The following is a 461,373-nucleotide window of genomic DNA, read 5'->3' as shown; positions in this document are numbered from 1 at the left end:
TGTTACTGCAATTCCTGGTCGTCTGCTCTGCCAGCAGGGGAACATTCAGCTGTGTCGCCTCCTGCTGTACTTTACTCTCCTGCCAGCCTCCCCTGTGCGGATAGAGGGAATAGGTAAAGCTATGCTCACAGCGGTCTGCCGTTTCATCCGGTTGAATCGCTGATTTGATTAAGGTCAGGCCAATGACATTCTCATGGATGTCATGACCGTATTTACAGTCATTCAGCAGGGAGACGCCGTAATCCCCTTCCGATACATCCACCCACTTGTGGGCGGACACCTCAAATCGGGCGAAATCCCATTCCGTATTGGTATGCGTCGGACGCTTGATGTTGCCGTACTGTATCTCATAGGTCGCTTCGTTGGTATGAATATCCACCGGGAAGAAGGCCTTTAATAATACCTGCTTTTCCTTCCAGGATACCATGGTCTTAAAATCAATCCGGTCCTTATCCTGATAGATAATAACATCCTGTGCAATGACGGACTCATTGAAGCTCCAAGTCAGCCTCAGTACACCCCTTACCGGACCCTCCTCAACCACTTCCCTGCTGATTAATTCCATGGGACCATAGGGCTTTTCCTTATAGAATACATCAATGTCCCATGCATCAAAGCGAAGAGGCTTATCTTCAAAGGCTTTGAGAACATTCATCGGCTCTCCGCCGCAGATTTGCCTGCAATTTAACTTGTCATAGAAGGATATGATTTCCCCTCCTTCATTGAAATCGATGGAGAAATAACGATTCTCCAGATGGTCAAGGGTCAGCTTTAAATCCAATGCCTTCTCCTCCGGACGCTGACCGGAGATCAGTATCTTCTTAAAGCCGTAAGCCGGTATCTCTTCCACAAAGACCAGCATTCCTTCCTCTGTCTCCTGCGCCTTTAATGCCGCTCCCTTTCCGTCCGTGAAGGAGGCGCCCGGCACCACCTTGCCTGCATAGGGCAGCAATACAATATCATCCCTTACCCATCCGGCAGTATTGAATACGGCGACCGCATCCGGTTCCCCTGCCGCCCCGCAGAGTCTTGCCTTTGCCTGGGACAGAAACTCTGTGCCCTGCTTTTTGGTTTCTTCATAGATTACCCGGCAATCCTCATATACCTGGCGGATGGAGGACCCCGGCAATACATCATGGAATTGGTTTAACAGTATCTTTTCCCACATTTTATTGATGGTCTTATCCGGATACTTTTCCTCGTTCTTCAGCACATCGGACAGGATGCTTAAAAACTCCACGTCATGCATTAACACTTCCGCCCTGCGGTTTGCACGCTTTGTATAGGCCTGAGAGGTATAGGTTCCCCGATGCATCTCGAAATACAATTCACCCTCCCATACATTAAGTGCCTCCTGAGCGATGGTGTCATAGATGCGTTTGAAATAATTCTCCGTATGATCGATCTGCACTCTTGGTATTCCGGGTATATTCTTCATAACACGGGCGCGCTCCAGCATCTCCCTGGTCGGACCGCCGCCGCCGTCACCCCAGCCGAAAGCTAGCAAAAGCTCGTCATTCTTATTCTTATCCCGGTAATTTTCCCAGATCCCCGTTACCTCCTGGGGTTCCATCTGACCATTATAGGTGTAGAACCAGGAGCCATTGTCCGGCGTAGTGATAAAATGTGTAAATATCTCGCTTCCGTCGATTCCCCGCCACAGAAAGGTATCGTAGGGGAAATGATTGAACTGGTTCCAGCTTATCTTTGTGGTCATAAAATAATCCATGTCGGATTTTTTCATAATCTGGGGCAGGGCCGCGCTGTAGCCAAATACATCGGGAAGCCACAAAAGCCTGGAATCCTTGCCGAATTCCTCCTTGATATACCGTTTTCCATAGAGGAACTGGCGCACCAGGGATTCCCCGGAGGGAAGATTGGTATCGGCTTCCACCCACATGCCGCCGGTTATCTCCCATTGGCCTTCCCGGATCTTTTCTTTGACCTGTGCGAAGATTTCAGGATAATCCTCCTTGATCCATTGATATAATTGGGGCGAGGAATGCATAAAGCGGTATTCCGGAAACAGCCTCATCAAGTTCAGCACCGTGGAAAAGGTTCTGGAGGCCTTCTCCCTGGTTGCGGAGTATCTCCACAGCCATCCCATATCGATATGGGAATGGCCCACACCGGTTACCGTGGGTTTTATTTCATCTATTTTAGCGTACTCCTCAAGCCCTGCCTGTACGAATTCCAGGGCTGCTTCAATGGAAGCATAGTAGGAAGCCTTCTTAAAATGAAGGAAATCCACTCTCCGGAAGGTATCGGTTAACAGCTTTGTCAGCTTTATTCTTCTTAAATCATTCTCATTTAGAAGCTCCACGCTCTTAAGCAGGGTATCGATGATAAAATAAAATTTATCCACCTTGGGATCAATCACAGCCAGCTTTGCTTCCTTAAAGACTCTTACTTTGGGGATATCAAGAACACCGCTCCAGCTCTTAAGGGAGATTTGAAGTTCCCTGCCCTCCTGATAGATTGCCGGATCCAAAAAGGCTTCTTCATGCCATACATCAATGGCCTGTACCGGTCTTCCGTTGATGTACAGCAGCGTTTCCGCCGTAGATCCGCCGCCGTCCCGAGGCCCGATGATACCTTTAAAAGCAAGAGTCTTCCCGAGAAAATGCTCCGGAATCGTTACTTTGCAGCGAAACCATGCTACCTTATCATATCCGCCCCAGGAATCCCAGAGCTTAAAATCCGACCATGCAGAATCATCGTAATCCATAGCATAAGCGTCATCCAGCTTTTCCTCCATGGTGGTCTCCAGGTACTTCCACACCGGCAGTTCGATAGATTCCCTGATTCTGGTGCCCCGGATGTCCTCATCTATATATTTTCTGATTCGTTCCAGCTTAAAATGCGGATCTTTTACCTTCACTTTTCTCTCCTCCTAATGATATTCATCGCCACGGAAAATGCCGCGTAATCTCCGACCTCTTCGCCCAACCCCGCTGCGACAATTTTGCATACCTCACGGTTCCAGCTCAGGGCCTCCCTGGCTATGACAGCCTCCATCGCATCCCGTAACAGCTTTTCCTGTCTTAAGAAGATACTGCCGATTATAATACGCTCCGGATTAAGTACATCAATTAAAATCGATATTCCCTTCCCCAGCTTTTCTCCCACCGTTTTAAATATGCTGATGGCCAGTCCATCCCCTTCGGAGGCAGCCTGGCCCACATCGGCGGTGGTAAGCTTTGCAATCTCAGGCTGGATCGTAAGGATACGGGTTTCCATATTCTTGTCACGGTATTCCCGTACCAGGGACTTTGCCAGCTTCGCTATACCGGCACCGCCGCAAAAGCCCTCAAAGGAACCAGCCTTACCGTATCCCACGGGGCCGTCCTCCTCCAAGCGGATATGACCTACTTCCCCGGCCATATCATTGGTCCCGGCATATAAATCCCCGTTTAAGACAAGTCCAGCTCCCAGTCCCGTTCCAAAGGTCAGGAAAATCATATTCTTCGTCCCTTTTCCTGCACCCCACATCCACTCTGCAAGAGCACAGGCATTGGCATCATTTTGCACCGCAGCCGGTATGCCAAAGGCTTTTGTAAAGGGAGTCACCACGTCGATATGATCCCAGTTGCTCAGATGAGGCGGGGATAAGATCAATCCCCTTGCGGAATCCAACGGGCTTCCGCAGCTTATACCGACGCTTTCCATCCTTTTGTCCGGATACTTCTCCGATAAAAGTTTCAGATTGTTTACTAATTCCTCGACTGCTTCCTCCGGGTTCCCAGGTGTCGGGAATTTGATCTTATCAATAATCTCCACTCCTTTTTCGGATACGACCCCGATGCTGACCGCGCATTTTGTTCCTCCGATGTCAACTCCGCCTACGCAATTCATCCGAAAAACACCTCCTCCACCATTCTGCAAAGTGTGTGGTAAATCGGCAAGTGATATTCCTGCACCTTGTAAGTAATATCGCTCGGTGCACAGATGCATACATCACAAAGTTCCTTTAAGGCTCCGCCCGACCGGCCGGTGAACCCAAGGGTTTTCATTCCTTTTGCTTTCGCTGTCTTTAGAGCATAGATGACATTCTTTGAATTACCGGAGGTGCTGATTCCCAGCAGCACATCTCCCTCCGCACCATAGCCGTACACCTGCTGGGCAAAGACCAGCTCCGGCTTCGCATCATTGGCATAGGCGGTGGACAGTGCTATGTTGCTGGTTAAGGTTATTGCGGGAAGTGCCTCCTGCAGATATTCGCCCAGCATTTTTCCGTCCTCACCGTAAGCTGCCAAAGCCGCTTTTCTTTTCGGCTTGATGGGACGCCGGATATAGAATTCCTTCATCAGTTCACCGACGATATGCTCCGCATCCGCCCCGCTTCCGCCGTTACCGCAGACCAGGAGCTTGTTGCCCTGCCGGTAGATCTCACAGAGCATTGTATAGGCCCTATGTATCTCCTCCTTACAGGGGGCAAGTGCCGGATACTCCTCCATTAATTGTATCAGATAATTTATTTCTTTCATACCGTTACCATCCTTTTATAATAATACCGTCTGTCACCCTCTGAACAGTAACGTCATTTCGACTTGTTCGCCGGCTTCCAACAGATCAATCAGCGGGATAGAAGATCGCTTGTTTTTTCAATAAACTCCGCGGAACCAAAGCTTCCGGATTTTAATACCAGCTTATAATGAGGCTCTGTGATACTTTCACAGACCGGAAGTCCGGGTTCAATTTCTTCGCAGATTCTCATCCCCTTGATCTTCATCCGGTCACAGAAGGAGGCAGAGGTGTCCCCTCCGCAGATAATGAATTTTTTCAGGCTGTATTGCACGGCTATGATATTGGCTATCTCCGCCAGGGTATCCGACACCAGGCAGGAAATCGCCGTATTATCCATTCCGTTTTGCAGCGCCAGAGCTTTGGTCTGCTTCACCTGCTCCTCTTCGTTCAGAGCGTGGAGAATTACAATCTTGCTTTTATTGCAGGCCTCATGATATTCATTTAATATCCTGCTTTTCTCTCTGGTAAGCTCCGCCTCTGTAAAGAGCTTCATGGTATCCAGGGTAATCACCGGGTAATCCTTTGCTTTCATATGGGCAAGCTGTGCTTTCGTCTGCGGCGTCAGGCTTCCAGCGATACAAAGTATCTTTCGGCCATCCGGCGTTTCATTCGCAGACGGCTGCACGCTCTGCCGTATTCCTTTGCTCTTTCTCTTTCCAAGATAATACCCCAGGGCGGAACTTCCGCAGATGATTTTCTCGTTCTCAACCGCTTCTGCGATCAAGGCCAAATCCTCGTTATGCCGGACGTCCAGAATGATATAATTACATTCTTTCTTCTTCTCCTTTATTTCACGGCTTAAAGCCTCTATCCCCCGATCCAGTATCTCATAAAAAATGGCACCCACCTTGCGCTTTGTCTGGGCCTGAAGGATATCTACCAGATCGGACTGCTTCATCGGATGAACCGGGTCATTCCTGAACTGGCTCTCTTCCAGCCTGCTTCCGTGTACATAATGTATTCCGTGCCGTGTCGTCCTGCCGTTATCAGGAAATCCCAATATCACAACTGCAAATTCTTCCTCCAGCGCATCCAGCATCGCATCGAATTCCGCTCCGATATTGCCGCGAAATACCGAGCACTGCTTGTCAATGAACTGATGGACCTCATGCTTATGAAATAATTTCACAGCGGAATATACTCTGCTGTATGCTCCTTCATAGGTACAGAATCTGGAGTTAGTATCGATTATCGTCACTTCATCCGTCCAGGCTTCCTGTACGCCCAGCTTGTCATAGCTGTATACAACCGTGTCCAGGCCGGCCTTGGCATACATAATCCCAATATCATTTGCTCCTGTGATATCATCTGCTATTATTACCGTATTTGACATATTTCCCTCCACTCCTGGGCATGCATTTTATCAGCGTCTGATATTTTGTTAATATCCGCTTTTACCAGACTATGCTTTTACAGTAACAAGCATTTCCGCCTGCTGTCCAAAGCGCTGGCTTCCGAAGACCAAGTCACAGGCAATTCTATTCCGGTGTCCGGGCTGTGCGGAAGCTTTGATTGCAGCTTCAAAGCAAATGATTTCCCCTGGGCCTGCCTCGGCCTCGAAATCAGCTATTCCTTTAAAGCCCTCTGGAAGTATGAGCTTTGCTTTCACTAACTTTTTATCTGAAAAAGGATTGGTAATCCGCATCTGCAGCAAAAAGCTTTCTTCCGTCTTCACTGTCTTCTGGTAGGGCCGCATAATGACAGGAAAATCCTCCTGCTTCCTATCATATCCGTCTTCCGGAAGGAGTTCCCGGTGCAGCTCATCAATCCCCCGTCCCAGCTCCTCCAGCTTTTTCTGGAATTCCTGTGTATAATCCAGCTTCGTCCAATGTCCGGACAGCAGAATATCCGGCTTAATTCTGCGGATCAGCCGGGCACTTTTTATAAAATCATCAAATTCAAACTTATTCTTATAGACATAATTACATTGTATTCCTTCTCCAAAGGCATACTGGTCCCCGGTGCAAAGGAATTTCTTTGAGTCCGCCGTGAATTCGATTGCCGCCCCATACCTGGTATGGCCGGAGAATTCATGCAGTGTAATCTCATATTCCTCCCAGCAGAAGGCCTGAGCTAACGGCAATCTCTCATCCACGGCAATCGGATCGTACCAAAGACAGGGCAGATCATATTCCATCGGCTGCTCCAGAATATCCGCAAAGTTCTCCGGACAGAGTATTCTTGCCTGATACACCTCCCTCAACAGGTTCAGGCCCGCTACATGGTCATCATGATAGTGGGTGGGAATACATGCATCGATTCTGGTAACACCGTAATCGCTCATCAGCTTGGGGATGGTGTAAAGCCAGGGCCTGCGGGAGCTCCGGTCCGCTCCCGCCGCCGGACCCGCCATAAAATCGTATCCGAAGTCGATCATCAGAGCTTTCCCGCTTTCAGACAGGAGAACATAGGAGTTGGACATGCTGGTACGGTTAAAAAGAACATGCCGGGTAATCTCTTCATAGGGCTTTTCCCTCAACAGCATCAATCTCGGATTATGCCCTCTTAACTTAAGCATCCGTCCCAACCGTTCGATTAGTATGTCAATCCAGTGCATGGAGGTAATTGCTTCTCCATGGGAGGGCAGCAGGAGATCAAAGCCCTGCTCCTTCACGGATAAGAGGGATAAAATATGATAAGGGATGCCCTCTCCGCCGTTATAGGTCCATTGTGTGGCTGCCAGGGACCAAAGCTTTCCCTCCTGGTAGATCAAATCTCCCGTAAACAAAAACCTCTGATCCTCCAATCCCACCGCAATTGAGATGGAACCGGCGGTATGCCCGGGAGTCGGCAGAATCTGATAACTTCTGCCATGAAAGGTATAAGCCGCGTAATCCTTAAGGGTTCCCGCAATATCTACAGAATTCAGGATGGAAAAACGGTCCTGGCGGTTGTTATAATTATTAAAAATTTCCCTTCTCTGCCAAAGCTCATCCGCCGCCGCGATCAAGTCCTGTTCCTGATGGGGAACCCATATGGGAATGTCCTTTTGATTCGCTATTTTTAATCCCTGAATCTGGTCACGGTGATGATGGGTTACCAAAATTGCAGTTACCTGCTTTATTCCAATCTCCGGCAGTTCTTCCAATACACCTCCGCTGCCAAAGTCGATCAGAATGCCGTTTTCCTCTTCTTTTATGATGTATACCCGGCAGGTATCCTGATGGACATATAATTGTTCCGTTAATTTTTTCATTATAATGACCATCCCCTTTCCAGTACCTGCAAGCTTTGGATCGCAGGTACTTTTCCGCTGCGAAGTTTGCTTATCTAGAATTCCAGCATGTTTACTTCCATAATTTCAGCATGTTTGTCATACGGTACTTTGATTGTCTTAATTTCACAGGGCTTAAACTGCAGCATGGCAGTACGCTCCATAAATGGAAGCTCTATAGCTGCCTCTACCGGGCGCTTCATCGTCTCATAGGCTCGAATGATAATACCGTCTTTATCCTCCGCTTCCTTCATGGCGCTGATTACAATTTCCCTGCGGTCAACCTGTACAAAGGACTGCACCTGGGGCTGACTGCCCTGATGGAAGGTCTCAATTACTGTCACCGGCTTCTGGTTGATTTCCATGGCTCTGCGGATGATATCCGAATCCTTCCAACCTCCTTCGTGGGGAAGCAGGGCATAGGTCATCTCCTGGATACCATTATCCACATACACATATTCCTCTTCCGGATCCAGCACCTTGGGATCGTGATGTGCATATACGGAATTCTTTAACAGAGTGATTGACATCTCATCCACATCAAAGCTATAGCTGTATTTACTGTCGTTGGCAATTCCCAGACCATAAAGAATACCATTCTTAAAATGCTCTCCGGAAAAATCAATCCAGGTCTGTCCCGGCTCTTCCTCACCATTAGCACTCTTCTCAATATATCCATAAGGAATTTCGTAAGTCGGTTTCCTGAAATTAAAGTTTACAGGGAATTTCAGCTTCAGCATGGTCTGGGGTTCCCTCCAGTCCACGTTGACCTTTACCTCGATATGGTCCAGCTCCTTGTATACTCTGAAGTCCTGAATCACATAGGACTCCCTGTATTTGCTCTTTACACGCATGGTGGATCTGACGGGGCCGTCCTCCAGAATGCGGACTGTTACCGCTTCCATGGATGCAATTTCTTTATCAAATTTATAGATATTATGGCTCCAGGTATCGGATTTGTCTTCGATTACCGCCAGCCTTGCCCCTTCCCGGCGCAGGATTTCCAAGTCGCATTTTTTATCATAGAAGCTCTTGATACAGCCGCTCTGGGTATTGAATTCCAGGCGGTATCTATCATTCTCAACGGTGGTCTCGGTGATTGCCACATGGGGAAGTACCTGCGCTTCCTCCGTCTTCAGATATAATTTAAACACTCTGTAACCCATGCCGGGCAATTCGGCCACAAATAATAAGCGGGACTGGCCGTTCACCGTAGCCTCCGACTGTATCCGCTGGGCGGGTATGATATTGCCCTGTTCATCGGTCAGTCTGAAGTTGTCATTGCTCAGGCCGCGAATCTCCAGATCAATCGCCATCTTTCCCGCCCAGCTGTGGGAATTGAAGACAACGATAGGTTTCATCGTCACATCCAGCTCAATGCCGATATCCCAGGACAATGCCTGAATGGCATAATTAAGGTTTCTCTGGCCGATGGCCATCGCCTCTCCATGGAGATAGGAAGCATCCTCATATGCGGAAGCAATGCTGGTTCCGGCTAAGATATCATGGAACTGGTTAAACATTACATCCTTCCAGGCCAGCTCAAAATCAGAAGGATAGGGCTGGTTTTCAACCACATTGGAGATCGTGCTCCACTTCTCGGCATTTACCAGCAAGGTTTCCGCTTTCCGGTTACCGCGCTTGATACCGGAATGAACGCTATAACAGCCGCTGGCATGATGCTGGAGGTCGCCGTACACCACCGGAAATTCCTTGCCGCTCTTTTTTATGCCCTGGAAGAAGTTTTCCGTACTGCTCATCTCGCAGACCGGCATATCCTCCCTTTCATTCAACTCACGGATGCTTTTAATATTTTCCCTGGTGGGGCCGCCGCCATGATTGCCCACACCGTAGAACATCATCATTTCATCTTCGCCATCCCTTAACTCATAGTTCAGGCGGTTCGCATGATATTCCAGGTCCTTTCCGCTGGAGCAGTATTCGTAGGGGATGCGGTAGGTCAATACCTTCGACCCATCCTCTGACTTCCACCAGAAGATTCTTCCCGGCAGCCCCTTTTCCAGAGGCATAGGACGCATAAACACATAATTGTCCATGCCGCTCTTCTTCAGAATCTGGGGAAGATTCCCGTTATGTCCGAAGCTGTCCACATTGTAGCCTGTTGTTGCCATCCTGCCAAATTTTTTCTTGAAGTAGCGCTGGGAGTATAAGCCATGACGGACATAGGATTCTCCGCCGGGTATATTGCAGTCCGGCTGAACGTACCAGCCTCCTACGATTTCCCATCTGCCCTCTTCTATTCTTTGAACAATCTCCTCAAACATCCTGGGATTGTTTTTTTCCACCCATTCATAAAATGCCGCCGAGCTGCAGGAGAAGATAAAATCTTCACTTTCCTTCATACGGTCCAGCGCCGACTGAAAGGTTGCCTTTACTTCCTGAAACCCCTCTTGCCAGTTCCACAGCCATACCGGATCCAAATGTGCATTCCCTATCATATGTAGCTTCTTATCCTTCATAGATACCTCCATTTGCCGCAGGCTTTATCCTATATTGCCTTACCTGCACTCAATAAATAATCATTGATCTTCTCTTTTACCAATTCATAAACCGCCTGTCTTGCCTTTTCAAGCATTTCACCGGAATAGCCGTTTAACTCCTCTTCCGTCATATGCGTTTCTTTTCCTAAGACATGCAGCATGGACTGTTCTACATCTGTGGCAATATTCACCTTGCTGACTCCTCCGGAAGTCATTCTTACTGCTTTGATCACCATCTCGCTGGGAACTCCGGAACCGCCGTGAAGCACCAACGGAGTATCTACCAGCCGATTAATATGCTCCAATCTTTCATAATCTATTCTCGGTTGTCTCACAGTATAGCTTCCATGGGCCGTACCGACGGAAACCGCCAGCGCATCCACTCTGGTCCGCTCACAGAATTCCTTCGCTTCCTCCGGAACCGTAAAGAATTCTTCATCATGATCCGTTTCCACAAAATCCGTAGTGCCGATCCTGCCAAGCTCCGCTTCCACCGTAACTCCGTAGGGGTGGGCATAATCAACCGTCTGCTTGCTCAGCTCCACATTTTTGTTGAACTCATGCTCGGAGGCATCAATCATAACGGATGTGAATCCAGCTGCAATGGCCTGTTTAATAATTTCAAAATCCTTCGTATGATCCAAATGGAGAACGACGGGAACACAGGGCTGCAATTCCTCTACAACACGGAAAAATTCTTCCGCAAAATCTTTGATTGCCACCTTATGGCGATAAACCTCTTTTTCAGAAATCTGAATGATTACAGGGGATACCGTGTCAATGGCCGCTTTTATGATGGGCAAAATCAGCTTTGTATACCTGGGGGAAAAGGAGCCAACCGCATAGCCGCTTTTATGTCCTTGTTCCAATACTTTTGTTAAATTCTCAACCTTAGTCATTCTATTACCTCTATCCTTCCTGTCTGCATCCTAGTTCAGGAACTTATCTGCCAGGAATGCGTATTTGTTCTTATATATTTCTTCATATTGAATATTTATCCCAGGATGCACCTGATAATATCCGTTCTTCTTCCGGCTTTCCTCTAAAAACAGCTTTTTTTCTTCCCTACCGCAGTTCTGCTCTATCATTACAGCCACCGTTCCCAGCAGGGATGCTTCCGTAATCCCAGGAACAGTCACCGGTATTCCTAATACATTTGCCTTAATCTGCATCCAGGGTGCGCTGTTTACCGCACCGCCGACACAGACGACATCCTTCACCCGGGCCGCATCCATCCCTGGAACCAGGGATAGAATCCATTTTCCCTGATAATTAATTCCTTCCATAATGGCTTTTATCACATGCCCGGCGTCATGGCCCTCTCTAAGCCCCAGAATAGCTCCGCTGACATCGGACCGGAACAGAGGTGTTCCAATCCCCGACAGATAGGGATAAAAGAGGATATCCGTCGGTTCCTGCCCTAAGGCAGCCACCAGTTCGTTCATCTTGGAATAAGAGATTTCCTCCATCTGCAATTGCCTGCAAAACCAGGAAAGGGACTGTCCGGAGGAGGAGATATTCGCCATCCAGAAATATTCCTTCCTATTAAAAAAGGGACCATACACCATACCGGAGTCATAACCTTCCTTCGACATGGAGAAATACTCATCCACTCCCAAATAGGTTTCTGCTGTTCCAATGCTGTTACATATCCGGTTTCTCTCTTCGCTTAGCACTGCATAAGCAGCACATACATGATCATGCCCGCCGATGCATACAGGTACGGCCGTCTTGTTTGACATCGGCATAAGCTCCGGCTCCGACAGATATCCAACCGTCTCACCCGCGCACAGCACCGTCGGAAAATTCGCCGGAGTAAGCCCATATCCCGACAGCCGGTCTATATCCCAGCCATGATTCACAATATCATATACATAAGTTCTTGCAGCAAAGCTGGGATCCGTAGCATAGCTGCCTGTCAGCTTCCAGGCAATATAGTCACAAATCGAAAGCCACAGCGTGTCTTCTTTCCTCACTCTGCTGCGCTCCAGCAGCCAGAGGTATTTATAAATTCCGTATTTATAGCTGTTGCGGAGTCCGGTCCGCTTAAAATAGCCATACTCTTCTTCCTTTGTTATTCCGGCGGACAGCTCTGCGGTTCTTTGATCAAACCAAGGAAGAACCGGTGTTTCTTCCTTATTGGTGACTTTATTCATCATAAGCCCTGCTTCCGCCATGCCGGTAACGGAAATCCCCTGAATCGGTCCATATTGCTCCAGCCACTGCCTTAACTGATTTTTGACAATGCCATAGATTTTTAGAGGATCATAGATTGGACCGTGTTCATCGCTTGCCGCCGGTGTCGTTTCTCTTGCCAGGGCAAGCAGTTTACCACATCCATGAAATACGGCTGATTTGATATGAGTCGTACCGATATCAATTCCGATAAAGAACTTCTCATCTTCCATCTTATCTGAAGCATTCAATCATACTACCGCCTTCCTCTGATTTTTATAGTTGCAAATCCTTCTTCAGCTTTTCCACTCCCAGCACAGGGCTTGTTAATACCTTGCTGGCGTCAATTCCCCGGAGCCCTTCCAATGCGGAAGCCATAGAAGCCTGGGCCAATACCAGGACGTCGGAATCCGAGTGTTTTAGTACAGCCTCCTGAATCTTCTGATTATGAAGCCCACGGTTGCCTTTCATTAATTCCTCATAAGCACCGGACACCAAAACCGTATGGATGACGCATTCCTTCCCTGCAGCGGATGCCTTCCGCCTGATCAGGTTCACCGTTGGTTCCAGAGTGGTTGATAAGGTGGCAAAAATACTTATGGTTGTTCCAATCTCTACGGCACGCTCCGCCATCGCTTCATCAATGCGGTACACCGGAATCTTCAGATACTCCCCCGCTTTTTCCGCAAATTCCCCAACAGAAGAACAGGCGCTGAGAACAGCATCTGCCCCCATAGAAGCTGCGATTTCGCTGTACTTTATCCAACGCTTTTCCACCTCTTTTGCCAAGTAGCCATGAATCATATCCTGAAGCATGGAATCATCCAAAAGATTGATGACAGTAACCTCTCCCATGATGCTTTTCATTAGTTTGGGCAAACTCTCTACCGTAGCAGGAGTTGTATGAATAATCACTATCTTTTTTATGACGCCTCCCCCTTCCCGGTCCTTTCATATCATCCGTTTATATTTAGATATTATCATGTTTACATCATAATTACAAGCTCCAAATGACATTTTTTGAATATTTATTGATTTATTATGATCTTTTTTGGCTCTAAATCGAATTTTATTTTCCGCTATTTTCAGAATATCACACTTTTTCATCTTCCCCCTTTAAAAAGCAAGGTAGAAAAAGGCAGCCTGTTTCATCCTGAATAAACAGACTGCCTTTTTAAAAACATCTAAGCTGCATCGGCGGCGGCTATCGTGCCGCTCTGCGGATCATTATTATTCGCCGAAGATGAATTTTTCTTCTTCAATCTTAGCTTCAATTTTCTGCTGCGCTGTATCTAATGCTGCCTTTACATCGGTTGATGTGTAATTCTTAACAATCGAATCCACTGCTTCGTCCTTGAAAGTGGCTGCATTTGGTATAAAAGGATGTCTGCGGGTACCGAAGGTACTCTCCATCATTGCCATAGTTTCTGTCCAGCCAACAAAGGATGCCATTACAGGATTTTCATTTGCTTCAATGCTGCACATAACGTCTTTTTGCTCTTCTGCCCAGATTTTTGCGCCTTCTGTAGCCATGAACTCAGCTAACAAGGTTGACTCTTCCGGATTCTGTGCTCCGTAAGGTACGGTACATACAAAGCCGCCGCCCCATGCAGAGGGTACGCCAGTCTTGCTGGAGGGACCTGCCGGATAAGGAAATACACCGTAATCCACCTGAGCTTCCGCATTGTACGTATCGATTGTTGCAATATAGTTACATACATTACCCAGCATTGCTACTTTACCGGAGAGGAATAAATCCTGTGCGCCGCCTGCATTCGCTGCAATCGCTGCCTGAACCAGCTCCTGTCCGTACATATCCGCATATACCTTCATGTGCTCCAGAGTCTCAATATTCTCTTTGCTGTTCATGGTAGGAATGTTAGGATCCAGGTTGCTGTCAAAGACTCCTCCGCCGTTGTTGATGGCTAAGGTGTCAAAGCCAAAGTTTCCGAGGATCGGATTAAAGGCAAGCATATAGTTGCCATTTCCCGTAAACTTTTCATCCAGCTTTTTGCATGCTGCAATCATATCATCCCAGGTCTTGATATCTTCTGCATTTACACCCGCATCCTTGAACATCGTCTTATTGTAGAACACCAGACGTGTATCCGTATTGAAGGGAATTGCGTATATTTTGTCATTATATTTCACCATATCCCAATATTTATCATAAAACTTCTGTGAAATTCCATCAGACAGATAATTGGTGATATCCATTGCCTGGTTACGCATTGCCTTTACATTGGTATCTTCGATAGCGGTAATAACAACATTGGCAGGATTGCCGGCAGTAACGGATGCGATCATTTTGGTTTCCAAATCTCCGAAAGGTACATATACATATTCTACGGAAATCTGACGATCGGCATAGGTTTCATTGAACTTCTTTACAATCTTCTCAATGGTGGGACGACGCTGCTCTGATCCCCAGTGTGCCCACATACGCAGGGAAACGGGACCCTTATCCGTGCTGACTCCCTCCGAAGGCTCACCCTGATCCGCTGCTGCTGTCGGTGCTGCCTGGCCATTGTCTTTGCTGGTATCCTTGGAGCCGTCTTCGCTCTTACAAGCGGAGAATGTAAGTGCCACAAGCAGGATACTGAGCATCAAAGCTACTAAATGCCTCATTCTTTTCATAAATACTTCCTCCTTATTGATATTAGAAAATGACTTGTATTTGTTTATTTTGTATAGTTTTCAGTCATTTCCTTTTAACTTTATATTTATATATTATACCCTATCGTTACCCTTGTCAATAGAAATTTTCATTTATTTTCATTTCTAATCAAATAATGTTCATCCCTTGCTATTTTTTAGCACGATTTGTGACTATTATTGTCATTCTTACCCTTTTACTCCTCCGATTGCCACGCTTTGAATGATGTACTTCTGCATAAAGAAATACAGAACCACCGTGGGTATAAGCACAATCAGGGAGGCAGCCATGAACTTCTGCCACTCCACACCAGCGCTTCCGCGGAAGGTACGAAGTCCAAGCTGAAGCGTATACATCATCTCATCATTTAAGTACAACATAGGCCCAAAGTAGTCGTTCCAGGTACCATTGAAGGTGAATACCGCAATGGTTGTCAAAACCGGACGGGCCAGAGGAATGTAGATTTTGGTTAAAATCTTCAATTCTCCTGCGCCTTCAATCATTGCAGCATCGGAATAAGCCTTGTTGATTCCCATAAAGGATTGACGCAGAAGGAAAATATTATATGCCCCGCCGGTGAATGCCGGAATAATTAAAGGCAGATAGGTTCCCACCCATCCAATTTTTGAAAACAGCACATAGGAAGGGATCATGGTCACCATGCCCGGAATCATCATTGTGCCGAGAACACACATAAAAATTGTGTTCTTTCCTTTGAAGTTAAGCTTCGCAAAACCGTAGGCAACCAGGGTATTGGAAATCAGCGCACCAATCAATACAAGTGCCGTAATAAATACGGTATTACGGAAATAGATATCAAAGGGCGCCGAATTCCATGCCTTGGAAAAGTTATCCCATCGTATGCTGTTGGGAATCAGGGAAGGGTTAATCATTACCTCCGCATCTGATTTTAAAGCAGTGGATATCATCCAGATCAGAGGATAAAGCACCAGTATGGAGCCAAATAACAAGAGCAGCGTTCCTGATAATCCGGCTATCTTCGAACGGAAGCTGATGGATTCCGACAGCTTCGCCCCATTCTTTCTATTTTTTATTTTGTTTTCGTTTCTTTTATTCTCTGTATTACTCATTTTCTCAGCCCCATTTATCATTTTTTATCACTGCCCCCTTCATAATGAACCCACTTCCTGGAGCCAATCATTTGAATTACCGTGAATACCATGATAATTGCAAACAGTATCCAGGCCATTGCACTGGCAACCCCCATCTGCTGATCCTTCATGGCAGTATTAAACAGATGGACATTGTAGAAAAGCAGGGAATTATTAGGTCCTCCCTTGCCGTCCATCATAATATAGGCCGAGTCAAATACCTGGAACGCGCCGCTGACACCAGTTACCATGACAAAGAACAGAGTTGGCGAAATCATTGGTAAGGTAATATGGAAGAACTTTCGAAAGCCCGTCGCCCCGTCAATGGCAGAAGCCTCATATAATTCCTGGGGTACTGACTGCAAAGCCGACAAAAGAATGATGGTGCTGCCGCCGACACCCCATATTTTCATCAATACCAGCGCCGGTTTTGTCCATGCGGCATCATAAAGCCATGCCGGTCCGCGAATACCAAGCAATGCAAGTCCGTTATTTACCAGTCCCGAACCAGGATCCAATACCCACTGCCACAGCAGGAAAACCGCGACACCGGATAATACGGAAGGAAGATAATAAACCGTCCGGAAAAACCGCAATCCCTTGATGCTTTTCATATTCATCAGCAATGCAAAAAGCATGGCAAAAACAATGGCAGCCGGCACACTCACAACGACATACCATACCGTGTTATATAAGCTTTTCAGAAAATAATCATCTTTTACAAATAAATTTACAAAATTATTTACGCCATACCACTTCTGGACAGCAGTAATATTATAATATGTAAAAGATGAGAAGAAGGAAAAAATCAAAGGAAAGGCCGTAAAACAGGTAAAACCTATAATATAGGGCGAGATAAAAGCAAAGCCCTTGAGGTTTTCAACCTTTTCCCTGTGAGTCATCTTTATATATAGGTTTCTCTCGATCAAAACTCTTCTGCGGTAAAGCTTAACTACGATAAACTGAGCAACAGCCAGCAGCATAAAAACAACGGTGCCTACAGGAATTTCATAGTGGATTCCCAGATCGGCGTAACCCAGATCCACGGCACTGCTGTTGGCACTGACCGAATTTACGACAATCACCAGATTTGCCACAAAATTAAGTGCAGAAAAAATCATCAGGAACAACAATCCACGGGCTCTTAATTTTGAGTTATCAGCTAATACCAATATCCCGCCGATTAACTGGGCGATCACGAAAATACCAATAATAAATCCGCAAAAAACAGCAATTGCATTGTTACCGAAAAATTCCCTTATCCCAGGAAAGCTTGCAGTAAACAATTTATCCACCTGCATCGCATTACCCAAAAAATGCAGATAGGTCCAATCACCAAGGGAAGACAGGAACCTCATGGGGTTAAAAGCAGGGATCAATAAGATCAAAAAGGCGGCAACTGCAAGTAATGCTATTATCACAGGCATAATTTTGTTTGTTTTACTTTTTTCATTGTTTACTATCATCTCCACACTCCTTACATCTTTGAATTCTTAACAATAAATAATGTTTCACAAGATGCATCATTAATTATAGTGAGTCATTGCAAACCTCCTCCTGATACAGCCCATCACAAATATTCATGTTAGTTCATTTATTATCATATTTTTTCAATGTATGTATATCATACCCCAAAACATTGGTTTCGTCAATAATCTATGGTTAAATTATATACTTTTAATAATTATTTCATTTCTAAATTGTTAATTCCGAATAAATAAGAAATAATCTCCAACTATGATTTTTCTTTGTTTCTATAAATAATTCATAAATTAACAGCGATTATCCATATCAATCTAAAAATACCAAGATTATATTTCATATTTTATCATTTATTTTCATCACTATTCCATTATTCATTACTTTCCTATTTAAAACGTTTTCCTCCGATATACACCTGTTCCAGATCAAACTCTGGTGTTACCAGCAGTAAATCCGCCTTCTTGCCCTCGGCTATTTTACCCACCATACGGTCTACGCCTATTGCGCGGGCCGGTATCAGGCTTGCGCTCAGAATAGCCTTTTCCTTTTCAACCCCAAAGCGAATTACATTTTTAACCGCCTCAAACACATTTGTTGTGGAACCTGCGATTGTACCGTCTGCCAGGCTGGCTTTTTTCTCTTTTACAAATACCTTTAAGCCTCCCAGCTCATATTCTCCTTCTCCCAGTCCTGCCGTACTCATGGAATCGGAAATCAATGCGATACGTTCTCCCATCAAGCGAAACATCATGCGAATCACCGCCGAATGAACATGAATCCCGTCACAGATCAGCTCCGCTGTCACAGGATAATCCGCTGCCATGCCGATAACTCCTGGTTCCCTGTGATGCAAACTGTTCATCGCATTAAACAAATGGGTGACATGAGCAGCCCCCGCCTGAACGGCAGCGCAGGCTGTCTCGTAATCGGAAGAGGTATGGGCGATGGAAACAGTTTTTTTCTTACTGTATTTTCTGATGCAGTCCATAGCATTCGGAAGAGTAGGATCGATATCCAGCAGCCGAATGTTTTCTCCGGACAATTCATCTAATTCATCTACCAGATCAATGGCAGGCACCAGCAGATGCCGATCATCATGACAGCCCTTCCTATCCGGTCCCAAAAAAGGACCTTCCAGGTTGATCCCCAGTATCCTGCTGCCATAGAGCCCTGATTCAATTGCCGCCCCGCTGCGTCCCATAATCCGCTTTGTAGTTTCATATTCCACAGTCATGGTAGTAGCTAATACGGAGGTAACTCCACACTCTGCATAGGATTGATAAAGCATGCCGAATTCATCAGCTATGGCGGTTGAAAAATCCAAACCTGCACGCCCATGGGTGTGTATATCAATAAATCCGGGCAATAAAAATAAACCGCTGCCATCGATTACCTCGCCCACCTCATCCCCCGAAAGACTCTCTTCAACAGCAAAGATCAGCCCTCCTTTGGTCCGCACATCCTTCTTCTCAAATTTACCTTTATAAAATACCTCTGCATTTTTTATAATCATATTGTTCATTCCTTTAAGATTCAGATAAAATCCTTGATAAAATTATATCAAACTGCAATTTTAATAGTAACACAGTAATGATATTACATCAAGCTTATTATGATTTTTATTGAATGCTTCTGAATTTAATATGATTTTTCTTGATTACTTTTGCATAATCACTTTGATCACTGTTAATCCGATCCCCAATTATTCGGTTATAAAATCTGTTTCTCAAAAGCTATATATCATTAATTCTTATAATTGTTCACATTTTTTCAAAAATAGTTTACAAAAATTGAAGCTTCATATATAATGAAAATATATTTTTATACGAATAGGTAAATGGGAGGTTTTTTCATGATTCCTGCAATTAGACAACAAACGATTATTAGTTTGCTCACAGAAAAAGATATTATTTATATGGATGAACTAATCAAGCATTTAGATACATCCTTTTCTACCTTAAGAAGAGATTTAAGAGAGCTGGAAAAACTGGGTAAGGTAAATCTCCTTCATGGCGGCGGAGTACAGCTTAATAGAAAGAATACAGAGTTAAGTATCAGTACTAAATTGAATCTGAATAAGGAAGCAAAGAATAAGATAGCGCAAAAGGCTTGTACTTATATCCGGGAACGCGATGTTATTTTCTTAGACCCGTCCAGTACGACTCTACAAATGATCCCATATCTCGTTAACTGTGAAATTACAGTGGTAACAAATGGGATACATCATATCAATCATCTGGTCGCACATCAAATTCCCTGTATTATGATTGGAGGCACGATTAAGCAGTCTACCAACTCCTGTATCGGCCCTTTAGCTGAATCTTCCCTGCGCGGCCTAAATTTTAACAAATGTTTCCTGGGTTCCAACGGTTTCAGCAAAACTGCCGGTATTACCAATCATGACATCAATGAGTATACCATCAAAAAAATAGCTATGGATCAGTCAATCGATTCCTTCTTCTTAATTGACTCCAGCAAATATGATGTCGTAACGATGATCAAGGTTGCATCCTTGAGCGATGCTACTATAATAACAGAAAAGTCCATACCGGATTTGGCGGATTACCCCAACGTGGTTATTGCTTAAACTGCAGCATTTGAGATCCCGGAATATTGCTTTTTTGTATACAACGACTCCCCTTTTGGTAATCAAAAGGGGAGTCATAATTTATTCCCTATTCCATTTCCTTCTGCCGGTTTTCAATTATTATCATCCAGCCCATCGTAATCCACTTCCCCGGCATCAATCTTCAGCGTATGCAATGCCCTTCTCTTTCGTCTTGCTTCTTCTGAGGAAGCCATGATAAAATCTTTGATCTCACTGGCATGCCTGATATGATATAACACAAGCTCCGGATGAGTGGTATCCCCTGTATAGCAGGTTATGGTTCCCAACTTAAAGATTCTTTCTGACAGGCTTCTGGTCAGCCTTACATCCTGAATTTTATACATAAATGCATCATCTTCCGTAATGTTTAAAAAGCCGGAAGTAATGGTGATCTTATCTTCATTAATATTGTATTTTGTGAAGCTGAACGGCAGCCCCAGAAATTTGATACGCTTCCTTTCAATGTAGCCCATAATACCCTCCTCAACGCATCTGCATATTATTATATCATGAACATAAACCGTATGTATCATAAAATTACTTTATCTTAATCGTCTCCGACCGCTCATCCCTGGTTACCTTGAGACTGATGTCCTTCATTTTTGCATCCTTCGTCACCTCAAAAATTAATACTACCTCTTCCGACTTTCCTTTCTCGAGAGTGATATCCAGGAGCTTCAGATTGTTTTCCAGAAGAGCAAAAGGAGGTTCATATATCTTATCGGAATTAATATATAGTTGATATTTGATCGGCACCTGGGAAAGATTCAAATTGCTACCCTTTTTCGACTCGTTCGTCAGCATAAAAGATAATACAATCAATTGGTTGCCCGGTCTGGCATTGATTGAAAAATAAGATGACGACGGATCTTCCGGATAGCTTTCCGTGACAAGATACTTCTCATACTTCAGCGAGAAATCCTTCTCTCCGATCACTTCCGTCAAGGTATAGTGCTCCTGTGCCTTATCCTCTTCCTCAGAGGTGTTGGATTCACCCGCAGCTTCCCCTGTGTCAGAGTCCTGGACTTCTTCCAGCTTATTTACAATTATCTCATCCATAGTCAACAGACTGACCTTATAATTTTTGTCACTTTTAAGTAACAGCCCTGCCATATACTCAGCAGCGGTATCCGTCTGCTCTTCCGTATATTCCAATCTTTGAACACATCCTGTCAGGGTTGTCATCACAAGCAGGATGACCATCAGCTTTTGTCGTTTCATCTTGGAACCTCCAAATTATAGATCTCTGTCCATGTAAATTCCACTTCAGGTTCAATCATTGCACACCTGGAGTTTTACAAGGTAATACAATTAACATCTTATCACTTATCTCAAGAATCGGCAACAAAAATTAACACAATTTTCCCAAAATGCCAGGGAGCCGGTAACAGACCAGCCAGGCGGCATCTCCCCGGCACCTTTTATCTCTCAGGATTGCATATCGAGTTCGAACCAGAACTCCACGCCAATAGGACGGTTAATTACACCGCATTCCTGATTCATGGAATTCATAATTGCTTTTACTATGGACAATCCAATACCGCTTCCGCCATATTCCCTGGTTCTGGCTTTGTCCACTTTATAAAACTTAATCCAGATCTTATCCAGATCCTCCTCCGGAATATTCTCTCCCGTATTGAATACCGCCACCCGAAGCCTTCCGTCATGAGGAATCAGCTTGATTTCAATAATCTTTTGTCCGCTGACATGATTAAGAGCATTGCTTACATAATTCGTGATCACCTGCTCCGCCATGTATTCGTCCGCCCAGACATAGATCGGCTCCGTCTGCTCAAAACGAAGAATAACCTCCTTTTGCCGGAACAATATCTCCGCAGCGCTTAGTACGGAGCGAATCATGGACACAATATCAAAGCGTTCAAAATTTACCTGATTATTGCCGAATTCGATTTCATTCAGACTGAGCAGCTTCTTCACCATCTGATTCATCTTATCCGCTTCATCCATGATCACCTCACAATAGAAATCCCTGCTTTCCTCATCCTCATGGATATTCTCCTTCAGACCCTCCGCATAGCCCTGAATTAAGGAAATGGGAGTTTTCAGCTCATGGGATACATTGGATAAGAACTCTTTTCTCATTTCATCGATCTCGGTTTTCTGCTGAATATCTGTGAGAAGTTCATTATTGGCCTGTTTCAGCTCTGTGATGGTTTTTTCCAGTTTGTCCGACAGGATATTAATGCTCCTGCCAAGCTCGCCGATCTCATCCTTTGATTCTATCTTATATTTTACCTCAAAATCAAGATCGGACATTTTCTTTGCGATCCCTGCCAGCTCCAGAATCGGCCTGGTAAATTTCTTGCTTATGACAAACATTGCGGCGGTACCGATCAAAACCGTGAAAATACCGATGTAGGCGAGAAAACTGTTGGCAATGGAAACCCCCTCTTCAATACTCTCAAAATTGGTTCTTAAAAGAACGATACTAAAATCATCCGCGGATCTTCCTGCCCGGCGTCCGGCATTCCCTTCCGCCTGCTCTGTTAATTCCTCTATTGTGGTATCGATAAAGCCCACCATATCAATATAGCTTATTTCCTTCTGACGGTCATACAGGCTGCAGATCGTATAATTGCTTGTGGTCTTGATCACTCTCCGGTTCCTGACATTGGGATTTAAAAAACCTCCCAGATATTCCGCCTGCATGGTCAGCATCTGCTGCAATTCCCGCTCCCCCAGGCTGGTAGGATAGATAAAGCCCTGTACGGAATTGATTACATAGATATCCACCGAATATCTTGATGCAAGCTGTTCCAGGTAGAGCGTGTCTGTCTCTGACAGATTTTTATCATCTTCCGCCTTATCATAAATCTCCTTGATCTGCTGATATGCCGTATCCAGATTCTTGGTCTTGGTAAAAACATAATAATCCGAAAGGAAAGTGCGGTTGATAAACCAGGCCATAAAGATTGTCAGGATAATCATGATAGATAAGGCAAGTGTTATTTTAAACCGTATGGAATGCTTCATGCATCCACCTCAAATTTGTAGCCAAGCCCCCATATCGTCTTAATAAAATCACCCTTCGGCCCCATCTTGCTCCGCAGTTTTTTTACATGGGTATCTATGGTTCTGGCATCCCCAAAATAATCATAATTCCATACATTATTCAGGATTTTTTCGCGGGACAGCGCAACTCCCTGGTTCGTTACAAAATAGGTTAAAAGCTCAAATTCCTTAAAACTCAGCTCAATCTCCTGACCGTCAATCTTAACCTGATGGGCCGCCTTATCCAGCAGAATCCCGCCTATCTCTATGGTCTCTTCCTCCGATACTATGGTCCTTCGCAGAACTGCCTCTACTCTGGCAACCAGAATCTTAGGGCTGAAGGGCTTGGAGATATACTCGTCCACCCCCAGCTCAAAACCTAATAATTCATCCTTTTCGTCGCCTTTTGCAGTCAGCATGATGATGGGGACCTTGGAATACTGGCGTATCTCTCTGCATACCTGCCAGCCGTCCAGTCTGGGCATCATTACATCCAATATAATCAGCGCAATATCCTTCTTGGAGAAAAAGATATCTACGGCCTGTTCTCCGTTCTCAGCCTCTATTACCTCATAATTCTTCCGCACCAAAAAATCCTTAACAAGCTTTCTCATTCTGCTTTCATCATCAACTACCAGTATTTTCAGCTTATCCATTCGGCACCTCCATTATAATATATATCTTTTCTATAAGATTAACATGGAACTATGAAGAAATTGTGAAAGTAACCGGAGAAACATCTGATTTTTTATTCCTGCTTCTCCAATGCCCGCTCCCTTTCCGCAAGAGCCTGTTCCTGCTCCTCCACCGCCTGCTGCCTGGCCTCCAGATCCATCTGCCAGGCTTGATACCGGTCAATGACCTTGTTCTCATAGATGGAGAACATGCTTCGGTCACTAAATACGGCAATCATTATCATGATGACAATGATCACCGCAAGAAACGCACTGATAATTCTGGAATTCTTGAGCTTTATCCTATAATCCTCAAGCATTGCCAGGTGCTGTTTCTCCTGGTCCTTTTCCAGGGTGTTATTATATACCTTAGGCGGACCTTCCGGCGGGCTGACCCGGATACCCGGGAGACTCTCTTCTGTTACCAGCCCCGAGCTGATAAGCTTACCCCTTAACTCCTTTAAAAACATATAGCCTACCACAGTTTTGAAGGTCCTTCTATCTACCAGCTTATGATATAGCTTCAGGACCTTATTCAATTCATTCAAATCGGTGTTGGCTCTGATATACTCCACGGTCTCCTCTTCTCGTTTTGCCTCTTTAAAACCATGGGCATCCGTAAAGACATAACCGGCAACCTTCTTCTCATTTTCCTGCATATTATAACCATACCTTTGCTACTATTTATTTGGATTGTTCCATCTTCTACCTTAAGCTATATCCTGCCGCTCACGGCCTGACTTCCGACGGGTAGACCAGTCCCCAGTCAGCACGGATATCATCCAATAATTGCATAACCTCCAGGGTATCTGCCAGCGGTATCCTATCGCTTTCTTTTCTTCCTTCGCGAATACAACGGTTTACCTCCTCCGCCTCATATACATAACCATTGGAAGTAAAGGGGTGCAGGAAGGTATCAATCAGCTTTCCGTTGGAATCATAAGCCTCCGCACTCTCGGCAGTCCAGAAATCAGGAACTATAATACGCCCTCTGTCTCCGATAATTACAGCCTCACTCCCAGTATTGGCAGTAATTGCCGAGCTTATGCCCGCCAGCATTCCTTCCTGGTATTTCATCGTTATGGAATTAATCTCATCCACCCCGCTTCTTCCCAGAATAGCACTGCTGACCACCTGATCCGGCATTCTTCCCATGAGATAGGTCACATAAGAAATAGGATATATACCCACATCCAGCAACGCTCCTCCGCCAAGTCCGGCATGAAACAGCCGGTGAAGAGGATCGAATTCTGCCTGATAACCAAAGGAGAGATTCATAAATCTCACATCTCCTACCAGTTTATTCTCGACCCAATGCTTCACTACCCTGGTTGCGGGCAAGAGCTTCGTCCACATGGCTTCCATCAGAAACACATCATTCTCCCGTGCAAGGGCTGCCAGCTCCCTGGCCTCTTCACAATTCAAGGTAAACGGCTTTTCACACAGGACCGCCTTCTTATTAATAATACAAAGCTTCGCATTTGCTCTGTGTTCCGTATGCGGTGTTCCAATATAGATCACGTCGATTTCCGGTTCCCGGACCATTTCCTCATAACTGCCGTAAGCCTTTTCCACATGAAAGCGTTCTGCAAAGTCTCTGGCTCTGACAATATCTCTGGAGGCTATCGCTGTGATCTGCGTATTCTCCAATGAATTTAACGCTTTTGCAAATTTTGAAGATATATTTCCGGCACCGATCAAACCCCATCTCACAGTTTTCATCGTTAAGTCTCCTCGCTATTATAACATGTACAAGTCTATCTTTATTTTACTCGCAGTTTCAGGCAAATGCAACACTTTAACCTGCTGATCTGTAACGATAAATAAAAAGCTGCCGCCTGGGGGAGAATGTGGTTCATAACATTCTCTCCCAGGCGGCAGGATCCTATAGCAGCTTTTGTTCTTATTTCCTTACTGCTTTCTTCTTATTTATTACAATAAAACTGGTGCCTCCGATGAGAATGACTGCTGTAATAATCATTACCGGAACCAGTATCCCGTCCTGTTTTGCAGCTTGATCCTGTGCAGCCACAACTTTTTCACCGTCTGCGCCAACCTGGGCAGTAGTCTTATATACCTTTTCTTCTCCTGTGTTTTCCCCTTCTGCCCCAGACGTTTTTTCTATTTGAATCTTTAGCTCTTCCTCTGTATCCTCCGCCGCATCATTGTACATGACTACCTCTGCATCCATTTCATCGTCGCTGACTGCCTCGTCCGGCGCAACACCGGTTGCATATATAACGGATTGATCCATTTCCACTACCTTAACCTCATCCTTACCTACAAGCTCGTATACAAATGCCGCATTCTCTTCGCTATAGGGGGAGATACCGATCTCAACCACATCTTCCGCCACTCCGGTATAATTAACCATAAAGCCCTGCTTCTCAATCTCGTTCGCTTTATCCTTAAAAAGAATCGCATCTATCTCCTGCTGTTTTTGATTCAATGCCTCCGACTGCCCGGAAGAAGCTCCCACCGAAGCAGGTGTCTCTGCCATCATCGCATACGCAGAGCTGGTAGAAAAAGCCGCCATGCATAATCCCAGTATCATTGCCTTTGCTATATTTTTCTTTATCATTTTTATTTCCTCCATTTCTGATAACCCTTTCCTTCCGCATTGTCGGATGCCAGGGTTCTTCCATCCGCTATATATTCAAAACCTAAAGTATTATCATTCATCCTTATCTTCCATCTTTGGTATCAGTGCGAAGATTTCCGTCGGTACCAAACGGACTCCGCTATGTTATAACCTCCTTTCCTGTCACATCCATCACACTCATTAGACGGAGGAGAAGAAAAATCCGTTCCTTCTAAATTAATATTCCTGCAAAAAATATTAACCTGTTTCTAAATTAAATGGTATAATATCGGCAGAAACACTACTCTACCGCCGGTTTACCCGGCAGATTAAACTTATAGTCGGTTGTAAAGTATCCGTCTTCCAGCTAAAATCAAAATAAATGCTGCCGGCAAAACGGCACAGACAAAATTTCATATACGAAATGAGGACATTTTATGGATAACGAAAAATTTGCTCCGTTCATCGCAGAATTGAGAAAAGAAAAAAGATTAACACAAAAGGAACTGGCTGATCAACTAGGAGTTACGGACAAGGCTGTTTCAAAATGGGAACGCGGATCAACTATACTATTTCAAAATTGATAGGCGAACCCCTGATTGACATCTGGGATATCCTTACTTATTTCATATTAATATCTATCTCCGTGCTGACCCTTGTAATTGGTTATGTCAGATGTAAAAGAATCACAAAGTAGTTTTGCACAGCTCGCCGTAACAGTCCTTCCGATAGCTCCAGATTCCCCTTGACATTTTGTCCGCATAATAGCATACTTTCTCTAGTTAATTATTTGTATCTTAGGGAGGGTAATACTTTGGACCAAAATTCATCCATCTTTCGGAAACTAAAAGAATATTCTCTGATCACCATCGGCACATTACTGGTGGTATTCGGTGTCTATTTCTTCAAATTTCCTAACAATTTCTCCATCGGAGGAGTCACGGGCATTGCTATTATATTAAGCAAAATCTTTGGAAATAGTATAAGCTCCGGTACCATCGTGCTGATTATAAACTCCATCCTTTTAGTGGTGGGATATGCTTTTCTCGGTAAAAGCTTCGGCAACCGCACCGTATACGGAAGTCTGCTGCTCTCCTTGGCCCTGCGGGCCTTGGAGGTTCTTGTCCCCATGGAGGGTCCGCTCACAAACCAGCCTTTGCTGGAACTGGCGTTTGCGGTGATCCTACCCTCCGTAGGCGCAGCATTGCTGTTTAATATCGGTGCCTCCACCGGAGGAACCGACGTGATTGCCATGCTCTTGAAGAAATACAGCAATATTGACATCGGACGCTCCCTTTTGATCACCGACTTTTTACTCACGGTTGCCGTCTTCCCGGTATTCGGCATTACCACCGGATTGCTGTCCCTGCTGGGTCTGTTCTTAAAATCCACCATGATCGATGTCGTGATTGAAAACCTGAATCTGAATAAGTATTTTACAATTATCTGTACCAATCCAAAGCCCATCTGTGATTACATTCTGAATACCCTGCACCGCAGTGCCACGGTATTTGATGCAAAGGGTGCTTTTACAGATAAGGAAAAGAAAATCGTCCTTGCAGTTATGAACCGTTCCCAGGCGGTCCTGTTAAGAAAACATATCAAACAGATAGAACCGGAGGCCTTTCTTCTGATTACAAATACCAGTGAAATCATCGGCCGGGGCTTCCGTGCATAATTCAAACCGTCAGAAGCTGTAATATAATTCACCTAAATACAGCCCCCATGCATATACTGAAATAGAATATATGCATGGGGGCTATCTCTTGGACATTAATTCAACCATAGAATCCGTTCTCTTTGAACACCGTTTCTGGCTGCAAATTCTGGGTGATCATTCCAGGTTTCTTTTATTTTCCCTGGCACCTTCGGAAGCAGAGCAGATCATTACGGTGCAGGAATTTCTGCTGCTTTTTGACAATCTCCTGGAGACTGCCCGGAAGTTCCTGTCAGAACAAGAGTTGGAAGACTTAAATCAAAACGCATGGGAGACCGCATACCGGTTCCGGGAATTCAAACTCGGTCTGTTAGCTGCCGCATTGGCTTCCGACCGGGCTGCGGGACCCGGTCCTTCCTTCCTGAATGATATGCTTAATGAAACAGAGGAGTACCTTAACCTCCTAACCGCCCTTTATCACCGCACTCCGATGATCTGGCATCCCCTGTGCTACCATATGCTATGGCTGTCCGATGCCGCAGGGCATGCCTCCTCCCTCTCTGCATCCTTGGACCGCTGCGAGCAGGAGCTTCTTCAACGGGCCAGCCGGTACGAGCAGCAGTTCCTGGAACTGTACCATAAGTCACTTCAGATGAAGGGATACCTCAGAACCCAGCTTCAGCAGTTTCCGGCTCTGACCCGGATGAACGAGCAGAGCGCGGCTCTTGTTATGGAATTCATAGAATTTCTGGATACTCTGCGGGATCAGCGCATGGATCAAAGGGTCCTTGGCTCTCTCCATCCTCTGATGGCCGATCATATGTCCCGGGAGGCGTGTTATTATCTATGGAAGCTTTCCGCCGCCACAAAAACCATCCGTTGTCAGGACTGTGATCCCGCTCGGCCAAGACTTGAACTCTGGCAATAGAAAAGCCGGTTCAGGTAATGTGATAAAACCCCGTACCGTATCATATGATATTACAAAGCATCAAGAAGCTGGGAGAGCCTATGGACTTTCAACAAAGCAGAACATATCAAAATATATTAAACGCTTATAATCTGGAAGCAGAAGCAAACACCAGATCAGAACTTTCCGCAGAACAGGCAGAGGCAGAGCAATACATTGAAATTGCAGCAGTTTACAGGTCAGTTGCAACAAACGAAAAAGAACATGCAAGAATTTGGATGCGGCAATTAAACAGAGGCACTCTCCCGGATACAGAACAGAATCTGCGTGACTCCATTGCCTTTGCCTCTGACCTGGGCAATAATGTTTACCGGGAATACGCGCGTATTGCAAGGGAAGAAGGCTATGATGACATTGCCGCTCTTTTTAACGGCATTGCTAATATTGAACTGAACCATGAAGCAACCTTCCGCACCCTGCTGGAAGAGATGATACGCGGGGAATTATTCTGCAGACCGGAAGAGTCCCTGTGGATCTGCATGCAATGCGGTAACATCATGAGCGGAATCTGCGCTCCTGAGATCTGCCCTGTCTGCGGCTTCCCCCAGGGTTACTATCGCTATTATGAAGAAGGAAGCCTGGTATAATCAGAAAAGCCTGCCCTCCAATGTCAGAGGGCAGGCTTTTGCTTTCCTTTTAAGGTCTATCGTAATATTCAATTCCGGCAATCGCAGGCTGACAGATTTCTGACGTAGTATTCATCATAGGTCATTCCGCATTTAAATACCACGCAGGCAAGAACCGGGCCGACATAGCGGAAATGCCAGGGTTCGTAATCATATCCCGTTATATGCTCTTTCCCCTTCGGATATCTCAGAATAAAGCCATATTCCCAGGAATGTCCGGCCAGCCATCTTCCCTCCGGAGTCTCTTCAAAGCTTTGCTCCAGATCGTTAATATCCACAGCCAGGCCCGTCTGATGCTCGCTGTGTCCGGCACGTGCCGAGACCCTGTCCCGTTCGGCCTGATACTGCTCCAGAGACAGGTCTCCGGTCCAGTTCTTATAATAAACCTGATTCTGATAGAGAAAACTACGAAAGGCGGAAATTGCTTTCAGCTCCAGCCCCTCCCCCGCTGCCGCCCGGCACATCTCCTCAAAGGCGATTCTGGCAGGACGACGGAGCATCAGCGATGCGCTGTTGCATTCCGGCGCGATTATTTCCAGATCATTAGGGATATAATCCCCCGGCAGCTGATGATATTTGTTGACCAGGACCGATAATCTTTGCGGTGCTTTAACCGGAATGACACAGGAATAGTGCTCCCGATCCAGTCCGATATTTACATAAGTAATGATTTCCTCCCAGGTCAGCGCCCAATGCCGCCTTTTGTAATCCATGTACCGCTGTGTCTTGGTTCTGTCAAAATAGGGGAGACACCGGCATCCTGCCAGTTCCTCCGATAATACCTCCGCATCTCTCACCATAGATCAACACCTGTTTCTGCGGTTTTATTCCCGCAGCTCCTTTCCGGCTAAGATATCTGCCTTCTACTATAAATTGTATTAGAAGACAAGCCGGAATATCCGCCGATTTATGAATTAATCTGAAAGGATTACCGCATGGAGTCTTAATTTGTAAACAGCTGGGACCAATAGATCCGTCCGTTGGCTTTATAAACACCAATTCCAATCTTATTAAAGCTTCCATTCATGATATTGGCTCTGTGTCCTTCGGAATTCATCCAGCCCGTCATTACCTCCTGGGGTGTTTTCTGTCCATATGCAATATTCTCGCCCGCCGTACGGTAAGAAATACCATACTCGCCTAATACTGTGCTGAAACTGGTTCCATTCGGCCTGGTATGGGCAAAGGATTGAACGGTCTCCTGGGCACGCTTATTAGCTGCCGCAGTTAAGGTTGAATTAGTAGTCAAAGCAGATAATCCAGCCTTCGCTCTCTCCTGGTTGACCAGCTTCAGAACCTGGTCCGCATAATCACTAAGTTCAGAAGAGGCAGGAACCGTGGGTGTAGGAGTCGGTGCCGCAGTTGCTGTTGGCTTTGCCGTAGGGGTCGGTGTTGCTGTGGGCTTCGCCGTAGGCTTCGGTGCCACGGTTACCGTGGGTTTTGCCGTAGGCGTGGGTGCCGCAGTAATCGTAGGCTTTGCCGTAGGAACCGGTGTCGCGGTAGGTGTCTGGGAATTATTCTGTTTGATGCGGTCAATAATATCCTGAAGTCCCTTGATACTATTGATATTTACCGATGTAATATTACAGCCGTTCTTTTGCAGTTCGCTTATGATATCCTTTACTGAATTACAGTCAGATAAATCAACGGCCCTGTAGGTCAATGCATTTTTTGCCGTCTCTGCAGCATTTCCTGTTTCTGCGCCCTTTACCTCTTTTGCATCCTCTGCTGCTTCTATGTTTTTAACAGCCTTGGTATTTTTTGATGCTTCTGCCTTTTGGACAGTCTTTGCTTTTTTTACCGTTTTTTTGTTTTTCGATGACTTCGTGCTTTTCGACGACTTTGTGCTTTTTTCCTCTTTCGCACTTTTAACCACTGTTGCACCTTTTACTGCTTTTGTGTCTTTTCCCGCAGCGGCCTGTATCATCTTTCCTTCTCCGCTGTTTGTATTTTGAGCTGCCGCAGTTTTTGCTTCTGCCGCAATGGCGGAAAGACTCTGCTGAATATTTTTGTCCGTAACATTTTGTTCTACTTTTGTAGTATAATCATTTTCCTTGAACTCATCCCTTGGGGAATAAGAATTCTGGTAACTTCCAAATGTGCCCAATAGTGTCAACGCCAGTGTACATGCTGATGTTATAATCAATTTCTTCATTTTTGTACCTCCTTAACGGTATCTATTTGCATGCATTATTCCTTTCCAATGCATACCCTTAGAGTAACACATACGGTATAGGGGTTCAATAGTTAGATATTGGTGTCCGGCTCAAGTCTTACCTGTCTTTTCTCCAGGTATTGGAATATATTATCCTTAAAATGTAATCGGATATTCCAGGTATATCAAGCTCAAAACAATGCAAGAAGCCATTAATCCCGCATAAAACAAGCACTTTATCCGGAATACGTTCCATGCTGTGCTTTCTTTTTCAGGGATTTATTTCTTTCTTTTTCAACCTTGAAATCGTATATTTTATCCTCTCATTTTTTTAATAAGATATTACATGTTTATTAACAAAAAAACACCCGATACTCGTAATCTGCATCGGGCACTCCCTAAAAACCGTACTTATTCTATTTATTTTAATGATTTTACTTGCCTTATAAAAATGATTGCTGTATAGTACAATAAAACAAATTCTTGCAATTGGAGGATATGATATGTACGCATCCGGCTCCGGCTTCTTCGAGGAAGTATACCAGATTGTCAGCAAGATACCCGAAGGCTCGGTCATGACCTATGGCATGATTGCCGCCATCCTTGGCAGGCCCAGGGCTGCCCGGATCGTGGGATATGCTATGCATGACGCTCCCTCCGACCGGATGCTCCCCTGCCACCGTGTTGTAAATAAGGAAGGCCGCCTGTCCCCTGACGATATCTTTGGCGAGGGTGTCCAGCGCAAGCTCCTGGAACAGGAAGGGATTACCTTCCTGGACAACGGCTGCATCGATATGAAGAAGCATCTCATTACATGGCTTCCTTAAATACTTTCTCCGACTTATCCGGAGGCGGTCTGTTTGCATCATCTGTCTCAGCAGGTGGGTTTTACCGTGATGCCATTGACCTCCACCTGGTCTGTGATTTCAATCACCAGGCATCTGCGGCCATCTACCAGCTTGGTCTGAACCAGCTCGGCACACTCCGGATTCACCTTAACCACAACATCCGGCGTCTTCACCTCGAATACCCTTGTATTGACGATATTGGCCGCCATGAAAGCAGTATGTTCTCCCGTCATCTTTTCATAATTCCGGTCAAATTCCTCCAACTGCTCCTCTTCCACCCCGCTTTCGGCAAAGATGTTCTTCACCTCATTTTTATCCAGGGTCAGCGGCTCCGCTATCTCCTTCAGCTTATGCTCCTCCAGAATATCATTTAATTTCTCGTGGATATTGCGAACAATTTCATACTCACATTGCTCTCCCAGGGTTTCCTTAATCAGGGTCTGGAAGGTCTCCTTCTGATCTCCGGCAGACATAGGAACCTCGCAGCCCAGGAGTGCCTGGACAAACTCACTGTGAAGCTCCTCCGAATTCCTGGAATAGTACAGGACACTATGTAAATCAGTACTCCGATCATTGAAGGCCGGGAAGAGAAAGCCGTTATCCGGTACCCCTACCACCCAGTCCTGGATGCGCTTTTGAATCTGGTTTGTCTCTTCATTATAGCTCAGGCCCGGCTTGGACAGCTTCACCGGACAGAGGGAGCAGAGTATGTAACGGTATACCTCCTCGGAGGCGTCCTCCATCATCCGCTTATCCCTGGTTCTGCCGGGCACATCATATGCGGCATAGACCAACAGGATCAGATAATTCCCCACCATATCATAGCTCTGTATCAGCTTTTCATAGAATTCATCCAGAAGTGCCTCATCCTTCAGCTCGCTGTCCCTCAGCTTCAGCAGGAACTCCTGTGTCCCCCCATGGAATTCCGTCTCCAGAGGGAATTCCATATTAATCAGATTCTTGCCGATTGTCCCCGACAGGGTCTTCTTGAAAATCTCAAAGTACTTAAAGGTCTCCTCCTCCGGAAGGCACAGAAAGGATTCCGTAAATTTTGTTTTTACTGTTTTCTCACCGTCCACATAACAGCCGCTCACCTTAGTTATGGAACAATTCTCATGCTTCATCTGCTTTCTGATCTCTAAAATCTCACTGTTGATCATCTTATTCTCTCCTTGTCCTTCTCAATCAAACATTATATTTTATTAGTTTATCATATCGCTGTATTTAATCAAGACCCCGCTTCTCTTATGTTAACAAAAATACTCTGCAGATAAATCGCCTTTTCAAAGGCGCTCTGTCTGCAGAGTATACTTTGTTTTTCTTCAGCCCTTATTTTTTAATGGATCACACTCGTCCATCCGTTGCCTCAGGGTTGTTTATGCCTACCATCTTATCAATAGGCATGGTAAAGCAAATGCCATTCGCTGGTGTTTTAAAGCCGGATTTTGTATTTACAGCCGCTACAATCCGTTCCGCCGTATCAGCATCTACCACGCTCAGAATAATTTCCTTCTCTGTATCGATTGTAATTCCTAAAATCGCTTTATGCATCGCCCCGGTACCGCGGGCATTGATAATCGTCGCTCCTCTTGCACCTGCTTCACGCGCCATCTCCACCACCTCTTCCGCAAAGCCGGCGTTTACAATGATATACAGAGCTTTCAAATTGTTAGCTTTTTCCATTTAAAAGTCCTCCAAATTTAATAAAATAGCTTATCCACAGGTACAGTAAAAGCAATACCGGTATTGGGCTTGCTGAAGTTGAACTTCTTAACCAGCATCTCCAGCACCTCATCGGTTTTCTGAATTGGCAGCAGGCAGGTAATCACCACCTTATTCTCCTCGGGAATCAGCCCAAACACTTCCTGCAGGTAGCTCACCCTGACCGTGCCCTTACCATATATAACATCAATCAATCGCCCGCCCGATACGGACAATTCTTTTAAAAGCGCATCCTTATGCTTCCGTCCGGCTATCAACATCAAAAATTCTATGCTACATGGGACATCCTTTACCACTTCATCTAACCTCCGTGATTACATTCTGATCACCGATTTCGCTATCGGTTTGACCATCTTCTTCGGCCTCTTCCGCACGAGCGGTAAAGGAAGCCAGTTCCTCAAATTCTGCAAACTCCGTCTCCTCCATAAGTTTCTGTTCTTTTCTGAGACGTATGTCATAGATAATGCCTAAAGCCTGCACCGCGATCAAGGGTGTAACTGAAATAAATGCTATAATTCCAAAACCGTTTGTTAAAACTGACTGAACCTTCACCCCCGGTCCCCGACCCACCGCAGCGGCTACCGCCTGGGCCGTCCCCAAGGTAAGAGGCGTTAAAAATGCGGAAGTCAGCGCTCCGCCCGACACACCTCCTGAATCAAATGCCAATCCCACAAAAAGCTTGGAGGTGAATTTCATCATAATCAATGCAACAGCATAGAGAGGTACCAGGAACCAGAGAATATTTATCTGGGTTAATATCTTCACCATGGAAATCAATGCCGCAAAGCCGATGCCGATTGCAAGGGTCAGACGGATTGTCATCTTCTTAATATGACCGTTGGTTATTTCCTCCAGCTGCTCGCCCAGCACCGTTACCGCCGGTTCTGATAAGGTTATGGCAGCTCCCAGTATAAATCCTACCACAAGCAGTATCCATTTAAACCAGCCGGGACGCGCCGCATCCAGGAATGCCTCGCCGATATATTTTCCGGCAAAGGCGAAGCCGAAATCAATTCCCGACAGGAAGATGAGCAAACCGATATAAACACCGATGGAACCCAGTAAAATGTTGATAAATTCCCTCCTGGGAAGCTTGATCAAAAAGAACTGAAACGGCAGGAATACAATAATAACCGGTATCAGCGCCAATGCAACACTTCCGAGATTGGTTATTACAATTGCTGCCAGACCCTCCGCTGCTCCCGGATCATAGACACCGGCGGGAGGGATTGTACCTCCGTTGACCGCCTTTAAAATAATTGCATAAATGAACAATGCCAAAATGGGGCCTACGGATGCCAGTCCAATAATTCCGAAGGTATCATCATTGGTCTTATGCTTCGACATGGTGCCTGAGACACCCATGCCAAGAGCCAGGATAAAAGGTACGGAAACATCACCCGTAGTTGCTCCGCTGCCATCGAAAGCCAATGCAATAAATTCTTCCGGAACAAAAATGATCATAAGGAAGATTAAAATATAAAGTACGGCAAAAACAATCTTGATATTCAGGTCCTTCATGATCCGAAACAGAGCGAACCCTACCAGCACGCCTATTCCCGTACCCATAATCCATATAAAAAGCAATTCATTAACTACCGGCATGATCATATGTGTCTGCCTGGCCAATACCGCCAGAGCCGGTTCCGCGACTGTTGCCAGGAGGCCGAAGACAAGCCCGAAGAAGATAATGAAAATAGCTTTCTTCAGCTTTATTAACGAGCTTCCCACCAGTTTTCCAATGGGCAGAATACTGATATTAAGCCCCTCCAGGAACAGCGCCTGCCCAATTACCACGCCTGCATATCCCACCACCAGCTTTACATAATCCCCCGTGTTGTCCATAGGCGCTACAAAACCGCAGACAATTATGATAATTGCTGCGAGGGGCAGTGATGAAAATAAAGTTTCTTTCAATGTGTTTAAAAATCTCATGAGCCATTATATTATAAATACCGAAGTATTTCAACTCCTTTTTTTATTCGGTCCAAACCGTCAGCATCTCTGTAAAATCCCCTTATTTCAAAGCCTGTTTACATAATCCGCAGAGATAAAACAGATTATTTCAGATAAAAGACTTCCTGCATAAACTGAATGGGTTCTGCTTCGTTAAAGTCGAAGGAACCTTCCACCATCTTGGAGGTAATCGCATTCCATCGGTTGCAAGCTTCACTTTTGGCAATATACTCGTTGGCTGCCTTTACATCATCGCATTCAAAGCAATAGAAAAATTGATTCCCGTTCTGGAAGATGGAATAATTACGGTATCCCGCCTTCGTATGCTCCTCCATGATCTCCGGCCACGGGTCAAGGTGCATCTTAACGTATTCCTCCAGACACTCCTCCTTGACCTTCCAGGTCCAGGCATATTTGTTACTGTGTTCCATATTCATATTCCTCCTGCTTTCATAGTATTTGCGATACCTTAAAGAATTATATGATAAATGAAAGGATATCCGTATGATGTAAAAATAAAAAGAATGTGATATAATGAAAGCTACCCATCAATAAACCAAGGAGGCTTCATCATGCTGTTTGTCTGTTACCCCAAATGCACCACCTGTCAGAAAGCACAAAAATGGCTGAATGACAATATGCTTTCCCATGAGACCCGTGATATAAAATCCGACCATCCCACTTATGAGGAGTTAAAAGACTGGTTCCATAAAAGCGGGCTGCCGCTGAAAAGCTTTTTCAATACCAGCGGACTTTTATATAAATCCCTGGAATTAAAGAGCAAGCTTCCGGCCATGAGCGAAGAAGAACAGCTTCGTCTCCTTGCCACCGACGGAATGCTGGTAAAACGCCCGATTTTAGTAGGGGATGATTTTGTTTTAGTTGGATTCAAGCAACCGGAATGGGAAGCCAGGAAATAACTTAACTCGTCCCCGGCGGCTTCAATATGATAGCTTCTTCGTCTATCACCATCGCAGCCCCTGGGGACTATGTTTTAATTGTACTATAAATTCAGAAAAATACAACCCAAAAACAGAAAAGTTTATTTTTGTTTAATAATTATGCCTACTGTTCTTCTCCGGCCACTGCACGTCTTTGGGTGAGCTCCTCTCTGATTTTCTTCAGCTTTTCCCCGCTTAAATCATAGAAAAGGAAGGGAACCACGGAGAGCAGATTGGTTACAGCCGGAATGATGGTCATCATCATAAAGATACCCTTCTGTGTAAATTCGCTCTGCATATACATATCTGTTCTTCCCGGAATTAAGGCTCCTGTTCCTGCCGCCGCAAAGCCGATGGCCACCAGAATCAGGGACATGGTAAAATCCTTAAAACCGCTTGCAATCTTACTTCTTAAGGACATAAGGGCAAAGGAAATGCCCTCCTGCCTCTGGCCCGTCTTCCATTCCATATAGTCAATGGTATCGGCACACATTAAGGTAGGAATTACATTCAGGATACCGACGGGCATCATGGCAATGCAGAGCAGCGTGGCCAGTATTGCGGCATTCATGGTAAACTGCCCCACCACAAACATAACTGCAAGTCCGGCGGAATGGAACAGGGTGGCACCGATAAACAAGGTCTTGGCTTCAAACCTCCGCTTTAAAGCCGGTGATATGATCATACCAATCAGAGAAGAGATTGAGCCGGGAAGCGCAAAGAATACTTGCATGGACGGCTGGAGATAAACATAGCTGACAAAGTAAACCACACTTGCCGATACAATATTTCGGAAAAAGGACAGAAAGTTCCCGCCGACCAGCAATAATAAAGGCTTATTAATAAACAGATATTTGAACGCATCCCGGATTCTGGGCTTTTCGATTGACGGAGGGATCTTCTCCTTCAGCCGGAGCCCGCCGCTGATCACAAAGACAGGGGTAATCAGGCCTGCCACGATTGCCGTCCCCGCATATACGGCTGCCGCCGATTTGGTTATAAGAAAGGCTGCCGCCACCAGAATAGTGGATATCTCTCCGCCGATTGACCCGCTGACTCTGCCTACTGAAATGATTCTTGTTCTTTCGTTTAGATTAGGAGAAGCGATGGCGCTGATCCCCGCCATGGGAACATCAACCATGGTGGAAAAGGCTTCCCATATAAAGAATGTGATAAACATATAGATAACCTTAAGGTTCTCACTGAGACTCCAGGGAATGAACAGGCTTATGGTAATCAAGGAAAAGGGAATGGAACCGAAGATCAGATACGGGCGCATCTTCCCCCATTTACTTCTGGTCCGGTCAATGATGGTGCCCATAATAGGATCATTGACGCCATCCCATATTTTTATTATAAGGAATACCGTTCCGACAACCGCAGGGTTAATCTTGAACACCGTCGTATAGAATATGAACAGATACCCCTGGACTAAGCCAAACATAATACTCTGGCATAAATTTGCCACGGAATAGGATACATAATCCTTCGCTTTAAGATACTTAGTTTCTGCCGTTTTCAAATCAAATTCCCTCCTTTTAAACGATGGTTAATCGATGCGGGAAAGCTCTTTTTTTATTTTTACCGGAATCAGACTGCGAAGCGCTTCCCAGGTACTGAATAGACTGTTGTCCAGCGGACGGTATTCAAACTGCAACGTAGGCTCAAAGGCATACTTTTTCTTTATATACTGCTCCACCTGCTTCTGGCGGTGATGATCCGTAGAATAGTGCTCCTTAAACAGATCCATGACCAGCAACCCTTCCGAGCCCGCCAGGAGATTGCAGCATAAATACCAGTCCGGCAACAGCCGGAACAGATTCCCGTCGGGCATAAAAGCGTGCTTGCCGGGCTGGCAATAGATCTGCAGATGTGTTCCATCCTTAATGATCTCCTTGCCCAGTGACATTGATTTGAGATAAAAGCCGTGGAAGCTTGCCTCGGCATCACATATGCCGCCGTCGGAATCCACATAGATCCATATGTGCTCCAGGTCATACATATGCTGAATATCATAATCAAAATAAACTGCATATTCGATGACAAAGGCCGCCTCGACAGGCTCCAGATACAGTTCTCTCCGGAAGGACCGGCTGGCCCCCGACTGGCGGAATACACTGCAGCCTATTCCATTCACCGCGAAGGGCTCCAATTTGTCAAACATGATATAGGGGCTGTACCGCAGCGCAAGCTCTAAATCACTCATTCCTCTTTCCCTCCTTTGCTCCCGCTTTGATGCGGATTGTTTTAATTTCAAAAGGCCTGAAGTGAAGCTCAATTCCTTTTTCTGATTCCTCCAGCCGTTCCCGGATGTTCTCCAGCATGTCCGTTTCATAAGCAGCGGTAATCCCCAGCTCTGTCTTTAATACACAGCTTGTTGTGGCGTTCTGGGCCTCGTATAAACGCAAAATGATATCTCCCGAGCCATCCTCCGCTTTCTTTACCGTCTCCAGAATTACATTACAGCAGGTAAAGCCCCAGGATTTCTTCTCTTCCCCTTTGTTAACCGCCTCCAGGGAGAAGAAGCTTCTGCTTCCGGCATCCCCTGTCTTTGTCAGAACCGGGTAATTCAATTCATAGCCGCTCCGGGTAACTCCGCTGTCCGCAAAGGTGCCGTTATAGACATAGAGGGAGTAGGTGAATTCCTGTAAGCCCTTATCCGCATACATGTCGGGGATCACCGGCGCCTTAAGCAGCGTCAGGTTGATGCTGCCGCCATCCACGCTCACACCATATTTACAGTCATTCAGGACGGCAACGCCGTGATTTGCTTCCGCCAAAGCAGTATAACGGTGCTGGCTTACTTCAAAACGATCCGCATCATATTTCCGTGATTTATGATTCGGCCGTTTTATATAGCCGAACTGGATCTCATGAATCGCTTCCTCTGTATGCACATGAACCGGGAATTCCACCTTAAGAAGCTTGTGCTGCTCCCTCCAGTCAATCTCTGTCTTAAAATCAATCCTGCGGCTTCCGTGACCGAGGCTTATGATCTGACTCATCTGTGAATCGTTGAGCATTCTGCTGATTCTTACCCCTGCGGTCAGATATCCGCCGAACGCATCCGCAGCCGCGCCTTCCGGCAGCCTGCCGAAGATAATCTCTGTCTCCGCCTCCGGTACAAGGTCAACGGGCAGGGACTCATACATGGAGCCCAGCTCCCAGGCATCGTACTCAATATTGACATCCTTGTACATTTTGAAATTATTGCAAAGCCCCCGGGCAAGCTGCAGGCCTGTCTCCTTGTCCGTGACCTCTTCGATCTGTCCCGTTTTATTGATTTTAATTCTGAGGCATCCATTCTCAAGAAGTATGAAATTCCCCACAGAATAAGCAAAACTGCCCATATTAGGGAACGCGGCTGTCTCTTCATTTTCCCGGACATAGACTGTAGTAAAGCCACAAGCCGGAACCTGCACGCTTGTATAGGCCGCTTCACCGATTACCTGCACCGGAAGGGTGTTCCCTTCTATATCAACGGCCCCTCTGCTGCCCAAGGGCAGTCTGACCAGTGCATTCCGGGTCCAGGAAAGTGAGTTGAAGACAGAGAGTGCGTTTATCCCTTCCTTTCCGGTGATGTGGCTTTCCTCAAGAATATGGCCCAATGCCTGATCTATAAGCTCATGGGCTCCCGAACATACCTCCTCAAAATCCCTCTTCGCTTCCTCGTTCACACGGGTAATGGAGGTTCCGGCAAGTATGTCATGGAACTGATTAAACAGCAGCTTCTTCCAAAGCTCTGTAAGCCGCCGCTGCGGATATTCTGCTCCCCGGTTTATTCCCGCGATCACAGACCACAGCTCGGCATCGTGAAGGTCAACTTCCGATTTCCTGCATCCTTTTTTTAAGAATGCCAGGGAGGTATAGGTTCCCCTGTGCCATTGCAGATACAACTCCCCTACGTATTTGTTCTTCGGCAATCCCTTCTTCTCGATGGCTTCAAAGAAATCAATGGGACTCTCCAGCTTCGTCCGGGGAACACCCTCAAGATTCTTAACCCTTCTCGCCAGCTCATAGATATCTCTTGTCGGGCCTCCGCCTCCGTCACCGTAACCAAAGGGGAACAGAAAGGTCTCAATATCCTCCTTCTGATTCCGGTCCACATTCCAGCGCCGTACAAGAACCTCCGGGTCAATGGCAGAATTATTCTCCATAAACAGATGGGACAGGGTCTGGCTTCCGTCAATCCCCTCCCACATGAAAATATTATAGGGGAAGGGATCTCTTTCCGGGTGGCAGCGGAGTAATTTCTGGGTCGCAAAGTACGGAATACCGCAGCCCTTCATTATTTGCGGAAGCGCGGCGGTAAAGCCAAAGGTATCCGGCAGCCATGCCATTCTGGAATCATACCCGCATTCTTCCTTATACCACTGCTTCCCAAGGACAAGCTGCCGGATCAGACTCTCCCCGCTGGGAATGTTGGTATCGCTCTCCACATAAAAACCGCCTTCCGGCATAATCTGCCCGTTCTTTATCTTCTCCTTTATCCTTGAATAAAGCTCGGGATAGTAATCACGGATATTCTCCAGGATAGGAACCTGGCAAATCATGAATCTATATTCGGGGTATTCCTCCATCAGAGCCAGCTGCGACGACATAGTACGGGCACACTTCCTCTTGGTTTCCTCATAGGGCCATTTCCAAGCAAGATCAAGATGGGACTGGCCGAAAACCGTGAATTCAGGTGCGGTTGAACCATTGACGCAAGAGAGCAGGGGCTCCAGCAGCTCTTTCGTCTTTATGTAACCTTCCATCCTTTTTTCCAATGGCTGCTCAAAATCAACCAGATAAGTAAACTGTTTCAAGCCTTCAAAAACCTTCTGGGCTCTCAATGAATTCTCATCCAGGACGTTCAGAAGCTTATTCAGGGTGTATGCATCCAATCCAGCCTGGTATGCTTCCTCATTCCATATGGCAATCACGGTATGATTTACCTTGACCTGCTTTTCCGGCGGCTCCGGGACCGGGACACTGTCAGGGAAATAGGGACCTCCGTTTTCCAGCCTCGGGCCATGGCCCGCATAGCTTTCCATCAGGATATCATAGCTCTCCTTTGCCTTTGCCGATCTTGTAAGGGTCACATAATTATGCTCCAGATCCTTCGATCCGGCCAGCCTGCCGTTGACCCAGACCAGCGTCTCTCCACCCATGTCCGGCGAGAATATGATTCTCTTTCCTTCGGCAAACTCCGGAAGCTCGATCCTGGTTTTAAACCAGCCGTATTCCCACTTCCTGCCCCAGGAGGTTCCCGCAGGCATGGGAATGAATTCCTGTACCAATGCCTCTTCCGGAGAAAGCATTTCCATGGTAGTAAATCCGCTGCATTGCACTTCACCGATGGGAATATAAAAGTCCTTTTGTATCTCCTGAATCCAGATATCCAGACGGTTTCTCCACTCTCTGCTTAATTTCATAAGATTCTTCGCCCCCTTATAAAATAATAATCGTGTACCAGCTTCTTATCTTCATTGTAGCAATGTACTAGGGATATAACTATGCATTTTTTGCTTATCTCAATAAATATATTGTATTTATTGCTTTCATTAATTTGGCAAAATGAAAGGTGCCTTGCACTGGCTTTTCCGTCAGTCAAGGCACCTTTTCCTTAATCCTTTGTCACCGTATCATTCCTGGTAAGTTTTTAAAAACTCCGTCACCCGGGCCGCCAGCGCAGCAATCTCTTCTGCTGTATATCCTTCATACTCTGCAAATGGATTGCGTTCACCCTCAGGCTTCTGTATCCTGCCGTCCTCTCCAACCCTTGCCATCATATTCAGGCTGATATAATGCTTCTCATCATAATGATCCACAAATACCAGGTAACGATCACCAATGCTTAAGGGCAGCTCTTCATCCGCATAGGACCGCAGGGAAAGCTCACCGTCAAGCTCGCCGCCGCTTAAAGCACGTTCCACATGGGCGGTATATGCAACCTCCGCATAGCCGAATTCATTCTCCTCTTCCCTGCCCTCCGACAGAACCGTGACCTCAAGCAACTGCCGTCCGCGCATCACCATTCCAAATTCCGATGCGGCAAGCATCCCGTCCTCATCCTGTGTGATACGGATAATTTCTTCCGTAACCGACTGATACCCTTCCCCGTCGAAACGGTTAAAATCAGCATGATCCGAATGGGACCAGATCCGTCCCTCCTCATCAATCTCAAACAGCAGATCCAGATCACCCACCAAATAATATACTTCCTGATATTTCGTCAGGGGAAGAAGATATACTCCGTCTTTGCGCAGGAGATTCGTTGCCTCATCACCGGTACAGCCCCCATACAAATATTGATTTAAGCTCATTGTTTCAGGAACAGCCTGGCCCCATACGGTCTCCAAAACCTTCACCTCGGACCGCTGCCCCTCGCTCCTGTAGTTGTCGGATGCCGGAACCGGCTGGGTATCCGTTACCCTGATAATCACAATGCTTTCTGTATGAGCCTCAAAAACATGAAGAAAGTTCCAAAAAACTATCCTGTCCATGTCCGCCTGTCCTTCCATCTCGGACAGCTTAAAATTATCCACCGGAAGTCCCTTGATTTCATCGGATAAATCAGCATTGTCCGCTGTCTGGGTTCCTGTCCCCTCCGGCTTGCTTCCTTCCGGCAGGGTTGGCACGGTTACTTCTGATCCCGGCTGCTGGTCGGGCTGACCCACATGCTCATACTCATACTCCTTCCAGTCGAACAAATCCGGCAGCCTCATCCGCTGAAAGAGAAATATTCCTGCCAGTAGGACAAGACATGCTGCTCCCGCCAGCGGCTTCCAATGCACCGCCCTACGTCTGCCCGTCTGGGCAAGGATGCCTTTCCATATGCGTTCCTCTGCCTCTCTGTCCGGCTCCGCTTTATTCCAGGAATCGATAATTCGGTTATCTTTCATTGAAAATCACTCCTTAATTCTTCTCGAAGGACGCTGCGCGCCTCACTTAAATGGTTACGAACTGTCGACTGAGGTTTATGAAGAAGCTCTGCTATCTCTACGCTAGTGTAGCCTTCATAATAATACAGATATACCACTGTCTTATATTTATCCGGCAATTTCATAATTACCTTCAGCGTATCGTCCGCTTCAATACCCCCGCTGCTGCAGAGGGCTTCATAATCCTCCAGATTCTCTCTCTTGCGCCACCATGCCTTAAGAACATCCTTGCATACATTGGATGCCGTTCTGATCAGCCAAGCCTTTTCATGCTCCTCACTCTCAAAGGCCGCACCGGACCGGATCATCCTCACAAAGGTATCCTGAACCGCATCCTCCGTATCAGCCTGATTCTTCATGTAAGCAAAGCAGACACGGTACACTGTTCTCATATGGCGCAGATATAGTTCCTCAATCTCTTTGTCCGTACGCAACAAAGATTTCGTCTTCATATTGCCTCCTCATATATCCTGCGGTAATCCGCTTTTTCTCCTGTTTCCGCAACTACTATACGCTATCAGCAGCGTATGCCTTACCCGCAGGACATCATAATTGCATCTTCAAGGGATTCATAGCTATGAATTCTCTTTCAATAATAATACGATTGAGTGACGGGAACTGTCGGAGTAATTTCTACAATTTTTATTTATTCTTATTCGCCAAACTAAATTCCTGTTATGACTGTTACTTTGCAAATCCCTTTCTTGAATTTAACCCGGCGAACTTCTGATGTATCCTTTATCCTGTTTGGCAAAGCAAATTCCCCTTATTGCTGGTGGAACGTTACTGTGGCAAATTCTTTTCTTGAATTTATTTTCTATTTATCGGAACGAACCTTATTCCGTCTGTCTCTCTGCGGCAAATCCAGAATACTCTTGTTGCCTACCGCCTCCAGTGTCTGCCCCACATGTTCCTGGTGGCGGCGGAATTTGCTGATATGGATCAATTGGGACCCATAGATGCCATTATGCCCCGAGACATAATAGCTGATCAGTGCAGCCGCCACATAATAAGGCAAGGCACCGGCACCGAACAATTCTATTCCAAGCATAACGGTGGTCAAGGGAGTGTTGGCAGCACAGCCAAACACCGCAATCATCCCTAAGGCGGCAAGAAGGGAAGGTTCAACATGAGCTGTCTGTCCGATCCATCCCCCAAGGGCAGCCCCTATATCAAAAAGAGGAGTCACCTCTCCGCCCTGGAAGCCTGCGCCCAGGGATAATACTGTCATAACGAACTTCAGAGCCGGGTCGAGAAAATGAGTCTCACCGCGGAAGCCGGCGCTTATCATCCACGTGCTTAACCCGTCATACTTAACCGCACCAAGGGAAAGCATTGCGGCCAGTACAATCAGACTTCCCGCCAACGCTCGCAAAACATGGTTTTTTATCATTTTACCATATAAACCTTTTAGTTTATGGACCGATACCGCAAACAGCCTTCCCGCAAGACCAAAGGCACAGGAGGCCGCCGCAATAATTAAGATATTATAGGCCCCTGCTGCCGGCACGGCCTGTATTTCATATACGGCGTGAGAGGCTCCCAAAAGATGAGTAACATAATTAGCGGTAAAGGAAGTGATAAAACAGGGAAGCAGCGCTTCATAGCTGAGCTTTCCGATGAAGCACATCTCCATTCCGAAGAAAGCTCCGGCCAAGGGTGTGCCGAACACGGAGCCAAAGCCCGCGCTGATGCCCGACATGATAAATACCGGTTTTATTTTGTCCTCCAGCTTAAGGGCCTGTCCGATTTTATTGGCCAGCGTTCCGCCGATCTGCACGGCGGTGCCTTCCCGCCCCACCGATCCCCCGGTGAGATGGGTCAGTATGGTGAAGGTAAACGTAAAGAATGCCATTCTAAAGGGAACCTGGGCTCCCTTATGCACGCTGTCAATGATTAAGTTGTTTCCTCTCTGTGCGTTTTTTCCGAACCTATGGTATACAGCCGCCGTCAATATGCCCACTGCCGGAAGCAACGCTATGAGGAGCAGATGATGCTCCCGGGCGGAGGTCACCCATTCCAGCATTGCTAAAAACGCCGCCGATACGCTGCCCGTCAAAACCCCCAGAACCAGCGTTGATAGCAGCAATATCCATAAATTCTTCTGTCTTGTTATTCCCATGATGTTCCGGCCTCTTATTTTTGTAATAATTTTCTATAGGTTAAATCAATTCCTATGGCGCCAAGGGGGGCTGTAAATATAATCGATAATACGGCAATGCTGAGAATCGTATTGCCTGCCGCGACACCGGCCGCCAAGGGTATCGCCCCCACCGCCGCCTGCACGGTAGCCTTGGGCATATAAGCTATATTGCAGAAAAGTGCTTCCTTCCAGGTGAGCCCGGATTTTATAAGACTTACAAAAACACCGGCCGCTCTGAACAGCAGCGCTCCGAATATTACCAGGATGGCAGCGATACCGGCCCCGTAAGCATACCGAATATCCACAGCCGCGCCCACCAGCACAAATAATACCAGCTCTGCCGCAACCCAGACCTTTGAGAATTTCCCCGATATTCTTTTGGCGAGGATATCATAGGTTTTCAAGATCGCTCCGCCCAGGGCCATGACCGCCAGGAGGCCCGAGAAGGGAAACAGGGCCGAAATATGTTCTTCAAAGCCCACCAGCAGGAAGGATATCCCCAGAATAATTAATATTTTAACCGTATCCCGCATGTGTATTCTTTTAAATATCTGTACCAGTAGAATACCGACTCCAATCCCCACGGCCAGGCCCGTAAGAATGGAAAGCGGTATATTTAATACCGTTAGAAAATTGATCCTTCCCCCCTTATATACGTCAATGAATGCGGTAAACAGTACAATACAATAGATATCGTCAGCGGAAGCCCCTGCCATAATCAGCTGGGGAATGCTTTTTTGCTTCCCGTACCCATCCTCCATCAGGGTAATCATTTTAGGTACAATAACTGCTGGTGAGACCGCCCCCAGCATGGCTCCCATGATTGCCGCTTCCACCACAGTCACTCCCAGCAACGGCGGAGCCAGTAATACGGCGCCTATAATCTCAAAGGTGGCCGGGATAAAACACATAAGTATGGCTGGTCTCCCCACCCTTTTCAAATCATTAATATCAAGGGATAGCCCCGCCCGCACCAAGATGACAATAAGGGCGATTTCCCTTAAATCAGCTGAAATATCCAGAATATTAGGATCAATCAGATCCAGGGCATAAGGGCCGAGCAAGATACCCGTAATAAGCATACCTAATAATCCTGGCAGACGCAATTTCTGAAAAATACCGCTGAGGGCAAACCCGCACACCAAAATAAGAGCCAAACTAATCAACATAAAATATCCTCCCTTGCTAAACAAAAAAAAGCTGACAGCTTCCGCTAAGTGCAGAAGTCATCAGCATGAAATGCGTTTCGGCTCGCGCCATGGGAGAACCTCATTCCCATTACGATATTTATACTATATTCTCCTCTTCCTGTCAAGCTGCAACAGCTAATTTCATGCAACTGCTCCAGGTTCATTGATTTCTTTGAATAAAGCCTTGTGCTGTATCACAATTGAAATATTTCGGCGGCCTTATCCATATTTACCATTACGGGGACGGAAAACGGACATTTGCTCTCACAACTTCCGCATTTGATACAATCAGAGCCATGTGCCGCCAGTTCTCTGTAATGTTGGCCTACTTCCCTTATTTATCGCATCTTCATCCATAAGGGCAATATCAGGATATTTTGTAATGGCAAACCATAATCTTTTTAACCGGGTAATTCCAGAAAGTCAGATGCAGTTCCTCTCCCACGATGACCAGCTCTCCTATGGCAAGCACACCGCTTCTCCGCATTTGAACTGCCAAAGATGGGACTATATTCTTCTCTTCTGTCGCTATTCCATTCTTCTAAATACTAAATATTGATGCAAATAGCTTGACAAAAAAGCAAATATCAAATAAACTGTTTATATAACTCATTTATATAAACAGTTTATTTGATTTGTCTTAAAAGGTAGGTGTTGTATTATGCCAAAACAAAGGATCACAAAAGAAATCGTAATAAGTGCTGCTTTTGAGCTCATGAGGGAGGGCGGCACAGAACAGGTATTAGTCAAAAATATCGCCCGGAAAATTGGCTGCTCGGTACAGCCGATTTACAGCTACTTCAGCAATATGGAGGGTCTGCGCAAGGATCTGGAAGAACAGGCCGCTGTTTTTACCAGGGAATATATTAAAGCCCGTATTGACAAAGATGATTTATTTCGCAGCACCGGCTATGCCTATGTCCGGCTTGCCAGGGAGGAGCCGGGAATATTCAAAATGTATGTATTGCGCCAGAGAGATAATATTGCGTCACTGGACGGTCTGTATCAAAGTGAAGCTAATCCGGATACCGCAGAGCTTATTGCGGATGCATTGCATATCAGTAAGACGGATGCCCGGGAATTGCATACGAGGATGCTGATCTTCAACGTAGGGATTGGTACCATTCTGACCAGCACCTCTCCCGGCATTCCCCCTGAGGAGATTGCAGAACAGTTAGAGACAGCTTATGAAGCCTTTTTAAACCAAATTTTAAGAAAGCAGGAGGAGAAATAAGATGCAAAAAGCAGTGGTAATATACAAGAGCAAAACCGGTTTTACAAAGAAATATGCCCAATGGATTGGTGAGGAATTGAATTGCGTGTCCATCCCCTATTCTGAAGGCAAACGCATTTCTCTTGAGGATTACGACATCATAATCTTTGGCGGCGGCCTTTATGCCGGAATGATTAACGGTTTGAAATGGTTTAAGGGAGAGCTGCCAAAGCTTCACGGGAAAAAGGTCGCCATCTTTGCCACCGGTGCTACTCCGCCCGGTGCTCCCGATATAGAGAATGCCTTGAAGAGGAATTTCACAGAGGAGGAATTAAACAAAGGGAATATCTTTTATCTGCAAAGCGGCCTATGCTATGAAAGGATGAGCTTCACCGGTAAATTAATGATGGCTCTTTTCCGTAAAATGCTGAAAAAGACCGAGGGTGAAGACAGTGAGGCATACCGGATGGTACAGCAATCATACGATTATTCTTCAAAGGATGCCATTCTCCTACTGACTGAGTATTGTAAAAGGCCGGTTGGAACTGACGCTTAATCTCTCTTCTTTGTGCATGGAAAGAGAGGACAAAAGACAGGCTTACAGATAAAATAAAAAAGAACTGAAGGAGTGAATTGCATGGAATGGATTGATCGTCTGAATAACGCCATCCGTTATATTGAAGAACATCTTACGGAAGAAATTGACTATGAACAGGTTGCTAAGGTTGCTTGTTGTTCCACTTATCATTTTTAAAGAATGTTTGCCTATATGGCAAATATTCCTCTCTCCGAATATATCCGCCGCAGGCGCATGTCCCTGGCAGCAGCAGACCTGCAAAGCGGTGAGAAGATTATTGATGTTGCCATGAAGTATGGCTATACTTCTCCCACAGCCTTTAACCGTGCTTTCCAAAGCATACATAACATTGCGCCGTCACTGGCTAAAAAGGAAGGGAGTCCAATGAAATCATACCCGCCCATCAGTTTCAAAATAACCATCAAAGGAGTGGAGGAATTGAATTACCGCATGGAAGAGAAAGAAGCCTTTCGCATCGTTGGCGTGTCCCAGCCCCTATACAGGGAGATTGAAAAGAATTTTACCATTGTCCCGCAGATGTGGCAGAAGGCTGTTATGGACGGAACCCTGCCGAAGCTGGCATCCTTGATGAATCATCCCCCCATGGGGCTTCTGGGGGTAAGCACCTGCAATGATAAAGAAGAATGGAAGTATTTTATTGCTGTCTCCAGCTCCCTGCTCGTCGAGGAAGCCCTGGAGGAGTATCTGGTTCCGGCTGCTACATGGGCGATTTTTCCCGGTACGGGACCCAGCCAGTCCATTCAGGAGCTGGAGCAGCGCATCGTAACAGAGTGGCTGCCCTCTTCCGGCTACGAATATGCCAACGCACCAGATATCGAGGTTTATTTAAACGCTGATCCGAATAATGCGCAATATGAGGTATGGATACCTGTTATGAAGGGATAACCTGGAGGAAAATTACAGATATAAAATCCTTTCCGGAGAAGGAATTGGCTTTCGGCTATATATCATTACCGGAGCAAGCCGTTCCTCTTACTCGTCATATAAGAACCGGAGAGAAAACCCATCCTGGATTTTCCCTCCGGTTCTTATTATTCCGTTCGCTCTGCCGCATCTTATTGTTGATTTCCCATTTCAAAAGCTTTTGTTTTAGGTTCATTATCCGTTAAGTCATTCAGGCAAGGTATCACATTTTCTTTCAATTCAACGTTCAACAAAATACTCCTTTCGATTATCGGATCAATTACTTAGATGAACGTTTCTTCTTGATTTTACCACCCTATTCCCTCCTGCCGCTTTATGATTTCTATATTGTTTATAAATACATTCCTCAGCCCAGCATCTGGCAGATGGAATACGCCACATTATCCAGAGAGGTCTGCTTCTCCACCGCTCCGATATTAAATGCCACCTTGGGCATTCCATATACGACGCTGGACTGTTCATCCTGGCCGATGGTTCTGGCGCCCATCTTCCGCATGGCCAGCAGGCCCTTGGCACCGTCATAGCCCATTCCCGTAAGAATAACGCCCACCGCGTTGCTTCCGGCTTCCCTGGCCGCAGACTCAAACAATACATCCACAGACGGACAGTGCCCGTTCACCTTCTCTCCCGCGTAGCACTCCACCTTATACCGGTCTCCGATTCTGCGGACGATCATATGCTGATCCCCCGGCGCAATAAGAACCTGTCCCTGCTCCGCATAATCCCCGGATCTGGCTTCCTTCACGGACAGATTCGTCGTCTGATTCAGCCGGTCTGCAAACATCCGGGAGAAGTTGGGAGGAATATGCTGGACAATAACAATTCCGGGGACATCCTTCGGCAGGTTCTTCAGAATGGAGAAAATGGCCTCCGTTCCCCCGGTGGAAGCTCCAATCGCTATTATTTTTCCCTTTCCGGCGATCCCCTTGCTAACAACATTCCTGGCGGAACCAGCTTCCCGACTGTGTACCTTTGCGTGCGCAGCTATCCTGATCTTAGTGATCAGCTCATTAATAAAGTTCTCCACGCTGCTGGCGGAGGACATATTCGGTTTTCCGACAAAGTCCACAGCCCCCGCATTCATGGCATCAAACACGGTTCCCGAAGCAGAGCTGACCACAATAATCGGCAGGGGATACTGAGGCATCAGCCTCCGTATAAATTCTATGCCGTTCATCTTAGGCATCTCAACATCACAAGTCATAACATCCGGTTTTGCAGAAATTATCTTATCCCTGGCATCGTAAGGGTCACTGGCTGCTGCCACAACCTCCATCTCCGAATCAGAGGATAGCCCCCGCAGCAGCACTTCCCGGAACAGCATGCTGTCATCAACGATAAGAACTTTTATTTTTTTTGGCATCAAACAGTTCCCCCTGTTTACATTTTTCTGTAGATCGCCGGCTGTACATATCGGAACCGGGTTGCTTCGCGATTTAACGATTCGGAATGCCCAATAAACAGATAACCCCCGGACTCCATAAAGTCATAATATTTATTCACCAGCTCATTCTTTGTCTTCTCATCAAAATAGATCATTACATTCCTGCAGAAGATCGTATGAAATTTCTTCCGGAAGGGAAAGACCGGTTCCATGAGGTTGAATTTTCCGAAAATCACCTCATTGCGAAGCTTCTCTGTAATCACCGAGTTCTCATTGTCCTGCTTTATTGTATAATTACTTCTCCACTTGGCAGGCAGAGTCTCCAGCTCCTTATTGCTGTATACGCCTCGTTTGGCTTCCTCCAGCACCTTGTTGGAGATATCCGTAGCCAATATCTTGGCATCCCAGTACATCTTGTCCCTGCCGAAATATTCATCCAAAATCATAGCCAGGGTATAGGGTTCTTCTCCGCTGGAGCAGCCGGCGCACCAGATGCGCAGATCCCGGTCCGTCACAGCGGCAGAAAGATAAGGAAGGACGACTTCCTTAAAATAAGCAAAGTGATCCGCCTCCCTCATAAAAAAAGTATGGTTTGTAGTTATTTTATCCAGCAAGGTAGAGACCGCCGCACCGGTGGTATCCTTAATCACATAGTCATAATATTCGGTAAAGTTTTTAAAGCCTTTTTGAAGCAGCTCGTTCTGGAGCCTTCCAATAACCAGGGTCTCTTTCTCCGGCTTCAGATAGATGCCATAGTTTGTCTTAATATAGGTTGATAATTGGTCAAATTCTTTTTTGGTAATAGTAATCAAAACTGCTCTCCTCTAATTGTTCAGGCTCAGCCTAATGCAAGATCTTATTCAGGGTCTGAATCACATGATCCTCCTTAAAGGGCTTGACAATAAAGGATTTGGCACCATTCTGTATCGCCTCCATCACCATACTCTCCTGGCCCATCGCAGAAACCATTACCACCTTGGCTTCGGGATCAAAGGCCATGATCTCCTTCAATGCTTCCAGGCCGGTCATATCCGGCATGGTGATATCCATCGTCACAATGTTCGGCCTGAGCTCCTTGTACCTTTGCAATCCGATCCGCCCGTTCTCTGCCTCGTCTACTATAAAGTCATACTTGATCAAAACATTCCGAATCGCCATTCTCATAAATGCTGCATCGTCAACAACCAATACTCTCCTCATACCTTACTCCTATCCCGCATCATTCTCTTCCAAAAGCCTTTCACAATCTAAAAGGAGCTTGACCGTTCCGCCAGCCTTGCCGATTTTGCGAATATAACGATTTTCCGCCTCCCGGTTCATCTGGGGCGGGTCGACAATATCCTCCTCCGGTATGGTCAGAACTTCTGTCACCTCATCCACAATCAGGCCGATGGAGATATCATTGATATCAATTACAACAATACAGGTTCGCTCCGTATATTCCAGCACATCTTTTTTGAAACGCAGCCTGATATCCATAACAGGGATAATCTTCCCTCTTAAATTAATAATTCCCCGAACATACTCCGGCAGCTCCGGAATCTCTGTAATAGCCTGCAGGCTGATGATCTCTGTCACATGTCTGATCTCAATTCCATAACATTCGCTGCCGACCAGGAAGGTAAGGTACCGGTCCTTCTGGGTATCTTCCTCATTTAAACTATCATAAACTTCCGCCATTATATTTTCCTCTCCTTCCTCATCACTGTAAACAGATCAATTAAACATCCTTGCAATATCCAGAATAAGACTGATACTGCCGTCTCCCAGCAGGGTACAGCCGGCAAGTCCCTTCAGCTTCTTAAAGTTCAGAATGTATTGAGGCAGCGCCTTCACTACCACCTGCTGCTGGCCCAGCAGCTCATCGGCAAAGATGCAAGTGGTCTTCTCATCCTGCTCTACCATAATGATAATGCCCTCGGAGAACTTTGTAATGTCCGTCTTGACCTTATACAGCTCATGAAGGCGGCGTATGGCATAGCATTCCCCTCTCACCATAATCATTTCATTGCCGTCCGGGTCATAAATGATATCTGATTCCTTAGGACGGAAGGATTCCTTGATGGATATGGTAGGCAGGGTATACCTGGACTTTCCCACCTTGATGTTCATGCCGTCAATAATGGCAAGGGTCAGAGGAATCTTCAGGGTGATTGCCGTTCCCTTATCCATGATGCTGTCCACGGACAGAGCTCCGCCCACCGCCTCAATATTCTTGGATACCACATCCATTCCTACTCCCCTGCCGGAGAACTCCGTCACCTTTTCCTTAGTGGAAAAGCCGGGAAGCAAAATCAGATTATAGATCTCCTTATCCGTCATATCCTCTTCATTCTTCATCAGGAGCTTATTCTCCCTGGCCTTGCGGAGAATCTTCTCCCGATCCAGCCCTTTACCGTCATCCCTGACAATAATAAGAACATCTCCGCCGGCATTCTTCGCTTCCAGCGTAATGGTTCCCGTACGCTCCTTGCCCTTTGCCAGCCGCTCCTGCACGGTCTCAATACCGTGATCAACACAGTTGCGGACCAGGTGCATCAGCGGGTCGGAGATATGTTCGATAATGTTTTTATCTACCTCTGTCTCCTCGCCGATAATCTCCAGCCTCACATCCTTATCCAGCTTCTTGCACATATCCCGGACAATCCGGTGCATCTTGATAAAGGTGGCGGACAGGGCAACCATCCGGATGGACATTACCATATCCTGAATTTCACTGGTTATTTTATTCAGTTGATTTGCTGCCTTGGAAAAATTATTCAGCTGAAGCCCCTTAAGATCCGGGTTCTGGATTACCATAGCCTCTGCGATTACCATCTCTCCAACCATGTCCATCAGCTTATCCAGCTTCGTTACGCTGACGCTGATGATACTCTGGGCGGAGCTTCCGGAAACCGCACTCATTTCATGATGCTCCGGTCTGGCCGCCTTACCGTTTTCCCCGGCTTCCTTCTGAATCGATGATAGATCAACGGAAGCATTTGCCTCGCCCGACCCGGTAAACTGAGCCAGCTTCGTGTTCCCCTCCAGCTGCGTCAGCTCTATATCCTTTAAAAAGATAGTCTGCATGAAGAATTCATGCATTTCCTTATAATCCTTATCCGTCTTGCAATAGATCTGAAAACCGTTTTTGCGAATCACATCAACGCTTTCATCACTGTCTATGATATCTGCCGGAACATAGAACAGCTCCCTGACAAAGCCCTTCATATGATGAATAATGGTATAGGCGCGGATGTTCTCCATCTCACAGCCCTCATCAAAGTGAACAATCGCCTTATAGGCGTATCTGGCCGGCAGTATATACTCACTGCCGTTCCTCAGGGTATCAGCCGTTCGGACGAAAGCCTCCCCGGCTTTTGCTGCTGTTCCGGTACTCTCCGCCTGCTTCCGTCCCAACGCATCGGCGGCTGCGGCTTCCGCTGCTTTGACCGGTGCTGTTCCCGCCGCATCCATATTCCTGCTTTTCAATTCTGCAAGAAATGCCTTGATTTCAGCGACCAGTTCCTCCGCAACGCCGTCGGCCTGATTTCCATTCTTGATTTTGTCTACCTCGGTCTTCATAAAGTCAACTCCTTCCAATACCAGATCGGAAAGAGCCGATAAATTAATCTGTTCCGGCGAATCCTTACGGATATAGAAGAACAGATCCTCCATGGAATGAGCCAGCTTGGTAATGCCGTCAAATAACATCATCGCCGATGAACCTTTAATTGTATGCATAATCCGGAAAATTTCATTGATGGAATCCTCAGAATAACCGCTTTCCTTCTCACCCGAAAGAATGGATTGTTCCAATTGCTCTAATAGCTGGGAAGTTTCAAACAAGTACATTTCTAATAATGGTTCCGCGGAAAATTGATCTGACATTCATTTTCCCTCCTTCTTTATTTTCATTCTGTTAATCGTCGCTGTGGATCAGTGCTGCTAATACTTGCCGAAATCCCTATTATCAGTTAATGTAATTGCTGATTTGACATATTCCCCGGTTCCGGCGGCCTTCTCACCGCTTTCTTTGGTTCCTCTGCTTTCAAGCCTCCTTAGAACTTCCGGGTTCAACTCATGGTTTCTTCTCCCCGGGTCCTTCCCCCTGGTAAGCTTATATTTACTCACTGTCTCTTTCAAAACAGATGCCTGGCTTGACAGCTGTTCACTGGCTGCCGCACTTTCCTCCGCCGTAGCCGAGGTGGTGGCTATCCCCTGGGATACCTGCATCACACCCTGGCTGATCTGCTGTATTCCCAAGGCCTGCTCATTGGAAGCCACGGCGATATCGCTGATCAGAGACGCAACCTCTTCCACACCGTCCACAATTCTTCCCAGCGCTTTAGCCGTCTCTCCGGCGATTCTGGAGCCGCCTTCCGCCTTCCGGATAGAACCTTCGATCATATCCGTGGTCTCCTTCGCCGCACTCGCCGAACGCGCCGCCAGACTCCGGACCTCATCGGCAACTACCGCAAAGCCCTTGCCGTGCTGACCGGCCCTTGCCGCTTCCACCGCCGCATTCAGCGCCAGTATATTGGTCTGGAACGCAATATCTTCTATAACCCGGATGACCTTGGAGATATTGGTAGAGGAGCTGTTGATATCCTCCATTGCCTTTAGCATCTCCTGCATCTGAACATTCCCCTGCTCCGCATTCCGCCTGACCGTCTCCGCCACTTCATTGGCCCTGCCGGCATTTCTGGCATTCTGCTCCGTCTGGGCGGAGATTTCCTCCAGAGAAGCTGTCAGTTCCTCGACTGCGGCCGCCTGCTCCGAGGCACCGCGGGATAGGGATATGCTGGATTCGGATACCTGCCCGGAGCCTATTGCCACTTGGTCCGAGGCTGTAGCAATTCCCCCCAGCATAAGATTGTTATTATACACCATTTCTGCCAGCTTCTTACCCAGCAGATCTTCCTCAGACCTTACCTCTACCTCCACCGTCAGATCCCCGGCCGCGATACGTTCCGCGGTCTGTGCCTGTTCTCTGATATTGGCAATCATTTTATCAAAAGCGCTGCCAAGTATACCGGCTTCGTCTATCCGATCAATGCTGGCACTGACATTTACATCCCCAAGAGCAAGACGGTCTGCGGCAGTGACCAGTTGATTAATGGGATCACTGATGCCTTTGGCAAGCTTGCTCGCCAATATGACACATGCCACGACGGATACTGTAATCAGAAGCAGAATGGCTGCGGTCAGCCATATTACAAGGCTTTTATTTCTCTGTGCCCTGCTGCTCGCCGCGTTATTATTCGTAGTAAGTAAATGCTCCAGATTATCACGCAGCAGGCTGCCGGTTTCATCCGAATCTACCAGCATAATTTCCACTGCGCGGTTCATATCACCCTTCTCTACAGAAGCCATGATCTCTTCCATATACTCCTTATAAAGATCCCATTCCTTCCTGACATCATTGAATACAGCGGGATCCTCATCATGCATCCGTCCTTCATAATTCAGCAGCAATTCGTCAATAGTTCCCATGAAACTCTCCAGTTTCGCCAGAACATCCGCTTTTTGCTGATCTGTCTCTAACACGGTCAGTTCCAGAGTATTATAACGCAGCCGCTGAAAATAAGTTCCTGCCGCACTGGAATAGGTCACGCCCAAAGTATTCTCATTATACAGCAAGCCGTCGGCATTACTCATAGTCCATAAACCGGCTATGCCGCAGATACCAAGAATAGCACCCATTGCCTCTATGATCAAAGCACACAAGACCAATCTTGGGTATATCTTCATATCTTTAAACTTCATAGCAACCTCCCTCTGTTTTTAACAGCATCCGGATATTCTGTGTTTCCGCCCGAAATATCCGCTTTTGCATATAGGAACTGAACTCTACTATATATATTTCGATACTTCCGTTTATCACCATTATAGTAATTTAGTGGCACATTGTCAATATGAGCATTTTCTTGTCGAATATATATTTTAAACAGGCTTCCACGCACAAACCGGGGCTCAGAGGGCAGAATTGAGCAAAAAAAAGGAACCACAGAGGGGCCCTCACATACGCTTGCAGGGATGCCCTCTATGATTCCATTGATTATAGAAAATATTCAGCAAGCCGGTCCAGATCCATCTGGGTCTGTTCTCCCGTCTGCATGTTTTTGACGCAGGCTTTATTTCCTGCCAGCTCATCGGCACCAATAATGACTGTATTCTTCGCACCGATTTTGTTGGCGTACTTCATCTGGGCCTTGACACTGCGATCCATATAATCTGTCTCCACAATGATTCCTTCGCCGCGCAGCTGCTGTACCAGGGAGAAGGCGGACGCTCTGCACTCCTTGCCGAGAATTCCCACATAAAGCTCCACTTCCGGTTCCGGAGCCAGCTCCACACCCTCCGCCGCCAATTCATTAATAATCCGCTCAATTCCAAAGCCGAAGCCCACTGCCGGAATATTCTGCTTCTCATCGATCTCATGAACCAGATTATCGTATCTGCCGCCGCCGCACAGCGTAAAGCCTTCCTCATTCACGAATTCAAACACCGTCTTTGTGTAATAATCGAGTCCTCTTACAATTCCCGTATCCACCTCATAGGGAATCCCAACCTTATCCAGAAGCTCTTTCAGCTCCTCAAAATGTGTCCGGCATTCCTCATCCAGATACTCTATGGTTCTGGGCGCATCCTTTACAATAACCTTGCAGGAAGGCACCTTACAGTCAATCACCCGGAGAGGGTTCTTCTGCATCCTCTCACGGCAGGTGGGACAAAGCTGCTCCTCATGCTGCTTCAGATAGGCAAGCAGAGCCTCGTTATAGGTCTTCCGGCAGTTCCCGCAGCCAATGCTGTTGATATGGAGATTTGCCCCCTTCATCCCCAGCTCCTTCATAAACTCCGTTAGCAGGGAGATCAGCTCTACCTCTGCCAAAGGACTTGCGGAGCCCAGGAATTCGATTCCGAACTGATGATGCTGGCGAAGTCTGCCGCTCTGAGGATTCTCATAACGGAAGGCCTGGGTGAAATAGAACAGCTTAATGGGCTGGCTCTCGCCGTACAGTCCATTTTCCAGATAGGCTCTTACCGCACCGGCCGTTCCTTCGGGCTTGAGGGTAATACTGCGGTTTCCCTTGTCGTCAAAGGTGTACATCTCCTTCTGGACCACATCTGTGGTCTCTCCCACTCCCCGCTGGAACAAAACGGTGTGTTCAAAAGCAGGAGTTATAATTTCCTTCATATTATATGCTTTGCAAATTCTTCTGGCAATCTCTTCAATCACGGTACGTTTGTGCATATTGGAGCCGTACCAGTCCTGGGTACCCTTGGGTCTTTGTGTAATCATATTCTTCCTCCGAATGTCTGACACTATTATTAACCTATCTTATCACATCCTGTCTGATCCGTAAACCTCCTGTTTGCCATAGATGGTTATCAATCGAAGAGCCTGATGGGAGTTATTCTGCGAATTCTGAGGGATGCCAGCCATATGGTCACCGCCGAAACCAGAAGCATGCCCACAGGGACAAAAAGCATATGCCAATAGGGAAGTATCAGATTGACCCTCCGTATTCCGTTGCCCGCCAGCAGCATCTGGGTGAAGGAATTCGACAGCAGAAGCCCTGCCCCCAGACCCAGGATGCCTCCCAGCACGATCACCGGCAGATAGCTGTAGCCCACCTGTCTGATCAGCTGTGCGGCCGTATACCCCAGAGCCTTATATATCCCGTACTGCCTCTGCTCCTTGAGAAGCTTCACCTTGATTAAGAGCAGCAGGATCAGCACGACCGTAATTACGGTGATGCCCCCGCATAAGGCGCAGATGGCCACAATTGATCCGTGGAAGGATTCCATCACCACATTGATATTATCCTCTATATTCATAATTAAGATGTTCCCGGCTGCAAACTCTGTACTCAGCGCTTTAATAAAGTCCTCCGTATCCGTCCCCTCCGTCAGATACATAATCGCCATATTGATTTTGTAATCCGGGTTCAGACGCCTCACTCCCTCCAGCGTAAGGCTTGCGCCTCTTCCCAAATTGCTGATATGCTGCTTTACGCCGACAATCAGATACTGTGCCTCCCCTCCAAAGGAGGACACCGTTACGAAGCCGCCCAGCTCTAGGCCCAGCTCCTGCAGGGTTCTGCTGCTGACCATGATCTCATTTTCATATTCCGCCAGCCGGCCAGCCATCAGGGTATCCGCATCTAATTCGGAGAAATCCTCCATGATCTCGACGCGCACCTGCGCCTCTCTCTCCCCGTTTTTAACCAGCATCTCCTCCGCATTATAATCCAGCAGCCTGCGAACCTCTTTCTTTTCCCTGATCTGATCCGCGATCCGGTCATAATCCGCCGCCTCCGCCCATACCTGCACCTTTGCTGTCGGTAAGCCTACCAGATTCATCATCGCTGTATCATCAATCACAAAATTATAGTACATTCCGACGGTATAAACACAGGCAAAGCTCAGCAGGGAAATAATCACCGCCATTACAAGATTCTGTTTTTTATTATACAGCAGCCCCTTCATGCCAATGGCCAGATTCAAGGGCAGTCCTGATTTCTCCAGGGGAAGGTAATTCCGCTTGAAGCTGTGGGTTTCGATGCCGTCCCGCAGGGCGGCCAGGGGCGTAATCTTCTTTAGCTTCCTTGCCGTCATATTCGTTACGGTAATAATCAGCAGCAGATTCACCAAAGCACTGGCAAGGGCGGCGGGAACGCTGATACGCCCTGCCCACCGCAGGCCGATGGATGCCGATATCATATTCCCCACCGGGGAAGTGACCGCTACCGCCAGGAGCAGTCCTGCCAGAATCCCCACCGCCGTAAGCAGCAGAAACTCAAGCAATAAGGCATATTTAATCTGTTCCGCCGTATACCCCACCGCTTCCAGGGAGCCGATGTTCTTGATATTCTTCTCCAGATGGACCACCACAGAGAACCGGATCACCACCAGGGCAATGGCCAGCAGAATCAGGGAAAATGCAATTAATACCACCATCAGGATCTCGGTGAACATGGTTACTCCCTGTTTTAAGGTATCGAAAGGAAGAATAGCCAGAAAGTCATTTCCGTCAATTTCCTTTCCTTTGAATTCAAGCAGAAAGCTTCTCTCGAATTCTCCTCCGTCGATTCCCTCAAATTGGAGATTAATTAGGCTATGCTTTGCCATATCCCCCGCTTCCTCCCTCAGCTTCCGGAAAGTCTGGTCATAGACAAAGAACTGATACATGGAAACATTGCTGGGTGAGGCAAAGATCACATTCTCATAGAAGCCTGCAATCACAAAGGTGTCACTACGGTTTTCCGTTTTCATTACCAGCTCATCCCCCGTCCGGTACTGCTTCGAGGTCTTCAGTATATAGGGCACGATAATGCCGTTCTCCGGCCTTGGGGACAGCTCGTCGATAATGGACAGACGGTTGAGATGATAGGTGTCCTCTGCATTTAACATAATCGTGATCAGATTGCTCTCCTTCTCGTCCCTCATTCTGTTTCGAAACTTCGGAGAGGTGTAATAGATGCTGTCATGGACTTCGTACCGGTCGATATCCTCTCTTTGATCAAGGATGGAAATCACCTTCCCCATGCTCGACGGTCCGGCCAGCAGCGTACAGTCCGCTCCGTGAAGCTCCTCATTCCTGGCATCTACAAAGTCTCCAATCTGATTTTCCACGGCGATTCCGGTATACATCAGCAGGGTGGATAGTATGACCAGAAGAACCAATACGACGGAAGAGGCAAGGGATCTTTTTATATTGTTCCGGGCAATTAAATACAGTTTCATGCCTACCACCCCATCTTCCGAAGGAATTCATGAAGCACGCTGTTTCGCTGTGCATCCTCCTTCTGAAAAGCGCCCAGGCGGCATTCGTCTATGATCACTCCATCCTTCAGATAGAGGATGCGGTTTGCCCTTCTGGCGGTCTTGATGTCGTGGGTGACCATAACCACGGACTGCCCCTGTTCATTCATCGCGGTGAGGATGTCCAGAACATTGACGGCGTTCTCCGAATTCAGGGCCCCCGTGGGCTCATCGGCAAATACAATCTCCGGCTTATTGATCAGCGCTCTCACGATGGCTGCCCTCTGTGCCTCTCCGCCGGAGAGCTGGGAGGGGAATTTGCTATAGCATTGCTCATCCAGTCCCACCTGGGCCAGAAGCTCCTTTCCCCGCCGGATTACCCCCCTGCGGTCCCGGTTGATCAGCAGACCGCTGACCAGTATATTATCCAGAACGCTCATGGTTTCATTCAGATACATCTGCTGGAAGACAAAGCCGCAGTGGGATCTGCGGAAAACGGCCAGCTTATCATTGGAATAACGGCTTATCTCGGTGCCCCGGAAGATAATCTCCCCAAGGGTGGGACGGTCCATGCCGGACAAGGCATAGAGCAGGGTGGATTTGCCCGACCCGGAGCTGCCCATGATAACAGTGAAATCCCCTTCTTCTATTTGGATGTTAAGATTTTTTAGCACATGCTGCTGTATGCTCCCAGTGGAGAAGGTCTTGCACAGCATCCTGGCTTCCAGTATTATTGCCATTTTGTATTCCTCCATATAATTTTGATAACTTTATTATACTTGCGGAACCTGATCCAGTCTTTTTCCATTCCTTATGAAATTCTTATCCGTTTCTTAAATCTCTCACTTATGCCCTCAGGCCAAACGGAGGAGCAGGCTGACTACAAAGCCCTGGTCACAATAGATTTCAAGGCTTCCCCCCATCCCCTCCATGAACTGCTTCGCCAGGTACAGGCCCAGTCCCGAGCCGCTTGTGCCGGAGCTGTTCCTGCCCCGGTAGAACTTCCCGCAGAGCAGGGGGAGCTCGCTTTCCTCCACGCCCTCGCCAAAATCCCGGAGGGTTACTCTCAGATATCCCTGTTCTACCGCGCTGCTGACTTCTATATGGCTCTCCGTATATTTATAGGAGTTGTGAATGATATTGTCGATGACCTGGCTAAGCCGGAGGGCATCGCAATAAATCAGGCATTCCGGAACTGGATTCACCTTATGTATTCTCTTTAAATGGTTCATCTGCCCCAGCATATCGTCAAGAATGGTGCTCATCTCTTCCCGGCAGTCAATCCTTAGGGCTGTGAGATCCTCCAGGGTCGCATGGAACATATCGCTGATCAGATGGTCGATCATATCCGCTTTCTCATTAATGATCCGGGCTTTTTGTACGGTATCCGCCTCACCGCTTTTGACGGTAATCAGTTCACAGTATGCCTTGATGGTGGAAACCGGAGTCTTGATATCATGGGACAGCCCGGCCACCAGCTCCTTCTTGCTCCGGTTTGCTTCAAACTCACCCTGTCTCGCTTCCTTCAGTTCCTCCCTCATTAAATCAAAGCTCTCCGTAAAGGCCCCGAAATAATTCTGCCTGTACATGGGGAGGGGAAAGTCAAGATTTCCTGCTGCCACATGGGATGCAAAGCCCTCCAGCTTCCGAAACGGCCTGATAAAGCGGATATAAATAAGACCGCCTAATCCCCAGACAAACAGCAGCAGTCCTGTAAACACTGCCGCGGCCACCCGGAATAAACGGTTCCTGCGTGCTTCCTCCGCCGCGTTATCCGGCGGAAACAATATCTTTCCGATCATTACATCCTCTTTTTTGAGGTCTATGATGGCGGCCCGGTCAGCCAGGCCTTGGTAGAGAATTCTTTCATATTCGGGATTACTGCACAGGACAAGCTCAAAACCCAAGGCAGCCGTCTCCGTTTCCATCCCTGCTTCTATCTCTGCCTTTATCTCCGTCTCTATCTCTCTTATCTCTGCTCCTGTCTTTCCTTCTGCCCTCGTTTCATTCTTGGCTTCGGCCTCGGCCATGGCTTTTTCCCGAATGATCTTCTCCGTTTTTTTTACAATTACATTCATCCGGGCAAGGTCCGCCCCGGGAAGCTCCTGCTTCCGGAGAGATCCTATCGTCAGGCAGAAGCATCCCAGGAGGAAAAGACTTATTCCTATCATCCACCGTCCCAGCTTCATAATTCCAACCGATACCCGGTTCCCCAGATGGTCTTAATAATCTCCGGATGATTCGGATCCCTTTCAATTTTTTCTCTCAGCTTCCGGATATGTACATTCAAGGTGCCGTCGCTGAAGAATTCGTCTCCCCAGACATTGGCAAACAGCTCATCCTTGGTTATCACGGTATTGGGATGGCTGAAGAGGTAGAGAAACAGCTTGAATTCCTTATTCTTCAGCTCGATTTCCCTGCCCTCTATATATAATTTCCTGGCCTTAATGTCCACCCGTATCCTTCCCGCCTGCTCCGGCAGAGTTTCTCTGGCCTCCTCAAGGCGCTTCAATACCACCCTGACCTTGGCAAGCAGCACGCTAAGGGCATAGGGCTTCTTTATATAGTCATCGCCGCCGATGTTAAGGGCCATCAGAATATCGTCATCACTCTGTCTCGCACTGATAAAAAAGATGGGAACATCAGAGAATTCACGTATTTTCCTGCACAGGGAGAATCCGCTCTCCTCCGGAAGATTGATATCCAGCAGGATCAGTCTGACCCTATGCTGTTTTAGAAACTCCAGGCAATCCTCCGCGTTAGTCACATATTCCGTCTCCACGCCAAACAAATTAAAATACTCGCAGGTTGCAACCGCAAGCTCCTTTTCATCATCCACGACCAGACAGGTATATTCCACGCCTTGCCCTCCCCTCTCTGCACATCCTTCTATGACAGCTTTGACCGGTTCTCTTCTATAAAATTCTTCTTTTTTTCAATCAGTTCATCAATTCTGCCGATGTAATCTGTAATGCTTTTTACATTGTCTACCCGCTCCAGGCGGTTCTCCTCCGGAAAGATGAATTTGGACATCCCTCCTGCACCAAAGGCCAGGATGGTCTGCTTCTCCTCCATGATGAGAATATTATAGATTCCCTCCCTGCCGGGCCTGGCATACCCCACATTCTCCAGATTATCCGCCATGTTCTTCTGACGGTAGAGATAATAAGGAACATAGCCGTTCTTCTTCGCATACTCCTCCGTCTGCTCCAGCATCCGGGAGACCTGAACCGCGGGGCAGTCCGAATATGCTTCCTTCTCCAGATTCAGCCTGGCTGCACGCTTTACCGCCAGGGTATGGACCGTCAGGCTGTCGGGATTCAATTCCTTAATCCGGCGGAGGGTATTTGCCACATCCTCCGGGTCCTCTCCCGGCAATCCGATTATAATATCCATGTTAATATTATCATGTCCCGCTTCCCGGGCCAAAAGGAACGCCTCCTCCACCTGCTCCACGGTATGCTTCCTGCCGATAAGATCCAGGGTCTTCTGGCTCATGCTCTGAGGATTAATGGAGATCCGGTTCACACCCCATTTCTTCAGCACCTTCAGCTTCTCCGGGGTTATGCTGTCCGGTCTCCCTGCTTCCACACAGAATTCTCTTACTCCGGAGAAATCATAGAGTTCCTTCACCTGCCCCAACAGGCGGTCCAATTGCTCCGCGCTCAAGGTCGTAGGGGTTCCCCCTCCCAGATATACGGTCTGAAGTTCTCTCTCCGGGAAAGCATCTGCAAAAGCAGAAACCTCCTTCTCCAGCGCCTCCAGGTACTTATCCACAGTATCGGCATACTTTGTGACGGAATACGAGGGAAAGGAACAATAGAGACAGGTGCTGGGACAAAAGGGTATTCCGATGTAGATACTGTATCCTCTCTGATATTCCAGCGCATCCAGAAGCGCCATCTCCCGTCCTGCAATCTCCATGCTCAGGGCAATCTTGCTGTCAGTGCAGAGATACTCCCTGCGCATCTGCTCATAGATCCCATGCTCTGTCTCTCCCTGCTTCAGCATCTCATAGACCAGCTTGGTGGGCCGGATTCCCGTCAGTATCCCCCAGGGCAGACTCCTGCCTGTCTCTTTGGACAGCATCCGGTATAGGAAACGCTTCATACTGTTTTTATATTCGGCTTTGGAGAACCTCTCCGGCATCGGCTGATGCTCCTCCAGACAGCCTCCGTTCTTCCCTGTAAGACTTATCCCCATCTCCCCGAACCAGAAACATATCTTAATCAGATCGATTCCGGCTCCCGGCCGGAACATCTCTTCCGGAACCCGGCTCACCAAATGCTCATTTTCTTCTCCATAACGGCCCGGATGCCTTCTCTCTTCTCCGGAAGAATCCCCTATAGCAGGGGATTCTTCCGGAGAATAAACCTTGACGGTCTCTTCGGGATAAAAAGCCTTTACTAAAGGATATACATCATTTTCACTTACATTCCCGGGAATGGATGCACCGCCGGCAATATATGCTCTATCTGACAATATTACTTTTATCATTCTTCTACCTGTACCTTTGTTTACTCCCAATCCGTCCAGCTGCCATTCAGATATACATTATTCTCTCTCTCATATCCGATGGTGGTCGCCCGCCCATGACCCGGATACACCATCACGGAATCCTCCAGCGGCATGAGCTTTTGCTGAATGGACGCAATCAGCTGCCTGCTGTCTCCCGTAGGCAGATCCGTCCTTCCAATGCTCTCCCGAAAGAGAGTATCCCCGCTGAACAATAATTCATGCTTAGGGAAATAATAGCATACTCCTCCCGCCGTATGCCCTGGCGTGTGGATTACCCGTATGGTAAAGCCCGCCAGCTGCAGAACCTGGTCATCCGTCAGCAGTACCTCCGGTACCAGCGTACATTCCCTGCGAATCTGGGAAGAAACATTCCTACGGGGATCCGCCAGAAGCTCCGCCTCTTGTTCCGATGCATGAATCGGTGCCGAGGTAGCGGACGCCAGCTCCCGTGCGGCTAAAATATGGTCAAAATGACCATGTGTGAGAACGATTCCTTTGCACACAAGGTCATTTGCCTTCAAATACTGTTCTATTCTGTCGGCCTGATCCGCCGGGTCAATTACAATAGCTTCCTTTGTTTCCTGGTTATCGATGATATAGCAATTCGTCTGTACCATGCCCAGAACCAGGGTCTTTAAATTAAAACTGTTCATTTGAACCTCCCGAGATTCATTATTTTCAACGAATCTTTGCCCGCCATTCTCCGCGGGTCTTTGCTAACCGGCTGTGCGCTCAATATCCAATATGCTCTCCACATTTCTGATCTTCGCAATAATCTCATTCAGCTGTTCCTTGCCGTTAATATCAAAACCGATGCTGATGGTTGCCTTCCCCTGCTTGCTGGTTCTGACATTCATCGAGGTCACATCAATCTTGTTCTCCGTCAGCACCTTGGAGATATCCACAAGAACGCCGGTACGGTTATTGGCATAAATTCGGATCTCGGCACTGTACACACCGCCGCTGTCCTTGCCGTCCGCCGCTATATTCCATTCCGCATCGATGAGTCTTGCCCTGTCCTCCTCCGGGAGGTTAATCACGTTGATACAATCCGTCCGGTGAATGGACACCCCTCTGCCGCGGGTTACAAAGCCTACGATCTCATCTCCGGGTACCGGGCTGCAGCAGCGGGAAAAACGAACCGCCAGATCATGGATACCCTCTACCACAATACCGCTTTTGGATTTCTTCTGCGGAATCCGTTCCTTGATCTCCTGAACCGCTTCCAGGATATTCTTATCCGTGATGTTCTTCTTGTTCTTTTTATTATATTCTTCCAGAAGCTTATTCACAATCTGGCCTTCCTTCAAGCCGCCGTGGCCCACGGCTGCCAGAACGGAATCCCAGTCACGGAAGCCGTATTTGCGCATGACAATATTCATAAATTCCGGCTTCAGCAAATCACTGAGAACAATGCTCTTGGTCTTGCAATAGGAAGAAATCATTTCCTTCCCTTTATTGATATTGTCTTCCTTTAACTCGGTCTTAAACCACTGGTTAATCTTATTCTTCGCCTGGGTGCTCTTTACAATGGAAAGCCAGTCGCGGCTGGGCCCTCTGGAGTTCTGGGAGGTGATAATCTCAATCCGGTCGCCGTTCTGAATCACATAGTCGATGGGCTCCAGCTTCCCATTCACCCTGGCGCCTACCATCTTATTGCCTACCGCGCTGTGAATGGCATAAGCAAAATCAATGGGATTGGAACCGGTGGGCAGAGTCTTAACGTCCCCGGTAGGCGTAAATGCATATACGCTTTCCGAAAACAAATCAAAATCATTCTTAATCAGACTTAAGAATTCCTTATTATCCGACATGTCCCGCTGCCACTCCAGAACCTGACGAAGCCAGGTCAGCTTCTCTTCCTCGGAATTGGCGGTTCCTGCCTTGCCATCCTGCCCCTCCTTGTATTTCCAGTGGGCGGCAATACCGTATTCTGCGGTGCGGTGCATGTCATAGGTGCGGATCTGTATCTCAAAAGGCGCACCCTTCGGGCCGATCAGTGTCGTATGAAGGGACTGGTACATATTGGGCTTGGGCATGGCGATGTAATCCTTAAAACGCCCCGGAATAGGCTTATACATCTCATGAATTACCCCCAGCGCCGCATAGCAATCCTTTAAGGAATCTACGATAATCCGAACCGCAAATAAATCATAGATCTGGTCCAGGGTCTTATCCTGGTTCACCATCTTCTTGTAAATGCTGAAGAAATGCTTAATCCGCCCGTCAATCTTAGCCGAAATCCCGGCCTCCTCGATATGGCTGCGGACATCGCTAACGATATCATCAATATATGCCTGGCGCTCGCTTTTCTTAATGGAAATCTTCTCTGCCAGCTCCTTATAAACCTCCGGCTCCAGATACTTCAGGCTCAGATCGTCCAGCTCTATCTTGATCTTGGAGATACCGAGACGCTGGGCAATGGGAGCATAGATATCCATGGTCTCCCGGGCCGTCTCCCGCTGCTTGTAAGGCTCCTTGTATTTCAAGGTCCGCATATTGTGAAGGCGGTCTGCCAGCTTAATCAAAATAACACGAATATCCTTCGCCATAGCCAGGAACATTTTTCTCAGATTCTCCGCCTGCAGCTCCACCTTATCCATGTCGTAATTTAACTTGGTCAGTTTGGTAACACCATCCACCAGCAGCGCAATTTCCTCCGAGAACATAGTGGTAATCTGGGCTATGGTAAAATCCGTATCTTCCACAACATCATGCAGAATTCCGGCGACTATGGTCTCCTTATCCAGCTCCAGCTCCGCCAGAATGTTGGCAACGCACAGAGGATGGATGATATAGGGCTCACCTGACTTGCGGAACTGGTCCTTGTGGGCGTCTCCCGCCAGACGGTATGCCTTCTCCACCATGGAAATATCCGCGGAAGGGTGATAGCTTCGGATCTTATCAATCAGCTTCTGATACAGGGCTTCCGGCGCAGTAAAATCAGCCGGTGCCTTGAGCGTTACCGACGCGATCGTCTCTTCTTTCCCTGTTACTTCCTTGAATTCTTCCATGATTATCACCACCCTTCCCTGCAGAGCCAATGAGGCTGATTCATTTATTTCAATAATAACATACTATTTTATTTAGTGTCCCTCATACTGTATCACGGCATCCACATCGTACTGGGCCAGCCTCTTCCGGCCATTTAAGCCCATTAACTCCATGAGGAATACAATCTTCACCACTTCGCCCCCAAGCATCTCCACCAGCTTGGTAATGGCTTCAATGGTGCCGCCTGTGGCAATCAGGTCATCGATGATCACTACCTTCTGCCCCGGCTTAATGGCATCCCGGTGCATCTCGATGGTTGCCTTGCCATACTCCAGGTCATAATCCATGGAAACGGTCTCGCAGGGCAGCTTCCCCTTCTTACGCACCGGCACAAAGGCTTTATTCAAATTATAAGCAATGGGAACGCCAAAAATAAATCCCCTGGATTCCGGCCCCGCAATCACATCGAACTCAACTCCTGCCAGCTTCTCCTGCATCTGATCAATGGCCAGCTTCAGCCCATCCCTGTCCTGCAACACGCTGGTAACATCACGGAATATAATTCCGGGCTCCGGAAAATCCGGTATACTTCTTACGTACTCTTCTACCTTCTTCATTCTAAAACCTTGCCTTTCTTAGGGTTCCCCTACCTGCAATTTATTACATCATCCGCATTCTTCTTTTATAGATGCTTATTATATCACTAGTTGCAACAATTCGTAAAGAATATTTCATTCATCCATTGAAAATTTTACTTAAAAATGACACAAAACCAGGAAAATCATCACATTTTCCAGAAACTACCGATAATTCTGGATGACCAGCTGCACATTCCGGAAACCGTTATATTCATTGATTTTAGGAAAATAGGTGATTGCCAGGGCGGCTTGCAGGCTTCTGCCGGTGCGGAGCTTCTGTGCCTCTTCTTCACCGTAGGCCGCTGCAATATGGGAAAAGAATTCATCCACATCCCCAAAATAAATCGCTTCCATCTCCCTGCCGTATTTATTAATCAGCTGCATCCGGATACCGCTGGCGTTCCTGCCAATGATGAAAGCGGATTTTACCCGAAGCTCCTTCTCTGCAAACAGAGGCTTTTCATTCCCTTTGCCAAAGGGCTCCAGCTGCTTCAGCTCATGGATCAGGGACTCATTGATGTATCCCAGGGGCAGATGGATATCAATGGACACCTTGGGTACCAGCATCTCCCAGGTAAGGGCGGTATTCCTATTCAGCTCCCTCCGCAGAATATCCACATTCTCCGGCACCAGGGACAGACCTGCCGCCATGGGATGTCCTCCCACCTTGAGGAACAGGTCCTGACATTTTCTCAGCTCCTCGATCATATTATACTGCTCGATGGATCTCCCTGAGCCCTTGACGCCGTTCTCCGCATCGGTCAGCACCAGGGTCGGCCGGTGATAACGCTCCCTGATCCGCCCTGCGATGATTCCAGCGATGCTTTCGTGGCAATTCTCCAGATAGACCACCAGAACCTTGTCTTCCTGCAAAGGGGTTTCTTCAATGAGCTTCACCGCCTTTTCCACATTCCGGGCAGTCATTTCCTTGCGAAGCTCATTCAGACCGCGAACCTCCTCTGCCATAGCCAGAGCGGTCTCCTCCGTCTCGGCCAGCAAAAGCTCAAGGCCCTTCTTCGCGGTATCCAGCCTTCCGGAAGCATTGAGACAGGGACCGATGATGAAGCCGAGATGGAAGGTGCTCAGCTGCATCCGGTCAATGCCGCTTACCTCCATCAATGCCAGCAAGCCTTTGTTTTTTGTTTCTTTCAGCAATTCCAGGCCATGCTTTACAATAACGCGGTTCTCTCCCGTCAGCTCCATCACATCACAAACCGTTGCAATTGCAGTATAGGATAACAGCTCCTGCTCCAATTCTTCCCGGTTTTCCGGATTATCATACGTAAACAGGGCACAGCAGAGCTTGTAAGCAATGGCTGCGCCGCACAGTCCGCTATAGGGATAGCTGCAATCGGGCCGGTGCGGATTGACCACCGCATCCGCCTGAGGCAGACGCACCTTGTCCATACAGTGAACTTTACTGCCGTCTTTTATCGGAACCAGAAGCCGGGCCGCCTCGCCGCCTTCCGGCATCTCCATCTCCGAGATTGACAAATCTTCGGAAGTTGACTTTTCTCTTTCTGATACCGTCTGCTCCGCAGCCGCCGCTTCTGAAACTGCCTTTTCCAAATCGGTCTGCTCCACAACGGCCTCTTCTATAACGCTTTCCTCTTGATCCGGCTGTTCTGCAATCTCCAACAGGCTGTGGTGGTCCGTAATGATAACCGTCATTCCCAGACTCTTAGCCAGCTCCACCTGCTCCAGGGCAACAATTCCGTTGTCACAGGTCAGAAGGGTATCAATCCCTTCATTATATGCAGTATCCACCATCTGGTTATTCATTCCGTAGCCGTCCCGGATCCGGTCCGGAATCTCATAATCCACCAGAGCACCGAGCTGCTTCAGGCTCCGGTACAGCACATAGGTTGCAATGACACCGTCCACATCATAGTCCCCTATAATCCGCACTCTCTTGCCCTGGGCAATTTTCTGCCGCAGGATTTGACAGGCTTTTTCCATCTCCTTCATCAGGAAGGGATTATGTAAATCAGCAAGCTTGGGATGCAGAAAGGCCTCTATCTGTGCCGGCTCCTCCAGCCCTTTATTGACAAGGCAGCGTGCCAGAACCTCACTCACGCCGCACTCCTTCACAATGCGATCAAAATCCGCTTTCTTATTTTTAATTACCCAGTTCTCCACCCGTTCTCCGTTCCGCTGCATTGCAGAATTATTCCTCTGCGGCAGCCTTCAGCATAATGGCGCACTCCACACGCTTCCTCTGCAATTCACAGCCGATATCATATACATCATTGATATTGCCGTGAAATTGATGGGAATTCGCCGCACAGCCCCCGCTGCAGTAGAATTTGGCAAAGCAGTTCCTGCATTTTTCCTTTGAATATACATTGCACACCTTAAACTCCTCCCGAAGCTCAGTCTCCACAATTCCATCGTCTACATTTCCCATGAGGAATTCTGTTCTTCCTACAAACTGATGGCAGGGATAGAGGTCTCCCCAAGGTGTTACTGCAAGATATTCCGTCCCGGAGCCGCACCCCGACAGACGCTTGGCAACGCAGGGGCCTCCCGTCAGATCAATCATGAAATGGAAGAAGTTAAAATCCTTCCCTTCCTTCTTATATTCCAGCATCAGCTTCGCCAGGCGGTCATATTCCTCGAATAAGGTCGGCAGATCCTCTTCCCGGATGGCATAGCTCTCTTCCGGCAGTGCTACCACCGGCTCCACGGATATCTGCTTGAAGCCCAGGTCTGCCAAATGCTTCACATCCTCGCTGAAATCCAGATTGTTATGGGTAAAGGTTCCCCTGACATAATAATTGATCTGGTTACGGCTTTCGGCCAGCTTCTGGAATCGGGGCAGGATCAGCTCATAGCTTCCCTTGCCGTTGCGGCTGGGGCGCATGCGGTCATTGACTTCCTTACGGCCGTCGATGCTCAGCACCACATTGCTCATCTCACGATTGGCAAATTCCATGACTTCATCACTGAGCAGTACGCCGTTGGTGGTCAGGGTAAAGCGGAATTTCTTGTTATGTATGCTCTCCTGCTCCCTTCCGTAGGCAACCAGATCCTTCACTACCTGCCAATTCATCAGAGGCTCCCCGCCGAAGAAATCCACCTCCAGATTCCTGCGGCTGCCGGAATTGGCGATAAGGAAGTCCAGCGCCTTCTTCCCCACCTCATAGCTCATTAATTCACGATGTCCCCGGTATTCCCCTTCTTCTGCAAAACAGTACCTGCAGGCCAGGTTACAGTCATGGGCGATATGCAGACAAAGAGCCTTAACAACGGTGGAACGCCGTTTAAAGTCCTTGATGTATTCTTCATAGATATCCTTTGTAAACAGGCCGCCGTCCTCTTTCAGCTGCATCACATCGCTGATGGCTCCCTGAATCAGCTCCTTCAAGGCTTCCTGATTGGCGGAAAGCTCCGCCATCTCCGCTTCCTCATCGGCAATCAGGGCCAGATTCTCCGGCTGCGAGTATTTCTCCAGCATTGCTTCCAGAATCGCTTCCGGCTCCTGCTTTTCAAACAGGGCAATGATATCATAGGCCAGCTCATCCACCACATGAATCATACCGCTGTTTACATCCAGCACTATATTGTATCCGTTATTTTTATATTGATGTACCATTTATTCCTCCTCAAAATTATGGACTGTCTGCCGACATTGCCACGACGAATGGGACTGTCTGATAATATCTTCCCGGATGAACGCGAAAATATTATGAGACAGCCCCATATAGCGGAAGGTGTCCCAGGTATGTATCATTCCTTAAGACACCTCCATATACTGACTCTTTATTTGTTCTCACAGCTCTGGTTGCCAACCGTACAGGATGTCTTACATGCTGACTGGCAGGATGTCTGACATTCTCCACATCCGCCCTTTTTCATAGTATCCTTCAGGTTTCTTGTGTTTAAGGTCTTAATATGTTTCATTCCTTGTGCCTCCTTAGCATCTATTAACTTCATGCCATTATATCATAGATATTTTCATAAGAAAAGAGTTTTTTTCGATATGACAGCTTTCCCAGCATGACACTTCCGGGATTGGGACCGCGATTTAATTACGTCCCCTCAAAAATAACATTATAATTCCAGATAATTTCTTATCGTCTCATGTGTTGTGATTTTTTTTGCTCATAATTAACCTGGTATGATATATTTCAGAATTATAATATTCATACTTTCCTTTCTCTTATTGAGTTTATTCGTTAATTTGTACAAGATATCATTTATCCATAATAATACAGATCTGTGAATAATAAAGAAGGTTCAATTTTTGTCCCGTCAGGCAGTATGCAATATTCGCCTGGCAACTCCCCGGGCATAATCTGTTCTTCATAATAAAGCCATCCTCTATTTCCTGAGGAGTTCTCCTCAATGCATACCCATCCTTTAAAATCCACTCCGACAATAGTGACCTCACTTCCTGCTGTAATACTGACCCCTATATCCTCCATATTCTTGGACTGATATAAGGTAAAATCCTGTTTGCTTGTAACAACTCTGCCCCACTCATAAAAATCTTTCGGTCGCTCAACAAACACTCCATTTATTATTTCAAAATTATAGCGTAATTGACAAGTGCTTCCAAAGGTTTGCGAGACAACCCATGTACTTATATAATCTTGTACGTCAAGCTCAAAATTTGTAAGCAAAATAATATATTAATAAAGTCCTTTAAACACATATATTGCGTACTTTACCCTATCATGATACAATCTCACGTCTAATAATTAAATTATCCAGAACTTTGGAATATCCAAGTTTACTGTACACCAGGCTCTTTCTCCATTGCCTCCAGTCTCTCCCTTTCCTCCGGCGCAAGCCTTGAGAATTGCGGATGCCGCGCCTGCACCAGCCTTGCGACAAACTGCCTTGCCGATTCCTGCTCGCTTTCCGTCAGCATCTCCATCATTCTCGCTGTCTCCTGTATTGTCTGCAGCATTCTGATTCCTCCGTTCCATCTGCGATAAATCTAAGCCGAGATTATCTGTTTTCCCAATTCCACTGTAATCAGCATATCCTGCTTTCTATTTTTTATACCTTAATCCATATTCCGTTGGATTATAAGCTCCGCCAATATTTTTCTCTGATATTTCCATCTATATTTTTGACAGTATTTCCGCCGGGATCTCTGCTGAATATTTTCACAGCTCAAATTATGGAAATATCATTGAAACAGATAGGGGTATCATGGTATAATGTCCACAATGAGCTGATCAGCTCACGCGCGTTTATCCAAAAGAATTTAGAAAGGAATGGTGCAATAACATGAAGCAGTATATCATCACTACCGATACCACCAGTGATTTACCGGAGGAGTATTTACAACAGCATAATATTTCGCTGCTGCCTTTATATTATACGTTTGACGGTGTTATATATGGGGACAAGACCTTCTTAACGCCAAAGGAATTTTACGATAAAATGAGAGGCGGGGCAATGCCTACCACCATGGCCGTAAATCCCGAGATAGCACGAACCATATTTACCGGACTTCTGGATCAAGGCTATGATATCCTCCATATCGCCTTTTCCTCCGCTCTGAGCGGAAGCTGCTCCGTTGCTGCCACGGTTGCCAGGGAATTGATGGACGAGCGTCCCGGAACCAAGGTGACTGTAATCGATTCACTCTCTGCTTCTCTCGGTGAGGGGCTTCTGGTGCATAAAGCCGTACAGCTTAAGGAATCCGGCCAGTCCATCGACGAGGTTGCCGACTGGCTGGAGAAGCATAAATTAAACCTGTGCCATATGTTTACTGTGGACGATCTTCACCATCTCCATCGCGGCGGAAGAGTATCCAAGGCTACCGCCATCATCGGAACTCTGATCAATGTGAAGCCGGTGCTTCACGTTGATGACGAGGGACGGCTCACTCCGCTGCACAATGTAAGAGGCCGTAAGAAGGCACTGATTGCCTTGGTTGACCGGATGGAGGCCAGCCTGCCGGAGGACAGTGAACAAAACGACATCATCTTCATCAGCCACGGGGACAGTATAGAAGACGCACAGTTTGTGGCAGATCTGGTAAAGGATCGCTTTGGAATCCAGAACATTCTGATCAACTATGTCAGTCCCACCATCGGAGCCCATTCCGGCCCCGGCACAATTGCCCTCTTCTATATGGGCAAGGCCAGATAAGAAAGCGGACGAATCAGGGAGCGTTGAATATAACGCTCCCTTTTTGAAGAAACAATGCCGGGAGATTCGTTTATAAGAATAAAGAATTTCAGCTTAGAGCAGGATTTCGATGCACAGGGATGGGGGAAAATTATGTTTGAGAAAATATTAGTGATTGAAGATGATGCGGATATCAACCGGATTCTATGCAAATATCTGACCCGGGAACAGTATCAGGCGGTCTCTGCTTACTCCGGTACGGAGGCCCGGCTCCAACTCAGGCTGGATCATTTTGATCTGATTCTCCTGGATCTGATGCTGCCGGGTGTGGCCGGCGAAGAATTAATCCGGGAGATCCGCGGGCAGTCCCAGGTGCCCATTATGGTGATCTCAGCCAAAACCAGCCTGGAGGATAAGGTGAAGGCCCTGAAGGACGGTGCGGACGATTACATCACAAAGCCTTTTGAACGAGAGGAAGTACTGGCCAGAATCGGTGCCCTGTTAAGGAGAAGCCGGAAGCACCCGGGAACGGAGGAAGCCCCGGTGGAAACCATCTACCGTTTTAAGCAGCTTAGCCTATGTCCCTTGTCAAGAAAAGTAACGGTCATGGAACATTCCATATCCCTGACTGCCTATGAATATGAGATTCTATTATTGATGCTCCAGTCTCCCGAACGGGTCTTCACCAAGGAACAGCTCTACCAGGATGTCTGGAAAGCCGGATATTACGGAGAGGACAATACCATCAATGTCCATATCAGCAATATCCGCAAAAAGATAAAGGAATATGACGATGCTTCCTATATTAAGACCGTGTGGGGAATTGGCTTTACCATGGATACCATGTAAAGCATCTTTATACTTTCTTTAAACTTTATTAAAGACTTATTAAAGTTCCGTCACTATAATTGCCATAAGAAACAAATTAATGATAGTGAATTTGAAAGGAGTATAAAAGTGCAAGAGGTCATTTTATCCACTACAAATCTAACAAAAAAGTACAATCACATAGCCGCCGTAAACAATGTCAGCCTGGACGTAAAACAGGGGGATATCTACGGCCTTGTGGGCAAAAACGGTGCCGGCAAGACAACCCTGCTGCGATCCATCAGCGGCCAGGCATTTGCTGATGAGGGCCAGGTATCCCTCTTCGGTGCTTCCTCACCGGAAGGTCTGAGCAAGGGGCGCAGGCGTATTGGTTCCATCATCGAGACTCCCAGCTTTTACATCAATATGACGGCGGAGCAGAACCTGGAATACTACCGGATACAGCGCGGTATTCCCGGAAAGCACTGCGTAGCGGAGGCTTTGGAAGAGGTCGGTCTCTCCCATGCCGGCAAGAAGAAGTATAAGAGCTTTTCCCTGGGAATGAAGCAGCGTCTCGGTCTGGCTTTGGCCCTGATGAATAGACCGGAGCTTCTTTTGCTGGATGAACCCATTAACGGACTGGACCCCTTTGGTATTGTTGAAATCCGTAATCTTCTGATCCGGCTGAACCAGGAGAAGAACATAACCATATTAATCTCCAGCCACATCCTTCCCGAATTGTCTAACCTTGCCACCTGCTATGGTTTCATCGATCAGGGAATCATGATCAAACAGCTCTCCGCCGAAGCTCTGTCCAGAGAATGCGGCCGCTATATTGAATTGAAGGTGGATCAGCCGGAGTTCATGACCGCTCTTTTAGAGAAGGAATTAAACTGCACCTCTTACCAGGTAACTCCCGATTATACCATCCATATTTCACAATACCTGGATGAGCCATCCCGGATCAGTGAGCTGGCCGTAACCCGCGGCCTCAAACTGAATTCCATCACCGTGCGGGAAATCAATCTGGAGAATTACTTTATTCAATTAGTAGGAGGGGTCAGCCATGATTAGTTATATCAAAAGCGAAACGTACCGTATGCTTCATAATAAGGGAAACTATCTGTTCATTCTGATCTGTTCCGCCTTGCTGATCAGCTCCAATGTTGTGCTGGCTGTCGTTGACGGTACCAGCAAGAATTTTCCTTATGCAAACACCAACTTTTCCCTCGGGATGCTGTATACCTCTTTGTCCATGGTCTTCCTTCTATGCATCTCCGTCACTTCCATCGCCTTTGGCAATGAATACGGAAACCACACTATGAAGAACAGTATTTCCTATGGCATCTCCAGAGGACATATCTACTTTGGCAAGCTGATCTCCTCTATCCTCTATGCCTTTGTCGCATTTATTGTGATCTGCGGATTATATCTTCTGACTGGCTATGGATTACTGGAGCATTCCCATGGTCCGGAGATGGAAATTCTTCTGAAGGCCGTCTTAGCCGCTCTTCCGCTTTTCCTCTATGCGGTTGCGGTCACCAACTGCTTCAGCTTTCTCCTTGAGGGAAGCGGATCTGCCATTACCGCCATTGTTTCCACGATGCTGGCATTCCCCTATGTATGCAATCTGCTGGGGATGAAATTCCAGTTCTTTCAGATGCTGGCTAAAATCCTGCCCTGGAATCTTATTAATAACATGGATTTCAATAGCTCCGATCTCATTCTGCCCTGGGAGGGAGCGACCGGATATTATTACTATTGGATTGCCGGAGTTGTCCAGATGCTTCTGTTTGTGATCCTCGGCTACGTTGTATTCCGCAGGAAGGAAATTAAATAGTAATTTGCAAGGGAGGTGCGCAATGATGCAATATATATGCCTTATTCTGATTTTATTATCCATATTTCTTGCTGCGCGCCTCTGCCTTCTTCATAGGGCAATCCGTCGGGCAGCCGGCGATATGGAGGAGATCGAGGATCAGCCCGAAAGCAACCGCCAGCTGAAAACCGCTTCCATCGACTGCAGCCTGGAAAGGCTCCTGAAGCAGATTAATGTTGTATACCGGGCAAGGCAGTTGGAACGGATTCGCTACAAGAGGAGGGAGCTGCAGATCCGCCAGGAGATTGAGAATATCTCCCATGATCTGCGGACTCCTCTTACCTCCATCCTGGGTTATCTTGATTTAATAGAAGATGAAGAGACAACAGCACAGGAAAGGGAAGAATATCTGGGCATTATTCGCAGAAGAGCCCGGGTTTTGCAGAGCTTTATTCAAGATTTTTACGAAATCTCCCGTATCCAGGCTGATGACTATCCCATAAAACGAACCTCGATACTGGTACAGGGGCTGGTAAAAGAAGTAATTGTTGCCTACTACCATAGCTTTGAAGAGCGTCATATTCAGGTTCACATCTCTCTGGAGGAATCTCCCTGCCGCCTTCTCGCAGACAGGAACCAACTGGAGCGTATTCTTAATAATCTCATCCAGAATGCCTTAAAATATGCCCGGCGGAATTTCTCCATAAAGCAATTCGTAACCGGGGATCACTGTGTTCTTCAATTTATCAATGATGCGGAGGGTATCTCAGAGGAGGATCTGGGCCGTATCTTCGAACGCTTTTATACCGTTGATCAGTCCAGAAGCGGGCAAAGCAGCGGCCTGGGACTGACCATTGCCAAGACCCTGACGGAGAAACTAAAAGGAACCATTGAGGCAAGAATGGAAGGGGATTTGTTTATCATTGAACTAAAAATGCCCATGAAACCATTTCCGGATAAATCTGTTTCATGAGCATTTTCATCTTTGTATAGACTGAATTTTAAGAATCACCTATGATTTTGGCCTTCAGAAGAGCTTCCTGCCATCATCATCAAAAAGCCGACCCGTCATGGAGATTGCGAATCACTTCCGTAACCCGGTTCTTCGCCTCGTCTCCTGTTGTCGAACCTTTTATATAATCCACTAACTGCTCTTTCTTCTGGTCCGGCAAATTCACAAAATTCTTCATTGCATCCATATCCAGCGCCAGGCGAAAGCCCAGACCTTCCGGAAGCTGATGCTGGTTATCAATCAGACTCATTGCCCGCTCCTTTCCTGCTCTTAAAATCTATTCCGTCAAATTGTCTCAAGCTTAGTATCTGATTGTTTTTCTCTTTTATGTGATGTTTTATTTCCTATTTCTTCAATCTTCGTTAAATTTAAGCAGCAATGTCAGTATCAGACTAATGATAAAACCCGCTGCCATTGCAAAGACTAAGGTCCAAAATCCCTTCCCGAAATACACCACCAGGCTTGTAAGAGAGGGATAGGCAAAGGCAACCGCCCCCGCCTCTGAGGTTCCGACAATGGCTCCTCCGATGGCTCCCGCAATACAGGCCGCAATCATCGGACGCTTTAAGGGAACCGTTACTCCGTATAATACGGGCTCGGTGACGCCCAGCATGGCAGTGAGGGCACCGGACAGGGCCACGGATTTTAATTTTTTATTCCTTGTCAGAATGCTTACCGCCACAGCCGCTCCAGCCTGCCCCATCACCGCCGGTCCGCACAGGGGCAGGAAGGAATCCCGCCCCAGGGTACTGATATGGTCAAGTACCACCGGAACGATTCCCCAGTGCAGGCCAAAGACTACCACGGGCTGCCAGATCAGTCCAAAGATCGCACCTGCGGCCACCGGACTGAGGCTGTAGAGAGCGGAATATGAGGCCGACAAACCGCCGCCCACCATGGCCCCCAGAGGCCCGAAGACCAGAAAAGTGGCAGGGGTAACAATCATTAATGCCAGCATCGGCTTTAAGAAGCCCTTGACTGCTCCGGGAAGCAGCCGTTCCAGGGGCAGCTCCACATAATGCAGCATCCCGACTGCCAGAATGATTGGTATCACGCTGGAGGGATAGCTCACCGGAGACACCTTGATTCCAAAGAAGTCCAGGCTGGCACCCATTGCAAAATAATTCGTAATATCCGGGTATACCAGTGCCGCGGCCAGCAGCATGGCGGTGAAGGGATCCGCCTTCAGCTTATGGGCAGCAGTATACGCCAAAAAGATGGGCAGGAAATGAAAAAAGCCATCCGATATCGCATAAAAGATCTGGTAGGCCCCGGAGGTCTCCTTCAGCAGCCCTGCATTGACAATTAACAGCAGCACCCCCTTGAGAAGCGCCGCTGCCATCAGCACATTGATGACCGGCACAAAGATACCGGAAATTGTATCGATGACACGATTGAATACATTCCTTTTCTCGTTAGTCGTTGTATGCATTGTTTTTCTCCATACCGCAGGAACATAAATTTGTTCCTGTAATCATAATTCTGTTATTTACAGGAAAAGGGCCAAAAAGTGCAAGGTCCCGCACTCCGGTACCTTCCATGCTTTTGGCCCTAATACCATAGCATTTATGCCAATTGTACAAATTCCTCAATCAGTGCCTCGACGGTTCTCAGGCTGGTTCTCCAGAACTGAGGATCCTCCAGGTCAATCTCGGCCTGCCTTGCGGCATCCTCCACGCTCATTACCGTGGTGGCACGAAGCAATGCCTTATACTTCGGAACAAAGGCTTCTCCCTCTGTCTTATACTTTTCATACAAACCTCTGGCAAACAAACCTCCGAAGGCATAAGGGAAATTATAAAAGCTTAAATTCTCCGAGTAATAATGTCCCTTTAACACCCACATATAAGGGTGCAGGCCATCATGATCCAACCCATCGCCGTAAGCTGTCTTCTGCGCCTCAAGCATGATTTCCTTCAGTTCATCCGCAAAGAGGAAGCCGGTCTTACATTTCTCAAATACCGCGCTCTCAAACAGATATCTGGAGTAGATGTCACAGATAATCTGGGTCACATCCTGAAGCTGGCTCTCAATCAGGGCAAGCTTCTCCCTGCCGGTGGATTCCTTGATTACCGCCTCCATAATAACCGCCTCATTAAAAGTGGAAGCCGTCTCGGCTACCGGCATACTGTAATCCACGTTAAGGGGCTGGTGGTCCTGAATATTCAGACCGTGATAAGCATGACCCAGCTCATGAGCCAGCGTAACCACATCACTTAAGGAACCGTCAAAATTCGTAAGAACCCTGCTCTGCTTTACAAAGGGAAGATTCGCGCAGAACGCGCCTCCCACCTTTCCTTTCCGGGGATAGAAGTCAATCCATTCATTATCAAAGGCTTCCTCCGCCATATCTGCCAGATCACCGGCAAAGCCTCTGAAATGCTTCAAAAGATATTCCTTGGCTTCTTCTGCAGTAAACTTAGTGGAAGTCTCACCAATGGGAGCAAACATATCATACCAGGGAAGTCCCTTCTCATGGCCCATGATTTTTGCTTTATGCTTCAGATATTTATGGAAGGAGGGCAGAGCCTCCCGAATAGCTTCCAGCATTGCCTCCAGGGTCTCCTTCTTCATCTTTGCCTGCATTAAGGTCATATCCAGTGCAGATTCATAGCCTCTGAGCTCACAGATGGTGTTGACCTGGGTCTTGATGCTGTTGAGGGAGAAGCTGATGGCATCCTTAACCTTCTCCAGCGCTTTCAGCTCTGCGGCAAAAGCGTCCTTACGAACCTCCACATCCTCACTGTAGGCCAGGTTGCGGACATCCGGGAAGGTGATGATCTTATCCCGGTATTCCACCTCCAGGGTAGAGGTCAGAAAGCTCTGCATACTGCTCCAGGCCGACCCGGCACTGATATTGAGCTTTGCGATCACTTCCTCCACATCATCGCTCAGCAGATGCTTTGCTTCCTTTTTCAATTCACTAAATAAGAATTCATACGCTGCAAGCTTTGGATTCTTCTTCACATAAGCGTCTAACTGCTCGATTCCGGCGATAAACTTATGAATTACCGCCTTGGGCTTGGAGAACAGGCTGAGCTGCTTTTCAAAGGCATTCACCTCGTTGGCAATCTCACCGTCGGCAGTGTTCACCGACTGCCTCAGCTCCACATAACTGCCTAGCTTGCTGGCCAGAAGCTCATATTGCTCCATATAGTCAACGGCTTTCTTCAAAGCCGCCTCTTCATCGGCTGCCTGCGCAAGTCCGGCGCTGAAGGCATCAATTTCCTCCGTAAGAGTCTGGAGCCGTGCCTTATCCTGGAGGTATGCTTCGTCCTGAAACCCTTTATATAGTATATCCAGTGACCATTCCTTGTTCATAATTTTTCTTCCTTTCCCATTTTGTCTCTATTACATTTATCCTTATAATATCCTATTTATATACCGCCTGTCCACTTAATATTTATCTGTTCCAAATATTTTTGCACGGCCGGGGGTTACTGTTCAGGCACGGATTACCCTGCCTACGACCTTGCGGAAATGATATACCGTATCATAAGCAATACCAATCATCTGCCGCCTCCGAAAGAATTCGTCCTCATCCGCGTATTCCCGTTTCCACACAGCAGTGTCTCTAAGGCCCCCGGTGTATACCACATAATCCTCCAACCGTCTCTCCAGCTGCCGTATCTTAATCATATCGGGATAACGCAGCAAATGCGTGGCGAACTCCACGCAGGTATACATATTCTCAGAGGTCAGCCGCTTCCCCATCAAGGACAGCACAGCATTCAGCGTATTATAGATCATAATCTCCCGATTCTGCCGGAAGAATTCCACTTCCTCCCGTATCCTCTCATATTCCTCCTGCTCCACCGGTACCTCACAGATCTTGACCTGGACATCCTGGTCCCCATACAGATATCTGCCCGGCTGCTCCGTGACAAAACCCCCGAGAATCGGCGAATTAATATGATATCTGGCAAAGGAATACATCCTGCTCAAATCCCGTTCAAAGGCAACCGTAACATGACTGTACCGGTTTCTTGTAAACAAACGGATCATTTTCCCCATAACCGTATTGGTCGAGATAAATACTACATAAATATAATTCGTTCCCTTTCTATCTGCCGGTAATATAGCTTTCACCCTCTTCCTATCGGAGAACACCTCTGATTCTTGTTTTAATCCGTGTCCCCTCTTTGTGTCTCTTTCATAGTAAGAACGTTTCAAACGCCTTTTTATCCTCACCGTATTATATCATGAATATAAACAGTATTCATGATCTTGCTGCTCCAATCGAAGAACGCAAGCAATCTTGCATCATGCTCACTACGCCTTTATTATATAATACCGAATAGAATAAACCCGACCGTGTTCACCGCAAAATTGGCAAACATATGAACCAGCCAAGATTGGCAGACCGTTCCGTTTCTTTCATTCAGCCAGTTAAATATAAGCCCTGCCACAAATAAACTGACGATTAACAGAAGGAACAGGTAAATGCTAAACCAACTGGCCATAATTGCAATATGATATAGGGCAAACAGTGCAGCACTGAACAGATGCGCAAAACGCCCGGAGCTAACCTTCTTTAGCATTAGAAATCCAATTCCGCGAAAGTAGTATTCCTCCAGCAGCGAATTAACAAAGGAGATATAAAGTGCAACCCACACAAACTCCTCTCTGCTCACTCCGCTGGAGCTGGTAATTGCCTCCGCTACCTGTGAAAAATCAAAAAAATTTCCAATAGTAAAATATGCTCCGAGAATGAAGCAATAGACAGCCATTCCTAAAAGAATTGATTTTAACAGACTCTTTCCTTTTATTTTAAACATATCAGTCAGAGCCAGTTCCCTGTCTCTTCCTAAAATGACCGTTGGTAAAACGAGAAACAGGACAATCTTAACCAGTGATTTCATCTTATAGCCCGGTGCCAGAACCGTTTCCACAACAGCCATTATAGCACAGGACAGAATAATCAGCCAAATTATAATGAAACGACTGCGCCTCCTCGCCATGTTCTTCCTCCTAACGATATCATTGCTTCCTTACCCTTTGTCTCACGTTCCGATTATACCTTTCTTTTACAACAACATCAAGTACTATCTTCTTTCCTTTTCTGTCTGGCCCCAACATTCAGCACCAGCCCAACGGCCATCATGGAGCTGACCAGAGAAGTTAGACCATAGCTGATAAACGGCAGAGGAAGTCCCGTATTAGGCAGAAGCTGGGCTGCCACTCCGATATTTACAAAGATCTGGAACACCAGATAGGCGGTCACACCCATGCAGATCAGCTTACCCATATAATCCATGGCGCGGGAGGATTGGATCAGGCACCGGATTACCAGTATTGCATAAAGCAGGATTATGACAAAGCTGCCTACAAAGCCAAATTCCTCACCAATAATTGCAAAAACAAAATCACTTTCCTTCGCATAGATTTTACTGTATTTCCGCTGCTCATCGCTATCCGGAGAAATCATCTTCCCATGAAGTCCTCCTGATCCAATGGCGTCTATGGACTGAAGCTGCTGGAAATCTTGATCCAGTTCCTCTTCTTCCTCATCTGACAGAAAGGATAATACCCTGCCAATCTGATATTTTTCAATAAACGGCAGCTTGACATTGAGTAGCATTACACTGACCAGGATACCCGCCACTACCGGCAGAAGCAGGGTAAGTGCAGCACCCATCACCCTGTAGCTGATTCCCGAAGTATATACCAGGATGACGAAAATAAACAAAATAGAGATGCCGGAGCTCAAATGAGGTTCTGACAGGATTAATCCTATCGGTAACGCCACTACTGCCCCAAGGAGAAAGATCATATATAATTTATCCAGCTTCCTTCTAAAATGGTTGCACAAAAAAGCCAGGAACAGAATTATTACAATTTTAGCCAGCTCAGAAGGTTGAAATTGTATTCCGAATAATTCAATCCAGCGTTTCACATTATTAATATCTTCTCCAATGACAAGGGTAAGTATCAGGATAAAGAGCATGGCAATATACATAACCGGGGACAAGGCGCAAATAATGTGATAATCAATCAATACAATTACAGTGATCAAAACGCAGCCAATCAACACGCCGGCCAGCTGCTTAATCACGTCGGAAGCCTGTTCCTCACTTGATGAAAATGCCTTCTGCTTGTAATATAACCCAATTCCAATTAATATCGCCATAATAATTATGATTATAAAGTCCAGCTTTTTGTAGGATATCTTTATCTTCACGATCACTCTTCCCTTCTGTCATTCTCTGCATTCGCTTTCTTATACCTTCTCTTTATCTATGCCAATAAGCCCATTATATTTCATACTTGATAAACTCTCAAGCCGGATTATCATTTGTTGTACCGTTTTATCTTTTCTAGGTTACTTTTCTTATTTACTTAAACAAAAAGCCCGCAGTTCTATACCCCCATAATACCTCAGTATATGGAAAGTTCATAGAACTGCAGGCCTTTCACGAACCGCCTTCCGGACGGCCCCTTGCTGCTCTTATTTAAAAATCTTTACCCGATCCTCAAGGGGGCCAAATTCCTTCTCACCCGGCTGATCCAGAGGATTTCCAAAGGGCATCTGGGACATCAGCCTCCAGCTGCCCGGAAGCTCCCAGGTCTTGTGAACCTCTTCATCGATAAGAGGATTATAATGCTGCAGGGAGGCTCCCAGTCCCAGCTCCTCCAGAGCGGTCCACACAGTAAATTGCAGCATTCCGCTGGACTGGAGCGACCATAAAGGGAAATTATCCTGATAGAGCGGGAAAGCCTTCTGAAGTCCTTCCACCACTGCCTGGTCCTCGAAGAAAAGAATGGTACCAAAGCCGCTCTTGAAGGAATTTATCTTTTCCTCCGTTGATCCGAAGGCCTCTGCCGGAACAATCTTTCTCAGGGTCTCACGAACGATCTCCCACAGCTTGTCATGATGCTCTCCCGACAGTACCACTGCTCTGGAGCTTTGTGAGTTAAACGCAGCCGGGACAAATTTCACACTGTGGTCAACCACTGCCTTGATCTCCTCCAGGGACACCCCGCTGTCTTTTCCGATTGCATAATATGATCTGCGGCTCTCTACTGCCTCACGAAACGATTTACTCATAATAATTACCTGCCTTTCTTTCTGAACTCTTTCTGTTGTTTCCATTTTTCACTGACTCTATTCTTATTTTGCTTACGGATTAGTATTAACATCTGCTTTCCAATAATTAAATTGTTTACAATTCAATTTAATACTATATTTTTGTATTTGTCAATAGTTTTATTTGACTTTTTCAAAATAATTGTATAAAATCTAATTGCAAGCACTTATCTAAAGGATTTTATTCCGATTCCGGATGTTCCCGGATCGGGTTCCATATATTTTATCAGCAGAAAGAGAGGCAGTACTATGAATACTTCTTCATCCAAGAATGGAACGCCCCGCCGGGAGAGGGGAGCTTATGATATACTCATGCTGGATAATCAGCTATGTTTTTCCTTATATGTCTGTTCTAAGGAAATCATCAAGAAATATAAGGCCCTTTTGGAACCCTTCGGCCTGACCTATACCGGGTATATTATCATGATGGCCTTATGGGAGAAGGACAATGTGACCGTGAAGGAGCTGGGCTCCCGCCTCTATCTGGATTCCGGCACCCTGACTCCCATGCTGAAAAAGCTGGAGGCTCAGGATTTCATAAAGCGAATCCGGAGCTCCAGCGATGAACGTAATGTGTATATCCAGCTAACATCCAAGGGCCTGGAATTCAAAGAGGATGCTCTCAATATCCCGAAGAGCTTAATCTGCAATCTGGATCTGGACCCGGAATATTCCGGCACTCTCCTGAATGCCCTCCATGAGATGATGGAGCGGCTGGAGAATTCCGGCGATATCGCCGCAGATTAGCTCCTGTCAATTTTTCCTCTGCGGCAGCGAAACGGTGCCTGACACCAATTTGCTATGCCTTCCTTTTCAGCAACCTCTTCAAACCCTTGAGAATTTCACCGTTCAATAGGAGGAGAAGGCCCTCCGCCCATGCCTCCCGCACAGCACCGCCGCCGGATGCCACAAGGGAATGGAAGGGCATTTCTTTGATCATGTTTGACATCATGCCTTCCTCTTCCCTAGAGTTCTTTGCGGTTTTCCTTGCCACCCGGTCCGCTGCCTTTATAATCAGCGTTCCGATCAGGGTGTGTTCGATATCCTCCAGTGTGTTGTTATGGTCATAGGGTCTGCCTGGTTTGCTGTCATGCAAGGGCAGGGGCCCTCCATATAAGGCTGAAAATGACTTCTCATCCGCAATAAATTCTCCTTTGGGAAGATCATAATAAACCGGTGCCTGATCCCGCAGATCGGGCTGCGGCATCGAAGGGCTATTCAAAGTAACGGAGGTCCGAAGACTGCAAAGACTGGCGGAAGGGCCTGTCAGAATCTGATATTCCCCGCTCTCTGCATACCAATCCCCGATCAGGGTATTATAATAACCGAATTCCCCGGTATCCAGCTCCAGGCTGATCTGCCTGCTTTCTCCCGCTTCCAGTTCCACCTTTGTAAATGCCTTTAATTCCTTTGCCGGCTGAAACACCTTCTCATTCCGGTGGCTGATAAACACCAGCGCGGTCTCTCTGGCTCTCCGGCTTCCCTGATTGGTAATGGTAAAGCCCAGCCGGAGCTTATCTCCAAATTCACAGCTTTCCCGGTCCAGAATGATATTCGAATAAGCAAAGCTTGAATAGGACAGCCCGTGACCAAAGGGGAAGCGGACTGCTTTTCCTGCTGTCTCATAATAGCGGTATCCCACATAGATGCTCTCCCTGTACTCTACCGTATGCCTTCCTCCGGGAAAATAACGGGATGCCGGACAATCCGTCAGACTAAGAGGCCAGGTCTCGGCCAGCTTGCCGCAAGGCACCGCTTTGCCAAGAAGAAGATTGGCAACCGCTCTCCCGACGCCCTCTCCGCCCAGATAAGCAAGAAGAAGCCCTCTGACCTTATCATACCAGGGAAGCTCCATCGGCGCGCCGCCGTGCAGGATTACCGCAACATTGGGATTACAGTCAGCCACGGCAGAAATCAGACGATCCTGGATCGCCGGCAGCATAAGCGTACCGCGGTCAAAGCCCTCCGATTCGTATCCCTCCGGCAATCCCGCAAAAAGATATACGATATCCTTCCCTTTCGCCGCCTCACAGGCCTCCCGGATCAGCTGCTCTTCCTCAGAGGCATTCCGCCTGCTTTCCGCTCCCAGATAATAACCCCTGGCATAGGTCAGCGTCATTCCTTCCGCCTCCAGTACCTCATAAGCGTTCTCTACTCTTACCGGATGGAGCTTGGAGCTGCCCGCCCCCTGATACCTGGGCTGTTTGGCAAAGGCCCCGATAATGGCTGTACTCTGACCCGGATTCCCCGGCAGAAGTTCTCCTTCATTCTTTAACAGCACTGCGGATTGTTCGGCGGCTCTCACCGCCAGCTCATGGTGCTTTGCCGCATCATAGCGGTAGCCCGGCTGCTTCGCCTCCATCTGGCGGAGAATTAATTCGGCCACGCGGCAGGCTGACCGGTCCAAGGCCTCCTCCGAGAGCCTCTTCTCCCGCACTGCAGTCACTACCTTGGCATCATTCATTCCCATGGAACCCGGCATTTCCAGATCCATTCCGGCCTCAATGCCCATAGCCCGGTCATTCACCGCGCCCCAATCTGAAACCACCAGTCCCTCATACCCCCATTCCTTCCGTAAGATATCTGTAAGCAGTCTGCGATTCTCGCTGCAATATTCTCCCTTAAGGCGGTTATAGGCACACATAACAGTCCGGGGCTTTCCCTTCTTAACGGCGATTTCAAAAGCCTTCAGATACAATTCACGAAATGCCCTCTCATCCACCACCGCATTGATGGTCATCCGTCTTCTCTCCTGATTGTTGACCGCAAAATGCTTCAGGGAGGTTTCCACTCCTGTACTTTGTACTCCCTCAATCATTCCCGCAGCCAGCTCCCCGGATAGCAAAGGGTCTTCACTGTAATACTCAAAATTACGTCCGCATAAGGGACTGCGCTTTTGGTTGACCCCCGGGCCCAGAAGCACCGAGACCTCTTCCTGAAGACATTCCTCCCCGATGGCTCTTCCTATCTCCCTGGCCAATTCCGTATCAAAGCTGCAGGCCAATGCGCTTGCTGTAGGGAAACATACCGCGGGAAGACTGTCTCCCAATCCAAGATTATCCGCATCTCCTACCTGCTTCCGGAGTCCGTGGGGCCCGTCACATACCATGATAGCATCCAGGCCCAGGCGCTCTATCGCCTTTAAATTCCAGCAATCCTGCCCGGAGCAGAGCCCCGCCTTCTCTTCCAGCGTCATCTGTGCAACCAGCTCTCCTGCCTTACGCTGTATCCTGTCTTTCTCTTCCCGAATTGAGTCCTTCCCCATACATACCTCCATGCCCCGCTTCTACTGGTGCGAAGACGGTTCTGCTCTTCCAACCTTATCCGCTTCCCTTGTTTCTACCTTATAAGTCATACCTAATCAGCCCGGTTACTTTATTTTAAGATAAAGATTAGCCTCATAAGGACGAAGCCGCTTTCCGCCCATCCTATAGTTAGAGATTACCTTCTTAAGTCCCGGAACGGCCGACGGTTTTGTCACATACTTTCCGCTGAGATTACATTCTATATAGAATTCACTCTTTCCCAGGGTTCGATAATAGGTGAAAACATTCTTCCTTCTGCGGTTCACCACCCGGAAGCTCCCATAAACCAAAGCCGGATTATCTCGCCTCAGCCGGATCATCGCCCGGTAAAAGTTCAGTACAGAATCCGAATTCCCCTCCTGCACCCTCACATTCCAATTCTCATAATCCTTCCCTGCTGTAATCCAGGGCTCTCCCTCTGTAAAGCCCCCGTGCTTCTCGTTGCTCCATTGCATGGGTGTCCTGGAATGATCCCTGCTTCCGCTCATAATCTTATCCCAGGCTCCCTGCGCTCCCTGCCCAGGGAGAAGCTCTTTATAATAATTAATGCTCTCTACATCCCGAAGCTCTTCTATAGAGGAAAAGTTCTGATTGACACTGCCAATCTCCTGACCCTGATAGATAAAGGGGGTACCCTTCAGTGTCATCTGTATCATGGCCAGCAGCTTGCCCAGAACCCCCCGGACCGCCGGGTCCGGATTAACTTTGGAAATCATCCTGGGATTATCGTGGTTTTCATAAAACACGGACATCCAGCATTGATCCCCATAATTCTCCATCCAGTCAATCATATATTTCTTCAGGTAGTTCAGATCATACCGATAATCATCAAAGCGCACATGCCCCGGCGTCTCCAAATGATCAAAGGAGAATACCATATCCAGCTCCCCGCGTTCCTCCCCGCTCAGAAGCTGGCTCATCTGCATCCCTACTCCCGGTGTCTCCCCCACCGTAAAGGCCTTATAAGGCTCAAAGGCTTCCCTTCGCAGCTCCTTCAGGTAATGATGAAGCTTTGGCCCGTAATAATAATGTTCAATGCCATAGTATCCCATAAGGCCGCCGATTTTCTCATTTCCCTGGGGAAGGCCCTCCTTCTTTGAGATATAATTTATAACATCCAGACGGAAGCCATCCACCCCTTTCTCCAGCCACCACCGGATCATTAAGGCAATTTCGGAACGAAGCTCCTGATTCTCCCAATTCAGATCCATCTGTTTTTTAGAGAAAAGGTGCAATCCCCATTCATCCAGCTCCTCATAATAATTCCAGGCCGGTCCGCTGAAGAAGGAATTCCAGTTATTCGGCTCCTTTCCGTCCTCTGATCTTCGAAAAAGATAGTAATCATAGTATTTTGAATTCCTGTCCTTAAGGGCCTGGAGAAACCAGGGATGCTCATCCGAGGTATGGTTCACCACCAGATCCATGATCAGATGCATCCCTCTCTTATGTACCTCTTCCAGCAGGAGCTGAAAATCCTCCATGGTGCCGAATTCCTCCATAATAGCCTGATAGTCCCTGATATCATAGCCATTATCATCATTTGGGGAATCATAGATGGGAGACAGCCAGATTGCATTCACACCCAGATCCTTCAAATAATCCAGTCTGGAGATAATCCCCCGAAGATCCCCTATCCCGTCGCCGTTCGAGTCCTGGAAGCTTCTTGGATAGATCTGATAGAACACAGCCTCCTTCCACCAGGCCCGGACAATATCCCCCTGCTTCATCACAGGGATGTCGGCTTCGCTGTTCAACAGCTCCAAAAAGGTCTGAAAGAACTCCTCTCCCAGCGCTTTCCTTGTAAGTCTCGCCACCGTCTTCAATTTCATATTTCCGACTATGGGATTGGTCAGCAAAATCTCCTTTTTATTCATCTGAAGCAGCAGCTTGCACAGCACATCATGCCCGATAGGATTCTTATAAACCTCTTTGATCTTGCTCTCAAAATCCAGATGATTACTCATAAATACCTCCCCATCCCTATTCTCCTACTCCTCTGTTTCCCTCAGCTTCTTCTGATTTTCCTCTATCATTCTTGCCACTTCCTTTTCATCCAGCTTGTATACTCCCATAATAATCAGCATCACAACATACCCAATGCAAGGAATCAGACATAGAATCATCCATATCCCCTCCAGGGCGCCTGCGGTCTGGAAGCTGGATTGCTCCACATATCCGAAGGCTCCCAGCAGCACAACACAGAGGGTATTGGCCAATGCTCCTCCCAGCTTCGTCATAAAGGTCTGAATGGAAAAAGCCATACCGGCAGTTCTCTCCCCCGTGTGATAGGCGCCATATTCAATGCAGTCCGCGGTAAACATACCATACAGCATTAACGGCAGCTGCATAAAGGTAATCCGCACAGCCGCAAGAGCCAGGAACAGGGGCATATTGCCGTATCCGGCATAATATTGCACAATACTTAGCACAATCGCCACAATCGAACTGAATACCGTAACCCTCTTCTTGCCGAAGCGCTTAATCAGCATCGGCAGGAGAGGGGCAACCAGAATAACCGGAACGATGACAATTGCCATGATCACCGTCACCATTCCCTCATCCCCCAAATTGGAATTGGCAAAATATACGGCAATGATCTGAATCGTGTTCGTTATCTCTATCCCCAGATAGCCTGTAAAGTAGATCAGCAGATATTTATTTTTAAACAGATAGCGGAAAATCTTCACAAAGGTCAGATCCTCGCTGTTATGATACTTCACCCGCTCCTTTGCTAAAAATTGAAGGGGAAACATCACAGCAAAGGCAATCAGACAATAGACCCCCATAGCCCAGGTCCAGCCAATGCCTGCCTTAATGCTCATAAATACCGCACTGGTAATCGCTGCGACAGCTGCCGCAAGCCTTCCGTAGGCCATCAGCTTATCCCGTTCGTAGGTATTGCTGGTCATAACCGTAGAGAGGGAGAACAGCGGGGAATCCGATATGGTATACACCATATCAAAGATCAGATAAGTAATATATGCATACGCCAGCTTAAGAAGATAAGGTCCCTCCGGCCTGATAAACATCAGGAACAGGGACACAGGCAATATGTAGGTTACAACCTTGAGCCAGGGAAGAAATTTCCCCTTCTTAAATTGGCATCGGTCTACAATGGCTCCCATAATGGGATCATTCACCGCGTCCCATACCTTAGCCAGCAGAAGCAGCACCGCAGTATCCCTTAAGGTCAACCCGACAAACTCCGTATAAAAATAAGTTAAAAACTGAAATGGCAGCACATAAATAATGTTTTGCCCTAAAAAGAATCCTCCATAAGATAACCGTTCCGCTGCCGATGTTTGCATCGCTTTCCGTTCCATACCCCACACCCTCCCGTATCATTCTTGCTTCTTATAGTCATTTTAACTCTAAATCCAGGAATTATCAACTTGTTTTGGTCATTTTAACCATAATGTGCACTATAGTTAAGCCTGTGGATTCTGGAGGCTATAGTGCCCCGGCATTCACAGGCTTAACTGTAACTAATACGGATCAATTGATGTAAATTTTCATATAATGGGAAAGATATTATGAAAATTGCAGATGATAAATAAAGGGATACACCCTGAGATAAAAATCCGATTATACTTTATGAAGTGTTTTTCGAAACAATCCTCGCTGATACCCTTTTGAACATTCAATGGAAGCAATTTGATACCCTTTGCTGAGATAAAAATCCTTCAACCGGCTGTTTTCCACAGCGGAATATAATTCAACCATTTCTGCCGGCGAAGAAACCAGGGATTTTTCTGCAAAGGAAAGCATTTCGCTCCCAATTCCCAGACCTTGATACTCGGGTAATATGGCAAAGCGTGATATATACGCCTTTTCCCCTTTGATTTCCACACGCAGGGAACCCACCGGAATCCCTTCCCAATAAGCCACATAGACATGCTTATGAAGCAGATCCCTTCGCACATCCTGTTCGCTTTCCTGCAATGCCTCCATTGTATCGATTCCAATGGCATTGCAATATTGTACAAAGGATTTTTTCACAATACCTGCAATGCTTTTTACGTCAGACTCTGCTGCTGGCTGAATATGAAGCTTTTTCATAGAAGACATAAGTATTTCCCATCTTTCGCATATTTTCAAGGGCGTTTTCATAAGAAAACTATTTCCGGGTATGTTCAATTATGTTATTTTATTATATCATGAACAAGGAGCACGTTCATGATCTCCAGCTCCGATCGCATGATCACGAGCAAGCTCGATGTGCGAGTGCCCTTCTCGCACCGCTCACTACGCTTTCATTATATCATAAGGTTTAGAAAGAAAGGCGGTGAAGACCATCACCACGGCACAGAAAAAGAAATTCATCCGAAGCCTTCATGAGCTTATGCAGCAGGAAAAGCTTCTGGAGATGGAAAAGTTCATCCAGCATGGCAATACCACAACACTCACCCATTGTTTTGTTGTGGCCTATTACAGCTATTGCCTGGCTCTCCTGCTGCCAATACGCTTTCGTTATAAAAGTATGATACGAGGGGCTATGCTGCATGATTTTTACCTTTATGACTGGCATGATCCTGATCCCGTACACCGGCTGCACGGCTTCTTTCATCCCCGCTTTGCCCTTGATAACGCAAGAAAACACTTTATTCTTAATTCTGCGGAGGAGGATATTATATTAACGCACATGTGGCCTCTGACCTTCCGGGCCGTCCCACGCTGCAGGGAAGCCCTGCTGGTATGTATGGTAGATAAATTCTGCTCTTTAGCGGAGACCTTGTACATTCCCATCCTGTCCCAAGATATGCTCCAGATTTTTGAGGGGCTTAGACGGGCTACGCCCGGATTATAGATGAAGCCCCTCTTCAAAGCCCAGCATCAGATTCATGTTCTGGATCGCGGCGCCGGAAGCACCCTTTCCCAGATTATCGATACGGGTCAGAAGCATTGCCGTGCCCTTGGCATCATTTCCAAAGACAAAGATCTCCGCCCGGTTGGTATCATTACAGGCGGTAATATCCACCCCGCCGTCAAATAAACAGGAATCCTCCATATACGGCATCACAGAGACGAAGCTCTGCCCCGCATAATGTCCGGCCAGCAGCTCATGCAGCTCCTTTGCCGTCCGCTTTTTCTTCAGCAGCTGACCGGGAAGGGGCAGCATCACTCCCATGCCCTTGTAGTTATTACCAAGAATCGGGACAAACAGCGGTTCCTGGGAGAGGCCGGCATGGATTGTCATCTCCGGGAGATGCTTATGATTAAGGCTCAGCGCATAAGGTCTCGGCGCTTTGGCATAAGGATTCCTTCCCTCTTCCGCCTCATACTTCTCAATCAGCGCCTTGCCGCCTCCGCTGTAGCCTGTCAGGCTCTGGCAGGTCAGAGGACAGTCCGGTGCAAGAATGCCGCTGCTCACCAGGGGATAAACTGACAGGAGGAATGCCGTGGCATGGCATCCCGGATTGCTTACCCTTTTGCTGTTTACAACCGCTTCCCGGTGCGCCTTTGACAATTCCGGAAGTCCATAGGTCCAGCCCGGTGCTGTCCGGTGCGCCGTACTGGCATCAATGATTCTGGTCTCCGGATTCTCCACCAGGCTCACGGCCTCCCTGGCTGCATCATCGGGCAGGCATAGAAATACCAGATCCGCTTCGTTCAAGCATCTGGCCCGTTCCCCAGGATCCCTTCTTTTCTCATAATCTGCTTCTATCACCTCAAGCTCAGGATATAGGCTGAGTCTCTCATGAATCTTCAGTCCTGTAGTTCCTGATAAGCCGTCAACAAATATTTTCTTCATAGTCCGCCCCTTTGATTGCATATTTATTCATAATTTTATATTAATATACATCTAATTGTCCGATGTGTCAACTGTTTTTCTACCCTTTCTGACCTTTCTGATCACACTCTTTCTAGCCGTACTCTTCCCGCACTCCTCGGAAAGCAGCCATACGCTGCAGCTTTTTTATCCCGGTATCCGTAATAACTCCCTGTTTTTTCCCATGTGGAAGGATTTCTTCTTTCGATAACTTCCTTCTAATCCCCCGGCATTCCCGGCAGCGGGAGCAGCAATGGCCTCCCCTTTCCTTATGTATCATTTCATCGGAAGAGTACCACGATAACCGCACCGAGAAAGATCAGCACGGCAGACAGGCTTCGCCTTCCCCTCTCCCGCTCCTTGAATATTATACCGCCGATTACCGTAGTCAGAACAATGTTCAGCATCGTCAGTGTTTTTACATAGGTCTGCCCCGATGCCTGGGAACTCAGGCTTTGAACAGCAAGCATCTGGCACAGGAATTCCCCCGCCCACAAAACTGCCTGCACGACCAGATGCCGGTCTGTAACAACCACCTTCTTCGTCCTGGTTTTTACTACTCCATACATGAATACCGCTGAGGCAATGGTCCATAGCAGGGAATAAGTGACGGCGGAAGAAGCCCCGATTGCAATTTTATCCAGGGAGGTGGTCAATCCCAGCAGAATGGCTGAAAACAGCATCCATAAGCTGGCCTTCTTCATCTGCAGCCTTCTTCCCTGCAAATTGATGGTGAAAGCTCCCGCAGACACCAGCCCAATTCCCAGCAAAGCCGGGGCTTTCGGCACTTCTCGGTATAAGAGCATACTCCACAGCACAACAAAAATCGGAACACATCCCAGCCAGGGCGTGGTAAGGGACAGCTCTTCTGTTTTAATCAGCCTTAGGCGGATTAAGGTTGCAATTGCCGTTACTATTACCGTAACCAAAGTAACTCCGGCAAACACCGCAAGATTCGTGATATTGATTTTGCCCTGTAAGGGATCTCCCGGCAGCAGGTTGCCGGGGGCGGCAATCAGCAGGAATACGATGCTCCCGTAAAATCTTGTGGCAAAGCTAATCATCTCCGGCGATTGTCTGATGAATTTCTTAATATAAAGCTCCCGCAGGCTCACAAATATACCGGACAGGACTGCATATAGAATCCATAGGTTCATTCTGCTTTTTCTCCAATCTATAATCTTTTCTTTTGTTCATACTCAATACTCCAGAAGCTTCTTCAGGAAGGCTCTTTCCTCCGAGTAATCCGTATCAGACATTCCGGCCAGATTGCTTCCTGCCTCCAACAGCCCTACCGCCTGCTCCTTCATTCTGCCATAGCTTCGGAAAGCAGCGGCGGCAATCTCTTCTCTCTGATATACCTTCCACATTCCGCATAAGAGATAATTCATCCCCCGGTTCTGAATAAAACCCATGACGTCCGCAAGGGGATATCCAAGAAAAATCCCAATCTCGTGGGGAAAGGCTCCGTTCTCCCAATAGCCGCGGTAGAGCTGCCTTAACCGCACCAGGGCTTCCCCCGCCGATTCCCGGCATTCTCCGTACCCACAGGCAGCCAGGAATTCCCCGCGCATATTTGCGCCGGGCTGCCCTGCCCCAAGGGATTGTCTCAGCAAGGGCTCGTAATATAACAGCAGATAGATTCTGCCCCAGGTCTCCTCCAAAGGAAGATAACTGCATTCAAAATCCCTCAGACATCCCCCCAGAAAATCAAAGAACCGGTTCCTGCTCCCTATTAACTTTTTATTGGCGGTAACCAAAACCGACGGCTTTGCTTTTAACAGCGTCGGCATACTCTGGTATGCCAACAGCCTGCGGATATATTCCTCCGTCCGGTCTGTTTTCTGTCCTGTGCCGGTATCTATCATATCGAAGCTGCTTCCTTTCCAACAGGACGACCGTTACAGATCAGCCTGTGTCATTCTATCGCTAGGATATGTTATTCCGTCTGTTTCCATACAGACCGGCAGACTCAGCCAGGATAATGATTTCACCGATAGTCCGTTATGGTCTCAACCGAGGTAGGAGCTTCGGAATTGGGAGGGCGATTTCCCGAATTGCTTCTTAAAGGCCTTGCTCAGGTGAAATTCATCATAGAAGCCGAAATTGACAGCCGCCTCATGCAGCTTGGCGTCGGGCTGGTACGTCAGAAACTGGCGCACCATCTCCAGCTTCGTTTCCATCTGGTATGCGTAGAAGGTCTTTTGATAGACTTTATGAAACCGGTTATTCAGGGTGCGGGCACAGATGAAATGCGCCTCCGCCATCTCCTTTGACGTATATAATATCTGCGGATGGGAGCGGATCTGATGGGCAATCTCCTCCACCAGCGCATCGGGCTGCCCTCCTGTTTTGGCGGCCGAATGAATCCGGATTATCTCACACTGAAGGAGATTAAACAAAAGGGAAAGGCGGTTTTCTCTTTCTGAATCCTCGGACCAGTATGCGGCAATCAGCTCATGAAAATACTGCCGTACAAGAGGATGATTCTGGCAGTGTATCAGCGTGGGACAGAGAAACAGATTGGAGCTTTCCGCTTCTTCCATGTTTCTTTTCCAATCAGCCTCCCCCGGAGTCGGAAGGATATGAAAATACATATGCCGGTTTCCGGGAGTACACAGCTTGTCCCCCCAGTGATGGCGGCCTGCGGCTAAAATCAGCAGATCATCCCGGTGCATCTCATAGGTATTCTCTTCCTCACGAATCTCCCAGTCCCCGTCCAGCATGTACAGGAAATCATGCTCCTCCATGACGCGGTTTGGATGATACATTCCATTTACAGAGGTAATATAATTAGCGCTGGTAATCTTCCGCAGCGCCATCTTTTCCATTATCGGCATACTCCGCCTCCCTTGCTCCTGGGTCTTCCGTCCTGTGTATGAGGGAGCCCCATGTTCTCCGCCCTGCCACATACTGAACTGTTACTCTCTTTCCACATTATACATGTATTTTTCCGCATTGGCAATGGATATTACAAGAATACCCTGTTAAAATACAGCTTATGAAACCCAATTCATGCCATGATACAGCAAAAGGTACGATGGCATATGATAAAAACGGAGGTAAGTATGGACAAAACTAATTTCAGTACACCCCTTTCTTTAAAGAAGGTACAGATTACGGATGCTTTCTGGAAAAACAGGACGGAGCTGGTCCGGACAGAGGTAATCCCTTACCAGTGGGCCGCCCTCAACGACAAGGTAGAAGGAGCTGCCCCCAGCTTCTGCATGCACAATTTCAAAACAGCGGCCAAATTAAACCGCACCAAGGAAGAGCAGGGAACCGCATTTCAGGAACCCGCCTATACCTTCCGTGGCTTTGAGGCTCTGCCGGAGGACCCGGAGCACCTGGAGGACAGATTCTACGGTTTTGTCTTCCAGGACAGTGATTTCTACAAATGGATCGAGGCAGTGGGCTATTCCCTGGTACAGCATCCCGACACGGCTCTGGAAGAGCTGGCAGACGGCGCCATTGACATTGTGTGCGCCGCCCAGCAGGAGGACGGCTACCTGGACACCTACTACATCCTGAACGGCAAGGACAAGATCTTCAGCAATCTCAGGGATCACCATGAGCTCTACTGTTTGGGCCATTTGATCGAGGGAGCCGTGGCCTATTACCAGGCAACAGGAAAGGATAAGCTGCTGCAGGCGGCAAAACGGTATGCCGATTATGCGGCGGCGCATTTCGGCCCCGGAGAGAACCAGTGCAAGGGCTATCCCGGTCATGAGATTGCAGAAATGGCCCTGGTACGCCTGTATGAAACGACCGGGGAGGAGAAATACCTGGAGCTGGGACGTTTCTTCGTGGATGAGAGAGGCCGGCGCCCCTATTATTTTGACAAGGAGCACCCCGAAGCCATTAAAGGAGACCCTGACGCCCTCCGCTATGACTACCATCAGGCACATCTTCCCGTGCGGGAACAAACCGAAGCAGTGGGACACGCCGTGCGCGCCGTATACCTCTACTCCGGTATGGCGGATGTAGCCCGGCTGACGGAGGACGACGCTCTCTGGAACGCCTGTGAAACACTCTGGGAGAACATCGTCAACAAGAAGCTCTATATTACCGGGGGAATCGGCGGCACCAACGTAGGCGAAGCATTTTCCTTTCATTATGATCTTCCCAACGATACCGCATATGCGGAGACCTGTGCCTCCATCGGTCTGGTATTCTTTGCAAGGAGAATGCTGGAACAAAAGCCGGATTCCAAATATGCGGACGTGATGGAAAATGCTCTCTTTAACTGTGTTCTCAGCGGAATGGCCCTGGACGGAAAAAGCTTCTTTTATGTAAATCCTCTGGAGGTACACCCGGAGGCATGTCATAAGGATGCGCGGAAATCCCATGTGAAGCCGGTCCGCCAGAAATGGTTCGGCTGCGCCTGCTGCCCTCCCAACCTGGCCAGACTTCTAAGCTCCTTAAGCTCCTACGGCTGCACGGAGCGGGAGGACACCCTGTTCCTGCATCTTTATGTGGGAAGCGTCATCACAAAGCAGATAGGCGATAAGACTATGACCCTTACGATTTCCTCCGGCCTTCCCTGGAATGGCAGGGTGAGGATTGAACTGTCAGGGGACAGCGCACCCTTCACATTGGCTCTGCGCATTCCCGGCTGGAGCCCCATCTATACCCTGAAGGGCGTCGATCCCGCCGGAGCCGAGCTCAAGGACGGATATCTGTATGTTACAAAGGTCTGGAATGCAGGCGATGTTCTGGAACTGGAGCTTTCCATGGAGGTACGAATCCTCCAGGCCGACCCCAGAGTGCGTGAGGATATCGGCAAAGTAGCCGTCACCAGAGGCCCCCTTGTCTATTGCCTGGAAGAAGCGGATAACGGCGCAGACCTGCATTTGCTTACAGCAGACTGCCATTCCGCGGCAAGAACGGAAGAATTCACCGTTGCCGGAGAGCCGGTCCAGTCCATACTCCTGGACGGCTTCCGGCAGCAACCCGCAGAATGCGGACAGGGCCTGTATTATCCTGCCGCCCCGGTCCAAAAAGTTCCCGTCAGCCTGCGCTTTGTTCCTTACTATGTATGGGGCAACCGCAAGGAGAACGAGATGACGGTCTGGGTAAGACAGGACTAATAATCCGTAGTCCGGGTTAGCGGCAATGTAATTGTGGGGCTGTCGGAAAATAGACTTGCCGGAAAATATAGCATAAAAATGCGTCTTGACTAAGCTTTAAAAGCTGTTTCAAGGCGCACTTTTGTGCTAATTAATAGAATTTATTGTGTATAAATTGCTATCACCGATTCATTTTACGACAGCCCTACAATTACTATATCATGGTTCCTGCTATTCCGCTTCTCTCAGCCGTTCTGTAAGGGTCATTTTTCTTACAGAACGATAGATCAGCCACGGTACGCTTACACATATAAACCAAACAACGCAGACCATAATTAACAACGATAGATACGGAAAGCGGAAAACAACAGAATCATATTGACCGGCAAGGAGCGAGAACAGCCCGTATGTTAGTGCACCGCCCGCAATACAGACAAGCAGCAGGGTAATAACCGCATAAATCCCGCCTTCCAGCATCAGCATTTTCCTGCTCTGCTTCGGACTTTGGCCGATGCTTTCCAGCAAAGCAAGCTCATGCCTGCGTGATAATATGCTTGTGGTTATTATGTTAATGAAGTTCAGAACGCCTATCATCCAGAGAATCACCGATATCCCCCCGCCCATGGTCAATAACGTTGCTTTTATTTTTTCAAATTCTTCCCGGACTTCAAGGGCTGATTTTCTTTTAATGTCCGGCTGTGCGCCTGTCAGTGTTTTTACAATGCCAAGTGCCTGACGCTGCGCCGATTCTTCAATATAAAGCGCTATTTCATATATAATCGGTTCCCTGACAAGCTCCTGTAAAAGGCTGTCCGACAGATAGATCTCCGGCGATGCACTGACTCCGCCCTGCATAACATTATTCAAGTAGCCTCCTATTTTGAGCGATACAGGCTTTTCCGCATTGGTAAAGAAAATTTCAACCGTTTCTCTTTCCAATGGAAACACATTCTTTAATAAGATAAATTCACCCCGTTCAAACGCCGCCGTATCCAGGGAGAGGGACAAGTCTTCGGTCAGCCCTGAAATTTCACCCTTCTCTACCCCGAAGGCCTCCCCTTGCATATAATGAATATTTCCCTGCAGGTCCGTAATACCGCCATCCATTTTTAGCGGATATCGGTAATTCATTTTCATTTCCGTAAGACCGGGCAGAGCTTTGAGATATCTGATCAGTTCGGGGGTAAAAATCTGCAATTCGTCATTTTCAAGGGCTTTGCTTCTTGCGAAAGACGGTTTGCGGTTTCGCAGGCAGATATCGCCCTCCGTATCCCCCATGCTTGCTTCAACCATTTTGTCTATACTGGCACTTTCTAAAATGGTCGTAACCTCCATAAACATGGTCATTCCTAAAAACAAACTGATGAACACCAGAACAGCTCGCTTCCGAACGCGGAACACATTGCGCCATGCCACTTTCAAGGCGTTAAAGGCGGAGGAACGTACCTCCTTGCGGTTTGTATCACCTTGTTCCGTGAAGCGTACCGACTCTATCGGAGAGATACGAGCCGCCTTTTTTGCCGGGACCAGGGCACCGGTTATGGCCGTAAGCACGGCAAACACCACCGCACTGATATAAATGACGGGGTTGAAGCTGATTACCGCGCCAGTCTGTACAATATCCCCGCTCAAATCTGTCAGAAGCCCCGGAATAAAAACAAGGGAAACCAGCATGGAAGCCAATAAACCGGCAGGAACAGCGATACAGCAGATACACAGCACCTGAATATAGATATTTTTTCGGATTTGCCGCGGCGTTGTTCCTATGGTTTTCAAAAGTCCGTAAAAACGGACATCTCTTGAAACGGACACCGACAACACATTATATATGAGCAGATATCCGACCAGCACCAGGATTATGGCAAGGACCGCAAATATAATATGGATGGGGTCGGCGGAGTCTTCGCTTAACGCGCTGTATTTGGCAACCGTATAAATATCCTGTATATCCATTGATAAATCCCTCGCCAGCCGTCGATTGTATTCAAGCACCTTTTTGTCGTTGACATACCGGATCTGAACGTTTCCATGCTCTCTTACCGTATGCCCCGATAGTTCGGCAAATTCACGGGAAACAAGCATTCCCTCATTGCCTCCGGCCCGAAGCCGGACATAGCTTGTAAAATACCCCGATAACTTAAAAACCTGTGTTTGCGGAGGATTCAAGTCGATTTGAAAGGTAACCCTGATATCCATGCCGAGCTCTGGCTCTGTTATTCCCATATCATCCAATACCCAGAAAGGAACCATGATTTCATCATAATTCCGGGGATACTCACCTATGATATTGGTAAAAGCAGGTTTTCTGAATATTTCCCAATCCGTAGCATCACACCAGGCCAGCATAGGAGCTGTGCTGTACAGGTTGTCCTCATCCTCCACATTGGCCACCACATATCCTGTTGCATAGGAGGATACATAATCCAGCTCTTTTATTTTCTCTATCTGTCCGTCATCGATATTCATTAAGCCGATATGAGCAGTTGTACCTTCCAGGCGAATCCTGTAGGCTTCCAGAGATTCCATATAGCTTATGCTGATGCTTATAATCGTTGCAAGCATAAAGGTGGTAAGGAATACGGCAAGCACAAGAAAGGTATTCCTGCCACGGTTGGCGGCAAGGCTTTTACCCGCTATTTTTCTTATAACGGCTTGATTGTTATTCTTCACTTCCTGCTCACCTCACCCTTAACCTTTCCATCCTCAATACGAAGAATCCGATCGGCAAGCTGAGCGATATGCTCATTATGAGTTATCATCATTATCGTTTGGTGAAACCTTGCGGAGGTCATTTTCAGGACGCTTAAAACCTCCTGACTTGTCCTGCTGTCCAGATTACCCGTAGGCTCATCCGCAAGAAGAATAGACGGTTTAGCAGCCAATGCGCGGGCAATCGCCGCACGCTGCTGCTGTCCGCCCGAAAGCTGATTCGGCATGGCTTCCCGCTTATCCTCAAGCCCCAGGGTTTTTATAATTCCATCCACAAAAGACTTGTCTACCGTGCCGCCGTCAAGCTCTACCGGCAGTACAATATTTTCATAGACATTCAAAATCGGAACCAGATTATAATTCTGGAATACAAAGCCCACATTGCGCCTGCGAAATATGGTGAGCTGCTCGTCGCTCATCTTTTCCAATTCCTGCCCGTCAACAACCACACTTCCGGCCGTTGGTTTGTCTAACCCGCCGAGTATATGGAGGAGGGTGCTCTTGCCGGAGCCGGACATGCCGACCACCGCTACAAATTCTCCCGCCTTTATTTCAACATCAACACCGTCAAGGGCGCGGATTATGTTGGGTTCTTTTCCATAATACTTTTTTATATTCTGTGCCGTTAAAATAGCCATAAAATCTCCCCTTTCGTTTGTAGCTTCATTGTAAGCCATGATTCTTACAATACCCCTACAAAACCCGGTTCCTTTCTTACAGAGTTGTAAGATTAGCAGCTTTCTATCCTGCTGTTTTGTAAGAAAAGGGAAAATGAAGTGTATTGGCCGGGTACCGAGTCCACCATGATATAGCCGCCCTGCTTTTCCATGATGAGCGCGGAAAGATACAGCCCTAGCCCCGCTCCCTCCTTGTCACTCACCTCCCGGCCTCTGTAAAACCGTTTGAAAATCAGATTCCAATCGCTCTTATCTATCCCAATCCCATGGTCGGTGATCATAATCGTCGTATAAAGCGGCATCGGCTGAAGGGATATTGTGATTTCGCTGTCCGGCGCAGAGTATTTTACGGCATTTTCAAGTATGTTGGCGATTGCTTCTCTCGTCCATTTCCTATCATGATAAAGCGGCATATCATGAAAATCAGAAACCGACAGATTGATATTTTTCTTTGCTGCCGCAGCGATAACGCTTCCGATAGCGTCCGAAACTGTCTGCCCTATGTTTTCTGAAACGGGGGAAAGCTGTATCGCTCCTACTTCCAGCCGTGACATTTTGATCAGGCTGTCCATCATCCATTGCAGCTTATCCGCACCGGATTTCACGCGGGATAGAAATTCACGCCGCTCCTCCTCGGTTAAGCTTCCCTCCAACAGCAGATCCGCATACATGGAGATACCTGACAGCGGTGTTTTCATTTGGTGGGACATATCCGAAATAAACCCCTGCACCGTATCTTTTTCTTCTCTGGCCTGTGCTGCCTCGGAAATGCACAGATCCATAATACGGCGCGCCTTGCAGGTGAGCTTCGATATTCTGCTTTCGTCTGTTATTTCAGAAAGCAGCTTCCTATCCATTAATAATACCCTGTCCATGATCCTGTCTATGGAGTCAAAGGTCTGCCGTACATACCGGCGGCTCAATAATACCGTTAACGCGCAGCAGATAATTGCAGCCGCCAAAACAAGATAAATTCCCATACCGTCACTCCCTCATCCAGACATAACCCATGCCGTGTATGGTCTTTAATATCTTTGGATTTTTAGAATCGGCCTCAATCTTCGCCCGTAAACGGCTGATATTTACCGATAAGGTGTTTTCGTCCACAAAATCACCTTGCTTGTCCCATAGGGCGGCAAATATCTGTTCCTTCGATAATACCTGTCCGGCATTGCTCATAAAATAATGGAGCAGCCGAAACTCCGTTGCACTTATAGAAATTTCTTCGTTTCCTTTGAACAGCTTGCACAGAGAAACATCAAGCCTGTACCCGCCCGATTTCAGAGCATGACTTTCTTTTGATTCCATACGGCGCAATACCGCCTCCACACGGGCGCGTAAAACAGACAGCGAAAACGGTTTTGTAACATAATCGTCTGCGCCGGCCATAAACCCTGCAACCTGATCCGTTTCCAGATCGCAAACCGTAAGCATGATAACAGGGATATTGGATTCTTCCCGTATTTTCCTGCAAAGCTCCATACCGTTCCCATCGGGCAATCCTAAATCAAGAATGACAATATCAATACTGTTTTGCTCATAACTGAATTGTCCGGCCTTCAATGTATTTGCCTGTATCACCGTATAGCCGTCCCTTTCAAAGGCAAAAGCAATCCCACGGCTTAGATTTTCGTCGTCTTCGACAATTAAAATTCGCTTCATCATCTTTACTCTCGCTTTTTTATTGTTTTTATATCACCTGCCTGCAGACGGCTCCGTATCAGCAGGGATAAGTCCCGCCAGCGATCCGCACGGCAATACAAAAGGGATACCGCTTCAATGCTATCCCCTTCGCATTTTGTATTCCGTTTTCGTGCTGATTTATTTGCCGAAGGCTGCCTGATTGGCAACGGGGCTGCTGCGTCTTTCAAGTTCCGGCAGACGCCGCTCCAGAGCCGCAAAAGATATCTCCACATCCTCATGCACCTCATCCTCCGAGAAGGCTCCCACGGTCACCATATCGCATTCGCGAAGGGTATTCCAGGAGAAATTAAGGCCTACGAAGGGGGTGGTTCTCCCCGCAGCCATGGATTTGATGGTCATCACCGGCTTCTTCGCCTGGTGAATAATGCGGGCAACGGTTTCCACCTCCACCTGCATCAGAAAGCCCATACAGTTATAGATCTGGATATAGGTCTGGACATCATACCCATTCTCGTCAGAATAGGCAATCAGCTCCGGCATATGGGCGGACAGGCCGGGGATCATGCCTGCATCGCGGATCATTGCGGTATAATCCGGGAGCCGGTCAATGATTCCCTTATTCTTATTCACCAGCTGCTCCGCACTGGAATGATGGATCAGACAGATTTTGGCCCCTCTTCTGCCGCAGGCCCTGATCACCGCTTCGGCTTCCCTTCTTCCCTCGGGGGTATCGTCCACATTGATGCTGGGAGTGTCCACCATAATCATAGGCTTCCCATGCTTCTGCTCCGTAAGCTTGACCGCATCCTCCAGATTCCTGCTCAGTCCGAAGGGCGCCATGATGGTGTCGATTCCATACTCCATGTAGGCATCCAATATTGTGCACATCTTCTCCATGGTATTATAGCGGTTGGTAATCATGCGGTCCGCTGCCGCTCCGGTATGGCTCCAGCCCAAAAGCCAATTGGTCCCGATGATCATCCGGGACAGGGACACTCCCTCTACTTGAGTGCGGGAAAATAACTTGCTCATATCATTCATCCTTCCTGATGCAATGTAGTTGTAACCAAACAGCGAGCGCTATCCACCTATCGCTATTCCCTGCATGCGGCCAGCGGCACCATCTTCTGCTTTGTGACATCAAACAGACCGGTGGTCGTCAGCCTCAGCTTCGGTATAACCGGCAGACTGACAAAGGCCATATTCATGAAAGGATCGATTCCATCCCTCACACCCATGCTTCGCGCCAGTGCCTGCATATTCTCAATGTCCCGGGCCAGGGTGACAGCATCCAGATTGCTCATCAGACCTGCGATGGACAGGGGAAGGCTTCCCATCACCTTTCCATCAGCAACGATGGCCCACCCTCCCTGCATGTCACGAATACAGTTGGCCGCCGTGGCAATATCCTCATCGTTGGTGCCAATGACAATGATATTATGGGAGTCATGGGATACGGAGGAGGCAATGGCTCCCCGCCGCAAGCCGTATCCGGTAACAAAGCCCAGGCCTACATGATTGGTATTATGATGGCGTTCAATTACAGCCAGCTTAATGATATCCTCCTCCAGATTCACTTCGGCCCTTCCGTTTTGAAGAGGGGCGAATACCTCCTCGGTGGTTATCTCGCCTTCGATCATTTTAATGATGCGAAACTGACCCGCATCTTCCTCTTCCGCATAGGGAACCTGGAAATCTTCCGGTACAATCTCGTCGCAATGGAAGGAATGATATACCTTATCCAGCAGTTCCTTCCGTATCTCAGGCTCCCGGATAGGGACTGCCCCCTGTTCATCAAGAATCACTCTTCCATTCTTGATTACTTTCCGTACCCTTACTTCCTTCAAATCAGAGAGCACGATGAGGTCGGCATGGTAGCCGGGAGCTACCGCACCGTAATCCTTTAAGCCGAAATAGGAGGCCGCATTAAAGGACCCCATCTTAATGGCAATACAGGGATCTGCCCCTTTGCTGATGGCCTGCCTTACGATATCATCGATATGGCCCAGGCGCAGAATGTCATAAGGGTGCTTATCATCGGTAACCAGCATAGCTCTCTGGTGATAGGGGGGAGTGAACATTCCCATCAGCGCATCCAGATTCCGGGCCGCGGTTCCTTCCCGGATCATGATCCACTGCCCTCTCAGGAACTTTTCCCTGGCTTCCTCAAAGGAGATACACTCATGATCGGACTGCACTCCTGCCGCGACATAGGCGCAGATATCCTTTCCATGGATTCCGGGCGCGTGGCCGTCCACGATCTTGCCCGCCGCCCTGGCATCCTCGATTTTCTTCAGAATATCACTGGCTCCCCGGATGGTCTCGTAGAAATCCATTACCTCCGCAAGTCCCACCACCTTTTTATTCTGGTACAGGTGCTCGATATCCCTGGCCAGAAGTACGCCTCCGTTCTCATCATAAGCCGTGGCGGGAACACAGGAGGGCAGGACAAAATAAATATCCAGCGGCAGGCCCTCCGAAGCCTCCAGCATATACTCTATCCCTTCCATGCCGCTTACGTTGGCTATCTCATGAGGATCTGTAATTACCGCCGTTGTTCCGTGGGGAAGAACCGACTTCACGAACTCCACCGGCTTCAGCATAGAGCTTTCCAGATGAATATGCCCGTCGATAAAGCCGGGTGCCACGTATTGTCCGGCACAATCCAGCTCCTGTTCTCCCTCATAGTCCCCAATACCTACAATCCGCCCGCTGCATATTGCAACATCACCCTGCTCGATCTCTTCCGTAAATACGTTAATAATATTTGCATTCTTCAGCACCAGATCTGCCTTCTCAAGGCCTCTTGCAACAGCCAATTCCTTTACATGCATATTGCCACCGTTCCCTTCCAGTCATGTTTACTATATACCTTTATTATCCATTCAAACATTATTCTGACATTACTTATTTGGGCTAAGCTCTTCCGTTCTGTAGATATTGTACCCTTCATAATGGTAACTTGCATCAATGCCTTTCCTATAAACCTCCCGATCATTAATCCGATCCGTATCATAAATCTCGCCAAAGAGATGTTTATGAATTTTCGCTAATCCGGTGAATTTGCCTGCCTTCTCTTACAATCTGTGTAAGTCTAATAATATATGCATTATTATAACACAAGTCTTAAAAATCTGTGATATATTATTTATTCCTTGTTTTAACTTACAAATTCTTTTCCTGCCACGATTTTATTCAGCCTCTCGGACATAAATAACATCAGAACAATAAAAACAGTCAAATAAAAAGGATATAATCCGATATTGATGCGTGACGCAATCAAGCCAAAAAGCGGCGGCATGAAGGTGGTGCCCACATAGGCACATGCCATCTGAATACCAATAATGGCCTGTGAATTCTCCTTACCAAAATTAGAAGGTGTGGAATGAATAATGGCCGGATAGATGGGCGCACATCCAAATCCCACCACAACCAGGCCGATTAAAGCCAATACATCCGTTGCTGCGGGCAGGGCAATCAGAATAACACCTGCTGCCGTGGTGAAAATACCGATCCGAATCAACAGCTTGTCTCCCAGCTTATCGGCAATAAATCCGCTTAAGAAGCGTCCGAAGGTTATCCCAAAGAAAAAAAGCGAAGCAAAGCTGGCCGCCGTATTCACATCCACGCCCCGATGCCGTACCAGATAGCTGCTTGCCCAAAGCATGGTGGTCTGTTCCACGGCACAGTACGCAAAGAAAGAAACCAGTATCAGGGAAACCCCTTTGATTTTTAAAGCCTGGGCTAAGCTCAGGGACTTAGAATGGGTTTCTTCCTGTGCCTCTTCCCCCTCTTTTCCTTTCCACAATGGCAGGCTGATAAAAAGAATCACCGTTAAGGTGATCTGTATGATGCCAACCATGCGATAACCGTTATTCCATCCGTAACCGCCCGTCAGCGAATAGCTCATGATATACGGGCTGACGGCCGCACCGACGCCCCAGAAGCAATGCAGCCAGCTCATATGGCGGGATGCGTAGTGCAGGGCAACATAGTTATTAAGGGCCGCGTCAACCGCCCCTGCACCCAGACCGAAGGGCACCGCCCACAAGCATAACCATACAAAGGAATGGGATACGGAGAAGCCGAATAAAGCGGCAGCCGTTGAAAAAACACTGATGGCTGTTATCAGCCCCGTTCCCAATCTTCTGGTAAGCCTATGGGAAAATAAGCTGGAAATAATCGTTCCAAAGGCAATGATCATGGTAATGACACCCGCATAAGAAACGGGAACCCCCAGCTCCGTCTGCATTACAGGCCAGGCGGAACCAATTAAAGAGTCCGGCAGTCCCAGACTGATAAAGGCGGCATAAATTATGACAAGCAAAAGTGAATACATGTTTTTCTCTCCCATTATAATTATAATATGATTTAAGGAAGGGACACCGCGGCAAAGTATCTTCGCTCTGCTCGCCGTATCCCTTAAAAATTATTGTCTATAATACAGAATACCCAAGGTATTCGGCCCGCAGTGACTGGAGATAACTCCTCCGGCCCGGGTAATGCAAATCTCTTTGAAATAGTTCAAGCCGGCCAGATAGCGATGGGTTTCCTCCTGGATTTCCTCATCAATTCCGGAGTGAGTGATGAAGACCCGCGCCGGATCCGCTTTCAGCAGCTCTGTTTCCAGCTCCCTGGCATAACCGCGAACCACCAGCTGCTGCCTGCCGCGGTATTTCTTCGCAACTCCCATCTTCCCATCCCGGACGGCAATCATGGGCTTAAGCTTCAGGGTATTGCCGACCAGGGCCGTCACCGCATTGCATCTTCCGCCCCTCTGAAGATAAGTAAGGGTATCCACTACAAAGGAGGCGGATACCTTCCCTCTGTCCGCTTCTATGGTCTCGGCAATCTCATTCAGGGTTCCCCCCGTCTGTGCCAGCTCTGCGGCTCTCAGCACCTGCAGTCCGATTCCCGTGGACAGGTTCATGGAATTAATCACCCGGATACGTTCATAATTTAATTCCTGAGCTGCCACCCTGACCATCTGGCAGGTGACAGACATATCCTCGGAGATACCAATGAAGATAATATCCTCTCCCGCTTCTGTCATCGGCCGCAGCACCTCTATTATGTGCCCCAGCTCCGGCGCCGCCGTCTTCGGTGTTGTATTCCTCTTATCAGACCACTCATAGATTTCCTGAGGCGTGATCTCCCTGCCGTCCATGTAGCTGTTCATATCCAATACAATATTCAGCGGGATAATAGTAATCCCATATCTTTCAATAAGTTCTGCCGACAGATCGCAGGTACTGTCAGCCACAATCCTAATATTTCCCATGCTATCCTCCTCACACTTCTCTGCCAGATTTATCATTATTTTATTATATCTCATTTAAACCGGATAGGAAAGACTTTTATAAAGAGTATAATAAAGTTGTTCGTTTTTGTCACACAAATCCAATCACATGCTTTCCATACAATGCATTATGGGAGCACCATATCCTCTGCCCTGTCAGCCTCTGAACAGCAGCATATTAAAAGCCTGTAACAGGAAGGAGGGCATGGTGCTCCCATAATGCCCTCCTTCCTATTACAGGCTGAACCTATTCCTCTATGCCTGTGCTATATATTCATCAATAGCTGCTGCCGCGTTTTTGCCGGCTCCCATAGCTAATATGACCGTCGCTGCGCCGGTTACCGCATCTCCTCCTGCATAGACACCGGTTCGGGAGGTTAATCCGGTTCCTTCCTCCGCGATGATACCGCCCCATTTCTGGGTCTCTAAGCCTTTTGTAGTTGCTTTTATCAACGGATTAGGAGAGGTTCCGATGGAGATAATAACGGAATCCGTATCCAGGACAAATTCACTTCCCGGTATTGCAACAGGCCTCCGTCTTCCCGATGCGTCCGGTTCGCCAAGCTCCATCTTCTGGCACACCAGACCGCTTACCCAGCCGTCTTCGCTGCCCTTCACCTCCAATGGATCGGTCAGGAAGGAAAATTGGATTCCCTCCTCCCTGGCATGCTCTATCTCTTCCAGACGGGCCGGCAATTCCTTCTCGGTACGGCGGTAAACAATGGTTACTTCTGCTCCCAGGCGCTTTGCACATCGGGCTGCATCCATGGCCACATTACCGCCTCCCACAACCGCCACCCTGCTTCCCCGCTGAACAGGAGTGCTTGCGTCCTCTTTGTACGCTTTCATGAGATTAATTCTGGTGAGGAATTCATTCGCCGAATATACACCTTTTAAATTCTCACCCTTTCTATTCATAAACTTGGGAAGACCTGCGCCGGAACCGATAAATACCGCTTCAAAGCCGTAATCCTCCATCAGCTCGTCAATGGATATGGTCTTTCCGATTACCACATTGGTCTGTATTGTAACTCCCATTTCCTTCAGGGCATTGATTTCTTTTTGGACAATGGCCTTGGGAAGTCTGAATTCCGGTATTCCATATACCAGAACACCTCCGGCCAGATGCAGCGCCTCAAATATAGTGACCTCATAACCCTTGCGCGCCAGATCTCCGGCACAGGCAAGACCGGAGGGCCCCGATCCGATTACGGCAACCTTATGGCCGTTAGATTCCGGCTTTTGTACCTTCGTGGTACTGTTTGCATTGTGGTAATCGGCCACAAAGCGCTCCAGTCTGCCGATGGCTACGGGCTCACCCTTCATTCCGCGTACACATTTTGCTTCGCACTGGGATTCCTGGGGACACACTCTTCCGCACACTGCGGGAAGGGAGCTGGCACGGCTGATAATCCGGAAGGCCTCTTCAAAATTGCCTTCCGCCACCTCTTTTATAAATTCAGGAATATCAATTCTCACAGGACACCCCGCGACACAGGGACGGTGCTTGCAGTTCAGACAGCGCCTCGCTTCATCCATCGCCTGTTCTCTTGTATATCCCAAGGTAACCTCAAGAAAATTCTTATTTCTAACTTCCGCACTCTGTGCAGGCATCTCGTTCTTTACCAAAGACATGTTCGCAGCCATTATCTTACCTCCTTATTAAGCAGGTTGCAGGTTTCTTCGTGAACCCTGCGTTCAAAAGAACGGTACATATTGCCTCGTTCCATCGCCTCATCAAAGTCCACTTCATGGGCATCAAATTCCGGCCCGTCCACGCAGGCAAATTTGGTCACGCCCCCTACCGTCAGACGGCAGCCGCCGCACATTCCCGTTCCGTCTATCATAACCGGATTCATACTGGCAACTGTCTTTATGCCATATTCCTTTGTCAGTTTGCTGACGAATTTCATCATAATAAGAGGTCCGATGGTAATAACCTCGTCGTATTTTTCACCGGATTCAATCAGCTTCTTTAAAGCATCCGTTACCAGACCCTTCTCTCCGCAGCTGCCGTCATCGGACATCAGAATCATCTTACTGCTATTCTTCTTGAATTCCTCTTCCAAAATAACCAGATCCTTATTACGGAAGCCGACGATCGCATGTACCTCCGTGCCCTGATCATGGAATTTCTTTACTACCGGATAGGCAATGGCACAACCTACTCCGCCTCCCACAACAGCAACCTTTTTCTTGCCCTCCGTCTCTGTCGCCCTCCCAAGAGGTCCTACAAAATCCTGGAGCTCATCCCCTTCCTCCATATGGCCCAAGGCCTGAGTGGTAGCTCCGACGATCTGAAAGATAATTGTTACCGTACCTTTCTCACGACTGTAATCGGCTATGGTGAGCGGCATTCTCTCACCGTTTTCATCCGTCCTCAGAATGATAAACTGACCCGGCTCCGCTTTTCTGGCAACCAGGGGCGCATCTATTTCCATCCGGGTTACTGTTGAATTAAGCACCTGTTTCTTCAATATCTTATACATAAAAACCTCCCTAAGCTGCAAATTCTCTTTTTACAACATTTCCTACTGCTCGTTCAAATCTTAACAATGATTTTTTGAAATGTGAAATTCAATTCCATTATATCGATATTCCAATACCGATATAATGCGCTTCCGTTTCTCCCGCTTCCTTCCATCAGATGTTCCTGCCCATATCCGACAACATTCATGACTTTCCGAAATTTATCCGGCTCACACCCATGCCGGTCTGTCCGGCTTTGCTATTTCCTTCTCAGAATATCGATATTCAGATACCGATATATGTATCGTTATGATAGATATTGATAATTTTCTAACAATGTTTTATAATCCAACAGACGGTAATAATTAAACCCTTATAACAAGACAGGAGGTTTTATCAATGAAAGGTTTTGGAATGTTATCCATCGGACAGGTAGGCTGGATCGAAAAAGAAAGGCCCGTTTGCGGCGAGCTGGACGCTATCGTGCGGCCTATTGTTTTAGCACCCTGCTCTTCAGATACACATGTTTCCCACGGCGGTTCCGGCAATCACACGAATTTAATTCTCGGACACGAAGCGGTCGGCGAAGTGGTGGAGGTTGGCAGCCTGGTTCGCAACTTCAAGCCGGGAGATACGGTTGTGGTACCGTGTACCACGCCTAACTGGCTGGCAGAAAATTCTCAGGGCCAATATAATGCACATGACGAGGGCCTTATGGGAAGCTTCAAGTTCCTGGGCTCCAAAGACGGTACTTTTGCCGAGTTTTTTCATGTAAACCAGGCGGATGCCAATCTTGTTCTTCTGCCGGAGGGCGTTTCTCCTGAGGCTGCCGTTATGACGGTGGATATGATGTCCACCGGTTTTCACGGTGTGGAAAATGCCAATGTTTCCTTTGGCGACACCGTAGTCGTTATGGGAATCGGCCCCGTGGGTCTGATGGCTGTTGCCGGAGCCCACTATCGCGGCGCAGGCCGCATCATTGCCATCGGCACACGGCCCAATTGCGTGAAGATTGCCAGGGAGTACGGCGCAACTGATATTATCAGCTACAAAGACGGAGATGTGGTTGCCCAGGTGCTGGAGATGACCAACGGCGGTGCCGATTCCGTTATTATTGCGGGCGGCGGTGCGGAAGCCTTCCAGCAGGCCATCAATATGACCAAATCAGGCGGTTATATCTCCAATGTTAATTTCTTCGACGTTACGGATACTCTTTCCATGCAGGCTTATTCCTGGGGACTTGGTATGGCGGACAAGACAATCCGCGGCGGCTTCTGCCCCGGCGGTGCCCTCAGAATCAAGAAAATGCTTGAGATGGTCAAATACGGACGGATCGACACAACAAAGCTTATCACACACCGTTTCTACGGCTTTGATAAGATTGAAGATGCATTCCATGTAATGGACGAAAAGCCTTCCGACCTCATTAAACCTGTTATTTTCGTCGGTTAATTCATAAAAACAGACGGAACGGTTGCAATAAAAAAGCAAGTGCATGGGTATTCATCCTATCCACTTGCTTTTTTGTATGCTGCTTATTTTCTTCAGCTTCTCCCAGGATATTTCTTCTCCCTTTCGGCTTAATCTATGAAGAGAGCATTCTTAGGCATCGTCTTAAACCTCTTCTTAAAGGCCCTGGAAAAGGTGGAGTAATTCTTAAAACCGCTCTGGAAGCAGGCTTCTGTAATAGAGCTGCCGCTTTGAACCAGGTTCTTGGCCAGCAGCAGGCGTTTTTCTGTAATGTAATTGCCTATGGTATAACCCGTCTCCTCCTTGAAGAAGTGCATCAGATAATACCTGCTCAGATAAAATCTGGCCGACAGAATATCGATACTGAGCTCCTCCGCCAGATGCTCGTTGATATAATCAATGATTTGAACCAGCTTCGCATTATCCTTTGCCGAATCCAGATAATTGATGTGATTGGAGATCGCCGTCCGATTCAATTGTATCATGAATTCCAGAAACAGGAGCTTCTGATACAGCTCCTTGGCAAAGGCATTGTCCGAAAAGGAATGCTCCAGCTCCTGACACACCTGGTACAGCTTCCCCTTCTCCATGGAATGAATCCGCAGAACATTGGAATGTTCCTGCCTGGCCCGTTCAAAGCAGTAATTCAGATTATAATCCTCTCCGGAAAAGCTGTCCAAAAACTGAGGGGATACGTAGAAAATAATCCGTTCATAAGCCGATGAATCCAGCACACTGGGACGGTGAATCTCGCCTGCATTCACCAGTACAATATCGTAAGGCTGAAGCTCATAATTCTTCCCCTCAATGGTATAGATGGAGTTCCCGCTTAAGAATATCATGATCTTATTAAAATCATGATAATGAAAGGCAAACTCCTTACGCTGCCGGTCGATCAAATGAAATATCTTAAAATCATGGTTCAGATAACCCGCCTTCTCAAAGCTTAACATAGTACCTCCCATATCCGCCCACCGTCACAAGCATCATGAACCAAAACCAGGTTCATGATCTCCGGCTCCGATCACATGATCACGAGCAAGCTTGATGTGAGAGTGCCCTTCTCGCACTGCTCACTACGCTTTCATTATATAGCATGATATGCAATATTCAAAGCATTATTATACTATTATTATAAAATAATGTTGTATAGAATAGTAGTATCATAGATGTTTTTGATATGAGGAGGTTTATTATGCAGCTTACCGGTGTTTGGTTACCGATTATTACGCCCTTTAAAAATGATAAAATAGATTTCAAGTCCTATAAAAAGCTCATTGAGCATTACTCCGACAAGGGAATCAGCGGCTTCATTCCCCTGGGGACCACCGGAGAGATTCCTACGCTGAGCGAGTATGAGTTTGAAGAAATGATTGAACGCACCATGGAATATAATAAAAAACACCTGCCCGTCTATGTGGGCATCGGCGGCAATTATACAGCCCAGGTTATTAAGAAGGTTAAGATTGCGGAATATTACGACATTCAAGGTATTCTCTCTGTCTGTCCCTATTACAATAAGCCCAGCCAGGATGGCATATTCGCCCATTTCAAGGCTATTGCGGAAGAGACAGCCTTAAATATGATTATCTACAATATTCCCTACCGTACCGGTGTCAATATTGAGAATGATACGATCCGCCGTCTGGCCGAGATCAAAAATATTGTGGGTCTGAAGGATTGCTGCGGAGACATCAAGCAGAGCATGTCATTGCTTCTTGATCCGCCGGAGGATTTCTCCATTCTGTCCGGGGAAGATCTTCTCTTCTATCTGACTCTCACTCTGGGCGGACACGGCGGAATTCTGGCTTCGTCCCATATTCAGACAGAGGATTTTGTTGAAGTATATCATCGGATAAAGAACAATGATCTCCAGGGCGCTTTGGAGCTGTGGAAGCCCCTCTATGATTTGATTCCCCTCTTATTCAAGGAGCCAAATCCCACACCCATCAAATACTATCTTTCACAGACCGGCCTCATTGCCTCCGACGAGGTAAGACTTCCTCTGACTCCTGCTTCCGCGCAGCTGAGACAGCAATTGGATCGTCATATTGAAAAACAGTCTCAGACGAAGGCCAGCTAATGCAATCAATTGAGTCCTCTGCAGAAGGCCAAAAAAGAAAATCATAAAAAGAGGATGACAGTCCTTTCGCATTACAGAACGACAAGCCTGCATACCGGATATTCTCCGCCGCTGTTAAAGCCGCTATGGGAAATACCCGGTATGCATTTTTGCTCTGTATCATGCGTCCGGACAATCATCCTCGGTATTCAAGGTGATTACTCACACCTCTTAGTGTTCTCCGTGACAGCTTCCGCCGCAACCGCTGCAACCGCCGTCGCAACCGCAGGCGCTCTTGCCGGCTTTCTTTCTCTTCCATATATAGAAGGAAACACCGATCACCAGTACGAGAATAATTCCAATCACTATAAAATCCGTCATATTGACCTCCATTCCGGGCATATGCTATGCCCTCCCGGTTAAACCGCAAACCGGCATCATATGGTAACACTGATCTTCCGGTTAACTGCACCGATCTTCTCCAGATTTTTCACCATGCGGTAGACCGTAGCAACTCCAATCTTCGGATCGACCTGGCTGGCCTTCTGATGAATATCCTTACAGCTTCCAATTTCCTCTTCCAGTATAATATCAATCACAAGAGCCCGCTGCTTCGTAATCTTCATTCCCTGACCCCGCAGCTTTCTCAGCAGTTCATCCTTGCTTCCGGCTCTTTCCTCCGGTGTGTTCTTATACAACTCGTTCAATTATGTCCCTCCTATCACGGGTTCAGGCCATATCCGGCCCGAGTGCCGCTTTCGCCGGCCCAAGCGTAAAACTATGACTATCCAATAAACAGCCGGCCGATCTGATTGATCAGAAGCGCTACAATATATGCGGTTGCCATCTGCACACCGATTCCAAAACCGGTGAGCTTCCAGGTCTTCAATTCCCTCTTCATAGCGCCCACTGCCGCAAAGCAAGGCATACACAACAGGTTAAATGCCATATACGCATAAGCCGCCGCCTTATTCGGGATATCCTTCTTCATGGTGGTAAGGGCATTCTCATCTCCGCCCTCAAACAGGACGCCTTCGGCATAGATATCCGCCGCTGCTTCCTCATCGTATACACCTTCCTCAAAGCCCAGTTCTTCCAGTTCTTCGCTGGAGTAACCGGAGAAGAATTCCTCCAGATATTCCGGACTCAAATCCTCATCATACAGCTGGGCAAAGGTAACTACTACATTCTCCTTGGCAATCCAACCGGTAATAACACCAACCGTAGGTCTCCACTCGCCAAAGCCAAGGGGCTTGAAGATGGGAGCAAGAATACCGCTGCCCTTCGCCAGGAAGCTCTCATCCATCTCACTCATGATACTGCCGTCTTCATTGGCCGCAGCATTCTTTCCGTTAAAGGAATTAATATTGAAGCTGGACAGCACCCATATCAGAATGGTGGAAAGGAAGATGATGGTTCCTGCCTTAATTGCAAAATCCTTAATCTTCTCCGTAGCATGGATAGCAACACTCTTACCTGTAGGAATTCTATACTGGGGCAGCTCCATTACAAAATTGGATACCTCGGATTTATACACAAATTTATTCAGTAACAGAGAAACAATAATGGCAACCACAATACTCAGCATATAGAGAGAGTAGGTAACCAGGGTCTTATTGCTGTCCGCAAACAGTACCGATACAAACAGTGCAAAAATAGGCAGCTTCGCTCCGCAGGGCATGAAGCCTGTGATAATTGTCGTGATCCGGCGATCCTTCTCGGATTCCAGCGTCCTGGTTGCAGTAATGGCAGGAACACCGCAGCCAAATCCCATGAGCAGCGGGATAAAGGAACGTCCGGACAGCCCGAAACGACGGAAGATACGGTCCATAACAAAGGCAACTCTGGCCATATAGCCGCTGTCCTCCAGGAAGGACATCAGCAGGAAGAGTACCAGAACCAGCGGGATAAAGCCAATTACCGCTCCGATACCGGCCATAATACCGTCAAGCACCAGGGAGAATACCCAAGGAGAAGCGTTCTCCAGAGCTCCCTCTACAAGACCAGTCAGAGCCTCCCAGCCGCTCTCCGCCAGACCTGCAAGCCAGATCCCCGGACTGGGCAGCCCTTCGATAAACAGGAAGTTCTCACTGAAGGTACAGGCGAACATAAGATACATGACCACTGCAAAAATGGGAAGTGCCAGGAAACGGTTGGTTAATACCTTATCCAGCTTGTCGGACGTCGTCTCCACATGGCCTGTCTTGGCTTTCTTCACCGATTCCTTCACCAGCTTGGTTATGTATTGATATCTGAGATCCGCCATCTTTGCTTCCAGATCGCCGCCGTTCTTCTTCTCTGCTTCTTCGATGATCTGCTTCACTCTGGCCTTCGAAGCTTCTTCCATCTCCTTCTGCACCACTTCGTCTGCCTCAACCAGCTTCAGGGCTTTCCAGTAATTCTCTGATTCGTTTCCGCCCTTCAGCTGAATCTTAACCTCATCTATAATCTGATTCGTGCTCTCGTCAAAAACCTTCGGCCGCTCGGTCTGCTTCTTGTCCGCCGCCACCTTGGCAGCTGCTTTCATCAGCTCCTCCAGGCCCTTCCCGCTCCGGGCAACAATAGGAATTACCGGAACTCCAAGAAGCTTCTGCAGTTTCTCACAGTCGATCTTATCACCCTTGGACTCTACTTCGTCCATCATATTAATTGCTACTACCATGGGCACCGCAGTTTCCATAATCTGCAGAGTCAGATACAGGTTACGCTCAATACTGGTTCCGTCCACAATATTGATTACCGCATCCGGTCTTTCCTTCACAATATAATCTCTTGCTATAATCTCTTCTGCCGAATAAGGAGACAGGGAATAGGTTCCGGGCAGATCCAGAATGGACAGCTCCTTGTTCTTACGGTAAACGCCCTCTTTCTTATCCACCGTAACGCCGGGCCAGTTGCCCACATGCTGTCTGGCTCCCGTTAATTCATTAAATAGTGTAGTCTTCCCGCTGTTGGGGTTACCTGCTAATGCTATGATATAAGACATGTCTTTCCTCCTGATTATTCCACTGTAATTTGACTGGCTTCACTTTTCCTCAAGCTTAGCTCATAGCCTCGGATATTTACCTCAATCGGATCCCCCAAAGGCGCCACCTTAATTACCTTCACGGCTGCTCCCGGTGTCACTCCCATATCCATAATCCTCTTTCTGACGGGTCCCTTTTCCCCGATGGATGTTACTATGCCTTGCTGTCCTGGTTTTAGATCATTCAATGTCATGGTTTACCTCCGTTTTATATTTAAATTATTCTACTACTATCATCGATGCCAGGCCACGGTTCAAAGCAACCCGCACCCCCTTAATCAGCAGGATCAGCCCGCTGGGATTCACACCAATCACCTGCACGCTCTCGCCTCTCATAAATCCAAGATCCTGCAGATGCTTCTTCATCTCGTTCTTTCCCCGAAACTCCGATATTTTCCTGATCTCACCAACCTCCAACATTGCCAGTGACATATAATTCTCCTACCTTTCTTTATCCCATGAGTTTGATAATGATTATCAATTCCATTGATATCATAGAACACCGTGAAAGAAATGTCAAGAAGTTTTTGATATTGATTATCATTTACATTAATAGGGGTAAAGAACAGCAAAAGAGAAGAGCCGGGGTCAATGTAATCCCAGCTCTTCTCTTCATTATTTTATCTTTTATTTCTTTATTATTTTTTGAATGGGATATACCTGAATAACAGCCTGGCGGAAATCAGATTCTCACACCCAGTCTCCGCAGTTCCCGAACCATCTGTTCTCCGTCCTTCACTTGTATCGTATGGAAGCCGAAGGGTCTGGCTCCTTCCAGATTGGCTGCCAGATCATCCAAAAACACCGCCTTCGAAGGATCAATTCCATACTTATCAATTAAGGCCCGGTATATCTCCGGCTCCGGTTTAATCACCTTCACCTCATAAGAGATAATTCCGCCGTCCACATAGTCCAGAAAACGGAAGAAAGGCTTACATGCCTGAAAATGCCTCCTGCTGTAATTAGACAACAGATACACCCGGTATCCCGCGGCTTTCAGACCCTTCACAAATTCCGGCGAATAATCATATTCCTTCACTATTTTATCAAAGGAGGAAAAGAAAACCCTTATCTCCTTCTCTACACCGGGATCTCTGGCTATACTCTGCTCAATCAGTTCCTCCTCATCCTGGCAGCCCCGGTCCCATTCATCCCAGAAACCGCTGAGCACCGTGGCGGCTGCCACCCGGTCCACTGTCTCCCGGCTGTAACCGCACTCCTCAAGGTATTCCCTCCACCGGAAACGCGCCAGCACATTTCCGATATCCAGCACAACGGTGTCAATCCCCCCGGCTTTTGCAGAGGCCGCGTTCTTTTGGAATGCAACTCGCGGATCTCCATTCTCCAGATAGATGGTACCGCATCGGCGGTAGCCGTTCTTCATCAAAAACCCCTGCATAATCTTATTGTCTTCGTGGGTATCAATCCTGATATTAGGGCACTGGTTAAAGCACCAGTCCAGGCAGAAGGAAGCCACTCCCTTTTTATGGCTGGCGGATGCAATCCGGTGTACTACCCCGTACGGCTCCTCATCCAGCCATTCCCCATCATATATTGTTGCATAAGTGGGATCGCTGCCCACTGCAAAATAGAACACTCCTGCAATCCGGCCCTCTTCGGTGCAGACATAGCTCCTCTTTGCCGCAATGTCTTCCGTAATCAGCTCCCTGCCGGGATATCCGCCGACCCATTGCAAAAGATTACCGCTCTGCCTCATATATTCCCTGGCATGGTCATAGATGCCCATGACCGTATCCAGATCCGAATACTCGGTCAGCCTTATCTCCATATCTTCTGTTCCTCCTATTGGTAAATACTTCAACACTCTGACTATTATAATACCAATGTCGGATGAAATCTATCCCGAATTACTCTGAGGGAAGAATTTTCGTAAGATCAAAGGCACTGATTCTGTCCACCTTATAGGAGGCATTCTCAAAGGCGGCTGATTCAAACAATACATACAAATATCCGCCGTCCAGTGCAATTCCCTCATTCATGGAAGGAACATATTCATATTTAACCACACTGCCGAGCTTAATGCTTCCGCTGCCTTCCATGGAAAGATCCGGCCGGTATACGTCAATCCGCCTCATATATCCCCGCAGGCCGGCATACAACTGGCAGGAGCGGGATATGATCATCTGTCCGTCCTCCGTAAATGCAATTCCCTGTACCCTGGTAGGCATCGTCATCGTATCTTCTCTGGTCAATTCAGCATAGGAACCATAATCATCGATGGAAAAGCTATAAAGCTTCGTTGTCTCCAATTCATTATAGGAGCCGACCCACAGCTTGTCATTATAATATGCAATGTAAGAAGCGGAAAGTCCCACCTTGCAGACAGAATGGAAATTCACTTCCACATAGGGCTCTCCCGATTTGGCCGCTGCCTTAATATCGGAATACGAGATGGCCGATACTTTGCTTCCGGTGGTGATCCACACATTTTTGCCGTCATAGCAGATTCCGCCGACATGGGCGTTGGTAGGAAGAATCAAAGTAGTCACAAGCTCCCGTGTCTTCTTGTCCATGCAATAGACCACGGACAATTCTTCTCCCGCCAGATCATAGGCCGTCATCAGCAGATAATTTCCGGCAAAGGCAATTCCCTGAGGACACATGGCGGTGCTGGTAAAGCCCCCCACGTTGGTATTCACCAATCCCGGAATTACATAACTTTTCTTAAAATTCACATTATTCTTGAAAAAATCTATGGTGGTATAAGCCGTCGACTTTAAGAACGCCGCCTTGTCCGCAAAATATTTAGGCTGGGTGCTGGTCGGCAAAATCTCCTCTATCGTAACGGTCGTCAGATCGGAGCTGACACCCTCATAGACCACTCCGTTATAATCCCTCTTTGCCACTATATAAAAGGAATAGGAAGCTCCCAGAGTCAGTTCCTCCACAATATAGGTATTGCCGCTGCTGCTATCCCGGGTGCTTATAAGACTGTATCCCGAAATATCATCTCCCATGTAAATATCATAAGAAGTAGCGCCATTCACCAGGGTCCAGGTCAGTCTGGCCTTACCATCACCCGCCTTGCTTTTTAAGGGCACCTTGGCCGGATTGGTACTGGTATCGAGAGCGGGTGACAACTCACCTCCAAAAAACTTATTCAGCCTGTGCGCGGCTACCTGATACCGGTATCCGGTGCCTGACTTCAGCCCGGTATCCCTATAGGAGGTCGTAACAGAATCCCCAACATAGGTAAGGGCTCCGGTTGCCGCATCCACTCTGTAAATACTGTAGCCTGCCGCATCCGTTACCGGGCTCCAGGTCAGTTCTACAAAGGTATCCCCCGTATTAACCACCGATACTGACTCTACCTTTCCAGGTGCCGTGGCGGCGGAAAACGGTTCGGAAAAGTCCCCGTAATTGGTCACCCCGTCCACTGTCATGGCCAACCGGATCATATATGTATTCACCGCCGTACTGCTGTCATATACCGTATAGGAATTCTCCAATGTGGTGGTCAGCAGCTGGAATGTGCCGGACACTATATCCTTACGGTAAATCTCATAATGAGTGGCTCCGGCTGCCGCGTCCCATGCAAGGGTATAGGAATCCATCGTTACCCCGCCGGCCCTAAGATTCGTGATTTTCGCCGCTTGGACAGACACATTGATGTCAACAGAATAGTCTCCATAACGGATTGTGATCTTCTGTGTGCCCAGTTGATCACTGCGAAAGCCTTCCACTATAAAATCGGTGATAATGCTTTCACTTCCGTCACTGTTTATACGAACCAGCTCCAAACCGGAGGAATCAAAGCTCTCACCGTAGGTATAGACTGTTTTTTTAGGGAATCTGGACAGATAGACCTGCGAAGCGGCAGCCTCGCCGTCTCCGGTATCCTGTGTCTCCCCGACACCTCCCCCGTTTACTTCCGCTGCCATGACCCTGACGGGATCAGAGAAACCGAAGAGAAATATAGAAACCAAAAATAATAATGCCAGTTTTTTCTTCATCATCCATGCCACTCCTTACTAGTAAACAATTGCCACTTGATCCATGTAGTGACTACTATAAGGGGATAGTTTGTCATTCCTGTGGTAAAAAGATGAAGAAAAGATTAAGAAGCCCCATTAACAGCCCATTGAAGGCCGGAATATGGAAAATGCAAAAGGCATACCACCGATATTGCATCCCTGTTGGGATAGAATATCGGTAATATGCCTTTCTGATAAAAATTTCTATTAGAAGCTTCTATTACTCCGCTCCGGGATTCTAGAGCTTGCCCAAACGGCGGAGCATGGTCTTTTCTACAGCATTCAATATATTCTCGTAACCGGTACAGCGGCATAGATTTCCCGATAGCTGCTTTCTCAGCTCTTCCCTGGTGAATTCTTTGCCGGTCTCCAGAAGCTGGACTGCCGTCATAACAAAGCCAGGCGTGCAGAAGCCGCATTGTACTGCCGCTTCATCGATAAAGGCCTGCTGAATATCCGCCAGCTCACCCTCCGGGCCCAGCAGACTCTCCAGGGTACGGATATTCTTCCCGTCCGCCCATACCGCCAGGTAGATACAGGAGTTAAAGCACTCTCCGTCTATGATCACATTACAGGCACCGCATTCTCCTACCTCACAGCCCTTCTTCACCGAGGTGAGGCGGTAATCATTGCGAAGCATATCCGTCAGGGAAGCCCGGACATCCACCATGGTCTCCGTCTGCTTGCCGTTGATCGTACATTTGACTAATTTATACTGTGCCATTATACAACACCTCCCGAAAGCCTGATTGCTTCTGATAAGCAGCGATAAGCCATTTCCACGGCGATGTGCTGACGCAGCGCCTTGGAGGCACGCCAGCTGTCACGGGGCCTGATATCCTCCAGCACAGCCTCACTGATACGCCGGAGCAGATCTTCACTGATCTCCTGCCCCTTTCCTGCTTCCTCCGCATGAACAGCACGGAGAGGCGTAGGTCCCTGGACACCATAGGCGATGCGGACGTCTTCCATAACCCGCTTGTCTGCGGACAGCTTTACATTTACAGAACAGCCGGAGGTTGCAATATCCATGGCATTCCTCATGGCATATTTGATATAATGTCCCTTATATCCCTCATAGCATTCCTTCCGGATTAATATCGCTGTCTGAAGCTCGCTGGGACGGATATCCACCACACCTGCCTTCAGATAGAATTCCTGAATGGGAACCAGACGTTTTCCCTCACTGCCTGTCAGCTCAATAACCGCATCCCAGGCAAACAGGGTGGAAGCGGAATCTGCAGAGGTCACTCCATTGCAGGTATTGCCGCCGATGGTTCCGATATTGCGGATCTGGGGGCCTCCCACCATATCCACAGCCTCTCCCAGCACATTGATATACTGCCGGATAACCGGGCTCTGGGTGATATGGCTGAAGCTGGTCAGAGATCCGATGCGGATTGTTCCGTCTTCCTCCAGCGTTACGCCCCGAAGCTCATCCAGCCCATAGATGCTGATCAACTTCTTGCCCGCAAGCTTTCCTTCCCTCATCTGAACCAGGATATCACTTCCCCCCGCCAGAATCAGCGCCTCGGGATGTGCCGTCCGAAGCTCCGCTGCATTCTGCACGCTGGTTGCTTCAAATAATTCTTTTATATCATACATAGACTCTGTCCCCCTCTCCTATATTAATCCTTCCTCTTTGAAACGGTCAAAGAGGATATGGGGTGTCATAGGGATATCATTGATTGCAACCCCTGTTGCATGAAGGATTGCATTCCGGATCGCCGGCGCTACCGGACATACCGGAGGCTCACCAAGGGCTTTTGTTCCAAAAGCGCTGGTGGGCTCATAATTTTCAACAAACTGTGCTTCCAGATGGGGGTGATCCATAAAGGTGGAGAGCTTATAATCCAACAGGTTATCATTCAGTGTCTTGCCTGTCTTTGGATCAAAGAGCAGCTGCTCCGCCAGTGCGTAACCAATTCCCATACTCATCCCGCCATGCACCTGGGCCTCGGCCAGAGCCGGATTAATCAGCTGCCCGGCATCGTGGACATTAATAATATCCAGCAGCTTCACCTTGCATAAGGGAATGTCCACCTCAACCTCAGCGAAGCAGCAGCCGAAGGAATATGCATTGCTCTTAATCTGATAGGTGCTCTCGGAGGTAATATGCTCACTGTGGGTTAAGCTGTAGATCGCTTCGGTAGCCAGGTCGCCCAGGGAGATCATCACGCGTCCGTCCCCTTTCCGTACGATCTGCCCATCGATAATATCCAGTTCAAAAGCCGGCATCCTGGTGAGCTCATAGGCATATTTCAGAATCTTCTCCTTTAGGAGCAGAGCCGTCTGCTTGATGGAGAAGCCCGCCACATAGGTCTGTCTGGAGGCATAAGCGCTGGTTCCAAAAGGGGTCACATCCGTATCCTGGGTGGATATTACATGAACCTTCTCAAAAGGAATTCCTAAAGCATCCGCCGTCATCTGGGCAAATGCGGTGTCGGCACCCTGGCCGATCTCTGTTTCCGCAAGCTGCACCTGTACCGAGCCATCCTGGTTCAATACCATCCTGCAGGCCGAAGTCTCCAGGCTGATGGGCCATACCGCCGTATTATACCAGAACACAGCACAGCCCACTCCCTTGCGGATGGGTCCCGCCTGATTCTGGTATTCCTCGAACTTACGGTCAAAATCAATATATGCCCGTCCCTTGTCAAGGCATTGATTAAAGCTGTCAAAATAATTCTCATTCTTGGAAAAGGTGTCCACATAGCCTACGGGCATCACGTACTTCTTCCGGTATTCCACCGGATCAAATCCCAGCTTGCGGGCGATTTCCTCCGTGTGGGCTTCTACCGCAAACATTGCCTGGGGAATACCGTAGCCTCTCATGGCACCCGCAACCGGCCTGTTCGTAAACACCGTATAGGAATCGCATTCCATATTGTCACAGGGGTACAGCTGGGGGAAGGCATTCATTCCTTTGGCCGCAATTCCGTGCCCATGGGAAGCATAGGCTCCCTGATTGGAGAAGCATTCCAGCTTCCGTGCCGCAAAGGAACCGTCGGGACGGACCCAGCTGATAATATGGCTGCGGATCGCATGGCGCACACGGTTGCTTACAAAGGTCTCCTCCCTGGTCGCGTCCAGCTTCACCGTACGTCCTCCCACCTGGGTCGTCAGATAGGCACACAGGGGTTCATACAGCGAGTCCTGCTTATTGCCGAAGCCGCCGCCGATATACGGCTTGACAATGCGGACATCGCCCCAGGGAATTCCCAATGCCTGGCCGACAATCCGGCGGATAATATGAGGAATCTGAGTGGAGGACACCACGGTGATCCGGTTGCCTTCCATACTGGCATAACAGATATGATTCTCGATATGGCAGTGCTGCACCGTGGGAGTCTCATACCAGCCCTCAAATTTAATCAGACCCGGCTCCTTGATGGCTTCCTCGTAATTACCCCGGCGCACGGCGCTGTGCCCCAGGATATTACCCGGATAAGCTTCATGCAGCTGGGGCGCATCCGGCTTCATCGCCTCCTGCACATCCAGGACAAAAGGATACTCCTCATATTCTACCTTAATCTCCTCCAGCGCCTGCTTTGCGGCAATCTCATTCTCCGCAATCACCGCTGCCACCTCATCTCCGTAATAAAGTACTCTATCCGTAAGCAGAAGTCTGTCCGCCACATCCTGGTGTCCGGGATCTGTGGACCAGGGATGTCCCGCCGTAGGGAAATAGAACTTCGGTACGTCAAAACAGGTGACTATTTTAACCACTCCGGGTATTTTCATTGCCTCAGAAGTATCAATGGATTTAACGATACCGTTTGCAATTGTCGAATGTAAGATCTTCGCAATGTATGCATTCTTTTCACAAAGATCATCGGTATATTTCGCTCTACCGATTACCTTGTCCAGCGCATCCACGCGCGGAACACTTTGACCGACTGACATATCAGCAACCTCCTTATTTATATAAAGAAAATTCATATCTTTATTATAACACATCTCCACGAAAATTTGTATCTATTTATTCCTGTAAATTATGTAAAGTATAAGCGTAGCTTATAAATTCTTTCTTCTCAAATTCCTGGACCGAGATGCGGTTCTTGTTCGGATTGGCAAAAACAAAGGTCTTGTCCACATTGTCCACATAATTTTGAATCTTATCATTGGTGGCGCTGATGATGGCCTGGAAGCCCAGCTTACGGATCAGGCCGATGCAGCTTCCCACCTTTTCCGCATCCATCTTGGAAAAGGCTTCATCCAGGACCACAAGCCTCGGGGTCGGTCTTCTCCTGGCCGTCGTCTTCAAATTAATGCGGTATACCTGGGCAAAGCTGGCCAGCAGCGCCACATATAAAGGATTCTGCCCCTCTCCGCCGGAGTTCTTGGACAGCATTCTGCTGAGCCGCATGGGAGGCATGCCCTCCACCAGCTGCTCCATATCAAAGGATAGATAGGTCCGGTAATCCGCATATTTCTCCATATTGGCCCTGGCTTCCTCCAAAGCCTTGGTATCGCTGTTCTCCGGGGGCATGAAGAGCTCCAGCAGCTCATCGATCAGATTACTGTAATCCTTCTCATGCTGCAGGGTAAAGAGATCCATCTGATTGTTCATATTGCCCGCCAGACGCTGGGGGTTGATCTCCAGATTCTCATCCATGAACATATCATAGAATTTGCCGTCTTCCCCTTTATTTCTCGTGATGATAAACCGGTACTTATCCTTGCCGAAGTCCAGCTGCGCCAGAACCCGGTTTAACTCCTCCTTCTGCTGCATCACTTCCTTAATGGCATCCCGGATCTTATAAATAAAATCAGATTTAAAATGGTGTATCGCCTTGACCGCCTGTTCATTGGCCTTTCTGGTAAATTCCCCGAGCCGGTCACTGCTTAAGCTGTCCAAAAGCTGATCGTATTCCTTGTTTTCCCTGCTGGTCAGAGAGAAGCCCCGGTATGCATATACCCCATGATACTGCTCTCTTTTGCGAAGCAGCCTGTCATACTCCTCCTGCAGCCTGGAACCACTCTGCTGCTTCCGGTTCTGCAGCTCCAGACGAAGCTTTTCCATGGCCTTCCCATCCGGCTCATCTCCTGCTTCCCACCGCCAGGGATATGCCGCCTCCAGCTGTTCATCCACGAGATGAAGCTTTTGCTTTTCCAGCAGTTCTTCATTCAAGGAAAGCAGTATCTTTGCCTCTTCTGCCAAAGAATTCTCCCGGCTTTGCAGTTCAAAAGCGGCTTTTTCCTTCTGTCTTCCCTTCGACTTTATCGCCTGCTCCAGAAGCTCCTTCGCAGCCTTCCATTCGTCGATGCTGCGTTCCTTCAGCTCCTCGATTTTATGCAGGTATTCTTCCCTTTGGGCTTCCTTCTCCCGGATGCGGAGCACCTCCTGCAGCCGGCTGATATAGGCTTCCTCGCCGTCCTGCAGATATTCCTTCTGCAGAAGTCCGCTGATCTCAGCCAGCTTCCGCTCCAGAGGCTCCAGCTGTTCCCTGCACTGCCCCAGCTTCTCATCCAGCTGTTCCAATCTTCGCTCAATGGCTCTTCGTCCGATGTAAGCCTCTTCCGTATAGTTTCTCGGATTCATGTGCTGGAGCCGATAGCCTTGATAGAGCATACAGTCCGGAGTAATCGCATTTTTATGGCTGGGCAGCTCCTTCGCCGTGCTGCATTTTATCACATTGCCCAGAAGATATCCCACATATGCCTCAGCCTCCCCGGTTGCGCCCTCTACTTCCTCTGCCAGGGAATTAGCCCGGATGGGCCTTGCATCCCTTCGGACGCTTTCCGTATCCACAATGGCTGCTTTATAGTATTTCCCGGAGTCCAGTCCGGCGAATAGTTCGATGGCCGCCCTGGAATATTCGGCCGGTACCATCAGGCCCAGCTTGCTATTCCCAAGATAGCCTTCCACCGCATTGCGCCACCGCTCATTCCTGATCTCAATGACATCCGCAAGGATATCCACCCGGATGGGCAGCCCGTAGATTCGCTCCAATTCCCTGGTTATGATGTCCTTTGCTTCCAGCAGATAGGACGGATACGCCTTCTGCCCCTTCTGCAGCAGCGCGGTCTGGCGAAGGACCTCTCCCAGCTTCTGCTTCCCTTCCTTAACCGCGGCGGAGGCTTCTTCCTTCTCCTGCTCCAGCCGGGTGCGCAGCTGTACAAGCTCTGTCCGGATTTGGGTTACTTCCTCCGGTGACGCCTCATATTCTTTCATACGCAGAATTATCTTCTGTGCCGAAGGCTCCAGATAATCGGTATCCAGCCATTCTCCCAGCCGGGAGAGGGTTTTGTCCAGATCCGCCCTGCTCCGGTAAAGCAGCTCCAGCATCTGGTTGATGCTTCCAATCTCCGCTTCCAGATGCTCGTAACCGCTGTTCTGGATTGCATATACCACCTCATCCCGTTCTGTCTGGAGGGCGGAAAGCTCTCCTTCCAGCTGTTCGATGGAATGCTCCAGCAGCTTCTTGTCCGAACTGTACTCTGCCTGTTGGATCTGAAGCTTTTTAATCCTGGCCTCCAGAGAGACCAGCTCCAGCTTCTCCAATCCATAGCCAAGCTTCCTGATTTCCTCGTTCTGAGCTTCATAGCATCCGTACTGCTCCCTAATCTCCTCCAGAAGGGTGATTTCCTTCCTGGTATCCTCCAGCCTTCGTTTTAGCCGGGTATACTGGGCCACGCTGTCCTGCATATCCTCCATATGGATATCGTTCTCGGTGCAGATGTAATTCTTAACAAAATCCTCCAGCTTCATATCCATCTTAAAGGGAATTGCCTTCTTGAACAGCGCCGGAAAATGCTTGGGATGCAGACCTCCTAAGAAATTGGCATACAGCTCATTCCTGAATTTTTCATTGGTTCTGCTGAAATAATAATTCTCGCCGGAATAATTGCTTTCTATATACCCTTTCAGCTCACTGATCGAAAGCGCTTTTTCACCGTCACGGTAATGATTCGATGCCAGCTCTCCCGTATGCCAGAAGAACAGCCTGTTGATATCATTCACGCTGACGTCCACATCAAATACCACTCCGATGCTCTGATACTTGCCTGTCTCGGTATCCTGAAACTCCAGCACCAGAGTTGTGGAGAAATTCTTATTTCTCAGGTAGCTTATTTCATTATTTTCCTGGACCACCTTCATACCGCGAAGATACTCAATCAGGGTACGGTCTGAATCCTCCTTTGCCGCCTTATTAAAGAAGCTGCGTCCGTTGCTGTCCGCGTACAATACAATCTGCAGCGCATCTAAAACCGTGGATTTGCCGCTGCCGGAATGTCCGGTAAAGAAGTTGACCCCATCGTGAAAAGACAGTATTTTTTCACTGATATAATGCCAATTATTCAGACACATCTTCGAAAGTGCTTGATATCTGTCCATCCTCCGCTGCCTCCTCTTCCTCCTGGTATTGCTCGATGATTGCCGCAATCGACTGGCTGTCCAATAAAAGATTGATTGTGGGGTAGATGATGAATCTGGTATCCCCGTCCAGCTCGCCGGTCTCCTCAGTGATTTCAATAATCTGGTACTTCTTCAGAGCCGCAATGGTTTTCTTCAGCTCCGTGGGAGAGATGGATCTGCTGTTCCACAGGCGGAATAGCTGGATCTTCTCAAACACCTCATTCAACGAGGCATATACATGGATGGAGCTGGATGCGGTATTCATCTGCTCATCAAAAATAAGCTTGAGAAGCAGTAAAAATATCGTTGTCAATCTGCTCAGCTTGTCTCCCTGCAAATTCCTGGTCACAATCTGCATGATCCCGTACTGGCGGTTCTCAATCAGATCGATATCGGCAATTTTAAAGTATTCCTTCAAAAAGTCCAGGTGGCGCTCACAAATCCGGTAGGCCTGATTGGGTAGATAGCGCTGCGTTTTTTTATCGTATTTGCGCTCCAGAAGGTAGGTCTGGTGATACAGGGTTTTGACCACCTCCCTGAGCTCATCCTTTTCTTCATCCAGAAGTTCATCATAATAAGGGAACATAGATATCCTTTCCGCCAGTCTGCACCGGGCCGTCTATATTGCTGTTCTTCACAAAGATAATATCCGGATAGGAATACATACCGTTCGTAACTATAGCCTGCCCGCGGGTATCTGCGGCCGCCTCCCCCTCCCGATGCTCCTGCGGGGGCACAACATGGAAGGGACTGGTTCTTCTCATACTATAGTCGTAGGCCAGAATCAGCAGTTCAAATTCCTCATCATTGGTAATGGAATACTCCCCCGTCCGAAAGATCCCCTCCTCCATCCGCTCCAGGATAAATGCCTCGATCTGCGCCTTATGATAACGGGGCTTATTCCGGTTAATCCGAAGAATATCCTCCTTGGAAAGCTCTTCCTCCGTCACCGTATCCATTTCCACAGTTTCTTCAAATTGCTTTCTCCTGCCCCTCTTCTTGTAGAAGGAATCCGGTGTAATGACGGTCAGATCATTGATGCGCAATGTCCGGGCCACCTCGGGGTACCGCTTGGCTCCCTCCGCACCGGACATCAGATTCAGCAGCGCAATCACATTGCCCTGCATATTGTCCTCGTTGCTTAACAGGTATTCCAGACGGCTGACGGTTGCCTTGATATATTTGCTATGCTCCGCATCAATATGAGAGATTCGGTTCTCCATATTCAGGATGCCCCGGTCTATCTCATCAATAATCCGCTGGAATTCCTCCTCGATCTCCCGCTCTCCCCTTCCTTCCGGCATCAGCCTCCGTTTCAAAAGGTTCAGCCGGTTCTCATCCTCGCTGATGGTGCGCAGAAGCCTTTTGATATCATTTTTATAGATATAAAAATTGTCACCGGTCTTAAGCAGGCTGTATTTCCGGTTGACGATAGCCTCCACATAGCCGTTCAGGTGCTCCAGCAGCAGCTCTTCATAATTCTCCTTCTCCAGAAGGGCGCCGAAGAACCGGTCCATATTATGGAGCATATTCTGGAGGGAACGGTTCAGCCTGGCAGTATTGACCGCCGCGGCCCTTAACAGCTCCATCCCGGCCTTGGTATCGTAATAAAAGGAATAAATACTGGTATACACGTTCTGTATGTACAAATCCTGATCCTCCGCATCAGGATGGTTGATTCTGCGGATTGTCTCAATAAAAGCCGAAGCATAATCCGGAATGATGATATTGGTCTGAAAGGAGCTGTAATCCTCCACCCGTTTCAGCCAGGAGAAGCGAAGGAGACGGTTCAGGATCTTTGCCGCCATGGGCTCCATGATATCCGCATCCTGCTCCTCATCATCTGCGGAAATATCCACAATCCGGTCTGCAAAATGCTCCGCGATCAATTGAACACAGGTTTCCTTCGTCAGAAAGTAATCATTATACAGATACTCGTCATAGATTGATGTCAGCGCTTCCATGTAGATATACCGGTTTCTTGAACTGAATACCGTCCAAAACTGCTGGGGTAACTGATATATTTCTTTCATTGTCTCTCCTTGGTATGTCTTACTCTTTGCATTAGACTATTGTAACATTAATTGCAGACCGGACGCAATCCTTGTTTTGTAATCATGACACGCATTCTTCGCATTCTTTACGAGGCAGACCTGTGCCCATATTGACATTTTTCATCCTATGTGTTACTATTTTAACAATTCCGGTTGGCAGTTAATTCTTCTTTAGCTGTTTCAAGTTTTGAGCTTAAGGGTGGAGGGCTTGGTTTTTTCAAGCTCTCCTTTTTTATGTCCTAAATTCTCGGAAACCGGCCTTACCGGCTTTTATATAACTTTATCATTACTGACATAAGAAAGGAGTGAGTATATTGCCTTTATCCGAAAGTATTCTTATTGCCATCATCTGTATGGCTGTGGTATTTGCTGTTCTTGGGATTCTCTGGGCTATCGTCCGAATTTTTTCCCTCCTCATCAAATCCATTGAACAAGGACAGAATAAAAAGAGGTAGGATCAACCAAAGAAAAGACATCTAAAGGAGGAACTCATTGTGTTTATCGATTCAGTTGTAAAATTATTAGAGGATTCCGGATTTGCCGCATTAACCTGGCAATCCCTGGTTATGATTGTAATTGCATGCGTACTTATGTACCTCGCTATCGTTAAGAAATTCGAACCGCTCCTGCTGCTGCCCATCGCCTTTGGCGTGCTGCTGGCTAATTTGCCGCTGACCGGATTAATGGCGGAACCGGCCAGCGCATCGGAGGCCGGAGGCTTACTATATTATCTTTATCTGGGCGTAAAGAAAGGCATCTACCCTTCCCTGATTTTCCTTGGAATCGGAGCTATGACTGATTTTGGCCCCTTAATCGCCCGGCCCAGCAGCATGCTGATGGGAGCCGGCGCCCAGCTTGGCATAGCCATTGCTTTCGTTGTTGCCAATCTCCTTGGCTTTGACCCTCAGGAAGCCGCCTCCATCGCTATCATCGGAGGTGCAGACGGCCCCACCGCCATTTATCTGACTACCCGACTGGCTGTCCATCTGCTGGCTCCCATATCCATTGCGGCATATTCCTATATGGCCCTCATCCCGCTGATCCAGCCTCCTCTCATGAAGCTTCTGACCACCCGCAAGGAACGCGAGATCAAGATGGAACAGCTGCGCAACGTATCAAAGCTGGAAAAGATATGCTTTCCTGTCGCCGTCTCCATCTTCTGTATCCTTTTGCTTCCTTCCGTAGCTCCTCTGATCGGAATGCTGATGCTGGGCAATCTGTTCCGGGAATCCGGAGTTGTGGAACGAATTACCGACACAGCACAGAACGCCTTGATTAACATTGTAACCATCTTCCTTGGAGTTACCGTAGGCGCAACAGCTGCCGGAAGCGAATTTCTGAAGCCAGGGACTCTCAAAATCATTTTCCTTGGCCTGGCAGCATTTATATTCAGCACCATCGGCGGTTTATTGATCGCAAAGTTCATGTGCTGGATAACCAAAGGAAAGATCAATCCGCTGATCGGCTCCGCAGGAGTATCTGCCGTTCCCATGGCAGCCCGTGTGTCCCAGGTGGAGGGCCAGAAAGCCAACCCTGGCAATTATCTTCTGATGTTCGCTATGGGTCCCAATGTGGCAGGTGTAATCGGCTCCGCTGTTGCCGCCGGCATCTTGCTCTCTCTCCTCGGCTAATAGGAATACTTAACCTATAAAGTGCTGCAGACATCCCCCGCATCTTAATTCCCGCGGGAAACCTGCAGCACTTTTTATCTTTCCTGCCGCTCCCTGATAAAGGGCAGCAATTTCTGTTCCCGCATTTGCCGGGTCAGACGCAAATCATTCCAGATCGTCAAAATCAAAGGCCGCCGCCTTCGTATAATTGGTCACCTTGGCTTCGAAGAAATCCGTCTTCGTGCTGTTGAGATTGGAAAAGCCCTCAATCCACGCCATGGGATTCTCCGTTATCTCCGGATACAGCTCCTCCAGGCCGATGGCCTTCAGCCTCTGATTTCCCAGGTATTTGATGTATTTCTCAATCAGCTCATGGTTAATGCCCAATATCTCATTATTGGTCACATACTGTCCCCAGGCGATCTCATGTTCCACTCCGGTTCGCATCATCTCCCGGATCTCCTGCGTCAGCTCCGGGGTGAAAAGCTCCGGATTCTCGGTGCGAAGCTCCTTCAGGATGTTCTGGAACAATACCAGATGGGTCACCTCATCCCGGTTAATGTATTTGAAGATGGTACTGGTGGCCGTCATCTTCCCCTGCCTTGCCAGGGTATAGAAGAAACTGAAGCCGGAGTAGAAATAAATTCCCTCCAGAATATAATTGGCCACTACGGTGCGCAGGAAATTACCGATGGAGGCATCCTCATTGAAGCGCTGGTAAATATCCGCAATATACCGGTTTCTCTCCAGCAGATGCTTGTCCTCACGCCATTCATCATAAATCTTGTCCCGGGTCACCGGGTTGGTCACCGTATCCAGGATATAGGAATAGCTCTGGGCATGGATCTCCTCCTGGAAGGCTTGAATATTCAGCAGGGAGGATATCTCCGGCGCGGTGACATAGCGGGAGAGGTTGGGCAGATTCTCGCTCTGGATGGAATCCAGGAAGTTCAGGAAGGCAATGATCTTGTCAAAGGCTCTCCTCTCCCCATTGGTCAGCAGGGGGAACTGCTTAATATCCTCATTCAGTGAGATTTCCTCCGGTATCCAGAAATTATTCAGCATGGTCCGGTAGAAGGTGTTGGCCCAGCTGTATTTGATGCGGTTCCATTCCCTCAGATTCGTGGTATTGCCGTTAATTAACGCTTCTGTTCCCCTAATTCCATGTTCATTAAAGATTCTCTTCTTATTCATTCCTCGTTTCCTCCATTCGGTGTCACACATTCGGTGTCAGGCACCCTTTCTAAACTAGCGATGTAAGATATTGTAAAATGGTGCCTGGCACCGTCAGCTTTTGACACCGTCAGCTTGAGCAGCTGGTACACTCGTCCATCTCCAGGGACTGGTTGCGGACATAATAGATGGTCTTAACTCCATTCCTCCAGGCCTCCTGATAAAGCTTCAGGATATCCTTCGCCTTAACCTCCGGCGTAATATACAGGTTAAAGGATTGTGCCTGGTCGATATGCCTCTGGCGGATGCCGCAGGCCTTGATGCTGTAATGCTGGTCGATACGATGGGCCTCCTTGTACAGCCAGAAATTCCCGCTGTTCAGATCCGGCGCCGCCTTTGGTGTAAAGCTTCCCTTCTTTTCTTCAATAAAGAACTTCTTAAAAATCGGATCGATTCCCGCCGTGGTTCCGGCGATATTGGAAGTGCTGCCCGTCGGTGCAACCGCCATAATATAGCCGTTGCGGATACCGTATCGTCTGACATCTTCCTTCAGGGCGATCCAGCGCGGCGAGGTATATCCCCGGCGTTCAAAATACTTACCGCTCTGCCATTCCGAGCCTTCGAATTCCGGATACGGGCCTTTTTCCATGGCCAGCTCCATGGAGGCCTTGATGGCCCGGTAAGCCAGCTCCTCAAATAAACGGTCCGCCTCCTCCAGATGCTCCTCACTCTCCCAGGGAATCTGGTGATTCACCAGGTAGTGGTGATAGCCGCTGGTGCCAAGTCCGATGGCGCGGTATCTGTCACTGGTAATCCTGGCCTCCGCCACCGGAGTCTGATTCAAGGTTATGACATTATCCAGCATCCTTATCTGAAGCGGTACGGTTTCCTCCAGCTCCTCCCGTCTCACGCGTCCCAGATTCACGGAGTTGAGATTGCAGGTCACCATGTCACCGGACTTCAGTCTTCTGACTACCTCCTTATGGTTTCCCACCGTCTCTATTACTTCCTCCACAAATTCCGATTCACTGACATTCTGGGCAATCTCATGACAGAGATTAGAGGAATAGATCATTCCGGCATGCTTGTTGGGATTGGCCCGGTTCACGGTATCACGGAAGAATAAGAAGGGGGTTCCCGTTTCCACCGCACTCTTCATAATCCGCTTCATAATCTCCAAAACCGGCACGGTAACCCGCTCCAGCCTCTCATTGGCCTCACAGGCGAGATAACGCGCCGTGAATTCTCCGCCCTTCTCCTCATCATAGAAATCCTCCAGATGATATCCCATCACCTTATGGATCTCATAGGGATCAAATAAGGACCAGTCCCCTCTTTCCTCCAGGCGTTCCATGAAGAGATCGGGTATGCTTAAGGCAGGGAAGATATCATGGGCCTTTCTGCGGTCATCCCCGTTATTGGTTCTCAGATCCAGGAACTCATATAAATCCTGATGCCACACATCCAGGGTGATGGAGGCTCCTCCCTTTCTCCTGCCCAGCTGGTCCACCGCTACCGCCGTGTCATTATAAAGGCGAATCCAGGGAATCACACCGCCGGAAGCATTTTTATAGCCTCTGATCTCACTGTTTAACGCTCTGACTTTACCCACATAGATTCCTAAGGCTCCTCCGTGCTTAGAGACTGCGGAGAATTTCTGGTTTACATCATAGATGGACCAGAGATTATCCCCTACCACCGAAATAAAGCAGCTGCTGAGCTGGTGAAAGGGTGTTCCCGCACCCGCCAGGGTCGGAGTGGCCGTAGTCATCTTCAACTCACTTAAGACGTCATAAAAGCGTTTGGCATAGAATAGCTTCCGTTCTCCCTCCGGAATCGCCAGGTGCATGGCAATTGCCATAAAGCGCTCCTGGGGCAGCTCCAGAACCTCCTTCTGATAGCCGCGGATCAGATAACGGTCGGCCAGCAGCTTCAGCCCTTCATAATTGAACAGCAGATCCCGTTCCGGCTTAATATAGGCTCCCAGCTCCCTGAGCTGCTCCGCGGAGTATTCCTCCAGAAGAAACTCCCCGTAATACTGCTGCTCCGCCAGCAGCTTCACCAATTCGGAAAAATCACCATACCCAAAATGGCGATACTTCCGGTTAATTGCCGCTTCCTTATATAAATCTGACATCAGAAGCCTTGCCGCCACATACTGCCAATTCACATTGGTGGTCTTTACCACATTGCCCTGACTGTCCTTCGTTGTCTGAATCATCTTCTCAATGGCTGTCTGAATTAATATTTTCTGAATTTCCTTGGTACTCATACCATCCCGAAACTGAATATTGGAGTCCATCTCCAATTCCTCCGGACTGCAGCCCTCCAATCCGGCACAGGCATAAGCCACCATTTTCTTTGTCTTCTCTACATGGAGCTTTTCAAGGCTTCCGTTTCTCTTCCGGATCATAATATCCATAGGCTATTTCTCCTCTGATTATACATTGTCAGCGATAACATACCACTAATAGTTGTTGTACAGATATTCTATACTATATTTAGTGTTTTGACCAGAGGGGAAATTAATATTTTTTCTTTTTGCTGCCAATGCGGCAAGGTTACAGTTCAGAGGGCAATGTCAGTCAGTTAAGCGAAGTGCTCTCCGTCCCGGGAAGCTCGTATACTACCACCGCCACGCCGCGCTTAATGTTCTCGAACATCTTCTTTGCATTCTCCGGAGGCATGTTGATACAGCCATGGGAACCCTTTGTCTTATAGATATCCTTGCCGAACTCCCTCCTCCAGTCGGCATCGTGAAAGCCGATGTTACGGTTGAAGGGCATCCAGTATTTCACCGGTGTCTCGTAGTCCTCGCCCACAAGAATCGCATTGTTTTCCTTGTATTGGATGGGATAGGTTCCCGTGGGAGTGCCGTAGTCCTTAGAAAGATTACCCGATACAAAATCGGATTCCACAACCAGCTCCCCGTCCTTGTAAAAGAACAGATGCTGGGCCGTCAGATTAACCTCCACATAGGTATCCCCAATATCATCCCTGCCATACTGCTGTGCAGTTTGAAAATAAACCGGCTTCTTCACGGTCTGCTCTCCCTGCAATATTAACTGAACCAGCTCCTTCGTCTCGGATACCCGATCCAGCCACCAGCCGTAGTCCCCGCCTTCCACCTTGATCACTTCCCCATAGCTTGTCTGGAAGGTACGCTTTCTCCCAAAGGAATTATAATGTTTGCCGATGTAATCCACATACTCCCTTACCTTCTCTTCCTCCAGGGTTATCTTATAATCCTCATCCCAGCTGATCCACTCATGAATTTTCGACTTGTCCAAAATCTCCACATCCTCGCCGAATTCATAAGTAATCCTTGTTCCGGCCAGCTTCTGCAGCTCTGCAAGAGCCTCTTTCAGCACGGCATTGTCTGAGGTGACGGAGGCCTCCTCGTAACAGCCGGCCTCTTCCAGAGACAGAGTTGGCTCCATGGTAAGAATCGCATTCCTCACTGCCTCGTGCAGCTTGGTTTTTATTATTTTGGCCCCCGGCTCCTCCGGAAGAATCTCATAGCCCTCTTCCCCATAGACAATCCTTGCATTAACCGGCTCTGCGGTATTCTCCTCCTTGAGACCGTTCATAATATCTAGATAAGCCTGCAATGCGGCTTCATTATAGGTAAGCATCCTTTCGATCTCAAACTCCCGCTGTCCCAGCACCGCTTTGGGCCACAGCAGGCCGTTCTGCTCTTTCATCAGCCTGGTCAGTCTTTGGCCAAACTCCGTATGTAGATCAATATTTTTTCCGTATACCGTATCCTTAATCCCGTTCCTCTGGATCAGCTCCAGCCGGTAGGCCTCTGCCTGCCTGTTAATTGCTGCTTCCGCCTGCTCTATCGTCATATTGGAGGTATCCACCCCATTGATTACCGTATTCTTGAAGAAATGATCCTTGTAATACATCGCTGTCAACAGATATGCCAACAGAATTAAACCGAGAATCCCGCCTTCCATTAAGAGGAACCGGAGAAGCCGCCTGCTTCTCTTGCTTTTCCGGCGCTTTCCTTTGCCAGCCGGAAGCTTTGCCCTACTCTTTGTATTTGCTGCCATATGCGCCACCTCCATTCGAAAAATCCGTTTCTAAAAAAATCTTACCCTAAAATTATGTTATCTTTTCGGCAGATTATTTAAATATATATTAACAGTTCAGGAATAATGTTCCTTGATCATCTCTTCTTCGCAGGACTCCTCACCGGGCCATGGCTGCGATATATTCTCCGCCTCACGGCAGCTTCGTTCTATCCGGAGGATATGCTCCTGTATCCGTTCGACTACCATATCTCTGATTCCGGCCGTTTTAAGCCCCCGGTATTCCTCGTAGGGAATTGCTTTCAGAAAATGGACCTGCGTCCTGACCCTTTTCAGGGAATTCACACCAAAGGGCTTATAAGAATCATAAAGCGCTACCGGGATAATCGGACATTTTGCCCGTTCTGCACATTTAAAGCTTCCTGTTTTGAATTCCTGAAGACGGTTATGATTCTCCCCGTAGCCCCCTTCCGGAAAGATCAGATAACGCCGGCCCGCCGCCACTTCCTCCGTCACTTCCTTCATTACGGATACCTGCTGCCTCATATCGTCAAAATCCAGGCGCTTCGCACGGATCAGGTCTACAAGCTGTGTTGTCACGGCCGGCTGGGAACGTTTTTTGGAAATGATAAAGGTACAGGGCTTCTTATGGGACAGCATAATGCCCAGAGCATCGTATTTTCCCTGATGATTGGCATACATGATATAACCGCCTTCCTCCGGAAGATTCTCCGTTCCTGTAACCCGGGTCTCAATACGCCCCTTTTTCTTAATCAGCTGCATCACCTTCAGAGCCAGCTGATAGCATGTTTCCTCCGAATACTGCCCCTGATTACGATAATACTTCCTCATTTGGAAAATATAATACGGTATTTTATACAAACTTCCTGCAATCACATAGATAAACCGCAGCATACTCCATCACTCCCTGTTCGTCCTTGATCCATCTGCCGGTATCATCCAACTCTTTTTAACATTATACATACCATAATACCCCTTTGACGGGATTTCGTCCATCTTTTTAAGCAATGTATGACATCCGGATTATCATATTCCACATTTACTTTATAAAAGGTTTCGGATATAATAGGCCTGGTAACGACCGTCTTTATAAATCCAGGAAAGGATTTGCTTACATAGACATGAAAATACCCTTTACGAAGATATTTGATGAAGCCGCGCTCCTGCCTAAGATTCGAAGGAGCATCTATCTTATGACGCTGGGGAATGCTTTTGGTTCCCTGTTCGGCGTTGTTACCGCCGGAGGAAGCTCCTCCCTGACCGGATACGCCGGGTATCTGGGAGCAGGTGATTTTATCTATGGGCTGCTGACCGCCATTCCCCTGGCGGCTGCCCTGCTTCAGATTCCCTTTGCCTCCCTGGTCAGCCGTACCCAGAAACGTAAGAAATATATGATGACCTATGGGCTCTTTTCCCGTGCCCTGTGGCTTCCTGTTGCCCTGATACCCTTCTTCATTCCGGCCAGCCATTCCAATTTCCGTTTATGGACAGTCATTCTGCTGATCGGTATCTCCTCCGCCTACGGTTCCTTCATCAATGTGTGCTGGATGCCCTGGATGGCGGATCTGGTTCCGGTGACAATCCGCGGGCGCTGGCTGTCCAAACGGGACGGCATCACTTCCATCGCCAGCGTTACCATGGGACTCATCGTCGCAAGTATCCTGGACCGCATGTCCGGTTACCATGGCTATGCTCTTGTCTTTACAATTGCAAGTGTCCTTGGCATGCTGGATATGTGCTGTTTTTTCTTCATGGAGGAAATCTACAGGACTCCTCCCTTGCAGCTTAAGCTGCTTCCCGTCGTCAGGCAGGTGTTCCGCAATAAGCCTTTTTATAAATTCATGCTGTTCTGGACTGCCTGGAGCTTCACGGCGAATATGTCCGGGGCTTACCTGGCAAGGTACTCTCTGACAGAGATGGGCTTAAGCTATACCCAATACACCCTGTGCAGCCAAGTGACCGCCGCCGCTGTGACAGTACTGGTCGTCTCCCACTGGGGACGGCTGCTGGATCGTTTTGGCAGCAAGCCCGTATTATGGTGCAGTTGTATCGTGGCAGGCCTGACGCCCTTGTTTTTTCTTTTCTCAACCTACGGGAGCATCTGGCCTCCCCTGCTTCACAATTTCATCGGAGCTGCCTTCTGGAGCGGTGCCAACCTGGCTGCCACCAGCCTCCAGCTTTCTTCCTCCCCTGATGAACAGCGTCCCTCCTATGTGGCAGTCTTCTCCTGCGTCACCTCCCTGTTCGGTTCCTTTCTCGGAATTCTGACCGGGGGAGCTATATTAGAGAGCCTTCATTCCAATCCGGCCCTAAGTACCCTTATCCCGGACCGGTACCAGTTTATGATCGCCGTCTCCGTTATCCTCCGTGTCGGCTCTGTATTTCTCTTTGTCCCCATGCTGGATAACACCGGCAGCTATACTGTAAGCGGAATGTTTCGTGAGCTCTCCCTCCGGGGAAAAGTCTGGCTGCATGAGCTGGACTATCGGCGGCAGAGACGCAGAAGGTCTTAATTTTATTATCTTGTATATTATATAAGCCGGGCTCTACCGGCAGAACGAAGATTGCCGGATTTGTATGCTGCAAAGGGAACCAATGAATATGGTTACAGCATACAAATCCGGCAATCTATATTTTAAAGATATAAGGTATGATTTGGCACTGGAAAAGGTCTATTCGGCAAACAACGGCGTGGAGAGATATCTCTCGCCGGTATCGGGAAGAATTACCACGATGGTCTTACCCTGGTTCTCCGGGCGCTTAGCCAGCTCTGTGGCCGCCCATACCGCGGCACCGGAGGAAATGCCCACAAGAAGTCCTTCTGTCTTGGATAAATCTCTTCCTGTATTAAAGGCATCTTCATTCTTAACCTTAATGATTTCATCATAAATCTTGGTATTGAGCACCTGGGGAACGAATCCGGCACCGATACCCTGGATCTTATGAGGGCCCGGTTTTCCCTCGGAAAGCACCGGGGAATCGAAGGGCTCCACCGCCACAACCTTAATCTCCGGATTCTGCTCCTTTAAAAATTCTCCCGCTCCGGTAATGGTTCCGCCGGTTCCGATACCTGCTACCAGGATATCCACCTTGCCATCCGTATCCTCCCAGATCTCCGGTCCTGTTGTAGCCTTATGAACAGCAGGATTGGCGGGATTGTCAAATTGTCCGGGAATGAAGGAATTAGGAATCTCTTTTGCCAGTTCGTCAGCCTTGGCAATGGCCCCCTTCATCCCCTTGGCGCCTTCGGTCAGAACCAGCTCGGCACCGTAGGCCTTCAGAAGATTTCTTCTCTCTACACTCATGGTCTCCGGCATGGTCAGGATTAAACGGTATCCGCGGGAAGCGGCGATGGACGCCAGGCCAATTCCGGTATTTCCGCTGGTAGGCTCAATAATAACGGAACCTTTCTTCAGCAGCCCCTTTGCTTCCGCATCATCAATCATAGCCTTTGCAATTCTATCCTTTACGCTTCCGGCCGGATTAAAATACTCCAGCTTGGCAACCACTGCCGCACCTAACTCATATTTTCTCTCGTAATTCGATAATTCCAGAAGCGGTGTCTTTCCTACTAACTCACTCAGACCTTTATAAACCTTTGACATAATGTCTCCTCCTTTAATATATAATTCATATATGATTACTATGTTTTATATAATGATACTACTGTTTTGATTATCTGTCAATACATAGTTTTAAAATTTATCATTAAAATTATTACAGTAATTCAGATGGCAGATGATAGGTATATCCGCATCTACCTGCCATTTGAATTGCATTCTGACCTTGACAAGTATCCTTCCTTCCTTTATTATATATAAATGCATATTAAACAAGTATGAAAAGGAGGTGTTCCTTTGAGAATTTCTGCAAAGGGCCGTTATGCGCTGGCATCCACTGTCTATATGGCCCAGCATCATGACAGCAATGAATACATTACCCTGATCCGGATCTCGGAAAAACTGGGTATCTCCAAGATTTATCTGGAACAGGTATTTTCTTTATTAAAGCACGGCAAGATTGTCCACTCCATCAAAGGAGCCCAGGGAGGCTATCAATTAACCCGAAGTCCCAGGGAGATCACCGTATATGATATTCTCCATTCCGTGGAAACAACATTATTTGAACAGGCGGAAGAAACCGTTTCAGCAAGCCTGCCTGAGATAGAACAGGCAATAAGCGCAACCGTCTATCAGCCTTTGGATCATTCCATAGAATCCACCCTGCAGGGTATCTCCCTCTATGACCTTGTTACGGAGACAGAGAAGCAGAATACCGATCAGGGCGCTATGTTCTTTATCTGAATTTTCCTGGAAAATAAAGGCCGGGCCGGTATTCTTTTTCTGAATTCCGGCCCGCTTTCCTAAAGCATAAGATAAATTAATTTTCTAACGGCCCCGCTGGCCGGTACTTTGTAATCACTGTCACTCCCGTATTGATAAAGGAGGGTCCCGTCGGATAGCCCTTGATTGCCGCCACGGCCTCCGCCATGCCCAGATATCCCATGGTATATGGATTCTGAACCAAAACCCCGTTGAGAGTTCCCTGGTTCAGCATCTTCTGTATCTCCTCCGTCATATCAAAGCCGATGCCGACCAACTGCCTTCCTCCTGCCTCCAATGCATTGCCGAGTCCTATGGTGGCTCCCTCGTTTGCCGCAAATATGCCCATCAGATCCCCATTCTTCTCCAGCATTGACAAGGCAGCCCTCCGAGAAAGCTCCGGTTCTCCTCCCGTATACTCTGTATCCAGGGGGGTGAATCTGCCATCCTGTTTCAACACCTCCCGAAAGCCATTCTCCCGGTTAATAGTCGTTACGTTCTCCGGTGTTACTCCTATTATGCCAATCCTCCCCTCAGAGATCCCCAGGCCCTCCAGCTCCGCAATCATCAGACTTCCCGCCGCTTTGCCCGCACTATAATTCTCTGTGGCCAGCGTTACTGTTCCTTCTTCCACCGACGGAGCGTCTACATAGATGATTTTTACTCCTTTCGCCTTGGCATCCTCTACGGCACCGGATATTCTCACCGGATCACTTGCCGCCAGCAAAATCGCATTGGCACCGGATTCCGCCGCCTCCTTAAAGATATCTATCTGTGCCTGTACATCTCTGGTCTCCGGTCCCTCCCATTGATAGTTCACCCCAAGCATCCTCGCCATATCCCTGGCTCCCTGGTCTACGCTATACCAGAACTGGCTCTCCTTATCCATGCTGATCAGATAAATGTGCAGATTCTCCAGCTTCGATGCAGGAACCGCGCTCAACCGGTTTTGATGCCATACAATAAATACGGCCAGCATCAGCAGAATCACAATCGTATCAATGAAAGCCTTTTTGTATCTCATGGTTCTTATTTTGTATTTTATTGCCCCCGCATTATATTTCATGGCCTTCCAAGCATAATGATTTTATTTAATTATATACGTCCAATCCCTTGAATAGGACACAAAAAGTCTGTTCCCTGCTTATTCTTTTTATATTTCCTTCTCCAAACCATTTTGTACCACGGTCTCCGCCCCCTTATCCTCTTGCAGAGGCCTCAGGTAATCCATCACCAGCCTGATGCAATAATCAATATAAGTCTCCGTCGTGCTGTTCATATCAAAGGCAATGGTAATATTACACCGGTTCAGCGGGATTAAAATCTTATGGGCAGGGCTGGAGCTGACCGCCTCCGCCATGGCGGGAGTAAGCTCTCCCAGCATGGAGTTGGCGGCAATAATTGCAATCGGCCCGAGAATGATATCGGATTGCGCGGATGTACGGATAATTGCATTCTCACCCGTTGCACCGATATCCGCACCCGCCTTGATCATATGATTGGTTGCCGCGGAATTAGTGCCCAGAGCACAGATAGTGACCCCGTTATCCTTCGCAATCAGCTTTCTCAGCTTGCTTACAATGCTCTTGCCGATTCCGCCTCCCTGTCCGTCAATTACTGTTATCATGATATTCTTCGCCAACATTTCCTACCTCCTGGATTACTCTGATCTATACCACATGAACAAAACCTGTAAAACATAAAATGCTGTACAGGTTTTGCCGGTTCCTATTATAGGTGATATGATTAATAATTTTCTTTTCTTACTTCGAAATAGCTCTGAGGATGCTTGCATACGGGGCACAGCTCAGGAGCCTTCTTGCCCATTACCAGGTGACCGCAGTTACGGCACTCCCAGATGGACTCCTCGCTCTTCTCAAACACTGCCTTCACTTCTACATTATGCAGGAGTGCGCGATATCTTTCCTCGTGTGATTTCTCGATCTTTGCAACCATTCTGAACTGAGCTGCAAGAGCCTTGAAGCCTTCTTCCTCCGCATCCTTTGCAAAACGCTCATACATATCGGTCCACTCATAGTTCTCGCCTTCTGCGGCATGAAGGAGATTGGCAGCGGTGTCACCCAGCTCTCCGAGAGCCTTAAACCAAAGCTTTGCATGCTCCTTCTCATTATTAGCCGTAGCTTCGAAGATTGCGGCAATCTGCTCGTAGCCTTCCTTTTTAGCCACAGAAGCAAAATATGTATACTTATTCCTCGCCTGTGATTCTCCCGCAAATGCTTCCATTAAATTCTTCTCTGTCTTGCTTCCTTTTAATTCCATGATGCTCTCTCCTTTGCTTTCCTTTTTTACTTTTGTTGGTTTCAGCTGCTTTTAAAAAACTGACGGGTAACTTCACCCTCACCGGACTGGGCAGCAATTTGCTCCTGCGCTGTCTTGCTTTTGGCCAGTATCAGCATGGCTTGCACCACCTCGTCCTCCTTGGGCTGCCGGGGCGGATACTCCCTGTGATCGTTCCGCTATGTCCTTACCCTCTCCCCATAGAATACCATATTTTTATCTGAAATTCTACTATCAGATTGATAAATAATCGTTTTTTGCCTACTTTATATCATTTATTGCAACCTTCTGCACGGAATTCATTTTGGCTCCATACAAGACCCTCGTATCATCAGCTCCGTGGGAATGACAATCCGTTCAAGACCGCTCTTCCTGCCCTCCAGAGCTTCCAGCATCATCTCACCGGCACATCTTCCGATCTCATACAGATCCTGACGTACCGTGGTCAGCGAAATATCCGGCATCATCTTTAGTGAAATATCATCGAACCCCACCACGGAGACCTGTTCCGGGACGGAGATGCCCAGCCGGTTCAGACAACTGATCAAAAACAGCGCCACATAATCATTAATAGCACACATGGCGGTCACCCCCTGCTCCACCAGCTCCCGGACAATCTCTTCTCCATCATTGATATCCAGATTATATAAGTCGCCATTCTTAACATATCTCTCATCTACCGTTATCTTATATTCCTTCAGTGCCTTCGCATATCCGAAGTAACGGTTCCTGACGGAAGTAGCCTCTTCAATCCGGTTATCTGACAGAAAACCGATCCTGTGATGCCCCAGTTCCAGCAGATACCGGGCTGCCTCGTACATCCCCTGCTGATTATCCGATACCACGGATCGCAGCGGCACACTTTCAAAATATTTATCAATCACTACAATCGGATAATTCTCCAGATAGAACATATTCATCAGCTCCAGATTGTCCCTGTCCGATTTGGGATAATAAATAATTCCGCCCACCTTACGCTGATACAGCTCCAGAAGCTGCTGCTTATCATTTAATGTCTTCTCTGAGGTGCAGTGAATATCTACAATATAACCTTTATTCTTCAATACGCTGGTAATTCCGGATACCGTATTCATAATTCCTCCATTGGAATCATCAAAAGGAATCACCAGGGACACCACCCTGCTGTATAGGTTTTCTTCCGAAACCATTTCCGTCTTCGCCTGCTTTTCCTGATCCGCCACATAACTTCCGCTTCCTCTGATCCGGCTGATCAGTCCTTCATTCTTCAAGTCCTCCAAAGCCCGCTTGGACGTTATTCTGCTGACCTTAAACTGTTCCGCCAGCTCCTTTTCCGTGGGCAGACGATCACCCACTTTCAATTCTCCACTGTCGATTCTGGCTTTGATATAATCAGTAATTTTCTTGTATAACAGATCAGAACTACCCATATAGCAACCAACACCTCTTTCTTCTATAAATTATCTATTTAAATAGAGATATCATATTGATATGATACTACCATTTGCCCAATTCTTTGTCAATTATCCACATTGCTATTTCATTTTGATATATTATATCATGACGATAAACCGTATTCATGATCCTGTTGCTCCAATCGGAGAATGCAAATAAACTTGCATTTTCCCTCTCCATTTTCATTATATCATGAACAAAGGACGTGTTCATGATCTTGTTGCTCCAATCGGAAATCGCAAGCAAGCTTGCGTTTCCTCATTCCGCTTTCATTATATCATAGTTTAATATTTGTAAACTGTCAATATGATATATCTATTTTGCAAAAATTTGATATTCTTTTTCCTTGTAATGAAATATTTCTTGCTTTAAAGCATCTTATATATTATAGTGGAATTATATATGATATATCTAATTTTACGCAAGAGAAAGGAAGAATTCTATGAATACCGATTTTATTGCACGTAAGACGAGAACCTTTTCACAGAATCCATTTATTACGACGATTTTTACTGCGGATCCCTCGGCACATGTATGGGAGGCGGACGGAAGGATGTATATCTATGCCTCCAGGGATATGGATCCGGCGCGGGGCTGTGACCTGATGGATCACTATCATGTGTTTTCCAGTGAAGACATGGTGAACTGGAGGGACGAAGGAGAGATTCTCTCTTCGGATGATGTAAGCTGGGGCCGGCCTGAAGGCGGCTTCATGTGGGCGCCGGACTGCGCTTACCGGGATGGACACTACTACTATTATTTCCCCCATCCCAGCGGGTCCAGGTGGAATGATACCTGGAAAATTGGTGTGGCTGTCAGCGACCGTCCCGACAGCGGCTTTGCGGATCGGGGATATATCGAAGGCCTGGGCGGCGACAGCATGATCGATCCCTGTGTCTTTACCGATGAGGACGGCCGGGTCTATATGTATTATGGCGGCGGTGCCATGCCCAGAGGGGGTGAGATGAACCCAGACATGGTGTCCATGAAGGAGGAGATGCGTCCCATGGAGGGTCTGGTAGATTTCCATGAAGCCTCCTGGGTATTCAAAAGAAACGGCATTTATTATATGACCTATTCCGATAACTGTCCCGGCGCCAATCACCTCTGCTATGCCATGAGCGCCAATCCGCTGGGGCCCTGGGATTACAAGGGCTTTTACCTGGAACCCACCGGCTGCGATACCAGCCATGGCTCTGTAGTAGAATTCAAGGGGGCATGGTATGCGCTGTACCATAACTGCGACCTGTCTCACCAGGGTAACCTCCGTTCCATCTGCTGTGACCCGCTGGAATTCAACGAGGACGGCACAATCCGCACCGTGGTGCAATCGAAGAACGGACGTCCCCCGGCAGGCCCTGCCCCGGTGACCGACAGCCGCATGAAGATCTACGGTGCCGCTGACGCGATTGTGGGAGGGGCCGCGGAGAAATATGCCGAGGGCAATGCTTATCAGAACACAGCTATTCATCATTTCCGGGAGGAACAATCCTTCGCGGAATTCCGGAAGGTGGATGGTTATGACGGGCAGCGGGTGACTCTTGGCTTCTATTATGCCTGCTCCGACCGCCTTTCCAAGCTGCGCCTGATTATCAACGATGTTGATTATTCATTAATCAACTTTCTGCAGACCGGGTTCTCCTACTACTTTGCCGGATATGCCAGCTTCACCGTGAGACTGCTTCCCGGTCAGGAGAATACAATCCGGCTGCTGGGCGGCCATGGCGACCTGTCATTGGAGGCATTATCGGTGGAACCGCTGGAATAAAGCAGATACTATGCTCCCATTTATATCAATGATCTTACATATTATGTGACCAATGGTAATTGACGTACCTTCCGATTGGGATGACCTGGATTTTGCGCATTCGCCGGAAGTTATACCATCAGTTGGGGGGTAAGGAACCTTAGTTCCTTACCCCCAACACTAATGATATATCATTACTTTATTTCTTTATTTCCTCATTTCTATATTTCTTCAGGGCTCTCTTACTTTTATCTCTTCCCGCCGTTTTTCTTGTTCTTTACTACCACGAATGCCACGGCACCAATTGCCGCTACCGCAACAACCACAATCACAACAATGACCATCGTATTGCTTCCGGACTCCTGCGCGGGTGCAGTAACAGGCTCAGAGGGTGCCTCTGTGGGAACCGCCGTAGGGTTTGCCGTGGGCTCAAGAGTAGGTTCAAGGGTAGGCTCAGCAGTGGGTTCCTCTGCCGCTGCGGTGCCGGTAAATTCAAACCAGTTGATGTTCATACCGCCGTTAATCAGCAGATATACATCATGGGTTCCCTGAATACCGTCCGTATTTATCAGCTCTGCAGGCACGGTTATGTAAGTATCCCAGTTCCCGCTGGCTTCTATCTGCTTCTCAGCGATCTTGCTTCCGTCCACTGCATCCAGCCGAATCTGTACGGTAGGTGTGCCGGTTCCTGATACACGGAAGTTCACACCGTCCGGAACTGCGGTAAAGTTCACATTCTTATAGACCATATAATCTCCGTCAGCGGTCCATCCTAAGTTCTGGCCGCCATCCGGGCAGTCGCCTGCATGGATCTCCGTACCGTATAACTCGTCATAATCCTCCGCCTCAATGGTGCCAGGCACGCTGCGGTTGCCGATCTCCGTTCTGGTATCCAGCAGATTGTTATTTACATTCACCGCATTGGGATCTATCATAACCGGAGGAGCCGCACTCTCATCAGGTGCCGCGCCAAGTCCGATCAGGGCGGCCTTCGTGATATCCTTCGCCTGAACGATACCTGCGGCATACTCTAAGAAGCCGCCGCCGCTCATATGGAAGGACAGGGAGAAGGGAAGGGTCATCCCATCCGCAAGCTCCGTGAGCTTCGTTGTGAACTGATCTACGCCAAGGGCGATTTCATAAGTCGTAGTAGTGCCGTCACGGGATACGAGATAATCCGCACCCTCGCCGCCTTCCATGGTAAAGTTGCCGGTGCTTGCCCACGCCACCGCCTGCTGCTTGTTCGTCAGGTTATTCAGGGTGAAGCCCAACTCATTTCTGTCAGTGTCCAGGAGAGGGGAAATCTGAATCTGCATGCAATCACCCTGCCATAGATCCTGGGGAAGAAGGGCTTCATTCTTGTGAATCTCATAGTTGGCTACCGCTGCAATATAAATATGGGTGCTGTCATAGCCCAGATAGATGTCCGCGGAAAAATCTGCGGGAAATACTCCCCCCTCATCCAATGTTGCAATGTTCTCTTCCCCATCTTTGACGGTAAATGCCTTAGTCCCCCATTCTGCTTCGCTTACCTTGCCATCGATCACCGGAGCCGCATCAAATTTCGGCACCGTCAGTCTGGTATCGGCCGCCCTCACCGGAACAATACCTGTCATGCCCATGGTCAGTGCAAAAGCCATTACTCCTGCCATGGCCTTTCCCATGAGTTTTTTCATTGTCTTCCTCGTCTTACCTTTCATGTACTCATCCTCCTTATTTACTCAGGTTATCAAAGAACTCATCCAACAGAACATCCAGCGCATCCTCCATCGAAGCAATGGTTGATACAATATCGGAATACGCATTATTATAGCAGCCGTTAAACAGCACACTTGCAGGAACCTCAAAGTTACTGTTGGCGTTCTTGATGATATTGATGACATCGTAGGCACCATGTCCGACGATATACTTGGTTACCATCTCTTTATCCTCGTCAAATCTCCAGAAGGTATCCTCCATATCCTGAATCTTCAACTCTTCCAGAGCCTGGTAACGCTTTCCGAGGGCAGTGATAATAATGCCCGCCTCGTAGGTATTCTTATTGGTAGTGGTCATGGCGAAGATCGGCGCGTTATGGTCCACCGCATTCTGATATTCTGCCTGTTCTGCATTCCATTTGGGCAAGGGAAGGACTCCGAAATCATCCTCCATATCCTTCAGCTCTGCGTGAGCATCATTACCGTAAGCTAAGAACAGGGATTTACCCGCCGCAAACATTTCCAGATATCCTACATTCTCATTCTTGTAGAGAATATTGTCGGTCTGATATAAATTGTACATAAAATCAATCTTGTCTGCGGACACGGGATCGATACAATCAAGACGTACATGTCCGTTGCCGTCTTCCTTATAGTACCTGGCGCCCATGCCGAAGAACACGGACTGGATCAGGTCTCCGCTGGGGGCGGTCATGCCCCACCGGTCGCTCTCGGAATTCACAACACCGTCTCCGTCATTGTCACGCAGCGCCAGCTTGGAATACTCCACCAGCTTGGCCCATGTCCACTCATTCTTTTCTACCATCTCATAGGGATCCGGAAGCCCCAGCTCATTCCAAATCCGGGAGTTATAAAAGATAATCCAGTGGTTTCCGAAATGAGAACCGAAGGGACCGCCAAAAGCATAGGTGGAATTACCGAAGGTAGCAGTATCACTTACATTTTTATTCCAGTAGGGAGCCGACAGATCCAGGGTTTCTACATCGCTTAAGTCACGTACAAGGCCGCCGCCCAGCATCTTGCCGAAAGCCCACATGGTGGTTCCGATCAGGTCGGCATACTTGCCTCCCGCCATAATCTCCGGCTGTGCGGTCTCAAAGATGACATCCGGCGATACGGATTCAAATTCAATGGTACAATTATATGTCTTCTCCACATCCTCAATAATATCGCATACCAACTGATCCTGGGGGCTCTTAATCTCCTCCGGCTCCCATCTGCTGGTATGGAAATCCACTACCTTGAAGGCATAACCGTTTAAATCCACCGGCTCTTCATCCTGGATGTACTTGTCAAACAGGCGGTCCCATTGCTCTTCTGCCGAAGGGTCATCCCCCGTATCCCCCGTTTCCGTATCTCCGGTCTCAGATCCCCCGGAGCCCGTGCTCTGGGAATCCTCCTTTGTACCGCCTGCCGGCTTCGGATCCTTCCCACAGCCGGTCATTCCCAGCACCATGGAACATACCAGCAGCAGAACCATCCATTTTTTGCTTCTTAACTTCATATAATCTCCTCCTTAAATATGATAATATATATTATCTGCTTCCTTTGCATTCCCTGTACCTACCCGGTAATACCACTTCTCTCAATCCCGGCGATAATCTTCTTCTGAGCAAAAATATACAAGATCACCAGCGGCAGGATTGCCGTCAGGACACCGGTCTGGATAATCGCCGTCCGATAGAAATCTCCGGTTCCCTGAGTCTCTATGGAACTCATGGTGAAGATCGCTGTGGAGAGCACCTGATCCGATTTAAGGAACAAACTGCTGTAGAAGGTATCCGCCCACTGCCATGCAAAGGATAGCACAAACACCGTCACCATCATCGGAATCGAGATAGGCAGAATGATCTTGAAGAACGTACGGAAGATACTGCATCCATCCATATACGCCGCCTCCTCCAGCTCCTCCGGCACTCCTTTGTAGAACTGCCTCAGCAGGAAAATATAGATGCCATTCTTAAAGGCCATTCCCGTAATAGACAGGACGATAAACGGCCATATCCCGCCATTGGCGCTGATCAGATTGACACTCTGCCCCGTCAGCAGCTCCAAAATCCCAAAGAAATCGAAGAATCGGAACTTCAGATACATCGGTACAAGAATAATCTGGGGCGGAACCAGAATCGTGATGAACACCGGAAGCATTCCCAGTTTTCCCAGCTTCCCCTTCATCTTTGCCAGCGCATATCCGGTGCAGGCGCAGATCAACGTCTGGGGTATGGCACAGAGCAGGGACAGTCCCAGCGTGCGCAGCGCGGTAGAAAAGTAATGCATGGCACTCATAACAAATTGATAATTCGCCAGGGTAGGCTTCCTTGGGACAAAGCTCACGGTCCTGTCATACATATCCTCAACACTCATAAAGGATGCTGATATCTTGCTGATAAAAGGGAAGAGGATGATAAACGCAATAATAATTAATAGTACATAACGAAACAGGCCGGATAAAAAACGGGACATTATTCCTTTCATTGCCAGCTTATCCGGTTTATACAACTTTCTGTGCATCGATCTCTCCCTCCCCTTACTCTCTCTGCTGATAGTAAACATATCGGTTTACTACCAGCACGATCAACCCGATGAATACCGCCGTCAGCAGGAAGTACATCCACGCCATAGCCGAAGCGATACCCATACTGTTTGCCTTAAAGCTCTGCTCCTGAATCTGCTTCATAATCACATTCTCCGGCTTCGTCAGACTATCCACCACGGTGTAAATAATATTTACCAGAATAATGGGGCTGATCATGGGGAAGGTAATCATCCAGAAGGATTCCCACTTGCTTGCACCGTCAATCTCCGCCGCCTCATAGATGGCTGGGGATATGGACTGCAGCCCCGCCAGAAAGATCATCATCTGGACACCGGCGATATTCACGATATTAAAAATCCCATCTACTGCCGATATGACATAAGCGGACAACTGGGGACTGAAACTCAAGTTTGACAATATACTCCGAATTTCCCTGGAGCTAATCAGGCCATTGGCCACGGAGGATACCGTCTCTTGTGCTCCCATGGAATTCCACTGCTGAGAGAAAATAGCAGCAAAGGCATCCGCCTTATTCACAAATCCAGTGGCCAGAATGACCGGAATAAAGAAGATTGCACGAAATACGGTTCTCCCCTTCATCCTTCCATTGAGTGCCACCGCCATCAGCAAGCTGTACAGTGTCGCCATCAGAATAGCGCTCACCATGGCGGTCATGGAATTCCGCAGATTGGACACATAATACGGATCTGTCAGCAATGCGAACTTATAATTAACCCAACCCACAAAATGCAGCTTGTAGCCATCGGCACCCAGCATCTCCAGATTACAGAAGCTAAAACGCAGGGAATTCGCATAGATTCCCACAAACAACAGGAAAAATCCGGCCAGGAAGGGTATCATGAATACGAGATACGAGATTTTTTTCTTCTGTTGGTATGACAATTTCTTCTTACTCTTCATCTTCTCCTGCACCTCCTAGTGAATGCTGACCTTGCGGTAATCCCGGGCAGCCAGCAGACTTCCGTCAGGAAGTGTGACATCGCTGTCGTTGTAGTTAACATAGAATACCGTGCCATCCTCATACTCTGTCCGGTATACCCGGTCAGCCACCTTCTCATGAGCGATCATAGCCTGGTTCTCCAGCCCATTATAAGCTTCCTGCCATTCCATGGCACATTCCGTAATCTGCCCCTTCCATGTCTTCCAATCCACCGAGTAATAATAACAGAACGCAGTCTCCTTCAGCAGATCGCTGTGCTCCGCCGCAATGGTAAAGAATGGATTAGAGCCATATTCAATGTTCCTTAAGAACTGCTTCCGGTAATCACCGGACAGGTTCATCGCTGATCCCGCGTAGTGTTTATAGCCATGCAATACTAGCTGCAGAAAGGGGATACTTTCGTCCTCCAAGGTATAGGCGCTGTTATACAACGGAACATTCACCAGATCATCGGCATAGGGCAGGGTATAGGCATTGCCGCCGTCCACCATCAGACTCCTGCCTTTCTCGTAGGTCTTCAAGCTTTCCTCCAGCAGATCCCTGACTTCCTCCCTATTGACCGCCTTCTTCTTGCTATACTCCGAATACAGCATGGTCCCCATATTGCCCACAGAGATTCCGGACAGGTTCAGCGCATCATATTCCTTGAAGAACTTCTTCATAAAGGCAGAATAATAATACGGGGAGACCGAATAGGATGCGTACTGGAAATAAGCCAAATTCGTAAACTCCTGGGGAGCCAGCAGAAAAAGCTTCTCCCTCTGGATGCTGTTTGCCGAATGCCTGGAGGAGGAATAGCCGTCAAAAGCCTTCGTATTCCTCACCTGGAAGAAATCCGCCTCCGGATATAAACCAATTCCTTTGGACAAGGCATAGCTCTCCAGCCCGGCAAGCTCTTTCTTACCACCCAGGGAGGTTAACACCTTCGCCCGGTTGGAAGCCGTATAATAGAGACCGCCGTTCATCCAGCCTTTGTAGCGGAGCTTCATCCCCTCTACCCCGGCCTCTGATAATTCTGCCAGAATATCCTGAGCCTGGGTAAATGAGGTTAACGCTACCGACTCCAGGTAGGGGATACCAAGCCGGGCAGAGGTCTTTTCCAGGGCACCCAGAGCCTCCAGATACAACTTTGTACCGCTCTCTGTTTCAGGAAGCTTTGTAAGCACCCCATGATCCTCCAGATATTCCCGGTAACTCTTTGCCATACCTGTATAATCAGCTTCCTCCCCGGTGAGAAATTGATATCTCACCACATAATCCCCTTGGTAGACATTGGTATCATGATAGGTGTACAGACCCTTAATCTTGGTGCTATCCGTATAATTCACGGTATAAGAAGTCTCGTAATGAAATTCCGGATACACTGTCTCATAGGAGGAGATCATATTGCCGCTCTCGCTGATGATCTTCGCCAGAGTTTCCCCATCCTCAAGAATAGCCATCATTGCCTTCTCCCCTGCCTTATTGCCGAAGACCGGCAGATAGATCTGGGCGGACAGGCTGTTAGCCTGATAGCTTAGGGAAAGAGAATAATCCATGCCGTATACCGTGTTGATGGTAGATAGAATCTTCTTTCGTCCATATTTATTATAGTAAATCAACGCCCCTGAGCCGTCCGGTACGAACAGGTAGCCGTCCTCCTCACTTTTACCCGCTCCGAAATAATTCAGCAGCGAGAAGCTCGCCAGATAGAATTCCGAAGTATCGTAGGAAATGGTATCAGCCGGTACGGTAACCTTCAGGCTCCCATTCTCCAGCTCCACATACAGAGACAGTTCAAACAGTGCCGCCGTGGAATCCTCGTTCACATAACCGGAGGCTGCCAGGTCCTCATTCAGATCCTCCTCGGTGTACTCTGTCTTGCGGATAATTTCCTCAATCATACGCTTCTCCCGGTCCACCACATCGCGCAGGATATAAAAATCCGTATCCGACAGACCCGGATAATTCTTCAGATAGCCTTCCTTCACTGATTCGGACAGCTTAACATCAGCAAGAGACACCTTCGTGTAATAGGACTTCAGTCTTCTGGCCTCTTTCTCACTTACAGAGGGAAGAATCTTCTCCTCAAACTTGGTGATTTCCACCACATAAGGAAGCAGGATGCCTTCCTCTACCCGCCCGATCTGCATATGGAATGCGAAACCGTTCTTCAGGCGTTCCACCTGATATTGATCCTTTGCGGTACAGTCGGTATAGCTGTTCATACTGCCTTCCCTGGCTGACTTGTCATAATAGGTCAGGTTTACCAATGCCTGAAGAATCTTCTTCGTATCGCTTCCTGATTTCAGATCATTCTCAAAGTCATAGGGGGTAGAGAACCAGCTTTGCCCCGTCGCTTTTTCCACAACAGCAAATTCTGCATGGTTTGAATCCAGGTAAAGAATCAGCTTATCATCCTCCGCACAGACTGTCATATCTGCAAGCCTGCTCCGGGCATCCTCGTACCTTCCCTTTTTGGCAAGCTCTTCCTCGCTCAAATTCTTCACTCCGGTTTTCTCAATATAATCCCTGTGCTCCGTTTTCTCTTCCGCTTCTGCGGTATTTGCCGAACCGGTTCCCTTTCCGGGAATGCTCCCACAGCCGCAGAGCATTGCCGCACATAAGAACAGGGACAGGATGGAGGCCTTTTTTATCTTATTGCTTCGCATTTTCTTATTATCCATAACCATTTGCCCCCTTCGCTACAGCCGGAATGCCACTTCTTCATATACCGCTACGAAGAAGTCTATCATCTTCTGTCCAATTGTGGTAAACAGCAGGGCCAGGAACATCATTACGCCCATTCCCACGATAGAGGAGAGAATTGTCAGCAGATTCTTATTAAAGAAATACTCGTGAATCACCATGGTTCCCAGGAAGATCAGCCCCACCATCCACACATAGCCGACAGAGGAGAGAAAGGTCAGAAAATCTCCCTCGGCTTTCACCATACCGTTGCTGAGCACTGTCACCAGAATATTGGTGAAAATCACAGGGAACATGGAATAACAGGTCATCACATAGATATCCGACAGGCTCCCTTTCCCTTCAAACAAGGTAGTCAGCGCCCAGCTGGCAATACACCAGAGCGCCAGCGGAATGAGCACACCCGAGGCAACCTCCGGAAGGCTCACATATTCGACCTTCACGGTTCGGAATATATAACCCGTTCCCACTGCCTTATAGAAGAAGGACAGAAGTACCAGCGCCAGAATCACCGTAGCCGCACGCATACTCCCCCTCTTCTGCTTCTTGATCTCCCAGAAGCCATCAAAGGGATGGTAGATCACCCGGAAGGCATACAGCAGCTCATCCTTCAGGGTATGCTTACTGTCATAGGAGTACAGCTTGCGATTCTCCCTATTGACCCATTTCTTAAATACAATCCACAATCCCAGTACTGCCAGGAAGACGGCAACCACCAGCAGGAAATGTTCCTTCACATAGTCCGTACGCAGATACTGGAACGCTTTGGAATATCCTTCCGGATCATAAGCATTCTCATAACAATCCAGCGCCTCCTCATAATAGCCATTGCGCAGATAATTGCTGCCCATGGCCCGGTAGGCAAGCTCCATATTGGAATTGGCCTTCAGCACTTCGCCCCAGTACTTCACCGAACCTTCAAAATCCTTGTCATCATCGGCCATAATGGCCTGCTCCAATGTCCTGCCATATTCGGTGATGGCGTAATGCACAATGAGGGCATCCTCGGTGTCCACTACCAGCAGGTCGTCCCCCAGATATGCCATGGATGAGCAGAGTGTCATGACACCATCCTGGGTTCCTACGCCACCAAAGGCATACAGCAGATTCCCCTTGGAGTCATAGGTAAAGATCCGGTTGTAGGAATTATCCAGCAAGGAATACATTCCGTTGTCCTTAACCACCACATCGATGAGGCTGGACACCTCCAGCAGGTCACCGCCGGGAGCGAAGGTCCCATTCCTCACCAGCACGTCCTCGCCGCCGGGATTGAGCCGCTTAATGGGCGCATCCTCTGTGGCTTTTGATTTCATATAACTAATTCTCTGGTATTGGGCCAATGAATTGGAGGTCAGCCAGATAAAATCCTTCTCATCAATCGCCATGCTGCTGTAGGTTCTGGGAATCACCTTGGCGATCCGGCTCTTCTGCTCTTTCGTCATGAAGAAGGTCTTAAACCAGTCAAAAATGGTCTGTTTTACCTTCTGCGCACCATAATACCCGATAAAGGAACCATCCGCTGCCAGCTCCAGGATACCCTGGTTATCGTTTTTCGACATACAATATATTCTGCCGGAGCTGTCAACCACAATCGCCACCGGCTTGAACACATAATCCTCGCTCAGGATGTCGGTCTCCGGCTTACTGATCTCCCGGACAAAACGGTACGCCTCGTCGAATTCCACGATGCGGTTATGATCCGTATCCGCCACATACAGATGCCCTTCCTTCGTCACAAATACCGCCGACGGAGCTGCAAAGCTGTCCATGCCATCCGTTTGCTCATAAAGGGGAGAAGGATTGATAAATTTCCCCATGTCCGTAATCAGCTTAAAATTCTGATTCAGGATAACAATCCTGTTATTTCCTGTGTCAGTGATATAGATGTTCTGCTTACCATCCACGAAGATATCCGAGGGATGGTTCAGCGCGCCCGCCCGTAAGTCGGTGCCTGCATACTCCCCCTGAAACTCATATGCCGCCGGACTGTCCACCGCATTCCCTTCCTTATCGTAGGTATAGGTGGTGTAGGCAGCCATCTGGGCAGCCTCCGCCGGAACGGACTGCCGTATAAGGACAGCCGCAAACAGCAGAAGAACCGTCATTGCTTTCCACTTATTTATGCAAGTTCTCATTATCACACCTACTCTTTCATTCCAGATGCTCCCATTGTTTCCACAACATTGCTCTGGGTCAGGATAAATACGGATACCGGTACAATCATCATCACTACTGCCGCCGCGCCCCCAACGCCCGCCCTGGCAATGCCTCCGGCAAGGATCTGTGACATGGCATAATTTAACGTCTTTAATTCCTCGGTATGGATATAGGTGGTTCCTCCGATATTCCACAGATCCCGGAAGCTGAATATGATCAGCGTCAGCCAGGCAGGCTTTACCATGGGCATGGCGATCCTGCTGAAGATCCGCCATTCCCCGGCACCGTCCATCCGCGCTGCTTCCAGAAGAGAGTCATTGAGCATCTGCTCCATGAACTGCTTCATCAGGTACAGCCCCAGCGTGGAGCCGAAAGCCGGCAGAATCAGCGACGCATAATTGTCCAGGAGATGCAGCCAGGTCATGATCATGAAGTTTGGAATTCTGGTTACGGTAGCATTGAATAACAGCGTGATCACAATCACCTGAAACATCAGGTTGGACCCCGGAAACCTGTGCTTTGCCAGTGCGTAGGCACACATGGAAGCCAGAATCACATGGCCTGCCGTTCCCACCACCGAGATCAGTGCGGTGTTAAATAAATATCTGGAAAAGGGTACCACGGATCCGCTCAATACCCGGAATAATTCCTTAAAATTCTCCCCCGTAGGATTCCGCACCAGGAAGCGCGGAGGAAATACCCATAGCTCATCCAAAGGTTTCAATGAGGATGATACGGTATATATCATTGGTAACAGCATGAACAGCCCCAGGATCGTCAGGATGATATAGACTCCCGTATTGCCCAGGCGGGAACGGTTCAGCTGCTTCTTGCCTTTTTTCGTCTGTGCCATTGGTTCCACCCCTTCTATTCGCCGATTTTGGTAATAACCTTTTTCACCAGGTAATTGGACAGCAGCATCATTGCGAACAGCACAGCGGCGATTGCCGAAGCATATCCCATCTCATACCGGATACCTCCAAAGTCCTCCAGGTGGTTGATGATGGTATGAGCCGCATAATCTGTACTTGGAAAGCCCACCAGACCCGTGATGACACCGCCGATTCCAAAAGAGCTCGATATACTCATAACAGCGCCGAACAGCAGCTGGGGCCTCATACTTGGCAGCGTGATATACCAGAGCTCCTGGAACCGGTTTTTGATGCCGTCTACCGCTCCCGCTTCATAATAACTTCGGTCAATTCCCTGCAGACCTGCAATAAAGGACAAGAAATTCGTTCCCATGGAGGACCACAATACCACCACGATCACCAATGGCAATATGTACTTCTTATCTGTAAACCAGCGGATCGGCTCATCGATGAGTCCCAGCTCCATCAGCCAGCCGTTCACATACCCATAAGCATCACTGTTGAACAGAACCGTCCATATCAGGAGCACATTTCCCGATAGACTGGGCGCATAGAATACAACGGTAACCACGGCGCGAAGCTTCGGTCCCAGTTCATTAATGACCCAGGCAATGAGCAAAGCCATAATGTAGCTGACAGGACCCGTCACCGCTGCCAGAATGAAGGTATTCTTCAGGGCGATGAGAAAGATCTCGTCCTCCAGGAATAACCGTATATAGTTGTCCACCCCGACAAACTTGGGCATCTCCAGCATATTGAAGTTCGTGAAGCTCAGTACAATGGATATGAGCACCGGGCTTACGGTAAAGATACAAAAGATCAGAAAGTACGGCAGGGAAAACGCATAGCAGGTACCATAGTATTTCAGACGGGCTTTTGTCAGGGTTCTTTTCTTATGAAGCATAAGACCGGCGGCTTGCCGCTTGTGATTATTGATTACCTTTTGCAATTTTGTCGTCCTCCTTTTACCGGCCTGCCTGGCTTAAGCCAAATTCCTGCCGTTTCCGGGCCAGCTCCGCATCGATGGGTTTGATATATTTCTGTAAAGTATCTGCGGGGTCTTCCTTGTTATCCTTCACCTTGTTAAAGGCAAAGGAATAGATGCGTCCTACATAATAACCGCCGGGCACCTCGGGTGTGCCCTTCAGATACGACCATTCCTCCACAAGATTAGCCAGGTCCCGCTTATTCCAGGGCAGCTGCTTTAGTGCCGCCAGGTTGGCCGTGGGCTGTTTGGCTGACGCATTAATGACACTCTCCATCTCATTGCAATAAGCCGCCTGCACCTCGGTGGAAGTCCACCATTGCAGGAAGGTCCATGCCGCATCCGTATGTTCCGTATCATTTAAGATCACCGCCGCTGTACCTCCCAGGGGATTGCTCCGGTTAATGCTGCCGTCCTCCCGCAGGGTTCCCGGCACCAGTTCCATCCCCCATTCTCCCTGAATCTCAGGAGCAAACAGGGACAGCTGGTTATAAACGGTATAATCTGCGATTGCCAGCGGAATCTCCCCTGTCCGGAAACGGTTGACAAAATCATATTCTGTCGGGAATTTATATAAGGTATAGTACTCCATCAGCTTTTCAAAGGAGAGCACCGCCTCCCTGGAATCCAGGTTGACCGTTTCTCCGTCATTGTTATATAACTCGCAGTCCATCTGATACATAAAGGTTAACAGTATGTTCTGGTCATGGGGCAGGCCGATGGTCATATTCTTCTTGCTCAGCTCCCCAATGACATTATCCCATTCATCCCAGGTTCCGGGTACCGACAGCCCCAGCTCCCCAAAGATATCCTTGCGGTAGAACAGCATATTGAAGTTCACTGTCTCAGGAAGCGCATAGGTCCTGCCCTGATATTGGTACGGCACCAATGTGCTGTCGGCAAACCGGGATACCACCTCTTCAAAATCACCAAACCGGCTCAGATCATAGACAGAATTCCGAAGCGCCAGGTTGATAGGGTCTCCCATCCCATTGGAGAGCGCCACATCCGGTCCGGTTCCCGCAAGTACTGAGGGAAGCAGGGTTCCCGGACTGACCAGTTCCAGTTCTACGGAGATTCCATTCTTCTGGGTAAAGTCAGAATTAATCAGACTTCGCAGCGTATTCATCTGGTCCCGCCCTGTGGAGAGCCATACGGTGATAGTCTCGTCCTTGTCCATGCTCTCCTTTGTGATACCCATCTCGGAATAATCCATCACAAAACTGGCGGCAAACAGTTTCACCTGGTAAACCAGCTTCTGCAGCCAATTTCCTTCTGCGGCCGGGATCTTCCCGCCCTCCGGCACCAGGGCTATATAATCCAGGGACAGGGGCTGCTTCTTCATCTCCAATACCCAGGAGGCAAGAGCCGCCACATTGTCCTTAAAGGTTGCAAACTTGCCGGCAATTTCATCCGGATCCTCCGCCATACTATGTACCAGATACTCCATCTTGGTCAACTGGGCCATCCGCTCGCCGTTCCTTCCGTTTACCTTCAGAAGCTCTTCCTTGATCCGGGTAAGCTCTTCCGCCTGGATTGCCAGCGCCTCGATGGTCTGTGGAATAATTTTCTCAAAGCTGTAATCCCGGTACTTGTCCGGAGTGGCACCTGCCACCATCAGAATGCTCCGGTAGATCTGATTCAGCTCCTCTACGGATGTCTCCACTCTGCGAAGGATATTGGACATATCCCCCAGCACCACTTCCAGCGCAAGAGTATACTCCTTCCCTGCTTCAAAATAGAACTGATAATCCTGCGTTCCGTCTCCCAAAGCACTGCATTGCCAGTCGGGTGCATAGCCAAAGACCAGATTCTCTGCTTCCTTGAAAGGAACCTCTCCATCAATTGTCAGCTTTCTCGCCACTGACACGCCTGAGAGATAATCCTGCTTAAAGCGCAGCGCAATGCGGTAGAGCCCGGTGTGATCCACCGTAATCTTCCACTGTGCCGTGCTTCCTACCGTCTGCCACCGGGTACCGCCCATACTGTTGAGAAGAACGGCAAAAGCCTTCTGCGGCTGGGTATAGGAAGAGGTCCGGTCGTTGATGGGGTAGTTGGATTTCTCACTCTTGCGGAGCATATTCTCTGCCTGTATGATAACGGGGCCTCCTGCCGCGGCACTATAACCGGCAGAGGTAATCTCCTGCAAATACTTCGCGTAATCCGGCTCCGCCTCCTTCGCACGCAGTGTCAGGCTCTTTAACAACAGCGGTTCCCGCTCCGAGACCAAGCGGATGGTATGTATTCCCCGGGTTAGATAGAACATCAGCGGATCCGCATAATATCCGGAGGTATCATACAGCATCTTGTTCTGCCATACAAACTGCTCCTGCTGATTCGGGCGGATGTCATTGCCCTTCAGATCCTTCGACGGCTGTGCCTCCATATCTGTAAAGCATCGCGGAAAGACCAGGTACTCCGCTTCGCGAAAGGGAAGGCTGCCGTCGATGTAGACCGAACGCTCCACCCTGAGTCCGCTGCCGCCGTAGGTGAGGTAATCCGCCTCTATCTGGTAGAAGGCCGTCTCCGGGATATTTACCGTCCACTCAATATAGCCGTCTTCTCCCGTCAGGACCGCATTCTCTTGTCCCTCGTACTCCGGCAAAACTTCAATCTCTCCCTCGCTGCCGCTATAATCAGCGGCAGATATCACCACGGTATTCTCCGTTAAAGAAACTGCTTCATAGCTGCTTAGATAGGAGGCATAAGAACCCTCCGGGGCATAACCTTCATAGTTCTGATATCCTGCCGTCCCGGCCGTCCGGTTTCTGTTCCTCTCCTGGAATACCAGGAATATTGCCAGGGCGGCCAACAGAACGGCTGCCGCAAGGATGATTACAGTTTTGCTGCTTTTTCTTTTCGTGACCATAGATCTCCTCCGTGCCCATTTCAAAATGATATATCTTATTCGCTATTATAAATTATGATATATTAAATGTCAATCCTATTTTGTTCACTTTGGCGATAAATATCCAATTAAACTTGTCTGTATTGTACATTATATTTATTTATTTTAATTCAACATCCTCTTTTATTGTTTTTATGATATATCCTATTTGATCAAACAAAGATTAGCCGAAGGTTATTCAAGAATACCAACCACTATGCCGTCAATATTAATACCGCCATATCCACCGATGATGCGAATGGTATTGTCCGTCCCTTCCTTCAGCTTTACCGTAATCGATGTCACTCCCGAATAATCCGTCCATCCGCCTGTCGACTTTGCATTGATGAGCGATTGATCCACACCGTTCACGACAATTCTTAGTTTGCTCCACTGTCCCCCCGCCGCATAGTGGATAAAAATTGTCGCTCTTCCTCCATCTCCTCCGTCTACCCCGGTAAATCTGCATTCCGCATTTTCCTGGTACAGGTTGCAAATTGCCGCCTCCCCGCTGCCATCCGTTTTTTTATTAATAACCGCTCCGTTGGATACCTGGCATTTCGTTGCATCATAGCTATAAAATTCTTGATAAGCTTCTTTGATTCCCTGTGCGACTTCACCGGATAAGGCGGGGATTCCGTCCCTCGTCTGCTGTACCGGTCTGATCGCCCCATTCTCATCAAACTCCAGCCGGTCTATGCATACGCTTCGTAATGTACCGTTGCCGGAGATTGCCTGATTATGATAGAACAAATACCATTCGCCATGGAATTCCACGACGGAGCCGTGGGTTGTATTACAGCCGGCAGACTCTAACAATACTCCCTGTGATGTCCACGGGCCTAACGGACTGGAGCTTGCGGCATACCGCATCCGGTTTGCGCCGCTTTGCCCATCCGCGTAGATAAGATAATAAATATGATTGCGCTTGAACACCCATGTGCCTTCATGAAAATCCCTCAATCCCTCCATATCAGCCAGGCCGGTCTTTAACGACATCATGTCATCCCCCAATTCGGCACCCTGGCACCGGCCGCCTCCGCCATAATAGAAGTAATTTCTTCCGTCGTCATCCTGGAAGACAGCGGGATCTATCATCGCAAATCCTCCCACTCCTTCGATATATCCCTGATCTGTAAAATCCTGATCCGGATACCAGCTTACGGCTACCCCGACCTTCCAGCTCTCATTCCAGTTATCTTCCCTTGGATGCGGGTAATAAAAGTAATAGCTTCCGTCCTGATAAGCGCAATCCGGCGCCCACATAAATCCCCCTTCTTCTCTTCCCCAGGAGACATCCTCCGAGCGCAGAATCTCGCCTTCATCCACCCAATTAGCCATATCCTCCGAGGAAAAGACATGATACCGGTCCATCAGATCACACCCTCTGGAAGGATCCATATCATGGGATGCGTAAAGATAGATTCTCCCGTCATCCCATACATGGGCGGAGGGATCTGCCGTAAAGATATGGGTGATTGCCGGGTTCCCAGATGTCAGCTTAGGCTCCAGGCACAATTCTATCAGATCCGTTTTCTCCGCAAACTCTGCGGTATCCTCCTTCTCTCCATTCAGCGCAACAGCTGAATCCTCTGCGATATCTGCGCCTGGAACCATATCCGCCGCCTCCTTCTTACAGCCCGCAAACAGGAACAGCGCGCCAAGAAACAGCATCGGCAATATATCGTTTCTTCTCATATCATACCTCCCATTCGCCCGCAAACCTGCGCAGGAAACAAGCTCCTTATTTCCTGTAAATCAGCACATAATCCACCAGCATGTCATTGATGCCGCTTCCCTGTACCCCGCTGCCGATCATGGCCAGCTGCAGACCACTCATGACACATTCCTTTTCCTGCAGCTCCGCCCTCAGCTTCACCTGGCCGGAAGAGGCAAGCTCTTTGCCTGTATCATCAAATAATGTTACCGTATAATACTTATTTTTCTCCCCGGAGAAATAACAATCCATCCGTATCCTGTACCACTGTGCCTCCTGCCAGATGCCAAGCTGCTTCTCCTGGACGGCAAAGGAATGATCCCCATAGAAACGGAAACATATCTCATTCCCCTTCTCCCTGCCGTCCTCCAAGCCGGTCATGCTGAGGAACATACCGTAGTCCGGGTCGGAGTTGATACTGTCGATACGAAGGCGCAGCTCCATACCATAGTCCGCACCGCTTTCCAGCCGGACGCTGCTGCTTTTCAGATAGGTCTGCACTGCCAGATCGTCACAATACAGCCGGACATAGGTCTCTTCTCCTTCCTCCGCAAGACCTGCATAGGCATGCTCCGAAGGTGTCTGAAAGCCGTCAAAGCTGCCGGTCTCCATGACCGCCCGGTATCCTCCGGCCATGGCGGGATACGCGGTAAAGCCTTCTGCAAAGAGAATTCCGGTGTTTTCGCCCTGAGGAGTATTCCCGTCATGGGAGTCTTGCCCATCAGCCGAAGTCTGCCCGTTCTTCTCTGTATTTCCCTGGAACAGCGTGTCAGACGGCATATCCCACCGCGCATTCCTATTGCGGACGTTCTTCAGATAGCTCTGATTCTGATCCCGCAGACCCGCATTATAGGTACCTCCGGTGAACTGTATTGAGCCCTGAGCCTTACAAAGGGTGAAATCCCGGTTATTGTAATAGGATGCATTGGTAATCGCCGCACTTGCTCCCCTCTCTATGACAACCGAGATATCCGGTACATCCGTAATCCGCAGATTCCAGATAGACAGCTCTCCCTGCTTCACATGAAGATTTGCAGTATCCGGCCTTGCCCAACAGGACACATTTACAAATTGTGCCTCAGCCCCTCCATCCAGGATGATATGGGTGACCTCATCCACCTGGGTGCTGCTCTCCCGGTAGCTGACCAGCTGAGTATTGACAAACCCGATCTCTCCCAGGGCTTCTATCACAAAGGCACGGGAGGTATAATCCACGCCCTGGCCTACGCACCAGCCGGATAATGCCTTGCCATTCTCCTCCGCCAGTCGGACTCCGGTCAGACCGTTATAGGAAAAGTTATCAAATATTAATTCCCCTCTGGCATCTCCGAATTCCAAAACCACCAGATTTTCCTGTAAGAACTTCTTAAGTGCCGCAGAATCCCTGTCCTTGGTATCCCCTTTGGGAGAATTGTCCCAAGTTCCGAACTTGGATTCCTCCCCGGCAGTGATGCAAATAAAGTTAATCTGTGTATTGAAGACGCGGCCGGAGGTACTGCCTCCGCCCACCTTAAGCACATTCTTCATACAAATGCCGGACAGATATTCCACATAGTGGCTGTCACACCGATTCGTCATCAGATCCACCCCGTAGTAAGCTCCGCGCAAGGAGATGTTAACCACATATACATTCGCACCGGCTCCCCTTATTGTATAGGGATAGGGGATGGGTGCCGTAAAATCCTGCTCCGGATAGTCAAATACGATACCGCTGATTCCGGCACCGGCCTGAAGTGTTACTGCAGCCGGATCTGTTTCCGCCTGTTCCCGCTTGCTTCCTCCGTTCATCAGGCTTTCCCTTACCCGGAGGATCGTTCCGATCCGGATCGGATTCCTGCCCAAATTAATGGCTCCCTTCAGCTCCACTCCCCGGGGAACTGTGAGACTTCCGCCGATTCCATATTCTCCGGGGGGCAGGAATACGACTCCTCCCCCGGCATCTCCCGCCTGGTCCAGAAGCTTCTGGATTGCAGCCGCATGATCCTGCTGATCCGAAGCTTCCCCCTGATATACATACAGGACATTGGCTCCCGGCTTATGTACCGGCTCCGACATGTCCGGAGCCTTGTCAATGTCGGGCACCGCGCCCTCTGACACAATAACCCTGCTTCCGCTGACCTTCTGGGTCACCGTGGAGGCAAGCAGCAAATTCCCCCGCTTTGCCGAGATCTCTCCCCCTTCGATGACACACGCCAGCAATGAAACATCCCCGTCGTTCTGACAAAGGAGAGCATAGGTATCTGCCTGAATGGTGCTATTATAAAACTGCAGGCATCCGTTCTGAGCCTTCGTTGATTCGGCTATCACAATTCCCATGCCGCAGTCTGCGATCTTAATCTCTGCAAATTCCTCCCCCACCGAGGCCACTCCCTCCACCAGAATCCCCACGGCGCAATTCTCATAGGTATGGCGGTACACCTGACCGTTAGGGAAGTTGCCCTGCTCCTGCATCTCCCCTTCCCGCAGCATCAAGCCCACCGCATATCCCTCAATGGTGGTGTTGGTAAAATAAGACCAATCCACCCTGCCCAGGGTGATTCCCGTGGCATTTTCATACAGGTAGCGCTCCAGCTGTCCCTCGTCCTGGTTCTGCCAATAGCCGGATTTTATCCAGTAATCTGCGGACAGGCGGACATAGTCACATCTTCCGATGTCCACAACGCCGTCCATGGACACCCCGGTATGCAGCGCAGTCCCATAGAGATTTCGTATATTGGGACAGCCGCTTCCGTTGGGGCCTTGAACTACTCCGATATAGGAATTCACTAAGGTGATGTTCTTCACATGGGTGTAGTCCGCACCCCAGACACTGGGATCAAAGAGCTGGAAGGTAGGCGGATATTCCTGTATGTCCTCCGCTGTCTGTTCCGGATACCAGATGGTCAGATCCCTGACACAGCTATTGGGCTGAAGGATGAACTGGGGCAGTGCACTGCCCTTGCCCCTTCCCGCATAGATCTTTAAAACGGTTCCTTCCACGGTCTTGTCCTCCTCCGTGGGTTCCTTCCATTCACCGCAGATGGTGACCCCCTTGGGAACATTGATGGTACTCTCCAGCACATATTCCCCCGCGGGAAAGTACAGTGTGCCGCCGCCCTCCCGATTCAGAAGAAGCAGCGCCGCCTGTACCTTCCCGGTGATATCCTCCTGTCCCCCGGGTTCCACACCAAAATCCGTAATGCTGTAGCCGTAAACCACGGTATCCTTCTTCTCAAAATCAGGCTCCGCCAGCCGCCAGGCAATGTCCGGGACCTTAAAGTCATCCGGCGCACCGTCCTGATTTGTATTCTGATTTGCAGAGCCGGAACCCTTCCCGGCTTCTGAGTTCTGCCCGCCGTCCTCCTGCCCGGCTTTGTTCTCCCGGCCGGTCTTTGACAGGTCCCCCTCTCCCTGATGTTTATCGCAGGCCGCCATCAAGCCGTGCAAAGCCAGCAGCAGAATGCCCATGAGCAGAAACCTTAAGGCCAGACTGCTCCTCCCATATCCCTTCACCCCGTTTTTCATCATCCCATTCTCCTTTATTTATACCAATTACAGATCAATTTCAGCTCTCCTTTGTCTGCCGCTGTCTCCGGCTGGCCCAAACGGGCGGCATCCGGCTGTTTCACCGTCATATTGGCAATATATCTGGCACGGCCGCCCTTCACAAGAATCTGGCCTTCCTTCCGATAGAGATAAGTACCCCCGATATTTGCCGTTCCGCCCTCAATGACAAAGGCCGTATCTCCGGAATCCACGATATTGGTCAGCACCATGGTAAGGCCTCCCCGTTCCAGACTGACAGCAGTATCCGGCGCCCCCCACATCAGCGTGTTGTAGAATACTGCGTCGCCTTTCTCCAGGGCGCTTCTCAGATAGATCCTGCGGTTAGGCGCTTCAATGGTAACCAGCTCCGTATTCACCAGCTCCAACTGCCCCGCTCCCTCCAGGAAGATACCGCATTCTCCGCCGTCCGTTCCATGCCCGATCATGGTGCCGTGGCTTCCCTTTCCATTCTGCAAAAAGAAGCGTACACCGTACTTTGCTGCAAATACAAAGGTGTTCAGCACATGGAGCTCTGCATTCTCTCCATACAGGAATGCCTCCAGACAGCGGATCTGGTTATGCCAGAACGCCTTCCAGGTATCGCTCTTCGGCCTGTTCGGCAGATCACACCGATACCAATAATGAGGGTTGTACTGGACATTCTCAATCCAGACTCCGCCGCTGTTCTTTCCGGCAAATATGCCGCAGCGGATGGGAGCTCCTGACACATAGGACACATAATGATCCCTGCTCTCCATACTACCCAGGTCAAATCCCTTCCAGGCATTCACAAATACAGTATCCACCCCATAGCACCGGTCACCCAATGCCCGGACGGTCCACGGATAGGGAACCGGCTCTACCGGGTCCTGCCCGGGGTGGTACAAAACGATTCCCCGGATACCGCAGCTTCCGGCCAGGGACAGGAATGGCTCACCCTCCTCATCACCATGTCCGCAGCACACCATCACCACACTTCCGCCTCCCATGGTATGGCAGGGAACCTCAGCCGTACCCCGCAGCTCCACACCTGCCGGCACCCGGAGCGGCTCTGTAATCCGGTACATGCCCCCCGGAAGATAGACATAGCCGCCGGTAATCCCTGCCTGACGCAATGCCTCCCGGAAGGCTTTTGTATCATCCATGGTTCCATCTCCTTTTGCTCCGTAATCCGTCACTACATACAGCGCATCGCTTTCCGGCCGGACAGAATAGGGATAAGGCACATGCCCCAGGTTTCTCTGGCTTGGGATCGGAAGTCTGCCCGGTTCCACAAGGAGTACTTCAGAGGAAGCTCCTTCTGTCACGATAACCGGCATTTTCTCCTCCTGATCCATAAGACGGCATCCAACCATCTGGGTTCCGCCCGAACCATCCAGCATACGCAGCTGCGATCCCCCCGAAGTGAACTCAGAATTCAGGATTGATAATCCGCCCGCATACTGGAGAATATCTTCCGAAACGCCCTTTCCCGCAAAAGAACAGTCAAAAAAGCTTAATTGCCCGCTTCCCTGATGGCACACCAGCTGCTCATATTCTCCTTCTACCCGGACATTACAGCCCTGGAATACCGTCCGGAACGTCTCATCGCTCTGTATGGCCGCCTTCCTGCGCCTGCCTCCGGAAGAAATCCAGGCGTTGGTCAGCGCAATTCCGTAGGGATTACCGCAATGAAGCCGAATTCCTGTCTCACAGCCAATGATCCGCACCTGGGACAACTGGGCATTGGGCCCGATATCCTGTTCGGAGGTAATCAGAATTCCGATTTTGCAGCCCTCGATTTGGATGTCATAGCCATATTCCCAATCGGAACGAGCCATATGGATTCCCGTTGTATGAGCAAACATATATTCCTTCAGAAGTCTTACCGCATCTCTCACAAGCTCCTCATCCAGCCCCTGTATTGTACCTAAGCAGGCCGGATTCCTCCTGCGTTCCGCCGTCAGAAAACGTTCATACCAGACCGGGGAGACAGACAGCTCCTGCATCCGCCCGATATCAGTGGTCATATCCATGAATATCCCCTGCTTCAGAGGTGACATCCGTACCTTTCGGATGAAATGCAATTCATTGCCATCCGGACCGCATACAATGGCAATCCAGGGATTTACGAAGGTCACCCTCTCTATGGTAATGCTGTCCGTTCCCTGCTGCCGTACTGCAGGCGGATATGGGACCGGATTCCGGATATCCTGATCCGGATGATACAGGCACACCCCGATCAGCCCGCTGCAGGCCTTCATCGCGATCTGCATTCCTTCCTCCGTCCCTCTGTTGTAATAGCAGCAGATGACCGTATCATCGCCATCTCCATGCAGCATTACCGAGGTATGTATCACCAGCATCCCGTACAGCGCATAGTGCCCTGCCGGAAGATATACCGTCCCTCCGCCTGCCTTCCGGCAATCGTCAACCGCCCGCTGCAAAGCCTCCGTACAGTCCGTATTTCCGGAGACATCCAGCCCATATTCCGAGGCATCGACAGCTGCAATAAACCGCCCATCCTCTTTCATTCTTTCCGTCACTACCTTCATCGTCTTCCTCCATGCATATCATACTATTTTCAACCAACTGTCACCGTCATACACAACCTTCACCGTCTTTATTTCAAACGGACGGAATACCAGGCTGCCGCTGCAATCCCCAATCACCTCTTCCAGCATATCCGTCTCAAAGAGCTCTTTTACCGGATGCCGGAAGCGGAGCGTGGTATTGGCATATGCACCTTCCGCCTCATACAAGCGTAAAATATAGGCATTCTGCTTATCCTCACAGGGCTTGATGGTCTCAATGATCACATTATCAGCATCCAGCGATACGAAGGATGAGCTCTGCTCACACACTCCATCCGTTGTCAGCACCGGATAATTCAGCTCATACGCAGGCCAAATGACATTGCCCGCTTCAAAACCGCCTGTATGGGGATGGAATACATAAGTGCATTGGTGAATCCCCTTATCTCCATGGTAATCCGGGCGGATGCCTCCTTTATGAAGGGAGAGGCGCATCTCAGAATCTTTTACGGAAATGCCGTATTTACAGTCATTCAGGATAGAGATTCCATATCTGTTCTCCGACAAATCCGTGTATTTATGATTGCAGACCTCGAACTTCGCCTTCTCCTCCATAGTATTGCGGGAAACCTTGCGCTTCAGGCAGCCGAATTGAATCTCCTGTCTGACCTCATCAGAATGCAGCGATACATCAAAGGCGCTCTTCAGGAATCGGTGATTATCCTGCCAGTCCATCACGGTCTCGAAGGTAATGTCCCTATTCTCCCCATGAATAATCATATCCTGAAGAATTGTGGAGCGCTCCGCAATCCGGTACCGGCTGCGGATGCGGTATTCCACCGCCCCGTCACTGATTACCCTGCGATCCAGCAATTCGGCACTGTCACGAAGCTTCATCTCCATATCGGCGTCAATATCCCAATTATCCCAATAATTCGGTATATCCTCCGCTATCAGGAAGGTGTTGAGGGCATAACCTTCTCCGCACAGCTCCCGGTTCAGGGCCCGGTCCACATAGGAGCAGATGTATCCCTTATCGTCGAAGAGGATCTTCTCATAAGGCGTTATCAAACTCTCCCCCTCCCGGATAAAGCAGGACGGGGATATTACTTCCCCCTTCTCCCACTCCAGAACCACCGAGCCGTAAGCAGGCACGGTAACGCCATAGACCGCCAGCTTCCTGCCGCCATGAATATTCTCCGTAATCTGCTGGAGATAGCTTCCCCGAATCCGCTGTCCCTCCCGGTAATCCAGATAGATGACATCATCCCGGTCAAAGGAAACCGGGTTCACTACTGTGACACAGTTAGCGCTCTCCTTATCCTGGCGGGATGCAAGCAGCTTTTCAATTTCCTTCTGCGTACCCTGAATCAGAGCCGTAGTCTCGGCAATGGATTCCTGATGCGCCCTGGGGATGCAGGTTCCGGGCAGAATATCATGGAACTGGTTGACCAGAAGGGTCTCCAGGAAGTCCGCAATCCCGGCGCTGTCTGCCTCCTCACGCTCCCTCACCGCTTTTTCCACCGTAAGGAATTCCAGATTGTGAATTTGCCGCTCCCCAAGACGGTTATTGCGCTTAATGGTATGCTGATTGGTCAGGGTCCCTCTGTGAAGCTCCAGATAAAGCTCTCCATGATAGACGGACACATTCTCTGAAGTATCCTCCAGCAGCTTCATGAAATCCCCCACCAGAATATGCTCCGAACGGGGCAGCCCTTCCAGATCGGTAATTCTTCTTGCCATCTCAATCATCTCGAACTGCGGGCCGCCTCCCCCGTCTCCAAAGCCATAGGACAGCAGGCGCTTATCCGAAACCGTCTTCTCCTTAACCGAATCCCTTCCGCTCACCACATACTCCATCAGGCTCTCCGGATCAGGCCATAGATGGGTCTTGTTTAAATGGGTGAACACCTGTGTTCCGTCAATCCCCTTCCAATAGAAGGTGTCATAAGGGAACTCCGTAGTATCATTCCACGCCATTTTCGTTGTGAGAAAATATTCCACATGACATCCCTTCATAATCTGGGGAATGGATGCACTGTATCCAAAGGTATCCGGCAGCCAGAAGCAGTTGGAGGTATAGCCGAAATATTTCCTGGTAAATCTCTGTCCCCACAGAAATTGCCGTATCATCGATTCCCCGGAAGTGATATTACAGTCACATTCAATCCATACACCGCCGTTCGGCTCATACCTGCCCTGGGCAGCCTGCTTCCTGATCTGCTCAAATAGCTGCGGATAGTGCCTCCGAATCACTTCCCCATGATAAGCAGAGCTCTGAATAAATTTATACTCCGGGTACTGCTCCATCAGATTCAGTTCATTGGAGTAGGTTCTGGCACATTTTTTAATGGTCTCTCCCTTATGCCACAACCATGCCGTATCCATATGGGAATGCCCGATCAGGCCGGCAAAGGGAGCTGTCTGTGAGTTCTTCTTCGCCAGCTGCTCCTGCAAAAGCTGATTCGCCGCGGCAATCTGTTCCAGAAATACCTTCCGCTCCACATTCTCCACAGAGTAGTATATATTCTCATGAATCTTCGTCAGTGTGCGAATCAGATCCGCTCTGCGGTAGCTGTTGTGATCCAGTCCCCGGATCATCTGGTTGACCGTCCTCAGATTAAAATAGAACTGGTTCAAAAGCTGGTTCTTCACACATACATCCACCGAGTCATAACGGAAGGTGTAATCCATCTTCCCATCCGCATTCCAGGGGTCGCAGCCAATGACATAATGACCGGAATAGTACTCCAGAGCCAGGTCTATCCTCTCACCGGCAGCCGCATCCTGCCGGAACATATCACAATAATGATTCCCATGCCCCGTCACCACGATCTTGGTACAGAAGGTTCCAAAAGGCATGCCATTCACCCACAGCATCGCCTCATATCCGCCAATTCTGGGATACAGATACAGGGTCTTCCCCTCCAGCTCCTCCGGCACCCGGTAGGTACCCTTGAACCAGCAATAGCTGCTTTCCCCGCCCCAGGTATCGCCTGCCCTGCATGGGGTGAACAGCTCTGCGGGCGGAATGTCATGCAGAGACTCTGCCGTATCATAACGTCCCATCTCCACTTCTCCTACCTTGTCAAAAAGCATATTACTGATTTTTTCTTCAAATTTTTTCAGTTTAGACAGCATTTTCTCGATTTGCTTCTCATTCAGCATCTTTCTACCTCCTGCTTGATCTATCGTTGTCTTATAACTCGTCATAAAATGGATTTGTTGTGTTTATCATTATTTATGATCAACACATATCTTATATATACCATATTCTGCTTATTTTGTAAATATGATATATCATTTTTATTTATTATTTTTCATACCCTGAAAGAAGAATGAAAAAAACGCTAAAAATTAAAAATAACTTTCAGCGTTCTGCTTAAAACCTTTATATGACTGTTCAAAATCTTTTTGCCTGTTTTTATCGTTCCGACGCTCTGCTTCTATGTATGACGCTCCTCCGGAACAGTACCTGCCTTTAGATATTGTATGATTTTATCATAATTCTCCGGATGGTGAGGGAAATCACAGCCGGCGCACACCTTCAGCCTTCCGCCCTCCCGTTCCTTATAGACCGGCTTTCCCGGACATCTCTCCCAGGTATAAAAGGGACAGTAGCAAAAAAGACAGTTCAGCTCCTGAATTCCCTTGTGGCAGGGATAGTACTGGCAGTCCCTGTTGGCAAAAAAACGGTACGAATTCTCCATATGCGATCAGCCCTTTCCTGCTCTTTCTTTTACAATGACAATGGTCAGATAACCGCTGTCAATATCCATATGTTCTATTCCGGTGCTGATTCTCTCATTGACCATACCGCAATTCTCTACCGTATACACTTCCAGCTTCCCAAGGCCTTCATATTCCTGCAAGGCCTTCTTTAATTCTGCCAGCTTTCTGCCGGATTTCATGTATATTCTGGTTCCCTTCCGCTCCAGGGTGCCGGAGATATCATAGGAACCGGGGATGATGTGTATCTCTTCCTTATTATCCCCCAAGGAGATTCCAAGAGACGCAGCCGCCGCACAAAAAGAGGGAATCCCGCTGACCATTTCCGCCCTGCCGTGATATTGTCCCGGCATATTCGCCGATAATGCCATTACCCTGCTGTGGATATAGCTGTAAGTGGAATATACCGAAGGATCCCCTATGGTAAGAAAGGCCACGGTCTTATCCGCATCCAGCAGTCGGATTACCTCCTCATAAATACGATCATGTACCTGTTTTAAAATCGCCTTATCCTTGATCATGGGAAAGGGCTTGCAGAGTATTTCCTTTTCATCCAGCTCCGGATATACCTGCTTTACAATCCGGTAAGCATAGCATTCCTCCTTCGGCTCGGAGGGAAGAATAACAACATCACTTTCACGGATGCATCTTAGTGCCTTCAGCGTTAATAATTCCGGATCTCCGGGACCCACTCCCACTCCATATAAAATGCCGCTCATAGCTATCCCCATCCCTTCCCTTACAAATCAAAAATATAATGCTTCCTTCCGTCATCACCGGAAATACATCCCATTCTGACCTGGAACACCTCTTCCAGAATACCACTTTGATACACTTCCTCAGGGGATCCCTGCATTGCCATGCTTCCCCGGCTCATGACCACAAGGGAATCCGAGCAGTTCATTGCATAATTCAGATCATGCAGTACCGCAATCACCGTCTTTCCCTGTCCCTTCAGCTCTTTCATCAGCTCCAGCAGCTCCAGCTGATAACGGATATCCAGATGAGCAGCCGGTTCATCCATCAGAAAAGTATCCGCCTCTCCTGCCAGCACCATAGCCAGGGATACCTTCTGCTTCTGTCCCCCGGACAGCTCTTCCACTCTTTTCTCCTTAAGCTGCAGTATTCCTGCTCTCTCCATGGCCCGGCGGCAATGCTCATAGTCCTCGTTTCTATATCTCCTGGGATAGGAAAGATAGGGGAATCTGCCATGCAGTACCATCCGCCCCACGGTAATGGCCCCTGCCTGACGGCTCTGAGGCAGATAAGCCAGCTGTCCGGCATACTCCTTCCCCGGAATATCCTGTCTCTCCCTGCCATTCAAATATATGCCGCCGCTCTGAACCTCACACAGGCCCAGAATCGCTTTCAAAAGAGTGCTTTTCCCGCTCCCGTTGGGGCCGATGACGGAAGTAATCCCGCCCTGCTCAAAGCCGATGCTGATCTCTCTGATCACCGGCAGTCTCCCGTATCCGGCGGTAATATTGTCCAATTTAAGCATTCTGTCCCCTCCTTTTCCCGCGAAACAGCAGCCATATGAAAAACGGCGCGCCGAGAAATGACAGGATAATCCCCACCGGCAGCTCATAGGGTGCAAACCAGGTTCTGGCGGCATAATCACAGGCTAATAAAAACAACGCTCCCAGCAATGCGCTTGCCAGGATGAAATATTTGCTCTCCTCCCCCACCAGCATTCTGGCGATATGGGGAATGATCAGGCCGATAAATCCCAACAGCCCCGCAAAGCTCACAGCCGCGCCGGAAAGCACCGCCGCCAGCATTAAGAACAGGAAACGGTAAAATGCCACCGGCAAGCCCAGGGTCTTTGCCGTATCCTCGCCCAGGGACAATACCTCCAGTTCATTATGAAGAAGCAGGGACAAAAGCACTGCAAGCACTACGGCGACGGCGGCATATTGCAGAGTAGTGGTATGAATATTACTTAAACCGCCGATTTTAAAAGCATTTCCTGCGATCAGCGAGGTCTCGCTGAAGGTGTACACCGCGTCTGCCGCACCGCTCAGCAGGCTGTTGATGGCAATGCCCGCCAGGATCAGTGTGATCTTAGAGGAACCGGTCCTTTTGCCAAGGAAATACACGAAGAGCACCGTCAGCAGCGCTCCCGCAAATGCCGCCAGGGGAAGGATACGGTAGGAGCCGGGCAGAATTACTCCGGCCAGGACAACGGCAAGTCCCGCGCCGGAGTTGACACCGATGAGATTCGGCCCTGCAAGGGGATTATTGAATATCGTCTGGATGATCGCGCCTGCCACCGCAAGCCCCATCCCGGCAATAACCGCACCGGCCACCCTCGGAAGCCGCACATGCAGAATGATCCTCCCTGCCGCCGTAAGCCCGTCATCATTCACCAACTCCCGCAGATCCCGGAGGGACAGCTTTACAGGCCCTCCAAGGACACCCGCCGCAATCATAATCAGAAGCAGAAGAAATATAATTCCTATTCTTTTCTGACTTTTCTTCATCCAATCCACCTCCGTACCCTATTCTCCTCCATACAGATAATCCGCCAGAATCTGATAGCTCTCTGCCCAGCGATCATTGGGCTTGATATGAAACAGCTCCTTGGGAAGGACATAATAATGATTGTCCCGAATCGCTTTCAACCCGCTCCAGGCCGGGTTGGAGATCAGCAGCTCCTCCACCATCCTAAGGGCAGCTTCCTGAGATTCTCCCATCGTCGTTACAAAGATAAAATCCGGGTCCTCTGCAATGATCGCTTCCATGCTCAGATTCTCCAGCAGCCCCTTTTCACTGTCCGCAATATTGATACTGCCCAGATCCTTCAGCATCTGTCCGGTCATGCTGGAGCTGTCCCGGGATTTTACTCCGCCGGAATATGCTCTTAACAGCAATATCCTGGGATTGCTCCCGTCTGCTCTGGCAATCTGGGCATCAATTTTCGTTCTCAGGGCCGTGACATTTTCCTCGTAGAGATCTCTTCTTCCTGTAATCTCTGTAAGGATGCTCATCATATCGGCATAATCCCCGAAGCTCTCCACCTCGAAATAAGCGGTGGTGATTCCCGCCGCTTCCAGCTTGTCCCGCAGAGCCACATGCTCTGCAATGATGCTGGAGAGAATCACAAAGTCAATCTCTTCCGCAATCATTGTCTCGATGCCGGGTTTCTTCAAATCTCCCAGATTCACCATGTCCTCTGTTATTTCAATGGTATCTGCCGCATCCTGGGTCACCGCGGCGATCTTCCCTCCCGCCAGCTGCCACATATCCGCATAGCTTCCGGATAAAACCGCTGTTTTCTCCGGGGATGCGACGGTTACGGTATAGCCCAGGTCATCTGTAAAGGTAACGGCATCGTATGTTTCATCCGGTTCCGGTTCTCTGAGAATTTCTCCTCTATGACAGGCACATAGCAGACTTAAGATTGCAGTCAGACAGAATGCCGTAGCAAAAGACCGCCCCCTGCTTCGACCGGTTCTATTTTGACCTATTCTATACTGATCTGCTCTATCTTGATTTATCCTGTCTTGATCTACTCTGTCCTGATCTGTTCTATCCTGATTTACTCTGTCTCCATCTGTTCTTCTGTTTAACTCCGGTCTCCTGCATCTGTCTGTTCTTCTGCCTCTATCCATCTCTATCTCCAATCAATTTCCTATCTTACCTTTGGTCTTACTCTCTGATCCATTCCTGTTCTATTATCTCTCAATCTATCACTTTTCTCAAGTGCTCTATATAGATTTCACGAATCCCTTCATATTCCCCCATACCTTTCAGTATGCATTCCGGTTCATAACCTGCGGCCTTTAATTCCGATGCAAAGGAAGCTTCCTCCCCCGCCATATCATGAATGGCATGGTCCCCCGCCACCAACATCAGGGGAAGCAGCAGAATACGTCCCTTTCCTTTCTGCTCCGCAGCCAGCCGTTCTATCACAGAAGCAATGTTGACCGCACCCTCCACAGTTGCAATATAGAGCTCCCTCCCGGAACTGCTTCGCAGGGCCGTCTCCAGTTCTGCATAACACTGATCTGCTTCATGTGCGGAGCCATGGCCCATGAATACCACCGGGTCATCTCCGGCTATCTCTTTTATCTCCTCCCAGATCGCTCCGGCAACCAGTTTAATATCCGCTTCCCCTCCAAGGAGTGCTCCCGCAATCTTCACCTCGGTGAACAGAGTACGAACCTCTTCGACGGCATGTTTCATTTTGTTATTCTCAATACCATCCATAACATGGGTAGGAAGAACCGCCACATGCGTGATTTCTTCCTGAAGCATCTCCAGCAATGCTTCCTGAATTCCCGGAATCCGGATATGATCTCTTTTCTCCAGTACGTTCCTTACCCTCTGGCTGGAGTAAGCCTGATAAAGCTTCCAGTGCGGGAAGTTCTCCCGCACTGCCTCTGCCAGCCTCTCTATATTCTTCTCTCTGGTATCCCGGTAGGTCGTACCAAAGCTTACCATCAAAATTCCCTTTTTCATCTTGCTCTCCTTTGCTGGCTCAGTACCGCTTTATGCTTTATATCCTATGCCTTTTCCTTCGTACCCGTCCATTTTTTACGTTCCACCAGACGTCCCATGAGAAAGGCAATGATTCCCACGCCAATTCCGGTTTGAAGACAGAAGAAAAGGCTCTCCACCTCTCCCGGAAGCTCGCCGTTGATCATGGTTTCCAAAACAGGCGTAAACCACGGCTCATAGCTGCCGGTAATTTCTTCGATCATCACGCTGCCGGCATCATCGGAGCCTCCAAACTCCGCACCCTTTAAGGCAAATAGCGGCACCAGCGCAATCAGGGCTGCCGCGATCAGCAATATGATAACGGTTCTCTTCGTCTTACTCATCCTACTTTACCTCCTTATTGTAATTCAGCATGCCCAGTTCCGGCTGTGCATAAGCTTCCAAAGCCATGATAACCAAAACCGTCAGAATTCCCTCCAGAATAGCCAGAGGAAGCTGGGTCGGAGCAAATACTCCCAGGAACTTTCCTGCCGATGCCAGAACGCCGCCCTCCTGGGACGGATAGCTTATGGCAAGCTGGAAGCTTGTCACACAATAAGTAAAGAGATCTCCCAGCGATGCCGCAAGGAAAACAGCGGCATAGCGGTTTATTTTCGCCAGCTTGCACAGCTTGAATATTCCATAGCTTACAAAGGGTCCTGCGATAGCCATGGAGAAGGTGTTTGCACCTAGGGTGGTCAACCCGCCATGGGCCAGAAGAATCGCCTGGAACAGAAGTACGATGATACCCAGAATGCTGACAGTTGCCGGTCCAAAGAGGATTGCCCCCAGGCCGGTTCCGGTCATATGGGAACAGCTTCCCGTAACCGAAGGGATTTTCAAAGAGGATATCACAAAGATAAATGCTCCCGCCATGGCCAGCAGTGTGATATTTCTTCTGCTCTCCGTCAGCCTCTTCTTAATCGCCAGATAGCCTGCCACGATAAAGGGAATGCATAATACCCCCCAGGCAATGCAATATTGCGGTGACAGATACCCCTCCATAATGTGCATTGCGCCGGCTACCGGATAAATACCGGCGGCTGCCGACAGGATTGCAAGTGCTGCAATCATCTTTTTTTGTTTCCTAGTCATGTTACCTTTCCTCACTTTCCTATTATTATCTATTTTCCTCAAGCAGCTGCGAAATCCCTTTTTCCGGAGCTTCGCAACCGCCTAATGACTGAAATAATTATTTTTCAAAAGCTCTTCCAGTTCCTCAAGGGATCTGGGGCAGCCAACCTCCTTGCCCGTGCTGCGCTCAGAAGAGATTTCCTGCTCTGGCAGCAGTCCGTTCCTCACCAGTAAGGCATGGACCTCCATCAAAACCGGTTTCTTTAAATGGGCTGTTTTCAGCAATTCTTCTTCCCTGAAAATGTCCTCCGGCGTGCCGTCACCGATAAGACATCCTTCATGAAAGACCAGAATCCGGTCTGCAAAGCGATAGGCAAAATCCACATCGTGGGTGGACAAGAGTATGGTCTTTCCCTCCAGCCCGATCTGGTCCAGAACCTTCTCCAGCATACCGGCATTAGCCGGATCCAGGGATGCCGTAGGCTCGTCGAAAATCATGATCTCTGAATCCATCGCCAGAATATCCGCAATGCTGACTCTTTTCTTCTCCCCGCCGCTGAGATAATGCGGGGGGCGCAGCAGATATTCCTCCAGTCCCATGGTTCGAATGGCATCCATAGTCCTCCGCTCTGTTTCCTCTCTTGGAAGCCCCATGTTCAAGGGACCGAAAGCCACCTCTGCTTTTACTGTGGAAGCAATCATCTGATGGTCCGGATCCTGAAATATAATACCCACCTTCCGCCGCAGCTTGTTTTTATTCTTTCTGCCAATAGCCTCGCCCCGATAATAAATCTCGCCCCCGGCAGGCTCCCGGACCCCGTTCAAATTCAGAAAGAAGGTGGATTTTCCTGCTCCGTTGGCACCCAGCACAGCTATTTTTTCCTGCCGGAAGATCGTTATACTGACATCCTTTAATGCCGTCCGGTCTCCGTCATAGGTAAAGCTCAGATTCTTTACCTCCAAAAGCTTCTCCTTCATTAATACCACCTCCTTACGGCAGCTATTATCGCCAGCATCACAATATAAATAATACCGTAAACCAACTGCCCTTTCTTAAGCGGCCGTTTTTCCTCCCAGAAGAGACAGCTGCCCTCATAGCCCCTGGACTCCATGGCATCATAGTGCAGCTCCGCCCTTCTAAGGGAAAGCACCAGAAGGTTCGCCAATTCGGCGCCGAAGGTGCGGAAGGAGGTTCTCAGGCTGCTGTAACCCAGTCTTGAGCCGGCCGCCTCCTTCTGCTTCTGATTGATATCCGACAGAACAAAGATATACCGGTAGATCAGATGCATCAGCTCCAATATCACATTGGGTACACGGAGCTTTCGGAAAACGGAGATAATCTCTCCCATGGGAGTGGAAAGCGTCAGCATGTAAAAGGCGCTGACCGCCGCAAATGCTTTTAGCACCACCCTTCCGGCCAGGTACAGGCTCTCCTTTGTGAGAAACAGCTTTGTTCCAAAGAAAGGAATAGAAAATAAACTGCCCTCTCCCCTTCCCACCTGTATCAGAATTGCCACAGCCCCCAGAAGGAGGAAGGCGGCAGGAAGCCGCAGCATCCGCAGATATTCCCCCAGGGGAAGCTTCCCGATTCCAACACTGAGAAACAGCATAAATAATATGGTCACGGCTGATATCCCCAGATTGTCCGCTGCGATGACGATAATCAGTGCAGCGACGGAAAAGGCTGCTTTATAATCCGTATTCCAGTATCCCAGGCCCGAACGATAGGCATAATAGTCAATGCTGAAGTGATGTGTTTTGTGCATAAGCTCTGACCCTCTCTAAATACCGACGGACAAACTCCGTATTGGAATAGTAATACAGATGAGGGAAGCCCCACCAGTGATTCTCTCCGGCATGGATACATCTCCAGTTCTTCCCGGAGACCGGCTTCTGTGCGATGCAGGAGGTTCCGTTATCCGTGCTGTCATAGTAATGGAATTCATGCCCCCGTATCCCGGTGCAGTCCAGGAAGGTCCGGGTATCTGCAATGACGCTGATATATCCAAAGCGCACCAGCTTCCCCGTATAATGACAGCTTCCCTTAACCGCTCCTACCATGGGAAAAGCCTTGCCATCGGGATTCTCCATGGTCTCATGCAGATACATAAAACCCCCGCATTCCGCCAGAGAGGGCATCCCTCCTTCTATTGCCCGGTATAGACTCTCCTTCATGCCGGTATTCTGCGACAGCTCCCGGGCATAAAGCTCCGGGTATCCGCCTCCCAGCAGAAATCCATGAACATGATCCGGCAGCTTGTTATCTCTCAGCGGGGAGAAGAATTCCAGCCTGGCTCCGCCTCGTTCCAGCAATTTTAGATTGTCTTCGTAGTAAAAACAGAATGCTTCATCCCTTGCAACGGCAATCCGAAGCTCCTCTGCATTGGACTTTCTCCGGCAGGGTGCCCCCTCGGACAGATTTGTGTCCGATGCGTCCGCGTCTGCCTCTGCCCCTGATTCGTTCACAGGGAAAGGAAGCAATCCCGCACCCATTTCCAGCTCAGCTGCCCGGGAGGCAATGGCTTCTATCTTCTCCATATCCATACAGGCTCTGAAGGTGTCCCCTGCCTGCTTTACCTGCTCCCTTAAATCCTTCACTTCATCCGGCAGCAGCAGCCCAAGATGTCTGCTCTCCAGCTGAAGTCCGTTCAGCTTCGGAAAATACCCCAGCACCTGGACCGGCAGCTGCTCCTCGATCTCCGGCTTAATGGTTTCATAAAATGGTTTCGAGATCCTATTTAAGATTATTCCTTGAATTAAATGCTGCCTGTCATACTGCAGGAAGCCTGCAATCAACGGAATCACCGACCTTCCCATCCCATGGGCGTCAACCGCCAGCAGAATCGGGGTGCCTGACACCGCAGCCATATGATAGGAGGATGCCTCCTCCTTGATTCCCCCAAGGCCGTCATACAGTCCCATGACACCTTCCAGAACAGAGATATCCTTCCCTCTGGCCCCTTCCAGCAGCAGGAGGCGGGTGGTCTCCTCATCCGTAAAGAAGGTATCCAGGTTTTTAGAGGGTACACCGATCACCCTTTGATGAAACATGGGATCAATATAATCCGGGCCGCATTTAAAGGCTGCGGTTCTCTTCCCCAAATCCGTCATTGCCTGCAGGAGAGCGCAGGTCAGAAGGGTCTTACCGCTTCCGCTGCCCACCGCCGCCATCATGATTCTAGGTGCTTTCATCCCTCTCTCCTCTCCTGCTCCAGCCCTGTTCCGCCGTCAATGGGGCGGACAAAGCCCGGTGTAAAATCAAAGGATACAATATAGACCGGATTCTCCGCCAGCATCATATGATAGCTTCCCGCCGTTCTGGCCCTGCTGGCCTGGATCTGAACAATCTCCTCCTGCTCCGCCGGAAGGTCCTTCAAAATGAAGGTAATCTCACTGATGGTTTCCAGCGTAACCGCATTGATTACGACACGGGCCGTCGGATTCTTCCGGTAAAGCTCATCTAATATGCCCCTCAGATTGCCGCTGCTTCCGCCGATAAAGACATGGGTCGGAGGCGGCAGTTCCTTCAGAACCTCCGGCGCCTCCCCCCGGATCACCCGGATATTGCGCAGACCAAAATGCTCCTGATTTTGTTCCAGCAGACAGGCGGCTTCTTCCTTCTTCTCAATGGCATAGACCTGGACGGTATCGGACAATTCCGCGCTTTCGACTGCAATGGAGCCCGTACCGCTCCCAATATCGTAGAGAACAGCCTCCTCATACAAACGGAGCTTGCAGATGGATACCTCCCTTATCTCCTCCTTGGTCATAGGTACCTTGTCCCGCAGAAATGCGCTGTCCGGCCGCCCATGAGTCAAAGTTCTTTTCTGCACCCTCTCATTAAGAAGCAGGCAGGAATACAGCCCCTGCTCCTCCAGCTTCTCTAAATCCTCCGGGTGCAATTCCAGAAGCTGCTCCTCCGGATAAGAGAGCTGATATCCTGCTATGATCCTTACCTCGTCCAGCCCCGCTTCCAAAAGCTCCGCGCCGAGACGCCTCATATCTTCCAAACCGGATACGAGAAGAAAGGATTTCCTGTTTGACCTCACCGCCCTGGGAACATCTGCACTTCTGCCATGGATGCTCAATATCCTGGCATCCTGCCAGCTCATCCCCGCCCTTGCGCAAAGATAGGAAAGGGAGGAAATACCCGGACAGATTCTTACCTCCGCCTGCAGTTCTCCCCCGGCGATTTCCTGTTGCAGCGCCTCATAGAGCTTCTGGGCTCCGCTGTAAAAGCCGGTGTCGCCGGAGAAAAGAATCACCGCCCGGCCGATACAGCCACAGCCGGGGCCTTTTCTTCCTGCTGTTTTCTTCTCTATTTCCTTCAAACAGGGGATAATGTCTCCGGCCAGATAATAGGGGTAAGTCCGCACCTGCCTTGGAAGGTCTTCCAAAAGCCGCTCTGCGCCGAATATTACCTCCGCCTCGTCAATTGCCTGCCAGGCTTCCCCGGTCAGCAGAGCCGAACTTCCCATTCCCATACCAATCAGGGATATCTGCCAGGTCTGCTTTTTCTCAGGAGCAATGCCGGTCAGCCTCTCTAATTCCCGGCAGACCTCCTCCATGGTATAACCCGGCTCCTTCTCCGGATTGCCAATGATCATGACCTGTGTCCCGGTACGTCCGGCGGCCTCCAGCTTCTCTTCAAAGCCACCGGTGCTTCCGCTTTCCTTGGTGACCAAATAGCGGATATCGAACTGGCGGAGCATGGCCTCATTCATCTCCCTGGAAAACGGCCCCTGCATGGCAATAATCTGTTTCCCGGCAAGTCCCTGCCCCTGACAGGCCAGGATGCTTTCCACTCCCGGCAGCACTCTTACATACAGCCTGGCTCGAAGCTCCTCCTCCCCCGCATATACCGCCAGCTCCTTGCTGCCGGTGGTCAGGAGGATATTGCCCCTGGTTTTCTTTAGTGCCCGGACACATTCCTCATGACCGGAATAGCCGGTGATCTCCTCCTGTCTGATTCGCTGCTTCTTCGTATCCCTGCTCAGACGCAGATAGGGTATCCGGCTGCCCTTCAGGCTTTCTTTGATATTTTCCGAAACCACAGCGGCAAAGGGATGGGTCGCATCTACTACCGCCAGATAATCCTCCGCTGCAATAAACTCCTTCATCTCCTCCGCTGTCATCCTGCCTTGATGAAGGATCAGGCTTTGCCCGCCTCCATGCGGCCCCTGCTTCTCTTCCATCACCTGTCTGCCGTAGTCCGTCGCAACACAGACCGTACAGCCGATGCCCCGGCCGGTGAGATATTCCGCCAGACTCCGGCCCTCAGTGGTTCCTCCAAAGATAAGTATCTGCTTCATAAGCGGTATCCTCTCGGTGTTACCAGCTTCCCTTCCTGGAGCAGGGTCCGTGAATTGCCGATAAAAACTGTGGTAAACATATTGACCCGTTGTTCTCTCAACTCCTTTAACGTACAGGTAACGCTCCTTGTTCCGGCTCTTCCTATCTTCTCCACATAGCCGCAGACTCTGCTCTCCTCGATTCTCTCCAGCAGGATATCGCAGGCTTTTTGCAGATAATCCGCCCTCTTATGGCTGGAGGGGTTATAAAGTGCGATACAGAAATCCCCCTGGGCCGCCGCTCTCAGCCTCTGCTCAATCAGCTCCCAGGGTGTCAGTAAATCACTGAGGCTGATTACGGCATAATCATGATTCAGCGGAGCCCCAAGGCAGGCTGCCCCGCTGTTGGCAGCCGTGATCCCCGGAATTATCTCCAGCTCACAGTCCGGATGCTCCCTTCCGATTTCATACATCAGAGAGGCCATCCCATATACACCCGCGTCTCCGCTGCAGACCATGGCAACCTTCTTGCCTTTCTCCGCCTCTTCAAAGCACATTCTGCAACGCTCGATTTCCTTTTTCATCGGAGTGGACAGCAGCTCCTTCTCCCGGAACCGTTCCTCCAGCAGCTCCAGATATACGCCGTAGCCTACGATGACTTCGCTCTCCTCCAGCGCCCTGAGTGCCTGAAGGGTCATCATCTCTTCCGCTCCCGGCCCTATGCCTACCACTGATATTTTATATTTCATCAAAGACTACCCTCCAATCCTGAAGCGCAATGGCTATGGTAATGCCATCCTCCGCATATTTCTCCGATATCAGCCTTCCCCCGCTGCCTGCCGCAGCCATGGCGGAACGCTCACATACATTATCCGTGCCCACCTGCTCCTGCACAAAAGCAGAAGCCTGGAATTCTCCTTCCACCCGGCTTAATTCCCCGGGGGAAAAAGTCTGAAAGGGAATCCGGTATTTTGCAGCCAGTTCCATTAATCCCTCTTCCTCCTTCTTCCGGTCCACCGATGCAATGGCGGCAACCGCTTCCCAGCGGATTCCGGCCTTTTTCATCCGCTTATGAAGAACCGCCTCAATCTGGGAAAGAGTTCTTCCGCGCCTGCAGCCTATTCCAACCAGAATTGCCCTGGGACACAGCTGCAAATCAGCGCTGTCCTCACCTTCCTCAAATGGGGAGACCAATACGGACACCTTCTCCTGTACCGGGTAGGGTCTCATTATGACCTCCTTGGGAGGTGTTCCGGCCCATTTCCCAGCAACAGCCATCGTAACAGTTTCTATCTCCAGCACTATGGAGGATACCTTTCCGATACCGCTTCGGTTGCAGATTGCCAGATTATTGCTTTTTGCAAACACATCTACGGCAAAAAGTCCATTTACATCCGTCGCAGTAGTAATTACCGCTGTTGCTCCAATCCTGTCCGCCAGCTGCTTCGCCAGCGCATTGGCCCCGCCATAGTGGCCGGATAAGACCGGTATTACGAACTGCCCAGCCTCATCCATGACCAGGACCGGAGGATCTGTGAGCTTATCCCTGAGAATGGGAGCGATAGCGCGGACAGCAATCCCGCAGGCTCCGATAAACAACAGCGCGTTCTTCTCCTCAAACTGCTTCTCTGTCCAGGCAGAAAGGGGCTCTGAAACGGATATTAAACCTCGATTCCCTGATGCTTTATGCTTAGTGTACAGGGACAGCTCTATCTTCTGCTCTGTACTTTGCTCTATCGTTTGCTCTGTCTTCTGCTCTGTTTTTTGTTCTACCCCATGCTCCAGGCTCTGGTATATCTGCCTGGAAAGCTCCGCCCCTCTGGCCGTAAAACTGATTACACTGATTCTCATAGCCGTTTTCCTCGAAACTCTGTTTCAAAATCCGGTGCGTACAGTCTGGAACGCTGATATTCACGGTGTGCCAGAGCATCACCCACCAGAATCAGCGCAGTTTTGGTTATCTTATGGGCTTTGGCTGTCTCATCCAGCGTTTCGACGGTACAGATATAGGCTTCTTCCTCCGGCCAGGTGGCCTTGTAGACAATGGCCGCCGGTGTATCCGGGAGATAACCCCCTCTGACCAGCCGTTCCTCCAGCTCCTTCAGCAGCCCGGTGCTTAAGTAAATCGCCATAGATGCCCTATGCGCCGCCAGGCTCTCAATGCTCTCCTTCTCCGGCACCGGAGTCCTGCCTTCCATTCTGGTGATAATCAAACTCTGGGAGATTCCTGGCAGGGTGTATTCCAGATTCAGAGATGCTGCCGCCCCGAAACAGGCGCTGACACCGGGACAGCTGTCATACTGGATTCCCAGCTCCTCCAGGATATCCATCTGCTCCCGTACCGCCCCGTATACGCTGGGGTCTCCGGTATGAAGGCGCACAATCCGGTCTCCCTTTTGATCCGCCTCCCGGATCACATCAATCACCTCTTCCAGTGTCATTTTGGCACTGTTATGCAAGCGGCATCCCTCTCTTGCGTACTGCAAAAGCTCCGGATTCACCAGAGAGCCCGCATATATTATCACATCCGCCTGTTCTAACAGCCGCATTCCCCTTACGGTGATCAAATCCACGGCGCCGGTTCCGGCCCCAACAAAATGTACCATTTCTACCTCCATGACTTCTCCTCAGCCTTCGCGGCTTCCTTGATTTTCTCCAGCAGCTGGGCTGCCCCGCTGCTTCTTGCCAGCTCTCCGAAGTCCTGAGCATACATGATGCACTCAATATGAATTCTGGAGGCTGCCCGTGCCCTAAGATTTGCACATGCCTTCTCCATAATGATTTCCATAGTTTTTTCCAGACAGCCGCATTCTGCCAGCAGCCGCACCGCTTCCTCCGTCGTGGCACTGTTCAATATTTCCAGAGCCGTCTCTGCGGTGATTCCGGCCCGGAGGCCCGCCGCCGCCATCAGCTCCATCCGGCAATCCCCCTGCTTCGAGTGGGTGTTCATGATGCCGCCGGACAGCTTCACCAGCTTGCCGATGTGCCCCGTCAGAAGCATTTCCTGAAAGCCCGAGGCAGCCGCCATGTCGATGGTTTCTCCGATAAAATTGCTGCATTTCACGCTCTGATCCAGATCGTACTGATAGTATTTCTTCATATAATTCCGCCCGTAATTTCCGGGGGTCACTGCCACGGCCAGGCTGCCCTCCGCCTTCTTCACGTTCAGCTCCACCTGGATGGTATCTAACAGGGCCTGGCTGCTCATGGGTTCCACGATCCCCGTTGTCCCCAGGATGGAGATACCTCCTACAATGCCCAGCCTGGGATTAAAGGTCTTACTGGCCAGCTCTTCTCCGCCGGGAACGGAGATCACCACCCGAAGACCTCCCTGGTAATCGGCCAGTTGGCATATCTCGGCCACCTCTTTGGCGATCATCTCCCTGGGAACGTGATTAATTGCTGCATTTCCAACGGGCTGATCCAATCCCCGCTTTGTCACTCTTCCAACTCCCGGACCGCCGTCAATCAGGATGTGATTTCCTCCGGACTCCGGCCAAGACCCGCTCTCTTCCCCCTCCGGAAAATGTTCCGGTGAGACTGTGGCAAAGATCAATGCCCCTGTGGTAATATCCGGGTCATCTCCCCCATCCTTACAGACGGCGCAGCTCACCCTGGTGTCTTCTCTGCAAATCTCCAGGATCTCCGCCTGAAAAGGCTTTCCGGCCGGCGTATCTATGGTTATTGTTTCCTTAATCTTACCCGTAAGCAGCATGTAAGCCGCTGCCTTTGCAGCTGCCGCCGCGCAGCTGCCCGTCGTAAAACCATATCGCATTTTTAATCCTCCATGCCGCAGCCTTTAATCTATCTCCCCAGCTCATAAAGGATGGCATTGCAGATGGCTGCTGCCACATTGCTTCCGCCCTTCCTGCCCCGGTTAATGATATAGGGGATATCCGTACCTATTATCAGCTCCTTCGCTGCCACCACATTAACAAAACCCACCGGAACCCCGATGATAAAAGCCGGTCTGTATTGTCTCTTCTCCAGCAGCTCATAGAGCTGTATCAGAGCCGTAGGAGCATTTCCAACCGCAAAGATCACCGGCTTCTCCAGCCGGGAAGCCTTCTCCATACTTACCGCCGCCCTGGTGGTCCGTCTCTCCTTCGCCAATTCGGCAACCTCCGGTTCCGCCATAAAGCAATGGGCCTCCCCCCCGTAACGTGCCAGGACGTTTTTATTAATCCCGGCCAGCGCCATATTGGTGTCCGTTACAATGTCCGCACCGGCAAGAATCAACTCCTTTGCCCTCTCTACCGCTCCCGGGGAGAAGGTGAGCGTGCCGGCATAATCAAAATCGGCACTGGTATGGATGACCCGTTTGATTACCGGCTCCTGCTGGGGACAGAGCCGGATGCCTCGTTCCTCCAGCTCCTCTGTAATGATCTCAAAGCTGCGTTTCTCAATCTCCTCCGGCAATACCGCCTCCAGAGCCTCGAAGCCGGTCTTTGCCGTCCCCGGCCGTCCGCCTTCCAGATTAATCTCCATCTCTATCCCCCTCCTTCTCCCCTGCAAACCTGGCAGGAACCGCACCGTGAGCCCTAAGTATCTCCCGGACCGCATTCAGCAGAAGCTCATTCTCCTCACGGTTTTTCACTGCAATCCGGTAAAAGCCCCGATCCAAGCCTTTATAATTGCCGCAGTCGCGAATCAGAATGCCTTCTTCCAGCAGCCCTTCGTAGAGAGGATGCTCCGTCTCCAGCAAAAGGTAATTTGCATCGGATGGATACACCTTGATACCCAGCTTCTCCATCTCACCGATTAAATACTGCCGCTCCCGGCTTACATACCAGGCTGTCCTGCCTGCAAACCCTTCTTCCCCGCAAGCCGCAACTCCCGCTCTCTGGGCAAACACCGACAGGTTCCATTCCGGCAGCTGTTCTTCTATCCTGCGCTTCCATTCCGGGCCGGAGCAAAGCAAATATCCCAGCCGCACCCCCGGTATGGCATAGATCTTAGTAAAGGCACGCACTACGATAACCCCCGGATAACGATCCAGTTTATCCTTGTAGGAATACTGCTCCTCCTTCCCGGTAAACTCCAAAAAGCATTCGTCAATGACCAGGGTAATCCCTTTTCTGCCGCAATGCTCCGCTATCTTCTCAAGGAGCCTGCTCTCTATGAGATTCCCCACCGGATTATTGGGATTAGCCAAAAACAGCAGATCCACTTCCTCCGTCAAATACTCCAGCAGTCCTTCCTCCAATTGATAGCCTGTCTCCGCCTTCATCGGATAGAAAATCAGCTCTCCCCCGGAGGCTCTTGCCGCCCGCTCATAGCCGAAGAAAGAAGGAACCGGAATAACCGTCCTCCTGGGACGGACCGCATGGACAATGGCACAGAACAGCTCGGATGCGCCGTTGCCTGCTACAATCCTCTCCGGGCACACTCCGGTCCGCTGCGCAATCCCCTTCTTCAAGGCTTCCGCTTTTATGTCGGGATATTCCCCGCAGTGCTCCACCGCCTGCAGCAGAGCATCCTTCACTGCATCAGGCATCCCAAGGGGATTGATGTTCACCGAAAAATCCATATTTACTTTGTTACGATAGATGTCACCGCCGTGAAGCATTCTGTCCTCCTGCTGTATGCCGATAGCGGCACTAACAATTCATATAATGCCGGCAATCAAACAAACCTGTATAAATAAATCGCCAGCATCCCCGCCAGGCAGATGCCTTGGCAAATATCCGATGCCAGATACATCAGACGGTTTACCCGGATAATATCCCGGTCTTCCACCGGCCTGACCGCATCACCAATATACGGTTTTTGAACTATTTTCCCGGAATAGCTGGCATCCCCTGCCAGGCGTATCCCCAATGCACCGGCACAGACCGCTTCCGTGTGAGCCGAATTGGGGCTGGCATGATTCCTCCGGTCCCGCCGGTAAATCCTCCAGGCCGGTTTCATATGATAACCGGCACCGGCAAAGGGGCAGGCAAGAATCATCAGCAGTGCGCTGATTCTTGCCGGTATATAATTCAGTATATCGTCCAGCCTGGCCGCCGCCCTTCCAAAATACAGATACCGGTCATTCTTATATCCTACCATGGAGTCCATGGTATTTACCGCTTTATACAGGAAGCCCAGTACCGGGCCGCCCAGTGCCAGAAACAGCATGGGAGCAATCACACCGTCGGAGGTATTCTCCGCCACTGTCTCAATTGCTGCTTTGGCCACGCCCTCTTCATCCAATTGCTGCGTATCCCTGCCCACAATCATGGCTACGGCCTTCCTCGCCCCCTCCAGATCCTGCTCCCGGAGCTTTTGGTACACCTTCATGCTTTCCACCTTCAGGCATTTTGCCGCCAGAATCTGATAAGTCATGATGCTCTCTGCAGCCAGCCCCAGCAGCGGGGCAACGCTGTAAGCAACAGCGAGAATGGCATAGGCCGCGGCTGCGGTGGCAGTCAGCACCAGAATCACCAGGAGCACGCCCCGCCGGAGTTCCTTCTGATCGTCCCGGTTCCCGCCTTCGATACTTCCCAGAAGCCGCCGGTCCAGGGCCGCAATCAGACTGCCGATCTGACGTATGGGATGCCATAGCCAGTAAGGATCTCCAAATAATCGATCCATTACAAACCCGATAAAAAAACCTGCCATATGGTATATCATCCGTTTTTCCTTTCCAGCCTTTCTGCCATGCCAATGCTGTACTCCCCTGTATTGCTTATTTCAAGCAAACAGCGGTAGCCTTCGCCGTTTTTGCACTGATAATCAAAATATCCCCCGCTGCCATAGGAGCTTAGCAGCGCCATGATCGTTCCTCCATGAACGGCCGCGATGACGGAAGGATATCTGGCGGCTTCTGTTTTACTTTCTGTTTCGGCCATTGCCATACTTCCCATATCCGGCATCATCCGAAGAAGCTTGTCCAGCCCCTTCCGGCACCGGAGAACAAATTCCTCCCTGCTCTCGCCCTCCGGAAAGGGAAGCTCCCCGTTGCTGTCCAACCACGCCTGGTAGTCTGCATCCCCGCACAATTCCTTGTAGTTTTTTCCTTCAAAACGGCCAAAATCAATCTCTCTCCACTCCTCGATGAGAAGAGGCTCGCTGCCGTACAGCAGCTTCGCCGTCTCCCGGCAGCGCCGCATGGGGCTGGACACCAGGATGCCTTCCTTTGGATACATTCCTGCATTCTTACCGTCCTCCAGACGTTGCCTCCCTTTTTCAGACAGGCTCTCATCCGTTCTTCCGATATACTTCCCCGATTCATTGGAGGGAGTTTCCCCATGGCGTATCAAAATCAGATCGATTGGCGTTATATCAATTGGATTCATATTTTTTTCAATCAGATCTATTTCATCCATATCTATTTCAATGCTATCTACTTGATTCTCTGTCCTATCCCGCATAGAATGCGTTCCACCCTTTCTGCTTCGGAGGCCGTTTTACAGAGAATTCTCCCCAGTCTTTCCCGGTATTCCCTGTCCTCCTTCGGCATCGGTACGATCCCGTTGCCGACCTCATCGGAAATGATAATCAATTCCGGGTACCGTCTCATCCATTCCTCTGTCAAGGTTTCCGGGTTCTTCCCTTCCTTCAGCAGGCCTTTTACCAGAAGATGAAAATGATTGATGATTCTTATCTTTCCTGTCTCCATTTCCGGCAAGCCCTCCGCACCGTCCGCCACCTGGCTTGCAGGGATTCCGGTTCGGCCCAGCACATAATTTAATTTTCCCTGAGCGTATCCGCCGATGTATAACTCCATACTATAATCATATCCTTTCTCTCCGCCCGCTCCGCTAGTGTGCTGTCTCATTCCGCTTTCACTGGCAATACACTAGATCAATCCTGCAATACGGCAGCCTGCTATCATTACTATCATCACACCTTCGCAAAGAGTTACAAAGTATCCCGCCGTATCTCCGGTAATCCCGTTCAATTCCTTGTAGCAGCGATGACGGTAATAAGCGAAGGTAAGGATTGCACCGCCAGCCACGGCAATTCCGGTCCACAGTGACAGCCAGACCATCCCCACTACGCACAACAGCAATTGGACGTATAGCCATAGCTTCACATTTTTTTCATGGGCTTTGCTGGAAAACAGATACAGCAGCCCTTCCTTTTTGGCATTGCGCAGGGTTACCGCCCCGATACCGCTTAAGGTGCGGGACAGATAATAGCCTGCTCCCGCCATAATCAATGCCTTAAGGCCGTTGATCCCGGAAAATGCTCCAAAATAGATCAGATAATATATGACAAGCTGTATTACCGAAAATGCTCCGATATGGGGATCCTTTAATATCTCCAGCTTTCTTTCCCTGCTCTGGTAGGAATGGAAGGCATCCATGGTATCCATAAAGCCATCCACATGAAAGCCCCCTGACACCAGCAGAGGAATAACCGTCCCTATCGCCGCATACAGGACGCTTCCCAATTGAAACCGGGCGCAGAGCATTCCCCACAGTACGGTCAGCCCCCCGATTACCGCCCCGACCCAGGGAAAGAAGCAGAGAACATATTTCATATTCTCATCCTTCCACTCCAATTGGGGAACCGGTATCCTGGAGTACATGGAAAACGAAATCAAACAAGCTTTAAATAACATTATGCACCCTCTTTCCGGCCCCGGAACGCCTCCGCCGACAGCAAAATATGATGCCGGCTTCCGGCCGCCGCTTCCAGCTTCACCGGCACCGGAATACCGGCCACCACCTCAATCACCGCATCCGATACAGCCGCCAGCATCCCGTTCACTCTGCCCAGAGCTCTTATATAGCTCATGGTCGCAGCATCATATTCTATGCCGTCCTCAAAAACATTGTTGGTAACTACAATAAGATGCTTCAATCCCCCGGCCAGCCGCCGGATCTCTTCACTGATCTTTGAAGCAGTCTCTTCCTCCGGCCTTTGACCGGCTTCCGAAAACATTTCATTTGCCGCAAGGTTGGACATACACTCCAATAACACCGTGCTGTTCCCAGTCTCTATTCGCGTCAGGGCTTCCGTGATGTTGGAAGGCTGCTCCAAAGTGATAAAGCCTTTGCCTGCTCTCAGGGTTCTGTGCCTTGCCGCTTTTCTCTCGCCTTCCTCATCATAGACCTGCATGGTTGCCAGATAATACAGCGGTTCCCCGCCAGCCAGCGAGACCGCCGCTGCTTCGGCATAAGCCGACTTGCCGCTTCCGCTGCCTCCCATTACCGTTACGATCATAAGTATGCCCACGCCTTTTGCTGTGCAAACTTCCGGCATGGACCCGATCCCCCCTTCGTTGATCTATTCTATTTCTTTCAGCCTTCCTCTAATCCTTTACCGGATAGCGGGCATACTGCTCCATCCGGTAATCCTCAAAGGTGGTCCGATTCTGATACACCGTAAGAACCATATCCAGTAATGCCAGCATCATTACCGCACCCGTGCCCTCTCCCAGGGCCAGGGAAGCATCCAGCACCGGATGCAGACCCAGCTCCTCCAGAATCTTCCTTGCGCCCGGCTCCCGGCTCTTATGGGAGGCAATCATATAATCCCTGGTTCCGGGAACCAGCCTCTGTGCGGTCAGCGCCGCCACCGCACTGATCACTCCGTCAATGACCACAGGGATGCGATGCATTGCGCCTCCGATAAATACTCCCGTTAGCCCGGCGATATCGAAGCCTCCCACCGTCGCGAGAATGCGAAGGGTGTCCTGGCTGTGAAGCTGATATTGCTCCAGCGCCTCTTTGATCACCCTGCATTTATGCTCCACTCCGCCGGCACTGAGCCCGGCTCCTCTGCCGGTGACCTCTTCCACCCCACAGGGAAGCATCGCCGCTGCCATAGCACTGCTGGTAGCCGTATTTCCAATTCCCATCTCTCCGGTTGCAAGTATCCTGTATCCCCGTTCCGCACATTCCGATGCAATGTAGATGCCGGTTTCAATGGCTTTTAAGGCCTCTTTCTCAGACATGGCCGGTTCTCTTTTGAAATTCTTCGTGCCCGGAGCGATTTTATAAGAAAGGAGCCCAGGGATGGAACCCCTCTGATTAATCCCAATATCCACAGGCAGCAGGTCTACTCCCGCCTTTTTTGCTATCTTGCAGACAGAAGCGGCTCCCTTTACCAGATTCTCCGCTACAATCGCCGTAACCTCCTGGCCTGACTGGCTCACCTTCTCCTCTACAATTCCATTATCGGAGCACATAATGATAACCGCTTTTTTAGACAGATCCATCTGAACGGTTCCCGCCATTGCACCGATTCTTGAAATGATTGCTTCAAATTCCCCAAAGCCGTCCAGCGGCTTTGCAATTTGATCCCAATTTTCCTTGACGGCCTGCTGCAGAAGTTTATCCGGCGGATCAATATGAATACCTTCCAACTCTTCCCTTGTCATACTTCTTTCCGCCAATCTTTTATCTGCCATGCTTCTAACTGTCATATCTCTCTCTGTCATGCCTCTCTCTGTCATACCTCTCTCTGTCGTGCCTCTCTCTGTCATGCCTCTTTCCAGTTCCCTTCCAGCATCCGGTAAATCGCTTTTATATCCAGGTATTCCCTCAATGTCTCTGCCAGCTTGTCATACTGGGATTGCTTAAAGCTTTCATAATCCATGGTAAGCCCATTTTCCAGGAACATTCCTTCTTCCTTTGACATACCTGCTTCCATGGACAGCCCTTTTCTCCCCGCAAGGGCTCTGATAATTGTCTCTGCTGCCGTCCCTTCGTCAAAGATGCCATGTACATAGGAGCCATAGATATTGTCTGCCGCAATTCCGTCTTCCTTGCAGCCTCCCCCTGTTTCATTCTCCAGAGCGCAGAGGCACCCGCTTCCCGTATCCACCTTACTAACGCCCATGTGGATTTCATACCCCTTCATTTTCATTCCGGACAGACCGGACAAAATTCCCGGCAGCTTTCCAAAGCTCCCCCTTACCTGGGTCCGTATCTTCTCCCGCTCCATAACAGTATTCATGGGCAGCAGCTCCATTCCCCGGATTGTACCGCCTTCCTCAACACCGTGAGGATCGGCTATAGTGCGTCCCAGCATCTGGTATCCTCCGCAGATTCCGAAGATAACACTTTCACCCCGGCTTTTTTTAACCGCTGCCTCCAGGCCGTTCTGCCGCATCCACCGCAGATCGCCGATGGTATTTTTACTTCCCGGCAGGATAATCATATCCGGATGGCCCAGCTTTGAAACAGAAGCCACATACCGGACGGATACTCCCTGAATTCTCTCAAATACGGAAAAATCGGTAAAGTTAGAGATCCTGGGAAACCGGATTACCGCAATATCGATCCGGCCTGCTTCCTTATGTTCAAACCGGTTTGTAAGGCTGTCCTCATCCTCCAGGCTGAGGTTCATATACGGAACCACACCGACGACCGACACACCGCTTCTCTCCTCCAGCATAACCACTCCCGGATCCAGAATCGATTTGTCTCCCCGGAATTTATTGATCACCAGTCCCTGTACCCTTGCCTTCTCATGCTCCTCCAGCAGCATCAGGGTTCCAAGTAGTTGAGCAAAGACTCCTCCGCGGTCAATATCTCCTACCAGCAGAACCGGCGCATCCAAAAGCTCTGCCAGCCCCATATTGACAATATCATTCTCCTTCAGATTGATTTCTGCCGGGCTTCCAGCTCCCTCTACGACGATGATATCCGCCTGCTTCTCCAACTCCTCGTAGGCCCGCTTTATATCTGGAAGGAGCTTCTTCTTGTAGGCAAAATAATCCCTTGCTTTCATATTCCCGACTACTTCCCCATTGACAATAACCTGGGAGCCTACATCATTGGTGGGCTTTAATAAAATGGGGTTCATCAGCACCGACGGCTTTATTCCGGCTGCTTCCGCCTGCATCACCTGTGCTCTTCCCATTTCCAGCCCCTCTTCCGTAATATAGGAATTGAGGGCCATATTCTGTGATTTAAAGGGGGCTACCCGGTAGCCGTCCTGCTTAAAAATTCTGCACAATCCGGCCACCAGCAGGCTCTTCCCCGCATTTGACATTGTTCCTTGAACCATGATTACCTTTGCCATAATAAAAAACCTCCATTGCCACAAAAGGCATGGAGGTAACAGGGCTTGCTGATTCATTCACAGCAATCCCATAATTACATACCAGTTTCTCGTGGCTGTCTTCAACTTCATCTAAGGCAGGTCTCCTGGCTGAAAGATCATCGCTCACGGCAGCCTTCCCAATTTAATCAGTGGCTTGTTTGCCGCAACTCCCTTATCACAGTGACGAGTTCGTACAGGATTTGCACCTGTTTCCCTTTTCATCAGAACCAAGCGTATGCTCTTATACAGGCTTCCGCCAACATATGCTTTCTGACACCTCAGATGTATTCAATTTGTTTTATATCTCTGTCATTATATAATAGTTTCTGTCATTTGACCAGCCTTTTTTAGAAAGCGACTTTGAAGAGGTTATGAATAAAAAACCGCAGGCCTTCCAGCAATTTGTAAAAAAGAATTTACAGGTAGGGGAATTCTCTCAAAACAATTGGCGGAAGGGAAAATACTCCTGTTCAAATTTTGTTACAATTCCTTTTATAATCCGTGGGCGTCATCTTCTCTTCTTCTTTAAATATTTTGCAGAAATACCGATAGTCACTGAGCCCCACATCAATGGCTATCTCCTTGATTTTTCTGTCCGTATGTTCCATCAGGAATTTCGCCTTCTGTATTCTATAGCGATTAATATAAGAGATAAAATTATCCTGTAATTCATTCTTGAACAATCTGCAAAAATGATTCTTACTCAGTCCTACATGATCCGCAACCTCTTCCAGTGTAATATTGGACTGATAGTTTTCCGAAATAAATTCAATCGCCTGTTTTATTTCGATCCTCACATTGGAGTGAACCAGCGCTTCCTGCCCTTGCTTCAACAATTCAAGCACGAAGTTTTTTAACCCTTCATAAAGCTGTGAAAGCTTATGAAAAGCTCCCGGCTGCAATGCCGCCTTTTCATCCTCTAATTTTACTCCGGTCTCTCGGAGAGCAAACTTCATACGCTCCACCAGATTGCCGGTAACCTGATAAACCAGCTCCGGATCATACAGCTTTTCCTGAAATAAATCGAACAGCTTCTTCAATTCATTCAGGCAAAATTCCGCCTGGCCGTTCACCAGACTTTTCAAAATCGAATTCAGAAGCCTGCCGGTCAGTTTCTCATCCTGTCTTTCCGCAAGGTCAAGGATATCTCTATTGGTGTATATTCTATTTTTATCATAATAGAAGCAGGACACAAGCACCTTTTCCATATTGCGGTAAACCTCGGACAACTTCGTATGGGGCGATCCAAACTCATTCATTACCAACGCTGCTTCTATTTTCTCATTCACAATCAATTTGTTATAGATATTGGTTGATATTTGATAGATTGCGTTAAAAACCATAATCGTACTATTACTGGTTAATTTATAAAGAAGAACAAATTGGGAAGGATTAATCTCTATCAAATAGTTCTCGGCAAAGACCTCTTCATAATCCTCCAGAGAATCCTTTAAGGAGGTGAGTCTTTGAGACACATATTTCCTGTTCTCTGCTTCATCGGAAAATAATTTCACCAAAATCATACTGTAGCTGCTGTCCGTAATATTCAGCTGAAGCTCCTGGGCTTCCCGCAATAACTCAGTTGAAGCAGAGGCATTCCAAAGATATCTTCTCCAAAAGGAAACGGTCAGGCTCTCTTCCCCCAGCTTGCTTAACCGGTTCATTCTGATTGTCTCTAATCTGGCCTGTGTCTCATAGGCTATTTGCCTTTTAGTATTCAAAAGGAGAGCCAGTAAATTATCCCGTTCTATCTCAAATTTTAAAATATAATCGGTTGCACCTAATTTTAATGCTTCTTTTACATATTTAAAGTCGTCGTAATTGCTGACTACCAGGCATTTCGTGTAAGGGTACTTCTTCATCGTCTCCCGGATCAATTCAATTCCATCTCCGTAAGGCATACAGATATCGGTGATCACAATATCCACCCCTTGAACCTCATCCATCCGTTCCATTGCCCCAAGGCCGTCGGAAGCTTCCCCCACAAGCTCAAACCCGTGCTCCTCCCAGGGAATCAGTAATCTCAAATCCTTTCTCAGGAATGGATCATCATCAACAATGATAACTTTACACATATACCCGTTCCTCCCCATCAGCAATCACTTATAGCAATTCAAAGCATCATAAGCAAATTGCTTATCATGCCTTGAATCAAACACACTATTAATTACTTGTTTTTCTCGGCGGCCTTTGCGGCTTCTTCCTCCACATAAGCCGCTGCCTTGTCGGCAAATTCGTCCGAAGTAATATCTCCCAGCAGCCATTCATCCATTACATTGTTAATCTTCTGGTCCGCCTGCTCATAATAGTCATTATACGGTACTCCCAGCACATGATCAAGTCCGTCTACAAAAGCCTGCACATCCCCGGCACTTGCCTTTTCTCCCAGCAAGGTATTAATATTTTCATCCAACACCTTTCTATGAATGGGAAGACCTCCAACCGCGGTTGCCGCCAGAGCACTCCAGGCCTCTTCGCTGTATAATGCATTCAAGGCCTCCCAGGCTTCCGCTTCATGCTTGGTACCCTTGCAGATAAAGAAATCATCCACGAACATGGAGGCATATGCCTTTCCGTTGCCCGAGGGTACCGCCGCGATTCCTACATTGAAGTCCGTAATGCTCTTCGCATCGGATAAATACCAGGTGCCTTCCACCGTCATGGCAATGCGTCCTGCCTTGAACATATCCCAGGCGCCCATGATCTTTGTGTCCGTCGGTCTTGGCATGGATTCATCCACTTTGAGCATATTGTCAAACCATGCATAAACTCCTTTGGTAGCGTCGCTGTTCAGAGCACAGGTTCCGTCCGCATTGAATACATTAACTCCGCCATTGCTCATAGAATACATTCCCATATATGCCATGTACGGACCCGCTGAGAAACCGAATTGCTTAGCTGCGCCGCTTCCGCTGGTAAGCGCTTTTGCCGTCTCGGCAGTCTTGTCAAAGGTAATGGAATTATTCCAGTCCGTAGAGGGATAGGGCAGCCCTGCCGCATCAAACAAATCTTTATTATAGTACATCAGCATGTAATAAATTCCGGAGGGTAATCCGTAATACTTCCCATCCACATAGTTTGCGCCCTTTAAGGACTCTTCAAAATAATCTTCTAGGTTAAGATCCCTCTCCACATAGGATGTGATATCCACCGCCTGGCCCTTATTTACTACCGTAGGCATAAAGGAGTTGGCAATTCTGGCAATATCCGGCGCTTTGCCTGCCGCCATCTGAGTGACGATCTTCTGATAATACTCCGGCCAGTCGGCTGCCGCCTCTTTTACAATCTTGATGGAGACATTGCTGCCCTCTGCGGCAAGCTTTTTGTTGGCCGCTTCTACCATGGCGGTCCATCCATGAAGCTCATTTGTGGAGTTCATAACGGAAAAGGTTACTTCTACCGGTTTCTTCTCTTCTCCTTTGGTACCCTCCTGGTTACTTGGATTTTTTCCTCCCGCCGGGTTATCCGAATCTCCCGACGGTTTTGTATTGTTGGCACATCCTGCCAGGGAAAAACAGAATACTGCCGCCAATACCAGTGCCACTACTTTTTTTGCTGCTCTTTTCATTTCTGACTCCTCCTTTTTTATTGTCAAAATCATGAGAATTGCCTCATAATCGTAAGACCTTCGTTATCCTTTTACGCCTGACATGGTGATGCCTTCCACAATATATTTCTGAGCCGCAAAATATACAAGGGCAATGGGAAGGATCGCCACCACCGCTGCCGCCATCAGCAGCCCCCAATTCACCGTATAAATAGACCGGAAGGAATTAATGATTAAAGGGATTGTATATTTTGTTTCGTCACTGAGAAAAATAAGCGCTCCGGTAAAATTGTTCCAATTACCGATAAACTGGAATAATCCCAGGGTCACCAGTATCGGCTTGCATAACGGAAGCATAATGCCCAGATAGATACGAAAATGATTACAGCCGTCCAATCTGGCCGCCTCTATATAGGAATCCGGGATGCCCATCATAAACTGCTTTAGCATAAAGGTACCATAGGCATTGAATAAAATAGCCGGTACCATCAGCGGCAGGTGGGTATCCACCCAGCCAATTTTACTAAAGAGAATAAACATTGGTATCAGGCATACCGTTCCGGGAATCATCATGGTCGAAATAAATATGCCGAATATTTTATCCCTTCCATTAAAATTAACCTTTGAAAAAGCATACCCTGCCATAGAGCTTGTAAAAAGAGTTCCTGCCGTAACGCCCACCGCAATTTTCATACTGTTGAGAAAAGCGCGGAGCATGGATACCTCATCGGAAAATACTGCAATATAATTTTCAAAGGTGATGGGCCATGGGAGAATAGAGGGCGGCATCTTAAATACATCCTGGGGCAGCCTCAGGGAGGTGGCAATCATCCAGTAGAACGGAAAGATGGCCAGGGCGGAACCGCAGAGTAAAATAATATGCTTTACAAGAGAGATCAGTATGCTGTTTTTTCTACTCAATATAATTCACCCACTTTTTTGATAGTTTGAAGTTCAATGCCGTCACGCTCCCGAGAAGGAAGAACAATACAATGCTGGCCACAGCTGCTTCTCCCATATTAAACTCCTTAAAAGCCTTAAAGTAGATATACATGGAAAGTGTGTAGGTGGAATAAGCCGGACCTCCTCTTGTGAGAACAAAGGGCTCTTCAAAAATATTAAACACACCGATCAGCATTGTGATAAAGACAAAAAAGGTGGTGGACGACAGCAGGGGAAGGGTTATGTGACGGAAGGCCCGGAATCTGCCCGCCCCGTCAATACTGGCCGCCTCGTAATAAATATCCGGAATTCCTTTCAGACCTGCCAGAAAGATCAGATAGTAATATCCCATCATTCTCCAGGAGTTCATTATAATAATAGCAACCTTTGACCAGGAAGGATCACTCATCCAGCCGGGTCCTTTGATCCCCGCCATCTCCAGCACCTGGTTGATAATACCAAAATCCGAGGCAAACAGCCAGTACCAGGTCAGGGCAATGGCAACGGTTGTTGTGATGTTGGGAAGGAAGAACGCTCCTTTATAGAAGTTTAACCCCTTTATTTTTTTATTGGTCAGCATGGCAAGCCCCAGGGATATTGCCATGGTAAGCGGTACAATACCGACTACAAAGATCAGGGTGTTCCAGATGGTCTTTACAAAAACCTCGTCCTTCAACACATATTTGAAGTTCTGCAGCCCGACCAGCTCCGGCTTATTAATAAAATCCCAATTGGTAAAGCATAAATAAAATGACATAAAAATAGGGAATATGGTGAAGCACAGCAGGCCCAGGACCTGGGGAGAGATCAAAACATATCCCCAGAAGTTATCCTGCCTTGCGTACTTATTCTTTTTCTTTTTCGGAACCCTGTGTGGAGTAACAGCGTTCTGATTCATGGTATTTTCAATGCTCAAGCACTTTGCCTCCTTCAATCCTTTCTCCGCCCAGCCGCCCTTTGAACTGTAACCTTTTTCTTTAAATCAAGTATATCCCTTTTCCCTGACGCTTGAAATTGGCACAAATTATTATTATGTGCAAAATATTATCAATTTCCAAGGTATCTCCTGGCGTATTCCTTCGCATCATTAATAATTTTCTCCACACCTTCGGGATTTTTCTCTATGGTATCCTCCACAATTGTGACAGTGGGAATAATTCCTTTTCTCAGGGGCGAATCGATAATGGGATTATACCCAAGCTCATGCACTCCCGTGCTTCCCCTGCCCGGATCTCCCAGACACAGATGGGCAAAGGATCTGGCATATTTGTCAAAGAGCGGAGCATAGGGTTCATCGTGCCAGTGCAGCACCCCTTCCGTATGCCCGGACTGTGCCAGGGGCAGGATTGCACTCATGGCGTCATACCAGCCCTCTCCCGACACCAGCATATCCGGATTATTTTCCCTGATTCTTCTAATCAGTTCCGAAACTCCCCGGTAATCATCAAAATTCGCTTCATTGGTCCACGCCGCGGCAATATCCAGAAAGATCCCGTCAAATTGGTATTTTTCATTTAAGAAAGTGATCTCTTCCACCAGCTTGGTCTGCCAGGCAGGCGCCCCCGGAGACAGGATTGCATTGCTGGCGTGCATATAATGCCTGGAGCCGTCCCAATCCACAGAACCCGCGCCAATACCGCCCGATACATTGGCAGAGAGGCCCCATCCGCCCCATTGTTCAAAATTCTCTATGCAGCGGTTCACGATATTCATTCCCACCATCAGCATGACTCGTACCCCAAGCTTCTTTAATTCGTACATCATCGCCTGGAATCCGCTCTCTCCGCCCATACTGTCATCCGGCTCATAATGCCCGTATTTCCAGTAATATCTTCCGTCCCAGCCGGGAAGGTAGATCAGAATGCGCTTTGCATCCATCCGTTTTGCCAGCCACTTTGCTCTTTCTACCACATCCCTATAATCATTGAAGGTGTAGCCTGTCCAATGCTGCATATGAACGGAAGCAATTAAGGATATTTCCCTGGCCCAGGCCGGCAAATCCCCGCGTTCCTCCCATGATGTCAATCGGAAGGCCTTCTCGGCGAATTCCTGATGAAGCCTGGTGATTGCTTCCACTGATTCGCAATATCCTACCTCCCAGGCTGGCACCTCCACCGCACAGCTCATCTTGGCCCCGGTCTCTTCAAACATCAATTCTACCGTCAGGGAATCCTTCTGTTTTAATACGGCAAATCTTTTTTCACGGACCATAGGATCCAGGGACCGGAAATAGATGAACCGGCCGTCCACGGTACGGATCACCAGCAAGGGGGAATATAAGCCTCTCCAGCCGCTGGGATAGGTATAAATCAAACCCTCCTCCGGTATCCGGACAGACGGACTCTCCCTCAAATTCACAATCTCTCCCATGGGAAGATCGAAAATAGAGAGCTTCACTGTCCGTATTGTTTTTTTCATCCTGGCATCGATACCGAATTGCACACAATCATCCAGTTCCTTGCTTAAGACACGCACTGCCCCTTCTGTTTTTCTTTGCCCTCCTGCAAAAGAAAGCCCATTGCAAAGAATCCTCTGCTCCCGGCTCTCTTCCTCTGTGATACAGGCCGTCCCATCTAATGTATATACATTCTCGAATGTATATACATTAACGCCAAAGCTAAAGCCGCCTGCCTGAAACCGGGGACTATGAAAATCAAAACTCAAATCATGCATCATGACACCTCCAACTATTTTCTATTACAGATAGATGGTATCACAGATGGGCTTTTCATCACTATGACATGATCTTATCGTTTAGTGCATTAATTTATCAAGAAAGGGGAGGGTTACTGTCACCTTGGTTCCTTCCCCAAGTTTACTGGTATAATAAAGGCCGTATTCCTCTCCGAAATTCATCTTAATGCGTTCCTCAATGTTTTTTATTCCGATCCGGGAGAATCTTCTCTTTTCTTCACTGTGATGGTTGATTAATTCCTCCATGTTAGAGGGCATTCCCTCTCCATTATCCGTGATTTCAATAATTAGGTGGCTCTTGTCCCTGCTTCCCCTGACAACAATTTCGCACTCTCTGTTCCTGACCTCCCGGAACCCGTGCAGTACGGAATTTTCTACGATTGGCTGCAGGAGGAAACGCAGGATATAGGATTCCATCACCTCTTTTTCCATATTAAATTCTAATAACAGCGGCTGCTCAAAGCGATATTGCATAATCTGTATATAGGCATCCAGGTATTTGATTTCCTCCCCCAGGGTAATAAAATCCGTTCCCTGGCTGGCGCTCACATAGAGCAGCCGGATCAATGCCGTGGTCATACTGCTGATATCCTCTGTCTGACCCAATCTTGCCATGGCCTTAATGCTATTTAATGTATTATATAAAAAATGAGGTGTGATCTGGGCCTGAAGCGCCCTGATTTCAAAATCCTTCTTCAGCTTCGCCTCTTCTTCAACCTCAATAATCAGATCCTCGATCCTGGTGATCAGAATGTTAAAGCAATCCGCCAGAACCCCCAGCTCATCCTCCCGTTTTATCCCTACCTGGACATATTGCGTATCCTTGTTGAACTTGTTCATGGCATAGGACAATTCCTTAATGGGCCCATACACATCGCCGTAGACATAAAAGGCCAGGGCAGTGACAAAGAGAAAGCAGACCGCAAGAACAATGATCACGATTCTCGGAAGCTGGTCTATGGGGCCCAGCATATTCTTCTCCGGCATCGCATAGCATATTTTCATACCGTTAATTCTGGTACTGGACACAAATAAACGGTATTTCTCCCTCTGGGATACCACCTCAAAGCTTTCCTCTTTTTCCCCAAGCTCTGCTTTTCGTTGAATATCCTCTGTAAAAAATCTCCGGGTGATTCCCTCCTGAGTTTCATAAAGCACATCATTATTTTCATCTAACACAAAGATATATTCATTCTCATTTACCACCATTTCCTCCGCAATGGTTCCTAACTGCTTATTATTGAAGCCTACAACGGTAACGCCGATCACTTCCTCGGAGAATTGCTCAAATACCGCCTGTGCCGCCACAATATAGCTTTTTTTATTGGAGCTGTCCATCATCACACTCCAGACCAGGGAATTTTTACTTTCCAGCGCCTCCTGTACGATGGGGATTTTTTTATAATCCGACTGGTTTCCAAGAATATAATCTCCCCGGAAAATCGGGTATCCGTCTTGATTCATCGGAAGCAGCATAAAGGTATCCACCTTATTGCTGCCGATACTGATCAGGGAATCGATGCGGGAGGTCAGGATGAGAATGTGATCATAATAGTTCTCCTTCATCTCATCCTTTTGCAAATGCTTCTGTGTATATTGATTGGTATTTATAGAAAACACGATACTTTCCAGCTCCCCGAACCATTCATCGTAATTTTCAACGCCTGCTATAACCTGCTGTGAAACTCTCTTATCGTACTCCCTCAGCATGTTGTTCGACATAATATTATAAGATACAATGCCCAAAAGCAGCAGCGGAATAATGGATACCAGAAAGAATATAACAATAAGCTTTGTTTTTAAGCTTTTTTTCATAAAACATTCCCCCCTTCCCTTATGTTAACAGCTCCGGAACTTATCTTTCCCGTCAAATTAATTATATCCTATCCCCTTAAATGCAAACAATATATGAAACGATATAAATAATCGCCGTTCCATATATTAGTCTGCTGCGGATGCGGGCGGTTTTGCGACGCATCCCGTTATTGAATTATTTTCCGCTTACTTTAAGGCCAATTCTGGTTGCTTTCTCTGTAGCGATGAAGTAGATTTCTCTTAAATACCAGCCGGTGCTTACCCCCCAGTAACCGGAAAACACTTCCGGATTTTCTGTCGGAACCACTTCCTTATAAACCAGTTCACTATTCTCTGCAAATAACTGTACCCGTGAATTCTCCCCTGTGATATATGCCGTTACCTTATACACCTCTCCCGGTTCCAGATCATCTAATTCCATGTACAGGGCTGCATCCTTCGTCTCTTCCGTGATTTTAACGGTTCCCCGGTATGCACCTGAATTTGCAATTGTTTTCTCATAGGTGGAAGGGTCTTCCGGATTATAAACCCCTGCTGTTTCCGCAAGGACCTGGATGGTCTGATCCTCACTGTGCTTCCAGTGCTTCAGACTGCCGCTTTCAAAGTCGTAATTATCGAGAATTACCGCTTCCGGGCGAAGGAACTCTTCACTGGCAATTCTATAGATACCATCATCGATATTGCCGCCCCGGGCAGCAATGAACCGCTCCGCATTCTTTTGATACAGCTTCACAATGTCCGTGATTTTCTGCGTCTCCGGATAATCATTCATGATATGGGGCGTAAAGCCTTTATCATTAATATAAATTCCTTCTCCGTCCTGATATATCCTCTCCTTTACAATGTCCGGAGTTCCTTCCATGCCCTTTATAATTCCCATGATTCCTAAGACAGCCGCTGTATAACAGTCCGAATCGGCGCCCATAACCCCGCTTAACATCCCTGTGGTATAGTAGTCATTATTTCCATACAGAATCGCTAATACGGACAGACCAAAATTAAGATCCGCCGCACATCCCAGATCATCGATATCATAATAATCTTTTACTGTCTTCCCCAGTTCATTGGCTGCCTTCCGCCAGTTGGTATCTTCCTCATCATTCAGCGGGTTGGGATCGGGATATTGTTCAAAGAGTTCCTCGCATTTTTGATAAATCGTATACAGCCAGCTGTTCTTAGGCAAAATCCCATTCGCCGTCTTACGAAGGGTATCAATGCTGCTGTCTTCAAAGAATGCCGCGGCATACATGGCACTCCAATACTCCGCCAGCATCAGAGCTTCGCCGTCTCCTGTGGTTGACCCCATGATATTGCCCAGCTTTGCCGCCGATTGGGGCATGCCGGGAAGAAGGATGCCCAAGGTCTCATTTTCAATATAGGCTTCCGTGCACCAGTGGAACAGATTGCCTGCCTCCCAGGTTCCGACAAAGGGAGGCGCATAATTATCATCCTCCGGGTACTTACTCATAAGATACATGGCCCGGTCTCCGCCGCCCCAATCACTTACACCATATTTTAACCATGCGCTTTTGATTGACAGATATGCTTCCTTCCTGACGTTTTCATCGGCAAATTCTGTTTGAAGCAGGCGGCAGTAAGTATCTATGTTTTCATCAATCATTGTCTGGTTAAAGATATCCATATGCAAATCATCATCGGAAGCGAGCTGTCCTTCCTTCCACAGCCTGTTTTCCCCCACGCTAACCGCCTTACCGTCCCAGCCGTTATAATGGTCTCCTCCTCCATAGGGACCATAGGTAATATCCTTGAGAATGGATAGCGGTGCTCCCAGCCTGTTACTTGCAGGGTGCGCAACCTTAATGAACTCAAAGCCGGTTGTTAATCCTGCCAGATGTCCCAAAACACCGGCTAATGCCTTATCATAATATACATCACGCGGTATTTCCTTTACCGCTGTTGATCCCAAAATACCCTTTTGTGCCTTTTCAACATAAAGATCATCGATTGCTCCCCATCCCGAATAATTATTTTCCTGTGCGATCATTTCATTCTCCTTTCCCATTTCCTCCTCCTGGATATCCGGCTGCTTCCCGCAGCCGGATGCCGTAAGAATATAGATACCTGCCAATACTAACGATATAATTTTTTTCAACTTTGAAGCCTCCTGTTATCTATACTTTGATCAGATCCGTAATCTGTGCTTCATCATATCATTATTTAGAAGCCGCCCTAAAGTATATGATTTTATTAAAATAGGTCTAATATTATCAAAAAGGCTGCTGCTATGGGATATGCCTGCTTTTTGCATCCGTATCTTTAAACACAGGGAGATCAGGAGGCTTTCTATATCCTCCTGATCTCCCTTGATTAATATCCCTGGCTACAATTCAATTTGTACCTTCTGCAAATGCCAGATATCCCTGACATACTCCTCGATGGTTCTGTCCGAGGAGAATTTGCCGCAATGGGCAACATTCAATATGGCTGACCGCGCCCACCGTGCTCTGTCGCGATAGGCTTTCTCCACCTGCTGCTGCGCCGCTTCGTAGGAACGGAAATCCTTCAGGGTAAAGTATTGATCGGTGCGCTCTCCGCCTGTGGTCTCCACCAGGGAGGAATAGATCTCCCGGAACAGTTCGGGATTCCCAGGGGAATAAGTTCCGTCCACCAATTGGGTGAGCACTAACCGTATGCCGCTGTCTGTGTCAAAGATTTCCCTGGGATTATACTGACCGTTCTGTTCATAGGCAATCACCTCATCGGAGCTTAGGCCAAAGATAAATGCATTCTCTTCGCCGACCTCCTCCACAATTTCCACATTGGCCCCGTCCATGGTTCCAAGGGTCAGGGCGCCGTTAAGCATGAACTTCATATTACCGGTTCCCGAGGCTTCCTTGCTTGCGGTGGATATCTGTTCCGAAACATCGGCTGCCGCAAAAATCAGCTCCGCATTGGATACCCGGTAGTTCTCAATAAATACCACTTTAATCCTGCCGGCAATGGACGGATCGTTATTAATCACATCTCCCACGCTGTTGATCAGCTTTATAATGGCCTTCGCCCTGCGGTAGCCGGCGGATGCCTTTGCCCCGAAGAGAAAGGTCCTGGGGTAAAATTCCATCCCGGGATTGTTCTTTATCTTATTATATAAATGCATCACGTGCAAAATATTCAGGAGCTGACGTTTATACTCATGAAGACGTTTCACCTGGACATCAAAAATCGAGTCGGGATTTACTTCAATATGATTATGCTCCCTGATATACTTCGTTAGTCTCAGCTTATTCCGGCGCTTTATCTCCAGGAACTGTGCCTGGCTGGCACTGTCCCCCGCATAAGCCGCCAGTCCTGCGATACAGGGAAGGTCCGTAATCCAGCCGTCGCCGATACGCTGCGTTACCCAGGAGGCCAGCAGGGGATTCCCATGGAGTAGGAATCTTCTCTGGGTTATGCCGTTAGTTTTATTATTGAATTTCTCCGGCATCATTTCATAGAAATCCTTTAATTCCTGGTGCATTAATATCTGAGTATGAAGACGTGCCACGCCATTTACCGAAAAGCTTGCCGCAATGGCCAGATGGGCCATCTTCACCTGGCCGTGATAGAGAATCGCCATACTCTGGACTCTGGCTTCCTCTCCCGGATATCTGGTCCGAATCTGCTCTACAAAACGCCGGTTGATCTCCTCTACAATCTGGTAGATTCTCGGCAGCAGCCTCTGAAACAGCTCCTGGGGCCATTTTTCCGATGCCTCGGACATAATGGTATGATTGGTGTAGGCACAGGCCCGGCTGGTCACTGCCCAGGCTTCCTCCCAGGTCAGATAGTATTCATCCAGAAGAATCCGCATCAGCTCCGCCACTGTTACCGTCGGATGAGTATCATTCATCTGAAAGCAAACCTTTTCATGCAGCTTGCGGATGTCTTCATGATTCTCCATGTATTTTGCCACGGCACGCTGGATGCTGGCAGAGACGAAGAAGTACTGCTGTTTCAGCCGCAGCTCCTTACCTGCATAGTGATTGTCATTGGGATAGAGCACCTCACAGATGGTTCTCGCCAGATTCTGCTGCTCCACGGCCTTGAGATAATCGCCCTTATCAAAGGAATCCAGATTAAAAGTATCGATTGCCTCCGCATCCCAGATACGGAGGGTATTGACCACATTGTTTCCATAGCCCACTACCGGAAGATCGTAGGGAATGGCCAGCACGGACTGGCAGTTCTCCTGGACGAAACGGTCCCTGCCGTCCTCCTGCCTATGGACACTGACATGTCCTCCGAACTTAACCTCCACTGCGTATTCCGCTCTTTTCATCTCAAAGGGATTGCCGTCCTTTAACCAGTCATCCGGCCTTTCCACTTGAAAACCATCCACAATCTTTTGCTTAAACATTCCATATTTATAACGGATACCGCAGCCATAGGCGGGATATCCCAGGGTGGAGAGGGAATCCAGGAAGCATGCCGCCAGCCTTCCCAGTCCGCCGTTTCCAAGGGCTGCATCCGGTTCCTGATCCTCGATGACATTCAAGTCCAGTCCCAGCTCCTCCAAAACCTCTTCCACCACCTGATTGGCACGAAGATTGATTATGGTATTGCCCAGGGCCCTTCCCATGAGAAATTCCATAGACAGGTAATAGACGGTCTTTACATCCTGCTTTTCATACTCCTTATGGGTTGCCATCCACTGATCTACTATAATATCCTTGATAGAATATGCTACCACCTGGAATAATTGCTGGGGGGTAACCTCTTCTATGGATTTGCGGTATAATAATTTCACATAATTAACTATACTTTTCTTTAACTCTTCCTTTTTGACTTCCAAATTGATGTTCTCCTTTTGCAGTGATTAATGCAGTATGCTGCATTCTACTGTATTTTCCTTCTTTGTTCACATGGCTGTTGTGCTGTAATTATTCTGTCATAACCGTTGTACCATTACTGTCATGCAATTACTGCTGTCTCATACAACTGCTGTGATACATCTTTTATTGAGCACAGCAAAATCTTATCATTTTATGCTGTTTTTTCAATTATTTCTATCTAAAACAGGTTTCTGATCAGGCTGGTGCCTGCGATAAAAGTACCGAGGGAGGCTCCCAGGTTGGCCATGAACATGACTAAGATCGTTTTAAGCAAACGGTTTGTAAAAAAGCCTTTGATAGAGAAGATATCCGTCTGAACATTCTGCACATCCTTTACCGTAGGCTTTTTTATGGTAGCCTCAACCAGCCCTGTAAACCATCCGCAGGCCAGCAGCGGATGCAATGTGGTCAGCGGTGCCGCAAGAAATGATGTCAGAATGCTTAAGGGATGGGGAATCGTTACTGCCGTAAAAGCAGCCGCCAAAATCCCGGTCCATAACACCCATGCTGATAATTGCTGCAAGCCGGTTTGTATATTGATCACAAAGGAATAGATCAAGAGCCCGGTGATCAATGCGGGAATGATCCAGCCAGCCACTTTCGACCAGGGGCTTTTCGGCGGAACCGTGGAGATTTCTTCTATATTCCGGTCGGTAAAAATTTCTTTTTTTATCCCCGGCACATGCCCGCCGCCCAATACGGCAACGATCTTCTTACCGGGCGCCTCCTTGATCTTGGCCGCCAGATATTGATCTCTTTCACTGATCAGTACTTCTCCTATTTTAGGAAAGTCCTTCTTCAATCCGGCCATTGCCGCCTCCAGCATATCCTCTTCCAGCATTTTCTGCAGATCATCGCTGGTGATATCTGAATCATCCTCGGAAGTAAACAGCAAATTCACTAATAATTTTGATTTATCCCATAAATTTAATTTTCTCCAAATGCGCAGAAAGGTGGTCTGGATGCTGCGGTCTGCCAGCACCAGGGTCGCACCGGTCTCCTTTGCGCTCTCCATCCCTTGGAGCATCTCGCCCCCCACAGGGTTGCCCAGCTTTTCAGCCATCTTCTTCTGATAGGAGCTGAGGAAGAGATTTGCGGCCATAAATCCTACCTTCTTCGCCTTAATTACCTTGATTAGGTCCGTATCCTCCCAGACCTTGGGCTTGATCAGGTTCTGGTACCTGTCTTCATCCAGCTCAATACAGACGCTGTCGGGACGTTCCTCTTCAATCACCTTCTTTACCAGCTCCGCACTTTCCTTTGATACATGGGCGGTTGCGATCAAAAGGATTTCCTTGCCCAAATAATCTATTCTCGTTACATTGTCTTCTCCCATTGAATTTCCTCCATCTAATGCAGCTGTGATATCTGCGTCTTATATTGATTCAGATCGGTATTGATCTAAACTGCAAACTGGCTCTGATACAGCCTGGCATAAAAGCCGTCCTGCTCCAGCAGCTCCTCATGGTTCCCCTGCTCCACTACCTTACCGTCCCTCATGACAAGAATGATATCCGCCGACTGGATGGTTGACAATCTGTGGGCCACAATAAAGCTGGTCCTGCCCTTCATCATCCTGGCAAATGCATTCTGTATCTTAATCTCTGTTCTGGTATCGATGGAGGAGGTGGCTTCATCCAGGATCAGCATCGGCGGCAGGCACAGCATCACCCTGGTGATGCACAGCAGCTGCTTCTGCCCCTGGGACAGGCCGTCCCCATCCTCGGTAATCCAGGTATCAAAGCCCTTGGACAGCCGCTTGATAAAGCTGTAGGAATGGGCATCCCTAGCCGCCTGTATGATCTCTTCCTCCGTGGCATCCGGCTTTCCCATGGTAATATTATCCCGGATGGTCCCGCTCTTTAACCAGGTATCCTGAAGCACCATTCCATAGGAGCTTCGCAGGCTTCCCCTGGTGATCTCTGTAATATCCTTCCCGTCCACCAGGATGCTGCCGGCATTCACCTCATAGAACCGCATCAGCAGATTAATCACCGTGGTCTTGCCGCAGCCCGTGGGCCCTACAATGGCAACCCGCTTTCCGCTCTCCACCTCCAGATTAAAATCCTCGATGAGGCTCCGGTCCGGCGAATAGGAAAAGTCCACATGGGAAAGCTCCACCCAGCCCTCTACCTCGGACAGCACATGGGCTTCCGCCGCATCGGGAAGCTGGGGCTCCTCTTCAATCAGTTCCAGAATTCTCGCCAGACAGGCCAGGGCATTCTGCAGTTCTGTGACTACTCCTGATATCTCATTAAAGGGCTTGGTATACTGATTCGCATAGCTTAAAAAGCTAGCCAGCTGTCCTACACTCAGCCTTCCGCTTAAAACAAATAAGGCTCCGCTGGCTGCCACTCCGGCAGATACCAGATTATTCACAAAACGGGTGGAGGGAAAGGTGATGGAGGAATAGAAGATTGCCCTCATGGAGCTGGTCTTAAGCCTCTGGTTAATCTCATCAAATCTCCTCAGCGCTTCCTTCTCATATCCAAATGCCTTTACCACCTTTTGTCCGCCGATCATATCATTAATGAGGGCGGTATGCTCTCCCCGGATCTCGGACTGCTGCTGGAACATGGAATAAGTACGCTTTCCTATATAACGGGCCACAAACAGGGAGAGGGGGGTTAATAATACAACAATTAACGTAATATACCCATTGACGGAAAACATGATGCCCAGGGTTCCCAGAATGGTAATCACGCCAGTAAAGAACTGGGTGAAGCCCATCAACAGCCCGTCCGCCAGCTGATCCACATCCGCAATAACCCGGCTCACGATGTCTCCGTGGGAGTGTCCGTCAATATATTTCAAAGGTAATATTTCAATCTTCTGAACTGCTTCATTTCTAAGATCCCGGGTGATATGAAAGGTGACCTGGTTGTTGCAAAGGTTCATAATCCACTGGAATACTCCCGTAATTCCCACCACTACCGCTATTTTCACCAGAATAACTGAAATCCCTTTAAAGTCAACCTTACCGGTACCTATGATCTGGTCAATGGCATTGCCCACCAGCACCGGAACATACAAAGTGGCTGCCACCGTAACCGCTGCCGCCGCAATGGAAGCCGCCAGTAAGATCCGGTAGCGTCTCAAACGCAGAAGTAATTTTGCTATTGTCCTTTTATAGGAACCAATATTTTTTTTCTTATTATCTGCCACCGCCTGCCGCCTCCTTTTGATACTGGGAATAATAAATCTCCTGATATACCTGGCAGGTCTCCAGCAGCTCCGTGTGAGTGCCAATCCCGGCAATCTGCCCGTTTTCCAGTACAATAATCTGATCCGCATGGAGAATGGAGGAGGTTCTCTGGGAGACGATGAATACCGTCGGAGACGGCTCCATTTCCCGGATTGCCTTTCTCAGTCTGGCATCCGTGGCATAATCCAGAGCCGAGGCGCTGTCGTCCAGGATCAGAATATCCGCTCCCTTGACAATAGCTCTCGCAATGGTCAGGCGCTGCTTCTGTCCTCCCGACAGATTCCTTCCCCCCTGCTCCAGCATGGATTCCAGCTTTCCTTCCCGCTCCTCTACAAAATCCGCCGCCTGGGATATCCTCAGCGCCCGGTACAACTCCTCTTCTCCGGCTTTTCCGTTGCCCACCAGGAGATTATCCCGGATGCTTCCCTGGAACAGCTGGGCCTTCTGAAGCACCATCGACACCTTACGGCCCAGAGCTTCATAGGTGTATTCCCGGACATTGACCCCGTCCACCAGCACTTCCCCGGCTGTGGCGTCGTAGAATCTCGGAATCAGATTCACCAGAGAGGACTTTCCTGATCCTGTGCCGCCAATGATTCCTACCGTCTGCCCCTGCTTCACCTGAAAGGTAAGACCGGACAGGGATTCTCCTCCCGCATTCTGATAGGTCAGGCTCACTCCGCGGAATTCTACGGCATATTCCGAGCCTCTGCCGAAGCCGTTCCGGTTGTTCCCCTGTATGTTGCCTTCCTGCATGCCGCTTGTTTTCATGCCATTTTCCCAGGATTGGGCACTTCCGTCCCAGCTGCCTTCCTGCATACTGCTTTCCTGTGAAAAGGTATCTGCAATTCGATTCGCGCAGGCCAGGGCCTTCGTTATAGTAATAATTAAATTGGCCAGCTTGATCAGCTCTATCAGAATCTGAGTCATGTAATTATAAAGGGCTACCACCTGCCCCTGGGTCAGAATACCGCTGTTTACCCGGACTGCCCCCACCCAGATTAATATCATAATGGCGCTGTTGATAATAATATAGGTGATAGGGTTCATTAACCCGGATATCTTACCGGCATGCTTTTGGAGGGAGGTCAGCGCTTCGTTGGCAGCTTTGAACTGAGCCAGCTCCGACTCTTCCTTATGAAATGCACGGATTACCCTTACGCCGGACAGATTCTCCCGGATTATGCCCAGGAGCTTATCCAGGCCCTGCTGGATTTTTTTATACATGGGCTTCGTGATCAGCATAATTCCGAATACGATCACGGACAGCACCGGAATCGTTATCACAAAGATCCATGCTGATTTCACATCAATACGAAAGGCCATGATTGCCGCACCGCATACAATGAAGGGTGAGCGCATGAAAAGCCGTAATACCATATTGACTCCGTTCTGCACCTGGTTGACATCGCTGGTCATCCGGGTGATGAGAGTAGAGGAGCCCATGGTATCCATCTCGGTAAAGGAAAGGGATTCTATATGTTCAAAAAGGGAATGTCTTAAGGAGGTTGCCACACTGACCGCCGCTTTGGAGGCGAAGTACTGGGCTGTGATAGAGCAGACCAGGCCGACGACGCACAAGCCCACCAGCAATAGACACATGCGGATAATATAAGAAACGTCCCTGTTATGGATTCCTATGTCAATCACCGCCGCAATTACCAGCGGTACAAATAATTCGAATAATGCCTCCAGCATTTTAAACAGAGGCGCAAATACACATTCTTTTTTATAATCCCTCAAATACTTTATTACATATTTCATTTCTGTCTCCATTCTGACTGATTTGTAGATATATTATTATCGGCAAGTAATGGGTTATTTATCAGTATCTGCCATAAGATAAGGAATATCTCCACGACCTTACCCTTGCTATTGTACATGATACTCTTTCTATTCACAACTATAATTCGCAAAAAAAACAACGGCAACAAATAAAATATTTACTGCCGTTCCATATATAAGAACATTAACATCGATGGGAATAGTGGTTAATATTATCCTCTATATATCTCAATCATCCGCTTCACTAGCTCTTCTGATTTCAAACCATAACCTTTCAGCAGATTTGCATCAAATGGATCTTGGTATAATGACTGAAGAAATTGTTCTATATCATTTGTGATTGATGCCGGTAGATTAACCGGTCTTTCCAATACCATTTCAACTGCAATCCTTAATATATCGTTCTTATGTTTCTTGATATTTGATGAGTCTATTTGTTCCCCGCGTTCCTTACGCACCTTTAGATCCAAGCATGCTTTTGCTTTGAAAATAATTAAATACTCAGGTCTTAGAACTGATAGCCCTTGTTCTATGATTTTTCCATCCAGTAATATTTGATAATAATTATCATCCAACAATATTGCCGAAAGACTTGAGACTTCGTCATTGATATATATCGGAGTAAGTCCATTTAACTTTTTTAGTTCAAATGACTTTCTGGAGAACAACTCTATCATCTTTGGAAAGCCTTCAGTCTCAGGCTTATCAAACCGATAGAATTGTGACTCTCCTGTACTGGCCACACGATGTCTATAATCCGCATCTGAAACAAATCGCAAAAACTGATTTGCAAATTCAGGGGTCAATGCCTCAATGATCAGTACCATATCAAGATCTCTTGTTGCTCTAAATTGTGCGTCGTTGTTTGAGAAGATGATGTCGCAGGCCGCTCCTCCAATTAAAACATACTGATCTTCATATCCCCTAAAATATTGTTTAAAAATATCTAATCCCTTTACCATACATACTCCTTAAGCATCTCATCTACTGAAAGACTCACTCTATCATCTGTTTTTTCTTCATCGCTTAACGACAAAAAAAGCGTCAAAGGATCTACTATATTTCTGTCACGAAAATTAATGTAATATCCAAGTTCTTGAATCACACAGCCTTTTTCTTCTCCTTTAGGGACAAACTGTTTCTTTTTTAATTGCAGGCTCTGTAATTCCTTCTTTGTGATTGCATAGGTTGGAAAAGGATTATCTTCCAGCATAGAATATTCACAAAGAGCGGATATTCCTGCTTTTACCTCAAGCTTTATATCCTCTGCAAGCTCATAAGTTGTAATGACTGGATTTCTAAGAAACGGTTGAATTTCCTCCCAGAGTTTCTTTGGAGTAGCATTCATACTAATTACACGTGATTTCCCTTTCATTATAAGTACTGGTATTTCAAGATATTCTATCTCGTCAAAGCATCTCGAAACCGATGTCTTTGTCACGCCTAAACTCTCTGCAATCTTTGTGACCGTCATTTCTTTCCATCCTTTATACAGAGCTGTAATCAAAAGCTTTTGTGTCAGGTAGGAAATTTGTCTAACCGGTAGTAATGGTTTATCTATATCACCAACTAACAGCACACCCGTAAACGGAAGGTAAATCTGCTTTCCTTCTACTACAAAGGGAATCCCCTCATTCAACATAATATCCTTAGAATAACCGTTTAAACTTTTAAGATATAACACACAGTTCAGACCCGTTAATCTCTCCAGCTGTCTTTGATGTTTTCTCATAGATGCTAATCCAAGCTTCTCCTTTGGCTCAGCCATAAGCCACTGAATTCCATCCATCTTTACGAAGTACAAATGATATAAACCAGCATATAAAAGCGGCAAAGTCTTGTTCTTCTCAAATTCAGTTATCTCAATCTTTCTTCTTAGACACTGCTCTAAATACTCTTTCATAGAAACCACCTTTTGATTTGTAACTTATTTTATGTTACAAATTAAAAGTATCATACTTTTCTTCTTTTATCAATCAATTTTTTATTTCAAAAAAACAGCAATAATATTAATTACAATTCAGCCGACAGGAGCGATATCCTAGTATAGAGAAGCAACCGCGAAGCTGTATGGAAAAAGGCCTGAGGTACATACGCCTCAAGCCTTTTCCAACACCTACACTAGCATCTGGTTTCTCTCCGGTTGTTTATTTTTATAGAAAGCGGAATGTCTTTTACCTTAGACTGACCTCAAATTTCAATGGATCCGTTTCTGTATACACAGTTCTCTCAAAGATGAGCCGCTCCTCTTCTCCCTCATTCGGAATGCCAGAAACCCGCACCATGAGTTTTTCCTTGCTCACAGCGGTCGTATCTATCAATATGCTATCCTCAGTTATGGTAAGGGCATTAATGGCTCCTCCCTCAACCTCCGCATGCCATCTGCCTGGTATATGGTAGAAACGTGCGGATAATCCGTCCCTGGGCGTAACTATTTCCTTCCCATCTATGCAATCAATGCTGCAGCCAAGACCGATTCTGCCCAAAACGGAATGCTCTATTACGATTGAGCAGGCCGTGCGCAGCGCACCGAAAAAGCCCAAACCGGCTTCCCCGGAGAGAATGACACATCCTTTGGAAAGCGGCATCCCCTTCTTGCCCCTGGGGTTATGGGGCGTGCCAGTCACGTTAATCTGTGAAGAAATCGTAATCCAGCCGGTTGCCCCCTTGTTTGCTTCATCAGCATCCCAATACCCGCCGGAGTTATAAATCAACCATCCGGAAAGATAGGCGCCATAATATGCCATAATCCAGTCTTCCTCCACATGTCCTTGATGAAGCGCATAATCCAGGATAGGATACGCACCCAGCTGGGTCATATAACTGGTATTCCAGCTGGTATCGCCACCACCGCGAACATCCGTGCAGTACAGATACCACACTGGCTGTTTACCGCGGTTGGAATAGGATGCTTTCGCCGAAGATCGCATGATATGATCGCTCTTAATGCGCTTACCATATGCGTATACTGCTTCAAAAGCGGTGGAATCATAGGGCATTTCCGATCCAAAGGGGAATTGTTTTGAGTTAAAGAAATGGCTCTTTTTATCGAAGATCGCTGTCATCTCCGACGCCTCCTGAATAAATCCCTCCTTTTTCAAATCCTCCGCCAAATACAAGGGCAGAGTCATTTCACCCATATTTCCAAATTCACTGGCACCGACACCGTCCGGGAACATCCAATAGTTGAACATGGCCTTCGTGTATTCATAGGCCATCTTCAGGTATTCATTTGCTTCCCGAAGCCTGCTCCAGCGCCGCTGCTTTTGAATTCTATACATATTCCATACGGTATTGATGACATGGACATAGTTGAATGCACGCCAGACATCGTCTGCACCCCGGCCTGCCCATGGCTCAAACATAGTATACCAGGGCACCATCCTGTGCACACGCCACCCAGGCTGCTCCGTCAATCGTACAAGGAGGAAATCCTCCACATACGCGTTTAGCGCATTTATCTCCTCTTCCTTCGGGCGATACACATTTTTTTCAGAGAGAAACAGTCCGCTGACCAGACCGGGATCATCACTGCCTCCGCTCCACCAGGGCTCGAAGTACGGATTGAAGGTATGATTGATTCGGCGTTTGTTCACCATATCCCATATCAGCATGCCGTGATAACAGGGGTCTTCCGGATTTGTTTCCAGATGATTCCTGGCAATAAAATCCGCATGCTGATCAATGATCTCCGCGACCGGTTCTGTCACAAAGAAGCAATACGCAGCAATCTGACCGTCATTCTGGACTTTCACATATCGCCGTCCATATCCGCCAAAGCGAACCCGTGTCACTCGCCATCCGTTTTTGACTTCACTGCCGATGATCCGGTCTTCCTTCTCGAACAGGGACACCTCCGCGCCGACCGGGCGCGTCAGGATAAGGAAATCCTCATCAATTGGTCCGACGACACCTGGAATTGCCTTTAAATTTGTGAGAGAGAAACTATTCAGTGTATCATTGATCTGTTCTTCTTTTTCCAGCATTGCAAGCACAAACTGCAGCTCTCGTGTCTCCTGGGACGCTACGCTCCATGGTTCCACAGTATCATAAGGAATAACTGGCTGCTCACATACCACACATGCCCGGACCATTCCTTCATACGCACCCAGTTTGTGCTGCGGACCGAATGCCCGGTTTTCAAACTCCTGTCTCAGGTTAGTAAATGTACCAGCACCCAAAGGTGCCAGCAGCAGAACAGGACCATTTCCACTGGACTTCTCCCAGTACATATAGGACGAGTGCCCGGTAATGCAGGTATGGCGAAGCACGCAGCGATCATACTTGAAATCATCATCGATACGGAAATACTGATTCATCAGCAAAGGAATATTAATATCTGTAAACTTCAGTTCTGCATCCGAATAGTTATGAAGCCTGACCGTCCAACGGAGCTCGTTATCTACCATCACAAAATTGAGCTGGAGGGAGAACCCCAGATCTATATCGCCGCTCTTGATTGCCGGATATGTAACCTGAAGCTGATTCTCTTTTCCATCAACCAGGGCGGTGTCTTTATTCCATCCGCTATAGAAGGCATACTGCCGGCCTCCGACAAGGATTTTACCATCTATGTTTCCCAGCCATTCGCATTCATCGATGTCATACTCCGGGAACTCTTCCGGTGTCAGAAGAAAGTCCGCTTTGTAATCGTCATACGGGGATGTTAATGAGATGAACCCGCCGCATTGTTTATCATAAACAGCTCTCATCATTTTGCCATTAAGTACAATCTTATCATTCATAAGCTCCCCCTCCAATTTAATAAAGCTTCTTCAGTTCCGGCATCCAGACCCGCATCTGATTTAATCCCCTGTTTCCCCATGCAAAATACGGTATGGCCTTCATAGCTTCATTCCTGGCCTGGGGGTTCTCTTCCGTATAGAGCACATCATGAGAGGTTAAGCGTATTCCCGTTAATTCTAAGGTTACCATTCCCGCAAACGGCTCTTTTTCTCCCGGCTTCGCAGTAATCCCGGCCTCCTCCGGTATCCAGAGCTCCTGGATATCTCCGTCGTGATCTGCTCCTTCAAAGCAATAGACAAGAGGGCCTCTCATCAGTGCCACATGGCCGGTATTGCTTCGCACCTTTGTATTGCAGCGCACTCTTCTGACCGGCATGTCAAAGATGATTTCCACCCTGTCCCCAGCCTTCCAATTGCGCTTTAAATACAGATAACCATTCTCCTCAGATATTCCATCGTATAGCACACCCTGCCTGAGTTCCTCCCTTCCGAGCTTCACAGATTTCTTTCCAACATAGGAAGGAATTCGGATCACAAGAGTAAACTCTTCCATTCCCGCCTTGGGCTTCACCGTATATGCCACTTTCCCTTCCCACGGATATTTACTCTCTACTTTGATACTTGCCTGTTTCAAATCTGCTTCCCCTCCCACAAACAGATGGGAGTAAATCGTGTCTTCCGCTTCGCTCCAAGCATATTTTCCCAGGGACATCAGCAGCCTTACCACATTGGGAGGGCAGCAGGCACAGGCATACCACCCGGGACGTTCCGGCAGCACATGCTTATATCCGTGGAGAATCCCGGAGACTCCCGGATTGACTTCCAATGGATTTACATAGAAGAACCTTTTCCCATCCAACTGCATTCCGCTGATAATCCCGTTATAAAGAGCACGCTCCATGACATCCGCATATTTATTGTCCGGCTTGATATCCAGCATCTTTTTAGCGAAGAAGACCAGACCGATTGAGGCACAGGTTTCCCCATAGATAGAATCATTGGGCAGATCATAGTCTATAGAAAAAGCCTCTCCCTCTACGGTGGAGCCGATACCGCCAGTCAGATACATCCTCTTCCCTGTAATATTATCCCACAATGCATCGCATGCATTAAATAATTCCCGGTCTCCCGTCCTCCCTGCCAGGTCTGCCATAGCGGTATACATATAAACGGCGCGCACACTATGCCCCTCTGCCGTTTTCTGCTCTCTGACCGGGGCAAAGCTCTGATTATATTTTGTATCGGCGGGATTCAGTCCGAAATGGGTCCATCCTCCCCGTTCCTTGGCTTCCTCCTTAAAGAAATCCGGGTTTTTCCCTCGTTCATCTATAAAATACTGTGCCAGGTTACGGTATTTCTCTTTCCCGGTAATATGATATAACCGCATCAGTCCAATTTCTATCTCCTGATGACCGGGTATTCCGGTTCTCTTGCCCGGCCCGAACAGCCCGTCAATATGGTCTGCCATTCTTTCCATTACCTTAAGCAGCTTATCCTTGCCTGTGGCCTCGCAGTACGCTGCTGCCGCTTCCATCATATGCCCGGCACAATAAAGCTCATGGCACTCATGAAGATTCTGCCATCGATGCTCCGGCTCCTTGATGGTAAAATAGGTATTCAGATATCCGTCCGCCTGCTGGGCCTGCTCAATTACATCAATGACGGCATCCGCCCTGGCCTCAAGTTCGGGATCCGGAGATACCGCCAGGGAATATGCAACCCCTTCCAGCCATTTGGCGACATCGCTGTCCTGAAAGACCATCCCATAGAACTCGCCTTCCTCCAGCCCGGCGGCAATCCGGAAGTTAGCCAGCGCATGGCTCTTCTCCACTCCCGGAATTTCGTCATTTAATATTTTTTCCTGATATGGAATCACAACTTCCTTCACCAGCTTCTGTCTCGATGACCAGAATTCATCTCTAATCTTTATATTTTTTATGTCCACTTCTCTGTTCATAATAGCTCCTTTTTCTATGTCCTTTTCTATCCCTTAACCGCCCCCAGAATAATTCCCTTATTCATAAACTTCTGCAAGAACGGATAGATAACAAGCATGGGCAGAATGGATATTACGATAATCGCACTTTTCAGCTGCCTCTCATCCACTGCTCCCGCTGTACCAAAGGTCGATTTTACAGCCTGATAGATATTGGTCTGCTGGTTGCTCACCAAAAGCTCCCTGAGTATCATTTGAAGTCCCCATTTATCCGGCTTTTGCAAATACAATAAATTGTCGTACCAAGCCTGCCAGTGCCCCACTGCAATCCATAATCCAACTGTTATCAGTACCGGCTTTGACAGCGGAACGATAATCTGCCAGAATATTCTGAAGTATCCCGCTCCGTCCATCCTGGCAGATTCCTCTAAGGAATCCGGTACGGACAAGAAAAAGTTACGCATAATAAATATGTTGTATGGGGTTGCAAGTGCCGGCAGAACCAGCACCCAGATACTGTTCGTCAAATGCAGCTGTTGGGTGATGAGCAGATAGCTGGGAATAAGCCCTCCGCTAAACAGCATGGTAAAAAGAATCAAAAATGTCAGCTGCTTGTTCCCCGGAAAATCCTTTTTGGTCAATGGATAGGAGGCCATAGCTGTTACCAAAAGACTCAGCGCTGTGCCAAGTATCGTTCTCAGTATGGTGTTCCCATATCCCCGCCAGATATCCTTATATTTTAAGATTACCTTATAGCTGGATAGATCAAAGCTTTTAGGGTACCACTGTGCATCCACCGCATAGAGATATTCCCTCCTGGCAAAAGAGAGGATAAATTGATTCCAGAAAGGATATATCGTGATTATGATAACGCCAATCATCAGACAGGTATTAACCACCGTAAAGATCAGATTACCTGGGGTCATTTTCTTCTTCATCTGCACCTCTCCTTTCCTACCATAAGGTAAATTCCTCACCATTTATTTTTTTCGCAACAAAGTTAGTGCTTACGACCAAAAACATTGCAATTACCGATTTAAATAATCCCACTGCGGTAGACAGGGAATAGTCCCTCTTTTGTATTCCTAATTCATATACGTAAGTATCAATAATATCTGCCACACTTTTTACGGAGGCGTTGGATAGGTTAAATATTTGGTCAAAACCGGCATTCAGCACCCCGCCCATGGCTAGAATCAAATTGATAGTAATTACCGGTATCAAACAGGGCAAGGTAATCCGCAGTATTTTCTGAAACCTTCCGGCTCCGTCCAGGGACGCCGCTTCATACAGCTGCGTATCAATGGATGTTATGGCAGATATATAGATGATGGAACCCCATCCGAACCCCTTCCAGATATCCGTCGAAACCAAAATTGTCCTGAAGTAATCCTTTTTGCTCAGCCAGATCTGTGCCTGACCTCCGAAGCTGGTTACAAGCTGATTGATTACGCCGTTGGCAGAGAATATTTCCCTTATAATACCGGCCATTACGATCCAGGAGATAAAATAAGGAAGATAGGATGCGGTCTGCGTTAGCTTTTTAAACCACTTCGTCTGGATTTCATTTAATAAAAGTGCAAAAATAATGGGAGGAAAGAAACCAATTACCAGCTTTAAAATACTAATAATTAATGTATTTTGTATTACCTCCCAGAAGCGTGAGCTGGAAAACAGCCGGTTAAAATAATACAGGCCAATCCAATCACTTCCCATGATGCCTTTGGATATACTGTAATCTTTGAAAGCCAGTACCACTCCATACATGGGCGTGTAGCAAAACACTGCAAAGAAAACCATTGCAGGCAGCATCATAATAATCAATGCTTTATACTTTACAATCCTTTTCCACAAAGGCTGCGTATATATGTTTTTTTTCTTTGAGAAGCTCTTTGTCACAGTCTGCCTCCTTTCTAATTGGGAAGATTGCAAAATGGTGCAGAGAAGGTCCGGGTTATACGGACTTTCTCTGCACCATTTGCAGAACCCCGGATTATTGCTTATTGAAAACGTTCGTTATAAAGCTGCTGTGCCTCTTCCAGAGCCTCTTTTCCTCCCTTGTCCATCCATTCCTGGACAACGGCATCAAATTCGTCAATACTCCGTTCACCGGTAATCATTTCCGCAAAGATCACGTTCATATCGGGCAGTTCCGCGCTCACATCCGCCCATACGGGAAGCTTGAAATTGCCAAGAATATCATATTTGCCTTTGATTATGTCCAAAGTCTTTGCTCTGACCCCGTTCAATTCCGCAGTATAGTCAATGGAATCATGAACTTCCGGATCGTATTGGAACTGCTCCAATGTGGGGAATCTGTAAGCTGCCGTAATACCATATTTCACACGCGCGCCTTCATCTGCATAGGCGTCCGTGTATTGCCGGTCACCATTTTCATTGATGGTATAGGTCTCACCTTCCACACCCCAGATTTCTGCTTCATGCCAGGCCGGATCTCCTGCAATGGCATCAAATACCTGAAGATATTTGGCAATCTTCTCCGGCTGCTGCTCCATATGCTTACTGAATACCAGGCCTACACCGGCCAGAGGATTAAACTGCATAACCCCTTGATCACCATTTTTACCGACGATACCGGTGGTAACAGCCCAGCCTGAATTCGGCTCTGCTTCCTTCAAGGCACTCCACCATCCGTCAACCGTCAATATGGTAAGCCAATTCTGCCAGCTGCATCCTACCACGGAGCTGACTACCTTATTTTTCGCCTGCTCAAAATCAATGGTCATCCATTCGGGATCAATCACACCCATATCATATAATTCTTTTATATATTTCAAAGCTTCCTTTGTTGCAGGCTCTATCTCTCCTCTGGTTATGGTGCCGTCTTCCTTGGCATACCAAAGACCGGGATATGTACCATATGCCGCAAATATAGGGCTAAACGCCCAATCCGCATTTCCTGTAATTCCAATATAACCATAGGTATCTTTAACACCATTGCCGTCGGGATCATCAAAGGTGAAGGCACGCATAACTTCCGTGAACTCCTCCTGCGTCTCCGGCACCTTCAGACTCAGCTTATCCAGCCAGTCCTGACGGTATGCCATAAGACAGAATTTTGTCAAATCAACTTTGGCATCCGGAATAGAATACACTTTGCCGTCCACGGCATAGATGCTGAAGGGATCGTCACCGAAGATATTGCTGTATTTCTGGGTCCATGCCATGTAATTGGGCATGTTTTCCTTAACCATCTCCGTATTCAGCTCGGCAACCAGGCCCTGCTTCACATAATCGGTAAGGGTCGTGAGATTAACCGCCTGGTCCCTGAACCAATCCGGTGCATCATTGCCCGCCATAGCCAAGGTCAGCCATTCCGCATAATCACCGGCACCCTCATTCCTGTATTTCATCTCGATTTTGACATTGAATTCCTCTTCAATCTTTTTGACATACCAGGCATTCTTATTCTCCAATGCGTCACGGTTGCTGGTCCACAATTCCAATGTCATGGGTGCACCTGACTCTGTATTGCCGCCCTCTGTCTTAGAAGCGCCTCCGGTTGGAGTAGATGTTGTCCCATCATCCTTGCCTTTACAGCCGGCCATCATGGTTACAACCATCATTGCCACCAGTAATAACGATACTACCCTTTTTTTCATAATGAATCCTCCTATAAAAATTTTAACGTTTCAATTTCATAGCACATAAACTTGCATTTTTATCCCTATCATATAATAAAGATAACGATCCAGGGGTTCATAGAAATGTATAGCACTTATTCTGATACAAAACATTGATATATAAGCTCCTTATCACATGATGTCCCGCATCCCAATAGTATACCTTCCAGTTTTCTGACACCTTGACCAAAATTGAAACGTTAAAATTATTATAACGAAAAAATGACTTTTTGTCAATCACTCTATTTATAAATTGTTATGAAATTTATTGTTTATATCTAGCAATCCATCCACGAAATTATACAAAATATATAATAGCGGATGGCATACTTCCGATAATCGGTCGAATTTTCAGATAAATTTAACGTTTCAGCTAACTTTTATAGATGGTATAGGTTCCCATACCTAAACGGTTCTAATTGATTTCAAGACAAGCCTATGGTATTATTGTATTAAACGTTAAAATTATACAGAAAAAGAGGATTCGTATGAATACAATACATGATGTGGCCAAATTAGCCGGTGTTTCTACCGGAACTGTTTCCAATGTTATTAATAATAGTAACAAGGTTTCACCTAAGACAGCAGAACGGGTTCAGCAGGCCATCAAAGAATTAAATTATATCCCCAATATTAATGCCAAAAGCCTGAAAACAAACAGCAGCCGTATTATCGGTATTCTCGTCGAGGATGTGAGTGATTTCTCTTCCGGCGATATTATTGACGGAATTTGTGAGTACTGTGAGAACCATGATTATTCCATTAATCTTTGCAACCTGCGTGTGAATCGAAAAGTAAAACGGGAAGCGGAATTTCTTTACAGGGAACTGGAGGATACGGCTTCCTTCAAGCAGAGTGTCAAGAATAATATAAACACGCTTCTCTCCTCCCGTGTCTGCGGGCTGATCTATATCGGGACACATCCAAGAGATGTGGGGCATATTCTGCCCCCTCTTTCGATTCCGGTTGTGTATGCTTATGCCTATACAAAAAAAGACAATTATTGTATTAACTATGATGATTACCAGGGCGCCCGGCTGGCAGTGGATTATCTGATCCAATGCGGGCATAAGCAGATCGCCCTGATCTGCGGCTCTGTTGATTCTGTTCCGGCACATAAAAGGATGATGGGATATCAGTCTGCTCTAATGGATTATAACCTTCCCTTTCATCCGGAATATATACGGACAGGAAATTGGCATTACAAAGACGGATATGACAGCTGTCTGGAATTACTCCGCCTGAAGGAACCTCCCACTGCAATATTTGCTATGAGTGATTTGATGGCAACAGGAGCAATGAGTGCCTTGCATGAGAATGGATACCGTATTCCGGAAGACATCTCACTGCACGGCTTTGATCATCTGGAAGCATCCGACCTGGTCATCCCTGCCCTTACTACTATTGAATTACCACTGCATGAAATCGGAACACAGGCCGCACAAACAATGGATTCTGTTTTAAACGGCAATCCTCCGGAAGAACATAGCATATTACTCCCCTGCAGACATGTTATAAAAAAGTCTGTATCTTCCAGGAAATAAGTTTCTTGCATGAGCTGTTTTATTGCATCCTCTGCTGATATCATAACATCCCGTCTTCACAGCATCGCTTACACTTTTTACTATTACTGCAATGACAAACGCAGCCCATTAAGAGCTGCGTTTTCAAAGAATTACTTTTCCTATTGCTGGCATACCTTCCCCGGATTTAAGATATTCTTCGGATCAAAGGCCCTTTTTATTCCTCTCATTATTTCCACGGCGGCCGGATCCAGGGACTCAAAAAGATAGGATTTCTTTGCATAGCCGATGCCATGCTCGCCGGATACTTGGCCGCGAAGTTCTCTTGCCTTGCCGTAAATCTTATCCATCGCCCGGGTCATTCTCTCCTGCCACTCCTCTTCCCTTAATTCGTCCCTCAAGATGTAAGCATGCAGATTTCCGTCCCCTGCGTGGCCGAAGCTCTTAATCCGGATATCTACCTCCTTATGCAGTCCATGGATATATTCCACCATTTCATTGACGCAGCTGCGGGGAACTACTACATCCACCTCATCCATACCGGTAGTGGAGCCTTTGATCGCCTCCAGAAACGCTCCTCTCGCCTTCCAGATAGATTCCTCCCGCTCCGCCGTGTCCGATATCAGAATATCAACCGCCCCCTGCTCAAGGCAAATCCTCGCGGCACTCTCATATGCCTTTTCTATTTCCTGGGTGCTATTGCCGTCAAATTTCAGGAGCAGATACGCATCCGCACTGTGATCCGGGAATTTCTTGCCCAGATATTGCTCCGCGTCCAGGATCACTTCCCTTTGCATAAACTCAATTGCGGTAGGAGCGGATTTTGATTTGATAATCAGCGGAACGGTTCGGATGGCCTGCTCCAGGCTGGGGAAGGGGATCAGCAGGCTGATGGCCTTCTGAGGGAGGGGAATCAGCTTCAAGGTAGCTTTTGTAATAATTCCAAGGGTTCCCTCTGAGCCGATCATGAGATCCTTCATGGCATAGCCCGTACTGTTCTTCACTACCTTGCCGCCGAATTCAACGATGGTTCCATCCGGCAATACTACCTCCAGGCCACGGACATAATCTCTGGTTACCCCGTATTTTACCGCTCTCATCCCTCCGGCATTGGTGCTGATATTACCGCCGATGGTTGCTGATTTTTCACCTGGGTCCGGAGGATAGAACAGGTCCCTCTCCTGGACATAGTCAGACAGCTCCATTAAGAGAACGCCCGGTTCCACGGTAATGGTAAGGTTATCCTCATCCAGCTCGAGAACATGGTTCATCAGCGTGGTATCCAGCATAATTCCATGCTCCATGGCTACGGAAGCTCCCACCAGCCCGGTTCCCGAGCCGCGGGGTGTTACCGGAATACCATTGGCATAGGCATATTTCATGATTTCAGACACCTCCTGCGCGGAGATTACCTTAACAACAAGATCCGGGTAACTTATGGTATCACTCAGCTCGTCATGACTGTATTCTTCATTAATATCTTCACCGTACAATACCCGTTCCGGATCATTGATTAATTGACTGATATATCGTAAATCCATCTGATCCATTCTTTTATAATTCATTGCCGCCTCCATTCCTGCGCATATCCTGCGCTCCTTCACTCTCCATATAAATTCATCAGACACCCGGCCGTCCCGCTGTTTACCGGATCGATCTGCCAAGCTTGATCTGATTGATCAGATTCGGAATAATTTCGTATAAGTCCCCCACCAATCCGTAATGGGCCGTCTTAAAGATCGGCGCATTTTCATCCTTATTGATGGCAATGATATGCGTGGCATGATTCATTCCGGCGGTAAACTGTACCGCACCGGACACACCCACGGTAATGATCAGATTCGGCCTTACGGTTCTTCCGCTTAAGCCTACCTGGCGCTTCGCTTCCACCCATCCCGCCTCCATCATCGGTCTTGTACAGGCAAGCTGTCCGCCCAGCAGATCCGCCAATTCCTGCACCATCTGCAGATCCGCCTCCTTCTTGATTCCGCGTCCTGCGACCACCAGTATTTCCGCTGCTTCGATGTACTGCTCTTTTTCTTTCGCGGTAATAGCGAGAACCTCCATCCTGCTGCCCAATTTCTCTGCCGGAAGCTCACAGATGATAATTTCACCGGACTCGGCGCCGCTTCTTACAGGCGCATCCATAACCTTGTATCTGACGGTAGCCATCTGCGGCCTGTGATTCGGAGTCAGAATCTGCGCCATGATATTTCCGCCGAAGGCTGGCCGAATTTGAATGAGATCCGTCTCCTCGTTAATGTCCAGGATGGTGCAGTCAGCGGTAAGTCCCGTCCTCAATCTTGCCGCCAGCCGGGGAGCCAGCTGACGTCCTACCGGGGTGGCACCCATAAGAATTGCAGTCGGGTGCAGCCGGGTCACAAAATCCTCAAGAACCGCCGTATAAGGCTCAATCTTAAAACGGTCCAACGCCTTGTAATCATATAAAAATACCTTGTCAATATTATAGTGAAGCAGCTCGCGGCCGTTTTCCCCTATCCCGCTGCCCATCATCACCGCATATACGGGGTGATTGATCTTTGCCGCCAGCTCCCTGGCCTTGCCCAGCAGCTCATAGGTAACCGGATGAATCTGGCCGTCAACGTGATCTACATAAACCGCGATCCCCTTCCACAGGCTTTTATCAATCCGGGCAGCCTCCTCCTCCACATATTCTATGGCTCCCTTGGGGCCCTTTTTCACACAAATCTTACACATCTTGCAGGCTGCGTTGATAGAAAGCGCTCCGTTCCTATTCTCCATTGCGTTAAAGGGACAGAGACGGATCATTTCCTCGATATTGCCTACTAAGCTTTGATGGATGACTAATTTCGCCATTGCCTTTCCCTCCTATACAAATTTTAGTTCACGCAGCTTTTGATACAGCCGGTCGGTGAGCTCTGCCTGATTCCCGGTCCATTGCTCGCGATGAGAATTCACCGCGGGAGGGAAGATACGCTGAACCTGGGTCGGAGAGCCGTTCAGTCCATAATGCTTCTCGTCCTGATCCTCAAGCTGATCCAGGGTGATCACCCTGATTTCACGGTCCTTCGTCATCTCCTTCTTCAAATAGGAGGGAAGCCTTGGCATGAAAATATCCTTATCCACCGACAGCAGACAGGGATACTGTATTTTGGCAATCTCCACATCATGGGTCATATCCATCTCTACGGTAATTGTCCCGGTGCCCAGCTCTATGATTTTTGATACATTGGATGCGCTGGGAATGTCCAGATATTCGGATACCTCGGGACCAACCTGGGCCGTATCACCATCCGTCGTCTGCTTTCCGCACAGGATTAGCTCAAATTCTCCCAGAAGCTTAATTCCCTGGGATATGGTATAGCTGGTCGCCAGAACATCGGCTCCTCCAAACCTCCGGTCCGATATCAGAACCCCTTCATCGGCCCCCATGGCAAATGCCTCCCGGATCACGCCGGCTGCCTGTCCCGGTCCCATGGTCAGGACACAAATCTTGCCGCCCAGCTCCTCCCTGATGCGGAGCGCTGTCTCTATCGCATATAAATCGTAGGGATTCATCTTAGATTCAACACCGTTCCTCTTTAATACTCCAGTAACCGGATCGACTTCCACTTTATTGCTGTCCGGCACTTGCTTAATACATACCAGAATGTTCATGCTGCTCCTCCTTTTTCTATTCCCAGCAGTGTATTCCCAGTTCAGCCTATAAGATACCTGATTCTGATCAGCTAACCGGAATGGGAGATAGGCTGTTTAAATTGGTAGTACCAATTTTGCCGCAAAAGAAAAGCTGCATAACCAGAAGTTTCGGCTGCCTGTGCGTGATAAATTATTTATCTACCGTATAGAAATCATATCGCATCCGCAGCTGAAACAGAGGGTTTATGCAACGCTCTGCCTGCCTTATAAATTGGTAGGACCACTTTATAATTTTATTATACTTTTCTTTTACTTTGCTGTCAACAAACGTCATTTTTTTAACAATTTCATAGCAGCAGAATGTTATAGTTCAAGGGGTTCAAGGATGGACTGCATTATCCTGAAGCTTTTCATCAATTAAACCAAAATGTTTATTAATAGCCTCATATGCCAGATTCTTATCCCTGGTAACCAGGCTTTTCATCATCGCATTATGTGCTTCCCACAATACAAGTTTACTATCCGGCGAGCTTAATATTTCTCTTCTCAAATCCGAGATAAATTGATCCATCAAGTCGGACAGTGCTTGAAGAATGCTGACAATCAATGTATTTTGGGAAGCTATGGCAATGGTATAGTGCAGCTTTTTATCCAATATGACATTGTTTTCCTCGGTGGTATGCTCTAATTCTTGCAGCACTTTAGTCAGCTCCCCGATCTGCTCATCCGTTATATGGTCGATGGCCAGCATAAGGGCCTGCAGCTCCAGTCCCCGGCGAAGCTGACTGATCTGCCGGTAGTCGATCTGGTTGAGCAAAAACATCATGGACATGGATTCCACCAGATTGTTCTCAAAATTACCGGTAAGATAATTCCCTGCCCCCTGCTGACTGGAGATCACACCCATAATATCCAGGGTACGAATCGCTTCGCGGACAGAATTACGGCTGATCCCCAATATTTGAGACAATTCCCTCTCTGCCGGCAGCTTACTGCCGGAGATCAGGTTTCCTTCCCGTATCTGATGCTTGATGTAGTCAATGACCTTTGTATATGATTTTTGCTGTTGCGCCTTCTCTTCCACCCGATACCTCCCGCAATATTCCTTATCTTTCTTGCCCCTACTGTAATGACAAACATGACGCATGATAAGCTATGTTCTATAACTTATTTATTCCAGGCCTCCGTCAACTCATCTATGATCTCAAAATAATTCTCAAATGTCTTCGCACAGCAGTGAGGATTATCGATCACAACCCCTTCCGCCCGAAGGCCGATCAAAGTAAAGGCCATTGCCATCCGGTGATCCTCATAAGTCTCTACTACCGCCGGCGTAATTCTGCCCGGATAGATGCAGATCCCGCCATCCTCCCGGCTCTCTTCACAGCGTATTCCCAGGCGGGTCAGCTCCTGGATAATCGCTCTGATCCGGTCTGATTCCTGCAGCCGGATATGTGCTATGTTTTTTATGTTGGTGGGAGAGGATGCAAAAGGGGCAAGTGCCGCCAGAGTCATCGTCTGGTCGGAGAAATCATTCATATCCACCGTAATACCCGGATATATTCTATCCCTTCTGCCAACTACGCGGATTCCCTGCTCCGCATCCTCTGCCAGGCACCCAAGCTGCCTCAGCACTTCTATAAACTTAATATCCCCCTGCATGGAAGCATCATGCACACCTTTAACCGTAACTGCTATTCCCAATAAGGGGGCCATTGCATAGAAATAACAGGCGGCCGATACATCCGGCTCTACCTGATAGGATGTAATATGATAGGTGAGATTATGCGGTACATAACATACATTGCCCTCCTGTGCCACCTCGATACCAAACTGCTTCATCATAGCAAGGGTGAGCTTAATATATGCCCCCGCCTTTCTGCTGCCGGACATCCTCACTCTGACTCCCCGGGGTGACAGCACTCCTGCCATCAGCAATGCGCTTACGAACTGACTGCTTATGGAGGTATCCATCGTGATTTCCTCCGCGGCAATTCCCCGGGAATGGATTTCAAAGGGAAAATGTCCTTCCTCCTTCAAACAGTTTACAGAAACCCCCATATCATGAAGTGAGGCGATCAGCGGTTCCATGGGCCGTCTTTCCATCTGCGCGGAGGATCGCAGGATATAATCTCCTCCGGCAAAGGCCAGCAATGCCGTTAAAAACCGGGCGGCTGTTCCGGCACTTCTGACGTTGATTTCTGCAGTCCGGTTCGGTATTACACCGCCAAGTCCCTGTATCGTAACTGTCTTAATCTCCTCTTCTATTCTCACATTAAAGCCCAGCTCTGTCAGGCAGCTTAAAAAGGCTCTGGTATCGTCACTGAAGAGCACCCCTGTCAGCCTGCAGCTCCCATTGGACAGTGCCGCCAGCATCAGAGCACGGTTTGTAATGCTTTTGGAACCCGGCACCTCAATCTCTATTTCGTCCTTTTGGATAAACTCTCCGACTTGATATCTGTCACTCATATTCTCACCCCTCCTGTCCCTTCTCTTCCATGCTGATCTGTCAAGGATTCCAAAAATATAGTCAGCTATAGCAATTGTCGGAACGGCTTTATTAATCTTCTAAGAATACTATACTGTATCTTCTTATCTTTCCTTATTGTTCTTATCTCATAGTCTTTTCCGTAGAAATCTTCTTTTCCACCCTCAACGCATTTGCTCTGATTCATCTGGGCTTGTGCTTTTTCCTTCAGCATCTCATTAAGTTCGCTGCTTTTAATACAAAGCATCAGCTCCGTATCCAGATACGTGCTCCGCATATCCATATTAAATGAACCCACAATACTAATGTCATTGCCAACCAATACCGTCTTCGTATGAAGGGAGTGTCTCCCCCAATATTCATATACTCTGACTCCGCTGTTCAGTATTTCATCCTTCTCGTTAATGTAATCCGTGCATCCAAATGGATTGGCCCCGTTTTCATGGGCATTCGTAATTACACTTATATCCGTACCGTTCTTCTCCAGCTCTTTTATATCATCATACATATCATCATTCATAACGATATATGGGCTTATTATGGTTACCTCGGAATTCGTTCCCATAACAGATACCATCTGATTCCAAAGTACCGGTTCTTTATTCGATGCATTGATAGGGTTTGAAAGAAGAGATATCCCCTCTGCCGCTATTGTTTCAGATACCCAGTCCGTTTCCTCCTGCAGCTCCCCATACCTTACTTTCATCCCAGTATAGTGATTTCGCAGAGACTCATCATAATTGCCGCGGCTCGTATACCTCTTGCAGCAGTTCAATTCCCATATTTCCTCAAAATAATTCACCAGCTGTATGTATGCACTCCCTTTACCTTCCTCTGTCTCATATACAAGAATATCCCGGTCTTCATTTTGGGAAGAACCATACGCTCCGAGAAACAAATCAAAGGTGTTTCTTCCCCCCAGAATAAATGCGTTATCATCAGCAATCAGATACTTATCATGCATCCGGTAGTTCCCTTTCCAGGGGGTAAGCATGTTGATTTTATTGTAAAACTTAACTTCAACATTTTCGTTTTCTGTCAGCTCCTTAAAAGAGTCGCTGTTATTAAGATGCCGTTCTCCGGCTATTCCATCCACCAGTATTTTAACATGAACGCCCCTTCCGGCAGCTTCGTTCAGAGCCGACATAATATCCCTTCCGCTCATATCATCCCTAAAGTCGAATGTAGACATTATAATACTATTTTCCGCGCTCTCTATCAGTCTGAGCCGCCAAAGCAAAGCTTCCTTATTGTCATCAATCAGTCTTATGCGTTCTTCTGCCGTATTCTCGCTGCCGTAAGCAATGGTAACCTCACCTCTTACTTCCTTTTGAAATAACGGAGGTACCGCTGCACTTATGATATAGAAAAACAGTATTCCAACAACAACCCGTATAATAGCTCCAGCCTTTTTATTTTTCTTCTTTTTCTGATTCTCTGTTCTCATTCTTATCCTTTAATCAATTTTCCTCTCTTAAAACAACAGCATCCGCGGCTGTCACGTTCCATTATAATATGAGTTCTGTCAAAGTGCAACAAAACGCTGTGCCATTTTAATCTCACCTATTTATTTAATGTAACAGTTCAGAGGGGGGGTCCAGGCAGAGACATAAAAGGAATCAACGCCTTCTTAAGCAGCAAGCCGCCGAGTATTCTTATCCTTTACCAAATTCACTATCGGTCTCATGACCGGTTTCACAGGCAGCCAAGGCAGCGTTCAGCGTGTGCCAGGGCATGGTGGCACATTTAACTCTGGCGGGCATGGCAGATACGCCCATGAGTGCCGCCGCTTCATCCAGCCTTTCCATATCCTCCCCGGAAAGAGGGACACTGCGAATCATATCCAGAAACAGACGGCATAAATCCTTAGCTTCCCGGAGTGTTTTGTCCCTCACCAGATCAATCATGATGGAAACCGAGGCCTGGGAGATGGCGCAACCGATACCTGTGTAGGAAGCATCCCGGATGACACCGTCTTCCAGCTTCAGAAACAACTGGATCTCGTCCCCGCAGCTGGGATTTTTGCCCGGCATGGCAACGCTGGCTCCCTCCAGCGGGTGTTTATTATGATGGGATAGATTGTGATCCTTGATCACCTGGGAATACAGTTCATTTAGATTCAAAGCCAAGCACCTCCCTTACCGTGGACAGCGCCCGGACCAGCCGGCGAATGTCCTCCTCCGTGTTATAAAAATACAGGCTCATACGGCAGGTGGCGTTTACCCCTAAGTGGGCCATCAGGGGCTGGGCGCAGTGATGCCCGGCCCGGACAGCCACCCCGTGGGCGGCCAGAATGGTGGCGGTATCATGGGGGTGGACATCGGCGATATTAAAGGAGAGGATACCGTTAGGGGCCGCTCCCTCTCCCACGCCATACAGCCGGATGCCGGGCACTGCCGCCAGCTGCTCCAGAGCGGAGGCCGTCAGGCGGCTTTCGATTTCCCGGATAGCGGGCATGCCCACCCTCTCCAGATAGTCGATGGCGGCTCCCAGGCCGATGACTCCCTCGGCATTTTGGGTGCCCGCCTCAAACCTCCAGGGGGCGTCCAAAAGCCGCACCCCCTGCTGGGTAACTTCTTCCACAATGCCGCCTCCCAGCCGCAGGGGCTCCATCCGCCGGAGCAGCTCTTTTTTGCCGTATAGGACACCAATGCCGGCGGGCGCCAGCATCTTGTGGCCAGAAAAGGCCAGAAAGTCTACCCCCAGCGCCTGCACATCCACTGGGATGTGGGGCACGCTTTGGGAGGCATCCAGCAGGACAACCGCTCCCCGGTCGTGGGCCATGGCGGCCATTTCACGGATGGGGTTGACACTGCCCAGCACATTGGACACGTGGGTGATGGCCAGGATTTTAGTTCTGGGAACCAGCTTTTGATCCAGCTCCTCCAAGGGAATGCTGAAGCTTTGATCGGGAAAGAGATACCGCAGGACGGCTCCCGTCCCCCGGGCCAGGCGCTGCCAGGGCAGCAGATTACTGTGGTGCTCCAGCACCGAAATGAGGATTTCATCCCCGGGAGCCAGCGCCTGTTCCCCGTATCCCACCGCCGCCAGGTTGATGGCATCGGTGGCACCGGCGGTAAAGACAATTTCCTCCGGATCGCCGGCGCCGATAAAGCGTGCCGCCTTGGCCCGGACCTCCTCGAAGGCCTCGGTCACCCGGACACTGATGGAGTAGGCGCCCCGGTGAGGGTTGGCGTTAAAGGTTTCGTAATATGCCCGCACCGCGTCAATAACCTGCCGGGGCTTTTGGGTGGTGGCAGCATTATCCAGGTAAGCCAGGGGCAGCCCCGAGGATTCCTGCTGAAGCAGCAGGGGAAAATCCCGCCTGTAATCAGTGTTCATCATGGATCACCTCCTGAATCTGTTGTTGCACCGCGTCCCGCAGGCCGGGGGAAGGCAGCTTGTTTAAAATGGGGGTAAAGGAGGCTTCCACCAGCAGGCGCTTTGCCTCTTTTAAAGTAAATCCCCGGCTCATAAGATAGTAGAGCTTTCCCGGATCCGGCTTTCCGCTGGAGGTGGCGTGTGCCCCTTCCACGTTGTCCTCGCCGCATAGCAGCAGGGGGGTCGAAAGATTGACCGCCCTGGAGCTGAGAGTGAGTACGGTTTCCTCCTCCACTCCCCTGGAGCCGGAGGCTCCCCGGATAAAGTCCAGAGTGCTTTTCAGTGTCTTTTTGGCCTTGCCCGCCAGGGCGCCCCGGACCACAAGTTCCCCCTCGGATGCCGAACCCCGCAGTTCCAGCCGGTAGTTAAAGTCCTGAGTACGTCCGCCGCTGCCCAGATAGAGAGTGTCCAGCCCTCCCCGGCTCTTCTTGCCGGCCAGGGAAATGTTGCATCCTGCCACTACCTGGCCGCCGCCCAGCTCGCAGAACAGGGCTCTTCCCTCGCCTCCGGCCTCCACCTGGACGGCGGTGCCATCCAGATGGGCATCTCTTTGGCCCAGCATCTGGATTTTGATCAGACGCACCTGGGCTCCCTCCTCTGCCCGCAGAGTGGCAAACCCGCTATGAAAGTAAGCCCCCTCCCCTGCGGAGCGGTAGCGCACGACCACATCCGCCCGGCTGCCCGCCTGGGCATGAATCCGGAGGTGATCCACCAATACTGGAGATTCCTCATCCAGCAAAAAGTCTAACACAATAGGTTCGTCGCACTGCACATCCCGGGGGATGGTAAGGCTGAGACTGTAGTTTTGATGTTCAAAGGCAAAATCCCGCAAACGCTCCAGGTCCCGGGGCAGGTTTTCCACCTGGATACGGTCTCCCTGGCGGCAGATCTCTACATGATCCGCCCCGGATAACACGCCGCCCCGATAAGCCGTGCCCAGGGAGGCATCGATGTCCATCTGCGCTTCGTTCATGCCCAGCCAGTGCCATGTAGGAATTTGTAACTCGTTTAGTTTTGTAAGCTTCATGGCGTCCTCCTTATCCTATTGTCCCTTCCAGTTCCAACCCCACCAGCCGATTCATCTCCACGGCATATTCCAGGGGCAGTTCCTTTGTCACCGGCTCCACAAAGCCCCGGACGATCATAGCCTTGGCCTCCTCCTCGCTCAGTCCCCGGCTCATAAGATAGTAAATGGAGCCCTCGCTGATGCGGCCGATTTTAGCCTCGTGGCCGATATCCACTGCATCATTTCGGATGTCCATACCCGGGATGGTGTCGGAACGGGAGAGACTGTCCAGCATCAGAGCTTCGCAGATGACACTGGATTTGCTGTTTTTCGCCTCCGGCAGCACCACCACCGAGGTACGGGTGGTGGTGTTACCCCCCATCTTGGAGATGGACTTAGAGGACATGGTGGAGAAGGTATTGGGTGCCGCGTGAACCACCTTGCAGCCGGTGTCCAAAAACTGTCCTTCGCTTGCAAAGCTGACACCGATATATTCACTGCGGGCCCCCTCCCCTTTGAGAATGCTGCTGGGATAGAGCATAGTGATATGGGAGCCGAAGGTTCCCGAAATCCACTCGATGGCCCCGTCCTTTTCTACCGTGACCCGCTTAGAGTTAAGGTTCAGCATGTTCTTGGACCAGTTTTCAATGGTGGAATAGCGCAGCGTGGCTCCTTCCCGCACATAGAGCTCCACCCCTCCGGCATGGAGATTGAGGACATTGTACCGGGGCGCGGAACAGCCCTCGATGAAGTGGAGCCTGGATCCCTTTTCACAGATGATGAGGGTATGCTCAAACTGTCCGGCCCCCGGTGCGTTGAGGCGGAAGTAGGACTGCAGGGGCAGCTCCACATGCACTCCGGCGGGCACGTAGACAAAGGACCCCCCTGACCATACCGCGCCGTGGAGGGCCATAAATTTGTGATCACTGGGAGGCAGCAGCTTCATAAAGTGAGTCTTGACAAGATCCTCATACTCCCGCAGAGCGGTCTGCATGTCAGTATAGACCACTCCCTGGGCACGCATCTGCTCCTTCATGTTGTGGTACACTACCTCGGAGTCGTACTGGGCACCCACCCCGGACAGCGCCTCCTGCTCCGCCTTGGGGATGCCCAATCGGTCAAAGGTGCCCCGGATGTCCTCGGGCAGCTCCCGCCAGTCATCGGTCATATTCGCCTTCGGACGGACATAGGTGACGATTTGATCCATGTCCAGCTCATGGAGGGAGGGTCCCCAGGCAGGCAGGTCCAGCTTTTGAAAGATAGCAAAGCTTTTCAGGCGCAGCTGGAGCATCCAGTCCGGCTCCTTCTGCCCTGCGGAAATCTCCCGCACAATCTCTTCGGTCAGCCCCGGAGCCACCTGATAGCCGGCGCCGCCAGTATCTCTGATATCATAAATATCACGCTGGATTTCGTCCAGTTGCGTTTTTTTCCGCTCCATGGTTCACCTCGTTTCCGCCTGGATAAACCGGGCAAATCCGTTTGTGTTGATCTCATCGATGAGGCCCCTGTCCCCGGAGCGGACAAACCGGCCATGGTAGAGAACATGAACCCTGTCCACCGGCAAAGCGTCCAGCAGCCGGGTACTGTGGGAAATAATCAGTAAGGCGTTATGCTCATTTTTGTAGCGCAAAATACCTTCCGTGACAACTCTCACGGCATCTACGTCCAGGCCGGAATCCGTCTCATCCAGGATGGCCAGCTTAGGTCTTAAGGTCAAAAGCTGCAAAATCTCACTCTTTTTCTTTTCTCCGCCGGAAAAGCCCACATTGAGGTACCGGTCAGCATAGGCATCGTCCAGCTGTAAGGCATCCATGTTCTCCCTCAGCTGTTTTTTAAAGCCGAAAAGCGAGGTAGGTTTTTCCTCGCCGGCAAGCTTTGCTGTCCGCAAAAAGTCGGATACCGTGATCCCGTCAATCTCCTCCGGGGTCTGAAAGGCCATAAAGATACCCTTTTTGGCCCGTACGTCCACGGCCGCCCCGGTGATGTCTTCCCCGTCAAATTCAATCTGTCCCTGGGTGACCCCGTAGGCGGGGCTGCCCATGATGGTGTTAGCCAGCGTGGACTTACCGGAGCCATTGGGCCCCATAATCACATGAACCTCGCCGGGTTCCATCTTCAAATCTACACCGCGGAGCACTTCCTCTCCGGTTTCAAGAGCGGCATGCAGGCCGCACACACGCAGCAGTGACTGCTTCATAATGTATTCCCTCCTTGTCCTTTCTACTGGGTTCTTCGCATTCACAAGGGAACTGGCAAATGGGTACACATTCCCTTACGCATTCCAAAAAGCGAAAGACGGCGCTGGCCTCCTTGTCATCCAGGTCCGCGATAAACCGGCACAGCTTTTGGTTTGCCTGTTTGTGATAATGCTGGTGCCCCTCTATGGTCGCCTCGCCCCTGCGGGTCAGGCGAAAAAATTTTTCTTTCTTGTTATCCTCACGCTGGGTTCCCTCCAGAAGCTCCTTCTGGCATAGCTTTGCAACCATTTGAGTGACAGCTCCCTTGGTAATCCCCAGGCGCTCCGAAAGCGCGCTGACATTGTCATCTGGATAGCGGGCGATAGTCCCCAGAAATTGAACCTCGGCATGTCCCAGCAGAACCCCTCCGCCGTAATCCATCGGTTTTTTCTTCTCCTCCTCCAAGAGGCGGATGATCCCGAATATTTGATCTGTCACGTTACAATACATCATTCGTCACACCCTTCCTGCAGAGCCTTTGCGGCCTGTTGTTTATTATAGTATGCACTTTTTGTTTAACTGCTAAACAATTTTATCATAGACCCATTTACCGGCTTTGTCAATACCTTATAATCTATAGATCTGGAGGCTCGTGATTGTGATGGTAAAGATATCAGTACAATAAAAAAAGACGCACCGTCTCTTTGGGGGGCGGTACGCCTGTGGAATCCGTCTGATATAGTTTTAAGTTATATCAAAGTGCTCTTTTTATATATTATACAGTTTCGGTTTATGATAGTAAAATAAAATCATAATCCCAAATAAAAAATTAATCCCGGAAAGCTATGGGACAATCCCGGCTGCGGATTAAAAACGAGAGGAGTTGCCGAGACCACAGCAAGTCTGAAAAATCTGGTCGCTGCGGCAAAACAATTGAGAGATGAAAACAACTGAGCTTTTTAAAAAAGGAACCGTCCTATCCTATGAAGTATTTCCTCCCAAGCGCACTGCCCCGGTTAATACCGTGTATGAGACCATTGACGGGATCCGGGAGCTGCAGCCGGACTTTATCAGCGTAACCTACGGTGCCGGAGGCGCTGCTGACAGCGGGAATACCTTTCAGATCGCCGCGGCAATTGGACGGGATTACGGAATTGAAAGCGCGGCCCATCTTCCCTGCATCGGGCTGACGAAGACAGAGGTCCGTCAAAAGCTGGATGAATTGCGCGGCCTGGGGATTGAAAATATTCTGGCTCTGCGGGGAGATATCCCGGAGGGAGCCTGTTCAGGCGGTGATTTTCATTATGCCAGCGATTTAATTGCCTTTATTAAAGAGTATGGCGGCTTTAATATTCTTGCCGCCTGTTATCCGGAAGGACATGTGGAAAGCGAAGATAAGGTGGCGGATATCCGCAACCTCAAGACAAAGGTTGATGCCGGAGCCGATCATCTGATTACGCAGCTGTTTTTTGACAACAGCTACTTCTATTCTTTTCTGGAGCGCTGTCAGCTGGCGGGAATTGCGGTGCCCATAGAAGCAGGCATCATGCCTGTGGTCAATAAAAAGCAAATTGAACGTATGGCATCCCTCTGCGGCGCAACCGTACCGAAAAAGTTTGCCGCGATGATGGACCGCTACGGCGATAATCCCATTGCCATGCGCGATGCAGGAATTGCTTATGCAATTGACCAGATTATCGATTTGATTTCACAGGGTGTGGATGGAATCCATCTTTACACAATGAACAATCCGTATATTGCCCGGAAAATATATGAGGCAATTCATACACTGCTGGAACCGTATACCTTGGTCAGCTGAACCTTCCCGCCGCCTTAGAGCGGACAGAATTTGTGCAAAGCCGGCGATTTGTGATTCTTCACAATTCGCCGGCTTTTACAGGTTGATTTTATTTTATTGTTACTTTTGTTTTATAAGTATAGACCTTTCCGGTATATAACTTAACTGTGGTAGTGATTGTTACCTTTCCCGGTTTCTTGCCGGTGACCGTTCCGCTCTTATCAACGGTTGCCGCCGACGTATTGCTGGATTTATAAGTGATTACCGCTCTTCCTTTCGCGGGGAAGGATGCTTTCTCCTTCATGCTGGCCACCTTCTCCAGCGTGGCGGGAAGACCGACTTCCACCTTCGTCTTTGCCCCTGGCTTTAAGGTCTTCTCCTTATCCACCTCGATCTGCTCCTTAAGGGGTGTAAGCACTTCCTTAGATGCCTTCTCGGGCAGCAGCACATATTCTCCGCCTTCTATCAACGGGAATGTAATATAACCATCCTTATCAACCTGATAGGTAGTGCCGAAGGGTACGGATTCCAGCTTTCCTGTCTTCGTATTGACCGCGTAGAGGTATAGCTTCTGCATCGCCTCAAAGCCATGTGCGCCCACATACAGTCTGACACTGCTCTGTGCGGGGAATTCCTCCTCCTGAGCAAAACCAAGGAACATTCCTTCGGAATTATTCTTATCCTTCGATAATATCTCCTGTACTGCCTCATTTTCAGATGCCTTGCCGATGTCAATTCCCAGAGACAGGCCGCCCCTTACCTCTCCCTTCGCCAGGTTTTCCGCATCCAGTGTAAATTCATAAAGGAGTTTCCCGGACTCGCTATTGACCGCGTAACTGATGTCCTTATGATTCCTCCTTGCCGCATTCAGGATAGCCTTTGTTAATTCAAGGGCCGGTACCTCATCACCATGCGCTTCTGTTTCAATGATGATCTGGTCAATATCCTCTTTGTTTATTTGTAAGAGGAGGAGGAAGCTCTCAATCTGAAGTCTGGAGTTCGTTGCATCTGCTTCAGCTGTAAATCTGGCAATCCCATCCTCCACATGAATGTCAACCGGCGTACTGCCATCCTGCTCCGGAGAAGGAGCCTGGGATACCGCCGGAACTGCCGTCGGCGTTGCCACTGGTGTTGCTGTAGGTACTGCTGTCGGCGTTGCCGTTGGTCTTGCCGTAGGTACTGCCGTCGGCGTTGCCGTTGGTCTTGCTGTCGGCGTTGGCGTTGCTGTCGGCGTTGCCGTAGGTGCTGCCGTTGGCGTTACTGTCGGCATTGCTGTCGGGGTTACCGTAGGTGTTGCTGTCGGTATCGGAGTAGGCGTTGCTGTCGGGGTAGTTCCGACATCCGCACTTCTTTTAACCGATATATTATCCAGTTCAATGTCATAGACATTATTTACTGCCGATTGAGTGGCAAGCAGAAAATTAAGCTTGCTGCTATTCTCTCCCGATGTTACTACCCAGGTAAACTTCTGAACCGCAGGCGTTAATTCAAATTCCTTTCTTCCGCCGGCGAATTCCATGGCAATTGCAGTCGCCACGCTGGATTTTGCTTCAAAGGAAAGGGTATACTCAATGCCCTTGCTGACCGGAACAGCATCCTGGAATACCTGAATTGACCAGACTTCCGGATTTTGACCAGCCGAAGAGACCTTCAGCTTGCCGTTTGAAAGCTCCAGGCGCCCGCTGGCGTCATCATACATAAACCAGGAGCCCCAGTGAGCAAGGCCTTCAAAGGTGCCGTTCTTAACAAACTCCCCGTCTGCTCCGATCACTATCTGGGTCACGGGCTTTGTATCATCCATTCCGGCTGCCTTAATTACAATTGCATAGCTTCCTGCTGCCGGGAATAAGCTCTTATCCAGAAGAACCGAGTCGGCCCCATAGGTTACTTTATCCGCAGGCACCAGTGTTTCATTAATATATGCAGTTTTGGAAGCTGCATTCCATGCGGCTCCTGCCGAATGCGTCAGAACGCTGTTCTCTCCCAGCTTAATGGTCTGTGCTACCGTCAGTTCGGGAGCCGCAGCATTAAGCTCCTCCGGGGTCATTTCCCGGATTACAATATTATCAAAAATAATATCATGAGGATTATTATTATTTGAGGTGATCAAATCTCCCTTTGTTACATTTCCCATAAGGAAGTTTAATTTCACGCCTCCCGATACCGGAGCGTCATAACGGAATTTATAATGAGCGGCTGATGTCTCCAGCACTGCGGTGGTCAGAGGATCCGCTCCGTTTTTCACACCAAGCTCAATAGCAATCGGCCTTCGTATCGTAGCGTACGCATCAAATTCAAGGGCATAAGCCTTTCCGCCCTGCAACGGAATATTGCTCTGAGAAAGCTGCAGATCCCATGTGTTTCCTTCATGCCATATAAAATGTACCTTTGCGGCCCCCTCAGACTGACTTGCATTTCCGCAGCCATTCATGGCCCAGAAGTCCCATCCCTCCAGTGAGGTGTTAAAGCTTCCATTTACCACCAGGTTTCCGCTGCTTTCCAACACGGATTGTACCCATGCATTGGTAGAATCATAACCGTCCGCAGTTGCCTGTATGACATAGCTTCCTGCCGCGGGGAATAACTCTCCCTTCAGGGTCATCGTCTTGGCAGCCGTATCCAGCGTTACCAGGCTGCTGTCCACCGGCACGGCATTAATGGTGACCTTCCTGTTCGCTGCTGATTCCCAGCCTGTTTTATCATAGTATTTCAGCACGATGTCTTCCGATGCCTTAGGAGCGGGCTGGGTACCGGCTAAGAAGGCTCCCTGCAGCAGAGGCCTTGCCGTAACATACAGCTCCACATCCTTTATGTAGAAACGGCATTGCTGCGTGAAGTCACCCAGAAGATATTTCAATCCAAGGTTTCCGGTGAAATCCGCGGTAAAAGTATAAGTGTAATCCTGCCATTGATCGGTCAGATCAAAGCTTGTATCCAATACACTTCTCCAGTCTCCGCCTTCCCTCTGTATCCGGATGACAGCGGACTGAGCACTGCTGCTGTCGGTTCTGGCCTTAAAATTCATAGTATAATGATGTCCCTCTGCAATATCCACACCCATTTGCAGGAGCATCCGGTCGTAATTATTCGCCGCCTTGGCACCGACTGCAAAGCAGACATTTCTGCCGCCCTCTTCTACGATACCATAATCCGTCTGTGACACGGTCCACCCTGCGGTGCCTGCCGCAAAGTCTCCATTGCTAACCGGATAGATCTTCACCCCTTCATAGCTCACATTGTTGTTGGTCAGCCGCTTCATGGAGATATTATCCAGTGAAACGATGCCTGCATTTCCTCCGACGTAGATTCGCAGGCTTGCCATAATATCCGTAACACCGCCCATGGCAAACTGGAGGTCGAAGGTATTGGTCTGCGTATCCGTTATGGTATACTCCTTATATCCATAGGAGGTAAGGCCGTCTCCGCTCAGCAGCTCCAGTCCCACCGTTCCCGGATTCTCCGCCTTCGCATCAAAGGTCACTCTGTATATATCATTTTTCAGAAGGTTTAATCCCTTCTGTTCCGCATAGACATCCTTCAGATTTATGGAAGAGCCGGTAACCACAACTGCCGAACCGGATACTGCCAGCGCCCGAACTGACGGAGATACTGTTCCGGTTCCTCCGATTACGCTCCAGAACTGCATCCGGCTCGCATCTCCCTGGTCAAAGGTGCCATTATAAATATGCTCTCCATTGGGCAGAGGCTCCTTGGGCGCGTCCTCGGATATCTCCTCGGAGAGTCCTAATACCTTCACACTGACATTCTTAACGGTTACAGGGATGTTGCTTAACCCCATATTCAGCTCCAGCCTTCCGGTAGTGGAGGCACTCTTCATCTCAAAAGGAATCCGGTAGCTGGCAAAGGATGTACTCAGTGAAGTACTGACTACATCAGAGTAATTACTAAATGTAACCGAATCTGTAACCTTAACCTCCATCGTCCTGGAGGCATCCGCTTTCGCCTCAAAGGACACCTCGTACCGGTAGCCTCTGGTCAGCGGCAGTTTATGGATCAGCTGAACGGAATAGCTCTGATTGCCGGGATTTTGTATGCTGATCCGGGCAGAATCGTCCTCCTGCTTCACCGCGTCGGCATTTCCGGCAAAGTCAGTCAGACAGACCAGATCCCATCCCGCTGTACTGTTACCTGCATAATCGGCAGTGATCTTTTTGATGGAATCAAAGGTTCCCGTGATTAAATCCGAACCCACAAAGACACCGTCCGGCAAAGAATCCGGCGTTTCGGCGGGAGGAGCCACATTTTCATCGTATTCCTGCCCCTGTAAGTCATACACCCGCACATAATCCACTTTCATCTGCCCTCCGTCGAGGGTCGGATCCAGCTGGCCGCCATCATAGTCTCCTCCCACAGCCATATTGAGCATCAGATAAAATTCTTGATCAAAAGGCGCCGGATATGTATAATTCAGCGGGCTGCCGTTCGGCTTTGAATACCAGTCACTGGTCTCATAATAGAGAATATCATCCACATACCAGCGCATACGGCCCGGAAGCCACTCCAGAGCATAAATATGTTCGTCCGTAATGGAGAAGGCCGCATTATTGTAGGTTCCCCCCTCATGCTTATTATTGGGCCAGGTCCCCCCGTAATGCAGGGTTCCGCCCACCTCGTTGATAAGCCGTCCCCTTGCTTCCATAATATCAATCTCACCGGACAGAGCCCATACGCCATATTTGTCATAGGCAGGCATCATCCAGAAGGCCGGCCAGTAACCGGTTCCTGCCGGCATGGTAATCTTTGCTTCAAATCTTCCATATTTTTTAGCAAATAATGCCGGATTGTCTTCCGATGCGTTTAATTTCCCTTTTGTCCAAATCCTTCCCGAAGTATACGCAGCTCCCCCATATTGGCTGCTGTCGGTATTCTTCTTCGCAGTAATCACCAGCTTCCCGTCCTCGAAGCCTACATTATTGCCGTCATCGGTGTAATACTGCTTTTCATTATTGCCCCAGCCGGAGATACCATAAGCGGAACCGTCTCCGACCTGGTAGCCCCATTTGCTGGTGTCAAGTGTGCCGCTGTTAAATTCATCCTGCCACACCAGCTCCCAGGTATTGTCCTGTTCCCCATCGCTGGTAACAATCGTATCCCCTATGCCAGGAATCGTTTCTCCTGCCGGTACCGGCTCCGCCGCCCTTGCCGTTCCGGGAACAGCTGAGTACAGTACCATGCTGGCACATAGAAAGATGGATAATAACCTTTTACCAAGAAAAGCTCTTGATATTTTCTTCATAAATACCTCCTTTTTTTACACAGTATAAACCCTCCCGGCACGCAGTGCCATATCATGGACGCTTGCGGACATGGTATACCGTGTGAATTAGACATGTTCCATGTCTCTGAACATATTAAGATATAACCGGAAAATTTTATAGTAATTGTATTTTAATAAAGTATAATTTTTTTATATTTTTCTATTTATTGGAGTATCATCTTTTTAGACGCCCTTGGTGTCTATTTATTTTTAACAAAAAAGAACACTCCACCATTTTATATAGTAGAGTGTCAGATTTTTATTATCACACCGGTTCGTTTAAACTGCTGAGATTGTCAATATCCAGTCCTGATTTCTTCTGGAAATATTCCTTGATCTCAATGTGTTTATTCCATTTACTCCATGGATAAGAACCATATCTTTGTTTAACATCATTCATACGAACTTCAATTTTTACCGGTCCATCCGGAAAAGCAATACTATCACATAATTGTATCAGTCTGTCATAATCGTCATACTCGTATCCCTCCATCAGGGAAGCTATTTCCTGCAAATCCTTGTCGGAAACATCCCGATGACCGATATAGGTTTTGAGATCCCTGTCAGCAAGAGAGTGCGTGATACAGATCCTGGCGGCCTCATCATATCCAAGCTCCATTAAATAACGGTAACCGTCGATTATATGTGCCATGTTTGTTACTCCCTCTCTCCGGCCAATATCATGTAAAAGTCCGATAATATAAGCTTTATCTTCATCCATGCCATCGCATCGGCTGGCGATGATATAAGCACATTCTGCAACAACTATGGAATGGTTCCTCCATGGACCCGGGTTTCTTTCATATGCTTCCTCCAGCAAAGCAAATGCCTGCTCTTTGTTTGGTAACATTGCTCTTCTCCTCTTAATGCCTCCGCTCCGGCCTCTCTGGTATCCGTATTAATAAGCAAGAACTTCATAGCCTGTTTCAGTAACCAGAACCATATACTCCCATTGAGCCGACGGTTTCCCATCTTTGGTTGTAACCGTCCAGCCATCCTTTTTATTGAATACAACATGTCTTGATCCCATATTAATCATTGGCTCAATGGTAAAAATCATCCCAGGTACAAGCAGCATACCGGTACCCCCTTTAGAGACATGGGATACCCAGGGTTCTTCATGAAATTCCAGCCCAACCCCATGCCCGCCAATTTCCTCAACAACGGAATATCCCTTGCTTTTCGCATGATCATTGATTGCCTGGCCAATATCGCCCAGAAAGCCCCACGGCCTGACCTGCCGCAGTCCCAGCTCAACACATTCCTTCGTAACATCAACCAGCCTTTTCCGCTCATCAGACACCTTCCCCATACAGAACATTCTGGAGGAATCGGAATAATATCCGTGATAGACGGTTGAAATATCAACATTGATAATATCCCCCTCTTTTAAATGAACCTTTTCAGAGGGAATTCCATGGCATACCTGATCATTAATTGAGGTGCATATGCTTTTCGGAAATCCTTCATATCCCAATGTCGCCGGTATGCCGCCTAATTCTATGGTTTTATCGTATACAAGTGTATTAATTTCTTCCGTACTCATACCGCAGCAGATTTTTTCACTTACATAATCTAAAATGGCCGTATTAATTTTTCCGCTTTCTCTGATTCCTTCCATTTGACGTGAATTTTTTATTATGTTTTTATCAGGCACCTCATATCCCTTTTTCCTGTATTCCGCTATCCGGTCATCGACATACCTGTGACATTCCTGATACTTTAATCCGCTTCCACACCAACATGATTCCTTCAACATTACCATCTATCCCCTTCTATGCTATCCGCATGTCCATAGCCGGACACAAATCAATGAGTGGTAAGCTCAACCACCCGCCGAACGATTGTTTTAAAATTATATAGGCTCACCGAATTGGGAATGGAATGGTCGGAGGCAAAGATGTAGCCCCCATCTTGAGCAACCTTGGGTATTAACTCATCAATTACAGGAAGAATTTCATCGAGCTTATCCCACATCTGTGCATTCACTCCGCCGTGCAGAACCAAATTCCTTCCATACCTTTCCTTGACACCTATTACATCCATACCGGCCTTTACTTCTAAGGGATTTAAGCAATCAATACCCGTTTCAATAATATCAGGCAGAAGCTTCATAATATTCCCGCAGGAGTGAAGCTGTGCATAAATTCCTTTCTTGTGTGCCCAGTCTACCGCCCGTTTATGTATCGGTTTCAGTAACTCCCGGTACATTGCCGTTGAGAAAAATGCGGTATTCTTATATCCCATGTCATCCGGCCAATATATGCTGTCAAAGGTATAACCGGCATCCCATATCATATCAAATTGCGCAATGCACATATCCAGATAGGTTTGAAACATATCCACTGCCCATTCCGGCTCTTCTATCAAGGCAACCAATAAATCTTCTGTACCGACCATCCAGGAATGAGTCACATCAAATCCGAACCAGAACTGTGCTTCAATCCACCGATGATCCGCCCTCCATTTGGGATGGTTTTCTTTTAGATAATTCCAATCGATACGATCTCTGGATGGAATCATCCTTTCCCTGGCTTTTTCCCATGCTTCTTTTGTGTTCACCTTAAAATCCAAAAATTCAGGTGTAGAATCCTCTTCTTTAAAATTCTTTAAGGTAACTCCCCAGGGGGTTGTAACGATTTGATACCGGTCTGTGTCTTCCAGCACTTTTACTTCATATCTTGGAGTGATATCCACTGCTATTCCCTCTACCTTATCCACTCCAAAGTAATCTCTCCAATCACAATCCTCCGGCATTCCTTCCTTCTTCCACCTGGTAATCGTCCCGCTCCACGGAACATCATGAATTGGCACGCGGTCAATATCTTTATGCTGATAGGTACGAAGTATTCTTTCATAGCTGGATAATTTCTGCATTATTTCCTCCACTCCTGCACAGGTTTTTAGCATGAATTAATTTTCAAATCGGAATATCTTTTTTGATTCCTTATATTAAATGCAATTCTTTTTCTATACGAATTATTCTCCTTCTATCCGCAATAACGTTCCATACATTCAAATAATTAATATCAAAGAATTGCATGGAGCTTACGACAGAAACTTTTCACCCTGAATATCTCCCTATTCATGATAGATACTCCTTTTTATATCAAATAATAACAATGCTTCGGCAAGCTCATAATCATGTACAAATGCTCCCTGGTCACTTTCAGCTTGATATAACTATATCTTTATTTTTATGCAAAGTAAAGCTATTTATGTGAGACCGAACCTATTTCCTCCCTTAATGCCTCAGTTTCCATCCTGCACGAATCAACACGAATAACCATTATCTATCTTCCGTAACCATCCGGGTTATTCTTCTGCCATCTCCAGGTATCCTCACACATCTGGTCCAGACCGCGGACTGCTTCCCAATGCAGCCCTTCCCTCGCCTTCGACGGATCTGCATAGCAAGCTCCTATGTCACCGGGACGCCTTGGCTTTATCTTATATTTAATCTCTCTCCCACAGGCTTTTTCAAAGCTTCTTACCATCTGCAGCACACTATAGCCCTTACCTGTCCCCAGATTGTACACCAGTACCCCCTGCTTCTCCCTCAGTTTCTCAACCGCCTTCACATGGCCCAGGCTCAGGTCAACCACATGGATATAATCCCGCACGCCCGTGCCGTCCACCGTGTCATAATCCTGGCCAAAGACCCTGAGATATTCCAGTCTTCCTACGGCAACCTGGGCAATATAGGGAACCAGGTTATTGGGTATTCCCTGGGGATCCTCCCCGATCAGACCGCTCACATGAGCCCCCACCGGGTTAAAGTACCGGAGCAGAATGATATTCCATTCCGGATCGGACCGGTTCAGATCCGTCAGAATCTGCTCCAGCATGAGCTTTGTCCAGCCGTAGGGATTGGCGGCAGACAGCGGAAAGTTCTCCTTAATGGGAACCGTCGCAGGACTTCCGTATACCGTGGCCGAAGAGCTGAATACTATATTCTTCACATTATACTTACCCATCACCCTGCAAAGAGTCAGAGTGCCTGTGATATTGTTATGATAATATTCCAACGGCTTCTGCACGGATTCCCCTACGGATTTCAGCCCGGCAAAATGAATCACACAGTCGATCTTTTCCTTTTTAAAAATTTCCTCCAGGGTATCCTCATCCAGCAAATCCGCCTTGTAGAAGGTAAGATTTTTTCCCGTAATCTGCTTCACCCTGTTTAAGGATTCCTCCTTTGCATTGGACAGATTATCAGCCACTACTACCTCATAGCCGAGGCTTAACAATTCCGCACAGGTATGGCTGCCGATATAACCTGCTCCGCCTGTAACCAATATCGCCATATAGGAACCTCTCCCTTCTCTGCAACGCCGTGCAGCCCTGTTCTTCTAACGATATTTACTGACGATGTCGTGCATCGCTTCCCAGTTCTTCTCCATATCGGACACTAATTTAAACTGCGTTCTGGCACGGTCTAAATTCTGCTTCTCCCGGTGGATCTTAAAATATACATCTCCCTGCAGATAATCCGTAAGGAAACGGATGCCGCACTCCAGAGTCATCATCTTGGCTCCCGTTGGCAGCATATCCATTTCTGCCGGTGTAAGACTTTTGCAGCAGCCCTCCAGGAAGCCCCTGGTATACAACTCATACAGGGAAAGATCAAAGTTCACCTTCGCCAGATCCGGCTCATCCTCCGCTCCGGTGCTGGCTCCAAACCGGATGGAATCCCCGAAATCATGGACGGAAAAGCCCGGCATGATGGTGTCCAGATCAATCACACAGATTGCTTTCCCCGTCGCATTATCAATCATGATATTATTCAGCTTGGTATCGTTGTGGGTTACCTTCAGCGGCAGCTTCCCCGCCCGGTGCAGTTCAATCAGAATGTGCGTGAAGCTCTCCCGCTCCATTACAAAGGCAATCTCCTCCCCTACTTCCCCCGCACGGCCCAGGATATCCTCCTGTACAGCCCTCTTTAATGTCTCAAGGCGGACCGGCGTGTTGTGAAAATCCGGGATGGTCTCATGGAGGGTCTCTGCCGGATAATCAGCCAGCAGCCTTTGAAAATGTCCAAAGGCAATACCGCTTTGGTAGAAATCATCCGGCTTCTCTACTTGGTCAAAGCAGGTTGCATTTTCAATAAACAGATAGGCTCTCCAGTAAGAGCCCAGGCTGTCCCTGTAAAATGCCTTTCCTCCCTTCGCCGGTATGATATTTATAGTCTCACGCTTCACATCACCATGGTTCTTTAATATCTTTTTCTTTAAAAATTCCGTGATGCCCGCGATATTCTCCATTAACTCTTCCGGGTGCTTGAAGGTATCGTGGTTCATCCTCTGGAAAATATAACGGACGATGGAGCCGTCCTCCTGCCTGCAGCGAACCACGAAGGTATCATTCACATGACCGTTTCCATAAGGCTCACAGTCAATGAAGCTTCCTTCAAATTCCATCTGATTAATTGCCTCATCCATTTTAGAACAATATTCTTCTCTTGTCATTGCTATCTCTCCTCATCATACGGCTCTCAGAATTCGTCCGGATAGCTTCCCCGGACCTTCAATTCGGCAAGGGCCTTTATGACCGCTTCCTTGTCTTCTTTATACGTAACCCCGTACCATTTGTCCACTGATTTCAACACCCTTACATCCGCTTGCCCCTCTTTTAGCAGCTCTCCCACCACGGTGGGCAGAAAGAACTCCGCTTTTAAAGGGTTCCCTGAAGCCTCCTGTTCCAGAAATCTCTTGAACCTGGTCTCCAGCTCCCCCAATATGCTGGGGTAAAACCCCCATATATTCATGGATACGGTGCTTCCTGGAGGAATTGGCGTCCAGGATTCGCCTCCATCCTCGGTATATTTTACTTCTTCGCCGAATTTCTCGATCCGGGTCCTCTCCTGGATTCCGCAGAGGTACCCTTCCTCCGTGATCTCACATATTCCCCTGGCTACATGACCATGCTCCGTCAAGGTATTCTCCAGAAGATATCCAACCATGGCATAATGATATTTTTCACCCTCCCTCAGGGCTGTATTCTCCACCGAGGCCGTATCCATCTCCCGGGAGGCGAGAAAATCATAGATTGCTGAAAAAGCGTGTGCCCCATAATAATCATCTGCATTGATCACCGCAAAGGGGGCATCCACCGCGCCAAGGCAGGAAAGAACCGCATGGCCCGTGCCCCAGGGCTTCACTCGGCCTTCCGGAACCGCAAAGCCCTGTGGAATATTCTCCAACCTCTGGTATACATAGCTCACCTTAACCTCCCCGCTGATTCGGTTTCCGATGACCTCCTTAAACTCTTCTTCCATTTCCTGCTTGATAATAAAAACAATGCTTTTAAAGCCTGCCTTTTTGGCGTCATAGATCGAGAAATCAATGATCAGATGCCCCTGCCCGTCGATGGGATCAATTTGCTTTAAGCCTCCGTACCGGCTGCCCATACCGGCTGCCATAATTACCAATACCGGCTCCTTCATAATGATGCCTCCTAATTCTTTCTATCGAAACGATCCTTCGTTATAAATAATTCTTCCGTCCCCCTCCGGTGCGCGGCTTACTCCTGTCCCATTCTGAAATCAATCCGTAACGGGATGGGATAAAGCCTCCTGACTTCCTCCATGGTCACCTTGCCGTCCCCGGACTTCATTTCCTCCAGTCTCAGGTGGTATTCATACCACAAATCAGAGAGCAGGGTCTCTTCTTCCCTGATATACACATAATCCCTCTCAAAAGCTCCTTTTACAAAATCCAGCCGGTCCAGCTTCATCGCCGCGGCAACCGCTGTCAGATACAATCTCTCATCCTCTTTCATCCGCTCCGGGAGCTCCTGGTATCCGTTCCAGATCTGTTCATACTCCTTTACAGAGAGCAGGTATTTATAATACTCTGTGGCGGCAGCCATGTATGCGTCGCCGTCAAACAGCTCCAGCGCTTTTCGGATGTAATCACGGAACGCACCGCCATCTCCTTCTAATCTGGACAGAACCCCGAGATTATAATAGGCAAGAGGATTCGGCTCACAATTCACAGAGTCCTCCGCCATGGCATAGGCCTCCTTCGTCCTCCCCTCTTCCAGCTCCATCACGCTCAGCTGCAGGAAGGTCAGCCAATTCTTCCCCTCGGGACGCTCCAGGCTTAACTTCAACAGTTCCTTCCAGGATTCCTGTGTCATATAAGACTCCGGCACCAATTCCGCCTTCGTCTCCGGCATATAGCCATAATCCAGCAAATGCAGCCAGGGCGCCTGCTCCTTCGTCAGACTGCCGGGCGGGAAATAAAATCCCGCGGGAATCGCCTTCTCTCCCTGCTTCTCCCTCCGGTAAGCCTCCAACGCTCCAAAACCGCTGCCAAAGCTGATGACCTCGGCAGGCTCCGCTTCCCTATATTGCCTCAGCTCCTCTAACTGCCTGCTGATATAATCCTCAGAAACGGCTTCATTAATACACTGATAAAGCCTTTCCTTCGCCTTGTGCCAGTCCTTATGATAAAATCCTCCCGTATCCGCGCCAATCCCTCCAAAGCACTGGACAAATTCAAGAGTGGAATTGGCCTCCATCCTCATCCCATGAAGCTGGGTCGGAGCCATGCCCCCCTGGATCTCGATATAATCCCCCTGTCCTTCCTCCGATAGGTAATCCTTCCACCTCTGGCCTCCCTTATGGCTTCCCCAGCAGAACATCTTGCGGTACCGGAGCAAATCCGATGATCTTTCGAAAAACACCCAATTGTCCTGGTAAACAGCAGCCTCCCAGGGAGCCTTCTCCTCCTTCGGGGTCTGGAAGAAGTATTCATTGGAATTGGAAAAATGGATGGGATAGGAGGCATCCTTCCCCTCCATAATGGGCAGATAGGGAAGCCTTCCCCTGCCAAACTCCCGCTCCTTCATATCCAGATAGATAACCTGATCCGTGCCCGAGAAGATTCTGGCTTCCTGTGTTTCCTTCACGGCAATATTGCTCCAGTAATACATGGAGGTAGCAGCATCTCTGTCATTTACGATTCTGGCATACAGATTGAGGGCGGCGCCGCCCTGGGGCAGATGAAAATCCAGATGCCAGAAGAGATTATGGCATCTCTCATATTCATACATCCTCAAAAATTCTTCTCCGTTCTTATCCTTTAAAACAGCACAAAACAAAGGGGAGGAGGTTGTGAAGCTATGGCCGTACTGGCCGACATTCCACTCCACCCCGCCTGAGATCCAGGCGTTTAAAACCGCCAGATTGGCCGGCTGTATTACCGGATTCGTAAACAGCAGGTCCTTTTCCAGCTGCTTATGGTATAAGGAATACAGCCTCCCGCCGTATTCCGGCAGGAAGATCGCCTTCAGCACATCATTCTCCATTACAATGGCTTTATATAACACCGGAGCACGGTCCCTGTCATACCGGTCCTGAACCTTATAGGGAAGAAACCTGGCTCCCGTTTCATACCCTAATAAGATATTCTCCTCCTCTTCCATGCTTCCACGAAGCATACTTCCACGAAGCATGCTTTCATGAAGCTTTACCTGCCTGTTGCGGTTCCTTTCCATGTAGAAAGGAAGGGGATTTTCCTTCGGTAATTTTGTTCCATTTAGTGATATAACCGTATATTTTACACTCATATTTACATCCATGCCTTTTAAAACACAAATCGATCTTAAAATACCGGCATGGACCCGGTCCCCCTTTCATCTGTCTATTCTATTTCTTTCAATCTTTCTTCCCTTTCAGTCTTTCTTTCCCATCAGCCTTTTTCCCTTTTCACTAGGGGACATACTAGCCCTTCAGGCCGCCCCCGGTAATCCCCGCAATAATCCGCTTTGACAGGAACAGGTACAGGATGAAGGTGGGCAGGAATACGATGACTACGGAAGCAAACATTCCGGCCCAGTCACCGGTATACCTCATTGCATTGATCATGGAGTACAGACCTACCGCAACGGGTCTTAGCCGATCCGAATTTGCAAAAATCAGGGACATAAAATATTCGTTCCACACATTAATGAAATTAAAGATGGAAACGGTAATAATACCCGGCTGCGCCATGGGAAACATAATCAGCCAGAAGGTCTTCATGGGCGAGCAGCCGTCAATTGCCGCCGCCTGCTCATAGGTGCTGGAAAGATTGCTGAAGAAGGCCAGCAGGAATATGGTCGTATAGGGCACGTTAATTCCTATGTACAGCAGGATCAGCACAATCCGGTTGGTCATGACATTATTCAGGATATCCATTCCCGCAGCCAGGCTGAATAGGGGCAGTATAATCATAACCGCCGGAACACCCATGGCCGAAACGAAGCCGGTCTGGATAAACCGGTTTGCGACGAATTTAAACCGGGACAGTACATAAGCCGCCGGCGCACATACCAGAATTAATGCCAGGCAGGCAATAATGGCATAGAACAGGGAGTTTCCGAAAATGACCGACACATTCTGGGAGGTCCATGCCTTGATATAATTCTCAAAGTGGAGCCCCGTGGGAAATTTTAGCGCATTGCCGGAAAAAATGTCCTTGGTGGTTGACAGGCTTGCCGCCAGCACCCAGCCCAGAAGCACAAAGGTAAACAGCACCCACAGAGACAGGATCAGATATCCCGGAAGAAGCTTCACCTCATGCTGCCAGTTAAATCTTGCCGTATTCTTTTTATTCTCTTGATTCATGGGCCACCTCCTAAAATTCCAGGTCATCATCCTTGATCATCTTATTGCTCAAGGTAAAGATAAGGACTACGCACAGGCTGAGGATGATACCAACCGCCGCACCCATTCCCGCATTGTGCTCCGTTACACTGTTGCCGGCACCAAACACCTGCATGTACATGTACACCATGGGAGTAATGGTCTTGGTATCCGCGGTCACTGTGGAAAACAGCTGGGACCAGACAAAAAAACCGGCGCTTGTTACGCTCCACATGGTAATATTGGTTTTAAACACACCCTTGATCAGCGGCAATGTTACATGCCGGAACTGCTTCATCTTGTTGGCCCCGTCCAGGGTGGCCGCTTCAAAGTACTCCAGGCTGATGCGCTCGATCCCGCTGACAAAGATCAGCATATGGTAGCCCACCATGCCGAAGCAGTAAGCGATCAAAAGGGCCCAGAATTTGTGCTCATTATCCGTCCACTGGATGGCGGCTATCTTATCCAAATGGATTGCCTCGAAAAAGCTTTTAAACAGCCCGAATCTGGGACTGTAGACGTATTGCAGCCACATAGTCGCCAGGGCTACCGCACTGACTACATTGGGCATGTAGATGACCGCCTTAAAAAAGTTTTTGAACCGTATCCCGCTGGTTATAATAACCGCAAACAGCAGGGCAATGGCCATGACAGCCAGTCCGCCGATGAGCCATATGCGGAAAATATTCCATAATGATGTGACAAAAAGGCTGGTACGAAAGAGCTTATTAAAGTTCCCCAGGCCGACAAAGGTCCATTTTGATATCGCATCCGTTACGCCCTCTATTTTAAAGAAGCTCATCAAAATCGTTCTGCATATGGGATATAAAAAGATAAAAATAAAAAATACAAGTGCAGGCAGTAAGAAGCATACTATCATTGTCTTATTTTTCTTCACCCTGACAACCTCCTTGAAATCTTTATAAAAATATGGCGACCTGGACACAAGCCGCCATATTCATGCTATTCTTGCTATTTACTAGCCGCTTCCATATTATCGACAAACTGCTGTGCGGTGATGGTTCCTCCGCATAATTTCAGGAAATTCTCTTTAATCAGAGGGGTCATGTCGGGATTTTGCTCCGCACCCGCCGCCCAGGTATAACGGACGGTAGTGGAATCCAGCACCGGCTTCACGGCTGCTAACATCTGGGGCCATTCCGCATTGGCGCTGTCCGCCGGAATACCAACGGATTCAACCGATAATTTCTTATCATATTCGCCCTTTGTGATGTACTTGATAATTTCAAAGGCTTCCGGGGCAACCTGGGAATTCTTGTTAATTGCCAATACCTGAGCGCCGAAGTTGGAGGCTTCCGTACCATTGGTGCCGCCGTCTACTGCCGGATAGCTGAAGCATCCCCATTTGAAATCCGGGCCTGTCATATCCTTTACTTCGTTGGGCAGCCAGGAGCCGTTTAAATACATGGCAACCTCACCGAGCGCCAATTCCACATTCTGTCCGTTGGGCCATACATTGGAGGCAATGTACTGGGACAAATAACCCTTCTGTGCCAATTCCTCATATGCCTGGGCTACCTTAAGTACGGCCGGCTCTTCCGCCCAGAGACCTTCGGTTACTACCTTCTCAACGCCTTCGTTGCCAATCAGTCTTGCCAGATGATAACCAAAATTCGTATTGATGTAAGCATCATCGCTGGTAAGAGGAACAATTCCCGCCGCCTTTAATTTCTCACAAACTGCCAGGAATTCCGCCCAGGTCTTGGGTACTTCTGCAATTCCTGCCTGATCAAACAGGCTCTGATTATAGAAGAAAGCAAAGATATTCGGCTGGTAGGGGATGGATTTTAATACATCTCCCCCTGCCTTTCTGCAGGCAGCGATGAGTCCTGCATTGGCAGTAGCCTCATAGCCCGCATCCTTTGCCAAGGCTTCCAGATCCATCAGGTAGCTTCCCCAGGTTCCGTTTACACGGTCAATATCCTCATCGAACAGGTCAATTCCCGTTCCTGCATCCAGGGCGGGCTGAAGACCTTCGCGGATACCGGTGCGGCCTTTAAACTGAAGATCAACCTTATTGCCGGTGGCTGCCATATAAGCGTTGACTGCTTCCTGGATCACCTTGCCCTGAGGCTCCGTAGCCTCCCACATGGACCAGTATACGATGGTCTTGCCGCCCTCTGTGGCGGGCTGCTTATCTGCTTCCTGGTTGTCTGTTTTTTCTGTTGTTTCTGCTTTTGTAGGGGTGTTTGTCTTATCATCCCCTGCATCCTTTGCACTGCAGCCTGCCAGAATTACTGCTGTCATAGCCACGCAAAGCAACAAACTTAATAACCTTTTTTTCATACCTTTTACCTCCTGCAAATTGTTGTTTTGTGAAATTCCGGAGGTGTTCCTCCAATCATCCCCCGTCTGTCTTCCCTTCCGGTTTTCACTAGCTGTACCCAGATTATAGCATTAATATATCCTTGCATCTTTATCTGATTGTTGAGTAAATTTGCACTATCTGCATATTATCTATTGCTTTATTAACAAAAACGTTTTAATATATGAATATATATTGTACAATAACACCAATCAAAAACCCATTTATAGTAAACTCCCGTTTTCACAGGCATTTCCGCTTTGACCGGGGATAAGGATTAAAAAGGAGGAACCATGGCTTACGAAAGTATCCAGCTGGAACAGCCCCTCGTAGTGAATAAGATTGTTACGATCCATTATTTTGAGTATATGAGCGATTTTAAATATCCCGGAGAAGTGCATAATTTCTGGGAGATCCTTTGCGTGGACAAGGGAGAATTAGAGGTGGTCGCCGATGACAAGGAGCTGACCTTAAGAAAGGATCAGATTATCTTCCACAAGCCCAATGAGTTCCACAGCCTCCGTGCCAATGGGAAGATCGCTCCGAATTTATTCGTAATATCCTTTCTGTGTCATTCCAGATATATGAAGTTTTTTGAAAATAAGATTTTGCATATCAACGACAATGAACGTCAGTTGATTGCACAGATTATCATTGAAGCAAAAAAGACCTTCCGCAACCAGCTGAATGATCCCTATTTTGAGAAGCTGATCCGGCATGAGGACATCCCCTTCGGGTCAGAGCAGCTGATCAAGCTGTACCTGGAGTCCATCCTGATCCAGTTATTCCGCAGATACCAGTCCCGGGACCCCATGGAAATGATTTACCCGAACACCGTGAAGAGGAAAAACGATGTAAAAACCCTGGACCAGCTCCTGGATTATCTGGACAATAATATACAGGGGCACGTAACTCTGGAGCAGATCTGCAGGGATAACCTGATCGGGCGCTCCGTCCTGCAATCCCTGTTCTCCGCCAAATACGGCTGCGGGGTTATTGAATATTTTACAAGGTTAAAAATCGATATGGCAAAGCAGCTGGTGCGCAACAATCACATGAATTTCACCCAGATCGCCGATTATCTGGGCTACAGCTCCATTCATTATTTCTCCCGGCAGTTCAAAAAGGTTACCGGTATGACACCCTCCGAATATTCTTCCTCCATTAAGGTATTGTCCGAGAAGGACCGGAGGCTGGAACAGAAACAGTAGCTATATTTTTACGAAAAAGGGGCCGTTGCAAAAAATTTAAGAGCGCTTTTTATTTCAGCCGCGTGTTCAAAAAAGTAACCGGAGTTTCCCCGAGGGATTACATAGGCCAGCAATCTGTTTTTTAATTTCCTGATTGACGGAAGCCCTCAGTGTCAGCAGATACTCCGCCGATCTGGGATACTGGGAAAACGTAAGCTCTCCCCCGCAGTCTTTTTCAATAAGCTCTGACACCTTATCCCTTCCGGCCAATTGTTCCAGCAGCTGCATCGCCCTGTAATCATTCAGCGCTTCATCCAGAACCATGATACGGATGGATTCCTCCGGCCTGCCGTCCGTTCCCGGATATACGAGAAAGCTGTCTCCGGAAGGAAAGGACTCGCTGCTGTCTGTGTTTTCATAGGGATTAATGTACTCCAGGGAATTTTGGGAATTATAAAAATTATAGCCCCAATGCAAAATACCGGTTAACCGGTATTGATAAACCTGTATCCCGTAAATCCGGTTACGGTAGGAGGGCATTGCCATAAAACGGTTGGAAACCAGCCTTGCCTGACCGGTGCAATAATACGCCCAAAGATTTTCCGTTTTATTTTCCAGAAACGGTTCAATATGGTCCGTAGCGCAAACCGGCTCCTTCACCAGACCGTTCTTGTAAAATTCATAATCAGAAATGGCGTCTATTATGTGAAAATCCTTTAAATGGCGGGAGGCAATCTCCCATGCTTTTTTATAAGACCCAAGATCATCCTTCCCCGGTTCATCAGAAATATGAAAATAGGTCACGTCCTGTATTCCCCATTCCTTTAATTTTTCGGTCAGACTGGGCAGGTAGCAGTTCAAAAAGTTCTCATATTCCCCTCCGGCAGAAGGGGTATCCCATCCAAAGATTCTCTGATAATTTCCCTCGACCATAGCCATGATTTTAGGAGCCGCCTTGGCTCCCCACTGGGTAAACAGGTGGGACATCTCATAATAACGAATGCCCTTCTTCCGGCACAGGGTAATAAACCTCTTTAATCTGTCAAAATTAAAGTGATATTGACCCTCCCCCACCTTAACATCCACCAGCTGTATCGTCGTCCTTTCCCCTCCGATTTTCGTATCGAGGGGCGGGGTAAACATCGGCACCAGTATCATATTACAATTTCTACGTGCCGCTGTTTCAATAAAACTGTCCATAATATCCCAATGCTTTTTGGAAAATACTTTGACGTTATAATAATCGGCAAGGCAATCACCGTGGAACCATTCCGTATGCTTTAAATTCAGGTCAGGAAGCCTGACTCCGATTACCTCAATCTGTGTGTCAATGCTGGCAGCGGCACAGCCCGCTTCCTCTCTCAGCTCAATTCTGACCGGATAAGTGCCGGGCAATATGCGCTCCGAAACAGCAACATCAATCCACAGGCTTCTCCACTGTCCCTGAATTAACCTCACCCGATTCTCCTGGAGATTTTTCAGCAAATCCGGAAACATACCCGGGGTTCCCTTCAGATAATCCTCATCCCGCAGGACATGAGCCGGATATCTGCTTGGAACCAGATCAACCTTACGCACCCTGATATGTTCCTTCAATGGGGAAATAACCTGGACCGTTACCCAGGGTGACTGACAGGAGTCATTACAGTAAGCCATCTGAAACGAGACCTCTTCTCCCCAAAGGGCACTAAGCCCCCCGTCCTCTCCCCGGCTGTCCGGTTCCTGATCCGGAAATACTTTTTCCAAACTGTGAAGCATCTTTACCTTTAATTCGCTCATATCCTTCCAGCCTCCCGCTTTCCTTTACTGCCTGTAAATCTTTTTTTCTGTAACCTCACCGTTTTTCCATTTTAAATCGATCCGTTTGCTCCACAAGAGCCTCATTTCCCCATACGGGCTGGCTTTACTTCTTTTTATTCTCAATCAATTTGATTAAGCCAGGGCAATATGCAACAACAGATTTTCCATTATATTCCATATAACAAAACGTAGTATCGCCATCCAAAATTTTAATAAATTCACCATTCGTAAGATTAACAATCAGTACGAAATCAGATGTCGTACCAAGCTCTTGTTCCTTATTTAATTTAGCTTTATTATATGCTGTAAGAAACTCTTGAATAAATGCCTTATCGTCTGAACTATTATATGTTTCATTATATACTTGTATATTGTGAATATCATTTATTGATAGCCTAATGACAGGGTGGATAACATGATATCTCAAAAAAAGATACATAAAAAAAATGCACATAATATAACAAAAGGAAGTAAAACTTTTCTTTTCATTTGGTATATTCCCCCTCTCACAAAATTACTATCATAGTATATTATCACAATGAAAAAATCAAGTCGATTCCGCTCTCACTTTTCACTTAACCATTGACATAACACACATTTACCTATATACTAGGTAAAAATCTAACAACGGAGGAACCACTTCCATGTTATATATTAATCACCGTCATCACCACCATATTATCCGCGATTAACCATGATGCTGAAGCATAGGTATAATCGCTATTTGGGTTATGCCTGTGATTAATAAATATATTGGTTCTATGATATATTTAGCCGCACAGGGAATAACCTGTGTGGCTATTTTATTGCAAGGAAGGGAGAAACAATTATGAAAATCAATACGATTAAAGGAACGAATGACTATCTGCCCCAGGAAGCCGCCCTGAGGGACTATATCCAAACTACAATACTGGGAGTCTACAAAGCCAATGGCTTTGACCGTATCATGACACCTGCTGTGGAAGATATTGAAAATCTAAACAAAAGTGACGGCGGAGACAATCTTAATCTTATTTTTAAAATATTAAAACGGGGAGATAAGCTTGATGCCGCATTAAAAACAGAAAATCCCCAGGACTTATCCGATATGGGACTGCGGTATGATCTGACCCTGCCGCTTAGCCGGTATTTTTCCAATAACCGCAATGATTTGATGCTGCCTTTTAAATGTATCCAGATTGACAAGGTATATCGTGCGGAAAAGCCCCAAAAAGGCAGATTGCGGGAGTTTCTGCAATGTGATATCGACATTATCGGCTCTGAATCAAGAAATTGCGAAATGGAACTGATCACCGTAACGGCTAAAGCTTTACTTCAGATTGGGCTGCGGGATTTCACTGTAAGAATTAATGACCGCGTTATTCTTACGGATTTATTAACAGGCTTGGGATTTCCGGCAGAAGATATCCCCAGTGTGTGCATTACCTTTGACAAGCTTGACAAGATTGGAGTGGCCGGGGTGAAAGAAGAACTGGAGGAAAAGAAATTTGAAGCTTCCAGTATTGATGCCTTAATAAAGCTTTTGGATGATTTTCCATTATCATTGGATGCTATAAAATCAAAAGTGAATCAGATCCAGCGAGTCATGCAGCTGGAGAATATCATAGAAGCTGTAAGGCTGCTGTCCGGTAATCAATATAATATTGAATTTGACTTATCATTGGTACGGGGTCAGGGCTATTATACCGGTACTATATTTGAAATCGTCAGCCCTTCCTTCAAGGGCGCCATTGCCGGCGGCGGAAGATATGATGGTCTGATTGGAAAGTTCATTAATGATAAAGTTCCCGCTGCCGGGTTTTCCATTGGTTTTGAAAAAATATTCTGTATATTAAAGGATAACGGCTTCATACCGCCGGATAACAAGAAAAAAATAGCCCTGCTGTATCTGGAGGATTTCATTGAAGCTTCCAGGTTAAGGGAAACCATGCAGGCGGAATATGATGTGACTCTCTATGAAATGCCTAAGAAATTAAGTAAATTTTTAAGCCAGTTACAAAAAAGCGGGTATTATGGTTTTATCACATGCGGTCAGGCAACTGACGTTAAAGTATTAAAAAGTTAACGCAGTCTGTCTCCAAAGATTTGAGCATAATTGGGACTGTACTCAACCAGCGTATCACTTACATCAAATACTATCGCTTTATATTTCAACATTTTTTCTCTCCAACAATTTTGAAATTCTCTTGAACATAAACTGCTGCCCTGATGCTTTCGATTATTGCTGTTTTTCAATTTTATATAAGTTGTTAATACTGATAACGAATATCCTTATATTCACTTGCTTTCTTCACCATACTGGGCTTTTTCTTTGCTCCGCTCATTCCTATATCATAGGTCGCATCCACGGTGTACCATTTGTCCTTTTTACTGTCATAAATCACATTCCAGGCATGATACTCGGATATATTGGGCGTATATCCGGTTACCAGCCTCACGCGTATCCCCTGGCTGCGCAGCATGGATGCCATTACGGCGGAGATATCATAGCATATGCCCTTTTTATTTTTGTACACGATTTTAATATCCGGAATATATCCCGACTGGAGGTCATCTACCTTGTCATAATCATAGTCAAAGTTCTTCACTACATAATCATAGATCGCCTTAACCTTCTCCGCCTCCGTCTTGCACTTCTTCGTCAGCTGGCCGGCTTTGACAATTGCATCATAATCCATATCATAATTTACGATTATATTGGGATGTAAATAAACATCATCCTCATTCTCCAGCTCCAGCTTAAACTCCTGGCTCTGAATCACGCTGTATTTGTTGCCTGTGACGTTCTTACAGATTCGGATCGTATAGGTTCCGTTCCCCATGGTCAGCGGAATATCCAGGCTGTTTTTGCCCTCACCCAGGTCATAATAATAGCTCTTGTTATCTTTCATAACGGCTATCTTCATCTTGGCATTACCCGTATTATCATAGCTTACGGTCAGAACTCCGTTTTTATTATCCTTCAAAAGCTCAGATGCCATCGCCTTATCCGCAGGCAGACGAAGCAATATCGACAGAAACAAAAGCAGCATTGCGCAGCGAAGTGTATTCTTTATTGTTTTTTCCATATCGCGCCTCCTTCTTTCGTAAATCAACGATTACACCATCAGGTTCCTTTTCATCATTTCCATGTTGATACAGTGGGTCAGTGCTGTATCCGCATCAATCTTATTTGCCTGGTACAGCTCAAGAATGCTTTGATCCATTGATTTCATCCCGCCCTGGGAAGCAGCTAAAATCACAGAATCAATTTGATGCACCTTCCCGTCACGGATCATCGCTTTGACGGCATTGTTCGCCTGCAATACCTCAAATGCCGGTACCAGACTGTCTCTTCCCTTCAACAGCTGCTGCGATACGATTGCTTTCAATACCATGGACAGCTGGAATCGAATCTGAATCTGCTGATTCGCAGGAAAAACATCAATAATCCGATCAATTGTATTCGCCGCTCCGATGGTGTGCAGAGTAGAAAAAACCAGATGCCCCGTCTCCGCCGCCGTCATGGCAATCTCAATGGTTTCATGATCTCTCATCTCTCCGATGAAAATAACATCCGGAGATTCCCGCATCGCCGCACGCAATGCCTTACTGTAAGAGGGCGAATCGATGCCGATTTCTCTTTGGCTGACAATGCTGTTCCCATGCTTATGCAAATATTCAATCGGGTCCTCCAGCGTCAGTATGTGACAATTTCTATTTTTATTGATATAGTCAATGATGTATGTCATGGTAGTGCTTTTTCCGCTCCCGGCCGTACCGGTAACCAGAACCAGTCCTTTAGTCAGGCTGCCCAGCTCAATCACGCCCTGGGGTATTCCCATCTCCTCCAGCTCCGGCATCTGAAAGGCCACCACCCGCAGCACCGCACTCCAGGTACCTCTCTGCTTATATATATTCACGCGGAATCTTCCTACACCGGCCAAGGCAACCGCAAAGTCATCATCGCCGCTTTTTCGCAGCTCCGTCTCCCGGCCGCCGGACATGGCATACATCTCATTCACAAGAGAAAGAGAATCCTCCGGCTTCAGGCGATAGTCACTCTGCTGTATAATCATTCCTTTTATCTTAAAGGATACCGGCCTTCCTGCAATGAGAAAAATATCAGAGGCATGCTGATCAACCGCCGACGACAAAATATCTTTCAGTTCCATTGCCTACCTCCTCATTCATCAAATGTACCATCCCAGATCTCGATTCCCTCCGAATCATATTCCCCCTGCTCCTTCGTTACCATTTTCCAGCTGATGATGGACAAATACGGTCCGGAGTCCTTCATCCCGGGAGATACCTCTACCTTAAGGGAGGAAGCATTATTCATTGCAACCTCATATGTAACAAGCCCTTCCTGCTGCTGTACCTGTGTAACCCCTTCCAGTTCTGAGGCCATGGTCTCCAGCTTCTCCCACTGCTCCGGAGAACCATTCCATTGAAGATGAACAAGAAGCTCATTAAGCACCATCAATAGCTCTTCTGCTTTCGAATCCGCAAGATAATATTCCTCCGCCCTGGCCGCCGTTTTTTCTGACAGCTTCAACTCATGATAGGAGGTACGGACCGACAGCACTCCGAAAATCGTCAATAAAATCACCAGCAGTATTACAATAATGGAGGTCCCGCCAATATTTATCCGAATACTTCCCCTGCCGCTCATATCTGCGCCTCCTTTCCATCAACCTCTCAAGCCGGAATAACAACCATCAGTCCGGAATGAATTTACTGACACTCAGCCTGCACAGGCTATTCAAATCCTCTTCACTGCCGGTGCGCTCTTTCACCCTGGATGCTGTAATTCTCGCTTTTTCCAGATGCCCGGCGCTGCCGGCCACCCGTTCAAGATAAACCGTAATTTCATAGATACCTGTATTATCGGACTGCTCCCAATCCTGTTGATAATACCCACGGTAAAATCCGGTACCTTCGTCGGTCGTCTTCTCCATTCCCATATCCGCCAACGCCGTTTCAAAGGAAGTGCTTCCCTTGAGCCGCTCTGCTATATTCTCCGCCTGAATGACCGCTTTGCTGTAATCCAACGCCCTCCTCGACATGTGATCTGCCGAGAGAAATATTCTGACGATTATGACACTCATTGCTGCAAACACACCCAGCATCAGGACAAATTCAATCATAACAATTCGAAATGTTCTTGAGGTTTTTTCAATTTCCATAGCTTACCTCCCCCACAGGCCCGCTCCCAGACCTGGGACAAAGCAATCGTTCCTCCGTTTCACCTGCTTTATTCCGAGCCGTAAGCTGCAGATAGCCGTCCTCTGTCAGCTTAATCCGGAACTCTTCTATCTCAATGGCCGGAACTCCGTAGCTAAGCTCATAATCCATTCCGGCTTCCCTGTAAAGCTCACATAGATATCCTTTATAATGATAGATCAGGGTTTCATACCGGGCACCCTCGATCTCCTCACCCAGAACCAGAACGGGCACCCCTTCCTTTTCTTCCATGTTCACGGAATCGGAGGTATCCGACTGCCGTACTTTCGTAGCAACATAGGACAGGGAGGTCCGAAGCTGGAAATTATCATTCGTCACCAGTACAATATTCTTATATGCCCCGATACCCACCGTAACCAGCAGGAGAGAAGTCAGGATAAACACACCAATAATAAGAAGAACACTGAGCAGCTTCGCTGTCCAGACCTTTTGATGTTTATCCATATTCCATCCTCCCTTCTGATTTTCAATCCACATCCATTCTCTTGCGCCTATCGCTCAAATACTTCGATATCGGGCATAAAATTCGATGAAACGCAATTATAACTAACATAATAATGATCGGAATCTATCCTTAGATAATAGTTCTCTTCCAGATAGGATAACCGGGCAGGATATATTCCTTCAACGGCATAGCACTGAATCGCGGCCTTACGGACGGCCTGCTCCGTCAGGAGCAGCTCCTGCTTCCTGCTGATATCGTCAATCCGGTTGATTCCTCCCCAAAAAAGCGCCAGCACCAGGACCGCTATTCCAACACTTGCCAGGACACTGCCTCGGAAATATTTCAATTTTCTCACTTTTCGTTTCTTCATGACAACACCCATCCCCTAACCTGCGTTATCCGATGAAGGAGATAATATTCATCAGCGGCAGCATGACAGACAGCAATACAAATCCGATCAATAACGCTAAAAACACCACCAGCACTGTCTCAATATAGGCAGCGGCTTTATTCAGCAGGGCGGAAGCCTCGTTATTATAACGTTCGCCCAGCTTGATAAATGCCGAATCCAGATTGCCGCTCTTTGCCGCCACAAGAATAATGGTCCTGTCCATTCCGGTGACTAGCTTCGACTGCTGTATCGCATCCTCCAAGGGGTGCCCCTTCCCTGCAAGCTCCCTGCATTCCTTTACCTTTGCCAGAACCGCCGGATTATCCATGGTTTCCATGGCCAAATCAAGGGCTTTTATGGTATCCATACCGGATGGAAGCATCAAGGCCATGGAAGAAATAAATCTTCCCACGGAGATCCGCCCGGCCAACCCCTTCGTCGCCGGGAACTTGTACACTACGTCTTTTATCAGCCTCGCACCCCGTTTCGTGCGGTAGACAAGGAGAAGAAGGAGTGTAACGAACGCCAGCACCCCGACAAGGACAGCGGCTGCAATTCCTGCATTTACACCAAAGGACATTAAGCTGCCGGAGGTGCTCTCAACCTCCGCGCTCAGCTCCTGATACATCGTTTCAAACAAAGGCAGTATCCGAAAAACCAGCGCCCATAAAATCACTGCAATAATCAGAAAAAGGATTGCCGGATAAGTCACCGCACTTCGAATGCCTGCCTTCACCCTGCCCTCCCTCTCATAATAAGCCGACAGAGAGTGCATCACCTGCTCTATGCTGCCGGACGCCTCTCCCACACTCACCATATGAACCATATATTCCGGAAAAGCCCCTGTCTTGCCAATGGCCCGGGACAGGCTCATCCTGGCTTGCAGGCTCATCTCTATTTCATGGAGAACGGCTTTGGTATGTCCTTCCTCCGTCTCACCGCATAGGACAGAAACCCCTTCATACAGGGATATGCCACTGCCCAGCAGTGTTGCGATATGATCGCAGAATATTGATATTTCATCCGAAGAGAATCTTTTGGCTTTGACACTTCTATTTTTCAACCCCATCCCTCCATGCTTTCGTAAAATATAACATATTATAACATTATTCATTCTTTTCTTCAACCTTATCTAAATTCAATGGCAAAACCAATTGGCCAACAAATAATTCTACATTGCTTCTAGTATATATCCTTCTTCCTGATAATAAGATAAAGCAAGATCCAAAGTAAGCAGGAAAAGCCTGATATTTCAAATGAGAGGAAGGCTTCTTAGGGTTACAAAACTTTTGACTGTACAGATTTATTAGACTAATATTGGAATTAAATCAAGTCAATACGACAAACAACGTTTGGTTCTAATTGATATTCCATCCCTTTCACTACTAAGGTCCCCCCCACTTTATTGGTACATACGGTAACTGTTTCCTCATCCATTTCTAGTATAATTTCACCGTCTTTTACCGGCATCTTACCTTTTAGTCTCTTTAAGCCACCCAGATTAGGACTTATCTTAAAGGTGTCATAGCCGGCGGAAGTCGGAGCAACACCAAAATAAAATCGGCCGAGAAGATAAATAGGGCTCGCTCCCCATGCATGACAGAGACTTTTTCCAAAGGGATCCCCATACATACTATACTTTTCTTTACCTGTAACACTAGGATCAAATTCTTCCCAGAAGGTTGTAGCACCTATTTTTAGCATACTTCCCCAGTAGCTTTTCATTTGATCTGTTACATAATTAAACTGGCCAATCTCACACATCGCTTCCAGCTCAAAAAATTTAAAGAACGGTGTTATTATCTGAGGGATCTGGTCATTTAATATTACGTTTTTTATTATGCTACTACGCTTATTCTCATCTGCAAAGCCAAAACGTATGGCAAAAATATTGGCATGGCGGGTAACATTACGTTTTCCTGATTCAAAGCTATCAATATAAGCACCTTTTTCCTCATCCCAATACTTATTATTAATTTCGTTTTTCATCCATTGATATCTTCTCGTATGTTCAATGCTTTTCATACCTAGCAAAGCTTCAATTTTAGATATTATACGAAGCGCTTCACAATATAACATTTGCTCTGCACAAACCGCACCTGTCTTATCAATTTCTGCCCAATCAATGAAAATCCAATCATTTTCCTTACCACGCATCCACATATCATCATCGGTACGCGCAATACAATATTCCATCAGTGTTTTCATACGGGGATAGATAAATTCAATAAAAGAAGTATCCTTAGTAGCCTCATAATATAAACCAATACTGATTATCCAGTAAAAGGAGTAATCTACAATTGTATTAATATGACTCGCAATCGGATCTTTCCCTCTTAAACCGATCAAGGTCCTTTTTGTTATCTCAGGGTCAAAAAACAGATAGTGATTGATATAGATACTTTGATAAGCATCTCCGGACCAAACCCATCGATCCCTTTTTATTCCATCAAGGTAAAATTCTCTGCAATTTAAGGCGAAGGTATATTCTGCTGTATCCCAAATCTGATTGATGAGTTCATCGTCAGAAGAGAACTCCGCTTTTGTCTCTAATCCAAGCAATTCATACCATACCGTAAAATCTTGTTCCTCTCCTTTTATATACAGGTAACGAAATGCACGAGGAACACAACAGTAGGGCTTATCCTGCGGTTCTATTGCTTCCCAGAGATAGGTATTCTCTATCTCTAGTGCTTCAATTTCTGATTCTCCATAATAAATCGTGATCGGTCTCTTAATTTCGTTAAAAAGCAGTGAAGCAAAGGTTTGCTTTCCAAAATCATATAACATATTCCCGGATATAACCTTCACATCAACAAGTGTAATCTGCTCCAATTGGAACGGAAAAATCTCAGGATCTGAATCATATTTTGTATAAGCATTACTGCTGCCAACCTTCAACCAGTTATTACTATAATCATCAACTTTCCAATTTTCATCACTATTTATTTCATTCCCTTCCACAAACAGGCAAGGTAATCCCTGTATACTAGCTGTTACAGCTTCAATCAGATGTGTTCCAGGTCCTATCTTTATTTTTGTCCCAAAAGCATATTTCCTTCCATCCACCGCTATATAGCCTACTTCATGGGCATATGCCGTTATAACTTCTTCCTGATTTATAGTAATTTCTCGTCTAAAACGAATGCTATGACAGCAATCATCCAGTTTCCAATAGGCAGGCCATTGAAAGCCTCTTTCTTCTCTACGTAAATTTAATTTTAGATGATGATGTATTTCATAATCGCCGGGATACCAGATCCATTTTGCTTTATTATTCATAAGTCCACCTCTTGATTAAAGACTAAAATTATTTTGACTCTAATAGTGAAAAATGTGATATTTTGCACTATTGATTATTTATGCTCCATTCTTTTGGGTAAATTCTACTTTATTATTAGATAATCTCTGTTTTATGCACTTCTTCTATCTAATGTGCATAATGCCAGGGCTTTAAGTACCCTGGCATATGCTATCAGTTATTAGGGAGTGGGTGTAGCTTCTGCTTCTGCGGCTGCATCAACAATCGCCTGCATATCTGCATCATAATCATGAGAGATGATATCAGCCAAGGCTGTATCAATCTGTGATTGATATTTTTCAATTGCTGTCTAAGGTGTAGATGTACCATCTTTAATTTCAGTAAACATATTATTCATTGTACCCTCAACACCAGAAAAGGCTTTGATCGGATTAATAATACTAACCCCTTTATCTAATATATAAGCTACATTTTTTGCAGACTCTTCATCACGAGCCCAGTTATAATCCCTTCTTTAAAATCATTTATAATGTTTACCTTCTTCCGCAGAGATAGGATCCAGCGGTCTCCGGAGGAAGTTCATCAGAAAAGATCACATCTGCTGTTTTAATAGTAAAGCCTTGACTCTGTTTTGTTTGGTTTACAACATAAACCACGATACTTCCGTCCGGATTTAGAAAAGCTATATTAGTCACTGTATCTTTACTGCCATAGCAACTTTCAATTACCCGCGCTCCTCTTTGTACATACTTGGAAATCTGACAGTAGAAGTAATAATCAACTGTACAGTACCAATCATCATTATTTCCATGCGGAGCACGAATTGGTTGAGGGGGATTTGCTCCATCGAGCGGTCCCAAAGCTGGTTCCCCTCTTTCATCCAGGAAAACAAGCCATGCGTTATATGTCTCTGCACCATTTCTAAAATATTGAATGATCCGATCCGCCCCTGATATATTATAGGTGGAGCGCTCTGTTAGATGCATTGATTTATCCGGGAAGGCTTTTTTTATCTCTCCCATTACATCAGGTTCTCCTCCATAATCATGAAATGCTACACCGTCAATCATATGGATAGTTTCCGTATCATTTAAGATCGGCCAGGCATATTCCTTAGCGCTAAAGAAATTTGTATCCATGATCCATATTTCTGTTTTTAAACCTTTACTCTTAAATACTCCATGGATTACTTTTAAAAATTCTTTATGTTCTTCTCCGGTATATGCGGTAGTCGGATATGCTTGTACTACATCAGGCTCATTTTGAATGGTTATTGCATGAATGGGAATCCCTTGTTCCTCATAACCTTCCACTGATTTCGCATAATATTGTGCCAGCACCTGATAGCATTCTTTTTTTACACTACCGCCATTTATAAGACTTTCATTTGTTTTCATCCAGGCCGGAGGGCTCCAAACAGATGCAACGATTCTCATGTCCGGATTCATAATCATAGCTTCTTTGATATAATCTATGTATCCGCGTTCTATATCCTTTATAATCGAGAAATTATCTAATTTAAAATCCACTTTTCCCTTTGGCATGTCATCATATGTTTCAAATACATCGGCCGCAAAATCAGATGAACCAAAACAGATTCGCATAAAGTTCCAATTAGCACCTTCTGTAGGGTGAAAAAGTGTACGCATTAGTCTTTCCCTGTTTTCAGGTTTCAAATGGATTAAATTATAAAGAGTCGAACCATCAAATGAACTTCCAAATCCCTCCAATGGCTGTTTCATATTTGATACATCCACTTCAATGATCGTGCCTTTATTTTCATTTGTTATAGATAATGTCTTCTCTGTCAGCTTTAAATTCATATCCTGTGATGTATAAATTGCTCTCACATTTAGATTACCGGATTTAATAAGATGAATATTTACCGTAGCTTCTACCTTATTATAGCCTTTTTTTTCTCCGACCACTCGAAAGGTAAATTCACCCTGTAAGCGTAATGGAGGTGACCATAGGATCACACCGGTTCTTACGTTGAGATAGCAGCCCTTCGGTAGATTTTCTGCCTTATACTGATCAATATTTTTTCCTTCTAAGGGATATACTAATGTATCTCCCGAATGCATGAGTACCTGATATTCCTCCTTCAATAGAGGTTTTCCATCTACAAAGATACATATTGTCTGGTAGTCATAGCCTTTCCCGTCAGTTACTTGTAATTTCAGATGATGGAAACCACCCTGTTCATCTGTTGGCGTCCAGTTAAGTGCTTCGTTTTCAAAAGCGGCGCCTTCCGGAAGATTAAAGCATGAATAAGTAAGTGTATCGCCATCCTCATCCACTGCCTCCGGTTTTAATATGAATTCTTCTCCGGCTTTTATCTGCTGCCTTCTCAATCTTTTAAAAACCGGAGGATGATTCGTGCCATCACCAAGGATGTAAAGACCCTTCATACTCCAATGGACTGCATCATCAAACAAGACACCAAACTGACGGTTAATAAAGGTTTCCGTATTGGTTATACGTAGATATCGTGTATTTTGTGGAGAAAAACGAATCTGATATAGCCCTGTAAAGGTACCGTCATAAATACCATTGTATATATTTTCCCAAATAGATCCATCATGGGACACCTGAACATGAAAACGTCTGGGAAAACTATTTTCCCCTTCACCAACATCCATAACGAGTCCATCGATCATGCGGTTTTCACACAGATCAACTTGAAACCATTGACCGCTCATAATTCGGATATGACTGTTCCAACCTGATAACCTATTATTGTTAAATACATTCTGCGCGTCCAAGCTATTCTCTGATGCAGTTGCAATAAAATTACTGCTATCCAAGGCGCCTTCAATTATTGGAGAATTTCTCTCCTGCTTGGCAAATCGTGACATAACCCTTGCCAAAGGCTCATTTAACTGATAATGCTCTGTTGAAAAGCCAAGAAGCTTTTCTGCTATCAGGTTATATTCATCATTCTCATAACATACGGAAGGACTTTCGCAATGATGAAACAGACCCCAGCTATTCGTAACATCCAGATCAATGTTTTTATATGCCCAATTCGACCAGGAAATATCATTCATTTCCAATAAAGTGAACCATTCTTCCCAGGCATCCGTAAATCTCCAGAAATTAAATTCTCCCGCTAATACAGGAACATTCCATTTCTTTTGATAGTCAACCAAATAGGCAGAGACATCTCTGGCAAATTTTATTTGCTCCAGACAATTATTTCTCTGGCTGTCATGATAATGATGTGTTTGATAGATCACATTCTCCCACCCATTGCTATTCGGCGAACCAAGGGTTTCAAAATCAAAAAAAGCCCCCATAGATATAATGTGATCCGGATCAATACTACGTACTTCATTATATAGTCTGTCGTACAGCTGAACAACACTGACCGGACTGCTCTCAGGTGCAACGGGTTCATTTAACAGATCATAGGCGGCAATAATGGGATTATTCCTATATCGCTCTGCCATAGCTCTCCATATTCTTACGGTTTGTTCCTGATATTCAGAATTTACCCATTGTTCATTTGATCCGGTTTGGCCGCCGGTTAGCCATCCTGCCGAATGACCGCCTCTTGTTCCATGTAGATCCAGCATAAGATACATCCCACGATTGCCACACTGTTCCATGGCATAATCAATCTGATCCCATGCGTTATGTTTTATCCTGCCTTCTTCATCCATTATTTCCTGCCAATAGATAGGTAGACGTATAAAATTGAAACCCAAATCCTTTAGAAAATCAAAGTCACTTTCTTTTATGTAATGTGTTTGATATACGGTTAAAAGTTGCTCTGTTTTTTCATTCCCAAATCTCTCTTTCAGAATAAGACGGCCTGTATAATCATCATAAAATTCCTCCAGTTTGATACGAATTTCAGAGATTGACCAGTAAGCTTGCTCTCTTGTACCTGTCTGTATTATTTTAATATAACGGGCATTCGTCTTATCGAACTTCATTTTCGTTACTGCTTCAGGTTCTGATTCCCTTGTTATAATCTCTTTCCAATGCACGAGATCAGACGATACAAGGATTCGACATCCACCAGGGAAGTCATTTGCATAATTTCCTGCATCAAGTTCAATACTGTTAAATACAGTATCACACCCCAGGTCCATAACAATATAGTCTTTCTCTTTCCATTGTGCGGAATGGTTGGTCCATCTGGTATTCCGATTACCATCGGTTAATACGGCCAGTGCTTCTTCCGTACTCCAGGCAGGTTGAGTTTCGACAATCCTCCATTTTGCGGAATCACTCATGATAGTACGAGTACCACCGCCATCCATCCAACCTTCCCGGTGAAGCCACCCTCCTAAGTTAGTACCTTTAAGAACTACTTTTTCGCCTTTGCCCCTTTGCTTTCTTATATAAATCCCATCCGTTTTTAAGAAATCATCTGAACACATACCCTTTGTCATACTTTACCCCCCCCCTTAATCACAATATTCATTAGTTAGATCTGTCTTTCACATCATAGATAGCCCGATTGGTCTGTCCCTTTGCATCTGTTACGATAATAACCATTCTTGCACCGCCTTTTTGATATGTACCACTGATCAGACCTGTTTCTTCGTTTATCGATAACCCTTGCGGCAATCCTGTTGCTGAGAATGTGTAGGGTCTTTCCCCTCCTTGGGCAACAATTTGAAGCTTATACTCCTGTCCGGTCTCACTGCCAGGCGGATTTATATTTTGTATGATCAATGGTAATTCGGAATTTACTTCAATATAAGTCTTTCCAATTATATTTAATTCATCATTATCGTCATAGAGTCTTGAGTATCTGCCTTCATAAGGATTAGCGCCTCCACCATAATTATCTAAAAAGAAAGAATATCGCTCAACAAAACCCAAACCTTCTAACATAGCTGTACACCTTGTCAGATACTTTGCTGAGCTTTCTGCCGTGTAGTCTTCGTTAACTCCGCCAGACCAAGCACTAACATCAATGCATCCAAACTCAGTCAACCAGATAGGAAGCCCATACTTTGAATATAAATCGCTCAATAACACTCTTAAATTGGAAACGGATGCTGTATCGGTAACATCCTGATAGCAGTGTACCGACAGGAAATCCACACGATATCCCAGCTCTTTGCATTTCGACATAAATTCATCTAGCCAGGCATAATCCGCCGCAACGGCAGGTGATCCGAGACGAATTCCAATCTCTTGGAGCTTCGGCCAAGCTTTTATGGCTTGCTTCACTGACATCTCGCATCCACCAGCCTCACCACCCATATCCGGTTCATTAAAGGTTAGTAAGTTGGTATACTTTCTATTCTCATAGCCGTTTTTGATTTTCTTGATATTACTGGCATTCGCATCATTATAACCCCATATCATAGGCACATAATCAAGAGCAGTCTCTACAGAGGGAGGTTTGATACCCCAATTATAATACCAACTAATATTCAGTACCTCTAACTTGGCGATATGGTCTGCACTGCCGGAATTATATCTGGATGATGCAACACCTTTTTTCGTAACACTATTTTCATAATCTAACAATTCACCAGTCACAGGCACCATACCCACCTCACTATCATAACCTTCTATTGAATTATTTTGTTTTAGTAACCCTTGCTCTGAAGTTTGCTTACAACCACTTACCAGTAATAGCATCATGCATAGAAGCACTATTAAGAAAAAGTTCCATTGTTCTCTTTTTTTCATTTTCATCCCCTTCTTAATACAATATTCTATTACTACTTACTTTTAATCGCTACTCTGGCATGGAACATATGATAAAAATGGCACGATTTTTAGGAATATTGACTTCTATTTCATATCCTCTCTCTTGCTGTATCGCTTGGGTCAAAGGATAAAGTTCATCTGTTTCCGGAATTACTAAGTCTGGTCGCTTCTCTGATTGCACCCATATTGTTAGAATTTCTTCTTGATCATTATAATTTGTGATATTTATTATCCTATCATCACCCTTCACATAAGATACGACTCCTATCCCATACTGCTGTTCACCTAAATGAAGATATGGATCATGTAGCCTTCCGGGATATGACATCTGAGTTCGGGTTAATTTGTCAGTGCCCTTCCATATTTTAAAAGGACGAGTGACAAGAGCATTGCAGAGATCAATTACCTCAGGAGCAGTTGCTGCAATCTTATATTTCTCCGTTTGAAGCGTCGGTAGTTTGTCTGGTGCGAGGTAATGTTCGCCTGCTTCCCCAACAACATCAGTTAAAGGGCTATTATAACGAATAATTGTTCCTCCTTGTTTCACAAATTCATTAAACAGCAGCACGGTTTTAGCTGTCAGAAGTTCAATCATAGGAAGAATAATCGTTGTATATTCTGCGTTTGTATGTACGTTAACTAATTTTCCTTCTTTTACAATAAAGCAGTCATTTGCATCACTGTTAAAGATCTCAAAATCATAATTTTCGTTTGATAACATACTGCATAGATACTGAAAACAATAGTCTATCTCTCTCGCATGCTGATTCCTAACCCAAGGTCCTTCTTTAAAGTAGCATGTTATAGTTTCAAATTCAGGTTGGTAATATGTCCAAAAAGTTTCAACCGGGTAGTACATTAAAAGTTTCGTATCGTTTACACTATTTTGCATTATCCTGGACATACAGGTCTGCATTTTGGTAAACTCCGACATACGATCCCAATGGCTCCATTGATAGAAGTATGATGGGGGCCAATCATACTTGCGCTCATCCCGAATAGAATAATAGAAACCATGTATAATAATAAGATTAATCCCCTGTTGGAACAGCCAGTTTGATATCTTCACAAGACCTTCATAATCCATATCCCAACCGGTAGCTCCAAAACTTTCCGAAGCTACAATCAGTTTCCCATAATTATGAGCTGCGCTGGAGCACATTTTTGCATTTAAGCTTCCGATACCATTATCTAAGTGATCTATTCCGGGAATATGCATATAACGGAATATTCGCATAATATCAGCATTAAAGCGGGACTGTGCAGCCAGAGTTTCTTCACCCAGTACGTGCCCTGTATAAATCAAATTATTCTTATCGCACCAATCATACAATTGTTTGAATGTATTTTTTTGCAATAATGCAGCAACCACATCAAAATAATCGTATCTGACATATTTACACGAATCATCCTCTCTTAATAGAAGATGCAACAATGGAACGATATCATATCCCTTTATTTTTTTGAATTCTTCTTCGAATTTAGATGTCCATGGCAAAGCGTTAAGAAATCTCGTTTCATCCATAAATATTCCGGTAATCGTTTGACCGAACTCTTCCATAAAGTATTCTTTATATTTTTCGTGGGTCAGGTCAATAAATTGTTTGATTGCATTCTCTCCCAAATAATCAACTGCGAGCCTTCCAAATACATCATAGGTGTTAACCGCCAACTTAACAAGATAAACGGTACAGGTTTCTTCTGCAATATAGTGATCTACTTGTGAAAGAATACTTTTTCCTGTCTTATCTCCTTTTATATAAATAGTAGCATTCACGATTCTACTATGCTCAATATGCTCACCATCCGGCGGTATCGATAGACCCACACCTGCATTTAGCTCAATTTCATAAATTAACAGAAAATGTTCTCTATGATTAATGTCCTGGGTTACTTTCCCATTACAGTTTCCGCTAGGCCAATTATTTTCATCATATAACCATACCTTCATATTCTTTTCTTTTATAGTTTTTATGGCATGTTGAATTTTTTGAAACCATTCATCCGATAAATAATCAACCTGTAATCCATGCCTGGCATGGATGATAGGTTGATTGGCTCCGATGCTATTCATCATTTCTATCTGCTTCGATATCTCTCCATCCGTGATAGTATCATTCCAAAACCAAAATGGCGCCAAACTATGTAATGAATCATCCGTTTTCATAAAATCGCTTATATTTATGTTCATATACTCTTCTCTTTTTCCTATTTGATATTTGGTATTGTTATAAAACCATTCATGTTTATCGTTAATATGCTTCCGCCGGATTTCTCCGGCAGAAGGCATTTGTTGTTATTTGATTCTTATGATTAAAGCGTTTAAAGGTGCTGCGCACATTTCCGGAGGTGCTTTTGACGCTTTAATCATTCTTATTTCAGTCCTTGAACTTAGTCAACTAAGAATGCTCTAAGTTCGTTAATACTCCAGTAATTCGTGGGACCGTCACCAGTCTGATTAATACGGAAATACCTTGCTTTTGTAGTATCAAAATCTATGTTTGTAAAATACATATCAGCAATACCAGCTGCAACAGAAGTCCAGTTCGTACCATCTTCAGATACAAATACCTCATATCCTTTCGCAGCATCGCCACTTGGAGTCCACAACATAATTCTGTTGAAGTCCTGTGCAGAACCAAGGTCAACCATTACCCACTGATCCATGGTTCCTGGCATCTGTGCTTCTCCATTTGCCCAACGGGTTGCACCGTCGCCATCAATCATATTTGCCTTATCATCACCATCAGCTGTTTTATATACTTCAATTGTCCATTTGGATGTATCAAGTGCTTTCACTTCTGTAGGCTCTACATAAATGCCCTCCATTAAGAATACTCGAAGCTCATTGATACTCCAGTAATTTGTAGGTCCGTCACCGGTTTGATTAATACGGAAGTATCTTGCTTTCACATTATTAAAATCAACATTTGTAAAGTATTCACTTGCCACACCAGTTGCTACCGAGGTCCAGTTCATATTATCTTCTGATACAAATACCTCGTATCCCTTCGCTGTATCGCCGCCTGGCGTCCACATCATAATTCTATTAAAATCTTGAACAGAACCTAAATCCACTGAAATCCATTGATCCATGGTTCCCGGAAGCTGTGCTTCTCCATTTGCCCACCGGGTTGCTCCATCCCCATCAATCATGTATGCCTTATCATCACCGTCATTGGTCCTATATACCTCAATCGTCCATGTTGAAGTATCAAGAGCTTTACCATCCGTAGGCTCGTTATATTTACTCTTATCTGCTGCTTCAACCAATGCTTGATAGTTAGCATTAAAATCCGTGTTTTGTGCATCTTCTACAGCGGTAGTGATAGAGCTTGCATAGGCTTCCAAAGCAACTTGTGAGGTAGATGTTTTATTCCAAACTTCATCAAACATAGTATTAACTAAGCTGAAAATATTAGAGAATCCTTGTAATGGATTAATCAATGTATTAGCTTTATTAATCATTTCAACAACATGATTAACAGTTGCAGCATCATCTGCCTGTACTTCTACTTTAGTTTCCAGCCATTCATCCCACTGTTCGTCACTTTCTGCAAAATCTGTAATTGCATTGAATACAATCGCTACATCTTCCGGATTTTCACAGGTTTTTAACATAATATAAGGAGAAATTTCTCTGCCATAAGAATAATATTCCGTTGCAGAAGGTCCCTTCGGGAAAGGTACCCATGCCCAGTTGTCATTCATTTGACGAATTCCGTCTTTGGTATAGAAATTACCTGATTGCCACCATTCTAAAACTGCCATTGCAATTTGACCGTCACGGAATTGTGCACCGGCATCCCCTGTTCCAATTAATACTTCGCTGTTAAGTTTTGCTCCAAAGTCAAGGGCCTCTATTACCTTCGGATCATTCAGATTTTGCACAACAGCTGCTGTATCCGTACGGGCAACAATATCTGCACCATTAGACGCAATCAAATTGTACATATAGTATTCACCGCCGACGGGATAGATATCTGTTACACCATCGCCATCTACATCAGTAACCACTTGCTTTGCAATCTCCAGCATCTTATCCCAGGTCCATTCATCATTGGCGTATAATTCTCCCAAATCAGGAAGATTATAATCTTCAAACATAGATTTATTGTAGAATACACCATAACGTACTGCATTGTCATCGGACATTTTAATATCCATACAGTAAACCTTACCTTTATAGGTACCGTAATTTGTAACAGAATCAATCCACTTATAGTCATCGAAGTTAAACGCTTTTAGATCACTCAGTGGATAGGCAATGCCACCTTCAATAAAACCAGGTAATAAATCATAACTTAACACACGAACGATATCAGCTACCGGTTCTCCGGATAGAGTAGAGGTAATATAAGTAGAACTGGTATCATTTACTGTTACCCATTCAATCTTACAGTTCCATGCGTCTTCGATGGTTTTAATTCTCTCAATATAAGCATCCGTCTGTTCATTTACCCCTTCCTTCGGTGTAATATCCCACCATGATGCAATTTTGAATACTCTTCCACCGAAATCATACTTTCCTTCCAGTGTTTCTTCTTCATCTGCTGAAATATCTCCAGTAACAATTTCAGCGTTTTCATTCGGTTTTGATGCGTCTGTATTGGCATCATTTGTTGATTTTTCTTTTTTGCATCCTGTAAACATAGCAATCACCATTGCCAGTATACATAAAACGCTAATGACTTTTTGTTTCATTTTCATTAAAATACCTCCCTTTTTATACGAAATCTCTTTTGAGATTTACGGATCAGCCTACGATTCCTGAACGTGTAATACTTTCTACAAAGTGTTTTTGAAGAACTAGATATAATATAAGTAATGGTACGATACACAATAGCACCCCTGCATTATTCACCATTGACAGGTACCCAGAGCTAACAAAGGACATCGTTCCGGTTACGCTGCCATAGGAGGCTGCCACATTATAAGATAAACTTCCCAATTGGTTGGATAAAACTTTATAGTCATTTAAAAATAAACCGGAGTAGTATATATCCGTCCATTGCCATACAAAGCTGAATAAAAATACGGTTGTCATCATAGGAACAGCACTGGGTAACATAATGCGAATAAACGTGCGAAGCCTACCGGCACCGTCTACATAGGCAGCTTCTTCTAATTCTTTAGGAAGCCCTTTAAAAAGCTGCCTCAACATATATATGTATAATCCATTTTTATAACCTGTAGCCGTAATTGAAAGCAGGATCAAAGGTATCGGTGTATTAATTGTATTTACCGAATGCCCGGTTATATATTTCATAATCCCAAATAAATCAAAATAGCGGAATGTAATAAATTGTGGCAGCATAAGTGTCGTAGGTGGAATAATCATCGCGAACATGACACAGGCAAACCAAAATTTTTTAAGAGGGAATTCAAATCTTGCAAACCCATATGCTACAAGCGTGCAGAATAATAGCTGAAGAATGCTGCATATGGAAGATAAAAAAAGCGTATTCTTAAAAGCTTCAGGGAAATTCATACATTCCCATGCGGTCTTGAAATTGTCTAAAGTATAATGTTTTGCTAAGTATACTACCGTTGCATCGAATAAATCCTGTTCCTCCATTACTGCCGCGGATACCTTTTTGATAATGGGGTATAAGATAACGAAACATAAACCGAAAATAATTACAAATCGAACGATTGACCATAATAAATGAAAAGGGCGGATTTTACGAAATAAACGCATTATTTTCTGGTTTATTATAAATTTAGAATCTGTGATGTCTTCCATGTGTTTTCCTCCCTTAAGTTTCATAGAATACTAATTTTGACATTAACAAACTAACCACCGCCAAAAGCAGCGCTACTAATACAAAATATATCCATGCCATCGCTGATCCGTAGCCAAATTGAACTTGCCCGAAAATTGTGTCATCGATTAGTATCATCATTTCATTGGATGCATTGGTGAAGCTATTAATGATTGTATAAATTGCATTAACTAATATTAATGGGCTTACCATAGGTAATGTAATCTTCCAGAAATTCTCCCAGCCTGTTGCTCCTTCAATATTAGATGCTTCAAATATGGATGGTGATATGGACTGGAGCCCAGCCAGAAATATTAAAATCTGAACCCCTGAAGCAATAGCAATATCATAAATTCCGTCAGTCGCCATTGTAATGATTCTTAATAAAGGTCCGTTGAGTCCTGTATATTGCCTCAGAAACCTTGATATATCAAAAAGCCTTTGGAAATCTGTCATTTCACTTGCTGCTGTTCCATTCACCATTTCATAGGATGCCTGTAATAGCAAATCACTGCTTTCCATTTTTAATATAACACCTGAAGTAACAATTACAGGTAGAAAAAAGATTGCTCTAGCCAAAGCCCTGCCATGAAATTTTTGATTTAAGATATTAGCTATAAAGAAACTAAAAATCAAGATTACGGGTACGGTTATGATCATTTCACTAATTGAGTTTATTAATGTTGGATTAAATATTGTGTCAATAAATAATGCCTTCTTAAAGTGAACCAAGCCAACCGTTGTTAGTTCATATTGATTTGTATCAAGTGTCATGTTGCTAACACTATATCTTATGGATTCAATGGTTGGAAGTAATATAAACCAGATAAAACCAATGATAAATGGGGATATAAAGAAATAACCTGCGATCGCATTTTTCTGCCTTATGGTTCGCTTTCGCCTTTTTGTGTGTTTCATTCTGCTCCTCCTATCACTGCATAATCCCTGGCAGGTATTGTTATTCCGTCCATAACAACCTCTGATATGTTATAATTCACAATCGTTGAAATTCCATTTTCGTATGTTGTACGTTTTACACCATTCATTACTTCTTCATGATCCGTTATTTTAAGTTTCATAAGACTAGCCATATCTTCATTCATCCGTTGATACATCTTGATGGTTTCGTCATACCAGGACTTATAATTTACTGAATACAAATAATCAAAATCTGTCTCCTTCAGGATTGAATTCGGTTCATAAATCCACTGGGAATATAAACCGGCACCAGTCTCAATGGATTTTAGAAATGTTGTTTTATAATCCGATGATTGATTCATAATTTCACCTGCATAATCAATACAACCATGGATGACCATCTCATAAAAAGGTACTTCTTTTGTTATAATGGAATAATTATTTGAATACATGGGGACTTTTACAATATCTTCAAGAGCAAAAAGCGAATATACCGCTGCATTTTCACCCATTAATTTGTAACCATTATCCATGAGTGATTGTAAGCTATCCCTATTTACCTCCAATGAGTTTTGTCTATTATACTGCATATTTTGTGTAAAATCAGAGTAAACAGTATTTGCCAGTGTTCCAATATTTAACGATCGATACGGCAGTTTGGCAGCTGACTTCATAAACTCGTTTATCATATTATCCATCTTGTCAATTCGTATCAGATTTGCTTCTTTTCCAATCATTCTACCATTGGAGATATCAAAGTTCTGTACAAACACCGTTGACTTGTCTATGTATTTTGGTGACCACTTTGATGCATTGTAGCCATCAAACCATTTATCCTGATAAACATATTGAAGATCAACATCAAAGTAATAACGCAGCCCGTAAGTATTTAATAATTCCAACAGTTTATTCAGATCTTCCCTGGTTCCAAGCGCATTTACTTCAGATAAATGTATCGCTGATGTTCCTTTCAAGCCTCCATTATACCAACCACTATAATTTAGTATGATGTTACTGATTCCATCGTTACGAAGCATGTTAACAAGCTCAGCAGCTTGTCCGTAAGTGGTAAGAGCCTCGGTTTTATGATAGCCGACTCCAAAAAATTTTTTACTTAAGTTAACAGCTCCCACTGTTTCAAGATAAAAAGGTACTTGGTCAGAAGCACCGTCCTCCAAAAGACTTTTTCTATCAACCAGATAATCTCGATACGCAGATGCCATACCTGAATAATCAGCATCTGCTCCTGAAAGGAAGCAATAACATAACGATATGTTTCCTTGATAGGGCTGATCCGCATACATATACAGCTTATCATTTTCAGACATAATACCACTAAAAGAAACCTGACCGTAAGGCAAATATCTGAAGGAAGAATTCACATAATTATAGGAATCCGTTTTACCGGAAACATTAGCATATAAAGTTGCTAATGCATCCCCCTCTTCAATGATAGCTAAGAAAGCAGAAGAATTTATCTTCATACCAAATACAGGCATCTTTATCATCAAATCATAATCCGCTTCCAGTTCACTTTCCAATCGATAAGCAAGGTCCCGGCCATAAACGGTTTGTTGGTACTGTGGTGTATTCTTCATTCCACTATCAAAGGAAATTAATGCTCCACTACCGTCCGGGACAAACATATAACCCTCATTGCCCTTTTTCGCAGCACCAAAATACTGTAATACAGAGATATCAGCCAAAGGATAATTAATATTGTCGTATTCTATCCTGCTGCTATCAATCGTCACTAATAGTTGTTCTTCATCAAGAATGTATTGCAAGGGTATTACAAAGTAAGGATCAGATCGGTTCGTTGTATATCCATTAACTTCGTTATCATTGGTCATATCCTCTCTTGTATATCCATGTTCATCAAATATCTCCATTAATTCAATCTGGCGATATTCTGAATTATCTCTGAGAACGTAAATAGGATGTTCTGCCAGAACAGGAAATTGGTTTAAATATTCCGCTTTTTCTTTATCTCTAATCTCAGCAAGTGACATATATTTATATTGCCGTTTTACAAATTTACGATCCTCATCATCCATCATGTCCAGAAATTGCAGCATTCGTTCCTCACTGATCCATCGTGGTATAATAATGGATTCTTCAAATTCTCCGAGAACATACTGGAATTCTATTCCTGTTTCAGTGAGTTTATATTTCAACTGTTGATTCTCAATACATTCTTCGTAGCTATTGATGGTATACTCTACTGCCTTTTTATCATGATAAGTGAGGATTAATTGGGACGCCATTATCTTCCTTGCACCCGGAGTCGCAGCTTCATCGGTCAATGCATCGATAGGATTCGTAAACCAAACTTCTCCGGTATCCTTTATTACGACAGCAACCTCACCTGTCATTGTATTTGCATACATCTCCAATGTATCGTTTTCGCTAATAAACTTCATATGTTCCGTTCCGGGTTTAGATCCGGAAGGAGTATTTAATTCTGTATTTACATATTCAAAGCTCGCAGCCTCGTGATCAGTTGCCTCCTGTTTACTGCTACCTGTTTCCTTTGAAGTAAAAAGAAGAGCAAAGCCTGTAATAAGCCCTAAAGCAATTAGAAGGCATACCGCTATTATTCCTTTTTTCACTCACGCAACACTCCCTTTCATGAATGGAATAACTATCCTTTTGTATTATGTTCTTAATGTAATTTCACGATATAGAATCGAGAAGAAGGATATGACCTGTTGAATTACATTAAAAAACAATAGCCCGATAAATACCATAATTATCATTCCTACAATAATTAAAATAACTGTAATGAATGTTTTACCTAAACTATATTGATGAGTAACCAATGTTCCAAAGAAAAGCAGAAAACCGGTCCAGAGCTGTGCAACAGTTTGTAGGGTGTAATAAAAAGCTCCTTCATCAAGGGTAAAAAAGTGGCTGACTGCTAACATTATAATTGAAAGCAATATATACGGTGTCAGAGAATAGGAAGTAGCAATAACAATATCTCTGAAGTTTCCTTTTCCATCCATTAGGGATGTGAGGCACCAATTGGAAGTACACCATAAAATAAATAAGCAAAGTACCATTGAAATATTTGCAAATAGATTAATCTCATTTACATTGTTATAGTTAAATAAAAAACCCGTCATCTGAATATTTGCTACAAAAATAATTGTTGTCATAACCAAGAGAATAAGTGAGCTTTTCAGATTACCACGTTTCTCGTTTTTTAGGTCCCAGAAGCCATCAAAGGGATGAAATATTACTCTTAGTGAAAATTTTAATGCTTGTAAGGTTTTCATCGTTCCCTCCTCACTTTTGCGTTAAACCTTTTAATTGCGGTAATTAATGTAATAATTGCCGATACTGCAATAAAAAGCATGATATATATTCCAAAGCTATCCTGCATAATTGACTTTCGATTCAGAGAATATGCTTTACTATAATACGATCGATTATTTACCTTTTTAAAATACTCCATTGCCGCTTTGTATTCTTTCTCTTGAAGATAATAGCGGCCAATGCCTAAGTATGCGTACTCATTATTTGAATTAAGCCTTAACACATTCTCCCAGGCTTGAACAGCCTGTTTCATACTACCGCCATAGCCAAACTCTAATGCATGCAGAATACTGGATCCATATTCTGTAATATCATAAACATATATGGAATTGTTAAGATAATCCAACACTAAAAGTCTTGTTCCATTGTTCAAACAGTTTAATGCAATGGGAGATTTGGTATTACCCCAACGGTTTCCCAACTTTCCAAACACAAAAAGTAGATTTCCATCATAGTCATAAGCAAAAATCTTACCCTGAACAGCATCCAAAGCAAAATAAACACCGGATTCAAGTGCTGTTATATCAACAAACTTTGATCTATCACCTTCGCTTGACCTATCTCCAACAATCGGTAGATTTCCCAGGCGTCTTAAAACATCCTTTCCCGAAGGATTTAGTCTCCTGATAACATCTGCACCCGCAGCAATGTCTTTCTCACTGAGTGTGCTTATTGTTCCATATATAAATTGTCTGTTATCAATGAATAGATTACTGTATTCTGTCGGTATATTGGATACCATTCTATCCTGTTGTTCATTCGTTGAAAAATAATGCTTCCATATATAATCAACAAAATTAGTTGTAACTTCAATTGCGCCGGTAAAGGTCTTAAATTCTCCTTCCGGAGATAATTCAATAAGACCGAGATTAACTCCATATGCAGAAATATAAATTCTACCTGCATCATCAACTACTAATTTCATAGGTTTGTATGTAAAAGAGGATGATAAAAGTGGTGTATTTGGTTTTCCAATCATTCGCAGAAGCTGCCCTTTATCATCAAACTCAAGAATTCTGCTATTATAGGTATCAGCCACATAAATATGTCCTTCATTTGATACATAAATCCCTTGCGGGTTATTGAAATGGGAGGAATATGGATCCGGGATATTCGGTTTGGCCTTATCCTCTTCTGTTACATCACTTGCCTCTTCACGATTGTTATCCTGATTCGGGACTACAAATTCAGTTATTATAAAATCTAATGTAAAATCCTCTTTCAAAACAACAATTCGGTTGTTACCACTGTCTGCAACATAAATACGTCCATTTGTTGTAAACATATCCGACGGGCTGTTAAAATCACCAAGTTCCTTTGAAACATCATTGCCTGAAATAACATCGAACACGGTATAAGGCGCAGGCTCTACTACAACATCCCCCCAATAGTTATAGCTGTAACTGTTATATGGAGCTGCTGCAGAAACGCTCATCGGATTACTTATAGTTGTAAAGATAAGCAGTAAACATACTGCAATTTTTTTTGTATCTGAGCGTAAATTCATAAAATTCCCTCTCAATGCTATTATCAACTGTTATTCTTTCATACCTGAAGTACTCATAGTTTCAATAATATTAGACTGGCTTATAATAAACACAATAATCGGTACTATCATCATTAGTACTGCAACCGCAGCTGATACTCCGGCCCGTGCTATTGTTCCTGAGGAGATCTGTGACAAGGCATAGGGCAGTGTTTTAAGATCCTCACTGTAAATATAGGTACTTCCCGTCATATTCCAAAAATCTTGAAATGAAAATATAATAAGGGTTAACCAGGCTGGTTTTACATTTATCATTACGATATACCAGAATGTATAAATTTCACTGGCTCCATCAATCCTAGCCGCCTCCAATATGGAATCCGGTATCTGTTCCATAAATTGCTTCATTAAAAAAAGTCCAAGGGGCGAGGCCAAAGGCGGAATAATTAAAGCCCAATAGGTATCCAGCCATTTTAATTTACTCATAATCAGGTAGTTTGGTATTGCAGTTACATAAGATGAAAACATCAACGCTGTTATAACTAATCCAAACAAGACCTTAGAAAACATGAATTTATGTTTTGCAAATGCATAGGCAGCCAGTGATGCAATAATAACATGTCCGGTTACACCTGCTGCTGTTATAAAAATAGTATTAAAAGCATATCGGGAAAACGGAACCCATGATTCACCTATTAGTACTACGACATCACGGAAGTTTTCAAAGGTAGGATGCCGCACAAAGTATCTTGGAGGAAAAACAAATAATTCATCTAAGGGTTTAAAAGCATTACATACCGCATAAATAATTGGCAGCATCATAAATGCACTTATCAGTAATAAAAAAGTTGTTAGTGTAAAATCTCCGCCAAAAGATCTGTTTAGTGTACGATGTCTTAATCGAAATTTTCTTGCCGCTATGAACGTATCTTTCATGATCATGTACCAACCTTTCTAAGCATAAACTGTACTAATTTATTGCACACAATCATTGTTACAAACAAGATCGTTGATATTGCTGAAGCATATCCCATTTGATAACGAATGGTTCCATAATCGATTAAATGAGATACGATAGTATGGGCAGCATAATCTACACTCGGAAAACCAGCCAGCGCCGCTAGCTTATCATGGATTGCAAAGGAGGACGTAATTGTCATTACCGCACCAAACATGAGTTGAGGTTTCATATATGGCAGCGTAATAAACCATAGTTCCTGCCACCGGTTTTTAATACCGTCCACACATCCTGCTTCAACAATTGATTTATCAATTCCCTTTAGACCGGCAACAAAAGATAAAAAGCCTGCGCCCATACTGGTCCATAGAACAACTAATACTAATACTGGTGTTATATGATTCGCATCTGTAAGCCATTGGATTGGCGAATTTATTAAACCTGATTTCATTAAAAGTCCATTGATATATCCATATACATCACCGCTGAACATAACATTCCATACAACATATACTTGCCCTGATAACGTTGGTGCATAAAAAACAACAACCATGATTGCACGCAATTTACGGGGTAACTCATTGAGCAGCCACGCAAGAAGAAATGAGGCTATGTAACTGATCGGGCCTGTAATTGCTGCAAACAAAAATGTATTTTTCACTGCTATAAGAAATACATCATCGGCAAAAAATAAATTTACATAGTTCTGCCATCCAATAAATTTAGGCGATTCAAGAACGTTAAAGTATGTAAAACTTAATACAATAGAGATTACCACCGGAATGATGTAAAATACCGAAAAAATAGTGTAAAATGGTGCAATAAAAAGATAGGATATTTTATTTTTACGGAAGTTCAGCTTCATCGCAACCTTCTGCATTTTAATATAATTCACATAATCTATCTTAGTTAATCTATCTTCTTTCTTGTTCATTTCTGCTCCTGTCTGCCGATTTATTCTAGAATAAAACCCTTTACTTTACCGGTAAGTTAAATTCAATTCTCTTATTGGTAATCTCATTGTTGATATTAAGTGCATATTCTTCTAATACTTCTCTGGGATTTTCATTATTATTATATACGCTATAAAATGCATTCTGAATATGACGTGATGTCATGTATCCACCTGGGATTTCTGGTATCCCCTTCACATACTCCAATTGCGACTTTAATACCTTTAAGTCTCTTTCACTCCAAGGAAGAAGTTCTATGGCAACTTTCGATGCTGTAGCAAGACGTCCTGAAACACCAAGTAAATTTTCTACACTATTCCCATATTCCTGCTGGGTTTCAGCTGAAGTCCACCATTTCAAGAATTCCCATGCGTTATCTTTCATATCAGAATCATCCAGTATGACACAAGATGTACCGGATATGACGGAGGTTCGATCCAGGCTCTCATCTTTCTGTAATGTACCGGGAACCATGGTAATTCCCCATAACCCTTTAATTTCAGGTGCAAAAATAGATAAATAGTTGTATGCGGTATAATTAGAAATTGCCAAAGGCATCTCGCCGGTTCTAAAACGGTTTGCTAAGTCATAGGAAACCGGTAACGTATAGTCAGTAAACATTGCAGTCCATGTCTGAAATGCTTCAATCGCTTCTTCCGATGTAAGATTCGTACTCATACCATCTTTGGTATAAAGGCTGCAATTATTTTGCTCAAGGAACATAGTATAGGAAGCCAACAAATTAGCGGCAGCGCCAATGGGTAGTCCAACCTGCATATTATTTTTTTGAATAACTGAGGTCGCAACATGAAATTCATCCCAATTTTGCGGTATTGCGATACCTAAATCTGAAAGTATATCCGCTCGATAGAACATAACCATAAAATCCATAGTTTCTGGAAGGGCGTAAACCCCTCCATCATATTCATAGGGTGTCATACTGGCATTATAAAAATTTTCAAGAACTTCATTGTAATCCGCAAATTGCGTTAAATCAACAACGGCATTTCGCAACGCATAATTTACAGGATCTGAATTGCCCATATGAAGTGCTACATCCGGACCTTTCCCTGCCAAAACCGCTGATAACATAACACCGCCATTTACAATCTTAATGTTAATTGGTATCGATTTCTCAGGTGTAAATGATTCATCAACCATTTGTTTTAAGATCTGCGCCTGATCACGGCCACTGGAATCTGACAGCACCCAAACAGTTAGGGCCTCCGTTCCATATACATTACCGATACTGTCATAATCTTCGGTAAAGGAGGCGAAAAAATTGCGAATCTCAAAAATAAGCTTTTGCCAAAAGCTGGCTTCCACCTTTGGTAAATCTGCATCTTTAGAAGCAATATTAATGTAATCTATCTCAAGTGGCTGTTCCTTAATGCTTAAGGCCCAGGAGCTTAAAGATACAATATTATCCTTGAAGGTATTCCAGTTCCTTGCTATCTTATCAGGATTTTTATACATAAGCTCTGTTTGATAGATCAATTGCTCCAAAGCCGAACTATTCATACCTTTCGATCCCTGAAAACATTCCTTGATCTTTTCCTGTACAACGGATAATGCCTTATACTGTTCCTCCAAAATTTTTATTGCTTCAGGAACCTTTTTCTCAAGGCTGTAATCTCTTTTCGTATCTGGAGTTGTTCCGATGATTACGAGCATTTGCCGATAGGTTTTATTCAGTTCATAAACACAGTCTTCAATCAGATCAAGAATTTCTCCCAAATCCTCTGTAAGCGTTACTTCAAGAGTTAAGGTATGCTGCCCTTTCTCAAGATAAAATAAATAAGGTTGATCATCTCCAATTATTTTGTTTTGCCATGTGTTTTTATTATGGAATGCAATTTCCTTAGCTTCTTTAAAAGGATATTCGCCGTCAACCTTTATACTGCGATTCACGCTAACACCATTAATCAGCTTTTGACGATACTTTATATTAATGGTATAAAGACCACTTTCCGGAACTTGTACTTCCCAGGATATCCATTGACCGGCAGACTTCCAGTTCTCTCCACCAACCATATTCAATCTGGTTTTAGAAACCTTTTTGAAATCATCGGCTGCACATGTACCATCAGAAGATTGGGTTAACGCTGAGCTTCTATCATTAATAGGGTATAAAGTAGAGCTGGAAGTCTGATATGTTCGTTCTCCCTGGATAGTAACCGTGATGGAATCATCCACTGATTGATAACCTTTTTCAGCATATTCCTCTTTAACTTCATTATAACTTGGTAATTCTTTTATTCTCGTAAACAAAATACCCTTTATTGCAAGGGGCTCCCTTACTGCTTCCAGAGAAAATGTATTTTTACCCTCTTGAAAATAAAATTGATACGGATCATTAAAATTACCGCTGGAATCTTTTATATAAGTGCCTGTCCATTGTGGCATCTCTACCTGTTTCGGACGAATCTCATTTCCGTTCGCATCGCTAGTAATATCATTGGCAAGTGTCCAAATTCTTGAAAATAATACTACATCCGTCCCTTTAAAAGGTACTTCTCCGTTAATAAGTACTTTGCGTTCAATATCTCCGCCCTTACCTTTTACCGGATAGTATTCTACATAAATTTGATAAAAACCTGCTTCCGGTACAGTGATGGTCCATGTAATGGTACTATCCTCCTGTCCTACAACTGATATCCCTTCATATCCCGGCAATGAGCTTTCTTTACTTACCGTACCCTTTGCTTCGGTATATTCCTCAGCAAGAATATATTGTTCATTATCCAGAAAGTCTACGTCTTTATACTTATTTAAGTAATCAACATAGCCGCTATGTTGCGAAACCTCATCCAGGGACAGACTAACCGGTGCATCCTCTGCTAAAGCAAAAACCGGTCTCATATATAATAAAATTAGCGAAGCTGCTATGACATATACTACTAACTTCTTCATTCAATGCTCCTATCTTCTTGTTATCTAGTACATTCATTTACATACAGATTAATTTTTCCACCATGGTTTGGGTCCATCATTAACTTCATATTCGTTAAGACTCCACTCGTCTTGCCAGATTATATAAGGCTTATCTCCATCAAAGCGGATTGGTAACCAGATATAGGCAGCCTCTTTCGTCTCTGCTACATCCCATCCGTTTAGCTTCGATGTTTTTGCCATCCACCGATCACCTATGGCTATATAGAGTCCATATCGGGTGGGATGTTTAAATACACTGCTGAATTGACAATCAAAGCTTGTATTCTTAGTGTCATTCACACATGGATTTCCTAAAACCTCATAAGGACCATGCATCAATTTTGATACAGCTATTTCTGACGGATTGGGATCATATCCTGTAGTACCGGAGGAGATAAGATAATAATTATCTAAATGCTTAAAGAATGCCGGCGCTTCTCTTGCAATTGGAGGAGCCGCATGCGGAAAATGCGATGAGTAATAACCGGTTACATCCAAATAGTCGTCAGTTAGATCTGCAATAATAATTTCTGTATGTACTCTGTCAGCGATAAAATACCCTTTGCCGTCCCTCTCATCTACCCATAAATCAAAATCTCCCATTTCCATCCCTAATGGACGAATCACTTTAATCAAGCGAAACGGCTTTTTTATGTCATCCGATACGGCGATCCCCATCTGCTGTACAGACCAATCTCTAGAATCTTCATTGCTGCCTGCAAACTTTACCCACATTACAAATTGCTTGGATCTCTTGTTATAAATAATGTGTGGCCTGTCAATAATACGATCCGGGTGCAACTGACTTTTTATATCATCTACCGGTTCAAGAATTATGCCTTCATTTTTCCAGTTATATAAATCATTTGAGGAGTATAGCTTTACACCCCAATGCCAATTACTACCTCCTCCAACATATCTTTCTTTATTTTCGCCATACCAATAAAAGGTACCTTCGTGATATAGCACTGAACCCCCATGAGCCTGAATTAAGTTCCCGTCAGTATCCTTCCAGGGTTGACCCGGATAAAATGAATTCAATGTTTTCATTTGTCATTTCTCCCTAATATTCTGTGTCATTTTGTTAATAACTTCAACAATCACATTATACCAAACTATTTATCTCTCTTTAAGTGTCGAATTTGACTTTGCACATTGTTGATTTTGCTGCATTGATTTTGCTATTCAAATAAAGAATTTAGCCAGTCGATGGCAGCAAATAATATAACTCACTGTACATCACCACAGTCTCAATTGACAAAATCACATAAAAGATATATAGTTTAACCAAATAAGGGGGAAAATCTATGAACATGGATGAATTCAGAGAGTTTATACATAAATATACAGAGATTGAACTTTATAACAAGACGAAATATCAACAATCTAATTATAACAAAGGTTATAATTATGCATGGGAGACACCCAGGCATAATGCGGTATTATCTGAGCCCACGGATGACCAGACAAGACAGTTTTTTATTGTTACCGGCTTAACTGATGTATTCCCCGAGAAACAATACTTTAAAGAAAACCATGACATAACGTTAATAAAACACGACCGTTATGCTTATTCATTTAATCATAAACACAATTTTTTTGAAATTGTATACTGTGCCTCCGGTGAATTTATACATGAAATAAATAGTACCAAACGAACACATCGAGAGGGAGAACTTTATGTGATTGCTCCCGGTGTTAATCACGCCCTCCATGTATATAATGATAGTATTGTTTTGAACCTGCTTATTAAAAATAGCAGTTTTGATCATGTGTTTCGATCTATAATTGGTAAGCAAAATATCTTATCTCACTTTTATACGAATTCTATCTATTCCAAAGAAAATAACGGTATATTAATCTTTGATACTAAGAACGATGCAGAGATTAAAGAAATGTTTATAAAATTATTTTATGAAGAATATGAAAGCCAAAGATATACCGCTGATATATTGAACCATATGACCATGCTGATATTCTATTATCTGATGAGAAATTATGAAGATACTGCAGTAAATTTATCCATCCAAATGGAAAATGACGATAAAATAAATGCCATTATGCAGTATATAAGGGATAATTTTATGACAGTGACGTTAGATGACTTGGCAAGAGAATTTTATTTTAATAAATACTATATCAGCCGGCTCATTAAAGAAAAAACCGGCGATAACATCTCAAATGTCATAAAAAAAATGCGTCTTGATATTACAGAACAACTTGTCGCCAATACAAACTTATGTTTTTGGGAAATAGGACAAGCAGTTGGTTATACGGATACAACACATCTATTCCGTATCTTTAAACAACGGTATGGTGTCAGCCCGAAGGAATATCGAAAGCGTTTCCAAAAGAACGGGAATGAAGATAATATGAGCAAAAATACTAATGATGAAATATAATGATTAAGGGTGAAATGGGCTTACATATAATAACTGAATAAGTCATTATGTACAAGCCCGTATACTATAGAAAGAGAACTTATTTCTTTTTTTTATTTTTATATCTCATTATTGCGGCACCGCTAAAGCCTAATACTAAGACTGTACCTATTATAAAGCAGATATAATATGGCAGATTAATTTTTACTTTATTTATATCAATTTCTCCTTCTTTTTTATTATCATGATCAGTGGCTTCCATTCCCTTATGGGTATTATTATCATTTTCAATAAATACTTCAATTTGATCATTTTCTTTGATTTTGATATCCTTATCAGAGGCTGCTATAACATTAAGTTCATGAATCATCCAAACTCGATTGTGTTCCTCACCCGTCTGAACAATTCTGATATGCTGTGCATATTGTGCCTCAAATGTAACCGCAGTTTTTCCTGTTTGTGCTTCTCCAGTTGCTATGAGATTCCACTTTTTCGCATCCTCTGAAAGGTATATTTCATAGCCTTTTGCTGCATTTTCATTCTCCGTATACATTGTTATCTTATTGATAGGATATCGCTTAGCCATATCCAGCTCAATCAATTGACTTTTACTACTGTTTTGCACATCTCCGCTAGACCAATATGTCGTTAAATCCCCGTCAATCATATTGGCAGCTTTTTCTGAAGCAGAGCTTTCCTTATATGCATCTATGATCCATTCTTTACGGTCGATGGGTTCACCTTTTATGTAATATACAGAAGTAAAACTTCCGTCTGAATACTTTTTAAATAGCTCTTCTAAAAATTTATTGCTTCTGTACTGCTTCGTCGTATAGGTACTCCACTTCTTAGCGATATTGTAGGCGCTGTCCTGGTCAAAATCAACGAACTGAATACCACTTGGATTGTGATAGAGCCCCCAGCTTAATGATGTATCTGTGACTGTTGTCTTATAAGTCCAATTAGTCCAGGAAACTCCATAGTAATTCAATCCGTTTAACCATATATCCCATGCATCTTCTACCAGCCAAAAGTTAAATTCACTTGCTAATACAGGAACATTGTAGGCCAACTGAAATGTCCTGATTATCTTTAATTGCTGGTTTGCAAAAGCAGATTGTAACTTCGCATCCTGCTTGATTTTTACATTAATATCAGCATCTACTTCGCCCGGGAAATAATGGTGGGTTTCATAGATTACATTATTCCACCCATGACCTTCCGGCTTTCCCATGGATGCAATGTCATTAAAATTTTGAATTCTGTAACCATTCAAATCAGCATCTGAATCTACCAACTTATAGTAGGAACCCATGGAAATAATATGATCAGGGTCTACTTCACGAATGGCTTTATACAATGTTGTATACATATCCTGTATTTTATTATGTCCATACCATGGATCATCCTGCAATGGCTCATTTAAAAGCCCATATGCTGCTATCGCCGGATTACCCTTATAATGTTCAGCAATTGCTGTCCATAGCTTAACCGTCCATGCCTGATATGTAGAACTAGACCATAATTCATTCGATCCGATCTGACCACCCGTTAACCAGCCGGAAGTATGTCCTCCCGGTGATCCATGCAGATCAAGAAGTATATAGATACCATATTTCGTTCCCCATGCTGCCGCATCATCAAGCTGTGCAAACGCATTATCTTTAAGTTTACCGTCTATCGTTAGAATTTCCATCCAGTAAAAAGGAATTCTTACAAAATTGACTCCCATCGAGGATAGATAAGCAAAATCCTCTTCTGTTATATCTGCATTCTGATATGAATCCAGTAATTCATCTGCCTTATCTTCACCAAACCGACTGATTAATTTGGTTCTGACATCATAATCCACATGATTGCAGCCTCCGTCCATCCACCCTTCCAAATGAAGCCAACCGCCTAAATTACAACCTCTTAATTGTACAATATCTCCTTTCTTATTTTTAATATGAATCCCGTCCGTATATAAAAAATCCTCTGTTTTTATATTTATTTTCTCATCCTCTCCAGTCATTGCATGTACATTAACAGGTAGTATGTATAATAATAGCAATAAGCCTATAAAGCTCCATAAAGATAACCTGCCTTTCATTCCATATCCCCCTCATTCTATTTAATAACCGTTATTCAACTAACTTAATAACTTATTTAGTTATAACTAATGGTACCATGATGGTCTATTATGGGTCAATTGCGTATTTTGACTTAAAAAGTCTACGATTTTAACTTTTATCTTCCGTACGCGCAGCTGCGCATCATTAGCCCGAAGGGGTATGTTCCATAGTCTCTCCTGATTTATATTCATCTTATTGAATCACATGTAAAGCATCCTTGGATTCATATTTCATTACAAAATCTCTTTCCATGGTACCATACCTTTATTGAGTACAGCAACCTTAAACATTTTTCAGAAATAAAGCTGTACTACTGGTTTTTTATTCACTTAAAAACATCCTGTCATTTTTACATGGCAGGATGCTCCAATATATTCATTTCAGTTGTCAGCAATAATATTTTATTTTTTCTTCCTTAAAATGATTTTTCCACTCATCGCATATGAGAAAATACTGTGCCGATATAATATCCAATAATTCATTCAAATCACCTTGCGGTATCTTACTTGCGTTATTGGCAACAATACATCTTCCGGAAGCAGTTAACCAAATTTTTGTAGCATTTGAACTTGGCTTTCCCATACCTACATGAACATGGATTGGTTCGTTATTTTCATTTGACCAGAAGAATACCTTATACCCACCAACCTGGAACAGACTAGGCAATTTGTATCCCTCCCGAAGCTGCATATTTGTATAGCAAATGAGCATTGCTATGAAGAAACCGGTCAAATTTCTCAATCTCTTTATCAGTAAAGCCTTCTCTTTTAATCCAAGTATACGTCGGTAGTGAACACCTGGCTATATCAAAACCTTCCTCCGTTGGACGTTCAAAATGAACTTCCACACATTGTAACCCATTTTCCTCAATGATATGAGAATGTACTATCTCTGTTTCATCTGCCAAAGTTATATATGGATACATCATAGCTATTTACCTCCTTTGCTCATTCTGTAATTAAATCAATTATTTTTTCTTAGTATAACACATATTCATTATTTATTCTATATATCCCTCTTTTTATTCTAACTCAAAACATACACCCCAAAAACATACACTTCAAAACATACATAATAAGGTGCTTAATAAAACACCGCCAAACATTGCTTTCAGAATGTGGCTCATATTATTTTATTTTCACTGGCTCTATTGATGGGTATATCCATTTTTCTTAGAAGAGCAGTAATTTGAATACATAATATTGCATTTTCATCATAAGTTCGCCAATCCGAGTCAACATCTCTTATACTGCTGAATAGTTTTCAGATTCCCAATGGCGCAAAGTCCGACTCGTCAGTCCCATTTGCTCTGCCACTTTATTAATAACTAATGGTTTACTCATTTTCATTCCTCCTGAGATATCTCAAGATAATAATAACACTTATCGCCCCGTCAATTGTAATAGTTTTTTTATATTTATAAAAATAGCCTGCATCCGAAGATACAGGCTATTCCGTAATCAAAAATATATACTTAGTTTATTAACTCTAGTTGTTCAAAACTGCCTGCGCCGCAGCCAATCTTGCAATCGGCACACGGAACGGAGAACAGGATACATAGTTCAGACCAATCTTATGACAGAATTCAACGGTGGAAGGATCTCCGCCATGCTCACCGCAGATACCAAGCTTGATGTTAGGTCTTGCTGCACGGCCCTTCTCGGAAGCCATCTTCACTAACTGGCCAACACCTTCCTGATCCAGTCTTGCAAAAGGATCGGACTCGTAGATCTTGGACTTGTAGTAGGCATCCAGGAACTTGCCGGCATCGTCACGGGAGAAGCCGAAGGTCATCTGGGTTAAGTCATTGGTACCGAAGGAGAAGAAATCAGCTTCTTCAGCGATCTCATCTGCCAGCAGTGCCGCACGGGGAATCTCGATCATGGTACCTACATGGTACTCGATATCGGAATTCATCTCCTTCTTCACTGCTTCTGCTGTCTCAACAACTACATCCTTAACAAACTTCAACTCTCTCTTCTCGCCTACAAGAGGGATCATAATTTCAGGAACAATGTCAAATCCTTTTTCCTTCTTTACTTCAATGGCTGCTTCCATAACCGCTCTGGTCTGCATTCTTGCAATCTCAGGATAGGTTACGGCAAGACGGCAGCCTCTGTGTCCCATCATGGGGTTGAACTCATGAAGGCCTTCACAGGTAGCCTTTACTTCTTCTACAGTCAGGCCCATATCCTTCGCTAAATCTGCAATATCCTCCGGATCGGTGGGAACGAATTCATGCAACGGGGGATCCAGGAAACGGATGGTAACCGGTCTGCCTTCCATTACCTCGTAGATTCCCTTGAAGTCGCTCTTCTGGAAAGGAATCAGCTCATTCAGAGCCGCCTCTCTCGCTTCTACTGTCTTGGAGAGAATCATCTTTCTGATCTTCGGAATTCTGTCGGGCTCGAAGAACATGTGCTCGGTACGGCAAAGGCCGATACCTTCTGCGCCGAACTTCACAGCGTTCGCTGCATCCGTAGGAGTGTCCGCATTAGTTCTTACCTTTAAGGTTCTGATCTCATCGGCCCACTTCATGATTCTGTCAAAGTTACCGCTGATGGAAGCCTCTACCGTCGGGATGTCTCCGATGTAGATATTACCGGTAGAACCGTCTAAGGAGATGTAATCCCCTTCTTTTACTGTATTGCCAGCAAGGGTGAATACCTTTGCTTCTTCATCAATTACGATCTCACCGCAGCCGGATACACAGGCAGTACCCATACCACGGGCAACTACTGCTGCATGGGAGGTCATACCGCCGCGAACGGTTAAGATACCCTCTGCTGCATGCATACCTTCAATATCCTCGGGAGAGGTTTCAAGGCGAACCAGAATTACTCTCTCGCCCTTCTCATGGTTGTTCTTCGCATCCTCTGCGGTAAAGTATACCTTACCTGCTGCCGCACCGGGAGATGCAGGAAGTGCGCTGCCAACAGGCTTTGCTGCCTTTAAAGCTGCCGTGTCAAAGGTAGGATGCAGCAACTGATCCAGGGACTTCGCCTCAATTCTCTTGATGGCATCCTCCTTGGTGATCTTGCCCTCGTCCACCAGATCACAGGCAATCTGAAGAGCTGCGGGAGCAGTTCTCTTGCCGTTACGTGTCTGTAAGAAATAGAGCTTCGTATCTTCAATGGTGAACTCCATGTCCTGCATATCTCTGTAATGGTTCTCAAGGAGAGTTGCAATTCTCATGAACTCAGCATATGCTTCCGGCATATCCTCTTCCAGCTTGCTAATAGGCTGGGGAGTTCTGATACCGGCAACAACGTCCTCACCCTGGGCATTGATCAGGTACTCACCATAGATCTTCGCCTCACCGGTGGAAGGATTACGGGTAAATGCAACACCGGTACCGGAGGTATCGCCCATGTTACCGAATACCATGGCCTGAACGTTAACTGCAGTACCCCAGTCGCCGGGGATATCGTTCATTCTTCTGTAGTAAATCGCACGGGGATTGTCCCAGGAACGGAATACGGCGGTTACTGCCTCAATCAGCTGATCCGCAGGATTCTGAGGGAAGTCGGCTCCTTTTTCTGACTTGTATAAAGCCTTGAAACCGGCAATTACTTCCTGTAAATCTGCTGCTGTCAGATCGGTGTCGTAATGAACACCTTTCTTCTCTTTAATGTCATCCAATACTCTTTCGAACTTGGATTTGCTGATTTCCATAACTACATCAGAGAACATCTGGATGAATCTTCTGTAGGAATCATATGCAAATCTGGGATTGCCAGTCTTCTTGGCAAAGCCTTCTACTGCTGCATCCGTTAAGCCCAGGTTCAGAATCGTATCCATCATTCCAGGCATGGAAGCTCTCGCACCGGAACGCACGGAAACCAACAGGGGATTCTCGGTATCACCGAATTTCTTGCCCTGCTGCTCTTCAAGAAGCGCTAAGGATGCGAAAATCTGATCTTTAATCTCATCCCTGATCTTCTTTCCGCTATTGTAGTAGTCTGTACATGCCTCTGTTGTCACTGTAAAACCTTGAGGAATCGGGAGGCCTAAGTTAGTCATCTCTGCCAAGTTAGCGCCTTTACCGCCAAGAAGGTTCTTCATGTCTGCCTTACCTTCTTTGAACAAATAAACCCATTTCGTCATTTTGTAAGTGCCCTCCTATAATATATTTACATTATGTTGTAGCGTTGTCACGGACAATGATGCCAAAAGCACAATATCAGAATGCTTTTGACATCATTATCGTCAGTCCGTCGACATTATATCACAGAACCTCTGATTAAGGAAAGAGTTTTTTTCTAAAATTTTAATTTATTCTCAAAATATTCTTTTAAATCCTCTATTTTGATTCTTTCCTGCTCCATTGTATCCCTGTCACGGACAGTAACTGCCCCGTCCGTCTCGGATTCAAAATCATAGGTAATACAGAAAGGAGTTCCGATCTCATCCTGTCTGCGGTATCTCTTGCCGATATTGCCTCTGTCATCAAACTCACAGTTATAGAGCTTGCAAAGCTCCATATAAATCTTCTCAGCGGGCTCGGACAGCTTCTTCGACAGGGGAAGCACACCGATCTTCACCGGAGCCAGAGCCGGATGGAAATGAAGCACCGTACGCACATCCCCCTCCGCAATCTCCTCTTCATCATATGCGGCACAAAGGAAGGCAAGCACTACCCGGTCTGCTCCAAGAGACGGCTCCACAACATAGGGAATGTATCTGCGTCCCTTCTCATCATCAAAATAGCTCATATCCTCCTTGGATACATTCTGATGCTGGGTTAAATCGTAATCCGTACGGTCAGCGATACCCCAGAGCTCACCCCAGCCGAAGGGGAATAAGAACTCAATATCTGTAGTCGCCTTGCTGTAGAAGGAAAGCTCCGCAGCATCATGATCTCTGACTCTCATTTCCTCGTCCTTCATTCCGAGGCTCTTCAGCCAGTCGATACAGAACTGCCTCCAGTAACTGAACCATTCCAGATCCGTGTCAGGCTCGCAGAAGAACTCCAGCTCCATCTGCTCGAACTCTCTGGTACGGAAGGTAAAGTTACCCGGTGTAATCTCATTCCGGAAGGACTTGCCGATCTGCCCGATACCGAAGGGGATCTTCTTCCGGGAGGTTCTCTGTACATTTTTAAAATTAACGAAGATGCCCTGTGCGGTCTCAGGTCTTAAGTATACCACATTCTTAGCGTCCTCCGTTACCCCCTGGAAGGTCTTAAACATCAGGTTGAACTGGCGGATATCGGTAAAATTATGCTTTCCGCAGGTAGGACAATTTATACTATGTTCATCGATATATTTCTTCATATCTTCCTGGGACCAGGCATCTACGGAACCCTCCACTGTAATTCCATGCTCCGTATGATAGTCCTCAATCAGCTTATCCGCGCGGAAACGCTCATGGCATTCCTTGCAATCCATCAGGGGATCGGAAAAACCGCCCAGATGTCCGGAGGCCACCCATGTCTGGGGGTTCATAAGGATCGCGCAGTCAACACCTACATTATAGGGATTCTCCTGGATGAATTTGGCCCACCAGGCCTTTTTCACATTATTCTTCAGCTCCACACCCAGATTACCGTAATCCCAGGTGTTGGCAAGCCCGCCGTAGATCTCGGAGCCCGGATATACAAAGCCCCTTGCCTTAGCCAGTGCCACAATCTTTTCCATTGTCTTTTCCATATTATTTATCCTCTCATTTTAAATTATTTCCTTAGGGCTTGTATACTACAACCGTCATTCCCTCCTGGGCCCCCCGTACCGTATGACTGTCCACATAGGCGGCATTCTCGGAATAATACCTGACGGTTCCATCCACCATGATATCATAGGGCTCGTTCATCACCAGTATCTTCAATTTACTGTCTCCGAGAACCTCCTGGGTGCTTGCAAGAGTTCCGTTCTTGGCAGTAACCAGAGTGGTTGGCAGATTCAAGGGCACATCTGTTACTCCTCCATTAAAATATGCTGCAGAAGCCTCATTAAAAGCGGCATACTGATCCATACCGGAATAAGTAAGCAGCATGATGGCATTCCCGTTGTGAATCTCCACCGCATCCACCGTGATCTTCCCTGCGCCGGCTTTCTGATTATATCCATCTATCTTATTCTCAATGAAGCTCTTCAGTTCATTCAAATCATAATAGGACTTTTCAAAATCCTCCACCGTGGCCACCTGGAGCACACCGTTTGACTTTGCCAGTATGGTATCTGCAGTAATATTATCGATGGAAATGAATGCCTCTTCCTTCTTGCAGCCAGCTGCTCCCACTATAAGCAACAGGGCAATTGTGCAAAGAAACAACTTTTTCATAACCTTCCCTCCATTTCAAGTTTTGGGTTCATATAATTTTAACCTTAAAGTATAATAATTTCAACAGAAATTTAAAAATCAAGAACAGGCTGAACTTTGTCACAAGCCTTTCAGCATCTCCAAGGACTTGAATTCATGTTCGACGTAACGGCCCAGGTAATGTTTCATGCAAAGGCTGAGTTCCTCTTGTACTTCCGCCGTAACCCGAAAGGTATATAGCTTCTCTATCTCTTTCGATACTATGTACTGCATAGCATACAGGGTTGAGGTATTAATACGGATCGCCCCCTTGTCATAGCCTCTGCAATCTTCACATAGAATCCCGCCGCAATTAGGGCTGAAATAATACTGTCCCCCATAAGACTGCCCGTCCGTTTCCGCAGAAGATGAGTTTTTATCGCATTTGACACAGCCGAACACCTGCGGAGCCTCACCGTTCACTGCCATAATCTTTAGCTCGAAGATAGAGCGGATCAGGACCGTGTCGATAGTTTTTTTGGAGAGCGCCCGGAGCGTCTGGTACAGCAGCTTCAGGACCTCCTTCTCGTCGTTGTTCTCCTTTGTCAGGTACTCTGCAAATTCACAGAAATAAAACCCGTGGCAAAGTCCGGGGAAGTCCGTCCTCAGCTCCCCAAAATAATTAGAAATTTCCGCAGATAACAGATTATAGGAGGTTCTCCCCCCATAAAGAGCAAATTCACCGAAGGCAAAAGGCTGACTGCATGCCAATAAGGCGCTGTTCGGTCTTCTGGCGCCTTTGGCAAATGCTGATATTTTTCCGTTTTCCTTAGTCAAAATCACCAGCCGTTTATCGCATTCCCCAATCGGCATGGTCGACAGAACCATTCCTGTCACCGTGTTGGACCCCGGCAATCAATCCACCTTCCTTTTCAAAATCCATATGTGGTTCCTCCGCTATTTCTTCTTTCGTACATGCGATATAATGTAAGTAATCGTCAATCCTTCCTGTTTTAATAAAGTTCTTCCAATAATCATAATTCTTCATAAATGAGCCCCCTAACCATGATATATAATCACTTGTCACTTGTGACGATTATGCGCACTCCGTTCGGCGCAGAAGAAGATTCAGTGCCCGATCTCCTCATCTCCTATATCATTAGGTTTCCCATTTTATGCTCTATTAAACTGGTCAGAATATACCAGCTAAAATGTAAATTTTATACTTGACAATAGATTATTCGTCTTTATTATAGCCATAATTTCTTATAAGGAAATCGCTGTCACGCCAATCCTTCTTCACCTTCACCCAGAGCTGCAGGTTGACCCTGCAATCCAGAAGATTTTCTATCTCTCTCCGGGCATCGGTTCCGATCTGCTTCAGCATGCTTCCCTTCTTGCCAATGACAATTCCCTTATGGGAATCACGCTCGCAGACGATAGTGGCCTCGATATCCATCATACCGTCCTCCCCGTCTCTTCCCTGGGAGCGTTCCTTCATACGGTCAATGCAGACGGCAATTCCATGGGGTATCTCATCATCCAGCCGGCGCAGCGCCTTCTCCCGAATCAGCTCCGCCACAATCTGGCGCTCCGGCTGGTCTGTTACGGTATCCTCATCATAATACATGGGGCCCTCCGGCATATACCGATAGATGGATTCCATCAGCACCTGCGTATTCTCCCCCTTTAATGCAGAAACCGGAATAATCTCTGCGAAGTCACAGATATCCTTATAGGCGGCGATAAAGGCAAGAATCTCCTCCTTCTTCACCGTATCAATTTTATTAATTACCAGAATTACCGGAGTCTTCACCTTCCTCAACTGCTCTGCAATATGCTGCTCTCCGGCTCCGATAAAGGTAGAGGGCTCCACCAGCCACAGAATCAAATCAACCTCATTCATGGTCCGCTGAGCAACATTTACCATATATTGTCCCAGCTTATTCTTGGCCTTGTGAATTCCCGGCGTATCGAGAAAGATCACTTGCCCCCTCTCATCCGTATAGACCGTCTGTATCCGGTTCCTGGTGGTCTGGGGCTTATCAGAGGTTATGGCAATCTTCTGCCCGATCAGCCGGTTCATCAGGGTCGATTTTCCCACATTGGGCCTCCCGATCAGAGTGACAAATCCTGATTTATACTGATGTGAGCGGTTTGGTGTTTGCCGTTGGTTCGTATCCTTCATTCTTTCCTATCCCTTTCTCTTTTAGGAACAGTTCAAACTGTGGCAGGGAGGAGGGCAGGGTACTCCCATAATGCACTGTATGGAAGAGATATGATTGGATTTGTATGGCACAGACGAACATAATTGTACGGCAGTGACATGCAAATCCAGTCATATCTCTTCCATCCTGTGTGTGAGGGAGCACCCTGCCCTCCTCCCTGCCACAGTCTGAACTGTTATCCATTTCCATTTCTTATTTCATTAAATTCTTCACTTCCCGGAACATATCCTGATTCTCATTAATCTTGTTTTCATTGCCGATAACACAGATATTTCCTGCTTCCAGCATTGCTGTGATATATTTGTGGCAGGCCCGGATATCCTCCAGGGTTACATTCAGCACCTCGTTACGCTCCCGGCGGAGTTCTTCCTCCGTAATATTCCCAAGATACATGCTCAGGGAACGCCTTCCCTTCGTCTGCGGGGTCAGCGGAGTATCCAGAGTACTGAAGGTACCGATGATATATTTGGTAATATCCCGTTCATCCGCAGTAAAGTTGCTGATATATTCTGCTGCCTTTTCATAAATATTGTTGGTTTCCCTCAGATTCGGGTCCCGGTAGGAGGTAAAATATGCGTCGCCGTCCACACCGGAGAAACCGCACATGCACCCATAGGCCCCGCCCTTGACACGGATATTATTCCAGAGGTAATCATAGCTTAAAATCGTCTTTAACACTCTCAGCGCTCCGTGATATTCATATCCGGCCTTAATAAAATTACCCGCCCTGGCCACATACTGCACCTGCATCGCTGTCTTAAGGCCCTCATTCAGACATACCGGCTGGAGGCTGGAGGTATCATAGGCTTCAAACATGGAGTGGTCTGCCTGCTCCGGCAGCGTCTTACAGAAAGTCTCCAGCTTGTCGTCGAATCTCTCATAGCCTTCCTCATCCGCGGTAATACTCACAAATAAATTCTCACGGGTAAAGATCATTTTGATTAATTCCTTCAAATGCTTCACGATCTCATCCGCACGTTCCTGATAATTCTCCGCCAGCTCTTCAATGAACTGGTAGAAGGTAATTCCCGTCGTCACTTCCTTAAATAAACCATGAACGGAATAATAGCTCATGGCCCGGTTCACCGCCACGGAATGCCCGGCAGAATTAAAATGCATCTGCAGCTTGGACTTCATCTCACCGATGATTTCTTTCAAACGTTTCTTATCCTCCAGATTGCTCCGGTGCAGCATCTCGCCCACCAGACGGAAGGCTTCCGCCAGCTTATCGTATAACACCTTTACGGAGATATCAAAGACCGGAACATACTCCATTCCGCTGTAAATATTGGCGGTATTGCCTGCAGCTCCTCCTTTCACAGAAAAGCTCACCACATTCGATGCGATTCCTCCGGTATGGATATTGATTTCATTGGAAAGATTGAGATAACTATAATTCTCCGTATCCACATAGCCCAATACATAGGATAGCAGGGACGCATAGGGAAGCAGCTCCTTTGGAACCTCCTTCACGTTGAACAGCAGCCTAAGATACGCAATCTTATTGGTATGCACATTATGATGAATCACCTTCACCTGGCCCACCGTACGTTCCTCATTAAATAACGGCTCAATCTCCCTGCTGATGTCCGCTCTGGAAAGCAGCGGGATTGCTTCCAGCTCCTCTTTGGTGGAGGGGCGTTCCTGGAACTCGGCCAGTTCCTTTGTCTCACGCACCAGACGCTGCAACTCCTCCCTTGACAGGGTTGCCTTATACTGGGCCAGCCGTTTCTTAAGCTCCTCCTCCTTCTCCGCATTCAGGCCGGACTTCGGCTTTAAAATCACTACGGAGGTATGGGTGTTCTCTAACAGATATTCCTTGATTATCTTTTCATAGTAGCCTGTTCCAATCTTCTCCTTCAAGAAGGCATAGCCGTAAGAATCCTTCAGGTGGAGGAAAGGCTTCTGATCATCATGCAGCCAGCTGCTCATAGCCCTGAGCCCATATAACAGCCCCTTGGGGAACTGTCCGAAATCCGCCTCCCTGTACTTGAATTCATAGTAGTTAATTGCAGCACGCAGGGATTTCTCCTCCAGCCCTTCCGCTACTGCCTTTGCCAGAACATCGCGGATGATGGCAATGAGCTGGTCCTTCCTGTCTTCCTCGGAATTCTTGGCAATGACGCTAAAGGAAGGCTGTAAAATCTCATCCTCATAGCCGCCTAGAATGTCCTTTCCGATACCGGCATCCAGCAGAGCCTGCTTCACCGGCGCTCCCGGCGCCTGCAGCAATACATAGTCCAGTACCTGGAAGGTCAGCCCCAGCTCCTTATCCAGAGAATTGCCGATTACAGCATTCCAGCTGACATAGGTACTGTCCTTTGCCTCTTCCCCTTCACTGAGAGGATAGAAGGCTTCCACCTGGCGGCAGGAAGCGAAGGGCTTCTGCAGTTCAACCCTGGATGCCACATCCAGATGCTCATACTGATTCAAATATTCTTTGTCCAGCCAGTTCAGGCGCTCTGCAAAGTCCATATCCCCATACAAATAAATATAGCTGTTGGAAGGGTGATAATAGGTTCTGTGAAATTCCAGAAATTCTTCATAGGACAAATCCGGAATATAATCCGGATCACCGCCGGATTCTACACCGTAGGGGGTATCCGGGAAGAGGGAGTTCTGTATCATACGGTACAGCATCGACTCCGGCGAAGAAAAGGCTCCCTTCATCTCATTATACACAACCCCGTTGTACTTCAGCGGTGCATCCTCCGTTTCCAGGTCGTAATGCCAGCCCTCCTGATAGAAGATCTCCTTTTTCTGATAAATATTCGGATATAATACCGCATCCATATATACATGCATTAGATTCTTAAAATCCTGATCGTTCATGCTTGCAACCGGATATACGGTTTTATCCGGATAGGTCATTGCGTTCAAAAAGGTATTCAGCGAACCCTTCGCCAGTTCCACAAAAGGGTCCTTCGCAGGAAAACGCCTGGAACCGCATAATACCGAATGCTCAATGATATGAGCCACCCCGGTGCTATTGGCCGGCGGAGTCCGAAAGCCAATGGAAAATACTTTATTACTATCATCATTTGCAACGATGGCCACCCGCGCTCCGGTTTTCTTGTGCAGCAGCAGGGTTCCGACGCCGTTCATATCCTCCAGTTTTTCCTCTAATATAAAATCATATGAGGCAGGAATCTTAAATTTCATAGGTTAACCTCCATAGTCTGTTTTCTCTTCCTGAATTCATTTCCCGTTGGCCGGCACGCAGTGCCAGGATGCGCACTACGCTTCGCTCCGGCGCGCGGTATAATGTCTGCCGACATTATACCATGAAAATCTAGATTTGTCATTTCCAACCGGGGTCATTTCTTCAAAATATATTATTCCTTTGGGTCCTTTGAGTATATTGTTCCCTTGGTGTCTTAAATATATCATTCTCATTTCATTTCCTTCTTATAGAATATTTGTTATGTCGAGAAAATGCAGTTAATCACTATATATCCGAATAACATCCTGTTTTTTCATATCTTAATGAAATATGCCGAAAAAGATACTAAAAAGTTTTATATTTATTACAGAATTCAACAAAACTCATTTGACATTTTTTTTATTTTATGCTAAATTTATGCTATCCTTACTAATTTATAGCAAGGAGAAATCAATCATGTTTTAGGAGGCATTTATGAAGACAGGGACAGTTAAGTGGTTTAATGCAAAAAAGGGATTTGGATTTATTTCCGACGATGAGGGTAACGATGTATTTGTTCATTTCTCAGCACTTCAGATGGACGGCTTCAAGGTTCTCGAAGAGGGCGAGAAGGTTAATTTTGAGGTAGTCCAGGGTGAAAAAGGACCCCAGGCAGCAAACGTAACCAGATTATAATCGGCGACCAAAGTAATTTTTATATATATGGATACATATTTTAAAAGTTATAATAGGATGGGCAAAGATTACTTATGGGCAAGACCGTGTTCAACGGCCTTGCCCATATTTTCAGTTTATCAAATCTCAGATCGGCCGGTTGTGCCGCGGGATGATCTGTAATTTGATTAGTGTTTAAAATGCCTCATCCCAGTAAAGACCATTGCAATTCCATATTCATTGCATTTATTGATGGAGTCCTGGTCCCTGCCGGCTCCGCCTGGCTGGATGATGGCGGTAATTCCTGCCTGGTGCGCCGCTTCCACACAGTCATCAAAGGGAAAGAAGGCATCCGAAGCAAGCACAGCGCCTTTGGTAATCCCCTCACCAATTAATTCTCCGGCATGTTCAATGGACTGCTTCGTGGCCCAGATACGATTCACCTGTCCCGGACCGATGCCGATGGACTGCTTATCCTTCGCCAGCGCAATTCCATTGGACTTTACAAACTTAACCACTCTCCAGGCGAACTTCAAATCCTCCATTTCCTTCTCGGAAGGAGCCCGGTCGGTTACCACCTGAAGCTTCTCTTCCTCATATATCTTACTGTCAATGGTCTGTACAATCAGTCCGCCGTTGACCTTTTTCATGTCATAGGCATTCTCCTCCTGGGGAACCTGGATGTCCGCCAACTGAAGAATACGGATATTCTTTTTTATCGTCAAAAGCTCCAAGGCTTCCTGCTCATAAGAAGGGGCAACCACTACCTCCAGGAAGATGTCCTTCATCTCCTGTGCCACTGCCAGTGTCACCTCGCGGTTCAGAACCACAATCCCGCCAAAGATGGAAGTCTTGTCCGCCTGATATGCCTTGCTCCAGGCACCGTAGATATCCCCGGCACTTCCTACGCCGCAGGGATTGCCATGCTTGCAGGCAACGACGGTGGGTTCGGTAAATTCCTTCAGCAATTCCAGCGCCCCATTGGTGTCATTAATATTGTTAAAGGAAAGCTCCTTGCCATTCAACTGAACCGCGTCCGCGATAGAACCCTTCCTCTTCCCGATCTCACGGTAGAAGGCAGCGCTCTGATGAGGGTTCTCCCCATACCTCATATCCTGCACCTTCTCAAAGGTCATGGTCAGCGTCTCCGGAAAGGAGGTATCCATTCTCTGCTTCTTCAGATAATCTGCGATCATGGTATCATAGGAGGAGGTATGCATAAATACCTTCTGCATCAGATAGAACTTGGTATCCAAAGAGACCTCAGCCTTTTCCCTCAACTCACCCAGAACCTTTTCATAATCCCTGGGATCTACTACCACCGCCACATCCTGGTAGTTCTTAGCGGCTGACCGGAGCATCGTAGGCCCCCCGATATCAATATTCTCCACGGCTTCCGCCCTGGTTACCCCATCCTTCAGAATCGTGGCCTTAAAAGGATAAAGATTCACCACAACGATATCAATTGTCTCTATATTCAAATCAGTCAATTGCTGCATATGGGAAGGATTGCTTCTCATGGCCAGCAGCCCCGCATGCACCGCCGGATGAAGGGTCTTAACACGGCCGTCCAGGCATTCCGGAAATCCCGTAATCTCGGAAATCTCAACCGCCGGGATCCCCGCCTCCTTCAATTTCCCGTAGGTTCCTCCGGTAGAAATGATTTCAATCCCCATATCCGCAAATTCCTTCGCAAGCTCAACAATTCCTGTCTTGTCCGATACACTGATCAACGCTCTCATATTCTCTCTCCTTTTCCTTATTTCATCCTACAAGCCAATCTTACACCATGATAATCACGAATACAATTCATAAATACTAATGTATCTTATTGAAATTACTAATAATAGATGCAGGGTTAAAGTTCACAGGGCAGTAAGTTAAGCGGTAGAAGTCACTTTTACTTGCCTTTCCTTCGTGCGTTCAAAACGCTCCGCTTCACAAGATGCACTCAGCCGGTCTGCGCAAAAGTGACTTCTACCGCTTAACTTACTGCCCTGTGAACTTTAACGATGTGGGGTGTCCCGGAGAGAGAACTTTAGTTTTTAAGTTGCATTCCCAATTAAATTATACTATAATTCGTTTGGGACAAAATGTACTGATATACATCACCATGGAGGCCAGTATGAAACGGTTTAAAATCACCGATCTGCTGATCGGAGTTCTATTCACCCTATTATTTATCAGCATGGCAGTTGTGGTTACAATCAACTTCCGGCCCTTGTATTATCTGGACATTTCTCTTCTTCATATAGAGGAAACCTCCGGAATAAGCAGGGACGAGATCAAAGAGAATTATGATGCACTGATCGATTATTCTTCTCCCTTCTATCAAGGGGAGCTTCATTTTCCCACATTGCCCGCATCCGAGCACGGCCTGGTCCATTTTGAAGAGGTTAAGAATATCTTCACCGCTTTTTATCTGATGGCTGCGGCTGCCCTGGCTCTGGGAGTTCTGGTCATAATCCGCAAAACACGGCGTAATGAGTACGGTTATCTCCTTACCTCTTCCATTATGGCTATTGCACTGCCTTCCCTTCTGGCCCTGCTGCTCTCAATTGATTTTGACCGTGCTTTTGTGGTATTTCATAAGCTGTTCTTTAAAAATGATTACTGGCTCTTTGATCCTGCAACCGATCCGGTTATCCTTATCTTACCGGACACTTTTTTTCTGCACTGTGCCCTGATGATCATTGCACTGGTAATACTTATGAGTCTGCTGTTTCTGGGAGCATTTCTCTGGAAAAGAAAGCATTCCGGTATTAAATACCGCAGAAATAAAGGGTTAAAGCTATAAAACAACGACAAGTTAAAACCGCTTGTCTTATGTTCAAACAACGACAAGCCAAAACCGCTTGTCTTATGTTCACAACGACAATGCCGTAAACCGGCAGTATGGAGGCAATGTATGAGAAAAACAAAAATCATCTGTACCCTGGGACCGTCCACCGACCATGATAATGTAATACGAGAATTGATTCACTGCGGCATGGACGTCGCCCGGTTCAATTTCTCCCACGGCACTCACGAGGAACATCTCGCAAGACTGAAGAAGCTGGAAAAGCTCCGGAAGGAAATGAATGTTCCGGTTGCCGCCCTAATGGATACCAAGGGCCCCGAAATCCGTCTCGGCACCTTCAAGGATGATCAGAAAATCCAGTTAAAAGAAGGGCAGACCTTTACCCTCACCGCCCGGCAGGTGGAGGGAGATGAAGCCATCGTATCCATCTCCTATCCTAATCTCATCTATGATATTGAAATCGGCTCCACCATCCTGGTGGATGACGGCCTGGTGGAGATGACCGTAAAGGATGTAACTGCAACGGATATCGTCTGCAAGGTAAGGAACAGCGGAATGGTCTCCAGTAAGAAGGGGGTCAATGTGCCCGGCGTTCATTTATCCATGCCTTTCATCAGCGACAGGGACCGGGAGGACATCCTCTTTGCCATTAAAAATAATTTTGACTTTATTGCCGCTTCCTTCGTCCGCACCGCCGACGATGTGAAAGAAATCCGCAAGATGCTGAATAAGCACAATTCTCTGACCAAGATCATTGCTAAAATCGAGAATTTCCAGGGTGTGGAGCATATTGACGAGATTATTGAAGCTTCCGACGGTATTATGATCGCACGGGGTGACATGGGTGTGGAAATTCCCTATGAGGAGGTGCCGATCCTTCAGAAGATGATTATCAAGAAAGTATACAATGCCGGCAAGCAGGTAATTACCGCCACGCAGATGCTGGATTCCATGATGAAGAATCCCAGGCCTACCCGCGCCGAGACGACGGATGTAGCCAATGCCATCTATGACGGAACCAGCGCTATCATGCTTTCCGGTGAGACTGCCGCAGGAGCATATCCCGTTGAGTCCCTGAAAACCATGGTTAAGATCGCCATACGCGCCGAAGCGGATATTGACTACAAGAAACGCTTCCGCATGCTGGAGCCCTGCGACAATCCAAGCATCACGGATGCCATCTCCCGCGCTACCGTAACCACGGCCCATGATCTGAATGCTAAAATGATCATTACCGTAACCACCTCCGGCCAGACAGCCCGGATGATCTCCCGGTACCGCCCGGCATGCCAGATTCTAGGCTGCACGATGAATCCCGTGGTATGCCGGCAGATGAATATGTCCTGGGGCGTTACTCCCTTGCTGATGGCCGTGGAGCATGATACCTTCGAATTGATCAATCATGCCATCCAGACAGTGGAGCGTGCCGGCTATCTCGAGGATGGGGATCTGACCGTATTAACCGCAGGTGTTCCTCTCGAGACCTCCGGTACCACTAACCTGATTAAGGTACAGATCGCAGGAAGCCAATATTAATCAATCAAAAAACTGACCTCCAATCGTTAGAGTTTTAAGTCCAACTTTTGGGGGTCAGTTCAAAATTATTCTTTTACATTAAGATAGTCCTGTGCTTCCTCCGTACTCAGGTTGAATTTCTTCCGCAGCTTCTCTAATATCTCCAAATCTTCCAGTCCAAATTCCTGATAAGCATTAATCACCCCAAGAATTTTTCCTTCCTTCTTCCCTTCCCGTTTTCCTTCCTGTAATCCCTCCTGTAATCCTTCCATCTTTCCTTCTTCTATAAGATTTCTTAAGGCTGTACACATATGAAGCGAACCTCCTTTCCTATTCTCCTCAGCATAGTCTACAAGCTCCCTTATTCCGGTGATTGCACCGATAGCCGCCATTGTCTCCCAATACACGGTCTTATCAGAATATTTCTTCCCGAATTCCTCCATGTCAATGAAACCGTGACTATAAAACTCTTCCAGCATGGTAAATAAATCCCGGTTATCCCTATGATCAAAGCTATATTTCCCCGCATCCCTTACCTGCAACAAATGGATCGCATAGTTATTGAAATACGGCTGAAACGCAGCCGGTATCTCCATCATATCACTTAAACGAGTGGGGCCGTCCCACGGCTTCTCACCATAGTAAAACACAAGGGTAATAACCACCTTAATACAATCGTTCCCCGCCATACCAGACAAAAATTCATCGGCGTCATGTAAATCCTTCATCCTGCGATGCTCCTGTTCCAATATTTTGCATTGCCTGGCATATCTTAATGCATCGTACAGCATGTTGCGAACCGGCATGGCATAATGGATTTTTTGCTGATTTTCCAATCCAATGAGAACAAATTCCGCCTCATTTTCATACAGCTTTATGATATCCCTGCTTCTGGAAAGAGCAGCAAGCTGTCCGTCCCCCGGCAGTATCATAGACTCATCAGTATCCTTATCCGCCAGTTTCCGGGGCTCTATAATATGGTTCCCATCGAAAAACACCTGGTTAAACAGGTCGGCAAACCTGCTGTTATCACTCCAATAATCCTTCATAACGGAATCCGGCTTTAACTTTTGTCTCTTACTTTTCATAATCGCTCCTCATAGGCGATGGCCGCATCTATGAGGATTGGGTAAATTAATTATATCTCTTCCCTCTCACTTCGTCAATCATCGCCTCTTTTTCATTGTCAAATCACTTTTTCTTATCACAAAATCTTTGATGGGAAATCCGTGGCAGAATTGCCGAAATATCAGAATAATTGAATGTATCTCAAAAAACCGATACCTTTTAACTATAACAGCCCTTACATACAAAATCCATACTTTCTTATCCGTACCTATGTAGAAATTTATATATTATTTTAGACAAATTGCATATAACCTCTTTCAATAAAGTCGATGCCTGATCCCCCGGTTGTTATTGTTTTGGTTATTATCGTTTAACAGTTGCACCGCATGGAAAACCTGTGATAAAATAGATGAAACATTATTTTATTTCAGAAAGGAAGCCACCGATGAAAAAGCAGGATTATTTAAAATGGGACGAGTATTTTATGGGCATTGCGCTTCTCTCCTCAGAACGCAGCAAGGACCCCAGCACCAGCGTAGGGGCCTGTATTGTCAGTGAGGATAATAAGATTCTCTCCGTGGGATACAACGGAATGCCCATTGGCTGCTCCGATGATGATTTTCCCTGGGAGCGGGAAGGCTCGAACCTTGACACCAAATACTTCTATGTCTGCCATGCTGAATTAAACGCAATTCTTAACTATACCGGAACCCATATGAAGGGGGCAAAGATATATACAACCCTCTTCCCCTGCAACGAATGTACCAAGGCTATTATTCAGAAAGGCATTATCGAAATCATCTACCGAAGCGATAAATATGCCGCAACCGACTCCGTAATTGCCTCCAAGCGCATGATGGACGCAGCCGGGGTATCCTACCGCCAGTATGCGCCCATTGGAAAAGATATTATTGTTTCTTTGTAGAGATTTCCTCCCTGTGCCCGGGCCGTTCCGACCTGCGGCACAGTTTTTTTCCGGAAATCTCTTTTATTTTCTCTCCTCTTTGATTTTATCCGCTTCGTCCATAACCTCTTTGCGAAATTGCAGCCAGGCCTCTTCATTTTCAACAAAATAAAGGGGACAGAGCTTTCCTGTGACATCGTAATGCCTTATGATATCTTCTTCCTTCAGATCAAATTCCACACAGAGCGCTGCCGTCAGGGACACCATGGACTGGTATGTTGCCTCGTTGAATTTTCCTGTCTCATCCTCATGACAGCACTCGACGGACACCGTATCCGCATTCCGGTCATTGGACGCAAAGGCAATTTCATTCAGCGGTATGCATTGAATCACCTCGCCCTTCAATCCAATAATATAATGACTGCTGGCAGAGGTTGTCCTTCTGCTGGCTAGCCCCTCAAAATAATTCCGGTTATTGGCTGCCGTAGTTCCCGGATTCGCCGTATAATGAATGACAACGGCATTAATCTCCTTCAGCGGGGTCTGCGGCCTGGAATACTCATTCGGTGTGAGATAGTCCTCCTGAATCTCTACACCATTGGACAGAGTCTGCTCCAACGCTTCTTCGCCTTCCTTGCCGGTTCCCTGAAAGCTATTCTGCTGCCCTCCAAACATCCCTTCCACATTCTCCCGATTCCTTACTGCCTCTATTATTAACATTACTCCAAATACAATAATAAGAAAGAATAAAGTCAAAACCAGCGCTATCAAGGCTATCCGCTTTCTGCGCCTTCTCTTCCTCCACTCTTCTCTGGTAAGTATTCTTCCCATCGTATCACCCAATTCCCTTCTCTGCCCTAACACCCTTTTGCTATTTATAAACGTTTCAGCCCCGGAAATATCTTCAGCTTCTTCCCCAATTCAACAATTCAACCAAATTCATATAAAAGAAAGAATAAAAAGATACCGTATAGGACGAACTTTCTATACGATGAAAAACAACGACAAGCGGCAAACCGCCCGTCGTTGCTTCACAATTTCCATCCGCTGTATCTCCGCTTTATAATTGACTATTCCTCAACACTATAGTTGGGCGCTTCCTTAGTGATGTGAATGTCATGAGGATGACTTTCCTTCAGGGAAGCTGCTGAAATCTTAACAAATTTACCGGTATTTTGGAGTGTCTTAATATCCCCCGCTCCACAATAACCCATACCGGAACGCAGACCTCCGATGAGCTGGAACACGGTGTCCTCCACCGTACCCTTATATGCAACACGGCCCTCCACACCTTCCGGCACCAGCTTTTTGGCGTCGGTCTGGAAGTATCGGTCCTTACTTCCCTTCTCCATGGCGGCGATGGAACCCATTCCACGATACACCTTATATTTTCTGCCCTGATATAATTCAAAGGTTCCGGGACTCTCATCACAGCCTGCAAAAATACTGCCCATCATACATAGATTGGCGCCTGCTGCCAAAGCCTTGGTAATATCCCCGGAATACTTGATACCGCCGTCGGCAATGATCGGTATCTCATAAGCCCTGGCAGCTTCATAAGCATCCATAATTGCCGTAATCTGGGGCACACCGATGCCTGCCACAACTCTGGTTGTACAGATGGAACCGGGTCCGATTCCCACCTTAACCGCGTCAACCCCTGCCTTAATCAGATCCAGGGTTGCCTGCCCCGTTGCCACATTGCCGGCGATGATCTGAATGGACGGATAAGCATCACGCACCATTCTCACCACCTTGAGAACATTTCCGGAATGCCCGTGAGCCGTATCAATCACAATGGCATCTACCTTCGCCTTCACCAGTGCATCCACACGCTCCAGAATATTATTGGTAATTCCAACTGCAGCCGCACACAGAAGCCGTCCCTGAGCATCCTTGGCTGACAGCGGATACTTTATCTGCTTTTCAATGTCCTTGATTGTAATAAGTCCTTTTAAATTACCCTCATCATCAACAATCGGAAGCTTTTCCTTCCTGGCCTTACCCAGTATCTTCTTTGCTTCCTCCAGGGTAATTCCCTCTCTTGCCGTAACCAGTCCCTCTGAGGTCATGGATTCTTTGATTTTCTTGGAGAAATCCGTCTCAAACTTCAGATCACGGTTCGTGATGATGCCTACCAGCTTCTTGCCGTTGACGGTAATGGGTACTCCCGAGATCCGGTACTTCGCCATCAAATCATTGGCATCCTGAAGCGTATGCTCCGGGGATAAATAGAATGGATCAGTGATTACACCATTTTCCGAACGCTTTACCTTGTCCACCTCATCCGCCTGCTCCTCAATGGACATGTTCTTATGTATGACACCGATACCTCCCTGCCTGGCCATTGCAATCGCCATGCGGTTCTCCGTAACCGTATCCATACCGGCGCTCATTAAGGGGATATTCAGCTTAATTGTACTCGTCAGGTTTGTTGCCAGGTTAACCTGATTTGGCAGCACCTCGGAAAAAGCAGGTACCAGCAGCACGTCATCAAATGTAATTCCTTCACCGATAATCTGACCCATTTTTTTAATCTCCTCGCTCTCTGTAAGTTAATGTTGTTATTTGGTACCTGTCATTTGGTGTCAGGCACCTTTCCTTGGATTTTTAAAAGTATAACGAATAATACCTGCAATGTCAACCACAAAAATATGTCCCATTGCTCCTCCCTGCTATTGTCCCAATTGTTACAAACTGTAACATCCGGGGGTAACAAAAGAACACGGTCAGCCTCTTTAAATGCGTTCCCGTGTTCCTTATTCTTAGTACTGTGCTACCTTCCTGGGGCTCTTCTGCTTCATCATGGCAAGCATTTTCTCGCTGGGCTCGAAAGCAATGCGGTATTTCTTATCCTCAACACTGGCAATAATAATATACGGCTTTATTGATTTATCACCGGAAGTAAAATCCTTATTGGTCAGCTGCATCTGATTGTAGCTGTCCAGTGAATGGGAGCCTTGGGGAGCAACTATCTCCATCTGCTCCATATCAACCCGGAGCAGAGTCTTACGTCTCGCCCCTCCGGTAATACGGTCAAAATCCAGCTGTCCGTCGACAAACACATACTCATATTCCACATTCAGCTTTGGAAACAGAAAGATCATGACAACAATAAGCACCATTCCGCCTATTCCGAAAAATCCTCCCAACAGCAGGAGCAGCACTCCTATGATAATTCCCAGAACCAGAAGAGCACGAAGTCCCATGGACTTACCGGTATTTTTTCTCTTCACTCCCGCTTCCGCGTATAACTGATTCATCTCAATCCTCCATTCTGCTGCCTTAGAATTTGGGCAGCGCACAAGCTTACTGATTGAAAAATCTTAATTTTTCAATCTACTTCCACGGTCCAGCCATATTCATCCTTTATTCTTCCCAGCTGAATTCCGGTGATGGTATCATACAGTCTCTGGCTGACGGGTCCAATGCTTCCGTCCTTCACCATCATAATATTATCTCCCCAGCGAAGCTGCCCTACCGGTGAAATTACCGCAGCCGTTCCGGTTCCCCATACCTCTTCCAGAGTATTGTTCTGATATGCATCATAGATTTCATCAATGGAAATTTTGCGTTCCGTAACAGGGAAGCCCCATTCTCTGCACAGGACAAGCACGGAGTTCCTGGTCACGCCAGGCAGAATGCTCCCGTTTAATTCAGGCGTGATCACCTCTCCGTTGATCTTGAAGAAGATATTCATAGCCCCTACCTCTTCAATATACCTGCGCTGAACTCCGTCCAGCCACAGCACCTGGGAATATCCTTCCTCGTGGGCCTTCACCTGAGCCTTCATAGAAGCCACATAATTGGCACCTGTCTTGGCTTCTCCGATTCCGCCCTTCACAGCTCTGACATATTCGTCTTCAATCCATATCTTTACAGGATTCAGCCCCTCAGGATAATATGCACCCACAGGGGAGAGAATGATAATAAAAAGATACCGATCGGAGGGCTTTACGCCCAGATGCGGTTCTGTTGCAATGATAAACGGTCTGACATAAAGGGAGGTTCCTTCCTTTGTGGGAATCCAGGCCTCATCCACCTTAACTACTGTTTTAATAGCCTGCAGGAAATCCTCCTCGGGAATCTCCGGAATGCAGATTCTGCGGTTCGTGTTATTGGCCCTCTCAACGTTTTTCTCAGGGCGGAAAAGCAAGATCCTCCCATCATCGGCCTTATACGCCTTTAATCCTTCAAACATTTCCTGCCCATAGTGAAATACCATGGCAGAGGGTTCGAGATTAAGCGGCTGATAAGGTATTACCCGAGGGTCATACCATCCTTTCCCTGTCTCATAGTTCATGATAAACATATGATCCGTAAAGATAGTTCCAAATTTCAGCGGATTATCTGCTCCCGGCAATACCTTGGGATCCTTCGTCATCTCAATTCTAATATTCAGCATCCTTATCATCCTTCCTGTCATAGGGTGTACAACACCGCAGACCTACAGCCAGTCCCTCATATATTGGCATTCATGCTGACACTCCCTATTTTCCGCACTTATCACTGCCGCGGATTAATTTATATCTTTTATAGTAGTATTACTTTGAAAATTTTTCAAGTATTATTTTACTGCAATTGAAGGTTTGCGTTCATAACGGCAAAAGGTGTAGGTCAGATCATAATAGGTCTGCTCCTCTGTTTCCTCCGCCAGCACCCAATCCTCCATCTGGTCCAGGTTCGGAAAATAGGTATCCGCGTGGTACCCATAATCTATCTTTGTAATATGGGCTGTTTCGCAGTATTGGAGCATCTGCCGGTAGATACTGGCTCCCCCGATGACATAGATATTCTCCCTGGGGCAGTCCTTTACCAGCTCCAAAGCCTCCTCGATACTGTTCACCACATCGGCATCCTTCACCCTATAATCCTTTTTCCGGGAAATCACAATATTCCTCCGGTTTTTCAAAGGCTGTCCTCCCGGAAAGCTCTCCAATGTGTTTCTGCCCATAATTACCACCTTGCCCATGGTCTCATCGCGGAAGAACCGCATATCCGCCGGAATACTGACCAGCAGCTGGTTCCGGTGTCCTATGGCCCAGTTTTTATCCACTGCAGCAATAACGTTCATTCGTATACCCGCCTTTCTTCTGATGCAAAGCCTTATACCGCCACAGGAATCTCCACCTTAGGCCCGAATTGATAATTCCTCAGCTCAAAATCCTCCACCCTGAACTGATAGAAATCCTTAACCTCCGGATTCATCCAAAATTCAGGGGCATCATAGGTCGGACGCTGAATCAGCTCCTTTATGATGGGAATATGCCTGTCATAGATATGCGCGTCCGCAATGACATGCACCAGCTCTCCGGCCTCATAGCCGCACACCTGTGCCAGCATATGAACCAGTACGGCATACTGGCACACATTCATGCTGTTGGCGGCAAGAATATCGTTAGATCGCTGATTTAAAACAGCATTAAGGATGAGCCTGTCCCTGTCCGGCTTTTTGGTAACATTAAAGGTCATGCTGTATGCACAGGGATAGAGCCGCATCTCATGAAGATCCTGGTGAACATACAGATTGGTCATAATTCTCCTGCTGTAGGGATTATTCTTCAGATCAAAGATAACACGGTCAACCTGATCCATCTCCCCCTCTTTGTACCGGTGCTTTACCCCCAGCTGATATCCGTAGGCCTTTCCGATGGAGCCGTTCTCATCTGCCCAGGCATCCCAGATATGACTGTTTAAGTCATGGACATTGTTGGATTTCTTCTGCCATATCCACAGCAGCTCATCAATGCAGGTCTTAATTGCCGTCTTACGCAAGGTAAGTGCCGGGAATTCCTTGGATAGATCGTATCGGTTTACCACACCAAATTTCTTTATGGTGTATGCATAGGAGCCGTCCTCCCACTTGGGTCTTACCTTCTCTCCCTCGGTGCTTACCCCGTTCTCCAGTATATCCTTGCACATATTAATATAAATATGATCCGCTAAACTCATATTCCATCCCTCCAAATGCTTACTCAATATATCATGCCACGCCCGCAGATTAGGAGCTCAGTCCTTCGGCCTTCGCTCACGTTGCACTTATCCATGTGCTTTAAGACATTGATTCAAGCAATCTTGATCAATGCCCTAAGGTACACGGACTAATCTGCTTCTTCCTCATTATGCCACGCCCGCAGATTAGGAGCTCAGTCCTTCGGCCTTCGCTCACGTTGCACTTATCCATGTGCCTTAGGGCATTGATTCAAGCAAGCTTGATCAATGCCCTAAGGCACATGGACTAATCTGCTCATCTTGGACATTATACCGTATATAGTTGGTCAAGGCAATGCATAATTTTACGCGATACAGAGACAGAATCACAGAGTGCCCGCATCCAAAATACGGGCACTCTGTGATCTTTCTGCTGTCGACGATATACACATTATTGGAAGTTGCATTACAAACTTCCGATAAAAAGCACACATGGGAACTCTGCAATATATTCTACGATAAACGAACCATCTGCTCTTCTACAAACCCTTTAATATTAGAGGCATTTACAAATTTTCTAAACGTACCGTCCTTTACCTCAACCAGGGTGGGGGCCTGCATAATGCCGTATTCCTGGGCCAGCTCCACATTCTCCTGAGCATCCACAACCGCAAAGTTCATATCCTTCAGGTACTCTTTGGCGATATGGCAATTGGGGCAGGTTCGGGTCGTAAACAGATAGAGACCATCCTCCATCGATCCGCTGTCCCTAGCTGCTGTCACAGGGGAAGCACTCCGCAGCAGATTCATCTTTCTGGAATGCTGAACATCATAGATCTTACGGTTCTTATACTCCTGGGCCTTACCCTCGTTCCAGTTCTGTACGGGACGGTAATAGCCGGTGATCCGGCTGTAGACCTCCGCTCTTTCTCCGCAATGGGGACAGGTGAATTGCTCCCCCGGGAGATAACCGTGGGTCTTACATACAGAATAAGTAGGGGACATGGTATAATAAGGTAATTTATAGTTATTCGCAATGGTTCTCACCAGCTTGGCTGCCGCTTCCCAATCCGGAAGCTTCTCACCCAGAAATGCATGGAAAACTGTTCCGGAGGTATACAGGGTCTGCAATTCATCCTGAATATCCAGAGCCTCAAAAACGTCCTGGGTATATCCTACCGGAAGATGGGAGCTGTTGGTATAATACGGGGTATCTCCCGGATTCCCGGCCGTTATGATATCGGACCAGCGCTTCCTGTCGTTCTTCGCCAGACGATAGGTCGTGGATTCCGCAGGCGTCGCTTCCAGATTATAGAGATCGCCGTATTTCTCCTGGTAATCGGACAGACGCTCCCTCATATGATTCAAAGTCCTGATGGTAAACTGCTTCGTTTTATCATGGGTCATATCTTCCCCAAGCCATTTTGCATTGAGGCCTACTTCATTCATACCGATCAGGCCGATGGTTGAGAAATGGTTATCAAAGCTGCCCAGATACCTCTTGGTATAGGGGTACAGTCCCTCGTCCAGAAGCTTGGTGATGATATTTCTCTTCACCTTCAGGGAACGTGCCGACAGATCCATCATGCGGTCAAGGCGTGCGAAGAAATCCTTCTCATCAGCAGCCAGATATGCAATTCGCGGCATATTGATGGTCACAACTCCCACGGATCCCGTGCTCTCTCCCGAGCCGAAGAAGCCGCCGGTCTTCTTGCGCAGCTCTCTCAGATCCAGACGCAAACGGCAGCACATGGATCGAACATCACTGGGCTCCATGTCACTGTTGATATAATTCGAGAAATAAGGCGTTCCGTATTTGGCGGTCATTTCAAATAACAGACGGTTATTTTCCGTATCAGACCAGTCAAAATCCTTTGTGATGGAATAGGTGGGAATCGGATACTGGAAGCCTCTTCCGTTTGCATCCCCTTCAATCATAATTTCAATGAAGGCCTTGTTCACCATATCCATTTCCTTCTTACAGTCCTTGAACTTGAAATCCACTTCCTTACCGCCCACAATACAGGGCAGCTCCGCAAGGTCAGCCGGAACGGTCCAGTCCAGGGTAATGTTAGAGAAGGGAGCCTGGGTTCCCCAGCGGCTCGGTGTGTTTACCCCGTAGACAAAGGATTGGATGCATTGCTTTACTTCTTTATAGGTCAGATTGTCAATCTTAACAAAGGGAGCCAGGTAGGTGTCAAAGGAGGAAAATGCCTGGGCTCCTGCCCATTCATTCTGCATGATTCCCAGGAAATTCACCATCTGGTTGCACAGGGTGGATAGATGGCTGGCCGGGGAGGAGGTAATCTTACCGGGGATTCCGCCAAGTCCTTCTTTAATCAGCTGCTTCAGGGACCAGCCGGCACAATAGCCGGTCAGCATGGATAAATCATGCAAATGGATATCCCCGTTGCGGTGGGCATTGGCAATCTCCTCGTCATAAACTTCCGATAACCAGTAATTTGCCGTGATGGCGCCGGAGTTATGCAATATAAGACCGCCGACGGAATAGGTAACAGTGGAGTTCTCCTTAACACGCCAGTCCTCTTCGTTCACATAATTGTTCACTATCTCCTTGTAGTCCAGAATCGTGGACTTCATATTACGGATCTTTTCTCTATTTTTACGGTATAGGATGTAGGCCTTGGCAACATCGGTATAGCCGGTCTGCTCTAGTACATGTTCCACACTGTCCTGAATATCTTCCACATGTATGGTTTCCTCTTTTATCTTTCTCTGAAAATCAGAGGTTACACGAAGCGCAAGCAAGCTGATAATCTCATCATTATATACCTTCTCCGTAGCTTTAAAAGCCTTGGTAATCGCTTCACTGATTTTCTTCAGATCAAATTCTACAACCTGCCCATCTCTCTTAATTACATTAATCATCTGTGACCTTCTCCTTCCCATTTTCCCTATTACTTATCGCAAGAACACGCCCGGCTGTAATCCGGCCGACGGCGCAAGCATTGCCGCTTTTTGCCGTAAGCTGTAATCACGGTGTACCACACAGGTGCCGTTGTTATCATATCTTATATTACCAGAAAGAACCATGTTCGTCAACAATAAAATACTAGATATATGCGACTTTTTTCTTCATCACACTATATCTAGTATTTTATTAGTAATTTATACCCAGGTGCCTGACACCCTTTATACCAGGCTTTGATGAATGTCCTTCGGGACATATGCCTTTATATAGATTCCGTCCTGCTGGTACTCCTCCTCCAATAGCTGCCCGTATTTTCTGACCGTCTGGATCTTACCTGCGTCCTGGTAGGAGAACACCTTCTCCAGCAATACCTTGCGCTCATTTAATACCCTTTCCAGCAGCTGCAGCAGCTGTTCCAGCCCCTCGCCGGTCTTTGCTGAGATTCTGACCGTATGATCCGCCTTAAAATCCTTGATCACCGCCTCGGCCTCCGGCTTATCCTGCTTGTTAAAAGCCGTAATGATAACCTTATCCTGAATTCCCAACCGGTTCAGGGTATCATATACGATATGCATCTGCCGGTCCGCATCCGGGTTGGAGCTGTCCACCACATGAATTAAAATATCCGCATATCTGGATTCCTCCAGGGTACTTCGGAACGCCTCAATCAGGTGATGAGGAAGCTTGCGGATAAAACCCACGGTATCCGTAAGCAGAAGCTGCTGCCCGCTTTCCAGGGCAAGGATTCTTGTGGTCGGATCCAGAGTGGCAAAGAGCTTATCCTCTTCCAGAACTCCGGCATTGGTAAGATGATTCAGCAGGGTGGATTTGCCTGCGTTGGTATAGCCCACAATGGCCGCAACGGGAATCCGGTTCTTACTGCGAAGCCCTCTCAGGGTCTCCCTGCTCTGCTTCACATCCTCCAGCTCCCGCTTCAGCAGCGTTATTCTCTCCTTGATAATACGGCGGTCCATCTCCAGCTTCTTCTCGCCGGGTCCTCTGGTGCCGATGCCTCCTCCCAGTCTGGACAGGGAATTCCGAAGGCCGATCAGCCTGGTGGACCGATACCGCAGCTGGGCCAGCTCCACCTGTATCTTACCTTCCTTCGTAGAAGCCCGCTTTGCAAAAATATCCAATATAATTACCGTCCGGTCCAACACCTTCATTTGAAGGGCATCCTCCAGATTCTTAAACTGGACCGGCGTGAGTTCGTCATCGCAGACCACTCCGGTGGCTCCGGTCTCCATCACCAGCTCCCGGACCTCCTCTATCTTGCCTTTTCCAATATAGGTGCCCGGGTGAATGCTTTCCCGGTTCTGTATGATTCTTCCCGCGGCAGCCGCCCCCGCCGTAGCGATCAGCTCCTCCAGCTCGTCCAGGGACTGGACAATATCATCCCGCTCCGAGGAGGATACTCCCACCAATATCAGGCGCTCCTCCTGCTCCTTTATCTCATATAGTTCTGCCACTATAACACCCTAACCTTTCTCACGGCCAGCAAACCACGCGCCCCAGTCTCAACATTTGCAGAGCCTATTCCGCTCCGTTTTCGATCACTGCTTCCATCCGCCTTGTCTCCAGGAACCGCGCTTCCCTTGCAGCCTCTTCATCCCCCGGATACAGGCTGAGATACCAGTTCAGATTCTTTCCGGCATCCTCAAATCTGCCCAGGTACTCATAGGCAACAATCAGATTCTTCATTAAAATCTGCATCGATCCCGCCTGGTTAAGGGCAATTCCCTGCTCCAAGCACTGAAGGGCACTGGCATACTCACCCGTTTTAATATAGCAGGCGGCGAGCTGATTATAAGCGCCCGGTACTGCGGCCCCGCCGTCCTTTATAAAAATATCATAGTAATAAATGGCCTTCGGATAATCCTTTTGAATACGGTAAATCTCTCCGATATAGTAATACGCTTCCTTAAAGCCATTTTTGAAGCCCTCACTGAACTCAGACAGCGACAGCTCGTAATCCCCCTGGTAGAAATGAATCTTCGCCAGATTATACCCGTCGGCGCTGGTCTTCACTTCAATTGCAGAGGCCGTCTTCAGCACCTCTGCCGCGGCTTGCTCCTCACCGTTTTCCATAAGAAGATAATACTTCCCAAGGTAATGGGCATAATTGCCCGGCTCCAGCCGGATTGCCTCATCATAATCCGCCCTGCTCTTATCGGCATCCCCTAAAAAACCATAGCACAAAGCCCGGCTGCTGTAAGCATTGGCACTCTTCGCGTCCAGCTTGATCAAATCCGTATAGTTCTGTATCGCTTCCTCATAGGAGCCAAGGGCCATGAGAGAGCTTCCGACATAATACAATATATCCATATCCATCTTCGATAATTCATTGATCTCAAGAGCCTTTCGAAACTCCTCCATTGCCTTGCCGTATTCCAGCATAAAATAATAGGCAATCCCTTTTCCCCGGTGTATTCTCTTGTTATTCCGGTTCACGATAATGATATCCTTATTAACATATGCCTTATCAAATTCAGCCAAAGCCTCTTCATACCGTCCCAGCTTGATCAAAGCCATGCCGCCGTCTATGTAATAATCAGCCCTGCCGGGCTTCTTCTCCTTTGCTGCGGTAAAATAGGAGAGCGCATCCTCATAATTCCCGCTTTCAAAGCTCTTCTTTCCATTCCGATAAAGGTCCCCGGATGAACCGCATCCGGAAAATATAAGCACCAATATAAGAGATAATCCTATAGAAAGAAGCTTCCTCTTCATCCTCCACCTCCGTGGTTCGCATATCATGTAATCCTTTGTGCTGACTAAGCGGCGAGGCGTAGCATAATGCGCATAATCATCACGAAATGACGCATACCATAGAAGCATACAACTAAGGTATAATGTCTATCGACATTATACCTTACTATTCCCAAAAAAACAATAAAGAATCACAGACTTATCTGCAATCTGCACGGCAGATTCCCGCATCAAGGAGTACTCGCATGAAAAGCCCGCCCTGTACGGTACGGTTCTGGAATCCGATCATCCTGGCTGTCTTGGTATCATACCAGTCCGTCATCGGAACCCGGGAAGGAGAGTTATCATAAGCAGCATAGAGCGGAGCTACCATTTTCTCAAAATCCTCCTTTGTGTCCATCAGGGTCGCACACCATACCAGCCAATCGGATTTGGTATAGTCCGCCCGGTTATCCAGAGGCATTCCGAACTGGTTGGACCGCTTAAGATAGGAGGAAAGCTCCTGGTCAAAGTCCGCCATATCAAACATTCGCGTTCCCCATACCTTATCCCAAACCAGATTATACTTCATACTAAAGCTGTCTTCCCGGTCGAAGGCCAGCCGATAGGTGCCATCCTCCCTGGCAGCCATTGTGATCCAGCGCTTTGCCATCGCCTTGGCTGTTTCATGATATACCCTTGCCTCCTCCTCATCGCCTTTCATGTGACAGAGGATGGAAAAGCCTGTGATTCCCATGATCGCCTTTATGGAAAGGTTACAGTTATGGGCCAGGTGACCGGCAAAATCGTCGGTGCAGAGCTGGTTCTCCGGATCCATACCGGTTTCCCTGAGATATTCAGACCATTTCCTAAGCAGCTCCCAATTTTCCGCCGCATAGCTGATGTCCTTCTGCGCCAGGCACAGGGCAGTTGTCATAATCAGCATATTCCCGCACTCTTCCACAGGCATCTGGTATTCCATCTTATTATCCCCGTATACCTGTCCGTTAACCAGCGGGTACTGGCCTGCATCATGAGGCGCAAAGGCAAAAGGCCACTTGGGTGAGGAAGCATATTGGAAGATCGGCCGAAGCATTCCCTTAACAAACTCTGCATTATAAAGGAGATACAGCGGAACGGAGGGATAGCTCACATCAACGGTGGCCGCGCATCCGTTACTGAAGCACTCCTTGGAGATAAAAAGCATATTTCCTTCCGTACCCCTGCAGATTTTATGAGCCGCTACAGACTGACGGTATGCCAGGGCGAGCAGCTTCGCATACTCCTCACCGCCGCAGGCACAGGCCCGGGCATCAAGATCCCTGGAGAATTCCCTGCAACGGGCGGACAGCTGAGGATACTCCCGGAAGGCCAGGGTAATTGCCGTCAGAATGTCCGGGGTCTTCCCGTCCTTCCAATAAGCATCCAGAGCCTGCCCAAAATACTCCATGGATTTAACATCGTCATATGCAATTGCAATCAGAGCCCGGGCCTTTGCAGCTTCTTCAAATTCCATCACAAGCTGCAGCCTTCCGCTCACGGTGCTGATCTCCTCTAAAGACGGCTGCCGGTCAATAACCGCCCGGACGGCAGGGTCCTTCTGTGCGGCCAAATAGAGATAGCCCCAATCAATACGAAGATCATCCCCTGATTTGTTCAGGAGCTTCTGCGGCACGCTTCCGACTCTTCCCCAGGTAAATTCTCCTTCCTCCCCATAGGAAAATTCCGTATCCCACTGGCCTTTTTCATCCAGGCAAATCTCATCATCGGCGAGAATCCGGATCTTATAACGGTGTTTCTCTTCCTCCTTAGAATGAAGCTCCATTGACAGATAAGTGACCGGACGGGCGCAGACGGACGGTTCCTCCAGCAGCAGCGGTGTCATAAAACAAACCTTCAGAGTTACCTCCTTTGCTGTGAACACATATTCCGTAGAAACAGCCTCTACCTTGACACTCTCCTGCTTCATGGATATCGCCTCGGAAAGTCCCATAAAGCAGTACGGGATATCATCAATTTCCAGGATACCCGTAAGCCGGTGCTGCTTTCCTGTCCAATGCCTGGTTACATCGGCATTCAGCTGATTGCTCATTGACCATATACTAAAATACGGATCAACTGTGATTAATGGAACTGCTGGATAACGTAAGCTCATCTTATTCTTCTCCTTGTTTTCTCATATTAAAATAATTGCGCTGCTTCTTCCTAGTCCATGGACATATTTATATTATAATGTTATAATCTATAAAATCCATGCATAAAATCAATTCAAAAGTGAGGATTATGAGCATGAAGGAAGAGATCATAAGCTTTTTGAATGAAACCCGCCGGGAGGAACTCCCCTTCTTCATAGAAATGGCAGGTATCTCCTATTGTGATGAAAGCTATCGCATTTCCAGAAAGAACAGCCCTATCTATGTATTTGAATATGTGCTGGAAGGGGAAGGCACCGTAATTACGGACGGAAGAAAGTTTACGGCCAGAAAGGGCGATGCCTATATCCTCCACCGCGGATCGGAGCATCTCTATTACTCGGACAAGTCAAACCCTTGGACAAAGATATGGTTTAATGCAAGCGGTCCCCTCATCGACAGCCTGATCCATCTCTATCGCCTTACTCATATCAACCACATGGAGAATGTACCTGTATCCGCCCTGTTTCATGATCTGCTCCATGCCGCCAGACAAGCGGGAAATTACAATCCCGCCTTTTCCGATGAGGCCTCCCGGCTCTTTTTCCAATTAATACTGACCCTTTATCCCCATGTGCACAGGGAGCCCTTTGCCTATTCCGGGGATGCCAGGGTTCTGAAGGAATATTTGGATAAAAACATTTGTACCCGGGTGGAATTAAAGGATTTGTGCGACCAGATCTATCACTCCCCTTCCCAGACGATTCGCATATTTAAGAAGGCTTTCGGTGTCACCCCATATCAATATCTGATCAGCCAGAGGATGGAGCTGGCCAAGCTGCTGCTCCTTAATTCCAACAAAAGCATCCGGGAGATATCCGCAGATCTGAATTTTTATGACGAACACTATTTCTCCAACCTTTTCAAGGATAAAATCGGAATCTCCCCGCTGAAATACCGGAAGCAGAACCAATAGAACGGTTTATTCCATAAAAAGACGGCCCTCCTTCGGCAGATATCCGGTATTCCGGCTGCCAAAGAAGGGCCGCATTGATTCCTAATTATTAACCAAAGAGTGAAAAGGTAAGGAAAATCGTGGCTGTCAATGAGGCCACCAGCGATACTACCGTAATCTGTGTATTGATAGAAGGACCGGCCGTATCCTTGAAAGGATCACCTACCGTGTCACCAACAACACCGGCCTTATGAGCGTCTGAATTCTTACCGCCGTTATTCCCTGCTTCAATGTACTTCTTGGTATTATCCCACAGACCGCCGGCATTGGACATAAACAATGCAAAGAGCAGGCCGCTGATAATATTTCCTGTAATAAATCCGCCAATCGCCTGCACACCGCCGATAAACCCTACCAGCAGAGTAGAAATAATGGTCATCAGTCCTGCCGGAATCAGCTCCTTAATTGCTCCAGTGGTGGCAATTTCAATACATTTGTCGTATTCCGGAACAACGCCTTCCTTGCCTTCCTTCAGGCCGATAATCTCTTTGAACTGACGATGGATCTCGGCAACCATACGCTGTGCGTTGCGGTCAACACCCAGCATGAGCATCGCTGAGAATACTGCAGGGATTGCTGCTCCGAACAATAAACCAAAGAATACAACGGGGTCAATAATATCAAAGCCTTGAAGATACTGGATACCCTCTTTCACAATCCCCAGATCTACCGCCGCCGTATTAACCTCACTCATAAACGCTCCCAATAAGGAGATAACGGTAAGACCGGCAGCGCCGATTGCAAAGCCCTTGGTAACCGCCTTCACCGTATTGCCGGCACTGTCCAGGGAATCAGTGATCTCAAGAGCCTTTTCTCCCAGATTACCCATTTCCACCAGACCGCGGGCATTATCAACAATAGGACCATAGGCATCATTGGAGATAATCATGCCGACGATGGACAACATACCAACTGCCGCCATGGAAATACCGAACATCGGATAGCCCTCTCCAAGAGGTTCACAGATCTTATATGCCGCCAGGGCGGATACACCGATACCTACCATGGAAGGCAGGGCGCTCATTAAACCATAGGAAACACCGGACAGGATTGTGAAGGCCGGGCCGGACTCACAGGCCTTCGCCACTTCATGAACCGGTTTCTTCTTATCATCGGTAAAGTAATCGCTGGCCAGACCAATGACCACGCCTACCACCAGGCCGATGGCACTGGCTCCCCAGATGCGCCACTCAAAATCAAACGCCCAGGTGGCAAGAGCCGTCAGCAGGCCAAAAATCACTGTAGTAACATATGTATTAGAATTCAATGCCCTGGTCGGGTCCCCATCCTCTTTCATTTTGGCCGTCAGAACACCGATCATGGAGGCAAACAAACCAATCGCCGCATAACAGAACACCATTGCTGCATTGCCTGTGCCGCCGGCTGTTTTATCAAGAGCAACTGCCATAACCAGCGCTGCTGCCATGGAGGCCACATTGGAGTCGAAGAGGTCGGCACCCATACCGGCCACGTCACCTACATTATCGCCTACATTGTCCGCGATTACCGCGGGATTTCTCGGATCATCCTCAGGAATACCCAATTCCACCTTACCGCAGAGATCGGCACTGATATCAGCCGTCTTCGTGAAGATGCCGCCGCCTGCCTTTGCAAACAGAGCCATGGAGCTGGCGCCGAAGCTGAAGCCTAAGAGCGCCGTAGTATCACCGGTCAGAAGAAGCACCAGGGTAACTCCCAGCAAGCTGGAACCAACCACTGCCATACCCATAACGGCACCGCCGCGGAAGCCAGACATAAAGGAGGGCTTAATTCCCTTGGTTGCCATCTCGGCTGCCTTCACATTGGCTATGGTTGCAATGCTGATGCCGATTACGCCTGCAATTCCGGAGAATACCGTACCGAAGATATAGGAAACCGCCATAAGCAGGTTACCGATAATATCTCCTTTCCAGATGGGATGCGGCAGGAAAACAAAGAGAATCACTGCTGCAGCGCCGCAAAACTTTGCCAGAGTCCTGTACTCCTTATTCAGGAATGTGTAAGCTCCATTGCGGATCAGTTTACTGACCTCTGCAATACGCTTATTGGAGGAAGGCTGCTTTTCTACCCATTTATAAAGCCACCATGCGGAGCCAAATGAGAGAATTGCAATAACAATTGAAACAATTTGGAAAAACGTAAGACCTAACTTCAAAATGTTCATCTCCCTTTCTTTATTGCCGGAGCGTCCGAGCAGGCCCGCTCCCGGCTGGCCAGCGAAAAAGATTCGCTTTGCTTCAAATACTATCACGTTTATACATCCTGTGCAATAGAAAAGTATCCAATTGCATATTTACGTCATAATGTATAATCCTTAATTATTTTTTACATAAAATACCCATTTATTTGTTGATATTGCACATTGGCCCTCCGCATTTTTTATTTATACTGACAGCGCCCTTTTAATTACTTTCGTTAATATTACTTTATAAGAAGATATCATGCAAATGAATGGATAAAATCAACCATAATCTTTCGAAATTGCATTGACATGCATAGCAGAAATGAGCTACAATAAAACCAATTTCGTAAACTCGTCATTTTCCGTAAATCAGATGGCGGCAAATAAATTGTATGCGGTTATCGCGTCTGTTTTTGCCATGATGTACACCGGAGGGATGACTAATTATGCTAAGGAGGATTTTTTTATGGAGTTCTTATTGTCAGGTATTATGGCAATTACTTGGCAGCAGTGTGTAATGTATCTGGTTGGCGCTATTTTGATCTATCTGGCCATCGAGAAGGGTTTTGAGCCTTCACTGCTTCTGCCAATGGGATTTGGTGCAATTTTAGTAAACCTTCCCCTTTCCGGAGTTCTGAACCAGACCATGGACGTGGTCGGCGAGGTTCCCGGTATTATCGAGTGGCTGTTTCACACTGGAATCGAAGCATCAGAGGCTCTGCCCATCTTGCTGTTTATCGGTATCGGTGCTATGATCGACTTTGGTCCGCTGCTTTCCAACCCTAAGATGTTCCTGTTTGGTGCGGCAGCCCAGTTCGGTATCTTCTTTACCATATCTCTGGCGGTCCTGCTTGGATTTAGTCTGCCGGACGCAGCTTCCATCGGTATCATCGGTGCGGCTGACGGCCCTACCTCGATTCTGGTATCCCAGATTCTTCAGTCCCAGTACATGGGGGCTATCGCGGTAGCTGCCTATTCCTATATGGCACTGGTTCCCATTGTCCAGCCTCTTGCCATTAAGCTGGTAACCACTAAAAAGGAACGTATGATCCGCATGGATTACAATCCCAAGTCAGTCACCAAGCTGACCCGAATTGTCTTCCCCATTATTGTAACTGTAATTGCCGGCCTGATTGCACCCCAGTCAGTGGCTTTGGTAGGCTTCCTGATGTTCGGTAACTTAATCCGGGAATGCGGTGTCCTGGGAACCATGTCCGAAACTGCCCAGGATAATTTGGCCAATCTGATCACCCTGCTTCTCGGTATTACTATTTCCTTCAGTATGAAAGCAGATGCTTTTGTTAATAGGAACACTTTATTAATCATGTGCCTCGGATTGGTTGCCTTTGTAATGGATACCATCGGCGGTGTATTATTTGCCAAGTTCTTGAACCTGTTCCTTCGCAAGAACAAGATTAATCCTATGGTAGGTGCCGCAGGTATCTCTGCCTTCCCCATGTCCGCACGCGTCGTTCAGAAGATGGGTCTCAAAGAAGATCCTTCAAATCACCTCTTGATGCATGCCATCAGCGCTAATGTATCCGGTCAGATCGGCTCCGTTGTGGCTGGCGGTGTTGTTATTAAGATTGTTCTTGAGATCCTGAAGAATATGGCTAAATAGAAAGGAGATTACCATGCAGGAAAACTTAATGTATTCATTAGAAATCATGGGAAAAGGAATGCTTTCCATATTTGCTGTAATCCTCTTATTGACCCTGATCGTATATTTAATGGGCAGGTTCGCTTCCCGTTCTAAGAAATCAGGGAAATAACGGAATAAGAATTAGCTGATTTCAGCTGACAAAAAGAGGCTGCTGTCCAGGACGTTATTACAACGTTATAACGTCCTGGACAGCAGCCCTTTATCATCCTATAATACCATGTCCGCAAGCGTCCATGGTACGGCACTCCGTGCCAGGATGCTTACTGCGCTTCGCTCCGGCGCGGTATCATGTCTGCCGGCATGATACCATGTTTCTATCTACCCCAACGCTACATCCAACAGCATCATCACGGCAAATCCCAGCATAGCTCCTATGGTTCCCACATTGGAATGATGCTTCTCCTGCTGCGCTTCCGGGATCAGCTCCTCTACCACAACATAGATCATTGCTCCGGCAGCAAAGGACAATGCATAGGGAAGAATCGGCTTCATGACAACCACCGCTACCGCTCCCAGTACGCCTGCCATGGGCTCCACAATCCCCGAAGCCTGCCCGTAAACAAAGCTTTTCCAACGGCTTAATCCCTCTCTTCGCAGGGGCACGGATACCGCGGCTCCCTCCGGAAAGTTCTGCAACCCGATACCCAGGGCAAGGGCCACCGCTCCTGCCAGGGATGCAGCAGGAAAATTAGAAGCAACCGCTCCGAAAGCTACACCCACAGCCAACCCTTCCGGAATATTATGCAATGTAATTGCCAGAACAAGAAGAACACTTCTCTTCCAGCTGGTCTTTACCCCTTCCGGCTCCTCATTTTCACCGATATGCAGATGAGGCATCAGCACGTCCACCAACCACAGGAATCCCCCTCCTGCCAGAAAACCTGCCACAGCCGGCACCCATGCAATCATCCCCGCTTCTTCCGCCATGTCGATGGCGGGAGCTAACAGTGACCAGAAGCTGGCAGCGATCATAACTCCGGCGGCAAATCCCAGCATACCGTTCAATACCTTTTTATTAATGCTCTTAAATACAAATACTGTTGCTGCTCCTAATGCCGTTACAAACCAGGTGAACAGAGTCGCCAGCAATGCCTGCAGCACCGGATCTAAATTTGTAAACCAATCCATATCGTATCCTCCTTCAGTATGAAATGACCGGAAGCAATCTTCTTCATTTTATTCCGATATTATAATCAATGTGTCAAAGACATCTCTTTTATAATACTATAATTCAAATACACCGTTTTTGTCTAGTAGCGAAACATAATTTTATCCTGCTTTCCGTGACCGCTTCGCCTGCGGTCCCGCTAAAATAAGGAGTCCGCCGTTTCCTCACCGGATACGGCAGACTCCCCTTTATGTAATGGGTACCGACAACTTTCATCGGCATCATTTTTTAATTATTCACATATCTTACCGCCTTGTAAGGCGTTCTGTAATTATAACGGGTAATCCGGATACCTTCTCCGGAGCTTTTCGCACCAATAACCTTACCATTGCCAATATACAGCGCAACATGGTTAATGACGCCGTTTTTCCTATAGAAAATCAGATCTCCCGGCCTGATATCGCTCATGCTGATTCTTTTTCCGCTGGATGCCTGTGCTCTTGAGGTCCTCGGAACATAAATACCGAAGTCTTCAAACACCGACTGAATGAAACCGGAACAATCCGCTCCTCTGGTCAGGCTGGTTCCTCCCCATACATAGGGGTTCCCTTCAAACTTGAGGGCATAATTTACGATTTTCTGACGAAGAGAGGTGGTATTTCCTGCGCTGCTGCCGGAGTTGCTGTTCCCCGACGAGGTGCTGCCGGAGGATCCGCCGGACTGGCCCCCGCTGCTGCCATTCCCCTGTCCTGAAGCCGTCCGGGAGTTATATGCCTGCTGCTTGGCCAACTCGGCCTGCTCCTCCTCAATTGAGATCGCTTCATCATATATCTTGGATAATTCAACGTACTCTCTGGAGACATAACCTGCCACGGTCTCGTCAATTACAATTTTGACCCACTCCTCTGCTTCCTCGACAACCTTATATTCCCCTTCGATGGGAATCAGAGTAAGTGTTGCCGATTCGATACTGGCATTCTCCCTCACACGCAGGGTTGTGGTTGTTACGGCAGCAATTGTCTCTCCCGTCTTTTCAGAAAATTCTTCCGCCTCTTTCCCGGTTATCAGATAATCCCCTTTGATATAGCCTGTGACGCTGCCCGACTTAACCCGGTACCAGCCGTCCTCCTCATCAAGAATGGTTGCCGCACTGTCCTTGTACAGCTTGCCCAGTATCTTACTCTTTTCATTTGCTTCGCTTCTTATATTCACATAATTGTTTACATTGGCAAATGCAAGTTTTATATCCTGTTCTTCCGGGATATTCTGGCTCGCTGAAACTGCAGCCAACAGGGCCGGCATCGCCAGCTTGTAATCCTCGGATCCGGCATAATAATCCTGCAATATCAAATTAATCCCCGCAACCGGGGTCTCTGTTGCTTTTGCGGTTTCATTCTGTGCTGCAAAGGTCAGGGCTCCTACTAGTATGCATGTTGCCATCTTACGTACTGATACCATGGTTCCTCCTTATGTAGGTTCAATTGTTACATAATTGTTAAATATGTTACGCACTTATTATATAACATATTTCTGAGGAATTCATGTGGTATCTGCTGGAAACTCAGTTGGTTCTTTCCATATATCAAATTATTCTTTTAAATCTATTCATCAGATTTCATTCTATTTATGTAGAATTTCAATATTTCTTTCCTTTCCTTTTATACGCCGTATGGGAGTTCAGGGCAGACACCATAGACCGGAAAAGGCATGTCACACCGGAAAATTTGTCTATTATCTGCCCATCCGGCAGAGAACAAGCCATATTCCCATGTAACATGCCCTATTTATATCCCATTTTCTTCATGCAGCTATTTTAAGTATGCACGTATTTCAATGATACACCTATTATGCCTTGCCAACAGAACCGAATAATTCCATCTTAGCCTTAACCGTGGCCTTAATTGCATCTGTTCCGGGTGCCAACAGCTTACGGGGATCAAATCCCTTGCCCGTCAGATCCTTTCCTTCTTCAATATATTTACGTGTGGCTTCCTGGAAGGAGAGCTGACATTCGGTATTTACATTGATCTTAGCCACACCCAGAGAGATCGCCTTCTTAATCATATCCTCCGGAATTCCGGTTCCTCCGTGAAGAACCAGAGGCATATCCCCGGTTCTCTGCTGGATTGCATCCAGGGTGTCGAAGCTTAAGCCAGCCCAGTTAGCAGGATATTTTCCATGGATATTACCAATTCCTGCTGCCAGCATGGTTACGCCAAGATCAGCAATTGCCTTGCACTCATCGGGATCGGCACATTCTCCTGCTCCCACTACGCCGTCTTCCTCACCGCCGATGGAACCTACTTCGGCCTCAATGGAGATGCCCTTGCTGTCACAGAGTGCTACCAGCTCTTTTGTCTTTGCTATATTTTCGGCAATCGGATAATGGGAACCATCAAACATTACGGAAGAGAAGCCCGCATTGATACATGCCAGAGCGCCGTCATAGCTGCCATGATCCAGGTGAAGGGCTACCGGAACAGTAATCTTTAACTCCTCCAGCATTCCGTTTACCATGCCTACCACCGTCTTATAGCCGCACATATATTTGCCGGCGCCTTCCGATACACCGAGAATTACCGGTGACTGCAGCTCCTGGGCGGTTAACAGAACCGCCTTGGTCCATTCCAGATTGTTGATATTAAATTGACCTACCGCATATTTTCCCTGCTTTGCTTTTACAAGCATTTCTTTTGCTGATACTAATGCCATGTCATGTCCTCCGTTAAGTATATTTTTAATTGCCATTGCTTATTCTTTCGCTGCTCCATTATAACAATAATCCAGTTTAATGTAAAGTTTTTGTTACCTTCAACGATAGCACAGCCTGGCATCAGTCCAGTCTTTGGTTCCACACTATGCCGCAAAACAAAAGCCTCCTGTCTTCCGTTTTAATACGGCGGACAGGAGGTGAGGGCTTTGGCGGCATTCAGCAGGGATTGGGGAAGCTCCGCCGCTTGTATGCCGCAATCTCTGCAGATACAGCATCTGCTTTCAATAAAGCATAAGATATAATAGGGCATCGACGGTCATTCTTTCTCTTGCAGGAGAACACACAAACCTCTTATGCTTTATTGAAAATGGATATTCTGCAATGAAGCAAATACGATGTTTTTCCTCTTTATATAGATAATATTCCATATAGTAGAAATTGTCAAGTCAAAATTGTATATTTTATGGATTTTACAAATTTGAAGGAAAAATATATTATAATATTGGGACAGAGGAGGCTATATATGAAAAGCATGGGGCAGCAGTTACGAGAAATGAGAGAAGATATGGGGCTAATGCAGATCGTTGTTGCAAAAAGAATTGGCATCAGCAACAAGGTCCTGTCCAATTTTGAAAATGATGTTCGTCTCCCGGATTTGCAGACTTTTAAACTGCTTTGTGAGTTTTATAATGTGTCGGCGGATGCATTATTGGAGATCAGCGCAAAGCACCGCCCTCAAACTCCGGCTTATACTGAGGATGAACGCAGGATTTTATCCTATTACCATAAACTGAACGAAGTAAACAAGGATATCGCCAGGGGTTATCTGGCTAATCTCTGTAAGGATCAGCAAATAAATGAAACCTCCGGCACAACGGACCGCTGAAGCTTACTTCTGAACAAATAAACAAGATCAGAAGATATGGATGATCATTGTAAAAAGAATGCCGCGGGAGAATCGGGTTATATGACTCGGTTCTTCTGCGGCATTCTTTTTGCAACGCGCCTTAACTAATTAAATTTCACTTGTTAGACTTACATCTAATTATACATTTACATATATTTAATTTTATGATATCATTCACTTGATATATATATTAGACACACTTCTAATGCTATCACAAATTATTTCAGGGTGGGAATCATGATTCGACAGCCCATTCCCGCGAAGGAAAATAAGAAAGAGGTGCAGAATGGAACATGTAGAAAACCAAACAGAAGAACGCATTAGTTACAAGGATATTTTCCGGCAGAAGGAATATTGTAAGGTGATTATCTCCAATATTATCAGCCGCTTTGGAGATTCCATTGATGCCATTGCATTTACCTGGCTGGTATATGCAATTACAGGAAGTGCTTCCTGGTCAGCAGTTGTATTTGCGGCAAACCAGCTTCCCTCCGTACTGGTGCAGCCATTTGCAGGAGCTTTGGTAGAGGGGCTGAGTAAAAAGAAAATCATGGTACTTACAGACGCCATAAGAGGAATTGTAATTGCAGGGCTTGCAGTTCTTTATATGGCAGATCTGCTGAACCCATGGATATTAATGCTTTTCACTCTGTTCATCTCCACGGCGGAAGCCTTCCGTATACCGGCAAGCATGGCCGCTATTCCGAAGCTGCTGGAAAAAAAGTATTATGCTCACGGAACCTCACTCAATTCCACGATCAGCAATGTGGTACAACTGGCCGGCCTTGGAGCGGCGGGCTTCATCATCGGAAGCTTCGGCATTCACACCGCAATTCTCATTGATGCCGTTACCTTTTTGGGTTCCGCCTTTATCTTAAGCTTCCTGAGGCTGGAGGAAACGAACCTGCGCAAGGGAAAGCTCCCGGCAAGAGAATATTTCGAGACACTGAAGGGAGGCGTTATCTACTTGAAGAACAGCTCCGTTATCTGCAACTTCTGCATGATGGCGGTAATCATCAATGCCCTTATCATACCGATCAGTTCCCTGCAGACACCTCTAATTGTGGAGATTATGGGACAGGGAAGTACCTTATTAAGCATCTTCAGCATCGCTCTCACCCTGGGTATGGGACTTGGCTCCTTTACCTATCCCATCATAAGGAAGTATTTTCAGGTAAGAGGAATCATTGTTGGAAGCGGCGTTATGGTGGGCATCAGCTTGTATCTCTATACCTGGGGAACCGGAGTATCTGGCCAGAGTCGGCTCCATCTTCAATGCCGGAGCCACTGCCGCCGCGCCGCTGGCCTCTCTGGCCGTAGGCAGTCTTGCCGTTATTTTTTCAACCGCTCAAATTTTTATAGCCAGCGCCGTCGGATGTGTGCTATTATTTAGTTATATCGCAATCCGAAGGGTCAGGTTTGAATAACCGCTGCCGTGCGGCAGGAAGACAGGCTCGAGGCAAAGGGAAGTAAAAGGACGGTGGTAAGATGAAGTGTGTTGTAACGAAGGAAATAGAATATATACCAGAAGCATTCTCCCTGCTGATGCATCTGGCAGAGGAGCAGGACTATGCGCAGAAAAGGGATTTATTAATCAAAAAATATGCCATAAAGGATAGGCAGAGAAATCGTTTTGATCTGCTGATCCGAATTGAAAAGAAGGCTAAAAAGCTTTTTATCAAGGACGAAGCGCAAATAATTACTTATTTTGGCCATACGGAGGAGACAGATTATCTTGCAAAGTATGTTCTGCTTACCGATACTTACAGCACCCCCCTTCCCGTCCCCGAACTTCCTTCCGGGGATGCCATAAACCACTATTTACAGCATGAAATCAGGGATGTGCTGCTTTCCCTCCCTGAAAAGGAATATTGTGAAAAGTTTGGTGATCTGTTAAAAGAGTACAATAATCCCATCGTTTTTGACACGGAGGAAAAGCTTTCTTCCCCCATCGAGGTAATCCGTTATCTGATGAATTCGGATATTCCCAAAGAAGAAAAATGGCGCCTGCAGGACATATTTCTCAATAGGGAGGAGCATATAGGAGAAGTTGTCCGCCTTGTATCCAAGGCTGCAGCTCTACTGGAAAGTTACCGCCAGGAGCTGGAGCAGGAAGCAGAGGAGTTCTACTGCTATTGGAATGCGCCGGAGCAGAGGGAAGACTTTCAAAGGTTTATGAAAAGCTGCCTCCCTGTCAATCTTGATGAGAATCCCTTGGGGCTTCTCATCAAGCCACGCATTTTCCTTCCAAATACCATCTCTCTCCGCTTAAAGGAGGAAACCAACGGTGCCTACTGCCAGCCGGATATTTACTGGATCGGGATTCTTTTCGGGAACGATTTTACCCTGGAGATGACACGTCAGCTAAAAGACCGGGAATGCGACTTAAATGCACTGGAGATCCTCAAGCTTTTGAGTGATAAGAGTAAGTTCGAGATTCTTTCCTATATCAGGGACAAGCGGGCTTACGGAAGTGAGCTTGCCAAGCACCTTAATCTGACGGCAGCTACCATTTCCCATCATATGAATTCCCTGATAACCAAGGGGTTGGTAATCATGGAAAAAAAAGAGATGCGGATCTACTACCGGGGCAATAAACAAGCGATTGAGAATATATTGTCTTATTGTAGATCGGTACTGATCGGAGAAGAATGAAACGATCCTGCCGTCAGGACATTCCTCCCTATCAGCTTATATACCGAAAGGTATTCTCCAGACACAACGCCCCATATCCCAATGTCCGGTTGGGGTAAACATTTTCAATTCTCAATGCCCTTGCTCCGTTAATCAGATAAGCTCTCACCTTCTCTGCATACAGATAGGGATCATTGCCGTTCACGATTCCCCACTGCATGAGCAGGGCCGCACTTCCTGCAACAAAGGGCGTTGCCATGGAAGTGCCGGAACGGACGGCATAACCGCCCCCCGGTGCGCAGGAGTTGATATTCACCCCAGGAGCAACCAGATCCGGCTTAGTCCTCTGATTCCGGGTAAATCCCCTGCCGGAAAAAGGCGCATAGCTGTCCGTATATGCATTATAAGCACCGACAGAGACTGCCAGCTCTGCCGTAGAGGGAATAGTCAGGGTGGTGAATTCCGAAGGCATCAGAAAGCGGGTCGCCGGGTTCTTCACTCCGCCGGCAGGCAGCCACATATCATAATCACCCGTAATGATACGGCGGGGAACCAGCTCGATACGCCATACACCGGAATTAATATATCTTGTAGTCGGAATCAGCTCCAGATAAATCTCCTGCTGAGGATTATAAGGAGTCGGCTCTCCATAGAACAGGAACACTTCCGTCTGTCCGATCCGAAATTGCTGCGTCCCGAGAATCTCCGGAATAGGCCCCACCCTGGTTCCATTGGGAGCGGTGATAACTACCTCAAAATGATCATAGTAATTCTTCCATATCTGTACATTCAAAGAAAACTCAAATTCACTGACTGCCAGCTCCACTACCTGGCTGGCTCCCATGGTGAGCATTCCCTGGGCATGGTTTCCGGAGGCCCCTTCATTGCCCGTACCAATGACAATGCTGCTCCTCCACTGTATGGCAATATCGTTAATGAAGCTTTCCAGCAGGGTCCTTCCCGTGTGAGAACCATAGTTATTGCCAAAGCTGATATTGACCGCGACCGGCTTTCCCGCCGCCGTGGCATATTTGATCACATAGTCGATAGCCTCCATCAGCTGTGAGGTCCGGGGAAAGGAGGCTCCCACCGAGGCTCCCAGCTTCACAATAACCAGGTCGCTTCTGGAAGCCACACCGCGGTACAGGCCGTTGCTGGCTCTGCCATTGCCTGCCGCAATTCCTGCCACATGGGTTCCATGCCCGGAAAGATCCGTACTGGGCACGATCTCCATTCTCTGGGGCATGGGTACGAGAAGGGCTTCATTAATCTGTTCCCTGGTGTACACCGTGCCGGCATCATAGCCCGGAGGCGGATTCCCCGATATCGTCTGATCCCATAATGCGGCAATCCGCGTCGTTCCGTCCTCATTGCGAAAATCCGGATGGGAATAGTCTATGCCGGAATCAATGACCGCCACCAGCACCCCTTCTCCGAAAAGTCCCCTGCTGGCGGTTTGAACCGGATTGATGCAGGAGGCTGTCCGCCCCTCGTTGACCTCATAGAAGAGCCGTTTTGGCTTTTCTATATATTCGATCTCGCTATACTCCGATAACCGGCTGATGAGATACTGAGGAATGGTAATGATGGCATATTGATTGGACAGCTCCACCGCGGATATTTGAAGCTCTTGCCTTACTCTCTCCAGAGTGCCGGTGTATTTTACAATCAACTCCCACCGGTTCGTATCCGGAGTATATCCTACGTTAAGATTTACCGCCTTCTCCCTCTCTGCTTCCGGGACGTCCAGCGCCAGATTTAACTCATTATCAATCTTCGCGTCATCCACTATAATTCCACTCCTCTCCCTGTCTTCCTATTGAAATCAGAAAGCCTAACTCATATAATAGAATTATATGTATCCAGCACGCCACTAGGACAATAAAATAAGGATATCAAAAAATTTATTTTCTTCTGATATCCTTGTTTTATAAATTGATATTCTATTCTTACACTGTATACCAATATAATCACTGCGATATTAGCAATAGCAGCACAGCTCTCCATAAAAATGCCGGATGGCACTCCCTCCATGATATGCACATGAACAGGCTCCAAAGGCTCCCTATATAACAAACATAAAAGTATTCTCCTGCTATTATTTTACATATATTCACTGGCCCGACAGAATCTCCGCCCGCTCCAAGGCCGCATCAATATTTTCGCAAAAATTCTCTGTTCCCACAAATTGATCAAAGCCGGCCTTCTGCATCATTTTCATCGGCTGTTCCTGAACATGGGACAGGAGCAGGGTGATGTGCTTCTTCTCGCAGGATTTCATCACCTTATTCAAGGCATGGAGGGCATTCACATCCATGGCCGGCACACTCCGCATCCGCAGAATGACCACCTTCACATGGGCATCCAGGGATATTTTCATGATCTTATCCGCTGCACCAAAGAACATGGGTCCGTTAATCTCATAGACCAGGGTATTCTTCGGCACCTTTTTCAGGCGGATATTCTCAGAATCATTCTCCTCCTCGCCGCCTTCCTTATCCGGATAGACCCAGCTCTGCACATCCGCCACATCTGCCATCCGTTTCATGAACAGCATAGCCGCCAGCAGAAGCCCTACCTCAATTGCGACCACCAGGTCAAAAATCACCGTAAGGGAGAAGGTTGCTACTAATACCAGAATATCGCTCTTGGGAGACTTCTTCACCAAACTCACGAATTCTCTCCACTCACTCATATTATAGGCTACCACAAACAGGATCGCCGCAATGGTAGGCATGGGAATCAACGCCGCATAAGGCATGAGCACCACCAGAATCAGAAGCAGGACAACGGAATGAACCATTCCTGCGATAGGAGTCCGGCCTCCGTTCTTCACATTGGCTGCCGTCCTGGCAATGGCTCCCGTTGCGGGAATGCCGCCAAATAAGCTGGAACAGATATTGCCTGCTCCCTGGGCGATCAGTTCCATATTGGAACGGTGCCTGCTGCCGGTCATGCCGTCAGCCACAACGCAGGACAGCAGGGATTCCACTCCGGCCAGCACTGCAATGGTAACCGCATCGGGAAACATGGTGTTGATCATGGTTATATTCATCTTAGGCAGCTGAAAGACCGGCGGTCTGGAAGAAATCTCATACAGGCTTCCGATGGTATTGACCTCCAGATCCAAGAGCTTCACCATAGCGGAAGCTACAAGAACCGCAATGAGGGATGCCGGAATCCTGCCATTGATTTTCGGCCAGAGAATCAAAATAGCCAGGGACACCGCACCCACCAGCAGGGCCCATCCGTTGACCGTCCCTATACTTTCAACGCAGACAACCAATTTCTCCAGTGTTTCCACCGGACTGCTATGTAAAGTCAGTCCAAAAAAATCCCGGATCTGACCGATAAAAATTGTAACCGCAATTCCCAGCGTAAAGCCGGTGGTAATGGTGTAAGGAATAAACCGCAGCAGCCGTCCAAACCGCAGCAGCCCCATGATAATCAGCAGAATTCCCGCCATAATTGTAGCTGCGGCCAGCCCTTCCATCCCATTCTTCGCCACAATACCCGCGACAATAGTTGCAAATGCCGCCGTGGGACCGGAGATCTGCACCCGGCTGCCTCCCAAAAAGGAAATCACAAACCCTGCTACAATGGCTGTGTAAAGTCCCTTCTCCGGTGTCACTCCCGATGCCAGCGCAAGAGCAATCGACAGCGGCAGCGCAATGATTGCTACAATCACACCGGCCACTACATCCTTCATAAACTGTTCCTTCGTATACGTCTTCATCACTGAAAACAACTTAGGCTTTAACTTATCCATCTTCGTGCCTCCATATAGTTCGCCTTAGCGGCTGTTTCACTTCACTATCATATTCCGACTATCTCATTTTTTCAAGTAAATATTAAATATTTCTAAAATTTTAGACAGCAAGCGATTACAGTTCACAGGGTAGCCGGGTGGAGGACATGATGCTCCCTCACACACAGGACGGAAGACACATAATCGGATTTGTATGCCATAGCCGTACAAAAATGTTCGTCTACGGCATACAAATCCAATCACATGTATTCCATACAGTGCATTACGGGAGCATCATGTCCTCCACCCGGCTACCCTGTAAACTGTAATAGCAAACGCAGAAAGCATTCCGGAACAGTGCCGGAGATGGCTGGCAGGGGTTCCCCCCAAGGCACAGACAGGAAAGCTTTCCATATTTTAAACATGGATATTTAATCGATTTATGTTAGAATAGAAGACGTGATTGTAAATAATTTACTCACTCTGAGAAAGGCATGGTTACCATAATGAAAAAACTATTTCTGATGCTTTGTGCAGGCATCCTGATTGTCGCCGCCCTGTTTCTGGGCAGCCAATATACCAAAAAAGACCCGGTCAGAATGTCCTATCCCGACTTTCTCTCCTCCCTGGAACAACAGCAGGTGGAAGAGGTAATCTTCGGCACGGATGAAAACACCTTCCAGGCGAAGCTTCATGCCTCCGATGATACCCTTTACATCATTCCCAATCCAAAAACAGAGCATTTCACCGAACAGCTTCTGCTCCACGGAGCGGAGATCCGCTACGGCCAGGAAAATGTCCTTTTCACTCTGCTGAAGATCCTTGGAACCGTTCTGGTCATCGGCGGTGTGATCTGGTATGCACGAAGCGGGGGGAATGCCAGCAGCCTGATACAAAATGCCAATAAGAAAAAATTATCCGCAAAAAATCCTTCTTCCTCCATTACCCTGGAGAATGTGGCAGGCAACCAGGAAGCCAAATCCATGGTGGAGGATATTATTGAATTCATTAAAGACCCCGGCAAATACACCTGTGTCGGAGCCCGGATGCCCAAAGGACTGCTGTTCTACGGCCCGCCCGGCACCGGCAAGACTCTGATGGCAAAGGCAATCGCAGGGGAAGCCAATGTCCCCTTCTATGCCATGAGCGGCTCTGATTTCGTTCAGATGTATGTGGGTGTGGGCGCCAGCAGAATCCGCAGCCTCTTCAGCAAAGCCAAGAAAAATGAGAGAGCGGTAATATTTATCGACGAAATTGATGCTATCGGCAAGAAAAGAGCCCGGAATGCCACCGCCAGCAACGACGAACGGGATCAGACACTCAATGCCCTGCTGACAGAGATGTCCGGCTTTCATGATAATCAGGGAATCGTTGTAATCGGAGCCACCAACCGTCTGGATACCCTGGACGAAGCCCTGCTCCGGCCGGGCCGCTTTGACCGCCATATAGAAATCGGCCTTCCCGACGTCAACGCAAGAGAACGCATCCTGGCTCTGTATGCCGCTAAGATGCCCCTGGCAGAGGATGTGGATCTCCGGGATCTTGCCCGTTCCACCGTCGGCTTCAGCGGTGCCATGCTGGAGAATCTGCTGAATGAATCGGCGATCCATGCCGCCAACCAGAAGGAACAGGTGATCCGCAGGGATCATATCGATACCGCCTTTTATACCGTGCTGGCCGGAGCTCCGAAGACGGACCGCAGCTATATCACGGAGCTGGACCGCCGGATCACCGCATATCACGAAGCCGGCCACGCCCTGGCCACCTCCCTCCTGCTGCCGGAGCACTTTATATCCAAGGTGACCATCATTCCCAGTGTCCGCGGTGCCGGAGGCTTTAATCTCTCTATTCCGAAGGACACTCTCTTCCAGAACAAGCGTCAGCTGAGAGCGAACCTCCAGGTTCTGCTGGCGGGCCGCATTGCGGAGGAGCTGGTTTTCGGCCCTCAGGAGATCACCACCGGAGCCGGCAATGATATTCAGAAGGCTTCCCAGCTGATCCTTGATTACATCAATAAATTCGGCATGGATGAAGAACTGGGGTTATTCAGCACAGAGGTTCTGGGCGACAGCTGCGACAGCAGACTGGTTGCAAAATGCCGGGATCAGATGAACCTTCTCTATGAGGAGACCAAAGAGCTGCTGATCCGGCACCGCCCTCTCCTGGAATCTATCACGGCAGAGCTCCTGGAAAAGGAATCTCTTGGCCATGAGGACATCAACCGGATCTGTGCCGCGTAAAATGCCGGATTGCCGGCGGATATAAATCACAGACAACGAACGGTACGACCTGCAAACCCCTCTTATATTCAAAGAAATGACAAGGGGCTTCTCTTCTATTAATAACATGAAAATGGTGCGCCAGGAAGATCACAAGTCTTCTTGCCGCACCATTTTTAATATTTCGTTCCTCTAATGTCTACCCTTTTCTGCCGGCCTCTTCAAAGCTTCTCCTGATCTCTCTCACCTGTTCCGCATTCATCTCCTGCTCCGGAGAATTATCATCACAGGTATCCCGATTCTCAACAATCAGAACGGTGGTATCCCTCTCCAGGGTATGAGTATGCCAGGTTCCCTGCTTTACATTATAGAGCTGCAGAGGCTCCATGGCAACGGCGTCAATCTCTCCGATCTCCTCTCCCTGGCCGCCGGTGAACAGCGTGCAGTTTCCTTCCAGCAGTACAAATACTTCATCCGTCTCGCTGTGCTTTTGCATCTTTCCGAGATTCTGGATCTCCAGCTCATCGATGTACCTTAATATGGCCACCCGCCAGGCTCCGAAATCGATCATGGGCAGATAACCCTCTCCCTGGTAGGAAGTCACCTCAATATATTCCTTTTTCATTGTATAACCCTGCATTGCTATCAATGCAATCCCTTTCTTATGACATGGATCCGTGCACTAGATCAATTCCACCATAATCAGATGCTCCCGGTCCTCAGCCAAAGCCTCCAGCCTTGTGCGGGCAATGAGCTTCCTTCCCTCTCCGGCACTGCATTTCTCTTCCGCGCCATACTCCTCTCCGTCAATGAGAAGTCTTCCGATCCGGTATGCTCCATATTCCTTTCCTGCTGAATTCTCATAACATATCCTCAGTCTGCGCCCGGCAAAGGTCAGTGCCGCTTCCGCTCTGCAGGAAGCATCAAACTGCTCCGGCACCAGCTTAGGCTCCAGAAGCAGATTCCCCATCTCTCCCTTAATACCGAACATTTCCGTCAGCACCGTGAGAAGCAGCCAGCTTGCGGAGCCTGTCAGATAATGATACAGTCCCCTTCCGTTATCGCCAATGTACTCCGGGATTCCGGGATAGATTCTGATCTTCTCAAAATCAATGCAATGGCGGTACAGGGAACGGATTACCTTATAGCCTTCCGGGACAAAGCCCCTCTGATAGAGGGCATTGGCATACATAACCGCCATATGGGAGAACACCGCACCGTTCTCCTTGTGCCCGTAAGCGAAACCGAACATCCTTCCCAGGTCATCCTTCACCTCTTTAAAATCCGTGTTCAGCTTATAGCCGCCGATTTCTTCCTGATAAAGGTATGCATCCGCCGCCGCGGTAATTGCCCTTACCTGCTCCTCATCCGCCGTGTTGGACATAATGGCAAATACCTGTCCCGTCAGCATCATGCGCACACCCAGGGGATGATCTCCTTCCACCCTTCTGCCATGGTCATCATAATACCCATTGTACCAGGAATAGCCGTTTTCACTGGTAATCCATTCCGTGGCTCTGATATGGCTGCGAATCCAGGCCGCTTTTCTCTTCAGATTCGCCGCCAGCTCCTCACAGTCAATCTCAAACCGGCCGCCGGAGAGAGTACTCCTGCAGCTATCACAATAGCTCCTTAACAGCGCTTGCTTTCCTTCCACATCCTCATAAAGGGAGGAATCCTCCTCCAGCAGGGTCTTCAGCTCTTCAAAAAAGGATAATCTGGGTATACCGGCCTTTTTAAGCTCCAGAATAAGCTCCGCCATCTGCTCCAGATTGCTGCCGTAAATCGAGGTAAAAGCGACGCTCTCCCCCCGTTCCTTCGCCATATCCAGAGCATCATTCCAGTCTGCTCCCCGAAGGCGGATGTGATTGTGCTCACCCACATCATAGAAAGCCGCAAGATGTTCAATCAGCATATGCTCCAGAATACTTCCCCGGTATTCCTGCCCATTCCTTAACCGTGCACGGTTTCCGTCCTCCGGCTTCCACAGGGGATCCTTTTCCTCTCCCCGCACAGCCTGAGGGTCTTTAAAGTAATAATTTTCTTCCAGCAGAATATTCACATCACCGCTCTGCATAATATAGAGTCTGGTGGTCAAAAACGGCCATACCCCATGATCCATCCACACTCTGGTGATATTATTGCGGTCTGCAATAAATTCCCCCTGCTTCGTACCGATAATGGTGGCATTGGTTCCATCCGTGCGGACACCGCCAAAATTGCTGACCAGCATTTCCCGCACACCCGAAGGATTCATAATCAGCAGCGCAAGACAATCCTGCCACAGATCCCGCCATCCGCGACCTCCCCTTCCGTAATCATGATGGGGCAGGAAGGAACAGCCGTAGATTCTTCGAAGCATCGGCTGGAAATTCACCCAATGCATCCATGCATCAAAATCCCTGGAACCCGTATGATATGCTACATTAATCTTCTCCTCCCAGTAGCTCCTGGCGGCCTCCCATGCCTTTAGACAGGCCTTCCGGGTTCTGAACTTCCCGGCGGTGCGCTCCAGCTCCTCGGGAGAGTCCCCGTATTCCAGAACAATAATATAGGTCTTCGCTGCCCCCGGTTCCAGAAGAACCTCCGGAAAGCAGATGCCGCCCATGGCCTCATAGCCGTTGCGCCGGTACCCGGCCTTCACCGGCTCCTTCTTCTGTATAATCGACCGGGGTGCCTCCAGGGAACCTCCCTCGCCGATAAAATCCTCAACCACAGGATAAAATCCATCCGGAGCCTCACCCTCTCCGGTACTTCCGAATGCGCCGTATACCACCGTATTCTTTTGATGACCCCGTTCGTCAAAGGTCAGTGTGGGATTCAGCAATACGCCGAAGTCCGAGGTCTCCACCCGGTGAAGCATGGAGGTTACATTGCGGTGATCTCTGATATTATCCGCCGATCTTCCGTAGAGGGGAATTGCCGCTGTCGGAAGAACTCTGCAGGGCTTTTCCCCGCAGTTGGTCAGCGTTACCATCATAAGCTCCGCCTGATCCGGAGTATGGGGTACAAAGGACAGCACCTCCGATTGAAGGCCCAATTCCTTCGAGGTTCTGGACAGCTTATGCCACATTACCCCTGCTTCCAGCACCGTTTCCTCCTTCTCCCCCAGAAAGCTCTTCGCCTCCTGTGAGGCTGATTTTCCCACAGCAGACCAGATCTCCTTGTCGTTGATTCTGCACCAGAAGTTCCGGGAGGATTTGTTATTATGGAGATCCTCACTGCTGACCGGAGCCAGCAGAAAGGTATTCTGTCCCATCTTGCTGTCTCCGCCCAGGGTAGGCGTAACACAGCTCATTACACCGCATTCATTGGCAATCGGGAAGTAAAGATAGCTGGTCGATTCCGGGTTCTCCAGCCGGAATCTGCCCTTTTCATCTAAAAACTCATACCCCTTCATATTTCTCTCCTTCGTTGTCTCTTGTTCGTTTTTGTTGGTCTTCATTGCTTCTCGTTACTTCTCGTTGGTTCTTATCCTTTCCCTCAGTTCCGGCTGTCCTTCTGATACACTCTGACATGCTCTACTTCCATCACAAAGGGCAGCGCCGCTTCGTCCACCTCTCCGCCCAATCCGCCTCCTACCGCAATATTCAAAATAAGATAGAAGGGCTGATCAAAGGGCCAGGCAGAAGCGGTCTGATCCTCCGGGTCATCGCTCTTTTCAAAACGGCAGGCACTGATTCCGTCCACATAGAACTCAAAGAAATCCGGTGTCCACTCCATATGATAATCATGAAAACCGTCGCTGATTCCCGGAAAATCCCGGAATACGGTACACTGCTTCGTATCCTTCCTGGTATGATTATGCTTTTCACTGTGAATACTGAAGAACAACTGATCCAGTCTCCTTCCGATATGCTCCAGGATATCGATCTCACCACAGCGCGGCCATGGCGTGCCGGTTCGGATGGAATCCGGCAGCATCCAGATTGCCGGCCAGGAGCCTTTCCCCTTGGGCAGCCTGGCACGGAACTCAAACAAACCATACTGCCAGGACTGTCTTTCATAAGTAGTCAGTCTGGTTGAAGTATAAGCTCTCTCTCCGTCCTGTTCCTTTAACGCCCGTATCACCAGCCTGCCGTCCTTAACCGACACATTCCCCGGTCTGTCCGTGTAAGCCTGCAATTCCTGGTTGGCCCACTGGTGGTTGCCCAGATCATAGTTCCATTTCAACGGGTCCGGAGCCCCTTCATACTCAAATTCATCGCTCCATACCAAACGATACCCCTTCTTCCGCTCTTCCATCTCAAATCCTCCATTCTGTCCCTAAACTGTGAAGTTGTGCCGTTGCACAAATCTGTCTTTTATTCTGCACGTAACAGGCTTCATGCTTCCTCTTTATTTATCATAAATACCGAAGCAGTGGCCTCCAGATCCTTCACCGCTTCATTTAACCGAAGCGCCGTGGAATTCAGCTCCTCCACCGACCTCATCTGATCCGTCGCGGTAGCCCCCAGCTCACCGGTGGCCGCGGCCGTCTGCTGTGTTGTGGAAGTAATACTGTCCATGGCCCTCAGCGCATCCTCCTTGGCTCTCTCAATCTCCGAGATCTCCCCGGTAATCAGCACCAGATTATCTGACAACCGCTCCACATGATCATTGATGCTGTGGAACGCTTCCACCGTACTCTTCAATATCACTTCCTGGGTCGCCACAATATCCTCCGCCTTATGGGCAGTAGTTACGGTCTCCCTGGTCTGCTCCGTAATCTGGGCGATAATTCTTCCTATCTGATTTGCCGCCTCCTGAGTCTGGGCCGAAAGCTTGCGAATCTCCTCCGCCACTACCGCAAAGCCCTTGCCGTATTCACCGGCTCTGGCCGCCTCAATGGTAGCATTCAGCGAAAGCAGACTCGTCTGTTCCGATATCTCATTGATGGTATGAAGAATTTGATTTACAGCCAGGGATTTCTCCTCCAGCTTCTCAATATCTTCAATTACAATATTGGTAATGTCAACCGTATTCTTCGCCTTCCGTGAAAGCTCGTCCACAATCTCCGCCGCTTCCTTCACAATGTTCCTGGTCTTACAGGTAATCGTGCCAATATCTTCGGACTTCTCATTTACCGTACCAATCCGGTCCGACAGGATCGACATCTGGTGAAGGCATTCCTCCGCATCACTGGCCTGCTGGCTTGCGCCCTGTTCGATCTCCTCCACCGCCTTCGTGATCTCCTGGGTGGCTTGAAGAAGGAGGGAAGAATTTCTGCTGACATACCCTGCATTCTCGGTGACCGTACGGATTACCACTACCGTCCGCAGCAGCAGGTCCTTCATACCCGCAATCATGCGGTTAATTCCAACGGCCAGATGATTGAACTCATCCTTTCTTTTCAGATGGGCCGTAACCGTGAGATCTCCCTTGCCTGCCTGTTCCAGCACCGCATTGGTCTTATTGATGGTCTTGGCAATGCCAAGAGCAAGAAGCCCGCCTACCACAATGGCTATTATACTGGAAATCACTACGATGGTAGCCGTCAGCGTCAGCATCTCATCCGACTGCCTGGTGATCCTGTCCTTGGGAATCATAGCGCAGAGAACCACCTGCTCTGTGCTGAGGGAAGTACTGAGATACAGATATTCCTGGCCTCCGTACTGATCATAGCTCTTTCTTATCTCTTCCTTTGCGGCATCTCCCTTCAAAGGAAGCTCCTTCTCACTCTCCCGTGAGGTCATCTGTTCCTGATAAAACTCTGTACCGGCAAAGCTGAAATTCTCCGGATAATCTCCGAACAGGATTTCCTTCCCGTCCCCGGTGATAAAGCCCAGAATACTGCCTTCTTCCAGTCCGGCCTCCTCCATGGCTCTTGTGAGAAAATCCCGCTTAATATCGATTACAATAAAGCCGATCTTCTTGTTATTGGTATTATACAGATAATAGGTGAGAGCAAGGCCAAAATCATTGCTGGTGGACGCCAGAGCCTGATCCAGATAGTCATGGTACCCCCTCCATTGAAAGCGGCTTTTGGATTCAATAAAGCTCTTTCCCTCCTCCGATTCCTGGAACCTGGAATACAGATCTGCCGGAAGCGTTCCGCGGGCGGATGCTCCCATGCCATACCCGGCAAAAATATAGATATCCTTAACCACTCTATCCTCCATGGAATTGGAGGACAGGAGATTCTGGATCAGCTTATACTGCTCCATCTCTGCCAAAGAATCCCCTTCATAAACCCCCGAATAATATTTCTTAATGCTTTCATTGGTGAGAAACTGATTGATTTTCGCTGTTACAGACTCAAACCCCAGCTGATAATAGCTCTTCATCATCTCCAGTGCCGTCGCGCTGGAGGTCTCATAATTCTCAATCATAGCCTGGGAGGATTTCTGATAAGAAAGAAATCCAAGAAGTATAATCAGTGCCACAGGGATCAGAAACACCCCTGTCAGCTTCATCCGTATGCTATGTATAAAAAGCCGGCCTTCCCTTCTATTTTCAAAACCAACCGGCTGCTCCATCTTCTTTTGCTTCGTCTTCACCGTTTTTGCCCTCCGATTACGGCTAGCTCGTCTCTTTTTCGGCTTTGCCGCTTCCCATTCTTATGTTTCATCCTTCGTCCTGCCTACCTGGATATTCTTCCGATATTCCGTCGGAGACACCCCGCAGACGCTCCGAAACAGCTTCATAAAATGCTTCTCATTGCTATAGCCGACGGTGCTGCTGATCTCGATGACTTTTTTATCTGTTTCTTCCAACAGACGTTTTGCTTCATTTATTCTGATGGTTTTCAAATAGCTCACAAAATTTGTCCCTGTATATTGTTTAAAGGCATAGGAAAACAGGGAATAATTCATGGAGATATAGTTGGAGACCACCGCCATATTCAGATCCTTATCATAATTCTCCCGGATATAGCGGATTGCCTTCTGAATCTTCTGTTTATTCTTATAGTCGTCAAATTCAGTGAGAATCTTGGCATTCACTCCTTCCACCCAGCGGGAAAATTCCTCATAATAAGCAACGGCATTATCAAAATGAAAGACTCTGGTAAAGGGCACACTCTCTTCCCCGTCCAGATTGATCACATTCTTATAGTTGGCAACGATCTTATCCACAATGGACTTCATGGCTTCACTGAACCGGTCCGCGCTGATCATTCCCTGCTTCGTCTTATACAGGATATGAACCAGCAGCTTGTTGGCCGCCTCCAGTTTGTCCGTTCCGATCAGCTGCACATATTGCTCCAGAGTCTCCTCGGGAATGCCCGCATTGCTGTACTCTGCCGGACTGTACCTTACTATGAAGCTTCCTGTTACAAAGGCGTTCTTCCTGGCCTCCAGAGCCTCCTGCCAGGCTTCAATCAGCTCCCTCAGCTTATTATGCTCCCGGCTGACGCCCACATAATGCCGGTTTAACTGATCACACAGGAACTCATCCAGATCGGAAGCCTTTAGAATGAATACGCTCTGCTCCTCTACCTCCTCCAGCAAAATAACATTCTCCTGCTCTTCCCTTCCCCCCGGCTTATAATTGGTACAGCATACCACATAATTTCCCTCTACAAAGTAATCCTGGAATTTGTTCTCTATCTCCTGTATCTCCGCATCCTCAATATCAGAGTTTAAAAGCATATATTTAAACTGTTGATAGCTTATTTTTGTAATATCCTTCTTTCGGCTTCGCTCCTCCTCAATTTCCTTCTCCAGCTTTACCAGAATCGCTGAAAGCTTATCCCGATCAACAGGCTTTAATATATATTCCCTCGCTCCGGCCCGCATCAGCTCCACCGCATAGGAGAAATCCTCATAACCGCTGACTACAATTACCCTTGGAGTATTCGGCAGCAGCTGTACTTCCCTCACCAGAGTAATTCCGTCCATTTTAGGCATACGGATGTCCGTAATCATGATATCAATCTTACGGTTCTTGATGACCTCGTAAGCTTCCTCCCCGTTTTTGCATTGGATAATCTCATCAAAGCTTACGGAAGAACGCATCGCCATGGCATGGATTCCCTGCCGTATCAACTTCTCATCCTCAACAATCAACAGCTTCATTGCCTCACCTCCAAGTCCCTATTTAAATGGTATTTTCACAATTACCTTCGTATAGCAATCCTTCTTTGATGCAACACTGATGCCGTAATTTGTTCCAAACGTAATTTTTATCCTGTCCTGCACATTCTTCAGCCCGATCCCATTTCCTGAGCTTCCGCTGGTCTTGATCTCCCCGTCGATCTTCTTCTGCAGCTCCACCAATTCCTCCTCGGTCATACCGCTGCCCGAATCCGTGATCTCAATGGTACAGTAGTCCCCGTAAATAATTCCTTTCATATAGATGCTGGTATCCTCCGCCAAGCCTTCAATGCCGTGATAAATTGCATTTTCAATGATGGGCTGCAGGGACATCTTCGGTATCTCCTGGGAATAGATCCGCTCCGGGATATTCTGACTCAGATAAATCTCGTAATCAAACCGAAGATTCATCAACGCCAGGTAATTTTTAATATAGTCTATCTCTTCTTCCACCGTTACATTCTTGGACACCCATCTCATGCTGTAGCGCAGCAGCTTGCCCAGGGAGGTGACCGCATCGGAGATCTCGAATTTGCCGTCAATCTCCGCCATCATCTTGATGGACTCTAGGACATTATAAATAAAATGGGCATTAATCTGGTTTTGCAGTGCCCGGATTTCCGAATCCTTAAAGAGGAGCTCCCTCTGAATACTATCCTCCATCAGCTGGGTGATATAATCCAGCAGCTTATTAATCTGCAGTCCCAGCTCCCCCATTTCATCCGATCCGAGATTCACCACCCGTATCCCCAGATCCCCCTTCCGGATCTGGTGAACCGTATCAATAATCTCATAGAAGCGCTTCAGAATCAGATCAATAATAAGCTTTGTAAAAAAGATTAATACCGCCGTAATCAGCAGTGCAATGACCAGGAATACATTCCTTGTCCGGTTTACCTCGTTGATGGTCTGATCCAGGGAGACTATTTTGATCAGATATCCCCCCAGCTGCTGAATTGGCTGGAAGCAGACAATGGCATGGCTGCCGTCAAGCATCTTTTCCTCTGTGTAGCCGGCACTGTGCTCCTCTATATTGGCATAGAACTTCTTCGCATCCTCCAGCCAGGGGCTCTCACGGTCCATATCGTAATACATGGCTCCCCCGGCATCCACGAAGCAGACCCATTCATCCTTATCAGAAGCATACATATCCGGAAACAGGGTTTCCATCCTGGTGGAAACCTCAATGGTCGCGTCCAGACCGTCTTCCAGACCGGTCATCTTCGTTACAAATCCTGCAATATGAGAAACCGGCCTCAAAACATAAGACGGAAAGATCTGATCTGTGTAATCAAACTGCCAGGAGCCGGATTTAAAGTCAGACTGTGCCCAGCTTAATTTCATCATCCGGTACTTTTTGTACAGAATGGGCATCATCTCTTTTACATCCGCATCCACATAGATCCGGATCTGATACAGATAGGGATTGGAATTCACCAGCTTCTCCAGGCTGGCTATATCATTATTATAGAAATGGAGAAGCTCCTGGGTAGCGACCCCGTCCCCCTGGGTGAAGGCCGTAATACCGCTCCAGATATTCTGGCTGTGGATGACCACCTGGGTAGACATGGTACACATCTCCACCTTCTTCTGGATTTCCGCATAATGCTGGATAAAGCTCATCTCCACCGATTTAATTTTCTTGTGTATCTCCGTCTTCCTGACGTTCTGGAAATAGAGCGTGGATAGGATGAAAATCGGAATGATAACGGTTATAACAATCGCTAAGGATATTTTCCGGTCCAGCTTTAAAGCCGCAAAGCGTGCCCTTATCTTCTTCATTATACCAAGCCTTTCTGCCTGCAGCACCATGTTCGCCTGTATGCACCGGTGCTCGTAATACAGCACCAGTCTGTGTATTACCTTATACTTCCATCTTAGACAGAATTACCTTTGCTGTCAACCCCGGCTTCCTACTTCCTTAACAAAAACCAGTAACAGTTCAGCCTGCGGCTGTTACGAAAACCGGGATTACTGCAAAAGCATAGTCCTAGCATTTTGCAATAATCCCAGTTTGTAGTAGCCGCTATTTATTCAGACTATTATTTCAGACCAAGCTTTTCTTTTGCTGCATTCATTAACTCAGTTCTCTTAGCCAATACCTTATCATGGCCCCACTCCTGACGCTTTGCAGTGAAATCAGCCAATATCTTATCGAATTCCGCCTCGGTAGGAGCCAGAAGCAGCTTGGGAAGTACAGCACCCCACTCATTATCAATCTTGGACTGAATCTCCTGTTCCTCTGAACCGGTTTCCAGGGTGATATCATACTGAGAGGTTGTAATGGTGTAAGGATAGGTCCAGCGCTCCATCTGTCCCAGAGGCTCTGCGGTAGGAACAGCCCATGACAGCGCCATAGCGTTATCCTGGAACATCCAGTAGCAGGAGTCAGCTCCGTACTGCTTATCGTATGCTGCTCTGTCATTGGTCAGAATATCACGAACCTCCTGTTTCATTGTGGGAACGCCGTCAACATAATCCCAGGTCACGCCTTCCACACCAAGCCAGGTCATATGCTGTCCATACTCGCTCATTAAATAGGAGCACAGCTGGATTGCACGATCCGGACGCTCACACTTCTTGGAAATCATAGTAACGGTCCAGCCGTTGATACCAGTGCCGGGCAGGGTATAAGCATCGCCCTTGGAGTTCTTCGGTCCGTCTACTGCAATATAAATGCTGTTGGGATCATTGGCATATAATATCTTCTGCTGGTCAGCAAAGTCGGTGCGCTGATACAGCATACAGAAATAACGTCCCTGAGCAATCTTTTCTTCCATCTGAGCTCTCTTGTCGATGAAAATATCATCTGCAAGGTAGCCTTCCGCTCCTAACTCTCTGTATACCTTCAGCCAGCGGATTAATTCCGGATCATCGTATCTGTAGTAGTTCTGTCCGTCCTTCTCATAAGGAATGGCCAGGAAGTTGCTTAAAAACAGGTCGAAGGAATTGTTGCCGGTAGCGCCGAATTCATGAGCACCAATGGGAATCAGGCTCTGTCCGTTAACCTCGGGGAACATCTCCTTTGCCTTCTTAACAGCGGCAACAAAGCCTTCCGGTGTGGTCATATCCGGGCTTCCGATTGCTTCATACATATCCTTGCGTACCAGGAATGTCTGATTGGAAGGAATTTTATCATATTTCTCATAGTCCTGCGGGGAGAAGGAGGAGTTGGGATATCCGTAGATATGCCCGTCAGGCTGTGTATACCAGCCAACACGGCCGGGATCAGCAACTTCAAACCAGTAGGGATCGTATTCGGTTGCCAGCTCATCCAGAGCATAAACCATCTCATCCTCGATCATCTGTCCAACCTGACCTTCCCACCAGCCAAGGGTGATAAGATCCGGAAGGGAATCGGAAGCAATCAAAGAGTTCAGCTTCTCTGCCTCATTGCCGGCAGGAACAACAAACTGAATGTTAACACCTGTATCCTCGGTAATAGTCTTGGATACCAGATTCTCTCCCCAAGGTGTTGTAAACCAGGAGAAATGGATGTACCAGGTCAGAGTAACCTTATCATCCGCATGAGTCTGCCATCCGGGAACGGTTCCTTCTGCTGCGGGAGTATCCTCACCTGATGTATCCTCCGGTGCGGGAGTATCCTTGTTAGTGTCTGTGGCAGGTGCCTTTGTAGGTGCTGCCGTAGGTTTTACATCACCAGTTCCGTCCTTCTTGCCGCAGCCGGCGAGGGAGATTGCCATCACCAGTACAAGAAGAACTGCAAGCATTTGCTTGAAGCTTTTTTTCATTGTTCTTTCCTCCTCATTATAAATAATTTTGCATTTATTCCTTAACTGCGCCTATCATCATTCCCTTGATAAAATACTTCTGAAGGAATGGATATACACAGCATATAGGCAGGGTTGTGATCACCATGGTCGCCAGCTTGATGGCGGTCGAGGTTGTGTCAGATGCGGTAATATTGGAAGAAGAGAAGGCACTTGCCACCTGGCTGGACTGAACCTGTGCCACCATCCGGTACAGATAGGTTTGAATCGGCTCCAGATCCACTCTGGTGGTCATATACATTACTCCTCCGAACCAGTCGTTCCATTGACCTACACCGTTAAACAGCGCGATGGTCGCCAGCACCGGTTTAGACAGCGGAAGCACCATCTGCAGGAAGATTCTCCACTCTCCCGCACCGTCGATCCGGGCAGCCTCCTCAAGGGAAGCCGGTATCTCCCGGAAAAAGTTAATAAAAATCAAAAGGTTAAAAAAGTTAAAAGCTGCCGGTATAATGTATACCAGGAAGTTATTTAATAAAGACAGGTTCTTAAACAGGAGGAAGGTAGGAATCAAGCCTCCCGAAAAAAACATGGTTATGGTTCCGATTGCCATATACCATTTCCGGCCCACCAGGTGACTCTTGGACAAGGGATAGGCCACCATTGCCGTGAAAAACACATTTGTAATGGTTCCAATCACCGTTTTTGCGATGGTAACCTTAAAGGATTGCAACACTCCGCTGTCCTCAAATACCACCTTGTAATTCCCAAGGGAGAATTTCCTCGGCCACCAGTAAATTCCTCCCATCATCGCATCCTTCGCATCGTTAAAGGAATTGACCACTACATACCAGATGGGATAGATACAAAGAAAGCAGATAACCAGCATAAAAATCGTATTCAGGGTATCGAAGATCAGGGTTCCCTTAGAACGCTTGATTGCCGTTGCATGCATTGTTTTCAAAATAGTTCCCTCCATTTTCCTTAATACAGCGATCTGCCAAGAAGCTTCTTACAGGTCGAATTGGTTATCAGCAGAAGAGCCAGGGCGACAATCGCCTTGAAGAGCCCTACGGCAGTTGCATAGGAATAGTTCCCCATCTGCATTCCCAATTGGTAGACATAGGTGTCAATTACCTGGCTGCGCGAAATATTGATCTGGTTTTTCAGTATCATAATCTGATCAAAATTGGAGTTAAGCAGGGAGGATACCTGCAATATCAGCATAATGGCAATTGTTCCCGTAATGGACGGAAGGGTAATAAAACGTATTTTCTGAAGCTTGGAAGCCCCATCTACCGTAGCGGCTTCATACATCTCCTGATCCACTGCGGCAATTGCCGCCAGATAAAGAATTGCTCCCCATCCCAGCTCCTTCCAGCTGTCGGTGATCAGGGCAATCCACCAGAAATACTTCGGTGCGCCAAGGAAGGAAATCGGTTCCTTCAACAAATGAATCGAGGTAAAGAAATCATTCAGCAGGCCGTCCTTCGACATCCAGGTTGTTAGGATACCTCCCAGCACTACCCAGGATAAGAAGTGGGGCAGATACGAAATGGTCTGGGATATCTTCTTAAATCTGTTTCCCCTGATCTCATTCACCAGCAAAGCAAAGATGATCGGCAGGGGAAAGCCGATGAGTAACTTCAGCAGGCTGATTCCCACCGTATTCGTCATAATATCGGTAAAATTACTATCCGAAAAGAAGTCTTTGAAATATTTCAGGCCCACCCAGGGAGCTTCAGAGATTGCTTTGGTAATCTTGAATTTCTTAAAAGCAATCACAATACCGCCCATGGGTATGTAGTTAAATACCAGCATCCAGAGAATTCCGGGAAGCACCATCATCTGCAGTTTTCTCTGGCGCCACCACTTCCGCAGTGTCTCTTTGGCACCACCCCTGCCGATTACCGGCATACTCCCTGCCCTTACAGTTGCTTTCGCCATAATCTATTCCTCCATCCTAATCCTCACATTCCCTAAAGCATTTTAAATAAAATCGTTTTTATTTTTATACAGGAAATTTTGTCTTGTGAACATTGTCTTAAATACATAATAAACAATATTGTTTCCCAGCATAATGCTCAATTTTTCTATAAAGGTGTCATTTTTTTATTTTCAACACCATCTTTACTTTCCCAGGGTAACCTTGTCCCATATTTTATGATTCACTGAAATTTTATGATCTTTTTTCAATGCCTCATAAGCTTCTTCCACCGCAATCTGCTTCGCTTCCGTGAGAGCCTGCTCCAGTGCCTCCTGATAAAGGCTGTCGGAGGTATTGCTGACCAGCTTAAGAATATAAAACCCTTTTACTGTCTCCACAATGCCGCTCACCTCTCCCTGCCGCATTGTAAGAATGGTCTCTTCCAGATTCTTTTCTTCACCGAAGGTATCCTTCCCTTCAAGAAAGGACAGCTTCCCTGAATTCAGAGACTCGCTCTGATCCAGCTCTGTGATATCTTCTGCCGTCTCCGCCTCTGAAAGAAGCTTCTCCATCTCCTCCCGGTCCTTCCCATAGAGATACTGAATGTCATATTGCTGATAGTCCTCTTTCTTTATTGTCTCCTTAACCTTGTCCTCCTCCGTCTTAACGCCCTTCTCGAAGGCGGAGTAGCTGATCGCAGCCAATGCAATCTTGTCCTGCAGCTTTATCAGCTTCTCTTCGGTTAATCCCAGTTTGCTCAGTCTTTCCTGGGTGAAATTCTTAGTGAAGCTCTCCACCTTGGAACGGTTATTTTCCTTATCGCTTTCGGTCAGAGCATCACCCGCCTCCATGGCCTTCTGATAAAACAATTCGTATTTAATCGCATTCTCCAGGGCCATATCCTTCAATGCCTCCCCCAGAGTTACTCCCTCTTCATATTCCACATCCCAGTAGTTCTCCCCGCTGTTCATATAAGAAGCATAGAGCTGCCCCTGCATCTCTGCAAGAAGGAGATGATACTGCATCTCATCCATGCTGATTTCTGTCTTATCCACCGTCACTGCCGTTTCCTGCCCCCCGGCTTTTCCTGCGTTCCCGCATCCCGTAAAGGAAGCCGCAAGAAGGGTGATTGCTAGAAATCCGGCTAATATTTTTGATTTTTTCTTCATCATTACCACCTTAGTTTGAATTTTATATTTGTGAAATATGCTATGATTCAGATGTCAAAAGCACCTTTTAACAACCTAAATCCAGTATATCAAAACATTTTTTTATCTTAAGGAGAGTATTTTTTTAGAAGGTGTCATTTTTTTAGTTCGACTTTTCACACCTTCTCTTCGTCCTGAAGATTGACCTCCAGAGGAGTGACCTTGCAACGCTTTCTATCATAGGTCAGCAGACCGTTTACTTCATCCTCCACATCACTGAGCTGGGTGTACACTACCGCTGACAGCCCTTGCTCCTTCAGCTTTGCCAGTTCCTCGCGGTAAAGCTGCTGATAAGCTCGGTCAAACTCCTCCCCAGTCAGATATATTTTATATCCGTACACCCTCCAGGAAAAGGAGTGCCCCGGGATATAGCAGGCATAGCCTCCGATTTCCGAGAAGATCACCGCCCTTTTGCGATACCGCACCTTCAGAGGATGAAAATAATTATGAACACTTTCAAAATCCCCGATCCCCTGGTCATACCAACCGCTGGCGTGGTCAATCAGCCTGGTGGTATCCAGCTCCCGGATCAATCGGTAAGCTTCCTTTGCATCAAACTGTCCCCACCCCTCATTAAAGGGCACCCATACAACTACCGAGGGACAAGAGTAGAGGAGTTCCACCGTCCGGCGGCATTCCATGCTCCACTCCCGCCGGCCCTCCCGGTTCCCTCTTCCAAACAGCCGGTAATATCTGTCACTGATCCGCCCGGCAATCCAGGGAAGAAGCGTGGGCAGGTATCCTACCAGAAGCTGGTTATACTCTCCTCCTCCGTTCACCATATCCTGCCACACCAGCATTCCCAGCCGGTCACAGTGGTAATACCAGCGCAGAGGCTCTATTTTAATATGCTTGCGAAGCATATTAAAGCCCAGGGCCTTCGCCTTCTCAATATCATAAATCATCGCCTCGTCACTGGGCGCGGTATATAATCCGTCCGGCCAGTATCCCTGGTCTAAAAGTCCGTTCTGAAAATATGGCTTTCCATTCAAATGAATTCGGATATGCCCATTGCCGTCCTCTTTCAGCTCAACGCTTCTCATGGCAAAATATCCTTCCACCCTGTCCTCTCCGGCGGTCAGTGTAAAATCATACAGGAAGGGCCTCTCCGGACTCCAGAATATAAAATCCTCCAGTCTGACAACAATCCCCGGCTCATAAAAGGAGGCGGTGTATCTGACCTTCTCCCCCTCCCGAACAGTGATCTGATACTGCAGCTGCGGCTCCGGCCGTCCATAAGAGGTGTTGCAGCTGATCAGCAGCTCAACCTCCCCTTGCTCCGTTCGGGGCGTAATCTTGATTCCTTCAATATAATTCTCCGGCACCCACTCATACCAGACCGTCTGCCAGATTCCGCTCTGGGCCGTATAGAACATTCCTCCCCGGAGCAGCTTCTGTTTTCCCCGGCTGTGAAAGGAAGTGTCAGATTGGTCCTCCACCTTCAGCACCAGAAAATTCGTCCCCTCTCTCAGCTCCTCCGTAATATCCACGGAGAACGGAAGATAGCCTCCCTGATGGACGGCGGCCTTATGATCATTAAAATATACCTCACAGCTTTGATCCACCGCTCCAAAATGAAGAATGAGACGCCTGCCGGAAGGAAGCCTTTCTATATATAATTCCCTTCGATACCAGAGATATTCGCCCGGCTTGAGCTGGCGGCCGACTCCGGACAACACGCTCTCCGGAGAGAAGGGAACCAGAATCCTGCCGTCATAATCCCTGGGTATTGCCCCTCCGTCATTGCGGATGGCGTAATCCCAGTATCCGTTTAAAATCGTGTAATTCTCCCTCCGCAGCTGAGGTCTTGGATATTCCTGCAACACTTTTCCGGCATCCAGACTCTCTCCCCAAACCGTATACAGCTGGTTATTCATACCCAGCTTCTTATCTTTAAACAGCAAAGTTCTGACCGCATCCTTTATATTCATCACGGCACCCCCCAAGGAATTCTATTGCAATAATGCGACTTATAAGAACAATTGTAATATAACCAGTTTATTACGGCAACCCATACTATGTTCCTGAAAAAGGGCTGCAATTTTGCAGACTTTAAGTCCGCCGAAACTGCAGCCCTCCTATATATAATTATTTCTGTTATGTCTGAGATGATCTCTTACGTGGGAGCTGCTACAGAAGAGCCGTTGCAATGGCATTGCCGGGCAGCTCAAACTCAATCAGCTTACCCTCCACACGAATTACCACCGGAAGCTTCTTTTCCGTCCGGTTCAATACTACCAGCGCCAGGGAACCATCCGGATTCTGAAAGGCTGTTGCCTCCAGATCACTGGTATATTTTGATAATCCGATCCGCTTTGCTCCGGGCCGGATATATTTGCTGAAATGTCCGATATAATCAAAGGACAGCTTGATATCCAGTTCTCCCGTCCGGATATCAACCATAACAGGCGCATCGCAATAATTCCCCACATGGTTGGGACCGCCTTTTTCATCCAGAAAGATATTCCAGTCGATGAAACCGGTCATTCCCGCATTGAGATTCCCCATGATATCATGAGCATACATCTGGGCATTCTTCAGCTGGTCCGTGCTAAAACGGCTGTATTCCACACAGCCCTCGGTGAAAATCAGCTCCTTGTCCGGGAATGCCTCTCCGGTCAGACGGATGGCTTCAAAATGATCCCCCGAATACCAGTGGAAGGCTACTCCGTCCACCAGAGAATCCGTGTCCTGATCAATGATATCCCTGGCACGCTCATACATACGTTCCTTATTGTGATCCCAGATATTCACCTTGATATGCCCCAGTCCGTTCCGTTTCAATACCGGAGAAAGAAAATCTCCCAGGAATACCTTCTCCTCCTGCGCCGTAAAGATGCAGGAATCCCAGGTCTGAACCGCGGCTGGTTCGTTCTGGATTGTTAACCTGTTTACTTTAAAGCCCTTCTTCTCATATTCCTTAATATAACGGCAGATATATTCCGCCCAGGCTTCCCGGCATTCCTCCTTCAGCTTTCCCCCATGGGTACGGCTGTTATTGGTCTTCATAAAAGCCGGCGGAGACCAGGGAGTAAGCATCAGATCAAAGGCTTCTCCCGCCTTCTCCTGCGCCGCTCTCAGGAGAGGAAAGATATATTCCTCCTCCCGGTCCAGACTCATGGATGCCATCTCCTTATCCTCCGGGTCATCCATAGCCGTATAGGTGCCAAGGGAAAAATCGCAGCTGTCAATATGGCTTCTCATCAGATGATAACCATGTCCCCCTTCCCCAAAATACAGCTCCAGCGCTTTCTCCTGATTTTCCGGCGTCAGCTTGGAGAAGGCATAGCCTGCCGCCTCGGTTACCGCCCCGCCAAATCCCAGCCAGGTCTGGTATTTCACTTCCGGGTACAGATTAACCACATGATTTTCAACCGCCTTTCCCTCCGGTACGGCCTCATACTCCCTTACCAGGGTCTCCTTTTTCCGCTCTTCATAACAGGTTGTGATTAATTTCATCGTGATATCCTCCCTCTGCCGCTATCCTTCTATTATTGCTGTTACAATGGACTGCTCCGGAAGCACCTGGCGGAAAATCCTGTCCCCCAGCTCAAACGTAACCGGCAGCACCTGTGAATTCCGGTTCATCATTACCAGCACTATGGATTGGTCGCTGTTCTTAAAGGCCGTCATCTCCAGCCGGTCCGTATAATTGGTAAATCCAATTCTCCTGGCTCCCGGCCGGATATATTTGCTGAAATGTCCGATATAATCAAAGGACAGCTTTACATCCAGCTCTCCCGTCCGGGTATCAACCATAACAGGTGCATCACAGTAATTGCCCACATGATTGGGTCCCCCCTTCTCGTCCAGGAAGATATTCCAATCAATGAAGCCGGTCATTCCCGCATTGAGATTTCCGATGATATCATGGGCATACATCTGGGCATTCTTCAGCTGATCCGTGCCGAAACGGCTGTATTCCACGCAGCCCTCGGTGAAAATCAGCTCTTTCCCGGGATAAGCCTCCCCAGTAAGCCGTACCGTATCAAAATGATCCCCCGAATACCAGTGGAAGGCCACCCCATCCACCATGGAATCCGTATCCTTATCAATAATATCCCTGGCACGCTCATACAGACGTTCCTTGTTGTGATCCCAGATATTCAGCTTAATATGGGAGAGCCCCTTCTCCTGCAGGACCGGATAAAGATAATCCCGCAGAAACTCCTTCTCCTCCTGTGCCGTGTAGATACAGGAGTCCCAGCTCTGTACTGCCGCCGGCTCGTTCTGTATGGTCAGCCGGCTCACCGGAAAGCCCTTTTTCTCATATTCTTCGATATACCGGCAGATATACTCCGCCCATTGGCGGCGATACTCCGGCCTCAGCTTACCGCCCTCCGTCTTCTTGGAGTTGGTCTTCATAAAAGCCGGCGGCGACCAGGGGGTCAGCATCAGGTCAAATTCTCCTCCCGCCGTCTCTCTGGCTGCTCTCATCAAGGGAAAAAGATATTCCTCCTCCCGGGCAAGAGAAAAGCTTTCCATCCGGGTATCCTCCGGATCATCCATGGCGCTGTATACTCCAAGGGAAAAATCACAGCTGTCAATATGGCTTCGCATCAGCCGATAGCCATTCCCTTCCCGGGAGAAATACAGCTCCAGTGCCTTCTTCCTGTTCTCCTCACTGAGCTTGGACCAGGCATAGCCCGAGGCCTCGGTAAAGGCTCCGCCAAAGCCCAGGAAGGTCTGGTATTCCAGCTCCGGATACACCATAACACTCTGCATCCCTCCGGCTCCCTCCATTAGCTCCATCTCCCGGAGATCCGTGTTCTTCACCTGCTCTTTATATGTCGTGGTGATAATCTTCATCTCTGCCTCCATACCGGCGCATCGCGCCAGATTTTATTCGATTTATTCCAGATATATGGCTATCTCTCTTATCTGACCGTTGCGAATCTGTTCCGCCCGGATACCGGGCACACAGCTCCCATGGATCACTTCCTTCGTATCCTTCAGCTCAATCCTCCTGACAACCGCAGCATTCTGGCCAAAGGTCGCCCTGCGTCCCGGATTATGATAGGTCACCCTGCACCTGGAGAAAAGGGTGAAGGACGCACAGCCTTCCCCGTCAAACATCCAATCTGCCAGCTTGGGCTCAAAATGCAGCTTCAGCTCTCCCTCTTCAAAGGTGAATATCCGGGAGCCCATGAACATCTCAATCCACATGCTTAAAATCTCCGTAGTGGAACCCGTCAAGCGTGCCACATAACCACGGCCGTGAATGCCGGGATTGGGATTCTCACTGGAAGCCAGGAAGGAGGAATTCTCCAGAATACTCCTTCCGTACTCCGCCGGATCCCGGAACACTACCATGCCCGTGCGAATATCCCGGTAGAACTCTTCATACAGACCGGCACGCAGCAGGGACAGCAAGTATTTATATTCCATATGCAGGAAGACGCTTTCTCTCTCCAGCCACCCCGGAGTAAAGGCACGGATTCGCCCGTTCTCCATGGAGATATGCTCAATGGGAACGCTGGTCTTGTACATCCCCAGCTTCCTGTCATAAAGCTCGCTTTCCCGCACTTTCTGATACAGTTTTTCCGCCTCCCGCTTATCCTTCAAAGCCGGAAGCAGCTTTGCAGGCCCTTCCAGAAATGCCGGAAGGGGCTGTGCTTCAAACTCCTTCACCACAGCCTTCGGCAGTCCGTAGCCGCTGATTACCGGCAGTCCGGACTCATCCGAAACCGGTTCGAAGGAAACCGCACGATAGGTAAAATACGTCGGAACAATTCCGTTTCCATAGGTACAGGCCTTTTCAATCCCCTCCTCCAGCTTCTTAAGGAAGGCTCCGAATACCTCTTCCAGTTCCTTCGTATTCCAGCTGCGGCAGCTGCCCTTAATCCCAAACCGGACCTCTTCCCGGAACTGCTCCCGCAGAGTCGTTACCCTGTCCCAGTAGGTGTGATCTGACCACCCGCTGTTCTTCGCCTCCTCCAGAAGCTGTGCCGTTCCCGACAGGAAGCTGCTGATCTCCTCCGGCAGCTCCAGCTCACCGTCCAGGGTTACATTCGCATGAAGGAAGGAGATCAGGCGCTTCAGCTCCAGGGTCTCCGACATACCGCTGCCGAACAGACCCGGCAGTCCGTTCATGGCATCATTCCAGCCCGGCTTGCCGCCCTCCATTTCCACACCCATGCCATAGGGATCCAGGGAAGAGAATTTATTAACCGCCAGCGCAATCATCTTACCCATCAGGGTCGTTACGGCATAGTCCCCCTGCTTTGTCCTCAGCCAGTTGGTGCCGTTCTTTTGAAATCCTTCCCGGTTCATCTTCTCTTCATCATGAACCAGTGCGCCGTACTGCCTTACCTCATTCTTCTTCGTAATAACGTACTTCTCACTGCGGGGAAGCACTCTGGCGGGACTGTCATAGAATCGATAGCTTCCGTCCCGGAAAAGAAGCTGCTGCTTCTTCTCAGGGAAGATGGACAGATAGCTATCCACCAGATCCATGTTATAATCCCAGTGGTCACTCCAATACCCTTCTCCAAAACCGGCCTCAATATTCTGAACACTGGCCGCAAGAAGTCTTTCCAAAAGCTCGTCCTCACCGCATTCCAGAAGGATATTGTGTCTGGCAATACAATTGGATATCTGTCCCGGCGTAAAGGGCTGGTCAAGGATTTTCCACAGCTTCTCTGTCCCCTCTCCCTTTAACAGCTCCCGGATCCCTTCCCGGCGCTCCGGCTCCAGCCGAAAGGTGGAGGGACGCACCTCCAGGGGGTTATAACCGTCAATCTGTATTAATTCAAAGAATGTCTTAACATTAAAATCTTCTATCTCATTATGGAAGAACACATCATTTCTGCGGTTCTGGCTTACATCCCGGAAGTTTCCATTTCCCTGGGAATAATATTCACCGGCAATGGAGAAGAAATTGTAATCCCTCTCGGGGTCACCATGCTTTCTGCTGAACAGGTGCACTACGGATTTTTTCCCATCTTTGTCAAAAACAAAGGGATAGCCTCCCCGAAGAAAATTATCCAGATAATTTTGCTCCATATACTGGTCGAATACCGGCACTCCGGAGCGGGTTCTGATGTCGGCCGTCATCCGGTCTGCCAGCTCATCCGCCATGGCTTCATTTTTCACAATAAAGTCTTCGGCACAAAACTCCGGCAGCTTCGAATTCAATTGCCCGGTGCTTCCTGCAAATCCCGTCAGGGAATGGAACCCTCCAACCTCCCCTTCCTTCAGTGTAAGACAGATGGGGGTAAATCCGCAGGGAACCTTGTTGTAAAAGCATTGGTCCGCCTGAACCAGCTCTTCCAGGGAATGCTTCAGGAAAGCGACAGGCTCTACCAGAGAGGTATCATAATCAAAGATGGCCTCCGCATCATAAATTACCGGCATTACCCTGCCCTCATGAATTCCGGCATAGTAATAACCGCCCTCTACCTCGGATACCTCCGCCGAATCGTCACTGGAGGCACGCATAGTATAGTAAGGAACCTTCCGCTCCAAATTCTTAATCTCCGTCCAGCTCTTGAAAAGGTTGGACATCTCCTTATACTGCCCATTGGCAATTCCGTAGGGGATGATCCGCGGCAGACCGTCGAGAATCTCCAGCCGTTTCTCCTCCCGGTCCAGATTCTCCAGCTCAACCTTTCTCACCAGAGCCCCGATGCTGTTGCCAGGCAATACAAAATACTTGACCCGGATCCGGAGTCCGTATTCTCGGTTCTCTTCCTCAATCCAGAAACTGTTCTTACGGATATAAAAGTTCCTCTCCGCCCCAGTATGATATCCCCGGAAGGGCTCAAAAAACTTCCCGTTGCATTTGATAAATGTACGGTATCCCTTAATCGATGTATTCTCATATGCGGTATTCGCCGGATTAAACTCCATGATCGCATTGCTTTTATTATGGATACCAAAGCTGTTCACACCCTGTCCCCGATTCGTATAATACACCCACAGGGGAATTCCCTTTTTTCCCGCCAGTCCGGGGAGAAAGCTGGAGAATGCCGGCAGTTCGTCATAGCCCGCTATCTTATATACATCATCTGTTAATTGATACTTGCTCATTCCAACCTCCATCTGCCGCCCTCACGGCATATCAATATTATATCATGAACCAGAACCGGGTTCATGATCCTGTTACTCCAATCGGAAATTGCAAGCAGGCTTGCATTTCCTCATTCCGTTTTCATTATATCCTGACAATGCAGGTATCCCTAACCACCAGGGTGGGAGATAGTCTCGTCACACTTCCCTTGCATTTGTCCCCCTCTTCAATTAAGCGCAGCAGCTCCGCCGCACTTACATTGCCCAGCTCCGTCACCGGACTGTGAATGGTGGTCAGCGCCGGTTTATAATAAGAGGACAGCATGACATCGTCAAAGCCAATGACGCACACATCCTCCGGCACCCTGTAACCGCTCTCCATCAGAGCCCGGATACAGCCCCAGGCCATCTCATCATTGGCACAGAAGAATGCATCCGGCGGTGTAATCCCCTTCAACAGCAGAACCCGCATCTCACTGTAGGCAACCGCTTCTTCAAAATAGCCCTTTAAAATCAAATTTTCTTCCACCGGGAAGCTGTACTTCTCCATTGTATCTATATAGGCCTGATATCTGGCCGCATCATCAAAATTATCAATTCCGTGGATATAGCCAATCTTCCTGTGCCCTTGCTTGATCAGATACTCCATGGCAAGCGCGGCACCTCCGTAGCTGTTGATTACTACGCTGGACATCCGGCTGCCGCTGTATTCCCTGTCAATGAATACGACGGGCATCTCGGTAACGGCTATTCTCTCCACATATTCATTATGCAGGCTCTCGTTGAAAACGATGGCCCCCTCAACCCCCGAGGAAATGATCATGCTATAAATCTCGTCACTGGTATTCTCATTGCTGATATAGATATTAAGCATATATCCCTTCTGCTTACACTGCATATGGACCGCCTGAATCAGCATCCGGTAGAAGTCACCCTGGATGCTGGAAAGAAACAGACCTATGGTATTCTTTTTATTCGACTTCAAAAACTTGGCATTCATATTCGGTACATACTTCAGCTTCTCCACCGCCTCCAGTACCTTCTGCTTCTTCTCGTCACTAACGATATCAACATTGTTTAATACATTTGATACGGTTGAGATTGCCACCCCGGCTTCCTTTGCTACATCCTTAATCGTTACCATCTGTTTCTCACTCCTGATCTTCTCCTAATTCACGGGCAAGCCCGTGCGGGCGTTCTCCGCGCACTGCTCACTACGCATTCCTTATTCCGCTTTCATTATATCATGAATAAAAAGGCTATTCATGATCTTGTTGCTCCAATCGGAAACCGCAAGCAAGCTTGCATTTCCTCATTCCGCTTTCATTATATCATGAATAAAAGGCTATTCATGATCTTGTTGCTTCAATCGGAAACCGCAAGCAAGCTTGCATTTCCTCATTCCGCTTTCATTATATAATAGAACCTATTGGATATCAATAATAAAAACATTTTTATTTAATTCTTTTATGCATTTTAAACATAATGCTGCCAATATAATCAAAATAATTATTGTTTTTAAATTAATTTCGCAATAAATTACGCTAAAACATTCAACTTTTTCCACTTATTGTAATAATATCTTGAAAATACGATTAGAAACGTTTTTTATACGGTTTGTTCTATGTTTTGTCATAATAAGTAAATTTATAAATTTTTTTCTTATTTTTTGGCGCATTTTCTCTTTTTAGACATAAGATATAGTAGGATTCAGAGAAAAATATAAAAATCCTGAAAATAATTAAAGGAGGAATTATTATGTGTATAGATGAACTGTACCGCTGTATCGGCCAGACAGTTACTATTTTTACAGCCAGCGGCGGGGCATCCGGATGCGGCTTTACCGGTGTACTGACCTATGTCAGTCCGCAATTCGTAACCCTGGTGAACCAATTTGGGGCTCCGCCGTCCAATCCCTTGAGTGAAGCCGTGTGCTGCCGGGGGAATTCCGGCTGCGCCGAGGATTCCGGCCGCAGATCCGGCTCGGCATGCGACATCCCTACCAATATGATCGCTGGTTTCTGCCACAGTGCATTTTAATCCGGATAAACCGGTTTATAGGATCGTATCAGATAATTTGAAAGGAGAAATAACTATGTCATGCATATCAAATAGCTGCAGCAGTAATAATAACTGCGGCAGTAACAATAGCTGCAATAGCAACAACAGCTGTAACAGTGGCTACAATAGCAATAACAATAGCAATGGCCGCTGCGGCAGCGGCGGTAACAGCAATAGCGGCAGCCTCTACGGCAAGAACCGCGGGCCCAGCTTTCTTGAAAACGCACAAGATTATATCGGAGAGACTGTTACTGTTTTCACTTCCAGCGGCGGAGCCGCCGGCTGCGGCTTTACCGGTGTCCTCATCTCGGTAAATCAATCCTGCCTGCGCCTCGTTACAGGGCAGGGAGCTGCACCGTCCAATCCCCTTGCCGAGAATGTCTGCTGCAACATGTCCGACGATTATTCCTGCAGGGATTCCTACGGAGATTCCTGCGGAGGAGGAGGAAAACGTCCTCCTTGTCGTCCCTCAGGTTCTGTCTGCTATATACCGATTGATCACATTGTAGCCTTCTGCCACAATGCCTTATAGCAGTTCCCTGTTATAAAATACAAAAGCTCCTGTAACCGGTATGTCACTCCGTCCCGGTTACAGGAGCTTTATTATTGAGGAGCACCTATTCCATCACCCCAACCCTGGGTACCTCGTTCAGCCGCTCCATAATTCCCTGATGGCATCTCATGAAGGCAGCGCTTAAATCCTTTCCCGCACTTAATCCAAAATGGTTTCCTCCTGCCCAACGAGCCAGGGAACTGACATCATATACAATGCCCTCCACGGCAACATAAGCCGGTCTCCCATCCTTCCCGTCATAAAAGCTAAGCTCCTCCGGCGTAAAATTTCTTATTTCATTCATCGCTTCCTCCGCCGCTTCGCTGCTACGCATGTATTTAATAATCTATATCCCTTTCACCCCGAAATTATACCCTCTTCTTTGCAATATTCTGAATGAATGCCAGACTCTTCCCGTGATAACATCACAGAAACTTTTCCTTTTATGTGTTATAATTAATTCATTATAAACCAATCTGAGAGAAAGGCATGGATACGGATATGAAAAAACAGACTCTTTTAATTACATTATTTGCAATCCTGATTCTGGCTGCCGCGGGCTGCGGTCAAAACACCTCCTCACCCGGTACGGACACCCCCTCTCCGGAACAAGAGGAGAAGGTCCTTATGAAAATTGACGCAAAGCAGGCCAAGGAAATGATGGATACCGATTCCGGCCTGATCATTCTGGATGTCAGAACCCAAGAGGAATATGAGGAAAGCCATATTAAAGGAGCTCTTCTCCTCCCTGATTACGAAATAAGCGAAAAGGCTGAAGAACAGCTCAAGGACAAGAATACAGCTCTCCTTGTCTACTGCCGCAGCGGCAGAAGAAGCGCTTTGGCAGCTCAGGCACTCAGCGATCTTGGCTATACCTCCGTATATGATTTTGGAGGAATAATTGACTGGCCCTATGATGTAATAACGGAAGCAAGATAGAATTCCCCTTTGCTTACATTATCCCAAGGCTCTTGTCGTCGCTGTTGGCCGCATCATTTGCCTTAATATAGTCCACAATCTCACCCGCGGTAGTAAAAGCCATGCCCACGTAGCTGTCAGCAGCACCGTAATAAATAGCGATTCTTCCGGTAGCCGCATCGGTCAGAGCCGCACAGGGGAACACTACATTGGCTACAAATCCCCTTTCCTCGTACCATACTTCCGGCGTGAGGATAAAATTGCTGCAGCGGTATTTTACAACGGAGGGATTATCAATATCCAGAATACAGGCTCCCATGCTGTACACAAAGCCGTTGCAGGTTCCGGTAACTCCGTGATAGAACATCAGCCAACCCTCGCTGGTCTCAATGGGAGCCGCACCTCCGCCGATCTTCACAGACTGCCACCACTGCTGCCCGCGTGACATCACATGACGGTGCTTGCCCCAGAACACAAGATCCGGGCTCTCACTCAGGAATATGTCGCCGAAAGGGGTGTGTCCGCTGTCACTGGGTCTGGACAGAAGGACAAAATTACCGCCGATCTTTCTGGGGAAGAGTACACCGTTCCTGTTAAAAGGGAGAAAGGGATTCTCAAGCCGGACAAACTTTTTAAAATCCTTTGTTTTGGCCAGCCCCAAAGCGGCACCGTAGAAATCTGTACACCAGATAATATAATAAGTATCCTCTACCTGAATTAATCTGGGATCATATGCCGACTTCGGCATGAAGGGCTCTCCCCTCTCATTCTCAAAGGGAATTCTGTCCGGCTCATAGCTCCAGTGAATTCCATCCTTGCTGCGTCCCATATACACATGGGGAATACCGTCCACCTGCTCGCCGCGGAATACCCCGATAAATTCACCCTGATAGGGTACCACCGCACTGTTAAAGATCCTGGCTACTCCGGGCAGCGGATTACGGTTAATAATAGGATTCTCCGAGTATCTCCACACCGGACCGGCACAGCCTGCCGGTTTCTCCTGCCAGGGAATATTGGGTAAGTTACCTGTAATCATCTTTACTTTGCTCATAGTTTCCTCCTTATATATGTAGTGCATTAAATCGCGCTTAATCATGCATTATACTTTGCATTTTGTTTCATTTTTTGCATGTTTTATATGTGCATAATATCACATTCCAGAGGCATATGCAATAAAAATTGTGAAAATCAAAAAGAAGTCCTTTTGCACCCACAATCCGGTGCAAAAAGACTTCCGTGCAATCCTCATCCGCAGCTTATTCTGCCCTTCCCTCTACCGATTCGAGGACTGGCGCAGGATTATCTCTACCCCGATGCTGATGACCTCCTTGGGAAAACCGGGATTTTGAATCCGCCACATCAGCAGCTGTACTAATCTTCGGCCCAGCCTTTGATTTCCAACTCGCACTGTTGTCAGAACCGGCTCCGCCTGCGTCATCCCTTCCACATTGTCATAACCGGTTACCGCCACATCCCGAGGCACTGATAATCCTCTTGCCTTAAGGCAGCGAATCACATCCAGGGCAATGTCGTCATTGGCACATACAATCGCCTCCGGCATGGAGGAAAAGCTGTTCAGCGCCCTGTCCACCTCATCCGTTTTATAAAATTTATACGGGGTATGATAAGCGGCTATGATGGATGGATCCGGGTTAATCCCGGCGCCCTGCAAAGCGCTTAGATAGCCCTGGTACCTGTCATTCATAGTTTTACAATAGGTGACATCACCGATGAAGCCAATTCTCCTCAATCCCTTGGAGATCAGATCTTCCGTTATCTTTCTGATACTGTGGAAGCCTTCGCATATTACAATATCTCCGTAGCCGGAGATACTCTCTATATCACAGGGAGCATCCAAAAATACCACAGGTATATTCTGCTTCATAATCTGTTGGATGTAATCTGCCGAAAATACACTGAGAATAATGATTCCATGCACCTCGGCCATGAGATCCAGGGGGAGCACCAAATCCCTTTCATCCTGCTCACTGATAAAATTAAACTGCAGCTTACAGCCGTATTTGTTAAGCTCATCCGAAATCCCCATAATAATACTGTTCCAGAAAACCGATATCTCTCTCCTGGTAAGCACTACAATGGTCTTCGTCTCATCCACCTTGTTTCTCAGCTTAAATTCATTCAGCACTACCGGAGACAGCTTGGAATACCCCATCTCATACGCTTTTTCAATCACCACGTATCTCGTCTCATAGGATACGGTATCACTGTTATTCAACGCCTTTGCAACTGTATTCCTGGACAAATTCAAGGCCTTTGCAACATCCTGGATTGTAACCTTCTTCATTGTGCTTCTCTCCTTTATTCCCTTCCTGTCTCACTGTCAATCCCATCCGTCTTTATTTCCTGATGGCATTCCCAACAAGATCTCAATGGCATTATTATGCATATCATGTTCATTCCATTTAAAGATGCAATCCCCTTGCACCAATACTATATACGGGAAGTTTACTATATTGTGCTCTTGGTTTCAAGTATTATTTCATATTTAGTTATAATTCTGTGTACCATTGCACGAAAAGGCACAAGAAAACTCCGGCTCCCTTCCAATCCGGATGCCGGAGTTTTCTGAATAAAGTATTATTGCCGGAGAATATCCAAATTCCTGTGAATCAGCTCGCATCTTTGCCGTACGCATTCCACAGAACGAAGGGGATCCGGGGGAGTACAAAAGGTATAGTCCACCAGCCGGTCAATAGTGGTAGAAGCCACATGGAGCCGGGTATCCGAGGATGCATAATAAATATACACTTCACCGTTATCCCTGGCAATTGCGCCGTTTGTGAAGACTACATTGGATACGTCTCCAACCCTTTCCTCTCCCATGGGAGCGATATAGAAACCGGAAGGCTCTGCAATCACCTTGGAGGGATCCTCCAGATCCGTGGCAAATACATAAATTACATAGCGAAGTCCTGCCGCCGTATTGCGCACACCATGAGCGATATGAAGCCATCCCCTGTCGGTTTTGATGGGAACGGCGCCCGCCCCGTTTTTCGCTTCAGTAATGGTGTGGTACTTTCTTCTGCTGGTAATTACCTCCCGGTCAATTACCGCATTGGTAATGTCTTCACAGAACCCGACGCCGATTCCTCCGCCAGAACCGGTCTCGATAAACCCATCCATGGGACGGGTATAGAACAGATACCTGCCATCCACAAACTCGGGATGGAGAACCACATTCCTCTGTTGGGGTGATTGGAGCGTCTTCAGATTATTCAGCCTCTCCCATGTCTTCAAATCCCTGGTTCTTACAATTCCCGCTTCCGCAACTGCCGCAGACAGGTCCGGGTTCCCGCTGTCCTTGCTTTCCGAGCAGAATACACCGTAAATATAACCGTCTTCGTGCTTCGTCAGACGCATATCATATACATTCGTCTCCTGCTTGCAGGTATCCGGCAATTCCACGGGGTAATCCCAGAACCGGAACCCCTCCACCGGGCTCTCACTTTCCGCCACGCCAAAGAAGGATTTTCTGTCATTTCCTTCTATTCTGGCCACGAGATAGTATTTTCCGTCCAGCTCCACAGCTCCTGCGTTAAAGACGGCATTGATTCCGAGGCGCTCCATGAAATAGGGATTGGTCCTCTCATCCAAATCATATTTCCAGAACAGCGGAATATGTTCTCTGGTCAGCACCGGGTTCACATAGCGTTGGTACATACCGTTATATTGGGCGCTTTTTTCATTCTTTCTGGCAATCAGCCTCTCATACTTATCCAGTTCAATATAGTAATTAGGATGCATCTTTATACTCCCCTTTCTTCGTTTTACTTTTCTGTTTCTTAAAATTGAATCCCCTTGTTAATTACTTCAAAGCACATTCTTCCGTTGTGATAGGGACATTTCCATGGGCCTGCCAGCTCCTTTGTTTTGATGGGCGTTCCATCCCGATACAGCTCGTTGAACCATTCCGATCCCGGTCTGGGATCGATGACTCTGGTCTTGATATAGTCCCAGATCCGTCCGGCGCTCTCCAAATAATCTACCCGGTCCGGCTTCTTCTCATAGCCGTTAAGAAAACCCAATACCGCTTCCGCCTGTACCCACCATACTTTTCTGGTATCCACCCTGCCCTCTTCGCACTCATTATTCAGCGAGTCTGTATCCATGGCAACCGAATGGATGTGGTCGGTCAGATCCATGGTAACCGGTCTGATCAGCGCAGTATATACAGGATCCTGCAGCACCTGGGTACTCCGGTCCAGCAGCCAGGCCGCCTCAATATCATGACCGTAGGAATTAAGATCAATCAGAGAATTCATCTCCAGATCAAAGAACACCTCTAACCTTCTTCTGCCGGGATGGTAGACCTTCTTTGCGAACAGCTCCAGCATCCACCGTATCTTATTCCCAATGAATTCCTTCCGATCAACCCGGTACAGCTCCGTGTAGGCCTCCAGTACGTGAAGCAGGGTGTTCATGGTTCTCCCCGCCATCACTCCGTTTTCCGACAGCTTCTCATTGGAGGCAGGGCTGAAATTGCGGTCAAAAGCCTCCAGGTATCCCCCCTCATCCCTGCACTTACCTTCCATCTTATCTGCCAGGGAATAGGCCAGGGAAAGCACTTCCCTTTCGCCCGATGCTGCGTAATAGGAGGACAGCCCATAGACCGCAAAGGCCTGGCAGTATGTATGCTTCATGTCATCCGACGGCCTGCCGTCATAGGTCACGGACCAGAATACACCTCCGTTCTCCTTATCATAGAAACAGTCTCTTAAGAATTCCCAGGCATGTCCGGCGCAGGCCAGGCACTCCTTATCCCCCAGTGTCAGATAGGCGTTGGAAAAGAACCACAGAATCCGGCTGTTGAGAATACAGCCCTTGTCCGCCTTCTTGAACAGCTTCAGATCAAAATCCATCTCCCCATAATACCCGCCGTGCTCCTCATCCTTCATTCTCTGCCAGAAGGGTATGATATCTCCGACCAGATGCTCCCTGATTTCTTTTACCCTTATCATTATTTTCCTCCTTCATTGCTTGTTCTTCTATGAGTTCGGATCTCCTGCAGGCAGATTTCAACTGCTTCCGCCGGCAAAGCGTCCGATATCTCCAATGTGCTATTCCATCTCCTGCTGCTCCTCACCCACATGGGACAGAACCAATTCCAGCTCCCCCTTCATCCGAAAGCTTCCATACCCATAGGGAATAATAAAATGATCTCCCTTGGCTATGGCCCTGTTGTCAATCTCACCGGAACCGTTGATCACACTGACATTCAGAAAGGGCTTGTCCTGCTTCCATTCCATCTCCCCATGAAGCAGAAGGTGCCTGACACCGTAATACGCACAGGCGATCAACTCCCGGTCTTCTCCGAAGGCCGTCCGGACAATCTCCCCTTCCGGACGGATATCCTCATGGGGACACCGAATTACGTCAATGCTTTTATCAATATGCAGTTCCCGGGGCTTTCCCTGATCCAGCCGGTCATAATCATACAGCCGGTAGGTGATATCACTGTTCTGCTGGGTCTCCAAAATCATAGTCCCCTTCTTGATGGCATGAACCGTGCCCGGCTCTATCTGGAAGAAATCTCCCTTCTTCACCGGCCGTACCCGAAGCAAATCCTTCCACTGCTTCTCCCGGATCATCCGGGCCAGCTGCTCCTTATCCCCGGCATTATGCCCGATGACAATCTCCCCGTCTTCGTCACAGTCAAGGACATACCAGCACTCTGTCTTGCCCAGGGCACCGGCTTCATGCTCCCTGGCATAATCATCGTCCGGATGCACCTGAATACTCAGGTCCGTTCTCGCATCAATAATTTTAATCAGAAGAGGATACACCTCTCCCTTTACATTGCCAAAGAGCTCCCTGTGGTTCTCCCACAGCCAGCTCAGGGTCCTTCCCTGGAATTCCCCGTCTTTGATCTCACAGTCTCCGTTTTTATGAGCACTGATGGCCCAGCATTCCCCCGTATGATCACCGGGAATCTCATAGCCGAATTCCGTTGCCAGCTTTGTTCCGCCCCAGATCATCGTCTTAAATACAGGCTTTAAAAATATGATCTCCTTCATCCTTACGTTCCTTTCCCATGTGGATTGTTTTTGCATTCTACTTAAAATATTATTAACCATATCCTTGCTCCTGTCAACTGTACCCATGAATTTTTCATGATCCCCTGCAACCCATAAATTTTCCATGATCCCCGCATTAAGAATTCAGCCGGCAGCGATGCTGCCGGCTGAATTCTTAGCTCGTACATTTATCAACTCATTCTCTTGTCTATTTTACAATTCTCTGTCTCCTGCGGGTACTTAGTATCAGTATGATCAGAGACAGCGCTCCAAAGAACAGATAGGACTGCACTATGGGAGCGAAATTATAACTGCCCCCCTGCCAGAAGCCTACGAAATCACTGCTGATATAGGACATGGGAAAAACCCTGGCAACAGCCTTCATCCCCTTCGGAAGATGATCGACGGTAATTCCCATCATTCCGCTGAGGATCATAAAGCCAAAATACAGGAACATAGAAACCGCATAGGTAGGTCCGAACTTACAGAATATGTTGGAAATTCCATGAGCCAAAACGAATAATATGACGGACAGCAGATACAGGGCCGCAACCAGAATAACTACTGAGCTGGGTGCAGGCACCTGAATATCAATAATCATCATCGCAGACACCAGATAGATCAAAAGAGCCACTGTCAGGAATATAAAATAAGCGATCATCCTGGCAGCCAACACCGTTCTCTCCCGGAATCCGAACAGGTTCATCCTTAAGGGAATCTCCTTCTCCAGCTCCTGTGAATAATTTGCCGCATACCCAATCAGCAATATTGCCATGGGAATAATCATGCTCATAGTGATAAAAATGGATGTAATCACTTCCGGATAGGTCTCCTTCGGCACCTGCCGTTTCATCATAACGGAAAACAGCGCGCACATAAGGATGGGAAAAACCACTCCAAAGAGGATAACAAAGGGATTCCCGGCTATATTGCGCAATTCATATTGAACCAGCCTCCTGCTAAACTGTTTCTGCATTTTTTCTTCCCCCTTCCCCGTTCTCATGCTTTCCAGACTTTAACGAATCCCGGAAGCTTGCTTTCGCATTGATGGACATAATCTCGATATCATTGTTGCTTCGCTTATAGTTAATATCCTCCCGGATCAAAAGCTCTGTGATCTCCCGTTCCAGCTGGCTGTTCTGGCAGGAGAGGGCAATGAGATGCTCCGGCGCTTCCAGCCTGCGCAAATGCTGTGTCAGCTCCCTGTTCCTCTCATTATTATCCACGGTGATTACCGTTTTTCCGCAGTGCTTCCGGAACAGTTCATCCTTGCAGCCGTAGTCCACAACCCGGCCGGCCTCAAGAATTAATATTTTATTCACCAGATATTCCAGTTCCTCATAATAATGAGATACGATACAGAGGGTGGAGGTTTTATGCCGGTACCACTCTCCCATCTTGGACATCAGCTTCTGTCTCGTTTCAAAATCCAGTCCCGAGGTGACCTCATCGAAAAACACCAGGGGCGCGTCCTGGATCAGCACCAGGATAATGGTTAATCTCTGCTTCTGTCCTCCGGACAGGGCGGAATATCTCTTATTTAAACAGCCTTCAAAATCAAAGAAGGCGATGAGTTCCTGCAGCTGCTCATTTTTCTTAATGCTTGTGTCCAGCACGGTTTCTATGATATGCTTCACCGCCATGGTATTGACATAGTGATTCTGCTGCAGATGAACTGCAATTTCTTCCGGCTTGAGGCCGGTGACAATGCTTCCCTGGTAATTTGTCAGTCCCAGAATGCTTTTAACCAGCGTGGTCTTACCGGCTCCGTTGGACCCGATAATACCAATGCGGTCTCCTTCCTCAAAGGTGATCTGTTCCTCGATTGACAGGGCCAGCTGGCTTCCATACCGGACCTGCAGGCTGTTAATAACCACCATAGGGCCTCCCATCCTCTCATTTATGAATTTTTATTTCTGTTTATGGTACGATTATAACAAAGGCATATGAATTTGAAATGAAGATTCCATGCATATATCATGACAGATAAGATGATTCAGCAATTAATACACCCCTTAATAGACAAACCTTCCCATACGATAATGAAGAGTCCGCAAGCGGACTCTTGTGTATCGGCGCAGCTGGTAACAGCACCATATGCAAATTCCTGTTTCCTCTCATTATACAGACGTTGCAGGATTGCCTCGGAAGACAAGCTCAGCCTCGACTCCTCCGTCAATATTGCGAAGCTTCACCTGACAGCCCAGAAAACCTGCATAGTAAGACACCACGTAAAGTCCCAGCCCATGCCCCTTATTCTGATCCACACTGGTAACAAAGGGGTCGAATACATGGGGCAGCAGCTCCTCATCAATGGTCACACCATAATTGCTGATACGAATTCTTTCCTCCTCACAGGATATATGAAGCCGCCCTTCCCCCGGAGTAAAGTAAACCGCATTGGAAATCAGATTATCCAGTATCTTCTTCATCAGCTCCCTGTCGGTATCAATGCTGAGCGGATGCTTCTCCCAGATCACATCAAGGGCCTTTTCCTCTATCTGGACACGATAATTTCCAAGGCACTCCTCCAGCAGATCCGGCAAGGATATACGCTCCAGCTCCAGGTTCTGGGAGCAGTGGTTCAGATAGATAATATCCTCCACAATCCTTTCCATGGACAGAAGCTGTTCCTTCACCCTCGGCAAATACTCCTTCACTTCCTTATATCTTCCCACCTCGCTGATCATTCCCTGTACCAGCAGCAGCGCCGCGGAGATGGGAGTCTTCAGCTGGTGGGAGGATGCCCTGAGGAAGACCTCCTGCCGTTTATTCTCTTCCGTCAGATGCTGGTTCTTAATCTCCAGCTCCCCATAGCTTTCCTGTATTCTCTGATATAAACCGTTCAGGCTCTTCCCCAGGCTGCTGATCTCATCCTTCCCGGTTATCGGAATCGGCTCCAGTCTCAGATCCTTCTCTGACGCCCTGTACTGGGCATGTCTGGCCAGCCGGATAATCGGCTGGATAATGTGCCTGGAGAATATCCGGGAGGATACCAGGACCAGCAGCAGGGTAACCGCTACGATCATGGGCAGGCTTTGAAAGATAATCGGGCTGATCTCTTCTATTCTCGGAGTCATGATGGGCATAACAGTAATATCAATTGTCTCTTCTGTCATTCCCAGGGCAATATAGCTGGTATAATAATTCTGGCCGTCCGTTACATTTCCCTCAAAGATCATCAGGCTCTCCGATTCCATATGCAGCTTTGAGGAGAGTACCCGAAACGTATCTTTATCCTGAAATAATTCAATATCAAATTTCAGAGGATACTGCTCCAACAATTCAGACATTGCCGGCAGCGTCTGGAGTTCCAGTTCCTCCATGATCTGATCCAGATTAAAATCCTCTTCCCCAACGGATGAAAGCTCCTTCGTATGGGCTGCATAATACCGGATCTTCTCAAGGAGCTCCTGAATCCTCCCTTCCTGAACCTCTACTGTAATCCGGAAAAGCTTATTCACTATAAAAATACGGTTCCCTGTCTTCGGAATCTCAATTGTTATGGTCGCAGAGGGATTCTTGACCTCCAGCCGGTCATAGCTCCTCAGCTCCATATAACCCTCCTGCAGAGCCAGAACAGAGGCATAATTTCTATTTTGCATATAGGATACATACAGGGGGGGAAGCATGAGAATAAAATATCCCACAATCAGGGATATCATAATAACGGAGATCACCGCACTGTAAAGAAAGGTTTTTCTGGATAGACTCATTATTACTCCCCTCTAAGCTTCATCGTTAAATTGGTAGCCTACACCGATTACTGTCTTGATATAATTACAGGGCAGTTTTTTGCGAAGATTTTTTACATGGGCATCTATAATCCGGTCATTGCCGATATAATCCTCATTGAAAATTCTAAGGATCAGCTGCTCCCTGGTGAAGGCTCTTCCCGCATCCTTTTTCAGTACTTGAAGCAGCAGGAATTCGCTCAGAGTCAATTGCAGGGGAATATTATTATAGAACGCCTGGTAGGAGTCCTCATTCAGATACAGCCCTTCAATTTTCTCCTGATTTTTATTAGACGGGCGGGTCCTCCGAAGTATGGTCTCCATCCGCTTCAGCAATATTAAGGGTGAGACCGGCTTAATCACATAATCATCTGCATAGAGATTAAATGCCTTTACCTGGGTATACTCATCATTGATTGCCGTCAGCATGATCACCGCCATATCAGGCTTGGAGCTTCTGATGTATTCCAGAACCTCCAGGCCGCTCTTCTTCGGAACCATAATATCCAATACTGCCAGATCAAAAGATGATGCTTCCAGCAGCTGGATGGCAGCTTCTCCATCCTCGGTTGTTGTAACATCGTATTGCTGCAGCCTCATATATTCTGCCAGAACCTCTTGTATGGTCGGTTCATCCTCCAGAAACAGCACCTTTACCATCGCATTCCTTTCCTTTCCGCCAGGGGATATTTATGTATTTATTATATCTCCTGGTTGTTGCTTCGTCAATCATTGCAGAAATGGTAAAATCCATATTATACATAACTATAATAAGGAGTTTTTATTCTGTCCATTTCGTGTTATACTGCTTCTATGATAAAGAAAGCAGCAATCAATGAAGTCATCGTATCATTTATGATTAACGGAGGTCAGACATGAGATATTTCAGCAGAACTAATCGATTGGCAAATATACTTTTGGCTTTGAGCGGCATCTGTTTTATTGCCATGTTTATTACTTTTTTCAAGGGGCAGGAACTTCGCTTTTTCTTCTTTCTGGCATCAACCCTCTTCTCCCTGATTATTGGCATAGCTCTCAAAGGTATTGTAAAAGATGCAAAAGAGGATCTGGGCATAATCAACAGCACGATTCACGGAAGCGGAAAAACCCTATGATGTTCACAGCCGAGGATATAATTTTATGAAAATAGACAGGCTCCTTGCCATAACCATGTACCTTTTGAACAGAGGAACAGTCAGCGCATCAGCGCTGGCGGAACGGTTCGAGGTATCCAAACGTACGATACAGCGTGATATTGACGCATTGAATCAGGCCGGCATCCCCATTATATCCACCTACGGCAAGGAAGGCGGCTATGAGATCATGGACGGCTTCAAACTGACCAAACAGATTGCCGATGTGGAGGATTATCTCAATATCATTGTTGCTCTGAAAGGATTAAGCTCCGCCATAGACAGCCGAAAAATTAACGAGACACTGGAAAAGGCACTTACTGCCATGCAGGGTGACCAACAGCGGGTATTCATAAATCTTTCCGCAGCACGTGAGCGAACCTTTGTTAATGAGTCTTTAAAGATCATTGACAAGGCAATTGATAATCGGACACCGCTGAGGATTGACTATACCAATGCCGCCGGTGACATATCGGAGCGGATCGTTGAACCTCTGGCACTATCCTATCAATGGTATTCCTGGTATCTCTTTGCCTATTGCACAGCAAAACAGGATTATCGCCTGTTCAAACTATCAAGGGTCTCAAACTGCCAGGCTGCGGCAGGCAGCTTCTCAAAGCAGCACGGCAATACCGAAGCCCTGATGAAAATTGCATCCGCACCGGACAAGAGAACCTATCTCAGCATCCGCTTGCTCTGCAAAAAGGAAATCCGGCAGCAGGTCATGGAATATTTAACGGATCATGTGGTTGAAGAGCGTGAAAACGGAGATTTTATAGCTGCCATGAGTGTTCCTCTTGAGCGCATGTGGTTTTCTTTGCTGATGGGATTTGGAAGTCAGATCCAGGTATTAGAGCCGGAGATATTAAAGAGCATGCTGCGGGAAAGAGCGGAAGAAATTTTATCTGTCACTTAGAATAGCGACACACAGTTGTCGCTATTGTTATGTTATCCTTTTATACAAAGGAGGGTGATACTTATGAGATTTTACGAAGAAAGGGATCTGGCTCTGTGCGGTCTTGCCTGCGTCCTGTGCAGCGCTGAGGATTGCCCCGGCTGCAAAACCAGGGGCTTGAAAGACGGGTGCGATTGCACGGTATACAATTGCGCAGCAAAGAGGGGCCTTGACGGCTGTTACCAATGCGATGATTTTCCCTGTGGGGAAGATATGCTGCAGGGTGTCCGCAACCGGTCTTTCAACCAATATGCCAGACAATTCGGCAAGAAAGATTTGCTTGAGCGCTTGCGTATCAATTGGGAAAACGGCATTGCATACCATAAGCCGGGAGGCTTAAAAGGTGATTATGATCAATTGGATACGGCAGACGATATACTAAGGCTTATAAGGTTTGGCAGCCATAATCCTTATATACAATGCCCCATCCTGGAAACGGAACATTTTATTCTCCGGCTGGTGCAGCCGGAAGATGCCAAGGATTTATTGAATTGTTATTCTGACCCAAAGGCTCAGCCGCTTTTTAATGCCGACCGATGTGACAATGATTTCCGCTATCAATCACTGGTAGAAATGGAAACCTGTATTGACTCCTGGCTGAAAGCATATGAAGCGGAAGCATATGTGCGCTTTGCAATAGTGGATAAATCTCAGGGCAGAGCGGTGGGAACGACTGAGATGTTCGGTATGATAGGACAATTTAAAACACCCCAGGGTGTCCTCCGGCTTGATCTCTGTTCCGAATATGAACATACCGGTTTCATCCGGGAATTGCTGATCCTTTGTACCACTGATTTTTTTCTGCTATTCGGCACGGGTCAAATTATAACAAAGGCGGTTCCCATTGCTTCGGACAGACTTCAAATCCTTTCGGAACTTAATTTCCGGCCATGTGAGCTTCCCGAACGCACACATTCATGGTGTCTGGAACGGGCGGAATAACCAACAGCCGGCAGGCGCTCATCACGAGTCCCTCCGGCTGTACTGTTCTTTGGCTATTTGGCCAGCCAATATCCTTCCTGATTCCTGTCCAGAAGCTGCTCCGAGACCATGTCCCGGCGAATGGTACAGAAATCATCATAGTAATCGGCAATCAGGATATTCACTTCGCGCTCACTATAGATTCTCCCCGGCTCAAAGGCCTTTGCTATCTCCTCCAGCACAATCCGCTCCTTCTTCCGCTGCGCCGGAATCGATTTCAGCTTTCCATATTCAAAGAAAGCGTTGATTACCTTCTGACGATACTGGGCATCTCTCCGGGACTGCAGCTCCGCCTCGTCGGATTCCTCCTTTATAATATCGATCATATTCGCCATGAAAATCTCCTTTCGGAGCGAATACATGGTATAATACTGATTTTTATAAGAGGTGACCGCACCCACATCCAGCAGCTTCTTTAGATGAAATGAAATAGTGGGGGGGGTCAGTCCCAGCCGCTCAGCCAGGCGCTCCACATACATATCCTCCATAACCAGGGATTTTAATATCTGAAGCCTGGATTTATCCGACAGACATTTAAAAAGTTTTATTGCTTCTGCTTCTGTCATTGTTTGTCCCCCCAGATTTCTTTCATTGAGGAACGTATCTCCTCCAATGTCTCCAACTTGATACTTTCAATATGCAGCTTTTCCACATCCCCAAATTGCTCGGCCTTTTTATAGGAATCCCTCCAGGCAGAAGGCAATTCCTCCATCTTCTGCAAATAAAACTTCTGAACAGCCTCCGGATCATTGGTACCCTTTGCAGATTTTAATGCAACGGTAAATACGCTCTTGAAAATATCATAGACATTAGCACGAATCTTTTCAAAAACCGCCTCATCCTTCCGCCCGTCGTCCAACAGCGCATTCCTCTGCCGGCTGCATTCCTCAATTCTTCCATCAAAATATGAGAATACAGCCTCTTTTTTTACATCGTTCATAATAGCCTCCCCTTGTCCATTACGGCATACATTGCCTTATATTCTAATAAAATTGCCATAAAACATATGCATTTTATTCACTTTAATTATACACATATATTCCAGGATGTCAATATCTAATTAGATATTTATATAATCAATCATATTTATTTTAATTATATAAACATTAATTTTTTGTGTGTTTTATGGTATTGATATATGTAATCTATGGATGACTGTATGATTTTGGATAAATGGACCATACTAATCCGAAAGATATGTTGCAGGAGGTACTCGAAATGCGGACAAACGAACTTAAATTTTTCCGTGGCTTAATTCATGGCTTGGCCATCAGCCTACTGCTGTGGATCAGCATCATCACCGGTATTTATTTTGCTTTTCACTAAAACTTTCCCCACTTCTCCATACAGGGCCCCCTTATTTTATGAGGGGACCCTGTACTTTATCAGCATATACAAACAGGCGCTTATCCCTGTTCTTTGCAATGGATTCAAACGGATAACAAGTATACATAATTAAGACCTCTTCCCGGGAGGACAAGATCCCATCCATCTGTCTCTGCGCGTCTTCCGCACTCATTACCAGCACCTCTTTCACCACATAACGATATTCTCCATAATTGGTTCTGCAGGTTACGATATCTCCTTCCTCTATTTTTTCCAGCGGTTTAAAAAAGCTCGTATTATGTCCCGAAAGCAAAATACTGCGTCCAAAGCCCGGAAGAAAGCTTCCGGTATACTGGCCGACTCCGGAATGCAGGATTTCTTTGGTATCCCCCCAGTAAACCGGAGCCTCCAGCTGTATCCTGGCACAAAAAAGCATGGCATAATGCATTCCCAAATCCGGAAATTGCAGCTCATTCATTGAAACCGTTTCTACTTCCTGTTCATCGGCTTCCTGTGCCCCATTGGCATCCGCCCCTTCTCCCAGTCTGAAGCCCGCTGTTCCATAAGAAGACTTGCCATCCTCCAAAGCCCGGGTTCCTTCCTCTGCAGAAAGCTCCGGCTGATAGATCGATTTCAGCTCCGGACCGATCCCTATATCCTCTTTTCTTGACACTATAGAATTAATACCATACAAAATATTAATTCCCGGAAACATGAGCTTTAATATAATTCCGCATCCCACCAGCAGGAGAAGGAATGAGAAGCACAGATATACCAGCCCTCGAAACATTTTTCTCTTCATCTGGCCCCATCTCCGGTATCTGCTCCGACTATCTGATCCGCCATTATCCCTGCCCGCAGATCCGCTATCAATCTCTCCATGATCGCTTCCTTCTCTTCCTCTGATAATCTGCTTTTCTTGGGCTGTTTCTTATATTTCATTGTTTTCTTCCACCGAAGGTATATGTTTCCAACAGCATATAAGAATATACAAGCGGCAAAAACGGACAAAAGCACCCTTCCGCCTATAAGCACCGGCTGGTATTCAAAGCCCGTCTGTTTGATTGTGTTTTTCGCGAGATAGACCTCTTCTCCCTCCGGATCCGTAATATTAACACTTCCGTTCGAAAGGTCAAGAGTGACGGAATAGCCAATCTCTGAAGCGGCTTCGCTGACCAGGGTCAGTAATTTCAGCGCAGTCTCCGGGCTCTGGACATTCATCACATCCTGAATATCCATATCCTCCATAAGGCGGGACACCTCATTCCATTTTTCCGCAACTGCCTCTGCCTGCTCCATGGTAAGATCCGTTTTATTTCTGATTAACTCATTCTCTATTTGATTTAAATACGCAACCGGAATATATCTTGTCTCTCCATCCACTTCCACCCCTGCACCCAGCTTGTCCAGAAGTATTTCTTCCGCCTCCGACAGTCCTGTTGCAGCCAGTGCCTGCCTCGGGCTGGATATTAATAATCCTGCACTGACAATTAAAATTAGCAAATAATATTTCTTCATCCTTCTGCCTCCGTCTTCTTCCTGTGATTTCCATGGGCACCCATAACTTTAATGTTAATTTTAACCGGATTGCTCTGTAATTATTCATAATAACGGCTTATCTCCATCTTTTGAATTTGCCGGTATCATCGCAGAATATGACCTGTGCAGATAAGGACGAATCGAAAAACTGCCGGGAGAGAATTTACTTCCATAAATTCTCTCCCGACAGCTATAAAAGCATCCTCGGAACACTCTATTCAATTAACAATGTGTTAAAACCATACATGGATACAAAACAGAATAAAGAGAAAAAATGCACCCAAAAATATAATTGCAATTAATAATGCAGCCGCTGTAGCATTGAAAGTCAACCGCCATAGCTCTTTTTTCGTCAATGGAGGCTGGGGCTCCTGGCTCTGCGGATATAAGGATTTCCCCTGCATATGCCATGGCATTCCCTCTATATTCATATCGGCAATCACCCTGTCTTCCTCCGGCTCCATCCTTCTATCTGCGTTTTCAGCCTTGCCATTATCTCCTATCTCTCTTCTCATAATTCCATCCATTTCTATTCAGCAAAATTCTGCTTACCGCTTTTCCGTGTTACTTATCATAAAGATGACATACAACAAAGTGATCCTTTTCAATCTCTCTCACTACCGGCACTTCTGTCTTACATCTTTCCATACACCGATTGCATCTGGTATGGAATTTGCATCCCGAAGGCGGATTGGCCGGAGAAGGAATGCTTCCCTCCAGGATAATCCGGTTCATCTTCTTCTCAGGATCCGGTACAGGAGCGGCGCTTAATAATGCCTGGGTATAGGGGTGAGCCGGATTACTGAAAATATCCTTCTTTCCACCATACTCAACCATGCTGCCCAGATACATAACACCTACGGTGTCGGAGATATGCTCCACGACAGACAGATCATGGGAGATAAATAAATAGGTCAGATTGCGGCTATCCTGTAAATCCTTCAGCAAATTGATAATCTGCGCCTGGATAGATACATCCAGGGCGGAGACAGGCTCATCGCATACAATAAACTCGGGATTTAGTGCAAGCGCCCTCGCAATACAAATTCTCTGCCTCTGTCCTCCCGAGAATTCATGGGGATAGCGGTCTTTGTGGTAGGGCTGCAGACCGCAGGAAGCCATAATATCATCCAGATATTCCTCATACTGATTGTCAGGAACAATCCTGTGCTGCTTTACTGCCTCTCCGATAATCTCACCGACCGGTAATCTAGGAGAGAGGCTGGAATAAGGATCCTGGAAGATAATCTGCATCTTCGTTCTCACGGCCCTTAATTCCTGTTTATTCATTTTGAAAATATCCTTACCGTTAAACAGAACCTCGCCATCCGTTTTTTCCTGTAATCTAAGAATGGTTCTTCCGGCAGTAGATTTTCCGCAGCCGGATTCTCCAACCAGACCCATAGTGGTTCCCCTTTTTATCTGAAAGCTGATACCGTCAACCGCCTTTACTTCACCCTTCTGTCTTGACAAAGCGCCGGTTTTAATCGGAAAATATTTCTTCAGTTCCTTTACTTCCAGAATGATATCATCTGCTGTATTATCTTTTCTTTTCTTATCGGCCATTGCTTATCCCCTCCTTCTGCCCGCCTGCATGAAGATAGCAGGATACCGCATGAGTCGGTGTCAGGTAGACTTCCTTTGGATATTCTCCCTCGCATGCGCCAATGCACTGCTCGCAGCGATCCTTAAAATAGCAGTAATTCGGCATGTCAATAGGATTTGGCACTTTCCCGGGAATACTGTAGAGACGGTCGACCTCTTTACCAACAACAGGCTTGCTGTTCATCAGCCCGATGGTATAGGGATGCAGAGGATTCTTAAAAATCTCCGTTGCCAGGCCACGTTCTACTATCCTTCCGGCATACATTACCACTACAAAATCTGCCATTTCTGCAATGACACCCAGGTCATGGGTAATCAGCATGATACTGCTATTGGTCTGATCCTTCAAATTGCGCAGAAGCTCCAAAATCTGTGCCTGAATGGTAACATCCAGAGCGGTTGTGGGCTCATCCGCAATAATCAGTCTGGGGTTACAGGCCAGCCCCATAGCTATCATAACACGCTGACGCATACCACCGGACAATTCATGGGGATACATCTTATAAACACCCTCACTGTTGGCAATACCTACTGTCTCTAACATCTGGATGGAACGTGTTTTTACTTCCTCTTTGGGCATCTTCTGATTATGGAGAGCAATAACCTCATCAATCTGTGCGCCAATCCGGAATACCGGATTCAAACTGGTCATTGGTTCCTGGAATATCATGGAGAGCATATTGCCTCTCAGCTTCTGCATCTCTACAGTGGGGGTTTGGGCAATATCATAAACCTCCTTGCCTGTGTTAAACCGAATGGCTCCCTTTACAATCTGTCCCTGGGGTCTTTGAACCAATTGCATAATAGACAGACTGGTTACTGATTTACCACAGCCGGATTCTCCTACCACACCTACGGTTTTCCCTTGCGGAATATCAAAAGACACACCATCTACGGCTTTCACGGTGCCGACATCCGTATAGAAATAGGTATGCAGATTATCAAATTCCACTACGTTCTCCGGATTTTTCATCTTCGTAATATATTCCTCTCTCGGAACATTCTTACGCTTCTTCTTTTTTTCCATCTGACTGGTTATCTTCCAGTTCTCTTTGGAAATCCTGTGCGCTTCCTTGCCGGAGATGTAATTAACGTTTTTTGCTTTTTTCTGCTTTAATAATCCCATTTCCTCACCTACCTCTTCATCTTGGGATCAAATGCATCCCGCAATCCATCGCCAATAAAATTAAAGCCCAGAACAGTAATCAATATCAGAAAGCCTGCCGGCATCCATACAAACAAATAACTTTTCATAACATGGATATTATTTACCGCATTGATAATATTACCCCAGGAGGCAAGGGGGAATTTCACACCCAAGCCAAGGAAGCTCAATGTCGCCTCCGTCAGAATAATGCTGCCCAAGCTCATAGTTGCAATAACAGTCAACTGGGGAATAACATTAGGAACCAGATGCTTAAAGATTCTTTTCGGAACACTGATACCTAAGGCCTCCGTAGCAATCATGAACTCCTGCTCTCTGAGGGAAAGGATCTGCCCGCGGACCATTCTGGCAATCGAGGGCCATCCTAGAAGGCCAAGAATCAGCATTAACATATAAAGCCGCTGCATCGGGTCAATTTTCATGTAGTCCATAATAGACCCCATAATGATATAAAGGGGCATGGAGGGAATACAATACATAATATCCACAATACGCATAATAAGAGTATCCACCCATTTTCCAAAATATCCTGCAATACCGCCCATAATGACTCCAAGAAAGGTCTCAATGAACACTACCGCAAAGCCAAGCATCAGAGATACCCTACCCCCATACATCAACCGGGTCAGAATATCCATTCCATTGCCGTCCGTCCCTACCGGATGTGCCTTTGAAGGCGCTTCGTAAATATTATTTAACTGTGTTACCGTATATTTTCTTATGATATACTGATTATCCTTTCGAACCACCTTATACTCCACCTCATTACCGCTCTGATCCGGCAGGATGAAGCTGGAATCACCGTTTGCAACTGCTTCTGTTGCGGCGTCCTTAAACTCAATGGTCAGGAATTCATCCACAACCGCATTAATGGTCATTGTGGAAGCCATGGCATAAGCAGTTTTCTCATTGCCATTCATCAAATAGAAAATCGCAGAATTATCCTCCGCATCATACTCCATGGTATAGATTGATCCATTTACCGAAAAGGAGGAAGCTTTGGCATCAATTGCTCTCTCTGCTTCCAGGCGGAAGGCATAGTCCAAAGCAGTATCCTGGGAATAGGAATGAAATATCAGCTTCGACACAAGACTGATATCCTTAGCTATTGCAATGGAAGTGTTCTTCCCATTGTTATTGATATAGTAGGTTGTACCATCCAATTGAAAAGATGTCTCTCCAGCATCTACAGCTGCCCTATAAGCACTCTGCATCTCCTTCGTCACCTCGGCGGAGCCCTCAGCTGTAAAGCGGTCCACTCCTTTTAGACTCCTCACCGTGGCAAAGTCATCGTATTCAACAATCCGGTAGAACTCGTCCCCTTCTTTGACAATGGAATACATTATATCCTTGGCAACAAAGCTCTCTTCATTCCGGTTGATGGCCAGAATCAACTGCGCCTTAGCCACCGGAGGGAAGCTGGTGCCATCTGCATCCACATACTGATAATCCACATTAACGGCCAGTCCTGCATAATCCTTCTCTACGGCCTCCTCTACTCGAAACACCTGGGATTCCTTGTAGGGCATCAATAATCCCCCAATAAAGGAAAAAACAAACATGACCAGAATAATCACCAGTCCGATTACCGCCAGACGATTCCGGAAAAAACGTTTTGCTACAAGCATTCCGGGAGATAGAACCTTGATTCTCTGCTCATCATCGAGGGCTGTGGAAGTGCTGATATGCTCTTTTCTCTCATCTTTCTTCATGAATCACACCTCCTAATTTATTCTGACTCTTGGATCCACAACCGCATATAGAACATCTGCAATCAAGTTTCCAATAAGCGTAAGAATTGCCAGGAAGACCATATAGAACATGGAAAAAGGAATATCCCCGGTCGTCATTGCCTTATAAGAGGTATATCCAATTCCCTCAATCTGAAATAAGGTCTCCGTAATCATTGCTCCTCCGAACAATCCAGGCAGAGAAGCTCCCAGAATAGTAACAATCGGGATCAGCGTATTGCGAAAGGCATGATAATTCACAACCCTCCGCTCGGACAGTCCCTTAGCTCTTGCGGTACGGATATAATCCGAATTCAATACCTCAAGCATATTCGTTCTTGTATATCTCATAAGCGATCCGACGCTTACTATAGTCAATGTCAACACCGGCAGCACAAAATGCTTGGCAATATCTATTGCCTGTCCCACCGGACTCATTTGCTCGTGCATACGATCAATCATTCCGAATAAATCAAACCAGCCCAATTTAATTGAAAATACCCATTTTAAAACCGTCGCAAAGAAAAACGAAGGAAGGGAAATTCCAATCAAGGCAAACACACTAATGGCATAATCCGCCCTGCTGTACTGCTTTCTCGCAGCCATAATACCCAAAGGAATCGCCAAGATAATCTCTAATATAAATGATGCCGCACCCAGCATAAAGGAGTACCAGATTACTCTGGAAAATTTCTCTGTCACCGGAACATTGAAAGCCCATGAATCTCCAAACTTTCCTTGTATTGCTTGCCCTAACCAGCGAATAAATCCGGGAACAATTCCAACGTCCAAACCATAAGCAGCCTCTAACTCTGCCAACCATTGCGAATAGGACTTCCCGCCCGGAAGGGTAGCCTTCTGCCTTGCCATGCCTTCCACATAGGAGGTAGGCATGCAGCGAATTACAGTATATATAATCAAGGCGATAAAAAACAGTATAATAACACTTATTGCTAATCTTTTTATAAGAAACTTCCGCATAAGATGCATCCCCAATCTTTATACTAATAGCCTGTACCAGACACTGACCTGTGGCAAGCCGGTTGTCCTAGGTTATAACATAAGCATAAGAATGCCATGAAATTAATCATGGCACTCTTAAGCTTATTACATGATCATTAATTGCTGGTTATTTTAACTCAATTGTATAAATCTCTGCTATCCAGTCATACCATGTGGTAACATCCGGGGTAACAGTATCCATATTCACACGCTCTCCGCTGAATACAATACAGTTCTGCCTCTGATAAACCGGAATCTCAACTGCCCAATCCATAACGATATCAAGGCACTGCTTATATGCTGCCTTTCTATAAGTCTGATCATCGCTCTTTCTTGCATCCATAATTAAGGTGTCCAGGTCAGAATCTGCAATATGATAATGGTTGCTGTCTGTTCCGCCCTTGCCCACTGCGTTAGTGCTGTGGTAAACCTGGTACATATCAGGATCAATTGTTGCCTGCCATGCTGCACACCATAATTCCTGCTGAGCCGCATCCATTCTCTCCCAGAGAACCGCTGAATCCGCAAGATCGTCTACCGTTAAAGTAAAGCCAATACTCTTTAACGCTGCTGCAGCATCCGTTAAAATCGCAAAGGAAGGATGATCTCCCTCGCCATCGCCAGGAATCATAACGGTATATTCCATCTTAGCGCCAGCCGGAGCTGCTGTTACCATACCGTTTGATACAGTATAGCCGGCTGCTTCAAAGTAACCCAGAGCTGCTTTTAAAGCTGCTGCATATTTATCTTCCGAACTCATGGAAGCGGTATAGATGGGATTACCATTCACATCCTTGGAGAAAGCAACTGCATAGTCGGCATCCGACTTCTGAGGTGCCGCCCAGGAAGTATTAGAGATGGGGTAGTTAATGATACTTGCAGCATCCCCATAATAGGTATCAATTGCAACATCACGATATACGGAAAGAACGGTGGACAAAGCCTTTCTCAGATTCTTGGATGCCTCGGAAGCGGGTTCTCCGCCAACATTCACTCTGTCTGCGTTCATACCAATATAACCATAACCGCGATTATCCACACGGTTGGTCACAATCTTATCTCCGGACAATTCACCGTTGCTGTTCATTTCTGCAATCTGCTCAAACACGGTCTTGCTTCCGGAGGGATTAGAAATATCGATCGTTCCCTGCTCAATACCGGTGACCTTATCTGCTGAGTTAGTCTCTTTCCACTGCATGTACTTCGTCTTGGGCGCACCCTGGTAATAATTCTCGTTGGCTTCAAAGAATACTACCTTATTCTCATACTTAACGTACTTAAAAGGACCTGCACCCAAAGGCTTGGTCGTCTTGCCCTTAACGATGGACAAATCCCCTCTCGGGAAGCCGAACTTGTTATTCTCATAGTCATACTGGGAAACATCACCATAGTAATGTAAAGGTGCTACGATAATGCCTGCAATCTGATAAACCGCAGTAGCATCATAGCCCTTGGTTGTAACCTGGACTTCGGTGTTGCTAAGCTTTTTAATACCTTCAATATTGGCAACATCCGAACCTTCGCCGGCTGCTTTCTTCGCTTCAACCAGGGCAGTGGTAGCCAGCGCCGCTGCATCTGCATCAAGATAAGCCGCATCGCCATAGTTAGCTGCCAGCGTCTTATAATCAGAGCCGTACTGAGCAATTACATCTTCTACTACCTGCTTCGCATCAGCTACAGCTGAGGAATCATAATTCTCATCAATGCTGTAGAAGGAGGCAAAGAGATCCTTTTGCTCCGGATAGGCATCAGTATATTTCTTATAGCTTTCGTTACCATATAGAGTACCGCACCACTCATACTCTTCCTCCAGAAGAGGACGAACCAGTTTATCAGCAAACTGCTGCTTTAAGTCATCGTTAGGCTCAGCAAGCATCTTATTTACATCCTCAGTGGTAATCGTATCCGCTGCGGAGCTGTTAGCACGATAATTCTTCATACCGATAATCGGCTGGGAATATAATGTGCTTGAACCATCATAGGACGGATCGGATAATACGTAATAAGTAAAAATAATATCATCCGCATCCATCACTTCACCATCACTGAACTTAACATCATCCCTGATCTTAATGTAATAGGTGGTAGTATCGGCTGCTGTATCAATATTGATATCAAGATCAGCTATTCCGTTATAAGTATAGTCAGTTCCGTTATAGGCAACGGTCTCACCCTCAATTGCATTGAAAATGATAGCGCCCCCTCTGTCCGTTGTCAACAGCGAAACACCTGTAACATTTGCCACATCCTGGTCCATTACCGTATCTGCAAAAAACGGGCTGAACTTCTCGCTGAATGCATCATAACCAACCACCAACGGGGTTGTGTTCTCCTCTGTCTCCCCTGCTCCCGGTTCCTCTCCTGCAGCATCAGTAGGAGCTGCTGTGGCCTCCGGCGCCTTGGTAGGAGTCTGATCATCGGTCTTAGTCTTCTTGCCGCAGGCAGCCAGTGACATGATGCACATGGTCAGAACCAGCAGAATAGATAAGACTTTATTCATTTTCTTCATTCTCTTTACCTCCACTTTCTTTTTTATATTTAAGCGTTTTAAACGCATAAATAACTGTTTTTAATCTTCCTTTACCGTGTAACTCCCTGTCATCCTGCTTTTTAACAGGATTATGCCGCACAGAAATACCAGAACCATACTGCCAAGAAAAACGATTTCCTCCGCTATCCTCTCCGTCTTCTCCCCAAAAAAGAAAAAGCACAGACTTCCAATTACTGTAATGCTGCTTAATACCAACTGACCAATTGAAGATCTGCGAATCCGGTTTACTGATTTGTCATAAGCCGCAAACTCCAGCTTATCCCCCACTGTCAGAAATTTTACCGCTCCCAGCAAATTAAATACCACCGGAAAAAACAAACAGGCATAGGGCAATGCCACATACATCACTCTTCCGGTGTTAGTATTCAACATCCCGGCCCCTGCCATTGCAAGCATGCCGCACAATGTTAACGTTAAACTATATCTCTTTATCTTCCTTAGCTCTGCTTCACTGTGCCGGGCAATATAGTACTTTCCGGTGTATTCTGCCTTCTCTTTTATCTTACCGTTTGGCTGCAGATAGGGGATCAATTTGTAATCTTTTTGATATTTTTTCATGGGGCAACCTTTGACGGATAGCTTTCAATTCTAAGTTGAGAATGATCTAATGAAAAAAAAGCTCATGATTAAAGTATTATGGAGCATGCTTCACCACTAAGCTTCCTTACCTAGTACTCTCAAATATGCCAGCTATATTAACTAAGTTACTATAAGATATAAATCTGGGGCTTTCTTTCAAACTGTCCACGGTACGCGTACAATTGACCTCCTGCACCTAACTCCTCAGACCATTATAATCGTTCTCATGGCTATTGTCAAGTCTGCAATCCAAGCTTCCTGTATTTACTATCATTTTTTTCGACAGGTTAAAATCCCCGCCTCCTAACACCTTTTTCACACCGGCTCATATAATATGATTGAGGTTTTATAAAGGAATCGGAGACTGCGATGTCCTACAAATATCAGATCGGGATATTCGGCGGCGATACACGCCAGGCATATATGGCCGCATTATTTTCAGCAAAGGGTTATCCCACAGCCGTCTGCCGCACACCGGTGGAAGTCGTGCCGGGAAGCTTTGCCTCACTGCCATCCCTGGAGGAATTATTTCAAAGTTGCCGGATTCTCATCGGCCCTATTCCCTTCACCAGAGACCAGGTTACAATCTATACTTCCTCTATAGCCGGATCAGCAGCCCCTTCACCCCTATTGCCTGAGGATATGACCGTGGAGCATGCCGCCGGACTGCTGACGGAGGGCCATCTGCTGTTTGGCGGTGTTCTTCCTCCCTCCATTATAAAGGCCTGTGAAACAAAAGGAATCTTTTTCCACGATCTGATGAAGGATGAGAGAATTGCCATACTGAATGCCATAGCGACTGCCGAAGGTACCATCATGGAAGCAATTGCAGGCAGTGACCGCAATCTGCACGGCAGCAAATGCCTGGTTCTCGGCTATGGACGGTGTGCCAGAGTACTGGCCGCCAAGCTCAAGGCTATGGACGCCCATGTTCTGGCAGCGGCCCGGAGTGCCGAGGCGGTTGCATATGCCGAGGCTGCCGGATTGTCGTCGCTGTTCCTTCCATATATTAAATGCGTTCTGCCCTCCTGTGACTTTATCTTCAATACCATACCAGCTCCAGTTCTCACCCCTGACTGTCTGGATTATGTGGATAAACACGCCTGCATTATTGACATTGCTTCCGCTCCCGGCGGTGTGGACTTTACCTATGCCGCAAAACTCGGCCTGAACGCCAGGCTCTGTCTGGGTCTGCCCGGCAAAGTGGCTCCCAGGACTTCTTCCGATATCCTGGTAACTGCCATTGATTCTGTAATTAAACAACAAGCGGAAAAAACAAAATCCGTTCTTGATGTTTAAACAACGAGCGGGAAAAACCAGAACCCGCTCTTATGTTAGCAACGAGCGGGAAAAATCAGAACCCGCTCTTATATTAGCAACGAGCAACAGAGGGAGGTATAAAATGAATCTTCTAGGGAAAAATATAGGGGTGGCTCTGACCGGCTCCTATTGCACTTATGACGAAGTATTTCCTCAGATGGAACGCATGATACAGGAACAGGCCAATGTCACCGCTATCTTTTCGGAGCATTCCCAGGTGACGGACACACGCTTCGGCGCTGCCGGAAGCTTTCTTTTGAAAGCGCAGACCATGACGGGCAGAGATCCGATCACATCCATCGTAGCGGCAGAAAAGGTCGGCCCAAAGAATCTGTTTGATATCTTAATCATAGCCCCCTGTACCGGCAATACCCTGGCGAAGCTTGCCAACGGCATAACCGATACCACGGTCCTGATGGCCGCAAAAAGCCAGCTTCGCAATCAGAAGCCGGTGGTTATCGCTATGGCTACCAATGATGCACTGGGCAACAACCTGAGGAATATCGGACATCTGCTCGGTACCAAGAACATATATTTTGTCCCTTTTGGACAGGATAATTACAGGAATAAACCCAATTCCATGGTTGCACATTTCGATCTGATGCTGCCCGCTATGGAAGAAGCCCTGGAAGGCAGGCAGCTCCAGCCGGTAGTGCTTGCACCGGGCTGATCAAGGATTAGGAATCCCAGAGTTTACAGACCTCAAAGAAAGGCGTGCTTATTGATATGTGTGGAATTGCCGGTTTTTGTAATATAAGAGAGGATTACACAAGAGATTATAACAAATGGAATCGTATCCTGGCGGATATGAAGAACAGACTGACCCATCGGGGACCGGATGACGAGGATACCCTGCTCCTGCCCCAGGCCGGACTGGCCCACACCCGCCTGTCTGTCATAGACCTCAACCGGGGCCATCAGCCAATGAGAAAGCAGAAGGCCGGAGCTTCCCCTATACCGCCGGCAATGTATACCATCGTTTATAACGGAGAGCTTTATAATACCGCAGAATTAAGAGATTCTCTTATCAGCATGGGTTACTCCTTCCGGACTCATACGGATACGGAGGTTATCCTGACCGGCTTCATGGCCCTGGGGAGCGAATTTGTCAAATCTTTAAACGGATGCTTCTCCTTCGCCGTATGGGATGAAGGCAGCCGCACCCTGTACCTGGCAAGGGACCGGTTCGGTATCAAGCCTTTGTTTTATACCATTGCAGACCAGACCATCGTCTTCTCCTCAGAGATTAAGGGATTATTGGAATATCCGGGGATCAGACCGAGAGTGGATGCAGACGGATTGTGTGAAATCTTCGGCCTGGGTCCCGCCAAGTCCTATGGCAAGGGAGTATTCAAGGATATTCATGAAGTTCTGGCCGGGCATCTTCTGATCTTCCGGGAACAGGGAATGACGGAACAGCCTTATTGGAAGCTGATCAGCGCCCCTCATGAGGACACCTATGAGGATACGGTAGAGAAGACCTCCTTCCTCTTATACGATGCGGTGAAACGCCAGATGATCTCCGATATTCCCATCTGCACCCTTCTGTCCGGCGGTCTGGACAGCAGCCTGGTTACCGCCATTTGTGCCAAAGAACTGAAGAAGCAGGGGAAGGAGCTTCGGACCTATTCCTTCGATTTTAAAGAAAACAGCAAATATTTTCAATCCAATTCCTTTCAGCCCTCCGAGGACCGTCCTTATGTGGACATTATGGTAAAAGCCGCCGGCAGCCGCCATACCTATCTGGAGTGTGACAATCTTGATCTGGTGGATTATTTATACCCTGCGGTGGATGCCAGGGATCTTCCCAATATGGCGGATGTAGAATCCTCCCTGCTTTATTTCTGCCGGCAGGTAGCCGCAGAGACAAGGGTCACCCTGACCGGCGAGTGTGCGGATGAAATTTTCGGAGGCTATCCCTGGATCAACCGGCCTGAGCTGATGGAAGTGAATACCTTTCCCTGGTCGAACAGTATGGAGACCCGCAAGCTCCTGCTGTCCCAGGATTTATTATCGTCACTGGATCTGGACGCCTATGTCCGGGCCGCTTATGAAAAAACCCTGTCCCAGGTTCCCCGTCTGGAAGGGGAGAACAAGACCGAGGCCCGCCGGAGGGAGATCGCCTATCTCAATTTAAAATGGTTCATGGTAACTTTATTGGACCGCATGGACCGGTGCAGTATGAATTCCGGTCTTGAGGCAAGAGTGCCCTTTGCGGATCACCGCATTGTTGAATACGTCTGGAATGTTCCCTGGTCCATGAAAGCCCGGAACGGCGTTGTCAAGGGACTGCTCCGGGACGCGGGTCGGGGACTCATCCCCGAAGAAATCCTGCTGCGCCGAAAGAGCCCCTATCCTAAGACCTACCACCCGGACTATGAGAAGCTTCTGGGCAGCCGCCTGCTGGAGGTGATCTCCGATCCCAATGCTCCCATCCGCCCTCTCATTGACATTAATAAGGTAAGAATCTTCCTTGAAGCCCCTTCCGATTACGGAAAGCCCTGGTACGGACAGCTGATGGCAGGCCCCCAGATGGTGGCATACCTGCTGCAGGTCAACTACTGGCTGGAGAAATACAAGATCGAACTGGTATAAGGAATCAATAGCGATCAGGCTGCCGCGGCTGAAATTAATAGTCTGCAAAAACCGCCGGAAACAGGAAGCTGTTTCCGGCGGCCTTTCATATTTGACCCATATTACCTATCTCTGGATGACTTTGCAATTCCGTACATAATCCAAATGAGGCCCACCACCTTCATTCCGACGGACAATCCCAGAGAGCAGCCCTGAATAAATTCTCCCACTTCCGATACGGCTCCCATGTCCATCGGAAGAAGACTTCCGATTACTGTGATCGCAACCCCGATCAGTATGTCTTTATGATGCTTCGTCTTCTCATACAGCCTGACGATTTCCAGTATGGTCTCATTATTAATTCTTTGTTCGTTTGTTCCGTCGGATTTTTCTCCTGCGAGCAGCTCACTTATGGATATATCCAGCTCCCTGCAGAGAGGCTCATAAAGGGAAGCATCCGGCATACTCCTTCCGCATTCCCATTTTGATACCGATTTATCTGTGACACCAAGCCTCACCGCCAGCTCTGCCTGGGTATAATTCCTGGCCTTTCTGCGCTCAGCAATTAATTTACCGATCTTTTCCCGATCCATACGGTACTCTCCTTATCATTTTAATTTGTGCTGATTTCAGATTAGTATATTTTATAGCATCTGTAAACCTACCGTTGGTAGAATCTCGGTAGAATATGGGTTACCGCCTTAAGCCGACACAAAAAAGCTGTCCGAAACCAATATGGGATCGGACAGCCCTCTGTCTGCAATGCCGGTATTTTATTGTTCTTTCACGCCTTATTTCTCAGTGTTGGGCTTTTCAAGCTCCACAATTGCACTTTTCTTCATCGGAATTCTGCAGTTCTTATTATTGCCGAATTCTACAATTACGATATCATCCATCACATCGATTACCACTCCGTAGAAACCGCCGGTAGTTACCACGCTATCTCCGGCCGCCAAAGTGGAAAGCATTACATTCATCTTCTTCTGCTGCTTTCTCTGAGGACGAATCAGCATGAAGTAAAGCAATCCTCCCAGAAAAATAACCTGGACAGCTAAGATCACCATAGAGCCTCCGCCTGCTCCGGCTGTATCTTCCGCTAATAACATAAAATGATTCATTTGATAATCCTCCTGATAATTTTAATTGTTTTCTTTGATTTATTATTAATTATTATTTGTTACTCTGTACCTTTCTTATCTGTCCTTCTTTTCTCTGCCGCCTTAGTCCTCACTCCCGGCAAAGCCCTCCAGGCGCATCTTCTTATATTCATTATAACGCCTTTCCCGGATTGCCTCCCGGATCTCCTCCATCATATGGTTATAGAAATACAAATTATGAAGAACCAGCAGTCTCATCCCCAGCATTTCCTTTGCTTTAAGGAGATGCCTGATATAGGAACGGCTGTAATGCATACAGGCGGGGCAGCCGCAGCCTTCTTCAATCGGCCTGTCATCCAGCTCATATTTTGCATTCAGCAGATTCATTTTTCCGCTGTTGGTATAGGCATGTCCATGCCTGCCATTCCTTGTGGGATATACACAGTCAAAGAAGTCCACACCACGGTCCACTGCCTCCAGTATATTGGCCGGTGTTCCGACTCCCATGAGATAGACCGGCTTATGCAGCGGAAGATAGGGTACCGTCTCTTCTATAATACGGTACATCTCTTCGTGGCTTTCTCCTACCGCCAGACCTCCCAGAGCGTATCCGTCCAGCTCCAGTTCTGAAATCACCTTCGCATGCTCCATCCGGATATCTTCAAAGGTGCCTCCCTGATTGATGCCAAAGAGCATCTGCCGCTTGTTGATCGTGTCCTCCAGGCCGTTCAGCCGATCCATCTCCGTCTTGCACCTTCTCAGCCATCGGGTGGTCCGGTCTACGGAATTCTGCATATATTCTCTGGTTGCCGGATGCGGCGGACATTCATCAAAGGCCATGGCTATGGTGGAAGCCAGATTAGACTGAATCTGCATACTTTCTTCCGGTCCCATAAATATTTTGCGGCCGTCTACATGGGAATTAAAATAAACGCCCTCTTCCTTAATCTTACGGAGCCCCGAAAGAGAAAACACCTGAAATCCCCCGGAATCCGTAAGAATCGGCCTGTCCCATACCATGAACCTGTGAAGCCCTCCCATCTGCTTCACCACCTTATCACCGGGCCTGACATGCAGATGATAGGTATTGGACAGCTCCACCTGTGTGCCGATTGTCTTCAGATCCATGGTAGAAACCGCCCCTTTAATTGCAGCAGCTGTCCCCACGTTCATGAATACAGGGGTTTGTATGGTTCCATGGACAGTCTCAAACTCAGCGCTCTTCGCCCTGCCGTCCTGCTCAATAATTTTGTACATATCGCTGTTAATCCTGCTTTCTTCCTTGCTCTCCCAATTCTTGATCTGTCTTACGCCATCGCTGTCTTTCCTGCATAGCATTACAAGTATACCTTTAAAACGCCATATTTTCAACTAAAATATATAAGTTAATAAATTATTTATGAAATTCATTCCATCTCCTGTCCCCCTCTTTCCATTTACAAAAAAGACGACATCCCTCTTTATTCGACATAATTCCTTTGTATATAATGTATAGTTTTATCCCATTTTTTGAGCAAAATATGAATATTTCATAATACATATTGCAAATTTCTTACATGATTGATAAAATGTAGATAATTGCTTTACATGTAAATCATTGGCAAATATATTGCAGTGCAACTTTTGATTATATTATTTAAGGAGGTGCGCCATGTCGATTAAGAAATCCTTGCGGATATTATTGATTCTATCCTCAATGATCCCTGTTATTCTGATCTCTGTGATCGTACATGGCCTGCTGACAAACCGGCTGGTTGAAATGAATACCCAGAATATTCTTCGCCTGGCGGAAACAAGCAAGAAGGGGCTTCAAGCACTTCTGGAAGCCCAGCACACCGAGGTGTCCCTGCTCTCCATTCAGGACGAGCTCCTTCAGGCCGCAGAGCAGAGCAGCCGCGACCATACCTTCTCGCCCGATGCGGTGAACGAACTGCTGAATATGCGCTGCAGCAGCTACGACTTCTGTGAACGTATCTCTCTGTATAATATCCGCAATGAGGTGATTGCCAGTTCCGATACCTCTGTCATCGGCACCTCTACCGGCTCCGATCTGACCCTGACCTATATGCTGGCAACCAAGGACACTGCCATAGCAGTTGACGGTATCCGTCCCATGGTCAGAGAAGGTGAGACGATCTATTCCATGGAAATCGGTTCTCCCATCCTTGACAGTCATACCGGCCAGATCTATGGCTATATCATCAGTACCATCAATATCTCCTATTTTGAGAAATACCTGAATTCCATTACCATAGGTGATTCCGGCTTTTGCATCCTTCTTGACGGTTCCGGCAAGGTGATCTATCATCCGGATGCCTCGCGGATCGGTGCTCCCATCGGTTCCGAGAAACTGTCCTCCCTGGTGAATGCCTACAATCGGGGAGGTCTGACCTCTGACGGCAGCTTCGAATACAGCAACGAAGGCGTTGATCAGATCTATGGATACAGCATTCTTCCCGAACTGAACTGGGTGCTTCTGGTGAAGCAGAATCTCTCGGATATCCAATCCGTCACCTCCATCGTGCTGATGGTTCTGATGGAGGTCTGTGCTGTCCTGCTGGTTGCCGTCACTCTGTCCGCCAACTATCTGGCGCGGATCGTCTCCTCTCCCATCATTGCACTCCGGGATGCCATGCGCACCGCGGCCGAGGGCACTCTTACCGTCCAGTCCAATATTAAGGGAAATAATGAACTGGCCGAGCTATCCAAGAATTTTAATAAGATGCTGCATATCCTCAAGGTAAATTATGAGGACCTGTCTTCCATGCATGAGGAACTGCTATCCAACGAGGAGCTGCTTCGCTCCAACTATGATCATATCGAATTCCTGGCATACCATGACACCCTGACCAACCTTCCCAATAAGCTGGCCTTTTTGGAATATATGAATTCTACTTTGCTGAACTCGAATGCCAACGAGAAGATTCATGCGGTATATTTTGTGGATCTGGATAATTTTAAGACGGTAAACGACACCCTGGGCCACGAATACGGGGATGAGCTTCTGGTGAAGACAGCCGAGCTTCTGACCGCCATTAAGGGAGATAGCGGTATGCTGGCCAGGGCCGGAGGAGATGAGTTCCTGCTGTTTAGGGAAGATATTCTTTCCAGGGAGGAAGCAGTAGAATTCGCCTCCCGGATCATAGAAGGCTTCCGCTCTCCCCTGCGCCTTGACGAAGAGACCGTATACATATCCATGAGCATCGGCATCTCCATCTACCCCGAAAACGGCCTGTCACCCAGGACATTGATTAAGAATGCGGACATTGCCATGTATAAGTCCAAAGACACCGGTAAGAACAAGTTCACTCTTTTTGATGCCACGATGGAAGAAGAGCTTAACCGCAATACTCAGATTACCGATATCCTGCGCAGCTCCATTGAGAACCGCGAGATCTACCTGCAGTATCAGCCCCTGGTTGAGCTGGATTCCAATGCAATCATAGGCTTTGAAGCTCTGATGCGGATACGCAACGACCGTCTGGGCCAGCTAAAACCCAGTGAATTCATACCAATTGCCGAGGAGAGCGGCATGATTATCGAACTGAGCGCCTGGCTGATCCGGGAAGCCTGCCATTTTAACAAACGATTAATGGATCTGGGCTTCAAGCCGCGGCCGGTCTCTGTGAATATCTCCTCCGTGCAGATCAACCGCCCCGGCTTTATCAATATGCTTTCCGAAATTCTTGAGGAAACACAGCTTCCTCCCATGTATCTTGAGCTGGAAATCACAGAAAGCACCCTGGTATCTTCCTTAGTGGACGCAACCATGCTGCTGAACAGCCTGCAGGAGCTGGGTGTTAAAATCTCCCTGGACGATTTTGGGACAGGCTATTCCTCGCTGAACTATCTTACCAGTATGCCAATCAATACCTTGAAGATAGACAAGTCCTTTATTGACAGCATCTGTATCCGGGAGAAGGATTCCCGGATTGCGGAATCCATTATACAACTGGCGCACAGCCTGGATATCAAGGTGGTTGCGGAAGGAGTCGAAAGCGAGGATCAGCTGACGCTTCTTCGCAAAAGACATTGTGATGTCGTCCAGGGCTTCATTTACAGCCCTCCCTTGCATCCTCTTGAACTCCTTGAGCGGATTAAAGAGGATGACATGATCTATCAGTGTTCGATGTTCTGATGCCGCGAATCAGCTGTCCCGAGTTCAAAAGAGAGGCGATGCCTGCACAGCATTGCCTCTCTTCCTGCCTTACCACTCTTATTTACTTTATTTATAATACGGCTCCGGATATTATGCCTTACCGTCACAGCCCAGCACGTTCACCAGTTTATGCTTCACTACCGCCTTGATATTATTCCTTGCCGGAGTAAGATATTGTCTGGGATCAAAATGAGCCGGGTTGTTGAACATATGCTCCCGGATGCCTGCCGTAAAGGCCAGTCTCAAATCGGAGTCAATATTAATCTTACATACTGCCATCTTAGCCGCCTGCCGGAGCATATCCTCGGGAATGCCGATGGCATCGTCCATCTTGCCGCCAAACTTCTGAATGATCTCCACATATTCCTGGGATACACTGGAAGCTCCGTGCAATACGATGGGGTAGCCCGGAAGTCTTCTGCCTACTTCCTCCAGAATGTCAAAACGAAGCTGCGGCTTCTGGCCGGGTTTGAACTTAAAGGCACCGTGGCTTGTACCGATCGCGATGGCAAGAGAGTCTACTCCGGTCCTGCTTACAAACTCTTCTACTTCCTCGGGCCTGGTATAGGAAGCATCCTCCGCCTTGACATTGACATCATCCTCTATCCCTGCCAGCTTCCCCAGCTCTCCTTCTACAACACAGCCATGAGCATGTGCATATTCAACAACCTTCTTGGTCAGGGCAATGTTATCCTCAAAACTGTGTTTGGATCCATCAATCATGACAGAGGTGAAGCCGCCGTCAATACACGCTTTGCAGATCTCAAAATCCTCACCATGATCCAAATGAAGTGCAATGGGAAGGTCCGTGTCTGCCAGGGCCGCCTCAACCAGCTTGACAAGATAAGTATGCTTTGCGTACTTTCTCGCTCCGGCGGAAACCTGCAATATCACCGGTGCATTTAATTCCTTGGCAGCCTCGGTAATCCCTTGAATGATCTCCATATTGTTCACGTTAAAAGCACCTATCGCATAGCCGCCGGCATATGCTTTCTGAAACATATCTTTCGTCGTAACTAAAGCCATAATCCAATCCATCCTTTCCGTATTGTTCAATATTTTCACTGCTCTTGTTCCTTACCTATTCATTATACCACAAAATTATCCAATGAAAAGGATTTTTATCATATCTGTTGCCAAATTCTCAGCCATGAATTAAAATAAATACGTGCCATAATTGGCACCGGAAAGGAAATACCAATGGATGCAAAACGAGTCTCAGATTCAATTACGGAACAGGTACAAATACTGATGCCCTCCCATATCAACGGAACAGACCGTCTGTTTGGCGGACAGCTGGTGGAATGGATTGATGTGGTGGCTGCAGTCGTTGCCAGAAGGCACTGCGGACGCAATGTCACAACCGCCGCCATTGACAATCTGCAGTTTAAGGCAGGAGCATTTATCAATAATACCCTGGTTTTAATCGGGCATATCACCTATGTGGGCAACACCTCCATGGAGGTGAGGGTCGATACCTATGTAGAGGATCTCCAGGGGATCCGAAAGGTTGTGAACCGGGCCTATCTTGTTATGGTTGCACTGGATGAGAACGGCCGCCCGGTAGAGGTTCCGAAGCTCATTCTCAGCAGCGAGGCGGAACGGGCCGAATGGGAGGCCGGTAAGAAACGACATGCCCTCCGCCATCAGAGACGCACGGAGGGCTTCTGAGCCGCAGAGTTACAGTTTGGCCCGCGGCAATTTGTAGTTGACACAATCCAAAGACTGTGCTAACCTTGTAAAAAATCAGAAAGTCGGTATTTATTATGTCAGAGAGCAGAAAACCATATCTGAATAGGGACGATGACCGGCAGCGCTTGCAGCTATGATACAATCTCGATAAGATTAATCTTAACAGATTTCATCATGGGTGCAGGCGCTGGTTGGCTTGCTCCCATGTGGAAGATATAGAATAATATTATCCTTCAAGGCAATAATATTATATTTGTTGAACCGCATTGGCAGAAACTTGATCTTTTTTCTTCCCATGCGGTTTTTTGTTACCCATTTTTATTTTCCTGTTAGTTTTTATTTTTAGTTTCGGTACCTCTTCGTACCGGCAGAAAGGTTGTGATACAATGCGGCATACAGATTATGTCGGAATGGATCTTTGTCATGATAGAAAGGGGTCATCAAGGTTGAAAAAGTAAAGATGGTAAAAGAAAGGTGAATATAACTATGAAAAATATTATCGGAAGTTCTTATAACAGATATCCTCAGCCGGAGGAGCTGGCCGGACTGGCCGGCAATGTGGTCACTATCTCCGGCTCTGTCTATAAAATCAGAAGCATGAGCGGTTTTGCTTTTGTAATCCTTCGCACCGGAAGATGCCTGGTTCAATGCATCTATACCCCGGAGCAATGCAGCTTTCCCCTGGAGGAATTGAAGGAAGAGGCCTGTTTGCTTGTCACGGGAAGAGTCGCTGCCGAGGAGCGTTCCCAGGCAGGCTATGAGCTTCATCTTCACAGCATCCGTATCTTATCCACACCATATGCAATTTCTCCCGTAGTTATTAACAATAAGCTGGTGGATGCTTCACTGGAAACCCTGTTGGACTACCGTCCCATTACCCTCCGCAACGAGAAGGAAAGGGCTGTTTTCCGGATTCAGGAGGGGCTGTGCCGCGCTTTTCGCGGGTTTTTGAGCCGGGAACGCTTCACAGAAATTCATACGCCCAAAATCGTTTATGCCGGAGCCGAGGGCGGAGCAAATATTTTCAAGCTGGATTACTTCGGAAAAGAGGCATATCTTGCTCAAAGTCCTCAATTTTATAAGCAGATGATGGTGGGGGTCTATGAACGGGTGTATGAAATTGCTCCCGTATTCCGCGCCGAGAAGCATGACACCTCCAGACATCTCAACGAATATACCAGTGTTGACTTTGAGATGGGATACCTGGAGAATTACGAAGATCTCATGCACATGGAGACCGAGATGCTCCGGTACTCCATGGATTTTCTTAAGGACAATTATGCCTATGAGCTCTCCCTCCTTAAAGTACAGCTGCCGGAAATCTCCTTTATCCCAGCCTTGCCCTTCCTGGAGGCAAAAGAAATGATTGCTTCTACCTTTCATAGGGAAATCAAGGACATGGAGGATTTTGAGCCGGAAGAAGAAAAGCTCCTGTGCCGGCTGATTCAGCAGAGGACTGGAAGTGACTTCGTCTTTGTTACCCATTATCCTTCCAAAAAACGCCCCTTCTATGCCATGGAAGATCCCGGCCAGCCCGAGGTAACGCTCAGCTTTGACTTGTTATTCCGCGGTCTTGAGATCACAACCGGCGGTCAGCGAATCCACCAATACGAGATGCAGATTGAGAAAATGCTGTCCCGCGGAATGCATCCCGAAGAATTTGACAGCTATCTTATGATCCATAAATATGGTATGCCCCCTCACGGAGGGCTGGGTCTCGGCCTGGAACGTTTCACCAGCAGGCTCCTGGAGCAAAATAATATCCGCTATTCCTGTCTCTTCCCCAGGGACATCAACCGTCTTACTCCGTAACCACTCCGGAGTGCGGCAGATCTCCTCTTCCGCCGTGATTTTTCCTGCATGGAAACAGCTCTCATGGCGGGAGGCAAAAGGGGAAGAAGAAAGTCCGGCGCCATCCGAGCCTCCTTCTTCCCCTTATAAAATTTATTTCCTGTTTCTCATATAGTAAAACATATATTGCTGAACAATTCCTGCATATCCGTCATACAGGCCGGGATCAAAACTACCCTGATATACTTCCTTCAGGATTCTCTTAATCCACACATCCACCGGAAACACCTCAATATGATGCAGTCCATAGAGGCAGATGCAATTTGCTACCTTTTCTCCGACACCATGAAGCCCCAGAAGCTTTTGAAAGGCCTCCTGATAACTGCTTTCTCTGATGCTGCAAGGATCCAGCTCTCCTCCTGCAACCGCCTGCGCCGCCCGCAGTATGTATTCATCCCGGTATCCCGTCTTCAGCTCGCGAAGTTCTTCTCTTGCAGCCCGCGCCAGCTGCTCCGGGGATGGAAAGGCATAATGGCTTTGCCCCGTCCCGGTGACAATCAAAGTTCCGTATTTCCGGCTGATTGCTTCCACCGTACTTTTAATGGACGGTATATTCTTGTTCTGGGATATAATAAAGGTAATCAGCATTTCAAAGAAATCCTGCCGCAGAATGCGAATTCCCCTGCCGTATTCTGCAGCGGAGCGCAGGAAGAAATCGGTTCCCTCCGTCAGCTCTGTTACGATGTGCTGATAATCATAGTCCAGATCAAAATAATCCTTCCAAAGACCTTCATATTCCTCTTCCCCGCAGTCAAGCTCAACCTCCTCTTCCCCGGTCTGAACCAATTCCAGATAGCGTCCGCAGGCAATCAGGCTATAGCGGTTCTCCTCCAGCCTGTTCAAACGAAAGCACTGTCCGGATTCCGCAATTTGGCGTATATTAAAATTCTTGCTCTGTATTTTCACTCTGATCCTCCGTATTAACTCCAACTCAGATTGTAATTATAATGCATTCCGGAGCAACAGGCAAGTACAGGAATTCTGGTATATTTCTTGCAGTTTTCTGCCATATGTTTTACAATAGCCATGAATAAGTCACGGGAGGTTATTACTATGCATCAGAAAATGAACTCTGAGAATTTTCACCTGCGTTTTGCCGAGAAAAAGGATGCCGGTCTGATACTGGATTTTATTAAGGAGTTGGCGGAATATGAGAATATGTCAGATCAAGTGGTTGCCACCAGGGAGCTGTTGATAGAAACTATCTTTGTACAGAAGAAGGCCGAGGTATTGATCGGCGAATACGAGGATGCTCCGGTAGGCTTTGCCCTGTTTTTCCACAATTACTCCACCTTTCTGGGAAGACCGGGAATCTATCTTGAGGATCTTTATATCCGCCAGGAAATGCGCGGGATGGGCTTTGGCACCTGTTTTCTCACCCGGCTGGCCCGGATTGCCAGTGAGCGGGGCTGCAAAAGGCTGGAATGGGCATGTCTGGACTGGAATGAACCCTCCATTCAATTCTACAAGCAGCTGGGCGCTGTTCCCATGGATCAATGGACCGTATACCGTCTCCAGGGTGAATCTCTTGAATATATGGCGCAAAAATCCATTGAGTAATCCTTCCCTATCGCTTATAATGGGGATGAAGTATTATAAGCAATCTTCCCATGCGAAAGGGTTATGACACTATGTTTAAAAATTTATCATATCTGCACAGATATATGATAGGACAGCTTCGGAGAATTTATTTTATGGCCCTGCCGGAATCCAAACAGGATTTAAAGAGCAGCCGTGTCTATTATACCACTGCCGACAGTGCTGCCCAGACGATTGCCCAGCTGGCGGGAGGTACTTTTTTGACCGCTCTCATGGCTCACAGCGGCATCTCCGATGCGAATATCGGAATTATCACCTCTCTGGTGAGCTTTGCCGCCCTAACCCAGCTTTTTTTGATCAATTTCTTTAAAAGGATTAAGAAATATAAATTCCTTGTGACGATCACATCCTCGCAGCGCATTCTTTTTGCCGCTCTGTATTTTGTGCCCATTTTAATGATTAATGACCTTTCTAAAACGGTATTGATTGTGCTGATGTATTTTATAGGGCAGATCTTTGTACAGATTGGCACACCTGCTTCCCAGGACTGGATCGCCAGCCTGGTACCCAGCCGCCTGAGGGGAAAGTATTTCTCCATCAAGGATTCCGTGGCTGTGTTTGTGGTATCCAGCCTTATGCTCCTCTGCGGCATGATTCTCGATTATTTTAAGAAGGTAAATATTGTTGCCGGTTTCCTTATTATCGGGGTTATCATCTTTATTCTGGCAGTAATCAATATCATTGCCCTCTCCCTGATGAAGGAGCCGAAGCTTTCTTATATGAACGAGGAAGGGAAAGAAATGCATGGGCGCCTGGCCCGAAAGGCAAAGGAAAAGGAACCGCCGGTCAAGTCCCAGAGTATCCTGTCCGAGATCAAAGAAGCCGTACGTGACCGCAGATTTCGAAAAGCCTTTTCCATTCAATGCATTTATACCCTGGCCTTCTATATCTGCACACCCTTTAACTCCAGTTACATAATTAAGGTTCTTTCCCTGCCTTATACCTTTATCATGCTGGTCAGCTTTGTCTTCAATTTATACCGTATCTATATCACACCTCGGCTGGGCCGCATGGCGGATAAATACGGAATGGGACGCCTGTTGCGTTATACTCTGCTTTCTCTGGGTTTGAATTTTCTTACCCTGGCTTTTACCATGCCCTTTAATGCCTATCCCATGTATTTGCTTGCCACTTTCTTCGGCTCCACTGCCTGGGCTTTTGTGGGCATCGGACTGTTTGGCATCCAGCTGGACTTTTACCGCAGTGACAAGCGCATGATCTGGCTTACCCTGACCTCTTCCGTCTCCGGACTGTTCGGTTTTATTGTATCCATCCTGTCCGGCTCTCTGCTGAGCCGCCTGCAGCAGCTGAATCTGGTTCTCTTCGGGCAGAAAATATACGCCCAGCAGTTTCTGAATCTGCTCGGCTTTTTAGTCCTCCTTTGCGCGGTATTTTTCATCCGTTACCGGATTGAAACAGAGAAGGTGGCGGCCAACCGGGAGGACGGCCGGGTTAAATTATAGAAGCTGATCTAAATCAATTTTTTTAATATGGTGATTGACAAATCAGCATATCCTCGTTTATAATTACAGCTGACAAGACAGCTATCATGTCTTCTGTATAATAAGTATACTAGACTTAAATCGTAATGATGAATGATCGGTGTGCTGCGGCAGGCAGCAGAATGGAGGCTTTCTATGAACAAGAACATTTCAAAAAAAGTAGAAATTATGACAATTGCGGCATTGCTCAGCGCTATTGGTATCGTAATCCCAATGATTGCGCCTCAGATCCGGATTGAGCCCATGTCCTTTACTTTGGCCAGCCATGTGGCAATATTCATCGGAATGTTTATTTCACCTCTGGTGGCGGTGATAGTAGCTCTGATTACCAGTACCGGGTTTTTTATCGCAGGCTTCCCTCTGGTTGTCGTCATTCGCGCCCTAACCCATGTGTTATTCGCTGTCGTAGGCTCCTTTATGCTCAAAAGGAATAACATGCTGCTCACATCTCTAAAGACCAGCGTACCCTTTGCCCTGTTTATTTCTCTAATTCATGCGGCCGCAGAGGTAATTGCCGTATATTTCTATTATGTCAATATGGGAAATACGATCAGCCCCTACGTCCTCTATATACTGGTTGGGATCGGCACGGTAGTCCACAGCATGATCGATTTCTCCATTGCCAGCTTTGTGTGGATCCCCTTACAGCATGTTCTTACAATACCTGTAAATGCAAAGGTACGGAGGCTGTAACTCCCCTCCGGGTATTGCCTGTTTTTCCGTTATATATTATTCCCCACAATTTAAAAATGCAGGAAGCCCTGATATGACCCCACAAAATCTAACTTTGTGGGGTCACATCAGGGCTTCCTGCATTTTTATGTATCCCATTTATTCTTATTCCAGCTCATCTCAAGCTCTGATTCCATAATTGTAATCTGCAGAATTTTCATCAGGTCAATTTCATAGGGCTCAATATCCACTCCATTTTCATCTGTAATAACACGGACAAAGGGCCGGAGAGGGAAATTCTTATTCTGTTCCTTTACGATTCCGATGGCATTGCTGGACAGCCTTACCAGGGAGCCGTTGGGATAGATTGCAATCTGCTTGATAAAAGCGGACACCAGCTTGAGATCAAACTGGGTCTCCGAATGCTCTACCAGATAATTCACCGCCTGATTGGAGCTCCACTTTCTCCGATAGCAGCGGTCTGATACCAGAGCATCATAAACATCGGCAATCGCAACAATTCTGGCGAACTCATGCAGCTCCGCTGCCGGAGTTCCCGTGGGATAGCCGCCCCCATCCATCCTCTCATGATGATACAAGGATATAATTCTGGACAGCTCCGTAAGATTGGTACATTTTTTCAAGGCCTCATAGCCTCTGGTGGTATGGGTTTTCACATATTCAAATTCTTCATCGGTCAGCTTATCGGTTTTATTGAGGATCTTACTATCCAGAAGCGCCTTGCCCAGATCATGCAGCAGCGCCCCTGCACCCAGCTTCTCCATCATCGGCCTGCTGTACCCCAGCTTATTGCCTATGATCAAAGAATATACCGTAGTACTCACGGAATGGCTGAGGGTATAGTCATCCGCCGCCGCAATATCATTCAGGCTGACCTGAACATCGGGGTTCTCCATAATTCCGTCTATTACGCTGGATATGGCATGGGACACCTCGCTGATGTCAATGACGGCCTTAGTCGCAAAATCATCGATGGTCTGGCGCAGTACCTGTTTACACAATACACGGGTTTCCTCTGATACCGCATCGGGAATCTCAATTCCGTGGCTTTTATTATCTTCTATGTAAATATAATCAATACCCAGCCGTGTAAGACTTTTCGCATATCGTTCCAGATTCTCAGTACCTTCTCTCAATACCAGGTTGTCATGGTAATAGATTGATTTTGCAAGAACCATCTCCGGTTTCAGCATTGATAACGATATTAACCGCATTCCTATCTCCTTTTGTACAACTTCTTTCAATACTTCTCTACTATACTTTATTGTTTATAAGGTGTCAATAACTCCTAGCCTTATTTGTCGAAAAAATGTTGTTTCCGGACGGTGAGAATTATGTTAATAATCAATCTCCTGAGTAGCGCTTCTTGCTTCTCCTGATATTCTTATCTCCTCCTCTTTTGAGACAGAAGCTTTCCCTTCCAGTTCTATTTCTAACGGAAGGAATAGGAGCTCCGCAATGGCCGCTTCCTCCCCCCGGTAGTCTGTTTTCTCACAAAACCACCCTTCCCTCCTGGCACTGTATACTGTAATGTCCTTTCCTGAAAACCCATATAATGCCGTAAACCGTATTTTTGAGGTCCTTACCGCTTCAGAGAACAGAATCTCCTTCGGCTCAAAGGAAGAGGCCAGCTCCCCTTCATATACTACTCTCCAGGCTCCGTCCAGATACGCCTCCGCAAGGCAGCCTTTGATGTCACCCTTGTGCTCCCTCTCATTCTGCCGGGGCATATAGATCAGACCCTTAAGCCATATCTCCCTTTCCGCCTCCATTTCCAGGGTGAAGGGATAGCGCAGCCTGTCTGAGGCAAGGAAGGTATTGGGGTCGCCGTCCAGCATAAGGCCGGCTTCTTCTTCCGATATTCCCGCTCCTGTCAGCCTGACCCTATAGTCCTTCATAATACTTCGCGGAAAGAAGGCATCCCTCAGTCTCTCCGCACTGACACAGATCTCCGGGCAGAATTCATCGGATGCGGCATAGGCAAATAATGCCCTTCTCAGCTGCCCCGCCGCCGGACGCGTCTTAATATCCCGTTCCAGGTCAGCGGTCACAATCAGCAGCCTGCCCTTTAATACCCTGCATTCCAGGAGCATTCCCAGCCTGTAATTCCGGTTCCACTCGTCGATGGGCTGTACAACCGGCTTAAGCTCCGCCGGAAATCTTCGCAAATTCAGACCGTTGGCCCCTTCTATGATCTCCTCCCATTGCCATTCCTGGTACTCCCTGGTGGGAAAGCCCTTCAGCGCAGGATGGCCCGGATCAATCAGCAGCCCCATTCCTCTGCTGTAGGTAGGCCCCATCTGGGAATTCCAGAAAACGGTCTTCGCAGACAGCGGCGGCGAATCCAATCTGTGATGCTCCGGCAGCGGCGAGTAGATGACCCGTTCTCCCCTGGCCAGACCCTCCAAAGCCTCCCGGAGGGAACGGGTATAGCTTACCTTTGCTCCTTTCCCGGGTGAGATACCATCCTCCTCATAAAGCCAGATGCTCCAGCTATTTAGTATATGGGTATTCCGTATCCCCGCCTCTATCGTATATTCTGCCGGTGCGGGCAGGCTGTGCAAAGGATACCGGAGATTCCCTATAGCAATATTCTTTTCCAAGGGCATGTCCATCCTCCCCAGATCCTCTTCATGAATAATCTCCTTCCCAGCCCCGCGAATTCTCCAAAAGATCATTGCCTGCTTCCGCTCTTCCCTGCCAAAGTGGCAGAACTCCAGAGGGCAATCCAGTATCTCTCCGGTGGTATATACCCTTTTGGAAATGCGCAGCAAAGGTACGGTTTCCGAACAAAAGCTTCTGAACTCTTCCGGCCCGATAAAGCCCTTCTCATCCCAGAAGGGATCTAAGAGACCCACCAGGGCGGTGCCCTGTCCGATATAATCGTGGAGATCCAGCAGCTCAAAGCCGTATAGATGAGGGGTTCTGAAATTGGCTTCGATCTCTTCTTTATAGAGCTGTACCTTTCGCTTCCCGGATGCGTAGGCAAATTCCCTGTTCTGCTCCAGCACTCCGTTTCTCCCTGCGCTTTCCCGAAAGATCCTGTAATTGCCCGGCTGCAGATATCCGGTGAATTTGCGGATGACTTCATAATCGGGATAAGAGCACCATTGCCCCAGCTCATGGGAGATCACCGGATATTTGATTCCTTCCACCGACAGCCTGTAATCCTTCCCGTGCCATCCCTGGCTGTTGCGTATGGTGCCTCCGGGCTGGATTCCGTGCCCTGAACGGTGAAAATATACATAGTCCGTCCCTTCGATCTTCGCCGGCTCCATGGGATAATGCCACCCGGATTCGGCGGTATAGATCCGCCGCATATCCAGGCCATGGCATCTTTCCACCCAGCGCTGCAGCGGCTTAAGCCAATCGCCCCCCGGTTCATTTCCGGAAGAAAGCATGACAAAGGAAGGGTGATTCCCGTAAGCCCTGATGATTCTCACGGTTTCCTCCCATAGCACCTCATTCATTTCACTGTCCTCGTAAAAGATATTCCACATGCCGCATTCCACCTGCAGGTATATCCCCTCCTCATCGGCAGCGGTGAATGCGGCCTCCGGCGGGCAGAAGGAATGAAAGCGGACATAATTCAATCCCCATCTCTTGCATATCCCGAAGATTCTCTTCCAATCCGATACCTCTGACGACGGATATCCGGTGAGGGGAAAATCTCCGCCGGAATGGGTTCCCCTGAAATACGCCGGGCGCTGATTGATATAGAACAATCCATCCTTCGCTTCTATTTTCCGAAATCCGAAGGTCTCCGTCCTTTCCTGAAGGATTCCCCGGTAGTCGAGGAGAGCCGTTATCTTATAAAGAACCGGCGTGTATTCATCCCATAGGGAACTGTCCTTTCCATAGTCCAGCTCTATACGTACTGTCTCAAGAGGCCCCTTCACCTTAACCTCTCTCATGATTTCGTTCACCTGTAATCCGGCCTGGGCTTCCCTGCCGGTATGATTTCGCAGAACCACCTCCGCAAGAACCTTCCTCGTACTGATATCCGGATAGAGCCTGAGCTCCTCAATGTGTACGTCCGGGACCTCCCGGATGGAGACCTCTCCCGTTATCCCGTTCCAGGCAGCCCCCAATGCATCTGACACCATATGCCCATCCGGCCGGTAGGGATACTGGAGACGGTTATCCACACAGACCGTAATCCGGTGTTCTCCCCTGTCCAGTTTGCCAAGACAGTATTCATGAGGCGTACAAAGGGCCGTCTCACTTCCTGCAAAGGAATGGTCCACCCAGACGCAGGTCTTCCACTTAACGCATTCCATCTTCAAGTAGTAGGTCCTGTCCCGATTCTCATCCGGGATCACAAAGCTCTTCTGATACCATGCCCTGCCCAGATAATGTCTGGGCGGCTGGCATAAGAACGGAACCAGCAGTTCCCCGGAACTAACCTTATACTCCTCCCTGTAAAACCATAGCTTATCATGAAGGCCGGATACCCAGGGGGTAGTCTCGCTGATCTCCTCCCCATAACCCTGTGCCTGTAAAATGCCCGGGATACGGATCACATCCCCCAGCTCCTGCTCCTGCCATCCTTCTTCTATTCCGACATTCCCCGCATCCAGCCTGAATTTCCATTCACCATGAAGTGAGTATTCCATCTTCCATCCTCCTCTGTTCCTGTTCTGTTCCCAATACTGCCGACAAAGCCCGGAACCATGGGACATCCTGCGCATCCCACGGCTCCGGGCCTCCCTTCGGCTATGCTATCCTTTTATAGGATCTTTATTTTAAATAGGCCTTAATCCTGTCCAGCTGATCATCCTCATGATACTCTGCAATCAGCCTTGCTGCAATACCGGCGAAGGCCTCCGCTCCCCGGTATTGCAGATGGGTGTTATCCGTAACTCCCTCCCGATAATTGCTCTCCGGGAACTCTCCCTTCTCCGTCCATAAAAACAGCTTCTTGCTCTCCCCTGCTCCGATTTGGCTCAAATACTCCGTAGTTTCCTTGCCCAGATCCAGGAGAGGAAGCTTCTGCTCCGCAGCCAGAGCCAGCATTACCTTCCGGTAACCGGGAAAGCTTATGGAAAATGCTCCCCCTTCTTCCTCACAGTTCCTTCTCGCTACAGGCGTTACAAGGACACAGACTGCCCCTCTCTGCTTCACTCCGTCAATATAATACTGCAGATATTCTGCAAAGCTTTCTTCCGGGATATAGCGGTTTGGCCGGGCAGCCGTTGCATCATTATGCCCGAACTGGACCAATACATAGTCTCCCGGTCTCACTTCGGATAAGATCTCATCCAGCCTGCCTTCCTCCAGGAAGGAGCGGGCGCTCCTGCCCCCAATAGCGCGGTTTTCAATCTTAATTTCCCGGAAATACCCGGGAAACACCTGTCCCCAGCCGGTCTGGGGAGCATACTCCTTGGAATAGACCTGCACCGTGGAATCGGATGCCAGGAAGATGGCTGGCCGGTCTCCCTTCTCCTTTCCCGGTATTTTCCGTATGGCTATCTGCTTCAGGTATACTGTCTTCTCTTCCGCCCCTTCCCTTGTGACAGCCAAGCTGACGGGAAGGAGCTTCAGGGCCAGCTCCCCCTTTATAACACAGAAGGAAAAAGCAGCCGTCCCTTCTTCCTCTCCAACCAGGACATCCCCGGCCTTTACTATCCCATTCACCTTGATCCGGGCATGGTAAGCCTCCCCTGTCGGATTAGCAAAAGTAACACGGATATCATAATTCCCGTTCTCCAGAGGGATGTGGATGATCTCCGTCTCCTCATAGGAGCAGATCCCGAACCCGGTCTCCTCCGTCTCCTTCCAAACCCTACTTGCCAGCGGAATATAATCCTCATGAAATTCAAAAGGCGCCCGCTCAGACAATTCTTCCTGTTTCTCTCTGTGATAATATATTCCATCCACCCATCCCGGAGCAGCCTTCGGAAAGGAAGTCCGGCTCCGGTAATAGGGATAACGCTCCCAGGTTCCATATCCTGAACTTAACTCAAATACTGTTTCCATCTTACTCTATGAAATCCTCCTGTCCGTACTTTTCCCCGGCAACTCCTTCGGCACTTGCCGACTTCCGCCTTTTCTTCGGCGGTATCTTCAACGCTTCCCGCTTTCGCCTTTTCTTCGGTAATCCTTTCAACAACACTTCCCTGTTTTACGCTTCTTCAAATTCTGCCGGAAGATCCTCCCTGATCAAATCCAGGGCCACAATCACATTCAAGCTCCACTGTGACAGTACATTAGTGGAGACCCGGGGCATCTCATATAATATCTCCTGATTGCCCGCATTTCTCAGAGGCGTAATTCCAAAGAGTCCGTCTCCCACCTCTTCCTTCAGGCAGCCTGTCATAACCTGCCATACCTGCCTGCCCAGCTCATGATCTTTATAGTAATTTGCACCGAAGGCTGCAATTCCTGCTGCCATGTAGGGGTAGGTAAATACCTTTTCTCCCAGCAGTCCCCCGGTCAGCTCCTGCTGCTTCTCCCTGGGCAGATAATAGAAACGTCCGAAATCCGCCAGCATTCTGGTCCACTCCTCATCCTCCAGCAGCTGTGCCAGCTCCAGCCATACCTGGACGGCTCCCATACAGATTTGCAGATGAGTGCCGCCGGTGGCACGTTCTCCGATATACCTCAGATGGCTGTCCTCCGGATTATACTCGAAGTCAGAGCCGGAAATCAGTTTAAAGGGTGTTTTCTTTAAATCTTCTATTCCCGTCACAATCTTATCCAGATATTTTCTGTTCTCCGTCCTCTCCCATTCCGTCATCCAGTTGGAGCAGAAGCTGGACCAGTCGGGGCCGGAGCGGGCATGGGTGGGATATACCATCTTCTCCTTGTCAAAGAACAGTCCCAGGGGGTCCACGGTGAGCAGTGCAAAATCCCCGTCCTTCACATCCTCAAACACATCCTGAATCCGGTAATCCCCCGTCAGATAGTGATAAAAACGATGATGACCCGCCATGGCAATCCTGGCCTCCTTACAGGAGCAGCCCCAGTGTCTCACATTGTGTCTGGAACCGATGCCCCGGTAAGCCCCCAAATGATAGGTGTCCACCTCCGAGCAGTGCCGGCTCATGGCTTCCGCCATGGTATAGATATCCTCCCTGCCGGAACGCAGAAATGCAAACCACAGCCAGAGGGTGGGAACCAGCTCCGTGTTCTGCCATGCATATCCCCCCATATCATACCGCCAGCAATGCCGGGTCTTATCATAGGTATGCATGAAATCCCCGTAGTGAAACAGTCCGTACCAATTGCGCACCTCTATTTCCTTCTTATAGAAGTCCACTGTCCGGTCCAGCTGGTCCTCCAGCCAATTTTCAGCAGGAGTGTCTCTCCTCGGCAGGCTCCAGACCCCAAAAGCCTGCAGCTCATGGTAGTACTCCGGCGAGGCGATATAGACCGGAGGCTTCTGCACCTGACAGGCAAAATTACGGATCGTCTCGTCCCCCGGGATCTCACCCGGAAAGCCGCGGAGGGTGAATTCATTGGTATTGGCAATTCCATAGGGAGTGGCCCCCATAAAATCAAAGCCCTCATAATAGCTCTGGGAATAGCCTTCCTTGGCATAATGCCGGAAGTCCATCGCCTCCGATTCGGGAGACCAGAACCACAGGGAGGCCTGGGCCATGTCCCCGTCCAGGCTGCTGACCTTCATGGTGGAGGGGTATTTCTGCCAGCAATCCTTCCGTCCCAGCAGAATGCCGCCGTTTTCACCGCCAAAGCACATCACACCGGGAGCCCTGTTCCCGTGAAGCCCTTCCACATAGCAGCAGTCCTCGTCACTGATTTTCTTTCTTATGGAATAATGGGATGCGCTGTCCTGCCAGAGCACATACTCACCCCAGATGGGAATCTGCCCTGCCGTCGTCAGAGCCTCGCTGTCCCGTTCCGGCGTCAGCCTCAGGAATTCTCCATTGATCTGAGCCTGATAGATCCTCTCCGGAACCCTGGGACGCCAGGACAGCAACAGAGCCGGGCTTTCATGAAACACCCCGTGATCGGTACCGAACTTGATATGCCTGTTGTAAGGAGCCCCTTCTACCGGCACCGCAAACTGTATGCCGATTCCTTTCAGAAAATCATACTTCTCATCCCCGTCATAGAAAAAGGTGTGAATAAATTTAATCTCCGAGGAATTGTAGCAGAATTCCATATAGATCTGGAACGCCAGCTTTTCCTCCTCTTTGTTCCTGTGGGTACCCGCCGCCTTAATCACAGCCCGGAGAGGCCCTGCCTCCTGTACGTTAACCTCTTTGATCTCACCCGAAAAGGAAATTTCTCTCCGAAGCAGAGAGCTTTCCTTCCCTTCAACCTTCTTCTCTCTTTTCTCTAAGATCATGGTCAGAACCGCCGTTTTTGCCGTCATCCGGTGATCGGTGACCAGATCGCTGATGAGGATCTGGCCGCTTTTATGCACCGTTGCCCGGGTGCTTCCCGCATCAATCCGGATACAGTCCTCCAGCTCCTCCAGCTTAATTCTCTCCGTCTCATTTACAGGTTCTTGCAAAGAAGCGGAAGAAGGCTCTGCAAGCATCGTAACCTGCTTCCCCATCCCGGCACTGTCCCCGGTATGGGCCGCCCATTTGACGGAGCCGTCGGGCCAGCAGGCTGTAATTCTGGACTGCAGCGGAATTCTCCTTCCCTCCTCATTCTCTGCGGAAAATACGGCATCCTTCAGAACAGTTCCTTTCCTCCAATGGCTTCCCCAGGTAGTATAACCTGTTTCCGCTCTGTTTTCCATCCGGTGTAACACCATTCTTTCACTCATGTTAATGACCCCGCGTTGCCTGCAACGCTTTCCTTTCCTCATGGCCTGCATCCACTGTTATGTAAGATTTTTTTCCTATGAGCAGGCATAACGATTACGATAAAGAAAAGACATCCCACAGCGTCAGCACACTGGCGGACAAATATGCGATGTCTTTTCTTAAATTATCCGATATGATTAAGGCTTACTATTATTTTGAAGCAAGATACTGCTCATTTACTTCATCAATAACCTTCTGTCCGCCCTGCTTCGACCAATTGGCAAATGCGGCCTCCAGTCCGGCTTTATCAATCTCGCCGCAGATATACTGTGTTCTCGCATATTTTAAAATCTCATCCAAAGTTGCTCCCAGTTCCGAATAGGTGGCAGAATTGGTTAAGAAGGGCAGGGCCGGATTAAACACGGCATAGGGCTCACATTCTGCCTTTACCTTCTCTTCTAAAATCAGTCTCTCGGACTTTTCTTCTGCCGGAGATATCTGGCTCAGATTGGGAATATACGCTACCAGCTGATTCAATCCCGCATAGTTGGCCATTAAGGTAGTGTCCCCGATATCCTTCTTTACGAGCTTGCCGTTCTCATTGATGTCATAATTGATATCTTTCAGACCGTAGCCGGTTAAGGTCAGCATCTCATCATCATTCATCTTATCCAGGAAGGTAAGGGCTGCCTCAATCTTCTCCGGAGTATTGCAGGTGGATGCGCTTAAGGTGAAATATCCGTTGTAGCCGGAGGTTGCCAGAGTCTTTCCGTTGATGGTTCCCAGCAGACCCATGGAAGCAAACTGGCTGGAATCCGTAACTGACATAATGTTGTTATTTACAAAGTAATCCCAGACTCTGCGCCCGCCGTCCAGAACATCGATATACACACCGTTCTCGCCGTTCTTACAGCCATTGCTCCAGGTATCCGTTGTCCGCACCGCCCAATCGGAAGGCATTAATCCATCCTCATATAATTTCTTGAACCAGTCCAGAGCCTCAAAATATTCCTTCTGCATATGAACGGGTACCAGCTTTCCATCCACTTCCGCCCAGCCGTTGCCTACGCCGAACCAGGTCTGCATAATATCAAAGGGGCCTGTGTAGGAGGTCATCTCCATACCAATGGTATCATCCGCGCCATTTCCGTCGGGATCCTTATAAGTAAAGGCGTAGAGCATGTTATAGATATCATCGATTGACTGAGGTACACCAAGTCCCAGCTTTTCAGCCCAATCCGCCCGGTAAGCCACACCATAGCGCCCGATGACACGGGCACGGTAGATGCCGATCAGCTTGCCGTCCACCGTAAGGCTGGCAGCAACATTGGGATTCATCCTGGAAAGGTTGGGGTATTTCTCCACGTCCTTGATATATTCTGTCAAATCAACAAAAGCGCCTGCCTTTGCCGCACTGACTACCGTACCGGTCAGCGCACCGTTAAAGGTCATAATCATGGGCATGGTTGCCGGGTTGGCCAGGGCCAGGGTATTCTTCTCATCCAATACATCGGTCTGAACCCAGTTGATCTCCAGGTCTGTATTGGTGTATTCCTTCAGCTGATTCAGAATTTCCTCTGCATGCTCACCGGTGTTGGACATTCCCGAGTTAAAATCAATTGCAGAAAAGGTTACTTTCTGCGGCGCTTTGGAAGTATTGTCGGATGAAGGCGCCGAAGTGGCCGTATTCTTGCCATCTGTTCCCGAAGGTGCCGACGGTTTATCCTTGGAACTGCATCCGGCAAGCGCTGCCATTACCATAATGACTGCCAATGCCATTGCAGTCACCTTTTTGAATTTCTTTAAGTACATAAAACTCTCCTCCTTTAATATAGATATCTATTGGTGTTTACGAGACACCCTGGGCGGATGGCAGGAAATGCAATTCCTGCCGCCTTCCCTTATCGTTCTTCTTGCGGAGCAGACAAGGCCGCTGCCCTATGTGCTGTCCGGCCGGCTATCCCTTTACCGCGCCGACCATAACGCCCTTGGTAAAATACTTCTGGACAAAGGGGTAGATGCATATGATCGGAACCGTCGCTATAACCGTGGCGGCCATTTTAACCGCTTTATCCGGCGGCGCCCCCCAGGTGTCATAGTAATCCAGCATAACCTCGGAAATATTGCTGGCCTTCAGCACGATGTTTCTCAGTATAATCTGTACCGTGAACTTGGAAGGGGTATTGAGATAAATCATGGCGTTAAAATAATCATTCCAGTATCCAACCCCGTAGAACAGGGAAATGGATGCGATAACCGGCTTGGACAGGGGCAGGATGATCTTCCCGAATATCCCGATCTCACTGCAGCCGTCAATACAGGCCGCTTCCTCCAGCTCAACGGGAAGCTCCTGGAAAAAGTTCTTAATAATAATCATATTAAAGGGGCTGATTGCTCCGATCAATACCAGCGCCCAGTAGCTGTCGTACAGCTTATAGCCGTTCAATACCAGATAGGTAGGTATCATACCGCCTGAAAACAGCATTGTCACAATTACCATATTTAAGATCAGGGTTCTTCCCCTCAGATGCTTCTTCGACAAGGGATAGGCGAACAGCAGTGACAGCGTCATGCTTACTGTTGTCCCCAGCAAAGTGAGCTTAATGGAATTCCACAGGCCCATTAGTATGTTTCCGTTTTTTATTGCATAGTTGTACGCATTCATTGACCAGACCCTGGGGATAATGAAAAAAGCCCGTTCCGTCAGTTCCTTATCTGTCGCAAAGGAGCCTGCGACTACATATAGAAAGGGAAGCACCGTACTCAGTGCAATCAGCCCGATCACACCATAGATAATCACATCTGCAACCCGGGTGCTAAGACTTCCCCTGATCCTATTGCCTTTTTTTAATGATGCCACTCTATTTCTTCCCCCTTCCTAGTAAATTCCGCTTTCTCCGGCCTTCTTTGCCGTCCAGTTTGCCCCAAGTACCATAATCAGACCAACCAACGACTTGAACATACCGGCTGCCGCCGAGAAGGAGTATCGTCCGTTCTGAATACCCTTGGTATAGATATAGGTATCAAACACATCCGCATAGGCAATATTTAAGTCATTTCTCATAAGGAATATCTGCTCATAGCCCGTATTCAGCAGGGAGCCCACCCGTAGGATCAGCATCATAATAATAGTCCCTTTGATAGCCGGAAGGGTGATATGCCACATTAGCCTCCATCTGCCCGCACCGTCCACACGGGCCGCTTCATATAGATTCTGATCCACTCCTGCCAGTGCGGCAAGGAATATGATAGTGCCATAGCCGGTTTCCTTCCAGATATCCTGGCCCACGATCAGCCCCCAGAAGTATTTTCCCTGGGACAGAACGTCGAATTTGCTGCCGGTAAATCCCCGGACCACCATATTAATGATACCGTCGTTGGTATTCAGTAATTGATAGGAAAGGCTGGCTACGATAACCCAGGAGATAAAATGCGGTATGTAAACCAGGGTCTGCACCGTTCTCTTATAACCATTATGTCTTATCTCATTTAAGAAGAGAGACAGAATAATTGGCGCAGGAAAGTAGATAAACAGCTGCATCAGGGAAATTCCCAGGGTGTTGCGGAGCAGCCGCCCAAAATCATTGGTGGCAAAGAAACTGGCAAACTGCTTGAAGCCCACCCAGTCACTTTTCCAGATGCCTACGAAGGGATTGTATTCTTTAAATGCAATCACAAGTCCGCCGATTGGAACATAGCGAAACAGAATAAAGTACAAAATTCCCGGGAGCAACATGATATACAGCCACTTGTGAGCCTTCATATAGCTTAAGGTACTCATAGAATTAGGTACAAAGGCTGCCGGCTTCTTTTTTTTCATAAATAACCTCCTTGCATTACTTTTATGCAAAACACTTAACGGGATCCGTGATTTTGCATATCGCTTAGTGAAATGTTACATCATCTCTCTGATAACATCTATAATCTTTTTATAGAATGTGGTAATTTTGTATAGAAATAATCATTTTATTTCCTGTTTATTTATTATATATATATAATGATTATTCCCTGAAACAGCCCAGAAACGACAAAAATACCACATTCTTACCGTAATGAATCGTAAGAATGTGGTCATGATAACGGGACATCGGGATTCCGGTTGTATGCAATCTATAAAAGATTCCGATACTTTCCCGGTGTGGTGCCGACCGCCTTGCTGAAAAAACGGATGAAATTCTGTGCATTGGTATAATTCAACTGCTGTGCAATCTCTCCGATGGTTAATTTTGTTTCCTTCAACAGACGCTTTGCCTGTTCGATCTTATACTCCTCCAGGTAATTGGCAAAGGATTTATTCTTTTCCATCTTCAATATCTTCCAGATGTAGGTCGGATGATAATTGAGTATTTCCGCACACTCTGCCAGGGTTATATTACCTTTGTGCTCTTCTATCAGCTGCTGCACCTTTTCCATAATCAGATGGGTTTGGGTTGAATTCAGGGAATCCATGGCTTCCATGATGGGATCAATGACCACATGCTTCATATATCTTCTGCATTTGTCCAGGTCATATAATCCGACCATCTGCATATAGATTTCGGAAAGGCTTTCCTGGAACAGATGCTCCGTATCCAGCCCGAATTCCATAATTGCCAGGAGAATTGCATTGGTAAACTGCACCAGATAAATTACCGTATCGTCATGGGACAGCTTCTCCTGCTTCAGATACCGGATAAACAGATTCACCGCATTATAAGCCTGTTCCTTATCACATCCCATAATGGCTGTCCTAATCTCTTTCTCGTAGGAGCTCTCCAGTACCTTCTTTCCCTTGCTGGTCTGCTCCGCATAGAATCGGCAATAGCTGTAGCCCGCGGACTGGGCATGCTCCGTATCGGACTGGATGTCGCTGTTAAGGGCATGGATACTTTCCTGGTAAGCAATATTCAACTGACGAATATCAGAATGTACGGCGCTTACCCCTACACCGATATGCAGGCCATAGGTGCTCTCCACATATTTCTTCAGCTCATTGAAGAAGTCCATGACAATATGTACCATAACCTCCGGATCTTCTTCGCTGACGGTACAGAACACCGCTCTGGCATAGTAGATCGGCTGGAGGCTCAGGCTTTTCCTCAAATGCTCCGGCATATTATTAACAATATCATTTCCGATCTCATCTTCATGATCCCCGGTCAAGGTCTGTGCCTCATCACTGGTCCGGAAAATAATTGCAAGAGTCGTAAAATTACCGATGGAATCCAATTGCAGCTTCTCTAAAAAGGTATCCACGCCCTCCGGCATCAGCTCCTTCCGCAAAAGACGCAGCTCAAACAGCTCCATAACCCGGCTTCTCTGTTCCAGAACCTTTTCCTCCAGCTCCGCATTATTGCCAACCAGGTAGTCAAAGCTGTCCGCCAGAAATTGAAGTTCATTGCCGTTGAAGCTTTCTCTTTCCTGGCTGCCCGCCGTCGCTTTTCTGGTTAGATGGTTGATGGGCATGTAAATTCCATAGCCGATGAGCGCCGCTATAATGATCAGCACCGCTATGATCAGAAGCAGAATGGACACCGAGTAATTCTTTGTCTCCTTCGTTACTTCATTCCAGTTATTTGCAACGTAATAATGCCAGTTCATGATGGAGGAACTGCTTTTCGTCACCACATACAGACTGCCGTCGGAACTCTTCATCTTTTTGACGAAGGGCTCCTCCAGCCGGTAGGAAAGCAGCGCGTCATTCAGAGCCGGATTGGAGCTGTAGATAATCTTACCGTCATCATCCGTCACAATGATATCCTCGCTCCCTGCCAGTCCGTCAGTCATCCAGCCATGAAGCTCCCCCCTGTTAATATTGATAATAATCATTCCATACACATACAGATTGGCCGCAGGCAGCTTCATCACCAGATTCAGACCGCTGGTATCCACATACAGTCTGTAATTGACGTCATTTACCCCCAGGGAAATGGACTCATCATCATAATGCCAGTAATTCTTATCAATGCCGGTATTGTTATAATTATACAAATCATTTACCAAGTTCTGGTTTAACACGCTGGTAAAGGGGTACATTCCCTTATGGCTTAATACCCAGCCCGTTTTGAAATTCACCAGGGTATAACCGGAGATGTAATCGGACAGTACATTATTTCCCGCCAGGATATCCATTGCTGCCTTGATATAGCTGTATTGGTAGTATTTTAAATCATTCTCCAGCACATAGCTTACCTCATCATTGGTGGTATTGGCCAAATAATACCGCTTCAGATTAATCAGGTTCTCATCGATGCGCTTGGCAATCTGCTTCGCATCCGTTTGGGACAGATCCCTTGCATTGAGCGTCAGCTGCTGCATATAATTCCTATAAGAATACAGGCTGAACGCAATTACCGCAGCCATAAGAAACAGGGACAGATAGATGATAATCTTATGCTTGTACTTGAGATTGCTCCATTTTCCCCGCCTCATAGCTGATACACCTTCAGATCCGAATATTCCCCAATCATTGGCGCCAGCTGCCGGAAACCGATTTTCCCTCCGCCCAGCTTCGTTCCGTAGGTAACCCCGTCATCTAAGAAGCGAAAGATCTCCAGCTCATTGACAAAGAAGGCGATCCGCTCTCCTTTCTTAAGACAGGCCAGCCGATACGGCTCTGTGATGTCGGCAACATCAGGAATCGGATCGGCTCCCTGGGCAACCAGGTGGAAGCCATAGCTCTTACGCAGGTTACAGGTGTGAAACCGTCTTTCTTCCAGTTCCTTCCGGCGGAAATAAGACACATGGAACGCATTGATATCCCCATGGTGATACTGGGGGTATTCTCCGGTTCTTGTCTTCAGGGACGGATCAAATACATCCTCCCCCCTTCTGCCCGCGGCGGCAAAGAACAAAATAGCCAGCCCCGGCTCCCTTAAGGGTCTGAAATTCCATTGTATCAGCACATCACAAGGAAACTCTTCCGGGCACCACAGCACATAGTTTGCCTTCTGCCCCTCCTCTTCGGATACCGCATTCTCCATACGCAGCTTTCCCTCCGGGAAGGACAGGTGAGCCCGGCCTTCCAGACAGAAGCCTGCCAGATCCTTCTCCCCGGCCAATGGATTATGATAGATCAAAAGAGGTTCTCTTTCCAATCCCAATGATTGATATTGCATAATAATTCTCCATTCTAACCACAATACTTTTTATTTCTCTCTTTGCTTACTCCTCTTCTATTTTACGACAGTTGTCCTAAAACATAAATAGGTTTTTTAAAAAGAATCCATCCCATGTCTTCTCCTCAGTAATCTATTGACTGGCATAATATAGCAGTGCTATACTGTAAAGTAACAAAACAACCATAAACGGCACCAAAATACTAAGAAAAGGACTGGCATCTTCATGGAAATAAGTAGCCTTCAACAGAAAACAAGCGCAATCCGAGAGAATATCCAAAAGGTCATCGTCGGAAAATCAGAACTCATTGATCTGCTCCTTACCGCCCTTCTGGCAAACGGACATGTTCTCCTGGAGGATGTCCCCGGCACCGGCAAGACGATGCTGGCCAAATCCCTGGCCAAATCCATTGACGCGGATTTTAAGCGCATCCAGTTTACACCGGATCTTCTTCCCTCCGATATCACCGGACTGAACTACTACAATCAGAAACAGGGGGAATTCACCTTCCACGGCGGCCCTGTTTTTACCCATATCCTGCTGGCGGATGAGATCAACCGCGCCACCCCAAGAACCCAGTCCAGCCTTCTGGAATGTATGGAAGAGAGGCAGATTACCATTGACGGGGTAACCCATCTGCTGGAAAAGCCTTTTCTGGTTATTGCCACTCAGAACCCTGTGGAGACCTCAGGCACCTTCCCCCTGCCGGAAGCTCAGCTGGACCGTTTTCTTATGCAGCTTCAGGTAGGCTTTCCCTCCTCTGGGGAGGAGCTGTCCATTCTGACCCGTTTTATTGAGGACAGCCCCCTGGAAACCCTGCAGCCGGTATGTACGAAGGAAGAGCTCCTTGGGATGCAGAACACCATAAAGGGGATCTATGTTCATCCCTCCCTGATGGAGTATATGATTGAACTCATTCATCGGACCAGAACCAACGACAATATTGCCCTGGGGGTCAGTCCCAGAGGCTCTCTGGCCCTGCTCAGGGCCTCCCAGGCTTACAGCGCCCTCCGGGGACAGACCTATGTTACCCCGGAGATCATCCGGCACCTTGTTCCCTTTGTGCTGATGCACCGCCTGATCCTGCGCTCGAACTTTCAGAGGACCGTTTCCGCAGTTGAGCTGCTGAACCGTATCCTGTCCGACACTCCGATTCCGACAGAGGATTTTTCTCATTGAGGAATAGTACGCTACAGCTTATGAGAAAGGACACGCTGCGGACGAGGTAGTTCTGCCATATTGCAGCTTCTGCATCATGACATGCCTTGCCCGCAGCTTATGGTTATCAATATGGAAATAGCAGCTGCCTTATTAGGTGCATTGCTTCTTTACCGATTACAGAAATTCTTATACAGCAGATTCTGGGACCGTAATCTGACCGTTGAGCTGAGCCTGTCCGAGAAGCAGGCGACAGAAGGGGAAGAGCTGACCTTGAACGAGACGGTCATCAACCAGAAGCTTCTGCCGATTCCCGCGTTGAAGATCAAATATATGACCTCACGGCATCTATCCTTTCTCGATATGAAGGATACCGAGGTCACAGACAATACCTACCGGAATGATCTTGTCTCCGTCATGATGTACCAGAAGCTGACCCGGAGAATTCCTTTTGTATGCTCAAAACGCGGATATTATTCCATCAGCCGTATCACCTTTGTCTGCAGTGATCTTCTCTTTGAATCAGATCTGGTGGCGGGAGAGAATCTGGATCTCCACCTCTATGTCTATCCCAGACCGGTGGACTCTCTCAGAATGGAAGTCCCTTTTCAGAACATGATGGGCACCGTGCTGACCAAACGCTTTATCAACGAAGATCCCTTTGAATTCAAAAGTATACGGGAATACCAATCCTATGATACCATGAAGACGATTAACTGGAAAGCTTCTGCCAAGACCGGCTCCCTTATGGTCAATGTATATGACCATACCGCTTCCCAGCAGATCAAGATCCTCCTTAACCTGGAATCCGATACGATCTGGCTCTACGAGGATCTGCAGGAGGAGAGCATCCGGCTGGCTGCCACCTTTGCCCATGCTTTTATAGAGCAGGGCATTCCCGTATCTCTTTATACTAACGGTCTTGATGTAATCAGCAAGGAGGTTCTTCATGTGCCTGCCGGTTCGGGGAAGAATCATCTTCGTACCATCAACGAAACACTGGCCCGGATCGATGCCCTTTCGCCGCTTCCTTCCTTCACCTCTACTGTGGGCGGTGAGCTGGAGAATGGGAATCCAAAGGACTATCTCCTGCTGATCTCCTCCTATCAGAGGCTGGAGCTTCAGGAACGTCTGGAACATCTGTCGCGGTCCCATATTGATTTTATGTGGATTGTTCCCGCCAACCGGGAGGTACGGCTGACGGTGGAAGGAAGCCTGCTGTCCCATGTACAGGTCTGGGAGACCGAAGACTGAAAGCGGAAGAAAAGAGGAGGGTATTATGAATTTTAAGCGTCAACAGCTGATCATTGATCTGCTTCGTATTTTAATGCATTTTATGATTGCCTATCTGTTTATTACAGTGATACTCTATTTGTTCATTGAGGATGCTGTCCTTTACGCTCTGTTTCTGCTTCCGGCGCCTTTTCTCTCCTATGCCATTAACAGACACACAAAGCATATCTGGTCCTTCCTGCTGCTGCATGCGGCTTTGCTGGCTCTTTACGGTATTACCTCCCGCCACCCATTCCTTCTGATCCTCAATACCGCGTATCTGGTCTGGCTGACAGGCTCCTCCTTTTATCTCCGGCAAAAAAAGCCCGGTCAGGAGCGTATCCTGATGCAGACTGCTGCCGTATTCCCGGTCTTGTATCTCTTATGCCATCTGGCGAAGATGCCGAGGCTTCAGCCGCTCTGCTTTGCATTTACCATTGTGTTCATCCTTCTCAATGTTCTGCGCAATTACCTGATGAACCTCAGCCAGTTTGCCCGCAACCATGAGGATATCCGTAATATGCCCTTTCAGCAGATCCGGAATTCAAACCATGTCTTAATGGCCTTTCTTTGCGGTCTGTTTCTTGCAGCCATGCTGCTGTTCTCCCGGTTCCCCCTGGGATCTGTCCTCTCCTATACGGGGACGATGCTCAAGGAGCTTCTGCGGTTTCTCCTGTCCCTAATTCGCTTTTCCGAGGCGGAGGAAGCTCCTCCGCCGAAACCGGAGACAAAGCCGGAAGTCCCGGATGACTTCGGTCTGCCGCCGGCCGAGTCCTCGCCCATTATGGAGCTGATTGCCGAGATCCTTCAGCGAATCGTTCTGGTTCTTGCGGCGGCCGGCATTGTCGCTCTGCTGCTCTATTCCCTCTACCGGTTGTACCGGTACTTCTATCTGAAGAGCGAGGGAGGCGTTGCAAAGGATGAGGTAGAATTTATATCGCCTTATATCAAAAGAGATCGTGCAAAACGGGAGAAAAAGACTGCCCGGCGCTGGCTCTTCGGGCGTTCCAACAATCAGATCATCCGTAAATCCTTCGCACAGGCAGTTTCTGCCAATACTAAGGGCGAGAAAAAGCTGGCGGTCAGTATGACCCCCTCCCAGCTGTCCGAGTATGCCCTGGGCAAAACGAAGCTGTCCCCGTCTGCATCAGAGGATGAGCGGAAAAAGAGAGAATTACTGACTTCCTATTATGAAAAAGCAAGATACAGCGATGAAGAATGTACAAAAAGTGAAGTAAAACAAGTGAAGGAGCTTTTGAAATAAGCTCCTTCTTAACAAAGAAAGCCGACATTATAATATGATTGATATCACCTCTCATAAAATAATGCCGGCTCATTTTTAGCACCTCTCCTTCATAGGAAAGATACAAGAATCTATTGATTTATACTCATATATGGCATTCCTTCCATTTTGGGGCCTTCGGCTTACATCATACCCATTCCGCCGCCGCCTGCAGGCATTGCAGGCTCATTGGATTTGATATTGGCAACTACGGACTCCGTTGTCAATAAGGTGGACGCTACACTGGTAGCATTCTGGAGAGCGCTTCTGGTAACCTTGGTAGGATCCAGGATTCCAGCCTCTACCATATCCACATATTCTTCCGTCAATACGTTGAAGCCAACGCCCTGCTTGCTTTCCTTAATCTTGCTGATTACAACGGCACCTTCCAGACCTGCATTGTATACGATGCTGTATACGGGAGCCTCAAGAGCTTTTAATATAATATTGGCACCGGTCTTCTCATCGCCGTGCAGAGTCTTTGCAAATTCCGCAACATCCTTGGAAGCATGGATATAAGCGGAGCCGCCGCCTGCAACAATACCTTCCTCCACTGCCGCTCTGGTAGCTGCAAGAGCATCTTCCATACGGAGCTTATTCTCCTTCATCTCGGTCTCAGTAGCCGCACCAACACGGATTACTGCCACACCGCCTGCCAGCTTAGCAAGTCTTTCCTGTAACTTCTCTTTATCGAATTCGGAAGTGGTTTCCTCGATCTGAGCCTTGATCTGGCTGATTCTCTGGCTGATCTCGTTCTTATCTCCTTCTCCGTCAACAATAATGGTATTTTCCTTCTGAACCTTCACACTCTTGGCGCGGCCTAACTGCTCCAGAGTGGTTTCCTTCAGATCAAGACCCAGCTCATCGGAGATTACGGTACCGCCGGTCAATACGGCGATATCCTGGAGCATAGCCTTTCTTCTGTCACCATAGCCGGGAGCCTTAACAGCCACTGCCGTGAAGGTTCCTCTTAATTTATTGAGAACCAGGGTGGTAAGGGCTTCGCCTTCCACATCCTCGGCGATAATCAGTAATCTTGCGCCGGTCTGAACGATCTGCTCCAGAACCGGAAGGATTTCCTGAATATTGGAGATCTTCTTATCAGTAATCAGGATGTAAGGATTGTCCAGGTTGGCTTCCATCTTATCCATATCGGTACACATATATGCGGATACATAGCCGCGGTCAAACTGCATACCCTCTACCAGATCCAGCTCTGTCTTCATGGTCTTGGATTCTTCGATGGTGATAACACCGTCATTGGATACCTTCTCCATCGCATCGGCAACTAACTGGCCTACTTCGTCATCCCCTGCGGAGATAGCGGCAACTCTTGCAATCTGTTCCTTGCCCTTTAAGGTGGAGCTCATCTTTAAAATAGAATCAACAGCAATCTCGGTAGCCTTCTTCATGCCTCTTCTTAAGATAATGGGGTTAGCACCTGCTGCCAGATTCTTAATCCCTTCTGAAATCATTGCCTGTGCAAGAACCGTAGCCGTGGTGGTACCGTCACCTGCCACATCGTTGGTCTTGGTCGCTACTTCCTTTACCAGCTGCGCTCCCATATTCTCAAAGGGATCTTCCAATTCAATTTCCTTTGCAATGGTAACACCGTCGTTGGTGATCAGGGGTGCACCAAAGGATTTGTCAAGAACAACATTTCTTCCCTTCGGTCCAAGGGTAACCTTTACTGTATCTGCTAATTTATTCGCACCAACCTCAAGGGCGGCTCTGGCTTCTGCGCCGTATTTAATTTCCTTTGCCATGGTAATATCTCTCCTTCTCTTCGTCTTCTATGTTCTTAGTCTTCCACCACTGCAACAATGTCGTTCTGCTTCACGATGATGAATTCCTCATCCTCAAGCTTCACTTCTGTTCCGGCATATTTTGAATAGATAACCTTATCGCCAACCTTAACCTGCATCGTTACTTCTTTTCCATCCACCATTCCGCCGGGTCCTACGGCGATTACCTGAGCCTGCTGAGGCTTTTCCTTTGCCTGGCCGGGCAATACAATACCGGATTTTGTGGTCTCTTCTGCCACCAGCTGCTTTAATACTACCTTATCTCCTAATGGTACAAGTTTCATTTGCTAATTCCTCCTTCAAACTTTAACTTTTAGTGATTATTAGCACTCTGTGTTGTTGAGTGCTAATCTGATTTATATATTAGTAAATTTGCCTTTAATATGCAACTTCCTTTCTATGACGATACTTCAGCAAATTTAATAATTTCTCACTTATTCTTTATTTTACTCTCTATATCTCATTTTTTTTAATTTTTCTGTTTTCCAGAGCCGATTTCCTTACCGGCAATTGGCTTTAAGAAAAGGGGGTTAACACCCCCCTGAACTTCTTAAAAGGCTCGCAGGCTTCTGCCAGCCATATTCACATTAATTAGTATATTCATAAACAGGAACGATATACCATAAACATAGATCTTACTTATTATTGTAATAAATACTGTTCGTCTTCTGCATGGCCCTTGGCAGGGAGTCCTTTGCGTTCTTCCAGGGCTCATCCGCATAGCGGTAATCAAATTTGTTGATAAACCACTCCAGATCATCCCGGACACGCTTCATATTCTCAAGATAGAGGGAATTCAGCTGCCGCAGGAAATCCTCCAGCTCTTCTCCGCTGAGATGCTGGGGTGCGGCAGAATACAGTACCTTATAATGCCCCGTGCAAAAGCCCTTCGATGCCTTGAATTTGTCACGGAAGGCTTTCTCCGTATGATAGAGATGAAAAATAGTGGCTACATAGCGGTCAAAGGTATTGTCAATCTTCTCACATACAAAGCAGTTCTGCTCCAGTTCATTGAGATATCCCACCACTCCCGGCGTTCCGCTCCTCTTGCGGAACAAGGAGGGGGCCGCCGGTCTGGGTCCCGAACCCGACAGCTTTTCTGTATCCTTGATCAGCTTATCCATATGGGTCTTCAGAATCAGCGCCAGCCCAAGCCGGTTCTGATTCTTATGCAGCAGCTCCAGATGCTTTTCACAAAAGCCCAGGCGTGAAGTAGCCTCCCGGATATCATCCTCCATATAGCTAGGGCCCATGGTAAAATCCACCGCATTTACCTCCAGCGTCTTGCGCATGGAGCAAAGCGGACATTCCGTATCTGAATCAAACGCCTCATTTACCGGTATTGTATATAATTTTTCCTTCAATGCCTTCTCCCGCCTTTATCGATTATTCCTCTCTTAACAGCGCCTTGATATCCCTTGCCTTTTGTTTAATCCGCTCGTTGGCATTCCTGGAGGTTAAAACCTTGGATATCCATCGGCTGGACTCCGTAATCTTTCCTGTCTTTCTGCCCAGCTCCGCCATAAGCAGGGACATAGTAACCTCATCCATGCCGCACATGGGGAAGTTCTCCTTACTAAAAGCTTCTTCAAATCCTATATAAGCCTTCTCAATAAAATCCCGTTCTTCTTTTTCCATTTCCTCCAGCTGCTTCTGATAATCAGGCGTGTTCTTCGGCAGCGCCTCCGCCTTTCCCCTGAGCAGCCAGGCTATCTTAAGACAGGTATAAGCCCGTTCCGAGGTCTTCGCCTTCTTCACGATGGAATTCACCAGAGCCAGCTTATGCCGTATCATGGCATCATCATAGGTGAATACGCTGTTATTCTCCTTAATCCCCTTGAAATTAGCGGAGATATTTGTCTTAATCAGAGTGGCCTGGGCATTGGTTACATATTTAAAGAAACGGTTCAAAGCCGCAAAGCCGCAGTGAGGGCATACAACTGCATCATATTTGAGGGGATCCATAAACTGGTATATGGGCCTTAAATCAGAATCCAAATTGGCCAGCTTCACCTTCCCCGACTTCACCATCTTAGATTTAAATTCCTTATCACACACCGGACACACAAAGGATTTGTCAAAAATGGCATCCTCCTCTGAAAACGACGGCTTATCATCTTCTGCGGACTTGTCCCCCGCGTCCTTTTCCTTTTCGTCATAAATGTCCATTTCAGACAAATTCTTCAGACCAAAAGCCTCCAAGCCTGAAAATAAATTTTCCAATGTTATATCCTCCTTCTTCTTTTCAATCCATTACTCCGGTTTATAGGAACTCTTAAGCGACACAATCCGGTTAAAGACCGGCGCTTCCGGTGTTGAATCCTTACTGTCCAGGCAGAAAAAGCCCTGTCTCAGGAACTGGAAGCTCTCCGGGGCCTTCGCAGCGGCAATCCCTGGCTCCACATAGCATTCCTTTAATATAGTAAGGGAATTGGGATTCAAATTCAGACTTCCATCCTCATTATATACACCCTTTTCTTCATCGACCAAATTCTCATAGAGGCGAACCTCCGCTTTGATCGCTGTCTCTGCGGCAACCCAGTGAATTGTTCCCTTTACCTTCCGTCCGGTAAAACCGGAGCCGCTCCTTGTCTCCGGATCATAGGTACAATGTACCTCCGTCACTCTGCCGTTCTCATCCGTAACATAATCCTGACAGGTTACAAAGTAGGCATTCATCAGACGGACTTCATTGCCCGGATAGAGGCGGAAATATTTCTTAGGAGGCTCTATCATAAAGTCCTCCCGCTCAATATACAGTTCCCTCCCAAAAGGCAGCTGTCTGACGCCCATTTCTTCATTTTCCTGATTGTTGGGCGCCTCCAGATATTCTATCTGTCCTTCGGGGTAATTGGTAATGATCAGCTTGATGGGATCCAGCACCGCCATGATTCTGGGTCTCTTCAACTTCAGATCCTCCCGGATGCAGTACTCCAGCATAGCATAATCCACAGAGCTCTGGCTCTTGGACACACCGCACAGCTCCATGAACATCTGAATGGATTCCGGTGTGAAGCCCCTTCTTCTCAGTGCACTGATGGACACCAGGCGCGGGTCATCCCAACCGTCCACAATTCCTTCCTCCACCAGCTTCTTGATGTAGCGCTTGCCGGTGATCACATTGGTCAGATACATCTTGGCAAATTCAATCTGCTTCGGCGGGCATTCATATTCCAGCTCTCTCACCACCCAGTCATAAAGAGGACGGTGATCCTCGAATTCCAGAGTACAGATGGAGTGGGTAATTCCTTCGATGGCATCCTCAATGGGATGGGCAAAATCATACATGGGATAAATGCACCACTGATCTCCCGTATTGTGGTGGGACACCCTGGCCACGCGGTAGATGACCGGATCTCTCATATTGATGTTGGGAGATGCCATATCGATCTTGGCCCGCAGGACCTTGGAGCCGTCCGGCAGCCTGCCCTCCTTCATATCCTCAAAAAGTCTCAGATTCTCTTCGATGCTGCGGTCGCGGTACGGGCTGTTCTTCCCCGGCTCCGTCAGAGTTCCCCGGTATTCCCGGATCTCTTCCGCCGTAAGATCACATACGAAAGCCTTTCCCTTCTTAATGAGCTTAACTGCCGCCTCGTACATCTGCTGGAAGTAATCTGAAGCAAAGAACAGGCGATCCTCAAAATCACCTCCAACCCATTTTACATCCTCGATGATGGAGTCTACATACTCTGTCTTTTCCTTGGTGGGATTGGTGTCGTCAAAACGAAGATTGAACTTCCCGCCGTACTTCTTAGCCAGGCCATAATTTAAAAGAATGGACTTGGCATGTCCGATATGAAGATAACCGTTAGGCTCCGGCGGAAATCTGGTGGCAATCTGCTTTACCCTTCCCTCCTCCAGATCCTTATCGATAATCATCTCAATAAAATTCTTGGAAACCGTCTCTTTCTCCGCTGTCTCCGGCTCCATTCCCGCTAGTCTGTCTTTATCTTCCATGAAAAACCTCCCGGTTAATAGTTGTCATCCCTGATCATGATGAATTCTGTTTCTTATTATAATGCCATATATAGATATGTTATATAATACCACAATTAATCTTAACTTAAAAGTACTAAAATTCATCAAATAATGGGTTGCCTCCTATCTTTGCCCCGGCTTATGGAAATTTATACATTGATATCCCCTTCTTAGCGTAAATCCTATACCTGCCGTTATCGGAATGATAAGCCGACGTAATAGAAGGGATAAAATACTTTTTTACGCTTTCCGGCTTCTGTTGGATATACTGCCGGGCGGATTCAAGCATGATTTGTTGATTGTGAAATCCTCCATTAAGAAAGCGTCCGCCTCTAAATCGTATAACTCAACTTCTTCTTCCTCCTCATTCGCTGCAGTCATTGAAATAAAAATCTGTAACCGTTCTAACAACGTGTAATACCGAGCCAGTTTCTGCTTTGCCAGCCGCAATTCAAAAGCCTTGTCGTTTGTCACATATTCCGCTCCGCGCTTGCTCAATACTTGATACAACTCCATATAAGTATCTTGAAAAATATCGCTGATGTCTGCAGTGTACTTACACTTCGAGGTAATAAACGCCAACACCGTTTTACTTGTGGAGCTGTAGATATCATCAAACCGAGAAACGATGTCCGGGTCCGGCATCAAATCACCTCCTCTTGCTATTATAGCGGCGTATAAGCCGCGAAAATTTTCAATTCCATAATTATTTTTTATGGTCTTGCAGTTTATGGGTTCTTATATAGCCATATGATACTATTATCTATATCAGAGGAAATCGGTATAATAAATAGAGAAAAAGTATTTTATCACAAATCCTTATTATAATATGATAGCGTAGTAAAATAAAAAATAGGAGCAGAATCACGAAAGGAGTTATCATACTATGAAGAAAAAGGGATATGTCTTCAAAAAAACGCCAATGCAAAGTTGTCTCCTTGCAATCGGCGTTTTAGATGTGATTATAGATATGTCTCACACAGCTCAATCCTGCTGCTCCCTGCGGTATCTGGCCAGCAGCAGATCCAGCATTCTTCCGTAGCTCTTCACTCCATCGGCCTGAGCATTGACCTTGAGGTAGGTGTCATTAATCTTGCTGGATACCGTGCTCACTACGGTATCCTCATACTGCTGCCAGTATCTGGAGTTTGCTCTCAGATCCTTCACAACCCCTTCGTTGTATTGGCCGCTTATTTCAAAGTAAAGCTCCGGACTCTGGTCATACAGCGCATTTCCCGATGTGATCAGAGCCAGCATGGTGGCGCTGTATTTCAGATCCGCATGCTCCGATTTCATTCCTGCCAGATAAGCGATATAATTCGCCTCGTCCTCCCGCATAAATCCCCGCAGATGAGCCAGCTCATGGAGCATAGTCACGGGAATGGAGTAATCCGGCACATCCACATTAACATTCGCCTCCATGGTAAATGGAAAGAACATTCCCGTTATCTCCGTCATTGACATCATCCTCGAGAGCAGAACAGACTTTGGGGCCCCATATCTCCCGCCCAAAACGGGATAATCCCCGGCCAGCTGCTCAAAGGCCTTCTCTGCCTCCCTGCCAAGCTCCCGGTGATTCATACTCAGGCGGAATACCCCCTCCTCATCTTCCAGCAACGGCTGCTGGGCATTGGGTGATCTCAGCCCGTTGGCATCCAGCATCAGCCCTTCCGTAAGGGCATACAGTTCTTCCACCGTAGATTCCACTATCTCCAGATTAGAATAAACACTGAAGGAATACCTGTAATAATTCAATCCCCCCAGGAGGATGAATGCAAAAAGAATTACGCTGAGAGTACATCCCAGATTGAGAATCCCTTTTACCAGTATCTCCTTACGCCGCTCTTTATCCAGAATCAGCTTAAGAACAAACCGCGACAGAAATGCCAGAACCGCCAAAGGCAGCAGAACAACGATCAGTTCCCCCAGGGAAAAGGGGAATACCCCTGTAATATTGGAGACAATCTGAGAAATCCACTTATAGATATGTTTTGCATAGATCTCCTCCGCAAAAAAACTGCTTTTCTTGGCAAGCTGCACCAGGAGCAGCGAAACCGGCAGCAATATCAACAGCCAGCTTCTCTTATAGATTATAAGCTTCTTCATACCGTCATCCCCCGTTTGTTCAAATGCTCTTTTATTCCTAATTAATAGTAGCATGGAACCGGCTTTCCTGCAACAGTTTGCATAAAATTCGACACAGATAATCATTTCCATTTCTATGATTTGTACAAAAAATATACACAAAAGTAGCAGTTCAGGGTAAAGATGACCCCAAAGATATATTGTGGATTAGAACTTCGGAACTACCGCCGAGTCATAGGTCTCATTGATGAAATCTCTTACAGCATCGCTTTTCAGGGCTTCAATCAGAGCCTTGATATCCCCTCTGTCCTCATTTCCCTTGAGAACAGCTATGATATTGCCATAGGTTTCAGCAGCGATGGAATCCTTGCCCTCGAAAGCGATGGCATCCTTTGATACATTCAGTCCGGCTTCAATCGCATAGTTGCCGTTGATGACCGCCATAGCGGCATCCTGCCGGGAGCGGACAAGCTGGGCAGCTTCGATTTCCACGATCTCCAGCTTCTTGGGATTCTCAACAATATCATTCTTGGTTGCCTTCAGGCCGATTCCTTCCTTCAGCTCGATCAATCCCTCAGCCTCCAGCAGCAGAAGAGCTCTTGCTTCATTGGTGGCATCGTTGGGAACTAAAATCTGCGCTCCCTCGGTTAATTCGTCAAAGGATGCAACCTTGCCGGGATATACACCGTAGGGCTCATAATGAATAATTGCGGCAGATACCAGATTCGTCTTATTCTCCTCATTAGACTGCTCCAGATAAGGCAGGTGCTGGAAGTAGTTGGCGTCCAGTTCTCCGCTTTCCAGAGCCAGATTCGGCTGAACATAATCGGCATATACAACGATCTTAAGCTCATAACCCGCTGCTTCCAGGGCAGGCCTGGCCTTCTCCAGTATCTCCGCATGGGGAGTGGCGCTGGCACCGACAACCAGTATCTTATCCTCCACATTCTTTTTCTGGCAGCCGGTTGCGGCTACCGTAAGCAGGGTAAGTACTACTAAGATAGATATTATTTTTTTCATAGATAAATCCTCCTTGTCTTTATTCATTTTATATTTTATCAAATTTTTGTATTCTTTATTTCGCTCTTAATCCTGCTTCCGCATTCTCATCATCCCTATAATCTCTTGTCGGCACGCTTCATCCATTTGAAGCCTGCTTCCTGGAGCACCTGCACGATTAAAACCAGGATAGCTACCGTGATGAACATGATCTCCGTCTCATAGCGGTAATAGCCGTAACGGATCGCAATGTCACCCAGTCCTCCGCCGCCGAAGATACCCGCCATGGCGGAATAGCTTAGAATAGTTGTTACTGCTATGGCACCTCCGACAATCAGCGAGGGCCTTGCTTCGGGAAGGAGCACCTTGCAAATAATCTGGAATGGGGTTGCCCCCATGGACTGCGCCGCCTCCACAACACCCTTATCCACTTCCTGCAGTGAGGATTCCACCAGTCTGGCAATATACGGGGCCGAGGCGATAATCAGGGGAACCACCATGGCAGTGGGACCGATGGTAGTGCCTACCACCAATCTGGTAAAGGGCATCACCGTAATCGCCAGAATGAGAAAGGGCACGGAACGCAGGAGATTTACCACAACTCCCAGCACCTTGTTCACCGGTACCAGAGGCGCGATTCCTTCCCTATCCGTTACCACCAGCAGAACTCCCATGGGTAAACCGATGAGGTAGGCGATCAGGGAAGAGAGCAGGGTCATATACAAGCTCTCCAGTACACCCATTCCCAGCATATTAATGACTTCCGGACTCCACATGCTACCTCACCTCCTCATAGGTTATCTGGTGTGCCTTCAAATAGTGAATGATCCTGTTATATCCGGATGCATCATCCGGCAGCTGGATTACCATCTGCCCGAAGGCTTTGCCGTCAATATCCTTTGTATCTGCAAATAATATGTTCACCGGTGTCTTACATTCCAGAACCATATTGGATATCACCGGTTCAAAAGAGGACTTGCCGTCAAAGATGATACGGCACTGCCTTTCTCCGGTATAATTGTCAATATGGGTCTCTCCTGAGAACACCAGCTGCCTGGCAATGGCGGACTGGGGCCGGACAAAGACCTCTTCCACCTCGCCCACCTCTGCAATCCGGCTCTGATCAATGATCGCCACCCGGTTACAGATCTCCTCGATTACAGTCATCTCATGGGTAATAACAATTACGGTAATCCTCAGCCTCCGGTTGATCTCCTTAAGCAGGCTCAGGATAGAACGGGTGGTGGTGGGATCCAGGGCGCTGGTGGCCTCATCGCAGAGCAGAATCTTGGGATTGGTGGCAAGAGCCCTGGCAATGGCTACCCTTTGCTTTTGACCGCCGGACAGCTGGGCCGGATAAGCTCCTGCTTTCTCCGATAGTCCCACCACCTCCAGCAGCTCCTTTGCTCTGGCCCTGGCATCTTTCTTGGATACCCCGGCCAGCTCCAAAGGAAAGCAGATATTTTCCAGAGCCGTTCTCTGCATCAGCAGATTGAATTGCTGGAAGATCATCCCCATGGACTGCCTCGCCTTCAGCAGCTCCCTCTTCGGCAGACTTCCCAGATCGGCCCCGTCAAAGATCACCCGGCCGCTGGTAGGACGCTCCAAAAAATTAATACAGCGCACCAGTGTGCTCTTTCCCGCTCCGCTGAGTCCGATGATTCCGAAGATCTCTCCTTCAAATATAGCAAGATTAATATCCTCCAGCGCCTTTACCTCGCTGTTCTTGCTCTGGAACACCTTGCCCAGCCCCACAAGCTGAACGATCGGTTTTTGATATGCCACAGCCCCCACCTCCAATTTAAACAACGAATGGTATGCTTTGCGAACCATTCTTAATGCTAACAAAAAAACAGGACCGCTATGATAAGCTTCCTGTTCTGTAATTCATCCTATCTCAAAGAGAAGATGCAATCTCTTTTTGCACATATGAAAACATCACATTTACCTATCACGCAAATATGTCATCGCCGGCATGCACATGCCGCACATATTGTTGCACATAGTACGCATTGATGTTCTCATAATCGTCCTCCTTGCTTCGGTTTCCATTCTGTTTTATAAAATATATCCTAGGAATGGGGTTAGTATACATGATAGAATTTGAGTTGTCAATGCATTTTTGATGATTTTTCAAAAAAATTATATATTTCCTATATGTTATGTATGATTTATTGTTATTCTTCTTAATTTTTGACGGACTCGTTGCCGATGAGCATCGGCGAGGCCGGATCATGCCTGGCGCAATTTCTGAGGATGGAGTCTTCGCTATGATTGGCATAGCAATAGATACAACCGTTTCTGCAAGTATTATATGCCCCGATATCCACGCTTTGAATACAGCCGCAGCCGCTGCGCTGGCTCTTGTCCCTCTTCACCTTCAGCGGATGCCCAAGAATCCCTTCTATCGTATTCTGATCAATGCAGGAGGCGGGGCAGATTCCTTCAGGGGATAAGTCCACCGCTTCGCAGCATGCCCGCAGTTCAATCTGATGTCTTCCAGCAATTCCGGCAAACTCTGCGGCTAATCTGCGCATCTGTTCCTCGCTTATTGTCTTGATTACACGCTCCCTCACCAGCCTGGCCAATTTACTGTATTGGTCAACAAAGCTGATCGTGCAAAGCTGCGTATATCCGGAGAGTCTCTCACAAAGATTGGCGAATTCCCTATAATGATATTCTAAGGGGATACGGTCATTTATTATGACAGGATCATATCTCCAGAGCACCCTGTGCCTTCCCAGACGCCGGGACAGCTGCTGAAAGGTTGAAACAATCTCCGGTTTATCTCTAAGATGGGGTTCTATCTCCTTGCCGTAGGGCGTTAAGGTGAATTGAAAATAATAAGAATATCCCATCTCCTCCAACCGCTCCAGCTTATCCATCAACGGAAGCGGATCCTTTGTCCAGAATACAATACAGTCTATATTCTCCGGTGACAAATCTACCTTGCAAATCTGGGCATGATTCATGGGATTCCGGTATAAGGCATAGCCTTCCTCCAGCCGGTTCATCAGCCACTGCGAATAATAGCACGGCAGATCCGTTCTTCTTGATGCCGAAAGTATCATATCTCTTACCTTCCTTTTAAAGATAATATAGTTATAATTGTTGCGGGGGCTCAGCGGAAATATGCAGCACGAAATGCAACACAAAACAAAAAACCCCTGAAAATTCAGAGGTTATAAAATCGAGGCGACAAGATTTGAACTTGCGACCTCTGCGTCCCTAACGCAGCGCTCTAGCCAAGCTGAGCCACGCCTCGATATTTATTTATGCCCTTGAGGACAACAATGATATTATATTATGATCCTATTCGTTTGTCAACATAAAGAATTACTTTTTGCAAAATTCTTTTTATCCTCTTTTTACCAGCCATTTTTTTATTTTGATTGAGAGAAACTCCCGTCTGAAACAGCCGGATGGAAGCTGATGGAAGCTTTCTATTTCAAGTATTGATAAAACCCTGCGGAATGATTATAATAAAGCCATTGGATTTTATCCAATATCCATAATCAGACAAGCAGGGAGAAAATTTTATGAAACACACGATTTTAGGTCAGGAGAAAAACATAGCTTATGTAGAGATATCCGAAAAAATAAACGATGTGCAATCAGCACTTGATTTCATCATGTCTGCAAATTACGAAACGAATTGCAGCAGGCTTGTTTTAGATAAAGGCTGTTTTGCAGATGAATTCTTTGTATTGAGCAGCGGTCTCGCCGGAGAGGTTCTTCAGAAGTTTGTAACCTATCATGTGAAAATGGCAATTGTCGGTGACTATTCCGGCTATACCAGCAAGCCGCTCAAGGATTTTATTTACGAAAGCAACCGGGGCAATCATTTCTTCTTTGTTTCGACACTGGAAGAGGCGGTTGCAAAGCTGGAAGCCGCAAAATAACGAGACGCTGCATTAGTGAACGAAAACCCCGGAGCCATTAGCCATATGGCTCCGGGGCTTTCCGCCTTCTAATTATCCTTCGCCTGCCGTTCATCGTTATTTGCTCAGTACAATAAACTCCCAGGGCTCCAGACTCATGCTGTTCTCTCCCGCTTTCAGCTCCTGCTTCTGTGAGGTCATCAGCTCCTGCCCTGCAAAATCCTGCTCCAGCGTGAATTTTACATCCGCACTCCGGTCAGACAGATTTAGTATCACCAGAATCTGATCCTCCTCCTTCTGCCGCCGGTACACCAGTACCCTCTCGGTGGAGGAATCCAAAAACCGAATCTCTCCTCCCGCATTGCCGTTCCACAGAGCCGGATGCTCCAGCTTCAGATGAATCAACCTGGTAAGCAGCTCTTCGTTCTCAAAGCCCTCCCATTGGATCTCATCCTTCTCAAAAAACTCCAGCCGGTGATCCAGGTTCACCTCCTGCCCGGAATAAACCAGGGGCATACCCGGGACAGTGAAGATCAGCGCCAGCATCGCCTGCTGGGCATCTCCGATCCTCTCCTCCACCGTTCCGTTCCAGGAATTCTCATCATGATTATCAATAAAATGAAGAGGATAGGTCCCTTTGGGGTAGTTCTTCACCTTATTCTTAAAATACAGGGTCAGACCTCCGGCCTTCTTGCTTCCTCTCGCCACACTGTTCAGATCATGGAAGAAGCTCCAGCCGTAGTTGGAATTAAAAGCATTTATTAAAAGCGCCGTTGCTTTATCATCCTCCGCCAGCATATAAACCGGTTTGATCTTCTCCAGCTTCGTCCGGGCCGTCTCCCAGAAATCCACAGGCACACCCCCGGCATAATCGCACCGGAAGCCATCCACATCGAACTCCTTCACCCAATAGGTCATCGCCTTCAGCATCGCCTGCCGCATGTCCTTATTGTCAAAATTCAGATCCGCAACATCCTCCCAGGTCTCCGGGTAGACAATCTTCCCGCTGGAATCCTTCGTATACCAGTCCGGATGCTCCCTCACCCAGGCATTATCCCAGCCCGTGTGGTTGGCCACCCAATCCATAAGCACCTTAAAGCCCATCTCATGGCAGCGCTCCACCAGATGCTTAAAATCCTCCTTTGTACCGAACTCAGGATTAACCTCCTGATAATCGGCAATGGAATAATAGGAGCCCAGGCTGCCCAGCCGCTTCTCCCTGGAAATAGGATGAATGGGCATAAACCATAGAATCTTCACACCCATTTCCTGCAGCCTCGGCAGGTGCTCTTCAAAAGCCTTAAAGGTTCCTTCCTTGGTATATTGCCGGATATTGACCTCATACATAGTGGCATTCTCGGACCATTCCGGCACCTTCACTCCGCCCTTGTCTGCGCCTGCGCCGCAGCCGGCCAGTATGGACAGGAGCAGTATCGTTGAAATACATTTCGTAATGAATTTACGCATATACCGCCCTCCTCTTATCCCTTCCCGGCTGTTCTTCCATAAAGCAAACTGATCTTATACAGTTTCTCTGCCAGCCCGCGATCCAGCATCTCCGGCGTATAACGCCACTGCCAGTTATTCCTTGTCGTTCCGGGAGTGTTCATCCGGGCAGCACTATTAAGCCCCATCACATCCTGTAAGGGAACGATTGCCATCCGGGATACGGATCCGTAGCAGGTACGGATAAAGTCCCAGGCAATCTCCTGTCCCTCCGTATTCATATACTGCTTCACCTTCTCCTGGCATCTCCGATCCGCCTGCAGATACCAGCCCAGGGTAGTATCATTATCATGGGTACCGGTATAACAGACACTTCCCGGCACATAATTATGGGGCAGGAACAGATTTTCCTCCGTATTATCAAAGGCAAACTGCAGAATCTTCATTCCGGGAAGGCGGAAATGATCTCTCAGCTCCACCACCTCCGGGGTAATCACACCAAGATCCTCCGCAATAATGGGAAGCTCCTCGCCCAATTCCTCCTGCAAGGCATAGAATAAATCCTTATATGGTCCCTTACGCCACTCTCCGTGAATCGCAGTCTCTGCTCCGTAGGGAATCGCATAATAGGCCTCAAAGCCTCTGAAATGATCAATTCTCAGCAAATCCACCATCTCCAGGGCGGCCCTTACCCGTTTCACCCACCAGCTGAACTTCTGCTCCTTATGGACCTCCCAGTTATACAGGGGATTCCCCCATAACTGGCCTGTTTCTGAAAAATAATCCGGCGGAACCCCTGCCACAACCAGGGGATACCCCTCCTCGTCCAGATAGAAGAGCTCCTTATTCCCCCATACATCCGCACTGTCAAAGGCGGTAAAGATGGGAATATCTCCAATAATAGAAATCCCCTTGCTGTTGGCGTACTCTTTCAGCCGGAACCACTGCTTGAAAAAGAGGAACTGTACAAAGGAATAATAACGTACCTTCCGCTCCAAACGGCGGCGCCAGCTCTGCCGGACCTCCTCCGAGGGAAAAGCAATCTCCCGGTCCCATTGGCACCACATAACCCCTCCCTGGGTATCCTTCACCGCCATAAACAGGGCATAATCCTCCAGCCATTCCTTCTGCCTCCGGCAAAATTCCTCAAATTCCTCCGCTATGGCCCCATCCTCTTTCTCTTCAAACCGCCGGTAGGCCGTCTGAAGCAGCTTCCGCTTATAAGGAATTACCTGTCCGAAATCAACCTTCTCCGGGTCCCATTTCTCAGGCTTTCTCTCCTGCTTTGTCAGAAGGCCCATCTCTCCCAGAAGCTCCGGGCTGATAATCAGCGGCTGCCCTGCAAAGGAAGAAAAGGATTGATACGGCGAATCCCCATACCCGGTAGGCCCAAGGGGCAGCACCTGCCATAGGGTCTGGCCTGCTTCCGCCAGAAAATCAATAAACTCATAGGCACTGGGCCCCAGATCTCCGATCCCATAAGGCCCCGGAAAAGATGTCGGATGCACCAGAATGCCACCCCTCCTGCCCGAATGGGCAAGGCTTTCAACCGATTTTCTTTCCACTAAAAAACCTCCCAACTCATGTCATTTATGCTTTAGAATATAATATCCATAGGGTTCAAGCTCCAGCGCATCCTTCAGGCAAAGCTCTTCCTCCTGCCACAGATCCAGGCAGGATTGATTCCTCATATCCTCCGGCAGCTCCAGGCTGTTTCTTTCATCAGAACGGTTCATCAGTACAGAATAAACCTCGTTCCCGGTAAATCTCTGATATAGAAGAATATCCGGATTCCCCGCCGGAATAAACCGCAGCTCTCCTTCGTCCCTAAGAATGCTGTGTTTCCTCCGAATGCCCAGAAGCTTCTTCATAAACTCCAACAGCTCCCTGTCCTGCTTCTCCGGCTCCCAGATCATCGGTCTGCGGCAATCCGGGTCCTGCCCCCCGGTCATCCCCACCTCATTGCCATAGTAGACGGAAGGAGCTCCGGTATGGGTCATCATGAATACATAGGCCAGCTTCAGCCTTTCCTTCCTCTCGCCTGCCTGATTTAAGAATCTGGCTGTATCATGGCTGTCCAGCAGATTATACATGGCCGCATTCACCTGCCTCGGATACTGGAAATTTACGTGATTTACCCTTCTGGCAAAATCCTCGGCCCCGCACAGCTCCTTGGCAAAGAAATCTGTCGCCGCATCCCGCAACGGGTAATTCATCACCGCATCAAACTGGTCTCCCGCCAGCCAGGGATTGGCATCATGCCATACCTCACCGATGATATAGGCCTGGGGATTCTTCTCCTTGACCACCTTGCGGAATTCACGCCAGAAGGCATGATCCACCTCGCTGGCCACATCCAGCCTCCAGGCATCAATGGGGGCAATATCACTCCAATAACGGATCACATCCAGCAGATATTCCCTTGTCTGGGGATTCTCCGTATTCAGCTTGGGCATACTGGGTGTAAAGGCAAAGCTCTCAAAATTAAGCACCTTCGAGGAGTACAGATCGATGGAGCTGTCATAGACCGGATATCCATGAATATGAAACCAGTCTTTATAGCTGGAATCCTGTCCATATTCTACCACATCCTGGAACGGTTGAAAATAAAAACCGCTGTGGTTGAACACAATATCCAGCATAATCCGGATTCCCCGTGCATGAGCCTCCTCCACCAATTTTACCAGAGTCTCCTGACTGCCAAAATGAGGGTCAACCGCCAGATAATCAATGGTATCGTATTTGTGGTTGGAGCGGGACTGGAAGATTGGGGTAAAATAAATACCGTTCACCCCTAATTCCTGCAAATAATCCAGGTGATCCATCACTCCCTGAAGGTCTCCGCCGTAATAATCCCAGGGAGTGGGCCGGTCCTCCTCCCATGCCTTCTTATCCTCCGGATCATTGCTCCTGTCCCCGTTGGCAAAGCGTTCCGGAAAGATCTGATACCAGACCGTATCCTTCACCCAGTCCGGTGCCCGGAAGACATCCGCCTGATTAATATAGGGAAAGCAGAAAAAGTTCAGCGGCCGGAACAGCTCCGGGTCCGTATCCGAAGTAAGCCGGCAAAACCTCTGCTCCCCGTACAGATACTCCTGCCCGCCGCTTTTCAAACAGAAGGCATAACGCATTCTCTTCCATTCCGGCCGGACCTGTGCAAACCAAAAATCATGAATACCGTCGTCGCCAACCTTCTCCATTCTCACACGTTTCCCGTGCCAGTCCCAAACCGTCTCTTTCCCTTCTCCTTTGCGTTCCCGATAATCATAGGGATCGCCCCAGAGCAGCTCCGCCGCTTGTACATCATCCTTCTTGGTCTGCAGCTTGATATGAACGATTTCCCTGTTATACGCATATGCGTAACTGCTGCTGCCTTTATGAAATACTGCTGACTGTTCCATTCTCTCCTCCTATTACTGCTTTACAGCACCAACTAATAAAATCTCACATAGTACTCCGAATAAATTCCGGTTCAGTCCCAAGGTATGAAGCTCTGTAATGATTTTGGCAGCGTCTGCATGGCTCTGCTTCAAATTCGCTCTCACCAGCCCATAGATTCTCTCCTTCAGCTGGAATTCAATCTGAGCCTGATCCAGGAAGGACAGCAGCTCCTCCTCGATCCGGTTATCCGCCAGCTGCGGTCTGTTACCGAACTGAACCAGCAGCTCCCGGTCTGTCCGTACCTTGTCCAGAATAAGTTCAATGGAATTCCTGCCGGTATCATATTCTTGTTCAAACTTTATCGCTTTCCCTCCCGAGGTAACCATAATCTCCCGGCAATCCCGGAAACCGGAAAAGCTTAACCGGTAATATCGGTGATCCGGTATCAGTTCCGTTCTGCCCTGGGCTGCTTCAATACGGAAGCAGTATCCCTTCCTCCAATTAAGCGCCATATTGGTCTTTACCCAGGCTCCGTCTTCATATTCCAGACTCTCTCCGTCATCCTCGTACAGGCAGAACCTTCCGTCCTCCCCTCCAAAGATCCGGATATCCAGCCGTTCGGGATTGCTTATGTCATTACCCGTCTCCTCCCCGGCCCTCATGGGAACAATGCCTCCGGCCCTGGCCAAAACCGGAAGGCCGGCCAGGCTTCGGTACATCTCAAGACACCTTCCTCCCTCATAGATCCTGCCGCAAAAGAAATCGATATAGATTCCCCCCGGGAGCCACACCTTCACCGGTGCCAGGTTAAGAGACCGGTCCATGGCTTCCGTCACCGGCACCACAATCAGCTCCGTGCCGAAATAATATTGATTCCCCGCCTCGTACGCCTGGGCACTCTCCGGGTATTGATAATACATGGGCTGGATCAGGGGCTCTCCTTCTACGCTGCACCGGTAGTTCATGGTGTAGAGATAGGGAAGCAGCCGATGCCTCAACCTTAGAAAATTCCTCATAATCTCATGGACGACCCGGTTATAGCGCCAGGGCTCCTTCCCGTTGAAAAGACTTCCCGAGCTATGCAGGCGCATAATGGGGGAGAACACACCAAACTGCAACCATCTGGCCGCCAGCTCATCGTCCCTGATTCCATTCATATGCCCGCCGATATCATGGCTCCACCAGCCAAAACCGATATTGGAGGCCGTGGCCGTAAAATAGGGCTGGAACCTTAAGGTCTCCCAGGATATTACGGAATCTCCCGAAAATCCGATGGGGTAACGATGGCTGCCCGGCCCCGCATACCTGGACAGGATCAGAGCACGCTTTCCGCTCTCTGACTGATCCAGGAAATGAAAATGATTCAACATCCAAAGAGGGTCCATTCCCTCCATCCTGGAGCTGCTCCCCTGCTGCCAGTCAATCCACCAGAAGTCCACTCCCGCCCGCTCATTGGGGTGATGCAGATATTTAAAATAAGCCTTGAGGAACTCCTGATCCGTCAAATCAAAGGGAATGGGCAGCGCTGTCCGCGATTCCTTATTTACCCCCAGCTCCCCGGCCATCTCCTCGTACATTTCTTCATGGGGCCGAACCCCATCCGCAGGATGAACGTTCAGGGTAATCCGCATCCCCTTCTCATGAAGCCAGCTCATAAAGCCCGGGGGATCAGGAAATAGCTCCCTATTCCAGGTATACCCGGTCCAGCCGCTGCCATATTGTGGATCAAGGCTGGTCAGATGCCAGTCCATATCCATTACGGCAACCGTAAACGGAATCTGCTCTGCTTCAAAGCGTTCTACCAGAGCCTTGTAGCTCTCTTCGGTATAACGGTAGAATCTGCTCCACCAGTTCCCCAGGGCATACCTGGGAAGCATCGGGGTGGCCCCGGTCAGACGGTAATAATCCTTCAAACAGCTCCGGTAATCCCGCCCGTAACCAAAGAAGTACAAATCGATAATGCCTTCCTCCCTCGGCTCCGGCCATCCGTCCTCCCGGATTAGAAGGGATTTGCTGTCATCCAGAATGGAGAAGCCATTTCTGGATAAAAGCCCCGGCTCCAGTTCAATGGGTCCATCCGCTCCATCCAGCGTCCTTGCCGTCCCTCCCAGATTCTGCGCCGGTTCCGAGTAATTCCAAACACTGTGATATACCGTGAAGTTTCCTCTCAGCTTTACGGTCAGCCCGTTACGGGAGAACTTCTTCTTATCATACAGGATATGGACTGCCTCGGTCAGGAGCTGGAGACCCTCCTCCCCGTCAATCACCTGGAAGTTCCGGGGTTCAAAGTCCCTGTGAAGCACGGTCTGTGTCGCACGGTCCTCAAATATACCTGCCTCATTATACTCCATGCGAATCAGGCATGGCGTCAATATTGTAAATCGGTAGCAATCACCCTGCACAATATTTTCCGGTGCACATTGGGGGGTGATTTTTAATTGATCTGTCTTACTCAAGATTCGTCCTTTCCGATGTCGTTATCTCTTCTGCGCTGTGAGTAGGTTCCATCCGTATTTAAAGTTTGATTCTCAGCAGTATCGGTTCCTGCCGGAGTCGGAGTCTCCGGCCTTTAAGCTCTACCGGCTGCCCGTCAATGATATTTTTATAAATGCCGTCGGGAATTTCATTGATTACGGTATAATTCTCATTCTCCACCGTAAGATCAATCTCCCCCGCCTTTAGTCCTACATTAAAGATTCCCAGGAGCATCTCCCGGTCTCGGATATAGCTTCCATAGATCACCTGGTCTGCCGGCATGGGGTGGATTTTATAGACGCCCTGGGCAAAGATCTCATCCTTCTTCAATTCTCCCAGACGTATAAGGAAAGAGACAAAGTCCTCCTCCAACCCCTCCCAATCTACCGGATCCACGCCGAACAACGAGGGCAGCTTCCGGTTCTTTGCTTCCTGCCCTGCATAAATCAGCACCGCGCCCTTCTCAAAATACATAAATGCGGTCCACATCCGCAGCATCCCCTCATTGGGGATCAAAGCCGCCGCCCTGGGGTTGTCATGATTCTCCAGGTATCTCAGCTTAACATAATTCTCAGGATAAATTACCTCCTGCTGCCGTTTTCTTTCCAACACCTTTTCCAACGGAAGCTTTCCCTGAAAATATTGCAGCAGCTCTCCATGGGTATCATAGTCATAGCAGATATCAAAAACCCCGTATACCTCGCTGTCCGAAGCCATGGAAAAGCCCCGGCTTCTCACATGCTCAATGAAGCCCGGATGAACCGTCTCCGCCAGAAGGATCACCTCCGGATTAAGCTTCTCCAGTGCCTGCCTTGCTTCCTTCCAGAATTCCATGGGCACGATGGGAGCAACGTCACAGCGGAAGCCGTCCACTCCCAGCTCCGTCCACATCTGCAGCGCTTTTATCTGAGGCTCCCACAGCTCCCGGTTGTCATAGTCCAGATCAATGATATCCGACCAGTCTGCAATCCGGTTGGCAAACCTGCCGTCCCTGCGGTAATAATACTCCGGGTGCTCCTTCACATATACGGCATCATGGGAGGTATGATTATATACCACATCGATCATCACCTGCATATCCAGACCGTGAATCGCATCGATCAGCTCCTTGAACTCTTCCAGCGTTCCGTACTCCGGATTCACCCCAGTATAATCCTGGATGGAATAGGGGCAGCCCATCCCTTTTTTATTCAGGTCTCCGATAGGATGGATCGGGAGGAACCAGATAATGTCCGTTCCCAGCTCCTTAATCCGGGGAAGATCCTCCAGCACATCGGTAAACTTCCCGTTTTTGCCGTGATTTCGGACATAAACCGAATAGATTATCTTATTTCTCAATGATTTCTTCGTGTTTTTTGCCATATTGGAACCTTACCTTTCTCGCTGCCTCAGCCGGCTATTCCTTATTCGCGCCGGCGCTGAGTCCTTCAATCAAGTACCGCTGCAGGAACAGATAAAGGATGGCAATGGGAACCGCCACCAACACTGCGCCCGCCGCAAACATGGTGAAATTCGTATTGGTCTCAGTGTTAATCATCTCATACAGCCCTACCGCCAGGGTCTTTTTCTTACTGGAAGAAATCAGGAAGCTGGGCAGGATATAGTCAAACCAGGGCGCCATAAACTGCGTGATAGCCACAAAGGTCAGAATCGGAAACATAATGGGCAGTACAATCTTCGTGTAAATCTGCAGCTTGGTAGCTCCGTCAATCTGGGCCGCCTCATCCAGGGAGATGGATACATTTTTCAAATATCCCTTAATCAGCCAGGTGTTGTAAGGAATCTGGCCTGCCGAATAGATCAGCACCAGCGCCAGAGGCTGGTTCAGCAGACCAAAATTCAGAAAGAATACATAAATCGCGATCATTCCCATAAAAGTAGGGAACATCTGCAGAATCAATATCGCCAGCAGGCCAATCCTCTTCCCTGCAAATTTCAGACGGGCGAACACATATCCCATGGTCCCCACCAGGAGTACGGATACGATCATATTGACCACCGCCACCGACAGAGTGTTCAGATACCAGAGCTTGTAATCTGTCTTCGTCAGCAGACGGATGAAATTATTCAGAGTCGGATGCTTGGGAATAGCGGTTGCCGATGCCAGGGAGGAGCCGGGGTTGAAGGACGAGCCTACAATCCAGATCACCGGGTACAGTATGGATATTGCCAGGATAATCAACAGGGCATAGATCCCGATATAGGCCAGGATATCTTTGATGCGGTCTGCCACAGACAGGGTATTTTTCTTACGCGGTCTCTCCATCATTCATTAATCCTCCTTAAATGCATCGCTTCGTAAAAAGTTCCAGGTAGATATGCTTCCGATCAAAAGGAAGATCAGAATGGACATAACGGAAGCCATGTTATACATCTTGAAATCTCTGGTCATGTTGTAAATCCAGGTAATTAAAATATCCGTATGATTCGCGTATTCGTAGGCTATATTTCTCGGCCCTCCTCCGCTGAGGAAGAATACGACGCCGAAATTATTAAAATTACCGGCAAAGGACATGATCAGCAGCGGCATGGTCTGGGACAGCAGAATCGGGAAGGTGATTTTCCAGAAGCTCTGGCTGCTGTTTGCCCCGTCCACCTTTGCAGCCTCATACAGGGTCTTATCAAAACTTGTTAAAATTCCGGTCATAAGCATCATAAAATAAGGAACACCAAGCCAGAAGTTAATGATTACCAAGGTTATTTTCGCAATAGTGGCGTCGTTCAGCCAGGGAATGTTCATCTGCAGCATCCGGTTCAAAGGACCGTAGGTCTGGTTCAGGAAATTCCGGAACACCAGCAGGGACACCATGCTGGGGATTGCCCAGGGCAGAATTAAAATCGTACGCCAGATCTTCTTAAATACTACTCTCTTGTTGTTAATCACCACCGCTACCAGCAGACCGCCGAAGAAGGTGGTGAAGGTGGAAAGAATGGCCCAGATAACGGTCCAGCTCGCAACTCCCAGAAAGGTGCTTCTCCATCCGGGAAGCTGCAGTATCTTCGCAAAGTTGGAAAATCCAACCCAGTCAATTAAATCCGCAGGGGGATTGTGGTAAGCGTCATAGTTGGTAAATGCTGTTAAAAACGAAAATATAATCGGAAGAATGGAGACAAACATCATTAAAATCAAAGCAGGCGCACTGACCACATAAGCAAAACCGGTCTCAAACACCTCCTTGTAGAACTCCTTCGAGGTCTGCCGCTCTCCCGTCTCCCGGTATCTGATACAGGTATTGTTGGCGTCCCGGATGTTCATCAGCCAGATTACCGCAAGAATAAAGAGCAGGAAGAAGACGATAATGCCCTCGATCATCATGATGGGAGAATTATCCCGGAACCTTCCGCCGGTGGTCTCTCCCAATGTGATAAAACCATGGATACCTCTTCGGAAGAAGCCATAGCCCCAGTAATCCGGCTGTCCCGGAATTCCCGGGGATACCAGGGAGCTGGTGAGCACCTCCACCGCTACATATACAAACTGAAAGGCAAAGAAGAACAAGGCCTTCCCCTTCTGTTTATTCTTCATCTGGCCCAAGCCAAACAGGAAGAAAGAGAGCCAGCCGGAGGAGGTCATTCTCTGACCAATAAGCTTTTGCCACCATTTGGATGTCTTTTTTTTATTCATAACTCAAACTTCGCACTTGAATAAGTGCCTATGCACCTTGAAAATTCAATAATAACTGGCATAAAAATAGCATGAAACCGTCTGGTTTTGGTATAA

Annotated in this window: 366 protein-coding genes, 1 tRNA gene, 3 pseudogenes and 2 riboswitches (1 of these 372 only partly in view); of the genes and pseudogenes, 61 read left to right on the top strand and 309 right to left on the bottom strand. The window is 47.3% G+C overall.

Going from position 1 to position 461,373, the window contains the following annotated elements:
• From HNQ56_RS07995 to nagA, 13 genes are all read right to left on the bottom strand, one after another.
• Positions 1-2,881, bottom strand: the 5' portion of a protein-coding gene (locus HNQ56_RS07995; RefSeq protein ID WP_429144436.1) for an alpha-mannosidase. Its footprint begins 272 nt before the window's first position; the window shows 2,881 of its 3,153 coding nt (coding positions 1-2,881); its start codon is at positions 2,879-2,881; the stop codon falls past the left edge of the window.
• Entirely contained in the window at positions 2,878-3,855 is a 978-nt protein-coding gene (locus HNQ56_RS07990; RefSeq protein WP_429144434.1) for an ROK family protein, read from the bottom strand. The genes HNQ56_RS07995 and HNQ56_RS07990 overlap by 4 nt, the downstream gene beginning before the upstream one ends.
• Positions 3,852-4,487, bottom strand: coding sequence for a D-sedoheptulose-7-phosphate isomerase (locus HNQ56_RS07985; protein WP_429144432.1), 636 nt, complete (start codon positions 4,485-4,487; stop codon positions 3,852-3,854). Before HNQ56_RS07985 ends, HNQ56_RS07990 begins: the two co-directional genes overlap by 4 nt.
• 89 nt (positions 4,488-4,576) lie before the next feature.
• On the bottom strand, positions 4,577-5,860 hold the full coding sequence (locus HNQ56_RS07980; RefSeq protein ID WP_429144430.1) for a four-carbon acid sugar kinase family protein: 1,284 nt from the start codon (positions 5,858-5,860) through the stop codon (positions 4,577-4,579).
• A 69-nt stretch (positions 5,861-5,929) separates the two neighbouring features.
• The gene (locus HNQ56_RS07975) at positions 5,930-7,723 is read right to left on the bottom strand and encodes an MBL fold metallo-hydrolase (protein ID WP_429144428.1); all 1,794 of its coding nucleotides are present in this window, start codon (positions 7,721-7,723) and stop codon (positions 5,930-5,932) included.
• 74 nt (positions 7,724-7,797) lie between these two features.
• On the bottom strand, positions 7,798-10,221 hold the full coding sequence (locus HNQ56_RS07970) for an alpha-mannosidase (protein ID WP_429144426.1): 2,424 nt from the start codon (positions 10,219-10,221) through the stop codon (positions 7,798-7,800).
• Positions 10,222-10,250: 29 nt separating this feature from the next.
• Complete coding sequence (locus HNQ56_RS07965; RefSeq protein WP_429144424.1) at positions 10,251-11,141, bottom strand: class II fructose-bisphosphate aldolase; 891 nt, start codon at positions 11,139-11,141, stop codon at positions 10,251-10,253.
• A gap of 30 nt (positions 11,142-11,171) precedes the next feature.
• The gene (locus HNQ56_RS07960) at positions 11,172-12,650 is read right to left on the bottom strand and encodes an FGGY-family carbohydrate kinase (RefSeq protein ID WP_429144422.1); all 1,479 of its coding nucleotides are present in this window, start codon (positions 12,648-12,650) and stop codon (positions 11,172-11,174) included.
• Between the two features lie 43 nt (positions 12,651-12,693).
• On the bottom strand, positions 12,694-13,332 hold the full coding sequence (locus HNQ56_RS07955) for an aspartate/glutamate racemase family protein (RefSeq protein WP_429144421.1): 639 nt from the start codon (positions 13,330-13,332) through the stop codon (positions 12,694-12,696).
• A gap of 315 nt (positions 13,333-13,647) precedes the next feature.
• The gene (locus HNQ56_RS07950; RefSeq protein WP_429144419.1) at positions 13,648-15,054 is read right to left on the bottom strand and encodes an extracellular solute-binding protein; all 1,407 of its coding nucleotides are present in this window, start codon (positions 15,052-15,054) and stop codon (positions 13,648-13,650) included.
• Positions 15,055-15,261: 207 nt separating this feature from the next.
• The gene (locus HNQ56_RS07945) at positions 15,262-16,164 is read right to left on the bottom strand and encodes a carbohydrate ABC transporter permease (protein ID WP_429144417.1); all 903 of its coding nucleotides are present in this window, start codon (positions 16,162-16,164) and stop codon (positions 15,262-15,264) included.
• Positions 16,165-16,181: 17 nt separating this feature from the next.
• Positions 16,182-17,606, bottom strand: a complete 1,425-nt coding sequence (locus tag HNQ56_RS07940; RefSeq protein WP_429144416.1) for a carbohydrate ABC transporter permease — start codon at positions 17,604-17,606, stop codon at positions 16,182-16,184.
• Positions 17,607-18,052: 446 nt separating this feature from the next.
• Entirely contained in the window at positions 18,053-19,180 is a 1,128-nt protein-coding gene (gene nagA / locus HNQ56_RS07935; protein ID WP_429144414.1) for an N-acetylglucosamine-6-phosphate deacetylase, read from the bottom strand.
• Positions 19,181-19,519: 339 nt separating this feature from the next.
• Here nagA and HNQ56_RS07930 point away from each other — a divergent pair, with 339 nt between their 5' ends.
• On the top strand, positions 19,520-20,254 hold the full coding sequence (locus HNQ56_RS07930) for a DeoR/GlpR family DNA-binding transcription regulator (RefSeq protein ID WP_429144412.1): 735 nt from the start codon (positions 19,520-19,522) through the stop codon (positions 20,252-20,254).
• A 113-nt stretch (positions 20,255-20,367) separates the two neighbouring features.
• Here the strand turns inward: HNQ56_RS07930 and HNQ56_RS07925 are convergent, their stop codons facing one another.
• The 7 genes from HNQ56_RS07925 to HNQ56_RS07895 all read right to left on the bottom strand — a co-directional run bounded on the left by HNQ56_RS07925 (position 20,368) and on the right by HNQ56_RS07895 (position 26,542).
• The gene (locus tag HNQ56_RS07925) at positions 20,368-20,748 is read right to left on the bottom strand and encodes a PH domain-containing protein (protein ID WP_429144410.1); all 381 of its coding nucleotides are present in this window, start codon (positions 20,746-20,748) and stop codon (positions 20,368-20,370) included.
• A gap of 64 nt (positions 20,749-20,812) precedes the next feature.
• A complete protein-coding gene (locus HNQ56_RS07920) occupies positions 20,813-21,496 on the bottom strand; it encodes a hypothetical protein (protein ID WP_429144408.1) in 684 nt (227 codons plus the stop codon).
• Between the two features lie 207 nt (positions 21,497-21,703).
• Positions 21,704-23,269: a sensor histidine kinase gene (locus HNQ56_RS07915; RefSeq protein WP_429144406.1), complete on the bottom strand. Its 1,566-nt coding sequence runs from the start codon at positions 23,267-23,269 to the stop codon at positions 21,704-21,706.
• Positions 23,266-23,943: a response regulator transcription factor gene (locus HNQ56_RS07910; protein WP_429144404.1), complete on the bottom strand. Its 678-nt coding sequence runs from the start codon at positions 23,941-23,943 to the stop codon at positions 23,266-23,268. The genes HNQ56_RS07915 and HNQ56_RS07910 overlap by 4 nt, the downstream gene beginning before the upstream one ends.
• 92 nt (positions 23,944-24,035) lie before the next feature.
• Positions 24,036-24,620 (bottom strand): hypothetical protein, encoded by a 585-nt coding sequence (locus tag HNQ56_RS07905; RefSeq protein WP_429144402.1) that lies wholly within the window; start codon positions 24,618-24,620, stop codon positions 24,036-24,038.
• A 70-nt stretch (positions 24,621-24,690) separates the two neighbouring features.
• Entirely contained in the window at positions 24,691-25,683 is a 993-nt protein-coding gene (locus HNQ56_RS07900; RefSeq protein ID WP_429144400.1) for a Gfo/Idh/MocA family protein, read from the bottom strand.
• A gap of 181 nt (positions 25,684-25,864) precedes the next feature.
• Complete coding sequence (locus HNQ56_RS07895) at positions 25,865-26,542, bottom strand: hypothetical protein (RefSeq protein ID WP_429144398.1); 678 nt, start codon at positions 26,540-26,542, stop codon at positions 25,865-25,867.
• A 437-nt stretch (positions 26,543-26,979) separates the two neighbouring features.
• On the opposite strand from HNQ56_RS07895, the gene HNQ56_RS07890 reads away from it, so the two are divergent.
• From HNQ56_RS07890 to HNQ56_RS07875, 4 genes are all read left to right on the top strand, one after another.
• Positions 26,980-27,126, top strand: coding sequence for a helix-turn-helix domain-containing protein (locus HNQ56_RS07890; RefSeq protein WP_429144396.1), 147 nt, complete (start codon positions 26,980-26,982; stop codon positions 27,124-27,126).
• Between the two features lie 230 nt (positions 27,127-27,356).
• Positions 27,357-28,220, top strand: coding sequence for a YitT family protein (locus HNQ56_RS07885; RefSeq protein ID WP_429144394.1), 864 nt, complete (start codon positions 27,357-27,359; stop codon positions 28,218-28,220).
• Positions 28,221-28,308: 88 nt separating this feature from the next.
• On the top strand, positions 28,309-29,127 hold the full coding sequence (locus HNQ56_RS07880) for a DUF2935 domain-containing protein (RefSeq protein ID WP_429144392.1): 819 nt from the start codon (positions 28,309-28,311) through the stop codon (positions 29,125-29,127).
• 44 nt (positions 29,128-29,171) lie between these two features.
• Positions 29,172-29,753, top strand: coding sequence for a rubrerythrin family protein (locus HNQ56_RS07875; RefSeq protein ID WP_429144390.1), 582 nt, complete (start codon positions 29,172-29,174; stop codon positions 29,751-29,753).
• 68 nt (positions 29,754-29,821) lie between these two features.
• Here the strand turns inward: HNQ56_RS07875 and HNQ56_RS07870 are convergent, their stop codons facing one another.
• Together HNQ56_RS07870 and HNQ56_RS07865 are read right to left on the bottom strand one after the other, a co-directional pair.
• Entirely contained in the window at positions 29,822-30,592 is a 771-nt protein-coding gene (locus HNQ56_RS07870; protein ID WP_429144388.1) for a M15 family metallopeptidase, read from the bottom strand.
• Between the two features lie 143 nt (positions 30,593-30,735).
• Complete coding sequence (locus HNQ56_RS07865) at positions 30,736-31,947, bottom strand: CAP domain-containing protein (protein ID WP_429144386.1); 1,212 nt, start codon at positions 31,945-31,947, stop codon at positions 30,736-30,738.
• Positions 31,948-32,450: 503 nt separating this feature from the next.
• On the opposite strand from HNQ56_RS07865, the gene HNQ56_RS07860 reads away from it, so the two are divergent.
• The gene (locus HNQ56_RS07860) at positions 32,451-32,774 is read left to right on the top strand and encodes an MGMT family protein (RefSeq protein WP_429144384.1); all 324 of its coding nucleotides are present in this window, start codon (positions 32,451-32,453) and stop codon (positions 32,772-32,774) included.
• A 47-nt stretch (positions 32,775-32,821) separates the two neighbouring features.
• Here the strand turns inward: HNQ56_RS07860 and HNQ56_RS07855 are convergent, their stop codons facing one another.
• The 5 genes from HNQ56_RS07855 to HNQ56_RS07835 form a co-directional block, all read right to left on the bottom strand.
• Positions 32,822-33,955: a DUF4317 domain-containing protein gene (locus HNQ56_RS07855; RefSeq protein WP_429144383.1), complete on the bottom strand. Its 1,134-nt coding sequence runs from the start codon at positions 33,953-33,955 to the stop codon at positions 32,822-32,824.
• A 184-nt stretch (positions 33,956-34,139) separates the two neighbouring features.
• Positions 34,140-34,478 carry a P-II family nitrogen regulator gene (locus HNQ56_RS07850; RefSeq protein WP_429144381.1) on the bottom strand — a complete coding sequence of 113 codons (339 nt, stop codon included), beginning with the start codon at positions 34,476-34,478 and terminating at the stop codon, positions 34,140-34,142.
• Between the two features lie 17 nt (positions 34,479-34,495).
• Complete coding sequence (locus tag HNQ56_RS07845; protein ID WP_429144380.1) at positions 34,496-34,813, bottom strand: hypothetical protein; 318 nt, start codon at positions 34,811-34,813, stop codon at positions 34,496-34,498.
• A 1-nt stretch (position 34,814) separates the two neighbouring features.
• Positions 34,815-36,452, bottom strand: a complete 1,638-nt coding sequence (locus HNQ56_RS07840; RefSeq protein WP_429144378.1) for a DUF1538 domain-containing protein — start codon at positions 36,450-36,452, stop codon at positions 34,815-34,817.
• 125 nt (positions 36,453-36,577) lie between these two features.
• On the bottom strand, positions 36,578-36,904 hold the full coding sequence (locus HNQ56_RS07835) for an L-rhamnose mutarotase (RefSeq protein ID WP_429144376.1): 327 nt from the start codon (positions 36,902-36,904) through the stop codon (positions 36,578-36,580).
• Positions 36,905-37,045: 141 nt separating this feature from the next.
• Here HNQ56_RS07835 and HNQ56_RS07830 point away from each other — a divergent pair, with 141 nt between their 5' ends.
• A complete protein-coding gene (locus tag HNQ56_RS07830; RefSeq protein ID WP_429144374.1) occupies positions 37,046-37,393 on the top strand; it encodes an arsenate reductase family protein in 348 nt (115 codons plus the stop codon).
• A 145-nt stretch (positions 37,394-37,538) separates the two neighbouring features.
• Here HNQ56_RS07830 and HNQ56_RS07825 read toward each other — a convergent pair whose 3' ends face one another.
• From HNQ56_RS07825 to HNQ56_RS07785, 9 genes are all read right to left on the bottom strand, one after another.
• On the bottom strand, positions 37,539-38,936 hold the full coding sequence (locus tag HNQ56_RS07825) for an MFS transporter (RefSeq protein ID WP_429144372.1): 1,398 nt from the start codon (positions 38,934-38,936) through the stop codon (positions 37,539-37,541).
• A gap of 27 nt (positions 38,937-38,963) precedes the next feature.
• On the bottom strand, positions 38,964-39,620 hold the full coding sequence (locus HNQ56_RS07820) for a hypothetical protein (protein ID WP_429144370.1): 657 nt from the start codon (positions 39,618-39,620) through the stop codon (positions 38,964-38,966).
• The gene (locus HNQ56_RS07815; RefSeq protein WP_429144368.1) at positions 39,613-42,831 is read right to left on the bottom strand and encodes an alpha-mannosidase; all 3,219 of its coding nucleotides are present in this window, start codon (positions 42,829-42,831) and stop codon (positions 39,613-39,615) included. The genes HNQ56_RS07820 and HNQ56_RS07815 overlap by 8 nt, the downstream gene beginning before the upstream one ends.
• Before the next feature lie 210 nt (positions 42,832-43,041).
• Positions 43,042-44,301, bottom strand: a complete 1,260-nt coding sequence (locus HNQ56_RS07810; protein ID WP_429144367.1) for a hypothetical protein — start codon at positions 44,299-44,301, stop codon at positions 43,042-43,044.
• Positions 44,298-44,792 carry an RNA polymerase sigma factor gene (locus HNQ56_RS07805; RefSeq protein ID WP_429144365.1) on the bottom strand — a complete coding sequence of 165 codons (495 nt, stop codon included), beginning with the start codon at positions 44,790-44,792 and terminating at the stop codon, positions 44,298-44,300. Before HNQ56_RS07805 ends, HNQ56_RS07810 begins: the two co-directional genes overlap by 4 nt.
• A 365-nt stretch (positions 44,793-45,157) precedes the next feature.
• Positions 45,158-46,462, bottom strand: coding sequence for a chloride channel protein (locus HNQ56_RS07800; protein WP_429144363.1), 1,305 nt, complete (start codon positions 46,460-46,462; stop codon positions 45,158-45,160).
• A 14-nt stretch (positions 46,463-46,476) separates the two neighbouring features.
• Positions 46,477-47,652, bottom strand: a complete 1,176-nt coding sequence (locus HNQ56_RS07795; RefSeq protein WP_429144361.1) for a cation:proton antiporter — start codon at positions 47,650-47,652, stop codon at positions 46,477-46,479.
• Positions 47,653-47,696: 44 nt separating this feature from the next.
• A riboswitch (Fluoride riboswitch) is annotated at positions 47,697-47,769 on the bottom strand.
• Positions 47,770-47,867: 98 nt separating this feature from the next.
• Positions 47,868-47,981, bottom strand: a complete 114-nt coding sequence (locus tag HNQ56_RS07790; protein ID WP_429144474.1) for a 4Fe-4S binding protein — start codon at positions 47,979-47,981, stop codon at positions 47,868-47,870.
• Positions 47,982-48,040: 59 nt separating this feature from the next.
• On the bottom strand, positions 48,041-48,172 hold the full coding sequence (locus HNQ56_RS07785; protein WP_429144359.1) for a hypothetical protein: 132 nt from the start codon (positions 48,170-48,172) through the stop codon (positions 48,041-48,043).
• A 162-nt stretch (positions 48,173-48,334) separates the two neighbouring features.
• On the opposite strand from HNQ56_RS07785, the gene HNQ56_RS07780 reads away from it, so the two are divergent.
• The 3 genes and pseudogenes from HNQ56_RS07780 to HNQ56_RS07770 all read left to right on the top strand — a co-directional run bounded on the left by HNQ56_RS07780 (position 48,335) and on the right by HNQ56_RS07770 (position 50,369).
• Positions 48,335-48,907 (top strand): TetR/AcrR family transcriptional regulator, encoded by a 573-nt coding sequence (locus HNQ56_RS07780; RefSeq protein WP_429144357.1) that lies wholly within the window; start codon positions 48,335-48,337, stop codon positions 48,905-48,907.
• 1 nt (position 48,908) lies between these two features.
• Complete coding sequence (locus tag HNQ56_RS07775) at positions 48,909-49,442, top strand: flavodoxin domain-containing protein (RefSeq protein WP_429144355.1); 534 nt, start codon at positions 48,909-48,911, stop codon at positions 49,440-49,442.
• A gap of 81 nt (positions 49,443-49,523) precedes the next feature.
• Positions 49,524-50,369: pseudogene (locus tag HNQ56_RS07770) on the top strand (AraC family transcriptional regulator).
• 385 nt (positions 50,370-50,754) lie between these two features.
• On the opposite strand, the gene HNQ56_RS07765 reads toward HNQ56_RS07770, so the two are convergent.
• The 20 genes from HNQ56_RS07765 to HNQ56_RS07670 form a co-directional block, all read right to left on the bottom strand.
• Positions 50,755-51,771 carry a protein-glutamate methylesterase/protein-glutamine glutaminase gene (locus HNQ56_RS07765; protein WP_429144353.1) on the bottom strand — a complete coding sequence of 339 codons (1,017 nt, stop codon included), beginning with the start codon at positions 51,769-51,771 and terminating at the stop codon, positions 50,755-50,757.
• Positions 51,772-51,788: 17 nt separating this feature from the next.
• Positions 51,789-52,604, bottom strand: a complete 816-nt coding sequence (locus tag HNQ56_RS07760) for a CheR family methyltransferase (RefSeq protein ID WP_429144351.1) — start codon at positions 52,602-52,604, stop codon at positions 51,789-51,791.
• A 31-nt stretch (positions 52,605-52,635) separates the two neighbouring features.
• Positions 52,636-52,992, bottom strand: a complete 357-nt coding sequence (locus HNQ56_RS07755; protein WP_429144349.1) for a response regulator — start codon at positions 52,990-52,992, stop codon at positions 52,636-52,638.
• A 9-nt stretch (positions 52,993-53,001) separates the two neighbouring features.
• Positions 53,002-53,472: a chemotaxis protein CheW gene (locus HNQ56_RS07750; RefSeq protein WP_429144347.1), complete on the bottom strand. Its 471-nt coding sequence runs from the start codon at positions 53,470-53,472 to the stop codon at positions 53,002-53,004.
• A gap of 36 nt (positions 53,473-53,508) precedes the next feature.
• On the bottom strand, positions 53,509-55,662 hold the full coding sequence (locus HNQ56_RS07745) for a chemotaxis protein CheW (protein WP_429144345.1): 2,154 nt from the start codon (positions 55,660-55,662) through the stop codon (positions 53,509-53,511).
• 57 nt (positions 55,663-55,719) lie between these two features.
• A complete protein-coding gene (locus HNQ56_RS07740) occupies positions 55,720-57,540 on the bottom strand; it encodes a methyl-accepting chemotaxis protein (protein WP_429144343.1) in 1,821 nt (606 codons plus the stop codon).
• A 292-nt stretch (positions 57,541-57,832) separates the two neighbouring features.
• Positions 57,833-59,077, bottom strand: a complete 1,245-nt coding sequence (gene hisS / locus HNQ56_RS07735; RefSeq protein ID WP_429144341.1) for a histidine--tRNA ligase — start codon at positions 59,075-59,077, stop codon at positions 57,833-57,835.
• Between the two features lie 89 nt (positions 59,078-59,166).
• Complete coding sequence (locus HNQ56_RS07730; protein WP_429144339.1) at positions 59,167-61,524, bottom strand: FtsX-like permease family protein; 2,358 nt, start codon at positions 61,522-61,524, stop codon at positions 59,167-59,169.
• A 2-nt stretch (positions 61,525-61,526) separates the two neighbouring features.
• The gene (locus tag HNQ56_RS07725; protein ID WP_429144337.1) at positions 61,527-62,282 is read right to left on the bottom strand and encodes an ABC transporter ATP-binding protein; all 756 of its coding nucleotides are present in this window, start codon (positions 62,280-62,282) and stop codon (positions 61,527-61,529) included.
• Between the two features lie 114 nt (positions 62,283-62,396).
• Positions 62,397-63,731, bottom strand: a complete 1,335-nt coding sequence (locus HNQ56_RS07720) for a sensor histidine kinase (RefSeq protein WP_429144336.1) — start codon at positions 63,729-63,731, stop codon at positions 62,397-62,399.
• Positions 63,728-64,402 carry a response regulator transcription factor gene (locus HNQ56_RS07715; protein WP_429144334.1) on the bottom strand — a complete coding sequence of 225 codons (675 nt, stop codon included), beginning with the start codon at positions 64,400-64,402 and terminating at the stop codon, positions 63,728-63,730. The genes HNQ56_RS07720 and HNQ56_RS07715 overlap by 4 nt, the downstream gene beginning before the upstream one ends.
• Positions 64,403-64,431: 29 nt before the next feature.
• Positions 64,432-66,039 carry a coproporphyrinogen dehydrogenase HemZ gene (gene hemZ, locus HNQ56_RS07710; RefSeq protein WP_429144332.1) on the bottom strand — a complete coding sequence of 536 codons (1,608 nt, stop codon included), beginning with the start codon at positions 66,037-66,039 and terminating at the stop codon, positions 64,432-64,434.
• A gap of 20 nt (positions 66,040-66,059) precedes the next feature.
• Positions 66,060-66,713 (bottom strand): MBL fold metallo-hydrolase, encoded by a 654-nt coding sequence (locus tag HNQ56_RS07705; RefSeq protein ID WP_429144330.1) that lies wholly within the window; start codon positions 66,711-66,713, stop codon positions 66,060-66,062.
• 63 nt (positions 66,714-66,776) lie between these two features.
• Positions 66,777-69,074 (bottom strand): RelA/SpoT family protein, encoded by a 2,298-nt coding sequence (locus HNQ56_RS07700; RefSeq protein ID WP_429144328.1) that lies wholly within the window; start codon positions 69,072-69,074, stop codon positions 66,777-66,779.
• Between the two features lie 72 nt (positions 69,075-69,146).
• Positions 69,147-69,671, bottom strand: a complete 525-nt coding sequence (locus tag HNQ56_RS07695; protein ID WP_429144326.1) for an adenine phosphoribosyltransferase — start codon at positions 69,669-69,671, stop codon at positions 69,147-69,149.
• A gap of 183 nt (positions 69,672-69,854) precedes the next feature.
• A complete protein-coding gene (locus HNQ56_RS07690) occupies positions 69,855-71,852 on the bottom strand; it encodes a single-stranded-DNA-specific exonuclease RecJ (protein ID WP_429144325.1) in 1,998 nt (665 codons plus the stop codon).
• 7 nt (positions 71,853-71,859) lie between these two features.
• Positions 71,860-73,287 (bottom strand): thioether cross-link-forming SCIFF peptide maturase, encoded by a 1,428-nt coding sequence (gene scfB, locus HNQ56_RS07685; RefSeq protein ID WP_429144323.1) that lies wholly within the window; start codon positions 73,285-73,287, stop codon positions 71,860-71,862.
• Positions 73,288-73,454: 167 nt separating this feature from the next.
• Positions 73,455-73,595, bottom strand: coding sequence for a six-cysteine ranthipeptide SCIFF (gene scfA / locus HNQ56_RS07680; protein WP_429144321.1), 141 nt, complete (start codon positions 73,593-73,595; stop codon positions 73,455-73,457).
• 296 nt (positions 73,596-73,891) lie between these two features.
• Positions 73,892-74,119, bottom strand: coding sequence for a hypothetical protein (locus tag HNQ56_RS07675; protein ID WP_429144319.1), 228 nt, complete (start codon positions 74,117-74,119; stop codon positions 73,892-73,894).
• A gap of 308 nt (positions 74,120-74,427) precedes the next feature.
• A complete protein-coding gene (locus HNQ56_RS07670; protein ID WP_429144317.1) occupies positions 74,428-74,607 on the bottom strand; it encodes a hypothetical protein in 180 nt (59 codons plus the stop codon).
• Between the two features lie 326 nt (positions 74,608-74,933).
• Here HNQ56_RS07670 and HNQ56_RS07665 point away from each other — a divergent pair, with 326 nt between their 5' ends.
• The 5 genes from HNQ56_RS07665 (at position 74,934) to HNQ56_RS07645 (ending at position 79,381) form a co-directional block, all read left to right on the top strand.
• A complete protein-coding gene (locus tag HNQ56_RS07665; protein ID WP_429144315.1) occupies positions 74,934-75,803 on the top strand; it encodes a DegV family protein in 870 nt (289 codons plus the stop codon).
• 132 nt (positions 75,804-75,935) lie between these two features.
• Positions 75,936-76,631 carry a response regulator transcription factor gene (locus tag HNQ56_RS07660; RefSeq protein WP_429144313.1) on the top strand — a complete coding sequence of 232 codons (696 nt, stop codon included), beginning with the start codon at positions 75,936-75,938 and terminating at the stop codon, positions 76,629-76,631.
• A gap of 108 nt (positions 76,632-76,739) precedes the next feature.
• On the top strand, positions 76,740-77,663 hold the full coding sequence (locus HNQ56_RS07655) for an ATP-binding cassette domain-containing protein (RefSeq protein ID WP_429144311.1): 924 nt from the start codon (positions 76,740-76,742) through the stop codon (positions 77,661-77,663).
• Positions 77,656-78,429 carry a DUF2705 family protein gene (locus HNQ56_RS07650; protein WP_429144309.1) on the top strand — a complete coding sequence of 258 codons (774 nt, stop codon included), beginning with the start codon at positions 77,656-77,658 and terminating at the stop codon, positions 78,427-78,429. Before HNQ56_RS07655 ends, HNQ56_RS07650 begins: the two co-directional genes overlap by 8 nt.
• 22 nt (positions 78,430-78,451) lie before the next feature.
• A complete protein-coding gene (locus tag HNQ56_RS07645) occupies positions 78,452-79,381 on the top strand; it encodes a sensor histidine kinase (RefSeq protein WP_429144307.1) in 930 nt (309 codons plus the stop codon).
• Positions 79,382-79,460: 79 nt separating this feature from the next.
• On the opposite strand, the gene HNQ56_RS07640 is transcribed toward HNQ56_RS07645, so the two are convergent.
• The 7 genes from HNQ56_RS07640 to HNQ56_RS07610 form a co-directional block, all read right to left on the bottom strand.
• The gene (locus HNQ56_RS07640) at positions 79,461-79,670 is read right to left on the bottom strand and encodes a hypothetical protein (protein WP_429144305.1); all 210 of its coding nucleotides are present in this window, start codon (positions 79,668-79,670) and stop codon (positions 79,461-79,463) included.
• A gap of 102 nt (positions 79,671-79,772) precedes the next feature.
• Positions 79,773-80,852 (bottom strand): PTS transporter subunit EIIC, encoded by a 1,080-nt coding sequence (locus HNQ56_RS07635; RefSeq protein WP_429144304.1) that lies wholly within the window; start codon positions 80,850-80,852, stop codon positions 79,773-79,775.
• A 134-nt stretch (positions 80,853-80,986) separates the two neighbouring features.
• Positions 80,987-82,741: a M3 family oligoendopeptidase gene (locus tag HNQ56_RS07630; protein WP_429144302.1), complete on the bottom strand. Its 1,755-nt coding sequence runs from the start codon at positions 82,739-82,741 to the stop codon at positions 80,987-80,989.
• 123 nt (positions 82,742-82,864) lie between these two features.
• Positions 82,865-83,509 carry a hypothetical protein gene (locus tag HNQ56_RS07625; RefSeq protein ID WP_429144301.1) on the bottom strand — a complete coding sequence of 215 codons (645 nt, stop codon included), beginning with the start codon at positions 83,507-83,509 and terminating at the stop codon, positions 82,865-82,867.
• Positions 83,510-83,703: 194 nt separating this feature from the next.
• Complete coding sequence (locus HNQ56_RS07620) at positions 83,704-84,381, bottom strand: CPBP family intramembrane glutamic endopeptidase (RefSeq protein ID WP_429144299.1); 678 nt, start codon at positions 84,379-84,381, stop codon at positions 83,704-83,706.
• Between the two features lie 77 nt (positions 84,382-84,458).
• A complete protein-coding gene (locus HNQ56_RS07615; protein WP_429144298.1) occupies positions 84,459-85,601 on the bottom strand; it encodes an FtsW/RodA/SpoVE family cell cycle protein in 1,143 nt (380 codons plus the stop codon).
• 267 nt (positions 85,602-85,868) lie between these two features.
• Positions 85,869-86,468 (bottom strand): nitroreductase family protein, encoded by a 600-nt coding sequence (locus HNQ56_RS07610; protein WP_429144296.1) that lies wholly within the window; start codon positions 86,466-86,468, stop codon positions 85,869-85,871.
• A 288-nt stretch (positions 86,469-86,756) separates the two neighbouring features.
• Here HNQ56_RS07610 and HNQ56_RS07605 point away from each other — a divergent pair, with 288 nt between their 5' ends.
• Positions 86,757-87,254 (top strand): MarR family winged helix-turn-helix transcriptional regulator, encoded by a 498-nt coding sequence (locus HNQ56_RS07605; RefSeq protein ID WP_429144294.1) that lies wholly within the window; start codon positions 86,757-86,759, stop codon positions 87,252-87,254.
• A gap of 52 nt (positions 87,255-87,306) precedes the next feature.
• Here the strand turns inward: HNQ56_RS07605 and HNQ56_RS07600 are convergent, their stop codons facing one another.
• The 4 genes from HNQ56_RS07600 to HNQ56_RS07585 form a co-directional block, all read right to left on the bottom strand.
• Entirely contained in the window at positions 87,307-89,772 is a 2,466-nt protein-coding gene (locus tag HNQ56_RS07600) for a beta-glucosidase (RefSeq protein WP_429144292.1), read from the bottom strand.
• A gap of 105 nt (positions 89,773-89,877) precedes the next feature.
• Entirely contained in the window at positions 89,878-91,776 is a 1,899-nt protein-coding gene (locus tag HNQ56_RS07595; RefSeq protein WP_429144290.1) for an alpha-glucosidase, read from the bottom strand.
• A gap of 24 nt (positions 91,777-91,800) precedes the next feature.
• On the bottom strand, positions 91,801-93,135 hold the full coding sequence (locus tag HNQ56_RS07590; RefSeq protein ID WP_429144288.1) for an MFS transporter: 1,335 nt from the start codon (positions 93,133-93,135) through the stop codon (positions 91,801-91,803).
• 262 nt (positions 93,136-93,397) lie between these two features.
• Positions 93,398-93,871, bottom strand: a complete 474-nt coding sequence (locus HNQ56_RS07585; protein ID WP_429144286.1) for a GNAT family N-acetyltransferase — start codon at positions 93,869-93,871, stop codon at positions 93,398-93,400.
• Positions 93,872-94,097: 226 nt separating this feature from the next.
• Here HNQ56_RS07585 and HNQ56_RS07580 point away from each other — a divergent pair, with 226 nt between their 5' ends.
• On the top strand, positions 94,098-94,619 hold the full coding sequence (locus HNQ56_RS07580; RefSeq protein WP_429144284.1) for an HD domain-containing protein: 522 nt from the start codon (positions 94,098-94,100) through the stop codon (positions 94,617-94,619).
• Here the strand turns inward: HNQ56_RS07580 and argC are convergent.
• The 4 genes from argC to HNQ56_RS07560 all read right to left on the bottom strand — a co-directional run bounded on the left by argC (position 94,614) and on the right by HNQ56_RS07560 (position 98,422).
• Positions 94,614-95,564: an N-acetyl-gamma-glutamyl-phosphate reductase gene (gene argC / locus HNQ56_RS07575; RefSeq protein ID WP_429144282.1), complete on the bottom strand. Its 951-nt coding sequence runs from the start codon at positions 95,562-95,564 to the stop codon at positions 94,614-94,616. The genes HNQ56_RS07580 and argC overlap by 6 nt on opposite strands.
• Before the next feature lie 299 nt (positions 95,565-95,863).
• Positions 95,864-96,739, bottom strand: coding sequence for an EamA family transporter (locus HNQ56_RS07570; RefSeq protein WP_429144280.1), 876 nt, complete (start codon positions 96,737-96,739; stop codon positions 95,864-95,866).
• A 42-nt stretch (positions 96,740-96,781) separates the two neighbouring features.
• Entirely contained in the window at positions 96,782-97,450 is a 669-nt protein-coding gene (locus HNQ56_RS07565; RefSeq protein WP_429144278.1) for a DUF3793 family protein, read from the bottom strand.
• Between the two features lie 144 nt (positions 97,451-97,594).
• The gene (locus tag HNQ56_RS07560) at positions 97,595-98,422 is read right to left on the bottom strand and encodes a helix-turn-helix domain-containing protein (protein ID WP_429144276.1); all 828 of its coding nucleotides are present in this window, start codon (positions 98,420-98,422) and stop codon (positions 97,595-97,597) included.
• Between the two features lie 228 nt (positions 98,423-98,650).
• Between HNQ56_RS07560 and HNQ56_RS07555 the strand changes: the two genes are divergently transcribed.
• Positions 98,651-100,672, top strand: a complete 2,022-nt coding sequence (locus HNQ56_RS07555; protein ID WP_429144274.1) for a glycoside hydrolase family 127 protein — start codon at positions 98,651-98,653, stop codon at positions 100,670-100,672.
• Positions 100,673-100,882: 210 nt separating this feature from the next.
• Here HNQ56_RS07555 and HNQ56_RS07550 read toward each other — a convergent pair whose 3' ends face one another.
• From HNQ56_RS07550 to HNQ56_RS07500, 11 genes are all read right to left on the bottom strand, one after another.
• Positions 100,883-103,321 (bottom strand): ABC transporter permease, encoded by a 2,439-nt coding sequence (locus tag HNQ56_RS07550; RefSeq protein ID WP_429144272.1) that lies wholly within the window; start codon positions 103,319-103,321, stop codon positions 100,883-100,885.
• Positions 103,318-103,998, bottom strand: coding sequence for an ABC transporter ATP-binding protein (locus HNQ56_RS07545; RefSeq protein WP_429144473.1), 681 nt, complete (start codon positions 103,996-103,998; stop codon positions 103,318-103,320). The genes HNQ56_RS07550 and HNQ56_RS07545 overlap by 4 nt, the downstream gene beginning before the upstream one ends.
• Positions 103,999-104,090: 92 nt before the next feature.
• A complete protein-coding gene (locus HNQ56_RS07540) occupies positions 104,091-105,017 on the bottom strand; it encodes a sensor histidine kinase (RefSeq protein ID WP_429144270.1) in 927 nt (308 codons plus the stop codon).
• A 4-nt stretch (positions 105,018-105,021) separates the two neighbouring features.
• Positions 105,022-105,699, bottom strand: coding sequence for a response regulator transcription factor (locus HNQ56_RS07535; protein ID WP_429144268.1), 678 nt, complete (start codon positions 105,697-105,699; stop codon positions 105,022-105,024).
• 159 nt (positions 105,700-105,858) lie between these two features.
• A complete protein-coding gene (locus HNQ56_RS07530) occupies positions 105,859-106,713 on the bottom strand; it encodes a hypothetical protein (RefSeq protein WP_429144266.1) in 855 nt (284 codons plus the stop codon).
• Between the two features lie 62 nt (positions 106,714-106,775).
• The gene (gene ade / locus HNQ56_RS07525; protein WP_429144264.1) at positions 106,776-108,515 is read right to left on the bottom strand and encodes an adenine deaminase; all 1,740 of its coding nucleotides are present in this window, start codon (positions 108,513-108,515) and stop codon (positions 106,776-106,778) included.
• A gap of 326 nt (positions 108,516-108,841) precedes the next feature.
• Positions 108,842-110,020, bottom strand: coding sequence for an MFS transporter (locus tag HNQ56_RS07520; protein ID WP_429144262.1), 1,179 nt, complete (start codon positions 110,018-110,020; stop codon positions 108,842-108,844).
• Between the two features lie 90 nt (positions 110,021-110,110).
• Positions 110,111-110,962 (bottom strand): DegV family protein, encoded by an 852-nt coding sequence (locus HNQ56_RS07515; protein ID WP_429144261.1) that lies wholly within the window; start codon positions 110,960-110,962, stop codon positions 110,111-110,113.
• 273 nt (positions 110,963-111,235) lie between these two features.
• Positions 111,236-112,627, bottom strand: coding sequence for an NADPH-dependent glutamate synthase (gene gltA, locus HNQ56_RS07510; RefSeq protein WP_429144259.1), 1,392 nt, complete (start codon positions 112,625-112,627; stop codon positions 111,236-111,238).
• Positions 112,627-113,469, bottom strand: a complete 843-nt coding sequence (locus tag HNQ56_RS07505) for a sulfide/dihydroorotate dehydrogenase-like FAD/NAD-binding protein (protein WP_429144258.1) — start codon at positions 113,467-113,469, stop codon at positions 112,627-112,629. Before HNQ56_RS07505 ends, gltA begins: the two co-directional genes overlap by 1 nt.
• Before the next feature lie 53 nt (positions 113,470-113,522).
• Positions 113,523-113,657, bottom strand: coding sequence for a hypothetical protein (locus HNQ56_RS07500; protein ID WP_429144256.1), 135 nt, complete (start codon positions 113,655-113,657; stop codon positions 113,523-113,525).
• Positions 113,658-113,848: 191 nt separating this feature from the next.
• Here HNQ56_RS07500 and HNQ56_RS07495 point away from each other — a divergent pair, with 191 nt between their 5' ends.
• Positions 113,849-114,901 (top strand): NAD(P)-dependent alcohol dehydrogenase, encoded by a 1,053-nt coding sequence (locus tag HNQ56_RS07495; protein ID WP_429144254.1) that lies wholly within the window; start codon positions 113,849-113,851, stop codon positions 114,899-114,901.
• Positions 114,902-115,029: 128 nt separating this feature from the next.
• Here HNQ56_RS07495 and HNQ56_RS07490 read toward each other — a convergent pair whose 3' ends face one another.
• On the bottom strand, positions 115,030-115,872 hold the full coding sequence (locus HNQ56_RS07490; protein ID WP_429144252.1) for a helix-turn-helix domain-containing protein: 843 nt from the start codon (positions 115,870-115,872) through the stop codon (positions 115,030-115,032).
• 242 nt (positions 115,873-116,114) lie between these two features.
• Here HNQ56_RS07490 and dapA point away from each other — a divergent pair, with 242 nt between their 5' ends.
• The gene (gene dapA, locus HNQ56_RS07485) at positions 116,115-117,002 is read left to right on the top strand and encodes a 4-hydroxy-tetrahydrodipicolinate synthase (RefSeq protein ID WP_429144250.1); all 888 of its coding nucleotides are present in this window, start codon (positions 116,115-116,117) and stop codon (positions 117,000-117,002) included.
• Positions 117,003-117,212: 210 nt separating this feature from the next.
• Here dapA and HNQ56_RS07480 read toward each other — a convergent pair whose 3' ends face one another.
• The 13 genes from HNQ56_RS07480 to HNQ56_RS07420 form a co-directional block, all read right to left on the bottom strand.
• Positions 117,213-117,383, bottom strand: a complete 171-nt coding sequence (locus tag HNQ56_RS07480; RefSeq protein ID WP_429144248.1) for a FeoB-associated Cys-rich membrane protein — start codon at positions 117,381-117,383, stop codon at positions 117,213-117,215.
• Positions 117,384-117,418: 35 nt separating this feature from the next.
• On the bottom strand, positions 117,419-117,688 hold the full coding sequence (locus tag HNQ56_RS07475) for a transcriptional repressor (RefSeq protein WP_429144246.1): 270 nt from the start codon (positions 117,686-117,688) through the stop codon (positions 117,419-117,421).
• 77 nt (positions 117,689-117,765) lie between these two features.
• Positions 117,766-119,967: a ferrous iron transport protein B gene (feoB, locus tag HNQ56_RS07470; RefSeq protein WP_429144244.1), complete on the bottom strand. Its 2,202-nt coding sequence runs from the start codon at positions 119,965-119,967 to the stop codon at positions 117,766-117,768.
• Between the two features lie 14 nt (positions 119,968-119,981).
• Positions 119,982-120,200, bottom strand: a complete 219-nt coding sequence (locus HNQ56_RS07465; protein ID WP_429144243.1) for a FeoA family protein — start codon at positions 120,198-120,200, stop codon at positions 119,982-119,984.
• 25 nt (positions 120,201-120,225) lie between these two features.
• Positions 120,226-120,438 (bottom strand): FeoA family protein, encoded by a 213-nt coding sequence (locus tag HNQ56_RS07460; RefSeq protein ID WP_429144241.1) that lies wholly within the window; start codon positions 120,436-120,438, stop codon positions 120,226-120,228.
• A gap of 250 nt (positions 120,439-120,688) precedes the next feature.
• Positions 120,689-121,795: an HAD-IA family hydrolase gene (locus HNQ56_RS07455; RefSeq protein ID WP_429144239.1), complete on the bottom strand. Its 1,107-nt coding sequence runs from the start codon at positions 121,793-121,795 to the stop codon at positions 120,689-120,691.
• 79 nt (positions 121,796-121,874) lie between these two features.
• Positions 121,875-123,983, bottom strand: coding sequence for a bacterial Ig-like domain-containing protein (locus HNQ56_RS07450; protein WP_429144237.1), 2,109 nt, complete (start codon positions 123,981-123,983; stop codon positions 121,875-121,877).
• A 256-nt stretch (positions 123,984-124,239) separates the two neighbouring features.
• Positions 124,240-124,725 carry a xanthine dehydrogenase subunit XdhC gene (gene xdhC / locus HNQ56_RS07445; protein ID WP_429144235.1) on the bottom strand — a complete coding sequence of 162 codons (486 nt, stop codon included), beginning with the start codon at positions 124,723-124,725 and terminating at the stop codon, positions 124,240-124,242.
• The gene (xdhB, locus tag HNQ56_RS07440; RefSeq protein WP_429144233.1) at positions 124,725-125,606 is read right to left on the bottom strand and encodes a xanthine dehydrogenase subunit XdhB; all 882 of its coding nucleotides are present in this window, start codon (positions 125,604-125,606) and stop codon (positions 124,725-124,727) included. Before xdhB ends, xdhC begins: the two co-directional genes overlap by 1 nt.
• A gap of 18 nt (positions 125,607-125,624) precedes the next feature.
• Positions 125,625-127,907, bottom strand: coding sequence for a xanthine dehydrogenase subunit XdhA (xdhA, locus tag HNQ56_RS07435; protein WP_429144231.1), 2,283 nt, complete (start codon positions 127,905-127,907; stop codon positions 125,625-125,627).
• 76 nt (positions 127,908-127,983) lie between these two features.
• Positions 127,984-131,343, bottom strand: coding sequence for an ATP-binding protein (locus HNQ56_RS07430; RefSeq protein ID WP_429144230.1), 3,360 nt, complete (start codon positions 131,341-131,343; stop codon positions 127,984-127,986).
• Positions 131,303-131,950, bottom strand: coding sequence for a DUF4194 domain-containing protein (locus HNQ56_RS07425; RefSeq protein ID WP_429144228.1), 648 nt, complete (start codon positions 131,948-131,950; stop codon positions 131,303-131,305). Before HNQ56_RS07425 ends, HNQ56_RS07430 begins: the two co-directional genes overlap by 41 nt.
• The gene (locus tag HNQ56_RS07420; RefSeq protein ID WP_429144226.1) at positions 131,934-133,397 is read right to left on the bottom strand and encodes a Wadjet anti-phage system protein JetA family protein; all 1,464 of its coding nucleotides are present in this window, start codon (positions 133,395-133,397) and stop codon (positions 131,934-131,936) included. Before HNQ56_RS07420 ends, HNQ56_RS07425 begins: the two co-directional genes overlap by 17 nt.
• 326 nt (positions 133,398-133,723) lie before the next feature.
• On the opposite strand from HNQ56_RS07420, the gene HNQ56_RS07415 reads away from it, so the two are divergent.
• Both HNQ56_RS07415 and HNQ56_RS07410 read left to right on the top strand, forming a co-directional pair.
• Positions 133,724-133,873 (top strand): OadG family protein, encoded by a 150-nt coding sequence (locus tag HNQ56_RS07415; RefSeq protein ID WP_429144224.1) that lies wholly within the window; start codon positions 133,724-133,726, stop codon positions 133,871-133,873.
• 36 nt (positions 133,874-133,909) lie between these two features.
• Positions 133,910-135,049 (top strand): sodium ion-translocating decarboxylase subunit beta, encoded by a 1,140-nt coding sequence (locus HNQ56_RS07410; protein ID WP_429144471.1) that lies wholly within the window; start codon positions 133,910-133,912, stop codon positions 135,047-135,049.
• Between the two features lie 144 nt (positions 135,050-135,193).
• Here HNQ56_RS07410 and HNQ56_RS07405 read toward each other — a convergent pair whose 3' ends face one another.
• From HNQ56_RS07405 to HNQ56_RS07390, 4 genes are all read right to left on the bottom strand, one after another.
• Positions 135,194-136,222 carry a ribonucleotide-diphosphate reductase subunit beta gene (locus HNQ56_RS07405; RefSeq protein ID WP_429144222.1) on the bottom strand — a complete coding sequence of 343 codons (1,029 nt, stop codon included), beginning with the start codon at positions 136,220-136,222 and terminating at the stop codon, positions 135,194-135,196.
• Positions 136,223-136,331: 109 nt separating this feature from the next.
• Positions 136,332-138,623, bottom strand: a complete 2,292-nt coding sequence (locus tag HNQ56_RS07400) for a ribonucleoside-diphosphate reductase subunit alpha (protein WP_429144220.1) — start codon at positions 138,621-138,623, stop codon at positions 136,332-136,334.
• A 163-nt stretch (positions 138,624-138,786) separates the two neighbouring features.
• Positions 138,787-140,259 carry a L,D-transpeptidase family protein gene (locus tag HNQ56_RS07395; protein WP_429144218.1) on the bottom strand — a complete coding sequence of 491 codons (1,473 nt, stop codon included), beginning with the start codon at positions 140,257-140,259 and terminating at the stop codon, positions 138,787-138,789.
• 96 nt (positions 140,260-140,355) lie between these two features.
• Complete coding sequence (locus tag HNQ56_RS07390; RefSeq protein ID WP_429144216.1) at positions 140,356-141,153, bottom strand: lysophospholipid acyltransferase family protein; 798 nt, start codon at positions 141,151-141,153, stop codon at positions 140,356-140,358.
• Positions 141,154-141,380: 227 nt separating this feature from the next.
• Between HNQ56_RS07390 and HNQ56_RS07385 the strand changes: the two genes are divergently transcribed.
• Positions 141,381-142,772, top strand: coding sequence for an MFS transporter (locus tag HNQ56_RS07385; RefSeq protein WP_429144214.1), 1,392 nt, complete (start codon positions 141,381-141,383; stop codon positions 142,770-142,772).
• A 159-nt stretch (positions 142,773-142,931) separates the two neighbouring features.
• Here the strand turns inward: HNQ56_RS07385 and cysK are convergent, their stop codons facing one another.
• Positions 142,932-143,864: a cysteine synthase A gene (gene cysK / locus HNQ56_RS07380; RefSeq protein WP_429144212.1), complete on the bottom strand. Its 933-nt coding sequence runs from the start codon at positions 143,862-143,864 to the stop codon at positions 142,932-142,934.
• A gap of 252 nt (positions 143,865-144,116) precedes the next feature.
• Here cysK and HNQ56_RS07375 point away from each other — a divergent pair, with 252 nt between their 5' ends.
• A complete protein-coding gene (locus tag HNQ56_RS07375; protein ID WP_429144210.1) occupies positions 144,117-144,563 on the top strand; it encodes an RrF2 family transcriptional regulator in 447 nt (148 codons plus the stop codon).
• Positions 144,564-144,639: 76 nt separating this feature from the next.
• Here HNQ56_RS07375 and HNQ56_RS07370 read toward each other — a convergent pair whose 3' ends face one another.
• The 5 genes from HNQ56_RS07370 to HNQ56_RS07350 all read right to left on the bottom strand — a co-directional run bounded on the left by HNQ56_RS07370 (position 144,640) and on the right by HNQ56_RS07350 (position 148,499).
• Complete coding sequence (locus tag HNQ56_RS07370; protein ID WP_429144208.1) at positions 144,640-145,605, bottom strand: substrate-binding domain-containing protein; 966 nt, start codon at positions 145,603-145,605, stop codon at positions 144,640-144,642.
• Positions 145,606-145,734: 129 nt separating this feature from the next.
• Positions 145,735-146,211: a DUF3842 family protein gene (locus tag HNQ56_RS07365; RefSeq protein WP_429144469.1), complete on the bottom strand. Its 477-nt coding sequence runs from the start codon at positions 146,209-146,211 to the stop codon at positions 145,735-145,737.
• Between the two features lie 116 nt (positions 146,212-146,327).
• A complete protein-coding gene (gene rbr / locus HNQ56_RS07360; RefSeq protein ID WP_429144206.1) occupies positions 146,328-146,861 on the bottom strand; it encodes a rubrerythrin in 534 nt (177 codons plus the stop codon).
• A gap of 317 nt (positions 146,862-147,178) precedes the next feature.
• Positions 147,179-148,288 carry a GntR family transcriptional regulator gene (locus HNQ56_RS07355; protein WP_429144205.1) on the bottom strand — a complete coding sequence of 370 codons (1,110 nt, stop codon included), beginning with the start codon at positions 148,286-148,288 and terminating at the stop codon, positions 147,179-147,181.
• Between the two features lie 67 nt (positions 148,289-148,355).
• The gene (locus HNQ56_RS07350) at positions 148,356-148,499 is read right to left on the bottom strand and encodes a hypothetical protein (RefSeq protein ID WP_429144204.1); all 144 of its coding nucleotides are present in this window, start codon (positions 148,497-148,499) and stop codon (positions 148,356-148,358) included.
• Between the two features lie 256 nt (positions 148,500-148,755).
• Here HNQ56_RS07350 and HNQ56_RS07345 point away from each other — a divergent pair, with 256 nt between their 5' ends.
• A complete protein-coding gene (locus tag HNQ56_RS07345; RefSeq protein WP_429144202.1) occupies positions 148,756-150,081 on the top strand; it encodes a family 43 glycosylhydrolase in 1,326 nt (441 codons plus the stop codon).
• A gap of 227 nt (positions 150,082-150,308) precedes the next feature.
• Here the strand turns inward: HNQ56_RS07345 and HNQ56_RS07340 are convergent, their stop codons facing one another.
• The 56 genes from HNQ56_RS07340 to HNQ56_RS07065 form a co-directional block, all read right to left on the bottom strand.
• Positions 150,309-151,760: a carbohydrate-binding protein gene (locus tag HNQ56_RS07340; RefSeq protein WP_429144200.1), complete on the bottom strand. Its 1,452-nt coding sequence runs from the start codon at positions 151,758-151,760 to the stop codon at positions 150,309-150,311.
• Between the two features lie 13 nt (positions 151,761-151,773).
• Positions 151,774-153,282: an ABC transporter substrate-binding protein gene (locus HNQ56_RS07335; protein ID WP_429144198.1), complete on the bottom strand. Its 1,509-nt coding sequence runs from the start codon at positions 153,280-153,282 to the stop codon at positions 151,774-151,776.
• A 59-nt stretch (positions 153,283-153,341) separates the two neighbouring features.
• A complete protein-coding gene (locus HNQ56_RS07330) occupies positions 153,342-154,289 on the bottom strand; it encodes a carbohydrate ABC transporter permease (protein ID WP_429144196.1) in 948 nt (315 codons plus the stop codon).
• Positions 154,290-154,305: 16 nt separating this feature from the next.
• The gene (locus HNQ56_RS07325; RefSeq protein WP_429144195.1) at positions 154,306-155,235 is read right to left on the bottom strand and encodes a carbohydrate ABC transporter permease; all 930 of its coding nucleotides are present in this window, start codon (positions 155,233-155,235) and stop codon (positions 154,306-154,308) included.
• A gap of 15 nt (positions 155,236-155,250) precedes the next feature.
• Entirely contained in the window at positions 155,251-157,941 is a 2,691-nt protein-coding gene (locus HNQ56_RS07320) for a DUF5696 domain-containing protein (protein ID WP_429144193.1), read from the bottom strand.
• An 18-nt stretch (positions 157,942-157,959) separates the two neighbouring features.
• Entirely contained in the window at positions 157,960-160,098 is a 2,139-nt protein-coding gene (locus HNQ56_RS07315) for a YIP1 family protein (protein ID WP_429144191.1), read from the bottom strand.
• An 8-nt stretch (positions 160,099-160,106) separates the two neighbouring features.
• Positions 160,107-160,973 (bottom strand): carbohydrate ABC transporter permease, encoded by an 867-nt coding sequence (locus tag HNQ56_RS07310; RefSeq protein WP_429144189.1) that lies wholly within the window; start codon positions 160,971-160,973, stop codon positions 160,107-160,109.
• A gap of 14 nt (positions 160,974-160,987) precedes the next feature.
• Entirely contained in the window at positions 160,988-161,941 is a 954-nt protein-coding gene (locus HNQ56_RS07305; RefSeq protein WP_429144187.1) for a carbohydrate ABC transporter permease, read from the bottom strand.
• Positions 161,942-161,957: 16 nt separating this feature from the next.
• Positions 161,958-164,846, bottom strand: a complete 2,889-nt coding sequence (locus tag HNQ56_RS07300) for an extracellular solute-binding protein (RefSeq protein ID WP_429144185.1) — start codon at positions 164,844-164,846, stop codon at positions 161,958-161,960.
• 213 nt (positions 164,847-165,059) lie between these two features.
• Entirely contained in the window at positions 165,060-166,562 is a 1,503-nt protein-coding gene (locus tag HNQ56_RS07295) for a family 43 glycosylhydrolase (RefSeq protein ID WP_429144183.1), read from the bottom strand.
• 46 nt (positions 166,563-166,608) lie between these two features.
• A complete protein-coding gene (locus HNQ56_RS07290) occupies positions 166,609-170,088 on the bottom strand; it encodes a glycosyl hydrolase family 28-related protein (protein ID WP_429144181.1) in 3,480 nt (1,159 codons plus the stop codon).
• A gap of 11 nt (positions 170,089-170,099) precedes the next feature.
• Positions 170,100-172,640 (bottom strand): glycosyl hydrolase family 28-related protein, encoded by a 2,541-nt coding sequence (locus tag HNQ56_RS07285; RefSeq protein ID WP_429144179.1) that lies wholly within the window; start codon positions 172,638-172,640, stop codon positions 170,100-170,102.
• A gap of 18 nt (positions 172,641-172,658) precedes the next feature.
• Positions 172,659-175,787, bottom strand: coding sequence for an alpha-mannosidase (locus HNQ56_RS07280; RefSeq protein WP_429144177.1), 3,129 nt, complete (start codon positions 175,785-175,787; stop codon positions 172,659-172,661).
• A gap of 278 nt (positions 175,788-176,065) precedes the next feature.
• Entirely contained in the window at positions 176,066-176,329 is a 264-nt protein-coding gene (locus tag HNQ56_RS07275) for a cysteine-rich small domain-containing protein (protein WP_429144176.1), read from the bottom strand.
• A gap of 6 nt (positions 176,330-176,335) precedes the next feature.
• The gene (cobI, locus tag HNQ56_RS07270; RefSeq protein WP_429144174.1) at positions 176,336-177,079 is read right to left on the bottom strand and encodes a precorrin-2 C(20)-methyltransferase; all 744 of its coding nucleotides are present in this window, start codon (positions 177,077-177,079) and stop codon (positions 176,336-176,338) included.
• An 8-nt stretch (positions 177,080-177,087) separates the two neighbouring features.
• Positions 177,088-177,849: an ABC transporter ATP-binding protein gene (locus tag HNQ56_RS07265; protein WP_429144172.1), complete on the bottom strand. Its 762-nt coding sequence runs from the start codon at positions 177,847-177,849 to the stop codon at positions 177,088-177,090.
• Positions 177,842-178,831: a FecCD family ABC transporter permease gene (locus tag HNQ56_RS07260; RefSeq protein WP_429144170.1), complete on the bottom strand. Its 990-nt coding sequence runs from the start codon at positions 178,829-178,831 to the stop codon at positions 177,842-177,844. The genes HNQ56_RS07265 and HNQ56_RS07260 overlap by 8 nt, the downstream gene beginning before the upstream one ends.
• Positions 178,832-178,849: 18 nt before the next feature.
• Positions 178,850-179,962, bottom strand: a complete 1,113-nt coding sequence (locus tag HNQ56_RS07255; RefSeq protein ID WP_429144168.1) for an ABC transporter substrate-binding protein — start codon at positions 179,960-179,962, stop codon at positions 178,850-178,852.
• Positions 179,963-180,032: 70 nt separating this feature from the next.
• Positions 180,033-180,812, bottom strand: a complete 780-nt coding sequence (locus tag HNQ56_RS07250; protein ID WP_429144166.1) for a sirohydrochlorin cobaltochelatase — start codon at positions 180,810-180,812, stop codon at positions 180,033-180,035.
• 44 nt (positions 180,813-180,856) lie between these two features.
• A complete protein-coding gene (locus HNQ56_RS07245; protein ID WP_429144165.1) occupies positions 180,857-181,174 on the bottom strand; it encodes an energy-coupling factor ABC transporter substrate-binding protein in 318 nt (105 codons plus the stop codon).
• A gap of 1 nt (position 181,175) precedes the next feature.
• Positions 181,176-181,925: an energy-coupling factor ABC transporter permease gene (locus HNQ56_RS07240; RefSeq protein ID WP_429144163.1), complete on the bottom strand. Its 750-nt coding sequence runs from the start codon at positions 181,923-181,925 to the stop codon at positions 181,176-181,178.
• A gap of 81 nt (positions 181,926-182,006) precedes the next feature.
• Positions 182,007-182,882, bottom strand: a complete 876-nt coding sequence (locus HNQ56_RS07235; protein ID WP_429144161.1) for an energy-coupling factor ABC transporter ATP-binding protein — start codon at positions 182,880-182,882, stop codon at positions 182,007-182,009.
• Positions 182,882-183,670, bottom strand: coding sequence for a cobalt ECF transporter T component CbiQ (gene cbiQ, locus HNQ56_RS07230; protein WP_429144160.1), 789 nt, complete (start codon positions 183,668-183,670; stop codon positions 182,882-182,884). Before cbiQ ends, HNQ56_RS07235 begins: the two co-directional genes overlap by 1 nt.
• Positions 183,642-185,096, bottom strand: coding sequence for a cobyrinic acid a,c-diamide synthase CobB (locus tag HNQ56_RS07225; RefSeq protein WP_429144158.1), 1,455 nt, complete (start codon positions 185,094-185,096; stop codon positions 183,642-183,644). The genes cbiQ and HNQ56_RS07225 overlap by 29 nt, the downstream gene beginning before the upstream one ends.
• On the bottom strand, positions 185,093-187,216 hold the full coding sequence (gene cobK / locus HNQ56_RS07220; protein ID WP_429144156.1) for a precorrin-6A reductase: 2,124 nt from the start codon (positions 187,214-187,216) through the stop codon (positions 185,093-185,095). The genes HNQ56_RS07225 and cobK overlap by 4 nt, the downstream gene beginning before the upstream one ends.
• Complete coding sequence (gene cobJ / locus HNQ56_RS07215) at positions 187,213-187,944, bottom strand: precorrin-3B C(17)-methyltransferase (protein WP_429144468.1); 732 nt, start codon at positions 187,942-187,944, stop codon at positions 187,213-187,215. Before cobJ ends, cobK begins: the two co-directional genes overlap by 4 nt.
• Positions 187,934-189,046 (bottom strand): cobalt-precorrin 5A hydrolase, encoded by a 1,113-nt coding sequence (locus tag HNQ56_RS07210; RefSeq protein WP_429144154.1) that lies wholly within the window; start codon positions 189,044-189,046, stop codon positions 187,934-187,936. The genes cobJ and HNQ56_RS07210 overlap by 11 nt, the downstream gene beginning before the upstream one ends.
• Positions 189,043-189,801: a precorrin-4 C(11)-methyltransferase gene (cobM, locus tag HNQ56_RS07205; RefSeq protein ID WP_429144466.1), complete on the bottom strand. Its 759-nt coding sequence runs from the start codon at positions 189,799-189,801 to the stop codon at positions 189,043-189,045. The genes HNQ56_RS07210 and cobM overlap by 4 nt, the downstream gene beginning before the upstream one ends.
• A 2-nt stretch (positions 189,802-189,803) precedes the next feature.
• Complete coding sequence (gene cbiD, locus HNQ56_RS07200; protein ID WP_429144152.1) at positions 189,804-190,970, bottom strand: cobalt-precorrin-5B (C(1))-methyltransferase CbiD; 1,167 nt, start codon at positions 190,968-190,970, stop codon at positions 189,804-189,806.
• Positions 190,971-190,999: 29 nt separating this feature from the next.
• Positions 191,000-191,683, bottom strand: coding sequence for a precorrin-8X methylmutase (locus HNQ56_RS07195; RefSeq protein WP_429144150.1), 684 nt, complete (start codon positions 191,681-191,683; stop codon positions 191,000-191,002).
• Positions 191,673-192,764, bottom strand: a complete 1,092-nt coding sequence (locus tag HNQ56_RS07190; protein WP_429144148.1) for a pyridoxal phosphate-dependent aminotransferase — start codon at positions 192,762-192,764, stop codon at positions 191,673-191,675. Before HNQ56_RS07190 ends, HNQ56_RS07195 begins: the two co-directional genes overlap by 11 nt.
• A 56-nt stretch (positions 192,765-192,820) precedes the next feature.
• A complete protein-coding gene (cbiB, locus tag HNQ56_RS07185; RefSeq protein WP_429144146.1) occupies positions 192,821-193,810 on the bottom strand; it encodes an adenosylcobinamide-phosphate synthase CbiB in 990 nt (329 codons plus the stop codon).
• Positions 193,807-194,550, bottom strand: a complete 744-nt coding sequence (locus tag HNQ56_RS07180) for a histidine phosphatase family protein (RefSeq protein ID WP_429144145.1) — start codon at positions 194,548-194,550, stop codon at positions 193,807-193,809. Before HNQ56_RS07180 ends, cbiB begins: the two co-directional genes overlap by 4 nt.
• Positions 194,523-194,957, bottom strand: a complete 435-nt coding sequence (locus HNQ56_RS07175; RefSeq protein ID WP_429144143.1) for a bifunctional adenosylcobinamide kinase/adenosylcobinamide-phosphate guanylyltransferase — start codon at positions 194,955-194,957, stop codon at positions 194,523-194,525. Before HNQ56_RS07175 ends, HNQ56_RS07180 begins: the two co-directional genes overlap by 28 nt.
• Positions 194,958-194,978: 21 nt before the next feature.
• Positions 194,979-195,746 carry an adenosylcobinamide-GDP ribazoletransferase gene (locus HNQ56_RS07170; RefSeq protein ID WP_429144141.1) on the bottom strand — a complete coding sequence of 256 codons (768 nt, stop codon included), beginning with the start codon at positions 195,744-195,746 and terminating at the stop codon, positions 194,979-194,981.
• A complete protein-coding gene (locus tag HNQ56_RS07165) occupies positions 195,746-196,390 on the bottom strand; it encodes a bifunctional adenosylcobinamide kinase/adenosylcobinamide-phosphate guanylyltransferase (RefSeq protein WP_429144139.1) in 645 nt (214 codons plus the stop codon). The genes HNQ56_RS07170 and HNQ56_RS07165 overlap by 1 nt, the downstream gene beginning before the upstream one ends.
• Before the next feature lie 49 nt (positions 196,391-196,439).
• Complete coding sequence (gene cobT, locus HNQ56_RS07160; RefSeq protein WP_429144137.1) at positions 196,440-197,540, bottom strand: nicotinate-nucleotide--dimethylbenzimidazole phosphoribosyltransferase; 1,101 nt, start codon at positions 197,538-197,540, stop codon at positions 196,440-196,442.
• Between the two features lie 71 nt (positions 197,541-197,611).
• Positions 197,612-199,159: a cobyric acid synthase gene (locus HNQ56_RS07155; protein ID WP_429144135.1), complete on the bottom strand. Its 1,548-nt coding sequence runs from the start codon at positions 199,157-199,159 to the stop codon at positions 197,612-197,614.
• Between the two features lie 98 nt (positions 199,160-199,257).
• Positions 199,258-199,426: riboswitch (cobalamin riboswitch) on the bottom strand.
• A 224-nt stretch (positions 199,427-199,650) separates the two neighbouring features.
• Entirely contained in the window at positions 199,651-201,255 is a 1,605-nt protein-coding gene (locus tag HNQ56_RS07150) for a response regulator transcription factor (protein ID WP_429144133.1), read from the bottom strand.
• A 92-nt stretch (positions 201,256-201,347) separates the two neighbouring features.
• A complete protein-coding gene (locus HNQ56_RS07145; RefSeq protein ID WP_429144132.1) occupies positions 201,348-202,748 on the bottom strand; it encodes an ABC transporter substrate-binding protein in 1,401 nt (466 codons plus the stop codon).
• Between the two features lie 63 nt (positions 202,749-202,811).
• Positions 202,812-203,648 (bottom strand): carbohydrate ABC transporter permease, encoded by an 837-nt coding sequence (locus tag HNQ56_RS07140; RefSeq protein WP_429144130.1) that lies wholly within the window; start codon positions 203,646-203,648, stop codon positions 202,812-202,814.
• Positions 203,641-204,585 carry a carbohydrate ABC transporter permease gene (locus HNQ56_RS07135; protein WP_429144128.1) on the bottom strand — a complete coding sequence of 315 codons (945 nt, stop codon included), beginning with the start codon at positions 204,583-204,585 and terminating at the stop codon, positions 203,641-203,643. Before HNQ56_RS07135 ends, HNQ56_RS07140 begins: the two co-directional genes overlap by 8 nt.
• A 131-nt stretch (positions 204,586-204,716) precedes the next feature.
• Positions 204,717-206,345, bottom strand: a complete 1,629-nt coding sequence (locus tag HNQ56_RS07130) for a DUF6259 domain-containing protein (protein WP_429144126.1) — start codon at positions 206,343-206,345, stop codon at positions 204,717-204,719.
• Positions 206,346-206,423: 78 nt separating this feature from the next.
• On the bottom strand, positions 206,424-208,178 hold the full coding sequence (locus HNQ56_RS07125; RefSeq protein WP_429144124.1) for a sensor histidine kinase: 1,755 nt from the start codon (positions 208,176-208,178) through the stop codon (positions 206,424-206,426).
• A 175-nt stretch (positions 208,179-208,353) separates the two neighbouring features.
• Complete coding sequence (locus HNQ56_RS07120) at positions 208,354-210,291, bottom strand: ADP-ribosylglycohydrolase family protein (RefSeq protein WP_429144122.1); 1,938 nt, start codon at positions 210,289-210,291, stop codon at positions 208,354-208,356.
• A 228-nt stretch (positions 210,292-210,519) separates the two neighbouring features.
• Complete coding sequence (locus HNQ56_RS07115) at positions 210,520-212,976, bottom strand: glycogen/starch/alpha-glucan phosphorylase (protein WP_429144464.1); 2,457 nt, start codon at positions 212,974-212,976, stop codon at positions 210,520-210,522.
• A 212-nt stretch (positions 212,977-213,188) separates the two neighbouring features.
• Positions 213,189-214,346, bottom strand: a complete 1,158-nt coding sequence (locus HNQ56_RS07110; protein WP_429144120.1) for a TraB/GumN family protein — start codon at positions 214,344-214,346, stop codon at positions 213,189-213,191.
• A gap of 65 nt (positions 214,347-214,411) precedes the next feature.
• Positions 214,412-216,175, bottom strand: a complete 1,764-nt coding sequence (locus HNQ56_RS07105; RefSeq protein WP_429144119.1) for an ABC transporter ATP-binding protein — start codon at positions 216,173-216,175, stop codon at positions 214,412-214,414.
• Positions 216,165-217,979 carry an ABC transporter ATP-binding protein gene (locus HNQ56_RS07100; RefSeq protein WP_429144117.1) on the bottom strand — a complete coding sequence of 605 codons (1,815 nt, stop codon included), beginning with the start codon at positions 217,977-217,979 and terminating at the stop codon, positions 216,165-216,167. Before HNQ56_RS07100 ends, HNQ56_RS07105 begins: the two co-directional genes overlap by 11 nt.
• Positions 217,980-218,212: 233 nt before the next feature.
• Positions 218,213-218,962 (bottom strand): hypothetical protein, encoded by a 750-nt coding sequence (locus tag HNQ56_RS07095; RefSeq protein ID WP_429144115.1) that lies wholly within the window; start codon positions 218,960-218,962, stop codon positions 218,213-218,215.
• On the bottom strand, positions 218,956-219,903 hold the full coding sequence (locus HNQ56_RS07090) for a hypothetical protein (protein ID WP_429144113.1): 948 nt from the start codon (positions 219,901-219,903) through the stop codon (positions 218,956-218,958). Before HNQ56_RS07090 ends, HNQ56_RS07095 begins: the two co-directional genes overlap by 7 nt.
• A 271-nt stretch (positions 219,904-220,174) precedes the next feature.
• On the bottom strand, positions 220,175-222,745 hold the full coding sequence (locus tag HNQ56_RS07085; RefSeq protein ID WP_429144111.1) for a DUF5695 domain-containing protein: 2,571 nt from the start codon (positions 222,743-222,745) through the stop codon (positions 220,175-220,177).
• Positions 222,746-222,761: 16 nt separating this feature from the next.
• Positions 222,762-224,702, bottom strand: coding sequence for a glycoside hydrolase family 127 protein (locus HNQ56_RS07080; RefSeq protein WP_429144110.1), 1,941 nt, complete (start codon positions 224,700-224,702; stop codon positions 222,762-222,764).
• Positions 224,703-224,728: 26 nt separating this feature from the next.
• A complete protein-coding gene (locus HNQ56_RS07075; RefSeq protein WP_429144108.1) occupies positions 224,729-225,619 on the bottom strand; it encodes a carbohydrate ABC transporter permease in 891 nt (296 codons plus the stop codon).
• 16 nt (positions 225,620-225,635) lie between these two features.
• Complete coding sequence (locus HNQ56_RS07070; RefSeq protein ID WP_429144106.1) at positions 225,636-226,580, bottom strand: ABC transporter permease; 945 nt, start codon at positions 226,578-226,580, stop codon at positions 225,636-225,638.
• Positions 226,581-226,681: 101 nt separating this feature from the next.
• Positions 226,682-228,304 (bottom strand): extracellular solute-binding protein, encoded by a 1,623-nt coding sequence (locus HNQ56_RS07065; RefSeq protein ID WP_429144105.1) that lies wholly within the window; start codon positions 228,302-228,304, stop codon positions 226,682-226,684.
• A 509-nt stretch (positions 228,305-228,813) separates the two neighbouring features.
• Here HNQ56_RS07065 and HNQ56_RS07060 point away from each other — a divergent pair.
• A complete protein-coding gene (locus HNQ56_RS07060) occupies positions 228,814-229,869 on the top strand; it encodes a LacI family DNA-binding transcriptional regulator (RefSeq protein ID WP_429144103.1) in 1,056 nt (351 codons plus the stop codon).
• Between the two features lie 140 nt (positions 229,870-230,009).
• Here the strand turns inward: HNQ56_RS07060 and HNQ56_RS07055 are convergent, their stop codons facing one another.
• The 12 genes from HNQ56_RS07055 to HNQ56_RS07000 form a co-directional block, all read right to left on the bottom strand.
• Positions 230,010-231,413, bottom strand: coding sequence for an FAD-binding oxidoreductase (locus tag HNQ56_RS07055; protein WP_429144101.1), 1,404 nt, complete (start codon positions 231,411-231,413; stop codon positions 230,010-230,012).
• A 79-nt stretch (positions 231,414-231,492) separates the two neighbouring features.
• The gene (locus HNQ56_RS07050; RefSeq protein ID WP_429144099.1) at positions 231,493-232,686 is read right to left on the bottom strand and encodes an FAD-binding protein; all 1,194 of its coding nucleotides are present in this window, start codon (positions 232,684-232,686) and stop codon (positions 231,493-231,495) included.
• A 12-nt stretch (positions 232,687-232,698) separates the two neighbouring features.
• Positions 232,699-233,487, bottom strand: coding sequence for an electron transfer flavoprotein subunit beta/FixA family protein (locus HNQ56_RS07045; RefSeq protein WP_429144098.1), 789 nt, complete (start codon positions 233,485-233,487; stop codon positions 232,699-232,701).
• Between the two features lie 361 nt (positions 233,488-233,848).
• On the bottom strand, positions 233,849-234,553 hold the full coding sequence (locus HNQ56_RS07040) for a FadR/GntR family transcriptional regulator (RefSeq protein ID WP_429144096.1): 705 nt from the start codon (positions 234,551-234,553) through the stop codon (positions 233,849-233,851).
• A gap of 83 nt (positions 234,554-234,636) precedes the next feature.
• A complete protein-coding gene (gene aroA / locus HNQ56_RS07035) occupies positions 234,637-235,938 on the bottom strand; it encodes a 3-phosphoshikimate 1-carboxyvinyltransferase (protein ID WP_429144094.1) in 1,302 nt (433 codons plus the stop codon).
• Between the two features lie 65 nt (positions 235,939-236,003).
• Positions 236,004-237,404 (bottom strand): phospholipase D-like domain-containing protein, encoded by a 1,401-nt coding sequence (locus tag HNQ56_RS07030; protein ID WP_429144092.1) that lies wholly within the window; start codon positions 237,402-237,404, stop codon positions 236,004-236,006.
• 208 nt (positions 237,405-237,612) lie between these two features.
• Positions 237,613-238,080 (bottom strand): Fe-S cluster assembly sulfur transfer protein SufU, encoded by a 468-nt coding sequence (gene sufU, locus HNQ56_RS07025; protein WP_429144090.1) that lies wholly within the window; start codon positions 238,078-238,080, stop codon positions 237,613-237,615.
• Positions 238,067-239,302 carry an aminotransferase class V-fold PLP-dependent enzyme gene (locus tag HNQ56_RS07020; protein ID WP_429144088.1) on the bottom strand — a complete coding sequence of 412 codons (1,236 nt, stop codon included), beginning with the start codon at positions 239,300-239,302 and terminating at the stop codon, positions 238,067-238,069. Before HNQ56_RS07020 ends, sufU begins: the two co-directional genes overlap by 14 nt.
• Positions 239,289-240,365, bottom strand: a complete 1,077-nt coding sequence (locus tag HNQ56_RS07015) for a SufD family Fe-S cluster assembly protein (RefSeq protein ID WP_429144086.1) — start codon at positions 240,363-240,365, stop codon at positions 239,289-239,291. Before HNQ56_RS07015 ends, HNQ56_RS07020 begins: the two co-directional genes overlap by 14 nt.
• Before the next feature lie 10 nt (positions 240,366-240,375).
• Positions 240,376-241,782, bottom strand: coding sequence for a Fe-S cluster assembly protein SufB (gene sufB / locus HNQ56_RS07010; RefSeq protein WP_429144085.1), 1,407 nt, complete (start codon positions 241,780-241,782; stop codon positions 240,376-240,378).
• A 3-nt stretch (positions 241,783-241,785) separates the two neighbouring features.
• Positions 241,786-242,541, bottom strand: a complete 756-nt coding sequence (gene sufC, locus HNQ56_RS07005) for a Fe-S cluster assembly ATPase SufC (RefSeq protein WP_429144083.1) — start codon at positions 242,539-242,541, stop codon at positions 241,786-241,788.
• Positions 242,495-243,019, bottom strand: a complete 525-nt coding sequence (locus tag HNQ56_RS07000; protein WP_429144081.1) for a MarR family winged helix-turn-helix transcriptional regulator — start codon at positions 243,017-243,019, stop codon at positions 242,495-242,497. Before HNQ56_RS07000 ends, sufC begins: the two co-directional genes overlap by 47 nt.
• A gap of 330 nt (positions 243,020-243,349) precedes the next feature.
• Here HNQ56_RS07000 and HNQ56_RS06995 point away from each other — a divergent pair, with 330 nt between their 5' ends.
• Positions 243,350-243,475, top strand: coding sequence for a hypothetical protein (locus tag HNQ56_RS06995; RefSeq protein WP_429144462.1), 126 nt, complete (start codon positions 243,350-243,352; stop codon positions 243,473-243,475).
• Complete coding sequence (metF, locus tag HNQ56_RS06990; protein WP_429144080.1) at positions 243,462-244,340, top strand: methylenetetrahydrofolate reductase [NAD(P)H]; 879 nt, start codon at positions 243,462-243,464, stop codon at positions 244,338-244,340. The genes HNQ56_RS06995 and metF overlap by 14 nt, the downstream gene beginning before the upstream one ends.
• Before the next feature lie 88 nt (positions 244,341-244,428).
• Here the strand turns inward: metF and HNQ56_RS06985 are convergent, their stop codons facing one another.
• The 11 genes from HNQ56_RS06985 to HNQ56_RS06935 all read right to left on the bottom strand — a co-directional run bounded on the left by HNQ56_RS06985 (position 244,429) and on the right by HNQ56_RS06935 (position 261,535).
• Positions 244,429-249,576, bottom strand: a complete 5,148-nt coding sequence (locus HNQ56_RS06985; protein WP_429144078.1) for a carbohydrate binding domain-containing protein — start codon at positions 249,574-249,576, stop codon at positions 244,429-244,431.
• 286 nt (positions 249,577-249,862) lie between these two features.
• Entirely contained in the window at positions 249,863-250,447 is a 585-nt protein-coding gene (locus HNQ56_RS06980) for an HD domain-containing protein (protein ID WP_429144076.1), read from the bottom strand.
• A gap of 48 nt (positions 250,448-250,495) precedes the next feature.
• Positions 250,496-251,362, bottom strand: a complete 867-nt coding sequence (locus tag HNQ56_RS06975) for a methionyl aminopeptidase (protein ID WP_429144074.1) — start codon at positions 251,360-251,362, stop codon at positions 250,496-250,498.
• Positions 251,363-251,406: 44 nt separating this feature from the next.
• On the bottom strand, positions 251,407-252,474 hold the full coding sequence (locus tag HNQ56_RS06970) for a uroporphyrinogen decarboxylase family protein (protein WP_429144072.1): 1,068 nt from the start codon (positions 252,472-252,474) through the stop codon (positions 251,407-251,409).
• Positions 252,475-252,890: 416 nt separating this feature from the next.
• Positions 252,891-253,904: a UDP-glucose 4-epimerase GalE gene (galE, locus tag HNQ56_RS06965; RefSeq protein WP_429144070.1), complete on the bottom strand. Its 1,014-nt coding sequence runs from the start codon at positions 253,902-253,904 to the stop codon at positions 252,891-252,893.
• A 45-nt stretch (positions 253,905-253,949) separates the two neighbouring features.
• Positions 253,950-255,065 carry a phosphotransferase enzyme family protein gene (locus HNQ56_RS06960; RefSeq protein WP_429144068.1) on the bottom strand — a complete coding sequence of 372 codons (1,116 nt, stop codon included), beginning with the start codon at positions 255,063-255,065 and terminating at the stop codon, positions 253,950-253,952.
• Positions 255,066-255,091: 26 nt separating this feature from the next.
• A complete protein-coding gene (locus HNQ56_RS06955; protein WP_429144066.1) occupies positions 255,092-256,042 on the bottom strand; it encodes a nucleotidyltransferase family protein in 951 nt (316 codons plus the stop codon).
• A 77-nt stretch (positions 256,043-256,119) separates the two neighbouring features.
• Positions 256,120-258,171: a DUF5107 domain-containing protein gene (locus HNQ56_RS06950; RefSeq protein WP_429144065.1), complete on the bottom strand. Its 2,052-nt coding sequence runs from the start codon at positions 258,169-258,171 to the stop codon at positions 256,120-256,122.
• Positions 258,172-258,325: 154 nt separating this feature from the next.
• The gene (locus tag HNQ56_RS06945) at positions 258,326-259,210 is read right to left on the bottom strand and encodes a carbohydrate ABC transporter permease (protein WP_429144063.1); all 885 of its coding nucleotides are present in this window, start codon (positions 259,208-259,210) and stop codon (positions 258,326-258,328) included.
• Positions 259,211-259,220: 10 nt separating this feature from the next.
• Positions 259,221-260,126, bottom strand: coding sequence for a carbohydrate ABC transporter permease (locus tag HNQ56_RS06940; RefSeq protein WP_429144061.1), 906 nt, complete (start codon positions 260,124-260,126; stop codon positions 259,221-259,223).
• Between the two features lie 74 nt (positions 260,127-260,200).
• Positions 260,201-261,535, bottom strand: coding sequence for an ABC transporter substrate-binding protein (locus HNQ56_RS06935; protein ID WP_429144059.1), 1,335 nt, complete (start codon positions 261,533-261,535; stop codon positions 260,201-260,203).
• 312 nt (positions 261,536-261,847) lie between these two features.
• On the opposite strand from HNQ56_RS06935, the gene HNQ56_RS06930 reads away from it, so the two are divergent.
• Positions 261,848-262,765, top strand: coding sequence for an AraC family transcriptional regulator (locus HNQ56_RS06930; RefSeq protein WP_429144057.1), 918 nt, complete (start codon positions 261,848-261,850; stop codon positions 262,763-262,765).
• 62 nt (positions 262,766-262,827) lie between these two features.
• On the top strand, positions 262,828-262,890 hold the full coding sequence (locus HNQ56_RS06925; RefSeq protein ID WP_429144460.1) for a hypothetical protein: 63 nt from the start codon (positions 262,828-262,830) through the stop codon (positions 262,888-262,890).
• Positions 262,891-263,032: 142 nt separating this feature from the next.
• Here HNQ56_RS06925 and HNQ56_RS06920 read toward each other — a convergent pair.
• A pseudogene (locus HNQ56_RS06920) lies at positions 263,033-264,241 on the bottom strand (DUF4091 domain-containing protein); the annotation flags it as partial.
• Positions 264,242-264,647: 406 nt separating this feature from the next.
• Positions 264,648-264,971, bottom strand: coding sequence for a hypothetical protein (locus tag HNQ56_RS06915; RefSeq protein WP_429144055.1), 324 nt, complete (start codon positions 264,969-264,971; stop codon positions 264,648-264,650).
• A gap of 402 nt (positions 264,972-265,373) precedes the next feature.
• Between HNQ56_RS06915 and hisS (HNQ56_RS06910) the strand changes: the two genes are divergently transcribed.
• The gene (hisS, locus tag HNQ56_RS06910) at positions 265,374-266,609 is read left to right on the top strand and encodes a histidine--tRNA ligase (protein WP_429144053.1); all 1,236 of its coding nucleotides are present in this window, start codon (positions 265,374-265,376) and stop codon (positions 266,607-266,609) included.
• Between the two features lie 184 nt (positions 266,610-266,793).
• On the opposite strand, the gene HNQ56_RS06905 is transcribed toward hisS (HNQ56_RS06910), so the two are convergent.
• The 21 genes from HNQ56_RS06905 to HNQ56_RS06805 all read right to left on the bottom strand — a co-directional run bounded on the left by HNQ56_RS06905 (position 266,794) and on the right by HNQ56_RS06805 (position 296,935).
• Positions 266,794-267,612 carry a transglutaminase-like domain-containing protein gene (locus tag HNQ56_RS06905; protein ID WP_429144051.1) on the bottom strand — a complete coding sequence of 273 codons (819 nt, stop codon included), beginning with the start codon at positions 267,610-267,612 and terminating at the stop codon, positions 266,794-266,796.
• A 30-nt stretch (positions 267,613-267,642) separates the two neighbouring features.
• A complete protein-coding gene (locus tag HNQ56_RS06900) occupies positions 267,643-268,698 on the bottom strand; it encodes a type IV pilus twitching motility protein PilT (protein WP_429144049.1) in 1,056 nt (351 codons plus the stop codon).
• Positions 268,699-268,709: 11 nt separating this feature from the next.
• Positions 268,710-269,198 carry a hypothetical protein gene (locus HNQ56_RS06895; RefSeq protein ID WP_429144048.1) on the bottom strand — a complete coding sequence of 163 codons (489 nt, stop codon included), beginning with the start codon at positions 269,196-269,198 and terminating at the stop codon, positions 268,710-268,712.
• A 46-nt stretch (positions 269,199-269,244) separates the two neighbouring features.
• Complete coding sequence (locus HNQ56_RS06890; RefSeq protein ID WP_429144046.1) at positions 269,245-269,712, bottom strand: hypothetical protein; 468 nt, start codon at positions 269,710-269,712, stop codon at positions 269,245-269,247.
• Positions 269,702-270,214: a DUF4860 domain-containing protein gene (locus HNQ56_RS06885; RefSeq protein WP_429144044.1), complete on the bottom strand. Its 513-nt coding sequence runs from the start codon at positions 270,212-270,214 to the stop codon at positions 269,702-269,704. Before HNQ56_RS06885 ends, HNQ56_RS06890 begins: the two co-directional genes overlap by 11 nt.
• 47 nt (positions 270,215-270,261) lie before the next feature.
• Positions 270,262-270,585, bottom strand: coding sequence for a hypothetical protein (locus HNQ56_RS06880; protein ID WP_429144043.1), 324 nt, complete (start codon positions 270,583-270,585; stop codon positions 270,262-270,264).
• A gap of 25 nt (positions 270,586-270,610) precedes the next feature.
• On the bottom strand, positions 270,611-271,669 hold the full coding sequence (locus HNQ56_RS06875) for a type II secretion system F family protein (protein ID WP_429144042.1): 1,059 nt from the start codon (positions 271,667-271,669) through the stop codon (positions 270,611-270,613).
• A 260-nt stretch (positions 271,670-271,929) separates the two neighbouring features.
• Positions 271,930-273,888 carry an alpha-L-rhamnosidase-related protein gene (locus HNQ56_RS06870; RefSeq protein WP_429144041.1) on the bottom strand — a complete coding sequence of 653 codons (1,959 nt, stop codon included), beginning with the start codon at positions 273,886-273,888 and terminating at the stop codon, positions 271,930-271,932.
• Positions 273,889-274,401: 513 nt separating this feature from the next.
• Complete coding sequence (locus HNQ56_RS06865) at positions 274,402-278,271, bottom strand: cellulase family glycosylhydrolase (protein WP_429144039.1); 3,870 nt, start codon at positions 278,269-278,271, stop codon at positions 274,402-274,404.
• A 31-nt stretch (positions 278,272-278,302) separates the two neighbouring features.
• On the bottom strand, positions 278,303-279,529 hold the full coding sequence (locus HNQ56_RS06860) for a glycosyl hydrolase (protein WP_429144037.1): 1,227 nt from the start codon (positions 279,527-279,529) through the stop codon (positions 278,303-278,305).
• Between the two features lie 49 nt (positions 279,530-279,578).
• A complete protein-coding gene (locus tag HNQ56_RS06855; protein ID WP_429144035.1) occupies positions 279,579-281,717 on the bottom strand; it encodes a glycosyl hydrolase in 2,139 nt (712 codons plus the stop codon).
• A 224-nt stretch (positions 281,718-281,941) separates the two neighbouring features.
• Positions 281,942-284,260: a discoidin domain-containing protein gene (locus HNQ56_RS06850; protein WP_429144033.1), complete on the bottom strand. Its 2,319-nt coding sequence runs from the start codon at positions 284,258-284,260 to the stop codon at positions 281,942-281,944.
• Positions 284,261-284,306: 46 nt separating this feature from the next.
• Entirely contained in the window at positions 284,307-285,296 is a 990-nt protein-coding gene (locus HNQ56_RS06845) for a carbohydrate ABC transporter permease (RefSeq protein WP_429144031.1), read from the bottom strand.
• Positions 285,297-285,309: 13 nt separating this feature from the next.
• Positions 285,310-286,233: a carbohydrate ABC transporter permease gene (locus tag HNQ56_RS06840; protein ID WP_429144029.1), complete on the bottom strand. Its 924-nt coding sequence runs from the start codon at positions 286,231-286,233 to the stop codon at positions 285,310-285,312.
• Complete coding sequence (locus tag HNQ56_RS06835) at positions 286,230-288,845, bottom strand: DUF5696 domain-containing protein (protein ID WP_429144028.1); 2,616 nt, start codon at positions 288,843-288,845, stop codon at positions 286,230-286,232. Before HNQ56_RS06835 ends, HNQ56_RS06840 begins: the two co-directional genes overlap by 4 nt.
• A gap of 45 nt (positions 288,846-288,890) precedes the next feature.
• The gene (locus HNQ56_RS06830; RefSeq protein WP_429144026.1) at positions 288,891-289,514 is read right to left on the bottom strand and encodes a Yip1 family protein; all 624 of its coding nucleotides are present in this window, start codon (positions 289,512-289,514) and stop codon (positions 288,891-288,893) included.
• Positions 289,511-291,061 (bottom strand): hypothetical protein, encoded by a 1,551-nt coding sequence (locus HNQ56_RS06825; protein ID WP_429144024.1) that lies wholly within the window; start codon positions 291,059-291,061, stop codon positions 289,511-289,513. Before HNQ56_RS06825 ends, HNQ56_RS06830 begins: the two co-directional genes overlap by 4 nt.
• Positions 291,062-291,091: 30 nt before the next feature.
• The gene (locus HNQ56_RS06820; protein WP_429144022.1) at positions 291,092-291,976 is read right to left on the bottom strand and encodes a carbohydrate ABC transporter permease; all 885 of its coding nucleotides are present in this window, start codon (positions 291,974-291,976) and stop codon (positions 291,092-291,094) included.
• A 2-nt stretch (positions 291,977-291,978) separates the two neighbouring features.
• Positions 291,979-292,932 carry a carbohydrate ABC transporter permease gene (locus tag HNQ56_RS06815; RefSeq protein WP_429144020.1) on the bottom strand — a complete coding sequence of 318 codons (954 nt, stop codon included), beginning with the start codon at positions 292,930-292,932 and terminating at the stop codon, positions 291,979-291,981.
• A 40-nt stretch (positions 292,933-292,972) separates the two neighbouring features.
• Positions 292,973-295,864 (bottom strand): extracellular solute-binding protein, encoded by a 2,892-nt coding sequence (locus HNQ56_RS06810; RefSeq protein ID WP_429144018.1) that lies wholly within the window; start codon positions 295,862-295,864, stop codon positions 292,973-292,975.
• Positions 295,865-295,912: 48 nt separating this feature from the next.
• Complete coding sequence (locus HNQ56_RS06805; protein ID WP_429144016.1) at positions 295,913-296,935, bottom strand: family 43 glycosylhydrolase; 1,023 nt, start codon at positions 296,933-296,935, stop codon at positions 295,913-295,915.
• A gap of 257 nt (positions 296,936-297,192) precedes the next feature.
• Here HNQ56_RS06805 and HNQ56_RS06800 point away from each other — a divergent pair, with 257 nt between their 5' ends.
• The gene (locus tag HNQ56_RS06800; RefSeq protein ID WP_429144014.1) at positions 297,193-298,287 is read left to right on the top strand and encodes an AraC family transcriptional regulator; all 1,095 of its coding nucleotides are present in this window, start codon (positions 297,193-297,195) and stop codon (positions 298,285-298,287) included.
• Positions 298,288-298,366: 79 nt separating this feature from the next.
• Here the strand turns inward: HNQ56_RS06800 and HNQ56_RS06795 are convergent, their stop codons facing one another.
• From HNQ56_RS06795 to HNQ56_RS06740, 12 genes are all read right to left on the bottom strand, one after another.
• On the bottom strand, positions 298,367-300,358 hold the full coding sequence (locus HNQ56_RS06795; protein ID WP_429144012.1) for a cellulase family glycosylhydrolase: 1,992 nt from the start codon (positions 300,356-300,358) through the stop codon (positions 298,367-298,369).
• A 409-nt stretch (positions 300,359-300,767) separates the two neighbouring features.
• Positions 300,768-301,046 carry a DUF4160 domain-containing protein gene (locus HNQ56_RS06790; protein WP_429144011.1) on the bottom strand — a complete coding sequence of 93 codons (279 nt, stop codon included), beginning with the start codon at positions 301,044-301,046 and terminating at the stop codon, positions 300,768-300,770.
• Positions 301,039-301,287 carry a hypothetical protein gene (locus HNQ56_RS06785; protein ID WP_429144009.1) on the bottom strand — a complete coding sequence of 83 codons (249 nt, stop codon included), beginning with the start codon at positions 301,285-301,287 and terminating at the stop codon, positions 301,039-301,041. The genes HNQ56_RS06790 and HNQ56_RS06785 overlap by 8 nt, the downstream gene beginning before the upstream one ends.
• A gap of 337 nt (positions 301,288-301,624) precedes the next feature.
• Positions 301,625-301,723 carry a MerR family transcriptional regulator gene (locus tag HNQ56_RS06780; protein ID WP_429144007.1) on the bottom strand — a complete coding sequence of 33 codons (99 nt, stop codon included), beginning with the start codon at positions 301,721-301,723 and terminating at the stop codon, positions 301,625-301,627.
• A gap of 145 nt (positions 301,724-301,868) precedes the next feature.
• Complete coding sequence (ppdK, locus tag HNQ56_RS06775; RefSeq protein WP_429144005.1) at positions 301,869-304,487, bottom strand: pyruvate, phosphate dikinase; 2,619 nt, start codon at positions 304,485-304,487, stop codon at positions 301,869-301,871.
• Positions 304,488-304,642: 155 nt separating this feature from the next.
• Complete coding sequence (locus HNQ56_RS06770; protein WP_429144003.1) at positions 304,643-306,031, bottom strand: glycine--tRNA ligase; 1,389 nt, start codon at positions 306,029-306,031, stop codon at positions 304,643-304,645.
• A 31-nt stretch (positions 306,032-306,062) separates the two neighbouring features.
• The gene (locus HNQ56_RS06765) at positions 306,063-306,662 is read right to left on the bottom strand and encodes a hypothetical protein (protein WP_429144001.1); all 600 of its coding nucleotides are present in this window, start codon (positions 306,660-306,662) and stop codon (positions 306,063-306,065) included.
• A 99-nt stretch (positions 306,663-306,761) separates the two neighbouring features.
• Positions 306,762-307,508 (bottom strand): DNA repair protein RecO, encoded by a 747-nt coding sequence (gene recO / locus HNQ56_RS06760; RefSeq protein WP_429144458.1) that lies wholly within the window; start codon positions 307,506-307,508, stop codon positions 306,762-306,764.
• Positions 307,471-307,668 (bottom strand): hypothetical protein, encoded by a 198-nt coding sequence (locus HNQ56_RS06755; RefSeq protein WP_429143999.1) that lies wholly within the window; start codon positions 307,666-307,668, stop codon positions 307,471-307,473. Before HNQ56_RS06755 ends, recO begins: the two co-directional genes overlap by 38 nt.
• 189 nt (positions 307,669-307,857) lie before the next feature.
• Positions 307,858-308,808: a GTPase Era gene (gene era / locus HNQ56_RS06750; protein WP_429143998.1), complete on the bottom strand. Its 951-nt coding sequence runs from the start codon at positions 308,806-308,808 to the stop codon at positions 307,858-307,860.
• Complete coding sequence (locus tag HNQ56_RS06745; protein WP_429143996.1) at positions 308,759-309,037, bottom strand: hypothetical protein; 279 nt, start codon at positions 309,035-309,037, stop codon at positions 308,759-308,761. Before HNQ56_RS06745 ends, era begins: the two co-directional genes overlap by 50 nt.
• A 3-nt stretch (positions 309,038-309,040) precedes the next feature.
• Complete coding sequence (locus tag HNQ56_RS06740) at positions 309,041-312,010, bottom strand: insulinase family protein (protein WP_429143994.1); 2,970 nt, start codon at positions 312,008-312,010, stop codon at positions 309,041-309,043.
• Between the two features lie 475 nt (positions 312,011-312,485).
• On the opposite strand from HNQ56_RS06740, the gene HNQ56_RS06735 reads away from it, so the two are divergent.
• Positions 312,486-312,686 carry a cold-shock protein gene (locus HNQ56_RS06735; RefSeq protein ID WP_429143992.1) on the top strand — a complete coding sequence of 67 codons (201 nt, stop codon included), beginning with the start codon at positions 312,486-312,488 and terminating at the stop codon, positions 312,684-312,686.
• A 167-nt stretch (positions 312,687-312,853) separates the two neighbouring features.
• Here HNQ56_RS06735 and purH read toward each other — a convergent pair whose 3' ends face one another.
• The gene (gene purH / locus HNQ56_RS06730) at positions 312,854-314,407 is read right to left on the bottom strand and encodes a bifunctional phosphoribosylaminoimidazolecarboxamide formyltransferase/IMP cyclohydrolase (RefSeq protein ID WP_429143990.1); all 1,554 of its coding nucleotides are present in this window, start codon (positions 314,405-314,407) and stop codon (positions 312,854-312,856) included.
• Between the two features lie 383 nt (positions 314,408-314,790).
• Here purH and HNQ56_RS06725 point away from each other — a divergent pair, with 383 nt between their 5' ends.
• A complete protein-coding gene (locus HNQ56_RS06725) occupies positions 314,791-315,462 on the top strand; it encodes a TIGR01906 family membrane protein (RefSeq protein ID WP_429143988.1) in 672 nt (223 codons plus the stop codon).
• A gap of 111 nt (positions 315,463-315,573) precedes the next feature.
• Positions 315,574-317,001, top strand: coding sequence for a pyruvate kinase (gene pyk, locus HNQ56_RS06720; RefSeq protein ID WP_429143986.1), 1,428 nt, complete (start codon positions 315,574-315,576; stop codon positions 316,999-317,001).
• A gap of 65 nt (positions 317,002-317,066) precedes the next feature.
• Here the strand turns inward: pyk and HNQ56_RS06715 are convergent, their stop codons facing one another.
• Complete coding sequence (locus HNQ56_RS06715; RefSeq protein WP_429143984.1) at positions 317,067-318,068, bottom strand: RpnC/YadD family protein; 1,002 nt, start codon at positions 318,066-318,068, stop codon at positions 317,067-317,069.
• Between the two features lie 425 nt (positions 318,069-318,493).
• On the opposite strand from HNQ56_RS06715, the gene HNQ56_RS06710 reads away from it, so the two are divergent.
• Positions 318,494-318,973 (top strand): deoxycytidylate deaminase, encoded by a 480-nt coding sequence (locus HNQ56_RS06710; protein ID WP_429143982.1) that lies wholly within the window; start codon positions 318,494-318,496, stop codon positions 318,971-318,973.
• Between the two features lie 63 nt (positions 318,974-319,036).
• On the opposite strand, the gene HNQ56_RS06705 is transcribed toward HNQ56_RS06710, so the two are convergent.
• The 11 genes and pseudogenes from HNQ56_RS06705 to HNQ56_RS06655 all read right to left on the bottom strand — a co-directional run.
• Positions 319,037-319,783 (bottom strand): peptidoglycan recognition protein family protein, encoded by a 747-nt coding sequence (locus tag HNQ56_RS06705; protein ID WP_429143980.1) that lies wholly within the window; start codon positions 319,781-319,783, stop codon positions 319,037-319,039.
• A gap of 239 nt (positions 319,784-320,022) precedes the next feature.
• A complete protein-coding gene (gene guaB / locus HNQ56_RS06700; RefSeq protein WP_429143978.1) occupies positions 320,023-321,480 on the bottom strand; it encodes an IMP dehydrogenase in 1,458 nt (485 codons plus the stop codon).
• Between the two features lie 237 nt (positions 321,481-321,717).
• Positions 321,718-322,215, bottom strand: coding sequence for a DUF6106 family protein (locus HNQ56_RS06695; RefSeq protein ID WP_429143976.1), 498 nt, complete (start codon positions 322,213-322,215; stop codon positions 321,718-321,720).
• 71 nt (positions 322,216-322,286) lie between these two features.
• Positions 322,287-323,357: a branched-chain amino acid aminotransferase gene (locus tag HNQ56_RS06690; protein ID WP_429143975.1), complete on the bottom strand. Its 1,071-nt coding sequence runs from the start codon at positions 323,355-323,357 to the stop codon at positions 322,287-322,289.
• Between the two features lie 162 nt (positions 323,358-323,519).
• On the bottom strand, positions 323,520-324,026 hold the full coding sequence (locus HNQ56_RS06685) for a dihydrofolate reductase (protein ID WP_429143974.1): 507 nt from the start codon (positions 324,024-324,026) through the stop codon (positions 323,520-323,522).
• Positions 324,027-324,058: 32 nt separating this feature from the next.
• Positions 324,059-324,904, bottom strand: coding sequence for a thymidylate synthase (thyA, locus tag HNQ56_RS06680; protein ID WP_429143973.1), 846 nt, complete (start codon positions 324,902-324,904; stop codon positions 324,059-324,061).
• 492 nt (positions 324,905-325,396) lie between these two features.
• Positions 325,397-327,772 (bottom strand): ribonucleoside triphosphate reductase, encoded by a 2,376-nt coding sequence (locus HNQ56_RS06675; RefSeq protein ID WP_429143972.1) that lies wholly within the window; start codon positions 327,770-327,772, stop codon positions 325,397-325,399.
• A 264-nt stretch (positions 327,773-328,036) separates the two neighbouring features.
• Positions 328,037-329,284, bottom strand: coding sequence for a GTPase HflX (gene hflX, locus HNQ56_RS06670; protein ID WP_429143971.1), 1,248 nt, complete (start codon positions 329,282-329,284; stop codon positions 328,037-328,039).
• A 64-nt stretch (positions 329,285-329,348) separates the two neighbouring features.
• Positions 329,349-330,542: a tetratricopeptide repeat protein gene (locus HNQ56_RS06665; protein ID WP_429143970.1), complete on the bottom strand. Its 1,194-nt coding sequence runs from the start codon at positions 330,540-330,542 to the stop codon at positions 329,349-329,351.
• 178 nt (positions 330,543-330,720) lie between these two features.
• Positions 330,721-332,469, bottom strand: coding sequence for a glutaminase domain-containing protein (locus HNQ56_RS06660; protein ID WP_429144456.1), 1,749 nt, complete (start codon positions 332,467-332,469; stop codon positions 330,721-330,723).
• A gap of 21 nt (positions 332,470-332,490) precedes the next feature.
• A pseudogene (locus tag HNQ56_RS06655) lies at positions 332,491-332,658 on the bottom strand (DUF4964 domain-containing protein); the annotation flags it as partial.
• Between the two features lie 125 nt (positions 332,659-332,783).
• Between HNQ56_RS06655 and HNQ56_RS06650 the strand changes: the two are divergent.
• Entirely contained in the window at positions 332,784-333,608 is an 825-nt protein-coding gene (locus tag HNQ56_RS06650; protein ID WP_429143969.1) for an AraC family transcriptional regulator, read from the top strand.
• An 88-nt stretch (positions 333,609-333,696) separates the two neighbouring features.
• Here HNQ56_RS06650 and HNQ56_RS06645 read toward each other — a convergent pair whose 3' ends face one another.
• Complete coding sequence (locus HNQ56_RS06645) at positions 333,697-335,898, bottom strand: sodium-translocating pyrophosphatase (RefSeq protein ID WP_429143968.1); 2,202 nt, start codon at positions 335,896-335,898, stop codon at positions 333,697-333,699.
• Between the two features lie 397 nt (positions 335,899-336,295).
• Between HNQ56_RS06645 and HNQ56_RS06640 the strand changes: the two genes are divergently transcribed.
• Positions 336,296-337,450, top strand: coding sequence for a sodium ion-translocating decarboxylase subunit beta (locus tag HNQ56_RS06640; protein WP_429144455.1), 1,155 nt, complete (start codon positions 336,296-336,298; stop codon positions 337,448-337,450).
• 360 nt (positions 337,451-337,810) lie between these two features.
• Here the strand turns inward: HNQ56_RS06640 and HNQ56_RS06635 are convergent, their stop codons facing one another.
• The 3 genes from HNQ56_RS06635 to fba (HNQ56_RS06625) all read right to left on the bottom strand — a co-directional run bounded on the left by HNQ56_RS06635 (position 337,811) and on the right by fba (HNQ56_RS06625) (position 341,312).
• Positions 337,811-338,620 (bottom strand): ZIP family metal transporter, encoded by an 810-nt coding sequence (locus tag HNQ56_RS06635; RefSeq protein ID WP_429143967.1) that lies wholly within the window; start codon positions 338,618-338,620, stop codon positions 337,811-337,813.
• 268 nt (positions 338,621-338,888) lie between these two features.
• Entirely contained in the window at positions 338,889-340,058 is a 1,170-nt protein-coding gene (locus tag HNQ56_RS06630; RefSeq protein WP_429143966.1) for a C40 family peptidase, read from the bottom strand.
• Positions 340,059-340,445: 387 nt separating this feature from the next.
• The gene (gene fba, locus HNQ56_RS06625; RefSeq protein ID WP_429143965.1) at positions 340,446-341,312 is read right to left on the bottom strand and encodes a class II fructose-1,6-bisphosphate aldolase; all 867 of its coding nucleotides are present in this window, start codon (positions 341,310-341,312) and stop codon (positions 340,446-340,448) included.
• Positions 341,313-341,836: 524 nt separating this feature from the next.
• Here fba (HNQ56_RS06625) and HNQ56_RS06620 point away from each other — a divergent pair.
• The 3 genes from HNQ56_RS06620 to HNQ56_RS06610 all read left to right on the top strand — a co-directional run bounded on the left by HNQ56_RS06620 (position 341,837) and on the right by HNQ56_RS06610 (position 344,875).
• Positions 341,837-342,199, top strand: a complete 363-nt coding sequence (locus tag HNQ56_RS06620) for a helix-turn-helix domain-containing protein (RefSeq protein ID WP_429143964.1) — start codon at positions 341,837-341,839, stop codon at positions 342,197-342,199.
• Between the two features lie 307 nt (positions 342,200-342,506).
• Positions 342,507-343,613 carry an MFS transporter gene (locus HNQ56_RS06615; RefSeq protein ID WP_429143963.1) on the top strand — a complete coding sequence of 369 codons (1,107 nt, stop codon included), beginning with the start codon at positions 342,507-342,509 and terminating at the stop codon, positions 343,611-343,613.
• 95 nt (positions 343,614-343,708) lie between these two features.
• A complete protein-coding gene (locus HNQ56_RS06610; RefSeq protein ID WP_429143962.1) occupies positions 343,709-344,875 on the top strand; it encodes an ArsR/SmtB family transcription factor in 1,167 nt (388 codons plus the stop codon).
• A gap of 31 nt (positions 344,876-344,906) precedes the next feature.
• Here HNQ56_RS06610 and HNQ56_RS06605 read toward each other — a convergent pair whose 3' ends face one another.
• Both HNQ56_RS06605 and HNQ56_RS06600 read right to left on the bottom strand, forming a co-directional pair.
• Complete coding sequence (locus HNQ56_RS06605) at positions 344,907-346,643, bottom strand: S8 family peptidase (protein ID WP_429143961.1); 1,737 nt, start codon at positions 346,641-346,643, stop codon at positions 344,907-344,909.
• 324 nt (positions 346,644-346,967) lie between these two features.
• Entirely contained in the window at positions 346,968-348,623 is a 1,656-nt protein-coding gene (locus HNQ56_RS06600) for a SulP family inorganic anion transporter (RefSeq protein WP_429143960.1), read from the bottom strand.
• Between the two features lie 485 nt (positions 348,624-349,108).
• On the opposite strand from HNQ56_RS06600, the gene HNQ56_RS06595 reads away from it, so the two are divergent.
• Positions 349,109-350,842, top strand: coding sequence for an ATP-dependent metallopeptidase FtsH/Yme1/Tma family protein (locus tag HNQ56_RS06595; RefSeq protein ID WP_429143959.1), 1,734 nt, complete (start codon positions 349,109-349,111; stop codon positions 350,840-350,842).
• Between the two features lie 178 nt (positions 350,843-351,020).
• Here HNQ56_RS06595 and HNQ56_RS06590 read toward each other — a convergent pair whose 3' ends face one another.
• The 15 genes from HNQ56_RS06590 to HNQ56_RS06520 form a co-directional block, all read right to left on the bottom strand.
• Positions 351,021-351,446, bottom strand: a complete 426-nt coding sequence (locus tag HNQ56_RS06590; protein ID WP_429143958.1) for a hypothetical protein — start codon at positions 351,444-351,446, stop codon at positions 351,021-351,023.
• Between the two features lie 57 nt (positions 351,447-351,503).
• Positions 351,504-354,221: a GH36-type glycosyl hydrolase domain-containing protein gene (locus HNQ56_RS06585; RefSeq protein ID WP_429144453.1), complete on the bottom strand. Its 2,718-nt coding sequence runs from the start codon at positions 354,219-354,221 to the stop codon at positions 351,504-351,506.
• A gap of 83 nt (positions 354,222-354,304) precedes the next feature.
• Positions 354,305-355,066 (bottom strand): glycoside hydrolase family 16 protein, encoded by a 762-nt coding sequence (locus tag HNQ56_RS06580; protein WP_429143957.1) that lies wholly within the window; start codon positions 355,064-355,066, stop codon positions 354,305-354,307.
• An 80-nt stretch (positions 355,067-355,146) separates the two neighbouring features.
• Positions 355,147-357,300 (bottom strand): methyl-accepting chemotaxis protein, encoded by a 2,154-nt coding sequence (locus tag HNQ56_RS06575; protein WP_429143956.1) that lies wholly within the window; start codon positions 357,298-357,300, stop codon positions 355,147-355,149.
• A 60-nt stretch (positions 357,301-357,360) separates the two neighbouring features.
• Positions 357,361-358,818: a response regulator transcription factor gene (locus tag HNQ56_RS06570; RefSeq protein WP_429143955.1), complete on the bottom strand. Its 1,458-nt coding sequence runs from the start codon at positions 358,816-358,818 to the stop codon at positions 357,361-357,363.
• Positions 358,819-358,836: 18 nt separating this feature from the next.
• Positions 358,837-360,618: a sensor histidine kinase gene (locus HNQ56_RS06565; protein ID WP_429143954.1), complete on the bottom strand. Its 1,782-nt coding sequence runs from the start codon at positions 360,616-360,618 to the stop codon at positions 358,837-358,839.
• 260 nt (positions 360,619-360,878) lie between these two features.
• Positions 360,879-362,588, bottom strand: coding sequence for a type 2 periplasmic-binding domain-containing protein (locus HNQ56_RS06560; RefSeq protein WP_429143953.1), 1,710 nt, complete (start codon positions 362,586-362,588; stop codon positions 360,879-360,881).
• Positions 362,589-362,622: 34 nt separating this feature from the next.
• Positions 362,623-363,522, bottom strand: coding sequence for a carbohydrate ABC transporter permease (locus HNQ56_RS06555; protein WP_429144451.1), 900 nt, complete (start codon positions 363,520-363,522; stop codon positions 362,623-362,625).
• Between the two features lie 29 nt (positions 363,523-363,551).
• Positions 363,552-364,514, bottom strand: a complete 963-nt coding sequence (locus HNQ56_RS06550) for an ABC transporter permease (RefSeq protein ID WP_429143952.1) — start codon at positions 364,512-364,514, stop codon at positions 363,552-363,554.
• Between the two features lie 183 nt (positions 364,515-364,697).
• Positions 364,698-365,663, bottom strand: a complete 966-nt coding sequence (locus HNQ56_RS06545; protein ID WP_429143951.1) for a peptidylprolyl isomerase — start codon at positions 365,661-365,663, stop codon at positions 364,698-364,700.
• A gap of 155 nt (positions 365,664-365,818) precedes the next feature.
• The gene (locus tag HNQ56_RS06540) at positions 365,819-367,633 is read right to left on the bottom strand and encodes a glycoside hydrolase family 2 protein (protein ID WP_429143950.1); all 1,815 of its coding nucleotides are present in this window, start codon (positions 367,631-367,633) and stop codon (positions 365,819-365,821) included.
• A 199-nt stretch (positions 367,634-367,832) separates the two neighbouring features.
• Complete coding sequence (locus tag HNQ56_RS06535) at positions 367,833-369,161, bottom strand: glycoside hydrolase family 30 protein (protein ID WP_429143949.1); 1,329 nt, start codon at positions 369,159-369,161, stop codon at positions 367,833-367,835.
• 21 nt (positions 369,162-369,182) lie between these two features.
• A complete protein-coding gene (locus HNQ56_RS06530; RefSeq protein WP_429143948.1) occupies positions 369,183-370,511 on the bottom strand; it encodes a glycoside hydrolase family 30 protein in 1,329 nt (442 codons plus the stop codon).
• A 42-nt stretch (positions 370,512-370,553) separates the two neighbouring features.
• Positions 370,554-373,733, bottom strand: a complete 3,180-nt coding sequence (locus tag HNQ56_RS06525) for a hypothetical protein (protein ID WP_429143947.1) — start codon at positions 373,731-373,733, stop codon at positions 370,554-370,556.
• A 124-nt stretch (positions 373,734-373,857) separates the two neighbouring features.
• A complete protein-coding gene (locus HNQ56_RS06520; RefSeq protein WP_429143946.1) occupies positions 373,858-374,856 on the bottom strand; it encodes a LacI family DNA-binding transcriptional regulator in 999 nt (332 codons plus the stop codon).
• Between the two features lie 614 nt (positions 374,857-375,470).
• Between HNQ56_RS06520 and HNQ56_RS06515 the strand changes: the two genes are divergently transcribed.
• Together HNQ56_RS06515 and HNQ56_RS06510 are read left to right on the top strand one after the other, a co-directional pair.
• Complete coding sequence (locus HNQ56_RS06515; RefSeq protein ID WP_429143945.1) at positions 375,471-375,752, top strand: hypothetical protein; 282 nt, start codon at positions 375,471-375,473, stop codon at positions 375,750-375,752.
• A 55-nt stretch (positions 375,753-375,807) separates the two neighbouring features.
• The gene (locus HNQ56_RS06510) at positions 375,808-376,305 is read left to right on the top strand and encodes a hypothetical protein (protein ID WP_429143944.1); all 498 of its coding nucleotides are present in this window, start codon (positions 375,808-375,810) and stop codon (positions 376,303-376,305) included.
• An 85-nt stretch (positions 376,306-376,390) separates the two neighbouring features.
• On the opposite strand, the gene HNQ56_RS06505 is transcribed toward HNQ56_RS06510, so the two are convergent.
• A complete protein-coding gene (locus HNQ56_RS06505; protein ID WP_429143943.1) occupies positions 376,391-376,660 on the bottom strand; it encodes a cytochrome b5 domain-containing protein in 270 nt (89 codons plus the stop codon).
• A 167-nt stretch (positions 376,661-376,827) separates the two neighbouring features.
• On the opposite strand from HNQ56_RS06505, the gene HNQ56_RS06500 reads away from it, so the two are divergent.
• Positions 376,828-377,265: a rhodanese-like domain-containing protein gene (locus tag HNQ56_RS06500; RefSeq protein WP_429143942.1), complete on the top strand. Its 438-nt coding sequence runs from the start codon at positions 376,828-376,830 to the stop codon at positions 377,263-377,265.
• Between the two features lie 13 nt (positions 377,266-377,278).
• On the opposite strand, the gene HNQ56_RS06495 is transcribed toward HNQ56_RS06500, so the two are convergent.
• From HNQ56_RS06495 to HNQ56_RS06455, 9 genes are all read right to left on the bottom strand, one after another.
• Positions 377,279-378,298 carry a glycoside hydrolase family 130 protein gene (locus HNQ56_RS06495; protein WP_429143941.1) on the bottom strand — a complete coding sequence of 340 codons (1,020 nt, stop codon included), beginning with the start codon at positions 378,296-378,298 and terminating at the stop codon, positions 377,279-377,281.
• Positions 378,299-378,520: 222 nt separating this feature from the next.
• A complete protein-coding gene (locus HNQ56_RS06490; protein WP_429143940.1) occupies positions 378,521-379,552 on the bottom strand; it encodes a LacI family DNA-binding transcriptional regulator in 1,032 nt (343 codons plus the stop codon).
• A 293-nt stretch (positions 379,553-379,845) separates the two neighbouring features.
• Positions 379,846-381,012 carry a glycoside hydrolase family 130 protein gene (locus tag HNQ56_RS06485; protein WP_429143939.1) on the bottom strand — a complete coding sequence of 389 codons (1,167 nt, stop codon included), beginning with the start codon at positions 381,010-381,012 and terminating at the stop codon, positions 379,846-379,848.
• 38 nt (positions 381,013-381,050) lie between these two features.
• Complete coding sequence (locus HNQ56_RS06480; RefSeq protein ID WP_429143938.1) at positions 381,051-382,226, bottom strand: AGE family epimerase/isomerase; 1,176 nt, start codon at positions 382,224-382,226, stop codon at positions 381,051-381,053.
• A gap of 99 nt (positions 382,227-382,325) precedes the next feature.
• Positions 382,326-383,282, bottom strand: coding sequence for a type I phosphomannose isomerase catalytic subunit (locus HNQ56_RS06475; protein WP_429144449.1), 957 nt, complete (start codon positions 383,280-383,282; stop codon positions 382,326-382,328).
• A 208-nt stretch (positions 383,283-383,490) separates the two neighbouring features.
• Complete coding sequence (locus tag HNQ56_RS06470) at positions 383,491-384,258, bottom strand: ABC transporter permease (protein WP_429143937.1); 768 nt, start codon at positions 384,256-384,258, stop codon at positions 383,491-383,493.
• Positions 384,242-385,162 (bottom strand): ATP-binding cassette domain-containing protein, encoded by a 921-nt coding sequence (locus HNQ56_RS06465; protein ID WP_429143936.1) that lies wholly within the window; start codon positions 385,160-385,162, stop codon positions 384,242-384,244. The genes HNQ56_RS06470 and HNQ56_RS06465 overlap by 17 nt, the downstream gene beginning before the upstream one ends.
• 240 nt (positions 385,163-385,402) lie before the next feature.
• Entirely contained in the window at positions 385,403-386,998 is a 1,596-nt protein-coding gene (locus HNQ56_RS06460; RefSeq protein WP_429143935.1) for a sensor histidine kinase, read from the bottom strand.
• 12 nt (positions 386,999-387,010) lie between these two features.
• Complete coding sequence (locus HNQ56_RS06455; RefSeq protein WP_429143934.1) at positions 387,011-387,676, bottom strand: response regulator transcription factor; 666 nt, start codon at positions 387,674-387,676, stop codon at positions 387,011-387,013.
• A 215-nt stretch (positions 387,677-387,891) separates the two neighbouring features.
• On the opposite strand from HNQ56_RS06455, the gene HNQ56_RS06450 reads away from it, so the two are divergent.
• The 3 genes from HNQ56_RS06450 (at position 387,892) to HNQ56_RS06440 (ending at position 390,046) form a co-directional block, all read left to right on the top strand.
• Positions 387,892-388,131: a hypothetical protein gene (locus HNQ56_RS06450; RefSeq protein WP_429143933.1), complete on the top strand. Its 240-nt coding sequence runs from the start codon at positions 387,892-387,894 to the stop codon at positions 388,129-388,131.
• Between the two features lie 25 nt (positions 388,132-388,156).
• Positions 388,157-389,065 (top strand): helix-turn-helix transcriptional regulator, encoded by a 909-nt coding sequence (locus HNQ56_RS06445; RefSeq protein WP_429143932.1) that lies wholly within the window; start codon positions 388,157-388,159, stop codon positions 389,063-389,065.
• Between the two features lie 63 nt (positions 389,066-389,128).
• Positions 389,129-390,046: a GNAT family N-acetyltransferase gene (locus HNQ56_RS06440; RefSeq protein ID WP_429143930.1), complete on the top strand. Its 918-nt coding sequence runs from the start codon at positions 389,129-389,131 to the stop codon at positions 390,044-390,046.
• 53 nt (positions 390,047-390,099) lie between these two features.
• On the opposite strand, the gene HNQ56_RS06435 is transcribed toward HNQ56_RS06440, so the two are convergent.
• From HNQ56_RS06435 to HNQ56_RS06385, 11 genes are all read right to left on the bottom strand, one after another.
• Positions 390,100-390,651, bottom strand: a complete 552-nt coding sequence (locus HNQ56_RS06435) for a DUF2087 domain-containing protein (protein ID WP_429143928.1) — start codon at positions 390,649-390,651, stop codon at positions 390,100-390,102.
• Positions 390,648-391,025 carry a hypothetical protein gene (locus tag HNQ56_RS06430; RefSeq protein WP_429143926.1) on the bottom strand — a complete coding sequence of 126 codons (378 nt, stop codon included), beginning with the start codon at positions 391,023-391,025 and terminating at the stop codon, positions 390,648-390,650. Before HNQ56_RS06430 ends, HNQ56_RS06435 begins: the two co-directional genes overlap by 4 nt.
• A 417-nt stretch (positions 391,026-391,442) precedes the next feature.
• Positions 391,443-392,213 carry a class D sortase gene (locus tag HNQ56_RS06425; protein WP_429143924.1) on the bottom strand — a complete coding sequence of 257 codons (771 nt, stop codon included), beginning with the start codon at positions 392,211-392,213 and terminating at the stop codon, positions 391,443-391,445.
• A complete protein-coding gene (locus HNQ56_RS06420; RefSeq protein WP_429143922.1) occupies positions 392,210-392,929 on the bottom strand; it encodes a hypothetical protein in 720 nt (239 codons plus the stop codon). Before HNQ56_RS06420 ends, HNQ56_RS06425 begins: the two co-directional genes overlap by 4 nt.
• Positions 392,930-393,183: 254 nt before the next feature.
• A complete protein-coding gene (locus HNQ56_RS06415) occupies positions 393,184-393,477 on the bottom strand; it encodes a hypothetical protein (RefSeq protein WP_429143920.1) in 294 nt (97 codons plus the stop codon).
• Positions 393,478-393,514: 37 nt separating this feature from the next.
• Positions 393,515-394,516 carry an ABC transporter ATP-binding protein gene (locus HNQ56_RS06410; protein WP_429143918.1) on the bottom strand — a complete coding sequence of 334 codons (1,002 nt, stop codon included), beginning with the start codon at positions 394,514-394,516 and terminating at the stop codon, positions 393,515-393,517.
• On the bottom strand, positions 394,506-395,681 hold the full coding sequence (locus HNQ56_RS06405) for an ABC transporter ATP-binding protein (protein WP_429143916.1): 1,176 nt from the start codon (positions 395,679-395,681) through the stop codon (positions 394,506-394,508). The genes HNQ56_RS06410 and HNQ56_RS06405 overlap by 11 nt, the downstream gene beginning before the upstream one ends.
• Positions 395,682-395,689: 8 nt before the next feature.
• Positions 395,690-397,432, bottom strand: a complete 1,743-nt coding sequence (locus HNQ56_RS06400) for an ABC transporter permease (RefSeq protein WP_429143914.1) — start codon at positions 397,430-397,432, stop codon at positions 395,690-395,692.
• A gap of 12 nt (positions 397,433-397,444) precedes the next feature.
• Complete coding sequence (locus HNQ56_RS06395; protein WP_429143912.1) at positions 397,445-398,431, bottom strand: ABC transporter permease; 987 nt, start codon at positions 398,429-398,431, stop codon at positions 397,445-397,447.
• A 148-nt stretch (positions 398,432-398,579) separates the two neighbouring features.
• Positions 398,580-400,961 (bottom strand): ABC transporter substrate-binding protein, encoded by a 2,382-nt coding sequence (locus tag HNQ56_RS06390; RefSeq protein WP_429143910.1) that lies wholly within the window; start codon positions 400,959-400,961, stop codon positions 398,580-398,582.
• 60 nt (positions 400,962-401,021) lie between these two features.
• Entirely contained in the window at positions 401,022-401,561 is a 540-nt protein-coding gene (locus HNQ56_RS06385) for a hypothetical protein (protein WP_429143909.1), read from the bottom strand.
• 390 nt (positions 401,562-401,951) lie between these two features.
• Here HNQ56_RS06385 and dpsA point away from each other — a divergent pair, with 390 nt between their 5' ends.
• The 3 genes from dpsA (at position 401,952) to asnB (ending at position 405,497) form a co-directional block, all read left to right on the top strand.
• Complete coding sequence (gene dpsA / locus HNQ56_RS06380; RefSeq protein ID WP_429143907.1) at positions 401,952-402,881, top strand: dipicolinate synthase subunit DpsA; 930 nt, start codon at positions 401,952-401,954, stop codon at positions 402,879-402,881.
• A gap of 103 nt (positions 402,882-402,984) precedes the next feature.
• Entirely contained in the window at positions 402,985-403,572 is a 588-nt protein-coding gene (locus HNQ56_RS06375) for a dipicolinate synthase subunit B (RefSeq protein ID WP_429143905.1), read from the top strand.
• 56 nt (positions 403,573-403,628) lie between these two features.
• On the top strand, positions 403,629-405,497 hold the full coding sequence (gene asnB, locus HNQ56_RS06370) for an asparagine synthase (glutamine-hydrolyzing) (RefSeq protein WP_429144447.1): 1,869 nt from the start codon (positions 403,629-403,631) through the stop codon (positions 405,495-405,497).
• A 101-nt stretch (positions 405,498-405,598) separates the two neighbouring features.
• Here asnB and HNQ56_RS06365 read toward each other — a convergent pair whose 3' ends face one another.
• The 3 genes from HNQ56_RS06365 to tgt form a co-directional block, all read right to left on the bottom strand.
• Positions 405,599-406,069 (bottom strand): helix-turn-helix domain-containing protein, encoded by a 471-nt coding sequence (locus HNQ56_RS06365; protein WP_429143904.1) that lies wholly within the window; start codon positions 406,067-406,069, stop codon positions 405,599-405,601.
• A gap of 198 nt (positions 406,070-406,267) precedes the next feature.
• On the bottom strand, positions 406,268-406,594 hold the full coding sequence (gene yajC, locus HNQ56_RS06360) for a preprotein translocase subunit YajC (RefSeq protein WP_429143902.1): 327 nt from the start codon (positions 406,592-406,594) through the stop codon (positions 406,268-406,270).
• A gap of 102 nt (positions 406,595-406,696) precedes the next feature.
• Complete coding sequence (tgt, locus tag HNQ56_RS06355) at positions 406,697-407,830, bottom strand: tRNA guanosine(34) transglycosylase Tgt (RefSeq protein ID WP_429144445.1); 1,134 nt, start codon at positions 407,828-407,830, stop codon at positions 406,697-406,699.
• A gap of 394 nt (positions 407,831-408,224) precedes the next feature.
• Here tgt and HNQ56_RS06350 point away from each other — a divergent pair, with 394 nt between their 5' ends.
• Positions 408,225-410,711: a bifunctional diguanylate cyclase/phosphodiesterase gene (locus HNQ56_RS06350; protein WP_429143900.1), complete on the top strand. Its 2,487-nt coding sequence runs from the start codon at positions 408,225-408,227 to the stop codon at positions 410,709-410,711.
• Between the two features lie 111 nt (positions 410,712-410,822).
• Here HNQ56_RS06350 and fba (HNQ56_RS06345) read toward each other — a convergent pair whose 3' ends face one another.
• Positions 410,823-411,758, bottom strand: a complete 936-nt coding sequence (gene fba, locus HNQ56_RS06345) for a class II fructose-1,6-bisphosphate aldolase (RefSeq protein ID WP_429143898.1) — start codon at positions 411,756-411,758, stop codon at positions 410,823-410,825.
• Positions 411,759-411,932: 174 nt separating this feature from the next.
• Here fba (HNQ56_RS06345) and HNQ56_RS06340 point away from each other — a divergent pair, with 174 nt between their 5' ends.
• Both HNQ56_RS06340 and aspS read left to right on the top strand, forming a co-directional pair.
• The gene (locus HNQ56_RS06340) at positions 411,933-412,403 is read left to right on the top strand and encodes an acyl-CoA thioesterase (RefSeq protein ID WP_429143897.1); all 471 of its coding nucleotides are present in this window, start codon (positions 411,933-411,935) and stop codon (positions 412,401-412,403) included.
• 507 nt (positions 412,404-412,910) lie between these two features.
• On the top strand, positions 412,911-414,236 hold the full coding sequence (aspS, locus tag HNQ56_RS06335; RefSeq protein WP_429143895.1) for an aspartate--tRNA(Asn) ligase: 1,326 nt from the start codon (positions 412,911-412,913) through the stop codon (positions 414,234-414,236).
• Between the two features lie 132 nt (positions 414,237-414,368).
• Here aspS and HNQ56_RS06330 read toward each other — a convergent pair whose 3' ends face one another.
• Positions 414,369-415,181, bottom strand: a complete 813-nt coding sequence (locus HNQ56_RS06330) for a DNA-3-methyladenine glycosylase family protein (RefSeq protein ID WP_429143893.1) — start codon at positions 415,179-415,181, stop codon at positions 414,369-414,371.
• A 147-nt stretch (positions 415,182-415,328) separates the two neighbouring features.
• Here HNQ56_RS06330 and HNQ56_RS06325 point away from each other — a divergent pair, with 147 nt between their 5' ends.
• From HNQ56_RS06325 to HNQ56_RS06315, 3 genes are all read left to right on the top strand, one after another.
• On the top strand, positions 415,329-415,835 hold the full coding sequence (locus HNQ56_RS06325) for a GNAT family N-acetyltransferase (protein WP_429143891.1): 507 nt from the start codon (positions 415,329-415,331) through the stop codon (positions 415,833-415,835).
• Between the two features lie 134 nt (positions 415,836-415,969).
• Positions 415,970-417,337 carry an MFS transporter gene (locus HNQ56_RS06320; protein WP_429143890.1) on the top strand — a complete coding sequence of 456 codons (1,368 nt, stop codon included), beginning with the start codon at positions 415,970-415,972 and terminating at the stop codon, positions 417,335-417,337.
• A 174-nt stretch (positions 417,338-417,511) separates the two neighbouring features.
• Positions 417,512-418,069 carry a hypothetical protein gene (locus HNQ56_RS06315; protein ID WP_429143888.1) on the top strand — a complete coding sequence of 186 codons (558 nt, stop codon included), beginning with the start codon at positions 417,512-417,514 and terminating at the stop codon, positions 418,067-418,069.
• Positions 418,070-418,194: 125 nt separating this feature from the next.
• Here the strand turns inward: HNQ56_RS06315 and HNQ56_RS06310 are convergent, their stop codons facing one another.
• From HNQ56_RS06310 to HNQ56_RS06265, 10 genes are all read right to left on the bottom strand, one after another.
• Positions 418,195-419,283: an HD-GYP domain-containing protein gene (locus tag HNQ56_RS06310; RefSeq protein ID WP_429143886.1), complete on the bottom strand. Its 1,089-nt coding sequence runs from the start codon at positions 419,281-419,283 to the stop codon at positions 418,195-418,197.
• 123 nt (positions 419,284-419,406) lie between these two features.
• The gene (locus HNQ56_RS06305) at positions 419,407-422,685 is read right to left on the bottom strand and encodes a glycoside hydrolase family 2 TIM barrel-domain containing protein (protein WP_429143884.1); all 3,279 of its coding nucleotides are present in this window, start codon (positions 422,683-422,685) and stop codon (positions 419,407-419,409) included.
• Positions 422,686-422,809: 124 nt separating this feature from the next.
• Positions 422,810-424,048 carry a rhamnogalacturonan acetylesterase gene (locus tag HNQ56_RS06300; RefSeq protein WP_429143882.1) on the bottom strand — a complete coding sequence of 413 codons (1,239 nt, stop codon included), beginning with the start codon at positions 424,046-424,048 and terminating at the stop codon, positions 422,810-422,812.
• 1 nt (position 424,049) lies between these two features.
• On the bottom strand, positions 424,050-424,181 hold the full coding sequence (locus HNQ56_RS06295) for a hypothetical protein (protein WP_429143880.1): 132 nt from the start codon (positions 424,179-424,181) through the stop codon (positions 424,050-424,052).
• Positions 424,182-424,193: 12 nt separating this feature from the next.
• Positions 424,194-426,812, bottom strand: coding sequence for an exo-rhamnogalacturonan lyase family protein (locus tag HNQ56_RS06290; protein WP_429143879.1), 2,619 nt, complete (start codon positions 426,810-426,812; stop codon positions 424,194-424,196).
• 190 nt (positions 426,813-427,002) lie between these two features.
• Positions 427,003-428,604, bottom strand: coding sequence for an extracellular solute-binding protein (locus tag HNQ56_RS06285; RefSeq protein ID WP_429143877.1), 1,602 nt, complete (start codon positions 428,602-428,604; stop codon positions 427,003-427,005).
• Positions 428,605-428,749: 145 nt separating this feature from the next.
• Positions 428,750-429,652, bottom strand: coding sequence for a carbohydrate ABC transporter permease (locus tag HNQ56_RS06280; RefSeq protein ID WP_429143875.1), 903 nt, complete (start codon positions 429,650-429,652; stop codon positions 428,750-428,752).
• Between the two features lie 18 nt (positions 429,653-429,670).
• A complete protein-coding gene (locus tag HNQ56_RS06275; RefSeq protein WP_429143874.1) occupies positions 429,671-430,612 on the bottom strand; it encodes an ABC transporter permease in 942 nt (313 codons plus the stop codon).
• 290 nt (positions 430,613-430,902) lie between these two features.
• The gene (locus HNQ56_RS06270; RefSeq protein WP_429143873.1) at positions 430,903-433,203 is read right to left on the bottom strand and encodes a helix-turn-helix domain-containing protein; all 2,301 of its coding nucleotides are present in this window, start codon (positions 433,201-433,203) and stop codon (positions 430,903-430,905) included.
• Positions 433,200-433,889 (bottom strand): DUF1961 family protein, encoded by a 690-nt coding sequence (locus tag HNQ56_RS06265; RefSeq protein ID WP_429143872.1) that lies wholly within the window; start codon positions 433,887-433,889, stop codon positions 433,200-433,202. Before HNQ56_RS06265 ends, HNQ56_RS06270 begins: the two co-directional genes overlap by 4 nt.
• Positions 433,890-434,115: 226 nt before the next feature.
• Between HNQ56_RS06265 and HNQ56_RS06260 the strand changes: the two genes are divergently transcribed.
• The 3 genes from HNQ56_RS06260 to HNQ56_RS06250 all read left to right on the top strand — a co-directional run bounded on the left by HNQ56_RS06260 (position 434,116) and on the right by HNQ56_RS06250 (position 437,584).
• On the top strand, positions 434,116-435,069 hold the full coding sequence (locus HNQ56_RS06260; RefSeq protein WP_429143871.1) for an AAA family ATPase: 954 nt from the start codon (positions 434,116-434,118) through the stop codon (positions 435,067-435,069).
• 111 nt (positions 435,070-435,180) lie between these two features.
• A complete protein-coding gene (locus HNQ56_RS06255) occupies positions 435,181-436,302 on the top strand; it encodes a DUF58 domain-containing protein (protein ID WP_429143870.1) in 1,122 nt (373 codons plus the stop codon).
• 25 nt (positions 436,303-436,327) lie between these two features.
• Positions 436,328-437,584 (top strand): hypothetical protein, encoded by a 1,257-nt coding sequence (locus HNQ56_RS06250; RefSeq protein ID WP_429143869.1) that lies wholly within the window; start codon positions 436,328-436,330, stop codon positions 437,582-437,584.
• 161 nt (positions 437,585-437,745) lie between these two features.
• Here HNQ56_RS06250 and groL read toward each other — a convergent pair whose 3' ends face one another.
• From groL to HNQ56_RS06190, 12 genes are all read right to left on the bottom strand, one after another.
• On the bottom strand, positions 437,746-439,368 hold the full coding sequence (gene groL, locus HNQ56_RS06245) for a chaperonin GroEL (protein ID WP_429143868.1): 1,623 nt from the start codon (positions 439,366-439,368) through the stop codon (positions 437,746-437,748).
• Between the two features lie 35 nt (positions 439,369-439,403).
• Positions 439,404-439,691, bottom strand: coding sequence for a co-chaperone GroES (locus HNQ56_RS06240; protein ID WP_429143866.1), 288 nt, complete (start codon positions 439,689-439,691; stop codon positions 439,404-439,406).
• A 351-nt stretch (positions 439,692-440,042) separates the two neighbouring features.
• A complete protein-coding gene (locus HNQ56_RS06235) occupies positions 440,043-440,771 on the bottom strand; it encodes a DUF6062 family protein (protein WP_429143865.1) in 729 nt (242 codons plus the stop codon).
• Positions 440,772-440,793: 22 nt separating this feature from the next.
• The gene (locus HNQ56_RS06230) at positions 440,794-441,630 is read right to left on the bottom strand and encodes a DUF2225 domain-containing protein (protein ID WP_429143863.1); all 837 of its coding nucleotides are present in this window, start codon (positions 441,628-441,630) and stop codon (positions 440,794-440,796) included.
• 30 nt (positions 441,631-441,660) lie between these two features.
• The gene (locus HNQ56_RS06225; RefSeq protein ID WP_429143862.1) at positions 441,661-443,364 is read right to left on the bottom strand and encodes a glutamine--tRNA ligase/YqeY domain fusion protein; all 1,704 of its coding nucleotides are present in this window, start codon (positions 443,362-443,364) and stop codon (positions 441,661-441,663) included.
• A gap of 261 nt (positions 443,365-443,625) precedes the next feature.
• The gene (locus HNQ56_RS06220; RefSeq protein WP_429143860.1) at positions 443,626-444,030 is read right to left on the bottom strand and encodes a hypothetical protein; all 405 of its coding nucleotides are present in this window, start codon (positions 444,028-444,030) and stop codon (positions 443,626-443,628) included.
• 339 nt (positions 444,031-444,369) lie between these two features.
• Positions 444,370-445,491, bottom strand: coding sequence for a DUF3810 domain-containing protein (locus HNQ56_RS06215; RefSeq protein ID WP_429143859.1), 1,122 nt, complete (start codon positions 445,489-445,491; stop codon positions 444,370-444,372).
• Positions 445,492-445,677: 186 nt separating this feature from the next.
• Positions 445,678-446,490 (bottom strand): MetQ/NlpA family ABC transporter substrate-binding protein, encoded by an 813-nt coding sequence (locus HNQ56_RS06210; RefSeq protein ID WP_429143857.1) that lies wholly within the window; start codon positions 446,488-446,490, stop codon positions 445,678-445,680.
• Between the two features lie 95 nt (positions 446,491-446,585).
• Positions 446,586-447,245 (bottom strand): methionine ABC transporter permease, encoded by a 660-nt coding sequence (locus HNQ56_RS06205; protein WP_429143855.1) that lies wholly within the window; start codon positions 447,243-447,245, stop codon positions 446,586-446,588.
• Between the two features lies 1 nt (position 447,246).
• Complete coding sequence (locus HNQ56_RS06200) at positions 447,247-448,302, bottom strand: methionine ABC transporter ATP-binding protein (protein WP_429144444.1); 1,056 nt, start codon at positions 448,300-448,302, stop codon at positions 447,247-447,249.
• A 353-nt stretch (positions 448,303-448,655) separates the two neighbouring features.
• Positions 448,656-449,540 carry a DUF1848 domain-containing protein gene (locus tag HNQ56_RS06195; RefSeq protein WP_429143853.1) on the bottom strand — a complete coding sequence of 295 codons (885 nt, stop codon included), beginning with the start codon at positions 449,538-449,540 and terminating at the stop codon, positions 448,656-448,658.
• 119 nt (positions 449,541-449,659) lie between these two features.
• Positions 449,660-449,734 (bottom strand) — tRNA-Pro (locus HNQ56_RS06190).
• A gap of 274 nt (positions 449,735-450,008) precedes the next feature.
• On the opposite strand from HNQ56_RS06190, the gene HNQ56_RS06185 reads away from it, so the two are divergent.
• Complete coding sequence (locus HNQ56_RS06185) at positions 450,009-450,371, top strand: DUF4180 domain-containing protein (protein ID WP_429143851.1); 363 nt, start codon at positions 450,009-450,011, stop codon at positions 450,369-450,371.
• Positions 450,372-450,467: 96 nt separating this feature from the next.
• Here HNQ56_RS06185 and HNQ56_RS06180 read toward each other — a convergent pair whose 3' ends face one another.
• From HNQ56_RS06180 to HNQ56_RS06150, 7 genes are all read right to left on the bottom strand, one after another.
• Positions 450,468-451,817, bottom strand: a complete 1,350-nt coding sequence (locus HNQ56_RS06180) for an alpha-amylase family glycosyl hydrolase (protein ID WP_429143849.1) — start codon at positions 451,815-451,817, stop codon at positions 450,468-450,470.
• 14 nt (positions 451,818-451,831) lie between these two features.
• The gene (gene malQ / locus HNQ56_RS06175; RefSeq protein WP_429143848.1) at positions 451,832-453,361 is read right to left on the bottom strand and encodes a 4-alpha-glucanotransferase; all 1,530 of its coding nucleotides are present in this window, start codon (positions 453,359-453,361) and stop codon (positions 451,832-451,834) included.
• Between the two features lie 21 nt (positions 453,362-453,382).
• A complete protein-coding gene (locus HNQ56_RS06170) occupies positions 453,383-455,197 on the bottom strand; it encodes an alpha-glycosidase (RefSeq protein WP_429143846.1) in 1,815 nt (604 codons plus the stop codon).
• A gap of 12 nt (positions 455,198-455,209) precedes the next feature.
• Positions 455,210-457,528 carry a glycoside hydrolase family 31 protein gene (locus tag HNQ56_RS06165; protein ID WP_429143845.1) on the bottom strand — a complete coding sequence of 773 codons (2,319 nt, stop codon included), beginning with the start codon at positions 457,526-457,528 and terminating at the stop codon, positions 455,210-455,212.
• 163 nt (positions 457,529-457,691) lie between these two features.
• A complete protein-coding gene (locus HNQ56_RS06160; protein WP_429143843.1) occupies positions 457,692-459,014 on the bottom strand; it encodes an alpha-amylase family glycosyl hydrolase in 1,323 nt (440 codons plus the stop codon).
• A 34-nt stretch (positions 459,015-459,048) separates the two neighbouring features.
• Entirely contained in the window at positions 459,049-459,921 is an 873-nt protein-coding gene (locus HNQ56_RS06155) for a sugar ABC transporter permease (protein WP_429143841.1), read from the bottom strand.
• A 3-nt stretch (positions 459,922-459,924) separates the two neighbouring features.
• On the bottom strand, positions 459,925-461,277 hold the full coding sequence (locus tag HNQ56_RS06150; RefSeq protein WP_429143839.1) for a carbohydrate ABC transporter permease: 1,353 nt from the start codon (positions 461,275-461,277) through the stop codon (positions 459,925-459,927).
• Between the last annotated feature and the right edge of the window lie 96 nt (positions 461,278-461,373).

The sequence above is a fragment of the Anaerotaenia torta genome (genome assembly GCF_050433395.1).
Taxonomy (GTDB): Bacteria; Bacillota; Clostridia; order Lachnospirales; family Lachnospiraceae; genus Mobilitalea; species Mobilitalea torta.
The sequence above is the reverse complement of the archived record's forward strand: the minus strand, read 5'-3'. Positions and strand labels throughout refer to the sequence as shown.

Excerpts from the sequence above, each read along its gene's own strand:
- HNQ56_RS07980 (WP_429144430.1), bottom strand. The coding sequence starts at position 5,860 with ATGTCAAATACGGTAATAATAGCAGATGATATCACAGGAGCAAATGAT.
- HNQ56_RS07730 (WP_429144339.1), bottom strand. The coding sequence starts at position 61,524 with ATGAAACTGTATTTAATTGCCCGGAACAATATAAAAAGATCCCTTGCC.
- HNQ56_RS06390 (WP_429143910.1), bottom strand. The coding sequence starts at position 400,961 with ATGAAGAAAATGAATAAAGTCTTATCTATTCTGCTGGTTCTGACCATG.
- HNQ56_RS06520 (WP_429143946.1), bottom strand. The coding sequence starts at position 374,856 with ATGGTAACGATTAAGGATGTAGCAAAGGAAGCCGGGGTGGCAATCTCA.
- HNQ56_RS06740 (WP_429143994.1), bottom strand. The coding sequence starts at position 312,010 with ATGAAATTTAAGATTCCTGCCTCATATGATTTTATATTAGAGGAAAAA.
- HNQ56_RS06205 (WP_429143855.1), bottom strand. The coding sequence starts at position 447,245 with ATGTGGAGTCCGGAAGTCATTAATATGCTGGGAATGGGTGTACTGGAG.
- HNQ56_RS07705 (WP_429144330.1), bottom strand. The coding sequence starts at position 66,713 with ATGAACAGTTTTAATTTAAAGACCCTGGTTCTGGGCATGGTACAGACG.
- HNQ56_RS06985 (WP_429144078.1), bottom strand. The coding sequence starts at position 249,576 with ATGAAGAAAATATCAAGAGCTTTTCTTGGTAAAAGGTTATTATCCATC.
- HNQ56_RS06485 (WP_429143939.1), bottom strand. The coding sequence starts at position 381,012 with ATGCATCCTAATTACTATATTGAACTGGATAAGTATGAGAGGCTGATT.
- HNQ56_RS07130 (WP_429144126.1), bottom strand. The coding sequence starts at position 206,345 with ATGATGCATGATTTGAGTTTTGATTTTCATAGTCCCCGGTTTCAGGCA.
- HNQ56_RS07530 (WP_429144266.1), bottom strand. The coding sequence starts at position 106,713 with ATGAGCAAGTTATTTTCCCGCACTCAAGTAGAGGGAGTGTCCCTGTCC.
- tgt (WP_429144445.1), bottom strand. The coding sequence starts at position 407,830 with ATGTACAAAATTATTGAGCAGGACGGCAGGGCGAAGAGCGCTGAGTTT.
- HNQ56_RS07520 (WP_429144262.1), bottom strand. The coding sequence starts at position 110,020 with ATGTATTCACTTTTGCTTGTCATAATTTATGCCGCCTTTATCAGTCTG.
- HNQ56_RS06415 (WP_429143920.1), bottom strand. The coding sequence starts at position 393,477 with ATGGATGGAATTATGAGAAGAGAGATAGGAGATAATGGCAAGGCTGAA.
- HNQ56_RS07325 (WP_429144195.1), bottom strand. The coding sequence starts at position 155,235 with ATGAAGAGTAAGAAGAAATTGTCATACCAACAGAAGAAAAAAATCTCG.
- HNQ56_RS06515 (WP_429143945.1), top strand. The coding sequence starts at position 375,471 with ATGTGTATAGATGAACTGTACCGCTGTATCGGCCAGACAGTTACTATT.
- HNQ56_RS06400 (WP_429143914.1), bottom strand. The coding sequence starts at position 397,432 with ATGAAGAAAGATGAGAGAAAAGAGCATATCAGCACTTCCACAGCCCTC.
- HNQ56_RS07835 (WP_429144376.1), bottom strand. The coding sequence starts at position 36,904 with ATGGAACACAGTAACAAATATGCCTGGACCTGGAAGGTCAAGGAGGAG.
- HNQ56_RS07590 (WP_429144288.1), bottom strand. The coding sequence starts at position 93,135 with ATGGAACGGAAAGCGATGCAAACATCGGCAGCGGAACGGTTATCTTAT.
- HNQ56_RS07665 (WP_429144315.1), top strand. The coding sequence starts at position 74,934 with ATGAAGCAGTATATCATCACTACCGATACCACCAGTGATTTACCGGAG.
- cobJ (WP_429144468.1), bottom strand. The coding sequence starts at position 187,944 with ATGAAATATAAAATATCAGTGGTAGGCATAGGGCCGGGAGCGGAAGAG.
- HNQ56_RS06265 (WP_429143872.1), bottom strand. The coding sequence starts at position 433,889 with ATGCAATATCAATCATTGGGATTGGAAAGAGAACCTCTTTTGATCTAT.
- HNQ56_RS06490 (WP_429143940.1), bottom strand. The coding sequence starts at position 379,552 with ATGAAGAAGGTTACAATCCAGGATGTTGCAAAGGCCTTGAATTTGTCC.
- cbiB (WP_429144146.1), bottom strand. The coding sequence starts at position 193,810 with ATGATATACCATATGGCAGGTTTTTTTATCGGGTTTGTAATGGATCGA.
- sufB (WP_429144085.1), bottom strand. The coding sequence starts at position 241,782 with ATGGAGCGGAAAAAAACGCAACTGGACGAAATCCAGCGTGATATTTAT.
- HNQ56_RS06945 (WP_429144063.1), bottom strand. The coding sequence starts at position 259,210 with ATGAATCAAGAGAATAAAAAGAATACGGCAAGATTTAACTGGCAGCAT.
- HNQ56_RS07805 (WP_429144365.1), bottom strand. The coding sequence starts at position 44,792 with ATGAAGACGAAATCTTTGTTGCGTACGGACAAAGAGATTGAGGAACTA.
- era (WP_429143998.1), bottom strand. The coding sequence starts at position 308,808 with ATGAAGGATACGAACCAACGGCAAACACCAAACCGCTCACATCAGTAT.
- HNQ56_RS06950 (WP_429144065.1), bottom strand. The coding sequence starts at position 258,171 with ATGAGTGTAAAATATACGGTTATATCACTAAATGGAACAAAATTACCG.
- HNQ56_RS06395 (WP_429143912.1), bottom strand. The coding sequence starts at position 398,431 with ATGCGGAAGTTTCTTATAAAAAGATTAGCAATAAGTGTTATTATACTG.
- rbr (WP_429144206.1), bottom strand. The coding sequence starts at position 146,861 with ATGGAATTAAAAGGAAGCAAGACAGAGAAGAATTTAATGGAAGCATTT.
- HNQ56_RS06780 (WP_429144007.1), bottom strand. The coding sequence starts at position 301,723 with ATGAGTAAACCATTAGTTATTAATAAAGTGGCAGAGCAAATGGGACTG.
- HNQ56_RS07505 (WP_429144258.1), bottom strand. The coding sequence starts at position 113,469 with ATGTATAAGATATTGAAGAAACAGGTGCTTAATTCAACAGTAACCCGG.
- HNQ56_RS07465 (WP_429144243.1), bottom strand. The coding sequence starts at position 120,200 with ATGACATTGAATGATCTAAAACCAGGACAGCAAGGCATAGTAACATCC.
- HNQ56_RS06825 (WP_429144024.1), bottom strand. The coding sequence starts at position 291,061 with ATGAATTTACGCTCAGATACAAAAAAAATTGCAGTATGTTTACTGCTT.
- HNQ56_RS06955 (WP_429144066.1), bottom strand. The coding sequence starts at position 256,042 with ATGAAGGAGCCGGTATTGGTAATTATGGCAGCCGGTATGGGCAGCCGG.
- HNQ56_RS07020 (WP_429144088.1), bottom strand. The coding sequence starts at position 239,302 with ATGATGAACACTGATTACAGGCGGGATTTTCCCCTGCTGCTTCAGCAG.
- HNQ56_RS06185 (WP_429143851.1), top strand. The coding sequence starts at position 450,009 with ATGAAACACACGATTTTAGGTCAGGAGAAAAACATAGCTTATGTAGAG.
- guaB (WP_429143978.1), bottom strand. The coding sequence starts at position 321,480 with ATGGGTCAGATTATCGGTGAAGGAATTACATTTGATGACGTGCTGCTG.
- HNQ56_RS06260 (WP_429143871.1), top strand. The coding sequence starts at position 434,116 with ATGGAAATAAGTAGCCTTCAACAGAAAACAAGCGCAATCCGAGAGAAT.
- HNQ56_RS06420 (WP_429143922.1), bottom strand. The coding sequence starts at position 392,929 with ATGAAGAAATATTATTTGCTAATTTTAATTGTCAGTGCAGGATTATTA.
- HNQ56_RS07670 (WP_429144317.1), bottom strand. The coding sequence starts at position 74,607 with ATGCTGCAGACAATACAGGAGACAGCGAGAATGATGGAGATGCTGACG.
- HNQ56_RS07950 (WP_429144419.1), bottom strand. The coding sequence starts at position 15,054 with ATGAAAAGAATGAGGCATTTAGTAGCTTTGATGCTCAGTATCCTGCTT.
- purH (WP_429143990.1), bottom strand. The coding sequence starts at position 314,407 with ATGAGAGCGTTGATCAGTGTATCGGACAAGACAGGAATTGTTGAGCTT.
- HNQ56_RS06695 (WP_429143976.1), bottom strand. The coding sequence starts at position 322,215 with ATGAATCAGTTATACGCGGAAGCGGGAGTGAAGAGAAAAAATACCGGT.
- HNQ56_RS07540 (WP_429144270.1), bottom strand. The coding sequence starts at position 105,017 with ATGGGAATTTATCTTGTTTTGGCGGCTGCAATTATCTGCTGCGCGTTA.
- HNQ56_RS06550 (WP_429143952.1), bottom strand. The coding sequence starts at position 364,514 with ATGGCGAAAGCAACTGTAAGGGCAGGGAGTATGCCGGTAATCGGCAGG.
- HNQ56_RS06475 (WP_429144449.1), bottom strand. The coding sequence starts at position 383,282 with ATGAAGGAGATCATATTTTTAAAGCCTGTATTTAAGACGATGATCTGG.
- HNQ56_RS07085 (WP_429144111.1), bottom strand. The coding sequence starts at position 222,745 with ATGAATGATAAGATTGTACTTAATGGCAAAATGATGAGAGCTGTTTAT.
- HNQ56_RS07430 (WP_429144230.1), bottom strand. The coding sequence starts at position 131,343 with ATGGACAGATATCAAGCACTTTCGAAGATGTGTCTGAATAATTGGCAT.
- HNQ56_RS06375 (WP_429143905.1), top strand. The coding sequence starts at position 402,985 with ATGAATCTTCTAGGGAAAAATATAGGGGTGGCTCTGACCGGCTCCTAT.
- gltA (WP_429144259.1), bottom strand. The coding sequence starts at position 112,627 with ATGGCTGCGAACATGTCTTTGGTAAAGAACGAGATGCCTGCACAGAGT.
- HNQ56_RS06465 (WP_429143936.1), bottom strand. The coding sequence starts at position 385,162 with ATGGTGGTTATTAACAGCCTGCAGGTCCGGTATGGAAGCCAGCTGGCC.
- HNQ56_RS07985 (WP_429144432.1), bottom strand. The coding sequence starts at position 4,487 with ATGAAAGAAATAAATTATCTGATACAATTAATGGAGGAGTATCCGGCA.
- HNQ56_RS06850 (WP_429144033.1), bottom strand. The coding sequence starts at position 284,260 with ATGAAAATGAAACAAAAAGTCATTAGCGTTTTATGTATACTGGCAATG.
- HNQ56_RS06530 (WP_429143948.1), bottom strand. The coding sequence starts at position 370,511 with ATGAAGATTATCACCACGACATATAAAGAGCAGGTGAAGAACACGGAT.
- HNQ56_RS06630 (WP_429143966.1), bottom strand. The coding sequence starts at position 340,058 with ATGGTATCAGTACGTAAGATGGCAACATGCATACTAGTAGGAGCCCTG.
- HNQ56_RS06675 (WP_429143972.1), bottom strand. The coding sequence starts at position 327,772 with ATGATTAATGTAATTAAGAGAGATGGGCAGGTTGTAGAATTTGATCTG.
- HNQ56_RS07865 (WP_429144386.1), bottom strand. The coding sequence starts at position 31,947 with ATGAAGAAATTGATTATAACATCAGCATGTACACTGGCGTTGACACTA.
- HNQ56_RS07245 (WP_429144165.1), bottom strand. The coding sequence starts at position 181,174 with ATGAGTAAGACGAAGAGAACCGTTATCATATTGCTGATCGCGGCAGCC.
- HNQ56_RS07925 (WP_429144410.1), bottom strand. The coding sequence starts at position 20,748 with ATGGGCTACATTGAAAGGAAGCGTATCAAATTTCTGGGGCTGCCGTTC.
- HNQ56_RS07065 (WP_429144105.1), bottom strand. The coding sequence starts at position 228,304 with ATGAAAAAAAGGGTAGTATCGTTATTACTGGTGGCAATGATGGTTGTA.
- HNQ56_RS06565 (WP_429143954.1), bottom strand. The coding sequence starts at position 360,618 with ATGAAGAAGATAAGGGCACGCTTTGCGGCTTTAAAGCTGGACCGGAAA.
- HNQ56_RS07060 (WP_429144103.1), top strand. The coding sequence starts at position 228,814 with ATGAATACAATACATGATGTGGCCAAATTAGCCGGTGTTTCTACCGGA.
- HNQ56_RS06635 (WP_429143967.1), bottom strand. The coding sequence starts at position 338,620 with ATGGATTGGTTTACAAATTTAGATCCGGTGCTGCAGGCATTGCTGGCG.
- HNQ56_RS07660 (WP_429144313.1), top strand. The coding sequence starts at position 75,936 with ATGTTTGAGAAAATATTAGTGATTGAAGATGATGCGGATATCAACCGG.
- HNQ56_RS06385 (WP_429143909.1), bottom strand. The coding sequence starts at position 401,561 with ATGAAAAAATATCAAAAAGATTACAAATTGATCCCCTATCTGCAGCCA.
- HNQ56_RS06510 (WP_429143944.1), top strand. The coding sequence starts at position 375,808 with ATGTCATGCATATCAAATAGCTGCAGCAGTAATAATAACTGCGGCAGT.
- HNQ56_RS07875 (WP_429144390.1), top strand. The coding sequence starts at position 29,172 with ATGATATTACAAAGCATCAAGAAGCTGGGAGAGCCTATGGACTTTCAA.
- HNQ56_RS07235 (WP_429144161.1), bottom strand. The coding sequence starts at position 182,882 with ATGAAGGAGAAGCTTTTGGAGGTAAAGAATCTGAGCTTTACCTATGAC.
- HNQ56_RS07320 (WP_429144193.1), bottom strand. The coding sequence starts at position 157,941 with ATGGATAATAAGAAAATGCGAAGCAATAAGATAAAAAAGGCCTCCATC.
- HNQ56_RS07750 (WP_429144347.1), bottom strand. The coding sequence starts at position 53,472 with ATGGCGGAAGTTTATGATAGTTTAAATGAGGAAGATACCCAGAAGGAC.
- HNQ56_RS06150 (WP_429143839.1), bottom strand. The coding sequence starts at position 461,277 with ATGAATAAAAAAAAGACATCCAAATGGTGGCAAAAGCTTATTGGTCAG.
- HNQ56_RS06560 (WP_429143953.1), bottom strand. The coding sequence starts at position 362,588 with ATGAAAAAAAGCTTCAAGCAAATGCTTGCAGTTCTTCTTGTACTGGTG.
- HNQ56_RS06570 (WP_429143955.1), bottom strand. The coding sequence starts at position 358,818 with ATGAAGCTGTTGATTGTTGAGGATGAGAAGTTGATACGGCAGGGAATC.
- HNQ56_RS06600 (WP_429143960.1), bottom strand. The coding sequence starts at position 348,623 with ATGGATAAGTTAAAGCCTAAGTTGTTTTCAGTGATGAAGACGTATACG.
- HNQ56_RS06725 (WP_429143988.1), top strand. The coding sequence starts at position 314,791 with ATGAAACGGTTTAAAATCACCGATCTGCTGATCGGAGTTCTATTCACC.
- HNQ56_RS07975 (WP_429144428.1), bottom strand. The coding sequence starts at position 7,723 with ATGAAAAAATTAACGGAACAATTATATGTCCATCAGGATACCTGCCGG.
- HNQ56_RS07075 (WP_429144108.1), bottom strand. The coding sequence starts at position 225,619 with ATGAAGAAGAAAATGACCCCAGGTAATCTGATCTTTACGGTGGTTAAT.
- HNQ56_RS07055 (WP_429144101.1), bottom strand. The coding sequence starts at position 231,413 with ATGAATTATAAAAGAATGGATCAGATGGATTTACGATATATCAGTCAA.
- HNQ56_RS07265 (WP_429144172.1), bottom strand. The coding sequence starts at position 177,849 with ATGCTTAAATTGGACAATATTACCGCCGGATACGGGAGACTGCCGGTG.
- HNQ56_RS07125 (WP_429144124.1), bottom strand. The coding sequence starts at position 208,178 with ATGAAAAAAAGCTTAAAAACAAAGCTTATTGTTATATTCTTTCTGGTA.
- HNQ56_RS06585 (WP_429144453.1), bottom strand. The coding sequence starts at position 354,221 with ATGAAGGGGTATGAGTTTTTAGATGAAAAGGGCAGATTCCGGCTGGAG.
- HNQ56_RS07960 (WP_429144422.1), bottom strand. The coding sequence starts at position 12,650 with ATGGAAGATGAGAAGTTCTTTATCGGAATTGATATCGGTACGACTCAT.
- HNQ56_RS06460 (WP_429143935.1), bottom strand. The coding sequence starts at position 386,998 with ATGAGTCTATCCAGAAAAACCTTTCTTTACAGTGCGGTGATCTCCGTT.
- HNQ56_RS07425 (WP_429144228.1), bottom strand. The coding sequence starts at position 131,950 with ATGTTCCCTTATTATGATGAACTTCTGGATGAAGAAAAGGATGAGCTC.
- HNQ56_RS07595 (WP_429144290.1), bottom strand. The coding sequence starts at position 91,776 with ATGAGTAATCATCTGGATTTTGAGAGCAAGATCAAAGAGGTTTATAAG.
- HNQ56_RS07405 (WP_429144222.1), bottom strand. The coding sequence starts at position 136,222 with ATGAATAAGAAGAGAATCTTTAATGAACATGGAATTAGGGGAACAGAA.
- HNQ56_RS06285 (WP_429143877.1), bottom strand. The coding sequence starts at position 428,604 with ATGTACTTAAAGAAATTCAAAAAGGTGACTGCAATGGCATTGGCAGTC.
- HNQ56_RS06820 (WP_429144022.1), bottom strand. The coding sequence starts at position 291,976 with ATGAAAGATACGTTCATAGCGGCAAGAAAATTTCGATTAAGACATCGT.
- HNQ56_RS07555 (WP_429144274.1), top strand. The coding sequence starts at position 98,651 with ATGGACAAAACTAATTTCAGTACACCCCTTTCTTTAAAGAAGGTACAG.
- HNQ56_RS06895 (WP_429144048.1), bottom strand. The coding sequence starts at position 269,198 with ATGAGCGGCAGGGGAAGTATTCGGATAAATATTGGCGGGACCTCCATT.
- HNQ56_RS07335 (WP_429144198.1), bottom strand. The coding sequence starts at position 153,282 with ATGAAGTTAAGAAGCAAAAAATGGATGGTTCTGCTGCTGGTATGTTCC.
- HNQ56_RS07015 (WP_429144086.1), bottom strand. The coding sequence starts at position 240,365 with ATGAAGCTTACAAAACTAAACGAGTTACAAATTCCTACATGGCACTGG.
- HNQ56_RS06845 (WP_429144031.1), bottom strand. The coding sequence starts at position 285,296 with ATGGAAGACATCACAGATTCTAAATTTATAATAAACCAGAAAATAATG.
- HNQ56_RS07545 (WP_429144473.1), bottom strand. The coding sequence starts at position 103,998 with ATGGCTATTTTAACGGCACAGAATATAAAAAAGTATTATGGAAAAGAA.
- HNQ56_RS07635 (WP_429144304.1), bottom strand. The coding sequence starts at position 80,852 with ATGCATACAACGACTAACGAGAAAAGGAATGTATTCAATCGTGTCATC.
- HNQ56_RS06870 (WP_429144041.1), bottom strand. The coding sequence starts at position 273,888 with ATGAATAATAAAGCAAAATGGATCTGGTATCCCGGCGATTATGAAATA.
- HNQ56_RS06860 (WP_429144037.1), bottom strand. The coding sequence starts at position 279,529 with ATGAAAAAAAGAGAACAATGGAACTTTTTCTTAATAGTGCTTCTATGC.
- HNQ56_RS06320 (WP_429143890.1), top strand. The coding sequence starts at position 415,970 with ATGGCCCTGCCGGAATCCAAACAGGATTTAAAGAGCAGCCGTGTCTAT.
- HNQ56_RS06690 (WP_429143975.1), bottom strand. The coding sequence starts at position 323,357 with ATGCTGAATATTAGAATTGAGATGACGAAGGATCCCAAGGTATTGCCG.
- HNQ56_RS06980 (WP_429144076.1), bottom strand. The coding sequence starts at position 250,447 with ATGTTACCAAACAAAGAGCAGGCATTTGCTTTGCTGGAGGAAGCATAT.
- HNQ56_RS07725 (WP_429144337.1), bottom strand. The coding sequence starts at position 62,282 with ATGGCAATAATACTGGAAGCCAGGATGCTGTGCAAGACCTTCTCCACT.
- HNQ56_RS07315 (WP_429144191.1), bottom strand. The coding sequence starts at position 160,098 with ATGAGAACTTGCATAAATAAGTGGAAAGCAATGACGGTTCTTCTGCTG.
- HNQ56_RS07870 (WP_429144388.1), bottom strand. The coding sequence starts at position 30,592 with ATGGTGAGAGATGCGGAGGTATTATCGGAGGAACTGGCAGGATGCCGG.
- HNQ56_RS07225 (WP_429144158.1), bottom strand. The coding sequence starts at position 185,096 with ATGAAAGCACCTAGAATCATGATGGCGGCGGTGGGCAGCGGAAGCGGT.
- HNQ56_RS07275 (WP_429144176.1), bottom strand. The coding sequence starts at position 176,329 with ATGGAGAATTCGTACCGTTTTTTTGCCAACAGGGACTGCCAGTACTAT.
- HNQ56_RS07045 (WP_429144098.1), bottom strand. The coding sequence starts at position 233,487 with ATGAACATTCTGGTATGTATTAAGCAAGTGCCGGACAGCAATAAAGTG.
- HNQ56_RS07080 (WP_429144110.1), bottom strand. The coding sequence starts at position 224,702 with ATGAACAGAGAAGTGGACATAAAAAATATAAAGATTAGAGATGAATTC.
- thyA (WP_429143973.1), bottom strand. The coding sequence starts at position 324,904 with ATGAGTTTAGCGGATCATATTTATATTAATATGTGCAAGGATATACTG.
- HNQ56_RS06705 (WP_429143980.1), bottom strand. The coding sequence starts at position 319,783 with ATGGGAAGAATACTTACCAGAGAAGAGTGGAGGAAGAGAAGGCGCAGA.
- ade (WP_429144264.1), bottom strand. The coding sequence starts at position 108,515 with ATGCATGTAAAGGAATTGGCTGTTGCAAGAGGCCTTGAGAAGGCAGAT.
- recO (WP_429144458.1), bottom strand. The coding sequence starts at position 307,508 with ATGGTTCTGTCGACCATGCCGATTGGGGAATGCGATAAACGGCTGGTG.
- HNQ56_RS06755 (WP_429143999.1), bottom strand. The coding sequence starts at position 307,668 with ATGAAGAATTATGATTATTGGAAGAACTTTATTAAAACAGGAAGGATT.
- HNQ56_RS07945 (WP_429144417.1), bottom strand. The coding sequence starts at position 16,164 with ATGAGTAATACAGAGAATAAAAGAAACGAAAACAAAATAAAAAATAGA.
- HNQ56_RS06450 (WP_429143933.1), top strand. The coding sequence starts at position 387,892 with ATGAGATATTTCAGCAGAACTAATCGATTGGCAAATATACTTTTGGCT.
- xdhA (WP_429144231.1), bottom strand. The coding sequence starts at position 127,907 with ATGTCAGTCGGTCAAAGTGTTCCGCGCGTGGATGCGCTGGACAAGGTA.
- HNQ56_RS06840 (WP_429144029.1), bottom strand. The coding sequence starts at position 286,233 with ATGAAACACACAAAAAGGCGAAAGCGAACCATAAGGCAGAAAAATGCG.
- HNQ56_RS06710 (WP_429143982.1), top strand. The coding sequence starts at position 318,494 with ATGAAAAAGCAGGATTATTTAAAATGGGACGAGTATTTTATGGGCATT.
- HNQ56_RS06500 (WP_429143942.1), top strand. The coding sequence starts at position 376,828 with ATGAAAAAACAGACTCTTTTAATTACATTATTTGCAATCCTGATTCTG.
- HNQ56_RS07630 (WP_429144302.1), bottom strand. The coding sequence starts at position 82,741 with ATGAACAAGGAATGGTCACTGGATATACTATATAAAGGGTTTCAGGAC.
- HNQ56_RS06440 (WP_429143930.1), top strand. The coding sequence starts at position 389,129 with ATGAGATTTTACGAAGAAAGGGATCTGGCTCTGTGCGGTCTTGCCTGC.
- HNQ56_RS07690 (WP_429144325.1), bottom strand. The coding sequence starts at position 71,852 with ATGCAGCGGAACGGAGAACGGGTGGAGAACTGGGTAATTAAAAATAAG.
- HNQ56_RS07210 (WP_429144154.1), bottom strand. The coding sequence starts at position 189,046 with ATGAGAATCAGTGTAATCAGTTTTACGGCCAGAGGGGCGGAGCTTTCC.
- HNQ56_RS06495 (WP_429143941.1), bottom strand. The coding sequence starts at position 378,298 with ATGAGCAAAGTAAAGATGATTACAGGTAACTTACCCAATATTCCCTGG.
- HNQ56_RS06735 (WP_429143992.1), top strand. The coding sequence starts at position 312,486 with ATGAAGACAGGGACAGTTAAGTGGTTTAATGCAAAAAAGGGATTTGGA.
- HNQ56_RS07095 (WP_429144115.1), bottom strand. The coding sequence starts at position 218,962 with ATGGTAAAGGGATTAGATATTTTTAAACAATATTTTAGGGGATATGAA.
- HNQ56_RS06220 (WP_429143860.1), bottom strand. The coding sequence starts at position 444,030 with ATGCCGGACCCGGACATCGTTTCTCGGTTTGATGATATCTACAGCTCC.
- HNQ56_RS06535 (WP_429143949.1), bottom strand. The coding sequence starts at position 369,161 with ATGAAATTAATCACAACCTGTTATGAAGAGCGGAAAAAGGAGACCCTG.
- sufC (WP_429144083.1), bottom strand. The coding sequence starts at position 242,541 with ATGAAGCAGTCACTGCTGCGTGTGTGCGGCCTGCATGCCGCTCTTGAA.
- HNQ56_RS06685 (WP_429143974.1), bottom strand. The coding sequence starts at position 324,026 with ATGAACGTTATTGCTGCAGTGGATAAAAACTGGGCCATAGGACACCGG.
- fba (WP_429143898.1), bottom strand. The coding sequence starts at position 411,758 with ATGGCTTTAGTTACGACGAAAGATATGTTTCAGAAAGCATATGCCGGC.
- HNQ56_RS06805 (WP_429144016.1), bottom strand. The coding sequence starts at position 296,935 with ATGAAAACATTGAATTCATTTTATCCGGGTCAACCCTGGAAGGATACT.
- HNQ56_RS07515 (WP_429144261.1), bottom strand. The coding sequence starts at position 110,962 with ATGGGAAATATTAGGATTGTGGCTGACAGTACCTGCGATCTGTCGGCA.
- HNQ56_RS06615 (WP_429143963.1), top strand. The coding sequence starts at position 342,507 with ATGGAACATGTAGAAAACCAAACAGAAGAACGCATTAGTTACAAGGAT.
- HNQ56_RS07965 (WP_429144424.1), bottom strand. The coding sequence starts at position 11,141 with ATGACTAAGGTTGAGAATTTAACAAAAGTATTGGAACAAGGACATAAA.
- HNQ56_RS07450 (WP_429144237.1), bottom strand. The coding sequence starts at position 123,983 with ATGATGAAGAAAAAACTGGCATTATTATTTTTGGTTTCTATATTTCTC.
- HNQ56_RS07195 (WP_429144150.1), bottom strand. The coding sequence starts at position 191,683 with ATGGAGATTAATCTGGAAGGCGGACGGCCGGGGACGGCAAAGACCGGC.
- HNQ56_RS06525 (WP_429143947.1), bottom strand. The coding sequence starts at position 373,733 with ATGAGCAAGTATCAATTAACAGATGATGTATATAAGATAGCGGGCTAT.
- HNQ56_RS06540 (WP_429143950.1), bottom strand. The coding sequence starts at position 367,633 with ATGAATATAAAGGATGCGGTCAGAACTTTGCTGTTTAAAGATAAGAAG.
- HNQ56_RS06885 (WP_429144044.1), bottom strand. The coding sequence starts at position 270,214 with ATGGATAAACATCAAAAGGTCTGGACAGCGAAGCTGCTCAGTGTTCTT.
- aspS (WP_429143895.1), top strand. The coding sequence starts at position 412,911 with ATGAAAAATATTATCGGAAGTTCTTATAACAGATATCCTCAGCCGGAG.
- HNQ56_RS07905 (WP_429144402.1), bottom strand. The coding sequence starts at position 24,620 with ATGCAGGAAAATGAGAAGAAGGTTGCCGGTTATGTCTTTACGGATGCC.
- HNQ56_RS06660 (WP_429144456.1), bottom strand. The coding sequence starts at position 332,469 with ATGAAGCAGGAGAGTGTCAAGGTAGAGGCTGTTTCTACGGAATATGTG.
- HNQ56_RS07295 (WP_429144183.1), bottom strand. The coding sequence starts at position 166,562 with ATGAGAAGAAACGATATATTGCCGATGCTGTTTCTTGGCGCGCTGTTC.
- HNQ56_RS07395 (WP_429144218.1), bottom strand. The coding sequence starts at position 140,259 with ATGGCAGCAAATACAAAGAGTAGGGCAAAGCTTCCGGCTGGCAAAGGA.
- HNQ56_RS06405 (WP_429143916.1), bottom strand. The coding sequence starts at position 395,681 with ATGGGATTATTAAAGCAGAAAAAAGCAAAAAACGTTAATTACATCTCC.
- HNQ56_RS07455 (WP_429144239.1), bottom strand. The coding sequence starts at position 121,795 with ATGGAGATAAGGCTGACCGAGTATTCGGATCTGGATACGGTCATGGGC.
- HNQ56_RS07795 (WP_429144361.1), bottom strand. The coding sequence starts at position 47,652 with ATGTTGATTAGTTTGGCTCTTATTTTGGTGTGCGGGTTTGCCCTCAGC.
- cobT (WP_429144137.1), bottom strand. The coding sequence starts at position 197,540 with ATGGCAGATAAAAGATTGGCGGAAAGAAGTATGACAAGGGAAGAGTTG.
- HNQ56_RS07585 (WP_429144286.1), bottom strand. The coding sequence starts at position 93,871 with ATGAAAAAGCTTCATATTCAGCCAGCAGCAGAGTCTGACGTAAAAAGC.
- HNQ56_RS06960 (WP_429144068.1), bottom strand. The coding sequence starts at position 255,065 with ATGACAAGAGAAGAATATTGTTCTAAAATGGATGAGGCAATTAATCAG.
- HNQ56_RS06180 (WP_429143849.1), bottom strand. The coding sequence starts at position 451,817 with ATGCGTAAATTCATTACGAAATGTATTTCAACGATACTGCTCCTGTCC.
- HNQ56_RS07155 (WP_429144135.1), bottom strand. The coding sequence starts at position 199,159 with ATGGCAAAGGTAATCATGGTTCAAGGAACAATGTCAAATGCGGGGAAG.
- HNQ56_RS06255 (WP_429143870.1), top strand. The coding sequence starts at position 435,181 with ATGGAAATAGCAGCTGCCTTATTAGGTGCATTGCTTCTTTACCGATTA.
- HNQ56_RS06250 (WP_429143869.1), top strand. The coding sequence starts at position 436,328 with ATGAATTTTAAGCGTCAACAGCTGATCATTGATCTGCTTCGTATTTTA.
- HNQ56_RS07145 (WP_429144132.1), bottom strand. The coding sequence starts at position 202,748 with ATGAAAAGAGCAGCAAAAAAAGTAGTGGCACTGGTATTGGCGGCAGTA.
- HNQ56_RS06880 (WP_429144043.1), bottom strand. The coding sequence starts at position 270,585 with ATGAAGAAACGAAAAGTGAGAAAATTGAAATATTTCCGAGGCAGTGTC.
- HNQ56_RS06715 (WP_429143984.1), bottom strand. The coding sequence starts at position 318,068 with ATGAAAAGTAAGAGACAAAAGTTAAAGCCGGATTCCGTTATGAAGGAT.
- cysK (WP_429144212.1), bottom strand. The coding sequence starts at position 143,864 with ATGTCAAAGGTTTATAAAGGTCTGAGTGAGTTAGTAGGAAAGACACCG.
- HNQ56_RS06650 (WP_429143969.1), top strand. The coding sequence starts at position 332,784 with ATGAGCATGAAGGAAGAGATCATAAGCTTTTTGAATGAAACCCGCCGG.
- HNQ56_RS06340 (WP_429143897.1), top strand. The coding sequence starts at position 411,933 with ATGGATGCAAAACGAGTCTCAGATTCAATTACGGAACAGGTACAAATA.
- HNQ56_RS06855 (WP_429144035.1), bottom strand. The coding sequence starts at position 281,717 with ATGAAAACGGATGATTCATTACATAGTTTGGCGCCATTTTGGTTTTGG.
- HNQ56_RS07645 (WP_429144307.1), top strand. The coding sequence starts at position 78,452 with ATGATGCAATATATATGCCTTATTCTGATTTTATTATCCATATTTCTT.
- HNQ56_RS06765 (WP_429144001.1), bottom strand. The coding sequence starts at position 306,662 with ATGAAAAAGTTGTTTCTTTGCACAATTGCCCTGTTGCTTATAGTGGGA.
- HNQ56_RS07355 (WP_429144205.1), bottom strand. The coding sequence starts at position 148,288 with ATGGGTAGTTCTGATCTGTTATACAAGAAAATTACTGATTATATCAAA.
- HNQ56_RS07480 (WP_429144248.1), bottom strand. The coding sequence starts at position 117,383 with ATGCCCGGAATGGAGGTCAATATGACGGATTTTATAGTGATTGGAATT.
- HNQ56_RS07650 (WP_429144309.1), top strand. The coding sequence starts at position 77,656 with ATGATTAGTTATATCAAAAGCGAAACGTACCGTATGCTTCATAATAAG.
- HNQ56_RS07050 (WP_429144099.1), bottom strand. The coding sequence starts at position 232,686 with ATGGCGAAATTAGTCATCCATCAAAGCTTAGTAGGCAATATCGAGGAA.
- HNQ56_RS07720 (WP_429144336.1), bottom strand. The coding sequence starts at position 63,731 with ATGAAGCTGGGACGGTGGATGATAGGAATAAGTCTTTTCCTCCTGGGA.
- HNQ56_RS06505 (WP_429143943.1), bottom strand. The coding sequence starts at position 376,660 with ATGCGTAGCAGCGAAGCGGCGGAGGAAGCGATGAATGAAATAAGAAAT.
- HNQ56_RS06745 (WP_429143996.1), bottom strand. The coding sequence starts at position 309,037 with ATGGAAATGGATAACAGTTCAGACTGTGGCAGGGAGGAGGGCAGGGTG.
- HNQ56_RS07240 (WP_429144163.1), bottom strand. The coding sequence starts at position 181,925 with ATGACTAGGAAACAAAAAAAGATGATTGCAGCACTTGCAATCCTGTCG.
- HNQ56_RS06435 (WP_429143928.1), bottom strand. The coding sequence starts at position 390,651 with ATGACAGAAGCAGAAGCAATAAAACTTTTTAAATGTCTGTCGGATAAA.
- HNQ56_RS06290 (WP_429143879.1), bottom strand. The coding sequence starts at position 426,812 with ATGAGTGAAAGAATGGTGTTACACCGGATGGAAAACAGAGCGGAAACA.
- HNQ56_RS06195 (WP_429143853.1), bottom strand. The coding sequence starts at position 449,540 with ATGATACTTTCGGCATCAAGAAGAACGGATCTGCCGTGCTATTATTCG.
- HNQ56_RS06300 (WP_429143882.1), bottom strand. The coding sequence starts at position 424,048 with ATGGAAACAGTATTTGAGTTAAGTTCAGGATATGGAACCTGGGAGCGT.
- HNQ56_RS07620 (WP_429144299.1), bottom strand. The coding sequence starts at position 84,381 with ATGGCGAGGAGGCGCAGTCGTTTCATTATAATTTGGCTGATTATTCTG.
- yajC (WP_429143902.1), bottom strand. The coding sequence starts at position 406,594 with ATGAATCATTTTATGTTATTAGCGGAAGATACAGCCGGAGCAGGCGGA.
- HNQ56_RS06455 (WP_429143934.1), bottom strand. The coding sequence starts at position 387,676 with ATGGTAAAGGTGCTGTTTCTGGAGGATGAACCGACCATACAAGAGGTT.
- HNQ56_RS06160 (WP_429143843.1), bottom strand. The coding sequence starts at position 459,014 with ATGGCAAAAAACACGAAGAAATCATTGAGAAATAAGATAATCTATTCG.
- HNQ56_RS07675 (WP_429144319.1), bottom strand. The coding sequence starts at position 74,119 with ATGGAGGATATAGGGGTCAGTATTACAGCAGGAAGTGAGGTCACTATT.
- HNQ56_RS07780 (WP_429144357.1), top strand. The coding sequence starts at position 48,335 with ATGCCAAAACAAAGGATCACAAAAGAAATCGTAATAAGTGCTGCTTTT.
- ppdK (WP_429144005.1), bottom strand. The coding sequence starts at position 304,487 with ATGACGAAATGGGTTTATTTGTTCAAAGAAGGTAAGGCAGACATGAAG.
- HNQ56_RS07895 (WP_429144398.1), bottom strand. The coding sequence starts at position 26,542 with ATGATAAAGAAAAATATAGCAAAGGCAATGATACTGGGATTATGCATG.
- HNQ56_RS07110 (WP_429144120.1), bottom strand. The coding sequence starts at position 214,346 with ATGGGAGAAGACAATGTAACGAGAATAGATTATTTGGGCAAGGAAATC.
- HNQ56_RS07385 (WP_429144214.1), top strand. The coding sequence starts at position 141,381 with ATGAAAATACCCTTTACGAAGATATTTGATGAAGCCGCGCTCCTGCCT.
- fba (WP_429143965.1), bottom strand. The coding sequence starts at position 341,312 with ATGGCATTAGTATCAGCAAAAGAAATGCTTGTAAAAGCAAAGCAGGGA.
- HNQ56_RS07565 (WP_429144278.1), bottom strand. The coding sequence starts at position 97,450 with ATGATAGATACCGGCACAGGACAGAAAACAGACCGGACGGAGGAATAT.
- cbiD (WP_429144152.1), bottom strand. The coding sequence starts at position 190,970 with ATGCGATATGGTTTTACGACGGGCAGCTGCGCGGCGGCAGCTGCAAAG.
- galE (WP_429144070.1), bottom strand. The coding sequence starts at position 253,904 with ATGGCGATATTGGTTACAGGCGGAGCAGGTTATATCGGCAGCCATACC.
- HNQ56_RS07090 (WP_429144113.1), bottom strand. The coding sequence starts at position 219,903 with ATGAAAGAGTATTTAGAGCAGTGTCTAAGAAGAAAGATTGAGATAACT.
- HNQ56_RS06865 (WP_429144039.1), bottom strand. The coding sequence starts at position 278,271 with ATGACAAAGGGTATGTGTTCAGATGATTTCTTAAAAACGGATGGGATT.
- HNQ56_RS07640 (WP_429144305.1), bottom strand. The coding sequence starts at position 79,670 with ATGAGTCTGATTGATAACCAGCATCAGCTTCCGGAAGGTCTGGGCTTT.
- HNQ56_RS07290 (WP_429144181.1), bottom strand. The coding sequence starts at position 170,088 with ATGATGAAAAACGGGGTGAAGGGATATGGGAGGAGCAGTCTGGCCTTA.
- HNQ56_RS07460 (WP_429144241.1), bottom strand. The coding sequence starts at position 120,438 with ATGTCACTGGCAATGTTGGAGGTTGGTGAGATCAGGAAAATATCGGAG.
- HNQ56_RS06480 (WP_429143938.1), bottom strand. The coding sequence starts at position 382,226 with ATGATAAGGGTAAAAGAAATCAGGGAGCATCTGGTCGGAGATATCATA.
- HNQ56_RS07495 (WP_429144254.1), top strand. The coding sequence starts at position 113,849 with ATGAAAGGTTTTGGAATGTTATCCATCGGACAGGTAGGCTGGATCGAA.
- HNQ56_RS06815 (WP_429144020.1), bottom strand. The coding sequence starts at position 292,932 with ATGAACAAGAAAGAAGATAGATTAACTAAGATAGATTATGTGAATTAT.
- HNQ56_RS07695 (WP_429144326.1), bottom strand. The coding sequence starts at position 69,671 with ATGAAGAAGGTAGAAGAGTACGTAAGAAGTATACCGGATTTTCCGGAG.
- HNQ56_RS07855 (WP_429144383.1), bottom strand. The coding sequence starts at position 33,955 with ATGATCAACAGTGAGATTTTAGAGATCAGAAAGCAGATGAAGCATGAG.
- HNQ56_RS07260 (WP_429144170.1), bottom strand. The coding sequence starts at position 178,831 with ATGAAGAAAAGTCAGAAAAGAATAGGAATTATATTTCTTCTGCTTCTG.
- HNQ56_RS07775 (WP_429144355.1), top strand. The coding sequence starts at position 48,909 with ATGCAAAAAGCAGTGGTAATATACAAGAGCAAAACCGGTTTTACAAAG.
- HNQ56_RS07890 (WP_429144396.1), top strand. The coding sequence starts at position 26,980 with ATGGATAACGAAAAATTTGCTCCGTTCATCGCAGAATTGAGAAAAGAA.
- HNQ56_RS06365 (WP_429143904.1), bottom strand. The coding sequence starts at position 406,069 with ATGGATCGGGAAAAGATCGGTAAATTAATTGCTGAGCGCAGAAAGGCC.
- HNQ56_RS07250 (WP_429144166.1), bottom strand. The coding sequence starts at position 180,812 with ATGAAAAAGGGAATTTTGATGGTAAGCTTTGGTACGACCTACCGGGAT.
- HNQ56_RS06170 (WP_429143846.1), bottom strand. The coding sequence starts at position 455,197 with ATGGAACAGTCAGCAGTATTTCATAAAGGCAGCAGCAGTTACGCATAT.
- HNQ56_RS06410 (WP_429143918.1), bottom strand. The coding sequence starts at position 394,516 with ATGGCCGATAAGAAAAGAAAAGATAATACAGCAGATGATATCATTCTG.
- HNQ56_RS07605 (WP_429144294.1), top strand. The coding sequence starts at position 86,757 with ATGAATACTTCTTCATCCAAGAATGGAACGCCCCGCCGGGAGAGGGGA.
- cobM (WP_429144466.1), bottom strand. The coding sequence starts at position 189,801 with ATGGTACATTTTGTTGGGGCCGGAACCGGCGCCGTGGATTTGATCACC.
- HNQ56_RS06595 (WP_429143959.1), top strand. The coding sequence starts at position 349,109 with ATGAAAAAACTATTTCTGATGCTTTGTGCAGGCATCCTGATTGTCGCC.
- HNQ56_RS07400 (WP_429144220.1), bottom strand. The coding sequence starts at position 138,623 with ATGGATATTATGATCCGGAAGAGAAACGGAAGCCTTGAAAAGCTCCAT.
- HNQ56_RS07390 (WP_429144216.1), bottom strand. The coding sequence starts at position 141,153 with ATGCTGCGGTTTATCTATGTGATTGCAGGAAGTTTGTATAAAATACCG.
- HNQ56_RS07150 (WP_429144133.1), bottom strand. The coding sequence starts at position 201,255 with ATGTGTAAAGTTATCATTGTTGATGATGATCCATTCCTGAGAAAGGAT.
- HNQ56_RS07345 (WP_429144202.1), top strand. The coding sequence starts at position 148,756 with ATGAATACCGATTTTATTGCACGTAAGACGAGAACCTTTTCACAGAAT.
- HNQ56_RS07030 (WP_429144092.1), bottom strand. The coding sequence starts at position 237,404 with ATGAGAACAGAGAATCAGAAAAAGAAGAAAAATAAAAAGGCTGGAGCT.
- HNQ56_RS07175 (WP_429144143.1), bottom strand. The coding sequence starts at position 194,957 with ATGAGACAGCACACTAGCGGAGCGGGCGGAGAGAAAGGATATGATTAT.
- HNQ56_RS06545 (WP_429143951.1), bottom strand. The coding sequence starts at position 365,663 with ATGAAGAAAAAATCAAAAATATTAGCCGGATTTCTAGCAATCACCCTT.
- HNQ56_RS06315 (WP_429143888.1), top strand. The coding sequence starts at position 417,512 with ATGAACAAGAACATTTCAAAAAAAGTAGAAATTATGACAATTGCGGCA.
- feoB (WP_429144244.1), bottom strand. The coding sequence starts at position 119,967 with ATGTCTTATATCATAGCATTAGCAGGTAACCCCAACAGCGGGAAGACT.
- HNQ56_RS07535 (WP_429144268.1), bottom strand. The coding sequence starts at position 105,699 with ATGAAGCGAATTTTAATTGTCGAAGACGACGAAAATCTAAGCCGTGGG.
- HNQ56_RS06890 (WP_429144046.1), bottom strand. The coding sequence starts at position 269,712 with ATGGAAATTGAAAAAACCTCAAGAACATTTCGAATTGTTATGATTGAA.
- HNQ56_RS07830 (WP_429144374.1), top strand. The coding sequence starts at position 37,046 with ATGCTGTTTGTCTGTTACCCCAAATGCACCACCTGTCAGAAAGCACAA.
- HNQ56_RS07700 (WP_429144328.1), bottom strand. The coding sequence starts at position 69,074 with ATGGAAGAATTCAAGGAAGTAACAGGGAAAGAAGAGACGATCGCGTCG.
- HNQ56_RS06935 (WP_429144059.1), bottom strand. The coding sequence starts at position 261,535 with ATGAAAAAAAGGTTATTAAGTTTGTTGCTTTGCGTGGCTATGACAGCA.
- scfB (WP_429144323.1), bottom strand. The coding sequence starts at position 73,287 with ATGGTACATCAATATAAAAATAACGGATACAATATAGTGCTGGATGTA.
- HNQ56_RS07815 (WP_429144368.1), bottom strand. The coding sequence starts at position 42,831 with ATGAAATTAAGCAGAGAGTGGAGAAACCGTCTGGATATCTGGATTCAG.
- metF (WP_429144080.1), top strand. The coding sequence starts at position 243,462 with ATGAAAACAACTGAGCTTTTTAAAAAAGGAACCGTCCTATCCTATGAA.
- HNQ56_RS07765 (WP_429144353.1), bottom strand. The coding sequence starts at position 51,771 with ATGCCAAAAAAAATAAAAGTTCTTATCGTTGATGACAGCATGCTGTTC.
- HNQ56_RS07800 (WP_429144363.1), bottom strand. The coding sequence starts at position 46,462 with ATGGGAATAACAAGACAGAAGAATTTATGGATATTGCTGCTATCAACG.
- HNQ56_RS07285 (WP_429144179.1), bottom strand. The coding sequence starts at position 172,640 with ATGAAGGTAGTGACGGAAAGAATGAAAGAGGATGGGCGGTTTATTGCA.
- cbiQ (WP_429144160.1), bottom strand. The coding sequence starts at position 183,670 with ATGCACAAAACACATCACTTCAGCATTGACTATTATGCCTATCGTTCG.
- HNQ56_RS06350 (WP_429143900.1), top strand. The coding sequence starts at position 408,225 with ATGTCGATTAAGAAATCCTTGCGGATATTATTGATTCTATCCTCAATG.
- cobI (WP_429144174.1), bottom strand. The coding sequence starts at position 177,079 with ATGGGGATAGCTATGAGCGGCATTTTATATGGAGTGGGAGTGGGTCCC.
- hisS (WP_429144053.1), top strand. The coding sequence starts at position 265,374 with ATGAAAATCAATACGATTAAAGGAACGAATGACTATCTGCCCCAGGAA.
- HNQ56_RS06620 (WP_429143964.1), top strand. The coding sequence starts at position 341,837 with ATGAAAAGCATGGGGCAGCAGTTACGAGAAATGAGAGAAGATATGGGG.
- HNQ56_RS07910 (WP_429144404.1), bottom strand. The coding sequence starts at position 23,943 with ATGGATAAGCTGAAAATACTGGTAGTTGATGATGAAAGCAGAATGAGA.
- HNQ56_RS07610 (WP_429144296.1), bottom strand. The coding sequence starts at position 86,468 with ATGAGTAAATCGTTTCGTGAGGCAGTAGAGAGCCGCAGATCATATTAT.
- HNQ56_RS07915 (WP_429144406.1), bottom strand. The coding sequence starts at position 23,269 with ATGAAGCATTCCATACGGTTTAAAATAACACTTGCCTTATCTATCATG.
- HNQ56_RS06210 (WP_429143857.1), bottom strand. The coding sequence starts at position 446,490 with ATGAAAAAAATAATATCTATCTTAGTAGTACTTACCCTGCTTACGGTA.
- HNQ56_RS06795 (WP_429144012.1), bottom strand. The coding sequence starts at position 300,358 with ATGAAAGGCAGGTTATCTTTATGGAGCTTTATAGGCTTATTGCTATTA.
- HNQ56_RS06970 (WP_429144072.1), bottom strand. The coding sequence starts at position 252,474 with ATGCAGAAATTATCCAGCTATGAAAGAATACTTCGTACCTATCAGCAT.
- groL (WP_429143868.1), bottom strand. The coding sequence starts at position 439,368 with ATGGCAAAGGAAATTAAATACGGCGCAGAAGCCAGAGCCGCCCTTGAG.
- HNQ56_RS06770 (WP_429144003.1), bottom strand. The coding sequence starts at position 306,031 with ATGGAAAAGACAATGGAAAAGATTGTGGCACTGGCTAAGGCAAGGGGC.
- HNQ56_RS07170 (WP_429144141.1), bottom strand. The coding sequence starts at position 195,746 with ATGTTATTTAAAGCTTGTTTGATTTCGTTTTCCATGTACTCCAGGATA.
- HNQ56_RS06580 (WP_429143957.1), bottom strand. The coding sequence starts at position 355,066 with ATGGAAGAGCGGAAGAAGGGGTATCGTTTGGTATGGAGCGATGAATTT.
- HNQ56_RS06810 (WP_429144018.1), bottom strand. The coding sequence starts at position 295,864 with ATGAAGAAGTTAGTAGTATATGTCATAGCAGCTTCGCTAATTTTATTA.
- HNQ56_RS07820 (WP_429144370.1), bottom strand. The coding sequence starts at position 39,620 with ATGAGTGATTTAGAGCTTGCGCTGCGGTACAGCCCCTATATCATGTTT.
- HNQ56_RS07560 (WP_429144276.1), bottom strand. The coding sequence starts at position 98,422 with ATGCCGATAATGGAAAAGATGGCGCTGCGGAAGATTACCAGCGCTAAT.
- HNQ56_RS06800 (WP_429144014.1), top strand. The coding sequence starts at position 297,193 with ATGAACATGGATGAATTCAGAGAGTTTATACATAAATATACAGAGATT.
- HNQ56_RS06325 (WP_429143891.1), top strand. The coding sequence starts at position 415,329 with ATGCATCAGAAAATGAACTCTGAGAATTTTCACCTGCGTTTTGCCGAG.
- HNQ56_RS07840 (WP_429144378.1), bottom strand. The coding sequence starts at position 36,452 with ATGAGATTTTTAAACACATTGAAAGAAACTTTATTTTCATCACTGCCC.
- HNQ56_RS07310 (WP_429144189.1), bottom strand. The coding sequence starts at position 160,973 with ATGGCACAGACGAAAAAAGGCAAGAAGCAGCTGAACCGTTCCCGCCTG.
- HNQ56_RS06590 (WP_429143958.1), bottom strand. The coding sequence starts at position 351,446 with ATGAAAAAGGAATATATTGAGGTGACTTCCTACCAGGGAGAGGGTTAT.
- HNQ56_RS07570 (WP_429144280.1), bottom strand. The coding sequence starts at position 96,739 with ATGAACCTATGGATTCTATATGCAGTCCTGTCCGGTATATTTGTGAGC.
- HNQ56_RS06225 (WP_429143862.1), bottom strand. The coding sequence starts at position 443,364 with ATGGAAGATAAAGACAGACTAGCGGGAATGGAGCCGGAGACAGCGGAG.
- asnB (WP_429144447.1), top strand. The coding sequence starts at position 403,629 with ATGTGTGGAATTGCCGGTTTTTGTAATATAAGAGAGGATTACACAAGA.
- HNQ56_RS06275 (WP_429143874.1), bottom strand. The coding sequence starts at position 430,612 with ATGAAAAAAAAGAAGCCGGCAGCCTTTGTACCTAATTCTATGAGTACC.
- HNQ56_RS07165 (WP_429144139.1), bottom strand. The coding sequence starts at position 196,390 with ATGCCGGAAGTTTGCACAGCAAAAGGCGTGGGCATACTTATGATCGTA.
- HNQ56_RS06665 (WP_429143970.1), bottom strand. The coding sequence starts at position 330,542 with ATGAAGAGGAAGCTTCTTTCTATAGGATTATCTCTTATATTGGTGCTT.
- HNQ56_RS06470 (WP_429143937.1), bottom strand. The coding sequence starts at position 384,258 with ATGCAGAAACAGTTTAGCAGGAGGCTGGTTCAATATGAATTGCGCAAT.
- HNQ56_RS06270 (WP_429143873.1), bottom strand. The coding sequence starts at position 433,203 with ATGAGGCGGGGAAAATGGAGCAATCTCAAGTACAAGCATAAGATTATC.
- HNQ56_RS07810 (WP_429144367.1), bottom strand. The coding sequence starts at position 44,301 with ATGAAAGATAACCGAATTATCGATTCCTGGAATAAAGCGGAGCCGGAC.
- dapA (WP_429144250.1), top strand. The coding sequence starts at position 116,115 with ATGCAGCTTACCGGTGTTTGGTTACCGATTATTACGCCCTTTAAAAAT.
- scfA (WP_429144321.1), bottom strand. The coding sequence starts at position 73,595 with ATGAAACATATTAAGACCTTAAACACAAGAAACCTGAAGGATACTATG.
- HNQ56_RS06555 (WP_429144451.1), bottom strand. The coding sequence starts at position 363,522 with ATGCATGCAACGGCAATCAAGCGTTCTAAGGGAACCCTGATCTTCGAT.
- aroA (WP_429144094.1), bottom strand. The coding sequence starts at position 235,938 with ATGAGTGACAGATATCAAGTCGGAGAGTTTATCCAAAAGGACGAAATA.
- HNQ56_RS07970 (WP_429144426.1), bottom strand. The coding sequence starts at position 10,221 with ATGAAGGATAAGAAGCTACATATGATAGGGAATGCACATTTGGATCCG.
- HNQ56_RS07740 (WP_429144343.1), bottom strand. The coding sequence starts at position 57,540 with ATGAAGTTTAAAGATATGAAGATATACCCAAGATTGGTCTTGTGTGCT.
- argC (WP_429144282.1), bottom strand. The coding sequence starts at position 95,564 with ATGAAGAAAATATTTGTTGACGGCTTATCAGGAACTACAGGACTGAAG.
- HNQ56_RS07920 (WP_429144408.1), bottom strand. The coding sequence starts at position 21,496 with ATGAAACGACAAAAGCTGATGGTCATCCTGCTTGTGATGACAACCCTG.
- HNQ56_RS06905 (WP_429144051.1), bottom strand. The coding sequence starts at position 267,612 with ATGGAAAAAACAATAAAGAATACACTTCGCTGCGCAATGCTGCTTTTG.
- HNQ56_RS06200 (WP_429144444.1), bottom strand. The coding sequence starts at position 448,302 with ATGGTTCGCAAAGCATACCATTCGTTGTTTAAATTGGAGGTGGGGGCT.
- HNQ56_RS07490 (WP_429144252.1), bottom strand. The coding sequence starts at position 115,872 with ATGTTAAGCTTTGAGAAGGCGGGTTATCTGAACCATGATTTTAAGATA.
- HNQ56_RS07745 (WP_429144345.1), bottom strand. The coding sequence starts at position 55,662 with ATGTCAGATCAATTTTCCGCGGAACCATTATTAGAAATGTACTTGTTT.
- HNQ56_RS07330 (WP_429144196.1), bottom strand. The coding sequence starts at position 154,289 with ATGCACAGAAAGTTGTATAAACCGGATAAGCTGGCAATGAAAGGAATA.
- HNQ56_RS07190 (WP_429144148.1), bottom strand. The coding sequence starts at position 192,764 with ATGCTTCACGGCGGTGACATCTATCGTAACAAAGTAAATATGGATTTT.
- xdhB (WP_429144233.1), bottom strand. The coding sequence starts at position 125,606 with ATGTATGATATAAAAGAATTATTTGAAGCAACCAGCGTGCAGAATGCA.
- HNQ56_RS06425 (WP_429143924.1), bottom strand. The coding sequence starts at position 392,213 with ATGAAGAGAAAAATGTTTCGAGGGCTGGTATATCTGTGCTTCTCATTC.
- HNQ56_RS06215 (WP_429143859.1), bottom strand. The coding sequence starts at position 445,491 with ATGAAGAAGCTTATAATCTATAAGAGAAGCTGGCTGTTGATATTGCTG.
- HNQ56_RS07370 (WP_429144208.1), bottom strand. The coding sequence starts at position 145,605 with ATGAGATACAAAAAGGCTTTCATTGATACGATTGTGATTCTGCTGATG.
- HNQ56_RS07100 (WP_429144117.1), bottom strand. The coding sequence starts at position 217,979 with ATGAAATATGTAATAAAGTATTTGAGGGATTATAAAAAAGAATGTGTA.
- HNQ56_RS07860 (WP_429144384.1), top strand. The coding sequence starts at position 32,451 with ATGTACGCATCCGGCTCCGGCTTCTTCGAGGAAGTATACCAGATTGTC.
- HNQ56_RS07340 (WP_429144200.1), bottom strand. The coding sequence starts at position 151,760 with ATGAAAGGTAAGACGAGGAAGACAATGAAAAAACTCATGGGAAAGGCC.
- HNQ56_RS07500 (WP_429144256.1), bottom strand. The coding sequence starts at position 113,657 with ATGAATGTTGTCGGATATGGGCAGGAACATCTGATGGAAGGAAGCGGG.
- HNQ56_RS07900 (WP_429144400.1), bottom strand. The coding sequence starts at position 25,683 with ATGAAAACTGTGAGATGGGGTTTGATCGGTGCCGGAAATATATCTTCA.
- HNQ56_RS06445 (WP_429143932.1), top strand. The coding sequence starts at position 388,157 with ATGAAAATAGACAGGCTCCTTGCCATAACCATGTACCTTTTGAACAGA.
- HNQ56_RS06975 (WP_429144074.1), bottom strand. The coding sequence starts at position 251,362 with ATGGTAATGTTGAAGGAATCATGTTGGTGTGGAAGCGGATTAAAGTAT.
- xdhC (WP_429144235.1), bottom strand. The coding sequence starts at position 124,725 with ATGGCACAGTATAAATTAGTCAAATGTACGATCAACGGCAAGCAGACG.
- HNQ56_RS07850 (WP_429144381.1), bottom strand. The coding sequence starts at position 34,478 with ATGGAAAAAGCTAACAATTTGAAAGCTCTGTATATCATTGTAAACGCC.
- HNQ56_RS07990 (WP_429144434.1), bottom strand. The coding sequence starts at position 3,855 with ATGAATTGCGTAGGCGGAGTTGACATCGGAGGAACAAAATGCGCGGTC.
- dpsA (WP_429143907.1), top strand. The coding sequence starts at position 401,952 with ATGTCCTACAAATATCAGATCGGGATATTCGGCGGCGATACACGCCAG.
- HNQ56_RS06930 (WP_429144057.1), top strand. The coding sequence starts at position 261,848 with ATGGCTTACGAAAGTATCCAGCTGGAACAGCCCCTCGTAGTGAATAAG.
- nagA (WP_429144414.1), bottom strand. The coding sequence starts at position 19,180 with ATGATTATAAAAAATGCAGAGGTATTTTATAAAGGTAAATTTGAGAAG.
- HNQ56_RS06640 (WP_429144455.1), top strand. The coding sequence starts at position 336,296 with ATGGAGTTCTTATTGTCAGGTATTATGGCAATTACTTGGCAGCAGTGT.
- HNQ56_RS07280 (WP_429144177.1), bottom strand. The coding sequence starts at position 175,787 with ATGCTGAATGAGAAGCAAATCGAGAAAATGCTGTCTAAACTGAAAAAA.
- HNQ56_RS06310 (WP_429143886.1), bottom strand. The coding sequence starts at position 419,283 with ATGCGGTTAATATCGTTATCAATGCTGAAACCGGAGATGGTTCTTGCA.
- cobK (WP_429144156.1), bottom strand. The coding sequence starts at position 187,216 with ATGAAGCAGATACTTATCTTTGGAGGAACCACTGAGGGCCGGAGTCTG.
- hemZ (WP_429144332.1), bottom strand. The coding sequence starts at position 66,039 with ATGATAAAAGTAATATTGTCAGATAGAGCATATATTGCCGGCGGTGCA.
- HNQ56_RS06430 (WP_429143926.1), bottom strand. The coding sequence starts at position 391,025 with ATGAACGATGTAAAAAAAGAGGCTGTATTCTCATATTTTGATGGAAGA.
- HNQ56_RS06900 (WP_429144049.1), bottom strand. The coding sequence starts at position 268,698 with ATGGAACTGAAAGATATTTTGTCGTCGGCGGTTGATCAGCATGCCTCT.
- HNQ56_RS06155 (WP_429143841.1), bottom strand. The coding sequence starts at position 459,921 with ATGATGGAGAGACCGCGTAAGAAAAATACCCTGTCTGTGGCAGACCGC.
- pyk (WP_429143986.1), top strand. The coding sequence starts at position 315,574 with ATGAGAAAAACAAAAATCATCTGTACCCTGGGACCGTCCACCGACCAT.
- HNQ56_RS06165 (WP_429143845.1), bottom strand. The coding sequence starts at position 457,528 with ATGGAGTATAATGAGGCAGGTATATTTGAGGACCGTGCGACACAGACC.
- hisS (WP_429144341.1), bottom strand. The coding sequence starts at position 59,077 with ATGATTACACAAAGACCCAAGGGTACCCAGGACTGGTACGGCTCCAAT.
- HNQ56_RS07755 (WP_429144349.1), bottom strand. The coding sequence starts at position 52,992 with ATGAGGAGAGTATTGGTTGTTGACGATGCAGCATTTATGAGAATGGCG.
- HNQ56_RS07180 (WP_429144145.1), bottom strand. The coding sequence starts at position 194,550 with ATGCGGGATAGGACAGAGAATCAAGTAGATAGCATTGAAATAGATATG.
- HNQ56_RS06305 (WP_429143884.1), bottom strand. The coding sequence starts at position 422,685 with ATGGAATACTCACTTCATGGTGAATGGAAATTCAGGCTGGATGCGGGG.
- HNQ56_RS06830 (WP_429144026.1), bottom strand. The coding sequence starts at position 289,514 with ATGAAAACCTTACAAGCATTAAAATTTTCACTAAGAGTAATATTTCAT.
- HNQ56_RS07600 (WP_429144292.1), bottom strand. The coding sequence starts at position 89,772 with ATGGGGAAGGACTCAATTCGGGAAGAGAAAGACAGGATACAGCGTAAG.
- HNQ56_RS07300 (WP_429144185.1), bottom strand. The coding sequence starts at position 164,846 with ATGGTCACGAAAAGAAAAAGCAGCAAAACTGTAATCATCCTTGCGGCA.
- HNQ56_RS07350 (WP_429144204.1), bottom strand. The coding sequence starts at position 148,499 with ATGAAAATGGAGAGGGAAAATGCAAGTTTATTTGCATTCTCCGATTGG.
- HNQ56_RS06240 (WP_429143866.1), bottom strand. The coding sequence starts at position 439,691 with ATGAAACTTGTACCATTAGGAGATAAGGTAGTATTAAAGCAGCTGGTG.
- HNQ56_RS07930 (WP_429144412.1), top strand. The coding sequence starts at position 19,520 with ATGATTCCTGCAATTAGACAACAAACGATTATTAGTTTGCTCACAGAA.
- HNQ56_RS07420 (WP_429144226.1), bottom strand. The coding sequence starts at position 133,397 with ATGAAAGAAATATATCAGTTACCCCAGCAGTTTTGGACGGTATTCAGT.
- HNQ56_RS06610 (WP_429143962.1), top strand. The coding sequence starts at position 343,709 with ATGAAGTGTGTTGTAACGAAGGAAATAGAATATATACCAGAAGCATTC.
- HNQ56_RS07255 (WP_429144168.1), bottom strand. The coding sequence starts at position 179,962 with ATGGATAGAGGCAGAAGAACAGACAGATGCAGGAGACCGGAGTTAAAC.